At 49.0% G+C, this 461,373-nt stretch carries 431 protein-coding genes, 3 tRNA genes, 1 other RNA gene and 4 other annotated features (2 of these 439 only partly in view); of the genes, 371 read left to right on the forward strand and 64 right to left on the reverse strand.

Translation table 11 applies throughout. The features are described 5' to 3' along the window. On the forward strand, positions 1-534 hold the final stretch of the coding sequence (locus SY83_RS13560; protein WP_068607339.1) for an aminopeptidase. Its footprint begins 699 nt before the window's first position; 534 of the gene's 1,233 nt are visible here — the last part of the coding sequence; its start codon lies beyond the left edge, outside the window; its stop codon occupies positions 532-534. Positions 535-617: 83 nt separating this feature from the next. Here SY83_RS13560 and SY83_RS13565 read toward each other — a convergent pair whose 3' ends face one another. Next, the gene (locus tag SY83_RS13565) at positions 618-1,097 is read right to left on the reverse strand and encodes a PaaI family thioesterase (protein WP_068607341.1); all 480 of its coding nucleotides are present in this window, start codon (positions 1,095-1,097) and stop codon (positions 618-620) included. A gap of 35 nt (positions 1,098-1,132) precedes the next feature. Further along, complete coding sequence (locus tag SY83_RS13570; RefSeq protein WP_068611100.1) at positions 1,133-4,327, reverse strand: bifunctional cytochrome P450/NADPH--P450 reductase; 3,195 nt, start codon at positions 4,325-4,327, stop codon at positions 1,133-1,135. 272 nt (positions 4,328-4,599) lie between these two features. On the opposite strand from SY83_RS13570, the gene SY83_RS13575 reads away from it, so the two are divergent. Further along, the gene (locus SY83_RS13575; protein WP_068607342.1) at positions 4,600-5,346 is read left to right on the forward strand and encodes a class I SAM-dependent methyltransferase; all 747 of its coding nucleotides are present in this window, start codon (positions 4,600-4,602) and stop codon (positions 5,344-5,346) included. Next, positions 5,339-6,355, forward strand: a complete 1,017-nt coding sequence (locus tag SY83_RS13580; RefSeq protein ID WP_068607345.1) for an MBL fold metallo-hydrolase — start codon at positions 5,339-5,341, stop codon at positions 6,353-6,355. The genes SY83_RS13575 and SY83_RS13580 overlap by 8 nt, the downstream gene beginning before the upstream one ends. Positions 6,356-6,412: 57 nt before the next feature. On the opposite strand, the gene SY83_RS13585 is transcribed toward SY83_RS13580, so the two are convergent. The 3 genes from SY83_RS13585 to SY83_RS13595 form a co-directional block, all read right to left on the reverse strand. Continuing rightward, complete coding sequence (locus SY83_RS13585) at positions 6,413-7,465, reverse strand: aliphatic sulfonate ABC transporter substrate-binding protein (RefSeq protein ID WP_068607347.1); 1,053 nt, start codon at positions 7,463-7,465, stop codon at positions 6,413-6,415. Between the two features lie 45 nt (positions 7,466-7,510). Further along, the gene (locus SY83_RS13590; RefSeq protein WP_068607349.1) at positions 7,511-8,677 is read right to left on the reverse strand and encodes an LLM class flavin-dependent oxidoreductase; all 1,167 of its coding nucleotides are present in this window, start codon (positions 8,675-8,677) and stop codon (positions 7,511-7,513) included. 127 nt (positions 8,678-8,804) lie between these two features. Next, the gene (locus SY83_RS13595; RefSeq protein WP_197479857.1) at positions 8,805-9,371 is read right to left on the reverse strand and encodes a phosphatidylglycerophosphatase A family protein; all 567 of its coding nucleotides are present in this window, start codon (positions 9,369-9,371) and stop codon (positions 8,805-8,807) included. Positions 9,372-9,522: 151 nt separating this feature from the next. Here SY83_RS13595 and SY83_RS13600 point away from each other — a divergent pair, with 151 nt between their 5' ends. The 3 genes from SY83_RS13600 (at position 9,523) to rdgB (ending at position 12,118) form a co-directional block, all read left to right on the forward strand. After that, entirely contained in the window at positions 9,523-10,587 is a 1,065-nt protein-coding gene (locus SY83_RS13600; protein ID WP_068607353.1) for a GerMN domain-containing protein, read from the forward strand. Positions 10,588-10,761: 174 nt separating this feature from the next. Beyond that, positions 10,762-11,520 (forward strand): ribonuclease PH, encoded by a 759-nt coding sequence (gene rph / locus SY83_RS13605; protein WP_068607355.1) that lies wholly within the window; start codon positions 10,762-10,764, stop codon positions 11,518-11,520. Continuing rightward, a complete protein-coding gene (rdgB, locus tag SY83_RS13610) occupies positions 11,504-12,118 on the forward strand; it encodes an RdgB/HAM1 family non-canonical purine NTP pyrophosphatase (protein WP_068607358.1) in 615 nt (204 codons plus the stop codon). The genes rph and rdgB overlap by 17 nt, the downstream gene beginning before the upstream one ends. A gap of 410 nt (positions 12,119-12,528) precedes the next feature. On the opposite strand, the gene asnB is transcribed toward rdgB, so the two are convergent. Continuing rightward, a complete protein-coding gene (gene asnB / locus SY83_RS13615; protein WP_068607360.1) occupies positions 12,529-14,373 on the reverse strand; it encodes an asparagine synthase (glutamine-hydrolyzing) in 1,845 nt (614 codons plus the stop codon). 130 nt (positions 14,374-14,503) lie between these two features. Here asnB and SY83_RS13620 point away from each other — a divergent pair, with 130 nt between their 5' ends. Next, entirely contained in the window at positions 14,504-14,818 is a 315-nt protein-coding gene (locus SY83_RS13620) for a hypothetical protein (RefSeq protein ID WP_068607362.1), read from the forward strand. Between the two features lie 15 nt (positions 14,819-14,833). Continuing rightward, the gene (locus SY83_RS13625) at positions 14,834-15,172 is read left to right on the forward strand and encodes a hypothetical protein (protein WP_068607364.1); all 339 of its coding nucleotides are present in this window, start codon (positions 14,834-14,836) and stop codon (positions 15,170-15,172) included. 90 nt (positions 15,173-15,262) lie between these two features. Here SY83_RS13625 and SY83_RS13630 read toward each other — a convergent pair whose 3' ends face one another. Both SY83_RS13630 and SY83_RS13635 read right to left on the reverse strand, forming a co-directional pair. After that, positions 15,263-15,469 carry a hypothetical protein gene (locus SY83_RS13630; protein WP_068607366.1) on the reverse strand — a complete coding sequence of 69 codons (207 nt, stop codon included), beginning with the start codon at positions 15,467-15,469 and terminating at the stop codon, positions 15,263-15,265. A gap of 361 nt (positions 15,470-15,830) precedes the next feature. Next, positions 15,831-15,904 (reverse strand) — tRNA-Arg (locus SY83_RS13635). Positions 15,905-16,123: 219 nt separating this feature from the next. Here SY83_RS13635 and SY83_RS13640 point away from each other — a divergent pair. The 23 genes from SY83_RS13640 (at position 16,124) to SY83_RS13755 (ending at position 41,587) form a co-directional block, all read left to right on the forward strand. Beyond that, the gene (locus SY83_RS13640; RefSeq protein ID WP_231891253.1) at positions 16,124-16,951 is read left to right on the forward strand and encodes a hypothetical protein; all 828 of its coding nucleotides are present in this window, start codon (positions 16,124-16,126) and stop codon (positions 16,949-16,951) included. Positions 16,952-17,121: 170 nt separating this feature from the next. Next, positions 17,122-18,411 (forward strand): trigger factor, encoded by a 1,290-nt coding sequence (gene tig, locus SY83_RS13645; RefSeq protein WP_068607370.1) that lies wholly within the window; start codon positions 17,122-17,124, stop codon positions 18,409-18,411. A gap of 200 nt (positions 18,412-18,611) precedes the next feature. After that, the gene (gene clpP, locus SY83_RS13650) at positions 18,612-19,211 is read left to right on the forward strand and encodes an ATP-dependent Clp endopeptidase proteolytic subunit ClpP (RefSeq protein ID WP_068607372.1); all 600 of its coding nucleotides are present in this window, start codon (positions 18,612-18,614) and stop codon (positions 19,209-19,211) included. 4 nt (positions 19,212-19,215) lie between these two features. Next, complete coding sequence (gene clpX / locus SY83_RS13655; protein ID WP_068607374.1) at positions 19,216-20,475, forward strand: ATP-dependent protease ATP-binding subunit ClpX; 1,260 nt, start codon at positions 19,216-19,218, stop codon at positions 20,473-20,475. 93 nt (positions 20,476-20,568) lie between these two features. Further along, the gene (ispG, locus tag SY83_RS13660; protein WP_068607375.1) at positions 20,569-21,675 is read left to right on the forward strand and encodes a flavodoxin-dependent (E)-4-hydroxy-3-methylbut-2-enyl-diphosphate synthase; all 1,107 of its coding nucleotides are present in this window, start codon (positions 20,569-20,571) and stop codon (positions 21,673-21,675) included. 131 nt (positions 21,676-21,806) lie between these two features. Further along, on the forward strand, positions 21,807-22,391 hold the full coding sequence (locus SY83_RS13665; protein ID WP_068607377.1) for a hypothetical protein: 585 nt from the start codon (positions 21,807-21,809) through the stop codon (positions 22,389-22,391). A gap of 23 nt (positions 22,392-22,414) precedes the next feature. Beyond that, a complete protein-coding gene (locus SY83_RS13670; RefSeq protein WP_068607379.1) occupies positions 22,415-23,470 on the forward strand; it encodes a S66 family peptidase in 1,056 nt (351 codons plus the stop codon). Then, positions 23,467-23,772 (forward strand): hypothetical protein, encoded by a 306-nt coding sequence (locus tag SY83_RS13675; protein ID WP_068607381.1) that lies wholly within the window; start codon positions 23,467-23,469, stop codon positions 23,770-23,772. The genes SY83_RS13670 and SY83_RS13675 overlap by 4 nt, the downstream gene beginning before the upstream one ends. 402 nt (positions 23,773-24,174) lie before the next feature. Further along, complete coding sequence (lonB, locus tag SY83_RS13685; RefSeq protein WP_068607386.1) at positions 24,175-25,893, forward strand: ATP-dependent protease LonB; 1,719 nt, start codon at positions 24,175-24,177, stop codon at positions 25,891-25,893. 125 nt (positions 25,894-26,018) lie between these two features. Further along, positions 26,019-28,355: an endopeptidase La gene (gene lon / locus SY83_RS13690; protein ID WP_068607389.1), complete on the forward strand. Its 2,337-nt coding sequence runs from the start codon at positions 26,019-26,021 to the stop codon at positions 28,353-28,355. Between the two features lie 15 nt (positions 28,356-28,370). Next, a complete protein-coding gene (gene yihA / locus SY83_RS13695) occupies positions 28,371-28,985 on the forward strand; it encodes a ribosome biogenesis GTP-binding protein YihA/YsxC (RefSeq protein ID WP_068607391.1) in 615 nt (204 codons plus the stop codon). Positions 28,986-29,204: 219 nt separating this feature from the next. Continuing rightward, the gene (locus SY83_RS13700) at positions 29,205-29,792 is read left to right on the forward strand and encodes a hypothetical protein (protein ID WP_068607393.1); all 588 of its coding nucleotides are present in this window, start codon (positions 29,205-29,207) and stop codon (positions 29,790-29,792) included. 334 nt (positions 29,793-30,126) lie between these two features. Next, positions 30,127-30,528, forward strand: a complete 402-nt coding sequence (gene speD / locus SY83_RS13705; protein WP_068607395.1) for an adenosylmethionine decarboxylase — start codon at positions 30,127-30,129, stop codon at positions 30,526-30,528. Between the two features lie 105 nt (positions 30,529-30,633). Next, a complete protein-coding gene (locus SY83_RS13710; RefSeq protein WP_068607397.1) occupies positions 30,634-31,164 on the forward strand; it encodes a hypothetical protein in 531 nt (176 codons plus the stop codon). Positions 31,165-31,346: 182 nt separating this feature from the next. Next, positions 31,347-32,741 (forward strand): glutamyl-tRNA reductase, encoded by a 1,395-nt coding sequence (hemA, locus tag SY83_RS13715; RefSeq protein ID WP_068607399.1) that lies wholly within the window; start codon positions 31,347-31,349, stop codon positions 32,739-32,741. Positions 32,742-32,825: 84 nt separating this feature from the next. Further along, positions 32,826-33,653, forward strand: coding sequence for a cytochrome C assembly family protein (locus SY83_RS13720; protein WP_068607401.1), 828 nt, complete (start codon positions 32,826-32,828; stop codon positions 33,651-33,653). A 38-nt stretch (positions 33,654-33,691) separates the two neighbouring features. Then, positions 33,692-34,303: a precorrin-2 dehydrogenase/sirohydrochlorin ferrochelatase family protein gene (locus SY83_RS13725; protein WP_197479858.1), complete on the forward strand. Its 612-nt coding sequence runs from the start codon at positions 33,692-33,694 to the stop codon at positions 34,301-34,303. Between the two features lie 2 nt (positions 34,304-34,305). Beyond that, complete coding sequence (hemC, locus tag SY83_RS13730) at positions 34,306-35,244, forward strand: hydroxymethylbilane synthase (protein ID WP_068607404.1); 939 nt, start codon at positions 34,306-34,308, stop codon at positions 35,242-35,244. Positions 35,245-35,250: 6 nt separating this feature from the next. Next, positions 35,251-36,798, forward strand: a complete 1,548-nt coding sequence (gene cobA / locus SY83_RS13735) for a uroporphyrinogen-III C-methyltransferase (RefSeq protein WP_068607406.1) — start codon at positions 35,251-35,253, stop codon at positions 36,796-36,798. A gap of 41 nt (positions 36,799-36,839) precedes the next feature. After that, on the forward strand, positions 36,840-37,835 hold the full coding sequence (gene hemB, locus SY83_RS13740; protein ID WP_068607408.1) for a porphobilinogen synthase: 996 nt from the start codon (positions 36,840-36,842) through the stop codon (positions 37,833-37,835). A gap of 119 nt (positions 37,836-37,954) precedes the next feature. Beyond that, complete coding sequence (gene hemL / locus SY83_RS13745; RefSeq protein ID WP_068607410.1) at positions 37,955-39,259, forward strand: glutamate-1-semialdehyde 2,1-aminomutase; 1,305 nt, start codon at positions 37,955-37,957, stop codon at positions 39,257-39,259. After that, positions 39,256-40,221, forward strand: a complete 966-nt coding sequence (locus SY83_RS13750) for an RluA family pseudouridine synthase (RefSeq protein ID WP_331709940.1) — start codon at positions 39,256-39,258, stop codon at positions 40,219-40,221. The genes hemL and SY83_RS13750 overlap by 4 nt, the downstream gene beginning before the upstream one ends. A gap of 103 nt (positions 40,222-40,324) precedes the next feature. Beyond that, positions 40,325-41,587, forward strand: coding sequence for a LysM peptidoglycan-binding domain-containing protein (locus SY83_RS13755; protein ID WP_068607412.1), 1,263 nt, complete (start codon positions 40,325-40,327; stop codon positions 41,585-41,587). A gap of 77 nt (positions 41,588-41,664) precedes the next feature. On the opposite strand, the gene SY83_RS23340 is transcribed toward SY83_RS13755, so the two are convergent. Beyond that, positions 41,665-41,829, reverse strand: a complete 165-nt coding sequence (locus SY83_RS23340) for a hypothetical protein (RefSeq protein WP_197479859.1) — start codon at positions 41,827-41,829, stop codon at positions 41,665-41,667. Positions 41,830-42,020: 191 nt separating this feature from the next. Continuing rightward, positions 42,021-42,259, forward strand: a binding site (T-box leader). A 49-nt stretch (positions 42,260-42,308) separates the two neighbouring features. On the opposite strand from SY83_RS23340, the gene SY83_RS13760 reads away from it, so the two are divergent. The 15 genes from SY83_RS13760 to SY83_RS13835 all read left to right on the forward strand — a co-directional run bounded on the left by SY83_RS13760 (position 42,309) and on the right by SY83_RS13835 (position 58,029). Continuing rightward, positions 42,309-44,981, forward strand: coding sequence for a valine--tRNA ligase (locus tag SY83_RS13760; protein ID WP_068607414.1), 2,673 nt, complete (start codon positions 42,309-42,311; stop codon positions 44,979-44,981). 19 nt (positions 44,982-45,000) lie between these two features. Continuing rightward, on the forward strand, positions 45,001-46,377 hold the full coding sequence (locus SY83_RS13765) for a bifunctional folylpolyglutamate synthase/dihydrofolate synthase (protein ID WP_068607416.1): 1,377 nt from the start codon (positions 45,001-45,003) through the stop codon (positions 46,375-46,377). 7 nt (positions 46,378-46,384) lie between these two features. Beyond that, entirely contained in the window at positions 46,385-47,761 is a 1,377-nt protein-coding gene (gene murC, locus SY83_RS13770) for a UDP-N-acetylmuramate--L-alanine ligase (RefSeq protein WP_068607418.1), read from the forward strand. 144 nt (positions 47,762-47,905) lie between these two features. Further along, entirely contained in the window at positions 47,906-48,574 is a 669-nt protein-coding gene (locus tag SY83_RS13775; protein WP_068607421.1) for a hypothetical protein, read from the forward strand. 520 nt (positions 48,575-49,094) lie between these two features. Further along, on the forward strand, positions 49,095-50,576 hold the full coding sequence (locus SY83_RS13785) for an SPOR domain-containing protein (protein ID WP_068607425.1): 1,482 nt from the start codon (positions 49,095-49,097) through the stop codon (positions 50,574-50,576). Between the two features lie 170 nt (positions 50,577-50,746). Next, positions 50,747-50,989, forward strand: a complete 243-nt coding sequence (locus tag SY83_RS13790; RefSeq protein WP_068607426.1) for a DUF4321 domain-containing protein — start codon at positions 50,747-50,749, stop codon at positions 50,987-50,989. Between the two features lie 134 nt (positions 50,990-51,123). Next, on the forward strand, positions 51,124-51,726 hold the full coding sequence (locus SY83_RS13795; RefSeq protein WP_068607429.1) for a Maf family protein: 603 nt from the start codon (positions 51,124-51,126) through the stop codon (positions 51,724-51,726). Between the two features lie 51 nt (positions 51,727-51,777). After that, positions 51,778-52,467: a RadC family protein gene (radC, locus tag SY83_RS13800; protein ID WP_068607431.1), complete on the forward strand. Its 690-nt coding sequence runs from the start codon at positions 51,778-51,780 to the stop codon at positions 52,465-52,467. Positions 52,468-52,511: 44 nt separating this feature from the next. Then, entirely contained in the window at positions 52,512-53,540 is a 1,029-nt protein-coding gene (locus tag SY83_RS13805; protein ID WP_068607433.1) for a rod shape-determining protein, read from the forward strand. A 57-nt stretch (positions 53,541-53,597) separates the two neighbouring features. Then, positions 53,598-54,464, forward strand: a complete 867-nt coding sequence (gene mreC / locus SY83_RS13810; protein ID WP_231891254.1) for a rod shape-determining protein MreC — start codon at positions 53,598-53,600, stop codon at positions 54,462-54,464. A 14-nt stretch (positions 54,465-54,478) separates the two neighbouring features. Further along, positions 54,479-55,006 (forward strand): rod shape-determining protein MreD, encoded by a 528-nt coding sequence (mreD, locus tag SY83_RS13815; protein ID WP_068607436.1) that lies wholly within the window; start codon positions 54,479-54,481, stop codon positions 55,004-55,006. Positions 55,007-55,108: 102 nt separating this feature from the next. Further along, on the forward strand, positions 55,109-55,780 hold the full coding sequence (gene minC / locus SY83_RS13820) for a septum site-determining protein MinC (RefSeq protein ID WP_068611103.1): 672 nt from the start codon (positions 55,109-55,111) through the stop codon (positions 55,778-55,780). Positions 55,781-55,784: 4 nt separating this feature from the next. Further along, positions 55,785-56,579 (forward strand): septum site-determining protein MinD, encoded by a 795-nt coding sequence (minD, locus tag SY83_RS13825; protein ID WP_068607438.1) that lies wholly within the window; start codon positions 55,785-55,787, stop codon positions 56,577-56,579. 6 nt (positions 56,580-56,585) lie between these two features. Further along, a complete protein-coding gene (locus tag SY83_RS13830) occupies positions 56,586-57,719 on the forward strand; it encodes an FtsW/RodA/SpoVE family cell cycle protein (RefSeq protein WP_068607440.1) in 1,134 nt (377 codons plus the stop codon). Between the two features lie 16 nt (positions 57,720-57,735). Next, the gene (locus tag SY83_RS13835) at positions 57,736-58,029 is read left to right on the forward strand and encodes a Rieske (2Fe-2S) protein (RefSeq protein ID WP_068607443.1); all 294 of its coding nucleotides are present in this window, start codon (positions 57,736-57,738) and stop codon (positions 58,027-58,029) included. Here SY83_RS13835 and SY83_RS13840 read toward each other — a convergent pair. Beyond that, positions 58,009-58,719: a hypothetical protein gene (locus SY83_RS13840; RefSeq protein ID WP_068607445.1), complete on the reverse strand. Its 711-nt coding sequence runs from the start codon at positions 58,717-58,719 to the stop codon at positions 58,009-58,011. The genes SY83_RS13835 and SY83_RS13840 overlap by 21 nt on opposite strands. 144 nt (positions 58,720-58,863) lie before the next feature. On the opposite strand from SY83_RS13840, the gene SY83_RS13845 reads away from it, so the two are divergent. The 24 genes from SY83_RS13845 (at position 58,864) to yajC (ending at position 80,819) form a co-directional block, all read left to right on the forward strand. Further along, complete coding sequence (locus SY83_RS13845; protein WP_068607447.1) at positions 58,864-59,790, forward strand: M23 family metallopeptidase; 927 nt, start codon at positions 58,864-58,866, stop codon at positions 59,788-59,790. Then, positions 59,783-60,655, forward strand: a complete 873-nt coding sequence (locus SY83_RS13850) for a M50 family metallopeptidase (RefSeq protein ID WP_082882531.1) — start codon at positions 59,783-59,785, stop codon at positions 60,653-60,655. The genes SY83_RS13845 and SY83_RS13850 overlap by 8 nt, the downstream gene beginning before the upstream one ends. Before the next feature lie 89 nt (positions 60,656-60,744). Next, on the forward strand, positions 60,745-61,992 hold the full coding sequence (locus tag SY83_RS13855) for an Rne/Rng family ribonuclease (protein WP_068607449.1): 1,248 nt from the start codon (positions 60,745-60,747) through the stop codon (positions 61,990-61,992). Positions 61,993-62,080: 88 nt separating this feature from the next. Continuing rightward, positions 62,081-62,170: a sequence feature (ribosomal protein L21 leader region), on the forward strand. 12 nt (positions 62,171-62,182) lie between these two features. After that, positions 62,183-62,494, forward strand: coding sequence for a 50S ribosomal protein L21 (rplU, locus tag SY83_RS13860; RefSeq protein ID WP_068607451.1), 312 nt, complete (start codon positions 62,183-62,185; stop codon positions 62,492-62,494). A gap of 3 nt (positions 62,495-62,497) precedes the next feature. Next, positions 62,498-62,824 carry a ribosomal-processing cysteine protease Prp gene (locus SY83_RS13865; protein ID WP_068607453.1) on the forward strand — a complete coding sequence of 109 codons (327 nt, stop codon included), beginning with the start codon at positions 62,498-62,500 and terminating at the stop codon, positions 62,822-62,824. A 31-nt stretch (positions 62,825-62,855) separates the two neighbouring features. Beyond that, entirely contained in the window at positions 62,856-63,167 is a 312-nt protein-coding gene (gene rpmA / locus SY83_RS13870) for a 50S ribosomal protein L27 (RefSeq protein WP_068607455.1), read from the forward strand. Between the two features lie 135 nt (positions 63,168-63,302). Continuing rightward, complete coding sequence (locus SY83_RS13875; protein ID WP_068607457.1) at positions 63,303-63,536, forward strand: hypothetical protein; 234 nt, start codon at positions 63,303-63,305, stop codon at positions 63,534-63,536. Further along, positions 63,533-64,039 carry a Spo0B domain-containing protein gene (locus SY83_RS13880; RefSeq protein WP_068607459.1) on the forward strand — a complete coding sequence of 169 codons (507 nt, stop codon included), beginning with the start codon at positions 63,533-63,535 and terminating at the stop codon, positions 64,037-64,039. Before SY83_RS13875 ends, SY83_RS13880 begins: the two co-directional genes overlap by 4 nt. Positions 64,040-64,051: 12 nt before the next feature. Further along, positions 64,052-65,359: a GTPase ObgE gene (gene obgE, locus SY83_RS13885; protein WP_068607461.1), complete on the forward strand. Its 1,308-nt coding sequence runs from the start codon at positions 64,052-64,054 to the stop codon at positions 65,357-65,359. Between the two features lie 221 nt (positions 65,360-65,580). Continuing rightward, the gene (locus SY83_RS13890) at positions 65,581-66,636 is read left to right on the forward strand and encodes an anthranilate phosphoribosyltransferase (RefSeq protein ID WP_068607463.1); all 1,056 of its coding nucleotides are present in this window, start codon (positions 65,581-65,583) and stop codon (positions 66,634-66,636) included. A gap of 149 nt (positions 66,637-66,785) precedes the next feature. After that, positions 66,786-67,232: an ACT domain-containing protein gene (locus SY83_RS13895; protein WP_082882533.1), complete on the forward strand. Its 447-nt coding sequence runs from the start codon at positions 66,786-66,788 to the stop codon at positions 67,230-67,232. A 71-nt stretch (positions 67,233-67,303) separates the two neighbouring features. Beyond that, complete coding sequence (locus SY83_RS13900; RefSeq protein WP_068607465.1) at positions 67,304-68,590, forward strand: homoserine dehydrogenase; 1,287 nt, start codon at positions 67,304-67,306, stop codon at positions 68,588-68,590. Positions 68,591-68,650: 60 nt separating this feature from the next. Further along, positions 68,651-69,625, forward strand: coding sequence for a homoserine kinase (thrB, locus tag SY83_RS13905; protein ID WP_068607467.1), 975 nt, complete (start codon positions 68,651-68,653; stop codon positions 69,623-69,625). Next, positions 69,622-70,509 carry a prephenate dehydratase gene (gene pheA, locus SY83_RS13910; protein ID WP_068607469.1) on the forward strand — a complete coding sequence of 296 codons (888 nt, stop codon included), beginning with the start codon at positions 69,622-69,624 and terminating at the stop codon, positions 70,507-70,509. Before thrB ends, pheA begins: the two co-directional genes overlap by 4 nt. Before the next feature lie 30 nt (positions 70,510-70,539). After that, positions 70,540-71,415 carry a branched-chain-amino-acid transaminase gene (gene ilvE / locus SY83_RS13915; protein ID WP_068607471.1) on the forward strand — a complete coding sequence of 292 codons (876 nt, stop codon included), beginning with the start codon at positions 70,540-70,542 and terminating at the stop codon, positions 71,413-71,415. 138 nt (positions 71,416-71,553) lie between these two features. Continuing rightward, positions 71,554-72,906: a LysM peptidoglycan-binding domain-containing protein gene (locus SY83_RS13920; RefSeq protein WP_068607472.1), complete on the forward strand. Its 1,353-nt coding sequence runs from the start codon at positions 71,554-71,556 to the stop codon at positions 72,904-72,906. 277 nt (positions 72,907-73,183) lie between these two features. Then, positions 73,184-73,732 carry a BofC C-terminal domain-containing protein gene (locus tag SY83_RS13925; protein ID WP_197479860.1) on the forward strand — a complete coding sequence of 183 codons (549 nt, stop codon included), beginning with the start codon at positions 73,184-73,186 and terminating at the stop codon, positions 73,730-73,732. 136 nt (positions 73,733-73,868) lie between these two features. Then, complete coding sequence (ruvC, locus tag SY83_RS13930; protein ID WP_068607474.1) at positions 73,869-74,372, forward strand: crossover junction endodeoxyribonuclease RuvC; 504 nt, start codon at positions 73,869-73,871, stop codon at positions 74,370-74,372. Beyond that, positions 74,369-75,004 (forward strand): Holliday junction branch migration protein RuvA, encoded by a 636-nt coding sequence (ruvA, locus tag SY83_RS13935; protein ID WP_068607476.1) that lies wholly within the window; start codon positions 74,369-74,371, stop codon positions 75,002-75,004. The genes ruvC and ruvA overlap by 4 nt, the downstream gene beginning before the upstream one ends. Before the next feature lie 57 nt (positions 75,005-75,061). Continuing rightward, on the forward strand, positions 75,062-76,078 hold the full coding sequence (gene ruvB, locus SY83_RS13940) for a Holliday junction branch migration DNA helicase RuvB (RefSeq protein ID WP_068607478.1): 1,017 nt from the start codon (positions 75,062-75,064) through the stop codon (positions 76,076-76,078). 41 nt (positions 76,079-76,119) lie between these two features. Further along, complete coding sequence (locus SY83_RS13945; RefSeq protein ID WP_068607480.1) at positions 76,120-78,252, forward strand: SpoIID/LytB domain-containing protein; 2,133 nt, start codon at positions 76,120-76,122, stop codon at positions 78,250-78,252. A gap of 9 nt (positions 78,253-78,261) precedes the next feature. Further along, the gene (gene queA, locus SY83_RS13950) at positions 78,262-79,308 is read left to right on the forward strand and encodes a tRNA preQ1(34) S-adenosylmethionine ribosyltransferase-isomerase QueA (RefSeq protein ID WP_068607482.1); all 1,047 of its coding nucleotides are present in this window, start codon (positions 78,262-78,264) and stop codon (positions 79,306-79,308) included. Between the two features lie 18 nt (positions 79,309-79,326). Next, positions 79,327-80,463 carry a tRNA guanosine(34) transglycosylase Tgt gene (tgt, locus tag SY83_RS13955; protein WP_068607484.1) on the forward strand — a complete coding sequence of 379 codons (1,137 nt, stop codon included), beginning with the start codon at positions 79,327-79,329 and terminating at the stop codon, positions 80,461-80,463. Positions 80,464-80,474: 11 nt separating this feature from the next. Beyond that, the gene (gene yajC / locus SY83_RS13960; RefSeq protein WP_068607486.1) at positions 80,475-80,819 is read left to right on the forward strand and encodes a preprotein translocase subunit YajC; all 345 of its coding nucleotides are present in this window, start codon (positions 80,475-80,477) and stop codon (positions 80,817-80,819) included. Positions 80,820-80,880: 61 nt separating this feature from the next. Here yajC and SY83_RS13965 read toward each other — a convergent pair whose 3' ends face one another. Further along, positions 80,881-81,729, reverse strand: coding sequence for a phosphatase PAP2 family protein (locus SY83_RS13965; RefSeq protein WP_068607488.1), 849 nt, complete (start codon positions 81,727-81,729; stop codon positions 80,881-80,883). A gap of 81 nt (positions 81,730-81,810) precedes the next feature. After that, positions 81,811-82,212: a TIGR04086 family membrane protein gene (locus SY83_RS13970; RefSeq protein ID WP_068607491.1), complete on the reverse strand. Its 402-nt coding sequence runs from the start codon at positions 82,210-82,212 to the stop codon at positions 81,811-81,813. 261 nt (positions 82,213-82,473) lie between these two features. Between SY83_RS13970 and SY83_RS13975 the strand changes: the two genes are divergently transcribed. Then, positions 82,474-83,109 carry a DUF421 domain-containing protein gene (locus SY83_RS13975; RefSeq protein WP_068611107.1) on the forward strand — a complete coding sequence of 212 codons (636 nt, stop codon included), beginning with the start codon at positions 82,474-82,476 and terminating at the stop codon, positions 83,107-83,109. 18 nt (positions 83,110-83,127) lie between these two features. Here SY83_RS13975 and spoVB read toward each other — a convergent pair whose 3' ends face one another. Continuing rightward, positions 83,128-84,735 (reverse strand): stage V sporulation protein B, encoded by a 1,608-nt coding sequence (spoVB, locus tag SY83_RS13980; RefSeq protein WP_068607494.1) that lies wholly within the window; start codon positions 84,733-84,735, stop codon positions 83,128-83,130. A gap of 241 nt (positions 84,736-84,976) precedes the next feature. Between spoVB and SY83_RS13985 the strand changes: the two genes are divergently transcribed. The 6 genes from SY83_RS13985 to SY83_RS14005 all read left to right on the forward strand — a co-directional run bounded on the left by SY83_RS13985 (position 84,977) and on the right by SY83_RS14005 (position 91,389). Then, positions 84,977-85,201 (forward strand): post-transcriptional regulator, encoded by a 225-nt coding sequence (locus SY83_RS13985; protein ID WP_068611108.1) that lies wholly within the window; start codon positions 84,977-84,979, stop codon positions 85,199-85,201. A 99-nt stretch (positions 85,202-85,300) separates the two neighbouring features. Then, a complete protein-coding gene (gene secD, locus SY83_RS22800; RefSeq protein ID WP_082882537.1) occupies positions 85,301-86,536 on the forward strand; it encodes a protein translocase subunit SecD in 1,236 nt (411 codons plus the stop codon). Next, positions 86,526-87,428, forward strand: a complete 903-nt coding sequence (secF, locus tag SY83_RS22805) for a protein translocase subunit SecF (RefSeq protein WP_082882538.1) — start codon at positions 86,526-86,528, stop codon at positions 87,426-87,428. Before secD ends, secF begins: the two co-directional genes overlap by 11 nt. A 77-nt stretch (positions 87,429-87,505) precedes the next feature. Further along, positions 87,506-88,441, forward strand: a complete 936-nt coding sequence (locus SY83_RS13995; protein WP_068607496.1) for a cation diffusion facilitator family transporter — start codon at positions 87,506-87,508, stop codon at positions 88,439-88,441. A gap of 9 nt (positions 88,442-88,450) precedes the next feature. Continuing rightward, positions 88,451-90,880, forward strand: coding sequence for a single-stranded-DNA-specific exonuclease RecJ (gene recJ / locus SY83_RS14000; protein ID WP_068607498.1), 2,430 nt, complete (start codon positions 88,451-88,453; stop codon positions 90,878-90,880). Then, positions 90,877-91,389, forward strand: a complete 513-nt coding sequence (locus tag SY83_RS14005) for an adenine phosphoribosyltransferase (RefSeq protein WP_068607500.1) — start codon at positions 90,877-90,879, stop codon at positions 91,387-91,389. The genes recJ and SY83_RS14005 overlap by 4 nt, the downstream gene beginning before the upstream one ends. A gap of 74 nt (positions 91,390-91,463) precedes the next feature. On the opposite strand, the gene uraA is transcribed toward SY83_RS14005, so the two are convergent. Further along, entirely contained in the window at positions 91,464-92,744 is a 1,281-nt protein-coding gene (gene uraA / locus SY83_RS14010) for a uracil permease (RefSeq protein WP_068607502.1), read from the reverse strand. Between the two features lie 262 nt (positions 92,745-93,006). Here uraA and SY83_RS14015 point away from each other — a divergent pair, with 262 nt between their 5' ends. The 8 genes from SY83_RS14015 (at position 93,007) to SY83_RS14050 (ending at position 102,848) form a co-directional block, all read left to right on the forward strand. Continuing rightward, the gene (locus tag SY83_RS14015) at positions 93,007-95,193 is read left to right on the forward strand and encodes a RelA/SpoT family protein (RefSeq protein ID WP_068607503.1); all 2,187 of its coding nucleotides are present in this window, start codon (positions 93,007-93,009) and stop codon (positions 95,191-95,193) included. A 97-nt stretch (positions 95,194-95,290) separates the two neighbouring features. Next, the gene (gene dtd / locus SY83_RS14020) at positions 95,291-95,737 is read left to right on the forward strand and encodes a D-aminoacyl-tRNA deacylase (protein ID WP_068607505.1); all 447 of its coding nucleotides are present in this window, start codon (positions 95,291-95,293) and stop codon (positions 95,735-95,737) included. A 69-nt stretch (positions 95,738-95,806) separates the two neighbouring features. Then, the gene (locus SY83_RS23130) at positions 95,807-95,983 is read left to right on the forward strand and encodes a hypothetical protein (protein ID WP_157279862.1); all 177 of its coding nucleotides are present in this window, start codon (positions 95,807-95,809) and stop codon (positions 95,981-95,983) included. A 590-nt stretch (positions 95,984-96,573) separates the two neighbouring features. After that, the gene (gene hisS / locus SY83_RS14025) at positions 96,574-97,827 is read left to right on the forward strand and encodes a histidine--tRNA ligase (protein WP_068607507.1); all 1,254 of its coding nucleotides are present in this window, start codon (positions 96,574-96,576) and stop codon (positions 97,825-97,827) included. A 30-nt stretch (positions 97,828-97,857) separates the two neighbouring features. Next, entirely contained in the window at positions 97,858-99,639 is a 1,782-nt protein-coding gene (gene aspS / locus SY83_RS14030) for an aspartate--tRNA ligase (protein ID WP_068611109.1), read from the forward strand. A gap of 3 nt (positions 99,640-99,642) precedes the next feature. Further along, positions 99,643-100,392 (forward strand): tRNA threonylcarbamoyladenosine dehydratase, encoded by a 750-nt coding sequence (locus SY83_RS14035; protein ID WP_068607509.1) that lies wholly within the window; start codon positions 99,643-99,645, stop codon positions 100,390-100,392. A 429-nt stretch (positions 100,393-100,821) separates the two neighbouring features. Further along, positions 100,822-102,129 carry a replication-associated recombination protein A gene (locus SY83_RS14045; protein WP_068607513.1) on the forward strand — a complete coding sequence of 436 codons (1,308 nt, stop codon included), beginning with the start codon at positions 100,822-100,824 and terminating at the stop codon, positions 102,127-102,129. A gap of 77 nt (positions 102,130-102,206) precedes the next feature. After that, on the forward strand, positions 102,207-102,848 hold the full coding sequence (locus tag SY83_RS14050) for a hypothetical protein (RefSeq protein WP_068607515.1): 642 nt from the start codon (positions 102,207-102,209) through the stop codon (positions 102,846-102,848). Between the two features lie 66 nt (positions 102,849-102,914). Here SY83_RS14050 and mnmA read toward each other — a convergent pair whose 3' ends face one another. Further along, the gene (mnmA, locus tag SY83_RS14055) at positions 102,915-104,027 is read right to left on the reverse strand and encodes a tRNA 2-thiouridine(34) synthase MnmA (RefSeq protein WP_068607517.1); all 1,113 of its coding nucleotides are present in this window, start codon (positions 104,025-104,027) and stop codon (positions 102,915-102,917) included. 268 nt (positions 104,028-104,295) lie between these two features. Here mnmA and cymR point away from each other — a divergent pair, with 268 nt between their 5' ends. The 15 genes from cymR to SY83_RS14130 all read left to right on the forward strand — a co-directional run bounded on the left by cymR (position 104,296) and on the right by SY83_RS14130 (position 119,860). Continuing rightward, entirely contained in the window at positions 104,296-104,715 is a 420-nt protein-coding gene (gene cymR, locus SY83_RS14060; RefSeq protein ID WP_068607519.1) for a cysteine metabolism transcriptional regulator CymR, read from the forward strand. Positions 104,716-104,723: 8 nt separating this feature from the next. Further along, positions 104,724-105,875 (forward strand): cysteine desulfurase family protein, encoded by a 1,152-nt coding sequence (locus tag SY83_RS14065; protein ID WP_068607521.1) that lies wholly within the window; start codon positions 104,724-104,726, stop codon positions 105,873-105,875. 21 nt (positions 105,876-105,896) lie between these two features. Next, a complete protein-coding gene (locus tag SY83_RS14070; protein WP_068607523.1) occupies positions 105,897-106,418 on the forward strand; it encodes a PRC-barrel domain-containing protein in 522 nt (173 codons plus the stop codon). Positions 106,419-106,428: 10 nt separating this feature from the next. Beyond that, positions 106,429-106,626, forward strand: a complete 198-nt coding sequence (locus tag SY83_RS14075; RefSeq protein ID WP_068607525.1) for a hypothetical protein — start codon at positions 106,429-106,431, stop codon at positions 106,624-106,626. 139 nt (positions 106,627-106,765) lie between these two features. Further along, on the forward strand, positions 106,766-107,836 hold the full coding sequence (locus SY83_RS14080; RefSeq protein WP_068607527.1) for an AI-2E family transporter: 1,071 nt from the start codon (positions 106,766-106,768) through the stop codon (positions 107,834-107,836). A 360-nt stretch (positions 107,837-108,196) separates the two neighbouring features. Next, a complete protein-coding gene (alaS, locus tag SY83_RS14085; protein WP_068607528.1) occupies positions 108,197-110,827 on the forward strand; it encodes an alanine--tRNA ligase in 2,631 nt (876 codons plus the stop codon). A gap of 107 nt (positions 110,828-110,934) precedes the next feature. Then, positions 110,935-111,198 (forward strand): IreB family regulatory phosphoprotein, encoded by a 264-nt coding sequence (locus SY83_RS14090; protein ID WP_068607530.1) that lies wholly within the window; start codon positions 110,935-110,937, stop codon positions 111,196-111,198. A 16-nt stretch (positions 111,199-111,214) separates the two neighbouring features. Then, positions 111,215-111,628 (forward strand): Holliday junction resolvase RuvX, encoded by a 414-nt coding sequence (ruvX, locus tag SY83_RS14095; protein ID WP_068607532.1) that lies wholly within the window; start codon positions 111,215-111,217, stop codon positions 111,626-111,628. Positions 111,629-111,650: 22 nt separating this feature from the next. Then, positions 111,651-111,953: a DUF1292 domain-containing protein gene (locus SY83_RS14100; RefSeq protein ID WP_068607533.1), complete on the forward strand. Its 303-nt coding sequence runs from the start codon at positions 111,651-111,653 to the stop codon at positions 111,951-111,953. Further along, entirely contained in the window at positions 111,950-112,270 is a 321-nt protein-coding gene (locus SY83_RS14105) for a DUF1292 domain-containing protein (RefSeq protein WP_068607535.1), read from the forward strand. Before SY83_RS14100 ends, SY83_RS14105 begins: the two co-directional genes overlap by 4 nt. A gap of 84 nt (positions 112,271-112,354) precedes the next feature. Then, positions 112,355-113,419 (forward strand): endolytic transglycosylase MltG, encoded by a 1,065-nt coding sequence (gene mltG / locus SY83_RS14110; RefSeq protein WP_231891255.1) that lies wholly within the window; start codon positions 112,355-112,357, stop codon positions 113,417-113,419. Positions 113,420-113,437: 18 nt separating this feature from the next. Then, a complete protein-coding gene (locus SY83_RS14115) occupies positions 113,438-114,382 on the forward strand; it encodes a peptidase U32 family protein (RefSeq protein ID WP_068607537.1) in 945 nt (314 codons plus the stop codon). 44 nt (positions 114,383-114,426) lie between these two features. Further along, a complete protein-coding gene (locus tag SY83_RS14120; protein ID WP_068607539.1) occupies positions 114,427-115,701 on the forward strand; it encodes a peptidase U32 family protein in 1,275 nt (424 codons plus the stop codon). A gap of 222 nt (positions 115,702-115,923) precedes the next feature. Then, positions 115,924-117,990, forward strand: coding sequence for a methyl-accepting chemotaxis protein (locus SY83_RS14125; RefSeq protein ID WP_068607541.1), 2,067 nt, complete (start codon positions 115,924-115,926; stop codon positions 117,988-117,990). 88 nt (positions 117,991-118,078) lie between these two features. Next, on the forward strand, positions 118,079-119,860 hold the full coding sequence (locus SY83_RS14130; protein WP_068607543.1) for a peptidoglycan D,D-transpeptidase FtsI family protein: 1,782 nt from the start codon (positions 118,079-118,081) through the stop codon (positions 119,858-119,860). A 149-nt stretch (positions 119,861-120,009) separates the two neighbouring features. Here SY83_RS14130 and ytvI read toward each other — a convergent pair whose 3' ends face one another. After that, positions 120,010-121,131 (reverse strand): sporulation integral membrane protein YtvI, encoded by a 1,122-nt coding sequence (gene ytvI, locus SY83_RS14135; protein WP_068607545.1) that lies wholly within the window; start codon positions 121,129-121,131, stop codon positions 120,010-120,012. A 130-nt stretch (positions 121,132-121,261) separates the two neighbouring features. Here ytvI and SY83_RS14140 point away from each other — a divergent pair, with 130 nt between their 5' ends. The 4 genes from SY83_RS14140 to SY83_RS14155 all read left to right on the forward strand — a co-directional run bounded on the left by SY83_RS14140 (position 121,262) and on the right by SY83_RS14155 (position 124,613). Beyond that, a complete protein-coding gene (locus SY83_RS14140; RefSeq protein ID WP_157279863.1) occupies positions 121,262-122,728 on the forward strand; it encodes a polysaccharide deacetylase family protein in 1,467 nt (488 codons plus the stop codon). A gap of 255 nt (positions 122,729-122,983) precedes the next feature. Further along, on the forward strand, positions 122,984-123,382 hold the full coding sequence (locus tag SY83_RS14145) for a hypothetical protein (RefSeq protein ID WP_068607549.1): 399 nt from the start codon (positions 122,984-122,986) through the stop codon (positions 123,380-123,382). Between the two features lie 93 nt (positions 123,383-123,475). Next, positions 123,476-123,703, forward strand: a complete 228-nt coding sequence (locus SY83_RS14150) for a DUF7667 family protein (RefSeq protein ID WP_068607552.1) — start codon at positions 123,476-123,478, stop codon at positions 123,701-123,703. 46 nt (positions 123,704-123,749) lie between these two features. Next, on the forward strand, positions 123,750-124,613 hold the full coding sequence (locus SY83_RS14155; protein WP_197479861.1) for a protein-glutamine gamma-glutamyltransferase: 864 nt from the start codon (positions 123,750-123,752) through the stop codon (positions 124,611-124,613). Between the two features lie 54 nt (positions 124,614-124,667). Here SY83_RS14155 and SY83_RS14160 read toward each other — a convergent pair whose 3' ends face one another. After that, positions 124,668-125,294 (reverse strand): TetR/AcrR family transcriptional regulator, encoded by a 627-nt coding sequence (locus tag SY83_RS14160; RefSeq protein ID WP_068607554.1) that lies wholly within the window; start codon positions 125,292-125,294, stop codon positions 124,668-124,670. A 120-nt stretch (positions 125,295-125,414) separates the two neighbouring features. Between SY83_RS14160 and SY83_RS14165 the strand changes: the two genes are divergently transcribed. From SY83_RS14165 to SY83_RS14190, 6 genes are all read left to right on the forward strand, one after another. Then, a complete protein-coding gene (locus SY83_RS14165) occupies positions 125,415-127,652 on the forward strand; it encodes an MMPL family transporter (protein WP_068607556.1) in 2,238 nt (745 codons plus the stop codon). 174 nt (positions 127,653-127,826) lie between these two features. Next, positions 127,827-128,528 (forward strand): RNA polymerase sporulation sigma factor SigK, encoded by a 702-nt coding sequence (sigK, locus tag SY83_RS14170; RefSeq protein ID WP_068607558.1) that lies wholly within the window; start codon positions 127,827-127,829, stop codon positions 128,526-128,528. A 237-nt stretch (positions 128,529-128,765) separates the two neighbouring features. Next, on the forward strand, positions 128,766-130,049 hold the full coding sequence (locus SY83_RS14175) for a glycosyltransferase (RefSeq protein ID WP_068607559.1): 1,284 nt from the start codon (positions 128,766-128,768) through the stop codon (positions 130,047-130,049). Position 130,050: 1 nt separating this feature from the next. Beyond that, positions 130,051-130,716, forward strand: coding sequence for a TetR/AcrR family transcriptional regulator (locus tag SY83_RS14180; protein WP_068607561.1), 666 nt, complete (start codon positions 130,051-130,053; stop codon positions 130,714-130,716). 288 nt (positions 130,717-131,004) lie between these two features. Continuing rightward, positions 131,005-132,765 (forward strand): right-handed parallel beta-helix repeat-containing protein, encoded by a 1,761-nt coding sequence (locus SY83_RS14185; protein WP_068607563.1) that lies wholly within the window; start codon positions 131,005-131,007, stop codon positions 132,763-132,765. 17 nt (positions 132,766-132,782) lie between these two features. After that, entirely contained in the window at positions 132,783-136,745 is a 3,963-nt protein-coding gene (locus tag SY83_RS14190) for a sugar-binding protein (protein WP_231891256.1), read from the forward strand. A gap of 57 nt (positions 136,746-136,802) precedes the next feature. Here SY83_RS14190 and SY83_RS14195 read toward each other — a convergent pair whose 3' ends face one another. Then, a complete protein-coding gene (locus tag SY83_RS14195) occupies positions 136,803-137,681 on the reverse strand; it encodes a helix-turn-helix transcriptional regulator (RefSeq protein ID WP_068607565.1) in 879 nt (292 codons plus the stop codon). Between the two features lie 123 nt (positions 137,682-137,804). Between SY83_RS14195 and SY83_RS14200 the strand changes: the two genes are divergently transcribed. Both SY83_RS14200 and SY83_RS14205 read left to right on the forward strand, forming a co-directional pair. Further along, positions 137,805-138,698: a sugar phosphate isomerase/epimerase family protein gene (locus SY83_RS14200; RefSeq protein ID WP_068607567.1), complete on the forward strand. Its 894-nt coding sequence runs from the start codon at positions 137,805-137,807 to the stop codon at positions 138,696-138,698. A 22-nt stretch (positions 138,699-138,720) separates the two neighbouring features. Next, positions 138,721-139,758, forward strand: a complete 1,038-nt coding sequence (locus SY83_RS14205; RefSeq protein ID WP_068607570.1) for a Gfo/Idh/MocA family protein — start codon at positions 138,721-138,723, stop codon at positions 139,756-139,758. Between the two features lie 58 nt (positions 139,759-139,816). Here the strand turns inward: SY83_RS14205 and SY83_RS14210 are convergent, their stop codons facing one another. Continuing rightward, a complete protein-coding gene (locus tag SY83_RS14210; protein WP_068607571.1) occupies positions 139,817-140,830 on the reverse strand; it encodes a LacI family DNA-binding transcriptional regulator in 1,014 nt (337 codons plus the stop codon). A gap of 120 nt (positions 140,831-140,950) precedes the next feature. Between SY83_RS14210 and SY83_RS14215 the strand changes: the two genes are divergently transcribed. The 16 genes from SY83_RS14215 (at position 140,951) to SY83_RS14290 (ending at position 161,156) form a co-directional block, all read left to right on the forward strand. Further along, entirely contained in the window at positions 140,951-142,744 is a 1,794-nt protein-coding gene (locus SY83_RS14215; RefSeq protein ID WP_068607574.1) for an L-fucose isomerase, read from the forward strand. Between the two features lie 24 nt (positions 142,745-142,768). Next, positions 142,769-143,428, forward strand: coding sequence for a class II aldolase/adducin family protein (locus tag SY83_RS14220; RefSeq protein ID WP_068607576.1), 660 nt, complete (start codon positions 142,769-142,771; stop codon positions 143,426-143,428). A 126-nt stretch (positions 143,429-143,554) separates the two neighbouring features. Continuing rightward, positions 143,555-144,106: a peptide-methionine (S)-S-oxide reductase MsrA gene (gene msrA / locus SY83_RS14225; RefSeq protein WP_068607578.1), complete on the forward strand. Its 552-nt coding sequence runs from the start codon at positions 143,555-143,557 to the stop codon at positions 144,104-144,106. Positions 144,107-144,347: 241 nt separating this feature from the next. Further along, positions 144,348-145,724: an ABC transporter substrate-binding protein gene (locus SY83_RS14230; RefSeq protein ID WP_068607580.1), complete on the forward strand. Its 1,377-nt coding sequence runs from the start codon at positions 144,348-144,350 to the stop codon at positions 145,722-145,724. 75 nt (positions 145,725-145,799) lie between these two features. Beyond that, positions 145,800-146,732 (forward strand): carbohydrate ABC transporter permease, encoded by a 933-nt coding sequence (locus SY83_RS14235; RefSeq protein ID WP_082882541.1) that lies wholly within the window; start codon positions 145,800-145,802, stop codon positions 146,730-146,732. A 15-nt stretch (positions 146,733-146,747) separates the two neighbouring features. Next, positions 146,748-147,572, forward strand: coding sequence for a carbohydrate ABC transporter permease (locus SY83_RS14240; protein WP_068607582.1), 825 nt, complete (start codon positions 146,748-146,750; stop codon positions 147,570-147,572). A gap of 30 nt (positions 147,573-147,602) precedes the next feature. Beyond that, positions 147,603-148,964 (forward strand): FAD-dependent oxidoreductase, encoded by a 1,362-nt coding sequence (locus tag SY83_RS14245; protein ID WP_197479862.1) that lies wholly within the window; start codon positions 147,603-147,605, stop codon positions 148,962-148,964. After that, positions 148,961-151,564 carry a glycoside hydrolase family 38 N-terminal domain-containing protein gene (locus tag SY83_RS14250; RefSeq protein WP_068607586.1) on the forward strand — a complete coding sequence of 868 codons (2,604 nt, stop codon included), beginning with the start codon at positions 148,961-148,963 and terminating at the stop codon, positions 151,562-151,564. The genes SY83_RS14245 and SY83_RS14250 overlap by 4 nt, the downstream gene beginning before the upstream one ends. Beyond that, entirely contained in the window at positions 151,561-153,249 is a 1,689-nt protein-coding gene (locus SY83_RS14255; protein WP_068607588.1) for an ROK family protein, read from the forward strand. The genes SY83_RS14250 and SY83_RS14255 overlap by 4 nt, the downstream gene beginning before the upstream one ends. After that, complete coding sequence (locus tag SY83_RS14260; RefSeq protein WP_082882543.1) at positions 153,246-154,808, forward strand: DUF4127 family protein; 1,563 nt, start codon at positions 153,246-153,248, stop codon at positions 154,806-154,808. The genes SY83_RS14255 and SY83_RS14260 overlap by 4 nt, the downstream gene beginning before the upstream one ends. Next, on the forward strand, positions 154,792-155,481 hold the full coding sequence (locus tag SY83_RS14265) for an N-acetylmannosamine-6-phosphate 2-epimerase (RefSeq protein ID WP_068607590.1): 690 nt from the start codon (positions 154,792-154,794) through the stop codon (positions 155,479-155,481). Before SY83_RS14260 ends, SY83_RS14265 begins: the two co-directional genes overlap by 17 nt. An 89-nt stretch (positions 155,482-155,570) precedes the next feature. Further along, positions 155,571-156,074: a GNAT family N-acetyltransferase gene (locus tag SY83_RS14270; protein WP_197479863.1), complete on the forward strand. Its 504-nt coding sequence runs from the start codon at positions 155,571-155,573 to the stop codon at positions 156,072-156,074. Between the two features lie 323 nt (positions 156,075-156,397). Continuing rightward, entirely contained in the window at positions 156,398-157,708 is a 1,311-nt protein-coding gene (locus SY83_RS14275) for a sugar ABC transporter substrate-binding protein (protein ID WP_068607594.1), read from the forward strand. 80 nt (positions 157,709-157,788) lie between these two features. Continuing rightward, entirely contained in the window at positions 157,789-159,141 is a 1,353-nt protein-coding gene (locus SY83_RS14280; RefSeq protein ID WP_068607596.1) for a carbohydrate ABC transporter permease, read from the forward strand. Next, entirely contained in the window at positions 159,138-159,983 is an 846-nt protein-coding gene (locus tag SY83_RS14285) for a sugar ABC transporter permease (RefSeq protein WP_068607598.1), read from the forward strand. Before SY83_RS14280 ends, SY83_RS14285 begins: the two co-directional genes overlap by 4 nt. A gap of 156 nt (positions 159,984-160,139) precedes the next feature. Then, positions 160,140-161,156: a LacI family DNA-binding transcriptional regulator gene (locus SY83_RS14290; protein ID WP_068607600.1), complete on the forward strand. Its 1,017-nt coding sequence runs from the start codon at positions 160,140-160,142 to the stop codon at positions 161,154-161,156. 31 nt (positions 161,157-161,187) lie between these two features. On the opposite strand, the gene SY83_RS14295 is transcribed toward SY83_RS14290, so the two are convergent. After that, complete coding sequence (locus SY83_RS14295; protein ID WP_068607602.1) at positions 161,188-161,604, reverse strand: hypothetical protein; 417 nt, start codon at positions 161,602-161,604, stop codon at positions 161,188-161,190. 185 nt (positions 161,605-161,789) lie between these two features. Between SY83_RS14295 and SY83_RS14300 the strand changes: the two genes are divergently transcribed. The 26 genes from SY83_RS14300 to leuS all read left to right on the forward strand — a co-directional run bounded on the left by SY83_RS14300 (position 161,790) and on the right by leuS (position 189,174). After that, positions 161,790-163,328 (forward strand): phytoene desaturase family protein, encoded by a 1,539-nt coding sequence (locus tag SY83_RS14300; protein WP_082882545.1) that lies wholly within the window; start codon positions 161,790-161,792, stop codon positions 163,326-163,328. Continuing rightward, the gene (locus SY83_RS14305) at positions 163,325-164,797 is read left to right on the forward strand and encodes a phytoene desaturase family protein (protein WP_068607606.1); all 1,473 of its coding nucleotides are present in this window, start codon (positions 163,325-163,327) and stop codon (positions 164,795-164,797) included. The genes SY83_RS14300 and SY83_RS14305 overlap by 4 nt, the downstream gene beginning before the upstream one ends. Then, complete coding sequence (locus tag SY83_RS14310; RefSeq protein ID WP_068607608.1) at positions 164,785-165,660, forward strand: phytoene/squalene synthase family protein; 876 nt, start codon at positions 164,785-164,787, stop codon at positions 165,658-165,660. Before SY83_RS14305 ends, SY83_RS14310 begins: the two co-directional genes overlap by 13 nt. Beyond that, positions 165,657-166,403 carry a carotenoid biosynthesis protein gene (locus SY83_RS14315; protein ID WP_068607610.1) on the forward strand — a complete coding sequence of 249 codons (747 nt, stop codon included), beginning with the start codon at positions 165,657-165,659 and terminating at the stop codon, positions 166,401-166,403. Before SY83_RS14310 ends, SY83_RS14315 begins: the two co-directional genes overlap by 4 nt. Then, positions 166,369-167,124, forward strand: coding sequence for a lysophospholipid acyltransferase family protein (locus SY83_RS14320; RefSeq protein ID WP_068607612.1), 756 nt, complete (start codon positions 166,369-166,371; stop codon positions 167,122-167,124). Before SY83_RS14315 ends, SY83_RS14320 begins: the two co-directional genes overlap by 35 nt. Next, positions 167,100-168,257, forward strand: a complete 1,158-nt coding sequence (locus SY83_RS14325; protein WP_068607613.1) for a glycosyltransferase family 2 protein — start codon at positions 167,100-167,102, stop codon at positions 168,255-168,257. The genes SY83_RS14320 and SY83_RS14325 overlap by 25 nt, the downstream gene beginning before the upstream one ends. Further along, the gene (locus tag SY83_RS14330; protein WP_068607615.1) at positions 168,254-169,762 is read left to right on the forward strand and encodes a phytoene desaturase family protein; all 1,509 of its coding nucleotides are present in this window, start codon (positions 168,254-168,256) and stop codon (positions 169,760-169,762) included. The genes SY83_RS14325 and SY83_RS14330 overlap by 4 nt, the downstream gene beginning before the upstream one ends. A gap of 27 nt (positions 169,763-169,789) precedes the next feature. Continuing rightward, complete coding sequence (gene fni / locus SY83_RS14335) at positions 169,790-170,875, forward strand: type 2 isopentenyl-diphosphate Delta-isomerase (RefSeq protein ID WP_068607617.1); 1,086 nt, start codon at positions 169,790-169,792, stop codon at positions 170,873-170,875. A gap of 297 nt (positions 170,876-171,172) precedes the next feature. Beyond that, positions 171,173-172,069: a DUF421 domain-containing protein gene (locus SY83_RS14340; RefSeq protein ID WP_197479864.1), complete on the forward strand. Its 897-nt coding sequence runs from the start codon at positions 171,173-171,175 to the stop codon at positions 172,067-172,069. Between the two features lie 16 nt (positions 172,070-172,085). After that, entirely contained in the window at positions 172,086-172,556 is a 471-nt protein-coding gene (gene spoVAC / locus SY83_RS14345) for a stage V sporulation protein AC (RefSeq protein WP_068607620.1), read from the forward strand. Next, positions 172,553-173,569: a stage V sporulation protein AD gene (spoVAD, locus tag SY83_RS14350; protein ID WP_068607622.1), complete on the forward strand. Its 1,017-nt coding sequence runs from the start codon at positions 172,553-172,555 to the stop codon at positions 173,567-173,569. The genes spoVAC and spoVAD overlap by 4 nt, the downstream gene beginning before the upstream one ends. Next, the gene (gene spoVAE, locus SY83_RS14355) at positions 173,569-173,919 is read left to right on the forward strand and encodes a stage V sporulation protein AE (protein WP_068607625.1); all 351 of its coding nucleotides are present in this window, start codon (positions 173,569-173,571) and stop codon (positions 173,917-173,919) included. The genes spoVAD and spoVAE overlap by 1 nt, the downstream gene beginning before the upstream one ends. A 155-nt stretch (positions 173,920-174,074) precedes the next feature. Then, positions 174,075-175,034 (forward strand): AAA family ATPase, encoded by a 960-nt coding sequence (locus SY83_RS14360; protein ID WP_068607627.1) that lies wholly within the window; start codon positions 174,075-174,077, stop codon positions 175,032-175,034. Between the two features lies 1 nt (position 175,035). Continuing rightward, complete coding sequence (locus SY83_RS14365) at positions 175,036-176,247, forward strand: DUF58 domain-containing protein (protein WP_068607629.1); 1,212 nt, start codon at positions 175,036-175,038, stop codon at positions 176,245-176,247. Beyond that, positions 176,244-178,529 (forward strand): transglutaminase TgpA family protein, encoded by a 2,286-nt coding sequence (locus SY83_RS14370; protein WP_082882546.1) that lies wholly within the window; start codon positions 176,244-176,246, stop codon positions 178,527-178,529. The genes SY83_RS14365 and SY83_RS14370 overlap by 4 nt, the downstream gene beginning before the upstream one ends. A 137-nt stretch (positions 178,530-178,666) precedes the next feature. Continuing rightward, the gene (locus tag SY83_RS14375) at positions 178,667-178,984 is read left to right on the forward strand and encodes a hypothetical protein (RefSeq protein WP_068607631.1); all 318 of its coding nucleotides are present in this window, start codon (positions 178,667-178,669) and stop codon (positions 178,982-178,984) included. 1,022 nt (positions 178,985-180,006) lie between these two features. Beyond that, on the forward strand, positions 180,007-180,531 hold the full coding sequence (locus SY83_RS14380; RefSeq protein WP_068607633.1) for a YqeG family HAD IIIA-type phosphatase: 525 nt from the start codon (positions 180,007-180,009) through the stop codon (positions 180,529-180,531). Then, positions 180,531-181,658: a ribosome biogenesis GTPase YqeH gene (yqeH, locus tag SY83_RS14385; RefSeq protein ID WP_068607635.1), complete on the forward strand. Its 1,128-nt coding sequence runs from the start codon at positions 180,531-180,533 to the stop codon at positions 181,656-181,658. The genes SY83_RS14380 and yqeH overlap by 1 nt, the downstream gene beginning before the upstream one ends. Positions 181,659-181,720: 62 nt before the next feature. Beyond that, positions 181,721-182,566, forward strand: a complete 846-nt coding sequence (aroE, locus tag SY83_RS14390) for a shikimate dehydrogenase (RefSeq protein WP_082882764.1) — start codon at positions 181,721-181,723, stop codon at positions 182,564-182,566. 24 nt (positions 182,567-182,590) lie between these two features. Further along, on the forward strand, positions 182,591-182,896 hold the full coding sequence (gene yhbY, locus SY83_RS14395) for a ribosome assembly RNA-binding protein YhbY (protein WP_068607639.1): 306 nt from the start codon (positions 182,591-182,593) through the stop codon (positions 182,894-182,896). 16 nt (positions 182,897-182,912) lie between these two features. Further along, on the forward strand, positions 182,913-183,497 hold the full coding sequence (locus tag SY83_RS14400; protein ID WP_068607642.1) for a nicotinate-nucleotide adenylyltransferase: 585 nt from the start codon (positions 182,913-182,915) through the stop codon (positions 183,495-183,497). Continuing rightward, a complete protein-coding gene (yqeK, locus tag SY83_RS14405; protein WP_082882548.1) occupies positions 183,490-184,077 on the forward strand; it encodes a bis(5'-nucleosyl)-tetraphosphatase (symmetrical) YqeK in 588 nt (195 codons plus the stop codon). The genes SY83_RS14400 and yqeK overlap by 8 nt, the downstream gene beginning before the upstream one ends. 2 nt (positions 184,078-184,079) lie before the next feature. After that, on the forward strand, positions 184,080-184,427 hold the full coding sequence (rsfS, locus tag SY83_RS14410; protein ID WP_068607644.1) for a ribosome silencing factor: 348 nt from the start codon (positions 184,080-184,082) through the stop codon (positions 184,425-184,427). Next, the gene (locus SY83_RS14415) at positions 184,424-185,356 is read left to right on the forward strand and encodes a CvfB family protein (protein ID WP_068607646.1); all 933 of its coding nucleotides are present in this window, start codon (positions 184,424-184,426) and stop codon (positions 185,354-185,356) included. Before rsfS ends, SY83_RS14415 begins: the two co-directional genes overlap by 4 nt. A 90-nt stretch (positions 185,357-185,446) precedes the next feature. Beyond that, positions 185,447-186,256: a class I SAM-dependent DNA methyltransferase gene (locus SY83_RS14420; protein WP_068607648.1), complete on the forward strand. Its 810-nt coding sequence runs from the start codon at positions 185,447-185,449 to the stop codon at positions 186,254-186,256. Positions 186,257-186,738: 482 nt separating this feature from the next. After that, positions 186,739-189,174 carry a leucine--tRNA ligase gene (leuS, locus tag SY83_RS14425; protein ID WP_068607650.1) on the forward strand — a complete coding sequence of 812 codons (2,436 nt, stop codon included), beginning with the start codon at positions 186,739-186,741 and terminating at the stop codon, positions 189,172-189,174. An 11-nt stretch (positions 189,175-189,185) separates the two neighbouring features. On the opposite strand, the gene comER is transcribed toward leuS, so the two are convergent. Further along, positions 189,186-190,019, reverse strand: coding sequence for a late competence protein ComER (gene comER / locus SY83_RS14430; protein WP_068607652.1), 834 nt, complete (start codon positions 190,017-190,019; stop codon positions 189,186-189,188). A 137-nt stretch (positions 190,020-190,156) separates the two neighbouring features. Here comER and SY83_RS14435 point away from each other — a divergent pair, with 137 nt between their 5' ends. The 12 genes from SY83_RS14435 to holA all read left to right on the forward strand — a co-directional run bounded on the left by SY83_RS14435 (position 190,157) and on the right by holA (position 203,176). Continuing rightward, positions 190,157-190,750 (forward strand): ComEA family DNA-binding protein, encoded by a 594-nt coding sequence (locus SY83_RS14435; protein ID WP_197479865.1) that lies wholly within the window; start codon positions 190,157-190,159, stop codon positions 190,748-190,750. A 35-nt stretch (positions 190,751-190,785) separates the two neighbouring features. Then, positions 190,786-191,319: a deoxycytidylate deaminase gene (locus SY83_RS14440; protein WP_068607656.1), complete on the forward strand. Its 534-nt coding sequence runs from the start codon at positions 190,786-190,788 to the stop codon at positions 191,317-191,319. 101 nt (positions 191,320-191,420) lie between these two features. Continuing rightward, positions 191,421-192,026, forward strand: a complete 606-nt coding sequence (locus SY83_RS22810) for a ComEC/Rec2 family competence protein (protein WP_082882549.1) — start codon at positions 191,421-191,423, stop codon at positions 192,024-192,026. Then, positions 191,990-193,927, forward strand: coding sequence for a DNA internalization-related competence protein ComEC/Rec2 (locus SY83_RS14445; RefSeq protein WP_082882550.1), 1,938 nt, complete (start codon positions 191,990-191,992; stop codon positions 193,925-193,927). The genes SY83_RS22810 and SY83_RS14445 overlap by 37 nt, the downstream gene beginning before the upstream one ends. A 152-nt stretch (positions 193,928-194,079) precedes the next feature. After that, positions 194,080-195,000 carry a prenyltransferase gene (locus SY83_RS14450; RefSeq protein ID WP_068607657.1) on the forward strand — a complete coding sequence of 307 codons (921 nt, stop codon included), beginning with the start codon at positions 194,080-194,082 and terminating at the stop codon, positions 194,998-195,000. Between the two features lie 124 nt (positions 195,001-195,124). After that, positions 195,125-195,775 (forward strand): DUF6081 family protein, encoded by a 651-nt coding sequence (locus SY83_RS14455; protein WP_231891257.1) that lies wholly within the window; start codon positions 195,125-195,127, stop codon positions 195,773-195,775. Between the two features lie 167 nt (positions 195,776-195,942). Further along, positions 195,943-197,454: a spore germination protein gene (locus SY83_RS14460; RefSeq protein ID WP_197479866.1), complete on the forward strand. Its 1,512-nt coding sequence runs from the start codon at positions 195,943-195,945 to the stop codon at positions 197,452-197,454. Beyond that, positions 197,447-198,622 (forward strand): GerAB/ArcD/ProY family transporter, encoded by a 1,176-nt coding sequence (locus tag SY83_RS14465; RefSeq protein ID WP_082882552.1) that lies wholly within the window; start codon positions 197,447-197,449, stop codon positions 198,620-198,622. Before SY83_RS14460 ends, SY83_RS14465 begins: the two co-directional genes overlap by 8 nt. Next, on the forward strand, positions 198,609-199,763 hold the full coding sequence (locus SY83_RS14470) for a Ger(x)C family spore germination protein (RefSeq protein ID WP_068607661.1): 1,155 nt from the start codon (positions 198,609-198,611) through the stop codon (positions 199,761-199,763). Before SY83_RS14465 ends, SY83_RS14470 begins: the two co-directional genes overlap by 14 nt. 231 nt (positions 199,764-199,994) lie before the next feature. Next, entirely contained in the window at positions 199,995-200,543 is a 549-nt protein-coding gene (locus tag SY83_RS14475) for an RNA polymerase sigma factor (protein ID WP_068607663.1), read from the forward strand. Continuing rightward, complete coding sequence (locus tag SY83_RS14480) at positions 200,540-201,883, forward strand: anti-sigma factor family protein (protein WP_068607665.1); 1,344 nt, start codon at positions 200,540-200,542, stop codon at positions 201,881-201,883. The genes SY83_RS14475 and SY83_RS14480 overlap by 4 nt, the downstream gene beginning before the upstream one ends. A gap of 273 nt (positions 201,884-202,156) precedes the next feature. Next, the gene (gene holA / locus SY83_RS14485; protein ID WP_068607667.1) at positions 202,157-203,176 is read left to right on the forward strand and encodes a DNA polymerase III subunit delta; all 1,020 of its coding nucleotides are present in this window, start codon (positions 202,157-202,159) and stop codon (positions 203,174-203,176) included. Positions 203,177-203,272: 96 nt separating this feature from the next. On the opposite strand, the gene rpsT is transcribed toward holA, so the two are convergent. Next, positions 203,273-203,545 carry a 30S ribosomal protein S20 gene (gene rpsT / locus SY83_RS14490; protein ID WP_068607669.1) on the reverse strand — a complete coding sequence of 91 codons (273 nt, stop codon included), beginning with the start codon at positions 203,543-203,545 and terminating at the stop codon, positions 203,273-203,275. 193 nt (positions 203,546-203,738) lie between these two features. Here rpsT and gpr point away from each other — a divergent pair, with 193 nt between their 5' ends. The 17 genes from gpr to SY83_RS14575 all read left to right on the forward strand — a co-directional run bounded on the left by gpr (position 203,739) and on the right by SY83_RS14575 (position 220,830). After that, entirely contained in the window at positions 203,739-204,767 is a 1,029-nt protein-coding gene (gpr, locus tag SY83_RS14495) for a GPR endopeptidase (protein WP_068607671.1), read from the forward strand. A gap of 180 nt (positions 204,768-204,947) precedes the next feature. Beyond that, positions 204,948-206,336 (forward strand): stage II sporulation protein P, encoded by a 1,389-nt coding sequence (spoIIP, locus tag SY83_RS14500; RefSeq protein ID WP_068607673.1) that lies wholly within the window; start codon positions 204,948-204,950, stop codon positions 206,334-206,336. Between the two features lie 2 nt (positions 206,337-206,338). Next, complete coding sequence (locus SY83_RS14505) at positions 206,339-206,734, forward strand: hypothetical protein (RefSeq protein ID WP_068607675.1); 396 nt, start codon at positions 206,339-206,341, stop codon at positions 206,732-206,734. A gap of 85 nt (positions 206,735-206,819) precedes the next feature. Then, complete coding sequence (gene lepA / locus SY83_RS14510) at positions 206,820-208,634, forward strand: translation elongation factor 4 (RefSeq protein ID WP_068607677.1); 1,815 nt, start codon at positions 206,820-206,822, stop codon at positions 208,632-208,634. A 112-nt stretch (positions 208,635-208,746) separates the two neighbouring features. Then, entirely contained in the window at positions 208,747-209,934 is a 1,188-nt protein-coding gene (gene hemW / locus SY83_RS14515; RefSeq protein WP_068607679.1) for a radical SAM family heme chaperone HemW, read from the forward strand. 232 nt (positions 209,935-210,166) lie between these two features. Beyond that, entirely contained in the window at positions 210,167-210,694 is a 528-nt protein-coding gene (locus SY83_RS14520) for a DUF6886 family protein (RefSeq protein WP_231891258.1), read from the forward strand. A 4-nt stretch (positions 210,695-210,698) separates the two neighbouring features. Continuing rightward, on the forward strand, positions 210,699-211,190 hold the full coding sequence (locus tag SY83_RS14525) for a hypothetical protein (RefSeq protein WP_068607680.1): 492 nt from the start codon (positions 210,699-210,701) through the stop codon (positions 211,188-211,190). A 5-nt stretch (positions 211,191-211,195) separates the two neighbouring features. After that, complete coding sequence (locus SY83_RS14530) at positions 211,196-211,696, forward strand: DUF6933 domain-containing protein (RefSeq protein ID WP_231891259.1); 501 nt, start codon at positions 211,196-211,198, stop codon at positions 211,694-211,696. Between the two features lie 27 nt (positions 211,697-211,723). Further along, entirely contained in the window at positions 211,724-212,083 is a 360-nt protein-coding gene (locus SY83_RS14535; protein ID WP_068607684.1) for a glyoxalase superfamily protein, read from the forward strand. Between the two features lie 23 nt (positions 212,084-212,106). After that, positions 212,107-212,436: a DUF3024 domain-containing protein gene (locus SY83_RS14540; RefSeq protein ID WP_068607686.1), complete on the forward strand. Its 330-nt coding sequence runs from the start codon at positions 212,107-212,109 to the stop codon at positions 212,434-212,436. A gap of 67 nt (positions 212,437-212,503) precedes the next feature. Then, the gene (locus SY83_RS14545) at positions 212,504-212,983 is read left to right on the forward strand and encodes an N-acetyltransferase (protein WP_231891260.1); all 480 of its coding nucleotides are present in this window, start codon (positions 212,504-212,506) and stop codon (positions 212,981-212,983) included. A 120-nt stretch (positions 212,984-213,103) separates the two neighbouring features. Next, positions 213,104-214,129: a heat-inducible transcriptional repressor HrcA gene (gene hrcA, locus SY83_RS14550; protein ID WP_068607688.1), complete on the forward strand. Its 1,026-nt coding sequence runs from the start codon at positions 213,104-213,106 to the stop codon at positions 214,127-214,129. 67 nt (positions 214,130-214,196) lie between these two features. Next, the gene (locus SY83_RS14555) at positions 214,197-215,732 is read left to right on the forward strand and encodes a TCP-1/cpn60 chaperonin family protein (protein WP_068607690.1); all 1,536 of its coding nucleotides are present in this window, start codon (positions 214,197-214,199) and stop codon (positions 215,730-215,732) included. 88 nt (positions 215,733-215,820) lie between these two features. Beyond that, positions 215,821-216,429 (forward strand): nucleotide exchange factor GrpE, encoded by a 609-nt coding sequence (gene grpE / locus SY83_RS14560; protein WP_068611119.1) that lies wholly within the window; start codon positions 215,821-215,823, stop codon positions 216,427-216,429. 22 nt (positions 216,430-216,451) lie between these two features. Further along, entirely contained in the window at positions 216,452-218,299 is a 1,848-nt protein-coding gene (dnaK, locus tag SY83_RS14565; protein ID WP_068607692.1) for a molecular chaperone DnaK, read from the forward strand. Positions 218,300-218,387: 88 nt separating this feature from the next. Further along, the gene (gene dnaJ, locus SY83_RS14570; protein ID WP_068607694.1) at positions 218,388-219,503 is read left to right on the forward strand and encodes a molecular chaperone DnaJ; all 1,116 of its coding nucleotides are present in this window, start codon (positions 218,388-218,390) and stop codon (positions 219,501-219,503) included. 280 nt (positions 219,504-219,783) lie between these two features. Beyond that, positions 219,784-220,830 (forward strand): LCP family protein, encoded by a 1,047-nt coding sequence (locus SY83_RS14575; RefSeq protein ID WP_068607696.1) that lies wholly within the window; start codon positions 219,784-219,786, stop codon positions 220,828-220,830. A 66-nt stretch (positions 220,831-220,896) separates the two neighbouring features. Here SY83_RS14575 and SY83_RS14580 read toward each other — a convergent pair whose 3' ends face one another. The 3 genes from SY83_RS14580 to SY83_RS14590 all read right to left on the reverse strand — a co-directional run bounded on the left by SY83_RS14580 (position 220,897) and on the right by SY83_RS14590 (position 222,941). Further along, the gene (locus SY83_RS14580) at positions 220,897-221,706 is read right to left on the reverse strand and encodes an HAD family hydrolase (RefSeq protein ID WP_068607698.1); all 810 of its coding nucleotides are present in this window, start codon (positions 221,704-221,706) and stop codon (positions 220,897-220,899) included. After that, positions 221,684-222,475, reverse strand: a complete 792-nt coding sequence (locus SY83_RS14585; protein ID WP_068607700.1) for a DeoR/GlpR family DNA-binding transcription regulator — start codon at positions 222,473-222,475, stop codon at positions 221,684-221,686. The genes SY83_RS14580 and SY83_RS14585 overlap by 23 nt, the downstream gene beginning before the upstream one ends. 139 nt (positions 222,476-222,614) lie before the next feature. Further along, positions 222,615-222,941, reverse strand: a complete 327-nt coding sequence (locus SY83_RS14590) for a DUF3889 domain-containing protein (RefSeq protein ID WP_068607702.1) — start codon at positions 222,939-222,941, stop codon at positions 222,615-222,617. 112 nt (positions 222,942-223,053) lie between these two features. On the opposite strand from SY83_RS14590, the gene SY83_RS22815 reads away from it, so the two are divergent. From SY83_RS22815 to SY83_RS14635, 10 genes are all read left to right on the forward strand, one after another. Next, positions 223,054-223,224 carry a YfhD family protein gene (locus SY83_RS22815; RefSeq protein WP_082882554.1) on the forward strand — a complete coding sequence of 57 codons (171 nt, stop codon included), beginning with the start codon at positions 223,054-223,056 and terminating at the stop codon, positions 223,222-223,224. Between the two features lie 3 nt (positions 223,225-223,227). After that, entirely contained in the window at positions 223,228-223,599 is a 372-nt protein-coding gene (locus SY83_RS14595) for a hypothetical protein (protein ID WP_068607705.1), read from the forward strand. 173 nt (positions 223,600-223,772) lie between these two features. Continuing rightward, positions 223,773-224,756 (forward strand): 50S ribosomal protein L11 methyltransferase, encoded by a 984-nt coding sequence (prmA, locus tag SY83_RS14600; RefSeq protein WP_068607706.1) that lies wholly within the window; start codon positions 223,773-223,775, stop codon positions 224,754-224,756. A gap of 8 nt (positions 224,757-224,764) precedes the next feature. Next, positions 224,765-225,442, forward strand: coding sequence for a site-2 protease family protein (locus tag SY83_RS14605; RefSeq protein ID WP_068607708.1), 678 nt, complete (start codon positions 224,765-224,767; stop codon positions 225,440-225,442). A 116-nt stretch (positions 225,443-225,558) separates the two neighbouring features. After that, positions 225,559-226,317 (forward strand): 16S rRNA (uracil(1498)-N(3))-methyltransferase, encoded by a 759-nt coding sequence (locus SY83_RS14610; RefSeq protein WP_068607710.1) that lies wholly within the window; start codon positions 225,559-225,561, stop codon positions 226,315-226,317. A gap of 1 nt (position 226,318) precedes the next feature. Continuing rightward, complete coding sequence (gene mtaB, locus SY83_RS14615) at positions 226,319-227,701, forward strand: tRNA (N(6)-L-threonylcarbamoyladenosine(37)-C(2))-methylthiotransferase MtaB (RefSeq protein ID WP_068607712.1); 1,383 nt, start codon at positions 226,319-226,321, stop codon at positions 227,699-227,701. A gap of 92 nt (positions 227,702-227,793) precedes the next feature. Continuing rightward, a complete protein-coding gene (locus SY83_RS14620; protein ID WP_068607713.1) occupies positions 227,794-228,228 on the forward strand; it encodes an NUDIX hydrolase in 435 nt (144 codons plus the stop codon). Continuing rightward, positions 228,225-228,908: a deoxyribose-phosphate aldolase gene (deoC, locus tag SY83_RS14625; RefSeq protein ID WP_068607715.1), complete on the forward strand. Its 684-nt coding sequence runs from the start codon at positions 228,225-228,227 to the stop codon at positions 228,906-228,908. Before SY83_RS14620 ends, deoC begins: the two co-directional genes overlap by 4 nt. Positions 228,909-229,012: 104 nt before the next feature. Next, a complete protein-coding gene (locus tag SY83_RS14630) occupies positions 229,013-230,392 on the forward strand; it encodes a class I SAM-dependent rRNA methyltransferase (protein ID WP_068607716.1) in 1,380 nt (459 codons plus the stop codon). 127 nt (positions 230,393-230,519) lie between these two features. After that, complete coding sequence (locus SY83_RS14635; RefSeq protein WP_068607718.1) at positions 230,520-231,242, forward strand: hypothetical protein; 723 nt, start codon at positions 230,520-230,522, stop codon at positions 231,240-231,242. An 81-nt stretch (positions 231,243-231,323) separates the two neighbouring features. Here the strand turns inward: SY83_RS14635 and SY83_RS14640 are convergent, their stop codons facing one another. Both SY83_RS14640 and SY83_RS14645 read right to left on the reverse strand, forming a co-directional pair. After that, the gene (locus tag SY83_RS14640; protein WP_068607719.1) at positions 231,324-231,569 is read right to left on the reverse strand and encodes a YolD-like family protein; all 246 of its coding nucleotides are present in this window, start codon (positions 231,567-231,569) and stop codon (positions 231,324-231,326) included. A 121-nt stretch (positions 231,570-231,690) separates the two neighbouring features. After that, positions 231,691-232,359: an HAD family hydrolase gene (locus tag SY83_RS14645; RefSeq protein ID WP_068607721.1), complete on the reverse strand. Its 669-nt coding sequence runs from the start codon at positions 232,357-232,359 to the stop codon at positions 231,691-231,693. A 443-nt stretch (positions 232,360-232,802) separates the two neighbouring features. On the opposite strand from SY83_RS14645, the gene SY83_RS14650 reads away from it, so the two are divergent. Next, complete coding sequence (locus SY83_RS14650; protein WP_068607723.1) at positions 232,803-234,554, forward strand: ABC transporter ATP-binding protein; 1,752 nt, start codon at positions 232,803-232,805, stop codon at positions 234,552-234,554. 5 nt (positions 234,555-234,559) lie between these two features. Continuing rightward, positions 234,560-236,605: an ABC transporter ATP-binding protein gene (locus tag SY83_RS14655; protein ID WP_068611120.1), complete on the forward strand. Its 2,046-nt coding sequence runs from the start codon at positions 234,560-234,562 to the stop codon at positions 236,603-236,605. Positions 236,606-237,122: 517 nt separating this feature from the next. Here the strand turns inward: SY83_RS14655 and SY83_RS14660 are convergent. Further along, positions 237,123-237,773 (reverse strand): DsbA family oxidoreductase, encoded by a 651-nt coding sequence (locus tag SY83_RS14660; RefSeq protein ID WP_068607725.1) that lies wholly within the window; start codon positions 237,771-237,773, stop codon positions 237,123-237,125. Between the two features lie 181 nt (positions 237,774-237,954). On the opposite strand from SY83_RS14660, the gene addB reads away from it, so the two are divergent. The 4 genes from addB to SY83_RS14680 are packed head-to-tail and all read left to right on the forward strand — an operon-like array spanning position 237,955 to position 250,194. Continuing rightward, positions 237,955-241,545, forward strand: a complete 3,591-nt coding sequence (gene addB, locus SY83_RS14665; protein WP_068607728.1) for a helicase-exonuclease AddAB subunit AddB — start codon at positions 237,955-237,957, stop codon at positions 241,543-241,545. After that, the gene (addA, locus tag SY83_RS14670; RefSeq protein WP_082882555.1) at positions 241,538-245,542 is read left to right on the forward strand and encodes a helicase-exonuclease AddAB subunit AddA; all 4,005 of its coding nucleotides are present in this window, start codon (positions 241,538-241,540) and stop codon (positions 245,540-245,542) included. Before addB ends, addA begins: the two co-directional genes overlap by 8 nt. Positions 245,543-245,545: 3 nt before the next feature. Next, positions 245,546-246,733 carry an exonuclease SbcCD subunit D gene (locus tag SY83_RS14675; RefSeq protein WP_068607730.1) on the forward strand — a complete coding sequence of 396 codons (1,188 nt, stop codon included), beginning with the start codon at positions 245,546-245,548 and terminating at the stop codon, positions 246,731-246,733. Then, the gene (locus SY83_RS14680; protein WP_068607732.1) at positions 246,730-250,194 is read left to right on the forward strand and encodes an AAA family ATPase; all 3,465 of its coding nucleotides are present in this window, start codon (positions 246,730-246,732) and stop codon (positions 250,192-250,194) included. Before SY83_RS14675 ends, SY83_RS14680 begins: the two co-directional genes overlap by 4 nt. 44 nt (positions 250,195-250,238) lie before the next feature. On the opposite strand, the gene SY83_RS14685 is transcribed toward SY83_RS14680, so the two are convergent. Continuing rightward, positions 250,239-252,020 carry a putative bifunctional diguanylate cyclase/phosphodiesterase gene (locus SY83_RS14685; protein WP_068607734.1) on the reverse strand — a complete coding sequence of 594 codons (1,782 nt, stop codon included), beginning with the start codon at positions 252,018-252,020 and terminating at the stop codon, positions 250,239-250,241. A 243-nt stretch (positions 252,021-252,263) separates the two neighbouring features. Here SY83_RS14685 and SY83_RS14690 point away from each other — a divergent pair, with 243 nt between their 5' ends. The 27 genes from SY83_RS14690 (at position 252,264) to rnpB (ending at position 276,063) form a co-directional block, all read left to right on the forward strand. Beyond that, the gene (locus SY83_RS14690; protein ID WP_068607735.1) at positions 252,264-252,578 is read left to right on the forward strand and encodes a hypothetical protein; all 315 of its coding nucleotides are present in this window, start codon (positions 252,264-252,266) and stop codon (positions 252,576-252,578) included. 110 nt (positions 252,579-252,688) lie between these two features. Further along, complete coding sequence (locus SY83_RS14695; protein WP_068607737.1) at positions 252,689-253,036, forward strand: histidine triad nucleotide-binding protein; 348 nt, start codon at positions 252,689-252,691, stop codon at positions 253,034-253,036. A gap of 172 nt (positions 253,037-253,208) precedes the next feature. Next, positions 253,209-253,382 (forward strand): 30S ribosomal protein S21, encoded by a 174-nt coding sequence (gene rpsU / locus SY83_RS14700; protein WP_005547957.1) that lies wholly within the window; start codon positions 253,209-253,211, stop codon positions 253,380-253,382. A 15-nt stretch (positions 253,383-253,397) separates the two neighbouring features. Next, a complete protein-coding gene (locus tag SY83_RS14705; protein ID WP_068607739.1) occupies positions 253,398-253,841 on the forward strand; it encodes a GatB/YqeY domain-containing protein in 444 nt (147 codons plus the stop codon). A gap of 135 nt (positions 253,842-253,976) precedes the next feature. Beyond that, entirely contained in the window at positions 253,977-255,335 is a 1,359-nt protein-coding gene (locus tag SY83_RS14710; protein WP_068607741.1) for an NfeD family protein, read from the forward strand. 24 nt (positions 255,336-255,359) lie between these two features. Then, positions 255,360-256,352, forward strand: a complete 993-nt coding sequence (gene floA, locus SY83_RS14715) for a flotillin-like protein FloA (RefSeq protein ID WP_269453455.1) — start codon at positions 255,360-255,362, stop codon at positions 256,350-256,352. Between the two features lie 16 nt (positions 256,353-256,368). Next, a complete protein-coding gene (locus tag SY83_RS14720) occupies positions 256,369-256,887 on the forward strand; it encodes a hypothetical protein (RefSeq protein WP_068607743.1) in 519 nt (172 codons plus the stop codon). Between the two features lie 143 nt (positions 256,888-257,030). Then, positions 257,031-257,309, forward strand: coding sequence for a sporulation protein YqfC (yqfC, locus tag SY83_RS14725; RefSeq protein ID WP_068607746.1), 279 nt, complete (start codon positions 257,031-257,033; stop codon positions 257,307-257,309). Positions 257,310-257,375: 66 nt separating this feature from the next. Further along, positions 257,376-258,566: a sporulation protein YqfD gene (gene yqfD / locus SY83_RS14730; protein ID WP_068607748.1), complete on the forward strand. Its 1,191-nt coding sequence runs from the start codon at positions 257,376-257,378 to the stop codon at positions 258,564-258,566. A 6-nt stretch (positions 258,567-258,572) separates the two neighbouring features. Further along, on the forward strand, positions 258,573-259,544 hold the full coding sequence (locus SY83_RS14735; protein ID WP_068607753.1) for a PhoH family protein: 972 nt from the start codon (positions 258,573-258,575) through the stop codon (positions 259,542-259,544). A gap of 19 nt (positions 259,545-259,563) precedes the next feature. Continuing rightward, on the forward strand, positions 259,564-261,801 hold the full coding sequence (locus SY83_RS14740) for an HD family phosphohydrolase (protein ID WP_068607756.1): 2,238 nt from the start codon (positions 259,564-259,566) through the stop codon (positions 261,799-261,801). A gap of 2 nt (positions 261,802-261,803) precedes the next feature. Then, positions 261,804-262,304: an rRNA maturation RNase YbeY gene (ybeY, locus tag SY83_RS14745; RefSeq protein WP_068607758.1), complete on the forward strand. Its 501-nt coding sequence runs from the start codon at positions 261,804-261,806 to the stop codon at positions 262,302-262,304. Positions 262,305-262,381: 77 nt separating this feature from the next. Beyond that, the gene (locus SY83_RS14750) at positions 262,382-262,672 is read left to right on the forward strand and encodes a diacylglycerol kinase family protein (RefSeq protein WP_157279947.1); all 291 of its coding nucleotides are present in this window, start codon (positions 262,382-262,384) and stop codon (positions 262,670-262,672) included. A gap of 45 nt (positions 262,673-262,717) precedes the next feature. Next, positions 262,718-263,119 carry a cytidine deaminase gene (locus SY83_RS14755; RefSeq protein WP_068607764.1) on the forward strand — a complete coding sequence of 134 codons (402 nt, stop codon included), beginning with the start codon at positions 262,718-262,720 and terminating at the stop codon, positions 263,117-263,119. 15 nt (positions 263,120-263,134) lie between these two features. Continuing rightward, entirely contained in the window at positions 263,135-264,040 is a 906-nt protein-coding gene (gene era / locus SY83_RS14760) for a GTPase Era (RefSeq protein ID WP_068607767.1), read from the forward strand. 112 nt (positions 264,041-264,152) lie between these two features. Next, a complete protein-coding gene (locus tag SY83_RS22820) occupies positions 264,153-264,299 on the forward strand; it encodes a YqzL family protein (RefSeq protein ID WP_157279865.1) in 147 nt (48 codons plus the stop codon). Positions 264,300-264,309: 10 nt separating this feature from the next. After that, a complete protein-coding gene (gene recO, locus SY83_RS14765; protein WP_331709941.1) occupies positions 264,310-265,083 on the forward strand; it encodes a DNA repair protein RecO in 774 nt (257 codons plus the stop codon). A 322-nt stretch (positions 265,084-265,405) separates the two neighbouring features. Beyond that, the gene (gene glyQ, locus SY83_RS14770; RefSeq protein ID WP_068607770.1) at positions 265,406-266,302 is read left to right on the forward strand and encodes a glycine--tRNA ligase subunit alpha; all 897 of its coding nucleotides are present in this window, start codon (positions 265,406-265,408) and stop codon (positions 266,300-266,302) included. After that, entirely contained in the window at positions 266,295-268,367 is a 2,073-nt protein-coding gene (glyS, locus tag SY83_RS14775) for a glycine--tRNA ligase subunit beta (protein ID WP_068607778.1), read from the forward strand. The genes glyQ and glyS overlap by 8 nt, the downstream gene beginning before the upstream one ends. A gap of 16 nt (positions 268,368-268,383) precedes the next feature. Beyond that, positions 268,384-269,196: a pyruvate, water dikinase regulatory protein gene (locus SY83_RS14780; RefSeq protein ID WP_407944595.1), complete on the forward strand. Its 813-nt coding sequence runs from the start codon at positions 268,384-268,386 to the stop codon at positions 269,194-269,196. 73 nt (positions 269,197-269,269) lie between these two features. Continuing rightward, entirely contained in the window at positions 269,270-269,746 is a 477-nt protein-coding gene (locus SY83_RS14785) for a YaiI/YqxD family protein (RefSeq protein WP_068607783.1), read from the forward strand. Between the two features lie 45 nt (positions 269,747-269,791). Further along, positions 269,792-271,615 (forward strand): DNA primase, encoded by a 1,824-nt coding sequence (gene dnaG, locus SY83_RS14790; protein ID WP_068607785.1) that lies wholly within the window; start codon positions 269,792-269,794, stop codon positions 271,613-271,615. 37 nt (positions 271,616-271,652) lie between these two features. After that, positions 271,653-272,777, forward strand: coding sequence for an RNA polymerase sigma factor RpoD (rpoD, locus tag SY83_RS14795; protein WP_068607787.1), 1,125 nt, complete (start codon positions 271,653-271,655; stop codon positions 272,775-272,777). Between the two features lie 102 nt (positions 272,778-272,879). Beyond that, positions 272,880-273,716, forward strand: coding sequence for a hypothetical protein (locus SY83_RS14800; RefSeq protein WP_197479868.1), 837 nt, complete (start codon positions 272,880-272,882; stop codon positions 273,714-273,716). A gap of 1 nt (position 273,717) precedes the next feature. After that, on the forward strand, positions 273,718-274,485 hold the full coding sequence (locus SY83_RS14805) for a tRNA (adenine(22)-N(1))-methyltransferase (protein WP_068607790.1): 768 nt from the start codon (positions 273,718-273,720) through the stop codon (positions 274,483-274,485). Then, positions 274,461-275,576 (forward strand): Nif3-like dinuclear metal center hexameric protein, encoded by a 1,116-nt coding sequence (locus SY83_RS14810; RefSeq protein WP_068607791.1) that lies wholly within the window; start codon positions 274,461-274,463, stop codon positions 275,574-275,576. Before SY83_RS14805 ends, SY83_RS14810 begins: the two co-directional genes overlap by 25 nt. Before the next feature lie 82 nt (positions 275,577-275,658). Continuing rightward, positions 275,659-276,063, forward strand: an RNA gene (gene rnpB, locus SY83_RS14815) — RNase P RNA component class A. A gap of 58 nt (positions 276,064-276,121) precedes the next feature. Here rnpB and SY83_RS14820 read toward each other — a convergent pair. Beyond that, entirely contained in the window at positions 276,122-277,972 is a 1,851-nt protein-coding gene (locus SY83_RS14820) for a S8 family peptidase (protein WP_068607794.1), read from the reverse strand. Positions 277,973-278,187: 215 nt separating this feature from the next. On the opposite strand from SY83_RS14820, the gene SY83_RS14825 reads away from it, so the two are divergent. From SY83_RS14825 to thiI, 6 genes are all read left to right on the forward strand, one after another. Further along, on the forward strand, positions 278,188-278,685 hold the full coding sequence (locus SY83_RS14825; protein WP_068607798.1) for a YpuI family protein: 498 nt from the start codon (positions 278,188-278,190) through the stop codon (positions 278,683-278,685). A gap of 151 nt (positions 278,686-278,836) precedes the next feature. Then, positions 278,837-279,055: a DUF1540 domain-containing protein gene (locus SY83_RS14830; RefSeq protein WP_068607800.1), complete on the forward strand. Its 219-nt coding sequence runs from the start codon at positions 278,837-278,839 to the stop codon at positions 279,053-279,055. 35 nt (positions 279,056-279,090) lie between these two features. Next, positions 279,091-279,780: a hypothetical protein gene (locus SY83_RS14835; protein ID WP_068607803.1), complete on the forward strand. Its 690-nt coding sequence runs from the start codon at positions 279,091-279,093 to the stop codon at positions 279,778-279,780. Positions 279,781-279,901: 121 nt separating this feature from the next. Further along, positions 279,902-280,717, forward strand: a complete 816-nt coding sequence (locus tag SY83_RS14840) for a lytic transglycosylase domain-containing protein (protein WP_231891261.1) — start codon at positions 279,902-279,904, stop codon at positions 280,715-280,717. A 91-nt stretch (positions 280,718-280,808) separates the two neighbouring features. Continuing rightward, positions 280,809-281,960 (forward strand): cysteine desulfurase family protein, encoded by a 1,152-nt coding sequence (locus tag SY83_RS14845; protein ID WP_068607805.1) that lies wholly within the window; start codon positions 280,809-280,811, stop codon positions 281,958-281,960. Beyond that, complete coding sequence (thiI, locus tag SY83_RS14850; protein ID WP_068611125.1) at positions 281,960-283,207, forward strand: tRNA uracil 4-sulfurtransferase ThiI; 1,248 nt, start codon at positions 281,960-281,962, stop codon at positions 283,205-283,207. The genes SY83_RS14845 and thiI overlap by 1 nt, the downstream gene beginning before the upstream one ends. Positions 283,208-283,260: 53 nt before the next feature. Here thiI and SY83_RS14855 read toward each other — a convergent pair whose 3' ends face one another. Further along, positions 283,261-283,953 carry a TerC family protein gene (locus SY83_RS14855; protein WP_068607807.1) on the reverse strand — a complete coding sequence of 231 codons (693 nt, stop codon included), beginning with the start codon at positions 283,951-283,953 and terminating at the stop codon, positions 283,261-283,263. Between the two features lie 201 nt (positions 283,954-284,154). Here SY83_RS14855 and SY83_RS14860 point away from each other — a divergent pair, with 201 nt between their 5' ends. The 6 genes from SY83_RS14860 to SY83_RS14885 all read left to right on the forward strand — a co-directional run bounded on the left by SY83_RS14860 (position 284,155) and on the right by SY83_RS14885 (position 288,952). Continuing rightward, on the forward strand, positions 284,155-284,817 hold the full coding sequence (locus SY83_RS14860) for a TerC family protein (protein ID WP_068607809.1): 663 nt from the start codon (positions 284,155-284,157) through the stop codon (positions 284,815-284,817). A gap of 143 nt (positions 284,818-284,960) precedes the next feature. Continuing rightward, positions 284,961-285,320, forward strand: a complete 360-nt coding sequence (locus tag SY83_RS14865; RefSeq protein WP_197479869.1) for a hypothetical protein — start codon at positions 284,961-284,963, stop codon at positions 285,318-285,320. 154 nt (positions 285,321-285,474) lie between these two features. Next, positions 285,475-287,322 carry a translational GTPase TypA gene (gene typA / locus SY83_RS14870; RefSeq protein ID WP_068607813.1) on the forward strand — a complete coding sequence of 616 codons (1,848 nt, stop codon included), beginning with the start codon at positions 285,475-285,477 and terminating at the stop codon, positions 287,320-287,322. Positions 287,323-287,351: 29 nt separating this feature from the next. After that, complete coding sequence (locus SY83_RS14875) at positions 287,352-287,654, forward strand: YlaH-like family protein (protein ID WP_068607817.1); 303 nt, start codon at positions 287,352-287,354, stop codon at positions 287,652-287,654. Next, positions 287,651-287,929 (forward strand): hypothetical protein, encoded by a 279-nt coding sequence (locus SY83_RS14880; protein WP_068607819.1) that lies wholly within the window; start codon positions 287,651-287,653, stop codon positions 287,927-287,929. Before SY83_RS14875 ends, SY83_RS14880 begins: the two co-directional genes overlap by 4 nt. Positions 287,930-287,941: 12 nt before the next feature. Beyond that, on the forward strand, positions 287,942-288,952 hold the full coding sequence (locus SY83_RS14885) for an LCP family protein (protein ID WP_231891262.1): 1,011 nt from the start codon (positions 287,942-287,944) through the stop codon (positions 288,950-288,952). A gap of 307 nt (positions 288,953-289,259) precedes the next feature. Here the strand turns inward: SY83_RS14885 and SY83_RS14890 are convergent, their stop codons facing one another. Continuing rightward, complete coding sequence (locus SY83_RS14890; protein ID WP_068607822.1) at positions 289,260-289,805, reverse strand: YhcN/YlaJ family sporulation lipoprotein; 546 nt, start codon at positions 289,803-289,805, stop codon at positions 289,260-289,262. 111 nt (positions 289,806-289,916) lie between these two features. On the opposite strand from SY83_RS14890, the gene SY83_RS14895 reads away from it, so the two are divergent. Next, positions 289,917-291,248, forward strand: a complete 1,332-nt coding sequence (locus tag SY83_RS14895) for a PhoH family protein (RefSeq protein ID WP_068607830.1) — start codon at positions 289,917-289,919, stop codon at positions 291,246-291,248. Between the two features lie 77 nt (positions 291,249-291,325). Here the strand turns inward: SY83_RS14895 and SY83_RS14900 are convergent, their stop codons facing one another. After that, the gene (locus SY83_RS14900) at positions 291,326-291,820 is read right to left on the reverse strand and encodes a hypothetical protein (protein WP_157279867.1); all 495 of its coding nucleotides are present in this window, start codon (positions 291,818-291,820) and stop codon (positions 291,326-291,328) included. Positions 291,821-291,953: 133 nt separating this feature from the next. Here SY83_RS14900 and SY83_RS14905 point away from each other — a divergent pair, with 133 nt between their 5' ends. Next, the gene (locus tag SY83_RS14905; protein ID WP_197479870.1) at positions 291,954-293,255 is read left to right on the forward strand and encodes an ABC transporter substrate-binding protein; all 1,302 of its coding nucleotides are present in this window, start codon (positions 291,954-291,956) and stop codon (positions 293,253-293,255) included. Here the strand turns inward: SY83_RS14905 and SY83_RS14910 are convergent. After that, complete coding sequence (locus SY83_RS14910; RefSeq protein WP_068607842.1) at positions 293,238-294,332, reverse strand: coiled-coil domain-containing protein; 1,095 nt, start codon at positions 294,330-294,332, stop codon at positions 293,238-293,240. The genes SY83_RS14905 and SY83_RS14910 overlap by 18 nt on opposite strands. 93 nt (positions 294,333-294,425) lie before the next feature. On the opposite strand from SY83_RS14910, the gene SY83_RS14915 reads away from it, so the two are divergent. Further along, the gene (locus SY83_RS14915) at positions 294,426-295,559 is read left to right on the forward strand and encodes a class I SAM-dependent methyltransferase (RefSeq protein WP_157279868.1); all 1,134 of its coding nucleotides are present in this window, start codon (positions 294,426-294,428) and stop codon (positions 295,557-295,559) included. A gap of 38 nt (positions 295,560-295,597) precedes the next feature. Here SY83_RS14915 and SY83_RS14920 read toward each other — a convergent pair whose 3' ends face one another. After that, positions 295,598-295,834 carry a DUF2626 domain-containing protein gene (locus SY83_RS14920; RefSeq protein ID WP_068607848.1) on the reverse strand — a complete coding sequence of 79 codons (237 nt, stop codon included), beginning with the start codon at positions 295,832-295,834 and terminating at the stop codon, positions 295,598-295,600. Positions 295,835-296,123: 289 nt separating this feature from the next. On the opposite strand from SY83_RS14920, the gene SY83_RS14925 reads away from it, so the two are divergent. From SY83_RS14925 to sigG, 30 genes are all read left to right on the forward strand, one after another. Continuing rightward, positions 296,124-296,783, forward strand: a complete 660-nt coding sequence (locus tag SY83_RS14925) for an RsfA family transcriptional regulator (protein WP_068607850.1) — start codon at positions 296,124-296,126, stop codon at positions 296,781-296,783. Between the two features lie 114 nt (positions 296,784-296,897). Beyond that, a complete protein-coding gene (locus tag SY83_RS14930) occupies positions 296,898-297,902 on the forward strand; it encodes a ketopantoate reductase family protein (protein ID WP_197479871.1) in 1,005 nt (334 codons plus the stop codon). Positions 297,903-297,908: 6 nt separating this feature from the next. Beyond that, a complete protein-coding gene (locus tag SY83_RS14935) occupies positions 297,909-298,298 on the forward strand; it encodes a DUF3397 domain-containing protein (RefSeq protein ID WP_068607852.1) in 390 nt (129 codons plus the stop codon). 332 nt (positions 298,299-298,630) lie between these two features. Next, positions 298,631-300,277, forward strand: coding sequence for a peptide ABC transporter substrate-binding protein (locus SY83_RS14940; protein ID WP_068607854.1), 1,647 nt, complete (start codon positions 298,631-298,633; stop codon positions 300,275-300,277). Positions 300,278-300,479: 202 nt separating this feature from the next. After that, positions 300,480-301,415, forward strand: a complete 936-nt coding sequence (locus tag SY83_RS14945; RefSeq protein ID WP_068607859.1) for an ABC transporter permease — start codon at positions 300,480-300,482, stop codon at positions 301,413-301,415. Position 301,416: 1 nt separating this feature from the next. Continuing rightward, a complete protein-coding gene (locus SY83_RS14950; protein ID WP_068607864.1) occupies positions 301,417-302,364 on the forward strand; it encodes an ABC transporter permease in 948 nt (315 codons plus the stop codon). Between the two features lie 14 nt (positions 302,365-302,378). After that, a complete protein-coding gene (locus tag SY83_RS14955; protein ID WP_068607867.1) occupies positions 302,379-303,374 on the forward strand; it encodes an ABC transporter ATP-binding protein in 996 nt (331 codons plus the stop codon). Further along, positions 303,371-304,351 (forward strand): ABC transporter ATP-binding protein, encoded by a 981-nt coding sequence (locus tag SY83_RS14960; RefSeq protein WP_068607870.1) that lies wholly within the window; start codon positions 303,371-303,373, stop codon positions 304,349-304,351. Before SY83_RS14955 ends, SY83_RS14960 begins: the two co-directional genes overlap by 4 nt. 39 nt (positions 304,352-304,390) lie before the next feature. Next, positions 304,391-306,229 carry a bacillithiol biosynthesis cysteine-adding enzyme BshC gene (bshC, locus tag SY83_RS14965; RefSeq protein ID WP_231891263.1) on the forward strand — a complete coding sequence of 613 codons (1,839 nt, stop codon included), beginning with the start codon at positions 304,391-304,393 and terminating at the stop codon, positions 306,227-306,229. A gap of 24 nt (positions 306,230-306,253) precedes the next feature. Then, on the forward strand, positions 306,254-307,516 hold the full coding sequence (locus SY83_RS14970) for an adenosylhomocysteinase (protein ID WP_068607875.1): 1,263 nt from the start codon (positions 306,254-306,256) through the stop codon (positions 307,514-307,516). A gap of 160 nt (positions 307,517-307,676) precedes the next feature. Beyond that, positions 307,677-308,702: a DUF4349 domain-containing protein gene (locus tag SY83_RS14975; protein ID WP_197479872.1), complete on the forward strand. Its 1,026-nt coding sequence runs from the start codon at positions 307,677-307,679 to the stop codon at positions 308,700-308,702. A 135-nt stretch (positions 308,703-308,837) separates the two neighbouring features. Next, positions 308,838-309,275, forward strand: coding sequence for a division/cell wall cluster transcriptional repressor MraZ (mraZ, locus tag SY83_RS14980; RefSeq protein WP_068607879.1), 438 nt, complete (start codon positions 308,838-308,840; stop codon positions 309,273-309,275). 30 nt (positions 309,276-309,305) lie between these two features. Then, positions 309,306-310,259 carry a 16S rRNA (cytosine(1402)-N(4))-methyltransferase RsmH gene (rsmH, locus tag SY83_RS14985; RefSeq protein ID WP_068607881.1) on the forward strand — a complete coding sequence of 318 codons (954 nt, stop codon included), beginning with the start codon at positions 309,306-309,308 and terminating at the stop codon, positions 310,257-310,259. 53 nt (positions 310,260-310,312) lie between these two features. Continuing rightward, positions 310,313-310,723: an FtsB/FtsL family cell division protein gene (locus SY83_RS14990; protein WP_068607886.1), complete on the forward strand. Its 411-nt coding sequence runs from the start codon at positions 310,313-310,315 to the stop codon at positions 310,721-310,723. A gap of 19 nt (positions 310,724-310,742) precedes the next feature. After that, a complete protein-coding gene (locus SY83_RS14995) occupies positions 310,743-312,974 on the forward strand; it encodes a penicillin-binding transpeptidase domain-containing protein (RefSeq protein WP_068607890.1) in 2,232 nt (743 codons plus the stop codon). Between the two features lie 92 nt (positions 312,975-313,066). Then, positions 313,067-315,019, forward strand: coding sequence for a stage V sporulation protein D (locus SY83_RS15000; RefSeq protein WP_068607894.1), 1,953 nt, complete (start codon positions 313,067-313,069; stop codon positions 315,017-315,019). A gap of 62 nt (positions 315,020-315,081) precedes the next feature. Continuing rightward, a complete protein-coding gene (locus tag SY83_RS15005; RefSeq protein WP_068607897.1) occupies positions 315,082-316,572 on the forward strand; it encodes a UDP-N-acetylmuramoyl-L-alanyl-D-glutamate--2,6-diaminopimelate ligase in 1,491 nt (496 codons plus the stop codon). Continuing rightward, complete coding sequence (locus SY83_RS15010) at positions 316,569-317,972, forward strand: UDP-N-acetylmuramoyl-tripeptide--D-alanyl-D-alanine ligase (protein WP_068607900.1); 1,404 nt, start codon at positions 316,569-316,571, stop codon at positions 317,970-317,972. Before SY83_RS15005 ends, SY83_RS15010 begins: the two co-directional genes overlap by 4 nt. Before the next feature lie 33 nt (positions 317,973-318,005). Then, the gene (mraY, locus tag SY83_RS15015; RefSeq protein ID WP_068607902.1) at positions 318,006-318,971 is read left to right on the forward strand and encodes a phospho-N-acetylmuramoyl-pentapeptide-transferase; all 966 of its coding nucleotides are present in this window, start codon (positions 318,006-318,008) and stop codon (positions 318,969-318,971) included. Then, entirely contained in the window at positions 318,971-320,389 is a 1,419-nt protein-coding gene (gene murD / locus SY83_RS15020; RefSeq protein ID WP_068607905.1) for a UDP-N-acetylmuramoyl-L-alanine--D-glutamate ligase, read from the forward strand. Before mraY ends, murD begins: the two co-directional genes overlap by 1 nt. Before the next feature lie 49 nt (positions 320,390-320,438). Further along, the gene (spoVE, locus tag SY83_RS15025) at positions 320,439-321,536 is read left to right on the forward strand and encodes a stage V sporulation protein E (protein WP_068607908.1); all 1,098 of its coding nucleotides are present in this window, start codon (positions 320,439-320,441) and stop codon (positions 321,534-321,536) included. 6 nt (positions 321,537-321,542) lie between these two features. Beyond that, on the forward strand, positions 321,543-322,649 hold the full coding sequence (gene murG, locus SY83_RS15030) for an undecaprenyldiphospho-muramoylpentapeptide beta-N-acetylglucosaminyltransferase (protein WP_068607910.1): 1,107 nt from the start codon (positions 321,543-321,545) through the stop codon (positions 322,647-322,649). Positions 322,650-322,800: 151 nt separating this feature from the next. Next, positions 322,801-323,706 (forward strand): UDP-N-acetylmuramate dehydrogenase, encoded by a 906-nt coding sequence (murB, locus tag SY83_RS15035; RefSeq protein ID WP_068607913.1) that lies wholly within the window; start codon positions 322,801-322,803, stop codon positions 323,704-323,706. A gap of 16 nt (positions 323,707-323,722) precedes the next feature. Then, positions 323,723-325,015 carry a UDP-N-acetylglucosamine 1-carboxyvinyltransferase gene (gene murA / locus SY83_RS15040; RefSeq protein WP_068607916.1) on the forward strand — a complete coding sequence of 431 codons (1,293 nt, stop codon included), beginning with the start codon at positions 323,723-323,725 and terminating at the stop codon, positions 325,013-325,015. A gap of 124 nt (positions 325,016-325,139) precedes the next feature. Then, on the forward strand, positions 325,140-325,898 hold the full coding sequence (locus SY83_RS15045) for a cell division protein FtsQ/DivIB (RefSeq protein ID WP_082882765.1): 759 nt from the start codon (positions 325,140-325,142) through the stop codon (positions 325,896-325,898). A 225-nt stretch (positions 325,899-326,123) separates the two neighbouring features. After that, positions 326,124-327,368 (forward strand): cell division protein FtsA, encoded by a 1,245-nt coding sequence (ftsA, locus tag SY83_RS15050; protein ID WP_068607920.1) that lies wholly within the window; start codon positions 326,124-326,126, stop codon positions 327,366-327,368. 51 nt (positions 327,369-327,419) lie between these two features. Continuing rightward, on the forward strand, positions 327,420-328,568 hold the full coding sequence (ftsZ, locus tag SY83_RS15055) for a cell division protein FtsZ (protein ID WP_068607922.1): 1,149 nt from the start codon (positions 327,420-327,422) through the stop codon (positions 328,566-328,568). Between the two features lie 199 nt (positions 328,569-328,767). Beyond that, positions 328,768-329,703 (forward strand): sigma-E processing peptidase SpoIIGA, encoded by a 936-nt coding sequence (gene spoIIGA, locus SY83_RS15060; RefSeq protein WP_331709943.1) that lies wholly within the window; start codon positions 328,768-328,770, stop codon positions 329,701-329,703. Positions 329,704-329,737: 34 nt separating this feature from the next. After that, a complete protein-coding gene (gene sigE, locus SY83_RS15065) occupies positions 329,738-330,460 on the forward strand; it encodes an RNA polymerase sporulation sigma factor SigE (protein ID WP_068607925.1) in 723 nt (240 codons plus the stop codon). A gap of 118 nt (positions 330,461-330,578) precedes the next feature. Beyond that, entirely contained in the window at positions 330,579-331,361 is a 783-nt protein-coding gene (gene sigG, locus SY83_RS15070) for an RNA polymerase sporulation sigma factor SigG (protein ID WP_068607927.1), read from the forward strand. Between the two features lie 69 nt (positions 331,362-331,430). Here sigG and SY83_RS15075 read toward each other — a convergent pair whose 3' ends face one another. Continuing rightward, positions 331,431-331,889 carry a MarR family winged helix-turn-helix transcriptional regulator gene (locus SY83_RS15075; RefSeq protein ID WP_068607932.1) on the reverse strand — a complete coding sequence of 153 codons (459 nt, stop codon included), beginning with the start codon at positions 331,887-331,889 and terminating at the stop codon, positions 331,431-331,433. 66 nt (positions 331,890-331,955) lie between these two features. Continuing rightward, complete coding sequence (locus SY83_RS15080; RefSeq protein WP_068607934.1) at positions 331,956-333,464, reverse strand: phospholipase D family protein; 1,509 nt, start codon at positions 333,462-333,464, stop codon at positions 331,956-331,958. A 207-nt stretch (positions 333,465-333,671) separates the two neighbouring features. On the opposite strand from SY83_RS15080, the gene SY83_RS15085 reads away from it, so the two are divergent. The 9 genes from SY83_RS15085 (at position 333,672) to SY83_RS15125 (ending at position 341,273) form a co-directional block, all read left to right on the forward strand. Further along, complete coding sequence (locus SY83_RS15085; protein WP_068607937.1) at positions 333,672-333,965, forward strand: YlmC/YmxH family sporulation protein; 294 nt, start codon at positions 333,672-333,674, stop codon at positions 333,963-333,965. A 152-nt stretch (positions 333,966-334,117) separates the two neighbouring features. After that, the gene (gene pgeF, locus SY83_RS15090) at positions 334,118-334,960 is read left to right on the forward strand and encodes a peptidoglycan editing factor PgeF (protein WP_068607940.1); all 843 of its coding nucleotides are present in this window, start codon (positions 334,118-334,120) and stop codon (positions 334,958-334,960) included. After that, entirely contained in the window at positions 334,957-335,646 is a 690-nt protein-coding gene (locus SY83_RS15095) for a YggS family pyridoxal phosphate-dependent enzyme (RefSeq protein WP_068607943.1), read from the forward strand. Before pgeF ends, SY83_RS15095 begins: the two co-directional genes overlap by 4 nt. A 4-nt stretch (positions 335,647-335,650) precedes the next feature. After that, the gene (locus SY83_RS15100; RefSeq protein WP_068607945.1) at positions 335,651-336,079 is read left to right on the forward strand and encodes a cell division protein SepF; all 429 of its coding nucleotides are present in this window, start codon (positions 335,651-335,653) and stop codon (positions 336,077-336,079) included. 43 nt (positions 336,080-336,122) lie between these two features. Beyond that, positions 336,123-336,383, forward strand: a complete 261-nt coding sequence (locus SY83_RS15105) for a YggT family protein (protein WP_082882766.1) — start codon at positions 336,123-336,125, stop codon at positions 336,381-336,383. 6 nt (positions 336,384-336,389) lie between these two features. Further along, complete coding sequence (locus SY83_RS15110; RefSeq protein ID WP_068607950.1) at positions 336,390-337,172, forward strand: YlmH family RNA-binding protein; 783 nt, start codon at positions 336,390-336,392, stop codon at positions 337,170-337,172. 76 nt (positions 337,173-337,248) lie between these two features. After that, positions 337,249-337,734 (forward strand): DivIVA domain-containing protein, encoded by a 486-nt coding sequence (locus SY83_RS15115; protein WP_068607952.1) that lies wholly within the window; start codon positions 337,249-337,251, stop codon positions 337,732-337,734. A 75-nt stretch (positions 337,735-337,809) separates the two neighbouring features. Further along, positions 337,810-338,072, forward strand: a binding site (T-box leader). Between the two features lie 75 nt (positions 338,073-338,147). After that, positions 338,148-340,913, forward strand: a complete 2,766-nt coding sequence (ileS, locus tag SY83_RS15120) for an isoleucine--tRNA ligase (protein WP_068607954.1) — start codon at positions 338,148-338,150, stop codon at positions 340,911-340,913. Positions 340,914-340,997: 84 nt separating this feature from the next. Next, positions 340,998-341,273, forward strand: a complete 276-nt coding sequence (locus tag SY83_RS15125) for a DUF5665 domain-containing protein (RefSeq protein WP_157279948.1) — start codon at positions 340,998-341,000, stop codon at positions 341,271-341,273. On the opposite strand, the gene SY83_RS15130 is transcribed toward SY83_RS15125, so the two are convergent. Further along, on the reverse strand, positions 341,270-342,007 hold the full coding sequence (locus SY83_RS15130; RefSeq protein WP_068607960.1) for a TraR/DksA C4-type zinc finger protein: 738 nt from the start codon (positions 342,005-342,007) through the stop codon (positions 341,270-341,272). The two genes, SY83_RS15125 and SY83_RS15130, sit on opposite strands and share 4 nt — an antisense overlap. A gap of 137 nt (positions 342,008-342,144) precedes the next feature. Here SY83_RS15130 and lspA point away from each other — a divergent pair, with 137 nt between their 5' ends. The 10 genes from lspA (at position 342,145) to pyrE (ending at position 353,825) form a co-directional block, all read left to right on the forward strand. After that, complete coding sequence (gene lspA, locus SY83_RS15135) at positions 342,145-342,660, forward strand: signal peptidase II (protein WP_068607963.1); 516 nt, start codon at positions 342,145-342,147, stop codon at positions 342,658-342,660. Continuing rightward, positions 342,641-343,579 (forward strand): RluA family pseudouridine synthase, encoded by a 939-nt coding sequence (locus tag SY83_RS15140; protein WP_068607965.1) that lies wholly within the window; start codon positions 342,641-342,643, stop codon positions 343,577-343,579. Before lspA ends, SY83_RS15140 begins: the two co-directional genes overlap by 20 nt. A 116-nt stretch (positions 343,580-343,695) precedes the next feature. Next, positions 343,696-344,937 (forward strand): LL-diaminopimelate aminotransferase, encoded by a 1,242-nt coding sequence (locus tag SY83_RS15145; protein ID WP_068607972.1) that lies wholly within the window; start codon positions 343,696-343,698, stop codon positions 344,935-344,937. Between the two features lie 266 nt (positions 344,938-345,203). Then, positions 345,204-345,758 carry a bifunctional pyr operon transcriptional regulator/uracil phosphoribosyltransferase PyrR gene (gene pyrR / locus SY83_RS15150; protein WP_068607978.1) on the forward strand — a complete coding sequence of 185 codons (555 nt, stop codon included), beginning with the start codon at positions 345,204-345,206 and terminating at the stop codon, positions 345,756-345,758. 5 nt (positions 345,759-345,763) lie between these two features. Next, positions 345,764-346,675, forward strand: coding sequence for an aspartate carbamoyltransferase catalytic subunit (locus SY83_RS15155; RefSeq protein WP_068607981.1), 912 nt, complete (start codon positions 345,764-345,766; stop codon positions 346,673-346,675). 49 nt (positions 346,676-346,724) lie between these two features. Then, positions 346,725-348,014 carry a dihydroorotase gene (locus SY83_RS15160; RefSeq protein ID WP_068607983.1) on the forward strand — a complete coding sequence of 430 codons (1,290 nt, stop codon included), beginning with the start codon at positions 346,725-346,727 and terminating at the stop codon, positions 348,012-348,014. Positions 348,015-348,040: 26 nt separating this feature from the next. After that, positions 348,041-349,210, forward strand: a complete 1,170-nt coding sequence (carA, locus tag SY83_RS15165; RefSeq protein ID WP_068607990.1) for a glutamine-hydrolyzing carbamoyl-phosphate synthase small subunit — start codon at positions 348,041-348,043, stop codon at positions 349,208-349,210. Continuing rightward, positions 349,197-352,412, forward strand: coding sequence for a carbamoyl-phosphate synthase large subunit (carB, locus tag SY83_RS15170; RefSeq protein ID WP_068607993.1), 3,216 nt, complete (start codon positions 349,197-349,199; stop codon positions 352,410-352,412). The genes carA and carB overlap by 14 nt, the downstream gene beginning before the upstream one ends. 27 nt (positions 352,413-352,439) lie before the next feature. Continuing rightward, positions 352,440-353,171, forward strand: coding sequence for an orotidine-5'-phosphate decarboxylase (pyrF, locus tag SY83_RS15175; RefSeq protein ID WP_068607996.1), 732 nt, complete (start codon positions 352,440-352,442; stop codon positions 353,169-353,171). Continuing rightward, positions 353,172-353,825, forward strand: a complete 654-nt coding sequence (pyrE, locus tag SY83_RS15180; RefSeq protein ID WP_068607999.1) for an orotate phosphoribosyltransferase — start codon at positions 353,172-353,174, stop codon at positions 353,823-353,825. 115 nt (positions 353,826-353,940) lie between these two features. Here the strand turns inward: pyrE and SY83_RS15185 are convergent, their stop codons facing one another. Next, on the reverse strand, positions 353,941-354,462 hold the full coding sequence (locus SY83_RS15185; RefSeq protein WP_068608001.1) for an RNA polymerase sigma factor: 522 nt from the start codon (positions 354,460-354,462) through the stop codon (positions 353,941-353,943). A 202-nt stretch (positions 354,463-354,664) separates the two neighbouring features. Here SY83_RS15185 and SY83_RS15190 point away from each other — a divergent pair, with 202 nt between their 5' ends. The 9 genes from SY83_RS15190 to SY83_RS15225 all read left to right on the forward strand — a co-directional run bounded on the left by SY83_RS15190 (position 354,665) and on the right by SY83_RS15225 (position 366,300). After that, positions 354,665-355,348: an ABC transporter ATP-binding protein gene (locus SY83_RS15190; RefSeq protein ID WP_068608004.1), complete on the forward strand. Its 684-nt coding sequence runs from the start codon at positions 354,665-354,667 to the stop codon at positions 355,346-355,348. After that, a complete protein-coding gene (locus SY83_RS15195) occupies positions 355,314-356,417 on the forward strand; it encodes an efflux RND transporter periplasmic adaptor subunit (protein WP_331710007.1) in 1,104 nt (367 codons plus the stop codon). The genes SY83_RS15190 and SY83_RS15195 overlap by 35 nt, the downstream gene beginning before the upstream one ends. 1 nt (position 356,418) lies before the next feature. After that, positions 356,419-359,340 (forward strand): ABC transporter permease, encoded by a 2,922-nt coding sequence (locus tag SY83_RS15200; protein WP_068608008.1) that lies wholly within the window; start codon positions 356,419-356,421, stop codon positions 359,338-359,340. A gap of 1 nt (position 359,341) precedes the next feature. Further along, complete coding sequence (locus SY83_RS15205; RefSeq protein WP_068608010.1) at positions 359,342-360,238, forward strand: ABC transporter ATP-binding protein; 897 nt, start codon at positions 359,342-359,344, stop codon at positions 360,236-360,238. Beyond that, complete coding sequence (locus tag SY83_RS15210) at positions 360,235-361,722, forward strand: ABC transporter substrate-binding protein (protein WP_068608012.1); 1,488 nt, start codon at positions 360,235-360,237, stop codon at positions 361,720-361,722. Before SY83_RS15205 ends, SY83_RS15210 begins: the two co-directional genes overlap by 4 nt. A 146-nt stretch (positions 361,723-361,868) precedes the next feature. Next, positions 361,869-362,036 carry a hypothetical protein gene (locus tag SY83_RS23135; RefSeq protein WP_157279870.1) on the forward strand — a complete coding sequence of 56 codons (168 nt, stop codon included), beginning with the start codon at positions 361,869-361,871 and terminating at the stop codon, positions 362,034-362,036. A gap of 80 nt (positions 362,037-362,116) precedes the next feature. Further along, a tRNA-Ile gene (locus SY83_RS15215) sits at positions 362,117-362,190 on the forward strand. 123 nt (positions 362,191-362,313) lie between these two features. Continuing rightward, complete coding sequence (locus tag SY83_RS15220; protein ID WP_157279871.1) at positions 362,314-363,162, forward strand: alpha/beta hydrolase family protein; 849 nt, start codon at positions 362,314-362,316, stop codon at positions 363,160-363,162. Between the two features lie 30 nt (positions 363,163-363,192). After that, positions 363,193-366,300 carry a PAS domain-containing hybrid sensor histidine kinase/response regulator gene (locus SY83_RS15225; protein WP_231891264.1) on the forward strand — a complete coding sequence of 1,036 codons (3,108 nt, stop codon included), beginning with the start codon at positions 363,193-363,195 and terminating at the stop codon, positions 366,298-366,300. Between the two features lie 44 nt (positions 366,301-366,344). Here the strand turns inward: SY83_RS15225 and SY83_RS15230 are convergent, their stop codons facing one another. Continuing rightward, complete coding sequence (locus SY83_RS15230) at positions 366,345-367,313, reverse strand: RluA family pseudouridine synthase (RefSeq protein WP_082882561.1); 969 nt, start codon at positions 367,311-367,313, stop codon at positions 366,345-366,347. Between the two features lie 84 nt (positions 367,314-367,397). Beyond that, entirely contained in the window at positions 367,398-367,718 is a 321-nt protein-coding gene (gene sugE / locus SY83_RS15235; RefSeq protein ID WP_068608016.1) for a quaternary ammonium compound efflux SMR transporter SugE, read from the reverse strand. Positions 367,719-367,937: 219 nt separating this feature from the next. On the opposite strand from sugE, the gene SY83_RS15240 reads away from it, so the two are divergent. Continuing rightward, positions 367,938-368,141, forward strand: a complete 204-nt coding sequence (locus tag SY83_RS15240; protein WP_068608018.1) for a hypothetical protein — start codon at positions 367,938-367,940, stop codon at positions 368,139-368,141. A gap of 97 nt (positions 368,142-368,238) precedes the next feature. On the opposite strand, the gene SY83_RS15245 is transcribed toward SY83_RS15240, so the two are convergent. Beyond that, positions 368,239-368,311, reverse strand: a tRNA-Val gene (locus tag SY83_RS15245). Positions 368,312-368,485: 174 nt separating this feature from the next. Here SY83_RS15245 and SY83_RS15250 point away from each other — a divergent pair. The 4 genes from SY83_RS15250 (at position 368,486) to SY83_RS15265 (ending at position 370,021) form a co-directional block, all read left to right on the forward strand. Further along, entirely contained in the window at positions 368,486-368,839 is a 354-nt protein-coding gene (locus tag SY83_RS15250; RefSeq protein ID WP_157279872.1) for a hypothetical protein, read from the forward strand. An 18-nt stretch (positions 368,840-368,857) separates the two neighbouring features. After that, the gene (locus SY83_RS15255; protein ID WP_068608034.1) at positions 368,858-369,040 is read left to right on the forward strand and encodes a hypothetical protein; all 183 of its coding nucleotides are present in this window, start codon (positions 368,858-368,860) and stop codon (positions 369,038-369,040) included. Between the two features lie 66 nt (positions 369,041-369,106). Next, positions 369,107-369,559, forward strand: a complete 453-nt coding sequence (locus tag SY83_RS15260) for a divergent PAP2 family protein (protein ID WP_068608037.1) — start codon at positions 369,107-369,109, stop codon at positions 369,557-369,559. A gap of 21 nt (positions 369,560-369,580) precedes the next feature. Next, entirely contained in the window at positions 369,581-370,021 is a 441-nt protein-coding gene (locus tag SY83_RS15265) for a GNAT family N-acetyltransferase (RefSeq protein ID WP_068608040.1), read from the forward strand. Between the two features lie 32 nt (positions 370,022-370,053). Here SY83_RS15265 and SY83_RS15270 read toward each other — a convergent pair whose 3' ends face one another. After that, complete coding sequence (locus SY83_RS15270) at positions 370,054-370,290, reverse strand: DUF3892 domain-containing protein (protein WP_068611131.1); 237 nt, start codon at positions 370,288-370,290, stop codon at positions 370,054-370,056. A 63-nt stretch (positions 370,291-370,353) separates the two neighbouring features. Then, the gene (locus SY83_RS15275) at positions 370,354-371,103 is read right to left on the reverse strand and encodes an MBL fold metallo-hydrolase (protein WP_068608045.1); all 750 of its coding nucleotides are present in this window, start codon (positions 371,101-371,103) and stop codon (positions 370,354-370,356) included. Between the two features lie 158 nt (positions 371,104-371,261). On the opposite strand from SY83_RS15275, the gene SY83_RS15280 reads away from it, so the two are divergent. Further along, positions 371,262-371,474 (forward strand): hypothetical protein, encoded by a 213-nt coding sequence (locus tag SY83_RS15280; protein ID WP_157279873.1) that lies wholly within the window; start codon positions 371,262-371,264, stop codon positions 371,472-371,474. Positions 371,475-371,509: 35 nt separating this feature from the next. On the opposite strand, the gene SY83_RS22825 is transcribed toward SY83_RS15280, so the two are convergent. Further along, the gene (locus tag SY83_RS22825) at positions 371,510-371,677 is read right to left on the reverse strand and encodes an aspartyl-phosphate phosphatase Spo0E family protein (protein WP_082882562.1); all 168 of its coding nucleotides are present in this window, start codon (positions 371,675-371,677) and stop codon (positions 371,510-371,512) included. A 263-nt stretch (positions 371,678-371,940) separates the two neighbouring features. Between SY83_RS22825 and SY83_RS15285 the strand changes: the two genes are divergently transcribed. Next, a complete protein-coding gene (locus tag SY83_RS15285) occupies positions 371,941-372,519 on the forward strand; it encodes a stalk domain-containing protein (RefSeq protein ID WP_068608050.1) in 579 nt (192 codons plus the stop codon). Positions 372,520-372,617: 98 nt separating this feature from the next. Next, positions 372,618-372,914 carry a DUF1292 domain-containing protein gene (locus SY83_RS15290; protein ID WP_068608053.1) on the forward strand — a complete coding sequence of 99 codons (297 nt, stop codon included), beginning with the start codon at positions 372,618-372,620 and terminating at the stop codon, positions 372,912-372,914. A gap of 90 nt (positions 372,915-373,004) precedes the next feature. Here SY83_RS15290 and SY83_RS15295 read toward each other — a convergent pair whose 3' ends face one another. Together SY83_RS15295 and SY83_RS15300 are read right to left on the reverse strand one after the other, a co-directional pair. Then, on the reverse strand, positions 373,005-373,430 hold the full coding sequence (locus tag SY83_RS15295) for a DUF1885 family protein (protein ID WP_068608054.1): 426 nt from the start codon (positions 373,428-373,430) through the stop codon (positions 373,005-373,007). 47 nt (positions 373,431-373,477) lie between these two features. Then, complete coding sequence (locus SY83_RS15300; protein WP_068608057.1) at positions 373,478-374,950, reverse strand: aminotransferase class I/II-fold pyridoxal phosphate-dependent enzyme; 1,473 nt, start codon at positions 374,948-374,950, stop codon at positions 373,478-373,480. Between the two features lie 216 nt (positions 374,951-375,166). Between SY83_RS15300 and SY83_RS15305 the strand changes: the two genes are divergently transcribed. From SY83_RS15305 to SY83_RS15325, 5 genes are all read left to right on the forward strand, one after another. After that, a complete protein-coding gene (locus SY83_RS15305) occupies positions 375,167-376,336 on the forward strand; it encodes an MFS transporter (RefSeq protein ID WP_068608058.1) in 1,170 nt (389 codons plus the stop codon). Positions 376,337-376,611: 275 nt separating this feature from the next. After that, entirely contained in the window at positions 376,612-377,661 is a 1,050-nt protein-coding gene (locus tag SY83_RS15310) for a BMP family lipoprotein (protein WP_068608061.1), read from the forward strand. A gap of 114 nt (positions 377,662-377,775) precedes the next feature. Then, a complete protein-coding gene (locus SY83_RS15315) occupies positions 377,776-379,317 on the forward strand; it encodes an ABC transporter ATP-binding protein (protein WP_068608063.1) in 1,542 nt (513 codons plus the stop codon). Continuing rightward, a complete protein-coding gene (locus tag SY83_RS15320) occupies positions 379,310-380,386 on the forward strand; it encodes an ABC transporter permease (protein ID WP_068608066.1) in 1,077 nt (358 codons plus the stop codon). The genes SY83_RS15315 and SY83_RS15320 overlap by 8 nt, the downstream gene beginning before the upstream one ends. Further along, positions 380,387-381,349 carry an ABC transporter permease gene (locus SY83_RS15325; RefSeq protein WP_068608069.1) on the forward strand — a complete coding sequence of 321 codons (963 nt, stop codon included), beginning with the start codon at positions 380,387-380,389 and terminating at the stop codon, positions 381,347-381,349. A 69-nt stretch (positions 381,350-381,418) separates the two neighbouring features. Here SY83_RS15325 and SY83_RS15330 read toward each other — a convergent pair whose 3' ends face one another. From SY83_RS15330 to SY83_RS15345, 4 genes are all read right to left on the reverse strand, one after another. Continuing rightward, positions 381,419-382,105, reverse strand: a complete 687-nt coding sequence (locus SY83_RS15330; RefSeq protein ID WP_068608073.1) for a TetR/AcrR family transcriptional regulator — start codon at positions 382,103-382,105, stop codon at positions 381,419-381,421. A gap of 24 nt (positions 382,106-382,129) precedes the next feature. Continuing rightward, entirely contained in the window at positions 382,130-383,167 is a 1,038-nt protein-coding gene (locus SY83_RS15335; protein ID WP_068608076.1) for an ABC transporter permease, read from the reverse strand. Beyond that, entirely contained in the window at positions 383,157-383,906 is a 750-nt protein-coding gene (locus SY83_RS15340; protein ID WP_068608079.1) for an ABC transporter ATP-binding protein, read from the reverse strand. Before SY83_RS15340 ends, SY83_RS15335 begins: the two co-directional genes overlap by 11 nt. A 167-nt stretch (positions 383,907-384,073) precedes the next feature. Next, complete coding sequence (locus tag SY83_RS15345) at positions 384,074-384,697, reverse strand: YktB family protein (protein WP_082882563.1); 624 nt, start codon at positions 384,695-384,697, stop codon at positions 384,074-384,076. A gap of 279 nt (positions 384,698-384,976) precedes the next feature. Between SY83_RS15345 and SY83_RS15350 the strand changes: the two genes are divergently transcribed. The 3 genes from SY83_RS15350 (at position 384,977) to gndA (ending at position 388,861) form a co-directional block, all read left to right on the forward strand. Next, a complete protein-coding gene (locus tag SY83_RS15350) occupies positions 384,977-385,573 on the forward strand; it encodes a hypothetical protein (RefSeq protein WP_068608085.1) in 597 nt (198 codons plus the stop codon). Positions 385,574-385,738: 165 nt separating this feature from the next. Further along, on the forward strand, positions 385,739-387,307 hold the full coding sequence (locus tag SY83_RS15355; protein ID WP_068608087.1) for a gluconokinase: 1,569 nt from the start codon (positions 385,739-385,741) through the stop codon (positions 387,305-387,307). 141 nt (positions 387,308-387,448) lie between these two features. Then, positions 387,449-388,861 carry an NADP-dependent phosphogluconate dehydrogenase gene (gene gndA / locus SY83_RS15360; RefSeq protein WP_068608089.1) on the forward strand — a complete coding sequence of 471 codons (1,413 nt, stop codon included), beginning with the start codon at positions 387,449-387,451 and terminating at the stop codon, positions 388,859-388,861. Here gndA and SY83_RS15365 read toward each other — a convergent pair. Continuing rightward, complete coding sequence (locus tag SY83_RS15365) at positions 388,842-389,192, reverse strand: hypothetical protein (RefSeq protein ID WP_068608091.1); 351 nt, start codon at positions 389,190-389,192, stop codon at positions 388,842-388,844. The two genes, gndA and SY83_RS15365, sit on opposite strands and share 20 nt — an antisense overlap. Before the next feature lie 190 nt (positions 389,193-389,382). Here SY83_RS15365 and SY83_RS15370 point away from each other — a divergent pair, with 190 nt between their 5' ends. Beyond that, positions 389,383-389,928 carry a shikimate kinase gene (locus SY83_RS15370; RefSeq protein ID WP_068608093.1) on the forward strand — a complete coding sequence of 182 codons (546 nt, stop codon included), beginning with the start codon at positions 389,383-389,385 and terminating at the stop codon, positions 389,926-389,928. Here SY83_RS15370 and SY83_RS15375 read toward each other — a convergent pair. Beyond that, positions 389,925-390,233 (reverse strand): rhodanese-like domain-containing protein, encoded by a 309-nt coding sequence (locus SY83_RS15375; protein WP_068608095.1) that lies wholly within the window; start codon positions 390,231-390,233, stop codon positions 389,925-389,927. The two genes, SY83_RS15370 and SY83_RS15375, sit on opposite strands and share 4 nt — an antisense overlap. Positions 390,234-390,328: 95 nt before the next feature. Between SY83_RS15375 and SY83_RS23810 the strand changes: the two genes are divergently transcribed. The 12 genes from SY83_RS23810 to SY83_RS15430 all read left to right on the forward strand — a co-directional run bounded on the left by SY83_RS23810 (position 390,329) and on the right by SY83_RS15430 (position 400,891). After that, a complete protein-coding gene (locus tag SY83_RS23810; RefSeq protein ID WP_197479873.1) occupies positions 390,329-390,730 on the forward strand; it encodes a fluoride efflux transporter FluC in 402 nt (133 codons plus the stop codon). After that, the gene (locus tag SY83_RS15380; protein WP_068608097.1) at positions 390,720-391,121 is read left to right on the forward strand and encodes a fluoride efflux transporter FluC; all 402 of its coding nucleotides are present in this window, start codon (positions 390,720-390,722) and stop codon (positions 391,119-391,121) included. The genes SY83_RS23810 and SY83_RS15380 overlap by 11 nt, the downstream gene beginning before the upstream one ends. A 13-nt stretch (positions 391,122-391,134) precedes the next feature. Further along, positions 391,135-392,427, forward strand: a complete 1,293-nt coding sequence (gene aroA, locus SY83_RS15385) for a 3-phosphoshikimate 1-carboxyvinyltransferase (RefSeq protein ID WP_068608101.1) — start codon at positions 391,135-391,137, stop codon at positions 392,425-392,427. 15 nt (positions 392,428-392,442) lie between these two features. Further along, positions 392,443-392,868, forward strand: a complete 426-nt coding sequence (locus SY83_RS15390) for a CoA-binding protein (protein ID WP_068608103.1) — start codon at positions 392,443-392,445, stop codon at positions 392,866-392,868. A 124-nt stretch (positions 392,869-392,992) separates the two neighbouring features. Then, the gene (locus SY83_RS15395) at positions 392,993-393,706 is read left to right on the forward strand and encodes a hypothetical protein (protein WP_068608105.1); all 714 of its coding nucleotides are present in this window, start codon (positions 392,993-392,995) and stop codon (positions 393,704-393,706) included. A 105-nt stretch (positions 393,707-393,811) separates the two neighbouring features. Next, positions 393,812-395,707: a glucose PTS transporter subunit IIA gene (locus SY83_RS15400; protein WP_068608106.1), complete on the forward strand. Its 1,896-nt coding sequence runs from the start codon at positions 393,812-393,814 to the stop codon at positions 395,705-395,707. Continuing rightward, on the forward strand, positions 395,700-397,439 hold the full coding sequence (gene ptsP, locus SY83_RS15405; protein WP_068608108.1) for a phosphoenolpyruvate--protein phosphotransferase: 1,740 nt from the start codon (positions 395,700-395,702) through the stop codon (positions 397,437-397,439). The genes SY83_RS15400 and ptsP overlap by 8 nt, the downstream gene beginning before the upstream one ends. After that, entirely contained in the window at positions 397,440-397,973 is a 534-nt protein-coding gene (locus SY83_RS15410) for a type 1 glutamine amidotransferase domain-containing protein (protein WP_068608110.1), read from the forward strand. Between the two features lie 55 nt (positions 397,974-398,028). Continuing rightward, a complete protein-coding gene (locus SY83_RS15415; protein ID WP_231891458.1) occupies positions 398,029-398,385 on the forward strand; it encodes a VanZ family protein in 357 nt (118 codons plus the stop codon). Positions 398,386-398,507: 122 nt separating this feature from the next. After that, positions 398,508-398,930, forward strand: coding sequence for a hypothetical protein (locus SY83_RS15420; protein WP_068608113.1), 423 nt, complete (start codon positions 398,508-398,510; stop codon positions 398,928-398,930). A gap of 129 nt (positions 398,931-399,059) precedes the next feature. Next, complete coding sequence (gene ccpA / locus SY83_RS15425) at positions 399,060-400,079, forward strand: catabolite control protein A (protein ID WP_231891265.1); 1,020 nt, start codon at positions 399,060-399,062, stop codon at positions 400,077-400,079. Between the two features lie 110 nt (positions 400,080-400,189). After that, positions 400,190-400,891, forward strand: a complete 702-nt coding sequence (locus SY83_RS15430; protein WP_068608117.1) for a 5'-methylthioadenosine/adenosylhomocysteine nucleosidase — start codon at positions 400,190-400,192, stop codon at positions 400,889-400,891. Between the two features lie 75 nt (positions 400,892-400,966). Here SY83_RS15430 and SY83_RS15435 read toward each other — a convergent pair whose 3' ends face one another. Further along, positions 400,967-402,169: an acetoin utilization protein AcuC gene (locus tag SY83_RS15435; RefSeq protein ID WP_068608120.1), complete on the reverse strand. Its 1,203-nt coding sequence runs from the start codon at positions 402,167-402,169 to the stop codon at positions 400,967-400,969. Positions 402,170-402,205: 36 nt separating this feature from the next. After that, positions 402,206-402,838 carry a GNAT family N-acetyltransferase gene (locus SY83_RS15440; protein ID WP_068608122.1) on the reverse strand — a complete coding sequence of 211 codons (633 nt, stop codon included), beginning with the start codon at positions 402,836-402,838 and terminating at the stop codon, positions 402,206-402,208. Positions 402,839-403,022: 184 nt separating this feature from the next. On the opposite strand from SY83_RS15440, the gene acsA reads away from it, so the two are divergent. Continuing rightward, the gene (gene acsA / locus SY83_RS15445; RefSeq protein ID WP_068608124.1) at positions 403,023-404,747 is read left to right on the forward strand and encodes an acetate--CoA ligase; all 1,725 of its coding nucleotides are present in this window, start codon (positions 403,023-403,025) and stop codon (positions 404,745-404,747) included. 58 nt (positions 404,748-404,805) lie between these two features. Here acsA and SY83_RS15450 read toward each other — a convergent pair whose 3' ends face one another. Further along, positions 404,806-407,970, reverse strand: coding sequence for a transglycosylase domain-containing protein (locus SY83_RS15450; protein ID WP_068608126.1), 3,165 nt, complete (start codon positions 407,968-407,970; stop codon positions 404,806-404,808). 139 nt (positions 407,971-408,109) lie between these two features. Beyond that, positions 408,110-408,369 (forward strand) — a binding site (T-box leader). Positions 408,370-408,444: 75 nt separating this feature from the next. On the opposite strand from SY83_RS15450, the gene tyrS reads away from it, so the two are divergent. Continuing rightward, positions 408,445-409,698, forward strand: coding sequence for a tyrosine--tRNA ligase (tyrS, locus tag SY83_RS15455; RefSeq protein WP_068608128.1), 1,254 nt, complete (start codon positions 408,445-408,447; stop codon positions 409,696-409,698). A 133-nt stretch (positions 409,699-409,831) separates the two neighbouring features. Here the strand turns inward: tyrS and rpsD are convergent, their stop codons facing one another. Further along, complete coding sequence (gene rpsD, locus SY83_RS15460; protein WP_068608130.1) at positions 409,832-410,431, reverse strand: 30S ribosomal protein S4; 600 nt, start codon at positions 410,429-410,431, stop codon at positions 409,832-409,834. Positions 410,432-410,854: 423 nt separating this feature from the next. On the opposite strand from rpsD, the gene SY83_RS15465 reads away from it, so the two are divergent. The 5 genes from SY83_RS15465 (at position 410,855) to SY83_RS15485 (ending at position 415,896) form a co-directional block, all read left to right on the forward strand. After that, entirely contained in the window at positions 410,855-412,873 is a 2,019-nt protein-coding gene (locus SY83_RS15465; protein WP_068608132.1) for a sensor domain-containing diguanylate cyclase, read from the forward strand. Positions 412,874-412,900: 27 nt separating this feature from the next. Continuing rightward, positions 412,901-413,878 (forward strand): hypothetical protein, encoded by a 978-nt coding sequence (locus tag SY83_RS15470; protein ID WP_197479874.1) that lies wholly within the window; start codon positions 412,901-412,903, stop codon positions 413,876-413,878. 98 nt (positions 413,879-413,976) lie between these two features. Continuing rightward, positions 413,977-415,092 (forward strand): aminopeptidase, encoded by a 1,116-nt coding sequence (locus tag SY83_RS15475; RefSeq protein ID WP_068608136.1) that lies wholly within the window; start codon positions 413,977-413,979, stop codon positions 415,090-415,092. 94 nt (positions 415,093-415,186) lie between these two features. Further along, positions 415,187-415,429, forward strand: coding sequence for an HPr family phosphocarrier protein (locus SY83_RS15480; protein ID WP_068608138.1), 243 nt, complete (start codon positions 415,187-415,189; stop codon positions 415,427-415,429). A 227-nt stretch (positions 415,430-415,656) separates the two neighbouring features. Further along, positions 415,657-415,896 (forward strand): Fpa/YlaN family protein, encoded by a 240-nt coding sequence (locus SY83_RS15485; RefSeq protein WP_231891459.1) that lies wholly within the window; start codon positions 415,657-415,659, stop codon positions 415,894-415,896. A gap of 68 nt (positions 415,897-415,964) precedes the next feature. Here SY83_RS15485 and cax read toward each other — a convergent pair whose 3' ends face one another. Further along, the gene (cax, locus tag SY83_RS15490) at positions 415,965-417,026 is read right to left on the reverse strand and encodes a calcium/proton exchanger (RefSeq protein WP_068611132.1); all 1,062 of its coding nucleotides are present in this window, start codon (positions 417,024-417,026) and stop codon (positions 415,965-415,967) included. Between the two features lie 188 nt (positions 417,027-417,214). Here cax and SY83_RS15495 point away from each other — a divergent pair, with 188 nt between their 5' ends. After that, complete coding sequence (locus tag SY83_RS15495; RefSeq protein ID WP_068608142.1) at positions 417,215-417,595, forward strand: Asp23/Gls24 family envelope stress response protein; 381 nt, start codon at positions 417,215-417,217, stop codon at positions 417,593-417,595. Between the two features lie 42 nt (positions 417,596-417,637). Here the strand turns inward: SY83_RS15495 and ftsW are convergent, their stop codons facing one another. Further along, positions 417,638-418,804, reverse strand: coding sequence for a putative lipid II flippase FtsW (ftsW, locus tag SY83_RS15500; RefSeq protein WP_068608144.1), 1,167 nt, complete (start codon positions 418,802-418,804; stop codon positions 417,638-417,640). An 11-nt stretch (positions 418,805-418,815) separates the two neighbouring features. Next, a complete protein-coding gene (locus SY83_RS15505; protein ID WP_068608146.1) occupies positions 418,816-419,154 on the reverse strand; it encodes a YugN family protein in 339 nt (112 codons plus the stop codon). A gap of 246 nt (positions 419,155-419,400) precedes the next feature. Here SY83_RS15505 and SY83_RS15510 point away from each other — a divergent pair, with 246 nt between their 5' ends. The 6 genes from SY83_RS15510 (at position 419,401) to SY83_RS15535 (ending at position 426,333) form a co-directional block, all read left to right on the forward strand. Next, positions 419,401-420,570 (forward strand): M20 metallopeptidase family protein, encoded by a 1,170-nt coding sequence (locus SY83_RS15510; RefSeq protein ID WP_068608149.1) that lies wholly within the window; start codon positions 419,401-419,403, stop codon positions 420,568-420,570. An 81-nt stretch (positions 420,571-420,651) separates the two neighbouring features. Beyond that, positions 420,652-421,086, forward strand: a complete 435-nt coding sequence (locus SY83_RS15515) for a CBS domain-containing protein (protein WP_068608151.1) — start codon at positions 420,652-420,654, stop codon at positions 421,084-421,086. A 135-nt stretch (positions 421,087-421,221) separates the two neighbouring features. After that, positions 421,222-421,962 carry a thermonuclease family protein gene (locus SY83_RS15520; RefSeq protein ID WP_082882565.1) on the forward strand — a complete coding sequence of 247 codons (741 nt, stop codon included), beginning with the start codon at positions 421,222-421,224 and terminating at the stop codon, positions 421,960-421,962. 93 nt (positions 421,963-422,055) lie between these two features. Then, positions 422,056-423,777 (forward strand): DNA repair helicase XPB, encoded by a 1,722-nt coding sequence (locus tag SY83_RS15525; RefSeq protein ID WP_068608154.1) that lies wholly within the window; start codon positions 422,056-422,058, stop codon positions 423,775-423,777. Beyond that, a complete protein-coding gene (locus SY83_RS15530) occupies positions 423,755-425,803 on the forward strand; it encodes a helicase-associated domain-containing protein (RefSeq protein WP_068608156.1) in 2,049 nt (682 codons plus the stop codon). The genes SY83_RS15525 and SY83_RS15530 overlap by 23 nt, the downstream gene beginning before the upstream one ends. Positions 425,804-425,886: 83 nt before the next feature. Continuing rightward, a complete protein-coding gene (locus tag SY83_RS15535; protein ID WP_068608158.1) occupies positions 425,887-426,333 on the forward strand; it encodes a YlbF/YmcA family competence regulator in 447 nt (148 codons plus the stop codon). A gap of 66 nt (positions 426,334-426,399) precedes the next feature. Here SY83_RS15535 and SY83_RS15540 read toward each other — a convergent pair whose 3' ends face one another. After that, complete coding sequence (locus SY83_RS15540; RefSeq protein WP_231891266.1) at positions 426,400-427,341, reverse strand: asparaginase; 942 nt, start codon at positions 427,339-427,341, stop codon at positions 426,400-426,402. A gap of 134 nt (positions 427,342-427,475) precedes the next feature. Here SY83_RS15540 and SY83_RS15545 point away from each other — a divergent pair, with 134 nt between their 5' ends. From SY83_RS15545 to SY83_RS15570, 6 genes are all read left to right on the forward strand, one after another. Continuing rightward, positions 427,476-427,739, forward strand: a complete 264-nt coding sequence (locus tag SY83_RS15545) for a YlbG family protein (protein ID WP_068608161.1) — start codon at positions 427,476-427,478, stop codon at positions 427,737-427,739. A gap of 138 nt (positions 427,740-427,877) precedes the next feature. After that, positions 427,878-428,315 (forward strand): hypothetical protein, encoded by a 438-nt coding sequence (locus tag SY83_RS15550; RefSeq protein WP_068608163.1) that lies wholly within the window; start codon positions 427,878-427,880, stop codon positions 428,313-428,315. 83 nt (positions 428,316-428,398) lie between these two features. Continuing rightward, positions 428,399-429,310: a selenium metabolism-associated LysR family transcriptional regulator gene (locus SY83_RS15555; RefSeq protein WP_068608165.1), complete on the forward strand. Its 912-nt coding sequence runs from the start codon at positions 428,399-428,401 to the stop codon at positions 429,308-429,310. Positions 429,311-429,346: 36 nt separating this feature from the next. Continuing rightward, the gene (locus SY83_RS15560) at positions 429,347-430,249 is read left to right on the forward strand and encodes a PHP domain-containing protein (RefSeq protein WP_231891267.1); all 903 of its coding nucleotides are present in this window, start codon (positions 429,347-429,349) and stop codon (positions 430,247-430,249) included. 24 nt (positions 430,250-430,273) lie between these two features. Continuing rightward, positions 430,274-431,164, forward strand: coding sequence for a UTP--glucose-1-phosphate uridylyltransferase GalU (gene galU, locus SY83_RS15565; RefSeq protein ID WP_068608169.1), 891 nt, complete (start codon positions 430,274-430,276; stop codon positions 431,162-431,164). Between the two features lie 82 nt (positions 431,165-431,246). Beyond that, positions 431,247-432,224: a MerR family transcriptional regulator gene (locus tag SY83_RS15570; RefSeq protein WP_068608171.1), complete on the forward strand. Its 978-nt coding sequence runs from the start codon at positions 431,247-431,249 to the stop codon at positions 432,222-432,224. Between the two features lie 71 nt (positions 432,225-432,295). Here SY83_RS15570 and SY83_RS15575 read toward each other — a convergent pair whose 3' ends face one another. Both SY83_RS15575 and SY83_RS15580 read right to left on the reverse strand, forming a co-directional pair. Beyond that, on the reverse strand, positions 432,296-432,880 hold the full coding sequence (locus SY83_RS15575) for a YdeI/OmpD-associated family protein (RefSeq protein WP_068608173.1): 585 nt from the start codon (positions 432,878-432,880) through the stop codon (positions 432,296-432,298). Positions 432,881-432,894: 14 nt separating this feature from the next. Then, positions 432,895-434,619, reverse strand: coding sequence for an Rqc2 family fibronectin-binding protein (locus SY83_RS15580; protein ID WP_068608175.1), 1,725 nt, complete (start codon positions 434,617-434,619; stop codon positions 432,895-432,897). Positions 434,620-434,780: 161 nt separating this feature from the next. On the opposite strand from SY83_RS15580, the gene SY83_RS15585 reads away from it, so the two are divergent. From SY83_RS15585 to spoVM, 18 genes are all read left to right on the forward strand, one after another. After that, positions 434,781-437,564 (forward strand): calcium-translocating P-type ATPase, SERCA-type, encoded by a 2,784-nt coding sequence (locus tag SY83_RS15585; RefSeq protein ID WP_068608177.1) that lies wholly within the window; start codon positions 434,781-434,783, stop codon positions 437,562-437,564. A gap of 128 nt (positions 437,565-437,692) precedes the next feature. Beyond that, entirely contained in the window at positions 437,693-438,523 is an 831-nt protein-coding gene (dapF, locus tag SY83_RS15590) for a diaminopimelate epimerase (protein WP_068608179.1), read from the forward strand. A gap of 187 nt (positions 438,524-438,710) precedes the next feature. After that, positions 438,711-440,615, forward strand: coding sequence for a bifunctional homocysteine S-methyltransferase/methylenetetrahydrofolate reductase (locus SY83_RS15595; RefSeq protein WP_068608181.1), 1,905 nt, complete (start codon positions 438,711-438,713; stop codon positions 440,613-440,615). Positions 440,616-440,658: 43 nt separating this feature from the next. Continuing rightward, positions 440,659-441,531, forward strand: a complete 873-nt coding sequence (locus SY83_RS15600) for a YicC/YloC family endoribonuclease (protein WP_231891268.1) — start codon at positions 440,659-440,661, stop codon at positions 441,529-441,531. Between the two features lie 109 nt (positions 441,532-441,640). Further along, positions 441,641-441,901, forward strand: a complete 261-nt coding sequence (gene remA, locus SY83_RS15605; RefSeq protein WP_009672664.1) for an extracellular matrix/biofilm regulator RemA — start codon at positions 441,641-441,643, stop codon at positions 441,899-441,901. Positions 441,902-441,915: 14 nt separating this feature from the next. Further along, entirely contained in the window at positions 441,916-442,521 is a 606-nt protein-coding gene (gene gmk / locus SY83_RS15610; protein ID WP_068608185.1) for a guanylate kinase, read from the forward strand. A gap of 32 nt (positions 442,522-442,553) precedes the next feature. Further along, complete coding sequence (gene rpoZ, locus SY83_RS15615; RefSeq protein WP_068608187.1) at positions 442,554-442,751, forward strand: DNA-directed RNA polymerase subunit omega; 198 nt, start codon at positions 442,554-442,556, stop codon at positions 442,749-442,751. 116 nt (positions 442,752-442,867) lie between these two features. Continuing rightward, positions 442,868-444,082, forward strand: coding sequence for a bifunctional phosphopantothenoylcysteine decarboxylase/phosphopantothenate--cysteine ligase CoaBC (coaBC, locus tag SY83_RS15620; RefSeq protein WP_068608189.1), 1,215 nt, complete (start codon positions 442,868-442,870; stop codon positions 444,080-444,082). Continuing rightward, positions 444,079-446,643, forward strand: coding sequence for a primosomal protein N' (gene priA, locus SY83_RS15625; RefSeq protein WP_068608191.1), 2,565 nt, complete (start codon positions 444,079-444,081; stop codon positions 446,641-446,643). Before coaBC ends, priA begins: the two co-directional genes overlap by 4 nt. Before the next feature lie 42 nt (positions 446,644-446,685). Next, positions 446,686-447,162 carry a peptide deformylase gene (gene def / locus SY83_RS15630; RefSeq protein WP_068608193.1) on the forward strand — a complete coding sequence of 159 codons (477 nt, stop codon included), beginning with the start codon at positions 446,686-446,688 and terminating at the stop codon, positions 447,160-447,162. Between the two features lie 2 nt (positions 447,163-447,164). Further along, positions 447,165-448,109: a methionyl-tRNA formyltransferase gene (fmt, locus tag SY83_RS15635; protein WP_068608196.1), complete on the forward strand. Its 945-nt coding sequence runs from the start codon at positions 447,165-447,167 to the stop codon at positions 448,107-448,109. 39 nt (positions 448,110-448,148) lie between these two features. Continuing rightward, positions 448,149-449,609, forward strand: a complete 1,461-nt coding sequence (gene rsmB, locus SY83_RS15640) for a 16S rRNA (cytosine(967)-C(5))-methyltransferase RsmB (RefSeq protein ID WP_082882567.1) — start codon at positions 448,149-448,151, stop codon at positions 449,607-449,609. Positions 449,610-449,697: 88 nt separating this feature from the next. Beyond that, complete coding sequence (gene rlmN / locus SY83_RS15645; RefSeq protein WP_068608198.1) at positions 449,698-450,744, forward strand: dual-specificity RNA methyltransferase RlmN; 1,047 nt, start codon at positions 449,698-449,700, stop codon at positions 450,742-450,744. A gap of 8 nt (positions 450,745-450,752) precedes the next feature. Beyond that, a complete protein-coding gene (locus SY83_RS15650; RefSeq protein WP_068608200.1) occupies positions 450,753-451,508 on the forward strand; it encodes a Stp1/IreP family PP2C-type Ser/Thr phosphatase in 756 nt (251 codons plus the stop codon). A gap of 5 nt (positions 451,509-451,513) precedes the next feature. Then, positions 451,514-453,685 carry a Stk1 family PASTA domain-containing Ser/Thr kinase gene (pknB, locus tag SY83_RS15655; RefSeq protein ID WP_068608202.1) on the forward strand — a complete coding sequence of 724 codons (2,172 nt, stop codon included), beginning with the start codon at positions 451,514-451,516 and terminating at the stop codon, positions 453,683-453,685. Beyond that, complete coding sequence (rsgA, locus tag SY83_RS15660; protein ID WP_068608204.1) at positions 453,686-454,594, forward strand: ribosome small subunit-dependent GTPase A; 909 nt, start codon at positions 453,686-453,688, stop codon at positions 454,592-454,594. A gap of 1 nt (position 454,595) precedes the next feature. Continuing rightward, entirely contained in the window at positions 454,596-455,246 is a 651-nt protein-coding gene (rpe, locus tag SY83_RS15665) for a ribulose-phosphate 3-epimerase (protein WP_068608207.1), read from the forward strand. 212 nt (positions 455,247-455,458) lie between these two features. Continuing rightward, on the forward strand, positions 455,459-455,539 hold the full coding sequence (spoVM, locus tag SY83_RS15670) for a stage V sporulation protein SpoVM (protein ID WP_068608209.1): 81 nt from the start codon (positions 455,459-455,461) through the stop codon (positions 455,537-455,539). A gap of 228 nt (positions 455,540-455,767) precedes the next feature. Here the strand turns inward: spoVM and rpmB are convergent, their stop codons facing one another. Next, on the reverse strand, positions 455,768-455,956 hold the full coding sequence (rpmB, locus tag SY83_RS15675; protein WP_068608211.1) for a 50S ribosomal protein L28: 189 nt from the start codon (positions 455,954-455,956) through the stop codon (positions 455,768-455,770). Between the two features lie 246 nt (positions 455,957-456,202). On the opposite strand from rpmB, the gene SY83_RS15680 reads away from it, so the two are divergent. The 5 genes from SY83_RS15680 to SY83_RS15700 form a co-directional block, all read left to right on the forward strand. Beyond that, positions 456,203-456,562, forward strand: coding sequence for an Asp23/Gls24 family envelope stress response protein (locus SY83_RS15680; protein ID WP_068608214.1), 360 nt, complete (start codon positions 456,203-456,205; stop codon positions 456,560-456,562). A 16-nt stretch (positions 456,563-456,578) separates the two neighbouring features. Further along, complete coding sequence (locus SY83_RS15685) at positions 456,579-458,315, forward strand: DAK2 domain-containing protein (RefSeq protein WP_068608216.1); 1,737 nt, start codon at positions 456,579-456,581, stop codon at positions 458,313-458,315. 33 nt (positions 458,316-458,348) lie between these two features. After that, entirely contained in the window at positions 458,349-459,203 is an 855-nt protein-coding gene (locus SY83_RS15690) for a DegV family protein (RefSeq protein WP_068608218.1), read from the forward strand. Between the two features lie 2 nt (positions 459,204-459,205). Then, positions 459,206-461,257: an ATP-dependent DNA helicase RecG gene (gene recG, locus SY83_RS15695; protein ID WP_068608220.1), complete on the forward strand. Its 2,052-nt coding sequence runs from the start codon at positions 459,206-459,208 to the stop codon at positions 461,255-461,257. A 62-nt stretch (positions 461,258-461,319) separates the two neighbouring features. Next, on the forward strand, positions 461,320-461,373 hold the 5' portion of the coding sequence (locus SY83_RS15700) for a stage VI sporulation protein F (protein WP_068608223.1). Its footprint extends 234 nt past the window's final position; only the first 54 of its 288 coding nucleotides appear in the window; its start codon is at positions 461,320-461,322; the stop codon falls past the right edge of the window.

Genomic DNA, 461,373 nt, shown 5'->3' on the forward strand with positions numbered 1-461,373 from the left:
GGAGGCGAGAATCAGAGCGGTGTCTATTTCATGGCCAACATGCCGACCGAAGAAGTATTCACGATGCCCAAGCGATCTGGAACCAACGGGAAGGTAACCAGCACGATGCCGTTAAACCTGAACGGCAGCTTGGTAGATAAGTTTACCTTAACGTTTGCAGAAGGCAAAGTCGTCGATTATTCTGCGGAAGTGGGCTATGATGCGCTGAAGGCCTTGTTGGAAACGGATGAAGGAGCTAGATATCTGGGTGAAGTCGCTTTAGTACCCGACGATTCCCCGATTTCCAACCTGAACCGGATATTCTTCAATACCGGATTGGACGAGAACGCATCCTGCCACCTTGCGATTGGCAGCGCGTATCCTTTCAATATAGAAGGCGGTACGGAGATGTCGAAGGAAGAGCTGCTGGCTAGCGGCGCCAACGTCAGCCTTACGCATGTTGATTTCATGATCGGCTCCAAGGAGCTGGATCTGGACGGTATTTTGGCTGACGGTACGGTGGAGCCATTATTCCGTAAAGGAAACTGGGTCTAACCCAACGGGTGGGACACATCACCCGGAATACAACAAAGGGAGCTGCACGAATGCGGCTCCCTTTTCCATACTCACCTCAGCCATTAATTTCTCAACAACTGTAGAAAGGTTGCCGTAGACGTGGCCACAAGCGAACCTTTGTCGTTGCGAATCTCGCATGAGGCCTGTATAACTTCCCTGGCTTGATTGACGAGCTTCGCCTCGGCGATGAGCTTTTTGCCCGTGCCCGCATGATGATAATGGACTTGCATATCGATCGTGACGAATTTCACGTCAGGCTCAAGCTTGTGTTCGATCATCCAGGCCATGGCCATATCGGCTAATGTAGCTGTAATCCCCCCGTATACAATCCGATACGGATTCTGAATGTCCGGTGTGATCGGCATAGAGCAAACGAAGAGGTCTTGATCCTTCGAAGGCTCCATAACGATACCCAGAAAGTTACCCAGAAACGGATATTTGTTCTCTTTCATCGTCTCCAGGGCAGTAACGGCCTTATCCACAATGCGGACGCCGCGATCCGAGAGGGAATCTATTCTTTGAGCTAAATGTTGCCGATCCATATGATATTACATCCCCTAACTGAACTGATAACTCATTATAATCCTGCCCATACATCTTTGGCGTATCTGCCTTCTTGTTGCAGTTTGTTGAGCCACTCGGCGGCTTCCTCCGTTGTTACCTTGTGCACATCCGAATAAGCTTGACACAGGGTTGCTTCCACATCCGGAGCCATCTTGCTGCCGTCGCCGCACACATATAGCTTAGCTCCGTTGTCGATCAACTGAATTAACTGCTCCCCGTTGTCACGCATCAAATGCTGTACGTAGGTTTTCGGTTGACCCTCGACTCGCGAGCAAGCGGTATGAAGCTTCACGATGCCCTCGTTCTGATAGCCTTCCAGCTCTTGTTTGTACAGATAATCCTCTTCGGGACGACGACAGCCAAAATAGAGATGAGCCTCTCCCAGTGTCAGTCCTTGCAGGATCATCTCGTGACGCGCTTGCAAAAATCCGCGGAATGGGGCAACGCCAGTACCTGGCCCTATCATAATCATCGGCGTTAACGGATCGGCAGGCAACTGGAAATCAGACTCCGGCGTGCGGATAAAGATGGCGACCGGATCTCTCGGCTTGCGCTCCCTCAAGTAATTGGAAGCGACGCCGCGGTACTCGCCTAAACCGCTCCAGGCTGCTCCTTTCACCACACTGACCGTAATACTTGCGCGATCCGCCGTTACGGCAGGCGAGCTTGAGATCGAGTAGTAGCGGGCTTTCAACGGTGGCAGCAGTTCGAGAAACCGTTCAAAAGGGAGCTCGCAAGCTTCATATTTGTCCAGAAGATCAAACATCGATAATCTCTTCTTCAGAACTTGCGATTGATAAGCGTCCTCTTCCAGTAAAGCTTCGATTTCACGTTTATGCGGCGGACAGACGGTAAATGAAGCCAGCTCGCGAAGCTGCGCCCGCGTGGCCGCCTCCTGAAGCTCCACGCAATGGCTTAATAAATCATGAAGCGAAACAGGTCTGTTTAACGGCAGATGCGCCGCGCTTCGGCCGCTCGCGTTTAAGATCAGATGATCATTGGCCTGAAAACCGAAGCGTTTCACAATCTTTCCGACCAGCTCCGGTGAATTGACAGGAAGGACGCCCATGTGATCACCCTCTTGATAGACGGCCCCTTCCGGCAGGTTCACTTCGATGTGGCGCGTGCTTCGTTCGCTTCCTTCGGCGAGAAGTTCGCGGTTCTCGGCAATGGTGGTGACAATCGCCTCATAGGTTTCCGCGATGGGGGTGCCCACGATGCCGCTGACGAATTGAACGCTGAGGTTGCTATGGGCTTTAGCGGCGGAAGGCTTAACTTCCAATCCTAAAGCCGTCATCACTTGCGGCCATAAAGATTCCCGCCAGGCTTCCAATTGCAGCTCGAAATCTCCGCTTGCATCGCCTTCTCCCCGCGAGGCCAATCGACGCCCTCCCTTGGCGGTAAGGATCTCATCAACGAGACGGGGAACATTCTGATAGGTGCTGGCCCAGTTATGATCGCCGCAACCGAATACGACATAGTTCAACCCTTCAAATTCAGAGGTGTCCGCGCCTTCAATCCAATGCACAAAGTCGCCGGCATTGCTCGGCGGCTTGCCGTTGTATGAGGCAGTGACGATAATAACCGCGCCTTCTTTAGGCAACGCGCCCATCCGCGCATTCATGGGTGCCGATTCGCTGCGGAAACCGAGGTAACGGGCTTCGTCCGCCAGTTCCCTGGCAATACCTTCGGCCGTACCCAAGTTCGAGCCATAGAGCACCAGCAGCGGCGTGTCGTGCTGGGCGACAGGGTTGTTATGACGTTGTTCTTGTTTGTGTGGCTTAGCAGCAGGTTCCGTACTCACCCCTGAGATTGTGAACGAGGGACTGCCCGCCCGCGTTCTGACGCGCATGGTAAAGCCATCCGGTTTCAACGTGAGGGATTCTTTGACCTTAAGCTGATAGTTGGTATGATCAATAATCTCGAATTGCTTCAGGACCACCCCAAGAACGAGCGTCGCTTCCTGAAGGGCGAACTGCTGCCCGATGCAAGCGCGTTGTCCGTTTCCGAACGGCTTGTATGCATCATGTGGGATCGTGCTCGGATTCTCGAACCGCTCGGGCACGAAAGCTTCCACATCTTCGCCCCAAGCCTCCGTATCTCTGTGAAGCTTAGGAATCAGTACATTCACACTGTCCCCTTTAACAAGCGGATACGTGCCCGCGAGCATGGTATCTTCCTTGGCGATCAACGAAAAGGCAGGCGCGGTCGGCCACAGGCGTAAAGCTTCGTTCAGGATCATCTGAATATATTTTAACTGACGCACTTGCTGATAGGAGGGGACGGGATCCGTAAGCACACGATCGACCTCATCGTATGCTTTCTGGAGCTTATCCGGATTCTTGAGCAAATAATAGAGCGCGAAAGACAGCAGTCCGCTGGTAGTCTCATGACCCGCTATAAGAAACGTAATGATCTGATACCGGATATTCTCATCATCCAGTCCTTCTCCTGACTCCGGGTCCTTGCCGCTAAGCATGTGAGAGAGCAGGTCTGCCGCGGTTTCGTCTCCTTGCGATTTACGTTCCGCGATGATCTTGTCGACAAGGGAGAACATCGTTTGGATATCATGGTTGAATTGACGCTTTGTCAACACCATCAACTTATCCTTGATTCCCAACCGTTGCAGCTGTCCCATGGCTTCATCCAAGGCGCGGACCATACTGGTGATGAAAGGGTGAGGCTGCTCGCGATAGAAGCTGTTAAAGCGATAGTTGAATCCGCACAAACCGATCGTATCGAGTGTCAACCGTGTCATGTCTTCAGGCACTTCCACACTTTCATCCGGATTCAGCCGCGACCATTTCTGAACGAGTTGCACCGCGATATCGACCATCATTTCATGATAGCCTTGCATCGCCCTTTGGCTGAAGCTGGGCAGGAGAATGTTGTGCGCCTTCTGCCAATTCGGTTCTTCGGTCCAGCTTGTAAACAAGCCGTCGCCCGCGAAAGCTCTGACTTTCTGCAGGGGAGCCCATACATTCTTGTCAAATCTGGATTCATCGCAAGCCTCCGCAACCAGCTTATGATCGGATATGTACACACGGGTGCCGCTGCCCGGATACTCCAGCTTGAAGATGGGGCCGTATTCATAGGCAAGTTTCACAATGGATTGTACAGGCGCTTCGGCGTCGACAAGCGGCAAGTTGCCCAAGGGACCAAAAGTTTTGGGCTGTGGAATAAGTTTGCTGTCCTGCAAAGAATTCATCCTCTTTTTTGATTTTTTGATCAACATTCATCCGCTCCGTTCCTTATCATTTCCCATAATTTGAAAAATCAATATATGAATATAGACATATGCACTTCTCAATTCTCATTTTAGAACGGATTAAAGACGAAATTCAAACGATTTGAACAAAACGGTCATAAAGTACTATTTGAAGATGGACTGGACTTTTGGGGATCCAGGTTGCTTGCGAAATCAATCTGCATGTAAAATAAGGGTATACATAAGCAAGATTAAAGAAGGAGCACTCATTCATGAAAGCCTGGTTCGAGCAAAGTTTCGGTAAAGATTATTTGACTGTGTATAAACATCGGGATCTGCTGGGGGCTCAGCAGGAAGTGAAAGGCATGATGGACTGGCTGCAATTGCCTGCGGGTGCTAACGTTCTGGATTTATGCTGCGGCATGGGTCGGCATTCCCTCGCGTTGGCTGAATTGGGCTATAACGTAACCGGTATGGATTTATCCGAGGTGTTGCTTGCGGAAGCGGAAGCTATGGACTCTGCCGGGCAGGTAACCTGGATCAGGGGAGATATGCGCGAAGTGCCGCTGGAAGGGCCGTATGACGCGCTTGTAAATCTGTTTACCTCATTCGGATACTTTAATGAAGATGAAGAAAACAGCAAGGTTATTAAAGAGATTGGTCGTCTGCTTAAGCCTGGCGGATTATTCATCATCGACTTCTTGAATGCCAGCTGGGTTGAAGCCCATTTGGTGCCGGAATCCCTCAGGTCCGACGGAGATATTCATATATTGGAACAACGTGTCGTTGAAGAAGGCTTTGTCAAAAAGAAAATTACACTGCATGAAGCCGGTGCCGAGCCCCGGGTCTATTACGAGCAAGTTAAATTGTATGGTCTTCCTGATATGATTAAGTTCTGTGAGGATTATGGATTAACCATCGACCGAGTATATGGTGAATATAGTGCTGAGGAGTACAAAGCGGACACTTCGTCCAGATTGATTATGGTGGGTCATAAACAGGTGAACGGTGATGGCTGATGAGAACAACCTGAATTATGGCGAAATTCGCAGATTAAAGGTACCCTTGCCGTTCTCGTTACGGTATGTGAACAGTTACATTATAAGGGATGTACCCGCAGAGGATGCAGATTCGGCTGACCGGTATACCGTTATCGATCCGGGACTTCACACGTCGGATGCAGTTCAGGTTTGGACCGAAACGCTTGAAGCCTGGGGCATTGCATTTGACCAAATCCGGCAAATTCTGCTCACACATTATCATCCGGATCATTATGGTTTAGCAGGTTGGATGCAACAACAAGCCGGAGGTGTTCCGGTTCGATTGTCTCGTCTGGGGCACGAACATGCTGTTCGGTTATGGGGGGACGGTCATGCCGAATATGCGAATGAATTGCGACAGCTTTACCTCAGTCACGGGCTCGATGTATCGCTGGCGGATTTGATGGTGCCGCATATGAACGGTTTCGTCCCGCAGGTTTCGCCGCAACCGGTAATCACATACATGGAAGAAGGGGAGCAGCTAACCTTCGGAGGCAGAACTTATAATCTGCTTCATACGCCTGGCCACGCATGGGGGCATCTGTGTTTCCATGATGAGGCGGGGAAGACGATATTTTGCGGCGATCAGGTGCTTCCGTTAATCACACCCAATGTCAGTCTACTGCCGGGAAGTGACCCTAATCCGCTGAATTCTTTCATGATAAGTTTGCAAGACTTGGAGCAGTTAGATGTGGAGCAGGCCTATCCCGGGCACCGGGATCCGTTCCGAACTTGGCATGAACGGGTGAGGGAGCTTCTTACGCATCATGAGGAAAGACTTACCTATATTGAGGAGCACCTGATTGCGCCAATGACAGGCTACGAGCTGTGCCGATTGATGTTCGGCGAGAGTCTGACCGTGCATCAACTGCGCTTCGCCATGTCGGAAACGCTGGCACATCTGGTATATCTGCGCGAGTTGAAGCGCGTTGTAGAATCCCAGACGGAAAACGGCGTTACTTATTTTCACCGGCAACCTCTGTACTAAGCCAAAAAACCAGCGTGCCTCGGATATCGAAGCACGCTGGTTTTCTTTGACGCCCGTCTATTTCCCCAACGCTTCTTGAACGAAGGTGTTATCCACGACTTCCTTTACATCGATTTTCTTCTTAATACCGCCGGTATCGAACAACAAGTCCGCCGTTTCCTGCTGGGCTTTAAGGTATGCATCACTGACAGGTTCCACAATCGGATTCTGCTTCTCAATGATGCTCTTCATGAGTGCAGGTTCAATCTTCTTCAAACCCGCATATAGCTCCACCGCTTCATCCAGGTGCTCTTGCTGCCAATCCAGTCCTTTCTTATATTCACTCAAAAATAACTTTACCAATTCGGGATGTTCTTTCGCGAATTCCGTTCTGACGATGGCGAAGGAAGGGCTGGCCAAGTCCAACTGCTTGCCGTTCGCGAGCAATACCGCCCCTTGTTGCTGAGCAATGGAAACGTAGGGTTCCCAAATAGCCCAGGCATCCACCGCTTTGGACGCGAACGCGGCTTGCGCCTCATCAGGTTGCAATTGGATCAGATCAATATCGCTAGGCTTCAAGCCGTCCTTTACCGCCGCGCGATATACGAACGTATAAGCTGAACTGCCCTTGGCTACGGCGACTTTCTTGCCTTTGAGATCGCTGATCCGCTTGATGCCGCTGTCACCATGAACGATAATGGAATCTCCCCGTTTACCGTCGGATAGAACCGCGATTTCTTTAAATTGAACGCCGCCGGCCTGACCGGCGATAACCGGTCCGTTGCCGACCAGTCCGAAGTCAAGACGATCCGCCGCGATGGCTTCAAAGTGGGGCGGACCGCTGGGGAATTCGGACCATTTGACTTCGGCTCCCGCTTTGGCAAAGGCTTCTTCGAGCCAACCCTTTTCCTGCTGCAGATTGAGCAAGCCGACACCTTGGTATCCAATGTTCACAGTAATTTTCTCTTTCGGTTTGTTGGAAGATGTATCTTCCGAAACTTTTGAATCCGCATCAGCCGCAACCGAAGAGCTGGTGTTATTGTTGCCGCAACCTGTCAGCACCAAGACGAATGCCAGAACCAGACTAAGCGATACGGATGTCAACCATGTTCTTCTTTTGTTTATGTACATATAAACCCCTCCATAATAATGATAGATGCAAACCGTTACCACAAATTAAACAACGACCTTCACTTCACGCGCCGCCAACTTCGCTTTCACAAGAGGTAAGAGATGCTCTCCCGCAATTTGCGCCTCTTCGACATGTGGATAGCCTGATAGAACGAAAGTGGAAATGCCCGCGTCGATAAATTCCAGCAATCGATCTGAAACCTGCGCCGGAGTTCCTACAAATGTGACGGCACCCCCGCCGCGTACACGTGCCAAACCGCTCCACAGATTAGGTCCGATGATGTAGCCGTTTGCTTCGGAATCCTTCCACAAAGCGGTTTGGCGCTGCTGATTCGTAGCGTCTGACCGACTCTGTACGAATTCGGAGACGGCTGAAGCTTGCGGATCCACTTTCGAAATGATGTTCCACGCGGCTTTCCACGCTTCTTGCTCCGTTTCTCTTACAACGATCTGTGCGCGCAAACCGTAGCGCAGTGTGCGCTGGCTTCCCTGTTTCCGGTTTACATCCGCGAGGTGTCGTTCCACATCCGCGATCTGCTCTTTAATCATGTCCAGCGTCTCAGCCCACAGCAGATACACATCCGCGGTCTCCGCAGCAACGCGTTTGCCGGCCGGAGAACTGCCGCCGAAGTAAAGAGGCGGGTGAGGCTGCTGTACGGGAGCGGGAAGATTTAGTCCGCCTTCAACTTCATAATATTTGCCTTTAAAATTTGTGCCGCTCTGGCCGCCTGATTTCACGTATTCCGCAAGGGAGAAATCATGCGATTTCGTCCATGAATCCTTAACGATGTTCAGAAATTCAAGCGTGCGTTCATAACGACCGTCATGATTCGAGAACAGCGGATCTCCCGTAGCCCGCAAATCATCCGGTGATCCGCCGGTCACCACATTGATTAATGCCCGCCCGCCTGAAATCACATCCAAGGAGGAAGCCATGCGCGCGGCCAATACCGGAGCGATCAAACCCGGCCTCATAGCGACCAAAGGCTTCAAGGTTTTCGTGTGCGCGGCGACGGCGGAACCCACAACCCAGGCATCAATGCATTGATGACCGGTGGGGATCAGGGCGAACTCGAAGCCCGCGGCTTCAGCCGTCTGAGCCACTTCCACAAAGTAATCCAACGAAGGCTCGCGCTCCGGCTTAACCCCGATATACCTTCCGTCCCCGCTAGTTGGTATAAACCACCCAAATTCAACGTGTTGTCCGCTCATATTTCTTCTCCTCCTCTAGTCATTGCTGTGGTTTCCACCGACAGAAACACAAATAGCCGGAGACTCCCCATCAAGGGTGCCTCCGGCCGACCGGTAGAACCAGTTAATCCTATCGGTTAACTATGAATTAAATATTATTCGCATCTTCGCTTTCTGTCAATTGTTTTTTCTCAAGCTCCGCCTGATAGCCGTGGGCGATTTTACTGGAGGTGGCTGCGGCGATGGCTCCTACGATATCATCAAGAAACGTATGAATCTTTCCGTCGTTTTTGTCATTCAGCATAGAAAGTACGCCTTGCTTCTTCTTGTCGATGTAGCCGTAATTCGTAAAGCCTATGCTCCCATACACGTTTACAATGGATAAAGCCAGAATTTCATCACATCCATACAGCGGCTCGTCGTTATAGATGATATCCTGCAGGGGCTGCATCAGCTTCCCTTGCTCGGCCAGCACATCCAGCTGGATGCCCGTCAGGATCGCGTTCTGTACCTCGCGTTTGGCCAGCACACGTTCCATATGACCATATACTTCTTCCAGCGTGAGCCCGGGAATATAATCTTTTTGCAGAAATAACACCAATTCCGCGATATCCCGTTTCTTCACGCCTCGTTCTTTCAAGCATTGTTCCGTGGCTTCGGCAACTTTTCGGCTGTTTAAGCTGTACTTCAAGAGGGGCTCCACCTTTGTCTTCATACTTTGTCATCAATATTTCCGCATCCTTGCATTGTTCCCTTTTTGATCAAAAAGTAGTTATAAAACGTCCGAAGGCTCGTATACATAGTAGTACAAACCCGGCTTGGCCGGACCCCATGCAATTTCTATACTTGAAGGAGGCAAAGAGAAGATGACCTTTTCTGCAAAAATGAGAGGTGCCGCGATTGTAGGTTTGGTTGCGTTGCCCCTGTTGACAACCGGATGCGGCTTATTAAAGTCGGGAACGACGACGGGGCAGATTGACCCGCCACAGGGTGAAATTCTGACAGGGCAAGATACCGCCGTGGGCGCCGTTGAAACGACGGATGCGAATGAAATGAGCAAGGGCATTACCTTATACCTGAAGGACGCGAACAATTATGTGGCTCCGGTTACGCTGAATGTTCCTAAAGTGGACGGTATCGCAAAAATGACATTGGCCTACTTGGTTGAAGACGGGGAATATAAGGATTTGTTACCGGAAGGATTTACGGCGATTTTGCCAAAAGGTACCCAGGTGAAAGAGTTAAATATTGATCCGAAAAGTAAACTGGCTACCGTGGACTTCTCCAAGGAGTTCGTGAACTATAACGCTCAGGACGAGCGCAAAATATTGGAGGCCGTCACTTATACGTTAACCGGCTTTCCGACGATACAAAGCGTGCAGATCCGAGTAGAAGGCAAGGCTTTGACTGAAATGCCTGAAGCCGCCACGCCGTTGGATGAGCCGTTAACCCGAGGCATGGGCATCAACATCGAGAAAAGCGCGGATTTAGATGCCAGTGAATTAGGTAATTCTTCCCCGGTCACACTTTACTTTTTGGGCAAGACTGAAGCCGAAGAAACATACTTTGTTCCTGTAACGCGACTGGTGCGGAGAACGGATAATATGGCTCAGGCCGCGGTTCAGCAACTCATTAAAGGGCCGTTAAGCAGCTCGCAGCTTACATCGGTTATGGACCCGGGTGCGCAGGTGTTGCAGGTGGCGCAACAAGAAGGAATTATTACAGTCAATCTGAGCGGGGAAATTCAGACGCCGGAGCTTAAGGTGCCTTCCGAAACGTTGCAATCCGTCATTCTTTCTTTAACAGAGAATACGGGTGCTTCCAAGGTGCAGATTCTGATTGACGGCGACAAGGAAGTGAGCGGCACGGACGAACAGAGCTACAGCAAACCAGTCACCCGTCCTGCGCATGTCAATCCCGTAGAATTATAATGAGATAAGAGTAATTCGGCTCCGCTTAAGCGGGGCTTTTTGTTTTTTAGACCGAAGAAAATTTATACCCGTCTTGTCGGTTTTTATTTTGACGTTAAATTGGATTTGAGCTTTGGGGTTTGGTAAAATGAAGAATGTTCCTTGGGACATGCGAAAACTAGGAGGCATCCATTCATGAGAATAGACGGAAGACAAGCCAATGAAATCAGGCCGTTAACGATTACGGCGCCATATACGAAATATGCGGAAGGTTCCGTGCTGATTGAGGTCGGGGAGACCAAGGTTATCTGTACCGCATCCGTGGAAGAGCGGGTTCCCCCCTTTATGAAAGGACAAGGCCGGGGTTGGGTAACCGCGGAATATTCAATGCTGCCCCGAGCGACTCAAGTGCGGAATCAAAGAGAAGCGAATAAGGGAAAGCTGGGCGGACGCACGATGGAAATTCAACGTCTGATCGGACGCGCGCTTCGTTCTGTCGTGAATCTTCAAGCTTTGGGTGAACGCACGATTACATTGGATTGCGATGTAATTCAGGCGGACGGAGGCACGCGCACGACTTCCATTACGGGCGCTTTTATCGCTTTGGCCATGGCTGTTAACAAGATTCATGAACAACATAACCTGAAGTCATTTCCGATTACGGATTTCCTGGCATCTGTTTCGGCGGGTGTGGTGGGCGGTAAGCCGTTGCTGGACCTTGCTTATGAAGAGGATTCCAAAGCCAAGGTGGATATGAACATCGTCATGACCGGCAACGGTCAGTTCGTAGAGCTTCAAGGTACCGGTGAAGATGCGCCGTTCACCCGCGAAGAGCTGAACACGTTGCTGGAACTGGCGGAGGAAGGGATTCGGGGACTTATTGAACGGCAAAAGGAAGTGCTTGGACCGATCGCTGATAAGATCGGAGGCTCGGGCCGTGCGGCTGGCAAGTAAGCGAATCCTCGTTGCGACGAAGAATAAGGGCAAAGTGCAGGAATTTGCCCATGCCTTCGCGGCGCTGGGGATCGAAACCGCGAGCCTGCTGGATTATCCCGGGATTCCCGACATTGTGGAAGACGGGGATACGTTTGCCGCGAACGCCGAGATTAAGGCGCGCGCCATCGCGAATACGTTCAGCCTGCCGGTGCTGGCTGACGATTCGGGGCTGTGCGTCGACGCGCTCGAGGGCGCGCCGGGCGTGTATTCCGCCCGGTATGCCGGGGAGGGCGCGTCGGACGCGGACAACAACGCCAAGCTGCAGCGGGAACTTGCGCTGCGGCTTGGCGATGGCGCCGGGGAGGCGCTCAGCCGGGCGCGCTTTGTGAGCGCGCTGGTGCTGTACGACCCGGCGACCGGCCTGCGCGTGCAGGCCGAGGGCGAGGTCGGCGGCGTCATTGTCGCCGAGCCTCGCGGGAGCGGCGGATTCGGGTACGATCCGTATTTCCTCGTACCCGAATTCGCCAAGACCATGGCGGAGCTGACGCTCGAGGAGAAGAACGCCGTCTCCCACCGGGGAAAGGCGCTCCGCGCGTTGCTGGCGCAGCTGGTATGATGTTGCGGCGGGCTGTGCGCAATCACCCTGCCCCCTGATGGAACGGGATAACCCGGCATCACCGTCAAAGCGGCCAACCGATCACCCCGCCCCCTGAGGGAAAGGGATAACCCGGCATCACCGCCAAAGCGGCCACAACCGATCATCCCGCCCCCCGAGGGAAAGGGATAACCCGGCATCACCGCCAAAGCGGTCACAACCGATCATCCCGCCCCCCTGAGGGAAAGGGATAACCCGGCATCACCGTCAAAGCGGCCACAACCGATCATCCCGCCCCCCTGAGGGAAAGGGATAACCCGGCATCACCGCCAAAGCGACCACAACCGATCACACGCCGCCCCCTAAGGGAAAGGAATAACCCGGCATCTTCGACATACTGAAACCCTGACAAATTTGTCAGGGTTTCAGTATTATTTAACCGTCACTTTATACTCCCGCATCCAAGTGTCTACTTGGCCAAGGTAAGCAAACAGTTGCGGTCCCGTCATCAGCTGCCCGAACCACGGCATATTAAACTGTGTGGCATCGGAGTTCGCCAGCGCTTTGATTTTTGGCACGTTAATAAACTGCAACAGCGGGGAAGAAGGATCATCCAAGATTTCCATCACCCATTCCTTAACGGCCGTCAGATAGTTCGGATTATGCGTCTTCGGATATGGGCTTTTCTTGCGGTACAGCACATCATCCGGCAAAATCCCCGTAAGCGACTTCCGCAGCAACCCCTTCTCCCGATCGCCCGCTACCTTCATCTCCCATGGAATGTTAAACACATACTCGACTAACCGGTGGTCGGTATATGGAACACGAACCTCCAGACCCGCATACATGCTCATGCGGTCTTTCCGGTCGAGCAGCGTCGGCATAAAGCGGGTGATGTTGAGATACGACATCTCCCGCATCCTGGCCTTCTGTCCGGCTTCGCCGACCAGCTTTGGCACTTCGTCAATGGCTTGACGGTAGCGTTCCCCAATGTACTCCTCCGGCTTAACCCAAGCCAGCAGGTCGGGGGAAAGCAGAGCGCCGCGCTCTTTCGTGGAGAGCGCCCAAGGGAACGTCCCCGCGTTCAACGCTTCCTCGCGGTGAAACCAAGGGTAGCCGCCGAATATTTCATCGGCGGCCTCCCCGGAAACCGCCACGGTCGCTTTCTTCTTAATCTCCCGGCAGAAGAGCAGCAGGGAGGCGTCCACGTCCGCCATCCCCGGCAGATCCCGCGCACGAACCGCGTCTTTCAGCGCGGCTACCAATTCCGGTGTGTCGAATTCCACATAAGTATGGTTCGTGCTCAGATGCTCGGTCATGCGCGCGATCCATGGCGCGTCCGCATTGGGTTGAAAGGCGCTGGATTTGAAATGCTTATCATTGTCCAAATAATCCACAGAAAAAGTAGGTACGATCCCTTGGCCTGTTTCATTATAGTAGGAAACCGCGATCGAGGTCAGCGCGGAGGAGTCCAGACCGCCGGACAGCAAAGAACAGACCGGAACATCCGACACTAATTGCCGCTCCACCGTATCGATGAGCAGTTCACGTACTTTGGCGATCGTTGTGTCCAGGTCATCTTCATGTTCATGACTTTCCAGCGACCAGTAGGAGGAAACTCTGACACCGCTTCGGTCATACACAAGAAAATGTCCAGGTTTCAACTCGGCTAAATGCTCGTAAACGCCGTGACCGGGCGTACGGGCAGGACCGACTATGAAAATTTCGGCTAACCCTTCCCGGCTGATTTCGGGTTGTACGGAGGGATGCGAGAGAATCGCTTTCGGCTCCGAACCAAACAGAAACGTACCGTTATCATGGGCATAAAAAAGAGGTTTGACGCCAAGCCGGTCCCGGGCCATGAACACATGCTGTTCTTTCTCATTCCATATCGCAAATGCAAAAATTCCGTTAAACCGATCCAAGCACGCCCGTCCCCACTCGATATAGGCGACCAGGAGCACTTCGGTATCGCAATTTGTGCGGAACGTATGTCCGCGAGCTTCCAATTCCTTGCGAAGTTCGGGAGCATTATATAATTCGCCGTTATACACCAGGGTGTACGTATCGTCTCCGGCTTTGCGCACCATAGGCTGCGCTCCGTTCTCGGGATCGATGACGCTTAGACGGCGGTGACCGAAGGCGCAATGGGACGATATCCAGGTTCCGGAGGCATCAGGTCCGCGATTGGCTAACGTTTCCGTCATGTTCTCAAGAATCGACGGATAATGCGTCAGGTCTTTTTTCCAATCGATCCATCCGGTAATTCCGCACATAGACCTTCATCCTCTCAGTAAACGTAATAGTTGGATTAACCTCAAGTCAATAATGTTAAAGTATGCGCAGGGCAGGGATAAAATGTCTGTCCGACAGGAAACCTAATGAGAAAGGGAAAGGAGCTGTGTTATGGAGAAAAAGCACTACTATATTGCGGTTGGAGCCGGCACGGTGATGGAGGATCAGGGGGCCGCAGCCTTTGAACTCGAGATTGAAGCGACCGAAGAGGAAGCCGATCAATTGCAGGAGCTGTTTCGAACACAATATGAAGATGAAATCCCGATGGTTACAGATACTTTCATTTTGCACCCGTTAAAAGCGACGCAAGATCATACCATTTATAAAGATCATCTGCAGGACGTGTACGCGTTGATTCACAAGCTGGGCACACCGGAGACGAAGAAGCACATTGAGAGCATGCAGATTTTGGACAAAATCAAATAAGTAGGAGGACCCGTCTTGTATACAATAAAAAGTGCGCATTATTTAGGCGTTGTTGAGAAAAATGGTACCCGATACGCGCAAGTAGCTGTGCAATCGGCGGTTCCGGGACAACCGGAGATGCTGGCTCACTTCACGAAGAAGGACGAGAATCAGTATGAAATGCCGCTCTTGCTCGAAAACCACGCTGATCTTGATATTGACTGGTATGAAAATAATTTGCACAACGCGTTTGTAAACATTACATCTTCCGAAAATTCGCCGACCGGCAATTCATCTTACACCAAAGATTTGTTAGGCAAGGAAATTCTGAGCTATGGGGATGTTCGGGACTCGGTCAGGAACGGTTTAGGCTAATTTTTATGGCAAAATAAAACCCGGCAGTCACCTAGGCTTTAAGCTTTTGTGACAGCCGGGTTATTTGTTGATTAGGGCAGGACTAAGGTACTAACTCATGTTCTTGTTAATGCCTGAGGCGGTCTGCGGATTCACGGAAGGAAAGGTGCCGGTTGGCGCTTCCACACCGGCCAGATCCGGAGATTGTTCTCCTTCGTCAGCGGCGTCGCCGTTAAAGATACGGTCCATCTCCTGATTCGCCTTCTTGGCGGCTTCGTCAGTTTCATGCGGATTAGGGTTATTGTTGAGATAGGACATGTCTGGGCTCCCTTCGTATGAAGTTCCCTCTAAGTTTGCCCGTCTGCTGTGATTTTATCTATGTCCGCGACTTCGCAACGGCCGGGCTGTGCCCGTGCCGAACTGCGCTGCGACGTCCCCCCTCGTCGGGGGTTCGAATCTACCTGGACATAAAAAAAGACGCAATTACGCGTCTTTTATTTTTTACGTCCCAGGAGGGATGCGCTGCGGCATCAGGACGGTGTCACCGTCCGATGGAGCTCGCGACTCCGCTACGGCCGGGCTGTGCCCGTGCCGAATGCGCTGCGACGTCCCCCCGCGTCGGGGATTCGAATCTACCTGGACATAAAAAAAGACGCAATTACGCGTCTTTTATTTTTTACGTCCCAGGAGGGATTCGAACCCCCGACCGTACGCTTAGAAGGCGTATGCTCTATCCGGCTGAGCTACTGGGACACAATAAATTATAATAGCAGAGGACGCGGGGAAAATCAATGACCAACGTATGGAAACGAGCAATCTCCATCACATTTTTACATTGCCGAGAACAATGCTATAATCTTTAGCAAGTAAACGAGCAGGCGCGGTCTCGAGGCAAAGGTGGTGTGAACGATAGCAGACAATATATATCTTTTTCCAAAAACACTGGATTATTATCAGATTGAATTAACCCGGATGCTCGAAACGGAGCAATACGGCGAAGCCGTAGGCTTACTTGAATTTTTATTGCAATGTCAAGGTGAAGAAGAACGCACTTATGAGGAATGGGGCTCTTTGCTCAACTGGCTTGTGACGGCATTTCCCCACGTAAAGGACGGTCAGGTTCAACCGGATACCGAACAGGATCTAACCGAGAACGATATATTGAAAGAACATGTGAAGTACAAGACGGACAGCGATCCGGACTATGCCCGGAAGATTATAGACACGTTGATCCACAGCCGTGAAATGGACAAAAAGCTCCTGGCACTCGGCCAATTATCTTACATAGATCATCCAAGTATCGATAAAGAATTAGTCCGGTTCGCGGAGGGGAAATCTTTACATCCGTTAATTCAGAGCAAAGCTGTGCAGACGTTGAAAACCCGCGGCGTCGAAGGCGAAATTCGTCTGAACAAACACGGTGAAACCATTACGGTGGATATAGAAGCATTTCCGATGGGCCCGGATGATTTTCCTCAACAAGTACGTGAAATTTTGCTCAGAGTGCAGGAAGTCAGCGAGGTGCATTCGCCGGCTTTGTCTTATTTTGCGGAGGAAACCTGGAATGAATTCTTGTTTTATGTTTACGGAACTTCCGCTTACCGGCAACTGTTGGAACACGATGACAGTACGATGGATGTGTGGGCAGCCGCACTCCATGGTACGTTGTTGGAAACTATGGGCGGCGATCTGGACCCGGGTGAACTTTTTGACATGTACGGCATTCATGACGCGCTGGTGTTTCGGTTTGAGCAGGCTCATAAGTTGTTGAAAAGCTATGTACAGAGCGCGGCCGGCTAGCGATTTATCCAGATTATGTGGGATGCCTTGTAAAAGAGATTGTTTATGTTTATAATGTAATGGTTATAATGGCGCGGACAGGCTTCCTTAGGCCTATTTGTGCCGCCAAGCTCAAGATGTCAGGAACTTCATATAAGGAACTGTTAATTTTTTGGAGGGGAAAGCATAAAATGATAGCAAACTGGGAAAAACTAGAGAAGAACCAAGGGGTTCTTACGGTAGAAGTAGATGCGGATCAAGTTACTTCCGCACTAGACAAGGCGTTCAAGAAAGTTCAAGGTAAGATCAATGTACCTGGATTCCGTAAAGGTAAAGTGCCTCGTCAAATTTTTGAAGCGAAATACGGTGTAGAAGCTCTTTATCAAGATGCAATCGACATCATTCTTCCTGAAGCATACACTGCAGCTGTGAAAGAAACTGCGATTGAACCGATTGACCGTCCGGATGTAGAAGTAGAACAATTCGCTAAAGGACAAGTATTTAAATTCAAAGCAACCGTTGAAGTGAAGCCGGAAGTGAAATTGGGCGACTACAAAGGTATTGAAGTAAGCAAGGACGAAGTATCTGTTTCCGACGAAGAAATTAATGAAGAATTGACTCGTTTGCAACAACGTCATGCTGAACTGGTAGTCGTTGAAGAAGGCGCTGTTGAGAACAACGATATCGCCATCATCGACTTCGACGGTTATGTAGACGGAGAACCGTTCGAAGGCGGCAAAGCCGACAACTATTCTCTTGAAGTAGGATCCGGAAGCTTTATCCCCGGCTTTGAAGAGCAAGTAATCGGTTTGAACAAGGGCGAAGAGAAAGATGTGGAAGTTACTTTCCCTGAAACTTACCATGCGGAACACCTTGCGGGTAAAGCAGCTACATTCAAAGTGAAATTACATGACATTAAACGTAAGAATTTGCCGGCTCTTGACGATGAGTTCGCTAAAGACGTGAGTGAGTTCGAAACATTGGAAGAGTACAAACAAGACATCGTTAAACGCTTGACTGAGAAGAAGGACCAAGAGTCTGTTCAGAAGCAAGAATTTGACGTAGTTGAGAAAGCGGCAGCCAACGCTGAAGTTGAAGTACCTGCGGCTATGGTGAGTTCCGAGCTGAATCACATGGTTCAAGATTTCGAGAACCGTTTGAAGATGCAAGGTATGAACCTTGACCTGTACTATCAATTCTCCGGTCAGAACGAAGAAGCGCTTCGCGCTCAAATGAGCGAAGATGCTCAGAAACGCGTTCTGAACAACCTGGTTCTTGAAGCAATTGCAGAAGCTGAAGGCATTACCGTGTCTGATGAAGAGCTTGATGCTGAACTGAACACGATGGCTGATTCTTACAAGCGTTCCGCTGAAGAGCTTCGCAGCATCCTGTCTGCTAACGGCAGCCTTGACGCTATGAAGGATGAACTTAAAGTGAAGAAAACCGTTAAATACCTCGTTGAAAACAGCAAAGCTGTTTAAGAGATTTAACACTAACATAAGAAGAAAGGCACGTATCCTATTGCGTGCCTTCTTTATTACCCAAAATCGCTATACATAACGGAAAAACCTATTACATACGATTCAAAAGAGTACATATGCTTTACAAAAATGACATACCCGTTTGAACATGATAAAATAGGAGTGTAAGCTATTTTTTAAAAGGAAAAGAGGTTGGAGACATGAATCTGGTGCCAATGGTAGTTGAACAAACGAATCGTGGCGAGCGGTCCTACGACATTTATTCCAGAATGCTTAAAGATCGCATCATCTTTCTTGGGAGCGCGATTGATGATGATGTAGCCAATCTTGTTATAGCTCAGTTGCTATTTTTGGCCGCGGAAGATCCTGAGAAGGACATTCATCTCTACATCAATTCTCCGGGTGGTTCTGTCACAGCGGGGATGGGTATATATGATACGATGCAATTCATTAAACCGGATGTTTCCACCATCTGTGTAGGCTTGGCAGCCTCTATGGGGTCACTGCTGCTTACGGCGGGCGCCAAGGGCAAGCGCTTCGTGCTTCCGAACAGTGAAGTGATGATTCATCAGCCTCTTGGCGGCGTTAGAGGTCAGGCGACGGACATTAAGATTCATGCCGATTGGATCATCAAGACGAAGCAGAAGCTGAATCAAATCCTGGTGGAACGTACGGGTCAACCGTATGAGAAAATCGACCGCGACACCGATAGAGATAACTTTATGGACGCAGATGAAGCTGTTGCTTACGGCCTCGTAGATAAAGTCATCACTCGAGAAGATCTAACAATGAAGGGGTGATCCGATGTTTAAATTTAACGATGAAAAAGGCCAATTGAAATGTTCTTTCTGCGGCAAGTCCCAGGACCAGGTTCGCAAATTGGTGGCAGGTCCGGGCGTATACATTTGTGACGAGTGTATTGAGCTTTGCACTGAAATCGTGGAAGAGGAACTCGGAAGCGAAGAAGAATTGGACTTGAAAGAAGTTCCTAAGCCGAAAGAAATCCGCACCATCCTCGACCAGTACGTCATTGGTCAAGAACAGGCGAAGAAGTCGCTTTCCGTTGCGGTTTATAATCACTATAAACGTATTAATTCTCAGAACAAGCTAGAAGATGTTGAGTTGCAGAAGAGTAATATCGTGCTTGTAGGACCTACAGGCAGCGGTAAAACCTTGCTTGCGCAAACTTTGGCTAAGATTCTGAACGTACCTTTCGCGATTGCAGACGCTACTTCTTTAACAGAAGCGGGTTATGTAGGTGAAGACGTTGAGAATATTCTGTTGAAACTGATTCAAGCGGCTGACTACGATGTGGAGAAAGCGGAACGCGGCATCATCTATATTGATGAGATCGATAAAGTGGCTCGTAAATCCGAGAATCCATCCATTACTCGTGATGTTTCGGGTGAAGGCGTACAACAGGCTTTGCTGAAAATTCTTGAAGGTACTGTGGCTTCTGTTCCTCCTCAAGGCGGACGTAAGCACCCGCACCAAGAATTTATCCAAATTGATACGACGAATATTCTGTTCATTTGCGGCGGTGCATTCGACGGTCTGGAACAGATTATCAAGCGCAGAATCGGCAAGAAAGTTATCGGTTTCGGAGCGGACGGTTTGAAAGCCGACTTGAAGCCGGGCGAATACTTATCCATGTCTTTGCCGGAAGATTTACTGAAATTCGGATTAATTCCCGAATTTGTAGGCCGCTTGCCGGTGATCTCCACTTTGGAGCCGTTGGATGAAGCAGCCTTGGTGAAGATTCTGTCCGAGCCGAAGAACGCTCTGGTGAAGCAATACCAGAAGCTGTTGGATATGGACAATGTGAAGCTTGACTTCGATGCGGAAGCGCTGGAAGCGATCGCGAAGGAAGCCATTAAGCGGAACACCGGAGCTCGTGGTCTGCGCGCCATCATTGAAGGCATTATGCTTGAAGTGATGTATGAAGTTCCTTCCCGTGATGATGTTTCCAATTGCATCATTACCAAGGAAGTTGTCATGGACAAAGTGACACCGGAACTGACGCAGAAGAAAGACACGAAGAAGAAGAAAGAAGAATCGGCTTAACAATATATTACGCCTAGGTACTCCACCAACCCACCGAGCTTTATACCGGTGTGCTTGGTGGAGATTTGGCGTTCATGGGAGAGACCTAAACGAATGTACTTAAGAACTGAGACGGTACCGGTGAAAGTAGGCAACTTGACGATTGGCGGCAGCAATGAAGTCATTATTCAAAGCATGTGTACGACCAAGACAGCGGATGTTCAGGCGACCGTTGCCGAAATTCTTCGCTTGGAAGAAGCCGGCTGTCAGATCGTTCGGGTCACGGTGAACAATAAAGAAGCGGCGGAAGCCATTAAAGAAATCAAGAAACAAATCAACATTCCGTTGGTAGCGGACATTCATTTCGACTACCGACTAGCTTTGGCGGCCATCGAAAACGGTGTGGACAAGGTGCGGATTAACCCGGGGAACATCGGGCGCCGCGAGAAAGTGGAAGCCGTCGTTAAAGCGTGCAAGGACAAAGGGATTCCGATTCGCATTGGTGTGAACGCCGGTTCCCTGGAAAACCACTTGCTGGAGAAGTACGGCTATCCGACTGCGGATGCGATGGTCGAAAGTGCTTTGTATCACATCGGTATTCTGGAAGAGCTGGATTTTCACGATATTATCGTATCCTTGAAAGCTTCTGATGTACCGATGGCGATTGAAGCCTACACGAAAGCTTCCAAGGCCTTTAAGTATCCTTTGCACCTGGGTATAACAGAGGCAGGGACACTTCATTCAGGAACCATCAAGAGCTCTGCCGGCATCGGCGCATTGCTTTCCATGGGCATCGGTAACACCGTTCGTATTTCTCTTAGTGCGGATCCGGTGGAAGAAGTGAAAGTGGCGCGCGAGTTATTGAAAATTTTCGGATTGATCACAAACGCGGCTACGCTTATTTCTTGCCCGACCTGCGGACGATTGGACATCGATTTATTTTCCATCGCGAACGAAGTGGAAGAATATATCTCCAAGATCAAAGTGCCGATTAAGGTGTCTGTGCTAGGCTGCGCGGTAAACGGACCGGGGGAAGCGCGTGAAGCCGACATCGGCATCGCCGGTGCCCGCGGAGAAGGCATGTTGTTCCGTTACGGAGAGATGATTCGCAAAGTTCCGGAGGCCGAGCTTCTTGCAGAGCTGAAGAAGGAAATCGATATTATTGTTGAGCACTATGAGCGCACGGGTATGATCCCGGGTCGCGCAGAGCACGCGCATTAATCACTAGGCTGCCGTCATTCGGCAGTCTTTTTTTTTTGTGGTCCTCATGTAACTTATCCCTTTGTAGAACGTTACATATTCATAAGCATCACACTGTCTTGAAATTCACAAAAACATAAGGAGTTTACATCATGAAAGCCTCAGCATATGGTATTACTTTACTTACTGCGATAATGATTACAGGTTGTGAGGTTTCGGGCTTTGCAACTGAGGCGCGGGAACAGAAAATTGAACAATCTGCAACACAAATTCAAAAATCGGAAGAGACCAAAGAACCTAAGAGATTTTCATACCTGGACCAACTTCCACCGACCAAAATAGAGGCATACCAACAATTTTTGAAAGATCGGAATCTAATTCATTTTGAGGATTTTTCACCTGAAGATATTTTTACTACATATTTACATGCCGTGGCTGAGGATGAGTTTAGTGTAATTTATCATCTTTCATACCACAACGGTTCATCGCCTAAATATCAGGATTTTAAAGAAATTTATAATAAACATTTAAAGCGAAATTTTAGGGATCTTGCGTTTAACTACAGGTATTTTGATTCCCTTGAGATTCAAGACGATATGGTAACAGAACATCAAGTAGCGGTCACCATAACCGCAGGTGTGGGTAATTTCACAAGTTCTGATATTTATGGCTTGAAGAAAGAAAACAAAGTGTGGAAGATGGATGTGCATCATCTGGTTGCAAAGAAACTATTTTGAACTGATCGTTAGGAGGGGCCAGATTGAAGAAACCGAATAGCCTTAAACCAAAAGCTAAAATTGCTATAATATCGCCTTCAAGCGGATTGCCATATCTGTATCCGGGGATTTATGAGCTGGGTTTGAAACACCTGCAAGAAACACTAGGGTTTGAAATTAAGGAGATGCCTACTGCAAGGATGTCTACTGATGAACTGTACCGAAATCCAAAATTGCGCGCTCAAGAGATCAATCGCTGTTTCGAAGATCCTGAAATAGATGGGATTATTACGTCTATCGGCGGTTATGAATCCATACGAATTTTGCCATTTCTAAATACGGAACTAATCATGAACAATCCGAAATTTATTATGGGCTTCTCGGACGCGACGACTTTCCTGGCCTACTTTAATCAACTTGGGTTGGTAACATTCTACGGTCCCTCAGTTATGGCGGGACTGGCTCAAATGAAATATCTTCCGACAGGATATGAGCAACATTTGAAATCCATCCTGTTCTCCAACGAATATCCTTATACTTATGCACCTTACTCACACTGGACAGAAGGTTATCAAGATTGGAGTAATCTGGACACCCTAGGCGAATGTCAGGAATTTCAAGATAATACTGAGGGCTGGAAGTTCCTGCAAGGGAGTCAGGTTCAACAAGGGACTTTGTGGGGAGGCTGTATTGAGGTTCTGGAATTTATGAAGTCTACGGAGTATTGGCCTGAGCCTTCTTTTTGGCAAGATCGTATCCTGTTCTTTGAGACATCCGAAGACAAACCTTCGCCTATGCAAGTTGGATATATGTTAAGAAATTACGGGATGCAGGGCATTTTCCAGAAGATTAACGGAATCCTATTCGGTCGGCCAAAAGATTACTCTACCGCAGAGAAACAGGAGCTCAACAACATCATTCTCGATATCTTCAAAGTTGAATTTAGCGCAGATCAAGTGCCGATCGTCGTTGACTTTGATTTTGGACACACAGACCCGAAGTTCATCCTCCCTCTTGGTGCTCAAATGCAATTGGATCCTTTAAGGAATGAAATCAGATTGCTTGAGAGCCCTTTCGGCTCGGGAGGGAATGTATCATGAGATGGACCGTAAACTTAATTAACGTAACGTTGTTTGTTTTTCTAATAACAGGTTGTTTCAACTCTAACCAGAATGACAAAGAAATAATGAAGGTACAAGAAACTCAAGAAACCCAAGAAACTCAAGTTGCGGTTCATCAAACCAAGTTTTCATATCTCGAACAACTGTCTGATGAAAAGGTTAAACTGTATGAACAATATTTGGCGGACAAAAACATTAGCCATTTTAAAGCTTTTTCCCCAGAAGAAGTTCTGTTGGCATATATTCACGCTTCCGTATCGGGAGACATTGAGGTCAATTAGCCCTAACTTATAATGACGGCAAGTTGCCCGATGCAAATCTTTTTAGTAAAGAATTTTTTGACCATGTATCAACCTATTTTTCGCAACTAGCTTTGAGTCACAGATATTATGATTCCATTGACATTCAGAACGTAGCAGATAAAGACGACCAACTTTCCGTAATCATTTCTGCAAGTATCGGCATACATAAAAGTTCCACGGCTTTTGGCTTAAATAAAGATAACAACGTTTGGAAAATGAACATCTATCCTATCATCGAGAACAAAAAGAAAAAAATCGAAGAATAAGAAAGACATAACCCCAACCTTTCAAACACATTTCCAAATTTCGCCCCAATCGATTATCCGCCCCAGTGAAAGGATATACTACCAAGTACAGACACTAGCTGGGAGGTAGTTAATTATGACATTCAGTACCGTATTGATGTTGATTCAAGTGTTTTTTGCCATTGTCATCGGCGTTTATTTCTGGAATTTGCTCCGTAACCAAAAGACGAACCGATCCGCCGTTGACCGGGAATCGCGCAAGGAAATGGAGAAGCTGCGCAAGCTTCGCTCGGTTTCCCTGACCAAACCGCTGGCGGAGAAAACCCGTCCGGCAACATTGCAAGACATCGTCGGGCAAAAAGAAGGCATCCGCGCCCTCAAAGCGGCCCTCTGCGGCGCTAATCCCCAGCATGTGATCGTGTACGGTCCCCCAGGAGTGGGGAAAACGGCGGCGGCCCGGGTTATTCTCGAGGAAGCCAAGAAGAACCCCATGTCTCCTTTTCTCACTGAAGCCAAGTTTAATGAGATTGACGCCACGACGGCCCGGTTTGACGAGCGGGGCATTGCCGATCCGCTGATCGGTTCTGTTCATGACCCGATTTACCAAGGTGCGGGTGCGATGGGTGTGGCGGGTATTCCGCAGCCGAAGCCCGGTGCTGTCACCAAGGCGCACGGCGGAATTTTATTTATTGATGAAATAGGTGAATTGCACCCGATCCAAATGAATAAATTGTTAAAAGTACTGGAAGACCGGAAAGTGTTTCTGGAGAGTGCTTACTATAATTCGGAGGATATCAACATTCCTTCGTACATCCATGATATTTTTCAAAACGGCTTACCAGCCGACTTCCGTCTCGTAGGCGCGACAACGCGTTCGCCCCAAGAGATTCCGCCGGCGATTCGTTCGCGGTGTATGGAGATCTTTTTCCGCCCTCTTTTGCCTGAAGAAATCGGTAGTATCGCCTCTAACGCGCTGAAGAAAATCGGTTTTCCACCCAGTCCGGAAGCGGTAGAAGTCGTCAAAAAATACGCGACCAACGGCAGGGAAGCCGTGAACGTCATTCAATTGTCCGTGGGCATCGCCATTTCGGAAAGCCGTCAGACCATCTCTGCGGCAGATGTGGAATGGGTGGTCAACTCCAGCCAGATTCCGCCGCGCCCGGAGAAGAAAGTGCCTCACGCGCCGCAGGTAGGCTTTGTGAACGGTCTTGCCGTGTACGGAGCGAATATGGGAACTGTGCTGGAAATTGAGGTAACCGCAACGCTAGCCGTCAAACCAGGAGCCGGTTCTTTTAACATCACAGGCGTTGTCGATGAAGAAGAGATGGGCGGAGGGTCCCGCACGTTGAGACGGAAGTCGATGGCACGCGGCTCTGTCGAGAATGTGTTGACGGTCTTGCGCCGATTTGGATATCACACCAATAACTATGACATGCATATCAATTTCCCGGGGGGCGTTCCGATTGACGGACCTTCCGCAGGTATAGCCATGGCCACCGCCATCGTCTCCGCGATTACGAACCAGCCATTGGACAATACGATTGCCATGACCGGAGAAGTCAGTATTCACGGTCGTGTGAAGCCTGTTGGCGGCGTGGTAGCCAAGGTGGAAGCCGCATTCCAAGCGGGTGCGCTTACCGTCATCATTCCTAAGGATAACTGGCAAGAAATTTTTGCGGGACTTGACGGGTTGAAGGTCATCCCGGTGGATACGATCCAAGAGGTGTTTACACAATGCTTTGGCGAACAACCGGTGGAAGAAACCGCAATATTTCCTGCTGCTTCAGAGCTCCTGATTTCGCCGTCCATTCCTTATTTGCAAGCAGGTGAAAGTAAACAGACGCCAATGCTGTAATCGTCGCAACCAGTTGAATCGCAATATAACCAGGCGCCGTGCGACGAATTGGTGTTTTGATTAAAGTTTTGTTAAAATGGGTTATGCAACAAATGGAAGCAAGAGCTACTTGGAGGTGCTGACGCATGGGGCCAACAAAATCAAAAGGACGTAACATTCCTTTATTGCCGCTTAGGGGACTGCTTGTTTACCCCAGCATGGTGCTTCACTTGGATGTAGGCCGTGAGAAATCCGTCAAGGCGCTGGAGAAAGCGATGATTGACGATTCCATGATCCTGCTGTGTTCCCAATCCGAAGTCAACATAGAGGAACCCGCGCAAGAGGACATTTACCGCATAGGAACTGTAGCCAAAGTAAGGCAAATGCTGAAGCTGCCGAACGGTACAATTCGCGTATTAGTTGAGGGCATCACCCGATCTGAAATTATCGAATTTCTCGCGAATGAGGAGTTCTATGAGGTGCAGGCGAAGGATTTGCCGGAGGACGAATCAACAGATCCGGAGACAGACGCCTTGATGAGAACGGTGCTGACTCAATTTGAATCTTATATCAATCTTTCCAAAAAGGTGACGCCCGAGACGCTTGCCGCGGTATCGGATATCGATGAACCGGGCCGTTTGGCGGATGTGATTTCCAGCCATCTTTCTTTGAAAATTAAAGATAAACAGGAAATTCTGGAGACGGTGGATGTGCGTCTACGTTTGGAGAAATTGCTGGACATCCTTAATAATGAACGCGAGGTGCTGGAGCTTGAACGCAAGATCAGCCAGCGCGTCAAGAAGCAGATGGAGAAGACGCAGAAAGAGTACTACCTGCGTGAACAGATGAAAGCGATCCAGAAGGAACTTGGGGACAAGGAAGGCCGTACCGGAGAAGTGGAAGAGCTTCGTTCGCAACTGGCGGAATCCGGGGTGCCCGAGAAGGTTCGGGAGAAGATCGAGAAAGAGATTGACCGTCTGGAGAAAATGCCCGCTACATCAGCCGAAGGCGGCGTGATTCGCAATTATGTGGATTGGCTGCTGGGCTTGCCTTGGGATAAGCAGACAGAAGACGATCTGGACATCGGGAATGCGGAAGAGATTCTTAACGATGACCATTATGGTCTCGAGAAGCCGAAGGAACGCGTACTTGAATATTTGGCGGTGCAGAAGCTTGTCAAGAAGATGAAAGGACCCATCCTTTGTCTGGTTGGACCTCCGGGCGTAGGTAAAACTTCTTTAGCCCGATCCATTGCCAAGTCGCTAGGCAGAGAGTTCGTGCGCATTTCACTTGGAGGGGTACGAGACGAAGCGGAAATTCGCGGGCATCGCCGTACTTATGTAGGCGCAATGCCCGGCCGTATTATTCAAGGTTTGAAGAATGCGGGCACGCGTAATCCGGTCTTCTTATTAGATGAGATTGATAAGATGGCATCTGATTTCCGGGGAGATCCTTCGGCTGCGCTTCTTGAAGTGCTGGATCCGGAACAGAATAACACGTTCAGCGATCATTTCATTGAAGTTCCTTTCGATTTGTCGAACGTGATGTTTGTGACAACCGCGAACGCGACGCATACGATTCCTCGTCCGTTATTGGATCGTATGGAAATGATCTACATCCCCGGCTATACGGAGCTGGAGAAGCTTCAGATTGCCCGCAAGTATTTGCTGCCGAAGCAGAAGTCTGATCACGGACTAACGGATGAACAGCTGACCGTTGAAGAACCGACTCTGCTGAAGCTGGTTCGCGAGTATACCCGCGAGTCGGGTGTTCGGAACCTGGAACAACAGGTGGCTACCCTATGCCGGAAAACGGCCAAGAAAATCGTATCGGGCGATGAACAGTCCATTGTAATTTCACCGGATGAGCTTAAAGAGTATCTGGGACCTCAGAAGTTCCGTTATGGTATGGTAGAGGCCGAGGATCAGATTGGAGCTGTAACCGGCTTGGCATGGACTGAAGTCGGCGGTGATACGCTGGTCATTGAAGTGACAGTACTCCCGGGTAAGGGCAAGCTTACTCTAACGGGTAAACTGGGTGATGTGATGAAGGAATCCGCGCAGGCGGCTTTCTCTTATACACGTTCCAGGGCGGCTCAGCTACAAATCGATCCTGAATTTCATGAAAAGAACGATATCCATATTCATATTCCCGAAGGGGCCATTCCGAAGGACGGTCCTTCAGCCGGAATTACGATGGCTACAGCGTTAATCTCCGCTCTTACCAACATTCCGGTCAGCAAGGAAGTGGCCATGACCGGAGAGATTACGTTGCGCGGACGCGTGTTGCCGATCGGCGGACTGAAAGAGAAGTCATTGGCCGCACACCGCGCGGGCATCAAGAAAATTTTGTTACCGAAAGACAATGAGAAGGACTTAAGGGATATCCCGGACAGTGTAAGGAACGAGGTTACATTTGTACCCGTCGGCCATATGGACGAAGTTCTGGACCATGCCTTGGTAAAACCCGTGGAAGTCCTTTAGAAAGCAGGAAAGAATATGAAGGTCACCCAAGCCGAATTTACAATCAGCGCCGCGGGTCCTAAACAATACCCTGAAGATGCCTTGCCGGAGATTGCTCTGGCAGGGCGTTCTAATGTCGGCAAATCTTCACTGATTAACAAGATGCTGCAACGCAAGAACTTGGCCCGGACAAGTTCCCAGCCAGGTAAAACTCAATTATTGAATTATTACAGAATTAATGAGGCCTTATACTTCGTCGATTTTCCCGGTTACGGGTTTGCCAAGGTATCCAAATCGCTGCGCGAGCAGTGGGGCAAGATGATTGAAGAATATCTCAAACATCGGGAACCGCTTAAACTGATCTTGCATGTCATTGATCTGCGTCATCCCCCTTCTAAGGATGATCAAGCCATGTACTCCTGGTTGAAGCATTATAACTTGCCGGTATGTATCGTTACGACGAAAGCGGATAAGATCCCGAAGACGAAGTGGCAGAAGCATCTGAAGATTGTTAAGGAAACGCTTGAGGTCGATCCCCGAGACCCCATCATCATGTTTTCTTCCGAAACCGGTTTAGGCAAGGACGAATTGTGGTTACATATAGCTAAAGCTGCAAGCCTTCAAACAGAAACTGAAATCACAGCAGAATAGGAAACACCATAGGAAACGCATGATGGAAAGGCAGGAAACAGAGCATTCTTAGCTTTCTGTTGAACTTCTTCCATGAAAGCAGCGTTATTCAATGAAATTCGCTGAAAAATCACATTTTATCGGCAGGCGGGAACGTCTGCGGGTGTTGTATAATGAGATCAGGATTTAAGAATCAAGAAGCGCTTCACAAGCTGTATCACAAAGATCGGGGAGATTTTTATGGCTCAGCGGTTAGCCACGGTATATGTCCAAACCCGTTTGACACTATCGGAAACCGAAATGATGGAGTTCGCGCAATGGTTTGCCGAGCAACAAATCAACATGCAAGTAAAGGTTACGGAGAACGGTAATCATGAAATGTCGTTCGCGGATGATCTTGTTCAAGAAGGTTTATTAACCTTCGAACGAGTCGCAGGCGGATATTTGTTTCATGGCACGTGCCGATTCACCAATCCCAAGCTGGCTAATGCCATGCGTAAAGCCGTGTCGATGTATAAAGGCGACGCGATTGTACACCGGATTTATGCCGGGTACACGATGGTGTATCACTATGTAGGCGGAACGGCGATCAAGATCATCGAAAGTAAAGCCGGTGAAGAGAAGCTCGTTTACGAATACAAGGATACGCTGGGTCAACTTCAACGATTATTCGATAAGAACCATGTTGAAGCGGCTATTCAGGTCACGAATATTGAAATTAATGAGCTTCTGGACGCAAGGATTGTTTGTACCACAGAACTTGAGAAAGCTGTGATTGACAGGCAGCTTGCGCACTTGACGAAGACTTTGTTCACTTTGGAAGCATAATCTACGAGAAGGCCCTTCGGGTCTTTTTTTTTTGCTTACGAAAATTAAACGATCCTTATCACATGAAGGGTTTGCTTCACATATGTTGATGGAGTCGGGATGAGGCATAAAGTCCTAGAACCATTAACCTTCGCATATCAAAAAAAAGTATTGCAATTCAACCCAATAGATGTTATTTTTATTTTCGTTGACAATCACATATAGGAACCAGGATTCACTCAGGACGACATTAGATATGTTGCGAGAGATTTTTCCCTCGGAGAAGTGAATGACGTAGGTCCTAGCGGATGAAATTTTTACAAACATTTTATTCCTAGGAAGGGGGAACCGGAAGATGGAATACTCAACTTTCGGAAGACACGTTGCTGTTGATACTTGGGGAGTCGATTTCGACAAACTGAACAGTGCAGAATGGCTACAAGCTCAAATGGTCGAAGCAGCGGAGGCTTGCGGTGCAACCGTATTATCAGTACAATCGAAGCAATTCGAACCACAAGGAGCAACAGTGCTCGTATTACTGTCTGAGAGTCACCTCTCGATTCATACTTATCCTGAGAGAGGTTTTGCGGCAATTGACTGTTATACTTGCGGCGAAACGGTAGATCCGCAACTCGCGATCGACCATATGGTATCCGTATTGAAACCGGAGAAAGCGTATGCCAAGAAATTAGTGCGCGGACTCGGCGAATTGAAAGTGGAAACACCTGAACTGAAAGAAGCACAACTTATCAAATAAAGATTTATATAAGCGGTAACCATGGATGTTGATCCGTGGTTATTTCTTTTTTACCCCGTCCATACAATGGTACAAGAGTGAAGTGCCAGGCAGGAGGGCGAGGGAATGATGTTGAAAAGAGGATTCGGCGGCATGATGCTGCTGCTGTTAATTGTGGCTTGTGTGATTCTGTGGCCGTTATACCAGCTCTTTGGCGGTGCGCGCGATGTGGAGGGAACAGAAGGGCATCTGTTATTTCAAGTGACCGCGCTCCAGATGGAATTGTTACATAAAGGCATTCAAGAAGCTTCGGCGGAGCCCGTGGCAGAAGAACTTGCAGCCCTCAAAGAAAGGGTTTTCTCCGCGTCTTATGCCCATGAAAAGCTCACATTGGCCGTGGGTAAAGAGAGTTTAAATGAACTGATCTCTTTACGGCGGCTATCGGATTGGATTATCCGGGTTCAACTCGCGGAACGTGAACTCAGTACGGAAGAATCAGCGGTACTAAAGGAATGTCATGAACGTTTCACACCGTTATTCGAAGAATATACAGAATTGTTTAATGAAACGGGACAGCTCTATTCCGTCCGGAGCGAACGGTTGGATGAAGAGGATCGCGAGATTGCCGATTGGTTAGAGGAGCAGCTAGGTTTATAATGGTCCGCCAGCCTGAATATGGTATAGTCATTCTGGAATTAGTTCACAATAGTAAAGCTTGTGGCAAAGTGATGATTTTCTTCATAAATTATTCAAAATTGATTGGGTTTTCGCCTGATCCCAATGTCGAACTATGTTATAATAAATGATGATTTTACTAGCGGAAGGGCGGTGACGACGATATGCACATTTTGTCCGTGGGATTGAATTATAAGACAGCTCCTGTTGCGGTCAGAGAGAAGTTTGCTTTCTCTGATGAGGATTTGCCAAGAGCCTTGCAACAATTGAAAGAAACCAAGAGCATTCTGGAATGTGTCATCGTCGCCACATGCAACCGTACGGAAATATACGCAGTGGTTGACCGTTTGCATATGTGCGGGCATTTTATTCGCAGTTTTATCGAACAGTGGTTCGGCATTCCTGTATCGGACTTTAATAAACATCTTTACATCTATGAAGATGACTTGGCATTGGAGCATTTGTTCCGGGTAACGAGCGGTTTGGACTCCATGGTCATCGGTGAAACTCAGATTCTGGGTCAAGTGAGAACCGCATTTTTAACGGCTCAACGCGAGAAAGCGACAGGCACCCTATTTAATATGGTGTTTAAACAAGCGATCACTATGGCCAAGAGGGCTCATTCCGAAACATCCATTGGGGAAAGCGCGGTTTCTGTGAGCTACGCCGCAGTAGAGTTGGGCAAACGGATTTTTGGGCAATTCAACAACAAGACAGTCATGATCGTCGGTGCGGGCAAGATGAGCGAGCTGACAGGCAAGCATCTGTACGCGAACGGGGCAAGTAAGGTAATTGTCGCGAACCGCACGTATGACAGAGCCGCGCAATTGGCTGATAAGTTTAACGGCGTGGCTTGCTCCCTGGCTGAAGTTCCCGGTTTTCTCGCCGAGGTGGATATTATCATCTCGTCCACAGGTTCGGCAGGTTATGTGCTGACAAGGGAACAGGTTGCGGAAGCGATGCGCAAGCGGAAGTCCAAGACGCTCTTTATGATTGATATTGCGGTTCCGCGTGATCTTGACCCGCTAATAAACGAAGTAGCCAATGTGTTCCTATATGATATTGATGATCTGCAAGGCATTGTGGAAACGAACATGGATTTGCGCAGGAAAGAGGCCGCCAAGATTGAGGGTATGATTGTCTCAGAGATCGAAGCTTATCATCAGTGGTTTAAGATGTTAGGGGTAAGCCCCGTGATCCGGGCGCTGCAAGAGAAATCCGCATCCATCCATGAAGAGACTATGGACAGCTTGCTGAAGAAGTTGCCTGACCTGGATGAACGTGAGATCAAAGTCATTCGTAAGCTTACGAAGAGCATCGTGAACCAGATGATGCATGATCCGATCAATCGTGTGAAAGAGATGGCCGGCGGTAAGCACGGGAATGAAGCTATCGAGATGTTCACGCATATCTTTGCTCTGGAAGAACAACTCGTCAAGCTCCAAGAGGATTCGAAGCCTCAACCGAAAGCTGTGTCGCCGGTAGTAAAGGAAACATCTTCAGAGCATAACTTAACCTCCGCACCCACGCCGTTCACCTATGCGGTTATAACCCCGTAAGAATGCCCCGATCACTCGGGGCAGCTCTTTAGGGGATTATTTATTATCGGGACCGTTTTACGTAAGGGACGAAAGGAGACACTCATGGCAAGCAACAGTTGGATTTACGATGCCATTATTTATATTTATGCTTTAAGCTTGTTGTTTTTCTTCTCCGACTTTGCAAGACAGAACCGAAGCGCCAAACGCATGGGTGCGGGTTTATTAATTTTTGTTTGGGTGCTCCAAACGATCTTTTTCATAATAAGAATGATTGAACATCGCTACATGCCGGTACTCACCCTCTTTGAAGTGCTCTTCTTTTTCTCATGGCTGCTGGTGACGGTGTCTCTCGTGATGAGTCGGTTTTTCCGAATGGATTTCATTGTTTTCTTCGTAAATGTCATTGGATTTGCTATTCTTACATTAAATATATTCAGTAATCTGGAGAGCAGGGCACCGAGAACGCATGGCAATGTGGTGGATGAGTTGCTGATTGTGCACAGTTCACTTGCGATTTTGTCGTATGCCGTGTTTACCATCTCAGCCATTTTTGCCGGGATGTACTTATTTCTTCATTTTCAGTTAAAAAGCAAACAATGGTCCATGACCGTTCGCCGGTTTCCCAGTCTGGAAACAATTGATTATTTCACCAATATGAGCGCTGTGGTAGGTACGCCGCTGTTAATTATGGCGCTGACCCTAGGCATTATGCGAATTATGATATTGGGGGACTGGTCTTTATTGCTTGATATGAAAGTATGGACCTCCATATTCGTCCTGGCGGCTTACAGTTACTATCTCTGGCAGAGAGCTTCGGCAAACCGCGCCGGCGACCAGTTGGCATTGTGGAATTTGGCTGCATTCGGTATCATTATAGTAAATTTCGCAATTAATTATGTTTCCGGATTTCATCATTGGGACGGTGCTTAGCGATGGCCAAGGACACTTACTTTCCGATTTGTTTACGAATGAAGGGCCGCTTGTGTACAGTCGTTGGCGGAGGTTCTGTAGCGGAACGCAAAATACGTTCATTAATGGATACGGATGCGCGTATTAAGGTGATTGCGCCAAGATGGACCCCAGCGATCACGAAGTGGATCGATGAGGGCCTAGTTCTGGGTGAATCCAGAGTTTACCGGGACGGTGACTTGAAAGGAAGCTTTATCGTATATGCTTCAACAGATGTTCCATCGGTGAATGAACAGGTATGCCTGGAGGCTGAACAAGAAGGCATGATGTTTAATCGTTCCGATCAAGCGGATACGGGGGATTGGGTGGACCCGGCCGTTGTGCGCCGAGGCCAGCTTGCTATAACCGTTTCTACCGGCGGGGCAAGCCCGGGGATGGCGAAGGCCATACAATGCGAGCTCCAACAAGAATATGGCCCTGAATTCGAAGAGGCGCTGGATTGGTTAGCCGGACTTCGCGTTACCTTAAAGGAAACTTTGGCGGATCCGCGAGACAGGCAACGGATTCTTAAGGAACTCTGGACAGAAGACACGATTGATCAGATTCGTAACGGCGAACTTCACAAACTGAAGCAGAAAATAGCCGTTGCATTAGAACCAGGGGGGAAATGAATATGCGTACGATCGTTGTTGGATCACGTCAAAGCGCCTTGGCGCTCACACAAACGAATCAAGTTATAGATCATTTACAAAACTTGTGTACGGCGCGAGGGCTATCCGTGAACTTCGAGGTGAAGAAAATTGTGACCAAAGGGGATCAAATCCTGGATGTGACGTTATCCAAAGTAGGCGGGAAGGGTTTGTTCGTGAAAGAAATAGAACAGGCATTACTGGATCGTCATATTGATATGGCGGTGCACTCTATGAAGGATATGCCCTGGGAGTTGCCGGAGGGCTTGATTAACGGCGCGATCCCGAAGCGGGTGGATCCCAGGGATTGTATTATCTCTAAAGGAAATCTCAAGTTAAACGAGCTGCCGCAAGGAGCGAAGGTTGGAACAAGTTCACTGCGGCGAGCTTCCCAGCTGCAGCAATATCGTCCGGATCTGAACATTGAGCCCATTCGAGGCAATATCGATTCCCGTATCAAAAAGCTGGATACGGAAGGTTTTGACGCGATTGTGCTGGCAGCGGCAGGATTGTATCGTATGGGCTGGGAGGACAAGATCAGCGAATACCTGACGGTTGAAGTGTGCTTACCCGCCGTCGGACAGGGTTCCCTGGGTATTGAATGCAGAGGCGATGACATGCCGATGCTTGAAATTCTCAGTATGTTGAATGACCCTTATACCGAATTGACCGTTAAAGCCGAACGCGCCTTCCTGCGCGAACTGAACGGGGGCTGTCAAGTGCCGATCGGAGCCTATGCCGTATTGGTCGACGGGGAAGAGGGACACGGCATACAATTGACTGGTTATGTAGCCACACCTGACGGATCTGAACAGATTAAAGAGACATTGACGGGAACCGATCCTGTCGCCTTAGGAAAAGAATTAGCGGAGCGCTGCAAAGTCAAAGGCGCGGATCGTATATTGTCGCAAGTTAGGGGATGAGGCGTCATGAAGAGGGGAAAAGTCTACTTAGTCGGTGCGGGGCCGGGAGATCCTAAATTAATCACGTTGCGGGGTTTAGAATGTATTCAGCGGGCGGATGTTGTCGTCTATGATCGGTTGGCCAGTCCGCGTTTGCTTCGGCATATGAAACCGGGCGCGGAGAAAGTGTACGTGGGTAAATTGCCGGATCGACACACCATGAAGCAAGAGGACATTAATCAGTTGCTTGCGGACATCGCTTTAACAGGAAAGACGGTTACCCGATTAAAAGGCGGGGATCCCAGTATCTTCGGACGTGTTGCGGAAGAAGCGGAATTGCTGGTGGATAACGGGATCGAATTCGAAATTATCCCCGGAATCACCTCCGCCATTGCAGTGCCTACTTATGCCGGCATTCCGGTGACCCACAGGGAAATCGCTTCTTCATTATCCATTATCACCGGACACGAGAATCCGGAAAAGCTGGATCAGAATATAGACTGGGCTAAGTTGACGAACGCCACAGGGACTTTGATTTTCCTGATGGGCGTGGCGAAAATAGGCTATATCAGCGAACAGCTGATACGCTATGGCCGTTCGCCCCAAACGCCCGTCGCTCTGATCCGTTGGGGTACGCGCGTGGAACAGCGTACACTGACGGGCACGCTCGAGACGATTGCCGAACTCGTGAGGCAAGCGAACTTCCAGCCGCCGGCGGTCATCGTCGTCGGCGAGGTTGTGCTGCAGCGGGACAAGCTGCAGTGGTATGAGAAGAAGCCGCTGTTCGGCAAGCGGGTGCTCGTCACCCGCGCCCGCAGCCAGGCGAGCGAGCTCGCGGACCGGATTGATGAACTCGGCGGCGAGGCCGTCGAGTTTCCGGTTATCCGCGTCGAGCCCGTTCGCGAAGCCGCCAAGCTGGCGCAGCTCCGCGCCGCTCTGGCGCAGCTCGACACCTACGATTGGCTCGTGTTCACGAGCCCGAACGGCGTCGAGCATTTCTTCCGCAGCCTGCGCGAAGCGGCTGCGGACATCCGGGCCATCCGCCGCGACGCGAAGATCGTGGCGGTCGGCCCGAAAACGGCCGAGGCGCTCGCGGAGCGCGGCTTGGCCGTGCATGCGCTGCCCGCGGCCGATTATCGGGCCGAGGGCGTGCTTGACGCGATCCGGCCGGAGCTTGCGGCCGGACAGCGGGTGTTGCTGCCGCGCGGGGACCTGGCGCGGGCTTGGCTGCCGGCCGAGCTGACTCAGCTTGGCCTGGCGGTGACGGAAGTCGACGTCTACGAGACGGTGCCGTCGGGGGAAGATGCGGCGGAGATCGCGGAGCTGCTCCGGAACAAAGACGTACATATCGTCACTTTTACGAGCTCGTCGACGGTCACCCATCTGCTGGACTTGCTGAAGCAGGCTGGGGAGGCGGATCCGCATAACCTGCTCCAAGATATAACGGTAGTCTGCATCGGACCGCTTACAGCGGAAACCGCGCTGAAAGCGGGTATTCAAGTACATTTAACAGCTAAGGAAGCAACCATCGATTCACTTGTGGATTCGCTTGTGAACACGGCGGTTAGTGTTTAATTTCACTATGAGCTTTTGGACAACACACAAGGAGGATGGTTATGAGTTTCCCCATCACTAGACTGCGCCGTTTGCGCGGCAATGCAGGTATTCGTAATCTTGTTCGCGAAACGCGTCTAAGCGTTAACGATCTTATATATCCGTTATTCGTTACTACGGGGACTGGGGTGAAAGAAGAGATCCCTTCAATGCCGGGAGTTTATCATCTGTCTCTGGATTTATTGGAAGAGGAGGTTCGTGAAGTTTCCGCCTTGGGCATCCAAGCGATCCTGCTCTTCGGTGTTCCGGATACGAAGGATGAAGCGGGCTCATCCGCCTACGCGGAAGAAGGCATTGTGCAACAGGCAACGCGTCTCATTAAACGTGTAACACCAGACATGCTGGTTGTTGCTGACACTTGTCTGTGCCAATTCACTTCCACCGGACACTGCGGTGTCGTCCATTATGACGAAGCTTGCGGCACGGCGGAAATTCTGAATGACGAATCGCTTGCCCTCCTGGTCAAGACAGCGGTGTCCCAAGCGGAGGCTGGGGCGGATATCATCGCGCCTTCCAATATGATGGACGGCTATGTCGCAGCCATCCGCAGCGGATTGGACGAAGCCGGGTTTACGAATACGCCGATTATGGCGTACTCTGTGAAATACGCTTCAGCCTTCTACGGTCCTTTCCGGGATGCTGCGCACTCCACACCACAATTCGGCGATCGCAAGACCTATCAGATGGACCCGGCTAACGGACGCGAGGCCCTGCGCGAAGCGGAATCCGATGTGCTTGAAGGCGCGGATCTGTTAATGGTGAAGCCGGCTCTGGCTTATATGGATATCATTCGCGCCCTCAAGGAGAACTTTGATTTACCGGTTGTGGCTTACAATGTGAGCGCGGAATATTCCATGGTAAAAGCGGCGGCCGCGAACGGCTGGGTCGACGAGAGAGCGATTGTGCTGGAAACCTTAACCGGATTTAAGCGCGCTGGCGCGGATATTATCATCACTTATTACGCCAAAGATGTTGCAGCCTGGCTGCGTGAGAATTAATCGTCATTCCCGTTTATAATAGAAATACTTGAACTACACCGGGCGCCTTCAGGGGCGCCTCTGTTGTAAGTTGTAGTACCCGTTCAATTTCCAATTCTAATAGACAGGTTGTGTATGTAATGAAGCAGAACAATTCAGTTCGTCAAGACGCTCGTTCCAGAGCCGCATTCGAGGAAGCCAAGAGCTACATCCCCGGAGGTGTCAACAGCCCCGTTCGCGCCTTTAAATCTGTGGGCTTAACACCGGTCTACATGGAACGCGGCGAAGGTGCCCGAGTATATGATATTGACGGAAACTCTTATATTGATTATGTGGCTTCCTGGGGGCCACTGATTATGGGGCACGCCCATCCCGAGGTTGTGGAAGCGCTGAAGAGAACGGCTGAGAAAGGTACGTCCTTCGGGGCGCCGACGGAGATGGAAACGGTGATGGCGAAGCTGGTTTGCGAGCGCGTTCCGTCGATCGAGATTGTCCGTATGGTCAATTCGGGAACGGAAGCGACGATGAGCGCTCTGCGTTTGGCCCGCGGCTACACGAAGCGGAACAAAATCCTGAAGTTTGAAGGTTCCTACCACGGCCACGCTGACGCGTTGTTGATTAAAGCGGGCTCTGGTGTTGCCACGTTAGGATTGCCCGACAGCCCCGGTGTTCCGGAAAGCGTTGCGGTAAACACGATTACGGTGCCTTATAACGATTTGGCTTCCGTTGAAACCGCCTTCGAACGTTACGGCGAAGAAATCGCCTGCATCATTGTCGAACCGATTGCCGGGAACATGGGCGTTGTGCCTCCGCAGCCCGGATTTTTGCAAGGTTTGCGCGATGTAACGATGAAGTACGGGGCATTGCTGATCTTCGATGAGGTGATGACGGGGTTCCGGGTTCATCTGAACTGCGCGCAGGGCTTATACGGCGTAACGCCTGATCTAACTTGTTTAGGCAAGGTAATCGGAGGAGGGTTGCCGGTAGGCGCGTACGGCGGCAGACGCGAGATTATGGAGCAGATCGCGCCAAGCGGGCCGATTTATCAAGCAGGAACCTTGTCCGGGAATCCGCTTGCGATGGCGGCGGGATACCATACGCTGCGTTTACTTGGGGAACCGGGTGTCTACGAGCGGTTGGAGCAATTATCCTCGCGTTTAGCGGACGGGTTTATGCGGAACAGCGCGGAACGGGGAATCGAGTCTACGTTGAATCGTGTCGGTTCAATGGTATGTCCGTTCTTTACGGCGACCGAGGTGGTCAATTATGATACCGCGAAAACTTCGGATCTGAACCGGTTCAAAACCTATTTCGGTCAAATGCTAGATCTGGGCGTCAGCGTCGCCCCTTCCCAGTTTGAAGGGATGTTTGTTTCCGCCGTGCATACGGAAGAAGATATCGACCGGACGATTGAAGCGCATCGCACCGCGCTCCAAGGACTGTGATCCCTGTTGATTCAACCGGCCAACCTGAAGATAAAGGGTCGCAAACCACGGTTTCGTCCAGTCTGAAGGGGTCCGGTGCTCAGCGCAAAGGCGAATGGCTCGAGCTTGGCATCACCGCGGCTGATCTTCAAGATTTGGAGACGGCCGGCATCACCGACTTCGTCAGCCGTCTCCTGCGCACGCCGCCGGCGTTCGCGCGCAAACTGCAAGCTTCCGGCGGCCTGCAGCAGAGCGGCGACAAGCTGCGGCTGCGTTTGTTCGGGGCGGAGCCTGCAGGCTTCGCGCCGGAGTGGATGGACCTCCCCGTGCTGTATGAAGATGACTATGTGCTAGTCATTCTCAAACCAGCCGGGCTTAAAGTCCATCCCACCGACGGTGAACCCGGCACGTTGGCGCACGGCGTCGCCTCCTACTTCGAATGCACCGGCCAAGCTTGCGCTGTGCGTCACGTCCATCGTCTGGACGAATGGACGAGCGGGCCGGTGCTTTACGCCAAGGGCGCGCTTGCCCTCGCGCGCCTCGATGATGCGATGCGGCGCAAGGCGATCGGCCGCATCTATGTGGCGCTGGCCGCCGGCGAGCTGTCACCGCCGGCGGGCCGCGTGGATCTGCCGATCGGGCGGGATCGGCATCACAAGCAGCGGCGCAGAGTGTCGCCTGGGGGCGAGGAGGCCGTCACGTATTACGAGACGGTCTCCTCCGCCGGGGGCGCTTCACTCGTACGGCTGCGCCTCGAGACGGGACGCACGCATCAGATTCGCGTGCATATGAGTCATCTCGGGCATCCGCTGCTGGGGGACAGCCTATACGGAGGCAGTCTGCATCAAGGGATTACCCGGCAGGCGCTGCACGGGGAAAGACTGATCTTTCCACATCCGTTGACCGATGAAGAAATTGAAGTTGCAGCGCCGTGGCCAGAGGATTTCTTGGCCGCATGCGCCAAACTCCAACTAAAAATGTAGTCATGCTCCTTTCCCTTCGGCCATATATATAGACGGAAAGCATTTTGGATTCTCAAGACGAGCAGCCAACGATTTTCCGATGGTTGAAGGGAGGATTTGTATAGTGACGGAGCATAACGGGTTAAGATTTGATATTTATGAACGCGTTCATCTGGCTGAAGAAGGCATTGGCATTGCTGAATTGGAAGAAGCCGAGCTGCTGCCCTATATTGAGGTGTATTCCAACGGAGAGCAAGCCGTGCTCAGAGGCAGCTTGTTGCTTACCGGCAAATATCTGGGGGAAGACGAGTTCAGAAGCAGCGTAGAGCTTCAGCACTCCATCCCCGTGGAAATTTCCATTCCCATGACACGTGTCAGTCGGTTGGAAGATATCCAGGTGGAAATTGAAAACTTTGATATTGACGTGTTGTCCAACCGAAGCTTAAATGTCACAGGATTGCTTACACTGCGGGGTGTACAGCTGGTAACGGAAACGGTGGAATCCCGCTGGGACGAGGAAGAAATCGTCGCCGTGCACCAAACGGAAGATGTGCGTGAGCTTTACAACCCTCGCAATTATCCGCTGGATGCTGAACCTTCCATCTCCGCAGCGGAGTACTATGAACAACTCAATCAACAAACACAAGGTGAACGTCCTCTGTACCCATGGGAAACGGAATCCAGAGAAAACGAGTCTCAAGGGGAGAGCACACCGTACACGGGTACCGCCAGCTATAATACGTTGTTATCTGAGCCTGTTTCGGAAGACTATAATGCCGTTTCCGATCCGGAAGCTTATGCTTATGACGCGGGGCAGCGTACGGAACAAGAGGTTTATTATTCGGCTGAGGCTCAGGTTCAGGCTGAAGAGGAGCCGAACTATAATTCCTACGAGCAGGCGGGTTACGCCGCTTCCTATGGACAACAAGAGCAGCAAGAGTCCGCTTATTCCTATGATGACTCCTCCTATGATCGCAACCAAGAAAACTATGTTGCCGAAGAATACAAGGAGCCTAAGCTGGCTTTCGGCGTGAAACGTGATCAGGAAGTTGATCCAAGCGCCCCTGCACCATACGGATTGCAGAATCTGATACATACGTCTGCGCCCAGAGATGCCGATGCCGGGGAAGAGGAAACGGAAGCCTATGAGAGCGCGGCGTATATCGGCGGTTCATCTGGAGATGAATTGCAGTGGAAGAATTTATTTTTGGCCAATGCAACCGAAGAAACTTCTTTCCGTAAGCTTAGAATGTGTATCGTTCAGAGGGAAGAGACCATCAGTACCATTGCTGAACGATATAACTTGAACCCGCGGGAAATTGCGCTTTACAATCGCTTGGACGATCAGACGGTGTCCGCAGGGCAAGTGCTGTACATTCCGCGCTGACCATAATAAAAAAGCCTCCCCGCCGAAATCGGACTGAAAACCGATGACGTGCAAGGAGGCTTATATTTTGCCCGTGATTAGTACATGTCGAGCAGAAAGCCCAGATAGGCCAGAAACAAACCAAACAGCAACACGATGTCAAACCCCGTCGGAAACAGCAATGTGCGCACGAATTGAACACAGATAACCGGAAATAAAACCCCTTTAACTTGATAACGGATTCTCCACCACCAACGTTCCACCGCGAAACCTCCTCATTCTCTATCCGTTCTTTCTGTCATCTTATGAAATACGCCCGGCAAATGTCCCTGTACCCTCAGTTTATGAAGAAGATAAGCTCGCTTATGACTCCGTTTGGACTTACAAAAGATTGACTCCTCCTTCAAGAATGAGTATTATAGGGATAATAAATGTCTATACTGAGTTCTAATAAGGAATGACGTTGATCGGGAGGAGTACGCAGCCAACCCTGCAGAGAGCGAAACCATTTGCTGAGAGGTTTCGCAGGATGTAATTGCGGAAAGTCGCCCGGGAGTTGCTGGATCTGTACAGATCAGCCGGTTGCAGCCGTTATCTGTTGAGTGCCGTGTGCGGAGCTATGGGTTTAAACCGAGCTGAACATTCACACGGAACAAAGGTGGTACCACGGAAGCTAAACCTTTCGTCCTTTGGGGCGAAGGGTTTTTTTGTTGTTTAAATCGATATTGTGGAGGAAACAGTCATGTCAGAACCAACCGAAACGAAACAAACAGGCTCCATGCCGACCACTTATGATCCCAAAGCCGCCGAAGCGAAATGGTACGCTTATTGGAACGAACATGGTTTCTTTAAAGCCGGAGAGCGCAAAGACGCGGAAACGTACACCATCGTTATACCGCCTCCCAATGTTACGGGTATGCTTCATATCGGCCACGCTTTGGACTTTACATTGCAGGATATCCTGATTCGCACGAAACGCATGCAAGGCTATGACGCCCTATGGCTGCCGGGTACCGATCACGCGGGGATTGCCACACAAACACGTGTGGAAGCGAAGCTGCGGGAAGAGCAGGGGCTGACCCGTTATGATTTGGGCCGGGAGAAATTTCTTGAGCAAGTGTGGGACTGGAAAGATCAATACGCGAACACGATACGGGATCAATGGGCCAAAATGGGCTTGTCGCTGGACTACAGCCGCGAGCGATTCACGTTGGATGAAGGCTTATCCAAGGCGGTTCGCGTTGTATTCAAAAAGTTGTACGATAAAGGCCTGATTTACCGCGGTAACTATATTATTAACTGGGATCCGGCAGCGCGTACGGCCTTGTCGGATATCGAGGTTGAATATAAAGAAGTTCAGGGCAATCTCTATCATTTGCAGTATCCGTTAAAAGACGGCGGAGGATATATCACGGTGGCTACCACGCGTCCGGAGACGATGCTTGGCGACACCGCGGTCGCGGTGCATCCTGAAGACGAGCGCTACAAGCACTTGATCGGTTCCATGCTCGTACTGCCCATTATTGGCCGTGAAATCCCGATTATCGCCGATGATTACGTGGAGAAAGAGTTCGGCAGCGGCGCGGTGAAAATTACACCGGCTCATGATCCGAATGACTTTGAGATGGGTTTGCGTCATAACCTGCCGCAGATTCTTGTCATGGACGAATCCGGCACGATGAACGCGAATGCAGGCAAGTATCAGGGAATGGACCGCGCGGATTGCCGCAAGGCTATTGTCGAGGATATGAAAGCCTCTGGCGTATTGGTGAAGATCGAGGAGCATGTGCATCAAGTCGGTCACAGCGAACGCAGCGGTGCGGTGGTAGAGCCGTATTTGTCCACGCAATGGTTTGTGAAGATGAAACCGTTGGCGGAACGCGCGATTGAAGCGCAGAAATCCGGAAAAGGCGTGCAATTCGTTCCGGACCGTTTCGAGAAAATTTATTTACATTGGATTGAGAATGTAAGAGACTGGTGTATTTCGCGTCAGCTTTGGTGGGGACACCGGATTCCTGCTTGGTATTGCCAGACTTGCGGCGAACCGACCGTATCCGATGAGGAAGCGACTTCCTGTTCGCATTGCGGTTCCTCGGATTTGCGCCAGGATAACGATGTGCTGGATACATGGTTCAGTTCCGCGCTTTGGCCCTTCTCCACGTTGGGCTGGCCTGACGATGCCGAAGATCTCAAGCGTTATTATCCGACAGGCGTATTGGTTACGGGTTATGATATTATCTACTTCTGGGTAGCCCGGATGATTTTCACAGCATTGGAATTCACGGATGAAATTCCGTTTAAAGATGTGTTGATCCATGGATTGGTACGCGATTCCGAAGGACGCAAGATGTCCAAATCACTTGGAAACGGCGTGGATCCGCTCGATGTGATTGAGCAGTACGGCGCTGACGCCATGCGCTTTATGATTTCAACAGGCAGCACGCCTGGTCAAGATCTGCGCTTCCGCTTCGAGAAAGTGGAGCAGGCGCGTAATTTTGCCAATAAGATCTGGAATGCTTCCCGCTTTGCCCTCATGAATTTGGAAGGCGTAACGGCAACGGATATTGATATTTCCGGAGAGCTGGGGACAGCCGACCGCTGGATTCTGCATCGCTTGAATGAAACGGCTCGGGATATTACGCGCCTGATCGATTCGTACGAGTTTGGCGAAACCGGCCGGATTCTGTACAACTTTATCTGGGACGATCTGTGCGACTGGTATATTGAGTTCGCGAAGCTTTCCCTTTATGGCGAAGACGCTGCGGCGAAGAAACAAACGCAATCCGTTCTCGCTTACGTTTTGGATCATACCCAGCGTATGATTCACCCGTTCATGCCGTTTATTTCGGAAGAGATCTGGCAGCATCTGCCGCATGAGGGTGAGACGATTACCCTGGCCGCCTGGCCGCAATATGACGCATCCAAAGAAGCTCCGGACGCCGTGAAAGAAATGGAACTGCTTATGGATATTATTCGCTCCGTTCGTAACATCCGTGCGGAAGTTAACGTGCCGATGAGCAAAAAGATTGAGTTGATGGTGAAGGCGGCGGATGCCGATACCCTCGCTATTTTGCGCAGGAATGAAATGTATTTGACCCGTTTCTGTAATACGTCAGCGCTTGAGGTGGACACCGATGTGGCCGCGCCTGACAAAGCCATGACTACCATCGTGACCGGTGCGGAACTGTTCTTGCCTTTGGCCGGACTGATCGATATTACTCAAGAGATTGCGCGGTTGGAGAAGGAAGCGGCTACGCTCACTTCTGAAGTGGAACGTGTGGATAAGAAGCTTTCCAATCAAGGTTTCGTGGCCAAAGCGCCTGCGCATGTAATCGAAGAAGAGAAGGCGAAACAGAAGGATTATGCGGATAAACGGGATAAAGTAATGGCTCGGATCGCTGAACTGCGCGGGTAACGAACTCCATAGTTAAAGGATGAACTACATGACTAAATCCGGCGAAATCATGCCGCTTCAAACCTATAGAGAAGCTGTAGAGTGGATTAACGGGCTGATTCCTTTCGGGATTAAGCCCGGATTACAACGTATGGAAGTATTTATGGAGAAGCTGGGCCATCCGGAACGGAGGCTCAAGTTCATCCATGTCGCAGGTACGAACGGCAAAGGCTCTACCTGTGCTTATTTGGAACGGGTTTTGCGTCAAGCCGGATATGATACAGGGATGTTTACTTCTCCCTATATGGAGAAGTTTACGAACCGGTTGAAATTTAACGGTGAGGATATTCCTGAGGATGTCCTGCTAACCTTAACCAATCGGCTGAAACCCATCGCTTTGGAGATTGAGGAAAGCGAGTTGGGATCTCCCACAATGTTTGAAGTGACCACCGCGCTCGCCATTGCTTATTACGGTACCGTGTCTTTTCCGGATTGGGTTGTCTGGGAAGCCGGTCTCGGGGGACGCTTGGATTGTACGAACATTGTCAATCCTGTTGTTTCCGTGATTACCAATGTCGGCCACGACCATATGGATGTGTTGGGGGATACGCTTGCTGAAATTGCTTCGGAAAAAGCGGGCATCATTAAACCCGGTGTACCCGTAGTTACGGGCGCCGATCAACCGGAAGTGCTCCAGGTCATTCTTGAAAAGGCGAGAGAACGCCGGAGCTCCGCGTATGTTTTGGGAGATCAGTTTTCATTTGTGTCGAAAGCGGTTAAAGAGAACGAGCAGCACTTTGATTTCCAGGGACCTTTCCGCCCGTTGAAAGATATCGCCATTGCCATGAACGGCAGACATCAGATGGTGAATGCCACCGTTGCACTGATGACACTGGAAGTATTGCGGCAGTATTCGGCTGTCCTTTTGGAAGATGAAGATGTCCTGGCGGGTTTTGGAGCCACCGGCTGGCCGGGAAGGCTGGAAATGGTAGCAAGCGAACCTCGTATTCTTCTAGACGGAGCTCATAATCCTGAGGGTGCGGCGACGCTTGCGGAGGCTTTAACGACGGTTTATTCTTATCGCAAATTGAATTTAATGGTAGGTATGCTTTCTACCAAGAATCATTTGGGATATTTGAAGCATATACTACCCATAGCGGATAATCTTATCCTTACCGAACCGGATTTTCGAAAAAAGATGGATGCGGCTGAGCTTCTTCGATTGGCGGAAACATTGCAGCGAGACATGAACAGAGAGATCCCGATCGTGGTAGAGCCCGACTGGCGTAAGGCGTTGGATCTTCTGAAAGACATGACGGAACAGGAAGATCTGGCGGTTGTTTCAGGAACGTTATATCTGATTTCAGATGTGCGCTCCTGGATTTTATATCATTCCGATTCGGAAAAAGGTTGGTGAGACAGATTTGAATACAGCGGAACATGTACATTTTATCGGAATCGGCGGCTACGGCATGAGCGCGATCGCGAGAGTCATGCTGGAAATGGGATACCGGGTCACCGGCTCCGATGTCGCACAGCAAGAGTTGACGGACAAACTGGCGGCCAAGGGCGCGCAAATTTATATCGGTCATGAAGCGGGCAACGTGCAGGGAGCTAACCTGGTTGTTTATTCCACGGCTCTGACCAAAGATAATGTAGAGATTATGGAAGCGGAAAAACTGAATATTCCTGTGATTCACCGTTCTCAGATGCTCGCCCGCTTAATGAATGTTCGCAAGGGCGTAGCCGTGGCGGGAGCACACGGGAAAACTACTACTTCCTCCATGATTGCTCTGGTCATGGAGTTATGCGGAACCGACCCGACGTATATTATCGGGGGAGAAATTATGAATGTCGGCAACAATGCCAAAGCAGGTAAAGGGGATTATGTGGTGGCGGAGGCCGATGAGAGCGACGGCTCTTTTCTGCAATATCATTCTACCCTTGCCGTAGTGACGAATATTGAACCGGATCATCTGGAGAACTATGATGGCAATTATGAAAATCTAAAAGCCGCTTACGTGAAGTTTCTGAGTCAGGTTAAGGATGACGGTAAAGCGGTCATCTGTCTGGATGATGCGGATTTAGCGGAGATGAAGCCGAAGCTGAACAGCGAGGTTGTGACTTACGGAATCCATTCCGAAGCCGATTACACAGCTCGCAATATTCGCTTGGGGGATCGTAAGGTGGCCTATGAGGTATATCACGGGGTGACGTTACTGGGAGAAGTGGAATTATCCGTTCCCGGAAAGCATAACGTTTACAATTCCCTGGCTACCATTATCGTATGTCTGGAAGCGGGAATTCCGTTTGCCCGTATAGCGGAGGCGATCAAGGAGTTCCGCGGCGCCAAACGTCGTTTTCAGGTGTTGGGCGAGGTGGACGGCATCCTCGTTATAGATGATTATGCGCATCACCCGACGGAAATTGAAGCGACGATATCTGCCGCTAAAGCTACCGGAAAACATATCATTGCTGTGTTCCAGCCTCAGCGTTACACGAGAACATTCTTCTTGCTGGATCAATTCAGCCGGGCGTTTCATGAAGCGGATGAAGTCATCATCACGGATATTTATTCGCCGGCGGGGGAGAAGCAGATTGAAGGCGTGAATTCGCAGAAGCTGGTGGAATTGATTATACAGAACAGCAATGCCAACACAACGTACTTACCGACCAAAGAAGAGGTGCAAACGCTCTTGTTGAACCGTGTGAAGAGCGGCGATCTTGTCATCACGATGGGTGCCGGAGATATTTGGAAGGCAGCCGACGGATTGGCTAAAGGATTGCGCGCCCGGGTCTAGAAATTTATTGTTGATCCCGGTTTGATGTGATACAATTCTTCCACATATGAAAGTGGCATAGCATGCCCTGAATTCTCTCTTAAGAGGGAGGATTTGGGGCTTTTTGGTATTGTTTTTAAATTAGAATGAGATAGGGGGATATTCTTGGGGTTTACGGAGGAGCACGAGCGATGGTTGCAGCAACATTTGGCAAGCAGGACCGGTGAGCGCAAAGATCGTCTGAAGCGTGGGCATGCGCATGGGGAACGATTGTTTTGTGAGAAGGTGTGGTGGCCTTTAGTTGGCACATTGGAGTACTTGCACCCAGAATATGAAGTGGCGGATTGGAGAGGGCGGCCGTATTTTGTGGATTTTGTATGGAAGAGAGGCTATGTGAATGTGGGACTGGAGATCAAATCATTTGGGACGCATGTGCAACATAGGGATCGGTCCGGTTTTCGCAAAGAAAATAATCGGGAATTGTACATTAGAGGACGGGGGGTGGAAGTACTATCGGTATCCTATGATGAAATTGTAGAGAATCCTTCATTGGTTATGTCTTTATTACAGCCCATATTTGCACCGTTGATGCATAGAAAAGAATCGGAAAAACCATTTACTCGAAATGAACGAGACACCTTACGGCTTGCTGTGCGGCAGGGTGGTTTCATTCGTCCAGTCGATGTGATGAATGAGCTGGAATTGGGACGCAAGAGCGTAGTGCTCATCATACAAAGTTTGTGCGAACAAGGTAAGTTATCCCCAGTGAACAACGGTGCTCGTACAACCAAATATGAATTGAACTGGTCAGAGATGGACTCGTGGAGAATTTAGTGTGCCTGGGGAAATTAAATCAGCGGAAAAGGGTGGATGGGTAGAAAATAGTGTGCCCAGGGACATTAATCTGGCGGATATAGGTGGCAGGGGAGCGAATAGAGTGCCTAGGGGCATTAAACTGACGGATATAGGTTGTAGGAGAGCGAATAGTGTGCCTAGGATCATTAAATCGGCGGATGTGGGTGGATGGGGATCGAATAGAGTGCCTAGGGACATTAAATCGGCGGATGTGGGTGTATGATGATCGAATAGAGTGCCTAGGGACATTAAATCGGCGGATGTGGGTGTATGATGATCGAATAGTGCGCCCAGGGACTTTAAATCAGCTGAAATGGGTGGATGGGTAGAAATTAGTGTGCCCAGGGACATTAAATCATCGGATGGTTTTGGGGGTAAAGATTGGTACTGAATGTAGAGCGAATGGTGTCCCTTGCTAAAATTTTGTCCGCATCTATCATATTTGCCCGCATTGTCTCATAGATTTGTTAATAGACTATGGACAAGGGAGCGGATCCATGTGAACAAAGCGAGAATAACGTACAGATTTGACCGTCCGGAAAAACCAACCGGTGCTCATTCACATAAAGATGACAAGGGCAACATTCAGGGGAAAGTGATTCCGTTGACAGTGGAGGAGGTGTCCGTCACGGAAACGGTCACTCCTGCGGCAAGAGATAATGAGCACTCACCTTCTCCTGACCCAACGGAGCCAAGCGATACCATCGTGTTCAATCCTGCTCCTGTCGCCAAACAAACCAAGGAGAAGAAGGAGAACCAAGCGAACAATGAATTAAAGCCAAAGAGGGAAGCAACACTGACCTCCATACCGGACAAGTCTCCAACCTATGCCGATACCCAACCGCTCAATCAATTTACAACGGATTATGGTGCCTGGAATAGTCCCTTTACGGAAGAAACATATCGTTTAGAAAGAATGATCCGGGAGTCAGATCGAACCGCGTATGCCGGAACGCAAGGTTCCAAGGCCTCAAGGAGCAACCTGGATTCAGAAACAGGGTACTATGTGGAAGAAACCTCAATGGACCGGGAATATCATAGACCGATTATTGACGAACGTCCGATACGTCCTTCCGCCGCTTTTCGTACCCGCGGTTCCGAGGGCATTTCTTGGTTCAAAATTTTCGGCTCTGTTACAGCCGCCATCGCAACCGGCGCGTTGTTCGGTTATGTGGTACTTTCACTTTTTAACCCGGACTCAAACATGAATTTGCTAAACCCGATGAACAGCTTTGGAAACGCGGCAACGCAGAAGAACGATAATACGAACACGACTACACAGAACCCAGCGGCCAACAACATAAGTGGTGCCAATAAACCTACAGAGGCAACGGCAGGTACTTTGGAAGCAGCTTGGCCAGCCAGAACCTATTACGTGCTGCAGAACGGCGTGTTCAGCACTCTGGAGGGAGCGGAAACCGCTAAGGAGGACTTGAAACAGAAAGGCTATGCTGCCGCTTGGGAAGCGGGTAGTCAATATACGGTCTTTGTTGGGATGACGGACACTCAGGAACAAGCCAAAAGTCTTGGCGAACAGTTAAAACAAGATGGTCTGGAGGTCTATGCCAAGGCGTTCGAATTGCCTGCGGTATCACGAATTCACTGGCAAGGCGGTGAGTCGGAGGCTCCGGGGCTCTATGCCGAACAAAGCAGCAAGCTTGCCGGTCAGCTTGCGCAATGGACACAAGCCCATTTGCAGGATGCGGCACCGGCTTCACTAACCGATGGCGAATGGTCCGCCCTTAAGCAATCCCATGAAACCTGGACGAAATTAGCATCCGAAGCTTCGGAAGGACTTCCCGAAGCGGGACGAAAGTTGATGGGACAAATGAATCAATCCATGAACAATGCGGTCATGGCTATGGAGCAATATCGCAAACAAACATCAACTTCGTATTTATGGCAGGCGCAAAGCGCGCTCCTACAGTTTATAATGACAGAGAAGGAATGGCTGCTAGCGATATCAGCAGATCCTTCATAAGCGGTTAGAGCGAGGAATTATACTAACAGTCTTCATACTGCGAGGACTGACAACCGACCCGTTGTCAGTCTTTCTGCCGTGATTACAAATAAATCCAAGTGTGCGTTGTGCACGGCGTCGATAAGGGCTTATAATAATAGGTAATCCACAAGCGCGGAGGAATTCGGACGATGAAGAAGAATACGTTGACGTTAATCATTTTTATTCTATTAGGATTATTGCTAGGTTCGATTGCGGCGCATGTGTTGTCCGGCGTGAAACAGTTATCTTTTTTGACCGAATCCACAATGATTTCATGGCAACCCCGCGCGAATCTAGATGTAATTAGTTATGATCTCAAGTTACAGGTTAAACTAAGCGTGATGAGCATCTTGGGTTTAGTTGCATCCATCTGGATTTACCGCAAGTTGTAGTGAACAGGCAGATTACTAAACTTCCAACATTTGCTGTTGTTGGTTTAGGTCGAATACCGATATAGTAGCATTAGGTTTTAAGTCCTGCTTTCATCTCATCTCATCTGGTTATTAAGCATCAGGAGGACAAGCCGTTGACAAATGTACAACATCATCTTATTTTGGCTTCATCTTCACCACGCAGACAGGAATTGATCCGGACACTGGGTATTCCTTATTCCATCAGGGTCAGCAACGCGGATGAAACGACAGCTCCGGGAATGCTTCCGCAAGCGATTGTTGAATCTTTATCCTTATGTAAAGCACAGACGGTACTAGATTTGCTGACACATGAAGAACGCTCGGACAAGCACATTATCGGCTCGGATACCATCGTTGTGTTGGATGGTGAGGTGTTAGGCAAACCCCGGAATGAACGGGATGCGCATAGGATGTTAACTCGGCTGCAAGGCCGGGTGCATGAAGTATACAGCGGTGTTGCTGTTATTCAAGCTTCCGATGGCAAGTACGAGGTCGCTCATAACATGACGCGAGTTACGATGAAGCCGTTGGACGCGGCTGCCATAGATCGTTACATCGCTACCGGAGAGCCGATGGATAAGGCAGGTTCCTATGCGATTCAAGGGATCGGAGCGACGATGGTTACCTCTATTGAAGGGGACTACTTCAACGTGGTGGGTTTGCCGTTATCGCTTTTATCGGATTTGCTTGCTAAATTTGGCATACGTGTGTTGTAATTTGCCGGAACATGTTTAATTACATTAAGACAAAGGCAGGGATAGCTGTTGATGGAGTCGCCCAATTTAACGTTGCGCGATGTCCCGAATGAGGAACGACCCAGAGAACGCATGCAGCAATTTGGGGCTTCTGCACTAAGTAACGCCGAATTACTTGCTATTCTACTCAGAACTGGTACAATAGCTGAATCTGCGGTCCGTTTGGCCCAGAGATTGTTGCAAGAAACCGGCGGTCTTCGGCCGTTGGTCGAGATGAGAACGGAAGAACTCATGAAGTTTAAAGGCATTGGAAGCGCCAAGGCCATTCAGATTCAGGCAGGCATTGAGCTGGGTCGTAGAATGGGTCGAACACAGCTACCCGAGACGGTAACCGTCCGTTCCCCGGAAGATGCTGCGAACTATTGTATGGAGGATCTGCGTTATCTGCAGAAAGAACACTTTGTTGTGTTATTCCTTAATACCAAGAATCACATCATAGGGCAAGAGACGCTGTCCATGGGAAGTCTGAATGCTTCCATTGTTCATCCGCGGGAAGTGTTTCGCGCGGCGATCCAGCGCAGCTCGGCCTCGTTAATTTGCGTACATAACCATCCGAGCGGAGATCCGACTCCAAGTCCGGAAGATATCGCCATGACGCGTCGTCTGATTGAAGCCGGTGAAATCGTCGGCATAGACGTTTTGGATCACATCATTATCGGAGATTTGAGGTACGTAAGTTTGAAGCAGCAGGGCTTGTTGTAATATAATGAAAATTGATTGCAAGATTGAAGGGAGCTACATACACAATGTTTGGTGGTTTTACAAAAGATTTAGGGATTGACCTGGGAACAGCGAACACGCTGGTATATGTGAAAGGTAAAGGAATAGTCGTGAGAGAGCCCTCTGTGGTTGCCCTCCGTACAGATACAAAGACGATCGAGGCTGTGGGTGAATCCGCCAAGAAGATGATTGGCCGTACACCGGGCAATATCCGTGCCGTTCGCCCGATGAAAGACGGCGTTATTGCCGACTTTGAAACAACAGCAACGATGATTAAATATTTCATCAGACAAGCGCAGAAGCAGCGCTCCATATTTCCCCGTCATCCGGCGGTTATGGTTTGTGTGCCTTCCGGGATTACCGCGGTAGAGAAACGCGCGGTAGAAGATGCTACGAAGCAAGCGGGCGCGAAGGAAGCTTATACCATTGAAGAGCCGTTTGCTGCAGCCATCGGCGCGGATTTGCCGGTTTGGGAACCGACAGGCAGCATGGTAGTGGATATCGGCGGCGGTACAACAGAAGTAGCTGTCATCTCTTTAGGAGGCATTGTAACTTGCCGTTCGATCCGGATTGCCGGCGATGAGATGGATGAAGCCATCACACAGTATATTAAACGCATGTATAACCTCATGATCGGTGAAAGAACGGCAGAGCAATTGAAGATGGAAGTGGGCTCTGCAACAACTTCGGATAAGCCGGAAACGATGGAAATTCGAGGCCGTGATTTGGTTACGGGATTGCCTAAGACGTTGACCGTCACTTCCGATGAGGTCACGGATGCATTGCAAGATACAGTGAATGCCATCGTTGAAGCGGTTAAAGTCACGCTGGAGAAATGTCCTCCGGAGCTGGCTGCGGATATTATGGATCGCGGTATCGTGCTTACGGGCGGCGGAGCGTTGCTGCGTAACCTGGATAAGCTGCTTTCCAAAGAGACAGGCATGCCGGTAATTGTAGCCGACAATCCGCTAGATTGCGTGGCGATCGGAACGGGACGCGCGCTTGATAACATTCATTTATTCAAAACGAAATCCGGCGGCCGCTCCAAGCGCTAAGAAGCTCAAGCTTTGACGGCATGACAAGAACTCAGGATAGGTTGGAAGGTGTTCGTATTGATTAAGCTTTTTGGGAGTAAGAAACTAATTGTGTTTATGCTGGCTTTTATCTTCTTTATAGCCTTGATGGGTTTTACTTCTGCCAGAGTGTATAAATTCTCTTGGCCCGAAAAGTTTATGAAAGATTCCGTCTCCTTCACCCAAAGTTTATTTTATAAGCCCGCTAGCTCTATAGCGGGCTTCTTTGGGGAAATTCGGAACTTGCGGGTTATTTATGAAGAGAATAAGGTATTGAAAGCAACGACGGCTCAATACGCCAGAGACCGGGTTCGTCTGAATTATCTGGAAGATGAGAATAAGAGTTTGAAGTCAAACTTGAATTTCACAGAGCGGCAGAAGAATGCCAACAACTATACGTTCCGATATGCGGAAGCCACGGCGCAGAGTCCGGATCCTTTCAACAACAGCATCACCATTAACCTCGGCGAGAAGGACGGCATTGTAGCCAATATGGCGGTCATGACCGAGAAAGGTTTGGTCGGTCGCATCATCTCCACTTCGGCGTTCTATTCCAATGTACAGTTAATCAGTGATCTGAATGCGAAGGAAACGGCTACCAAAGCAATCGCGGCCACTACGATGGATAACGGAAAGCTGACCAATTCCTTTGGGATGATTGAAAGCTATGATGCCAAGACAGGAATGCTGCAAATGACGAAGATCCCGCCTGCCAATAAGCTGAAGAAAGGCGATATGGTGATTACTTCCGGAATCGGAGGCGTCTATCCGCGGGGAATCATTATAGGAACCGTCGATCGAGTAGGTGTAGGCGAGTTCGGTATCACCCATGTTGCGCAAGTGAAGCCCGCCGCGAACTTAAAGCAGCTGAAAGACGTGTTCATCGTGGAAGTACCGAAGTCATGAGGTGTTAAAGTAGCATGAGAAGAAATCTATCCATCATTTTACTGGTGCTGTTCGTATTGGAAGGGTCCATTTTCCCGTGGCTTATTCCGGGAAGTTGGCAAGACATGGTACGATTTGCGCCGCATTTGGCATTTGTCGTTATTATCTATATCGCAATCTTCCTAAATCGTTATTATGCTCTTACTTTTGGATTATTGTTCGGCGCCCTGCATGACATCATATATTACAATCATATGCTCGGAATTTATACGTTCTGCATGGGCGTTACCGCCTACATCGCCGGTTTCATGTTCCGTGGCGGGGTGAACGGCATTGCTCAGGCCATGATTATTATCATCTGGTTTAATTTCTTGCTGGATTCTATGATTTACGGCATATACATGTTATTCTCCAAGACTACGTTAGAGTACTCATGGGTATTCATGCATATGATCCTGCCAAGTCTGTTCATTAACGCTTTATTTGCCTTGATGATCTACATTCCATTGCGCAGATACCTTGAAGGCCGTTCCGTTTCGGGGATGGACGACGATGCGGCCTAAACCCTGTTATGTAACGAGTCCCTGCGGGGCTAATCGCTTGTTAAAGCAGGAGTTCTCTTGTCTGATGCAGAAATGGATAAGGTAGGGGGGCGTTTGTTGATTATGATTGCTTCAAAACATCTGGTTACGATTAAAGGGGTCAAGGACGGCCTCATCTTTCTTTTGAACGATGAATGTGAATTTTCTTCCTTGCTGGAAGAATTGAATCATAAATTGGAAAACACGCATCAAAAGTTTCTGTCGGGACCCATCATTCATGTTCATGTAAAATTGGGCAAGCGAGTGGTGGATGAAGAGCAGGAAACGTTAATTCGGGAGAGTATACGGCAACGGGGTAATTTGTTGATTCAATCCATTGAGTCAGACTTGCCTGAGAAGGAACGCGACCCGAGTGAACCGAGCAGAAGCTTGAAAATTATGTCGGGCATGGTACGGTCGGGTCAAAGTATTCATTATGACGGAAACTTAATGTATATGGGCGATATTAATCCCGGGGGAACGATTACGAGCACGGGCGATATCTATGTGATGGGTTCCCTGCGAGGATTGGCACATGCCGGAATCGCCGGGAACCGCAGAGCGGTAATCGCGGCCTCTTACTTGAAGCCCACCCAGCTTCGTATTGCCGAAATCATCAGCAGGCCTCCGGATGAATGGGAAGTATCGGATGCATCGATGGAGTTCGCCTATCTAAATGAACAAAAGATGGAGATTGACAAAATTGTTCACCTTGGACGGATTCGCCCGGACGCGGTGGAGTTTAAGGGAGAGTGAGAACATGGGAGAAGCAATCGTCATCACATCAGGCAAAGGCGGCGTAGGCAAAACAACAACGTCGGCCAATCTGGGTACCGCGTTGGCTTTGCTGGGCAAGAAAGTGTGTATGGTCGACACGGATATCGGCTTAAGGAATCTGGATGTGGTTATGGGTTTGGAAAACCGCATTATTTATGATCTTGTAGATGTGGCCGAAGGGCGTTGCAGGCTGAACCAAGCCTTGATTAAAGACAAGCGGTTTGATGAGCTTTACATGCTTCCTGCCGCGCAAACCAAAGATAAGCATGCGGTTAATCCTGAACAGGTAAGAGACATTATCCTGGAATTAAAGAAGGATTTTGAATATGTCATTATTGACTGCCCCGCGGGTATTGAGCAAGGTTTCAGAAATGCGGTTTCCGGAGCGGACAAAGCTATAGTGGTCACGACTCCTGAGAACGCGGCGGTCCGGGATGCCGATCGGATTATCGGCCTGCTGGAGCAAGAAGGAATCAAGTCGCCAAAGCTGATTATTAACCGGATTAAAGCGAACCTGCTTAAGAACGGGGATATGCTCGGCATTGATGAAATTTGCCAAGTGCTTGCGATTGATTTGATTGGTATTGTTCCGGATGATGAATTAGTTATTAAAGCTGCGAACACAGGTGAACCTACGGTAATGAATCCGGATTCCCGCGCAGCCATCGCCTATCGTAATATAGCACGCCGAATCCTTGGCGACACCGTACCGTTGATGCCCCTTGAGGACAAGCCCGGTATGCTGAAGAAAATGAAGAGATTTCTTGGAATGGGTTGATCTCCCTTGTTAAACAAACTGAAGAAAATTGATATTGAAATCACAGGGATCCTCCTGTTGTTCATGGTTATAAGCACATTGGTTGTACGCAGTGCTACTTACGGTGACTCGGATTATCCCAACTACGATACAAAGACGTTAATCTTCTACACTTTAGGCTTTATTGTCATGATTTGCGTCACGCTGTTCGATTATCGCGTACTCGTTAAAGGATCGCTACTCATCTACGGCATCGGGATTCTTTCCTTGATTGCCGTCTATTTTTTGGGCGAAAACATTAATGGCGCGCGGGGTTGGTTTCGGGTAGGCGCATTTCTGATCCAGCCGGCGGAATTTGTGAAGCTTGCCATCATTATAACCGTGGCTTATTTTTTACAAAAGAGACAAGGTGAACCGCTGCGAATCTTTGCGGATGTGATTCCCATCGGAATTGTGGTGTTTGTTCCTTTTGCTTTAGTCATGATTCAGCCCGACCTGGGGAATGCGGTTATTTATATCGTTATTCTGCTGGGCATGTTCTGGATCGGTAACATTAAATTATCGCATGCCACCATAGGTCTGTTAATTATGGGGGCGTTCCTAGGATCTTTTCTGTATGTATTCAATGCCTTCGGGCCGGAGATCAAGCAATATCTGAACGAACAAGATAAGGGACATTGGTACCAACGGATCAATACGTTCGTAAACCCTTCAGAAGCATCCAATGACGAGCAATACCAAGTTAGGAATTCGATGATTGCCATCGGATCCGGTTCCTTGACGGGGGACGGGTATATGAACGGTAATTCCAAGAACAAGCGGTTTATCCCGTTTGCTTACTCGGATTCCATCTTTGTCGTTATTGGGGAGGAGTTTGGTTTTGTCGGGGCTTCAGTGCTGTTGCTGCTGTACTTCTTGTTAATCTACAGGATGATTCTCATAGCTATTCAATGCAGGGAGCTCAGCGGGTCGTTCATCATTGTCGGGATCGTATCCATGTTCGTGTTCCAGATATTTGAGAACGTGGGTATGTTGATCGGACTTATGCCGTTGACAGGAATTACGTTGCCGTTCATCAGTTACGGCGGGTCATCCCTTCTCATTAATATGGCCTGTATCGGCATCGTCCTGAGCATTAAAGCTCATCAGGAAGCTTATTAGCCAAAGGAGAGAGATTATGAAGGAATATCATATCGGTTCAATGGCACAATACAACGAATTTCCGTCGGAAATTCAGGTTGGCAATGATTCCTATTATTTGTTGAAAGAAGGCACGACGCTCCGACTGGCTTCCCGCCAATGTCCCCACGCCGGCTATGAAGTCAGTTATGAATTCGGGGAGTTGGAATGTCCCTTGCACGGATGGACGTTTGATCTGGAAAACGGTGAATGCATCAATGTCGCAAGCAAAGGGTTGACATGCTTCCCGGTCGAGGACCGTCTTGGCGAATTATATGTGACTATCGATTAAGGGAGCCTCGGCTCTCTTTTTTTTATCCGAAAATTCATTCTCAAAGTAACGAACCAAGCTTTTCAATGGGTTTCCGACGGATATGCCCAGTGTTCTTTCCACATTTAGGGCGGCTTGCACCATGGATAGTTGCGCGACAGACAGACGCCGACGGGGTTCCGTCAACAGTAAAGTTTGCATGTAGTCCGTTAGCGTGTCGACATATTCTTGTTGTTTCCCTTGCATAATTAGATCAAATGTATTATCAATCACTTTTGCCTCGAAAAGTTGAGGTGATTTATGATGAGCATTCACATAGTGTTGAAGTCGTTGCATCGTGCCTTCTACCGTTGCCGGATTCGTAAATAGGAGAATTTGAGGTTCATTCTGGTCGGTAAGATCCCTAAAAAAGGGCTCATCCATCTTCATGATAGGTACGGAAGCAGAAAGTCGTTTCTCATCAAGAAGAGCGATATAATTTGTACAGGTAATGAATACGGCATCCACGTTAGTATGAATGATCCATTCTATTTGTTCATGAACTTTCTCTTGTGCCTTACGTAGGTTGAAATCAGGATCTGCCTTCATCCGGTTCATCAACCCGGGATCTACGAAATGAACAAATTCTATTGTGCCGCCTCCAAGTGCATCCTCAATATATGAAATATTGGAATGATGAGCATGTAAACACCCGATTTTCTTCTTCTGCATATCAGTACCACCTACCTGATTTTTCTTTTCATATTAACACCATACAGCTGATCCTCCAATAAATTATATGATTGTGCTCTCATATTACCTGGGAAATGTTCATAGAATTAATAGAAACAAGCCCTACAGAAAGAGGGAATTTCTATGGAAATTAAAGATAATGTTCGCCAACGCCGCCAAGAGCGTATTCGTTCACTCACAGAGCGTCATGAAGCACGAAATTCGTTTCGTTACCCGGTATATGCCGCTTTAGAGGCCATTCAGGAGGACAAGGAAGAAGAACCAAGGTTACCTTATCCTAATAACTATGGCTATATCACTCCAGAAGAGCCCGATCCGGAGCTGTTATGGAAGCAAGGCGAGAAACGGCGTTGGCTGGATACGGCAATGGGGACATCGGGACCTTATAAAGAATCCAATAAAGAATATACAAGGTGGAAGGAATGGAAAGAACCGCCTACAACCCTGCAGCTCCAGCGCAAACTAGTGTTGTGCGTAATATTGTTTGCAGCGGTTTGGGGTCTGTTTCAATGGGATCACCCCTTAGCTTTAAAGGGTCAACAAATGATTGATACAGCGCTTCATCAAAGCATGGATACTTCGAAAGCGGCGGCTTGGTATGAACAAACATTTGCCGGCACACCTGTGTTTTTACCTCTGTTTAATACGGAGGATAAAGCTCCGGCTGTCAAAGCGGATGGCAAAGTACAGGGAGCATTGATTGCGCCTGTCACGGGAGACATCATCCAATCTTTCGCCACCACCTTGAAGGGAATTGAAATTGATGCAGGCGCTCTGAAAGAAGTAGTGTCAATCGATACAGGCCGTGTCATTTACGCGAGCGAGACGAAAGGGCAAGGCTGGACCGTTGTCGTGCAACACGCCGATGGCCTGCAATCCTATTACAGTCGTCTGAGTGAAGCGTTCGTCACGAGTAATCATTGGATCGAAACCGGTGAAGCGATCGGCAAGACGGCCGCGAACGAGGTTGACCGGAAAGGTACGCTCTATTTTGCCATGAAACAGAACAAATCTTACGTGGATCCGACGGAGTGGATCTCTTTTGATTAAATGGATGGGTACGCAATACCGGTTTCACCCCCTGTTCGTGCTGCTTATGCTGTTATCCATGTTTACGGGATATTTCATGGAGCTCCTCATCCTGTTTGGCATCGTATTTATACACGAGATGGGGCATGTGGCCGCGGCCAAGTCGTTTGGATGGAATGTAACCGAGGTCATGCTGCTGCCTTTCGGGGGTGTGGCCGCAGTGGATGACGCCGGAGGAAAACCGGTTCTGCAAGATATTGCCGTAGCTTTAGCCGGGCCGCTCCAGAATGTGCTTATGGCAGGCTTAGCTTTGTGGTTTGAGGACAGAGGCTGGTGGACAACGGAGTGGACTCAGTATTTTGTAACGGCGAACATGATGATCGGAGGCTTTAATTTATTGCCCATACAACCGCTGGATGGCGGGCGCGTCATGCAGGCGCTGGTGAGTCTATGGATGTCCTATCATCGTACATTAATGGTTTGCGCTTGGATTGGACTGGCTTCCGGGGCGGGTGTTGTCATATACTCCTTATTCGGAACCGGCACGCATATTCATTTAAATTTACTGATTCTGGGGTTATTTCTTGTGTACTCAAACTGGTATGGTTATTTGCACGCGCCCTATTTTTTCTTAAGATATATGATGCATCGTGATCGACGGGCTTCATTGCTGGAGGAAAAAGGAGTGATCGCTCTTCCGATTGTCGTCAGGCCCACCCGTAAAATTGCCCACATCGTAAAATTGTTTAAACGGGATAAGTATCATCTGATTTATGTTATCAATGAGCAAGGAACGATTATGAAAGTGCTGCCTGAACAAAAGATTACGAGAAGCTATTATTTGGAAAACAAACCAAGCAGTGCAGTTTCTGAGCTTTTCATGTAAAATGAGAGAAACCTTTACGCGAAAATTTGCGTTTATGACTTTGAATAATAAGGTATGAATGTAGTAGAGACGGGAGGTGAAACGAACGGATGAATGAAATTGTCGTCCATTGCGGAGAAAACCAAACCGAAGTCGCTTTACTGGAGAACGGAATGCTTGCCGAATATTATGTGGAACGTCCTTCAGGGCGGACGGTTGCCGGCAACATTTATCGCGCGCGCGTAGTTAATGTACTTCCGGGCATGCAAGCGGCTTTCGTCGACATCGGTCTGCGGAAGAACGCTTTCTTATATGTGGACGACCTGCTCGATCCCCATTTGGAGAAGCAACCGAAAAGGAAGCCATCCATTACGGAATTGGTAAAGGAAGGGGATGAGCTCATCGTGCAGGTGACGAAGGAACCGTCGGGATCCAAGGGAGCCCGTGTCACTACGCACTACGCTCTGCCTGGACGATGTCTGGTTTATATGCCTTACGCCGATTATGTGGGTGTATCCCGAAAGCTCAGCAGCGAGGCAGAACGCAATCGTCTGAAGAACCTCGGGGAAATGCTCAGACAACCTGGAGAAGGCGTCATTCTGCGTACGGCTGCGGAAGGGGTTACGGAAGAGCTGGTAGCTCAGGATCTATCTTTTCTGCGCAAATTATGGAGCAGTATTCAGCTTCGCAAGGGCGAAGGAGTTGTGCCTTCTGAGCTGTATGGCGAACTTGACATAGTTCCGCGGCTGGTTAGGGATGCCTTCACGGAGAACGTAAATCTGATGATCATCGACCATCCGGTCAAATGTGCGGAGATTGTCGGTTTACTTCAAGGATTCGCGCCTGAGCTTGCTTCGCGAGTGAGAAAGGTTCCCGCGGAACAAATCCGGCAACGGTTATCGGCTGCGGAGAGAGAGTACGAGCGAATGATACAACGTAAAGTCGGGTTGGCTAACGGGGGTTACCTGGTCATTGACCAGACGGAGGCATTAACGGTTATCGACGTAAATACGGGCAAATACATAGGGAATGACAGCTTGGAGCTTACCGTATTCGACACCAATCTGGAAGCGGCCAGAGAGATTGCAAGGTTGTTAAGGCTTCGGGATATCGGCGGAATTGTAATTATTGATTTTATAGATATGGAGCAGGACAAGCACCGGGAAGAAGTGTTGAAGCGTCTGGAGTTGACCATGAAGAAAGACCGTTCGAAGCATCATGTCGTGGGCTGGACGAAACTAGGCTTAATTGAACTAACCCGGCGCAAAATACGCGAAAATCACTCCCATGGCAACAATGTTCCGTGTCCCGTCTGTAAAGGAAGCGGTAAACATACCGTAAGGGAACGCAGGGGATAAACTGCTATCATTTGGAATCTTCCAACCTGAATATAATGCGTTGCTTTATATAGATTGGTGTGTTAAGATGTTTTAGTGCGTGTTGCAAAACATGCTATAACCGCACGAACCGGGTTCCATAAGTATCCGTTCTTTAATAGAGACGAGTCACCCAGGCTAGGCGAGTCTGAGACATGAAGGAGGTGCAACGATGTACGCAATTATTGAAACAGGTGGAAAGCAGTACAAAGTTCAAGAGGGCGATGTTCTTTACATTGAGAAATTGAACGCTGCTGAAGGTGAGAACGTAACTTTCGACCGTGTATTGGTCGTTTCCAACGGTGAAGCCCTGACAACAGGAGCTCCATTGGTATCCGGCGCAAGTGTTTCCGCAACAATCGAGAAACACGGCAAAGGACAGAAGATTATCGTTTACAAATACAAAGCGAAGAAGAACTACCGTCGCAAGCAAGGTCACCGTCAACCGTACACGAAAGTGACGATTGGCAAGATCCAGGCGTAAGTTATGATCCAAGTTTTGATTCGTAGACGTCATGACGATCGGTTGATTACCGGATATACGGTCTCAGGACACGCATTCTTTGCGAATCCGGGGAACGATATCGTGTGCGCCGGTGTTTCGGCGGTCGCGGTAGGTACGGTGAACGCGATAGAAACGCTTACCGGGACAAGTTTAGGAACGGAGATGAACGAAGGTTTACTTCGTGTCATCATCCCTGAACTTGAGAACAGGGAGCGGGATCAAGTGCAACTGTTGCTGGAGTCTATGGTCGTCATGTTGAAGACGATAGAAGAATCCTACGGGAAACATATAAAGATCAAGCAAGACTAAACCAATCTTACAAGAAGGAGGTAGACCTAATATGTTACAATTAAATCTTCAGTTATTCGCATCCAAGAAGGGTGTAGGTTCCACGAAGAACGGACGTGATTCACATTCCAAGCGTCTTGGCGTTAAGCGTGCTGACGGCCAACTGGTTACAGGCGGAAGCATTCTTGTTCGTCAACGCGGAACGAAGATTCACCCGGGTAACAACGTGGGTATCGGATCTGACGACACTCTGTTCGCGAAAGTGGAAGGTGTTGTGAAATTCGAACGTTGGGGACGCGATCGCAAGAAAGTGAGCGTCTACCCTGTTGATGCTGCACCCGTTGCAGCAGCAGTAGAAGCGTAATATACGCTTGTTCAGCCCCTGGCGGTTTATCGTCAGGGGCTTTTGCTTTGCGACAAGGAACGTGGTGAATTCTTCCATCGTTCATGGTATACTGGGGATTGTTGTTTCACAATCAGGGGAAACGGAGAAATTCCGATGATGAATGCTGGATGGATTCGATACGTTTCTATAGGTTTGATCATAGCTGGGTTGCTCTTGTTTATGGCAGATCTGGACAAGCTATGGATTGATGCCATCGCCGCCACTGCGATTATTAGCGCATACGGGCTGCGTCTAAGCATGGAAGCAAGGACAAAGACGATTCAGAATGGTTCAGCCATCGCGAGCTGTTCAACAAAACGATTAATCACCACAGGCATGACTGGATGAATGAATTACAGGTGCTTTATGGATATATTAGGTTGAAGAAATATGATTCACTGCCCTTATATCTGGACAAAATAAGAGACAAGATGTTAAAGGAAAGTCAGCTGTCCAAGTTGGGTGAGCCCGACTTGGTGTTGTTTCTGCACTCATATCGTACACTGGGAGGCACGATGGAGCTGGAAGTGGATCCGGAGGAAGGGTTGGATCTTTCTCATTTGAAACTTCACCAATCGGAGCTGGGCGCCTGGATTACAGACGTTATAAAGTGGTTTCAGACCTCCACGAAACCCGGCGAAGATCACTTTCACCAGTTGAATGTAGAGTTGACTTTGGGCAATCATGAATTAACGGTTCACTATTCGTTCTCGGGTGAAATAGATGAACAACAGCTCCAATCGGCCATGAAGCGGCTCGTTTCGGAATACGAAAGTCTGGGGTTGCGATATTCCGTAACGGCCCAGCATGAAGAGGCCGATATTGCATTTGACGTGCCTTTTCATACATAGAGAGGTGAAGAGATGTTTGTAGATAAAGCTAAGATTAATGTAAAGGGCGGGGCCGGAGGTGACGGCATCGTTTCTTTCCGCAGAGAAAAGTACGTGGAACAAGGCGGACCCGCAGGGGGAGACGGCGGCAGAGGCGGCAGTGTGATCTTCCGGGTGGATGAAGGCTTGCGTACGCTGGTTGACTTTAAATACCAGAAGCATTTCAAAGCTGACCGCGGGGAACGCGGAGGAACGAAGACTATGCATGGCGCTAATGCGGAGAATATGATTGTTCGGATTCCTCCGGGCACAGTCATCATCAATGATGACACCCAGGAAATCATCGCGGATTTGACGCGGCATGGGCAAGAAGTGGTGGTTGCCCGCGGCGGACGCGGCGGACGCGGCAACACCCGCTTTGCTTCACCGAGTACACCCGCGCCATACATCGCCGAGAAAGGCGAAGAGGGCGACGAGCGTTGGATCGTGCTCGAGCTTAAAGTAATGGCGGATGTGGGGCTGGTCGGGTTTCCCAGCGTCGGCAAGTCGACGCTGCTTTCCGTCGTATCCGGGGCTCGCCCCAAGATCGGCGCATATCATTTCACAACGATCACACCGAATCTGGGTGTAGTCGATGTGGGGAACGGCAAAAGCTTTGTGATGGCCGATTTGCCGGGATTGATTGAAGGCGCGCACGAAGGCGTCGGATTGGGCCATGAGTTCCTGCGTCATGTCGAACGGACACGCGTAATTCTCCATGTTATTGACATGGCGGCAACGGATGGACGGGACCCCTATGAGGATTATGTGCAGATTAATGAGGAGCTCAGACTTTATAATGCGAAGCTGTCAGATCGCCCGCAGATCGTGGCGGCAAACAAGATGGACATGCCGGAAAGCGCGGAGCATCTGATCGCCTTTAAAGAGAAAATGCAAGAGGCGGGACACGGGGATGTGGAAATTTTCGAAATGTCCACGGTAACGAAGCAAGGCGTGCAAGAAGCGCTTTACCGTTTAGCAGAATTGCTGGATACCATCGCGGAAGCTCCGGTTGTTGAGGAAGTGTCCGCTGTAGAAGAACGAAAAATCTACAAAATGGAACCTAAAGGCGCAATCAACGAGTTCACCATACGCCGTGAGAATGAAATGTACGTCGTTGAAAGCAGCAGTCTGGAGAATTTCATTAACCGATACAACCTCAATCAGGAAGACGTGTTGCAGCGCTTCGCAACCATTATGCGACGTATGGGTGTGGAGAACGAACTTCGCTCACGCGGAGCTGTGGACGGAACCATTGTGCGCATTGGCAGTTATGAATTTGAATTTGTTGAGTATGATTAGAAGTATTAAACAACATATGCAGGGAATGGGCAACCTAACCAAGGTTGTCCTTTTTTGTATTAGGGGAACAACAAACAATCAATCGAACAGGTTGATCTTAAGAACACTTCGATGTATTATATATGTTATATAACTTGACATGAAATACAATTATTAAATGAATACATCAAATTTAAGTCAATTAATATGACATTCACTTATGATCAACGGAGGAATGCAGCATGAAGCCATGGATTCGTACGGTGCTTCCGGGCAAGAATGAACCAAGACCTCTGACTTACGACGAGGCGGTTGCCGCGGCACATGCCATCGCCCGAGGCGAAGCCACAGATGCGCAAACCGCTTCTCTGTTAACGGCATTGCGGATGCGCGGAGAGACGGATGAGGAGATTGGCGCTTTCGTTGATGTGTTCCGCAAATACACGCTCCCTTTCGCCTCGTTCTCCGAATCCTACCTTACGGTGGAAGGAGCAAGCCGACACTCGCGTTTTCCGGTAAGTTTCGCCGTGTCTTTGCTGCTTGCTTCCGTCGGTATTCCGCTGGCGATTCAAGGCGGTGCTGATCACGGGTTTGGTGAAGGTTATACCTATGGAGAATTACTTCGTGAACTGGGTATTGAGATACATGCGGATAATGCAACGTGGGAGCATCACTTTGCCGCCTTAAGAATCGGGTACATTTCTTCGGAGCAAGCTTGTCCTCCGTTTGCTTCCCTCCAAGCTATACAAGGACAATTAGGCGTTTGTACAGTGGCGGAAACCGTTGAGAAAATGCTGAATCCTCTGCAGTCGCACACATTGATTACAGGTGTGAAAGACAAGGCCACATTCCGTCAATATGACGCGGTATTTCCTAAAGTGGGCTTCAAGACAGCTTACTTCATCCAAGGTCATGACGGTTCGGAGGATGTCCCGTTGCATAAAGGCAGTACGATTCGCAAAGTTTGCGAGGGGGTGGAGCAATCCTTGGTCGTTGACCCGATTACTTTCGGTTTTCAGGGAGAACCCCTTGTGAAACGTTCCAAGTTACAACAGAAGGAAGGGTTCCTCCGCATCTTGAAAGGGCATGATTCGCCCGATTTGGCTCTGGAACGGGATCATATTATATTTAATACAGGACTGAGATTATTCTGGTTTGAGCGTGTCGGGTCCTACGAGGAAGGGTTTCAATTGGCCAAAATGCTTCTACAGAGACGCGAAGGAGAGAAACAGCTGGTGAAATGGTCTGAGATGGCCAAGGAAATGAATACTGCGGAGAAGACCAAGAAAGCGAACTAAGAGGCTTCTCTGAAACACGAAACTCCTGATCGCGCTATGCGGTTGGGTTTTTATTTTTTGTCAGAAGCCTATTGTAAGATGTTCACTTCTTCTATATAATTGTCCTCTATAGGCATACAAAAGTATTTATGGGGAGGACGAATTGAAGCGTGCAGGAATCGAAACATCCCTATTATCTCGTGCGTGAAGACTTGCTTCCGGAAGCTGTGCTGAAGACGATGCAGGCCAAGGACTTGCTGAATCGGGGAGAAGTTCGAACCATCCACGAGGCCGTGGATCGGGTAGGGCTCAGCCGAAGCGCATTTTACAAGTACAAAGACGGGATCTTTACGCTTAACAAGCTGGAACGGGAACGAATCGTCACGATCTCCATGGATTTGGAGCACCGATCCGGGATTCTCTCTAAAGTGTTGGGACTGGTAGCGGATTTTGAAGGAAACGTGCTGACGATTAACCAAACCATACCGTTGCAGGGACTTGCCAATGTGGTCATTTCGGTGGATACTTCTTTTATGGTAGACCGATTGTCCTTGCTGCTCGATACTCTGGAATTGCAGGATGGCGTAAAGAAAGCTCATGTCATCGGACAAGGATAAATGCATGATGTTGTGCGATACATTCACGAAACGGGACATACATATTTACACTTTGAGAGGGGTTAAACAGGATGAAGGAAATCAAGGTTGGTTTATTGGGACTGGGAACAGTAGGAACGGGTGTTGTTCGGATCGTGGAAGGCCATCATGAGGAGTTGTACGGTCAAGTCGGTTCTCCGATTGTGATCGAGAAAATATTGGTACAAGACCGCGCCAAGAGCAGATCGATTGCCATTTCCGCCGATAAACTCACAGAGGATCCGTGGGATGTCATCAACCACCCGGATATCGACGTCATTGTTGAGGTGATGGGGGGAGTTGAACAGACGAAAACTTACATCTTGGCCGCTCTTGAGCAAGGGAAGCATATTGTCACAGCGAACAAGGATCTAATGGCTGTGCATGGCTCTGAAATTTTGGCTAAAGCGAAGGAAAACGGTTGCGACGTGCTGTATGAAGCAAGCGTTGCGGGCGGGATCCCAATTATCCGAACGCTGTCCGAAGGCTTCTCGTCCGATCGAATTACGAAGATTATGGGCATCGTGAACGGAACAACAAATTATATTCTTACGAAGATGAGTCAGGAAGGCGCCGCTTACGAAGACGTGCTTAAAGAGGCGCAAGATCTTGGCTATGCGGAAGCGGATCCTACTTCGGACGTTGAAGGATTGGACGCCGCGCGCAAGATGACCATCTTATCCACTTTAGGTTTTCATGCGAACGTTTCTCTTGAAGACGTTGAGGTTAAGGGTATTTCTCAAGTAACAAAAGAGGAAATCCTTTACGGCAAACGACTTGGATATGAAGTGAAGTTGCTCGGGATCGCGGAACGTCAGGACGACTTTATCTCTGTAAGTGTTCAGCCGACCATGGTGAAGCAATCCCACCCGCTGGCTTCCGTGAACGGGGTTTTCAATGCCGTTTATGTGTATGGCGAGGCGGTTGGCGAGACGATGTTCTACGGACCGGGAGCGGGCGAATTACCGACCGCAACTTCAGTTGTGGCGGACTTGGTGGCTGTGGTCAAGAATTTGAAGCTGGGCGTAAACGGCCAACGGGTGCCGGCTCCTTACAAGGTGAAGAAGTTGAAGACGGATGAGCAGATCGCATCCAAGTATTTTGTACTGTTACATGTTGCGGATAAAGCGGGTGTGCTTGCGCAAATAACACAGGTGTTCGCGCAATTTGAAGTAAGTCTGGAATCGGTGCTTCAGCAGCCGAATCCGAATAACCCTTCCGCCGAAATTATCATTATTACGCATGATGCCAGCAAAGCCTATATGAATCAAGTGTTGAAGCATTTCCAAGGCATGGAAGTGATTGACGAGATTAAGAGCGTATACCGTGTTGAAGGTTAAGAAAAGAACATCAGGATGATTCTTTGTGTCGAAAAGTAGTATACGGAAGGTGTATTCATAATGAACAGAGCGAAAGTGCGTGTGAAAGTGCCGGCAAGTACGGCCAATCTGGGGCCGGGATTCGATACGCTGGGCATGGCTTTAAATGTATATGCATGGATCGAGATGGCGGTTGCCGAACGGACGGTCATCCGTCTGTATGGTGAACAGATGGATGGGGTGCCGACGGATAAGACCAATCTCATTTACAAAGTAGCACAGCAAGTGTTTCGTGCCGCGGGTGAAACCTATCCTGAGCTTGAAATATCGATGTACAGCGACATCCCGCTCACTCGGGGCATGGGAAGCAGCGCGTCGGCCATCGTTGGCGCTCTGACCGCGGCAAACGCCTTAATCGGCAACAAACTGTCGACGAATCACCTGTTCCGCATGGCGACGGAGCTCGAGGACCATCCCGATAACGTCGGGGCGTCTCTGTTCGGCGGCATCGTTGTTGCGAGCTGGGACGGCGAGCGGGCGGATGCAATCCGTCTCGAGCCGCATCCGCAGCTCGAAGTGATGGTCGCCATTCCGGAGTTCAAGCTGGCGACGGAAAAGGCGCGGTTGGTGCTGCCGCAGCAGATCACGATGCGCGACGCGGTGTACAACGTCGCGCACTCGTCGCTGCTCGTAGCAGCTTTGGCCGCAGGCCGCCTGGACATGATCCGGCATGCGATGCAAGACCGGCTGCATCAGCCGTATCGGGCATCGCTGATCCCGGGCATGGACACGATCTTGGCCGAAGCGACCGATCACGGGGCGCTCGGCGTGGCGCTCAGCGGCGCGGGACCGACGCTGCTTGCGCTCGTAGACGCGCAAGAGGCGCGTCAAGCGGAGCTCGAGCAGTTCCTGCTCGGAACGCTGGCGTCCCATGGAATCGAGGCCCGTACGTTGCGGTTGAAGCCGGAGCTTTCAGGGGTCCAGACATATGTTGAAGGCTCTTTAGAGATGGCTCTTCCGTTCAAGGACTTGTGGAAAGACGGTGTAAACGCATGAAGAGGTTTGCTTTATTAGGCCCCGGAACCTTCTCCGAAGAGGCTGCGAGATATTTATTGGATAACGGGAAAGAATCGGTGGAACTTGTGCATCATCGGTTAATTTCGGATGTGTTTCTTTCTACGGTAAACGGGGAAACGGACTACAGTATCATCCCTGTGGAGAACACCATTGAGGGATCGGTGAGCCTGCATCTGGATTGGCTTGTACATGAAGTGAACTTGCCCATTCAGGCGGAATGGGTGTTCCCCATTACGATGAACCTGATCGGTTTTAAGGAGGAATTGCCGTTGCTCCCGGGTGATTCCCTGGATGAGAAGCTGCGAGGCATGACCACGGTGGCTTCCCATCCTACGGCCCTTGCTCAATGCAGACAGTTTCTTCGCGCGCAGATGCCGCAAGCGGATCTTCATGAAACAGGAACAACCGCCGAAGGCGCCCACTTCGTCAAAGACAACGGACCGGGCAAAGGCTACGCCGCTGTCGGAACGAAATCCGCTGCGCGGCTGCATGGCCTGGATATTCTGTTTGAACAGATACAGGATCATAACAATAATTTCACGCGCTTTGTTCTAGTCGGCGCGGAACCGGTGCACCTGGACAAGCCTAATGAACAGAAAACCAGCATTCTGGTTACGCTGCCTGAGGATTTTCCGGGCGCTCTGCACCAGGTTCTCTCGGCATTCGCCTGGCGCCGGATTAACTTGATCAAGATCGAGTCGCGTCCGACGAAGAAGATGCTGGGCAGCTACTATTTCTATATTGATATCGAAGCTCCGATGGACAGCGTGCTGCTGCCTGCGGCATTGGCCGAAATCGAGGCGCTCGGCTGTCAGGTTCGCGTAATGGGCTCTTATCCCAGCTACACTTACATCGGAAGTTAAGACCAGACTACATAACGGAGGTCGGCGCCCATGGCTCAGGTCATTTATCTGAACGGCAAGTATGTAACGAAAGAGGAAGCCGTTGTTTCGGTATACGATCATGGGTTTCTTTATGGTGACGGAATCTTTGAAGGAATTCGCGTGTACGGCGGCAACATCTTTAAATGCAGAGAGCATCTGGACCGTCTGTACGATTCCGCTAAGTCCATCATGCTGGATATCCCGCTAACACAAGAAGAGATGGAGCAAGCCTTGATTGAGACGATTCGCTTAAATGCGTTGCCGGACGGCTATATTCGGTTGATCGTATCCCGCGGTACGGGGAATCTGGGGCTGGATCCGAGAAGGTGTCCTGTGGCTTCCGTCATCATCATTGTGGAACAGCTTGCGATTTACCCGGTGGAAGCTTACCTGAACGGCCTGAAGACGGTCTCCGTTTCCACGGCCCGTAACATTCCGAACGCGTTAAATCCGAAGATCAAGTCGCTCAATTATTTGAACAACATCTTGGTGAAAATTCAGGCTAATCTTGCCGATGTCGGCGAAGCGATTATGTTGAATGCTCAAGGATATGTGGCGGAGGGCTCCAGTGATAACATTTTTATTGTTAAAAAAGGCACGATCTATACCCCGCCATGTTATATCGGCGCTTTAGAGGGCATTACCAGGGCGGCGATTATGGAGCTTGCGGAGCAATACGGTTATAAGCTTAAGGAGGAGCCTTTCACCCTGCATGACGTGTATGTGGCGGATGAGGTGTTCTTCACCGGGACAGCCGCGGAAGTGATCGCCGTGAGGGAAGTGGACGGTCGGGTGATCGGATCAGGGCAAGCCGGGCCTGTGACGACACATCTGATGGAAGAATTCCGCAAAATCGTCTTTGTGGACGGGGTGCAGGTGTTCTAATCTTAGAATCTTAAATGGACAACCCTCGAATTCGAAATTCGGGGGTTATTTTATTTATTTTGCGCGAAAATAGAGGTCAAACGCCCATGGGCTGCATACACTGTATCATATGTCTATCGACTTATGGGAGGTTTACGCGTGAAAATTCATATCGTTAAATCAGGGGACACGTTGTATGAATTGTCCAAAAAATACGGCGTCGAACTGCAAGACATGATTAAGGCTAACCCTCAACTGGAAGATCCGAATGTGCTCGATGTCGGCATGAAAATAAGGATTCCGATGAAGACGAAGCCTATCGAAAAGCCTGTATATGATACGGCCTTTGTGCACTCCGTTGTGCAAGGTGATTCTCTGTATAAGCTGGGCAAAAAGTACAATGTGCCGTTGGTCGATATGATTGGCGCGAACCCGCAGCTGAAGAACATTAATGCGCTTCTTTATGGAGAGAAGGTCAATGTTCCGAAAGTGAAGCCTTCCGTTGCAGCGGGTACGGATTCAGATGACGAGGTGCCTGCGGGAGCGCATTCGCCCGTGGTAAGTCCCCAGGCGGATCTGCCTGAAGGCTTGGAAACAGACGGCGGCATGTTGGGGTCGACCCAGGTCCCGCTTACGCCCGATCTACCCGGTCAAGCTCAAACGCTCTTTGCCCAGAACCAAGTGCCTGCGGTAGAAGCGATGTCGTTCTATGATATGCCTAAGGTTCCGGAGTTACAGTATGACAGCTGGAACACGGAGAGTTATTCCGCCCCGGGCAGTGCGCAAGAAACCGAAGCATCCGTACAGAGCGCCGAATACATGCAGCAAAATCCGATGATGTCGGGCGGCGGCTTCTCCATGGCGGAGAGCGTGCCGATGTTGCAGGGGGAGCAGCCTGCGTTCTATGGCGGGTTGACCCCGCAGCCTCAACCGTACTATCCTATGGCGCAGATGATACAGCCTATGTCAACATGCTGCGCAGAGAGTTCCTACGGGATGCCTGCATACTACGGTTATCCTACCCCGATGGAGCCTTTCCCTTTTGCCGAGCAGCAACCATACGGGTTCTCGCCTACTCCTTACGGAGGGTATCCGATGACGGATCCTTACGGGATGCCATATGATCCCATGACCATGAGCTCTTATGGCCAGATGAATCCCTATCCCAATATTAGTCCTTACGCTAACCCTAATCCGTATTCCGGTATTAGTCCCTTCGGTTCGATGAATCCACAATCCAATATCAGCCCTGCAGATCAAGCCAATATTGCCAACGCGGTTTCTCCAGCCGATAAAAGTTTGCTCAGGGACGAAACCGAGGAATACGGGGCTGAGGAAGAGCCTATAGAAACCAAGGGTTCAACAACGAAACGGCCTAAGTCCAAGCGACAGAAGGAATCCGAAGTGCTCAAAGCCTTTATCAGCGTTCCCAAAAGGCAAAGACGTTCGAATCCGACTTTAATCGCAGCGAAACCCAAAGCCAAGATCAACGCGCCTTGGACCAATTTCTGAACCAGGATGAATATATTCAAGGACACAACCGTTTTTACGGTCGTGTTCTTTTTTGTGTTTTCACCCTATGCGTCCGTATCGTATAACCTGTCTCCCCCTGGGCAAAATATGTAAAAGTACCAACATCATTAACTAAGATACAGAGGGGATCCATGTGAACAACATGAATTTGTACAAGCAGTTGAGAAAACGTCTCCGCAGGGCGCGTCGTTCTCTAGTTTTAGGGGCAGTCCTTGTTGCTGTTTGTTTGATGTGGATGTCAGCCCAAGGGAATGTGATGACATGGCGGAACACGGATGTGTTTGCTCCGGATCGAGAGGAGAAGAAGGACGATGCTAAAGCGGTGACAGCGGACACCATTCAAGCTTTAAGCCGGATTTCGGGAACTTTGAACGTAGTCATGGATAAATTGTATATATGCGGTACCGAAAGCACTTCCCTGGGTTCCATGGAGGCGAATCAGATCATTTCCTTGCTGGCCGAAAATCCGCATTGGACCGCGATGCTTCAAGAGGACGGCTCCATGCACGTGACAGAGCGGATTCAGGATCTTTCCCCGACTTGCAAAAACAATGCATACATCGGTGTGGACGACCAAGGGAACCTAACTTTGTATGATGCGGAAACCGGGCGTAAGGAAGCCGTAAGAACATTTTTTCAACTCGATGTGCGCCAAATGGAAAGCAGTTTGCCTCGGCAGACATTACAGGAGTTATATTCGGGAATCAAAATTAATGACGTTGATGAATATAACAGCGTCTTGTCCACGTTCAGTGACTTCGCGATGGAGGAACAAACGACGCGGGTGATGAGTCCGGGCGTTTAACGGCACTTCGGGGTAATCCGTATTCTGCATTCTCATCCCCGCTCATATCTGATATAATGAACAAGTGAACACATATGTTCGCTTGTTTTTGTTTGTTTTTTGGGAGTGTCTGGATTTAGGATAGGGGAGAAGAATTTTGAGGATTCTAGGCATTGACCCGGGGATTGCCATCGTGGGCTTTGGATTTATCGACAAGATCGGCAATAAGGTCGTACCTGTCCAATACGGATGTATTCAAACCGAAGCGCATACGGATCCGGAAGTTCGGTTGCTTGAAGTTTATAACGCAACCGCGCAACTTATGGATAAATATAAGCCTGACGCAGTCGCCTTTGAGAAGCTGTTCTTTAATCGCAATGTTACTACCGCATTTACTGTAGCGCAGGCAAGGGGCGTGATGATTCTGGCAGCGGTCCAGCGCGGGTTACCGATTGGGGAATATACACCGTTACAAGTGAAACAAGCGGTTGTGGGCTATGGCAAGGCGGAGAAGAAACAGGTTCAGGAGATGGTAAAGATGTTTCTGCACTTGCAGGCCGCGCCCAAGCCGGATGATGTGGCGGACGCATTGGCTGTGGCCATTTGCCACGCGCATTCTTCGACGTTACTACAGAAAGTGAAAGAGGTACATAAGAGATGATTGATTTTTTGCGCGGACGCGTGGCGCACCGCGAGACGGAATATATTGTAATGGACGTACAAGGGGTGGGCTACAGGGTGTTCTGTCCGAACCCTTACGCCATTGGCTTGAAGGGTGAAGCCGAAACGATCGTATACATTCATCACAGCGTAAGGGAAGATGCCATCCTTCTGTTTGGATTTCCCGCTCGCGAAGAGCAGACCTTGTTCCGCCGGCTGTTGGATGTTTCCGGAATCGGACCGCGTGTAGCCCTTGGTATCCTTGCGGGAGGTAAGCCCGACGCGGTGGTCGCGGCCATTCAGCAAGAGAATGTAACGTTCCTGACCAAGCTTCCAGGGATTGGTAAGAAGACGGCCCAACGGATGATTCTCGACTTAAAGGACAAGCTCGATGCTATGCCCCCGGCCGGTATGGAAATTGCAAGCGGCTCCGAAGGAACCGGTTCCGACAGCAGGCTGGATTATGCCGGCGGCAACGCCTGGTATGAAGCCAAGGAAGCTCTAATGGCGTTGGGTTATTCCGAAACTGAGACAGATCGGGCATGGAGCTCAATTAAGAACAAGGTGGACGGGGAGAACGACGGTGTTGACGTGATTATGAAGAAGGCGCTGCAGGCTCTTTTTTCGGGGTAGAGACATGATTGCAGTGATGAGTATTACGATTTTGACTAGACAGGAGGTGACCTGACCATGGAAGACCGGATCATCTCGGCTAATTTGATGATGGAGGACCAAGTGGCCGAGTTTAGTCTCCGTCCCCGCTACCTGGCGGAATATATCGGCCAGGGACAAGTGAAGGACAATCTGAAGGTGTTTATAGAAGCGGCCAAACTTCGGCAGGAAGCACTGGATCATGTGCTGCTCTATGGCCCGCCGGGCTTGGGAAAGACGACGTTGTCCAATATTATCGCGAATGAATTGGGCGTTAACATAAGGACGACCTCCGGACCTGCCATAGAGCGCCCCGGCGACTTGGCGGCAATCTTGACGAACCTTCAGGAAGGCGATGTGTTATTTATTGATGAGATTCATCGTCTTCATCGAACCGTGGAGGAGGTACTCTACCCGGCGATGGAGGATTTCGCGCTGGATATCATTATCGGGAAGGGTCCCAGCGCGCGATCTGTGCGGTTGGATCTGCCAGCCTTCACATTAATCGGAGCTACTACTCGCGCAGGACTGCTGTCTGCGCCGCTTCGTGACCGGTTCGGTGTTGTTGCAAGACTAGAATTCTACACAGTTGATGAATTATCCTATATTGTCAGCCGCGCGGCCGATATTCTGCAAGTCCAAATCGTGGGCGAAGCGGCACATGAGATTGGCATGCGTTCCCGCGGAACACCGAGGATTGCGAACAGACTCTTGAAGAGGGTTCGGGATTTCGCGCAAGTCCGGGGTGACGGTGTAATCACGCTGGATCTGGCACAGAGCGCGCTGAGCCTGATCCAGGTGGACGGGCTCGGGTTGGATCAGATCGATCATAAGATGTTGACCGCCATCATCCAATCCTTCCGCGGAGGCCCTGTAGGACTGGATACGATTGCTGCAACGATCGGGGAAGAAAGCCAGACCATTGAAGATGTGTACGAGCCCTATTTATTGCAGATCGGATTTCTGCAACGCACGCCGAGGGGCCGCGCCGTCACTCCGCTGGCTTACCGCCATCTCGGTTTGCCGGTTCCAGGCGATACGGTCGGAAGCAACTAGACCTGCTCTTGCACAACCATACTCAGGGAGGCGGAATGCAGATGAACAGATTCGGGAAACGAGACAAACTTGCCAAGTGGGGGATGGTTGCCGTCGTCGCTGCGGTGATAACCGGCGGGTTTACACCCATTGCCGGTCCGTCAGAAGCAGTTGCGGCGATCCCTAAGATGAGCAACATACGTGTAGCTTTACTTGGCGATTATACGGCGACTTACAAGAACAGCGTCCCAGCCGTAACATTATCCGCTGTCGGCGGACTTCAGATCGGCTCAAGAGAGGGTACTGGCATTGTTCCGTTGAGTAACACAACAGACGGTAAAGCGGTGCGCTTCAGCTTAAATTCTTACGGCGCCCAGCTGTTGGAAACAGCTGATTTCGCCGCTGCCCAAGCTTTATATAAGAAGATTTCAGCCGCCGAGATGCCGGCACTTCTTGGGATAAGTAAATCCGGACGGCAGATGTACCAAGTAACTGTCGGTCCGTATGCGAATGTTCAGGATGCCACAAAGGCAATGTCCCGTTTGTCGGGAAGCAGCGTGTTGCAGGGGCTGTTAATCCCGGCCGAAACGAAACTGACCGGACCTTTGTACGCTTCAGCCGGCGTGTACGCCACAGAATCGGAAGCTGAAACTCAATTAGCGGCCGTCAGCGGAACCGGGGTTGACGCTTCTGTAGTTATTCAAACCACGCCCGAGGGCGCAGCGCAGTATGCCGTATGGTTTGGCAGAGCAGCGGACTTGACTGCTTTAGAAGAAGCCAAAGCTAAGGTGTTGTCGCTCGGGATGCCTCCGGAAACCGTCTCTGCGGCGGATGTAAGTCAGCCTTATTTGATCAAACAGACAGATTTGTCTTCAATCACAACACCCGGGGAGGGTTTAACCCGATATGCAATCCCTACGGGGGGATCCAAGATTTGGGTTTCATCCGCACAGCCGGGGATCACACTTAAGGAAAAGTCCAACCGGATTTATCGCGGCGCCTTTGAGCTTTCCCAATATAATTATAAATTAGCTGCAGTTAATGAGCTTCCTATGGAACAGTATTTATACGGAGTGGTGTCCGCCGAGCTGGGAGCCGGCTGGCCTGCCGAAGCGCTGAAAGCTCAGGCCGTTGCAGCTCGTACTTATGCGGTGCGTAAAGGCACGGCCTACAAAATCGCGAATATTTCGGATACGACGCTGGATCAAGCCTATTACGGCATGAAAGGCGAATTCCCCGCGGCATTGGCGGGAGTTGAAGCTACAGCGGGCGAAGTTATTACGGACGTGAAAGGTTCACTGATCGAACCTTTATACTATTCCAACAGCGGAGGGAAAACCGCCGATGCATCCGAGGTATGGAATAACCAGCTGCCTTACTTACATAGCGTGACGAGTCCTGATGACGGACCGCAAAGAAGCTTGCCGCTATGGGACCGTGTGATTACAGAAGAGGGACGTGTAGGTTATATTCGAGCTGACCTGTTGCAAGCCTCCGGAGACAAGAATGAAGCGGGATTGAATCTTTCGGTCATTTCGAGCGATAATGCGAATTTGCGTAATCTGCCATATGTAGACGATGTGAACAATCCGTCCATCGTGAAGCTCAGTAAAGGCGCTAAAGTGGTTTCATTAGGCCGAACTTCGCAGTCCAATCCTTATCAATGGCTGCGTGGCCCCTACACTCCGGATCAGGTTGCGGGTTACATGAAGGGGAAGACAACTTCTCCTTCGCCAGGAATACCGCATACTTTGGAAGTCACTAAACGCGGGCCGTCCGGTCGTGTAACAGAAATGGCGGCGAACGGTCAACCGGTGCTGGTGAAGTATCCCGATTTATACCGAACATTGTTTAACAGCTTGCCCAGCACGATGTTTAGCGTTGAAGAAACAGGCCGGATGACGGTGCTTGGCGCGGGGGGCCAAACCTCCGAGCGCAACGGCAGCGGGAACGCTTTGGTTGTACAAAGTGCGGCGGGCGCTACCGTTGTTAACAATCCGTATTTTGTAATTATGAACGGTGAGCAAGGGGTCAGGGCGGCCAGCTTGGATGCGCGTTATCTTTTTGCGGGTAACGGTTACGGCCACGGCTTGGGGATGTCCCAGTACGGTGCCAAAGCATTGGCCGAAACGGGGTATGACTACTCCCAAATACTGAAATACTACTATAAAGACGTAAGTATAGTTAAGGAATGAGTAACGACTATGAATGTGGAACAATTTGATTTTGACTTACCGGAAGAGCTTATCGCTCAAACTCCCCTGTTGCAGCGTACTGAGTCTCGGCTATTGGCATTAAATAAGCGAACCGGAGCGATCGAACACGGTACGTTCACGCAGCTGCTGAATTATCTGCAATCCGGTGATACGTTGGTACTGAATGATACACGAGTCCTCCCTGCCCGGTTATTAGGTGTTAAGGCGGATACGGGCGCTAAAGCCGAAGTGTTGCTGCTAAAGAACACGGAAGGCGATACATGGGAGGCGTTGGTGAAACCCGGAAAACGTGTGAAGAAAGGAACCGTTCTTCACTTCGGCGCGGATTCGGAAGCGCCTTTGCTTCTAGCTGAGGTAACAGAAGAAGGCGAAATGGGCGCAAGAACACTGCGTTTCGAGTACCAAGGGATTTTCCATGAATTACTTGATCAACTTGGTCAGATGCCGCTTCCTCCTTATATTAAAGAGCAGTTAGAGGATCAGGAGCGATACCAGACGGTATATGCCAAGCATCGGGGATCAGCCGCGGCGCCCACTGCGGGTCTTCACTTTACGGAGGCGTTCCTCAATGAAATCCGCAGCCGAGGGGTTACGATCGCAAGCGTCACGTTGCATGTAGGCTTGGGGACGTTCCGTCCTGTATCCGCGGAGCGGGTGGAAGAGCATGAAATGCATCATGAGTATTACGAAGTCTCTCAAGAAACGGCGGAAGTACTTAACGATACACGCGTACGGGGCGGACGTGTGGTTGCTGTAGGCACCACATCCGCCAGAACGCTGGAGACGGTCGCGCGCCGTTACGGGGACAGCGCTGTTCAGGCTTGCTCGGGCTGGACTAACATCTTTATGTACCCGGGGTACGAATTTCAACTGGTGGATGCGCTGCTCACGAATTTTCACTTGCCCAAGTCCACGCTGGTGATGTTAGTCAGCGCTCTGGCAGGGCGGGAGCTCACGATGAAAGCTTATGAGGCAGCTATTCAGGAGCGTTACCGCTTCTTTAGTTTCGGCGACGCGATGTTTATTTACGAATAAGAGAAAAGAGGTACGGAATTGGCTGCAGTAACCTACGAACATATTAAGACTTGTAAACAATCAGGAGCCCGACTGGGCAGAGTGCATACGCCTCACGGTATTATTGAAACGCCGACGTTCATGCCGGTGGGAACCCAAGCGACGGTAAAGACCATGAGTCCCGAAGAACTCAAAGAGATGGATGCCCATATTATATTAAGCAATACATACCATCTCTTCCTGCGTCCCGGACATGATCTCATTAAAGAGGCCGGCGGACTTCATAAATTCATGAATTGGGATCGCCCGATTCTCACAGACAGCGGCGGATTTCAGGTGTTTTCTCTGAGCGATATGCGCAAAATCACGGAAGAAGGCGTATCGTTTAAGTCTCACTTGAACGGAGATAAGTTATTCATTTCCCCCGAAGTGGCGATGGAGATTCAGAACGCTTTGGGATCTGATATTATGATGGCATTCGATGAGTGTCCGCCTTTTCCCGCGGAGAAGGAATACGTCAGGAAGTCAACGGAACGGACAAGCCGTTGGGCCGAGCGGTGTTTGGAAAGTCATGCCCGTCCGGACGATCAAGCTCTGTTCGCGATTGTGCAAGGCGGCATGCATGAGGATCTCCGGAAGCAAAGCGCATTGGATTTGACTTCCATGGATTTCCCGGGGTATGCTATTGGTGGACTGAGTGTCGGCGAGCCGAAGCACTTGATGTATGAAGTACTGGAGCACACCGTTCCCTTATTGCCGGCCAATAAACCCCGGTACTTAATGGGCGTGGGTTCTCCGGATGCTTTAATAGACGGTGCGATTCGGGGAATCGACATGTTTGACTGCGTCCTTCCGACAAGGATTGCCCGCAACGGGACAACGATGACCAGCTCCGGCCGGCTCGTGGTAAGAAACGCGCAATACGCACGTGATTTCGGACCTCTGGATCCGAAATGCGATTGCTACACATGCCGCAATTACTCCCGTGCTTATTTAAGGCATCTGATCAAGGCGGACGAGACGTTTGGGCTGCGCCTCACAACGTATCATAACCTGCATTTCCTGCTAAATTTGATGCGTAACGTGAGACAAGCCATCCGTGAAGATCGACTTCTGGATTTCCGGGAAGAGTTCTTCACAGAATATGGTCTACACGATAATGATAAAGGTTTCTAGGAGGGTCTCACATGAATTTATTAGTAGCGGCAGAAGAACCTGCAGGGTTGTTCGGCGGAGGTATCGGAGCATTTCTTCCTTTGATTCTCATGTTCGCGGTATTTTACTTCTTACTGATTCGCCCGCAGCAGAAGAAACAGAAGCAACGCAACTCCATGTTATCCGCAATCAAGAAAGGTGATAAAGTCGTCACCATTGGCGGTTTACACGGTACTGTGCTTGAAATGAATGAAGATACGGTTGTGCTTCGTGTGAACGACGCAACGAAGTTGACGTTCGACCGCAGCGCGGTCAACACAATCGTGAGCAGCGCGCCTGCCGCATCGGTTACACCTTCGTTAACGAAAGAAGATTAATGTAAATGAAAGAGTGCCGAGCAGGAATCCACATTCCGGCTCGGCACTCTTTTTTGATATTTTAATTTTCACTGACCTTTTGCCGTGAACGCACCGATGTTCCAAGCTGCAGCTCACCCATATACTCGGTACGGGCTGCAAGCTTCATGCCAAGGGTCGCGGCTGTTACCGCTAAGGCTACCCCGCCCAGCATATCCACAAACCAGTGAATGCCAAGATAGAAGATGGAGAAGAGCACTAATAGAGCACTAACGCCTGTAATCCACTTCCACACTCGGTTTCCGCTTTGATATGCCAGAAGAGCTACTGTGACGGAAATAGAGGTATGCAGACTAGGGAAGCAATTGTTAAGTCCGGATAAGGGTCTGTAATCCTGCTCAAATGATGGGAAAATGCTCGGTATGAGGAAGTCCACATGCGGATGGAAATACCAAACTTCATTGACCGGCAGGAACAGATAGAACGGAATAGCCACGATATAGTTAGTCATGATTGCGTAGCAGGTGGCATAGAACATCTTATGTTTACCCGTTCCCGTATAGATGATAAGAGAAGCGATCATCAAAGCCGGAAATACGATTACGTATATAAAGGTAAGCAGATAAGTCAAGTTCGGGTTTAAGAACGTGTGTTGAATCCAATACACCAAGTCGCCTTCAATGGAATGAAACAGATTCGCGTAATCATACGGGACGCCCAGCGTAGATTCAACTTTCATTTCCAGTTTGTTCAGGTAAAGAATCAATAACAATGCGCCGAAGTGCAATAGGAATTTGCGTGAAGTCATTAGCTGCTTTATAAATTGGATAACCGAAATATGCGGAACCATCCGGGTAGCAACCCAGACAAACACCAACACAACGAGTGTGGTGAATAGCGATATATGTGACATAGACTGGAATACAAACATGGTGTGATCCTCCTTGAGTAAAGCGTATGGCTACAAAAACTTTATTATTATACCATACTTCAAGAGGGATCGAAATCGCAGTTATTTCCTGAGATTCACCCCGAACATTCCGCCTAGCGCCCCCATAAGGAATGAGCCGACTGTCATCAAGAGTGTGTTCAAGGAAAGACCTGCGTCAAAACCAAGAAAACCGACAATAAAGATAAAAATTCCGTATAACAGTCCCGTCAGTCCTCCGTAATACCAGCCTTTATGCCCAGCCTGCTTTCCCGCGGAAATCCCTCCGAACAACAAGGATAAGCCATGAACAATATAAGTATACATAGGTAATGACTCTTCTTTCATTCCTCCAAACGTGACAAACAAAGATAAAATCAATGTGCCTGCCGTAAGCCAAGCTAGACTGGTGACGAGTCCGGACAGCAGGGGCGAAGTCATGCGAACCTGATTAACTTTTGTACTCATCGTATGGATCGGATTCATGAGAATACCCTCCTTGACGCGATGCGCCTTAATATAAGTCAACTTACAGACGTCTGTTCACAACATGTCTATGGTGTATCCGACGGAAATAGTACAGGCGTCTGACGCGTTTTCCCAACATTTTCACGGAATTGCCGTGCATCAGAGCAACAGCCGCCGCTCACAATACAAAGGATATTCTTCCAAGGGAGGAGGCCGGTTTCTGTGGGCTTGTGGATTATAATCGGACGAACACTGTTTATTTATTTCTTTGTCTTCATCATGCTGCGAGTTATGGGGAAACGTGAGATCGGAAAGTTATCGGTATTTGATTTAGTGATTTCAATTATGATTGCTGAAATTGCGGTTATGGTTCTGGAAGACGAGGATATTTCCCTTTTCCTCGGGGTTGTGCCGATGATCACGCTGGTATTCATTCAAGTGCTGATTGCCTTCATTACTTTGAAAAGCCGCAAGCTCCGGCAATGGTTCGACGGGAAGCCTTCCTTGCTGATCGAGAATGGAAAGCTAAACCGAAGCGAAATGCAGAGACAGCGCTACAACCTGGACGATCTGCTTCTCCAACTGAGAGAAAACCGTATTAACAATGTGGCTGACGTGGAATTCGCTATTTTGGAAACGTCGGGAAAATTAACGGTAGTTCCGAAGGAAGTCCGCGCCTTTAAGGATCGTAATCAAGGGTTGCCCGAGCAACGAAAATTCCCGTTTCGTTACGAGGGATTGCCGATGGCATTAATTATGGACGGAAAAGTACAGGATGAAAATCTGACAAAAATTGGCCAGACCCGGTTCTGGTTGAAAAATAAATTGCAAGAACAAGGCGTGACCGATTTCAAAAAAGTATTTCTGTGCTCTGTGGATTATAAGGGCAAGCTCTATATTGATCGCAAAAAATAAGGGTGCAAGCATACGTCTTTATTTGACGATTTTCCGGCCCATCCAAAGCAAGCGCTGCAGATCCGCGCGGTCAATGAGACCGAACCAGATCATAAACAGCAGATACACGAACACGCCGGAGACAGCCGCCGCCGTGAATTGCAAGGGTAAAGAATCGGTCCATGCCTGACGTGTAACACAGGCAACGGTTAGAGCCATACCGGCCATGCCGCCGCCGACCTTAAGGAAGTCCGTCATTTTCATACGGAAATTCAGCAGCCTCATCACACTGCCCCCATGTAACACCGTAACCAGGAACACATTCACGCAGATGGCTATGACAGCGCCGGTAATGCCAAGCTCAGGTTGGGTAGCTAACTGGTAGATGAGAATCAGCTTGATTGAAGCGCCGACAAAAGTGTTGAATAACGCCGTTCCGGGCTTGTTTAAAGCTTGCAAAGTGGCCTGAAGCGGTGCTTGGAAGTATATAAACAGGCCGAACGGAGCCATCATCTTCAACATCCCCGCCGTCTCGGTGCTGCCATACATAATCAAGCATAACGGTTCGGCTAATACATACAGCAGCACGGCGCAAGGGGCGCCCGTGACCAGAGCAAGACGCAGCGATTGGTGTAACCGTTTATGGATCGTGAGTTGGTCACCTCGGGCCGCGGCTTCGGAAAGGGAGGGCACGAGAGAAACGGCCAAAGAGTAGGTCAGCGCACTGGGCAAAAGCAATAAAGGGATGACCATCCCTTGTAACGCCCCGTACTGAGCTGTCGCGACACCTGTCGCCACGCCGGCAATCGCGAGACTCCGCGCGATCATGATCGATTCGAAAAGGTAAGAGAAGGAACCCACCAGCTTGCCCCCGGTAACGGGGATTGAAATCCGCATAAGTTTACCCAGATAAGGAAGGCCGAAAGCATAGGATTTTTTGGCGCCTTCCCGTTGCTGACCCGTAACAGCTTCTTCACGGAGAGTTCCCGGACTTTCCGCTTGGGTTGCCAGCTTGCGTATCGTTAGGTTATACTGCCCAAGCAGGACCGCGATACCGCCCAACTCACCTGCCAACACACCCAGCATGGCGCCGGCTGCGGCAAACTCGATACCATAGGGTAACATCAGGTAAGAGAAACCAAGCATCGCGAAGATTCGAATGACTGTTTCCACCAATCCGGAAACGGCTGTAGGGATCATATTATGCCGCCCTTGGAAATATCCGCGGTAAACGGACGAAATTCCGACAATAATAATCATGGGCGTCATACTGAGAAACGTATAATACACCCTGGAATCCGGGATGACGTGAGTGGTAATCCAGGGAGCCGCCACAATGCATAAGATGGTGAAGAAAACAGAAGCTGCGACCGTAATCAGTAGAGATGTCCTAAGCACGGCTTTAACTTTTCTTTCGTTCCCTTCCGTTTCCGCTTCCGCCACCAGTTTGGCTATGGCTAGCGGGATGCCGCCCGTTATAATAGTGAGAATCACGATAAAGAACGGGTAACCGAGCTGGTACAGACCCACACCTTCCGCTCCGATGACTCTCGGCAGCGCGATGCGGGGAACAAACCCAAGAATTCGGTTGACGATCCCCGCTGCGAGCAGAATCATGGTCCCTTTAATAAATGATTGCTTGGTCAAGGTGTTCCCCTTCTTCCTTCAAGAGAGATAAGCTTGTATTACTACAACCATATGCACGTCCGACGGCAAGACATGCTATAATTTTTCACAGAACACATGTAAGACCGGCAGGAAACGGAAAGGCAATAAAGAATTACTATACAATGGCATGCAGAGGAGGACCTGACGAATGTTCAACCTGTTGGAACCGCGCGAAGAAGCGCCCAAAGACCCTTTTGCCGAAACGGGATTCGATCCCGAGATGATAAGCTCCATGCGCATGTTATGCGCCAGTAAAGCTGAGGAATTCCAAATGATCGGTTACGAGCATGTGACGGGTACGGAGATCTGGGAGTGTGTACTTGGTAAATACAAGAAAACCGGGATACCGGCTATGCATCAGGTCGTTAATGATATTCTCTCTTTAAAAGTAACGAATTTCATGAATCACATGACGATGAGCGCATACCGCGGGGCCCGATTTTAGGGGCCTTTTTTTGCGGGTTCCGGGCATTGCTTCACATTTTGACAATTTGTATTATAATAGGAATGTTGAGTAGCCACTAAAGGGGGATTAATCGTAGTTATGGACTTTAAAAGGATTATTACTTTTTTATTAACAGTCATCGTGACTTTTGGAGTCATTGCGTGGACGAGCCCTACCCTTGTAAAGAACATTAAATTAGGGCTTGATTTGAAGGGCGGCTTTGAAATTCTGTATGTAGCCGAACCGATTGAAGCCGGCAAAGATGTCACCAAGGACGCGCTTGTGGAAACGGCTCGAAGCCTGGAGAAACGTGTAGACGCGCAGGGTATCGCCGAACCGGAAATTACAACGGAAGGCAAAGACCGGATTCGCGTGCGATTAGCGACAGGGGACGCGGATGAGGAAGCGATTCGCAAGACACTGAAGAAACCGGCAGATTTGACGTTCCGCGATCCAAGCGGTAAAGTCATGCTTCGCGGTAACGACTTCGTGGAGGGCGGCGCGAGCGTAGGCTATAACGAAACAAGTCAACCGCTGGTGCAGATTAAACTGAAGGATGCTTCTAAATTTGAGAAGGTTACGGGTGATCTGATTGGTCAGACTCTTGGAATCTACCTCGATGAAGAGCAAATTTCCAATCCGGGTGTTTCGTCGGCCATTCCTGGAGGGGTAGCGACCATTACCGGCAGCTTTACATATGAAGAAGCCAAATCCCTGGCGGATACGATTAATTTGGGCGCGTTGCCGCTGAAATTAACCGAGAAGTACTCCCAAAGCGTTGGCGCTTCCTTGGGTCAATTATCGTTGGAACAGACGGTGAAAGCCGGATTGATCGGTTCCGTATTAATTCTAATTTTTATGCTTGTATTCTATCGGATTCCGGGCGTCATCGCGGCGATCTGTCTGATCACATATGTTTGGCTGCTGCTTCTTGTGTTTGACTGGATGAACGCCACCTTGACCTTACCGGGTATCGCGGCCTTCGTCTTGGGCATCGGGATGGCAGTGGACGCGAATATTATTACCTTTGAACGGATCCGCGAGGAACTTCGCAGCGGCAAGAGCCTGCTGTCTTCTCTTAAAGCGGGTTCCAAGCATTCCTTCCGTACGATCATGGATGCTTATGTAACGAACATTATCGCAAGTGCCGTGCTTTATTATATCGGCAACGGAGCTATTCGGGGTTTCGCGTTAATCAGTATTCTCAGCGTTCTGTTGAGTGTCATTACGAATGTATTCTTATCCCGAATTCTGTTGAGCTTGCTGATTAAGGGCAAGGCGTTCAACAAGCCGTCTTATTATGGCGTGAAGGAGGGTGAAATCCGTGGACTATAAGAACAGATTCGATTTCATCAAGAACCAGAGGATTTTCTTCGGACTTTCCGGATTTATATTGGTGACCGGCTTGATTATGATGATCTTCTTCAGTCTGAATTACGGTGTCGACTTTAAAGCAGGTACGAATATTGAGTATTCTTTAGGCAAATCCGTACAGCAAGACCAGGTGCAGTCGGCCGTAGACGAAACGGGCTTAAAGCTCGAAGAAGTGACGATGGGCAGCGGCAATAAGCATACTTCGCTTCGTTTTGACGAAATTCTGACGGAAGATCAGATTAAGCAGGTGAACGCCAAGTTTGCAGAGAAATTCGGCAAGGGTGTATCGCCAGAGGTCAATACCGTTTCGCCGGACATTGCCCTGGAATTGCGTAACAATGCCATTAAAGCGGTCCTGATCGCTTCAGTGCTCATTATGATTTATGTATCGATTCGCTTTCACTGGACCATCGCGCTGGCGGCGGTATTGGGTATATTCCACGACGCGTTGATCGTCATCGCCTTCTTCGCCATCTTCCGTTTCGAAGTGGATCTGCCGTTCGTAGCCGCAGTGTTAACAACGGTCGGATATTCGATCAATGACAAGATTGTTATCTTTGACCGGGTGCGTGAAAACTTGCGATTTGCGAAAATCAAGAGTGTGGACGATCTCAGCGAGCTTGTTAACCGTAGCGTATGGCAGACGATGGCTCGTACCGTTAACACCGTAATAACCGTTCTCATTGCTGCTGTGTGTCTGTTTATCTTCGGCAGCGAATCCATTAAGCTCTTCGCTTTGGCGAAGATTATCGGACTAAGCAGCGGCGTTTACTCATCCATCTGTATTTCTGTTCCTTTATGGGTGCTGTTCCGCAAAAATGCTTTGTTGAGAAATAAGAAAGTTACAGCATAAGAGGTTTGGAAGCCGCGTAGGTTTACGCGGCTTTTCAAACGGTTAGGAGCAATCACTGGAATCGGGAGTGTTGCAAGATGAAGGATCAGCGGAAGGAAGGATACGGTTGGCTTCTAATGGCCGGGCAGATGCTGCTGGCAGGAAGTAAAGGCTTGCTTGGCCTGTTTGGCGGAAGCCAAGCCATGTTAGCGGACGCTGCTCAAACCGCGGCTGGAAGCGTGCATACGGCTGTAAGTTCGGCAGGCTTCAGGCGGATCGGTCCGCTTTACGCTTCCCGTCCTTACGAACGGGAGAAAATGCATAAAGTAGCAAGCATCATTTCTTCAATCGTGATCATTGTGCTTGGGCTTGAAATAGGCTTGCATGCCGCCCAACAACTGTTCCGCGGTGAAGGGCCGGAAGCGCCGGAATGGTATGTGCCCCTGTTCATGACGGTTCTGTTCGCGATTCGGATTCTGTTCGCTTTAAGAAGACAGCATCATGACCGAAGCAAGGCGGGCGCGATTCGTAAGGCGGGCTGGCCATCCCAGGAATGGGTGCCTGCTATAACCTTGGTAGGTGTCAGTCTCGCTTACGCGGGGGAACGTTCAGGTACATACGCCTTATTGTATGCCGATGGCGTTGGGGCGCTGCTGGCAGGCTTGCTGATGATCTGGAGCGGTTATTTAACTATCTCGGCTTCGGTCAGAGGTTCAGCTTCCGCGCTTCTTCGAAAGGAAGAAGCCGGGGATTTCACAGAGACGGCCCAGCGGATTAGCGGTGTGATTGCCGTTGAGCACCTGGAGGCCCGGGAGCAGGGACATTATGTAGTCGTTGACATCCGGATCAGCGTCAGCCCGGGGATTACCGTGGCGGAGGGTCAAGAAATAGGTAAGATCGTCAAGTTTCACCTTATGAAAAAACATGCACATATTACAGACGTACTCGTGAGGGTTACACCCTACGAATCGGGTTATCCATATAAAAGATCAACAGATATGCATTCGGAACCGCTAATGACCCTGTTGCAATAGGAGGGTACCATGCTTCAAGCTAAAGCCAAATGGAACATAACAGAATATGACGAGGCGTTGATCGAGAGGCTGTCCGCCGAATGGGGCGTACAGCCTTTCCTGTTGAAGTTACTGCATGCGCGAGGCATCACCACGGCCGAGGAGGCAAGCCGTTTTCTGCAGGGAGACGAGGGGGAAATTCACGATCCGTTTCTGTTGAAAGGGATGCGGGAAGCTACAGCAAGAATCCGTAAGGCACTGGAAGAGGGAGAATATATCCGGGTTTACGGCGATTATGATGCGGACGGTGTCAGCAGCACTTCCCTTCTTGTTCATCTCTTGCGGGGGCTGGGAGCCAAATTCGATCATTATATTCCCCATCGAGCCAAAGAAGGCTACGGATTAAACATAGCCGCAATCGAAGCCGCAAAGGCTGAGGGCGTATCCTTGATCGTTACTGTGGACACCGGCATTAGTGCCGTGGAGCAAATTGCGTTCGCAAACAGCGTTCAAATCGACGTAATCGTTACAGACCACCATGAACCGCCCGACATTCTTCCGCAAGCTTTGGCTCTTATTAATCCAAAGCTAACGGACTGTCCCTATCCCTACAAGAGCTTAGCCGGCGTCGGAGTAGCCTTCAAGCTCGCTCATGCGCTGCTTGGCCGCTTTCCGGAAGAACTTCTTGAGATGGCTGTCATTGGAACGGTCGCGGACCTTATGCCGTTGACCGGGGAAAACCGGGCGATCGTCAGACGAGGAATGAAACGAATTCGTAACAGCGATAATCCGGGAATTAAAGCGTTACTGGATGTTGCCGGTGTGGAGTTGTCGAAAGTTTCAGCCGGTAATATCGCATTTGCTGTCGCTCCCCGAATTAATGCCGCAGGCAGGCTTCAGCACGCCAACTTAGCCGTGCATCTGCTGACCACCTTGGATACGTCCGAAGCAGAACTGCTGAGTCATGAGTTGGATTTACTGAACAAGGAACGACAAGCCATCGTTGAGGACATCGCGGGTCAAGCTTTAGAGCAGGTGACAGCGCAAGGACTGGAGCAGGATAAAGTGCTCGTTGTGGCGGGCGAGAGCTGGAATGTGGGTGTCATCGGAATCGTTGCCTCCAAGCTTCTGGACCGACATTACCGCCCGGCCATTGTTCTCGGTGTGGATCCGGAAACGGGCATGTGCAAGGGTTCAGCCCGATCTATTCCGGGCTTTGATATGTACAAGGCCTTGTCATCTGTCAGCGAGCTGTTTGCTCATTATGGCGGACATCAGGCAGCCGCCGGCATGACACTGCATAGAGATCAACTGCCGCAGCTTCGGCAGAGGTTAAATGAAATGGCCGAGCATTGGTTAATGGCGGATGATCTGTTACCTAAACTCTCAGCTGATATGGTGTGCGGGTTGTCCGAGGTTACATTGGAAACCATTCAACTGGCTGAATCACTTGCCCCATTCGGCATGTCGAATCCTGCGCCACGGTTTGTGTTGGAAGGTTTACAGATTCGGGAGATCCGTACGATGGGGAAGGATAAACAGCATATTAAGCTTACATTGACGGATCCGGAAGGAAAGGCTAAGCCGCTGGAGGCGTTGGCCTTCAACCGGCCGCAGCTGGTTCATGCGCTGTCTTCCACTTCGCGTTTGGATTTACTGGCGGAGTTGTCTATTAACGAATGGAACGGTACACGTAAACCGCAAATCATGATACAGGATGTTCGTGTCAATCAACTGCAAATTTTTGATTGGCGAGGGATTCCAACGCCTCAGGACAAGCTTGAAGCTTTAGCAGATGAGGTTCGCGCATGCGCGGTTCTGGCCAGCAGGCCAGCGGCGGAACGTCTCGCGGCCGACGGCAAGCTGGGCGCTTGCGGATTATGGTCCTGGGAACCGGACGGCACCGCCTTGCCCGTGAATGATGCAGCGAAGGCGCGTCCCTTGGCGTTCGTGCACAACGTCGTTCTATATAGTTTGCCGGAATGTTTAACACGGATACACAAATTGTTGATAAACGGGCAAACTATGGAACGGATCTATGCTGTATTTGCCGCGGACGGCCAACGCAATCAAACGTTGACGCTGCCATCCCGCGAGGATTTTAAAGGTATGTACGCGATACTGAAGCAACGTGAGCAATGGAATATCCGCTCCGGTGAGTTGCACACCCATCTGCGCAGACGATCAGGCATCTCCGAGGATGCGGCTTCCTTTATTTTGCAAGTATTCGAGGAATTATCCTTTATTGAAAAGGACGGCCACAGCATTCGGTGCACATCCGCTCCTTCCAAGCAAGATTTAACCACAGCGCAAGCTTATCAACGACGCGTAAAACAGTTGGAAGCTGAAGAAATATTCGTTTATTCCAGCGCGCAGGAGCTGACTGACTGGTTCCTGAAGCAACCTGGGTTTGAATCGTCTGAACCACAACAACCTAATTTATTGGAGGAAATCGTATGAATTTCAAAGAACATATCCGTGTAGTAGAGAATTGGCCGCAGGAGGGTATCAGTTTCAAGGATATTACGACATTGTTACAAAACGGTCCCGCGTTCAAGGGCGCAATCGATGAACTTAAACAATTGATTCAACATCTGGAGATCGACGTCATCGCCGGGCCGGAAGCACGAGGCTTTGTCATCGGATGTCCTTTGGCTTACGCTTTGGGTGTAGGTTTCGCACCGATTCGTAAACCCGGTAAACTGCCGTTTGACACCATTGAAGCAGGCTACGACCTGGAATACGGAAAAGATAAGCTGGCTATGCACACGGATGCGATTAAACCGGGACAGCGCGTTCTCATTGCCGATGATTTACTGGCGACTGGCGGAACCATCTCTACGGCAATCAACCTGATTGAACAGTTGGGCGGAGAAGTTGTGGGGGCGGCGTTTCTCATCGAGTTGACGTATTTGACAGGCCGCGAAAAAATGGGCAACGTGGATGTGTACTCTTTGTTGAAGTATTAATTCATTGTATTTACCATATATTACAAAAAAGCTGTCCACGCCCGTCGGCGTCGGACAGCTTTTTTTATTAAGATTTAGGCTTCATTTGTCAGTTTAAACCGGTTCAAGAGGTTGAAGAACAGACTGAGTATAATTGCGACAACCGTGGCCAGCGCCATCCCGCTCATGGAGAAATTTCCGAACGATACTTTTGCGCCGGACAAACCGATAACCAACACTACCGTCGTCAGAATCAGGTTAACCGGCTTGGAATAATCCACTTTGGTTTCGACGAGCATACGTAAGCCGGAGGAGGCAATGACGCCGAACAACAACAAGGATACACCGCCCATGACCGGCTGCGGTATGGTTCGTATCAGTTCCGACAATGTGCCGGAGAACGATAGCAGTATCGCTAAAACCGCCGCTCCTCCGATCACGAAGGTTGAATATACCCGGGTCAAAGCCAATACGCCGATATTTTCTCCGTAAGTCGTGTTCGGCGTGGCGCCGACGAAACCGGATACGATGGTGGATAAACCGTTACCCAACAAAGAACGATGCAAGCCGGGATCTTTGGAAAGGTCCTTGCCGACTATATTGCCGGTTACAATCAGATGCCCCACATGTTCAGCGATAACAACCAACGCCGCAGGCAAAATAATGGCGATGGCGGACCATTCGAATACAGGCGTTGTCATCTTGGGCAACACGAACAAATTTGCTTCAAGTACGGAATCGAACTGTACCATTCCAAGAATGACGGCCAGCACATAGCCCGTAATGATGCCGACAAGAATCGGGATAATCTTCATAAATCCACGGAAAAGAACGGTTCCCATAATCGTAACCAGCAGTGTCGTTAGGGATACGATGATGGCTTTGGAGTCGGGGTTCCATCCTTCATAAGCGGTGCCGGAGGGGGGAATAATTCCGGACATCCCTGCCGCTACGGGAACAAGCTCAAGACCGATTACCGCAACAATCGCACCCATGGCCGCCGGAGGGAACAGTACGTCAATCCAGCCTGTGCCGGTGTATCGAATGAGCAGGGCAATGAGCGTAAACACGACGCCTACAGCGATGAAGCCGCCAAGCGCGGCGGCATATCCACCGCCGCTTTGCGTGGCAATGACAGCGCCCGCGGGCGAGATGAAAGCGAAGCTTGAGCCCAGGTAAGCTGGAATTTTACCTTTGCACAGCAGGAGGTAAAATAAGGTGCCGATTCCGTTCATTAATAAACAAATCGCGGGATCAACCTGTAGCAAGTAAGGCACGAGCACGGTCGAGCCGAACATGGCGAACAGATGCTGGAGGCTGAGCGGCAACGTCTGGAGAAGCGGGGGGCGTTCATGAACGCCAATGGTTCTGGACAAGGAAAGTCCTCCTTTTATGTATGTATGATCTCAACTGCCATTCTTCATCATAGCAAAATGTGGACGCGCGTAAAGACTTCTTTTGCGGAAATGCCGCCAGGATTAAAATAATTGTCTGTTTCCGTCGAAAAAATAGGCCGTTATTCCCCCCGCAAGAAGAGGGCACAGTTGACGTAGACTTGTTTCAAAGGCATAATTATGAGATATACTTTTATCGAACATTAATGTAATGAAATGAACATAGATCAGAAAGGATCCATTCATGGGCATTGAGCAACTTATTGTGAAGGCAGCTGCATATATGAAGGAATCCGACCTTAAGCGGATCAGGGATGCGTACGAATTTGCCGATCAAGCCCATCATGGCCAGGTTAGAAAATCCGGAGAACCGTACATCCTGCATCCGTTAGCGGTAGCCGACATCCTTGTGAATATGCAGATGGACGTGACGAGCATTATCGCCGCTCTGCTTCATGATGTCGTGGAAGATACAACGGTATCGCTGGAGTCGGTGAGGGAGCATTTCGGGAAGACATGCGCTATGCTCGTAGACGGTCTTACGAAGCTGGAGAAGATCAAATTTAAATCCAAGGAAGAGCAGCAGAACGAGAATTATCGCAAGATGTTCGTCGCTATGGCGCAAGACATCCGTGTGATTCTGATTAAGCTGGCCGACCGGCTGCATAATATGCGTACGCTTAAGTATCAATCCGAGGAAAGCCAACGGCGAATCGCGCAAGAAACTCTCGATATCTTCTGCCCCATTGCGCATCGGTTAGGGATTTCAGCCATTAAATGGGAGATGGAAGACATCGCCCTTCGCTTTATCAACCCCCAACAATATTACCGCATCGTGAATCTTATGCAGAAGAAGCGGGCGGAGCGCGAGCAATATATATCCGATATTATTGGACGGATTAAAGAAAAGCTCAGCGAGATGGGGATTGAAGGCGATATCTCCGGCCGGCCCAAGCATATTTTCAGCATCTATACGAAGATGTCAACGAAAGCCAAGCAATTTAATGAAATTTACGACTTATTGGCGATTCGAATCATCGTAGAGAATATCAAGGATTGTTACGCTACCTTGGGGATCATCCATACGTTATGGAAGCCGATGCCGGGACGGTTTAAGGATTATATAGCCATGCCGAAAGCGAATATGTATCAATCCCTCCATACCACGGTCATCGGACCGCGGGGCGAGCCGACCGAAGTCCAGATCCGAACCTGGGATATGCATCAGACCGCCGAATTCGGAATCGCGGCTCACTGGGCATACAAAGAGGGCTCGGCCGCTCCAGGAGCAGGAGCTCCGTTCGAGGACAAGATGGCCTGGTTCCGCGATATAATCGAGCTGCAGAATGAGACACGCGACGCTTCCGAGTTTATGGAATCCATGAGGATGGACTTCTTCGCGGATGCGGTGTTCGTATTTACCCCTAAAGGGGAAGTATTCGAGTTGCCTTCCGGTTCCGTACCTCTTGATTTTGCATATCGTATTCATACTGAAGTGGGTAACCGCACCATTGGCGCTAAAGTGAACGGACGAATCGTTCCCTTGGATCATAAGCTCAAGACAGGCGATATTATCGAAATACTGACTTCCAAACATTCTTACGGTCCCTCCCAGGATTGGATCAAAATTGCGCAGTCTTCACACGCGAAGACGAAGATTAAACAGTGGTTTAAGAAAGAGAAGCGCGAAGAGAATGTGGACAAGGGTAAGGATCAGCTGGAACGCGAGTTGAAGCGTTTAGGCATCGATCCGCCGACCCTGATGACCGAAGACAAGCTGATGGAAGTAGCGAAGAAGTTTAACTTTAACGATGTGGAGGACATGTTATCCGCCATCGGATTTAACGGGATCACGGCTGCGCAAGTATGCACTCGTTTAACGGATAAGTTGCGCAAAGAGAATGAAGAAGCACAGCAGATCCAGCTGACGAGCGAAATTAAGGAAATGAAGGCGCCTGGGACGGTTCGCAAATCGCGGCCGACACACGGCATCCGGGTAGAGGGCATTGATAATCTGCTCGTCCGCTTTGCCCGTTGCTGTAATCCGGTGCCCGGTGACCAGATTATCGGTTACATTACACGCGGACGCGGGGTTTCGGTTCATCGCGCCGACTGCATGAACATTCCGCAAGGCGAAGACGAAGAAGTGCAACGCGTCATCGATGTGATGTGGGAAGAGTCGGTGGAAGCCAGCTACAGTGTGGAGATTGAGATTACGGGGCATGATCGCCGCGGATTGCTGAACGAGGTATTGCAGGCGGTATCGGAGAGCAAGACCAATATTTCCGCTGTATCCGGACGTTCAGACAAGAACAAGATGGCGATGATTCATATGACGATCTTGATTCGGAATACAGAGCATTTGCAATCGGTTGTCGAGAAGATCAAGAGGCTGTCGGATGTATATTCCGTGCAGCGGATTATGCAATAGCAGATGGCAAGGTATACGCCCTTCTCCCTTACGGGTGGAGGGTATTTTTAATTATATTAGAAGCCGTGCTCGGATAACGGAAGGAGTTTGATGAGGATTGAAAGTGGTACTCCAAAGAAGCAAGGCGGCCCAAGTAAGTGTTGACGGCCAAGTCATCGGCAGCATTGAGCAAGGGTTCGTGCTGCTGGTCGGCGTAACGCATGAAGATACGAATGAGGATGTGCGATTTTTGGCGGATAAGGTGGCGGGACTGCGTATATTTGACGATGCGGATGGTCGGATGAATCTGGCTATTCAAGATGTGAACGGTCAGATATTGTCGATTTCCCAGTTCACGTTATACGGAGATTGCCGCAAGGGCAGGCGTCCGAACTTCATGGCGGCGGCTCGTCCGGAACCGGCAGAGGCGTTGTATCTGCAGTTTAATGAGCATTTAAGGGAGAAAGGTCTAAACGTAGAAACAGGGCAGTTTGGCGCGATGATGGATGTGAGTCTGGTCAATTGGGGGCCGGTGACACTTATTCTCGATAGTAAAGAAAGGTGAGGCGGGGGTATGTCATAGACTTCTTGGTTACACTAATGAAATCAACCATACCAAGGAGAACGAACCTCTATGCATCAATCCAAAAAGGAACAAGTTATGCTCTCATCCACAAATCGGCTGTTGAACAATCATCTGCGTGAAGCCATGAAGATGGCTGAAGGCGTTCAGGAATATGGCTTTGGTCAAGAGGCGGGGCTGACGGGAGAACAATATCCATGGGTACAGCCTCGCAAAATCAGACTGTAAACCGTTGAAAAATTGTTTAATAAATCAGGTAATAGAAAACGCTTTAAAAAATGTAACATAACTGTAATCTGTTTAACATAAGCCTTTAACATTCATTTCCTATACTAATTAACGACCCCCTTTTTAAAATATAAACACTTAAACCCTACAACATTCTGTTGTAGGGTTCTTTCTTTTTCGACATAAACACTTGACAACCTGTAGTAACAATTATAGAATAACCTCTATTGAAGCATGTTAATTTAATCCTTTGATTCGTTGAAGGGGCAAAGTAATTCAGTACCACGCATAGTAGAGAGGGATGCCTTAGGCTGAAAGTATCCTTGCGATGACTGAATGAATAGACTTCCCTGAGAACGGTCGGCGAACAGCGGCAAGAGGGTTGCCGGACAGTAGCTGATACGCGTAGACGGGCGTTAACCGTAAAGCGATACTTATCTAGAATTTTACCGGATAAGGTCGGAATGTGGGTGGTACCACGGGTGAATTAGGTTTCTAATCTCTCGTCCCTGGCAATGATGTCAGGGGTGGGGGATTTTTTTAATTTCAAGGGATATGGATCCGCATAAAGCGGTTTGGGAGGTAAATAGATGGCATTCCAGAAACCAAAGGGCACACAGGATTTATTGCCGGGTACTGTGGAGAAGTGGCAGTTTATTGAGGAGAAAATTAAAGCAGTATGCTGCCGCTATAATTACAAAGAGCTGCGTACCCCGATATTTGAACAGACAGAGTTATTTACAAGAGGTGTCGGTGAAACAACGGATGTGGTAAGCAAGGAAATGTATACGTTCCTCGATAAAGGGGACCGCAGCATGACATTGCGGCCGGAAGGAACGGCAGGCGTGGTCCGGGCTTATGTTGAGAATAAGCTTTATGGTGAACCCGATTTAACGAAGGTGTATTATGTGGGACCTATGTTTCGCTATGAACAGCCTCAGGCGGGACGCTTCCGTCAATTCCACCAATTCGGCATTGAAGCTTTCGGGTCCACCGATGCGAGCCTTGATGCGGAAGTGATTTCGCTGGGCTTCCAGTTCTATAAGGAGCTTGGATTGTCGGGTGTGACCGTTGAAGTGAATTCCGTCGGTACTCCGGAAATACGCGCTGCTTTCAAATCCAAACTGCAGGATTTTCTGGCGCCTGTCAAGGATAAACTTTGCCGTGACTGTCAATCCCGCTATGATAAAAATCCGCTGCGTTTGCTGGACTGTAAGGTGGATCAAGCCCATTTCGAAGGCGCACCGTCCATTTTGGATAGTCTGGACGAGGAGTGTACGAACCATTTTGCCACGGTAAGAGGGTATCTGGATGCAATGGGTGTGAATTACACGATTAATCCCCGTTTGGTTCGCGGACTGGATTACTACACGCATACCGCTTTTGAGTTTAAGGCGGAAGGGATCGGCGCGATTGATACCATCGGAGGCGGCGGACGGTACAACGGTCTGGTTGCTGACGTAGGCGGTCCGGATCAGCCGGGAGTAGGCTTCGGACTTGGGTTGGAGCGTTTAGTGCTGGTGCTGGAGAAGCAAGGGATCGACATTCCGTCAGGCAAAGGGCTGGATATGTATCTGGTTGCGCTTGGCGAAGCGGCTGAGAAGGAAATCACACGCTTGTTGTTCGAGCTTCGTTCTCAAGGTGTGGTGGCCGAGAAGGATTACGGCGGCCGTAAAATGAAGGCGCAGATGAAATCGGCGGACCGGTTGCATGCGAAATATGTCGCCATCTTGGGCGATGATGAACTTGCGCGGGGCGAAATTACGTTAAAGTCGATGGCGAACGGCGAGCAGGAAGTTCTGGATTTAGAAAATTTCATTGAGAAATTTTTAAATAAACAATAATTATTTGATAAAGGGGAACAAAGAATCATGATGTTAAAAACTCATCATTGCGGACAATTGGGAACGGCCGAAATCGGGCAAACTGTCGTATTAAACGGCTGGGTACAAAGAAGAAGGGACCTTGGAGGCGTCTTGTTTATCGACCTTCGGGACCGCAGCGGAATCGTACAAATCGTGTTCGGACCTGAATATTCAGGTGAAGCGCTGCAGATCGGCGACCGATCTAGAAACGAGTATGTGCTTGCGGTAAAAGGGACGGTTGTGGAACGCGACGCGGAGACGGTTAACGCAAATCTCGCCACAGGTCAAATCGAAGTGCGCATTACGGAAATTGAAATACTGAACAGCGCGAAGAACCCTCCGTTCTTCATTGAAGACGGCATCGAAATCGACGAATCGCTTCGTCTGAAATATCGCTATCTGGACCTGCGTCGTCCGGAAATGCAGCGCACGCTTATGCTTCGTTCGCAGGCGGCCAAGATATTCCGCAACTTCCTGGATGACCAAAGTTTTATTGAAATCGAAACGCCGATTTTGACAAAAAGCACGCCGGAAGGCGCTCGCGACTATTTGGTGCCAAGCCGTGTGCATCCGGGTGAATTTTTCGCTTTGCCGCAATCCCCGCAAATTTTTAAGCAATTGCTTATGGTGAGCGGTATGGAGCGGTACTATCAGATTGCGCGTTGTTTCCGCGATGAAGATTTACGAGCAGACCGCCAGCCTGAATTTACGCAGGTGGACATCGAGACTTCGTTCATGTCGCAGGAGCAGTTGCTCTCCATGATGGAAGAACTGATGGCGAAACTTATGAAGGAAACGGTTGGCGTAGACATTTCCCTACCGTTCCAACGGATTACTTATGCGGACGCTATGGGGAAATACGGTTCTGATAAACCGGATCTTCGCTTCGGTATGGAGCTGAAGGATGTTTCCGATATCGTGTCCCAGTCCGGTGTGAAAGTGTTCGCTTCCGTCGTGGAGAAAGGCGGACAGGTGAAGGCGTTGAACGCCAAAGGATGCGCAAGCTGGAGCCGCAAAGAGATTGATGATCTCGGACCTTTCGCGGCGCGTTACGGCGCTAAAGGACTTGCCTGGATTCAAGTGAAAGACGGCGAAATGAAGGGGCCGATCGTGAAATTCTTCTCCGAAGAAGAGATGGCTTCCCTGAAAGAGCGTCTGGATGCCGAAGAAGGGGATTTGCTGCTCTTCTCCGCCGACACGAAGAAAATTGTTGCCGATGTGCTGGGTAACCTGCGATTGAAAATTGGCCGTGAGCTTGGGCTGATTAACGAGAGCGAGTTCAAGTACGCATGGGTCGTGGATTTCCCGTTACTCGGTTGGGATGAGGATGCGAAGCGTTATGTGGCGGAACATCATCCGTTCACACGTCCGATGGAAGAAGATGTGCATTTCTTCGATACGGATCCGGGCCAAATTCGCGCGCAAGCATATGATTTGGTATTGAACGGATATGAAGTGGGCGGAGGCTCGCAAAGGATTTATCAGCGTGATGTACAAGAGAAGATGTTCACAGCCCTGGGCTTCTCGCCGGAAGAGGCGAATGAGCAGTTTGGCTTCTTGTTGGAAGCTTTCGAGTACGGTACACCTCCGCATGGCGGGATTGCCTTAGGCTTTGACCGTTTGGTGATGTTGCTTTCGGGCCGCAGCAACCTTCGTGAAACGATTGCGTTCCCTAAGACGGCAAGTGCTACGGATCTGTTAAGCAACGCGCCTTCTGAAGTGGAAAGCAAGCAGTTGGAGCAGTTGTCCATTCGGATCGCGCGTAAAGAGAAAGCGGATAGGAGCGTTTAACCTATGTTGCATCAATTTTCACGAACAGAGCTTGCGATCGGACCGGAAGGTCTGGAGCGGATGAAAGGAAGCACGGTGGCTGTACTGGGTATTGGCGGGGTGGGTTCCATCGCCGCTGAGGCTTTGGCGCGCACGGGTGTCGGCCGGATTATCCTTATTGATAAAGACGTAGTCGATATCACCAATATCAATAGGCAGATTCATGCGCTAACGACGACGGTTGGCCAATTGAAGGCCGAACTGATGCGCGAGCGGATAGCTCTCATTAACCCGGCATGTGAAGCGATTGCGCTCAATATGTTTTACACGGAAGAAACGTATGAGCAGTTATTTGCTTATGATCTGGATTATGTGGTCGATGCGTCTGATACGATTTCGTACAAAATCCATTTGATTAAACAATGTCTGGAACGGAAAATTCCGGTAATCTCTTCTATGGGCGCCGCGAACAAAATGGACCCGACCAAGTTCCAGGTTGCGGACATTTCCAAAACGTCGATGGACCCAATCGCGCGCGTCGTTCGTACCAAGCTGCGTAAAGACGGCATCCGCAAAGGGGTGAAGGTGGTTTTCTCCACCGAGGAACCGATGAAACCCCGCGCGGATGTTACGGAGAGGATCGTGTCTCCCAACGCGCCCGAAATTCGTAAAGCGAAACAACCGCCTGCAAGCAACGCCTTCGTCCCCCCAGTAGCCGGCCTGATTATGGTCGCCGAAGTGGTGAAGGATTTGTTGAAGAGTGTGGACAAATAAAGTAAAGGTGCTTACTAGCCGCTTGAGCTGATGCTCGGGCGGTTTTATTTATGAATTAATGGGCCGGGAAGGGTTATCTCGGAGGTTCAGCTGGGTGGGAGCAATATTATGCTGGGTTATCCCGAAGGGTCAGTGGAGTGGTGTGAACAAGATTATGTTGGGTTATCCCGAAGAGTCAGTGGAAGACAACAGCAGATTTAGTGCTCTGAGGGACATTATTTGCTACCAATGCATGCCGGTCCACGGAATTAATGTCCTCCCTAGGAATGATAAATGTGGTTGATTCAGTGATCTGAGGTATACCTAGGGGTTATTTTGCCGCCGGATCAAGTTGATTTATGCTCTATAAAGCATTGTTCGACGCCCATACGCACCAACCAGCTTCTTTGTGGTAAAATGGGAGCATTGATCAGCAAAGGTGTGAAGGTTATGGACTTATTTACATATGACAATTCGAATAAAGGGGCAGGACGGTTGTTGGCAGACCGGATGCGTCCCCGGACATTGGAAGAATATATTGGTCAAGAGCATATTGTGGGAGCGGGAAAATTGCTGCGGCGCGCCATTGAAGCGGATCAAGTGACCTCAATTCTGCTATATGGTCCCCCGGGGACTGGAAAGACAACGCTTGCGCATATCATTTCAAACAAAACTCAAGGGGAGTTTATCAAGCTTAATGCGGTAGATGCATCTGTTAAGGATGTTCGTGAGGTCATTGAAGGCGCCAAAAACACCCGGGATCTCTACGGCCGCAAAACCATTCTGTTTCTGGACGAGGTCCATCGCTTCAATACGAAGCAGCAGGATGCGCTTTTGCCGGCAGTGGAAGACGGCACGATCATCTTCATCGGCGCGACCACCGAGAATCCGTTCCACCACGTGAACGGGGCGCTGCTGTCACGCTCGACGCTGTTCGAGCTGCACGGCCTCACGCATGAGCACGCACTGCTCGCCATGCGGGCCGCGCTCGCCGACCGCGAGCGCGGTCTCGGCGCGTTGCCGCTGCGCGCCGAAGACGCTGCGCTCGAGCACATCGCGCGCATGAGCGGCGGCGACATCCGCCGCGCCCTAAACGCGCTCGAGCTCGCCGCGCTGACGACCCCGCCGCAGCCCGACGGCACGATCGCCGTCACGCTGGAAGTCGCGGAGGAATCGATTCGCAGGCCGACCGTCCGCGCGGACGAGTCGACCCAATACGACGTCCTCTCCGCGTTCCACAAGAGCATCCGCGGCTCCAGTGACGCCGCGTTGTTCTGGTTCCTCTATGCCGTCGAGAAGCTCGGCATGGATCCCATGACCTTCCTGCGGCGTTTAATTGTCGCCAGCAGCGAAGACATCGGCCTCGCCAACCCCCAGGCGCTGGTCCAATCCGTCACCGCGATGGACGCCTATCACAAGATAGGCTGGCCGGAGGCGAGGCTAGTCATCGCGCAGGCGATCCTGTTCGCGGTGGAAAGCCCAAAATCGAACGGCGTGACCGTCGCCATCGGCAACATCTACGCCGCGTTCGATCGCGTCGGTGAAGCCAAGGTTCCGCATCACCTGAGGGATGCCCACTACAAAGGCGCCGAGAAGCTGGGTCATGTCGGCTATCAATACCCTCACGATTATCCGGGACATTATATCAAGCAGCAGTATCTGCCGGATGCGTTGGACGGCCAGTCGTTCTATCGCGCGACAGAGCAGGGCATGGAAGAGAAAATTAAACTTAACCAGCACAGGCGTAAAAATCTATAACATCACACAACCTAACACAACAAATAACCGAATTTACAACTGCACGCAATGTCAGATAACCGAGGAGGAGGGGAAGTATGCGACAACGAACAAAAGATACCCTAGACACTTCCCCGGCTTCGCATGATTTGTGGGCTGACATGCAGCTTACCAGCAGGGAACTGGTGATTGAGACAGGAGTTCAATATTTGCGCGATGCCGGAACCGACCGTATTTGTCAAATATGTATCGGGCAAGGCGGCTCTTGTTGCGCGGATTGCCCTTTGCTTCGAAACGGTGTAGGGTGTCAACAGAGGAATATCAGCTGCACGGCTTGGTTGTGCGGATTTTTGAAATATATATTGTTTGAGTTGAACTTGCTGGATGCCTGGAATGATTATTGGATTCAGGTGCCGGGCCAAGATTATCGCAAGGATTTCACACCTGAATTCTTTTTTATGTCTAATTCCAAAATCTTGTCTTCCCCGGACTTTCAGCAAATCAGCGAAGCGTTTGCCCTCGATTTGAACGATGTGGCAGAAGCGAACTCAGCCGAAGGCTATCTCATCAAGCTGCGTGAAAAAATCGATAAAAATATTGAATGTATCGACATTTACAGGGACGACCCGGCCTATTGCCGCAAAATCCACAAAAAAATTCTGGAGATGACCGCTCCGTTTCATCGCTTTCACCGAGCTTTGGATGAATACAGAGTTGATCTGTCGTTGAATAGGGAATAACTTTCCAGCACTCACAAAAAAGAACGAATTCGCCTTCTGCGAATTCGTTCTTTTCTTGTAAAACCTTTATTTCACTTCCGCCGCCATACGCACGGTTTGAATCGTACCGCCGCCCAGACATTGCTCCCCGTCATAGAATACGACGGCTTGGCCCGGCGTTATGGCTTTCTGCGGTGCATCGAATTTCACCTCGCAACGGCCGTCGCCGAGCGGTACAACCGTTACGCCTTGGTCAGGCTGACGGTAACGGAACTTCGCCGTGCAGCGCAGCGGCGAAGTTAACTCGCGGTCGCTCGTAAAGCGCACGCCTTCGGCTAGCAGGCCGTCCGAATACAGGCTCGGATGGTCGTCGCCTTGCACAACGTAGAGCGTATTCGTCTCTAAATCCTTGCCGGAGACGAACCAAGGCTCGCCGTTGCCGGAGCCGCCAATGCCGAGGCCCTGACGCTGGCCCAGCGTATAATACATCAAGCCGTCATGGCGTCCCTTGACTTCGCCTGAGCGGACATCCACCATATCGCCGCCCTTGGCCGGCAGATAACCGCTGAGAAACTCCTTGAAGTTTCGTTCGCCGATGAAGCAGACCCCGGTGCTGTCCTTCTTCTTGGCGGTTGCCAACCCGGCACGCTCCGCGATCGCCCGCACTTCCGGCTTAGGCAAGTGTCCGATCGGGAACATCGCTTTGGACAATTGATACTGGTTCAAGGCATTTAAGAAGTATGTCTGGTCCTTACCGGCGTCAACACCGCGCAGCAGTTTAAACTCTCCCTCTTGTTCCACAACCCGGGCATAATGTCCCGTGGCGATGTAGTCAGCTCCTAAATCCAGCGCTTTTTGCAAAAATTCACCAAATTTAATTTCGCGGTTACACATGACATCCGGATTAGGGGTCCGGCCTTTGCGATACTCGTCCAGGAAATAGGCGAATACTTTATCGAAATATTGCTTCTCGAAATTTACGGTATAGTATGGAATGCCGATTTGATCACATACGCGTCGGACGTCTTCCGCATCCTCTTCCGCGGTACAGTGACCGAATTCGTCTGTATCATCCCAGTTTTTCATGAAGATGCCGATGACGTCGTAGCCTTGTTCTTTCAATACAAGGGCCGTGACGGAGGAATCAACGCCGCCGGACATGCCCACGACGACGCGGGTGGATGAATTGTCTGTTACCATGGTAATACCCCGCTTTTCAATAGGAATGTGTAGCTGAATTACAGTGTAGCATATTTCCCGTTTATCATTCCATTCGCTGTCGAAGATTGTGGAATCATGCGGAATAGGTTATAATAAAATTTTTCCCAATTTAGGAATCAATTTTGTAGAGATTTTCTATGAAAATATGATAACATATATAGATGATAGGGTTACTTGTATTTAATTTCGCCTTTTCGGGCAATGATGAAATTATAGAGACAATTATGTCCAGAATGAGGTGTCCCCTTTGAAGATTTCCACAAAAGGCCGTTACGGCCTGACCATTATGATGGAATTGGCAAGAAACTACGGTGACGGCCCGATTTCTCTGAAAAGCATCGCCGAGAAGAACAGTCTGTCTGAGCACTACCTGGAGCAACTGGTTGCCCCATTACGCAATGCCGGTTTAGTGAAAAGTGTGCGAGGAGCTTACGGCGGTTATATTCTTTCCAAACTGCCGGAAGAAATTACGGCAGGGCATATTATCAGAATCCTGGAAGGTCCCATCTCACCGGTGGACTTCACGGAAGAAGATGATCCCGCCAAACGGGATTTATGGGTTCGGATTCGCGACAGTATTGCCGAAGTATTGGATTCAACAACATTAGCTCAGTTGATTTCGTTTCAGGACGAGGGCAAGCGAGACAGCTATATGTTCTACATATAGGTGACAATATGAAGCAGACACGGATTTATATGGACCATGCGGCTTCAACGCCGGTGCATCCCCTGGTAACGGAAGCTATGCTTCCTTACCTGCATGAGCAATTCGGCAACGCGTCCTCCGTACATGCCTATGGGCGTGAGGCCAAGCAAGCGTTAAACCGGGCAAGAGACCTCATATCCGCCGCGATCGGCTGCGAGCCTTCGGAGCTGATCTTCACCGGCAGCGGCACGGAAAGCGATAATCTGGCGATTATCGGTGCCGCCGCCGCCAACACAACGGACCGCAAAGGAATACTCACCTCCCGTATCGAGCACCATGCCGTGCTTCACCCATGCGAGCAGCTAACAAATTTTGGATATGGACTTACTTGTTTACCCGTAGATATATTGGGTAAAATTTCTATAGAAGATGTCGAAGCTAATCTCAACTCACAAACCTTTCTGATGAGTCTCATGTACGGTAACAACGAAGTCGGTACGGTTCAGCCTATAGATGTGGCCGGACGCCTTGCCCGTGAGAACGGAGTATTATTTCATGTTGACGCGGTTCAGGCTCTGGGTTCCCTGCCTATCTCACTTAAGGACTTACCTGTGGATTTAATGAGCTTTTCGGCTCACAAAATTAACGGTCCCAAGGGAGTAGGCGCTTTATATATCGGGAAGCAAGTCCGCATCCAGGCTCAGCAGTTTGGCGGGATGCAGGAACGTAAACGCCGGGCAGGCACAGAGAATGTAGCAGGTATTATCGGGTTTGCCAAAGCCGTAGAACTAAGTATGAACGGATTGGAAGAGAAACGATCTCTGATGTTGCGACTTCGAAATCGGTTTTTGGAACAGCTGTCCGAAAGACTCGGCGCGGAACGATATGTTGTTAACGGACATCCGACAGAAGTGTTACCGCATATTCTGAATGTCAGCTTTATCGGGATCGACGCCGAGACGATGCTTATGAATCTGGATCTGGAAGGCATTGCGGCCGCAAGCGGTTCAGCCTGTACTTCGGGTTCTCTTGAAATCTCACATGTGCTGCAGGCTATGGAACTTCCCAATGATGTTATGCGTTCGGCAGTCAGATTCAGCTTCGGGCGTGGAACCACATCGGAAGAAATCGACATTGTGGTGCGGAAGATCGAAACCATATTGGATCGAGTCCGTAAATAAATAGAGCCGGGAGGTGAGCGGATGATTCGTAAAGTACAGGAAATTATCGGTTTGCCTGTGATCGACGTGGAATCCGGCAAGAAGTTAGGTAAAGTAAATGATATTTTCTTAAGCGCCGATCAGGAACTCAAGGCTGTAACGATCGACGCCAAGCATTGGTTTTCTTCATCCCGGTTTATTGCTTGGGAAGACATTGCGGGATTCGGGGATGATGCGGTTACCATCCCGAATGAGTTGGTTATCCGCTCCTTTGAAGAAACGAATCCTTGGATCGCCTTCCTTTCCGGCAATAAGAAGCTGAAAGAAATGTCGGTGATGACAGTCACGGGAAATCAACTGGGATTGATCAGCGACGTTTACTTTGACCCGGAACTGGGAACAAAGATGATAGGATTAGAATTAACGGATGGATTTATCTCCGATTTGAAAGAGGGGCGCAAGTGGATGCGCTTGCCGGAGACCGTGACAATCGGTGATGATACGATTGTGGTACCGGCGGAGAGCGAAGACGCCCTGGAGGAAATCGTCACAATAAAGCGATGAGGGTGATTAGATGATGAGATGTCCGAACTGCAATTCCAAGGATATTGGGAAGATCGGTTCCCATCAGTTTTACTGCTGGGGTTGCTTTATCGAGTTGACGGTGAACGGTGAGAAGATGTCAGTCTATCAAGTAGAAGAAGACGGAACGTTAAGCTCGCTGGATGACCTGTTCTTCGAGGATGATATGCCTGAAGTTCACGCCAACTAATTATAGATGAACGTTAAAGTCGGACTTCGGTTCGGCTTTTTCATTTTGCCCGTAGGAAAGACTCGCTTTTTCAGAAAATGAATGAAATCCATAGGGTTGTACATATACTGAAAGGAGCTTAGGCCAAGGTGGTGTGTTCATGGAACGTTTTACAAGCAGTAAATTGTTTCGGGTATTGATTTATGTTTTACTCAGCATCATTATTGTGTACATGCTCTTGCAAATCAAGCCACTGTTTATGAATATATACATATTCCTCCGCGCCGTGTTGGCTCCGTTCCTGATTGCCCTGATTGTTTCCTATGTGCTGAATCCCGTCGTTACTTTATTAAATGCGAGAAAAGTCCCCCGAACGGTAGCGGTGTTGTTGATTTATGCTGTGTTCATTACTTCTGCAGTAGTCGTCCTTATGAACTTAATTCCGATTTTTATCAGTCAAGTGAAGGAACTGAACGAGCATTTGCCGGAATTTACATTTCGCGCGCAATCCTTGGTCAGCGATTTCAACGATAATACGATGTTACCGGGGAGCGTAAGATCAGGCATCAACAATTCTCTGTACAAAATGGAAACGATGGTCTCCACGCAAATGACAACCTTTCTGGACGGAATCGGGAATATCATCAATACCATTTTTATTGCTTTTGTCATTCCGTTTCTGGCGTTCTATATTCTCAAGGACTTTCAGCTAATCGAGAAAACGGTCATCGCCACCGTGCCGAAGAGGCATCGCAGAAGTACGGTCAAGCTGCTGATTGATATTGATACCGCGCTGGGCAATTACATCCGGGGCCAGTTTATTGTGTGCATTATCATCGGCATGTTCGCTTATATCGGTTACTGGGCGGTAGGGATGCCCTATGCTTTGTTGCTTGCGAGCGTTGTAGCGGTCTTCAACATTATTCCGTATCTTGGGCCCTTCTTCGGGGCGGCGCCGGCAATTCTGATGGCTTCCACGGTGTCATTAAAAATGGTGATGTTGGTTATTCTCGTAAACCTCCTCTGCCAAGTGCTTGAAGGAAATGTAGTTTCACCGCAAGTGGTGGGAAGAACCCTTCATATGCATCCGTTATTCATCATATTTGCTTTACTGGTAGGCGGTGAGCTGGCGGGTGTGATCGGGTTGATTCTGGCTGTTCCTTTCTTTGCGGCCCTTAAGGTGGTAGTACAACACATATTTGCTTATTACATCAGGCGAAATACCGCTTAACCTTGGACCGGATGGGATTTGACAAGCGCTTTCCCGGCCGATATAATTTGGACATAAATAGTTAAATCGAAGACGAAATACAGTAAGCCTGCTTGCGTTATTCAGAGAACGGACTCCTAGGGTGCGAGAGTCCCATAATGCGGGCGGCTGAACGCTCATTTCGGAGTGCGGACGCCAACGTCCGTCGGATTTCTGGCCCCGTTAACGGCCGACTAAGGCGATTGACCCTACTCGTTGGGGACAATAACCAGGGTGGTACCGCGATTCTATATCGTCCCTGTTTCTATAAACAGGGGCGTTTTTTGTTTGTTTATCTTTGGAATCCATTATTGTCTACTACATTAGGGGGTAAGGTTCATTATGAAAGCAAGTGATATTCGTCAAAAGTGGTTGGATTTCTTCGCAAGCAAAGGTCATCACATTGAGCCCAGCGCTTCTTTAGTGCCGCATAACGATCCTTCCTTGCTCTGGATCAATGCAGGTATGGCGCCGCTAAAGCCCTACTTCGACGGACGGGTGAAGCCGGATAATCCGCGGATTGCGAATTCGCAGAAATGTATTCGCACGAACGACATTGAGAACGTCGGCAAAACCCGCCGTCATCACACGTTCTTCGAGATGCTCGGCAACTTTTCCATCGGAGATTATTTTAAGGAAGATGCGATCACATGGGCTTGGGAGTTTCTTACAAGTCCGCAATGGATCGGATTCGATCCTGAACGCATTTCCGTAACGGTCTATGAAGAAGATGAAGAAGCGTTTGAACTTTGGAATAACAAGATCGGACTTCCGCAAGAGCGAATCTATAAGCTGGGCAGTGATAATTTCTGGGACATCGGCGAAGGCCCTTGCGGACCTTGTACTGAAATTTTCTACGATCGCGGAGACAAATACGGTGATCTGAACGACCCGGAATGTTGGCCGGGCGGTGAAAACGAGCGTTTCCTGGAAGTCTGGAACGTGGTATTCACGCAATTTAATCATAACAAAGACGGGTCCTATACGCCGCTTCCGAACAAGAACATTGATACGGGCGCGGGTCTTGAGCGCTTTGCGTCCATCTTGCAGGATGTTGATTCCAACTTTGACACGGATTTGTTCCAACCCATCATTCAGGAAACCGCCAAACTTACAGGCGTGGCTTATCGAACAAGCGATGAACTGGATGTTGCTTTTAAGGTTATTGCCGACCATATTCGCACCGTTGCTTTCTCGGTGGGAGACGGCGTTCTGCCTTCCAACGAAGGCCGCGGCTATGTCATCCGCCGATTGCTGCGCCGCGCCGTTCGCTACGGCAAGATGCTGGGCATGGACAAGCCGTTTATGCATCGCTTAACGACGGTTGTAGGGGACGTTATGGGTGTTTACTATACTGAAGTTGTAGACAAGAGCGAGTTCATTGAGAAAGTGATTCGGACGGAAGAGGAACGCTTCCATGAGACGCTTTCCGACGGACTGGCGATTATCGGTCAGATGATTGACGGGGCGCAAAGCGAAGGCCGTTCGGAATTGTCCGGGGCCGATGCGTTTAAGCTTTATGACACGTATGGTTTCCCGTTCGACTTGACGGAAGAGTTCGCGGCGGAGCGTCAAATGACGGTCGATCGTGCAGGTTTCGACACAGCTATGCAACAGCAGCGTGAGCGTGCACGTAACGCGCGCCAGGAAACGGAAAGCATGAAAATCCAAGGCGGCGCCCTGTCTGAGCTGGAGGTTAAAAGCGAGTTTACGGGGTATAATGATTTGGTAACGAATGCTAGTATTGCTGCCGTTGTGTTCGAGGATGCCCTGGCCGAAGAAGTCGGCACAGGTGAAGTGTGCAAGGTTGTGCTGAGCCGCACGCCGTTCTATGCTGAGAGCGGAGGGCAAGTGAGCGACCGCGGCGTAATTAAAGGCGACGGCTTTCGCGCTGTTGTTGAAGAAGTCGGCAAAGCTCCGCAAGGACAACATGTCCACACGGTACGCATTGAACATGGCGTATTGCGCACGGGCGCGACAGTGGAAGCGATGGTTTACCGCGATTTGCGCGAAGATATCGTGAAAAATCATACGGCGACCCACTTGCTTCACAAAGCGTTGAAAGATGTCTTGGGCAACCATGTAAATCAAGCGGGTTCCCTGGTGGAGCCGGAACGTCTTCGCTTTGACTTTTCCCACTTCGGTTCAATTACACAAGAGGAGCTTGCCGATATCGAGCGCCGAGTCAATGAACAGATTTGGAAGAGCACGGATGTGAACATTGCAACGAAGTCGTTAACCGAAGCTAAAGAAATGGGCGCTATGGCCTTGTTTGGCGAGAAGTACGGGGACACGGTTCGGGTTGTGCAAGTCGGTGACTATTCGCTTGAATTGTGCGGCGGGTGCCATGTCGCCAATACGGCCCAGATCGGATTGTTCAAGCTGGTAAGCGAGAGCGGCATCGGTTCCGGTGTGCGCCGGATCGAAGCCGTAACAGGCAAACAAGCGTATCTCTACATGGACGGTCTGCTTGATACTTTAAAGCAAGCCGCGGGACTTCTGAAATCCAATGTCCATGATGTGCCTAAACGAGTGGAAGCGGCCCTGCAACAAGGGAAAGAGCTGACACGTGAGAACGAATCTCTTCGTTCCAAACTAAGTCACATTGAAGCGGGCTCGCTGAGCAGCCAAGTTCGTGAAGTCGGCGGTGTAAAGTTGTTGGCTGAACAGGTTAACGCCGGTGATATGGATTCTTTGCGTAATATCGTCGATGAGATGAAATCCAAGCTTGGGTCCGCGATCATTGTACTGGGCGCTGCGGATAACGAGAAAGTGAATTTGGTGGCAGCCGTGAGTCCGGATTTAATCAGTCAGGGTTATCATGCCGGGAAGATTATCAAGGAAGTCGCGGCGCGTTGCGGCGGCAGCGGCGGGGGACGTCCGGATCTGGCGCAAGCCGGGGGCAAAGAGCCAGGCAAGCTGAAAGAGGCCTTGGCTTATGTGGATCAGGTCGTTGCGCAAATTCACGGATAATTTGATCTTTAGCCTTATTTTCACTTGAGAAAATTCCAAATATAGCGGACAATAGTTATAGAACCATGAATTGGTCATTTCAATTTGAATATCGCGGAGGTGCCGGTATGAGTTCCATGGACCAGACTATGCAATTTAAAGTCAATGCGGAGGATGCGGAGAAAGCTTCCGCCAAGGAAGTATTGCTGACGGTGTATGATGCGTTAGTGGAGAAAGAGTATAACCCGATTAATCAGATTGTCGGATACTTACTCTCGGGAGACCCGGCTTTCATACCGCGTCATAACAACGCGAGAAGCTTGATCCGCAAGGTGGAACGCGATGAGTTGATTGAGGAGCTTGTACGTTCATACCTGACGCAGCACAAATAAATTTCGGAGCGGTTGCATGAGAATATTAGGCTTGGATTACGGTGACAAAACGATCGGTGTAGCCCTAAGCGATGAGCTGGGGTGGACCGCGCAAGGGCTCGAAGTTATTCGTCGCAAGAACGAGCATCAGGATTTTGATCTGGGACGGTTACAAGAGCTGGTTGCCGAGTACGGCGTTGAGGAGATTGTAGTGGGCTTGCCCAAGAACATGAACGGGACCATCGGCCCAAGAGCTGAGAAGTGTATGGAATTTGCAGAGGAAATTCGGCAAATACTACAAGTGCCGGTTCGTTTATGGGATGAGCGGCTTACCACGGTATCCGCGCAACGCACGTTACTGGAAGCCGATGTATCACGTAAGAAACGGAAATTGGTCGTTGACAAGATCGCGGCAGCATTCATTCTTCAGAATTATTTGGACTCCAAATAGACGAAGGAAAGGGACGATAACCATGACAAAAGCTACAGATCCGATCGAAGAGCCGGAATTGATTTATATTCCGGATGAAGAGGGCAACGAGGAAGAATTCGAAGTTGTCATGAAATTCGAGGTGGACAACTCGGACAAGAAGTATATGCTCGTCGTTCCTACAGAAAGCGACAGCGAGGAAGAGGACGAAGTCTACGCTTTCCGTTACGAAGAGGAAGAAGACGATCTGAAGCTGTATACCATTGAAGATGAAGAAGAATGGAATATGGTGGAAGAGACCTTTAATACATTATTGGCAGAACAGGAAGAGGAAGATTCCAAATGACCGAATTTCAACTGGGTGACGCCCAGCCCACAACTTTGCTAAGAGATATTTACGGCGCTGAAGTCATTCTGACGGATGAGCAAGAGGAATCCGTAGTTTACACGCTTCTTGCTGAATTCGCACTAGCTTCCAACAACTATGCTGTATTGCAATCGGAGGAGCTCAAGAAGGAAGATGATGTTCTTATCTTCCGTGTGCTCATCGAGGACGGCAAGATGGAGCTTGAAACCATTGAAGACGATGATGAATGGGATAATATGTTCGACATTTACGACGAAATGGCTTTCGCAGCGACCGAAACGGACAATGAAGCATAGGAGTCTATGGATGAAGAGGACGGGATTCCGTCCTTTTTTCCTTATTTTAAGCCATAATATTTGTTTAGGAGTTGCTGAGGTGATTTGCGTTTGAGAGCATACAAGAAATGGTTAATCGGTTTGTTGATCGGTGTGATTGTCCTTGCTGCTGCAGTATACGGCTATGTAAGCAACGGTCTCTCACCCGCAGCTAAATCCAATGAAGAAGTAAAAATTACCATTGAACAGGGGATGGGCTCCCGTGCGATTTCTGACACTCTGGAGAAACAGGGTCTTATTCGAAACGCGGATTTATTTCTTGTGTATTTAAAGTACCGTAACGAAGGAAGCAAGTTCAAGGCGGGCACTTACGCGTTTAAGCCAGGTGTCTCCCTTGACCAGATCATAGACCGAATTAATCGCGGGGACACCGTGAAAGAGGAGACAACCCGTTTCACGATCCCTGAGGGCTACACCTTGAGACAAATTGCGGATAAGCTGGCATTGGAAGGAATCGCGGACCGTAAAGTATTTCTGGAAGCCGCCAAAAATCCGGATGCGATCGCGCCCGAGCTTGCGCAAACAATACCTAAGGGAGCGGTTCTTAAGTTCCCGATGGAAGGTTATCTGTTTCCGGAAACTTACGAGTTTAAGAAAGGGAGCACGGAACAGGATATTCTTGTACGGATGACGCAGGAGCTGAAATCCAAGCTGGAACAATTGCCCGCGGATTGGGAAACCACGATGAAAGACAAGCGGAAGCTAACCTTTCACGAGATGTTGACGGTAGCATCTCTGGTTGAGCGCGAGGTAATTGCGGATCAGGAAAGACCATTGGTCGCGGGTGTAATCTATAATCGTTTGGCGGATGAAATGCGATTGCAGATTGATGCGACCGTTCAATATCTGTTCGATAAACCTAAAGCTCGATTGCTTTATAAAGATCTGGAGTTAGAGAGCGTTTATAACACCTATCTTCATTCTGGATTACCGCCCGGTCCGATTGCCAATCCGAGTCTGGCCTCCATTAAAGCGGCGATTTACCCGGAGCCTTCCAAATTTTTATTCTATGTTACCAAAAAGGACGGTACCCGCACACATCTGTTCGCGGAGACGTTCAAGCAGCATCAGAAAAATATAGAAATCAGCAATCAATTGGCGAATGATTGAGTTTAAGAGGTGTGGCAGATGAATGGAAATAAACCTGAACTGCTGGTGGCGGCAGGTTCGTTAAGGGAAGTATCGGCCTATATTCATGCCGGGGCGGATGCGGTAAATATCGGTGAAGCCCGATTCGGCATGCGTCTTCCGGGCGATATTCTCGAACATCAATTAAAGGAAGCCGTACAGATCGCGCATGAACATCATGCCAAGGTATATGTGTCGGTGAATACAATTATGGATCATGTCTTGTTGGAACAATTGCCGTCATATCTTGCAGAGCTTTCGCAAGCGGGTGTGGACGGGGTTGTGTTCGGGGATCCCGCTGTAATTATGGCTGTGCGTAAACATGCGCCTGAACTAAAGCTGCATTGGAATGCGGAGATGACCTCAACCAACTATGTAACCGCCAATTATTGGGGGAGCAAAGGCGCGGTTCGGGTCGTTCTGGCGCGTGAACTGAATATGGAACAAGTGTTGGAGTTTAAACAGAAAGCTGAGTTGGACGTGCAAGTTCAGGTACACGGAATCACGAATATATATCACTCCAAGCGCAATCTGGTAAGAAGTTATATGGACCATGTACAGGAAAGCAAGCATGACGCGGCGGAAGTCTCTTCCGTCAGCGACAGCGGCCTGTACTTAATCGAGAAAGAGCGTCAAGATGAAAGATATCCGGTTTACGAAGATGCTAACGGGACACATATTATGAGCGGTGACGATATCTGCATGCTGGAAAATCTCCATGAATTGATGGAGGAGCGGATTGATAGCCTTAAGATTGAAACCCTGCTGAAAAGCCAAAGCTATAACGAAACTGTCATACGCGCTTACCGCAAAGTTATCGATGCTTATATCGCTGACCCGGAGGGGTATGAATTCAATGATGAATGGTTAGAAGGCATACAGGCTGTACAAGACCCTGAGAGAGAACTATCCTACGGATTTTTCTATAAAGAGCAAGTGTATTAATCCAAAATCAAGAATTTCATATTGATTGTAAGAGGTGAAACCTAATGGCATCAACACTGGAACAAGCGCAATCCACGCTGCAACGCAGGGCCAAAGCGCACAGAAACCGGTTGGCTAAACCTGAGCTTCTGGCTCCCGCCGGGAACTTGGAGAAGCTAAAGTTTGCGGTGCATTATGGAGCAGACGCCGTTTACATCGGCGGTCAGAAGTACGGGTTGCGCTCGAATGCGGATAACTTCTCCTTTGATGAGATGCGGGAAGGCGTTGAATTCGCCAAGCAATACGGCGCTAAGGTATTTGTGGCCACGAACATCTACGCGCATAATGAAGATATTGAAGGGATTGAAGCGTATTTACGCAACTTGGAAGCCGCGGGCATCGCTGCCATCATCGCTGCCGATCCTTCCATTATCGAAACGGCGAAGCGGGTGGCTCCCAAGCTAGAGGTCCACTTAAGTACGCAGCAGTCAACAATGAATTGGCAGGCCGTCGAGTTCTGGAAAGAAGAAGGACTGACGAGAGTTGTGCTTGCGCGGGAAGCGAGTTTACAAGACATCATAATGATCAAAAATAAAGTAGATATCGAAATTGAAGTGTTTATCCACGGCGCTATGTGTTCCTCCTATTCCGGTCGTTGCGTGCTGTCCAACCACTTCACGGATCGGGATTCCAATCGCGGCGGTTGCTGTCAGTCTTGCCGTTGGAAATATGATCTGCACGATGAAGGACAGGCTCCTTTAGTTGCAGATGAGGTTGACCCGTTTACGATGGGCTCGAAGGACATGGCGATGATTGATCACATTCCGGACCTGATTGATGCGGGAGTGGATTCTTTTAAAATTGAAGGTCGAATGAAAAGCATTCATTATGTGGCTACCGTGGTGAACGCCTATCGGCAGGCTATCGACGCTTACTTCAATGATCCCGACAACTATGTTCTCCGTCCGGAATGGGCGGAGGAAATCAATAAGGCGGCAAACCGACCTTTAAATACCGGGTTTTTCTATGATACACCGGACCATGAAGATCACATCTACATCGAAGAAGATAAAGCGGCGGCTTACGATTTCGCGGGCTTGGTTATGTCTTATGATGAAACCACAGGCATGGCGGAAATCCAGCAGCGTAATCACTTCAAACCGGGACAATCCGTTGAATTTTTTGGTCCGGGCGGTCGTTCCTTTAAGCAAATCGTCGGCGAACTATACGATACGCAGGGAAATCGTTTGGAAGCTGCGAGACACCCGATGCAAATGGTGAGGTTTAAGACCGACCAGCCGGTGCGGTATTTTGATATGATGCGTAAAAAGAATCACTAATCGATTCCGAATACCTCTTAAGCAGATCAGCTTAGGGGTATTTTTTTGTGGAAAAAAGTAAAACTTGAAGAAGGAAATTTGACGATTTTTGGCGAATAATAGAATAGAAAGCGATTACATTGGATGAGTTTGTCAAAATTAGGGCTTTACACAAAGTCCATATTTTAATAGGATAAAATTAACATCATACGTAAGATTATAAGAGACAGACGGGGGTTTGAAATGAAACAGACAGAGAAAATTTCGGCGAAGCCAAGGTTTTCCATAGGGAATCCTTTTCGCTCGGTTGGTATGCGCATTTCCATGGTGTTAATCGCAAGCACACTGGTCTTTGTGTTCGCGGTAGGGTTAACCTCCTATAAAATCGCGGCGGATGTTATTAAACGCAAAGTAGCGGAATCCAATCAGACGGCAATCGGACAAGCCGCAGGTAAGCTGGACATGATCTTCAGGGGACATGAGGAGTTGTCCATGCAGCTGTTTTTGGACGCCGAAGTTCAGACGTTGCTAGCTACAATCAAAGATCCTAAAGCCGATGATTACTTGCGTTTCGACTACGGTACCAAGCTGGATAAGAAGATGCAAAGCATGCTTTTGTCCAATTCGGATATAGGCGCGATTCACTTTGAAAGTGCCAAAGGTGAACCCCTCTTCTCAACAAGCAGCGGTCTCAATCCGGAACTTAAGAAACAGTCGTGGTACAAGACGGTCACAGACAGCAACGGCAAGCTGGTTTGGCTTGGAACTTCGGCAAAGGGTTACGGTTCCATGACCAGTCCTCCGCGATATGCTCTGGGCAGGGTCATGAAAAATATCAACACGGGTGTATCTGAATATCTCATGGTGATTGAGTTCAATTCGAAGTTGCTGGATCAGGAAATGACGGAACTCAAGGGGAGTTCCGCAGGTTCGGTTAATTTAATATCGGAATTCCAGAAAATTCAGGCATCCAGCAATCCTAAAGAAATATTGAACGTGGCCAAGGTGCAGCTTACGGAAGAGCAGATGAAGGCAGGGGAAGGTAATTTTACGGATCAAGGCACTAAGCAGCTTGTTGTTTATGAGAAGCTCAGTTCCGCGCCGTGGTTGGTTATGTCGGAGGTTCCGGAGGAAGAGCTTGTCAAAGACACCAGATACATCTGGAATTATACTTTGCTTATTGCGCTAATTGCGGCTGTAGTGGCATGCTTAATCGGATATATCATGGCCCGAAGAATCGGCGGGCCCTTGGTGGAAATGCGTAACTTAATGCAAGCGGGAGAACAAGGAAATTTGACGGTGCGCACCAACATGAAGCGCAAGGATGAGATTGGGGAGCTGGGGACCAGCTTTAATCAGATGATGATTAAGATTACACAGCTTGTTCAACAGACGAACAAATCGGCGCAGGAAGTGCTGATGACGGCTCAAGAGCTGTCCAACGCTTCGAAAACTACAGCGGTATCGGCTCGTGAAATTTCGGTTGCGACAGAAGAAATCGCGAATGGCGCAACGTCCTTGGCCGTAGAAGCGGAGCGGGGCAACGACATCACCTACAGTATCGGTTCCCAGATGCAGCAGGTCATGGATTCCAACGAGCGTATGGTGAAATCCGCCGGTGAAGTCCGGGGGAACAGCGAAACCGGAACAGGCTATATGGGTGATTTGATTACAAAAACAAACGCAACCGAACAGATGACACGCTCTATGATTGATAAAGTGGAGAACTTGAAAACCAGCACGCAATCCATCCGCAAAATACTGGATGTGTTAAACAACATGACGAAGCAAACGAACATCCTTTCTTTGAACGCTACCATTGAAGCCTCGCGAGCAGGAGCCGCGGGAAAAGGTTTTATGGTAGTGGCCGATGAAATTCGGAATCTGGCGGATCAGACGAAGCAGTCCATCGATGTTGTAGGACAAATCACAGAGACGATCCAGAAGGAAATGAACGAAACGGTGCTTTTACTGTCCGAGGCCTATCCGATGTTTCAGGAACAGATTCAATCCGTTAAAGAAGCGGATCAGATCTTCCGTACGGTGAACGGACAAATGTCGGAGTTCATTTCCACATTGGGAAACGCTACGGACTCGATTGAAGCTTTAAACCAAACACAGCATGTGTTGACGGAGGCCATGACCAACGTAAGCGCCGTAGCGCAACAATCGTCAGCCACTTCAGAGGAAGTAGCCTCGCTTAGCATAGAGCAGTTAAATATCGGTGAAGGCTTGGTTAGACTCTCTCATCAGCTTGAGAATGTTTCCTCGGAGTTAAAAGAAACGCTGAACAAATTCAGAACGGAATAGAAAACGTGTAATGGTTTCCGCTTCGAAGCGATTTGAAGCGGTTTTTTATGTTCATACTGTGAGTAAAAAGGCTTTCGGGGGTCACAGTATGAAACGCAGAATGTTTGTTTTACTAGCATCGGTATCCTTAATTCTAATCATCATCGGCGGGAGACTGATGTGGATTCAAGTCATCACCGCGCATCATTTCACAAGCCGGAATATAGATTTGGTTTCGGAATCGGTCCGCCAGCGCGAGAAAGGTATTGTGTTAAACAGCGGCCGCGGGATCATCAAAGACCGGAATGGCATTCCCTTTACAAGCGAATGGCAGCGCGTGCTTGTGGTTACTCCCGTTGCGAAGCATTATCAGGGAAGTGCGGAGCAAATCGCCAAGTTGAGCCATGCGTTGGGCACAACGGAAGACTATTGGCATAAGGCGTTTGGGGAGGTGAAGGAGCCGCAATTCTGGCGTAAACCCGGAGATAAACAGCCAACAGCTCTTACCGCTGATCAGGAGAAGACCATCAGCTCCCTAAAGGTGCCTAATCTGAAGGTGATGCCGTATGTCAGGCGGTATCCGGAGGGAATGAACGGAAGCCATGCCATCGGCTTCGTCAGTCAGCATCCAGAGCATTTACTGGCGTTATACGCGGAACAAATCCACGGCGGTCTCTTGTCCAAAGATGCCCAAGTCGGCGCATCCGGATTAGAGAAAGCGTTTGAACCTTATTTGCGCGGTGTCGGCGCTTCGTCGGTGTCCTTCTATACGGACGCTAAGAAGCAACCGCTGCAAGGACTGCATATGCGCCTTGTTCGGCCCACCTCGGCTTATTACCCGCTGAACCTGATCACTTCTTTAGACGCTAAGCTGCAAGGCCGAATTGAAGCTTATCTGGAACGCGAGGGGCTGTCTAAAGGGGCTGTTGTCGTCATGGATGTAGTTACGGGGGAAGTGCTTACTTCTGCATCACGCCCCGTATACGATCCTTATACGATCGTGCAACAGGATAAAGGCTGGGCGAATGCGGCGGTGAAAGCTGTGACACCCGGTTCGATTTTCAAAACCGTGATCGCTTCAGCCGCATTGGAAGAGGGTGTCGTGGATAAACATGAGCGCTTCGAGTGTTCCGGGGAGCTGGGGAAATACGGATTGTCCTGCTGGAAGCACGGCGGCCACGGAAGGCTGACCTTTAAGGAGGCGTTCGCGCAGTCTTGCAATGTGGTCTTTGCGAAGGTCGCGGCACGCTTATCCGCAAACACGATCGAGCGCTATGCCCACAAGTTGGGCTTAAGCGGTAACATCGGCTGGAGCGGAGCGTCCGTGCTGGACGGGTCGGCCTTGCGGATGTTCGAAGGCGAGGAAGCTGGCCAACTGTTCGCGAAGGGTACACCGCGCACGGACGGAGGCGTGCTGGCCCAGACAGCCATCGGCCAACGCGATGTGCTGCTCTCGCCCCTGCAGGCCGCCTCCATGGCCGCTGCCGTTGCCAGAGGCGGCGAGGTGCGTTCGCCGCAGCTGGTGAACCGGGTCGAGTACGCGAACGGCGATACGATGGCGGTGTTTGGTGGGCGCGAGGTGCGGCTTGCGGGGGAAGCGCCCATCTCAGAAGCGACAGCCGCGACATTGCGGGGCTGGATGCGCGGGGTTGTCACGGAGGGGACGGGGGCATCGCTCCGGGACGCGAAGTGGGCTCTCGCGGGCAAGTCCGGGACCGCGCAGGTTGTCAGCGGCGGGGTGCGCCGGGTGAACCAGTGGTTCATCGGGTACGGACCGGCGGACAAGCCGCGGTTTGCGGTAAGCGTCCTGGTAAAGGACGCGTCTCCGGAGGCGAGCCATCAAGCGACGCGGCTGTTCAAGGGGGTCATGGACATTCTGGCGGATTACTGAGCCAAACTGAGCCAAAGGGATAAGGGCTTCACTTCAGGCGAAGGACACTTTCAGGCGTCCGTACCTCGCGCCGCGAACACGAAAAAACCCCGCCAAGGGAAGATCTGAAGATCCTCGAATTTCTTGGCGGGGATGCAATCTTAATGCGATCAATGGCGCTTAAGTTCTTCCAAGCTGGTACCCGAGCTTCCAAACTCATCCTTGGGCATCCGGATCCAGCGTTTAAGATACCCTTGGTCCCATAGCGCTTTAAGCAGGATGATCAGCACCGGGGACAGAATCATGCCCGCGACACCGAATAAGGATAACGAGATAATCGCGAAGCTAAGCGTCGTGAACGCCGAAACCCCCAACGTATCTCCCATAATCTTCGGTTCCAGCAATTGGCGGAATAACATGACAACTACAAGCAGAACCGTTAACCAGATGGCGAGCGTCGTGTTGCCCACGATGACCAGATATAAGATCCAGGGCACGAAGATGACCGGTACCCCGAGCAGCGGAAGCACATCGAATAAAGCGGACAAAAGCGCGATGCTCAAGGCATTATTGACACCGAGCAGGAACAGGGAAATGAAGATGATGAGAAACGTGATGGTAATCAGCTTCAGCTGCGCCTTCAAATACCCTCCGATACCGATTAACACGTTGTCTTTCAGGAAAGTATAGGCGCTCTTGAAGGTGCGAGGCGTCTTCTCATCCGCGATCCGGCGCCAGTCCTTGATTTCCATGGACAAGAAGTAAGCCAGAATGATTCCCACAAACAAGTTCACCATGAACGTGGAGAAGGAAGTGATGAATCGGAACAGACCGTTCAGGAACGACTGAGCGAGTTGCGCGCCTTTTTCTGTAATCACAGCGGCATACTCCCTAATTTTGTCCGTATAGGTTGAGTCCAGATCCTTGTATTGCTGTTCGAGTTGAATGGAGCGTTCCGCGATCTGGGCCTGCAGAATATCCGCATACAAGGGCAACTTGTCCTTCATGACGAGAATCTGTTTGGTGAAGATCACACCGATTCCGGTTAACACCGCTAACAGCAGCAATGTAAAGATCATGACCGACAAGGCCGAAGCGGTAGATTTCTTGACTCCTTTCCTATGCAGGTATTTGGCAAAAGGCTCGATGACCGCAAAAATGACAAGCGCGAGAAAAATCGGCGTCGCGATACGCCATGCAAAACTGAACACATACATAATAAGGTAGACCGTAAGCACGATTAGTGCGATGTCAAAGGCGGTTCTCCAATATTTTTTGTAAAACGATAGCATGACCCACATCCTTCAACGTATATTAATTAAATATCCTATCTATTCTTTCTTATCATTCTATTATAAAAGTGACGCTTTAGAAAAAGCCATCAATATTTAAAAAAGTTTATGGTACAATAGTAGGGGTTTCATGATATCCATTATACATTGCAGAATTGCGGGGAATGCACTCATGGAGAATTTGCTGCTGTGGGCTTTTTACATCTTTACGTTTTATGCCTTCCTCCCAGGCTTAATCAGCAGGACCTTCGGTTTTCGAGTGTTTCAGAAAGGCAACAAGAGCCGCCAGATCGCGCTGACCTTTGATGACGGTCCCGATGTGAAGTATACGCCTCAATTATTGGACTTGTTAAGTCAGTACGGGGTGAAAGCGACTTTTTTCGTTGTGGGCACCCATGCCGAGAAATATCCTGAACTTGTGAAACGGATGCATGACGAAGGTCATTGCATAGGCATTCATAATTATGTTCATAGAAGCAACATGCTGATGCGCCCGGGAACGGTACAAAGACAGATTGAATTAACTTCTGATGCCATCGAACGAACAACGGGTCAGAAGCCCATGTTTTATCGGCCGCCTTGGGGGGTGGTCAACTTGTTTGATTTCTCCGCCAAACGGCTGCAGATTATTCTGTGGTCTTCGATGTTCGGGGATTGGCGCAAGAGTGTCGGCGTTGAGAAGCTGACCAAGCGAATGATGAAACGGATGCGCGGCGGCGAAGTGTTCCTGCTTCACGATTGCGGGCAAACCTTCGGCGCGGATGAGGAAGCGCCGGGCACGATGCTGATTGCGCTGGAAAGGTTTCTGAAATCGGCCGCGGAAAGCGGGTTTGATTGCGTGCGCGTAGACGAGATGGACGGCTTTAAGCGGAAGCAACCGATTACGTTGCCTCTGTACAAGAGGTTGCTTATCGGGTTGTGGCTCAGCTGGGAGAAGGTTTTTCATGTGTTGGCGAGACTGGACACGCTGGAGACAGAGGAGCCTATCTTTCACATTCGCAAACGCAACTATAGCGGGAAGCCCGTCATGCTCCGTGACGGTGAAGAAATTCGGGAAGGCGACGCTTATGTCGAGCTCCACTTTGACAATCAGCGCCTGAAGGAATTCAGCTTGGCCTCCCGTTCAAGTTTACATTTAGCGATTCGGTTCGTGCGCGCGGTGGAACAGGCGTTGCCGCTTATGGCGTCGAGGCTTGCGGCTGACCCCGAATATCAAGGGGCGAAGGCTCTCCTAGGTATCTCCATGATTCACCGGGGCTCGGAGCATTTGGGCTTTGATGTTAAGGATATGCCGCCCGGTCTGTTCGCTAAAGCTACGAAGGTGTATTTGCGAATTCTCTTATCCGTGCTCCATCCACAGGGGACGAAGCGGGTTCAACAGGACCGTGCCCCCGATAAGAAGAAGGCGTCTCGCGCGGGCGAGACGTTAATGCCCAAGATGATTTGGATGTCCACGGGCGTCTTGATGGATAAATACTCGGTAGCCAACCCCAGGAACAAAGTACAGGCGGAGGCCGTCCATTCAGGCGCGCACAGGGTAAACCTGTCCGTAGCGCCTACGGTTGCCGACAGTCTTGAGAAGACAACCGCGTTATAATTTATTCATCCATGAACCTCTTTGAAGATCCGAACGTCCATTGTAAACGGACATTCGGACTCAAGGAGGTTTTTTTGGCCTGAGTAGGGAAGACCGCCCTCGCCGGTTCAAGGAATACTACATACATTGTATGGTGTAATCCAAATCATTTTCCAACAATCTCTACCTTTCAAAGCGGGATTTTTTTGATAAGATAGAACAACGTCGTTTGGGCGATTTCAGGCTGTAATGCCGTTAAATATAAGGATGATTGAAATGAATAGAACGGATGCGCCGACATGCTCGGTTGCTGAAATATGGGTTACGGCTGACGGTTTGCGGTGGAACGGGAATTATTATTCTTGTACAGTAGCGATTCGCGAGGGCTGGTATGCCCAGGCCGCTTCACAAGGCGAATGGATGATATACGGACGGGTTGCTGCAACCGGGGAAACAGATGATGAAGCGCGTGGGAAACCTATTTTGTACATAGAGCAGCTGGGAGAAAACTTGGTGTGTCAAACCTTGTCCCCGCGTTCAGAAGGACATGAAACGGCCTTGCCGGATGCCGAATTGTATTATGCTGCCATGCAAGAGCTTAAACAAATGTGGAAAGAGCGCAGATCAACCAACAGAATCAAAGGGCGCAAGCGTCCGGAACACCTTTTTACCTAATTAAACCGTTTGGACCTTGCTGGGTATGGGAATAATGCAACGTATGAAGCGTATGATCTCACTTCTTGGATCTAATTAGGAGGAATATGCCCTATGCACGGGTTTCACCAGAGGCTTGCGGAGCTGTGGACATTGCGTAAAGATCGTCCTTGGACAGCGGAGGAGCAACGGGAATTCGACTTATGTCTTGATGCGAATGCCAACTATGCCTGGAAGCTTATTCAGCTTGAGAACCTTTCACTGGCGGCTTCCATGACGCGGGATTATGATTGGTTGCACAGCATATGCCAGGATATTGAACGATTGCAGCCCAAACGGTAATTTTTTTTGGACGAATGAATGGCATCCGGACATCCGCCTACATATAGTGTATTATTTGCAGGCTACAGGAAGGAAGGAAGGAATGGATGCCGTGATTATCATTGCCGGAAACCGGGTGAATTCCGTTTCGGAACCGCTCACGCCGTTGGAACAATATATCGTATCCGAAAAATTAAAGAGCCCGCAGCCCTTTTCCTATGAGAGTGAAGATCAGTTGAAATTTGAACTCCGCATGCGGACGAAAATCGTTGAAGCTGCGGAAGAAATGTATGCAAGCCGTGTAAAGTTTGGCGATTTTCCCAAATCGCAAAGCAATCCGGCCTATTGGATTCGTATGCCTAACGGAGGATTTCAGCTCAGACCGGGTGTCCGGTCCTCGGATGCGATCAGAGACATATGGCTGAATTCGGAAATGTATACGTTTGAGTGCGCGACTGCAATCATTATGATGATGTATAAAGCGGTTCTGGAAACGATCGGAGCGCCTTTATTCGATACTTACTTTCAAAATTTGGTGCTGTACACCTGGACGACGGATGAGGATCTCAGAATCATTACGAAACCGGGTTATGAAAGCTTTCCGGGCGATGTGCTGTATTTCAAAAATCCTGACGTAAACCCGGCTACACCGGAGTGGCAAGGCGAGAATGTCATTGAGCTCGGGAACAACCTGTTCTTCGGACATGGAATGGGGATCAAGACACCGATTGAAGTTATACAGGAATTGAACGCGTACCGCAGACCTTTCGCGTTCAGATCGGCATTTCTTATGCATCAGGTGACTGCGCCGGATTACAAGTATCTGTATCAGTTAAGCAAATCCGTACCGGCCTCGACTTACACCGATATTACGATGCCATTCCGAGGCATTATTTCACGCATCGGTGAGTTCACCGTTGTGGCGAGTTAGAACCAGAAAGAGCCCACATGGTCGTTGCGACGATGTGGGCTCTTTTGCGCATAGTTACAGTTTTTTTCCCGCGCCTGTCCAGAACAGCTCAACAACCGCCTCAGCCGCACCGTCTAAATCCCCGCTGTACAGCTCCAGCAACATTTCTCTAGTGCCCAGCATGACCATCGAGGCAAATGCAAGAGAAAGCACCATCGGATGCAAGGATGGCTTTAATGTGCCGCGGTTGATCTCCGTTTGGAACGTATCGGCCATTATATGGTGAATCGCTTTCTCAGCTTCCCGAATTTCATTAATTTGCAACGCTGTCAAATGCGAAGAGGCTTCCTTCATCAGCGTCTCGAATTCACCGAACTGATTGCCCATCTGAACTTTCGCCATGGCCGTTAACCGATCCTTCAAAGGCAAATCCATGGTGAGATATCGTCCAACGTGACCCGCCACATTATTGAACATGCGGATGACGGACCTAGCGAACAGATTGGCTTTGTTGTCAAAATAATAATACAATGTCGCCTTCGTTACTTTGCATTGTTCCGCTATATGAATTAAAGAAACTTTCTCGTAACCGTATTGCATGAAAGCGGCTGAAGCGGCGCGCATAATGATCAACTCGGTTTGAGGGTCGTCGGCATCCAGTTTACGTGGACGGCCAGGTGATCGTTTTGGAGGTTGATTCATAGGTCTCCACCTTTCGCTTGATTATTAACCTTCCGGTATATATAATTAATACAGATCATTTATGTTGATTATAGCTCTTATTGCACAATATTTCATCTGTATCGGAGAGTGAAGTTCGTTATGAGTCAAGAAGAACATTTTTTAGGACGTTTCGGTCAAGCTATTGCAGGCAAAAGAACCCGGTGGGTAACCATTATCGTGTGGGTTGCTTTAGTTGTTGTATTGAATATGCTGTTTCCCCAAGCCAACAGTCAGACCGTGGAGAATGCTCCCAACCTGGCAGAAGATCGTCCTTCCGTAGTAGCGGAGAAGTTGGCTAAAGAACAGTTTCCGAATGAATCCGGTGTGCCGGCATTAATTGTGTTTCATCGGGAAGGCGGGATGCAGGATGCGGATTTGACAAAGGCGGGCCAAATTGCCGAATACTTTACGGCAACCCCGCTTCCAAACCAGACCCTCATTCCTCCTCTGCATAAGTTGCCTCCGCCTGTATTGAAGCAACAGCTCTCGGAAGATGGATCTACGTTAGTGTTGCCTATCTTTTTTGATAAAAGCGCGGACGTTGAACAATTAAAGGAAAGTATTGAGCTCTTCGAGGAGAAGACTTCCGAGATTGTCGGCGGCGATGTGTTTGAAGCTTCCATTACGTCGGGAGACGCTCTAAGCGCCCGGGTCACCGGTCCTGTCGGAATTCAGATTGATGCTACGGGATTGTTTGAATCCGCGGATGTAACTTTGTTGATCGCAACCGTCCTGCTAGTTCTGGTGTTGCTGCTTCTTATATACCGTTCCCCGATTCTGGCGATCATCCCGTTGATCGGAGTAGGGTTCGCCTATGGGGTAATCTCACCTGTATTGGGATGGTTAGCCGAGCAAGGTTGGATCACCTTTGATTCCCAGGGAATCTCCATTATGACCGTGCTCCTGTTTGGCGCCGGAACCGATTATTGCCTGTTCTTGGTGGCAAGGTTCAGACAGGAATTGAAGGAGCAAGAGAATCGTTTTACGGCTTTGCGAAGCGCCATTACCGGGGCTACTGGGGCTGTTGCGATGAGCGGATTTACCGTGGTGGTATCGCTGCTTGCATTATTACTGGCTGAATATGGTTCCTATCAGCGATTCGCCATTCCTTTCAGTTTGTCCATTTTGATTATGATGATTGCAAGCATTACGCTGGTTCCCGCCTTGTTGGCTGTGTTCGGCAGAGCGTCCTTCTTCCCGTTCGTTCCTCGTACAGCTGAGATGCAGCGGGAGCGGGCTCGCAAGAAAGGCAAGCCTGAGCCTAAGCTGAAACAGGAAGGCAAGCTGGGGCGTGCGGTAGGCAGCCTGGTGACCCGCCGTCCGTGGGCAGTGACACTAGTTACCTTGATTCTGCTCGGGGCGATGGCTTCCTTCGCCACCCAAGTGAAAATCAACTTCGACACGCTGTCATCGTTCCCTGAAGATATACCTTCCAGGGAAGGCTTCTCCCTGATCGGTAAGCAATTCTCCGAGGGCGAGTTAGCGCCGGTGAAGGTGATGGTGGATACGGAGGGTAAGACCATTGATCTGAAATCCGGGTTGGAAGGTCTGGACTATGTGTCCAAAGTGGGGGAACCCGTAAAAGGGGCCGTGGATCCTAACATCGTTGCCTACGATGTAGAATTTACGATGAATCCGTACTCGAACGAAGCGATGGATCGATTGCCCGACTTGCGCGGAGCCGTAGAGAAATCGCTTGCGGACGCAGGGGTTACGAATGCTGCGGACAACGTCTTTCTTGGCGGTCAAACCGCTGATCAGCTAGATACGAAGGAAACAACCGAAAGCGACACCGCGCGTATTATTCCTGTTGTCATTGTCTTGATAGCATTCATTCTAGTGGTTTACTTGCGCTCGATCGTCGCCATGTTGTATCTGATGGGCACGGTACTCCTGTCCTATTTCTCGGCACTTGGCATCGGTTGGATCATCATTCACTACGGTATGGGCGCTGACTTCATTCAAGGTTCCATTCCGTTGTACGTCTTTGTCTTCCTTGTTGCCTTAGGTGAGGATTACAACATCTTTATGATTTCAAGCATTTGGGAGAAGCGCCGCACCATGCCGCTGAACCAAGCCATTAAAGATGGTGTTGCCCAAACCGGAGGCGTAATCACCTCCGCCGGTTTGATCCTTGCAGGAACATTTGCCGTGTTGGCGTCATTGCCGATTCAAGTGCTGGTCCACTTCGGTTTGATCACGGCGATCGGCGTGCTGCTTGACACGTTCATCGTTCGGCCGTTCCTTGTTCCGGCATTAACTACTTTGCTGGGCAAACGCGCCTTTTGGCCGGGGAAGTATGAGCCGGTTGCCGAGAAACACGAGTTGACTTCGTAGGCATGAAACACCCATATTCATTGTAAGATCCGTCTCATTCTGATAAGACCGCCTTGTGCGGTCTTATTTCTTTTTGCCCCGTACATGCACGAGTAGGCACACGCCCACATAGAATGTATCGTCCCTGGAAAACAATTGGTTCCACGGTCAAACTTCACGGGGGTGCTCACCTACATGCCTGGATTGTTCACAGCCATTGCTATCATGATCAAGCAGTTAACCCTGCTCGTCTCGTATGTCAAGAACAATGCGTTTCCACAGCCGTTGTCCGAAGAAGATGAAATGAAGCATCTGCGCCAGATGGCCCAAGGGAATGCGATTTCCCGAAACATGCTGGTGGAACATAACTTGAGATTGGTCGCACATATTGTCAAGAAATTTGACAACACGGGAGAAGATCTGGAGGATTTAATTTCCATCGGCACGATCGGACTGATTAAAGCCATTGAGAGCTTTCAGCCGGACAAAGGGACGAAGCTAGCCACATTTGCCGCCAGATGTATTGAGAATGAAATCCTTATGCATTTGCGTTCCCTGAAGAAAACCCGCAAAGACGTCTCCTTGCATGATCCGATCGGAACGGACAAAGAGGGGAATGAAATTACTTTGATCGACATCCTGGGTTCGGAAGCCGATGATGTCATTGAGAAGGTTCAGCTGAAAATTGAAAAAAGTAAAATTTATAAAAACCTGGATATACTGGATGACCGTGAGAAAGAAGTGGTTGTCGGCCGGTTCGGTCTGGAACTCGGCGGGGAAGAGCGGACGCAACGGGAGATCGCGAAGGAGCTGGGAATCAGCCGCAGTTATGTATCGCGGATCGAGAAGAGGGCATTGATGAAATTGTACCATGAGTTTTATAAAGTGAAGCGGTAGAATAAATTCACCGATATCGACAGTCAATTGCCGCCGAGTTGGCGGTTTTTTGCATGGAAATTTTGCCTGGTTGCAAGTTCATTCTGAATACTTTTTCAAAAAAAGACATTAATGTCGTTTTAATTTGACAAGCCTGGATTTACAGTGCTACACTCAAAAACGACAACGATGTCTTTTTTTGTTTTTTTAGGATAGGCTGATCAGCGAAGAAGAATCTGATTTTAAGGGGAACTTATCATGTTAATCACAATGCTTACAACAGGCACCCGCGGTGACACGCAGCCTTACATTGCCTTAGGATTGGCATTGCAAAAGAGAGGCCATCGTGTGCGGATTGCAGCATCCGAGTCTTTCCGGGATTTCGTGAAACACTATGGGCTGGAGTATGCACCGATTCGAGGAGATATAACCAAGATTGCTCAGAGCGAATTGGCCCAAGACGCAGGGAAGGCCGATAATCCGCTTAAATTCTACAAAAGCCTGAAGAAAGACGAATTCAAACGGTTATTTCTCGACATGCAACAGGATATGTACCAGGCATGTCTGGGAGCAGATGCGGTTGTTTATCACCCGGGTGCCACATTAGGTTATTTCGCAGCACAGGAACGGCACATACCAAGCATTCTGGCCACGCCGTTCCCGATGACGCCAACCAGCGCTTATCCGAATCTGTTGTTCTATAACCGCCCAAGTTTCGGGAAATTATATAATAAACTGACGCATCGGATTTTTGAAATGGGGTTCTGGATGATTTCCGGCGATCATGTGAAACAATTCTGGAAAGAACAATTCGGAACGGCTCCCCGGCCGTTCTCCAGTCCGTTCCCGAGACAGCGCACGGCAACGCATCCAACCTTGATCTCGCTGAGCCCGTCTGTGTTCCCTCGGCCGGATGATTGGTCTGAGCATATTCATTGTGACGGGTACTGGTTCCTGGAGCCGGACAAGAGTTACAGTCCGCCGCAGGAGCTTCAAGACTTTCTAAACGCCGGCAAACCTCCGATATACGTCGGGTTCGGCAGTATTTCCGGACAAGCTCAGGCTTCGGAGACGACAGCCATCGTAATCGAAGCGCTGAAGCGCAACGGCCAGCGCGGCATCATCGCCAAGGGCTGGGGCGGAATGGAGCGTCCGGATGAGCTGGACAAGGATATCCTGTTTATTGACGGAGCTCCCCATGACTGGCTGTTTCCCCGCATGGCTGCGGTTGTCCATCACGGTGGTGCGGGCACGACGGCAGAGGGGCTTCGCTCCGGCGTTCCCAGCCTGATCATCCCCTTTACAAACGATCAATTTGCTTGGGGACAGCGGGTGCACGAGCTCGGCGTTGGTCCGAAAGCGATTCCTCGCAAGCAACTGACGACCGAGAATTTGACACAAGCCATGAAGTATACACAGATCAATGAGGTCAAAGCCAAAGCCCAGGTTCTGGGAAGCCGAATCCGTTCCGAACGTGGCGCAGAAGCCTCTGCACAGGCTGTCATAGACTGCATTGAAGCTTACCAAAAAAAGGGGAAGTGACATGCCTAAAGTTAAAGAAGAACATTATGAGAATAAGAAACAGGAAATTTTGGAGGCAGCCAAGCGGGTTGCTCTGAAAAAGCCGATCTACCACGTGACGATGAGGGACGTCGTACTGGAGGCGGGCATGAGCCAAGGAGGGGTGTATAAATATTTTTCGAATATTGATGTACTGTTCGCCGCTCTGCTCGGTCAGAACTCCCTTACATCCGAGGTGAAAGACGAAATCGACGCCATTTTTGCGGAAAACAAAGACCCTATGCAGGTCCTTCATGTTTTTCTGACCTATGTTGGAGCTTACATTGAAACTTCGGTTAGCGGCAGCGGCAAGATCATTCACGAGCTGATGGCTTTCTATGCTAATGAGCCGGAACGGTTTGAGAAAGTAAGCAGTCAGCTTCTGCGGGCTTCGACGCTTGGTTATCTGCATACCGCCTTCAGCTGTTTTTTGCAGGAACAAGTTGCAGCCAAGAAATTTTCGCCGGCAGTACCGCTGGAAGAGGTCATCGCCTTCATGGCGACAACGATCAATGGCATTGTGCATGATGCAATCATGGCCCAAAATGCAGCTTACGCGCGCCATCTCATGCCTGCTCCGAATGTAAAGCGGTTAGTGTACAGCTTGTATCTAGCTGTCATCTCCATTTTAGGAGCAGGCAAACGATAAAGATTTTAGTGGAAACTGCTTTCCGAGATGGATTCGGGGAGCAGTTTTTGTGTTCAACTTACGTCCAATACAGACTTTCCCCGTTAAGACTTTTTTGATTAAATGAGGTAAAAAAAGCAGATATACCAAGGCAGAACGACAAATCAATTAACTCTTAATGCAGGAAAGTATTGGAATCAGGTAGGATGGTTACTGAAGGAGGGGTAACTGATGTGATGTTTGGCCATTCCATATTCCGGGAGGTGACGGTTCGGTCAGTGTTTCATTAAACCTTGAGGAGGAATCATCTTGAAATTACATATTCAGCAAAGGGTGCAAATTAGGTACATTTGTTTAATATTATCTTTCGTAATCGCTTTCTCCATGTTCACCTTTACCTCTGTCAATCCAGCACATGCTGCTGCCAAAACGTATTATGTAAGCGCATCAACAGGTCAGGACCGGAGCGATTACGGCACCTCGACAGGTCAACCTTTCAAAACCATTCAATATGCCGCGAATTTAACCAATCCTGGAGACACCGTTTATGTGATGAATGGAACTTATAATGAAATTGATGATCAGTCTGTTTTCGCAGTGAAGCGCTCCGGTTCTTCGGATCCGAACGGCTATATCAGTTACCTGGCTTATCCGGGTCATTCTCCAAAGCTTAAAGTGACGGATGCTTGGAACCACATTGTTGTAAGCGCTTCATACATTCGTGTGGAAGGCTTCGAAATTGAAGGAGACAATGCCAACCTTACATTAAGCGACGGGGAAGCGAGATATAACCATTTTGTTCAAAATAAGCCTGCGGGAACCATTAACTGGAGTTATGTCCGCAAAACACAGGCGAACGGCATATTCATCAAACCAGAAGCGGGAAGCACCGTCTACCCTCATCACGTGATCATTAAGAACAATATTGTTCATGATGTTCCAGGGGGCGGTATTTCAACAACGGATGCGGATTACATTACAATCGAAGATAACAAGGTGTACAACACTTCATGGTATAACCTGTATGCGACAAGCGGTATTTCCATTCTTACACCTAGAAATACAGATACCAATACAACAAGTTATAAGAATATCGTTCGAAACAATCGGGTGTATAACAACAAAACTTTGGTGAAATGGGAAAAAACTCAGGATTATTCGGACGGGAACGGGATTATTATTGACACTACCTTGAAAGCTCCGGCCTACACAGGCAAGACGTTAGTAACAAATAATGTTTCTTATTTAAATGGAGGCTCAGGGATTCATTCGTATAAGAGCGAGAATGTGGATATTATCAATAACACGGCTTACAACAATTCCGCACAGCTGGATTATGGTGAAATATTCGCGTTATTCAGCAATAATGTAAACATCTACAACAACATTATGGTTGCTAGAACCGGCAAGAAAATTAGCCAGGATTATCAAAACTCCAATGTGAATGTCAACTATAACATCTACCATAACGGAAATCCGGCAGTCAGCGGAGCGAATGACATCTGGGGAGACCCTCTGTTTGGAAATGCCGCAACGGGAGATTTCAGTACTCTGATCGGATCAAGGGCGATTGATACAGGGACAACCCAATTGGCGCCAACCTGGGATTTCAACTACAACCCGCGTCCGAGAGGAGCAGCACCTGATCGCGGAGCTTATGAGAATCAGAATTTAATCGGCAATCCAAGTTTTGAATGGACCAATCTGAATTCGTGGACCAAGGACTCCAACAGCGCAGGTATTACGGTTCAAAATACAGGTTCATATTCTGGAACATACAAGGCCAACTTCAGCACAACTGCTGCAACTAAACTGTCTCAAACCGTAACGGCACCTACAACCAAGACTTATACCGTTACTGCTTATATCAATACCAATATTGCCAGCAACGTCACCTTGGGCGCAGATGTGGCAGGTGTCAATAAGGGCCAGCAGACTGTGGCATCCGGCGGTTACAAAAAAGTAACGTTTACGGTGAGTGCGAATGCGCAACAATCCATTAAAGTGTGGATTAGCGCGCCTCAGACATCCGGCGGTTGGGTAGCAATCGATGATATTTCAGTACAATAAGAGAGGATGATTATATTTTGAAGAAGTTTGGATTATGGCTCATGGTATTTTCTTTAGTAGTAAGCGCTTTTATAGCACCTGTGGTACCGGTTTCCAAAGCTTATGCCGCTGGCGGAACCATCTATGAAGCAGAAGCGGGTACACTGTTGGATGCTACAGTAAAGACATCGGGGAGTTTTTCGGGTAACGGGTATGTTGATCTCGGAGACAAGGCGAATGGCGCCAGTGTGACTTGGAACAATATACAGGCTGATTTCGCAGGCAACTATGTGGTCAATATCAAGTACAGTAATGTATCGCAAAGTACTAAACCGGTTAGTTTGATTGTGAACGGTCAGAAGTACGCCACCTTCCAAGGGGAGCCTACAGGAGGGGATGCTGCTCCAGTGTGGAGCACGTTGAATGCGGTTGTCATGTTAAACCAAGGCATTAACAAGCTCCAAGTGATTTCTGAGAACGCTGACGGTCCGGAGATTGATGTTCTGGAAGTCACTTCGTACGCCACAATTTTTGAGGCTGAGAATGGCGCAGGAGCAGCTCATCTGGATGCAACCATCGCAGCCAATACCGGCACGGCACCTGGGTTTTCCGGAACGGGGTATGTAAGTGTCGCGACTCCGAAAAACGGCTACTTGCTTTACAATAACGTGGTTGTTCCTGAAACAGGAAAATACACATTGAAAGTGAGATACTCCTTGCTGAGCGGTCCCAGACCCTTTGCCGTAACCGTGAATGGTGCCCGCATTCAGGACGCCAAGGGCATTGCTTCGGGTGGATGGAACATTTGGAAGTATGAGGAGCTTACGGGTATATCCTTAAATGCAGGTGTAAATACCTTGAAAATTGAACGCATCGGTACCAACTCCACCCCTGTGATTGATCGGTTTGAGATTGTATCCGAACAATTACTTGCCGTAGGGGATCAAACCTTTAGAAACACCACCTTTGAATCCTCGGATGCGGATCCCGTTATTGCCGGTACCGCAACCGGTGAAGTGTTAAATTCGCCGCTGATCAGCGGAACGGCGCTGAAAAGCACCTCGGGCAGCATCGTGAAGGTCGCAGATAACGCAGGCTCCCGTGGGGCAGAAATTACAACGCCGCAAGCTAAACAGGGTATCATCGGTTTCCCTTTCCATTCCAGTTGGAACGCTCCAGTACCGATGGCAAGCTATACGCTGGAATCAAGCTTCGTACTGAAGGACGATAAGGCAAACTATATATTCAAGCTGATTAATGCCGCAGCATCCATGGAAAGTCCGATCTTTGTATTCAGTATGGACGGGAAGATTTATGCCCGGTCAGATAACAAAGCTGGCGGAGCCTTAGCTGAAAGAGCGAGCTGGAGCGCAGGTACCGCTTATAAAGTCAAGCTTGTGTTCCACGTGGACACCAAGAGTTACGATATGTATCTAAATGGTATAAAGCTGGTAAACAGTGAACCTCTGCAGGATGATGTATATTCTGGAGGATTAAAAGGATTCTTCATGGAGGTTACAGGAGGCCCGCACCAGGAAACCAAGATTCTAGTGGATGACATCACATTATCGGGTTCCAACACGCCGGGTACTGCCCCTGTAATTAACCCGAATCCTGGCGCAATTTACGTAGAGCAAGCGTATATCGGCGCTCCTGTCAATTATTATGTAAGCCCAGCCGGTCTTGACACAAACGACGGATTGTCTACAGGAAAAGCGTTCAAAACCATTAGTAAAGCGGCTAGTGTCACGAATCCGGGAGATACGGTACTCATTATGCCCGGCACCTATTCTCCGGCAGCGAATGTGAACGATTTTGTGAATATTACCCGCTCAGGAGCGCGTGACGCGAAAACCGGAATCTCCCACTATATCACGTATAAAGCCTATGATCCTAATCAGAAGCCTAAACTGTTGCTGCCACCCAATGTGTCCGGGGTGTGGGATATGGTGCAAATCAGTGCCAATTACATCATCATAGACGGCATTGAGATTGAGGGTAATAATCGGAACCTAACCTTGGCGCAAGGGGAAGCTAACTATGCAAGCAAAGTAGCGGGCGGCTCGGACTGGAATAACTATGCATTGACCAATACGAACGGAATTAGCCTTGTTGGTCATCATATTACCGTTAAAAACTCACATGTTCATCATATGGCAGGCGGGGGAATCGGCGGGAACGGCGACTATGTAGTGCTTGACAATAATATTAGCAACAGCAACAGTTGGTACACCATGTATGCAACCAGCGGTATAAGCATGATGAATAATTTTGATACGGATAATAACACGACCGACTACAAAATTATCGTTAGCAACAACCTGATTTATGACAATGAAACGAAAGTGAAATGGGAGAAAACGAAAGGTTATTCCGACGGTAACGGTATTATTTTTGATGTGGACGATGACTACAAAGGCAAAAAGCTAGCTGTGAACAATATCGTTTATGATAACGGCGGCGGCGGCATTCATGTGTACCGGAGCAATAATGTTTCGGTAATTAATAACACGATTTATAACAACAGCCGGAGTCCATATCTGACCTATCCGAATATGGATGCTCAATCAAGTGATAACTCTTTTTTCCTGAATAATATCTCATATGCCAGACCCGGCGAGAACGCGAATTTAGACAGCGGATTTAATAATCTATTTGCAAATAATATTTACTTTGGCGGAAATGCCCGGTTCTTAGGGCAAAATGACAGAGTCCTGGATCCGAAGTTCGTATCCCTGGAAGAAGGAAACTATGATTTTCATCTGCAAGCGGATTCACCTGCTATTGACAACGGTACCCGTACTTTAGCGCCATCTAAAGATATTGAAGGCCAGGTACGCCCTTATACGGGCGCAGGGTCGCATTCAAGAGTTGACATTGGAGCATATGAAACCGCATGGAACAACACTACTCCATTGGTGGATGATTCAATTATATTCAAGGAACCAACGCCAGATCAATCCTTAGAAGCTAAGGCAACGAAGGGTACGCCTACCTTGGACGGTGTAATTGATCCGATATGGTCAAAGACCGAAAGCTTTAAGGCACTCAAGATCAGCGATGTAACGAAGGAAGCACCTGAGGCTACAATGCGTTTATTATGGGATGAAAAGAATTTATATGTACTGGCTGAAGTAAAAGATGCAAATCTAAGTGTTAAAGGCGCCAACCTATGGGAACATGATTCCATGGAGTTCTTCATGGATGAGAACAACGCCAAATCGAAAACGTATCAACCGGACGACGGTCATTATCGAGTCAACTATGAAAATTTAAGAACAGGCGGATCCGGCGGTAAAAAAATAACAGCCAGCAGCTTTACATCCGCAGCCCGAATTGTGGAGGGCGGCTATATCATTGAAGCGACACTTCCGCTGACGACCATTACCGGATCTATAGGAACGGTGATCGGTTTCGACGCAGGCGCGAGTGATGACAGCAATGACGACGGGATCCGGGATAATGCAACGATGTGGAGCAACCAAAGGTTCAATTCACATGCTTCTACACAGTGGTATGGTAATATCACGTTTGCGGATGCCCCAAAAGCACCGACGATTACAAGTATTCAACCTGTTGCGGTAAGCACACCGGCTGGGAAAGCGCCAATACTGCCTTCCGTTGTCTCGGCTGTTTACAGTGACGACTCCAGCGTAACTGTACAGGTTTACTGGGATACGGTTGAACCGGCCCGTTACGCAAGTGCGGGAAACTTCACGGTCAACGGATCTGTTTACGGCACGGATATTAAAGCGGTTGCGAATGTAACGGTAACTCCTGTTACGACGGAAACACCGCGTGCTACCGAGGATGTAAGCGGTCCGGTGAACGGTGTGCCGGACGGCACCGTCAATCTGTATGACTTGTTGTTCGTTACATTAAATTATGGCAAGAACACAACGAGTCCGAACTGGGCAGCTGTACAGAAGGGTGATGTCAATAAAGACGGCGTGATTGATATCTTCGATCTGAAAGCGATCGCCCTCAAAATTATAAGCTAAGTCATATTTAAAAACCCAAGGGAGCCAGCACCCTTGGGTTGTTTTTAATTACGGGGATTAACGGATTCGGGAAGGCGCAACGCCCCGATACTGTTTAAACAACTTCGTAAAGTAGTTGGGATTGCCGCAACCGATCAACTCGGCAATTTCAGTAATCGTGTAATCCGTTTCCCTTAGTAGTTGTTCCGCCCTGCTGACGCGTTGAAGGTTCATGTATTCCACGAAGGTTCGCCCGGTAATTTTTTTGAACATTTTGCAGAAATGATAGGGGTTCAGGTTCACGTAGCCGGCGGCTTCTTCCACAGAAATCTTGCCTGTCGGATGCTCATCCACAAAGAGAAATAACGGTTTGAACCGCTCCAACCTCCGGTTAGGGTTCGTGCCTTGCGGTTCGGAGGAAAAGGGGGAGAATCGCCGTGATAACTGGATAAACAGGGAGTACAAATTATGTTTTACAGCAAGTTCATAAGCGCGGTCCTTAAGTTCCAGTTCCCGAACAGTCTGATTCACTAGAAGCGAAAGTACTTCGTTATCTGGGTCCTTATCTGGATAAGCAACAGGAAATTGGATTAATCCTTCGAGATAGGGCCGAACATACTGATGATGAGCAGAGTCTTTGGTGTCTATGTTGAGCAATTTCTTGTTAAACACGATTGCGATGTACTCAACAGGCTCAGATCCCACCTGATATCCGACATGAAGTCCGCCGGACGGGACGAACAGGCAATCCCCGGGGGCAACCAGGTAGGGTTTGCTTTCAATGTGAAACACCGCTTGTCCGGTAACCATCTGAATGATCTCGAAGTGTTCATGCCAATGGAGTCCCAGAATGGGTTCATGCTCAGAACAGGTCTGACATCGGTTTCGAAACAAGTTGACCGGATAATCATCATGAATTAAATGAGTCGATTCGCGAAGCTCCAAAGGATATGTCACGACCTTGACCTCCTTGCACAAGATGGGAGTGAAATAGCACAAGATTAGATAGAGAAAAGAGGGGTTCTCCAAGTTATAATGGTCATATTGCAATGATCATAACCCAATATAGGAGTGTTCACAATGGAGAATAAAGAAATCAGGATCGGCACTTTAGTTCATGGGGGCTCGGCGATTAAGGTTATTCCGCAACTCATTCCACATGGCTTTGAATCATTCGGACTAACCTTCTGGCAAACGACGGGTTCGACAAACCTGAAAGAAGTAGCTCAGCAAACCCAGGAGATCTTGCAAGAACAAGATGTTCGCATTTCCACGCTTGGCGTCTTTGGAAATCCATTAACAGGTGCGGGTGATAATGCCGATACATTAGCCAGTTGGGAGCGTTTAATCGACCATGCTCATTTATTCGGTGCTCCAATTGTATCCGGTTTCACAGGCAGATTAACGGATTGTACGCTGGATGAATCCATACCTAAATTCAAAGAAGTATTCGGGGAACTGGCTAAACGCGCGGAGGACCGAGGCATTAAATTGGCGTTTGAAAATTGCTCCATGGGCGGTACCTGGGAGCGTGGAGACTGGAATATTGCCCATAATCCTGCCGCTTGGGAGCTGATGTTTGACGCGGTGCCTTCGGAACACATCGGTTTACAGTGGGAACCTTGTCATCAGATGGTTAGCTTGATTGAACCGATTCCTCAACTGCGTAAATGGGTGGACCGCATCTTCAACGTGCACGGCAAGGATGCAACGATTGCATGGGACGTGATCCGGGAAAGCGGAGTACATGGATTAAAGCCATACGTGTGGCATCGAACACCGGGTTTTGGCGATACCAACTGGACGGACATCATTTCCATCCTTCGTATGGGCGGATATCAAGGCTCCATTGATATTGAAGGCTGGCATGACCCGGTTTATCGCGATGATCTGGAAATGACTGGCCAAGTGCATGGTTTGAATTATTTAAAAAGTTGCCGGGGCGGAGCCTACGTGCCGAATCCGACCGAATAAGACTTGAAGGGGAATGCGAATAATGAGGAACCATAGAATCGTTGTTGTAGGCTGCGGAAACATGGCCAATGCATGGGTTGATTATGCCTTATCACGTCACGATACGGAGATTGTAGGATTAGTTGATATCAAAGCGGAGTTTGCAGAAGCGTTCGCAATCCGCAGAAATCTGACTTGCCCTGTATTCACGGATGTCCAAGAGGCTGTTACGGTGACCGGAGCCACGGTTGTCTTCGATGTGACCATTCCGGAAAGCCATTACGGCGTTGCGACAACGGCGCTTGCAAGCGGATGTCATGTGTTCGGCGAAAAGCCCATGGCCGAAACGATGGAGCAGGCAAGGGCTCTGATCGGAAAAGCCGCAGAAGCAGACCGCAGCTTAGCTATCATGCAGAATCGCCGGTACGACAAGAATATTCGAGCTTGCAGAGAACTCGTCAACGAAGGAAAAGGAGTACTGGGAAGACTCGGGATGGTAAACGCGGACTTCTTCCTCGGTGCGCATTTCGGCGGGTTTCGGGATGCGATGAACAGTCCGTTGCTGCTGGATATGGCTATACATACCTTCGATCAGGCGAGGTTTATCACAGGCAGCGATCCTGTATCCGTATATTGTCATGAATTCAATCCGCCGGGTTCCTGGTATGCGGGCGCTGCCTCGGCTGTCTGTATTTATGAAATGTCCGACGGGTCCGTGTTTACTTACCGCGGGTCATGGTGCGCGGAAGGGGCGGCGACTTCATGGCAAGGGAACTGGCGAATTATTGGCGAACTGGGGACGGCCATCTGGGATGGCGAGACGGAGCCCTACGCTGAAGTGGTTAGCCCCGGTACTCACGAAGGAGAGTTTATGCTGCCGCATCATCGTATATCCAACTCTGCGGAGTGGTCGGGACAAGGAGGCCATGCCGGTTGTTTGGATGAAATGTTCGCCTCGATCACAGAAGGCCGTTCCGCGGAGACCGATTGCCGAGACAATATTAAGAGCATGGCGATGGTGATTGGCGCTGTGGAAAGCGCTCGTCTAGGACAGAAAGTGGAATTGAATGGGTATTGGTAACGTTATTGGCGCAAATGTAAAGACCAACATTCCCATTCGGATGTTGGTCTTTAATATGTCAATCCAGCGCTCGAACCGATCTGCGGATGATTAACTCCGCAGGCAAGACAATTTTCTTCCACGGCCCGCTCTTATCTTCTTGCTGGATTCGCTCCACAAGCATTTGAATCCCCATATACCCAAATTGGTAGGCTTGCTGAGCCGCCACCGTTATGAAAGGATCTAAATCCGCGTAAGGACCGAAATCATCAAATCCGATTACGGAGATATCCTCAGGAATCCGCATTCCCCTGTATCTCAACAGACGAATGATTTCATATGCAAGCACATTATTACCGGCAAGAATGGCCGTGGGGAAGGGATTGAGCTGATCAAGCCAGTTATTCATCTTGGACAAGTCTTTCAGCGGACCGAAACTGCTTTCATGAATATAAGCAGAATCATAATTCAAATCATTCAGCTTCATGGCTTCCTTAAAGCCCTCTAACCGGTGCCGCGCGCTCGATATGGAAGAAGATCCGTTCACCATGGCGATTTGCCGGTGGCCTTGGTCAATAAGGTGCCCGACGAGTCGGCGCGAACCTTCCTTGCTGTCGCCCAGGACAATATCGCACTCGATGCCGGGAACCTCGCGGTCCAGCAGAACAAACGGCACTTGATGTTTAAGCAGTGATTCCAGATGGGGGATGGAAGGGTCGCCCGCGGGCGCCATTAACACGCCGTCCACCCGCGTGGTTAGGATGGTCGTGATGTAGTCCGCTTCTTTCTCCAAGCTTTCATCGCTGTTGCCGAAAAGAAGACGGTAGCCGTAACGCTTGGCGGCGTCCTCGGCCCCTCGCGATACGGTGGTATAGAACGGATTCGTAATATCCGTAATCAGCAGAAAGAGAATCCGTGTTTGTTGCAATACCAAACTGCGGGCGTTCTGATTCGGGACATAATGAAGCTCTTCCATGACCTTCTTTACTTTAGCGCGTGTCTTTTCACTGATTTTGCCGGTGTTATTGATAACTCTGGAAACAGTCATTGCTGAGACATTCGCCTTTGCCGCAATATCGTAGATGGTGACCATAATTCAAGCTCCTTGCTCTAGCATATTGACTTTATTCTACAAAAATAACGTATTGACAGCAACCCTTATCCTTGATAATTTAAGGTTATCGATAACATTAATTATACAGGAGGGTATCATATGACAGATTCACAGCAGTTTCGATTTCAAAGCGGATTTCCTAAAATCGGTATCAGACCGACGATCGACGGGCGGCGCAAAGGGGTCAGGGAGTCTCTGGAAGAACAAACGATGCTGATGGCCCAATCTACGGCTGCTCTGATTTCCGAACACCTCAGATATCCGAATGGGGAACCGGTCGAATGCGTTATTGCCGAAAGCTGTATCGGCGGGGTTGCGGAGGCTGCGGCCTGTGCTGATCTTTTTGCCAAATCGGGTGTAGGGGTTTCGATCACAGTTACGCCTTGCTGGTGTTATGGTACGGAAACGATGGATATGGATCCTGCCATACCTAAAGCGGTGTGGGGGTTTAACGGGACGGAACGGCCGGGAGCTGTATATTTGGCTGCGGTGCTTTCCGGCTATGCTCAGAAGGGGCTGCCTGCCTTCGGGATTTACGGTGAAGATGTGATGGATTCGGGCGACCCGACCATCCCTCAAGATGTACAAGGTAAGCTGCTCGGGTTTGCCCGTGCGGGATTAGCTGCGGCTTACATGCGGGGGAAAGCTTATCTGTCGATGGGTTCTGTATCCATGGGAATTGCCGGATCGATCGTGAACGATTCTTTCTTTCAGGAATACCTTGGCATGCGTACGGAATATGTGGATATGACCGAGTTCGTTCGTCGGATGGACGAAACCATATATGACCCTGGCGAATTTGAGAAAGCGCTTGCGTGGGTGAAAGAAAATTGTGCGGAAGGCCCTGACAATAATCCGGAGGAAATTCAAACTTCGCGGGAACGGAAAGATCAGGACTGGGAAACCGTGGTCAAGATGACGATAATCGCCCGTGATCTTATGATCGGCAACCCCAAGTTGGCAGAGCTAGGCTATGAGGAGGAAGCGCAAGGGCATCATGCGATTGTTTCCGGTTTTCAGGGGCAGCGTCAATGGACGGATCACTTTCCGAACGGAGATTTTATGGAAGCGATGTTGAATTCCTCGTTTGATTGGAATGGGATTCGCGCACCCCACATCGTGGCAACGGAGAACGACAGCCTGAACGGCGCGGCCATGTTGTTTGGTTACCTGCTTACCAACACCGCGCAGATTTTCGCGGATGTGCGGACGTATTGGAGTCCTGACAGTGTGAAACGGGTGACAGGGCATACCTTAACAGGCGCCGCGGAAAACGGACTCCTGCATTTGATTAATTCCGGTCCCGCGACATTGGACGGCACAGGGGAACAACAGAAGGACGGAAAGCCGGCTATGAAGCCGTTCTGGGATATTACACAGGACGAGGCCCAGAAATGTCTGGACGCCACTTCTTGGAGACCCGCATCCGTAGAATATTTCCGGGGGGGAGGGTATTCGTCGGACTTCCTGACACGCGGCGGCATGCCGATGACGATGTCCCGGATTAATCTGGTGAAGGGCATCGGACCGGTATTGCAAATTGCGGAAGGGTATTCTGTGGACCTGCCGGAGGAGGTACATAACGTGCTGGATTTACGCACGGACTCAACGTGGCCGACTACCTGGTTTGCGCCGATTCTCACTGGAGCAGGGGCTTTCCGCAGCGTTTATGAAGTGATGGATCAATGGGGAGCGAATCACGGTTCCATCTCCTATGGACATATCGGTGCGGATTTGATCACATTGGCCTCCATTCTGAGGATACCGGTGAACATGCATAATGTACCGGAAACCGATATTTTCCGTCCAAGGGCTTGGGGCTTGTTCGGCACGGCGAACCCGGAAAGCGCGGATTATCGGGCATGTCACAATTACGGACCTTTGTATAAATAACACGGGCGAAGGAGTGAATCTTCAGTGAATACGGCTGAAATCAGGGAAGAGTTATGCAAATACGCGCAAAAAACAGTCCACAACAAACTGGTAGTCGGCCCTGGGGGCAATATAAGCGCCAGGTTTAACGGGCATATGTACCTTTCGCCCAGCGGCTTTGCCTTGGACGAAGTTAGCCCGGAGCAATGGGTGGAGGTGAACATTGAGACCGGCCACATCACCGATAACGGACTGCGTCCATCGTCCGAGGTGCTTATGCATCTCTACGCATATCGTGTGAATCCGGATATCCACGCCATCGTACACACCCATCCTCCCTACTGTATCGCCTTTACACTTGTGGAGCGGGAGCTGCCCATCATGTTCCCGGATCAAGCGGCTTTAGTGGGGAAAACGGTTTATATACCTTATGTTTTGCCTACAACCGATAAACTTGCGGATGCTCTGAGGGACAAGGTGAATGAAGCGAGCTCCATCCTGCTTGGCAACCACGGTCTAGTCACGACAGGCCGAAATCTCCGAGAGGCCTATTATCGTACAGAGGTCGTGGAGGAGAGCGCGAAGATTTACCTGATTGCCAAAGCCATCCGTGAGCCCAAGGTATTGACACAAGAAGAGTATGAGGAGATTGCTTCCCTGGAAAGCGAAGCTTATCGAATCGAGCTTCTTCAGAAGATGAAGTGAACCGCAGCTCGAACCTTAACCTGATTCTTCGAATCAGGTTTTTTGTCTTCTTCCGATTGGCGTCTCCCCCGCCCGTCATGGTATGCTCATAGGTATATGCTATAAATGACACAAGGAGCGGAGCTTATGACTACACATAACATGGAACAGCAATCTACGAAGCGGGAGTTGGCGACCTTTGCCGGCGGATGTTTCTGGTGCATGGTTACGCCTTTCGAGGAGCAACCCGGCATTCACGGTATCATATCGGGTTATATGGGCGGTCATACGGCTAATCCCAGCTATGAACAAGTGAAGAGCGGTGAAACCGGTCATGCGGAAGTTGTGCAAATTACATATAATCCGGATGTATTCCCTTATGAGCGACTCTTGAAGCTATACTGGCAACAAATTGATCCTACGGATGCGGGCGGGCAGTTTCAGGACCGGGGGAGCCAGTACCGAACGGCCATCTTTTATCACAACGAACGTCAAAAGGAAGCCGCGGAGGAATCCAGGCAAGCTATCGAGAACAGTGGACGCTTCATGGATCCGATCGTGACCGAGATCGTTGAAGCGACAGTCTTTTATCAAGCGGAAGATTATCAGCAGGATTTTCACAAAAAGGATCCGGCATACTATAAAGAGGACCGAAAGCAATCGGGCCGGGATACCTTTATCCAGGAATACTGGAAATAATGACATGATCGAATAAACGAAGAGGCTGTTCGTCAAGGTTAAATTACTTGTGGCAGCCTCTTTTTTTTGTTTTTGGTTTGCAGAACGGCTGATGTACAACATGAAATTCGGCTTATTATGAAAATAATTTTCTAAAAATAAAATTTTAGTAAAATTATTTTAGAAATGTATTGATTCCTGAGGAGAAGGCTTATATACTTAAAACAGAAACGCCATCATTCATTTTTTAGGGGGATAATCAATGAACAAACGGTTTACGAAGCTGGCGGCGGGTTCGCTTGCGGCGGTATTGGCTATCGGTTTAACGGCATGCGGCAATGGAAACAACGAAGGTAAAGGCAACAATAATGCGTCGAACAGCGGCTCGACGAATGAACCATCCGCGAACTCGCAAGCGGAGAAAGACGCGCTGAACGGCAAGGTCACTTTGTGGACAGCTTCCTTGGCCGGGGAACCATTCGATACATATTTCAAGAATGTTGAAAGCGAATTCGAGAAGATGCATCCTGAGGTGGACGTCGTGATTGAAGATGTGCCGCAGAACGAGATGGAGCAGAAAGTGTTGATCTCGCTGACCGGAACCAACGTGCCCGATGTGGTGAATTTGAACCCTCATTACATGTCCAACATTGCTGCGCAAGGCGGCTTGCTCGATCTGACGAACGAAATCAGTGAAGAAGCGAAAACTTCCTTCGTGGAAGGTCCATACCAATCCGGCATGTACGACGGAAAATTGTATGCGCTACCATGGTACTTGACGACTACCGTTTCCTGGTATAACGGTGATCATTTCACCAAAGCCGGCGTAACAGAAATCCCTACGAATATAACCGGCATTTACGAAACGGCGAAGAAAGTGTCACAAGCGACGGGTAAGCCTTCGTATTATCCGGTCGTTAACGACGGCAACACGATCATGGAGAAGATGGTGACCCTGGCGAAGGGCGAGCCAATCGTGAAGGACGGCAAAGTGACGTTCGAAGCCAACGCGGACATTCTGGAGTTCTTCAAGGTGACACAGCAGATGTATAAGGAAGGATTCATTCCGCAGGAAGCGGCTGAAGGTTCGATCAAGAGCGGGCAGCAGTTGTACATGTCCGGCAACCTGTCATTCCTTGAAGGCGGCGTGACGTTCCTCGGACCTGTTGAATCGGGAGCCCCGGAAGTGTTCAAGACTTCCAAGGCGGGTCAACCGCTAACGGCGGCGGACGCTCCGGTTAACGTAGCGGTGATGAACTTCGCAATTCCTAGCAAAACACAGAACAAAGAAGCCGCGGTCGCACTGGCGGAGTTCGTCTCCAACGCCAAGAATCAATTGGAATTCGCAAAAACGGCCGGCACGGTGCTGCCATCCACGACCGAATCGCTGAAGGATGACTACTTCAAAAACCCAGGCGATTCCCCGAAAGCTCTTGGAATGCTGGAAGCGTCCAAATCGCTTCTGCGGGCGAAGGTGCTGATTCCGCCAACGGAGAACAGCGCGGATCTGCGCGCCGCTACGAAAAATATTTTCGTCGAGAACTTACAAGGGAAGACAACGCCTGAAGAAGCGCTGAAAAAACTGGCTTCCGAGTGGAACAAAGCTTTTGAAAAAACAGGTGAGAAGGTAACATTCTAAGGAATGAATAGAGACTAGCCTTTGTTGCCGAAACAGCACAAAGGGCTAGTCTCTGCCATTATAGGAGGTTTTTCCATGAACAAGAAGCCAGCCGCCGCCGTAGGCCGAGCCCTCGGCGCTCAGAAGCGGAAGTGGAGCATGAAGCAAGCGACGCCTTGGCTGTTCCTGCTTCCATCCATCGTCATATTAAGCCTGTTCCTCATCTTTCCGATTCTCAAAGCGTTTGAATGGAGCTTCTTGGACTATAAAATCATTGCGAATGAAGGGGAGTTCGTCGGCTTCGCGAATTTTAAAGAGATATTCCAGGATTCATCGTTCTGGGCGGCGCTTACGCATACCATTGTCTTTCTCCTTCTGGTGCTGCCTCTGAATATCTTTTTACCAATGATTTTAGCAGTCCTAGTGAACCAGAAGCTGCGGGGAGAGTCGGCGTTCCGGGTGCTGTACTATTTACCGGTCGTGACGCCGATGGTTGTAGCCGCCCTAATGTGGAAAATGCTCTACTCCCAGAACGGTGCCGTGTCTCAGCTCCTGGTGTTTCTGGGGGTGTATGAAGCGCCGACGAACTTGCTTGTCCAATCGTCGACCGCCTTGGCCGCCGTAGCCGCTATTACGGTTTGGAAAGGACTAGGGTATTATATGGTCATTTATCTCGCCAGTCTTCAATCCATACCCGGCGACATCTATGAATCGGCCAGCATCGACGGGGCCAGCGCGTTACAGAAATTCCGGATCATAACGGTGCCGATGCTAGTGCCTTCCATTACACTGGTTTCGGTCATGACCATCATCGCCGGCATGAAAGTGTTTGAGGAAATTGCGTTGACGACAGGCGGAGGCCCGTCCGGCGCGACGACGACGTTGGTCATGTACATCTATGATCACTTTAGGAATATCGATGTCAGCATTGCTTCCGCTGCGGGACTTGTCCTGCTATTGCTCTCGGTTGCGGCATCGCTGCTGCAGATGAAACTGACGAGCAAGCGCGAAGACGACTTGAGAATGTAAGGAGGACGTGCACGTATGAAGACAACCAGATTAAAACAACAGCTGATGCTATATGCTTTGCTTATCTTTATCACGTTCATTACCGTCGGTCCGTTTCTGTCGACGCTCTTTATCGCCCTGAAGTCGCCGGGCGAAGGTATTTACGATTCCACCTTACCGCGGCATCCCACGCTGGCGAATTTCGTCGAAGCGTTCGATAAAGCGAATTTCTCGAGATATTTCTTGAACACGACGATCGTCACATGCCTCGCGATACCGCTGAACCTGCTGCTGTCCAATCTGGCCGCTTACCCGCTGGCGCGAATGGATTTTCGGGGACGGAGCATTGTGCTGGCGATCATCATCTCCACGATGATGGTGCCCTTTCAGCTTTATATGGCCCCGTTGTATCAATTGGCGGACGCGCTCGGCCTGCGCAATACACATATCGGACTTCTCTTGTTGCAAGTGTCCACCGCCTTCGGCATCTATTTAATGCGACAAGCCTACTTGCGGGTGCCGAAGGAACTGGAGGAATCGGCTTATTTGGACGGCGCCAACCGTTTCCAGGTGTGGTATATGGTTGCGCTGCCGCTAGTGAAGCCGACGCTGGTTACATTGGCAATCTTCACATTCATGGGCACATGGGGCGATTATCTGTGGCCGCTGCTCAACACGACCGACAGCGAACGGTACACCCTGTCCATCGGACTCGCGCAATTATCGCAGAATTTCGACGGAGCCAACCTGAAATTAATCAGCGCCGCTTCCATTCTCACCACCATACCTACATTACTCATCTTCATCTGGCTGCAAAAATATTTCATCTCGGGCGCGACGGACGGCGCTGTGAAAGGTTAAAACAACTTTGGAAGAATGGGGGCGATGGGCTTGCGGACGATACGATATAACGAACGAGACATTCCTGTAATATCCGACAAGGTGGAGTGTATTGTTGTCGGGGGAGGAACGGGCGGCGCGGCAGCGGCGATCTCGGCGCTGGAGCAAGGCTTGAAGACGCTGGTTGTGGAAAAGACGATCTCTTTGGGGGGAACCCAGACGAATTCGCTCGTGTCGCCGATGATGCCGACCCATGTGGAGTTACGGAGCGTCAACCGAATCATTACGGAACGGTTGAATCAGGAAGGCATTGTAACAAGCGACGGCACAACGACATGCAGCTGGTTTAATGTGGAGTCCTTAAGCTACGTGCTGGAGCAGCTCATCACGGAGCGGGGCGGGCAATTGCTCTATGATGCGAATCTAGTCGATTGCATCCGGGAGCAGGGTCGCATTACGCATATCGTCGTCAACACTTGCGGCGGACTGGCAGCCATTGAGGGCGGCACGTTTGTGGACGCCACAGCGGATGCGGTTTTATCCCGCCTGGCCGGCGTGCCGGTCAACTCAGGGAACGAGGACGGTCATAACCAACAGATTTCGTTCCGCTTTGAGATGGGCGGAATTAATATACCTTCGTTGCGATCGTTCATGCGTTCGCTCGGCGACCAGTTCTGCAAAATCGACGATCCGGAATTCTACGAAATCGCCATGGTGCCCGGCAAAGGACATGTGCTGGAGCCTCTTTTCCGCCAAGGGTTGGCGGACGGGGTGCTCACGGAAGATGAACTGCGCTACTTCCAGGCGTTCACGCAGCCGGGCAAGCCTTCGGTCATGTCATTCAACTGCCCGCATGTACCGGGGATCGCCCAGACGACGGATCCGATTATGCGGTCGCAGGCGGTGACCAAAGGACGGAGCATGATTCGCAGATTAGTGCGGTTCCTGCCTCGATACATTCCAGGATTTGAGCGGAGTTACCTCTTGAAGGAAGCGACGCAGCTCGGCATTCGCGAATCTTACCGCATTGTTGGCAAGTATGTCCTGAATGAAGAGGACTATATTCGTCGCGCCCGGTTCGCGGACGGGATCGCGCGCGGAGATTGGTATATCGATGTGCACAGTGTGTTGAAGGAAATGGTCGAGAAGCCTCGGTACGCTTGCGGCGAGTATTATGAAATTCCGTATCGATCTCTGATTACCCGGGAGATCAGCAATCTGATTGCCGTGGGAAGACATATCTCGAGCACATTTCTGATGCAGGCCTCCTTGCGCATTCAGCCGACGGTACGGGATATCGGTGAGGCGGCAGGAGTAGCTTGCGCTTATTCGGTCCGTCATGGGATTGAATTGAACGAGATTGACGGCACTGAAATTAAAAAGCTGCTGGGGATGGTGGAAGAAACGGCATGATTGCACTGAAGGATTTGAAGAAATTAAAGGAACTGCATATTCTGAACCACACCCATTGGGATCGCGAATGGTATGAGACATTTGAGGAATTCCGTTACAAGCTTCGCAACGGATTGCGTTACGTTCGAGATCTGCTGGAGTCGGGCGAACTTGATTGCTTCTACCTCGACGGACAGACGATTGTGCTGGAGGATTATAGAGTGATTGTCAGCGAAGAAGAATACGAGCGATTCGTGTCCCTGATTCGTCAAGGGAAAGTCGAAGTCGGGCCGTGGTACTTGCTGGCGGACGAATTTCTCGTATCGGGCGAATCCATGCTGAAGAACCTGGAAATCGGCATGGGAATGGCTCGTGAGCTTGGCTCCACGGATCCGATCGGTTATTTGCCCGACACGTTCGGGCACATCAGCCAGCTGCCGCAGCTGCTTCGCGGCCACGGCATCCATACGGCGCTCATCTTCCGGGGCGCGGTGTCCGACAGGTTCGAGAACGTGTGGGAGGGACCGGATGGCAGCCGGGTCTTCGCCTTCGTACCCCCGCTGTTTGAAGGATACTACCAGCCGTTCCTGAAACACGATACGTTCGTCAATGAGACGAGCGTATACTTAACCGGCAACGCGCCGTATCTAACCTATGGCAAGGCGCTGTTGATGAACGGAGCGGACCACACGTTCACCGCGCCCGACCTGAAGGCGCGAATCGCTCGATTGAAAGAGGAGTGGCCCGACTTGACCGTCACCCAAACAAGAATGTCGGATTATGTCGACTCATTCCGGGGGCAGGAACCGGAAGCCCTGCTCCTCGGAGAACAACGGGACCCCAGCAAAATCTTTATTTTGCCAGGGGTGTATTCGACGCGGACGTACTTGAAGGTTCAGAATCAACGTTGCGAGGATTTGGCGGTCGGGGTCATGGAGCCCTTGAACGTATGGACACGCGGCTCAACGGATGCCGCCGCATTCTTCACTTACGTGTGGAAGCTGATCCTGCAGAACCATCCTCATGACAGCATATGCGGCTGCAGCATAGACGAAGTGCACCGCGAGATGGAAACCAGGACGCAGAAAGCATTGAGCGCGATTCATCAATATGCTTCCGACACACTGCATTCGTTATACCCTTTTGAATACATAGACAGTTCGGTTGAGAACGGGTTTCTGTATCTTGTAAACAACCGCCCTCACGCCGGTTACTATCCGGTGAAGGCTTCAATTCGGATTCCAGCGGAGCAGGATACGGGGGCCATTCGTCTGTGGTGCGGAAAGGAAGATGTGCCATTCGATGTGATCCAGCGCAGTGAAGGCGAACAGTTCTTCAGACATATTCTGAGTGAGCCGCATTACGCCAATCATGTAACGTATGATGTCGTGTTTACGATGCCGTTCGACGGCGTTGAGACGAAAGCGGTTCGGATTGAGCGTGTTCAGAGCAACACTCGGGTTGTCGGCCCTGGAGATGAGGTCCATACCGTTCGAATCGAGAACGATTACTATACGGTGGAGCTTTGCGGTCATGGGTTGTCCGTGACGGATCGGGAGTCTGATACCGTGTATGCCAATCAGCACTTGCTCACCTCGTCGCTGGATGGCGGCGATACGTACAACTACTCGCCGCCCGTGCAAGACCGGGTGTCGGAGGCCGTCGTGACCGGCGTAAGCGACGTGAAGCACGGATCAACATTCCAGTCCTTCACCGTACATTATGCGATGACGTTGCCCGCCTCGTTGAACGATGCAAGAACAGGCCCTGGCGAAGCGACGACCGTCAATACGTTCTCGACCACCGTTACACTTTATCGGAATGATCCTGTCCTGCGCTTCCATACCCAAGTCCGTAATACAGCCAAGGATCAGAAGTTGCGCGTTGGATTTCCGGTTTCTTTGGCGGATGTCAGCTGGTCGGACTCTCCATTCGATTGGATTGAACGGAAGACGCTTCGCGACAAGGTGTGGGATATGCCGAAAAATCAGGAGGCCGTCATGAATCAATATCCCACATCTTCCTCCGTCGCGGCGGGCGGGCATCAGCTGATTCATCGCGGACTGCAGGAATATGAGGTAGATCGGTTCCGGGACGAGGACACTGTCTTCCTGACGCTGATTCGGAGCGTAGGTTGGCTGTCCCGCAGAGATCTGCGCACGCGCGGGAACGGAGCGGGACCAGGGATGGAAACTCCGGAGGCGCAATGCATCGGTGATTATGCCTTCGATTACGGGGTCGTGTTCGGCGCCCATCGCCATAGTTTGAATCATACGTCGCGGCTTCGTCAGGATGTATGGGTTCAGCAATCATATAAACAGGCGGGCGTGGGGAAGCTGTTCGCCTTGTCATCGCCGAGTATCGCATTCTCATCGTTTATGTTGAAGGCCGAAGACACCTTCGACATTCGCATGTTCAATCCGGCTTTGGAACCACAATCAACGGAGGTCGTCTTTGGATTCACGCCGGAGAAGATTCAACAGGTCGATTTTACCGGCAAAATCATCGCTGATCTCACGGCGGGCCCGATTCTGATCTTAACGTTGGAGCCCAAACAGATAATGACGATTCGTATAACGGGCAAGGGATGGCTAGAGCATAATGAAGGGGAATGGCAATGAGGAGATTTTTGACATTTGATATTGGAGGCACGTGGATTAAGTACGGTGTTCTGAACGAAGACGGCACAATCGTCGAGAAGCATGAAGTGTTGTCGGAAGCCCAGCTTGGCGGGGCCGCGCTCATGGAGAAGGTGAAGTCATGCGGGGGCAAGCTGCTTAAAGAATACCAGGTCAGCGGCGTGTGCATCAGCTCCGCCGGACAAGTCGATTCCAAGGAAGGAACAATCCTGTACGCTTCCGACCTGATTCCGGAATATACCGGGACGCCTGTTAAGCAGCTGCTGGAAGCTCATTTCCAACTGCCTGTTGAGGTGGAGAATGACGTGAACTGCGCGGGGTACGCTGAATCGTGGATTGGAACCGGTAAGGACGCGAAGAGCTTATTCTGCTTGACGATCGGGACCGGCATCGGCGGCAGCTATATCCTTGACAACAAATTGCATACCGGTCACAGCTTCAGCGGCGGAGAAATCGGCTATATCCCGATCGAGGGAAGTCGTTTCGAGGAGCTTGCTTCGACACGAATTCTCGTCAGGAACGTAACCGAGCGCAAGGGCATGACGGGAGCGGAGCTGGACGGCAAGGCGATCTTCGAGCTGGCGCAGGCGGGGGATGAAGTGTGCGTCGAGGAAATCCAGCGTATGGTGTATTACATGTCGAAGGGCATCGCCACCATTGCTTATATGATGAACCCGGAATTGATCATCATCGGCGGAGGCATCACCGCGCAGTCGGACTACCTGTATCCGCTCATCAGAGAACAGCTGAAGCAGGATCTGATCGCCGCCATTTTGAACAAAACGGATATACGTATCGCCAAAACGCTGAATAACGCGGGTATGATCGGCGCGCTTCGCCACTTCCTGCTGCAGGAATCTTTACAACCGCTGAAAAGCGTAACAACGATGATTGAGTCTCAAATGAACAGACTGACGAAGCGTGAACAGGATATCGCCAAATACATTATGCAGAACATGGAATCGGTTCCGAATTACACAATTTCAGAATTAGCCCGACAAATCAATGTCTCGGAAGCAACGATTACACGGTTCTGTCAGAAGCTCGAATTCGGTTCGTATCATCGGCTGCGTATGTTCGCGAAGGAAGCGTTCGTAAGCACCCGGCTTTACGAACCTTCGGAAACCGGGAGTCTGGAGGAAGTGAAAGAAGCGTATCTGAACGTGCTCAAGAAGATGGACACGCTTTACAACAAGCACGATATAGTCATGTTCAAGCGCTGGCTGAAAGACGCCTCTCAAGTGTTTCTATACGGAGGCGGCGAACTTTCGCTCATGACGCAGCAGTTAAAGTTGAAGCTGATCCAGCTCGGCATCCGGGCGGACGCTTTCTCGTCGGATTATGAGATGGAGTCGTCCACTTCGCTGATGAACGAAGGCACACTGGTCGTCGGCATTTGCACAACCGGGTATACGTCGGGTGTAGTTGCGATGCTTGAACGGGCAAAGGCGTCAGGAGCCAGGACCGTCGCCATTACGAGCCAGCAGGATGCGCCGCTGACGAAGCTGTCCGACCTCTGTCTGTTGATTCCGTCAGTGGAAGGTTATAAAGACGTTAGTTCGCTCGGCGCCATCTCAGCCTATGGTTTGCTGGATGTAGTGCTGAAGGAGCTTCAGGGCGCAGACCTCGCCTCAATTCATGAAACGAGGGTAGGTGCGGCGACATGAGAAACGGTCGGATTCGAATCGTATATCTGCCGTTGGATGAACGGCCTTGCAATGTGGACGTCGTGGAAGCCATTGCGCGTTCGTCCGGCGAGGTGGAGCTGATCTTACCGGATCGGCACCTGCTCGGCTACAAGAAGCGGCCCGCCGACACGGAACGTCTGTGGTTATGGCTGCTGGACTCGCTTCCCGGGGCGGACGCGATGATTCTAAGCGCAGACATGCTGATTTATGGCGGATTGTTGCCCTCCCGGGTGCATGTACTGCAGCCCTCCGTACCCGCCCTGTGGGAGGAGAGGCTTCGCGCGCTGCGCTCTTCCTATCCGCAGTTGCCCATCTATGCGTTCAATCTTATTATGCGCACACCCCGTTACAGCTCTTCCGACGAGGAACCCGATTACTACGAGGATTGGGGCAGGGAACTGTTCACGCGGGCTTACCTGCATGACAAGGGCGAGCGCGAGTCGTTGTCGGAGACGGAGACGGAGGAGCTGAACGTGCTGCATTCCAGGCTTCCGGCGGAGCATATCCAGGATTATGAGCGGCGGCGAGCCTTTAATGTCGATATCAATCTGATGATGCTGGAGCTGGTGAAAGAAGGAGTAATAACCTTTCTGGCCATCCCGCAGGACGACAGCGCGGAATTCGGCTATACGGCGAGGGATCAGCAGCAGGTGGTGAAGTTGCGGGAAGCGCTGCGGCTTCAGCGCCGCGTGCACATGTATCCGGGCGCGGATGAAGCGGGAGCGACGCTGCTGGCGCGCGCCTACAACGCCGTGAAGGGCCAAAAACCCCGCATCTATACCTTCTGGAGCGGAACGCTCGGCCCTCAGCTGATTCCTTTGTACGAGGACCGCCCGTTCGCCGAGAGTCTGAAAGCCCATGCCCTTGCGGCGGGCTGTCAATTAACCGATCGGGCAGAGGAGGCGGATCTGGTACTCGCCTATAACGTACCGGGGCGAATCATGCAGGAATCGTGGGAACAAGACCGGAAAGATCTTACGTACGCAAGCTTTCGCCATATGCTCTCGTTTGTGGAGCGGATCCGCGATTTCATGGAAGCGGACAAACCGGTCGTCATTGCTGATTCAGCCTTCGCGAACGGAGGCGACCGCGAGCTGATTCAGTGTCTTGATGAAGAGCGAATGCTTGATCGGCTGCTGTCCTACAAGGGCTGGAACACGAACTGCAACACACTGGGGACAACACTCAGCCAAGGGGTGCTCGGTTTGAAGGGTGAGACGGCTGTCATTCAGGAAAATCTGATCTATCACCTGCTGGATGATTATATTTATCAAGCGGAAGTACGTTCGGCTATCGTTTCCACGTTCTTGCCTGCGCATGAGCTCACCTATTTCGATCTCAAGGATTGTGCGGAAGCGGTCAATGAGGAGCGCGACCGCCTCATTCGGGAAAGGTACGACGCATTAATTTTACACAGCTTTAAGCATTTAAGTTTAACAGCCGTCGGCAGCTTCGCGCCATGGAACCGGATGTTCGAATGCGGCTTGACGTTACAATTCAGGCAGACAGAGGAGGGGCAACATGCTGGTGGACATTAAAGGACGACTTGTCGTTTCTTGCCAAGCGCTTAGCGACGAGCCGTTGCACGGATCGGAAATCATGAAAAGGATGGCGGACGCCGCGATGCGCGGCGGCGCAGCCGCTATTCGCGCAAATGGGGTCGAGGACGTTGCTGCGATTAAGAGCTATGTCGATCTCCCCGTTATCGGTTTGATTAAACGGGACTACCCCGATTCGGAAGTTTATATTACACCCACGCTCATTGAAGTGGAGCAACTCATCGGAGCGGGCGCGGATATGATTGCTCTGGACGCGACGAATCGGACGCGCCCGGGCGGGGTGCGGTTGTCGGATATGATGCGGGACATCCGGGCGGCGTATCCCTCGATGCAATGGATGGCCGATTGCTCCACGCTGGAGGAATGTGTGCAGGCCGAGAAGCTGGGTTTCGACTGCATAGGCACGACGATGCACGGCTATACCGCCGCTACGGCGGGCAAGAAGCTGTATGAAGCTGATTTCAGTTTTTTGCGGGCTGTAGTTCGTGAGGTGGCCGCGCCTGTACTGGCCGAAGGAAACATCCTGACGCCGGAGATGGCCGCCCATGCGCTTGACGCCGGCGCGCACGCGGTCGTAGTCGGCGGGGCGATTACACGTCCCCAACAAATTACCGAACGGTTCGCCGAAGCTATTCGTTCCGTTCGCGCCTGAACGGCGGAACCGTATGTACAAGTCTCGGCATTAGCCTCGTTAGTTATGGTATGCTCATAAATATAACGATCATGAAGGGAGGAATTTCTGTGGAAATCAGGATATTGACTCCAGCGGATGCAGAGGCCTTCTGGCCTCTGCGTCTTCGCGCGCTCAAAGAACATCCGACAGCATTTCTCACGTCTTATGAGGAGAACAAAGATATCAGACCGGAGGACATGGCGCAACGTTTGGAGCAGACGGATTCCAATGTGGTCATTGGAACTTTGGATACTGCAGGTGATCTTGTCGGCATCGTAGGATGTATTCGCGAACCTCGTCCCAAAATCAATCATCGAGCGGTAATCTGGGGAATGTATGTAAGTTCGGAGGCGCAATCCGGCGGGATCGGCTTCAGGCTGTTGAGTGAAGCAATCCGTCAAGTACGCTTATGGGAAGGCGTAACTCAAATGCAGCTTTCCGTCATTCTGCCGAATCCAGCCGCTCAGAGGTTATATGACCGACTTGGATTTACGCCCTACGGAATTCACGCCAAAGCATTGCAATATCATGGGGTAATGTATGATGAGGAGCTCCGTCTCCTGGAATTATGAAAAACAGTGAGAGAAAGAGAGAACAAAAGAATATTAGAGAAAATTAAGGATTTACATCGCAAAACGGATCTGTGCAAACGTTTTAACAAACGGAATCCTGTTGTACTATTATTTTAAGAAATTAAAACGCTTTCTTTTAAACATTTGGAGAATGAAAGCGGATACTTTATTGCTTCAGAATGAAAATTGCATCGGTTTGTATTTTTTTTAAGAATTTGTACAAACGTTTGCACAAATTACGATGATGAGCAATTAAAACATCCCTTTATTCTCACCATGTTCAGAGAAGCAATGAAGCACACAATTTGAAGGGTGGTACGGATATGAAATTTAGAAAGAGTTTGGTCTTGTTGATGGCAGTCATTATGGTGTTCACCTTAGCCGCTTGCGGCGGGGGGGCTAACAACGCCGCTAACACCAATAATGCTCCCGCTAACGGAGCTGAGGGAACAAACGCCGGGAATGAAGCGGCGACGGAAGAAGAATTTAAACCGGAAGAAGGCGCTAAGCTGGTCGTTTGGGACGGCGGCGAACAGAAACCTTTCATTGAGGAAGTAGGAAAGGCGTTTCAGGAGAAATACGGCGTAGAAGTAACATTTACCGAAGTGGGCGCGGATAAATCCGTGGAGCGCATCATTACAGACGGTCCTGCGGGCGTAGGGGCGGACGTTTTCGTGGCGGTTCATGACAGAACGGGTTCAGCCGTATCGTCAGGGGTAGTTCTTCCGAACGACCAATTCGAAGAAGAGACGAAAGCCGCGGCATTCGAAACAGCGATTCAAGCCGTTTCCAATGACGGAATCCTGTATGGTTATCCTAAATCCGTTGAAACCACGGCTGTCTTCTTTAACAAAGATTTAATCCCTAACGTACCTGCAACATGGGACGAAGTGGTTAAATTCGCGGGAACGTTCAATGATACCAAAGCGAATAAGTTTGCCTACATGTGGGATACAGGAAGCTCTTACTGGGGTTACGGTTTCTTCGGCGGGTACGGTTCCTATGTATTCGGTAAAGAGGGAACGGACCCGACAGACATCGGTTTGAATAATGAAGCAGGGATTGAAGCTGCAAAGTTCATTCAAAGCCTGACTTCCATTATTCCTTTGAAATCCGCGGATATTAACGGTGACATTCGTAAATCTTTGTTCACAAGCAATAAACTGGCTATGAATGTAAGCGGACCATGGGATTCCACTTCATTTAAGGAAGGTGTGAAGAATTTGGGTGTCGCGCCTTATCCTAAACTTCCGAACGGGGAACAAATGAAACCGTTCTCAGGCGTTAAGGCGTACTTTGTCAACGCCTATACCAAATACCCGAACGCTGCGAAAATGTTTGCCAGCTTCGCTTCTTCCGCAGAATACCAGAAGCGCAATTACGTATTGACTGGATTATTGCCATCCAACAAGAGTCTTGCCGAAGATGCGGATATTAAGAATGATCCGATTGCTTCCGGCTTCCTGGCTCAATTCGCCAACTCGGTACCGATGCCTTCCATCCCGGAAATGGCTCAATACTGGGCGCCGATGGATGCCGCTTTAGCTTCCTTGTGGAATGACAAAACGGATCCGAAGAAAGCGATGGACAACGCGGTGCAACAGATGAAAGATAATATCTCTACAGGTCAATAAAATAGTCATATCGTTGTCATAGTCACCCGTCTGAGGTTAGGCGGGTGACTTGCGCGATCGGAAAGGAGCTGTGGAGAGGTATGGATCTGCAGAAACAAACAGTAAACGCCGGAGTGCCCTTAGCCGGTAAAGCAAAGACTGCTGCACTTTTATCTGTGCTGAGTATGGGTTTGGGTCAAATCTATAACCGTCAATACGCGAAAGGGATCCTGTTTTTGACTGTGCAATGTATATACATCTACTACATTGTCACCTCGCTCGCAGGCAACCTGGTTGGGTTGGTTACTTTAGGAGATACGCCTACCAAGCTCAAGAAGGTCGGTAAGCTTTATAAGAACGTGGCCGGAGACCATTCCATCTTCATGATGATTTACGGTTTAGTCGCGCTCTTATTTATTGTGATATTAATTTCGCTATATGTGTATAACGTAAGGGATGCTTACCGCAACGGATTAGTCCGGGAACAAGGGAAGCGGACAAGATCGTTTCTTGAGTCCTATTCCCATGTGACACAGAACAGTTTCCCTGTGATTTTATTGTCTTTACCGATGCTTGGTGTCATGTTCTTTACGGTACTGCCGATATTGTTTATGGTGTTGATGGCGTTTACCAACTATTCGGCTCCGGATCATATTCCGGCCAAAAACCTGGTCGACTGGGTAGGCTTTGAAACGTTCCATAATTTGTTTTATTTAAAACAATGGGCTTCCACTTTTTACGGAGTGTTGACATGGACCATTATCTGGGCCGTTACCGCAACCTTAACCTGTTACTTCGGCGGAATTTTCGTTGCCCTGCTTATTCAACAGAAAGGGATTAAGATGAAATCGCTATGGCGGAGCCTGTTCATTATTCCTTACGCCATTCCTCAATTTATCTCGTTCCTGATCATGCGGAATCTGTTGAATTATCAATTCGGCCCTGTGAATCAATATTTCAGGTACTTCGGGTTGGAAGGACTGCCGTGGCTTAACGATCCTTTTTGGGCCAAAGTGACTGTAATCCTGGTGAACATGTGGGTGGGAATTCCGGTATCCATGGTGTTGGTGTTAGGCATTTTGACGACGATTCCAAAAGATTTATATGAAGCCGCAGAGATGGACGGCGCCTCGAATCTTCAAAAATTCCGAAACATCACGTTTCCGTTCATCCTGTTCTCGACAGCTCCGATTCTGATCATGCAATTCGCGGGCAATATCAACAACTTTAATGTTATCTACCTGTTGACCAAGGGCTTGCCGGCTAACGGCGATTATGCCTTTGCGGGCAGCACCGATTTGTTAGTCACCTGGCTATATAAGCTGACGTTGGATAATCAACGCTATAATTTCGCTTCGGCCATCGGCATCATCATCTTTATCATTATTGCGGCGTTCTCTCTGTGGAACTATCGCAGATCCCGTTCGTTTAAAGAGGAGGATATGGTCCAATGACATCTGCCGGCAAAGTTATGAAGCTGACACTAAGCTATATTCTCCTCACGTTAATAGCTGTCGCGTGTCTCTATCCAGCACTATGGATCATCATGTCTTCCTTCAAAGTGGGGGACTCGCTGTTCAGTGAAACCCTGATTCCTTCCGAGTTAACCCTTCAGCATTACAGGGATCTGTTCCTGGTGCACTCGGACAAACAAATTCCATACGCCACCTGGTATTGGAACACGTTGAAGGTAGCTGTGATGAGCATGCTGCTGGGCACATTGTTTCAAATTATGACGGCTTACGCGATCTCCCGATTCCGGTTTGCCGGACGCAAGACATTGATGTCCACCCTCTTGGTGCTGGGCATGTTCCCGGGATTCATGTCGATGATCGCGGTATACATCATGCTGCTGCAATTGAATTTGTTAAATACACATTTCGCATTAATATTGGTGTATACGGCCGGTTCCGCCCTTCATATGTTTGTGGCCAAAGGATTTTTTGATACCATCCCGAAGAGTGTGGAGGAAGCCGCAAGAATGGACGGAGCCAGTCATACGACGATTTTCTGGCGCATCGTGCTCCCCTTGTCTAAGCCGATCATCACTTATATTGCTTTAACTACGTTCTCCGGCGCATGGGTCGATTTCATTTTTGCTAAATTGATTTTACGCGCGCGGGAAAACTGGACTCTAGCAGTTGGCTTATTCGAACTGGTCGACAGTTATTCCAGCACAGAGTTCACTTTATTTGCCGCCGGAGCTGTGTTGGCAGCACTTCCGGTTGCAGCGCTCTTCATCTATTTGCAGCGTTTCCTGGTTGACGGGCTGACAGCAGGCGCAACGAAAGGGTAATAGTGTTCGTCCGTGGGGATCGGGCCTTCGAATCTTGAAGGAACGGTCTCCATTTACTTTTTTTGATAAAAAGTTATTTTACACGAAAGCCAATGTACGATAACATCAAGATTAATTTATACATAGGTTCGCATGTCGTTTTGGAGGTTAAGCAGGATGTCCGTAACCATTAAAGATGTTGCCCGAATCGCAGGCGTTTCTCCTTCCACCGTTTCCAGAGTAATTTCAAATCATCCCCGCATCAGTCGGGCCACAGCGGACAAGGTGAGAAAAATTATGAGTGATCTGGATTATCACCCCAACATCATGGCGCAGAGCTTGGTGTCCAAGACAACGAATACAATCGCCATCATTTTGCCGCGTCCGGCTGAAGAGCTGTTTCTAAATTTGTTCTTCGCCGAAGTGATTCGCGGCATTGTTTCCCAAACTTCGAAGGCCGGTTACGATTTGTTGATGACTTCAGGTTCTTCCCAGAGGGAAGAAGTGGAGGCGATTACCCGTCTTGTCCGGGGGCGTCGGATCGATGGTGTATTGTTGCTGCATTCCCGCAACAACGACCCGTTGATCGCGTTTCTTCGTGAAGAAAACTTTCCTTTTGTACTCATCGGCAGAAGCCCGGATGACCAGGAGGTCCTGTCTGTAGACACCGATAATGTACAAGCGTCTTATGATGCGGTTATGCATCTGGTTATGCAGAGGCATGAACGAATCGGCTTTGTGAACGGGCCGCCTAATCTTACCGTTTCTCAAGATCGGATGGCCGGTTACCGGAAGGCGTTGCAAGAACAAGGATTAGAAGGTAAGCCTGAGTGGATTGTGGAGGGGGAGTTTCTGCAGGAAAGCGGATATCGGGCCATGTCCTTTTTGATGAATCTGTCTGAGCGCCCGACGGCTCTGGTCGTTACGGATGATGTCGTCACTTTCGGTGTTTTACGCGGTTTAATTGAATTGGGATACAAGGTGCCGGAGGACATCGCACTGGTTAGTTTCAACAATATCGCCCTGGCTGAGATGTCTACTCCGCCCATCTCATCGATTGACATAGGTATTTATCAATTAGGTTATACGGCATCCCACGCGCTGCTCGCTTCCATACAAAATGAAGGGGAAGGCAAGAAAAGGGTTATTATCCCCCATCGACTTGTAGTAAGGGAATCTTCTCTCCAAAAATAATACAAGCAAAGCGCGAGGAAATCCTCGCGCTTTATTTGTGCATACTCAGAATCCATCCCGCCACCCATCCATATAACGCATGACCGGTCATCCACCAGAAGAACGCCCCCAGATCCGTAAACGACGGAGTAACTTCAGATAACAGGGTGGTTGGATATAAAAGCGCACCTAAGCTGAGGCTGAAAAGAACAGCGTATAGAATACGACCTCGCCCTGTAATTCCCCTTTTGTGAAAACCGTAAGCAAAGCTGAGAGCAACGCTAACCGATAACATCATATGAATGCTGAACTGTTGCCATTCTTGCGTGATCCAGCTTCGGAGGCCCGGAATGTAGTCCACATTCAGCAAAAGTACGTATACAAGATGATTAGTCCAAGCTTCTACCCCTTTGAACAAGGCTCCTAGGATTGCTCCTGCTGTCAAACCCGCAATGATACCGCGTACCATCCAATTTTTAAGGATCTTATTCCACCTGCCTTCTATCTATTTTCTTCTTTATTTTAACCCCTTTCCTCCTTTTGTACAATACTTGTAGAATGTTTGTATAATCTATGCTATAATTTTGTTATATTAGGGGCATACCTTGTAAGAATAAGGGTGTCCGGGCAGTAAATCTTCAGGAGGTGGCACAGGTGAGGAAGCGTGTAGCGATTGTCGGAGCCGGACCCGGAGGCTTGGCATCAGGAATGTTGCTGGCTTCGGCGGGATATCAGGTTACGGTCGCGGAGAAGCAACCGCATGTTGGCGGTCGATGTTCCCGGTTGACGTTAGGAGATTACTCGTTTGACATGGGTCCTACGTTTCTGATGATGCCCGATCTGTTGCGAGAGCTATTCCAGTCCGTAGGGCGAAATTTAGACGATTACATAACGATGATGCCGGTTGATCCGCTATATCGGCTTAAATTCGGAGAAACGGAATTTACCCCGACGATGAATCGTCAAGAAACCAAAGAACGGATCGAGGCATTGTTTCCGGGAAACGGCGCAGGGTATGAACGTTTTCTTCGGGAAGAGGAACTGAAATTTAATAAAGTCATGCCGCTGTTGCAACAACCCTTTACCCGACTCAGCGATTATCTGAAAGGCAATGTTTTTGCCGCTTTGCCAAAGCTGCATCTGATGGATACGGTTCACAGCCGGTTGTCCAAATATTTCACCGATGAACGTTTAATAACCGCTTTCTCTTTTCAAGCCAAATACTTGGGCATGTCGCCGTGGGATTGTCCCGGTACGTTTACGATTCTATCTTATCTGGAGCACGCCTATGGATTATTTCATCCGATTGGCGGGGTAAACCGCATTTGTCATGCTATGGCGGAGATTATTAAAGAATACGGCGGCGAAGTGATGCTGGATGCCGGCGTTGAAGAAATTGTCGTCAGGAACGGGAAAGCAACGGGGATACGTCTTGAGAACGGAAAGACCGTGGATGCGGATGATGTTGTAATCAATGCGGATTTCGGAACAGCCGTAACGCAATTATTTGCCCCTGGTGTCATTCGTAAATACGGAACCCAATCGCTTGCGAAGAAGAAGTGGTCATGCTCCACATTTATGATGTATTTGGGGATTGACGGCGAGGTTGATTTACCGCATCATAACATCTATTTTGCAGGCGATTACAGAACGAATGTAGAAGATATAACCAGGACGAAGATTCTATCAACAGACCCATCGATTTATGTGCATAATCCAGGCAGGCTTGATTCGACGTTAGCTCCGGCCGGCAAGACAGCGCTCTATGTGCTGTTGCCTACGCCAAACTTGACAGGGCCTGTGGAATGGGATCAAGTCAAGAATAAGTTGAGAGAGCAGGTTCTTCTAAGATTGGAACAGGAACCCGAGCTTCGGGGGCTTTCTTCGAGAATCGAAGTGGAGAAGATCATTACGCCCCAACAATGGCAGGACGACGTGCATGTATATAAAGGGGCTACCTTCAATCTTGCTCACACGCTGGATCAGATGATGTATTTGCGGCCTCATAACCGATTCGAGGAAGTGGACCGCTGCTGGCTGGTCGGCGGAGGAACGCATCCCGGCAGCGGTTTGCCAACGATTCTGGAATCCGCCAAAATCAGCTCCGGTATGCTCATGGAACGGGATCTTAAATCAGGATACCGGGCGACGACGGCGGTACCGGGCATGGCTAAAGGAGGGCGCATAGGATGAGCACGGCTATTATCGGAGGCGGCGTTGGCGGACTGACAACGGCGCTCCTTCTGTCCGCCAGTGGTGAAGAGGTTACGATATATGAACGCGGCAATCGTCTGGGCGGAAGGTTGGCTTATGAATCGAACGGCACCTATCGAATTGACCAAGGTCCAACCATTGTGCTTTTGCCGGAGATGTTGCTTGAAATCCTGGAAGAAGCCGGTATTTCGCGGGACCGAATTCCATTAATCCCTTGCGACCCGATGTATCGTATTCATTACGCGGACGGCACCTCTTTTGACAAATATAGTGATCCGAAGAAACAACAAGATGAAATTGAAAGCAAGTTCCCGGGCGAGTCCGGTGCCTTTCTTCGTTATATGGAAACGATGAAAGAACTGTTTATTCACGGGAAAGAAGCCTTTCTTGAAAGGGCTTTTCTGAAGAAATCACACTTTTTCACTTTCAAAAACGTCCGGCTTCTCCATAAGATGAGAGTTCATAAGAGTGTGCGTGCGCTGGCGGCAGAGTTCTATAAAGATTCACGGTTGGTAGACGCGTTCTCGCTACAAACCTTATACATTGGGGGGGCTCCTTTTCAATCGCCCGCATTGTATTCTCTGATTCCTTATGCGGAGCATGCGTACGGCATCTGGTACGTTAAGGGAGGATACGCAAGCCTCGTCGACCTGTTGGAAGAAGAGCTTGTGCGAAGAGGAGTGCATATTCGGCTTCAATCGGAGATTACGAGCATTAAAGTAGAGCATCAACGTTGTGAAGGGGTCGTACTTTCGGACGGTTCGGAACATGCGCATTTTCAGGTAGTCTACAACGGCGATTTTCCCCACTTGATGTCGTTGTTGCCAAACGTGACCAAGAGAATGAAACCGAAGCCGCGTTATATTCCGTCATCCGGCTGCGTTCTGGTCTACCTGGGCCTGGACAAACGATGGGAGGAAGCGCCTGCCCATCAATTTGTGCTCCCGCCTTCGCTTACGGATTCGTTACGGGCCGTGTTCGAAGAGGGACGCATTCCGAACGAGCCTTCATTCTACATGTTCAACCCGACCGCGTTGGATGATGGTGCGGCGCCTGAGGGTGAGAGTGTCATGTATATGCTGATTCCGGTTCCTCCAGCAGTCAGCGGAGTACACTGGGATGAAGAAGTGCCTGCGTTGGTGGATCGGGTACTTCAACTGGCAGAGGAAAGATTGTTTCCGGGACTCCGGGAAGCGATTGTCTGGCAACAAGTACGGACGCCGATCGACGCGGTAAGGGAAGGACTCTATGGCGGGGGAAGCTTTGGGCTTGCGCCGCTGCTGAGCCAATCCGGCGTTTTTCGGCCACAATTCGCACCCTTGCCGATTCAAGGATTATATACGGTGGGAGCATCGGTCCATCCGGGCGGAGGCATCCCTATTGTTATGCAAGGAGCCAAATTATTGACCTCCCATTTGGAAAAGGAGAGAAAAGCATGGAACGCCTGATATTTTTGCGGGAGTGCGAGAAAGTCATTCAAGCGAATTCGGAAACATTCTACAAAGCATTCGGCTTCTTGCCTAGCCCCAAGAAGGAAGCCGTTCATGTTATTTACGCGTTTTGCCGGTTGATTGATGATTCCGTAGATGAGCCGGAAACCTCGCCGTTCACGCTAGATGAACTGGAACAAGGTTTCGACCGTCTGGACCAAGCGGAAGGTCATTTTATTTGGGATGCGCTTCGCTGGTTGTTTCGCGAATTTCCGCAGCTGGATTCAGGACCCTTCCACCGGCAAATGGCGGGACAACGGGGAGATTTAACTTTTGAGTCGTTCGAGACGATGGGAGAGTTAGAGGAATATTGCTATAAGGTGGCGGGTACCGTCGGCGAGATGCTGCTCCCGGTGCTGCATGATTGTCCCGATGCGAGGATCGCTGAATCCGGCGTGTATCTGGGGAAGGCGATGCAAATCGCCAATATCGTGCGTGACGTAGGCGAGGATGTCCGCAGAGGGCGCCGCTATATTCCGTCCGAGTTAATGCGTAAACACAATTACTCATTAGAGGAGTTCGCGGCAGGGAAAGTCAACCCGGCTTGGGTTCGGTTAATTGAGGATCTCAGCGAACGTTCCAGACTTTGGTTCCGGATCGGTCTTCGGGATATCGATACGTACCCGAAGAGCAGCGCCTTCTGCGTTTCTCTCGCAGCCAAATATTATCAAGCCATTTTGGACGCGGTTCAAGCCAAAGGTTATGATTCCTTCCGTCACCGGGCTGTAGTCAGTAACAAAACCAAGATCGGTATCTTTCTTGCGCTGAAGACGGACGGCGTCGACGCCTCAAAATCAGATGAAAGCTGGGACGTCTCATGACCAACCGTAAGCTGTTTTGGGGATGGTATGCCATTGGACTGGGCTTAATGTTGTTCTACCATGTACCGGGGCCGCTACAGTTTGCTAACGGCCTGTTTCTGCTTTTCTACGCAGCTTACGCGCTTTGGATCGGCAAGGATTATTATAGTACGCATCCCTTTATGGGATGGAGAATCGTGGCTTTGATTGTGCTTACTTACGCCTTGGAATATTGCGGCACGGTAACCGGGTTCCCCTTCGGGCCATATGAGTACACCCCGTTGCTCGGATTCGCGCCTGTTAAAGTACCCATCGCGATTTCAAGCGCCTGGGTAGGGGTGATGGCCAGCGCATTGGCGCTTTCCCGTGCCCGCAGCGTAGCCATGAGGGCTGTGGAAGTAGGTGTTTATGCCGTCTTGTTCGATCTGGTGCTTGATCCTGTCGCGGCCGCGCGGGGCTTCTGGAATTGGCAGACCGAAGGCTGGTCATGGGTGTATTACGGGGTTCCCCTTCAGAACTTCGCAGGATGGTTTGCGGCCGCGGCACTGCTTTCTCTCCTATTTCCCATGAAGCGCAGGAACGACTTCACGACTTCCTCTAAGCGGGAGGCGCTTCGTTTATATCAAGCCATGCTGCTCATGTTTGGCTTGCTGGCTATGAAGGAAGGTATGTTGTTACCGGGAGCGTTGTCGGTCGTGTTTTGTCTGGTTGCGGAAGGGGTACAGCAATATGGTTATTCAAGCTCAAAAAAGCAAGCGGTTTAACGCCATTTTTCGAAGGTATAATGAGTGGTATTTGCTGCGAAGACACTTTCACTCTTTCCATGTCAGGGGACAGGCGGATCCCCTTCGGTCGGGTCCGGTCCTGTATGTGATGAACCACAGTTCCTGGTGGGACGGTTTGCTGGCTTACCATGCCGAGCAGACTCTATCTGAGCGGGATCATTACATTATGATGGATGAGAAACAATTACAGAAATTTCGTTTTTTTTGCAAAATCGGCGCCTTTTCCATCGATAAATCGTCGGCTGCCGGAACCGTGCAGTCGCTTAAATACGCTTTAAAACTTTTACAACAAGGCCGCTCGGTTTGGATTTTCCCGCAAGGCGACATCAAACATCAGGAATTGCGGCCGTTGGAGCTTCATTCAGGCGCGGGGTATATGCTGGAACGTTGTCCGGATACAACCGTCATTCCGGTAACGTTATATTACACATTAGGTTTGCATCAAAAAGCGGAAGCATCCATGATGTTCGGTGAGGCATTGAATCATTCATGGGCTGAGCTTGGGCGAAAAGCCGCCATGAGCTTCATTCAAGAGAAACTGGAGGAGCAACTCGACAGGCACAAAAGCTGGATTGTGCAGGATCATCTGCAGGAGCTTGCCTTATTTCGTCCTTATCTTGGTACCGGAAAATCAACGAGTGACCGTTTTGAACACTTTGGGAAGTGGGTGTCGAGATGGAATCCTTTCTCTGGGTCATAACCGCACTATTAACAGTTCAATTGATGTTCGTCATATGGAACACGGCTCAATTTCCTAAGGCGGTCCTTCCGGACTCGAATAGTCCTGTGCAAACCGTTCACTCCGGGCAGGAGAGGATGACTAAAGTTTCGATATTAATTCCGGCCAGGGATGAGGAACGGAACATCGATTCATGTTTACGTTCCGTATCTCAACAACGAGCGGAAGGATTGGATTATGAAATTATTGTTCTTAATGACCGATCCTCGGACAAAACAGGTACGATTGCCGAGGAATACGCGAGAAAGTTTTCCCGAATCCGGGTGTTGGAAGGACGGGAGCCCGCGGCTGGTTGGACGGGGAAGTCTTACGCCTGCCATCAGTTAGCGGAAGAGGCTACGGGGGACATCCTGTTCTTTATGGACGCGGATGCGAGATTAGAGCCGGGTGCTTTATCCGCGCTCACGGCATTCGCAACCCGTCAAGGCAGCGGTATCGTGTCCGGGTTTCCCCGTCAGGAAACTGAAACACTCATCGAGAAGTTGGTGGTGCCCATGATGATGTACACCATCTCTTGTCACCTGCCTGTCGCCCTTGTTCACGGGACGCATGATCCGAAATTCGCCGCCGCACATGGAGCGGCTTTACTTATTCATAGGGACACGTATAGAGATATAGGCGGTCATGCGGCTGTCCGGAGCGACTTGGTCGACGATATGGCTATAGTTCGCAAGGCCAAAGAGGGCAAACATCCGGTGTCTTTAATCGAGATGTATTCGTGGGTAAGGATGCGCATGTATCGGAACGGATCGGAAGTATGGAACGGATATAAGAAGAACCTGTTTCCGGGTGTAGGCCGCAACCCAGTGATTATGGCCGGTATTTTAAGCATATATACGATCCTGTATCTCGTCCCGCCACTGATGCTTCTTCCGGCCTTGTTCTTTGCGAACGATTGGATTATCCCGGCAATTCTCTCGAGCGTACTCGCAATGTTGACCAAAAGTTATTCCGACCGCAAGAACGGTTTATCCGGGTATTTGGGATTGGCTATTGCTTTGAGTGCGGGAATACTGATCTGTATTGCCCTCGACTCCTGGCTTAGCAGCGGTTCAGGCAAAGGTTATGAGTGGAAGGGGCGGAGGTACCTATGAAGTATTCCTCAGACTCAAGAGTGGCAATTATCGGCGGGGGCCTTGGCGGTTTGGCATGCGCCATTCGATTGGCCGCATCGGGTTGCAAGGTCACCGTCTGTGAGCAGCAGCCCGAGCTTGGCGGAAAATTGCAGCGTGTACAGGATGCGGGTTATCGGTTTGACCGCGGACCCAGCACAATTACGATGTTGGATTCATTTCGCAGTGTATTTACATCCGCAGGGAAGCAAATGGACGAATATTTGACCTTTTATCCCATTCATCCGTTAACTCGCAACGTATTTGCTGACGGAAGCGTAGTGGATCTGGTGCAAGACCGAGGAGTCATGGAGGAGCAGATTGCCGCATATAGTCCCGAAGACGCCTTGCGATATCGCGGCTTTATGAAGGAGGCCGGCGAATTATACCGGATCGGCGAACAACAATTCATGAGCAAGCTGCTCGTGGACTGGAAGGACAAACTGAGCCTGCCGCTCGCGGCAAGTCTATTTCGTATACGTCCTTTTACTTCGTTACAATCATTGCTGAGCCGATATTTCCGGCACCCGAATACGCTTGCTCTATTCGGTCGTTATGCTACCTATGTGGGTTCTTCTCCCTATCAGGCACCTTCAATTTTCACGATGCTCGCATCCCTAGAAGCGGATCGAGGCATCTACGGGGTTTATGGAGGGACCTACGAAATTGTACGCGCGTTTGCGCGGTTAGCGACGGAGCTGGGTGTCGAGATTCTAACGGATACCAAGGTTCATCGTATTATTGTGGCTGCAGGGCGGGTTACCGGTCTTGAAACAAATCGCGGGGAAATTCAATCGGACATTGTAGTTGCCAATGGGGATGTTCTTTCCATTTCTGAGCATTTGTTGTCTCCGGCGGAACGCCCTTCCATGACTGACAACCGGATTAACAAATATGAGCCCTCCCTGTCAGGTTTCGTAACGCTTCTTGGCATTCAAGATAAGGACCCGCATCTCCGTCATCATACCGTATTTTACCCTGAAGATTATGAAGCGGAATTCGAAGATATTTTCAAGCGCCGGGTTGCGCCCCGCAAGCCAACCTTATATATTTGTTGTACATCGGAAACGGAGACAGATACCGCTCCCGAGGGACACAGCTCCTTGTTCGTGTTAGCCAATGCGCCTTATCTCAGCGACCAATGGAACTGGGAGCGGGAGAAATCGGCTTACGGCGACCTTATCGTTGAGCGGCTGGAGCGTGCGTGCGGACTGCGGGACCTCGCGTCCCGCACACATTTGCGAATGCACTATACACCGCAGGATCTGCATCGAGACACTTCGGCTCACCGGGGCGCGATCTATGGAATCTCCTCTAACGGTTCCGCGCAGACTTTCACCAGGCCCTCTAACCGATCAAAGGATGTTCGAGGCTTATGGTTTGTCGGCGGAACGACCCATCCCGGCGGGGGAACACCGGTGGTTACGGCATCGGGCCGCATGGTGGCTGAACGTATTTTGCGTGATGAAATAGGGTGGAACCACTAAACAAAACATACGGAATTAGGTGCGGATATGACTTACACAACGCCTGACCCAGCAGAAGCATTAAGGTTGCTCGGGGAAGGAACCGAGAGACGGAAATCACAACACATCGAAATATGCCTCAACGAGGATGTACAAGGCCGGAACATCACCACAGGCTTGGAACGATATCGCTTCGTTCATAACCCTTTGCCGGAGTTGGCGTTCAGCGCTATTTCAACAGAAACGTCCTTCCTTGGAAGGGCGATGCGAGCTCCGCTGGTGGTCTCCTCCATGACGGGAGGAACGAAGCGGGCTGAACGGATTAACCGCGCCTTAGCGGAAGCGGCGCAGCACCGCGGCTGGGCCATGGGTGTTGGCTCTGTCCGGGCGGCGGTGGAAAATCAGCAATTGGCGGACACATTTCGTGTTCGCGAATATGCTCCCGATATCCCGATTTTCTCCAACGTCGGCGCGGTGCAGTTAAACTACGGCTTCGGCGCGGAGGAGGCCAGGCGTGCGGTTGACCTCGTTCACGCCGATGGATTGGTGCTGCATTTGAATTCCATGCAGGAAGTGTTCCAGCCGGAAGGCGATACGGATTTCAGCGGCTTGCTTCGCCGGATCGACCGCCTCTGCTCCGTGCTGGAGGTGCCTGTCGGCGTCAAGGAGGTTGGCTGGGGCATCGACGGCGCGACGGCGCTGAAGCTGCTGGGCGCCGGCGTCCGGTTTATCGACGCGGCGGGCGCCGGCGGCACCTCCTGGAGCCAGGTCGAGAAGCATCGCTCGGGCGATCCGCTCCGGCAAGCGGCGGCGGAAGCGTTCGCCGGCTGGGGCATCCCCACCGCCGAGAGCGTCCGCGCCGTGCGTGCGGCGGTGCCGCAGGGCACGTTGATCGCGAGCGGCGGGCTCGCCACAGGCGTGGATGCCGCCAAGTCCATCGCGCTGGGCGCTGATTTGGCGGGCTTTGGCCGTCAGCTGCTGGCGGATGCGGACGGTCCGGATGCGACAGAGCGGCTCGTACGTCGTTTCGAGCAGACCGAGCTGGAGCTGCGAATCGCGATGTTCGGCATCGGCGTAAGCTGCCTGAAGGATCTGCGCGGGACGGAACGACTCGTGGCTATCGCGGAAAGATAGGCGGATGTACGCGTTACAGGGCGAGGGCGGAAGCATACACTATCTTAAATCCGAATGGATAGGAGCCTAACGCGTATGACTATGAAACACGAGACGCCTGTGGTCGTCATCCTGGTGCTATTCATCCTGTTAATTATGTTGTTGCTCGTTTTCGGTATATAAACCGTAAATAAACCGTAGTTGAAGGCCATGCCGTTAAGGTATGGCTCTTTTTCATGTTCACCTGTAACATTATTCATAACATTACGCTTGATGGCAAATACTGAAGAGACAGTTATCTGAAAGGAAGTTCTGATGGTGTCAGATGAGCTGAATATTTTGATTCGGGCATTGGGATCCATCTTCTCATTGTTTATACTTACCCGGATTCTAGGCAAAAAACAGATTTCACAGCTGACCTTCTTCGAGTACATTACCGGAATCGCTTTAGGCGAATTAGCGGGCATTATGTCTACCGACTTGGAATTTTCTTATGTCCACGGGTTCATCGCTTTAAGTGTTTGGGCATTTGTTCCATTAGCTGTAGAGTTGTTAGCACTGAGAAGCAAAACGGTGCGCAATCTGCTTGAAGGACAAAGCAGGGTATTCATCCGAAACGGTGTGATCCTGAAAGAAAATCTGAAGAAAGAGCGATATAGCAGTGATGAATTATTGGAGCAGCTGAGGAAGAAAAGTGTGTTTAACGTAGCTGATGTGGAGTTTGCGTTGCTGGAGACCAGCGGCGAATTTAATATTTTGCTCAAAAAAGAGCATCAGACTCTCACCCCCCATATGTTGGGAATGCATGTCCAGCCGGAGCAAGAACCTCAAACCGTCATTATGGATGGTCAAATTTTAAGGAAAACTTTGGCTCCGAGGGGAATTACCGAAGAGTGGCTTCTGGGGGAGCTGGATCGTCGTAAAGTATCTAAGGAACAGGTCTATCTTGGACAATTGAATGCCAACAACCGGCTGTATCTCGATTTATATCATATGAAACCGGATGAAAGTATGGGGGAACTTCCTCAGGTTCGGTTACTGCATGAGCTGCGGTCCTGTACGGAGGCCGTAAACGCGTATTTAACCGATGCGGGTCAGGGACCGGTCAACGAGGAGTTGCTCCAATTCAGGAGGCAGACCGAGCAATGTATCAAGCTTCTGTTGCGTGATGATCATTCCGAAATATCGGAACAAGGGGAATCATCAGAACCTTAAGGAAAGCAGGTGAATCATGTCATTTGCAGATAGTAAAGAACAGAAGGATTACCAGAAGTTCGCCAAAGACAGGGAGCCTTCCCGGCCGGTGGTTCGAAACTGTATCATTGCCTTCTTCGTCGGAGGTATCATTTGCGTATTCGGACAACTGTTAATGGAAATGTACCAACATTGGTTTGGCATGAGTGAGGAAGACGCAGGGAGTCCTACCGTGGCTACGTTAATTCTCATTTCCGTTCTTCTTACAGGATTTGGGGTGTACGACAAAATCGCGCAATGGGCAGGTGCGGGTACGGGCGTTCCCGTTACAGGCTTCGCCAATGCGATGAGTTCCGCAGCCATTGAACATCGCAGTGAAGGACTGGTGCTTGGTGTAGGGGGAAATATGTTCAAGCTGGCAGGTTCCGTCATTGTGTTCGGCACGGTGGCAGCGTTCTTCATTGCTTTAATTTACCTGATCTTCGGGATTGAGGTGAAGCATACATGACTCTGGCAGGCAAGCAATCCTGGATGTTCCCCAACCGTCCTGTAATCGTATCTTCCAGCGCGGTTGTCGGGCCTGATGAAGGCAAAGGACCGCTCGCGGAGGACTTTGATTATATTCAGGATGAGCTTCGTATGGAGAAGAAGAGCTGGGAAACGACTGAGAGACTCTTGCTTGAGAAAGCGGCAGAGATCGCGGTCTCCAAGGCGGGGCTCACCAATGAGGACATCCAGTTCTATATCGGCGGGGATCTGATGAACCAGATTATATCCAACAGCTTCGCCGCGCGTACGATGTCGATCCCCTATTTAGGCGTGTTCGGAGCTTGTTCCACCTCCATGGAAAGTCTGGCCTTGGCAGCGCAGTTTGTCGATAGCGGCGCGGCGCGGCATGTGCTTGCGGGAACGTGCAGCCATAACAGCACGGCTGAGAAGCAGTTTCGTTATCCGACGGAGTACGGCTCCCAGAAACCGCCAACGGCGCAATACACGGTAACCGGAGCCGGCGCGGCGATTGTCGCAAGGGAAGGCGAAGGACCTGTTATAACAGCCGCCACCATCGGTAAGGTGGTGGATATGGGCATAACCGATCCGTTTAACATGGGTGCGGCTATGGCGCCTGCCGCTGTGGACACCATTACTGCTCATTTCCGTGATACCGGTCGAACTCCGGCTTACTATGATCTCATTGTAACCGGAGATTTGGCTAAAGTGGGACATCGAATCGCTTCGGATTTATTTATAGATCAGGGCGTGCCGATGCATGAGACGATTTTCAATGATTGCGGTCTGATGGTGTTTGACGTTGAGATGCAAGCGGTGCAAGCCGGCGGCAGCGGTTGCGGTTGTTCCGCGGTTGTGACCTACGGCCACATCCTGAAACGGTTACGTTCCGGAGATCTCAAGCGGGTGCTGGTCGTCGCCACAGGAGCCCTGCTATCTCCCATTTCCGTTCAACAAAAAGAAACGATTCCTTGTATTGCCCATGCTGTAGCTTTGGAAAGCGGGGTGCATTAATGCAATTTCTGTGGGCTTTCTTGGTGGGCGGCGCCATATGCGTCATCGGTCAGCTTCTCATGGATGTGTTCAAACGAACACCGGGTCATGCCATGAGTATTCTCGTTGTAGCCGGAGCTGTAGTGGACGGATTAGGTTGGTACGAGCCTCTCGTTAAATTTGCGGGAGCCGGGGCAACAGTCCCAATTACAAGCTTCGGAAACGCGCTGGTGCACGGAGCGATTACGGAGCTTAACGAAAGCGGATGGATTGGTGTCATTACCGGGATATTCAAAATTACGAGCGGGGGTATTTCTTCCGCGATTATCTTCTCCTTCCTGGCGGCGTTGGTATTTAAACCGAAAGGCTGAAACCTTTTGCAACCCAATACGTTAATAATATATGGCCTTCCGGTCTGCGGAGGGTCTTTTTTTCGTCATACAGATTTTCACAAATTTTCTTGTAAATGATTTATAATAGTTGCATATGAAACGAATACACTATCTTCCCTGGAGGGACTGTCGTTATGGAATCATCTTATATGGAGAATTATGCAATTCTGCGTAACATTCGCAACGTATTACAAACTTGTATTCTTGGCAAAACCGATGAAATCAACATGATGCTGACCGCTTTGCTGGCCGGCGGGCATGTCTTGTTAGAAGATGTGCCTGGCACAGGTAAGACGGTGCTGGTGAAAGCGTTGGCCAAATCAATTCAAGGGCAATTCAGACGGATTCAATGTAACCCCGATCTGCTTCCTACCGATATTACAGGCGTTTCCATATATCATCCAAAGCAAGAAACGTTCATTTTCCGGGCGGGCCCGGTCATGACCAACATTCTACTGGCGGACGAAATTAACCGGGCGACAACGAAAACCCAATCGGCCTTGTTGGAATCGATGGAGGAGCATAGTGTAACGGTCGATGGCGAGACCTATGAATTGCCTAAGCCGTTCCTATTGTTCGCTACACAAAATCCGATTGATTTCGAGGGGACGTACGCATTGCCCGAGGCGCAACTGGATCGGTTTATGGTGAAGCTCAGCTTGGGCTATCCCGATGCCGCTTCCGAGCTCAAGATGCTTCAATCCCAGCAGCAAACCCATCCCCTGGATCTGGTTAAGGCGGTTACAGACGCTCAGCGTGTGCGTGAAATGCAGGAACAGGTGAAGTCGGTGCATTTGGATGACGCCGTAGCGGATTATCTTGTGGCTGTCACACGCAGGACCAGGGAGCATCCTTCGGTATTGCTGGGAGCCAGCCCGCGGGCAACCATCGCCCTGTTTCATGCCGTGAAGGCGTATGCTTATATACACGAGAGAACCTTCGTGCTGCCCGATGATATTAAGGCGCTGACCCCTTACGTGTTGGGGCATCGCCTCATGTTGCATACCGAAGCGCGAATTAACGGCGCAACCGTGGACTCGGTACTGCAGTCGATCCTGGAACAGGTTAAGGTGCCTGTAAGATTGGAGCGATAGTATGAGCGCGCGTTATTCGGCCAAGTTCTGGGCGGCCGGGATTTGCCTGCTGTCCAGCCTGCTCTTCGTTCTGTTGCAGGGCGGCAAAGTTTCATCCATGCTCTTTATCGTATTATGCGTATTGATGGCCTATATCGCATTGGGGCGGTTTAGCGGCATCCAATCCGTTCAAGGCAAACGGACGGTAACCGGAGCGGGGCATGAACCGGTTGCTGCAGGGACCCAAGTGGAAATCAAACTGCAGGTTCATGTGCCCGGGTATTGGCCGATTCCTTACGTACTGCTCAAAGACAAGCTTCTCCGGCAAAATGGGGATGAATGGATCTTCGAGAACGCGGCCGCCATGGATTGGAAGCGAAACGGAGAGATTGCGTACCGTACGCCCCCGCTGTTGCGCGGCCGTTACAGCTATATGAATACCGAATGTGTCGTCAAGGATGTCTTCGGGTTGTTTTCTCATGAAGGACTTCTGCCTTCGGAACAGCAGTTCAGCGTTCTTCCCCAAACGGTTCATATTAAAGAATGGCGGAGTCTGGACCGGGCTGTGCGCGGACATCTGCAGCATTCTGCCGCGACTAGGGCGGTGAGGGAGACAACACAAATTAACGGTGTGCGTGAATATATATACGGGGATAAGCTTTCCCGAATTCACTGGAATGCTACGGCCAAGACAGGCACGTGGAAATCCAAAGAGTTTGAAAGGGAAGCTCGCCCGAGAACGGTGTTGGTGTTGGATCGAAGCCATAGTTCCTATACCGGCACGGATACTTTCGAGCTTGCCGTATCCGTGGCCGCATCCATTGTGGACTACAGCGCGCAGAAGGATTTGTCCGTAGGACTGATTTCAGCCGGAAAGAGCGCCACCATTGTGGAACCGAAGCAGAGCAAGGGTATTCACCGCTCGCTGAATGATCACCTGATCGGTGTGGAGGCGGATGGTGTCCAGCTGTTAAGTACGGTGCTGAAAGAACGGTTAACCCAGGAATTTCGCGGGAGCTTCGTTGTAATCATCTCGCCTGTGCAATCCCAGCACATGCTGGATACACTGAGCTGGCTGGAACAACGCCAGATGATTCCATGTCATATTCATGTCGGAGAAGAGATGTTCTCCAAGGAGGCTTGGCATAACATGCTGAGACGCTCTGGGTTCAGTTCGTACTCCATTCGCACCTTAGGAGATTTACCCGGAGCCTTGGGAGGTGGGGGAATATGATTCCGACCAGAAAGAATCGCAAATCAAGCGCAGGATTGTCAACATCCGTTACGGGCATAGCTTCAGTCAAGGAAGAGAAGCGCTCTTGGCCGCATCAATTAAATGCTTTGTTTATCGGCTTGATTCTTGTGCAATTTATTATTTGGTTCGATGAGTATTGGCTGAAAGATACCGTTTACCTTTCTTTCTTCGCGATCGGACTTACGCTAGTGCTGGAACTCTTAACCCTTGTGCCGGCACCTGTCAGGGTGTTGTTGCAATTGGTCGGTATTATCGCCGCTCATTTTATATGGCTGGAGGGCTTCCTGCCCTGGAGCTATGTCGCAGACGGTATGGCGGGCAGGATGGAGCTTTTGCAATATAATTTAGGCATTATGGATCCCTTTATCTGGTATGTATTGGCGGTTTGGGCAATCTATGGTTCATTGCTGCGGGGATTAACTACTCAGTATAGGTTATTTTGTTTTATCTTGTTCAGTTTGTTCGCTTTTGCCATCATGGACTCTTTTTCCCCGCTGCAGTTATGGGATCAGATCGCGATCGTGCTGGGCTCGGGGCTGTGCATGTTAATAGTCAGACATTATGCGGATTTGCAAAAGAAGCATCCTGTGTCTTGGCAAGCCATGTTGCGTAAACCTATGAGAATTTTGCTGCCGATTGTGCTTACGGGCGTTATCGTACTGAGTGCGGGATTCGCGGCTCCCACGTTGAGTCCGGTACTCACCGATCCCTATACAGCGTGGCAACATGCTAAAGGGGAACCCGTAGGCGGCAGCGGTAAAACGGAAGGCAGCAACCCGGATTCGAAGGTGAGCGAAACAACGAAGAAGTCCAACACCAAGTCCGGCTACAGCCGAAATGACGAGAAACTGGGCGGCGGCTTCGACTATAGCTTTGAACCGGTCATGACGGTGACCTCCTCCGCCAAGAGTTACTGGCGCGGGGAGACAAAGTCGAATTACACCGGTAAAGGCTGGAAGAAGGGCAGTGATGAGGGGGACAGGGACTTAACTGGTTTCAACACTGAGCTTCCCAAATACAGCGGATTCAATGCTTCCAAACTGGAGACGGAAGAGGTTGTTCAACGCTTTGCTATGCTGAAGCCGCATAAGCCTATATTATTCGGGGCGAAGGGCTTGGAGCGGATGGTAGATGAAGATACGTCCGTTACCAGTAAAGAAAACCTTAGGATTACCTGGATTCCCCGCGAAGAGGAGCTTCGCTGGTATGCGCCGGGTTACCCAGCTTCATATGAAGTGGTTTCCCAGGTGCCGATTATCGATGAGGCGGCGCTCCGGAAAGTTCCTTTCCTGACCAACCCCGGGGAGGAGTTGCAGCCGTACTTGGAACTGCCCCGCATCCTGCCGGACCGGGTCGACAAGTTGGCAAAGGAAATCGTCAAAGATGCGAAGAATCCCTATGACCAAGCGAAAGCTATCGAAACGTATTTGAGCATAACGTATGCTTATAATCCTAAACCGGATGTAGCAAAAGCGAAAAGTTATGATTTCGTGGATGGATTCCTTTTTGAAATGAAAGAAGGGTATTGCGATTATTTCTCCACGGCGATGGCGGTTCTGTCCCGCTCGGTCGGTTTACCCGCTCGTTGGGTAAAGGGCTACGCGTCGGGGACCACCCCGATCGAGAGCTATGACATCAGAGGTACGGTTCCCCCTGAGGCGTTAGCGGATGTTGACGGGGAACGCGAATATACGGTGCGGAACTCGGACGCGCATTCTTGGGTGGAGATTTACCTGGAAGGCTATGGATGGATTCCGTTCGAGCCGACAGCCGGCTTCTCCATGCCGCTTCCGATGCCGGAGGAAACGGCCGTAACGCCGGAAGTTGAGGAAACACCGGAGGCTGTAACGCCGGTTGTTGAAGAAACTTCCGCTTGGCCGAAAGCCGCATGGATCAGTGTGGCGGCGCTGCTGCTCTTGCTGGCGCTGGCCGGCGCGGCCGCCTATTTCTACCGCGATGCCATTGCGGAGAAGCTTGGCGCTAAGCGCGGACCTGCGCAGGATCGGGCCAACCAGCGCGTGGTGGCCGAGTTCGAGCGCTACCTCCGCTTCGCGAGGAGGAAGGGCTACCCGCGCGGGGAACATGAAACCGCGCGTGAGACGGTTGCGCGCTGGAGCCGCGAGTACAGCTGGCTCGAGAAGGACTTGCTCGCGCTGTTGCCTTTATTCGAGAAGGCAAAGTATAGTCCCGCGGTGCTTTCCGACGAAGAACTGCATGCAGCCTTGGGCTCCATCCAGTCTTTACGGACCGCGATGAAATAACCTTCCACATACAATCTAGGCAAATAAGTAACGATTTTCTCTAATGTGTCCCCGGCGGAGTGCAGGAGAGAAAATCGTTACTTTATTTTTTCTAAATCACATATATTCTTAGTAATCGTTTAGTCAGGAGTGATGTAATGAGTATTTTGTTAAGGGGAACAGGTGTAATTTTAATTATTATAGGTATAATTACCGGATTCCAGCAGGATTCCACCATGGCTGCCTTGTTTTCTATATTTATCGGAATCAGCTCAGGCGTACTCTTCTTTGCCGTGGGCCGTATCTTGGATATCGCTGAGGCTTTATATGAATCGCATTTTGTGCCCCCGTTGTCTCAATCTTTGCGTGAACAGTCATCCCGCACAGCCTCATTGGGAACCTCCCGCGCCAAACTGGACTCTCTCAAAGATTTCAAGATGAAGTCCGGTGATTCTGAGAATCATAAGGGTGACTAGGATAGGAAGGGATTGGGGCGCTCCTACGTACATCGGAGATGCCGTTGTGTCAGCCGCATTCCTTCTGATTGTAACCATTCTAATAAATGCGATTACTGTGATCAGATCGCGACAGAACAGTAAAATAATAGGATGGAGGAATGATTAACATTGCCAGTAACTGTTCAGTACTTTAAGTAAAATGACATAATACAGATGCACATTTGACTTGAGTAGGGAAGTATCGCCTCCGGATGGAGGTGATGCGTATGACGTTTACTTACTCGGAAGTGATGATGTTGGGGATGTTCATTCTCGCGTTATTAACATACTTGAAGAAACGAAAATAGTCCGCTCCGGTTGGCCCCTGCGCGGACTATCACTGACATGGATGGAGGTTCCCGCTCACAATTGTGTCGGGGGAGTGGTGTGGGCCACTCTCTCCTACTTCTATACTTATCATATCACCACAATTATATGCTTGTAAATCAGGGGGAGTCGCTTAGGTTTTCTTTAATATGCCCAATATAAGAGAAATATTCATGGGTGTACCTAAAATGCTCCGGTAACTTCGGTTCCAAGGTAGTTACCCAAGTTCCGGAGTATACATTTCCTTCCCCAGAAAAAGCCCATCGATCTAGAGATGGGCTCTTTCCCTACCCCACAAACTTACGGAAGATTATAAAGTCACTCTATCCTGAAAGTAGAATAGAAGAGGGAACGGGGGTGAGGTGGAAAGTTTAAGCAGTTTCTTCCGATGCCAGCTTTCTTACGAAAGCTCTTAGCCTTTGACTTCGTGTTCCAACGACCTAACCTAATCCAAGGAACATGAAGTCAAGAGCGGTTGTAACCACACCCCCTTCCCTCCCCATGCGCCAGATGAACTCCCATGTCACTTTAATCTTTAATCTTTAATCTTTAATCTCCTTTACATTCTTTCCATCCATGAAGTATGATGATGTTTTCGACATCGTCCGCTTTTTGCATGAAAATGGGCTGATATGGTATTATCTGACGTAAGACAAACCCCAGAGGTGACGACATTGTTTGAACGGCTTTTACCGCATTTGAGCGTGAAATCCATTTATGATATCGATTTGGACTCCCTGATCAAGCAAGGGATTAAAGGCATTATTACCGACTTGGACAACACGCTGGTAGGCGCCCGGGATCCGTTAGCCACTCCCGAATTGGTGGAATGGCTCGCAGGTCTGAAGCGGTTAGGCTTCAAAGTGACGATTGTATCCAATAACTCGCACGGTCGCGTGCATGCGTTCTCAAGTCCGTTGGACATTCCGTTTATCCATGCCGCCCGCAAGCCATCCACGCGTGCTTTCCGTAAAGCGCTGCAATTGATGGAGCTGGAACCTGGGCAAACTGTCGTTATCGGCGATCAGATGCTAACAGATGTGCTGGGAGGCAAAAGAATTGGCATGTACACCATTCTCGTGGCACCCATTTCGCTGCCGGATGAAGGCTTTTTCACCAAAGTATTTAATCGAAATATTGAACGTCTCGCACTATCCAATCTAAGCAAAAAAGGTAAAAACCCCAGGGAGGGCCATTAATGGCAACTAGAGAAGGACAAAATACCGCCACATCCTGTTCGGGATGCGGTGTTAAATTACAAACAACGGATGCTTCCAAGCTTGGTTACATACCGGAGCAGGCGCTGGATCGTGAGCCGGTCATCTGCCAACGCTGTTTTAGAATCAAAAATTACAATGAAGCGGCAAACATCACCTTGGATCAAGGGGAGTTTCTGAAGATCCTCGGCCATGTCGCGGAGAAACAGGCGCTGGTCGTTAATATTGTGGATATTTTTGATTTTGAAGGCAGCATAGTCGGGGGGTTACAGCGCTTTATCGGAAACAATCCCGTCGTTCTGGCTGTGAACAAAATTGATTTGCTGCCCCGCGGTATGAACATGAACCGAATTGTGAACTGGGTGCGCAAGCAGGCCAAGGAGCAAGGGCTGAAAGTTGTCGATATCGTCCTTTGCAGCGCCAAACGAAATATGGGCTTTGACAAGGTAATTGAAGTGCTCGACACACACCGTCAGGGCAGGGATGTGTATGTAGTGGGCGCTACGAATGTCGGGAAATCCACGCTGATTAACCGTTTGATTCAAGGTTACAGTGACTTAGACGCGGAGCTGACCACATCGCGGTATCCGGGCACCACATTGGATCTGGTGGAAATTCCGCTGGATGACGGCAAACATATCATTGATACGCCTGGGATCGTGTATACCTCCCGTATGACGGAATTGGTCTCGCGTAAGGATTTGGGCACCATTATGCCGGACAAGCCCATCAAACCGATTGTGTTTCAGTTAAATGAAGAACAGTCCTTGTTCTTCGGAGCTTTGGCGCGCTTCGATTTCTTGAAAGGCGAGCGTCAGTCGTTTACTTGTTATGTATCCAATGCGTTGCAAATTCATCGTACAAAGCTTGAGAAAGCGGATGAACTTTACGCCAATCATGCGGGAGTCATGTTGCAGCCGCCGTCCAAGGATGAGCTGGAAGACCTGCCGAAATGGACGAAGCACCAAATTCGCGTGCCTAAGGGCAGTGAGTCGGACATTTTCATTTCGGGCATCGGCTGGATTCGGGTGAACAGTGATTTGGGAGCATTACTTGAAGTGCATGCGCCGAAAGGGATTAAAGTGCTTTTGAGGGACGCATTGATTTAGTGTAGTTTGCTTCAAGCACAAGGGGGAGCGTTTCAGTGATGTTAAATGGGGATCAAGGGAGAATGGACAGCAATACAGTGTTATATGGCGTATTCGGCGATCCGGTGCGTCATTCCCGCTCGCCGCTCATGTTGAATTGCGCCTTTCGGGAAACGGGCGTTAACGGAGCATACGCTGCGTTTCATGTAAAGCCGGATGAACTTGAAGCCGCGGTATTAGGAATTCGGGCTCTCGGTTTTCGTGGGGTTAATGTGACCATCCCGCATAAGGTGAATGTCATGGCTTATCTGGACGAAATTGATGAAGGCGCCCGTTTTATCGGGGCCGTCAATACCATAGTGAACGAAAGCGGACGTTTGATTGGATATAATACCGATGGAATCGGCTATGTTCGTTCCTTGAAAGAGGAAACGGGAATCCGTCTTGAGGGTTCCAACATTGTAATTATCGGTGCCGGCGGCGCGGCAAAAGGCGTTGCATACGCGTTGGCCAAGGAAAATCCCCGGCATATGTATATCGTAAACCGTACAGCCGATAAAGCCGCTCAACTGGCCCAGAACTTGTATCCCCTTGTTTCCTCCGAAGGAATGGGATTAGATCAATTAGAAAACATTAAAGGAAAGATCGATCTTGTCGTAAACACGACTTCCGTAGGTATGCATCCGAATCTGGACGAAGTTCCGATCGCTTTGGATTGGCTGCAAGAAGGAATGACGGTCAGCGACCTGATTTACAATCCTTTGGAAACGCGATGGTTAAGGGAAGCGAAGGCCGCAGGTTGTCGAACGCATGGCGGACTGGGCATGTTTATTTATCAGGGGGCCTGCGCTTTTGAATACTGGACGGGCAAGAAGGCGCCGGTGGAAGCGATGCGAGACATTGTATTAACTTCCCTTAGCCGTTCATGAAAATAGAAGAATTGGGGTAATTACATGTTAACAGGTAAACAGAAACGTTTTTTGAGAGCGGAAGCGCATCACTTAACACCTACTTTTCAAGTAGGTAAAGAAGGGGTCAACGACCAGCTCATTAAACATATTGTGGAAGCGATTGAAAAGCGCGAGCTTATGAAAATCAACATTTTGCAAACATGCGCGGATGACCGGGATGAGATCGCACAGCAATTGGCTGAAGGATCGGATTCTGAATTGGTTCAAGTTATCGGACGCACCATCGTTCTATATAAGGAATCCAAGGATCACAAAAAGCTGGAATTGCCAAGAGCGAGCAGATTATAAGCCGGAGGTACGTATGATGCGCATCGGGATTATGGGCGGTACGTTTAATCCGATTCATCTCGGCCACTTGATTGCGGCGCAGCGAGCTTGTGAAGGGATGGAGTTGGATCAGATTTGGTTCATGCCGACACATACCCCGCCTCACAAACCCGCGCCTGCGGGAACGACTCCGGAACAAAGACGGGATATGGTTCAGTTAGCCGTTTCAGGCTCGAATCGGTTCTGTGTCTCGGATGCGGAGTTGCGCCGGGAGGGTGTTTCCTATTCATATGACACCGTGTGCCGACTGCAGCAAGACCATCCCGATGACCGGTTCTATTACATTGTTGGGGCGGATATGATACAGTTTTTGCCCAAATGGTACCGGATTGACGAGTTGGCAACCCGCATCGGATTTATCGGACTTCAGCGTAAAGGATATTCCGCTTCGCTTGAGGCGTTGCCGGAGAACATTCGCGCTGCGGTTACTTTGGTGCCGATGCCTGTTATTGAGCTATCATCCACGGAGATTCGGGAGCGACGCGCAAAGGGGAAGCCGGTGACCTATCTGGTACCGGCAAACGTGGAGCGTTATATGGAGGAGAATGGGTTGTATGCATAGCATCACACGGGAAGCAATGATGAAAGCGGTTGAAGGCGCGATGCCTCTGAAACGGTGGAAACATACGTTGGGCGTCATGGAAACGGCCGTCACTTTGGCCCAGAGGTTTGGCGGTGATCCGCATAAGGCGGATTTAGCAGCATTGTTGCATGATTATGCCAAATATTGGCCGACAGACCGAATGGAAGCCGTTATCCGCGAACAAGGCTTGCCGCACGAACTGTTGGAATTTGATAAAGAACTTTGGCATGCACCGGTAGGGGCTTACGCGGTACAGCGCGATTTTGGCATTGAGGATGAAGAAGTGTTGGACGCGATACGCTACCATACCTCCGGACGGGCGGATATGACGTTGCTGGACCGGATTGTCTGTCTTGCGGACTATATGGAGCCCGGGCGGGATTTTCCGGGAGTGGACCGCATTCGGGAGCTGGCTGAGGAGAATTTAAACCTCGCTTTAGTCGCGGGATTTGATTCGACGATCGGGTTGCTGGTGTCCAAAAATAAGCGTATTTTACCATCAACCGTTGAAGCTCGAAACTCATTAATTACAGAAGTAAGAACATCTAAGGAGGAATAGGCATGGCAGCAACTTCAGAACAATTACTCGAAGCTGTGGTAAGAGCGGCGGAAGATAAAAAAGCAATGAATGTCGTTGCGTTAAACTTGGAGGGCATTTCCTTGGTCGCGGACTATTTCGTCATTTGCCACGGGAATTCCGACACGCAAGTAAACGCGATTACTACGGAAATCAAGAAGCAAGCCGACAGTGTCGGGGTAGCTTTGCGCGGCGTTGAAGGTACGGATACAGGTCGTTGGGTGCTGATTGATCTGGGCGACGTGGTTGTCCATGTGTTCCACCGGGATGAGCGTGAATACTACAACATCGAGCGTCTCTGGTCAGATGCGAAGGTGGTTGAGCTCGCATGAGTCTGACAGCAGGCACAATCGTTAAGCTAAAGGTGAACCGTGAGGTTTCACCTTTCGGTTTTTTTGTGGGGGACGGCGAAGAGGAACTGCTCATGCCTTACTCTGATGCGAATACGAAAGTTCGGGTAGGCGACAATGTTGAAGTTTTCATCCACCACGATACCGATGACCGGATGATGGCAACGATGCGCAGACCCGTGCTTACGCTGGGAGAGATGGCGCTGCTGCAAGTAGCTGACATTCATCCGCGGCTAGGCTGCTTCCTTGAGATGGGGTTGGGCCGTCAGATGCTTCTGCCTAACCGACAGCTGCCGGAGTTGCATGAGCTGCGCCCGCTTATCGGGGACCATGTCTATGCCGTCATGGGGCATGACAAGCAAGGGCGCTTGCTAGCCAAGCTAGCAACCGAGGACGAGCTGATAGAGCGCTGCTTTCACGCGCCTTCCTCGTGGAAGGGCCAATGGATGGAGGCTGTCGTGTACAAGCCTCTGCAGATGGGCACTTTCGTCGTCGTGGAAGGCGGCGTGCTTGGTTTTGGCGCGATCGGCATGATTCATGCCTCGGAGCGTGTAGGTTTACCGCGCCTCGGTGAGCGCGTGAAGGTGCGTGTTGCCTTTATTCGTGAGGACGGACGCGTGAACCTATCGATGAAGCAGCCGAAGGAAGTCGGCCGGGATGATGACGCGGAGCTTCTGCTCGCGTTCATCAAGGAGCGTCCGAACGGCGGCATGCCGTATTCCGACGCAACGGCGGCGGATTTGATCCAGACGCGCTTCGGTATAAGCAAGTCGGCTTTTAAGCGGGCCGTAGGGAAGCTGATGAAGGAAGGCTTGGTATATCAGGAGGGCAGCTGGACGTACTTAACAGCGAACCGGGAGCAAGCCGGGCAGGGAGCGAATCAGGAACCGGGCGAGAGTGAGCAGGAGTAGAGAGTAGCGTAAAAGAGATGCAAATGAAAGAAAATTCTTTCCTTAATCGTATACTGGTTTCAGCAAATCATGGAAAGGAAGTGCCTCCCGATGTCTTATGGCCAATTCGCCTATGTTTACGACCGGCTTATGGAGGATATGCCTTATCCGGAATGGGTCGAATGGGCGCAGACTTGCTGGACACGTCAGTTGTCGGATTTGCTCGGTCATGTCGAAGGACAACCCCATGTGAACTTTTCTCATTCTGTTATCCCCAAACACGTCGTAGATTTGGGATGCGGAACAGGTAGTGTCACGATTCCTTTGGCTAAAGCCGGCTATCGCATAACAGGTATTGACCTGTCCGAAGATATGTTGGCCGTGGCCGGTCACAAACAGTTGGAACAAGGCATCCCCTCTGAACAGATTCGCTGGTTGCAACAAGATATGAGGGAGTGGAAGCTGGCTGAACCTGTTGATGCCGTCATTTCTTTTTGCGACTGCCTCAACTATCTGCTTGAAGAGGAAGATGTGGTTTCTGCTTTTCGCCAATCCTATGAAGGTCTGAAAGAAGGCGGGATGTTCCTGTTTGATGTGCATCATCCGAACCAGCTTCGCCGATATTATGAGAGTCAGCCGTTTATGCTCAATCTGGAGGATGTCGCTTATATTTGGACTTGCGATTACTTGGAAGATTTGATGCAGATTGAGCATGAGCTTACCATTTTTGCGGAGGAACCGGGTTCATCGGGGTTATTTAGGCGTGTGGATGAGGTTCATACCCAGCGCGCATATGCCTTGAAATGGTTGGAGCTGCAGTTAAAAGAAGCGGGCTTTCGCGAGGTGCGGATGTATGCGGATTTCAAGTTTGAGGCGCCTACGGAGGAATCGGATCGAGTGTTCTTTGTGGCAGTCAAGTGAGCAGCTTGACATGGACTTGTATTATTACATATAATTTGTAATATCTGTTTGAATAGTCAGGCGTTGATGAGGAGCCCGAGTTTCGTCACCATCTTCAGAGAAGCGGTGTATTGGTGTAAGCCGCTGTTGGTCGAAGCAGGATCTCGCCTCGGAGTCTTACGGCCCAAAGTTTGCGTATACACGCAAATAGATAAGCCGGAACGTTTCACCCGCGTTAAGGGTTAGAGTGAGTAGGGGCAAAGAATGCCTTCTGCTAACTAGGGTGGTACCACGGGAATCAAACCTCGTCCCTAGCGATTACGCTAGGGGCAGAGGTTTTTTTGTTTGGAAACGAAGCAAAACTCAGCTTATGCTTACGAAGTCAGTTTTGCTAAAGCAAAACTCAGCTTATGCTTACGAAGTTAGTTTGCCTAAAGGCAAAACTCAGCTTATGCTTACGAAGTCAGTTTTGCTAAAGCAAAACTCTCAGGAGGAAAACAAACATGGAAAAAGAACAAGGCTACATCCCCCAAACCATCGAACCCAAATGGCAGCAGCACTGGGATCAGAACAAAACATTCAAAGTGCTTGAAAACAGCGACAAGCCCAAGTTCTACGCGCTGGATATGTTCCCTTATCCGTCCGGTGACGGCCTGCACGTAGGTCATCCTGAAGGTTATACGGCCACGGATATCGTATCCCGCTATAAACGGGCGCGCGGCTACAACGTGTTACACCCTATGGGCTGGGACGCGTTCGGCTTGCCGGCGGAGCAATATGCTCTGAACACGGGGAACCACCCGCAGGGCTTCACAACCAAGAACATTGATAATTTCCGCCGTCAGATTAAATCCCTGGGGTTCTCCTACGACTGGGACTGCGAAATTTCCACGACGGATCCGGCTTACTATAAGTGGACGCAGTGGATCTTCATCCAGTTGTACAATAAAGGTCTTGCTTACGTGGCTGAAGTGCCTGTGAACTGGTGCGCGGAGTTGGGTACGGTATTGGCGAATGAAGAAGTTATTGATGGCAAAAGTGAGCGCGGCGGCTTCCCGGTTGTGCGCAAACCGATGCGCCAATGGATTCTGAAAATTACCGAGTATGCCGAGCGTCTGCTGGAAGATCTGGAAGAACTGGACTGGTCGGAGAGCATCAAAGATATGCAACGGAACTGGATTGGCAAATCCAAGGGCGCGGAGGTTGTCTTTGATATCGACGGTCACCAGGATGCGAAGCTAACGGTCTTCACAACTCGTCCAGACACACTGTTCGGCGCAACGTATGCGGTTCTGGCGCCGGAGCATGCTCTTGTGGAGTCGATTACAACAGCGGAGCAACAGGATGCGGTGAAGCAATATCAAGAGAAGGCGGCGCGCAAGTCCGACCTTGAGCGCACCGACCTTGCCAAAGATAAGACAGGCGTATTCACAGGCGCCTATGCCTTGAATCCCGCGAACGGTGCAAAGCTTCCGATCTGGATCGCGGATTATGTGTTGGCAGGTTATGGCACAGGAGCAATCATGGCCGTTCCGGGCCACGATCAGCGTGACTGGGAATTCGCCAAGCAATTCGAGCTGCCGATCGTTGAGGTGGTTGCGGGCGGCAATGTGCAAGAAGAAGCTTATACGGCCGCGGGTCCTCACGTGAATTCGGAATTCTTGAACGGACTCAACAATGAAGACGCGATTGCCAAGATGATTACCTGGCTGGAAGGCGAAGGAAAAGGTCAGGGCAAGGTGACCTATCGTCTGCGTGACTGGTTGTTCAGCCGTCAGCGTTATTGGGGTGAGCCGATTCCGATTCTTCATCTGGAAGACGGAACGATGAAGCCTGTTCCCGACGATCAATTGCCGTTAATGCTGCCGGAAACGAACGAAATCAAACCGTCCGGTACCGGTGAATCTCCGCTGGCGAACGTGACCGACTGGGTCAACACGATTGATCCGGAAACCGGCATGAAAGCGATGCGTGAAACAAACACCATGCCTCAGTGGGCAGGCAGCTGCTGGTATTACCTGCGGTTTATCGATCCGCATAACGACAAGGAGCTGTGCTCTCAAGACAAGCAGCAGCAATGGCTTCCCGTAGATCTTTATATCGGCGGTGCAGAGCATGCAGTGCTTCACTTGCTCTATGCCCGCTTCTGGCATAAAGTGTTGTATGACCTGGGTGTTGTCGCAACCAAAGAGCCGTTCCATAAGCTTGTCAACCAAGGTATGATTCTGGGCGATAACAACGAGAAAATGAGTAAATCCCGCGGCAATGTCATTAATCCGGATGATATCGTGAAGGAATTCGGCGCGGACACACTGCGGATGTACGAAATGTTCATGGGCCCGCTGGAAGCGACGAAGCCTTGGAACACGAACGGTGTGGAAGGAACCTACCGCTTCCTGAGCCGGATCTGGCGTCTGTTTGTATCCGACAATGGGCAATTGCATCCTAAAATTACAGAAGCGGATAATGGTACGGAAACCTTCCAGCGCACATGGCACAAAACGATCAAAAAAATAACGGAGGATTACGAGAACCTCCGCTTTAATACCGCGATTTCGCAGCTTATGATATTTGTGAACGAAGCCTACAAAGCAGATCATGTTCCAATGCAAGCCGCCAAAGACTTCGTTCAGATGCTGGCGCCTCTGGCTCCTCACATCGCGGAAGAACTTTGGGAGAAGCTGGGTCACAGCGAATCCATTACTTACGCGGCATGGCCGACGTACGACGAAGTGCGGACGGTGGAGAACGAAGTGGAAATCGTTGTCCAAGTCAACGGTAAAATCGTAGACCGGATTACGATCGCTGCCGATCTGAACGAAGCGGACATGGAAGCGAAAGCGATGGAGTCCGATAAAGTAATTGAAGCGATGAACGGGAAAGCCGTGCGCAAGGTCATTGCGGTTAAAGGCAAAATTGTAAATATCGTTGTTGGCTGATCAACATCAACCTAGTCAACCTTTTGAACGTAAAATTGAGCTTCAACTTGTTCCACATCTTCATAATATTTCTTGTGCGTCGTCTCAATTAATTCGTTGAAGACGCCGTGCAGCCTCACGCTCAACAAACGCAACGCTTCCTCGGTTATACCGCCGGGGACGCTGACGCGTTTCTGCAATGTCTCCGGGGTGAAGCCTCCGACCGTCAGCAGCTTACCGGTGCCAAGCACCATCTCTGATGCCAGTCTGGTCGCTTCCTCATGGGGAATGCCGGTTTCCTCGACTGCGGCATCGACGAATTTTTGCACGAAAAAGGCAAGAAAAGCCGGTCCGCAGCTCGACAAATCGGAGGATACTCGCGTAAATTCCTCTTCTATTCGTATTGGCATCGACACATGCTCCAGCAAGTTCTCCAACAACAGTTGTTCTTCCGGCATAACCCTGGCTCCATGAATACATAACGTAGCCCCACTGCATACATAATTGGTTATACTTGGAATAATTTTGGACACCTTACTCGGCACTTCCGCTTCCAACTGTCGAATCTGGACTGGACTTGTAATAGATACAAGCAATTGCTCCGGCTTCAGATCATCTTTAATTTCTTCAATGACTTTGCGGAACTCTTTAGGTTTCACACATAGGAATACGATATCGGCTGTCATAGCAACCGTTGTATTATTGTGAACTGCCTGCAGGCCGGGATATTTCGTCGCCAATGTTTGCGCCTTAACGAATGTTCGGTTAGCAGCCACGATTTTCTGGGGCAATACAGCACCGGATTGGATGAACGACTCAATCAGAATACTCCCCATGCTTCCCGTACCGATGAAACCAATTCTCATATCAATCCCTCCTCAAGGAATAGGCCACGCAAGGCATGACAAAGCCAAAAAAACTTTTATAAATATATGCTATAGTTTTCCATTTCATTCCACAATACGCAGTTGAGGGTTTATGGATGTGATAAAGTCTATTTTTCGTGTGCACAAAGAAAGGGGAGATCATTATAGCTTTGTTATCGGGACGAGCAGCCAAAGGTTTATTGCTCGCAATTATGCTATGCATTTGTGGATGGATCAGTTTTATTGTATTGGTTTCAAGGGAACAGGAAGCACCGCCGGGTTGGATGGCTGTCAATGAGGGTATGGAGGAAGCAATGAAGGATGCTCCTTTGGCAGCGGATAAGGAGAGCAATGTCAGTTCCGATGTACATTCCCCACAGTCTAAGTCTGCTCAAACACCTACAATTCGCGAAATCCAGACACCTGTGCTTGAAGCTTCAACTACCGCGAAGTCTCCCGCACCCGCGAAATCATCCTCAACCACCAAGCCCCCCGAACCCCCGCAGCCTAGGGCAGCGACCGGCGGTATCCTGAACATCAACGAGGCAACTGCGGTACAACTGGACACATTACCCGGGATCGGTCCTAGTAAGGCGGAGGCGATTGTGGCTTTCAGGGAACAAGGCGGCCCTTTTCAGAGCATTGAACAGATTCAGGATGTAAAGGGAATTGGCCCGAAGCTTTTTGACAAAATAAAAGGTTTGATCTCCGTGGAAAATATGAGAAAATAAACAAAACTATCATTTCGCAGGAGGTCTCAACGTCCATGACGAATCAACACGCAACATTACCTGTCCGCAAAGATTGGGACACCTATTTCATGGATATCGCACATATGGCGGCAACCCGCTCACAATGTCCGAGAAGGCATGTAGGCGCGGTGCTGGTTCAGGGCAAGAAGTTGCTCGGAACAGCTTATAACGGCGCTCCCATGGGAGTTGACGACTGCTCCGAGGCTGGCTGCATGCTTGTTGAAGAATACGAGATGAAGCTGGCGGGAGACGGGCAGGAGATACTTGTCAAAAAGCAACGTTGCGTGCGAACCATTCACGCCGAACAGAATTTGTTGCTGTTTACCGATCGAAGCGACCGCGAAGGCTCAACGGTCTATGTTACGGATCAGCCTTGCTGGACGTGTGCCAATCTGCTGGCTAACAGCGGTGTAAGCGAGGTAGTCTACCATCGCCCCTACATGAAAGACAGTGAGAAAGTGAAAGCCATGATGCATCAGCGCGGAATCGTGTTCCGGATGATGGAAGGCTATAAGCCTCCGATCGGTACTGAAATGCCTTTAACTTAAACCTTATTATTTAATTAGGATAGAGGAAGTACCTCTTTTCCGCGGCATGCTGCGGGGAAGAGGTTTTTTGTTCTGTCCGGGGATGGAGAAGGAGGAAACACTTGAGAAGACCTTTGGTTGTATTCACGGTTCACTGTGTGCTGGGATGTTGGGCGGCCTTGTCTCTTCAAGGTTTCAGCTATCTGTGGACGGCACTCCCGGTTGCCGGTATGATTCCGCTGCTGTTGAAAACAGGCAGGCTAAGCTTCCCTCAGGCTTTGGTTTGCATGTTGGGTTTTCTTCTAGCGAGTATTTATGCGGACATCGTAGATCAACAAAACTATAGTCTTATTAAAGCACCCGCTTACGTCGAAGAAATGGAAGTGGAGATCACAGGTATTGTCGTCTCGAAGCCCGAACGTGACGGCGACCGTGTCTTGCTGAATGCTTATACGAAGTCAGTGGCAGCCGGGAGACAATACTCTTCCAAGCAACTTCGGGAAAAGGTGCAGGTATACATCAAGCTTGAAAGAGAAGATGAGATTAGCGTGGTTGAGACATGGAAGAGGGGGGACACCATATTCCTTAAAGGAGCGCTTCGGACATTCGGAAAGGCGCGAAATTTCGGGGGGTTTGATTATGGTGAGTATTTGCGCCTTCACCGCGTTACTGGAAAGTGCAAACCAAAGGTTTGGACAATGTCAGTGTATCTTCGCCAAAGGAACTGACTCTGAAGTTACGATTACTGCGTTGGAATGATGCGGTAAGAGATGTACTGGGAGAACAGACGGATCGGATTTTTCATCCCGATCAAGCCGGTTTTATGAAAAGTTTGATGCTCGGCATTACGGAAGACGTCGATCCCCTGCAGTTTCAGCAGTTTTCCAAGCTCGGTCTGACGCATATCCTTGCCATTTCCGGCATGCACGTAGCCGTTTTCGTGGGTGCTTGCAGCTGGTTGTTTCGCGGGTTTGGTCTTACAAGAGAACGAAACTTGGGACTGACTTTCATTCTCGTGCCGATTTACGTTGTTCTTTCCGGGGCTTCTCCTTCAGCCATCCGAGCAGGCATAATGGCGATGATTGCGTTGTACGCGGCCAAGAACAACGTGCTAAAGGACGGTCTTCATATCCTTTGCGCAGCAGCTTTGCTCATGCTGATTTGGAATCCATATTACCTTCGTGATGTCAGCTTTCAATTATCTTTTATCGTAACGGCAGGCTTAATTCTATGGGTACCCGCGGTAAATCAATGCTTGCCCCTCCGGTCCTCCATGCTGCGGAGCAGTGTTTCCATCACACTCGTGGCGCAATGCGTATCCTTTCCTCTGACGGTGTATTATTTCAATCAATTCTCACTCTTATCATTCGCTGCTAATTTTGTGCTCGTTCCCTACATAAGCTTTCTGATCCTGCCGTTCGGAACTTTAACGCTCTTGATCGGCAGTATCTTTCCCTCCGCAGGATTCTGCTTCGCGCGGATGACGGAGAAATTAAACGCTTTTTCCTTTCAATTCGTGGAACATTTAAATGGTTTTGCTTTCTTTACGTCCATTTGGCCCAAACCTTCGGTGATGTGGATTCTCTGCTATTACGCGTTGTTGGCTTGGGTGATCCAAGGGACTTTATATCTCGCGGGGAATGCTCAATCCCTCCAGACATGGAAACGTTTAGGGTACGGCTCATTGCCTATCATCCTCATTATTTCTTTATTGTGGCTCGGTTACAGTCCTGAACGGTTTACGCGCGAAGGAAGTGTCCATTTTATCGATGTGGGACAGGGGGATTGCATCTTTATCCGAACCCCGGAAGGACGCACGATGTTGATTGACGGGGGCGGAACGCTGCAATTTACAAAGTCCGGGGAAGAATGGCGTATCCGCAGGGATCCATATGAAGTGGGGCGCAAAATGCTTGTTCCGCTGCTGAAGCAAAGAGGGATCCATACGATTGATTATGTTGTGCTTTCGCATCAGGATCAGGACCATATCGGCGGTTTGCAGGCTGTGTTGGAAGACATCCCGGTGGGGAACGTTGTTTTTAACGGCACGCTTAAAGAGCATTCGGAAGGAGTATATAAGCTTTTTCGAACAGCTATGGACAAGAGGAGCGTATTGATTGCGGCTGACCGAGGAAAGAAACTGACATTGGACCCGGATACAACGATTGAATTTCTCTTTCCTGAGGATGAGGACGGAAACGACAATACCATTATATCCGCACCTGAGCAGAATGAAGTTTCCTTAATCATGCTCATGAAGATGGCGCAATCGACCTTTCTGTTTACAGGGGATGCGGGTATGCCTTCTGAAGATTTATTGATGAGCCTGACACCCCGACCGCCATTGTCTGCAAGTGGTGATGAGGAGAGCCCCCGACTCGATGTGCTCAAAATAGGGCATCACGGAAGCAAGAACTCCACTTCGGAGACATGGCTTCAGTATTGGCACCCGCGAATGGCTGTGATTTCAGCCGGCTCCAACAATCTTTACGGTCATCCTCATCCGGATGTGTTATCCAAGTTGAAAGCGGAGGGAAGCGCCGTCTATCGAACGGATACGATGGGTGAGATCCAGATGCGGGTTGATAAAGTAGGCATCGCGGTCAGATCGAAATTACCGATACGATAAGTGTGGCTTGTAACATGATTACGGTTCAAATCGGGCAACCTCCTTATAGGGTATGTAGTGTAAAAAAAGAATGAAATTCGACAAAGTTCGTGGTACACTAACTTTGAGAACTTTTTCACAAAGTTCAAATATGTTTCGGGAGGTTATCCGTTATGGACCAAATGCGTATGTTTCTTCGCGCGTCCAGATTTTACGTGTTGCCGGCCATCCTGATCCCGGTCATTCTTGGATCTGTAGCAGCTTATACTTGGACAGGAGAGTTTCATCCCGTCCTGTTGCTGATTACGTTGCTGGGTTCCGCGGCGGCTCACTTGTTTTCTAATATGATTAATGACTTATGGGATTATAGGAACGGCGTTGATGATGCGGCCAAAGAGACGGCTCAAGCCATATCTACCAATTCCGGATTTCTGACAAAGGGTATATACAGCGAGAAGAAATTCGCGTTCTATACTTGGTTGCTGTTCTTCGTAGCATTGCTGTGCGGCATCGCTCTAGCCGTTGCCACGGATGCCCTTGTACTGATATTCGCGGTACTGGGAGCGCTCATCGCCTATTTCTATGTAGCACCTCCCATTAAGTTCGGATATCGGGGCAAGGGTTACAGCGAAATCGGGATCTTTTTGGCGTTCGGAGCTATACCGGTGATGGGCAGTTACTATGTACAAGCCGGCCACATCAACTGGGAAGTGTTTCTCATTTCATGTCCTGTGGGCATCCTGACCACTTTAATTCTCTTCAACCATCATTTCCTTCATTGGAGGGCGGATGAAGCATCGGGAAAACGAACGTTAGTCGTCGTCTGGGGAGAGGAGCGGGCATTGAAATTTTCTATGGCGCTCGCCATATTGGCTTATGTCACTCTTATCGCCGGCGTGCTGTTTGGCGCTTTACATTGGCTCGCGCTTACCGGATTACTTACAGCCATTCCGTTGGCCAATAAATACAAGGTCATGAAGCCTGTTAATCCATCCGAGGCTTACCTTCCTTTAATGAAAGGCGCTTTGGATGCCGTGTTAAGCTGCGGATTAGTCATGATCGCTTCGTTGCTGATTCAAGCCTGGTTTTTGTAATTCATAAATTTACTATTCCAACCATACTGGAGGCACACATCCCATGGGTGAAAACGTGACAGAATTAGGCCAATTTCATACGATCCTTTCTGAAGGAGAAGTTTGGAAAATAGGAGGATTTCCCTTGCAGGACGGAACATTTTGGAGCTACCGTGAACCGAATGCCGTCGTTGTTGTTCGCAATGGATACCTGAGCGTAAAGGCTGCGTTAACACGTAAGCATGATCAGGTTCAAATTCTCGATAACGCCAAGCATATGTACTATTCAGCCGCTCCGGTCATCATTCCTGAAGAGGGAGAAATTTCGTTTGAGCTTGATATCAAGGCCAAGTCGTTCCAAACCGCGCCCGGAGATTTATACGACGGCTTCGTTTCATTGAATTTGCTGGATTTTACAACAGGTGCAGCAATCGACTTCTTTGTAAGCAACGACAAGTATGCTTCCGTTTACGGCATTCTTCCTTTCCCGGAGGTACAGGTGCCCGAAACGGATAAGACGAAATACTTCTGTATCTTTAAAGAAGAAACAGATTTCAAGCCCAGAGAATTCAATACCTATAAAATTTCGTACAACCGAACTGAAAATGTATTGATATTTTATGTCAATGGCAATGAGGTACGACGGGAGCAGAACGTGCCCGTTAAACTCAATCAGTTTATCGTTGCGCTTGGCATTATGACGGAGAAAGATCTAACTGCGGAGGGAAGTGTCTCTGTGCACGGTCAAACCGTGATTGGGGAATGGAGCCCGATTACCATTACTACCAGAGTATAAATTTACGATACACAAGCGATCCGGACAGCCTTAAGCTGTTAAGGATCGCTTTTTTGGTTATACATGGATTTTGGTGCGCAGGGCAACCTAACCTCAAAAAGGGAAGAGGGCGTTGTTCCATGCTTTTCAGAGCCCGAAGAAAAAAACAACACAAATCGGAACTATCTGTGAATCCATCCGAGACCAACGGTGAATTGCCTTCGGATTCCACCAGGAAGGATCAGATGCCAGCCTCGCTGCAGGATGTCAGCCATATCTTATCCACCATTTTCAAGGACCACCCCAACTTCGTCGTAAAGACGCTTGAGCATCCTTCTGGGCAGCAAGTGGGTTTATTTTATATGAAAATCATCGTCAATTCCGCAATGCTAAGTAGGGAACTAATGGAACCGATCATGAGTTTCAGCGGTGAAATTACGTACGGTGATTTATTGCGTCGAATCCCAATTGGTCAGGTGAATCAGGTTCAATGCATAAACGATATTACGCAAGCGATTCTTCTCGGTTGGACTTATGTTCATCTCGACGGGGAAACAAAAGGAGCTGTCTTTAATACATCTCATCCGAAGCATCGGCAAGTATCCAAGCCTGAGATTGAAACTCAAATTCTTGGCCCGCAGGTCGCATTTACGGAGAGCATGGAAATGAACTCGGCTCTGATTCACTCTTACATACCGGATATTTCTCTTAAAGAAGTTTCCTTAAAAGCCGGGGAAAAACTCTCGACACCGATTAGTTTATTTTACATGGAAGACCTATGTGATCCCGACTTGGTGCAGACCATCCAGGACAAGGTGGAATCGCTGAATTTAAAAGCAGTGTTGGATGCGGATATTCTCGCTCAGTGGATTGAAGACGGACCCACGTCCATTTTCCCTCAGCTCCTGTTGACAGAACGGGTCGATCGAGCCATCTATCCCCTCCTGGAAGGGAAAGCTGTTCTCATGGTCGGCGGAAGTCCTTTCGCAATTATCTGTCCATCCACATTTCTGGATTTTTTCAAGTCCGTAGAAGACTCCTACTATCGCTGGAACACGGGCAGCTTTCTCCGATTGATGCGCGTTCTGGCATTGTTGATATCCTTGTTTGGCACTTCCATTTATGTGGCGGCGTTAACTTATCATTATGAAACCATACCGCAGGCGTTTCTCGTACCGCTTGCCCAATCCAGGGCTCGTGTTCCGTTCCCTCCCTTATTCGAAGCGCTGTTACTGGAGCTCATCATTCAGCTCTTAAGTGAAGCAGGGGCCAGGCTGCCGACTAAAGTGGGACAAACGATGGGTATTGTAGGAGGTATCGTAATCGGGCAAGCCGCCGTTCAAGCCGGTTTTACGAGTAACATCCTTATTATTATCGTTGCTTTGGGCGCGCTCTCTTCTTTCACTACACCTGTATTCCAGATGGCCAATTCGATTCGTTCCACACGGTTTCCCATCATCATTCTGGCCGGTATTCTCGGGGCTGAGGGCATAGCTATGGGCATCGTTTTGTTGGTTCTGCACCTCTTGCGTCAGACAAGTATGGGGCATCCCTATTTCTATCCGATGTTTGCTGCTACCGGTGTGGATAAGCGCGACGGATTGTTAAGATCACCTTATTTACTCTTTCCTAAGAAGTCGATTTTTGTCCAGAAAGAGGGCAATTCGTCTAAGAAGCCAGGGGGAGACATTGATGACTAGAGACAGTTCTGCTCCTGCGAATTCTATTCAGACCCCATCTCGAAACTTCAAAGGTGCTCAGCCTGCGTTTATGTTTAGCGCCTATCTGCTGATGTTTGTGATACATGATGCCCAGGTCGGTGTGGGGTTGCCGGGATTCCAACGTGTTATTTATGAGGCTGCGGGACATGACGCATGGGTTTCGGTGATTATCGCGGGTATTTATGTGCAAGTCTTAACTTGGATGATTATTAAGACGCTTGAGTTGTCGGGCGGGAAGGACCTTTTTGATATACATCGTCATGTTTATGGCAAAATCATAGGCGACACGTTTAACTTCGTGATGGTCTTGTATTACCTGTTTGCAACCATTGTTTCCGTCCGTAATTATGTGGAAATGGTACAAATCTGGCTCTTTCCGTATACACCTACATGGGTAATCAGTTTATTGATGACTTGCTTGGCCTTTTATGGCGTATCGGGTGGTCTTCGCACCATTGTCGGTTCTAGTGTGGTCTTTGTCTCAATGACGTTATGGATGGCGGTCCTGCTGTACTTTCCATTGGTTTACTCCGATTGGGATCACTTGTTTCCGCTCTTAGAGTCGGATGTACCGCACCTTTTGGAAGGATCTATGAAGATGTCGCTGACCATTGTCGGCTTTGAAATATTATATTTTATTTACCCGTTTATCCGGAACAAAGAAAAAACTCAGCTTTACTCTCAGATCGGCGTCCTTAGTGTGACCTTGTTGAATCTGTTTGTCATGTTCGTGACTTTAGTGTTCTTCAGCGGGGGTGAATTGTTGAAAACAGGATGGGCGACGTTCACCATGTTGAAGGTGATTCAATTTCCGTTCTTGGAGCGATTTGAATATTTGGGTGTCAGTTTATGGTTGGTCATCGTAATTACAAACCTAATGGTGTTTAGTTGGATCGCGACCCGGGGGCTGAAACGTATCTTTTCCTGGAAACAAAAAAACAGTTTATACGGATTTATGGGTTTGGCCTGGATTTTAAGCTCGTTTATTGAAACAAGAATTGAAGTGGATATGTTAAATAATCTATTCTCCCAGTGTTCTTTCTATTTAATTCTCCTGTATCCTGTGGTACTGTATCTGCTCGTTCGGATTCAGGCCAAGTCAAGCAAGAATAAGGGAAAAGGGGAAATGAAGATTGAAAAAACCTAAGTTCAACAGGAAGAGGTTTAACATTCTGTTCATTACGCTTCTATTCCTGTCCTTGCCGGTTACAGGCAACTTTGAACCGAAGATTCTTGAGCGATTGGGACTCATCGTCGCGGTAGGCTATGACAAGATGCCTAAGAATAAAATTCGGGCGACTTCCGTATTACATCAGGTCGATCCTCAATCCAAAAATTCAGTGATTGTACTTTCCAGTGAGGCGCTGACGAGTAAAGGTTCAAGAAATTCCTCTAATCGTAAATCCCATAAGCGTCTTGTATCGGGTCAGCTGCGTGTGGCTATTTACAATATAGACCTTGCCAAAGACGGGATTTTTCCATTGGTAGACACCCTGTACAGAGATTCTTCGATTGCTAATACGGTTTATCTGGCTGTTTCCAAAACGGACACGAAAGAACTGTTATCCCACGAGTACCCGGAAATTGGCAACATCGGTACGTTCATTGTGGATAATATTCGACAAAACATCATTCGCGAGCAAATGGTATCCAGTACGTTGCATGAATTTTTGGAGTCCTATTACTCTTTGGAAGATCCCATGATGCCGCTCTTAGACCGTAAAGACAATGTGGTGGAGCTTAAGGACGTGGCTTTGTTTCGGGACGGCCAAATGGTGGGCACCATCAATCCGACGGAAACGTTCCTGATGAAACTGATCCGGGATCGATACAGCGCAGGTAGTGTAGAGATATCCATTGAGATGGAACGAATGAAGCGGAAACTTCCGCAATTGAAGAACATTAACGAAAAGTATTTACGGATGGTCATTGATAATATTAAGAATAACACCAATATCCGATTAATGAGCCGCAAGCCTCTAAAATTCGGGATCACCGTAAAAATAGACGGCATTTTGAAAGAAACATCAGAAGAAATGTCTTTAGGAGATCCGAAGGTCATCCGTGTCCTTGAAGAGGAAGTGTCCCGTTATTTGAGATTGCGATCGGAACGTTTAATGACCAAGTTAACGGACTTAAACAGTGATCCAATCGGATTAGGCGAAGTATATCGGGCCAAAATATATCGTTCGGGACTTACAAATAAGAAATGGCGTCAAATGTATCCTGAAGCAGAATTTGATATTAAAGTGAAAACAACGATTGTCCGAACGGGTGAAATTGATTAGAGGGAACATTGTATGAACTTGGGCCAATCCTGTGGATTGGTCTTTTTTGGATGAAGCTTAGCGGGGAAATGATTCTATACGTTTATTTTTATTTTTGTTATTCTAGTGAAGTGCGTGTTTATAATACTATAGTTTCACAGGCGGAAATTTTACCAGTACTTTAGATACATGGAACTGCAACCTTATGAAGACGCTTGACGTCTGTAAGGGTGCAAGAGAGGGGGATGGAAGGTGGTAGAGCAACAACTCGTAAGAGCTGCTCAATCAGGCGATCGCGACGCTCTTATAACCCTTTTGCGAGAAATAGAGAACGGGGTGTATCGTACGGCCTATTATATTCTGGGCAATGAACAGGATGCTCTGGACGCCTCCCAGGAAGCGCTGATTCGGATTTATACGAAGATCGGTTCCTATGAAGAGAAAGCGCAATTTAAGACTTGGGTGCAACGTATCGTGACGAACATCTGTATTGATAAATTCAGAAGGTCGAAGCCTTCCGTTTCCATAGATGAGCATGAGATGGTATTTACGGCAAACAGCAACGTGGAAGAGGATGTATTTTCCTCCTATGTGGCTCAGGATATACGGGAAGCAATCGATCAATTGCCGGAACATCACCGAGCCGTTGTCGTGCTCCGATACCTGCAAGACTTCTCTTACAATGAAATAGCGGACAGTCTGGACCTCCCGTTGAATACGGTAAAGTCCTATTTATTCAGAGCAAGACAGCAGTTACAAACTTTACTCCAAGATTATCAGAAGGGTGGTGTACGCGGATGAACTGCCAAGAGGTGATAGAAACGATGCATAGAGATCTCGATGGCGATCTGAGCAGCGGGGAGCGACAGGACATGTTGGTGCATTTCAGAAGCTGTTCAGAATGCGAAGCCGTCTACAAACGATTGCAAAGCTTATCCCTTGAGCTGGAGCAGCTTCCGAAGGTTGCCCCTCCGTTTTCCTTGGTTGATTCCATTCTGCCGAGATTGGACGAGATTGAAGCGGAGCAGTCAGGAACGGTTCCCGGCCATAAGCCGGATCCCGTAACTACGCAACCCGCATTGCTGCCTCAGCGGGGTACGCAACGCTCAACAGGCCGAATGAAGCGTTGGAATTGGCCCGCCGCGTTTGGGACGGCAGCGGCTGGCGTGATGATTGGGTTGTTTATCATAGCCAACCCTCCGCAATTAGGCGGGGGCAGCAATAACGATTCCGCAGCGAACAGCGCTGCAATGGACACGAATTCGGCTTCCGAGGGGGCTAAGAATGAAACCTTTAGCAGAGATAAAGCGGCTCCTGCAACGGACTCCATGGTTACGCAGGATCAATCTGGTCCTTTGGCTGCAGACAGCCTCAAATCAGATTCGACACTAGATAAGAAATTTACAGCAACAGAACCATCAGAAAATGGTAAATCGGCTCCCTCTTCTAATGCAGGTCAGGCCATGAACAAGGAATACCATGATAACACAGCTGCTGCAAGCGGGAATACCGGCTTGAAAGACACCTATGGCGCTCCGATTGTCGTGGGACCGGAAACAATCAAGGGCACCGGGAACGCGGAAGAGGGATCTGCCTTCAAGATGACGACTCAGGAAGATACTGATCAAAGTTCAACATCGGAAGTGGAAGCCACGGATTCTAAAGAAGCAACTAAAGAGGCACCTAAGGAAGATAGCCCGCCGCCCGAACAAGAGGGTTCCAATGAAGCTTTAAACGATGGGACAGAAGCGGATGTAGAGTTGAATACAGACGCCGGGAGCAATGCCGCGGATTCAGGGGGCGAAGTGCAGCCAGGGGTTTCCGGTCTAGACAAAGTAACGGATGCGAAGAAGAAGGCTGTTCCGCACCAGACGATTACTTTAACGCTTGGCGCGGAGACGCCGTCCGTGCTTACAACCGACGGTCTCTATGCAGCCGCGGTCACGTCGGATAACCGTATCGTACTCTATGAAACACTGAGCCGAAAGGCGCTCTTTCTTTCGCCAGTCCACATAGGAACGTTGGAACTTCATACTTGGTCTGAAGACGGACATACATTTGAATACACGGTGATGGCCGAGGAATCCAAGGCGACTTACGTGGTCGACCGCGTTTTGCAACAAGAAACGAATAAAAAATAATTGTAAATAACAGCAAGGCATGCACACATCTGTTCATGGTTACGTATAGTAAGGTATGAGTCAACGGCGAGCGCCATCGTCGTATGACCACCCGTGAGCAAAGACACCTAGGGTCTTGCGCGGGTGTTGATATAGATGTGCTGGGACAAAGGGATTGGGTCTGAATCCGCGAGGATTGGGACTTGATCCCTTTGTCTTGCGTGAGGGTACATTCGAGGCTCAAAATGTAGTAAACTTAAATCTAACAAGACTATCAGAATTAAGGGGATTGGAATGAGCTATAAAGCCGCGGCTAGAGAAATACATCAAGGACAGGTTAAACCGGTATACGTATGCTACGGGACAGAGAAATATTTAATGGATGAGTTTGTGACGTACACGATTCATCAATTAATTGAACCGGATTATATGGACTTTGCCCTGAGCAAATTCGATATGGCGGAAACACGGCTCGAGGAAGTGATTGATGATGCCGAAACGCCTCCTTTTTTGGCACCGCGTAAGGTTGTCATTGCCAAAGACGCAACGTTCTTAACGGCGGCCAAAGATAACGGAAAGCTTGAGCATCGGATTGAGCGGTTGCTCGAATATATGGACAAGCCGGTCGAAGGTGCCGTCATTGTGTTCACGGTTGCCGCGGAGAAGCTGGATGAACGGAAGAAAATTGTGAAACAGCTGAAAGAACGCGCCGCGCTCATTCCGTTTCAGGCGCTGAGCGCGGAAGAGCTGGCGCAATGGGTAGAACGCAAGGCGGAACAGCTGCACTCGGTCATAACCCGGGTCACGGCCGAGCAGTTAATCCGAAACGCCGGCACATCGCTGCAGACCTTAAGCGCCGAGCTGGAAAAGATGTCGCTCTATGTAGGTAAAGAGGGCACCATAACCGGAGATATCGTGGAGAATATGGTCGTTCGTTCCACGGAACAGAATGTATTCCTGATGATTGAGGAACTTGCGCAGTTACGTACAGAGAAGGCCATGCGTATATTTTATGATCTGTTGAAGATGCGCGAGGAGCCCATCAAGCTGATTGCGCTGATCGCCAGGCAGTTCCGGATTATGCTGCAGGTGAAAGAAATGACGCAGCAAGGTTACTCGCAACAGCAGACGGCACAACAGCTTTCACTGCACCCATATGGCGTGAAGGTAGCCGCGGAGCAGGGACGCAAGTTTGAGATGAAGCGGTTGGCGTCCATTCTTTCCGAACTCGCAGAATTGGACTATCGCATGAAGAGCGGCAAGATTGATAAGGTGTTGGGGTTGGAGCTGTTCTTGTTGCGGATGGCGGGATAACACGCGGAATCATAAACGATGGTTCAAACACAAACCTCACGGATACCAAAAAAGTCCTGCAAGCGATGCTTGCAGGACTTTAGTCTGAAGATGTAATTATTCCGCTGCAGTAATTGCGTTCAATCTCTTAGCAAGACGGGACTTCTTACGAGCAGCTGCGTTTCTGTGGATCAAACCTTTTGTTACGGCTTTGTCCAACTTCTTAGTAGCGTTGGCAAGAGCGGCTTTCGCAGTTTCAACGTCAGTACCGGTCAGGGCTGTGTCAGCGACTTTCACGGCTGTACGAAGAGCGGATTTATGAGAAGCGTTAAGTTGACGGCGCTTTTCGTTAGTTTTAACTCTTTTCACTGCGGATTTAATGTTAGGCATTGCATTCACCTCCTACAAAGGACGTCATAAAGTGTATTCAGAAAACAACCGAATCTTGGATGTTTCGACACATAACTTAAAATATTCTATCATGGGTATTCTCAAAATGCAATAGCATGACTGAATTTGAATAGAGTCTCCGTCCATACCGCATACTAAATCTTACAGAATGTGTTTAGAGGGGATGAGACGAATGAATTCGCTGCACCAGCATGACCAGCATGATGACTTGCATTTGTACAATATACGTACGGATTTGGCCGTCGAAGCCAGAGAGTTGGCATCAGAACAAGGAGAGGCCGGAGCGCTTCAAGGTGTTAAAGAAGAGTCTTATGAAGAAGACGGCATTTATATAACCAAGATTGACGTTATTACGGAAGAAGGCGCGCGAGCAATCGGCAAACTGCCAGGCTCTTATTTAACCATCGAGGTACCCAAGCTGCGGAATAAGGATTCCAAATTACAGAATCGGGTAGCCACGAAGTTTGCTCAGGAATTTGAACGTTTTCTCACCGCCGTAGGGATTACAGAAACGGCTAAAGTGCTGCTCATCGGGCTGGGAAACTGGAATGTCACGCCGGATGCGCTGGGACCTATTGTCGTTGAGAATGTGATGGTCACACGCCATTACTTCGAGCTGATGCCGGAACAAGTAGCGCCGGGATATCGACAGGTCAGCGCAATCGCTCCTGGTGTTCTTGGATTGACGGGAATTGAAACGAGCGAGATTGTACAAGGTATTGTTGAAAAGTCGAAGCCCGATTTAGTCATTGCGGTAGATTCCTTGGCTTCGAGAGCGCTGGAGCGGGTGAATACAACGATTCAAATTGCGAATACCGGCATCAATCCCGGTTCGGGAATCGGCAACAAGCGCAAAGGCATAACGAAGGATGTGCTGGGTGTTCCGGTTATCGCGATTGGGGTGCCTACGGTGGTTTTTGCCTCAACGATTGTGAACAACTCCATAGAAATGATGATCAATCATTTCCGTCAAGAAACGAAAGACACGCAGAAAATTATGGGCATGCTGGATGCCTTGGAAGAAAATGAGAGGCTGACCCTGGTTAAAGAGGTATTGAGCCCGTTGGGACATGATCTTGTGGTTACGCCCAAAGAAATCGATGAATTCATTGAAGACATTGCCAACATCATAGCAAGCGGACTTAACGCGGCATTGCACGGCGCCATTGATTCGGATAATGTTGCCGCTTATACGCACTGAATGACACATACGCCTGGTTCCTTAGGAACCGGGTATTTTTGTGTGTTCGAATGACTTTAGTCCATTGGTGAATCTATTAAATGCTGGGGAATTTTTTTGCGAGGGCGGGTTCTATCATTTCTCGCCTTCTCATAAATTCTACTAGAGCAGGGTCAGCCAAACGATAGGAGGACAGTCGAAATGAAGTGGACATCGGTTACATTGAACGTCGGCAAGGTCAGGAGAATAGGAGAACGTGTCGGCCTGTTGGGCCGCATTTATATTGGATTATCGTTGGGGTCCGCGATCTTTTTTGTGCTGTTGGGACTCGGGGGCATATATCAAGCCAAGGTGCATACGTCACCTGCCGCATCTATGCAAGGTTTGGCGGCCGTCATTTCCAGCCGTTTTTTTATAGATATGATAGGAATGGAAGTTCCTTATGCGCGTACGGAGGACGAGCAGCTTTCTACCTTCTCCAGCCGGAACGTATCTCAGTTTCTGTTTCAGTATCTGGCCAATATTAATCCTTATGATCCCAAAAGTTTGCTGGCCGGCGAAGTACCGCTATTGGAAACGGATGACGCCTTTATATTGCGGAGCAGCTCCGGGACGGATTTAGCGGCGGCTCCTCAGGACCTTCAGCCGGGCAGTGTGAAGAACGGGGAGTCGTCGCCTGACGGTTCGGGTTCCCACGAAGTAGGCAGCAACGAGAACGGGAATACGAACCAGAACGGAAACGAGACGACAAGTAATGCGGATCCTGCGGGAAATGAAGATAAACCAAGCGTTCCCGGTACAACGGACCCACGGGCGTCCAATGGGGGAACAACCGATAACACAGGGACGGCAACGCCAGGGGAAGTCAAGGCGACGACAGGCGGACGTAAAGTCGTGTTTATCTATAACTCGCATAACAGGGAGTCTTACTTTCCAATCTTGAAAAAAGGCGCCAAAATCCCGGAGGATTCTAAGAAAAATGTTACTTTGCTCAGTACAAGACTAGCCAAACGTCTGGAAGAACTCGGCATCGGAGCTCATGCCTCCAAGACGGATTATGCTTCAACGGTCAAGGGCTATAACTGGAACTTTTCTTACAAATATTCGCTTAAAACCATTCAAGCCGCCGTCACCAGCAATCCTGACATTAAATTCTTATTTGATATCCATCGGGACAGCCAACCGAAAAGCAAGACAACTGTCAGTATCAACGGCGTAAAATATGCTCAAGTGTTCTTCATTATCGGCCATATGAATCCGGATTGGAAGGAAAACGAGGAGTTCGCTTCGCAAATCCAAGTCGGAATGGAAACGAAATATCCTGGAATTTCGAGGGGCATTTGGGGCAAATCTTCGAAGAAAGGTAACGGGGAGTATAATCAGCATGTTTCACCGTATAGCACCATTATTGAAATCGGGGGCGTGGAGAACACCTTGGAAGAATGTTACCGTACCGTAGATGTGTTATCGAAGATTATTGCGGATGTGTACTGGAAGGCGGAGAAAGTAGACGGGGTGCCGGACAAGAAGAATAAAGATATAACAGATAAAGGTAAACTAGCGATACAAGAAGACGGGAAGAGGGGATAGCGATGAAAGCGAAGAAACAATCGTTAAAAACATTGTTGGTCATTAGCTTAATCGCGCTGGGGGTTTGTTACGGGCTTGAAATTGCCCAGAACGGGACGGAAAGTGTTCAAGGTCCGTTCACTCCCGTCACTGTTCAGCCAACGGCGGCCGGAACAACCATTATACTACAGACACCAACCCCTGCGATTACACCGGTGCCCGCGCCGACCCCGGCACCGGTTACCCCCCAACCATCTGCGGCGGAAACAACATCTCCGCAGATCGGCCCAGACAGTCCGCTTGTAACGGAGATGGCGACCACCAGCCAGATCGCCAATAAGACGGGTGACCTGCTTCAAGTTGTATCGCATCATGGCATTCAATGGGTGGTCGGCCTTTTTGATAAAGTGCTGAAATAACGGAGCTGTTGATGTAAACATTGCTGGTAACTCCGCGAACTGGTATAATGAAATGTATTTAATTCGGAGCAAGCGGGGGTTACGCATGTCAGACGTCAGGGAGCGCCAATCGCGCATTCGCAACTTTTCAATCATTGCACATATAGATCACGGTAAATCTACATTAGCGGATCGCATTCTAGAATATACCGGTGCTTTAACGCAACGGGAAATGCAGGAACAAGTGCTCGACCAGATGGATCTGGAACGGGAACGGGGCATCACCATCAAGCTACAGGCCGTTCGTCTGCAGTACAGAGCGGATGACGGTGAAATTTATTTGCTTAACTTAATCGATACACCTGGGCACGTCGATTTTACGTACGAAGTATCTCGCAGCTTGGCCGCCTGTGAAGGCGCATTGCTTGTCGTGGATGCAGCGCAAGGAATTGAAGCGCAGACACTGGCCAACGTTTACCTCGCCTTGGATAACAACCTGGAAATCATCCCGGTCATTAACAAGATCGACTTACCGAGCGCCGATCCGGAGCGGGTGAAGCAAGAAATTGAAGATGTAATCGGTCTTGACACGAGCAACGCCGTTCTGGCATCTGCGAAATCAGGCATCGGGATTAAGGAAATTCTGGAAGAAGTCGTTAAGACAGTGCCTGCGCCTACCGGCGATCCGGACAGTCCTTTGAAGGCTCTAATCTTTGATTCCCACTATGATCCATACAAAGGCGTCATTGTTTATGTACGGGTTATTGACGGAACGATTAAAGCAGGTACGAAAATCAAATTCATGGCTACCGGCGCTCAGTTCGAAGTTATCGAAGTCGGCGCGTTTAAACCGCGCATGGGCTCGGTGGACGAGCTGACCATCGGTGATGTAGGCTTCGTTGTTGCCGGAATCAAGAACGTGAAAGATACGCGTGTCGGGGATACCATTACGGACGCGAAGAATCCTACGCTGGAACCGCTTGCCGGTTACCGCCGGATTAATCCGATGGTATTCTGCGGTTTGTATCCGATTGAGACATCGGACTACAACGATCTGCGCGAAGCTTTGGAGAAATTGGAGTTGAATGACGCCTCGCTGCGTTATGAACCGGAAACTTCCACGGCGCTCGGGTTTGGATTCCGCTGCGGATTCCTGGGGCTGCTGCATATGGAAATTATCCAAGAGCGGATTGAACGTGAATTTAACATTCCGTTAATTACAACGGCCCCAAGCGTTATCTTTAAGGTTACGCTGACGAGCGGCGAGACACTTAACATCGACAACCCGTCCAACTTCCCGGACGTACAGAAGATAGATTTCGTTGAGGAGCCATTCGTAAAAGCGGCGATCATTGTACCTAATGATTTCGTAGGAGCTATAATGGAGCTGTGCCAAGGTAAGCGCGGCGAGTTCATTAATATGGAATACCTGGATACGAATCGGGTTACGCTTAGTTACGATCTTCCGTTGTCCGAGGTCGTCTATGATTTCTTCGATCAACTGAAATCCAGCACCAAGGGTTATGCTTCCTTCGACTACGAATTGTCCGGTTACAAGAAGTCCAATCTGGTGAAGATGGACATCCTGTTAAACAGCGAACAAGTCGATGCTCTGTCCGTAATCGTGCACAGAGATCGTGCGTTTAACCGCGGCCGCGTCATTTGCGAGAAGATGAAGGAATTGATCCCTCGCCAAATGTTCGAGGTGCCGATCCAAGCTTCCATCGGAACGAAAGTTATTGCCCGTGAAACCGTTAAGGCGATGCGTAAGAACGTATTAGCCAAGTGTTACGGCGGTGACATCTCCCGTAAACGGAAGTTGCTGGAGAAGCAGAAGGAAGGTAAGAAACGCATGAAGCAGGTCGGCAGTGTAGAGGTGCCGCAAGAAGCGTTCATGGCGGTGCTTAAGATCGACGATTAGTCTCGGCTGAAATAGTCCGATGCATCAATAATGGATTCACCAGAGACTGTGGGATCACCCGCAGTCTTCGTGTTTTTTGGATTCATTCTCACACAGAAAGGGGGGACAATATATGTCCGTTATTCAACCTACACAAAGAGCGATTACCCATAAAGACCCGAATGCGGTTTATCTACACATTCCTTTTTGCACGAACAAATGTCACTACTGCGATTTCAACTCTTATGTTCTGAAAGGCCAGCCGGTCATGGATTATCTGGACGCAATGGAGCGGGAAATGGAGCTTACGGTGAAGAAGCTGCCGCCGGGGCGGATCGAGACAATCTTCGTGGGCGGTGGAACGCCGACGGTGCTTCTGCCGGATCAGATGGCGCACTTCCTGAAACTTGTTCGCACGTATTTTCCCGATCAGGCGACGGATCTGGAGTTCTCCATGGAAGCGAACCCGGGCACAACGGATATCAATAAACTGCAAGCGATGCGTGAAGGCGGTGTAAACCGCATTTCGTTCGGCGTCCAGTCATTCGATAACGAGTTGCTAGAGCGGATTGGACGTATTCACAATACGGACGATGTATATCGTTCCATTGAGAATGCAAATAAAGTAGGCTTCAGCAATCTGTCCATCGATTTGATGTTCGGCTTGCCAAAGCAGACGCTAGCGATTCTGAATGATACGCTCGACAAGGCGCTTGCTCTTGATCTTAAACACTATTCGATCTACGGACTGAAAGTCGAAGAGAGCACGTTGTTCCACGCGATGTATCAGCGGAATCAACTGCCATTGCCGGATGAGGATGAGGAAGTGTCCATGTACGAGACGATCATGGCGCGTCTTAGGGAGGCAGGGTTCCAGCAGTACGAAATCAGCAACTTCGCGAAGCCGGGATACGAATCTCGGCATAACTCGAAGTACTGGAAGAATGAAGCCTACTATGGCATTGGTGCCGGTGCCCATGGGTATGCCCGCCGTCAACGGCATATCAATATTAAGGGCGTGCAGAACTACATTGATGCGACGCGCAACGGGCTGCCGTTACTGGACACATCGGAGGTGTCCGAGCAGGAAGCGATGGAGGACTTTATGATGGTCGGTCTGCGGCTGCTGGAAGGTGTCAGTGCAGTCGATTTCTCCGCTCAGTTCGGCGGCGCGTCGATGGAGGATGTGTTCGGCGACAAGCTGGCTCGACTATTAGGGCAAGGCTTGATTGAGCGTATCTCGGAAAGCGACGGATATCGGCTCTCCGAAGCAGGAATTATTTTGGGGAACGAAGTGTTTGGCGCATTTGTGGAAGGATAGCGGCAGATGAGAAGACAGAGATGCGAGTTTGCATTTCTGTCTTTTTTTGTGTGCTTTTTATCCAGTCAGAGGAAAAAGAATCTGTTTCTTGAATATTTAGGGTACAGCATTGGTTCCGGGGTGTAGTAATAATTGATGTGTTCGAGTTATTGTTCGGTTCGTGGATGGATAGAGTTATCCTGCAGTGGAAGAGATTAAGAGGTAGGATGTTTTTTATTTTGGAAATGAAGGAGTGGCTATTATACAATTTAACTTATACCATTTCAGCGAGGAACCCAATATCACGGTCTTCCACCCTCGGGTGAAGGCAAACCGTCAAGATATGCCTCCAGTCGTGTGGGCGATTGATGAGGAGCATTCGTATTCGTTCTATGTTCCGCGCAACTGTCCCAGAATTGTGTACACTCGAACAGATGGGTTAAGCGAGGAGACGGTCGATAAATTTTTCGGATGTACCTCGGCAGTTCGGATCATGACCATCGAGACCCGCTGGTACAGCGCGATTAGCAACACGACATTGTATCGATATACGTTGCCTGGAGAGAGCTTCAAGTTATTCGACGAGACGGCAGGCTACTATATTTCTGAGCAAAAAGTAACTCCCATCGTAATAACCGCCATGGATCATTTGCTGGAAAAGTTATTGGAAATAAATATTGAAGTCCGTTTCACGCCTAGCTTGCATCCGCTTAGGGAAGCGATCTTGAACTCGCAGTTGGAGGATTTCGGTATTCACCGTTATGAGTACGCGGGGAGGTAATAGAATGTCGCAAAAGGTTAAGTATCTTGTTATTACACTTCTATTGCTCTTAGCGGTGATGAAATTCGGTGAGATGACTACAGCTACACCGGGTAGGTCATCGGGTAACGGTAATCCGTCTATTTTGCTTTTAGTGCCCATTACGGTTCTATGGGTGTTGCTGGTCGTCCAATGGAGGCGATGGCTCAGCGCCCGGGATCCTTCGAATCGGTTTCTTAGGGTAACGGTGGGAATGAGCTTACTGTACATGATCGCGGGTGTGGTGTATCAAATTCATCGGTTTAAGTTGTACAAGACTTTATTGGCCGAAGCCTATCAGAGCAAATTTGGTGAAGTAGATGAGACATACATTGACGCGATCACAACAGGCCTAACAATTCATGTGAATAATCAATATTTTAATGCGAATACATTCGTCATCACAGTTTGTTTAGCATATTTTATAGCAGCATTTTTATATTTTGTCCAAAATGTAGATAAGCCTCATCAATTTTGAAAGGAATGAAAAAAGTGTTTGTACTCAAATGCACCCAGAAATTGCTCAAAGACATGAAAGTACCGCCATCCGAAATACATATTACCTCGCCCCTCAGCAGTTGGCATGTAAATATGTATAAGTTAAGAAATCGAAAGTTGATTATATTTGTAAATGATTATAGTCGCTTGTGTTTGATTATATCCGGGATCCGTTCTGCACAACCCGCAAAACTATTTGAAACGTTTCGAACTGAACTAAGGAGCTATATGCTAGCCGAAGAAATAGAAGAACACGTAGTGAATACATATTTGAGCAGCGCGGATGAGATATGGATTACGAAAACAGACAGTCGAAGTGTGCTGGGTACGATGAATGAAATGATGATATATACCGAAGTTTCTTATAATAAATCTGAAACAAACGAGGAGCGGCTGCGCTGGTTAAACCGTTCAATTTATAGTCCTATCGATTATAAAGAGCCTATTCATGTCTTTAAAGAAGCGCTGCAACAAGCATATTCATGATTCTATACTCAAAAAAGGAGTGACGACATGGCTTCAGCAATCACACCGATTTTTCGAATGTTTGATGAGACGAAGGCTAGAGAGTTCTATGTTGACCTCCTGGACTTTCAAGTGGATTGGGAGCACCGTTTTGAACCCGGTATGCCCCTGTACATGCAAGTGTCGAAAGGGAGTGTTACTCTACATCTTAGCGAACATCACGGAGACTGCTCCCCGGGTTCGGCCGTTCGAATGGAGACGCCGGAGCTTCAGCAACTACATACCGATATTTTGAGCAAAAATTACAAGTACGCCAAACCGGCCATTGAGCGCACCCCTTGGGGGACCAGGGAGATGACGTTGACCGATCCTTTTGGAAATCGAATTATATTTTATACAGAATCTTAATAAGGCAAAACGGAGTGATTATAATGCTGGATCCATTCACCAAAACAAGACTAACCAAAATTCTTGATAAATATTGCAACAAAATCCCAAAGCATCTTCAAGATGAATATCAGATTAAATACAAATTCAGAGGGGAAACAGTAACTTTATTTGAAGACAGACCCGCATTTCGCTCAGAATCGAGAGTCCAAATACCGATAGCGCAGTTCAGGCTGGATGAACAGATGTGGAAAGTGTACTGGAGTGACAGCAAATCCAAGTGGCATCATGTGGGCGACATTAAACCGCATTCGGACTTCGAACGACAACTTAAGATTGTGGATGAGAATAACCAGGGAGTGTTTTGGGGTTAAAAAAGTATTGAATAAATATCACATTATATTGTATATTTATTCATATTACTTTTGAAGGCGGACGGTGGTGCGGGTGTTGGTATCTGTAGGTACCCTATGTCGCAAGGCGACGGCAGATGACGTGGATACATTATACAAACTGATACAAGGTTATGCGGAACAGGGCATTATGCTGCCAAGATCACGGGAAGCGTTGCTGAGGATGATCGACACTTTTGTTGTTGCGGAGCAGGGCGGTACGGTAATCGGTTGTGGGTCTTTATGCAAACTCGGGCAAGATCTTGTGGAAATTCGTTCGCTCGGTATTACGGACGGTTACAAAGGGCAGGGCATCGGCGGCAAACTGGTGGACTTCCTGATCGAAGAGGCTAGAGCGCAAGGGATTCCCAAGGTGATGGCTCTCACGTATGAGGTTGCATTTTTCGTGAAAAGTGGTTTCACTGTTGTAGATAAAGAGATTTTTCCAGAGAAAGTCTGGACGGATTGTGTTCATTGCAAGAAGCGGGATTGTTGTGATGAAATAGCTGTTTTGAAGATGCTGAACTGACTTGACAACGTCAAGTTGGTTTGGTATTTTTGTATTAAAGCTTAGCACTCACTAAACTCGAGTGCTAACGACAAGAAACGATGATCCAATCAAGCGCACAAAGAAGGAGGATTCCCGGTTATGCTAACGGAACGGCAAAGGCTTATTCTTAACGCAATTATAGATGATTACATTCGCTCTGCCGAACCGGTCGGTTCCAGGAGTATCTCCAAGCGCGGCGAAGTCGGGTTCAGTCCTGCTACAATCCGCAATGAAATGTCCGATTTGGAGGAGCTTGGGTTTCTGGAGCAACCTCACACTTCGGCTGGGCGGATTCCCTCCAATAAAGGGTATCGCTATTATGTAGACCATCTTGTGAAATTAGGCGACGTGGGCAAGCATGAACTGGATGTGTTAAAGCTTTTTTTTGCTGAACGTATTCAGGAAATGGAGCATGTCATTCAGCATGCCGCTTCCATTTTGTCCAATTTAACTAACTATACTTCCATCGTCCTGGGTCCCGAAGTTTTCTCTACGACGCTTCGTCATGTTCAGCTGCTTCCGCTGAATGAGGACACGGCCGTTGCGATTATCGTGACGAACACGGGCCATGTGGAGAACAAGACTGTGAAGCTGCCGGAGGGCATCCAGGCTTCCGAGCTCGAGAAGATTGTCTCCATTCTGAATAGCAAGCTGGCCGGTGTGCCGCTTCTGCACTTGAAATCCAAGCTTCACACAGAAGTAGGGCAGGAGCTAAGCCGGTATGTGACAGGTTACGAGGATATGCTGGGTATGCTGAACAGTGTATTTGCAGGAGAGCAGCATTCCAAGCTGTTTCTAAGCGGTACCACGAACATTATGGCGCAGCCCGAGTTCAAGGATGTGGACAAAGTGAAAACGATTCTGGACCTTTTTGAAGAAACGCCTACATGGGTTAAGATGTTTACATCGGCCCCTGAAGGAATTCAGGTCCGGATCGGCGCAGAGAATAACATGGAAGCAATCCAGGCCTGCAGCTTAATTACGGCAACGTATACGCTGGAAGGTCAACAATTAGGCACAATCGGAATTCTAGGTCCGACAAGAATGGATTACGCTAAAGTGATTTCACTGATGAACGTACTTTCCAAAGATTTGGCGCTGGTAATGGGCCGCTGGTATAAATAACCGAATGGTGAAACGATGCATCCAGAATAGACGTACTATAGAAGTTACCTGAAGGGAACGAGAACCTGTGACCCAGAAGCAGATCAATCCAGACGGCGAAGAACGTTACGCCACGCTGACGAATAACGCAGGCGCGATTCGCGCCATATGCTCGGCGGTCGAGGGGACCCTCGGCCCCAAGGGGCTGGACACGATGCTTGTCGGCCCTCAGGGCGAAGTCATCATCACGAACGACGGGGTCACGATCCTGGAGAAGATGGATGTGACCCATCCCGCGGCGCGCCTGTTGATCCAAGTCGCGCATGCCCAGCAAGAGCAAGTGGGCGACGGTACAACGACCGCAACGGTGCTTGCAGGGGCGTTGCTGAACGAAGGCGTCGCCCAGGTGATGAAAGGCGTACCCGCTGCCAAGGTGGTGCGCGGCATTGAACAAGCGGCTCTGCTGGCGGCAGAGTCGCTGAGAAGGCGGTCCATCCCCGTCGAGGGATTGGACGACCCGCTGCTCCATCGTACGGCGTTTATCGCCGGACGGGAGCACGCGGACATTGCGCGCCTCGTCATTGAGGCGGCGCAGGTGCTTGGCCCGGATCGGCTACGCGATCCGGGACTTGTGTTCGCCGACGCGGTGACGTCGCACGAGAAGGCCGGCAATGAGGTATGGCCGGGACTCTTGCTGCACAAGAAGCCGATGAACATGCAGATGGAAATCGACCAGGAAGACGCCCGCGTACTCGTTCTGCACGATGCGCTGGAGCCGGATCCGGTCGATGAAGAAGCGCTTTCCACGGAACTGGGATTCCGCCAGTACATGGAGAACAAGGAGCTTTTCCGCGCGAATCTTAAGAAGCTTGCCGAACTCGGCATCAAATTCATTGCGGCCGACCGCGGAGTTCATCAGGAAGCTGAGCAGTTCTTTACAGATCTGGGCATCATGGTGCTGCAACGCGTATCGAAGGCCGATTTACAGCTGATTTGCGAGCATACCGGCGCCAGACCGCTCAAGCGAATCGGTCTACATAAGACCAAAGATGATTTAAGTCGTTACCTCGGATTGGCTCTTAAAGTGTCCTATGACGAGAAGATCAGCAGAATACGGGTCATTGGCGGAAGCAACATACCGATGGTGACAATCATCGTCGGCGCTTCAACACATGAAGTCGTGGGTGAGCGCGCTCGCATCGCCAAAGACGCGGCATCGGCGGTTCAAGCGGCGCTCCGCGGCGGCTACCTGCCCGGCGGAGGCGCCGTTGAGATCGCCGTGGCGCGGGAACTGGAACGCTACCGGGAAACCGTAAAAGATATGGAAGCGTTCGGTGTCGAAGCTGTCATTCAGGCGCTTCGCAAGCCGTTGGCGCAGATTGTCGTGAATGCCGGCTTCAATCCGTTAGAGAAGGTGGAGCAAGCTAAGGCGGCTCAACTCGCGCAAGATACGGACCGCATCGGGATTGATTGCGATACGGGCAAGTTGATGGACTGCCTGGAACAAGGCATTGTGGATCCGGCTTTGGTCAAGATTCATGCGTTGAAAGCCGCCAGTGAAGTAGCTGGAGCCATTCTACGAATCCATACGGTCATCAAGATGAAATCAATGCCGGAGCTTTAAGTTCTCAAGGGACTTATGCTTTAAATAGAGATAGTGCATACTGAATGCTGACGATTACCAGTTTAAGGAGGTGAAATGGAAGGTGAGTTTGAACGATAATCAAGAAAATTCCCAATCCATAGAAACGCAAGAAGAGCAGAATACAGAGCATGCAGAGGTGAATGCGGAACAAGCAGACACGAATGCGGCTTCGCATACAGAGGTGGAGGGTTCAGCGGAAGATTCACAGCAACCGGTTGAGCAAGATGAACTGGAGCGCTTAAGCGCGCTTGCGGAGGAGAATAACCAACGCTATCTGCGCACGCAAGCTGATTTTGAGAATTTCCGCCGCCGTACACGTCAAGAGAAAGAAGAACTGGCGAAATACGCTTCTTCGAAAGTGTTGGAGCAACTCGTGTCCGTGCTGGATAACTTCGAGCGCGCTCTTGCGGCAAGCAAGGACAACCAAGACTTTGAGTCTTTCGCCAAAGGTGTGGATATGATTTTCCGCCAGTTTGACAGCGTGCTGACTTCTGAAGGACTGACTGCAATTGAATCGGTTGGCCAGCCGTTTAATCCGGAATTCCACCAGGCGATCATGCAAGTGGAAACGGATGAACACGAAGAAGGAACCGTTGTGGAAGAGTTGCAGAAGGGTTACAGACTGAAGGACAAAGTATTGCGTCCGGCCATGGTTAAAGTAAGCACAAGAGCTTAAATATTGAGGAGGATTCTTATTTATGAGTAAAGTAATCGGTATTGACTTAGGTACAACGAACTCTTGCGTAGCTGTTATGGAAGGCGGCGAAGCCGTAGTTATCCCAAACCCGGAAGGCAACAGAACTACACCGTCCGTGGTAGGCTTCAAGAAAGACGGAGAACGTATTGTCGGTGAAACGGCGAAGCGTCAGGCGGTAACGAATCCGGATCGCACAATCATGTCGATCAAACGCCATATGGGTACGAACCACAAGGAATCCATTGACGGTAAAGAATACTCACCTCAAGAGGTTTCCGCGATTATCCTGCAGAAGCTGAAATCCGATGCCGAAGCTTACTTGGGCCAATCGGTTACACAAGCTGTAATCACGGTACCTGCTTATTTCAATGACGCTCAACGTCAAGCAACGAAGGATGCCGGCAAAATCGCGGGTCTTGAAGTGTTGCGGATCGTCAATGAGCCTACGGCGGCGGCGCTGGCTTACGGCTTAGAGAAAACGGAAGACCAGACGATCCTTGTTTATGACTTGGGCGGCGGTACGTTTGACGTATCCATTCTGGAGCTTGGCGACGGCTTCTTCGAAGTTAAAGCGACTTCCGGCGATAACAAGCTGGGCGGCGATGATTTTGACCAAGTGATTATTGATTACCTGGTAGCTGAATTCAAGAAAGAACAAGGCATCGACCTTAGCAAGGATAAAGCAGCGGTTCAACGTCTTAAGGATGCTGCGGAGAAAGCGAAGAAAGACTTGTCCGGCGTTCTGACAACGACGATTTCTCTACCGTTCATTACTGTAGTAGACGGCGTGCCTCAGCATTTAGAGGTTAACCTGACTCGCGCGAAGTTTGAAGAAATTTCCGCGAACCTGGTGGAAAGAACACTGGCACCAACCCGTCAGGCGCTTAGCGATGCGGGTATGACGCCTAACGATCTGTCCAAGGTTGTTCTTGTCGGCGGATCCACACGGATTCCTGCGGTTCAGGAAGCGATTAAGAAATTGACAGGTAAAGATCCGCACAAAGGCGTGAACCCGGATGAAGTGGTTGCCCTTGGTGCAGCGGTTCAAGCCGGTGTACTGACAGGCGACGTGAAAGACGTTGTATTGCTGGATGTAACGCCATTATCTCTGGGTATCGAAACTGCGGGCGGCGTGTTCACGAAGATGATCGAGCGCAACACAACGATTCCTACAAGTAAATCCCAAGTGTATTCCACGTATGCGGATAACCAACCGGCCGTTGAAATTCACGTGTTGCAAGGGGAGCGCTCTATGGCTGCCGGTAACAAGACGCTGGGTCGTTTCACTTTGGGTGACATTCCTTTGGCGCCGCGCGGCGTTCCACAAATCGAAGTTACTTTCGACATCGATGCGAACGGGATCGTGAATGTTTCCGCTCTGGATAAAGGCACAGGCAAGAGCCAGAAGATCACCATTACTTCTTCTTCCGGTTTAAGCGATGCTGAAATCGAACAAATGATGAAGGACGCTGAATTGCATGCGGAAGAAGACCGTAAGCGTAAAGAATTGGTAGAAGCGCGTAACGAAGCGGACCAACTGGTCTACAGCGTGGATAAAACGATTAAAGATCTGGGCGATAAAGTAGACCAATCCGAGATCGATAAAGCTAACGAAGCTAAGGAAAAGGTTACGAAAGCTCTTGAAGGCGACAGCCTGGATGAGATTAAAGCCGCAACCGAAGAACTTACAGCGATTGTTCAAGCTCTGTCCGTGAAGCTTTATGAGCAAGCCGCACAAGCTGGCGAAGGCGAAGGCTTCGCTGGCGACGCAGCCGCGGACAGCGGTAAAGGAAAAGATAATGTGGTTGACGCCGACTATGAAGTGGTAGACGAAAACGACAAAAAATAATATGCTTAATGGATCTGTGAACGGAAGTCAAAGTCAGGAAACGCCTTGGCTTTGACTTCCTTTTGCGGTTTTCTATGGGGGTGGAAGAGTGTCTAAACGTGATTACTATGAAGTGCTGGGCGTAGATAAGAACGCGTCGGCCGATGATATTAAGAAAGCTTACCGCCAAGCGGCGCGCAAGCTGCATCCGGACGTAAACAAGGCGGCGGATGCCGAAGATCAGTTCAAGGAAGCGAAGGAAGCGTACGACGTCCTTAGCGATGATCAGAAGCGCTCTACCTACGACCGTCACGGCCATGTGGATCCGAACCAAGGCTTTGGCGGCGGTGCGGATTTCAACGGCGGCGGTTTCGGGGACATTTTTGATATGTTTTTTGGCGGCGGCGGCAGACAGCGCGACCCGAATGCTCCGCAACGAGGGAATGATCTGCAATACTCGATGACGATCGAATTTAAGGAAGCGATTTTCGGCAAAGAAACCGACATCACGATTCCTCGGACAGAAGATTGCGACACTTGTCACGGTAACGGTGCGAAGCCGGGAACAAAGCCCGAAACATGTACGACTTGCAAAGGCTCCGGTCAGCAAGAGGTTGTGCAGAACACCGCTTTCGGACGTATGGTCAATCGCAGAGTATGTTCGACATGTTCCGGACGCGGCCAAGTCATTAAGGACCGCTGCAATACATGTCACGGCTCGGGTAAAGTGAAGAAGCAACGCAAAATACATGTGAAAATTCCCGCTGGCGTGGATGAAGGAGCGCAGCTACGCATCTCCGGCGAAGGGGAGCCCGGTACACGCGGGGGGCCTGCAGGCGATCTATACATCGTTCTGCGCGTTAAGGCTCATGAGTTCTTCGAACGTGAAGGCGATGATGTGTACTGTGAAGTGCCGTTAACATTCGCGCAAGCGGCATTGGGCGATGAAATTGAAATCCCTACCCTAACCGAGAAAGTGAAGTTGAAGATTCCTGCCGGTACCCAAACCGGAACTTACTTCCGTCTGAAAGGGAAGGGCGTGCCGCGTCTTCGCGGCTATGGCCAAGGCGACCAGCACGTGAAAGCGGTGCTCGTCACACCTACGAACCTGACGGAAGAACAGAAAGAGATGCTGCTCCAGTTTGGCGGTTCGATTAACGACACGACGCACTCGAATCACCAATCCATCTTTGATCGTTTGAAGAAGGCGTTCTTAGGGGATTAAGGAATTGGATCCCTCTCCTCATAAATCCCGTTTCAGAAGCTGAATAGCTGATGGAACGGGTTTTATGCTTTAATAAAAGGAACAAGCCTGTTGTTTAGGGAACGATATCCAGTGGTAATGATTGACAACAAGCGGAAAGACGGTCCGAAATGACGCCTGGCCTGCGAATTTATGATCAGATGATGCGTCATCAGTAAATGTTAACGGAATTGTAACACTTTTTGAAATTAAAGCTTGTACAATGAAAAGATCATCACGAAAGCGAAAGAGGTTATTACCAATGTGGAAAAAAGTAGCGAAGTACACAGGCATCGTGCTTTTGCTGGTTATCTTGGGCACAGGTGTATATGCGGGTTACCTATACAGTAAAGCAGATGCGATGCTAGACAATATGGCTGTGAACAACGGCGGGGATTCTTCGTCAGATGAGAAGCCTAAACCTAAGCCGGCTAATCTGAAACCTATGACAATCTTGTTAGCCGGTATAGACCATAGGGAGAAAACCGGAAGTATGAATTCCGATGTGTTAATGGCAATCTCACTTAATCCGAAGATGAAATCCGCCACGGTGGTTTCTATTCCCCGCGATTTGGAGTTGTCTCCCGAGGGACTCAGCAACCGTAAAGCAAACTATTATTTTCCACACTTTTACCTAAAAGATAAAGATACGGCTTTCGCAAAAACGAAGGAAGTATTTGAAGATGTGGTCGATCTGCCGATGGATCATATGGTTACGATTGATTTCGAAGGTTTTGAAGAGATCGTGGATGAGCTCGGCGGTTTAACGATTGATGTGGATATGGATATGCGCTACGTGGATACCTGGGACGGCACGAATATAGATTTGAAGCAAGGGGTGCAGCATCTGAACGGAAAGGAAACGCTGGACTTTGTACGATACCGTAAATCCAATCGCGGAACGGAGCCTTCGACAGACGGTGAGCGTAATGAGAGGCAGCAACAGGTTTTAGGAAAGCTACTGGACAAAATGGCCTCCGTCGACGGTGTAGCTAAATTTGGTTCCATGATGGACATTATGGGGAAACATGTAAAGACCGATTTATCTTCCGGTCAATTGAAAGATTTTATCCAAACCTATATGGGTGTTCACAAAGAAGATATTAACTTTGTGCACTTGGAAGGGGATTGGGTTTCTCCCTACATTGTAGTCAAGCCGGAGGATTTGGATGCCGCTCACGACGCTTTGGATTATGAGCTTACAAAAACGCCGGAATCCGAAGCGGCTGCGGCTGCGGAAGCGGCTAAACAAGCAGCTTTGAAGACTGAAACACAAAGTAATATTACAGATACGACAGACGTGGATTAATACAAAGAAGACCTGTGCCGATGAATTCGGTACAGGTCTTCTTTGTATTAGGGGGGCAATTGGAGCTCAACCAATCTTCTCTTCCATCGCGTTATAGCGATAAACACGGGCGATCGCATCCGCAACGGAAGGAACCACAAAGTTAGCCGCTTGGCGAACCCCTTCAGCGGCGCCTTGCATGGCGTAGCTGTGCGGAGTAAATTCAAACATGGAAATATCATTAAAGGAATCGCCGATACATGCAATCTCGTCATTTCTTAACCCAAGCTCTTTAGCCAACATGGTCAATCCAGCCCCTTTGGAAATGCCTAGCGGCATGACGTCCAGACAATCGACATCCGCGATATACGTTTCAATTTTCCCGGGAAATTTCACGTTAAGTTGAGCTTGCAGGCGGCGCAAAGCGGTCAATTCTCCCAGGAAAGTAATTTTACAAGGTTCGATTTCCGCACGGCTCAGCGCACCTCTTAAATCTCTCAGTTCCGTACCGGGAATTAGCAAACGCTTCTCAATCGGAATCGTGCGTTCATTGCGCTCAGGGAAATAATAAGCATCATTATTACAATGAACGAAATGGACGAGGTCTAAAGTCTCCGCCAGGGTATATAGCTCGGAAGCCAACGCCGAGGGGAATTTAGACGAGCCTAGCAGTCTATCAAGGCGGTGTACGGTAGCTCCGTTCTGTCCGACAGCATGAAACCGCAGACCAAACCGATCCATGACGGTTCCAAGTTCACCATACATTCGACCGGAAGCGAAACAGATTTCATAACCGTCGCGATGCGCCCTGGCAACGGCCTCCGCATCTTGGGGATGAATAGATCCTTCGTGTGTCAACAAGGTGCCATCCAAATCACTTACTATCATTTTTATCATGCGTATTTTCCTCCGATACGATAATCAGTTCGATTTGATGTTGTTCCAGGTAATTCATCATGTCAGGTTTAGGGGGGAGGTCCGTAATCATTAAGCTCACAGCTTCCAAATCGGCTATTTTGAAGAACATAGATTTATCGAACTTGGTATGATCCGCAAGCAAAATGACCTGTTTGGCCCGTCGAATCATCTCTCTTTTTACAAAACCCTCATCTTCATAGGGGAAAAAGAGTCCCTCTTCCGCAATCGCTCCTGCTCCCAACAACAATTTATCCGCGCGGTATTCCGCAAGCTTGGCGATCGTGGCAGGACCATAAAGAAAACGGTGCCTCGGATGAAGCTCACCGCCCAACAGATAGGTTCGCACATTATCCTTGCCGGATAAAGTGTCCGCAATATCTATAGAATTCGTCACCGCGGTAACGTTCAGACTCGTAATGCGTTCCGCCGCATACTGAACGGTAGTGGATGCATCCAGGATGACAGTATCCCCGTCTTCAATAAGTGAAGCCGCATAGCGCCCGATGTTTATTTTGCCGGTGGATTCGCGTGTGAGCCGATCTTTATAAGGGTAAATTTCCTTAGGTTTAAGGGGAAGGACTGCGCCTCCGTGAGTTCGTATAATCAATCCAAGTTCATCCATCTTCACCAAATCACGTCTTGCCGTATCCCGTGACACTTCAAACAAGGTACAAATATCTCCGATATTCACTCGACCGTACTCCGCCATATGACTCAAAATGGCTTGAATGCGTTCCTCTTGATACAATTTGTTGCACCATCCCTTACAATTACTTAATAATCTTAATATATTAATGAATTATTAAGTGTATTAAGTGATTTATAAGTAATTATAAGTGAATGTAAAAATGAATGCAATAAGTTGACTCTTTTATCATCATTAAAGTTTAAGGTTTGGTTTCACTTAGTTCAACAGAGATGATGCGATCCGATGGAACCTCATGGGTAATGGTCACAAACACACCAATTAATCCCGTCTGTTTCCGTACAATCAACTTGAACCGCTCCTGAACGCGGCTTGCAGAAAGTTTGGTTTGACCAATAAACAAGTAATCGGTGATGGGGGCGTTCTTATATGCTTTCTGTGTTTCTTTAACCGCAATCAGTCCCCATTTGGCATAGGCGGGCGGCTGGCCTTGAACGGCATTAGTGTGTATAGGCGCAACATTCGCGCCGGTGAATATTAAAGCTGCAATCAGTATATTCTTGTTCATCTAGGTACCTCCGTTGGTTAGCATTTACTTATAGGGTTAGCCCTAAATGCATAATCCTATGCGCGGCATGCCACACTAATCCTGAAATACCATTTCACAAGGAGGTTATAGAATGGCGAATATGAACAATACATATAAACCCGCGAATTTCAATGTTTCAGTAGGTCGCAGATTGCCGGTTTCCAAGAACGAAGATGTAGAGTATTCCGAAGAGCTGGCCGACCGCAACGACAAGCAGGCGCAGGACCGAGGGGCCGCGGCGGATGAGCGTCAGGAGTCTTAAGCGATGGCTGAGAAAAATATTCTGGCCTATTTCAACACCCCCGAACAGGCAGAGGAAGTTAAAGCAAAGTTGATGGCATTGCGGGCTGTCGAAGTATCGATTGACCGGTTCGGCATGTACCCGGGTACCGGCATGAACAGCATCATGAATCCGACCACGGGAGATGTTCCTTCCTTGGCAACCATGACACTGAACGCAGGCATTTCATCTCCGGGAGCGGGTATACTGGCAGCGGCCAGTGTTAGTGCTAGCGGGATGAGCGACGGCGGTCAGGGCGGGCCGACCGGGAGGGATATCCTGTTGACGGCGGTCGTAGACGAGGATAACCACCATCAGGCGCTGCAAGTAATTCGGGACGCCGGCGGACAAATGTAGTGTGGGTTGATTCACTTAAAGAGACAGATTCGCCCTGAGGCGGTCTGTCTTTTATTTTGCCGGGGAAAGGCGTCCGTGTTCGTTTTGTGATTGGCGTTTTTTATAGTACAATAGACTTTATATGTTTATTCACAAAATGGATCACCTAAGCAGGTAATCAAGGGGGAAAACACATGCGCTGGCATGAAATTACAATACATACAACGGAAATGGCAACGGAGATGATCTCCAACTTTATGCATGAGCTTGGAGCGGGCGGCGTGTCCATCGAAGAATCGGGGTCGTTAAACCGTCCGAGGGACACATCACTCGGTCAATGGTATGAACATCCTCTGAATGACATTCCGGAAGGCGAAGCGGTCATTAAAGGATATTTTGGCGAAGATGTTGATGTGGAAGCGGCAATGAATCACATTCGCGAATCAACAGCCGAGTTGAGTGAATTCGGCATCGATGCCGGTAAAGCGGAGATGAGCGTACGCGAGGTTGATGAAGAGGATTGGGCAACGGCGTGGAAGCAGTACTTTAAGCCATTGCGGATTACGGAACGCTTGACGATCAAACCGACTTGGGAAGATTATACGCCGCAGTCGGATGAGCTGATTATTGAACTCGACCCGGGCATGGCTTTCGGAACCGGAACACATCCGACTACCGCACTCTGCTTACGCACGCTGGAGAGCGTCATTCAGCAAGGGGATGATGTGATTGATGTAGGTACAGGTTCAGGCGTGCTTGCCATAGGTGCAATTAAATTAGGCGCAAGGCATGTGCTTGCCGTGGACTTAGATCCGGTTGCCGTGTCCAGCGCAACGGAAAACTCGCGATTGAACGGGATGGAAGAGCAAATTACCGTTAAGTTAAGCGATCTGCTTGGCGTCTTTCAAACAAGTGAGGCAGACGGGGAAGCGGCGAAGAAGCAGTTCGGCGTTCACATTCCGGTTAAAGTAGTGGTTGCCAACATCCTTGCCGAGATTATAATGCTGTTTATCGATGATGTTTATCAGGTGTTGGAACAAGGCGGATACTATATCGTATCCGGGATCTGGAAGAACAAAGCGGATGTTGTGGAAGAGGCGCTGGTTGCGGCCGGCTTCGCGATTGACGCCAGGAATACGGATCAGGACTGGTACGCGTTCGTCGCGAGAAAGGGTTAAGGTGAAGAATGGACTCCGCAAACTTCTTTAGGTTTCCGATAGAAGAATGGCCGTTTGTTCTGCTTTCGCTGGCGATCGGCCTGTCTGTTCATGAATTTGCTCATGCTTACACGGCGTGGAAATTCGGTGACCCGACGGCCAAAGACCGCGGACGGGTAACGTTGAATCCGATGGCTCATTTGGACATATTCGGAACGATTCTGATCTTTATCGCCGGCTTCGGATGGGCCAAGCCTGTCCCGGTGAACCGCAGTTATTTCAAGAAGCCGCGGATGATGAGCATCTTCGTCTCCCTTGCCGGACCGGTGAGCAACTTGTTAATTGTTTTTATCGGACTCTTTCTTTTTTACCTGCTTGATTATTTGGGAGCCATTGAGAATTTAAGCACAGGCTCGATTACCGCGCTTGTTACTTTTTTTAAATACTTAATCTCGTTGAATATCACCTTGTTCTTGTTTAACCTGATTCCCTTACCGCCGTTAGACGGTTACCGGATCATAGAAGACTTGGCTCCGCAACCGATTCGGGCGAAGATGTCGCAGTATGAACACTGGGGTGCTTTTATTTTTCTGTTGCTCGTATTCATTCCGCCGCTCAGCCGCGTTACCATTGTTCCGTTGTTCAGTTTGAGCGATCACATTCTCCTGTTATTCGGCAACATCATCGGTTCCATTTTCGGGATGTAACAGACTGCTGACAATTCGTGTAAAAGGGTAGCCATACGAATCTAAAAGTTGTAAGATGATGTTTGGATATTTGAAGGCATACCAGCCTATTCTACCACGCAAAGGTTGAGAGCTTGATGCAACGTTATTTCCTCAAGAAGGAACAATTTACACACAACAATACCGTTCGGATTACGGGAGATGACGCTCATCATCTGGTGAAAGTGATGCGTGCCCGCGCGGGAGACAAGGTCATTTGCAGCGACGGAGAGTCCCGCGAAGCGCTTGTTGAACTTCAAGAGATCGAGACAGGTCAGGTGACCGCCTCTATTATAGAAGAACTGGCGATGGATGCCGAGCCTGAAGTTAAAGTTTGGGTTGCCCAAAGCTTGCCGAAAGGCGACAAGATGGAGATCGTGATTCAGAAATGCACTGAAATCGGCGCCCATCGCTTTATACCTTTCGAATCCGAGCGTACCGTTGTTCAATATGATGCTAAGAAGGAAGCCAAGCGTCTTGAGCGATGGAATAAGATTGCCAAAGAAGCCGCGGAACAGGCTCATCGCAACCGTGTTCCCGAGGTTGAACCGATGCGTTCATGGAAGTCGTTGCTTCAGCTTTCGGCTGATTTTGACCTGACGATGATTTGTTATGAGAAAGAACAAGGGCTGCAATTCAGAGCGCTCCTGCAACAAGCGGTCCAGCAGGATCAGATGAAGAAAGTTCTGCTGCTAATCGGACCTGAAGGCGGCTTTACCGAGAATGAAGTAGAACAGGCGGAAGCGGCAGGCGCCCGCGCAATTTCTCTGGGACGCAGAATTTTGCGTACGGAAACCGCGGCCATGACCGCGTTGACCTGTATTTTATATGAAACCGGCGAGATGGGAGGAAACTGATATGACTACAACTTTGGCCGCGACAACAGCCCAGACGGTTGCATTTTATACACTAGGCTGTAAAGTGAACTTCTATGATACAGAGGCGATCTGGCAGCTGTTTAAAGGTTCCGGCTACGAACAAGTCGACTTTGAGGCGACAGCGGATGTTTATATCATCAATACATGCACAGTAACGAATACCGGCGACAAGAAAAGCCGGCAAATTATACGGCGAGCCGTTCGCCGCAATCCGGACGCGATTATCGCGGTTACGGGCTGCTACGCGCAAACGTCGCCAGCTAAAATCATGGCAATTCCCGGTGTGGACTTGGTCATCGGAACACAGGACCGTGAGAAGATTCTGGAATTTATCGAGCAGTTCCGCGCGGAACGCCAACCGATTAATGCGGTGCGTAACATTATGAAAACACGGAACTTTGAGGAATTGGACGTTCCGGATTTCTCGGATCGTACGCGCGCGTTTCTTAAAATTCAGGAAGGCTGCAACAATTTCTGCACCTTCTGCATCATTCCATGGTCACGGGGGCTTTCCCGCAGCCGTGAACCGCAAAGTGTCATTCAGCAGGCCGAAGCCCTTGTAGCGGCCGGATATAAGGAAATCGTGCTGACAGGCATTCATACGGGCGGCTACGGGGACGATTTGGAGGATTATAAGCTGCACAATCTTCTGCGTGATCTGGACAAAGTCCAAGGGTTGGAGCGTATCCGTATTTCGTCCATCGAGGCAAGCCAAATCACCGATGAGGTCATTGACGTACTGAAAAATTCGGACAAAATGTGCCGGCATCTGCATGTTCCGTTGCAAGCCGGCGACAATACGGTTTTGAAGCGGATGCGCCGCAAGTATACGGTAGAAGAGTTTGCAGGGAAAATTGCAAAGCTTCATGAAATTATGCCTGGCGTAGCGATTACAACTGACGTAATTGTCGGGTTCCCCGGCGAAACCGAAGAGATGTTCCTGACGGGCTACCGTTACATGGAACAAATGAAATTCGCTGAAATGCACGTGTTCCCCTATTCTAAACGGACCGGCACCCCCGCGGCGCGTATGGAAGATCAAGTGGACGAGGAAGAAAAGAACCGCCGTGTTCACGAACTCATTGATCTGTCCGAGAGGATGCAGCTGGATTACGCCAAGCAGTTCGTCGGCGAGGTGTTGGATGTTATTCCGGAGAGGGATTACAAAGGCGCCCCGGGATCCGGTCTCGTCATGGGTTACACCGATAACTACATTCAAGTGGTCTTTAACGGTACCGAAGACATGATCGGCAAGTTATGCCGCGTAAAAGTAACAGAAGCCGGCGTGAATGAATGTAAGGCTGATTTTGTGCGTGTGATCGAAGATGCTCCGGTTGTGTTGAAGTCAGCCGCAGCTGTTTAATTAGATAAACAGAGTGAACAGAGGGTTTCATCGTAACGCCTGCGGGCGGGATGGAATCCTTGTTCCTTTTTGTACATAAGGAGTTGAGGGATATGAAGGAAATTTCAGCAGGCGGTGTCGTATATCGCGAGATCGAAGGTCGTAAAGAGGTACAGTTAATTCAGGATCGGTACGGCAAGATTTCTCTAGCCAAAGGCAAAATGGAGCAAGGCGAAACCGTGGAAGAAACAGCGCTGCGGGAAATCATTGAAGAAACGGGTATTCAGGGGCGCATTGTAGAGCCGTTGCATACGATCCGTTATCAATACCAATCTCAGGTTCACGGGACAGTTGACAAAGAGGTTCATTATTATCTGGTGGAAGCCGCCTCAGGCACGCTACAAGCGCAGGTGGAAGAGATTCGCGGCGTGGAATGGTGTGAGTTGCAGGATGCTTGGATGCGCCAACGGGAGCATGGTTATGATAATAACGACGAAGTTTTACAACTGGCTTTACACAAATTAGGTTATGAGGTGGATGGACAATGAGCAATGATTTTCAAAAAGAAATAACCCAATATATTGATCACACGTTACTAAAGGCGGAAGCGAAGAAAGAAGATATTGAGAAGCTTTGTCAGGAAGCGAAGGAACATCATTTTTTTAGTGTATGCGTCAATTCCCAATGGGTATCGCTTTGCGCAGAGTTGCTGAAAGGTTCCAATGTGAAAGTCTGTACGGTTGTCGGTTTCCCTTTAGGGGCAAGCACCAGCGAGACCAAGGCGTTAGAGGCGGCTAAAGCGGTGGAGCAAGGCGCGCTTGAAGTCGATATGGTGTTAGCCATCGGATCCCTGATTAGCGGCGACTATGACTATGTTCGTGACGATATTCGCAAAGTCGTTCAAGCGGTGGAAGGCAAAGCTATTGTGAAAGTCATAATGGAAACCGGTTATCTGAACGATGATCAAAAGAAAATCGCTTCCAAGCTTTCTGAAGAGGCTGGCGCCCACTTCATTAAGACGTCGACCGGCTTCGGCAAAGGCGGCGCGACCGTTGAGGATATCACCTTAATGCGCGGCAGTGTTTCCGATCATATCGGGGTAAAGGCATCCGGCGGCGTTCGCGATCTGGAAACAGCGAAAGCGATGATTGCCGCAGGCGCGACTCGGTTAGGGACAAGCTCAGGTGTGGTTCTTGCACAAGGCGGTAAGAGCACGGGCGGTTATTAGGCTTTAATAAAAATAGCCAGGTATATGAAGTGCAACAATAAAGGACAAACCTCAGGCGAACGTCTGGGGTTTTTCTGTGAAATCGGTAAAAGGGGATGTTGGATATGGCAGCGGTAATTTTACATAAGTCACGTAAGAAACGATTGGAAGCGGCTCACCCATGGGTGTTTGCCAGCGAAGTGGAGCGTACTGAGGGGGAGCCAAACCCGGGCGACTTGGTGGAAGTACACAACCACCAAGGCCGATATTTGGCGACAGGGTATTGGAATCCCAAATCGCAGATTATCGTTCGCGTATTGGCGTATACGCCGCTGGCTGAGATGGACGAGGCCTACTTCGAAGAGCGGCTGCTCCGCGCCTGGGAGCACCGGCAGCGCTTCCTCGAAGACACGAACGCGTGCCGCGTCGTGTATGGGGAAGCCGACTTCCTGCCGGGGCTGATCGTCGACAAGTTCGACGACGTGTTGGTGGTCCAGCTGCTCACGCTGGGCATGGATTTGCGCCGCGACGCGTTGGTGGCGGCGCTGATAAAGGTGTTCGCGCCGCGAGGCATTTACGAGCGGAGTGACGTCAGCGTGCGCGAGCTCGAGGGGCTGGAGCAGCGCACGGGCGCGCTCTACGGCGACTGCCCGCGGCATGTGCCGATTCGCGAGAACGGCTTGCGGTTCGAGGTTGACATCGTGGAGGGGCAGAAGACGGGCTACTTCTTTGACCAGCGGGAAAACCGAGCCTCCATCGCGAAGCTGATGCGGGGCTGGGGCGGGCGCAGCGGGATTGCGCTGCGCGAAGTGGAAGGCGAAGACGGGGCCGCGGTGACGGCGCCGGTGAACGCGAACGGCAAGGTCGTGACATTCCCTTACTGGGACGGCGCGACCGTGCTGGAGTGCTTCTCGCACACGGGAAGTTTCACCCTGAACGCGTGCAAGTACGGCGCGAAGAAAGTGACGTGCCTGGACATTTCGGAGCATGCCATCGAGAGTGCGCGGCAGAACGTAGAGGTTAACGGCTTTTCCGAGCGCGTAGAGTTCGTGGTGGCGGATGCGTTCGATTATTTGCGACAACAGGTACGCGGACTGGATGAACGTCTTGAGCGATCCACAGCGGGTACGGCGGAAGGCAAGAAAGTGGATACGTCCAAGAAGCTGACCTCTGCTGCCCGGACATGGGATGTGGTCATTCTGGATCCGCCTGCTTTCGCGAAGACGAAGAGTGCGGTGACCGGCGCCTGCCGCGGCTATAAAGATATTAATCTGCACGGGATGAAGTTGGTGAATGAGGGCGGGTATCTGGTAACCGCAAGCTGCTCCTACCATATGCGTCCTGATCTGTTTTTGGAAACCATTCAGGAAGCTGCCATCGATGCGGGTAAAATCCTCCGCCTGGTCGAATGGCGCGGTGCTGGCAAAGATCATCCGCAAATTCTGGGTGTGGATGAGGGGCATTATCTGAAATTCGCCATATTTGAAGTAAGAAGTAAAAAATAGTATTGAGCCATCGCAGCGATGGCTTTTTTGGTAACTCCATACAAGCGATGTTCATAACGGATAAGTCAACCCCCAATTGAAAACCCTAAGCTTGAAGATCATTTTGCACATTAAAGGAGTCCAGCAAATGAACAAACAGGCAGCAGCACTTTTATTGACTGCAGGGATTGCTTTATCTTTAGGGGTGAATGTTCAAGCCGCTGGTAATACGGGCGGGACAAACCCAAAGACCTTTGCAAAAGACGGGGAAGGGTTCAAGACGTATTCAGGAACATCCGCTTATGAGCAGTCCTTTCAGAATTCCATGGGGATTCGCGGGGCAACAAGCCATAACGGTACTGGTTTTGGTTCGTTGGAATCCGCAGGAGCAAACTATTCCCAAGCCGGTATGACGGGCAGCGGCCAAGGTAACGGTAACGGTATGACGGGTAGAGGTAATGGTAATGGTATGTTGGGGAACGGGACAAACAATCTGTATAACATGGGAAGCGGCGCTGCCGGGATGATGACACGCTCCGGCCGGAACGCTATGGATCATACCATGAACGGAGCGCAATACAACGGTGCGGGAATCGGCGGTTTTGACGGGACATCAAACTACAACGCCACATCAAACGGACCTACAGCACCGAATTTCATGGGTACTTCCCGTTCGCCGTATTACGGGGGTACAGCGGCAAACAACGCCAACGGTAACAATCAGGTACGCGGTAACAACCTGTATCAAATGAACACTTATAATGCTAAAGCGGCGGACACGACACAGAACGATTATGGTTGGTTAGGTTGGTTTGGTTTGCTGGGTATGTTCGGTCTGGCCGGTGTAAATCCGCCGAAGCGCCGCAGTTAATTGTAACGACGAAGAACGTCCTTAACCTAATCAGGGTTGAGGACGTTATTTGTTTAATTCATTTGATTCACTTTGTGGATGTTAATCTCTTGGATAATCTAGAGCCATAATGTCCATAAACGGTATTTTAATTGTCTCTTGTCCATTATCAACATGAACCTTTCCTGTTCTTGAATCCAGATGAACAATCTGACCTCGAACCTGATTTTCCCAAGCCCAGATCGTTAGCAATACAGTAGATTCTTCATTGAATGATTCGGTAATCTGATTACCGATCTCCTCCAAGACAAACTCATCTCGGGTGGGTCGCTTTGGTGTCTTTGCCATGTACTTAAGCCTCCGTGCTTAAAATTAAATCCAGCTCTATTATAGTGAGTGTAGCATACCTAGGCAATTCTAACGCAACAACTTGTCCGTAATTTCAATCCACGGCTTCAACCAATCACCGTCATCGCTCCGTCTGCTCCAACCGCTTCAACACCTCGCCAAGGCTCAGATCCGCCATCGAATCCAGCCTCAAGTCGTAGGCATCGAACGCCAGCTGAGCGGTCAGCGGATTCGGCACGATGACGCTGTACAACCCCGCGCTTACCGCGGCCCTCACGCCGTTGGGCGAGTCCTCGAACGCTGCCGCTTCCGCTGGCGCTACGCCCAACGCCTCTGACGCCGCCAGATACAATTCCGGATCCGGCTTGATCCGGAGAACATCATCCGCGGTTTTGATGACCTCGAAATACTCGAACAACCCATGCTGCTTAAGGTAGCTCTCCACCCACGCCCGCGGGGAACTGGAAGCCAGGCCGATGCGAATTCCCTTCGCCTGCGCTTCCTTCAGATAATCTTCAACCCCTTCGCGCACGCCTTGCAACTCCATCAGTGCTCCGTGCTTTACCGTGAACAAGGCATCAATCTGCTCCTTGACCACCGGTTTCCCGGTGCATTCTCCCAAATACAGATAGGGGTCAAAATGCTCGCCCGACGTGCCGACACCCAATCCCCACAGCTCGATCGGCAGATGCGCCCCGTGTTCTTCATAGATTTCCCGAAAAGCTTCATACCAAGGGGTTTCGGTATCCAGAATTAACCCGTCAAAGTCGAAAATAATCGCTTTAATCATTTCGTCCTCTCCTCACTCTGTAACAAACCATACCCCTAAGTTATATCGCTTTTGCAAGAAATCGTAAAGCTTATCCTTACTTCGCGAACACGTACAAAAACATTGTAAAGTATCGTTAAAATGATGTTCCCGCGTTGACAGTTTTGTGAAGACCATGGTAAATTAGCAATAATTCAGAAACGACAGAGGAAAGGAGGGCCTTGCCATGATTGGAGTTGGAAACCGCAGACTTCGCCGCACGCGTCAACACAACTTCAGATCGGGACAGGTGCCTCTCCTTTAACGGATGAATGTAGTAAACGGGTCAGCAAGGAACTCGCTGATTGCTGCTTACTGCGCGCGCACCGCATTCCAATGCTTGCGCATAACAATACAGCCAACCACGGCATAGCGCATACCCGCGTTATGTCTTTTTTATTTTGCGACTGAAGGAGGTAGGTAACATGTTTGATGTACTAAAGAAATTAAGCTGGTTTTTCCGTAAACATTGGAAACGGTATACGATCTCCATTATTCTGCTCATTATTGCCGGGGTCGTGGAAATGATTCCTCCGAAATTGCTGGGGGTTGCCATTGATTACATCCAAACGAATACAATGACGGCATCCCGCTTGTTCTGGATGATTTCCGGCTATCTGGCGTTAACGGTGTTTATTTACGGCATAACCTACGTGTGGATGTACCAAATGTTCGGGGGCGCCTTCCTGGTGGAGCGGGCGTACCGATCGCGATTGATGAAGCATTTTCTCAAAATGACGCCGACCTTCTTCGAACGCAACCGCACAGGAGACTTGATGGCGCGCGCGACCAATGACCTTAAAGCGGTATCGATGACGGCCGGGTTCGGGATACTGACTCTGGTGGATTCCACCTTCTTTATGATCACGATCCTGACCGTTATGAGCGTGTTTATTTCCTGGAAGCTGACGCTGGCCTCCATGCTGCCTTTGCCGATTATCGCGGTGGCGATGGCCTATTACGGCGGTGCGATCCATAAGCGCTACACGGTGGCTCAAGATGCTTTCGGTCATATGAACGACCAGGTGCTCGAGAATGTGTCAGGGGTTCGCGTCATCCGCGCTTATGTGCAAGAGAAGGCGGTCGAACAACGGTTTCAGGACTTAACGGATGATGTGTTTCGCAAAAATCTGTCCGTTGCGAAAATCGACGCTTTATTCGAACCTACGATTAAGCTTCTGGTCGGTATGAGTTATATGATCGGCCTGGGATACGGAGCCTATCTGGTATTTACAAGCGAACTGACGTTAGGTGAACTGGTTTCCTTTAATGTGTACTTAGGAATTCTGATTTGGCCGATGTTCGCTTTGGGCGAGTTGATCAATATTCTGCAGCGGGGGAACGCCTCGTTAGATCGTGTCATTGAAACGCTGTCCTATCCGGAAGATGTGGCAGGTCCTAAACAACCGGCTCCTACACCGGTACCTTCCGTTATTCAGTTTAATGAAGTGTCGTTTAAGTATCCTTCATCTTCCATAGAGAATCTGTGTAACATTTCGTTCCGAATTGAGCGAGGTCAGACGTTAGGCATCGTCGGTCGCACAGGCAGCGGGAAAACGACACTGCTAAAGCAACTATTACGTGAATATCCGCTGGGAAAAGGCTCCGTAACGGTGTCCGGGACCAATCTTGCCGATATTGCCGTAAACGACATTCATGGATGGATCGGCTATGTGCCGCAAGAGCAGATTCTGTTCTCCCGTTCGGTAAGGGAAAATATTAAGTTCGGACGTCCGGACGGCACGGAAGAGCAAGTGATGCATGTGCTCGAATCCGCTTCGTTCGCTCAAGATATCAACGTCCTTTCACAAGGATTGGATACGTTGGTCGGTGAGAAAGGCGTGGCGTTATCCGGCGGACAGAAGCAGCGGATCTCGATTGCGCGGGCGTTAATGACCGATCCGGAAGTATTGCTGCTGGACGATGCGATGTCCGCCGTGGACGCGAAGACCGAAGCGAATATTATTCGCCATATCCGCCAAGAGCGGCAAGGCAAAACAACCCTCATCTCAACCCATCGCCTCTCCGCTGTACAGCATGCGGATTGGATACTGGTATTGGATGAAGGCACGATCTCCGAGCAGGGTACCCATGAGGACCTGATGCGGCTCGGCGGGTGGTACAAAGAGCAATTCGACCTGCAGCAGGTGGAAGCGCATTTGACGGAAAGCGGGTGAAGACCGTGAGCGTAGGAAGAAGACTGTTACAATACGCCTTATTTTATAAGAAGACGATCAGCATCGCGCTGGTTATGCTGACGATCGCGGTCTGTGCCGAGTTATCCGGTCCGTTGATCGCGAAGCAGATGATTGACAACAATATTTTGGGCATCGAAAAGCCTTGGGTGGAAACGGCGCAAGGGACCAAAGATGCCGTGCAGTATAAAGGTGGCTTTTACAAGCGAAGCGATCGGCTGGAGGAAGGCGAACAGCGGGGGAAAGAAGTGCGGTTGCTGCAATCCGGCGTAAGCTTCTATTTCCTGAATCAGTCCCTGCCTTTCGACGGGGAGCGTTTAGTAGCGGATGGAACGCTGACGGTGAAGTCGAAGAATCAGAGCGCGGAGTATGCTGTTGAGCAACTGACGAAGCAACAATTGTTCGCATTTTACAAGCCTGAAATAAAGGCCCTCATTCAGTTGATGGCCCTTTATCTGGGATTGATTGCGGTCGCATCCTTTTTCCAATATTACCAAAAGCTGCTTCTGCAATCGTCCGCTAATCGAATTATTCAGCGGATGCGGATGGACGTATTTAAGCAAATTCAGCGGCTTCCGATACATTACTTTGACAATTTGCCGGCGGGCAAAGTAGTTTCCCGGGTAACGAACGATACGGAGTCCATTCAGGAGCTGTATGTGACGGTGCTGGCAACGTTCGTGAACAGCGCGATTTATATGGCGGGAATCTTTGCCGCGATGTTCTTTCTGGACGCCAAGCTTGCCGCAGTGTCGATGCTGTTAATCCCGATTGTCTTGCTGTGGATTGTTCTGTATCGCAAATCAGCCGAACGGTATAACCACCGTATTCGAGCTTTGCTCAGCGATATTAACGCGATGATTAACGAGTCGATTCAAGGCATGAGCATCATTCGCGCTTTCCGCCGTCAGGAAGAGACGCAGAGAGAATTCGACGAGCTTAACGAGCAGCATTTTGCCAATGAAAATAAGTTGTTGAACCTGAATGCCCTCACCTCTCACAATTTAGTCGGCGTGCTGCGGAATATCGCTTTTGTGATGGTGATTTGGTATTTCGGGGGAGCCTCGTTGCAAGCGGGAAGTCTCATATCGATCGGTGTGCTGTACGCGTTTGTGGACTATTTAACCCGTTTGTTCGGTCCGGTTACGAATGTGGTGAATCAACTGGGCAAACTCGAGACGGCGCGCGTATCGGCAGAGCGGGTGTTTGAATTAATGGACACAGAAGGAACCGACGTTGCGGAGGGGCAATTGCCTCGATATAAGGGGAATGTGCGGTTTGAGGACGTATCTTTTGCCTACAAAGAGGATTATGTTCTGAAGAATATCACGTTTGAGGCGAAACAAGGGCAGACGGTGGCGTTGGTTGGTCATACAGGTTCGGGCAAAAGCTCGATCATGAACCTCCTGTTCCGATTCTATGATCCGCAGAAAGGCGCGATTACGATCGACGGGCAGTCCATTGTGGAGATTCCGAAACAGCTTTTGCGCCAGCATATGGGCATCGTGCTGCAGGATCCGTTCTTGTTCACGGGGACGATTGCCTCGAATGTGTCTCTGGATGATCCCGCGATCAGCAGGAAAGCCGTGAATGATGCATTAAACGCGGTCGGTGCGGATAAATTGCTGTCATCGCTGCCTAAAGGCTATGATGAACCGGTCATTGAGAAGGGCAGCACGCTGTCGGCGGGGCAACGGCAGTTGGTTTCGTTCGCGCGGGCGCTGGCGTTTAATCCGGCTATTCTGATTCTGGATGAAGCGACCGCAAGCATCGATACGGAAACGGAGACGATCATACAGAACGCGCTGGATGTGCTGAAAAAAGGGCGCACCACATTCATCATCGCCCACCGGCTGTCTACAATCCGGAGCGCGGATCAGATTCTGGTTCTGCATCGGGGTGAAGTGGTGGAGCGCGGCGACCATGAATCGTTGATGGGCCTTGGCGGACGCTATTACCAGATGTATCAGCTGCAGCAAGGGGCTAAAGTCTCGGTGGGGAAAGAAGAGGTTGCTGAGCACAATCCGGTGTAAGTGAAGTGAATTAAAATAAGGATAAAAAATCACGCTATTATATTTTCTACCCCAAATAACGATAAAAAATCACGCTATTTCCTTGGATTGGTAATAAACTAACTGTCACCAGCTTATTTCCGCATAAATAACGATAAAAACTATTTTTGTGGAAAATAAAATTAGCGTGAAAAACTATCGTTATTTTCGAACACACACCAGGGCGGTTAAAATATGAAAACTTATAAACTGATTTGCATTGTGACGCTGATATTACTGCTGAGCACTGGCTGTAACCATCACGATTCACATCAACAGAACACGATTAGAATTGGAATGGATAAACAACAATATGGGCTTGATGAGCATATAACTTACTCCATAGTGAACTCTTCATCTCAAAAACTGTTCAACGGCGTACGTTGACATCCATCACTTTAATTAGTGAACCATTTACCGTTTCATAGTATGCTAACTCCACAAAACCTAAAAGCCCTGCCGCGAAACGATGCGGCAGGGCCTTCTTTTGCAACTCAATTTAAACGTTCTCGCGATCCTTCTCCGCTACCTGCTCCAGCACCTTCAGGAAGTTTTCGGGCGATTGCGAACCGGAGAAGCTGTACTTGTTGTTGAAGATGAAGTATGGCACGCCGGTAATCCCGATTTCGCGCGCTTTGTTCACATCCTCCTCGACTTCGTTCAGCCCCTGACCGTCTTCCATCTGCTTCCGCAGAGCGTCAATATACCCCATGCCCACTTCCTTGGCCAGGTTCATCAACACATCCAAATTGCCGATATTCTGCCCGTCTTCAAAATAGGCCTTATAAATCGCATCAATTAATGGCTGCTTGTATTCATCCGACGCGAGCGCGATCAACTGGTGCGATTTCACCGTATTCGGCATGTACTCGATCCGATCCATGTTAAATTCAAGATTACAAGCCCGGCCTGCTTCGCAAGTATGCTCAATCACCTGACCCAGCCGCTCCGGACCTCCCATCTTCGACGTCATCGTTTCTTTGAAATCCCGGCCTTCTTTCGGCGCTGTCGGATCCAGTTGAAACGCGTGCCAGCGTACACTGTAAGGCTCCTTATGATCCACGCTCCAGCGATCCAGCGCTTCCATCATGTTCTTTTTGCCAATGCGGCACCATGGACACACCGTATCCTGATAAACATCTATAATCATTCCGATCACTCCTTCTCAAATTATCATCCATCCCAAAAAACATGACACAAGTATGAACCATTTTAAACTACAGCACAAGTTTTGAAACGGATTCCCGGAGACCCGTTCTGTTCATGATTCTACCAAGTGCTTCGACAAACTTTTAATGGTAAAATAGGAGAATGATAGAGGAGGTCGGAAGATGTCGATACAGTTTATTTTGGGTCGGGCGGGCAGCGGGAAAACGAGGCATATGCTCGATGAAATCAGAGACAATCTGAGGGAGAAACCGGACGGTGAGCCAATGGTGCTGCTGGTGCCGGAGCAAGCGACCTTCGGCGCGGAGTACGAACTCGCCCAGACACCGGGACTTCAAGGGATCATTCGCGTACAGGCGCTAAGCTTTCGCCGTTTAGCCTTTCGGGTCATGCAAGAAGTGGGGCGCTCGACAAGAATACATATCGATGATACCGGCAAAAAAATGCTCTTACACAAAATCATCCGCCGCCGTGCCAAGGATTTGCGTATATTCGCCAAAGGGAACGGACAGAGCGGATTTATCGACCGTGTCAATGATTTATATAATGAGTTCAAAAGGTATCAAATCGACGGCAGCGGCCTGCTTCAGCATATTCAGACCAACGGAATCCTGCCTGACAAGGAGCGGATGCTGCAGGACAAGCTGCATGATTTGCTGCTGATCTATGATGAGTTTGAGCAAGAGCTGGGACCGCATCATATCGATTCCGAGGATTATTTGGCGACGCTGACCGAGCAGGCAGGCTCCTCTTCCTTTATTAAGGAAACCGTGTTCTGGATCGACGGTTTTCACGGGTTTACGCCTCAGGAATTCGCCGTGCTCGAGCAGCTCATGATCCATTCCGCTAAAGTAAATATCGCCTTAACGCTGGACAAGCCTTATGAATCGGGCCGTGAACCCCATGAACTGGAGTTGTTTCATCCCACGGCAACCACGATGATCAAGCTCAGAGAGCTTGCCGATGAGAACGGCGTGATGACAGAGCCTCATTTCGTGATGGGCGGGGAACCGCTGCCGCGCTATGAGCGGAGCTTCATGCTGGCGCATCTGGAATCTACGTTTGATCGTCGGATTCCGTATAAAGGACCGATTGAAATGGAGCCCAGTGTGGTGTTGCATTCAGCGGTTCACCGACGTGCGGAAGTGGAAGGCGCCGCTCGCGAGATGGTGCGTCTTGCGCGGGACCGTAATGTCAGGTGGCGGGATATGGCCTTGCTGGTCCGCAACATGCCGGATTACGAGGATCTGCTGGCCACAACGCTTACGGATCATGGCATCCCGCACTTCTTCGACCAGAAGCGCACCGTGCTCCACCACCCGCTGGCGGAACTGATCCGCTCCGCCCTGGAGGTCGTCACGGGCTACTGGCGATATGACGCCGTGTTCCGCTGCGTCAAAACCGGATTGCTGCCTGCGTTCGCGCAGCAAGATCTCCCTTCCCCTTTCGACATCCACGTCGAAGGGGATGCGTTTACGGCGCGAAATATCACGCGCCGAAACCTGGACGAACTCGAGAACTACGTGCTCGCGTTCGGCATCCAGGGCGGCCGGTGGACGGACGACCGGCCTTGGACCTACAAGCTCCAGCGCTCGCTGGAGGACGAGCCGACCGGGCCGAACGAGCGGGAACGCGCGGAGCTTCAGCGCGTGGACGTGACCCGGCGGGCCGTGGCGGAGCCGCTCGCGGCGTTCGAGCGTGGCCTGAAAGCCGCGAAGACCGCGCGCGGCATGGCCGAGGCGCTTTACGGGCTGCTGGACAGCCTGAAGGCGGCCGAACGGCTCGAGCGCTGGAGTATGGACGCCCTCGCCGCGGGCAGGGCGGAGAAGGCGAGGGAACACCGCCAGCTGTGGGGCGCGGCGGTGGATTTGCTCGACCAGATCGTCGAGACGATGGGCGACGAAGCCATGACGCCGGAGCAATTCGCAGGCGTTGTCGAGACGGGGCTCGAGAGCATCAGGCTCAGTCTGGTCCCGCCTACGCTGGATCAAGTGCTGCTGGGAAGCATGGAGCGCACCCGCTCAGGAAAGGTGCGTTACGCGTTCCTGCTTGGTGTGAACGACGGCGTTGTTCCTGGCAGACTCAGCGAAGACGGCGTGCTTTCCGAAGGGGAGCGCGACCGCCTTGCGGAGACGGGACTCCTGCTTGCGCCAAGCGCCCGCAGAAGACTGCTGGATGAACGCTTCATGATCTATACAGCCATGACGGTTGCCAGCGACCGGCTGTGGGTGAGCTATCCGCTCGCCGACGAAGAAGGCAAATCCCTCTTGCCGTCTGAACTGATTCGACGGTTGAAGCAAACTTTCCCCGCCCTTAAGGAAGGTACGCTCATGGGGGATCCCGGTGTATTTATACCTTCAAGCCATGAAGAAGATGAGCGGACACCATTGGACTATATCGCGCATCCAGAACGCGCCTTATCCTACCTGATCGCGCAATTGAGAGAATGGAAGAAAGGGTCGCAGATTGCCTCGGTCTGGTGGGAAGTTTACAACTGGTTTGTGTCACAACCGGAGTGGAGGCCCAAGTTACAAACCCTGTTGCAATCTCTGTTCTATACGAATGAAGTGGAACGTCTCAGCCGGGATACGAGCAGGCGCTTGTACGGCACGCATCTTCGCGCAAGCGTGTCGCGGATGGAGCGTTTCGTAGCCTGTCCGTTCAGCCATTTCATGTCGCACGGCCTCCGCTTGCAGGAACGGCGGGTTTACAGGCTGGAAGCGCCGGATATTGGGCAACTGTTCCATGCCGCTCTCAGTATGATCGCGCAGAATCTGATGCGCGAGGGGGTTAGCTGGGGCGCGCTCAGCGCCGCTGAGTGCCGCAAGGAGGCGAACGATGCCGTGGACGTGCTTACGCCGAGATTGCAAAGCGAAATCCTGTTAAGCTCCAAGCGATTTACTTACATTTCCCGTAAGCTGAAGGACATCGTTGGCCGCGCGTCCGTTGTGTTGGGCGAGCACGCCCGCCGCGGATCGTTCGAGCCTTTGCGGCTGGAGATGGATTTCGGAGGTCCGGTTTCGGAGCTTCCGCCGCTCTCTTTCAAGTTAAATAACGGATGCACCATGGACATTATCGGACGCATTGACCGCGTGGACAGCGCGGAAGGCGAGAGCGGATTGATGGTGCGCGTAATTGATTATAAATCCAGCCAGACTTCTTTACGTCTGGATGAATTATATTACGGTCTGGCCTTACAGCTTCTTACTTATCTGGATGTCCTGGTCACGCATGCGGAAGGTTGGCTTGGCCGCGAAGCCATTCCGGCGGGAGCCTTGTATTTCCATGTACATAACCCGTTGTTACAGGTTAGCGCGGCCCTTTCGGCGGAAGAGGCGGAGGACCGGGTGTTCAAGAGGTTCAAGATGAAAGGTCTCGTTCTGGCCGAACCGGAAGCTGTGCAGTTGATGGACGGCTCACTTGAGAAAGGGCATTCCGCGTTGCTGCCGCTTGCCCTTAAGGCGGACGGAGGCTTCTACAGCACTTCATCGGTGATGACCCGCGATCAATGGGGCGTGTTACGCAAGGCGGTCCGCAGCACGATCCGTGAAATCGGAACCGAGATTACCGACGGAACGGTGGACATATCACCCATCCGGCTCGGACCGAAGACGCCTTGCGCTTTTTGCGCGTACAAGCCGGTGTGCCAGTTCGATACTTTGATCGAGGGTAACGGATACCAAGGTTTGGCGAAGCAGGGGAAAGATCAGTTATGGGATTTGCTACGGGAAAAGGGGGAACACAGCAGTGACTGAACAAGACAAAGTTAACGCCTGGATCCCGGTGGCCAAGCCTGCCCATGCGACATGGACGGATGATCAGTGGAGCGCCATTACCAGAGGCGGACAGAATATGCTGGTTGCGGCGGCGGCCGGATCCGGGAAGACGGCGGTACTCGTCGAGCGAATTATACGAAAAATCGCCTCCTCGGAGGAGCCGATGGATGCGGATCGCCTACTGGTGGCTACTTTTACGAAAGCCGCGGCGGCCGAGATGAAAGAGCGTATCCGTGAAGCGCTCGAGGGTGAATTGGTAAAGAGTCCGGACTCCGACCACTTAAGGCGCCAATTGGCGCTTATGAACCGGGCTTCCATTACGACACTGCATTCCTTCTGCATGGAGGTTATTCAGAAGTACTTCCAGCTCGTACCGCTTGATCCAGGCTTCCGTATTGCTAACGAAACCGAAGCGGAACTGATGCGTCAGGATGTGTTGGAAGAGCAGGTAGAAGAGTTGTATGAAACCGGAGGAGTGGACGGCCGTTTCTGGAGGTTAGCGGAAAGCTTCGGCGGTGAGCGCAATGATGATGTGTTGTTCTCCTTGATACAGAATCTGTATGATTTCTCCCGAAGTCATCCCTGGCCGGAGGCGTGGTTGTTACAAACCGCGAAATCCTTTGAAATGGAAACTCTGGAGGAACTGGAAGAATCGGAGTGGTTTCTTGCGATTCGCAGCGATGTCCGGATGGAGCTTAGAGGAGCGTTGGACTCCCTGCGTCAAGCTCTGAAGTTAGCGGAGTCCCCCGGCGGTCCGAAGCCATATGCGGCTAATTTACAAGACGATTTGGCTCTGATCGGTTATTTATTGGAAGTGGCTGACGGAGAGCGTTGGGAGCACTTGTATCACGCATTTCAAGGAGCGGGATTCGGAAAGCTGAAGCCTTGCAAGGCTGACGAGACCGACAAAGCCGTTCAAGATCAGGTTAAGGCGCTCCGGGAACAAGCCAAGAAACAGTTGGTTTCCATCAGGGACGAACTTTTCGAGCGGGAACCGGCCGAATATTTGCGGGAGCTTACAGCGCTGGCTCCATTGATGCAGGAGCTCGTGCGGATTGTCATTTCGTTTGGCGCCAAATACGCCGAAGCGAAAACCGAAAAAGGCCTCGTCGACTTTGCGGATTTGGAACACTTTTGCCTGCAGATTCTGCGCAGTCCGGATTCCACGCCAGATCAGTTGTTGCCGTCCGAGGCGGCCGAACAGTACAGAGAGCGGTTTATGGAAGTGCTGCTGGATGAATACCAAGATACCAACATGGTGCAGGAAGCGATTGTGGAGCTCATTTCCCGGGAGGGTGCGGGCAACCGTTTCATGGTAGGCGATGTGAAACAGAGCATTTATCGTTTCCGACTTGCGGACCCCGGTTTATTCCTGGCTAAATATAAATCTTTCGCTGAACAGGAAACAAAGGGACTACGAATTGACTTGGCCCGGAACTTTCGCAGCCGTGCGGAAATTGTCGACGGTGTAAACTTTATCTTTAAACAGTTAATGAACGAGAACGTTGCCGAAATTAACTATGATCAACGGGCTGAACTGGTATGCGGGGCAACATACCCGACAGGCGCGGAGACCGGGTATCAGGATTATGCCGTAGAAATGTTGCTGTACAATCGCGGTGCGAATGCGGCGGACGACGATGAAGATGATGAGCTTTCGGATGCAAACGGAACAAGCAGTGCAGATTCCTTGGATTCGGATGAGGGGAGCGGTGCGCCGACAGACTCGGCATTATCGGATTTGCGCGAACTGGCGACAGCGGAGCTTGAAGCGGAACTGATCACGTTGCAGATTCGCAAATTGCTCGCATTGGACGGCGGTGACAGACCCTTTCAGGTGTATGACAAAAGAACGAAAGGCATGCGCAGCGGTTCGTTCCGCGACATTGTTATTTTGCTGCGCGCTACGCAGGCGTGGTCTCCTGTCATGATGGAACGGCTGCGGGCTGCGGGCATTCCGGCTTATGCGGAGCTGAGCACGGGGTATTTTCAAGCAACGGAAGTGGAAGTCATTCTGTCTCTGCTGAAAATCATAGACAATCCTTATCAGGATATTCCTTTAGCAGGTGTGTTACGTTCGCCGCTTTACGCGTTTACAGCGGAAGAGCTGGCTCAAATTCGAATTGCGGGAACGGCTTCCGCTTCAGGGGCTACAGGCGGACAAGGCTTTTACGGCGCTGTGTTGCAGGCTTTGGAACCGGACCCCGAGCATACACCGCTTGGAGACACTCCCTACAGATTATCGGATATGTTGCGTGACCGGCTGACAGCCTTTACAGAGCGGTTGGATCGTTGGCGGGAAGAGGCGAGACAAGGCTCTTTGGCCGATTTAATCTGGAACATCTACCGGGAAACCGGCTACTACGATTTGGTAGGCGGCATGCCGGGGGGGATTCAACGGCAAGCGAATTTGAGAGCCCTCTATGACCGCTCGCGTCAATATGAGGCGACATCGTTCAGAGGGCTGTTCCGTTTTTTGCGGTTTATTGAGCGGATGCAGGACGGCGGGGGAGATTTGGGCGCGGCGCGTGCGCTTGGGGAGCAGGAAGACGTGGTCCGGATTATGTCCATTCACAAAAGCAAAGGGCTTGAGTTCCCCGTCGTCTTTGTGGCGGGTTTATCCAAGGCTTTCAACCAGTCGGATCTCAAGAGTAATTTCCTGTTGCACAAAAAACTTGGCTTCGGTCCTAAATTTGTGGATACCGCGCTGAGGCTCAGTTATCCAACGTTGCCTAATCTGGCGATTAAGCGGAGTATGCGTATGGAAATGCTCGCCGAAGAAATGCGCGTGCTCTATGTGGCACTGACGCGTCCCAAAGAAAAGCTATATTTGGTCTCCGCGGTGAAAGATTTGGAGAAACAGATGGCCAAGTGGAGCGCCGCGATGGAAGCGACAGATTGGTCCCTTCCGGAACCGATGCTGGCACGCGCCAGGTCTTATTTGGATTGGCTGGGCCCCGCTCTGATGAGACATCCCGCTTCCATTACGCTAAAACAGGAATGGGGTCTGGCTGTGCATACACCGGTCCTGATGGCGGAAGAACCCTCCCGTTTCCGGATCCATGTGCTTTCGGGCGGAATACAGGCTGATTTGGAAGCGGCCGCCGGTTCAGAAGGTGAAGGGGAGCGGGAAGTTTTGTTGTCATATCTGCAACAAGCCGTACCCCTGCAGAAGGTATCGGAAACGGAGGATAAGCTAGAAAGTCAAGTATCCTCACGCTTAAACTGGCAATACCCTGACGCGGAAGCCACCGGGTATTTTACCAAGACGACAGTAACGGAGATGAAACGTCTGAAGACATGGATGCCGTCGGAAGAGGAAGCGGAGGCTTTGCCGGTTGGACCGGCAGCGGCCAGTAACTCGGAAAGCGCGCAAAGCTCGTGGATTCGAAGACCGAGGTTCTTGGAGGCGCGTAAGCTCACGCCGGCAGAAAGGGGAATCGCTTATCATGCGGTGATGCAGCAGCTGCCGTTGTCCGCGGATATCGATCACGAAGTCATCCTTAATGAAATTGCGGCTATGGTGGAACGTGAGCAGCTGACAGAAGAGCAGAGTAATGTGATTGACGCAGCCGTCGTCAGCGACTTCTTCCGAAGTCCCCTGGGACAAGCGCTTTGCCGAAGCCCGCGGGTGCAAAGGGAAATTCCGTTCAGCCGAATATTGGAGGCGCGCCGCGTGTATCCAGACGCGATCGATACGTCTTCCGCAAACGAGAATATTTTGATCCAAGGTGTGATAGATTGTGTATTTGAGAAAGAAGACGGCGGACTTGTTTTGCTAGATTACAAGACGGACTCTCTTCATGGTGGCGACGGGCAGGCGGCCTCAGAGCGTTATCAAGTGCAACTGGACTTGTATGCTGAAGCCGTGGAACAAATCTGGAAGAGACCTGTGACGGAAATGTATCTCTTTTTCTTTGACGGGGCACGGATTGTCGAGATGTCAAAAAGTTCGGATGGAAGCGGGGCGGTTTAACACATGCGTATTTTGCATACAGCGGATTGGCATCTGGGTCGAATGCTCGAAGGCAGGGGCCGACTCGAGGAACAGGCCGCATTCGTTGATGAAATTATTGAGATTGTAGAGCGGGAAGGAATTGATCTCGTATTGATCGCGGGAGATGTGTACGATACGGTCAATCCCCCGGCGGCGGCTGAGCAATTATTTTATGAAGGTGTATCTCGTCTCTCCGATGGGGGCAGGCGTCCTGTCGTGGTAATTGCAGGTAATCATGACAACCCCGATCGGATAGCCGCCGCGGGTCCGCTTGCGAATGAAAGGAATATCACGCTTGTCGGATTGCCAACAGCGAATGTCCAGGAAATTGGGATTTCTCGCACGGGTGAGCGTGCCAAATTATTTTCGTTACCCTATCCGTCGGAATCGCGCTTGCGCGAAGTGTTGACGGACAGTACGGATGAAGCGGTGTTGCGAGGCGCGTATACGGCCAAAGTCGCCCATCTGGTAGCTCAGCAAGCTCCTGCGTTTGGGCCGGATACCGTTAATTTATTGATGAGTCATATTTACGTCTTGGGCGGAGCGGAAACCGACTCGGAGCGCCCGATTCAAGTAGGTGGAGCCTATACCGTCGATACTGCCGCACTTACTGCGCAAGGTTTACAATATGTCGCTTTGGGGCATTTGCACAGGCCGCAAACGCTTAAAGCGTCAGTACCGATACGTTACAGCGGTTCCCCGCTGGCTTACAGCTTCTCCGAAGCAGGTCAGGCGAAGTCCGTGACCATTCTCGAAGCGGCGCCCGGACAACCGGTACAGCTGCGGGAAGTGTTCCTGTCCAGCGGCCACCCGCTGGTGCGTTGGCGCGCGGTTCAAGGAATCAGTCAGGTACACGCTTGGTTTGATGAGGGGAAAGATCTGGCCGCCTGGATTGATTTGGAGCTCCACCTGACGGAAGCTCTTTCCATGGAACAAATTCAGACGCTGCGCAAGGAACGCGGCAAGCTGGTCAATATTCGCGTAATCTATCCGGACACCTTGGATGCGGAGCGATCCGCGGCCCGGGAAGAACTGCCGATCGATGAGTTGTTCCGAAGGTTCTACACGAAACAAACCGGCGGAGCGGAAGCGGATGCCGAAACGATTCGATTATTTCTGGAATTGGTAGGCGAGAGCGGAGACGCGTCGGAAAGGGGAGATGCCTCTTGAAACCGATCCGGTTGAAATTAGCAGGCTTACAGAGTTACAGGGAAGCCCAGGAGATTGACTTCACGGAGTTGACGGAAGCAGGTGTATTCGGCATCTTCGGACCGACCGGAAGCGGTAAATCTTCCATACTGGACGCCATTACATTGGCGCTATACGGCAAGGTTGAGCGTGCGCCGCTAGGTACACAGGGTATTTTGAACCAATTCGAACAGAGTTTGACGGTCGCCTTCACCTTTGAATTAACATCGGCTTCAGGCAAGCGGCGTTACCGGATCGAACGACAATATAAGCGTATCGGCGAAGTATCGGTGTCGAATACGGTATGCCGATTTGTACATATCCTTCCGGAAGGTGAGGAAGTTACAGCGGACAAGCAGGTGGATGTCAATGCGGCGGTTGAAGACCTGATTGGGTTATCGATGCAGGATTTCACCCGCGCTGTCGTACTGCCCCAAGGGAAATTTGCTGAATTCCTGTCTCTTAAGGGGAGTGACCGCCGTCAGATGCTGCAGCGCTTGTTTCATCTTGAAGCATACGGAGACGTGCTTAACGGTCGTTTGAACCACAGAACGAAAGAAACGAACATGTCTCTAAAGCAGACGGAGGCGGAGCAGCAAGGTCTTGGCGATGCATCCGCTGAAGCGTTGCAAGCGGCGGAGGGCCGGTTGCAGCTTGCTTCAGAGTCGGCTCAGCGTCAGCGAAAGCTTCTTCTGGAAGTCAACGAAACCTATGAGCGGCTGAAGCGTGTGCGGGATCGTCATCAAGAGCGGGCAAACGTATATGCTCAACTGGAGGTATTGGAGTCGTCGGACGGTCAAATACAGGAACAGGAACGGTTGTTGACCTTGCACGCGGCGGCGGAACGTTTGCTTCCCCTTCTTAAGGACTGGCAGGGCGCGGGCATGGCGGTTGAGGATTGTGTTCGCAAGCTGGAGGAAGGCAAGCGTCTGCGGAATGAGGCGGAGAGCTTGCATACTCAGGCTGAGGAAGCTTGCAAAAAGGCCGGTCAGGAATTGTCCTTACATGAAGGAAGTCTGATTCTGCGGTTAAATCAACTGAAACAAGCCAAAGAACTGGAAACGGAAATCGGGGCACTGCGTCGTGAGGCATCCGAGTTGACCGCGAAGCAAACGGAAGCCGAAGGTCAGTTGGCTGACTTGCGGCAGCGTATAGCCAAGGAACGGGCTATGCTGGAGAAAGCGATTGTTCGCCAAGCGGAGCTGCAGGAAGCGCTGAAAGGGAACGAAGTTCGTCCGGAGCAGCGTCAGCGCCTGCATGAGGCTTCCAGGCAGCGGCATGAGTTGCTGAGCCTGCGCAAGCAACAGGCCGCGCTGGCGACGGAGGCGGCTGCCAAGCGCGCCGCCTGCCATGCGCAAGAGCAGGCCGCGTCGGAGCTGCTCCGCGCGGAACAGGCGGGCGACGCGCAGCTTGGCGCGCTCGCCGCCGAGCTGGCCGAAGCCGGCATCGCCGCGGATGCCGGCGCGGCCGGGCTCCGGGAGCTGCTGGCCGAAGCGGCGCAGCTCCTGGAGCGGGAGCGCATCGCCGACCGGGAGCGGTCGGCGATGGCGCTTGCGGCGCAGCTGGCGGCGCATCTGCACGACGGCACACCGTGTCCGGTGTGCGGGTCGGCGGCGCATCCGCAGCCTGCGCAAGGGCCTGAGGCGGCTCCTGCCGACGGCGGCGCCGCGGAGCGGCTGCAGCAGCTCCTGGAGCGCTTGCGCGGCCTGAGCCCTGAGGTGAAGCAGCTGCAGCTGCTTCACCAGGGGCTGGCCGCGCAGCTCGCGGAGCGGCTGCCAGCCGGCGGGGCGCTGGCGGCGGCGGGATTGGCCGCCGAGCCAACGCCTGCGGCGCCTGCATCGGCAGCCGATGCGGAGGTGTCGCGGTTATCCGCGACACCGTCAGCTTTATCTGCCGAAGCGGCGCTGGCAAGCTTGTTGTCAAGAACAGATGAATTGGAAGAGTCTCTGAATCTCGCGATTTCAAAGGCGCAACAACATGCGGAGCAGCTAAGGACTTTGATTCGTCACGGTGAGATGACGCGCAGACAAAGGCATGAACACGAAGCAGAGCTCAAAGCGTCCCAAGGAATTACAACTGAGGTTTTACGTAAATATGAAGAAGCCAACCGAGCGCTGCTCGACACCCAGAAGCTCTGGTCCGAACGCTATGCTGATTTGCCCGAGGAGGCTTTAGAAAGCGCTTTGGAACAGTTAGCGGAGAAGGACCGGCAGGTACAATCCATACGTGAGTCTTTAGAGAAGAGTGTGCCGTATATTGATCAAGCCCGATTAAATATCGAGCGCCTTCAGCTTGCGTTGGCTGATCTGGACCGTGAGGAGGCGCACAGGAAAGCGATATTTGGCGGTAAGCGGGAACTGCTTCAGGAGAAAGAAGAGCGCTTGGATGAATGGACGGGCAAGATACCCGCTGATCGATTAATAGTAGAGACTACGGTCCGGTTGGATGGTCTGAGAGACCGTGTCGCACACACGAAGAAGGAATCCGCAGACACAGCTAGTGCTTACCAGCAGCTATTACAAAGATGGAGTATGCTGACGCAGGCGCTGCAATCCGCCCAAGAACAATGCGATAAATTGGATCTGGCTTGGCGCCAGGCGTTAGAGACTTCACTGTTCAAGGATACGGAACAAGTAAGCGCCGCTTTACTTTCAGAAGCGAAGGCTCAAGATTGGATGAAGGCCATTCGTGAACATCGGGAGCGTCAACACGCCTTGCGTGGAAAGCTTGAACATATTGATGCTCAGCTTCAAGGCGCCGTGGTAACCGAGTCCAAGTGGCAAGAGATCGTTGATCAATGCGTAACTGTCAAGGAAGCCGATGAAGCCGCGTTGAGGGAGCTTGCCAAATCAGAGCGGGATCTGGAAGAGCTTACAGGACGTCATGAGCGGTGGAAGGGACTGGAAGCCGGAAGAGGGAAGCTTCAAGAACTTTATAACAGGCTTAGTCAGTTGCAAAGTGTGTTCAGGGGGAACGCATTCGTGGAGTTCATTGCGGAAGAACAATTAACGCAAGTCAGCCGCGCCGCTTCTGAGCGGTTGGGTTTCCTGACCAGGCAGCGTTATGCGTTGGAGGTCGATTCTTCAGGCGGCTTTGTGATCCGCGATGATGCGAACGGAGGATTAAGACGGCCGGTTTCAACGCTTTCAGGAGGCGAAACTTTCCTTACATCCCTGGCGTTGGCATTGGCTCTATCCGGACAGATTCAGCTTCGGGGAGAATATCCGCTGGAATTTTTCTTCTTGGACGAAGGGTTTGGAACGCTGGACCAGGATTTACTGGATACGGTCATTACATCCTTAGAAAAGCTGCACGGGGACCGATTATCGGTCGGCGTCATCTCCCATGTTCCGGAGCTTCGGGCGAGATTACCGCGTAAGCTGGTCGTATCGCCGGCGGAGTCATCGGGCAAAGGCAGCAGAATTCATCTGGAAACATTATAAGGTGACTCATACAACAACGAAACAAAGCGGATAAGGCTTAAGCCTTATCCGCTTTGTCTCATTTGTCCAAGCTCCAGCCATTCCTGCAGCATATGCTGCGGCATCGGTTTGCCGAAGTAATAGCCTTGCGCCTCATCGCATTGTCTGCTTTGAAGGAAACCATATTGCTCAGCCGTTTCAACGCCTTCGCCTGTAACCTGCAGGCCCAATGTCTTGGCCAGCAGAATAATGGCCGTTACGATGGCGGCGTCATCGCTGTTGTCATGGATGCCGCTAATAAAGGAACGGTCAATCTTAAGGCCGTCAATCGGGAACTTCTTAAGATAATTGAGAGAGGAATAGCCAGTCCCGAAATCATCAATTACGATGCGCAGCCCCATATCTTTAAGCTGCTGAAGAATTACGATGGCTTGATTCACATCTTGCATGGCTGCCGTTTCCGTGACTTCGAATTCCAGCAAGGAAGGACTCAAGCCCGTTTCCCGTAATACCCGGCGTATGGTTTCGGCCAGGTGGGTGTGACTGAACTGACGAGGGGACAGGTTCACACTGATTCCCAAGGCGGGGTAACCTTGATCCATCCATCGTTTAAGCTGCCTGCAAGCCAACTCCAGCACTTGTTCACCAATCGGGATGATGAGCCCCGTTTCTTCCGCAAGCGGGATAAACTCATCCGGATGAATGATCCCTTGCTGCGGATGAATCCAACGAACAAGCGCCTCCAAACAAATGGTCTTTCCGCTGGCCGTAGCCACACGGGGCTGATAATAAACAACGAATTCTTTCCGTTCCACGGCATGTCTTAACATGGTTGTCATCGTAACCCGTTCAAACCGATGGGACGACGCGGGATGCTCATAGAAACGGACATTGTTCCTGCCTTCTTTCTTGACCGAGTAAAGAGCGGTATCCGCGTTCTTCATCAACGTATTGGCATCCAGACCGTCATCCGGATACAGGGCGATGCCGATACTTGAAGTCGTAAACACTTCTTTCCCTCCGACCATGAGAGAAGTTTTAAGCGCGGCAACCATCTCTTCCGCAATCGCCAAGGCAGCCGTGGAATCACCTGTCATTAACAAACCAAACTCATCACCGCCCATACGGGCAAGCATAGCCCCGGGAGGCAGACAGGATTTTAGCCGATCAGCCACGGTTTTGAGCAGGAAATCGCCGGCGGAGTGACCCATCGTATCATTCACATACTTAAATTGGTCCAAATCAAGGAAGAAAATCGCCAGCTCCATATCTGATTTTCCCTTTGCTGAAATGGAAGCCGCCAGTTTTTCACGAAACGAAAACCGGTTTGGCAACAACGTCAACGCGTCATAGTGCGCCATTTGCCGAAGATGACTGGTTATTTTGCTTACATAAATAATGAACAGCACCATACCCATACAGATGAAGAATGTTTCCATCGTAACCAAAGGCTCGTGTTGAACGACGGCATACAGACACAGATTGGCCATGCCGAGAACAGTGAAAATGACAGCTGCCGCAATACCGATTTCAGATGCGTAAAAAGCCAGAAACAGCAATACCAACCAAGTCGGCTGTACCTGCAACCCCCACTCCGGTAGAGTGAAGATAAGTGAAATTAAGAGACTGTCCACCACCATGTAGATGCCCACCGAACGGGTAAGCAAGTCTTGTTGCAAGTGTTTGGAGACGGTATGTCTCCAGATCAGCACGATCGTCCATATAACAGAAAGAACAATGATAGGTAACAGAGCGGCAGATTGACCGTCAAACAAATATAATAGCGTAAGAATCGACGGAATTAACGCATGACCATACGCAAAATAGGGAGCATTATTAGAATTCATTATTCACCTCTGAAAAACTCGAAATATGTAATATTTGGTCGAATCATATTCAGTATATAATAAAATGCGACCATTCTACTATAAAAATAATAATTTTCTGCAATGTACACTCCTTATTAACTACTTAAATTAATGAACCATAGTAATTTAAAACTATTTTACATAATATTGTGTAGCCGTTTGCCCATGGGTGAATATCCTGTAACAAAGATATGTAAGACACCACCCTGGGAGGCTGAATCGATGAACTTGGAAGAAAAGAAGAAATTGTGCAAAGATCACATGCACCGGTACGTTTCCGTGCAGACGACAGACGGAGGTCTGTACGACGGTATTGTGGAAGATCTGGACGATGAGTATCTTTACCTTGCCGTTCCGGCTACGGAACCGGACTACAGAGGCTTCTCACCGCTGGGTTATCCTTACCAACGTCCCCCTTACTACCCGTATTATCCACAATACCCTTACTATCAGTATCCTTATGGGCGTCGCAGATTCAACCGTCTTGGATTGCCGTTAGCCGGGTTGTTGGGTTTATCTTTGCTGCCGTATTATTAAAATGCCGGAAGCCCTCTCTTCAGAGGGTTTTTCCATAAGGTATATTGGACGAGCCTTTGTTTTTTTTGGTATGATGTGATCAGAATAGTCTTGTAGAGGAGGTACATAGATTGGATTGTATTTTTTGCAAAATTGTCGAGGGCTCGATCCCTTCCAGTAAAGTATTTGAAGATGAATTCGTTCTGGCGTTTCGAGACATTCAGCCCGCGGCTCCGACGCATATTCTGATCATCCCTAAGAAGCATATCGCCACGATGAACGATGTTGCGGAAGAAGACTACGCCATAATCGGAGATATTCACCGTGCCGCCCAGCATATTGCGAGGGAGCAAGGCATTGCGGAAACGGGATATCGCTTGATTAACAACTGCGGAACCGACAGCGGGCAGTTGGTGTTCCATATCCATTATCATTTGGTCGGCGGGGAGAATTTGGGACCATTATTATCTAAAGCTTAGGTCATTTGGCAGGTTTAGGCGGACTCCTTTTGGACAAAGCTGGTGACAGGACATGGCGTTACGAAAAAAGTATGGTGCATAGGTTGACACTCCCTTTCGCTATAACATATAATGTAGTTTGATAAACCGTGTTGTTCGTCTTGGACGGTCTGTTCGGAGGGAGGGAAAACTGGTGTCTGAAACTAAAGTTCGCAAAAATGAAACAATTGATGCTGCACTTCGCCGCTTTAAGCGTTCCATCGCCAAAGACGGTGTACTTGCAGAAGTGAAAAAGCGTAAACATTATGAGAAGCCAAGTGTAAAACGCAAGAAGAAATCTGAGGCTGCTCGTAAGAGAAAGTTTTAGGAGGATTATCAGCCAATGAGCTTAAGCGAACGATTGAACGGCGATATGAAGCAGGCGATGAGGGACCAAGACAAGTTTAAACTCTCCGTCATTCGGATGATTCGTTCTAATATCAAGAATCAAGAAATTGATCTCAAGAGAGATTTGAACGACGACGAAGTGCTTGATATTCTTGCTCGTGAAATCAAACAGCGTAAAGATTCCCTCCAAGAGTTTGACAAAGCGGGTCGCGAGGATCTCGCCACCCAGGTTAAAGCAGAAATCGAAATTATCGGGCAATACCTTCCGCAGCAGCTGACAGAAGAAGAAATCACAGCGATTGTACAGCAGACCATCCAGGAAGTCGGTGCTTCTTCGAAAGCTGATATGGGGAAAGTCATGAGCGCATTAATGCCTAAAACCAAAGGGCGTGCTGACGGAAAGCTAGTGAATCAAGCCGTTCAGCAGTTTCTGCAATAATATAAAAAGAAAACACTCCAGCAATGGAGTGTTTTTTTCATGATGATTTTTTGACCATTTCTTTAAAATTGAAACGATTTGTGAATGATAACCGTAATAGGTAATAGATTACATAGAGGGAAGCGGGTGAGTAAGATGGATGGAAAGCCTGGCTTAAGCAGGTTCATCGTATGGGTATTCCTGCTTCAATGGATAGCGGCTCTCGGGGCCGGGACAGCTGGAGCAGAAGGTAATCATGGGAAAGGAACAACCGAGATCTGGGTAATTCCTGTCCAACAAGGCATCGAATCGGGTTTAAGCCAATTCGTGAATCGGGGTTTAGAGAAAGCGGAGGCCGACGGAGCGTCTCATGTCATACTAGAAATGGATACGTTAGGCGGTCGTGTGGATGCCGCGGAATTCATGGGAAAGAGTATTCGTGACAGTAACGTGCCGGTGACCGTGTTCGTGAAGGGGAAAGCGGCATCAGCCGGAAGTTATCTCGCGCTGAATGCGGATCGCATCGTGATGGCCCCGGGCAGCACGATTGGCGCTGCAGCATTAGTTGACGGCTCCGGAGAGCGAGTCAAGGATTCAAAGACCATATCGTTCTGGTCAGGCATGATGAGAAGCGCCGCGGAACTGAACGGCAGGAACGGGGATATCGCCGCGGGTATGGTCGATGAGAGCGCGGAAGTGGCGATGCCGGAAATCAAGCGAACGAAAAAGGCGGGGCAGATCATCTCGCTATCCGCTGAAGAAGCGCGTAAGGTGGGCTATTCCGATCACACCGCAGTGGATTTGAAGGCCGTTGTAAGTTGGTTAACTCCGGAAGGGGCGGCCGTTAAGCATGTCGCTCCAACATGGGCCGAGAAGGTGGCTTCGTGGGTAACTCACCCCGTGGTGATGACCTTGCTCCTGATACTTGGACTCGCGGGCATTGCCATTGAACTGCTTGTTCCGGGTTTTGGCGCACCGGGTATCATCGGAATTCTGTCTTTCGGACTTTACTTTTTCGGTCATTATATTGCGGGATTCGCGGGGGTGGAAGAGGTGTTGCTCTTTATCGTCGGGATTGTGCTTTTGGCCAGTGAACTCTTCGTTCCAAGCTTCGGGATCCTAGGCATTCTGGGCATTGTCAGTCTAATCAGCGGCGTCATCATGGCCGCCTATGACTCTGACAATGCATTGCTTTCACTTGGTGTCGCAACGATCGTCGCAGCTGTCATAGTTACTGTGTTCGTACGTTATTTCAAGCATCGAGGCATATGGCACAAATTCATATTGCGTGATGAACTCACGACAGATCAAGGGTATGTGCCGGCTGACGCGAAAGAAGACTTGTTATACCACAGCGGCGAAAGCATTACTCCGCTGAGACCCGCGGGTATGGTAGATATTGGCGGACGACGGGTGGACGTGGTGACAGAAGGCGAGTTTATCGGCTCAGGCAAGAACGTAAAGGTTATCCGTATTGAAGGCACGAGAGTGATTGTCAGAGAAACGAAAGAATAATAACACATTTGGAGGCGTGAAGGCATGGAATTGGATCCGATGGTTTCTATATTGTTGATTGTAGTGGTTGCTGTGGTGGTGCTGTCTATTTTTCTGAGCTTTTTCCCGATTATGCTTTGGATTTCCGCGTTGGCGTCCGGTGTACCGGTTGGCATTATAACTTTGGTTGCCATGAGACTGCGCCGAGTAGTGCCGAGTCGGATTGTAAATCCTTTGATTAAGGCGCGCAAAGCGGGTTTAGGTCTTAACATTAACCAATTGGAGAGCCATTTCCTGGCGGGTGGTAATGTAGACCGGGTTGTTAACGCGCTGATTGCCGCTGAACGCGCCAATATAATGTTGGTGTTTGAGCGGGCGGCTGCGATTGACCTGGCGGGTCGTGATGTGCTGCTTGCCGTGCAAATGAGCGTTAATCCGCGTGTCATTGAAACGCCGATCGTAGCCGCTGTAGCTAAAGACGGTATTGAGGTCAAGGTTAAAGCAAGGGTAACCGTTCGAGCGAACATCGAGCGTCTGGTCGGCGGCGCCGGCGAAGAGACGATCATTGCCCGTGTCGGAGAAGGCATTGTAACAACAGTCGGTTCCAGCGGCTCCCACAAGGATGTTCTGGAGAATCCGGACATGATCTCTCGCACGGTCTTGGGCAAAGGTTTGGATGCAGGCACTGCCTTTGAAATTCTGTCGATTGATATCGCGGATGTGGATGTAGGCAAGAATATCGGCGCGCACCTCCAGACAGAGCAAGCCGAGGCGGATAAGCGCATTGCCCAAGCCAAAGCTGAAGAACGCCGTGCGATGGCGGTGGCGCAGGAGCAAGAGATGAAAGCTAAAGTAGTCGAGATGAAGGCGAAGGTTGTGGAATCCGAGTCCCAGGTCCCGTTAGCGATGGCGGAAGCGTTGAAGAGCGGAAAGCTTGGCGTTATGGACTATATGAACTTGCGTAACATTGAATCGGATACCCAAATGAGATCGAACCTGGGAAAAATATCAGATCCTGGAACAGACCGTGAGGAATAGAACGGAGTGATCAGGTATGAATACAGTCATTGAATTGTTGTTAGAAAATATCGTGTTCGTCATTGCGATCGGTGGTTTTCTATACTCCTTATATGTAAAGAATGTGCGAAATTCAAGGAGGGGTATAGAAACACCGGTTGCCGGTTCGGATGAGGATCGGCCTGAGTCCAGCCCCGTTCAGCGGATGCCATCCTTCGGAGGTGAAGACGGTTCTTTAACGGGTCGGGTGTTGACAAAGGCGTACCGAAATCAATCAACCTCCGTAGATGGAACGTCCACACCCGTTTATCGTTCATATTCCTTAGATACAACAACGGAAACGGAAGGAATCTCGATGGAGAGATTCAATGAACTTCCTTCTGAAGTTACACGATTCGAACAGGTTAAACACGTATCGTCACCAAGTAAGTCGGACCGTGAAGCTGTTTTAAACTCTTTGGATGCCGGGCGTAAGTCTGTTGTTCAAGGTGTGGTATGGGCGGAAATACTCGGACCGCCCCGGGCCAAGAAGCCGTGGAGACGAGACAGGGGTTAATCACATACTTAGCGCCAAAGAAGAAGCAGCCACCGCAAAGGACGGGTTGCTTCTTTTGTTTGTCCTGTCGGGTTATTGCGGAGCTACTCATAACCCGTGTTTTCCGCGCATATATTTTAAAGTACGGGAGGGGGCTGTCGTTCATGCGCCGCATAAATCGCAGGCTGCGTAAGTTTACCGCTAATATGCTGGATCTTCCACAGGACGTCATCTTCGACCTGCCGAGGATTACGCTGATCGGCAATATGCAGCTTTACATTGAGAACCACCGCGGCGTCAGCGAGTTTTCCGGCGATATGCTGCGATTGAGTTTAAGTAAAGGCGCGATGGAGATTTACGGTAAAAATTTGGTGATCCGCGCCATTTTGACAGAAGAAATGTTTGTTGAAGGTGAAGTGTTCGGGTTGAAGTATTTGCCTTGACAAGCCTTTCGCATCTGAAATGCGTTACATAAATGATCTTAACGGTCGCTCAAGGAGGAATCGGCGTTGAAATCGCAATCGATCTTGGCATTGCAAGGCTATGTCACCATTCGTGTGGTGGGCAGAGAACCCGAAAGGCTGATTAACTTGGCGGCCGCGAAGAAATTTACCTTGTGGAACATTCAAAATATGGATTCTCATGAATTGCAATTGAATATCCTGTTAAAGGATTTTTTTCGTATTCGTCCGCTTTTAAGGCAGACAGGCTGTGTCCTTCGGGTGAAGAAGCGTCATGGATTTCCCTTCTTTCTTCGGAAGGCGGAGAAGCGTAAGTGGTTCGGTTTAGGCATGTTGGGTTTTCTGGCCGGAATCTACCTCCTGTCTTCCATCGTATGGCAAGTTACCGTGTCCGGTAATGATACGATCCCTGATGAAGATATTCTGGCAGAAGCTCGTAAGCAAGGCGTTTACAGCATGCAATGGAAATTCAGAATGAAAGACCCCGCCGTCACCTCTAAAATCTTGATCAACAACATTCCCGGCGTTTCCTGGGTAGGTATGGAAGTGAAGGGATCCCGGGTTCATTTCAATATTGTCGAGGCGGACTCTCCGGAGAAAAGGGAGCTGATGAGCCCTCGCAACCTGGTTTCTTCCTCCGATGCGGTTATTACCCACATTTTTGCCGAGAGGGGAAGGCCCATTGTTAAGGTTCATGACCGTGTTCAGAAGGGACAAGTACTTATTAAAGGCATTTACGGCGATGAGGAAAATCAAGAGGCCGTTATCTCCGAGGGGACGGTCAGGGGACTGGTATGGCATGAGTTTCAGATCGTTTCACCCTTGAAGCAAAAATATAAAGTTTATACAGGCGCAACCATGAATCGAAACTATATCATTACCGGAAACCGCGCATTGAAAATTTGGGGATACGGCAAGGTGCCGTTTAGTAAGTATGAGACGATAAATGTGATGCATAAATTACAGTGGCGATCCTATGGAATCCCGGTCGGGACGATGACCCAGAAGCTGTTGGAGGTGCGGTTTGACGAGCGCAAGTTGGACGTGCCTGCGGCAAGGGAGATCGGACTTCAACAGGCACGCGCTGAGATTTTGTCGAAAACAGAGGTTAAACCGAAGATCGTTGCAGAAAAAATTTTGCATGATAAGACGGACAATGGTAAAGTTTATATGAAAGTGCTGATTGAGGCGGAAGAAAATATTAGTGTGGAACAACCAATCATAGGGCAAGGGGAATGAGGCTTTTTGTCAGAACTTGAAGGAGTCATTAAAGTACCTTTATTGAATGCATCGGAGGGGCTCTCGCTCTTTGGACCCCAAGACAAATTCCTGAACATTATCGAGAAGACCATTGAAGCCAAGATTTATACACGGGAAGCGGACATCGTCATTCAAGGCGGACGTAAAGAAACGGATTCGCTTCAGCAGCTGTTCGAAGTATTGCTGCAGCTTGTGCGCAATGGATACATATTAACGGAGCGGGACATTGTCTATGCTTTGGAATTAGCCAAAGAGATGAAAGCCGACCAATTGCTTGAATTATATAAAGGCGAAGTGGCGATGACCTACAGAGGCAAGCCCATTCGTCCGAAGACGATCGGACAGAATCACTATGTCACCACGATCAAGAAGAAAGACATCGTGCTGGGCATCGGACCGGCCGGTACAGGAAAAACATACTTGGCGGTCGTACTTGCCGTATCCGCGCTGAAAGAAGGAAGAGTCAAGCGGATCGTTCTGACCAGACCGGCGGTTGAAGCGGGCGAAAGTCTGGGCTTTCTGCCGGGTGACCTGCAGGAGAAGGTAGATCCTTATCTGCGTCCATTGTACGATGCGTTGAATGATGTTCTCGGTCCGGAACAAGTAGCCAAATCGCTGGAAAGAGGATTAATCGAAATCGCACCGTTAGCTTATATGCGGGGACGAACATTGGATGATTCATTTATTATCCTCGATGAAGCCCAGAACACCACGCCGGAACAGATGAAGATGTTCCTGACCCGGCTCGGATTCGGTTCGAAGATGGTTATCACCGGCGACGTTTCTCAGATTGATTTGCCCAAAGGTAAGAAATCCGGCCTCGTGGAGGTACAGCGTATTTTGAAAGAAATCGAGGAAATCGGAATCATTTATTTTGCTGAGCAGGACGTTGTAAGGCACTCTTTGGTCCAGAAAATTATTGTAGCCTACAACGCAGACAGTGAAAACCAAGGGTGACAGAGAGGAATGACCTCCATTGATCCAGCAACACAAGTCGTTTAAAGAACAATTTCAATATCAGACCGGAGGCTGGAAGTATAGCGCACTCGTGCGCTTTCTTCTGTTTCTGGCCCTGTGGCTGTTATTATACTTTTCTTTCGCGGGCAAGCTGATTCCCGAACGTTATGACATCCAATTGAATGTGGCCAGTGAGAAGACCATCTGGGCTCCGGAACCGTTGGAGAATGAGAAAGCTACATTGAAGGCGCAGGATGAAGCGGCTGAGAGTGTGGACCCTGTTGAAACCTTCGTCTCCTTAACCAATGAGAATTTAGTCCAAGGACTCTACGACAAACTCGAACAATTGAATGCGGATACGCAAGTTACCTTTGATGATAAAGTCAATATTTATCGTCGGGAGCTCCCGCAGAAACGCGAGGAGTTCATTAACGCCTTCTTGCGAAGCGGCGCGACAACAAGTATTCATTCAGAATCTTTGCTTGCGGAAGTGAAGAAAGGCATCACCGAGCAGGAATATCGCTTTCCTGAGGACGCATTCTTTAAGCTGCCGCGATTGTCGAATGAGGATCTGGAAGCTATGCGCCCGGTTACGGTAGATGTCGTCAACGAAATCATGAAAGACGAACGTCCCGACGCGCAAGCGGCAAGAGCCCAAGTGGCGGAAATCGTGAACACTTCCAATTTGACGAAGAACACGCAACGCAAAATGGTGCAGGAAATTGCGCGATTTGTCATTACGCCGAATGTGTTTTTTGATAAACAGGCAACGGAAGAAGCAAGAGCCCAGGCGAGAGAGAACACCCCCGCTGTCATGATCCTCAAAGGGGAGGAACTCGTAAAGAAAGGCGAAGTCATCACCAAGGAAAAGTATGAGTTGTTGAACGAAGCCGGGCTGCTTCGGGATAAAGTCAATTATATGCCTCAGGTGGGACTCATCCTGCTGGTAACCTTAATGGTACTGCTGCTTGTCATGTATATTATGCAACGCAGCCCAACCCTTACGGAGAACAATTCCAGGCTGGCCATGCTGGTCCTGATTTATTTCCTGAACATTATGGCCATGAAACTCGTATCCATCGGCCAGACTCCGGAATTTCCGTTAGCCTATTTGGCTCCGGTTGCGCTGGGGTCCATGCTGATTACCCTGTTACTGGATATCCCGCTGGCCTTTCTCTCCTCCGTCTTGTTCAGTTTGGCGGCCAGCATTATTTTCAACACGGGCTATGAAGTCATCTTTGATTTCAGGATTGGCTTCGTCTCTTTGCTGGTGTGTTTCTCGGCCATCTTCGCCTTGCATAAGGCGAGTCAGCGTTCCACAATTCTGAAGGCCGGGGTTATGGTTTGCTTGGTAGGCGCGGCATCCGTTACGGCGCTAAATTTATTGAGTGATGAATACAATTTGCGCAGTATGCTTCAATCAATCTCCTTAATGATCGGCAGCGGCTTACTGACCGCCGTACTGGTTATTGGTTTGATGCCGTTCTTTGAAGTGTCGTTCGGCATCCTCTCAGCATTAAAGCTTGTTGAGCTGTCCAATCCGAATCACCCTTTGCTGCGCAAGTTGCTGACGGAAACGCCGGGTACATATCACCACAGCGTGATGGTGGGGAATTTATCTGAAGCGGCCGCTGAATCTATCGGAGCCAACGGTTTATTGTGCAGGGTGGGTTCGTTCTACCATGATATCGGCAAAACTAAGAGACCCAGCTATTTTATTGAAAATCAATCGAATATAGAGAATCCGCATGATCTGATTGACCCTAAACTCAGTAAATCCATTATTATCGCGCACGCGCGCGACGGAGTTGAAATGTTGAAAGATCACAAGATTCCAAGACCGATTTGGGAAATCGCAGAACAGCATCACGGTACCACATTATTGAAATACTTCTACCACAAAGCGCGAAAGATGCTTGAAGATGAGGGAAAAGATCCGGGTGAAATCAAAGAAGAGGACTTCCGTTACTTCGGTCCCAAGGCGCAGTCCAAGGAAGCCGCTATCGTAGGTATTGCCGACTGCGTGGAAGCAGCCGTCCGTTCCCTTCGCAATCCGACTGTGGACCAGATTGAATCCATGGTACAGAAGATTATCAAGAACAGGCTGGATGACCACCAGTTCAATGAATGTGACTTGACCCTTAAGGAATTGGACAAAATAGCGATAACACTCAAGGAAACGCTGCTGGGCATATTCCATTCCAGAATTGAATATCCGGAAGATTTGACCAAAAGCGTGAAGAAAGGAGAAGCTTAACCATGGCGTTGAACTTAACGTGGAGCGATAATCAAGAAATTCATCCGATTTCGGAGGAGTTGGCAAGCCTGTTGGAACGCTTGCTGCAAGAGGCGGGACAAGCCGAGAAGGTGGAAGAAGGCGAGGTTTCCCTGACGTTCGTCACCGATCAGGAAATTCATGAGCTTAACAAACAATACCGGAACATGGACAAACCGACGGATGTACTTTCCTTCTCTATGCAGGAATTTGTGGACGAGGAGCCGGAAATTCTATATGAACTTGAAGAAGGCGAGGCCGAACCGGACGATTTCTCCGATGTTCTGGGGGACATCGTCATTTCAGTGGAACGTGCGAAAGCCCAAGCTGAGGACTATGGACACTCTTTTGAACGTGAAGTAGGTTTCTTGTTTGTACACGGATTCCTTCATTTGATCGGATATGATCATGAAGATGAAGCTGCGGAGAAGACCATGATGGACAAGCAGGAAGCGATTCTGGGCAAAGTGGGACTGAGCAGGTGAGACACCGTCTTGGAGGTCTTTCGGCCTTCACCGTAGCTTGGCAAGGTATAATTTACGCGGTTAAACATGAACGGCATATGAAATTTCATGTATTTGCAACCGGCGCGGTGTTGGGATTGAGTTGGCTGTTTCATATTCCGGGAGACCGATTGATGTTTGTGCTTCTGGCAATTACGTTGGTCTTAAGCGCCGAACTGTTCAATACAGCTATTGAGAAAACCGTGGATCTGGCGATGCCGACGGAACACCCGCTAGCCAAAATCGCGAAAGATACCGCCGCAGGAGCCGTGTTGGTCACTGCGGTTTTTGCCATTATTGTTTTTATATATGTTTTCGCGTTTCCCCTTAAGGAATGGCTTGGATTTTAAACTGTGGGCAATTCTATAAAAAATTGAAAGCAAAGGGTGAATTCCATGGACGAAAGAGCCTTAATCAGTGAAGCATTAAAAGCCAGAGAGAAAGCGTATGTCCCTTATTCCAATTTCAAGGTAGGCGCGGCCCTGTTGCACGAAAGCGGAGATATTATCCATGGCTGCAATGTCGAAAATGCTTCTTACGGCGCGACGAACTGCGCGGAACGCACCAGCATGTTTCGGGCGATCTCTGAGGGTCGCAAAGCAGGGACGTTTAAATCCATGGCTATCGTCGGCGATACGGAAGGCCCCATTGCGCCTTGCGGCATTTGCCGTCAGGTTATGATTGAAATCTGCGGGCCGGATATGCCCGTTATTCTCGGAAACACTGCAGGCGTCTATATTACAACAACCGTGAAAGAGCTGCTTCCAGGCGCTTTTGACCAAACGAGTCTTAAATAAGCAGGAGGAACATCCATGTCAAACGCTTCAAAAAAATTCCGCTCCGGATTTGTTGCCATTATCGGCCGTCCTAACGTCGGGAAATCGACTTTAATGAATCAGGTCATCGGCCAAAAAATAGCCATCATGTCAGACAAACCTCAAACTACACGAAACAAAATTCATGGTGTTTATACGACCGATGATTATCAGATCGTCTTTTTGGATACACCCGGTATTCACAAACCCCAGTCCAAGCTTGGCGATTATATGATGAAGGTTGCGCAAAGCACTTTTTCCGAAGTGGACGCGGTACTATTCCTGATTGACGTTGTGGACGGAATCGGAGGCGGCGACCGGTTCATTATTGAACAACTCAAGCATGTGAAAACCCCGGTTATATTGGTCATGAACAAGATTGATCAGGTACATCCGGAAGCATTGCTCCCTATCATCTCACAATATAAAGAGTTGTATGACTTTGCAGAGATTGTGCCCATTTCCGCGAGGCAGGGCAATAACGTGAATACGTTGCTGGATCAAGTTCGTAAATATTTAAACGAAGGTCCTCAATACTATCCGTCCGATCAAGTTACGGACCACCCCGAGCAATTTGTTTGCGCTGAATTAATCCGGGAAAAGATTCTTCACAAAACCCGCGAGGAAATACCGCACTCCATCGCTGTGCAAATCGAAAGTATGCGGGTTAAACCTAACGGAATGGTCGATATCGGGGCCGTCATCTTTGTGGAAAGGGACTCACAAAAGGGTATTATTATCGGAAAACAGGGATCACTGCTTAAAGAGATCGGCAGAGAAGCACGTATGGATATCGAAAGATTGCTGGGTTCCAAGATTTTTCTGGAGCTATGGGTAAAGGTGAAGAAGGATTGGCGCAATCAAGAGCGCGTGCTGAAGGATCTGGGATTCCGTCATGACTGACATTAATTGTAACGCATAGATCCCTGCGATTCTCATCATCCTAAAGAGGAGTTTACGCTTGGCTAGCCTTAATTCACAAGGTCCAAACACTCCAACCGGAAGGATGATAGCGATGCGAGACTTTTCATGGAATGTATTTGCAAATACAGGTGATGTGGAAGCATATATGCTTTATCGGGATTGGGATAACCGCGGTCAGAATGAGGCGAATGAGCACGAAGAGGAACACCAGGAAGAGTGGGCGGAATCCTTAAACTGACATACCTTCAATGAACGCATGGGAGCGGGGGAAGGATATGCTGTACAAAGTTGAAGGTATCGTTATTCGCAGTATGGACTATGGTGAGGGCAACAAAATTATAACGATTTATTCTAAAACACACGGCAAAATCGGAATCATGGCAAAAGGAGCAAAGAAGCTCAAAAGCCGACACGCTGGCGTAAGCCAGCTGTTTACATATGGTGAATTTATGTTTTATAAAACCAGCGGTCTGGGTTCTTTAAATCAAGGGGAAATTCTGACCGCGCATCACAAAATTCGCGGAGATCTTCATTTGGCCGCGTATGCTGCTTACCTGGTGGAGATGGTAGACCGGATGGTGGAGGACACAGAGGCCAGCGAGTTTCTTTTTGAGCAACTTAAAGCCGCATTAGACGCATTTGAAGAGGGAAAAGATCCTCAAATTATAGTACGTATGTTTGAGATGAAGATGCTGCATTTCTCTGGCGTCGCCCCTGTTTTGGATGCTTGCGTACATTGCGGCAGGGATGAACCTCCGTTCTCGCTTAGCCCCGGAATGGGCGGGTTATTATGCAGACTATGCAGATTGCGCGATCCTAGGGGGATTTCAGTAACAGAAGGGACCGTGAAGTTGTTGAATGTGTTCCAACAGGTTGATTTACGACGATTGGGCAATATAACGGTCAAACATGAAACCCGTTTGCAACTTAAACAATGTATGCGTGCCTATATGGATATACATGTCAGTATTCCGTTTCGATCTTTGCATTTCCTGGATCAGATGGATAAGTACGATATTTAACATGAAGCAGTCTGTTTGACATCGTCTGAAGATTTAGTTATCATAATGTAATCTAATGTGTAAACGAATAAGACGCTATGAAGGAGAAAGTAACCGGATAAGGTTTGTTTAAGCGATCGGGGACCGTGCGAGCCCGAACAACCACCTGGTGAACACGGCACTCCGGAGTGTTCTCTGTAAGAAAGCGGGTCGAGAAGATGTATTCGGCCAATTAGGGTGGAACCGCGGGAATCAACAACTCTCGTCCCTATACCTGTACCGCAGGTGTATGGATGGGGGTTTTTTGTGTCTGCAAGATTATATTTCGTAAAGGAGTCTTGTCATGAATTTTCAACAAATTATTTTGACCCTGCAGAACTTTTGGGCCGAACAGAAATGTATTATTGTTCAACCTTATGACACGGAGAAAGGCGCGGGTACAATGAACCCGATGACGTTCTTGCGCAGTATTGGTCCGGAGCCGTGGAATGTGGCCTATGTGGAGCCTTCCCGTCGTCCCGCAGATGGACGTTATGGCGAAAACCCGAACCGTTTGTATCAGCATCATCAGTTTCAAGTGATCTTGAAGCCCTCCCCGGACAATATTCAGGAGCTTTATCTTGAAAGTCTGAAGCGTTTAGGCATTGATCCCCTGCAACATGATATCCGGTTTGTGGAAGATAACTGGGAATCACCTACGTTAGGCGCATGGGGATTGGGTTGGGAAGTGTGGCTTGACGGCATGGAGATTACCCAGTTCACGTATTTCCAGCAAGTCGGCGGCATTGATGCCAGTCCGGTGGCTGTAGAGATTACGTACGGATTGGAACGGATGGCTTCGTATATTCAAAATAAAGAGAATGTGTTTGATCTGGAATGGGTGGAAGGCATTACATACGGTGACGTCTTTCTGCAACCGGAATATGAGCATTCCAAATATACGTTTGAAGTGTCGGACGCCAAGATGCTTTTCGGGCTGTTTGCAACCTATGAAGAGGAAGCTCGACGCGCCCTGCAACAACAACTTGTATTTCCGGCCTACGACTATGTGTTGAAATGCTCCCATACGTTCAATCTGCTGGATGCCCGGGGTGCCATTTCCGTGACGGAGCGTACCGGATACATTATGCGTGTTCGGAATCTGGCAAGGGAATGCGCAGCAACCTATTTGGCAGAGCGGGAGCGTCTGGGCTTCCCGTTGCTGGCGAAGGCTGAGAAGGGAGTGGACGCGAATGCCTAAAGATTTATTGCTTGAAATTGGCCTTGAGGAAGTACCGGCACGGTTTATCCGCGCGGCTATGGAGCAACTTAAGGAAAAGACCGTGAAATGGTTAAGCGAGGCGCGAATCGGTCACGGCGAGGTTAAGGCATATGCCACACCGCGGAGATTAGCTGTGTATATTCAAAGCGTTGAAGAGAAGCAAACCGATGTGAATGAGGAAGTTAAAGGACCCTCCCGCAAAATCGCTTTAGATGAAACTGGTGCGTGGAGCAAGGCGGCACAGGGTTTTGCCAGAAGCCAAGGGGTGGATCCGGAAAGCTTCTATTTCCAGGAACTTGGAGGCGTGGAATACATCTATGCCAAGAAGAGCAGTGTCGGTACAGCCACTTCATCGCTACTGAACGAAGCCCTGCCTGCCATCATTACTTCTATGACCTTTCCGAAGAATATGCGTTGGGGAGCTTGGGATCTTAAGTTTGTCCGGCCGATACGGTGGATGGTTGCCCTGTTTGGAGAGGAAGTCGTTCCGTTTGAAATTGCAGGAGTAAGCACGGGTCGTATTTCCCGGGGGCACCGCTTTCTGGGTAATGACACGGAAATTGGCTCTCCTTCCGCATATGCGGACACTCTGAAAGAGGAGTCTGTTTATGTGGATGTGGAAGAAAGACAGGGACTCATCCTGGAGGGAATCCAAAGTCTCTCCAAAGACAAAGGCTGGACCATATCTATTAAAGAGGATCTGCTGGAGGAAGTGCTCTTCCTTGTTGAATATCCAACTGTATTATTCGGTACGTTTGATCCCGATTTCCTGACCATTCCGCAAGATGTGCTTATCACATCCATGCGGGAGCACCAGCGTTATTTCCCGGTGCTGAATCATGATGGGGAATTGCTGCCCTATTTTGTAACGGTTCGAAATGGTAACGAGGTTGCATTGGAACAGGTCGCGAAAGGAAACGAGAAAGTGTTGCGCGCAAGGCTTTCCGATGCTCGTTTCTTCTACCGTGAAGATCAAAAGCTTCCCATCGCAACCGCCTTGGACAAACTGGAAACGATTGTTTTCCACGAGGAACTGGGGACGGTCGCGGATAAGGTTCGTCGGATCGGTAAATTAGCCGGGATGTTATCCGGCATCATGAAGGTGGATCAAGTAACTGCTTTTCATATTGAACGTACGGCTGCGATCTGTAAATTCGATTTGGTTACCCAGATGGTATATGAATTTCCGGAATTACAGGGCGTGATGGGCGAAGATTACGCGCGTAAAGCGGGCGAGCCTGAGCCGGTGGCCAAAGGGATATTTGAACATTATCAACCTCGCTTCTCCGGTGACCAATCTCCCGCCTCACAGGTAGGCGCAATTGTAAGTATAGCGGATAAGCTGGATACCATTGTCGGTTGCTTTTCGATCGGAATCATTCCGACCGGTTCTCAAGATCCGTATGCCTTGCGTCGTCAAGCGGCAGGTATTGTGCAAATGATGCTGGATCACCCTACGGAGTGCACGCTTGCAGAAGCGTTCCGCGCAGCGCTAAGCGTACATCGTGATGCAGGGTTACTGAAGCGGGATGCGGAAGGTATCGAGAAGGATTTACACGATTTCTTCGGGCTTCGTGTCAAGAATGTCTTGTCAGAACAGGCAAGATACGATGTGGTGGATGCCGTCCTGGCCAGCGGATATAACGATATCTCTTCCGTAGTACGCCGGGGTGAAGCGTTAATGGAGGCCGTGCAACAACCTGACTTTAAGATTACGGTAGAATCGTTTAATCGTGTAAATAACCTCGCAGGTAAAGCAACTGCCCATACCGTTGACGCGTCTTTATTTACAGAGTCTGTTGAACATGATTTGTATACCCGCTGGCTCGAAATTCAAGGTCGTTATGAACACCTGCTTAATCAAGGCATGGAAGGACAAGCACTAGCTGCTTTGGCTGAGCTTAAGCCCGCCGTTACCGCTTATTTTGACAAAGTGATGGTTATGGCTGATGATGACAACATTCGTTCTAACCGGTTAGCGACGTTACACGCGATATCCGGCGGATTGAAGAAATTCGCGGATTTCTCCAAGCTGGTCTGGTAAGAAAGGAGAGATGAAGTTGGACAATGTCGTGTTCGCTCCTGTTGTCTATGTGTTATCCGATTCAGCCGGAGATACGGGAGATTCGGTAGTGAGGGCTGCGGCAGCGCAGTTCTATCCCGTACAAGTGAATATTCGCCGTACACCCTACATTCTCGATCGTTCGGACGTGGATAAGGCCATCGAGGCTGTACTAAGAGACAAAGCCATCATTTTGTTCACATTAGTAGTTCCGGAGATGAGAGACTATGTGATTGAACAAGCGATGAAGTACAGTATTCCATATATTGATACTCTGGGGCCGGTCATTTCATCATTGGAACGCATCATAGGCCAGGAATCCAGACATAAGCCCGGGCTCATCCACGAACTGAATGAAGATTATTTCAAAAAGGTCGAGGCGGTCGAATTCGCGGTTAAATATGATGACGGACGCGATCCGATGGGGGTGCTGAAGGCGGACATTGTTCTGGTCGGTGTATCCCGCACTTCCAAAACACCGCTTTCCATGTATCTTGCTTACAAAAAATTTAAGGTCGCTAACGTCCCGCTTGTTCCGGAACTGAAGCCTCCGAATGAATTATTTACGATTGCCAAACGTAAAATCATCGGACTTACGATTAATCCGGATAAGCTGAATCAAATTCGAATTGAACGGTTAAAAGCTTTAGGACTCGCCGGTGATGCCAATTACGCCAATGTGAATCGTATTGTAAGCGAATTGGAATATTCACAACGCATTATGGAGAGATTGGGTTGTGAAGTTCTGGATGTCTCAAGCAGAGCTGTAGAAGAGACGGCAAGTGTTATTATTGATATGATGAGATCCTAGAAAAGAAGGACTTCACCCTCTGTTTCTCGTATATAACACATATGGATTCCAATACTAAGGCAAGATATGGGTGATGATTATTTCCAGCAATACAGGTACGGGCAGAATTCTGGTTGATGCGGATGCTTGTCCCGTTAAGCAGGAAATCGTTTCAGCGGGAGCCTCATTTGGAGCGGAAGTTTGGATGATTGCTTCCTATGACCATCGGCTTAAAGAAATGGCCGGTGTTCATAATGTGCAGGTCGACCGTTCGGATCAGTCTGTTGACCTCTACATCGCCAATCAATTGCGCCCGGGGGATGTGCTGGTTACGCAGGACTTTGGTCTTGCGACGATCGGACTTGCCAAACGTGCCGTGGTACTTTCCAACCGGGGACAAAGATATACGGATCTCACGATGGATTTCTTATTGGAAACGAGACATGAGCAAGCCAAAAAAAGGCGTGGCGGTATGCGTTCCAGAGGACCCAAACCGATGACGGATGAAGATCGCAAACATTTTCTACAAACTTTGACAAAAGTTTTGACTAACATGCAGGAAAATAAATGATAACAGCGAATAGTATTACGTGTTTATTCCAATGTAGGTGATAAGGTGAGTAACGGAAGTATACCGGATGAAGTTATTGAAGCCGTCCTTAAACACCATGATATTGTGGATACCGTCGGTAAGTATGTTCACCTTAGCAAGAATGGCAAATATATGAAGGGGCTGTGCCCATTTCATTCCGAAAAGACGCCTTCATTCACGGTGACACCTGAAAAACAAATTTTTAAATGTTATGGATGCGGGGCCGGCGGGAACTCCATCGGTTTTATAATGCAGATTGAAGGTTATAGTTTTCCTGAGGCTGTACGAGCTATGGCTGAAGATGCTGAGGTTAATGTTCAGTGGGAAGACGCTACAGCCGAGCAAACCGAGAAGCAGAAGGAACGGCAGAAGTTGTTGGACGCTTACGATCTGGCATCGCGCATGTACCACTTTCTGCTTAAGAACACGGAGCATGGCCGAGAGGCGATGGATTACTTGAAAGGCAGGGGCTTTTCCGACAAGCTGATTGATCATTTTCAGATCGGCTATGCGCCCCCGCAGTGGGATACGTTATCACGGCAATTAACCAAACGGGAATTTCCGATGGAGTTAATGAAGCAAGGCGGATTATTGCTTTCCCGTAACGACGGAAGTCCATATGATCTGTTCCGCGACCGAATTATGTTTCCCATTTGGGATGCCCGGGGGCGGGTTGTGGCTTTTGGCGGACGAATTCTGGGAGAAGGCGGACCCAAGTATTTAAACTCTTCGGAATCGTCCTTATTTCATAAGAGTCGAACGCTGTATAATTTTAATCATGCACGACCGACGATCCGAAAAAGCAGAGAACTTGTACTTTTTGAAGGGTATGTCGATGTGATTAAAGCTTGGGACGCAGGGATTCACAACGGTGTGGCTACGATGGGTACGTCGCTCACGGAAGAGAATGCATTCATGATGCATAAGAATGTAGACCGGATCATCCTTTGTTATGATGGAGATGATGCAGGCAGGGCCGCTGCTTATAAGAATTTGTCATTACTCGAGAAGTCCGGCTGCGAAGTCAAAGTTGCTCTGCTGCCGGATCGAATGGATCCGGATGAGTATATCGGGGCGCATGGAGGAGAGCGGTTTGTACGTGAGGTCATCCATGATGCTGTCACATCTCTGAAATTTAAGCTAATATATCTTCGAAAGAATCATATACTCATAGAAGATACAGGGCGGATTAAATATATTCAAGAAGCCTTAAAGTTAATTGCTCCACTTCATTCACCTATGGAAAGGGAACATTACCTTAAAGAGCTTGCGGAAGAATTTGACCAAAGCCCTGAAACTTTGAAACAAGAGCTGCATCAAATCCGCTTGGAAATGCAAAAGTTAGGCACGGGCGGGGATAATCTTGACAATCCGTGGAATAATGTTATGAATGAAAAGCGTGTTGAACCTAAGACACCCTCATTATTACCGGCCTATCATAACGCGGAACGAAAGCTATTGGCGATGATGATTCATGACGCCGAAGTCGCCGAATACGTGCAACCACGTCTCGGAGATCAGTTTAACGTGGAAGTTCACGCAGCCCTTGCTGCTTACTTATATGCTTATTACGCTCAAGGCAAGGAGCCGGACCCAAGTAAATATATGTCCACACTTCAAGATGATCTTCTGGAGAGGGCGGCAAGCGGAATTTTGATGCTTGAATTCGATCATGGCGCCGTCTTTCAGGTTATAGATGATTATATCAGAGAGATTAAGAAATTCCCCCGGATGGCCGCGAGTGAACGGCTTAAAGAAGAGATGCACCGTGCCGAGCGGGCAGGGGACTTTATCAAAGCTGCACAAATTGCAAGTGAGATTATAACCCTAGAGAGACAACAGAAGTAATTAGCGCAGTAAAGTTCTAGGGAGGAGGAGTCAAGTTATGGCGAATGACCAACATACGGAATTGGAAAATGAACTAACACTGGAGCAAGTGAAAGATCAGTTAATCGAGATTGGCAAGAAACGTTCGTCGTTGACTTACAAGAACATCATGGAGAGAATGGCGGGCTTTGATCAGGATGCCGAGCAAATGGATGAGTTCTTTGAGCAGTTGGCGGATATCGGTATCGAGGTTGTGAATGAAAACGATGATGAAATGTCTCCCAACAATGATGATCCTGACAGGGAACCGGATGAATTTAACTTCGACGATGATTTGACGCTTCCGCCGGGCATCAAGATTAATGACCCGGTGAGAATGTACCTCAAGGAAATCGGACGGGTTCCGTTGTTGTCCGCCGACGATGAGGTTGAATTGGCCAAGCGTATTCTTAAAGGGGATGAAGAGGCGAAGCGCCGATTAGCTGAAGCTAATTTACGTCTTGTTGTTTCCATCGCCAAGCGTTATGTGGGACGCGGCATGTTATTCCTTGATTTAATTCAAGAAGGTAATATGGGTCTCATTAAAGCTGTCGAGAAGTTCGACCACGCCAAAGGCTTTAAATTCAGTACCTATGCAACTTGGTGGATTCGTCAGGCCATCACACGCGCCATTGCCGATCAGGCAAGAACGATCCGGATCCCTGTGCATATGGTGGAGACCATCAATAAGCTGATTCGCGTATCTCGTCAGCTTCTGCAAGAATTCGGCCGGGAGCCTTCGCCGGAGGAAATTGCTGCTGAAATGGAGCTAAGTACAGAAAAAGTGCGGGAGATTATGAAGATTGCGCAGGAACCCGTATCGTTGGAAACCCCAATCGGAGAAGAAGACGATTCGCACCTGGGCGATTTCATTGAAGATCAGGAAGCGCTGGCCCCGGCAGACGCGGCTGCTTATGAGTTGTTGAAGGAGCAGCTGGAGGATGTGCTGGATACGTTAACAGAACGCGAGGAGAATGTACTTCGTTTGCGTTTCGGTCTGGATGACGGAAGAACACGTACGTTGGAAGAGGTAGGCAAGGTATTCGGTGTCACCCGTGAGCGTATCCGTCAGATTGAGGCTAAAGCGCTTCGCAAGCTTAGACATCCTAGCCGCAGTAAACGCCTGAAAGATTTCTTAGAATAAAGTTCGGTTTCATAGACCTTTCTGCTTGCAGCTTATGCTTGCAGTAAGGTCTTTTTTCTGGGGAATACAATGTAAATTATACGGCCGGTTCGCCGGGTTGGAGTGAAATCAATGGATGTGGAGAAGCGCACGTTAATCGTTCGCGAGATTGAGCATTGGCGCCGAAGCAAGCTGCTTCCGGAGCAATATTGCGACTTTCTGTTAAATCTCTATAGGGATGAAGAAGTGAACAAGGACTCAGAGGTATTCGGAATCTCCACTAAATTTGTTCAGAACAGCTCCTGGCTTGGTTGGCTTCTTTCATTTGGGGTAATTTCCTTAATTTGTTTTATTGCTCTTCATTTTAACTCTTTTGCATTGTCAATGCAAATGGCTGTCATTGGTGCGGCTGTTGTTATTTTATATTGTGCAGGAATGATATGGAGAACCAGGAAAAGGACCTTGGCCGTCATGTTATTCGGTGCCGGCAGTATACTCATGCTCTGGTTTGGTATACACTTTCTAACAATCAGCGGTTATGCTGAAGGACATCTGACGGCATTGTATATAGCCATATGCGGTTTGCTCTGGATTGTGCTTGGCATTACACTCGTCTTACCGTTTCTGCATCTTTGCGGCTGGTTAGGACTGGTACTTGCTTACGGATGGTGGATTCATCTTGAATCCGTTTCAGAATCGATGTGGATACACGAACTGTATTGGATCCCTGCAGGTTTCTTCTTATGTTGGTTAGCCTGGCTTGTACATCATCGGTCCAAATCAACTTCCGGTGTTTTGTTAATGGCTGGGGGGCTTCTGTGGCTGATGCCTCAACTATATCAGTTACTTGTGGAACAAGCGGTGGAGTCTCATATTCAGTGGATCGGCTTTGGTAAGTTGCTTCTGGCCGGATTGATTTTATTTGTATCACGAAAAAAATGGACAGAATGGGTTGCATAAAATGACGGTTAAACTTTCACAACGATTATTAACAATTGCACATCAAGTGCCCGCAGGCAGCAAAGTAGCGGATATCGGTTCAGACCATGCCTTGCTTCCGACCTACTTGGTACAAAGCGGAAAGGTACATTATGCCGTAGCGGGAGAAGTAAATAAGGGGCCTTATGAGGCGGCGAAGAAGCAAGTAGAGGACGCCCGGCTGGAGCAAATGATAGCGGTGCGCCAAGGCGACGGACTATCCGTTCTCGAAGCCGGGGAAGTTGATACGATAACGATCGCGGGGATGGGCGGAAGTCTAATTGTTTCGATCCTTTCCGCGCTGCCCGAGAAGTTGAAAGGTGTTCAGACCTTAGTGCTGCAACCTAATGTGGCGGAAGATCAGGTCCGGCAATGGCTGCGGGATAACGGTTGGTTTCTGACCGATGAACACATTCTTGAGGAAGATAAGAAGATTTATGAGGTACTTACAGCTGTAAAGAAAGACCATGCCGATACGCATAACGCCAACCTTTATGATGAAAGCCGTGAACTTCCATGCGGTCTGCGTCTGACGCCGGAGCAAGTGATTAGTTTTGGGCCCTATCTGATCCGGAAAGCGGATGCCGTGTTTATGTCCAAGTGGGAACACGAATTGGATAAGTTGAACCGTATCCAAGGGACCGTAGAGCAATCCAAGCTGGAGAGCTCCAAGAAAAAGGCAGAGGAACTTGCAGCCCAAATCCAGGGAATCGGGGAGGTACTCGCATGCTTGCGAAAGGGCAGACTGTAATTCAGTACATGGAGCAATTAGCTCCGAAGCATTACGCGGTGCCTGATGATCGAATCGGTTTGCAATTAGGCACGCTTCATAAAGATATACGTAAAGTGCTTGTGGCGTTAGATGTTACCGATGCCGTCGCGGAAGAAGCGATAGCCGAAGGCGCGGATTTAATTATCGCTCATCATGCGATTATATTCAGAGCTTTGAAGCATCTGCAGACCGACTCTCCTTCCGGAAAGCTGTATGAGAAATTAATTAAACATGATATAGCCGTGTACATCTCTCATACCAATCTGGATGTCGCTGACGGCGGTGTCAACGATATGATGGCCGAGGCGCTGGGATTAACCGGATTGGCTCCTTTGGAAGATATTCACACCGAGAAGTTGTATAAACTTGTTGTGTTTGTTCCTGAGACTCACCATGCACAGGTTCTTGAAGCGCTGTTTCAAGCAGGTGCAGGGCATATCGGCAATTACAGCCATTGCTCATTTAACATCAATGGGAAGGGGACGTTTAAGCCTCAGGAGGGTGCCAGTCCGTTTACAGGTCAACTAGGAAAGTTGGAGGAGACGGATGAAGTGCGGATTGAAGTCCTTGTGCCCGACAATGTACATCGCAAGGTAGTTCAGGCTATGCTCAAAGCTCACCCTTATGAAGAGGTAGCCTATGACCTTTATGCGATGGATCTTAAAGGCAGATCATTCGGTTTGGGGCGTGTAGGAAAGCTGCCGGAAACCGTGACGTTGAGGGAATTGAATGAGCGTGTAAAGGCGGCTTTCCGTGTGCCGTTGTCACGTGTAGTCGGTGACCCTGAACAAACCGTGCGTAAAGTAGCCGTATTGGGGGGTTCAGGCAGCCGTTATATTGGTCACGCGATGTTCGCCGGCGCGGATGTCCTCGTAACAGGCGATATCGATTACCATACGGCTCACGATGCACTTGCGGCGGGGCTATGTATTATTGACCCGGGTCATAACGTGGAGAAGATTATGAAGCATGGAGTTGCGGAATGGCTCCGTGAGCGGCTTGGTGAGAGCAAGAATGCAACGGAGGTTGTTGCTTCAAGAGAAGAGACGGAGCCCTTCCTGTTCTTGTAAGTGAGGAAAATGAAGGCAAATATGCTATTCATTGAAGGTTGAGTTTTGCCGGTTAACAGAGTATACTAGCAATTGTGAGTGAGAAGTTTGACAGACAATCGCCGGCGATTCTTACGAAACGCGGGAGGAAAGTCCGGGCTCCACAGGGCAGGGTGCTGGATAACGTCCAGTCAACGCGAGTTGAAGGATAGTGCCACAGAAATGGACCGCCGATGGCGCGCAAGCGCACAGGCAAGGGTGGAACCGTGGTGTAAGAGACCACGAGGGTTTATGGTGACATATTCCCTGGTAAACCCCACTTGGAGCAAGACCTAATGGAACGCAGCAAGCTCGACTTGCAGCCTTAGCCCGAGGCGCGTTCGGGTTGGTCGCTTGAGCAGGGCAGCAATGTCCGGCCTAGATAGATGATTGTCACTTTACGGGTGGGAGGCTTGTTACCGTTAACACCACCGGAAGTACAGAACCCGGCTTAAGGCAAACTTCTCGTAACTTTCATATTATACTGAGATATAAACACAAAGGAGCCCTAGGGCTCCTTTTTTCTATTATTGAATATATTTGCGCTCAATGGCGGCAAGTTTGCGTTCCAGTTGCTGTGGCCAGAATTGTATAGAATATTGGTTTTGGGACGCTGCCTGTAAAGCGCGGGGAACGTCAATCTGTCCCCATCCGAAATCAGCGTCATGACCCGCCGCCCCCAAGTCTGTAGCGGACTTCCGCATAAGCTCCATAATTTGGACATTGGTAAGCTCGGGATTCATGGAGCGAATCAAACCCGCCAAGGCGGCGACATGCGGGCTGGCCATTGAAGTTCCGGATAATGCGGCGTACTGACCGCCTGTATAGGTACTAGGGATATTTACTCCGGGCGCGGCAACATCAATATATGCCCCATAGTTGGAGAACGCAGCTTTTCTGGAATTGCTGTCCGTTGCGGCAACGGCAAACACTTCTGGATAGGCGGCAGGGTAACCGGGTCTCTCTGTGTTATCATTACCGGAAGCCGCGATCAGCACGATATCTTTATCATATGCATAACGAATGGCATCGTGAAGAAACTCGGCTTCAGCGTAGTTGCCCAAGCTCATGTTAATGACCTTGGCTCCGTGGTCCGCGGCCCAGATGATCCCTTCGGCCACGGCGTAAGTTGAGCCGGCCCCGCTCTGATCGAGCACCTTTACCGGCAATATTTTGTTAAACCATGTCATACCGGCCACACCTTCACTGTTGTTCACCGAAGCGGAAATAATGCCGGAAACATGCGTGCCGTGTCCTACATCGTCAGAAGGAACATTGCTTTTATCGAAAACGTTATATCCTGGCAGTAACCGCCCTTTCAAATCCGGATGCTCCAAATCGACACCTGTATCCACGACAGCGACAATGGTTTCTTCATTTCCTTTGCTGAGGCCCCAACCTTCGTTTGTTCCGATGATTGGAAGATTCCATTGGTACTTAGCGTAAAGTGTATCATTAGGTGCGGCGGATTCGGCTTCGTTAGTCATGTATAAAAAGTGAGGTTCCACATACTGCGGGTTCCAGCGTTCTTGAAAATAGCGCATCAGCTGTTTAGCATCCATACGGCGGGATTCAAATACATACGTGTAGCCGAGTTTTTTCATACGAACACATGCTATTTCTTTCTGAATCTGCTTCAGGTCCGCGTTTGTGGGGGATTGTCGAAATTTTACAACCACTTGGTTCATATGATAATGACTTGTGCCTTCATTTTGCTCCGGATGATCCACGGTCACATCTTCCAGAGTGACGGAATCAGCAGATTCAATACGATACCGGCCTTCGCTGGGGAAGGGGGCAATGCGCAAGTTTTTAACCTGTTGAAGTTTAATTTGGTCAAGTAAATCCTGATGAACAATGCCTGTTACATAGGATGATGGAGTCGGAGACGGCACGCCCAAAACGAAGTAAGTCTGACCTTTAACCTGAAAAGGGCGGGAGACATATTGTTTTCCGGCATTGGCGCTGTTTGCTGCCTTCTTCAGTTCATCCTTGGCTTCCTGATAAGCCTTGGCATCTATAGAACCTGAGGAGATCTTTGAGCCGTCTCGTCTCCATTCCAGCAATTCCATGTGCGCGTATCGTTTCCGGAAGTTGTCCATCGCAGTTTTCATGTCGGAAGGTGTTCTCCGATTCGCCCCGCTTAGCATGTGGTTAATATGCAAGACACATTGTTCCCTGGATAACAGCTCCGTTTTTTGCAGGTCCTGTTTCATAATCGTGCGATTGTGCCTGATTTCCGCTGAAGCGGTTTTCATATTACCAGGATTTAAGGAATCGGGCTGTGCGTAGCGGTCGCCAGGTGTGGTACCTTGATTCGGGATCGCGATGATTGCCAATGTGGCCAGAAACACCAAACCTAATAGCGCTCGTTTCATGAAAATGACTTCCTCTCCGATTTAATCTGGGCCGTGAGGCGTTACAGTTAGGATAAGGAAGCGTATATGAATTTATTCAAAAGCCAAGTAAGGTAGATTTTTGTTACTTTTCTTGTTTAGATGTGGTAGGATTTATTATGAACTTTGAATGATTTGTTTTTTATGATGAACAGAATTAACGATCGGTCACAATCTCTTGGGAGGGCTTTTTCTTGATGGCTAACAATGATGTCAAAAACCTTTGTGAAACAACCCGGGCAAAACTGAAAGAAGCAAGCAGCATATTGGAGACTTTTCTGAATCGCCATGCTTTGCCGCAACTGACCGCGGAGGAGCCGAACAGCGAGCTGTTTTACAGCGGATGTTTATCGGACTTGCGTCAACTGCTGGTATTTTCAGAAGTTAACTACGAGAAACTAGGTGTGTTGCTGCGTCGTCCGAATTTTCCTGTGGAACCTTCCGAAAAAGCGCTTTATGAAGTGTACCATCAATGTGTGAACGCTTATTTCTATCCGAAGAATGAAAGCTACGCGGAGGACGGACGTTACGCTTACACTGGACAAGATGCTATTCGCTTCAGAACAGCTCCTCATAGTGAAGTGAAGAATACCGTGCTTTCTTTGTCTTCCATTTTCGAAGAGCTTCGTGAAGATTTGGCTTATTATGAGTCCGATTATATTACGCAACGCCGTATTCAAGGCGAGAAAGTTTAATAACAATTACAAAGAATTAAAGTAAAGGGACACCTCAAGGTGTTCCTTTTTTCTATGGACAATTGCTGTATTTACGGGATTATTTTGCCAATATGCAGGGTCGGATAGAGGTTTGCCTATGTGGGGAAATTAATTGGGGGGTGATACTCACATGGAAAAACCAGTTGTTAAATGCAGTGTTTCCAACTGTAATTTTTGGGGACAAGGAAATAACTGCCAAGCCGATGCCATTATGATTGATATCGATGCTCATTCCAGGATGAATTATAACGAAGAGTTTGCCGGAGAATCATTTGATTCCGATCACAAGGACGAAGTGAAAACTTCATCCGCTACTTGCTGCCACACTTTTAGACCGAAGGATGAATAGAAATCTGTTTACGATGTAAGGAGGCATTAGTGCCGATGGACAACAACCGCAACCCATTTTCGAATCGTAATCATGTTTATGGCGAACCCGCAAGCGGGGTAACGTCACCTGAACGTAACGAGTTTAAGCGTGAAAACGGGGCGACACCGAACCCGGAAAATAAAGTCGAATTTGGTGAAGAGACCGCTGTTCCTGTAAAGAAAACCGTAACTCACACAAAACAGGAATTTACAACGTCCAAGGTATTGGATAAACCGAAAGAGTTTACTTCAAACACGGGTGAGGAATTCGGATCAGAAGTAGCTCCGGCGGAGAAGCATATTGAGAAACAAGAGGTCGTTAAAACATCCACATTCGTTACGAACGCGGAAAATTCGTTTCCGGACACCGCTGTGAAAGAAGAGTTTGCGGCCGAATCAGCTCCGAGGGCAACGCCACTGTTAATGGCACCATCTTCGGCTCCGCGCGCACCAATTGCAAGCAACAGCTCAACGAAAGAAGACACGTCCTCCCAGACACAGTCCGAGGGAAGAACGTTTGGCTTTTGGGGTTTGCTGGCATCCATCTTGTCCTTAATTCTGTTTCCCGGACTTTTGGCTCCGGCAGGGATTATACTTGGCTTCGTCGGTTACTCCCGGGGAGCAAGAACGACAGGCGGTTGGGCCATTGCCATCGGGCTCGTCTCGTTAATCGCTTATTTCTTCGCTCAGAGGTATTATCGGTAACGAATAACAGGTTCCTTCGGGAGCCTGTTGTTTTTTGTTGAAATAGGTCAACAGTCGCTGGCGTGCTTTTCCAATATGTAGTAAACTGAGTAGGACAAATTTACTTCGGCGGTGTATACATATGGCGATTGATTCCAGATTGATTGGTGAAATTCTTAAATTGCAGTTGCGTACTGCGGACATTACAACAAGCTTCAATAATGACAGCCTTTCCAATGAACCTTCTACAGGTATGGATTCCGGCTTTGCGCAGACGCTTCAGAATGTCATGAATTCCGAGGAGTCGGCCATAAGCGGCGGTTCTGGCTTGACTGATGTAGACGAATTAAGAAATTACTTTGCACCGGTACCCAATCCATTACTGTTTCGGAATATAGATCAATACGCCTCATTGCCATCCATAGTTGAAGGAACTGGAATCCAGTCTTCATTTACAGACATGCCTGTGAACATTATGCCATCTGTTGTTAATCAGGTTTCAGCCTTATCTATGGAATATTTTCAGAACGGAAGCACGGTTTCCACCGAATTCAATGCACTGATTGAACAGGCCGGCCGTAAGCATGGTGTGGACGTAAGTCTGATTAAAGCGGTCATCCGAACAGAATCCTCCTTTAATCCTAACGTTGTCTCCTCCGCCGGCGCGAAAGGATTGATGCAGCTGATGGATGGTACGGCTTCTTCTCTCGGTGTTCGTGACTCGTATGACCCGTCCCAGAATATTGAGGGAGGGACTCAATATCTGGCTGACTTACTGAGGAAGTACGACGGTAACGAAGCTGTAGCTATAGCAGCCTATAACTGCGGACCTGGCCGGATGGATCGACTGGGGATTTCAACGAATGGCGAACTGTACGCCAACTATGACAAGCTTCCTCGAGAGACACAGCGTTATGTGGAGAAAGTATTGAAAGCCCGCGAACAATATATGATATAATAACAGATAAGAATAATGTGAAATGATCAGAATGCTTCTCGTGAAGCCATTGTGATCATTTTCTTTTTGGCAGAAGAAGGAGTTATAGAACATGCTGTATTTTGATCATAGCGCAACAACCCCGCCCTTTGATGAGGTGGTCGATACTATGGCCGAAGTGATGAAACGTCACTGGGGAAATCCGTCCTCCTTGCATCGCCTCGGGCATGAGGCGGAGCAGCTGCTGACCCGAGCCAGAGAGGTAACGGCTTCGGCTCTGCGCGTATTGCCCGGAGAAATTATATTTACTTCCAGTGGAACAGAAAGCAACAATCTGGCTCTGAAAGGCATCGCATATCAATATCGCAACCGAGGCAGGCATTTAATTACATCTTCAATCGAACATGCATCGGTAGCCGAAACGTTCCGGCAACTGGAAGACGAAGGCTTCCGCGTCACCCGGTTGCCTGTGGATTCGTCCGGCGCCGTGTCCGCAGAAGACCTGGAGCAAGCGCTGACGGACGAGACGATTCTCGTCAGCATCATGCACGTCAACAACGAAACTGGCCGTATACAGCCCGTAGAGGCGCTTGGGCGGGTGCTGGCAAATCACCCGCGCGTGCTCTTTCACGTCGATGCTGTGCAGAGCATCGGCAAGATCCCGGTCCGCCCCCGTGACTGGCACATCGATCTGATGAGCGTCTCCGCTCATAAGATCCGCGGTCCCAAAGGGGTCGGACTGCTGTTTCGCCGCGCCGGCGTGCAGCTGCATCCGCAGCTCGCCGGCGGCGGCCAGGAGTTCGGCGCGCGCAGCGGTACGCCGAACGTGCCCGGCATCGTGGCGGCGGCCAAAGCCTGCCGCCTCACGATGGAGCGGGACCATACGGCGCATCTGTACAAGCTGCGGCGTATGGTGACCGAGCAGGTGCAGGCGCTGCCCGCGCTAAGCCTGACCGGCTCGGAGAGCGAGGCGGATATGGCGCCGCACATTATCCACTTTTGCTACCCGGGCATGAAGGCCGAGGTGGTCGTCCATATGCTGGAGAAGCATCAAGTGTATGTGTCAAGCCAATCCGCCTGCGGCTCCAAGACCGAGAAGCCCAGCGCGACGCTGCTTGCGATGGGCTTTGATGAAGAGCGCGCCCGCTCGGGAATTCGTATTTCCCTTTCGGGTGAGCACACGGAGAAGGACGCAGCGTTTCTTTGCCGCTCGTTAAGGATGACTGTAGACAAATTACAACCGCTAGTGAGGAACTGGACATGATAAACCCTGATTTGATATTACTTCGCTTTGGTGAGTTGACCTTGAAAGGCAAAAACCGGAACCGATTCGAACAAGCCGTGATCCACTATACTTTGGATGTGTTAAAAGATTTCGGAGAGCTTACTTACCGAAAGGCTTACGGACGTTTTTTTCTGGAGCTGAACGGGGCTCCTTACCCCTCCGTAGCCTCTAAATTAAGCAAAATTTTTGGAATCCAAACGTTCTCTCCCGTATTGCGGAGAAGCCATGACTCTGAAGCGATTTGTACCGCCGCGGTGCAAGTGATGGAAGGATTAAGCAAACGTCCTCAGACGTTCAAAGTTTCGGTGAAACGAACATGGAAGGAATATCATCACGATACGCAAGAGATGAATCCTATGATCGGAGGCGCGGTATTACGGGCGTTTCCAGGGTTGAAAGTCGATGTACATGAACCGGATGTGGAGCTTCGCGTAGAGATTCGGGAAGAGGGTACCTACATTTTCTCGGATATCATCCCCGGTGCGGGAGGTTATCCTGTCGGGAGTAACGGGAAAGCGATGTTAATGCTTTCAGGCGGCATTGACAGTCCTGTAGCCGGTTGGTTATCCATGCGCAAGGGATTGGAGATTGAAGCAGTACATTTCCATGCTTTTCCCTTCACGAGTGAACGGGCTAAACAGAAGGTAATCGACTTGTCACTGCATTTAGCGGGTTACACGCGTAAAATTAAAGTGCACATGGTGCCGTTTACCGAGATTCAAACAAGGCTTAACGCTATGGGGCAGCCTAATTTAATGATTACCCTGATGCGCCGGGCGATGTTCCGCATCACCGAACGTCTTGCCGATCTGAACGGCGCCAAAGCGTTGGTTACCGGAGAAAGCTTAGGGCAGGTGGCCAGTCAAACACTGCCTAGTCTGAATGCCATCGGAAGTGTTGTCGATATGCCGCTGTTGCGTCCCCTGATTACGATGGACAAAGAGGATATCATCCGAATTGCTCATCGAATCGGGACGTATGACACATCCATACTGCCTTATGAGGATTGTTGCACTTTGTTTGTGCCCAAGTCACCCAGCACCAATCCAAATATTAATGTTTTGGAACGGATTGAAGGCAGGGCCGCATGGCTGGAAGAGGAGATTGAAAAGGCGGTTAAAGATACAGAAAGCTTCATGCTTTCTCACTTGTTTGATACGGGGTATGCCCCTAAGCAAGAAGGTATTGAAGTTTCGCTAAGTGAAGATATGGAAAGGTTTTTCTGATATAAAAAAAATACCTCGTAAGGCTCATACAAGCCCTGCGAGGTATTTCTTTGTTATGATAGCTGACCTTGGTTTTTAGTGGCTTTCTTTCTCGAGCTGACCAACTTGCCGCCAACCAGAACGCCAATGACTACGATTGCGATAAATCCCCAGTATATAAGGGCATTTTCTTCAAAAAAGCCTTTGAGCTTAGGTTCATGGGTAACCATCTTAGCGGCGGTGTAAGCCAATATACCCGATCCTAAATAAATTACCCATGGGAAACGGTTAATAATGGTAATAAACAAGGTGCTTCCCCAAACAACAATCGGGATAGAGATTAGCAAGCCCAATACTACAAGGGTAAAATCGCCATGTGCCGCGCCAGCTACGGCAATAACATTATCTAAGCCCATAGCTGCATCGGCAATAATGATCGTACGCACTGCGGCCCAGATGCTGCTGCCCGCGGCAAGCTCATGGGGCTCCGCATCGTCAACCAACAATTTATAGGCGATCCAGATCAGTAACGCCCCTCCGATTACCAACAACCAAGGAATTTCCAATAGCCATACGATTAACAAAGTGGCAACGATCCGAATTAAGACAGCTCCCGCGGTACCTAAAAGAATAACCTTTTTCTGATTTTCCTTCGGTAAATTACGGGCGGCCATCCCGATTACAATCGCATTATCGCCGGCGAGAATCAGGTCGATAAATACAATTGTCAAAAGCTTTGAGAAAAAATCTAACGTCAAGAAATCCAATGCTTCCACTCCTTCTTATGTCTTAGGTTGTCACATTAACCGACTACCCATGCAATACAACGTAATTGTCTATACGTATGTACCTTAAATTGGTTTCATAGAAACCGGATAAATTATAACGAAATTTGAAAGAGTTAGTCAATGTAATCCGTAATCATTTCCGAAACCCTTTCATAGATTGTATTATGGGGGGTTGTACACATGGACGAATTTATCTTATTTTTGCAAATTATGCTTATCAACATACTGCTTAGCGGAGATAATGCGGTCGTCATCGCGTTGGCCAGTAAAAATCTGCCTCCCGCTCAGCAGAAGAAGGCGGTTTGGTGGGGCGCAGGCGGTGCCGTGGCCCTGCGCCTGGTGCTTACGGTCGTTGCGGTAATTTTGTTGGACGTGCCTTTTATTCAAGCCATTGGCGCGCTGCTCTTATTTTATATCGCTGTAAAGTTGTTGGCTGAAGAAGGGAACGAAGAGCATATTGCGAGTCCAGTTACGTTGAGAAGCGCGATTCAAACGATTATCGTGGCGGATATCGTCATGAGTCTGGATAATGTGCTCGCCATCGCCGCTGTGGCAGAAGGTGATTACGCCATGATCATCCTGGGAATTACGCTGAGTATTCCATTGATCGTGTGGGGAAGCGGCATGATTATGAAATTGCTGCAGATGTTCCCCATTTTGACGTTAATGGGTGCCGGAATTCTTGGCTTTACGGCAGGCGAAATGTTTGTGGGCGATCCTAAAGTGAATGAACTTGTTCTACATCATAATGAGATGATGCATCTGGGTATTCCCATCGGTTTAACGGTAATTATATTGGGGCTGGGTCTGCTTCAGCGCGCCAAGTGGATTCATATTACGTGATGCTCCGTTATAGAAACCGGAGGAAACTGCCCTTTCATGATGTGGGATGGTTTCTGTTCTGTCTTGGGGCCGTCATGCTGCTGTCGAAGACGGGAATAGTCCGCTATTCCCGGGAATGGCTTCTTCCGGGTGTATTATGTGGTTTGAGTCTAGTTCTTCATACGTTAGTTGTCAGCCGGAAAGCTCCCCTGTTTATTTTAATTGCGGGAGGTTTTTTGGCATGGACAGGATTGCTGGGAATACTCGAAGCGCTTTCGGAACGAGCATGGCGGCTTTGGGGCTGGCCGTTGTTGCCCGTCGGCATATCCATAGGAATGCTTGAGTATTATTTGGCTGTCCGAAAGCGGGATCGTTCCGCGTTGACCGCCGCTCTCGTCATGGGATTGCTGTCTGTTGCATCGCTCATCATCAACGGGCTCCTGCACGCGGGGGTGCACGTAATCGCCATGCTTTTCATGGCTTTGGGAGCTTTAATTATTGTAATAAATAATAAGAACAGATGAGGATAACATTGCTTTTTACCTGTTTCATCAAGTATACTATTATATATATGATGGCGTCGGTATGTACTCCGGCGCTACTTTTATGAAATTGGCGATGATTCACATTTGATACGGTTCTTTAAAGAAGACCGACAGACCAGAAGGGATAGGGATTATGCATTTAAGAGAGAACATTAGAAATATCGCGATTATCGCACACGTTGACCACGGGAAAACAACACTGGTGGACAAGCTGCTTCAACAATCCGGAACGTTTCGTGACAACGAGGTTGTTCATGAGCGCGCGATGGACTCCAACGATTTGGAGAGAGAACGCGGCATCACCATTTTGGCCAAAAATACGGCTATAACCTATAAAGAATATCTGATTAATATCGTTGATACACCTGGACATGCTGACTTCGGGGGCGAAGTGGAACGGATTATGAAGATGGTTGACGGCGTACTGTTGGTCGTTGACGCGTTTGAAGGCTGTATGCCGCAAACCAAGTTCGTATTGCGTAAAGCTTTGGAGCATAATCTGACTCCGATCGTAGTCTTAAACAAGATCGACCGTCCTAATGCTCGTCCGACTGAAGTTGTTGACGAAGTGCTTGATCTGTTTATCGAACTTGGAGCGAACGACGAGCAACTTGAATTCCCTGTCGTGTACGCATCCGCGTTGAACGGAACATCATCCATGGAATCCGAGCCGGAGAAACAAGACAGCAACATGCAAGCCATTTATGAAACTGTCGTTAAACATATCCCTGCACCGACGGAAAGCACGGAAGAACCATTGCAATTCCTGGTTACGTTGATGGATTATAATGAATACCTTGGCCGTATTGCGGTAGGTCGCGTGAACCGTGGAATTATTAAACAAGGCCAATCCGTAGCGGTTATGACTCGTGAGGGACAAACCAAGCAAGCGAGGATTGAAAAGTTGTTCGGTTTCCAAGGCTTGAAGCGCGTTGAAGTAGAACAAGCGGGAGCGGGAGATATTATCGCGATCGCGGGTATTAAAGAAATTAATATCGGTGAAACGATTGCCGATCCTAATAATCCAGAGGCATTGCCTGTATTGACCATTGACGAGCCGACTTTGCAAATGACATTTGTCGTTAACAACAGTCCGTTCGCCGGTAAAGAAGGAAAGTGGATTACTTCCCGTAAATTGCGCGAGCGTTTATACAAAGAATTAGAAACGGACGTTGCGTTGCGTGTGGAAGACACGGATTCTCCAGACGCGTTTATCGTTTCTGGCCGCGGTGAACTTCACTTAGGAATTCTGATTGAAAACATGCGCCGCGAAGGTTTTGAATTGCAGGTTTCCAAGCCGGAAGTTATCGTTAAAGTGATTGACGGTGTTAAATCAGAGCCGATCGAGCGTCTGATCATTGATGTGCCGGATGATTCCATGGGTTCAGTTATGGAAAGCTTGGGTTCCCGTAAAGCTGAGATGGTTAACATGATCAACAACGGAACAGGAACGGTGCGTTTGGAGTTCTTGATTCCTGCTCGCGGATTGATCGGTTACCGTACGAACTTCCTTACGTTGACTCGCGGTTACGGTGTAATGAATCATGCCTTTGACAGCTATGGTCCATATATGGGCGCCAACATCGGCGGACGTCATCAAGGGGTTCTGGTTTCCAATGAGACCGGCGTTTCCACCTTGTACGGAATCTTGTCGATTGAAGATCGCGGAATCTTGTTCGTAACGCCGGGTACGGAAGTATACGAAGGTATGATTATCGGCGAGCATACACGCGATACGGATATTATCGTAAACATCTGTAAAGAAAAGCAACTGAACAATATTCGTTCCGCCGGTAAAGACGATACCGTGAAGATGAAGACACCTCGCTTGTACTCATTGGAGCAAGCTTTGGAGTACCTGAATGATGATGAATATTGCGAAATTACGCCTAAATCGATCCGTCTTCGTAAGAAGATCTTAAACAAAGCAGAGCGTGAACGTTCTGAGAAGAACCGCAAGAACGCAGAAGCCAGCGTTTAAGGATCGGGGCTAACGGGAGGATACTTACGATGAATGAATGGTTGCTCGCGCACCCATGGATTGCCTTTGGATTGATTTATATCGGTCTGGTGTTCATCTATAATAAAGTATTCCGTGTTCGGAAACTTCCACTTCTTAAAGATTTAATTATCTATATCTTGATTGCTTTCGGAGCCGGCATGCTGCTGATTTTTCAGCTGGATGCCGGTTTACCGATTATCCCTTGTTTGGCTGTGGCGATTGGACTTATGCTAATGGTGAAAATCCGTTACTTCGTCGAAGCCAGACAGAAGAGGAAAGAGCAACAAGCACAACAGGAAGAAGCTTCATGAATCTGCGGGATACTCTTTACAACTGGTTACAAATTAAACTGGTAGCCGACGCGCGCCCTGAAGATCGGGCTGCTGCGGATACCCGGGATTTCTTCGAATTGATGCTGACTGAAGACCATCATGCCCTTCCTTTCGGAATTTCAAGCGCGGACGAAGAGAATATTCATGTATTCTATACGGAAGCCGGGAATCGAAAATTTCGGGTGTATGATCGGGTGGATGCTTATCGACTGCTCCAGGACATCAATGACAATCCCAAATATAATGAACAATAAAGGATGCGTCTTATGACTTCACCGAAAACAACCGGAATGCCTTCTAGAGCTAAGAAGAAGCCTAAGAAACCGCGTAAATTACTCAGACTATTCCTGATGTTGATGTTGATAGCAGGCTTGGGTATCGCCGGATTTGCGGGATACACCTACTTTAAGCTGAACGGTCTGTTAGATGAGGTAGCCGCGGATGACAAAGAAGGGAACGTTGTTGTTCCCAAAGAGGATTTAGCAGAGGTTAAGCCAAAGACGATTCTTCTGCTTGGATTGGACAGTCGTAAAGAAACGCATACGATGTTAACGGATGTAATTATGGTGATTACGATGAATCCGCAAACCAAGTCCGCTACAGTGGTCTCCATTCCAAGGGATACCCGAATGGAAGTGACCGGGTTCAACCGTGTTTCCAAAGCGAACTCTTACTACGCCGCATTTCATAACAAGAACGATTACTCAGACCCGGTTGAAGCCAACATGAAGAGTTTCTTCGGACAGTATCTGGATGTACCGATTGACTATGTGTCCGTAGTGAATTTCAACGGTTTCAAGGACGTCATTAACGCTGTCGGCGGTATTGATGTTAATGTTGATATGGACATGAGATATGTGGACACTGCCGACGGTACGGATATTGATCTCAAGAAAGGTCAACAGGAGCTTAACGGAGATGAGGCACTGGATTACGTTCGCTATCGTAAATCCAATAAAGGTACCGGCGCTTCCAGTGACCTGGAACGCAACCAACGCCAGCAAGAAGTGATTCACCAGTTATTGAACAAGATTAAATCTGTTGAAGGTGTTGTGAAAGTTGGCGGGATTTTCGATGCTGTCGGAAACAACATTGAGACCGATATACCGTCCCAGCAATTAACAAGCTTCATAAAAACATATATGGGCATCAACAACGATAATATAGAATATGTTCCTTTAGAGGGGACATGGCGAAGCCCGTACATTCGTATTGATGAAGAACAACTGGAAGCGGCCAAGAGCAAGCTGAAAGCGCGTTTGGGCCAAAGCGAATAGGCAAAGGACACTATTGTATAGTGGATAACTGTGCTATACTATGCTTGTAATCATCGCTCCCAGGAGGACTGATTCCATGGTCGTAACCGAAACTTTTAATTGCATGGATTGGCCTTTAACTGAATGCTGTTCAACTGTGGATCCAGGGGATGCATTGTCTTGTGGTTTGCCCCAGTTCTTTTTAAAGAAGCCTAGTTCTTATTGAACTTGGGCTTTTTTATATGAACAAAATTGCTGAGGATCGGGTTGCCTGAAGGTTCTGATCATAGTGTGCTTTCCCTGGATTCACATTATTCATCATTAGTGCTTAAAGATCATTCTGTTTCACATGTTTCTTATCATGCACCGGGGACTCATCCGGAGAGCGGATATCGCTGGGGAATTGCGGCATGACACGGCCCACAATATCGGCGAGCTCATCTGCGAAGCCTTGAACTGGTCTCCCGTTGTTAATGTCTTGGCGGATGTCCTTCAGCCTTCCTGCCAGATCCAGATCGGCTGTAACTACAGCGTACTTGCCATACGGATCTTTACGCAGAGCTTCCGCCACAGAGTATTTAATCGTTCCTACTCGGGATCGGTCTAAATCCTCCGCTACGTTAACCCCAACGATAGCCGTATTTCCGATAACCACGCAGTTGGCGTCCTTCACATGCGGAACAGCGCGAGCCAAGCTTTCCAGATGCGCCGAAACACTTTTGGAATCATTTATGACAGGTCGTTCCGGTATCGTTTGCTCCGTTTTTACATAATACTTATCATGTGAAGGAGCAGGAGCGGCCTCGTTCTGACGGGAAGCATTGCAACCGGCAAGGATAGTCAGAATCAATACTGTGCCAACAATTGTTTTCATCACATTCACCCTTTCTTAAATTCCTTTAAAACCCATGGATAGTGTATCCTTAAAGAACTTTTCTATGTATTATCCTGTTTGGGGAAAACAAACGCACGGAGGGGACTTTAGGTGGAAAAAATATTCGTATTGGATACCAACGTATTACTACACGATCCTAATGCCATGTTTGCTTTTGAAGAGAACGAAGTCATCATCCCCGCGGTGGTTCTTGAAGAAATTGATTCCAAGAAACGTAATGCCGACGAACTGGGGCGCAACGCCCGTTATATTTCCAGGTTATTAGATGGTTTGAGAGGTAAAGGAAAGCTTTATGAAGGAATTGCTTTGGATAATGGCGGAACATTGAAAGTCGAGCTCAACCACAGAAGCTTCAATAAGCTTCAGGACATGTTCAGCGAAGTGAATAATGATAATCGTATTTTGGCCGTTGCGTTGAATTATCATCTGGAACAACAAAGCACCACCAACCCTAAGCCGGTCGTTATGGTAAGTAAAGACACTTTGGTTAGAATTAAAGCGGATGTGCTCGGATTGGTAGCTCAGGATTACCTTTCGGATCGCACCGTTCAATTATCCGATATGTACTTGGGTTATGTTACGCTAATGGTGCATCCTGCGGTAATTGATGAATTCTATACCTACAGATTTCTTTCCATTAACAATCTGAATGTAAATTACGGGTTGCATCCGAATGAATTTGTTATTCTGAGAGATGAGATGGGTACTTCTAAATCAGCATTGCTCAAAGTGACTACCGATGGCAAAAAACTGGAGCCGCTATACTTAAGTAATGAGCCAATCTGGGGAATTGCCGCACGCAATGCACAACAACGAATGGCGCTAGAGCTTCTTCTAAATGAGGATATCCCCCTTGTTACACTGACGGGTAAAGCGGGAACAGGAAAGACGTTATTAGCTTTGGCGGCTGGATTGTTGAAAGTTGAAGATGAACATAAATTTAAAAAATTGTTAATCGCCCGTCCTGTTGTGCCTATGGGTAAAGACATCGGATATTTGCCGGGGGAAAAGGAAGAGAAGCTGCGGCCGTGGATGCAACCGATTTATGACAATCTGGAATTTTTGTTCGACACCAAGAAACCCGGAGATATTGACAAAATTTTGGTGGGTCTGGGGAGCATTCAAGTCGAGGCGCTTACTTACATTCGCGGACGTTCCATACCGGGACAATTTATCATTATTGATGAAGCCCAAAATTTGACCCGTCATGAAGTGAAAACGATTGTGTCCAGGGTTGGTGAAGGCAGTAAAATCATCTTGATGGGTGATCCGGAACAGATTGACCATCCGTATCTGGATGCATCAAGCAATGGTCTGAGTTACATTGTAGAGCAGTTCAAGGGTCAAGGGGTAAGCGGTCATATTACCTTGGAAAAAGGGGAACGCTCCGGTCTGGCTCAACTGGCAACCGATTTACTGTAGTGCTAATGAAAATTGATGACATTAAACGAAAAGCAGAGCCGCGCCGGCTTCTGCTTTTTTGGGCGGGGAGTGTTCCTTTACAACCATGTAACCGAGTGCCCATAGGCTGCCGCAATCCGATTCACCCATTCTTTATGGTCAACATCAACATAATAGATGTCCCCGGGTTCAGCATGAAATGAGACAATTAAATTTTCTTCAAGTTGAAGGAGACATGGCTTAGTGTCCATTTCGGTCAGATGGAAAAGGGGAAGTACCCTATATAAAGCGACCTTGTCCGCATAAAGATAAGCGTAGCCCTGTTTGCTCTCAAACCCGTAATCCTCGTAATTCCTATATTTCACGGCGTTATCAGGAAGAAGCCATACATCCATTTCCTCGTGGTAAACTTTATAATGATTTAGCACATCCTTAATGGTCGCGCGTTCTTCCTCGTTATTTAGGATCAACAGTTCTTTATCCCGATCCCACAAGCTGACTTTTCCCGCAATCGCTTTTATGATTTGAGCGTAAAATCCCGGGAGTTTGCCTTCCGGCAGTCGCATGCTTAATCCAAATTTGTAATTTTGCATGTACATTCACACCTCCTGTTCCTTCCACAGATTTTTTCCTATCCTTTTATTATGCTGAAAACCCGGAAATCTCGCAATGACTCTTACTAAAGCGATTACAACATAGGGAAAACATGGTATGATAGACCTATCTTTGAGCGAAAGGACGGACTTCATGCCTGGACGTAAAGTTGCCATTCTGTTAGCCATGTTGTTCTTAACTTCCATCTTGCTCAGTCGTTCCCTGGACCGCGCTCAGATTGCTAAGCCCGCCGAAGTGCGCGCGCCTGCGGAGTTTTTTTCGGGTGAGGACCGCCAAGACGAAGCCTCCGGCCTTCAAGTTTTGCGTATAACCGTTTCTTTGCCGCCTGAGGCATTCCGTAAATTGCAGGATACTACGAATCAATACTCCAATGAACATAAGTCAATCTACATAGAATTGGAAAATGTACCAGAAGAACAGTCTTACGATTATTTAAAATCCGCAGCTGAACTCGGGGATACTCCGGATATTATGATGGTAAATCATGAAGTTCTTCAAGAGTTCGCTTCCTTGGGATTTTTACAGCCAGTGGACACTTTGTTGACGAATGAAGCTAAAGCCGCCAGACTTGATATCATGATGGACCAGGTACGGTGGAACGGATATTTATGGGGGATTCCTGTGGAGGCGGATCCCTATGTTTTGGCTTGGCATAAGCCGTCTCTGGAACAATTAAAGCTGCAACCTTCGGTCTTAACAAAGGAATGGTGGCTGCGTGCGGACACCCTGTTGAGAAATGGTGCTTCTGACACGATACCCCTCTATATTCAATCAAGCGATCCCTATGCGTTTATCTCCCTCATTTGGGCGTTAGGCGGCTCCTGGCAAGAGAATGAAATCAATAAACTCACCTTTGAAGATTCCAGATTCTATGGCGGTGTAACGGCTGCCGTACAACAGGGCTTGGCCGGTTACAGTGACAACGAAGTGTGGGAATTTATAAATTTGGGTAAGATTAAACTCATGGTTACCCGATTATCGGATTTGAAGCGAAATGGCGGGGCAGATGTGGGTTACAGATCCCTTGGAAGGTCGAATGTTACTCGGTCCGGTTCATTGGGGGGGTGGATTTACGGATCCAGTTTTGCGCTTTCAGCCAATACGAAGCTGGTAGAGGAGGCTCGCAAGTGGATTAACGCTGTTGGTGCGGAGTCCATATTAGCCGAGTATATGGATGAAGGACTTTTAATGCCAGCCGTGAAATCGGCATGGACTTTTCCTCGCATTGCTTCACCGAATGACAAAGACGGCCAAGCGCTCAGGCAAGGCCGTGTGTTTGAGCATCAACCCGATATGAAACGCAAGCTGGACTTTCTCCTTCTCCATCTTAAGAAGCTGGGTTCAGGAACGCCCATGGAAGAGTTTATTATCGGATTAAACCAGGAATGGAGCCCGTCACAACCCCATTTTTAAACTGACGATTAATTTGTCATCTTCAATGATGATTCGTTCAGCCTTAAAGACGGCCATAATTTTTTGAGGATAAAAACCCAGGTCGAACCTTTCCTCAAAAGCGCGGCTTGTCGTTTCGGGCAGTTGTAATCCGTTAAATTCTAATTCGTTTAAGTGGAATTTTATTACGTTTTTTGGTTTCTGTTGAACCGTATAATAACCTGCTATTTTTACCTTCATGTCATCTTTCGTACCTTCGGCAATGACTTGATCCTTTACAAAAGTGAAACGGATGTCTTGGAACAGAGGGTTTTTTTGGCGCAAAAAAGAATTCAGATCATCATCCGTCACCATAACGGTATACTGCAACCCGTCCAAGGAGAGTTCCTGATTGCTTTGCTTCAACAGCTCCGGGAAATCTTTCATTGCTTGAGCCATGGCTTTGAAATAGCTCTGGAATAATTCTTGGCCGCTGGTCAGCCAATATCGTGACATATCGTCTATAAGCTGCTTTAATGCTGCCGCGTCACCGGATTCGGTCAATGCTTCATTCACTTCCTGCTGCAAGGATGTCCAATGTTCTCGCTGGGCTTGCAGGTTTTCTTCGGATTGTTTAAGCAGCGCTTGCCGGGACATCACCATCTCTTTCTTAGCGCTTAGGTTCCGGGCATCGGCAGTGTATTGATCCAGCAGGATTCGGTCGCCTTCCATAAGAAGTTGAACCGTATCCAGTAGTGAAAGAGCGTCTTTCCAGGAGCGGGTGCTGAGCAGAAGAGACCAGAGCTGTAATCTTTCGCCTTGATACATACTGTTCAGCAGAGCCGACATTTTGCTATGCTGGGCCTGTAATCCAGCTTCGTGTTCTTTGACTTCTTTATGGATAAGACGGAGTTCTTCTTCCGTGCTTTCACGGAGTTTGCTGATCCTGCTGATTTCCCGGTCAAGCTCAACAAGCGTGAGGCTTTTCTCTAACAGTTGCTGTTGGTGCGCTTCCATCTCAGGAATAGTCACAGGCTCCGTGTATACATAATCTGTTCTGCTAAACAGGAATATCGTAGCCATGCACGCCGCAGTAATCAGGCGAGTCCGTTTATGCATACGCGACATTACCCCCTTGTCCTCTTCCTAAGCATATTCAGCAGTAAAGGTTATTCATGACAACTAAATGATGCAGAAAGCAGGTGAGCAAGAGTGAAGGTAAGTAGCGGCACCGGGCTCGTTCACCGTCTTGGAGTGTGGATGGAGCAAGACCCGAGTAGTACAATTTCATTCAAAAGGTTTATGCAGGCCTGCTTATATGATGAGGATTACGGTTATTACATGACGAATAACACCAAGGTCGGCAAGGCCGGAGACTTCTACACCAGTTCCAATATCGGTACGGTGATGGGTGAGGTGTTGGCGCGCGACCTTATTTCGCGAATGCGCTTGTTTAATGCTTCCGTTCCAGGAATTGATATCGCCGAATGGGGTGGAGGCACAGGACGGTTAGCCAAACAAATTCTGGATGAATTGCAGAAGCTGGCGCCTGAGCTTTACACTCGAATTCGATATTCGATAATTGAAGAAAGCCCATTTCATCAAGAGCGCCAAAAGCTTGAATTGAAAGAGCATGAAGCCGTAACTCGTGTCATCTCTTCTGCCGAGTGGCTGCGGGGAGGACCCTATTCATCTGTGATCGTGCTTGCTAATGAATTGTTGGATGCGTTCTCCGTAGAACGCTGCGTGTACAAAGAAGGGACGGGATGGCATCAGGTTAGGGTCGGTTGGAATCAGCGTCATGAAGAATTCACGGAGTTTCATACGCTGTTAGAGGATGGAGAACTGCTGAAATACCTTCAGGCCTATATATTGCATCCCCAATCGGGACAAGTGGCGGAGGTCAATCTGGATGCGGAAGACTGGGTTCAATCTATTGCAGAGTCAATCGTACAGGGTAATCTGATCGTGATTGATTACGGAGATACGTACGAAGAAATTTACGCTCCGCATCGACTTCATGGAACCCTGTTATGTTATTACAAACACAGCGCTACGACTAATCCATACATTCGGGTCGGCGATCAAGACATCACGACGCATGTTAACTTCACAGGATTGATGCATGCGGGATCGCGGTCCGGCATGGAGGTTGAAAGATATTCTACACAGAAGAAATTTTTACTGGATGCGGGTTTATTAGAATGGCTTACAGAGCATTCCCATTCGGATCCGTTCCATCCTGTAGCTAAACGCAACCGGGCTGTCCGGCAATTGCTAATCAGTGACAGCATGAGCGAGTTGTTTAAAGTGCTGGTGCTAAGCAAAACAAACAAAAGGCGCTGACTTGAAGTCAGCGCCTTTCCTGTGAGCGGGACACAAAATTAGAACGGAAGCCCCATTTCGAAAAACGTCCAATACGTGAATCCCAAGAACGAAATGATCATGTAGCTCCAGAACATGAGTATGTACGTTTTTTCGGAAAAATTCAAATATCCCAACAAGACGAACACCGCTGTTTGAAAGAAGAACAGCAAGGCCATCTCAATCATATCCCCGGCGAAAGCCATAAGACCGATCGCTAGCGTCCAAAAACCTAGAACCCGAAACATACGTGCCACGAATGCATCCCCCTCTCGTACGCAATCATAATTATCTATTGAACATTATACCGACTAGCATGGATGAAGTCCACTCCTCAACTTTGACGAAATCGCAAACTTTTGCCAAAGCTGAAGCCGTATCAATTTCCTTCATTACGTATGAGTCCTCAAAAAAATGGATATACCAAATAGTATCAAATAGATTCTATGAACTCTACCAAGGGCATAGAAATAAAGTATGCAGTGAACAAATGATTCCATTACATAGGTTTTGACGTTTAGATTAGGTTAGGAGGTTATGGCAATTATGTCAGCAATAAGACAAGACGCATGGAGTTCGGAAGACGACTTGATGCTTGCGGATATTACGCTCCGTCATATTCGGGAAGGCAGCACACAGCTTGCCGCTTTCGAAGAAGTGGGGGACCGTATCGGCAGAACGTCTGCAGCTTGCGGATTTCGTTGGAACAGTTGTGTACGCAAAAAATACGAGGCTGCGATCCAGATTGCGAAGGCGCAGCGGCAAAAGAAGAGTTATATGAAGAAGCAAACCGTAACCAATACGCATGAAGTTCATGTTTCTTCCATTTCGGTTGCGCCGGATGAAGAGCTGCTGTCTTACCGTCAGGATGTTGTTTCGGAAGAATCATTATCCATAGATGCGGTTATTCGGTTTCTGCGGCAATCGAAGGGAACCTATCAGGAAATGTCCAGACAGATTAAACAACTGGAGCGTGAGCTTCGAGAGAGAGAAGAAGATATCCAGCGCATTCGTAAAGAAAATTCCAAGCTGTCCAAAGAAGTGAGCGAAGTTCAGACGGACTACCGTGTCGTTAACGACGATTATAAAGCACTCATTCAGATTATGGACCGGGCGAGAAAGTTGGCTTTCCTGGCCGAAGAAGAAGATGAGCCCAGATCTCGTTTTAAGATGGACGCCAATGGCAACCTGGAGCGTATAGAGTAGTCTTGCTGAATGAATATGAAGTAATGAAAGAGATTGCCATAGGGCAGTCTCTTTTTTTTGTATTATGGCCTTAACTTTGCTATAGTTGCTGTGAAATTAAGGAGAAAGAAGGGCTTGACATTGCATATTGCCATCGCAGGTGCCGGCGCCGTCGGGCTGCTGCTCGCCGCCCGCCTCAGCCAGGCGGGCCAAGCCGTCACGCTGCTTACGCGGACGGCGGATCAGGCCGGGCAGCTTCGCGCCGCCGGCCTTGACTTTACCGCGCGGGACAGCACCCGCGCGCGCATCGCCGTGGCTGCCGAGCCGCTCACGGCGGACCCCGCGGCCGGGTCGTCCGCGCTCGCGGGCTTGCAGCCCGCCTGGATATTCCTGACCGTGAAGCAGCATGCGCTGCATGATCAGGAATTTCTGGATGGGCTGCAAGCCCGCGTCGGACCGCAGACCCGGCTGCTGTGCTTCCAGAACGGAATCGGCCACCTGGAGAAGTTGGCCGAGACGTTTCCCGCGGCGAAGCTGTACGCCGCGGTGACGACAGAGGGGGCGCTCCGGACGTCCCCTGGCGCGGTGACGCATACGGGCGAGGGCGTGACGAGAATCGGACAGGCACCCTCAACGCTGCAAACCGGTCTCATCTCCACGTCGTTACATGACTCGAACGAAAGCGCGGCATCATTGAATCTGTTGATTAAGTTGCTGTGCGAGGCAGGAATAAAGACAGAGTTGTCGAAAGATATTGTAAATGAAATGTACCAAAAGTTGTTAATCAACGCGGTGATTAATCCAATCACTGCAATTCTGCGGATTTCGAACGGCGAGTTGATACGCAACGCGTATGCCTCATCCCTGATGTTGCGTCTGTTCGATGAATCCTATGCGGCAGTCGCCGCGCAAGTTGAGGAGCTGCCTGACCGGATGTGGAATCGAATTGAGGAGGTATGTGCACGGACGGCGGTAAACCGTTCCTCTATGCTTCAGGACGTGGAAGCGAAGCGTGTCACTGAAATCGAGGCCATTACCGGAAGGCTGATTGCCCAGGGTCGGTTGAAAGGAATCCCGATGACCGCAAGCGAGACGCTTTACGCATTGATTAAAGCAATGGAATCTGATTATAACGGGTGAGGACCTATGTTTTTTGAAGGTGTATGGACGATATTTCGATTTCTGGCCGTGGTGCCCTTTATACCGTTTGGGGCGGCTTGGCTGATCAGCTATGGGATTGTGAAGCATCGCAAGAAAGCGTTAATGACTGCCATGGACGTAACCACGGTGTTCTTAATCGTGGCTGTTTCCGCCTTGTTTAATGAGATTTTCACTAAGGAGTTCGGTTTATACGGTATTTTATTGTTTATGTTGTTGACAGCCGGCTTTATCGGCAATGCTCAGAACCGCATTAAAGGAAAAGTGAATGTACCCAAGCTGAGTAAGGCGCTTTGGCGGTTCAGCTTTGTAGTGCTTAGTTTCTTTTATATTTTGTTCATGGTCTTGGGTATAGGGAAACAGTTCATGAGCGCATGATAAGTGAATAGTCACCCATAAGATGATAACAATCTGCGACATAAGGCGGATTGTTTTTTAGTTATGTATTGTTTTTTTGGCAAAAGATCATTACACTAAGGTAGCGGTTTTTTCATGAGCCAAGATTACGTCAGGTATTCTGACATACATGAAAATAATTGTTGCTAAAATTGTGTTTCGTGTAATAATATATTACATAGTTACAGCTTTTCGGCAAATTCCTAGTGATTTTCATTGTTCTAAAAGTCTGAAAATTTCGCTAGATTTTATTGACCAATGGTTGTATAATCAAAAGCACAAACACAAAATCTTAACAAAAGGGGAAAAGAAGCATGAAGAGAAAAAGTTTAGTCCTAACTCTTGCTTTCGTTCTTGGTATGGGAACGGTATTGGCAGGTTGCGGAAGCAACAACAACGGCGGTAGTTCGGAAGACGCAGCACAAGTATTCCGTATGAACCTTCGTTCCGAGCCGCCTACATTGGACCTGGGTCAAGCACAAGACAACACATCTTTCACTGTGTTGAACGCGATTTACGAAGGTTTGACTACAAAGAATGAAAAAGCTGAAGTACAACCAGGTGTGGCTAAGGATTGGAAGATTTCCGATGACGGCCTGACTTACACAATGAACATTGATGAGAACGCGAAGTGGAGCAACGGCGATGCGGTTAAAGCAAGCGATTTCGAATTTGCTTGGAAACGTATCCTTGATCCGAACCTTCAACCTGCTTCTCCTTACGCATACCAATTGTACTACCTGAAGAACGGCGAAGAGTATAACACGAAGAAAGCAGGCGTGACGGCTGATCAAGTAGGCGTTAAAGCTCAGGACGACAAAACGCTTGTGATTACGTTGAAAGCTCCTACACCTTACTTCTTAGGTCTTCTGTCCTTCTTTACTTACTTCCCGCAACACGAAGCATCTGTATCCGCTAACCCGGCATTCGCTGCTGAAGCTGCGACCATTATCGGTAACGGTCCGTTCACACTTGCGGAATGGAAGCACAACGACAGCATTACGCTGAAGAAGAGCGACACATACAACCGTAAAGATGAAATTAAATTGTCCGAAGTGAAAATGGCAATGGTTGACGATGCTTCTACTGAACTTTCCATGTACGACACAGATGAGTTGGATTACACTGGGGCGCCTACAGGCGAAATCCCGTCCGACCAAATTCCTACATTGAAAGAAACGAAGAAAGACGAGCTTCGCATTAAAGGCGTAGCGACATCTTACTACTATGTATTCAACACAACGGCTGAACCGTTTGATAACGTCAATATCCGTAAAGCTTTCGCAATGTCCATCAATCGTCAAATGATTACAGACAAAGTAACATTAGGCGGACAATTGCCGGCCTTCGCTTTCGTACCTCCTGGTATTAAAGGAGAGAAAGACGAATTCCGTAAAGAGCAAGAAGGCAGCTTGTTTAAAGAAGACAATGCTGAAGCTAAGACTTTGCTTGAAAAAGGTATGCAAGAAAAAGGCTACACCAAACTTCCTGAAATCACTTTGATTCACAACACGGGCGCAGGCCACAAGAAAATTGCCGAAGCTATTGCGAACATGTGGAAAACGAACCTTGGCGTAGATGTTAAAATCGAAGCTCAAGAGTGGGGCGTCTTCCTGAAAAACCGTACGAACCTGAACTACCAAGTTGCTCGCGCAGGCTGGGGAGCGGATTACAATGATCCGATGACATTCATTGATATGTTCACAGCAGGCAGCGGTAACAACGATACAGGCTGGAAAAATGCGGAGTTCGACAAATTAGTTAATGAAGCTAAAGCTTCTTCCGATGAGAAAGTGCGTATGACTGCAATGGCGAAAGCTGAAAAAATGATTACGGACGACATGATCATCATGCCGATCTACTATTATACTTCGGTAGGTATGTTGAAACCGAACTTCAAAAACATCACGATTGACTACAAAGGCGATATCAACTTCTCTCGTGGATATATTGAAGAATAATTCATAGTTTCAATGGTGGAATGAGCAGACTTCGGGATATGTATGGTTGCCATATATATCCCGATTTTTTTCTGTTGTCAGGATTCAATTAGAAGATGTACTGGTAATATTATAAAGTGGATTATAAAGGCTCAAACCTTTAAAATAGAGTTAGCGCATAATGTCTACTTAGAGCAATTATTTACTACAGGAGGTGCCAAGGGTGGCTCGTTATCTATCAAGCAAGCTAATATATATGTTGATTTCTTTATTCATTCTTGCCTCTGCTACGTTCTTCCTTATGAAGATCATCCCGGGAGATCCTTTTCAATCCGAAAAAGCGATTCCGCCTGAGATTAAGAAGTCCATCATGGCCTATTACGGTTTAGACAAGCCGTTAGGTGAGCAGTATGTCAACTACATGAAAAATCTAGTGACCGGCGATTTGGGCATGTCTATGAAGATGCAACATACATCTGTTGTTAAGATTATTAAAGGTTCTTTCGGTTACTCTGCCCAATTGGGTATTATTGCTATTATCACATCTGTCATTGTTGGTTTGTTTTTAGGCTTGGTGGCTGCTTTACATCACCGTAAATTGTTGGATAACCTCGCCATGATTGTTGCTGTTATCGGTGTTTCGGTCCCGAACTTCGTCCTTGCATCGATTATGCAGTTTGTACTCGGGGAAAAGCTGGGATGGTTTAAAGTTGCGGGCTTGAACGGACCGTTGGATTACGTCATGCCGGTCATTGCGCTTTCGGCATTGCCTGTTGCGTTTATCGCGCGTCTGACACGTTCTTCCATGTTGGAAGTACTGTCTTCTGATTACATCAAGACGGCTAAGGCCAAAGGTCTGGCTAAGAATGTGGTTCTGATCAAGCATGCTTTACGTAACGGAATTATGCCGGTTGTTACCTATGTAGGGCCTCTAACCGCGAACATTATTACAGGTTCCGTTGTAGTTGAGAAAATATTCGGTATTCCGGGTCTGGGCAAATTCTTTGTCCAAAGTGTCGGGAACCGTGATTATACGTTAATTATGGGCATTACCTTGTTCTACGCCGTCATTCTGATGTCTGCCCGTTTCCTGACAGATGTCGCATACGGCTTCGTTGATCCTAGAATTAAACTATCCAACCGGAAAGGAGGAGCTTAAATTGGCTTCTAAACAAGTGATCGATACACAACAGATTCCGGTAACGAACCAAGATTTCCAAAAGCTTAGCGATGAGAAGAAAACACCTGAGAAAATTTCACGTGTCAGTCTAACCGCATGGCAGGATGCTTGGATTCGTCTGAAAGACAATAAATTAGCCATGACAGGCTTAGTTGTACTGGTATTACTGGTTATCATGGCCGTGATCTGGCCGCTTCTCACACCGCATGACATTGCCACCAACAGCTTGGAGAAGACCAACATGAAGCCGTCCTCCGAACACTGGTTCGGCACCGATGATCTGGGTCGCGATATGTTCGCGAGAACCTGGATGGGCGCAGGGATTTCTTTGCAAGTAGGTGTTTATGCCGCATTGATCGATCTGGCTGTCGGCGTTATTTACGGCGGAATCATGGGCTTCTTCGGCGGACGTGTCGATGAGGTCATGAACAAGATCGCTGAAATTCTATATTCGATTCCTTATCTATTAATTGTAATTTTATTGTTGGTAGTTTTAGAGCCTTCCATGGGTACGATAATTCTAGCCCTCTGTATGACCGGTTGGATTAACATGGCCTGGATCGTGCGCGGTCAGATTATGCAGCTGAAGAATCAAGACTATGTTCTTGCTTCCCGTTCCCTGGGTGCTTCTTCCGGCAGAATCTTGTTCCGTCATCTGGTTCCGAACGCGATGGGTCCGATTATCGTTACTCTGACACTTACGGTTCCGAGCGCGATTTTTGCTGAAGCCTTCTTAAGTTTCTTGGGCTTAGGGGTTCAGTCTCCGGCTGCTTCTTGGGGTACAATGATCAACGACGCGTTGACGGCTTGGAGAATATATCCTTGGCGGATGCTGTTCCCAGCTATGTTTATCAGTTTAACAATGCTTGCATTTAACTTGTTCGGTGACGGTTTGCGGGATGCGCTTGATCCGAAGATGAAGAAGTAGGAGGTGGATTTGTTATGACTCAAAAACTATTGGATGTTAAAGACCTACGCGTTTCTTTCAAAGTATACGGCGGTGAAGTCCAAGCGGTGCGCGGCGTTTCTTTCCATGTTAATAAAGGAGAAGCTGTCGGCATTGTAGGGGAGTCTGGCTGCGGTAAGTCCGTAACGGCACAAACGTTGATGCGTTTGATCCCAAGTCCGCCTTCCATCATAAAGAGTGGCAGTATCGAGTTTCTGGGTCAGGACATTCTGAAGAAGTCCGAGAAGGAAATGGAAAGTATCCGCGGTAAGGATATGGGCATGATCTTTCAGGATCCGATGACGTCCTTGAACCCCACCATTACGATCGGTAAGCAAATTGCCGAAGGTCTCATTAAGCACCAGAAGATGACGAAGGAACAAGCAAAGAAACAATCCGTGGAGATGTTAAAGCTGGTGGGTATCCCGAATCCGGAATCCCGTTTCGACCAGTACCCGCATGAATTTTCCGGAGGTATGAGACAACGTGCGATGATTGCCATCGCTCTTGCCTGTAACCCGGCTTTGCTTATCGCCGATGAGCCTACAACTGCATTGGACGTTACAATTCAAGCTCAGATCATGACGGTAATGAAAGATTTGCAAGAAAGACTGGGCACTTCCATTATCCTGATTACGCATGATCTTGGAGTTGTTGCCGATATGTGTGACCGCGTTATCGTTATGTATGCGGGTAAAGTGGTAGAGACAGGGACCAAATGGGAGATTTTCAAAAACCCGCAACATCCTTATACTAAAGGACTGCTGCGTTCCGTACCCCGTCTGGATCAGAAGAAAGACGAGCCGTTGGTGCCGATCTTCGGTACACCGCCGGATCTAATCAAACCGCCCGCGGGATGCGGATTCTGCTCCCGTTGTGACGATGCCATGAACATTTGCGCCAACAAAGACTCCATTATGACTCAGCTTAGCGATACACACTTCGTGAGCTGTTGGTTGCAACATCCTCTAGCACAGGAGGTAGCGCAATGAGTACTAATACCGTGAAGAATACCAATGAAAACCTGATTGAAGTCAAGAACCTTAAGAAATATTTCAACGTAGGCGGCGGAAACACACTTAAAGCCGTGAATGATATTTCTTTCTCCATCCGCAAAGGGGAGACCTTGGGAATGGTAGGCGAGTCCGGTTGCGGGAAGTCCACAGCCGGCCGTACGATCCTTCGCTTATACGAACCTACCGAAGGCGAAGTGAAGTTTGAGGGACAAGACATCTACAAGCTGTCCCCGGGCAAGATGAAAGCTCTGCGCCGCGACATGCAGATGATCTTTCAAGATCCATACGCTTCATTGAACCCTCGGATGACCGTAACCGATATTATCGGCGAGGCTTTGGATGTCCATCATTTGGTGAACAGTAAGCAGGAACGTAAGAAGAGAGTCGAAGAGTTACTTGATTTAGTAGGCTTGAACCCGGACCATGCAACACGTTACCCTCATGAGTTCTCCGGCGGACAGCGTCAAAGAATCGGGATTGCCCGCGCCTTGGCGGTAAATCCGAAGCTGATTATCTGTGATGAGCCGATTTCGGCTTTGGACGTATCCATTCAGGCGCAAGTCGTAAACTTATTGCAAGATCTTCAGCGCAAAATGGGTTTAACGTACTTGTTCATTGCCCATGACTTGTCTATGGTTAAGCATATTTCCGACAGAGTAGCTGTAATGTACCTTGGGAAAATGGTTGAACTTGCAGAGAGTAATGAGCTGTATGACAATCCGTTGCACCCTTACACGAAAGCGCTGATGTCCGCCATTCCGATTCCGGATCCGGAAGTGGAAGCGAACCGTGACCGCATCGTGTTGAAAGGCGAACTACCGAGCCCGGTAAATCCGCCAAGCGGTTGTTATTTCCGCACACGCTGCCCGCTGGCTACGGAAGAATGCGCGAAGCGTGAGCCTGAGTTCCGCGAAGCACAGCCCGGCCACTTTGTGGCTTGTCATTACGCATAATAAACATATGAGCCGATACCTCCGGGTATCGGTTTTTTGTTGTTATTTGCGAATAATTCGGATGTGGGTATCGGAAACTTTCATTTTGACGAGAGGGGGAAGGCGGTGTACAATCAGTGGAGTGAGGTTACTTACTTATTTTCAGGACGGAGGCTGATCATGAGGTCAGAATCAGTATATTGGAAACGAAATCAGCCTTTAGCTGAGTCATACATACATGCATTCCGTGAAGTGCAACACCTTTATGAATATAATGTCCGCGATGATGCGGACTGGCGGGCAAGAGCTGAGTGGCTGGACGCCTCTGAAGGCATGGGAGTTCAAGGAAGGGCCACAGGGCAAGCTGGAGTTAAAGGCCAGGCCGTAGGGCGAGCCAGCGTTCATGAGCAGACCCTGGGGCGCGCTGATCGGGGTGCGGTGGCCGACGTCCTGGAGGCCTACAATCGCGCCAACGGCGCAGGCGATGAAGCACTCGCGAATATCGCGCGCTTGCGGGAGCGAGGTACGCTGACCGTCGTAGGAGGGCAGCAGGCCGGGCTTTTCACGGGACCGATGCTGGTTATCTACAAAGCGGTAACGATTATCCAGACAGCCCGGCGCGCAGCCACGGAGCTGGGCAGCCCAGTCGTCCCGGTGTTCTGGATCGCCGGTGAAGACCATGACTGGGACGAAGTGAATCACACCTTCGTCCGGGATTCGGCGTCGCAGATTCACAAGCTAAAGATCGAGCACCCCACGGGGGCGCGTACGGCCGTGAGCCGGCTTCACATCGACAGCGACGCCTGGGCGGCGGCGCTGCATGAGCTGTCCGTGCATCTGCCCGACACGGCGTTCAAGCCGGTCGTGCTCGGACAGCTGCGCGCATATGCTGAAGCGTCGGCGACGCTCAGCCAGTTTTTCGCGCGCGCGATGGCCGGCCTCTTCAAGGCCTACGGCCTGGTGCTGCTCGATTCGGACGATCCGAATCTGCGCGCGCTGGAATCGCCGATGTTCGCGCGGCTCATCGGCGCTAACGCGGCTTTAGCCGACGCCTTGCAGGCGGCTAAAGACCGCATCGAGGCGGCCGGCTTCGCTCCGGCCGCCGAGGTGGTCCCGGAAAACGCGAACCTGTTCGTTTTCCGGGACGGCGAGCGCGTCCTGCTGCAGCGGGACGGCGCGGACTTCACGGACAAGCGCGGCGCGTTCCGCTTGTCCGAAGCGGAGCTGCTCGCCGCAGCCGAGCGGGATCCGAGCACCTTGAGCAATAATGTCATGACGCGTCCGCTCATGCAGGATTATGTGCTCCCGGTGCTCGCCACCGTGCTCGGGCCTGGCGAGATCGCGTATTGGTCGCTCACGAAGGATGCGTTTCGCCGCTTCGGGATGCGCATGCCGCTGATTGTGCCGCGGCGCGAATATACCCTGGCGGAAAGCACACTTGCGAAGCATCAGACCAAGTTTGGCCTGAGCACGGAGGATGTGTTGTTCCGCCTGGAAGAGGCCAAGCAAGCTTGGCTATCCCGCCAGGATACGCTACAATTGAGTGAGCGTTTCGAAGAGGCTAAAGCGCAGTTTCGCGCTTTGTATGCGCCCATCCTGGAGTTAGTTGGATCCATTGACGGGGGAACAGCCGCTCTTTCCCTTACCAATCAACAGAAAATTCTGGATCAGATGGATTTTCTGGAGAACAGGGCGCAAGGAGCTTATCATGCGCAGTTCGATGCTCAGCTGCGGCAATGGGAGCGGCTGGCGCAGTCTTTCCTACCGATGGATAAGCCTCAGGAAAGAGTATACCTTGTGTATGATTTCATCAACCGATATGGCGAGGCATGGTTGCATGATTTGCTTTTGGAGGAAGAGGAACAGACATATGGTTTGCACAATATTTGGTACTTATAATACTTACTAACGGAGGAATTTGGGATGAGTGTGAAAGAAAACAGTATCGTGACCGATATGGCTCTCGCGCCGGAAGGACATTTGAAAATTGATTGGGTGAATGCCCACATGCCGGTGTTGAACCGTGTCCGTGAACAATTCGAGAAAGAACAGCCTTTCAAAGGCTTAAAAGTTGCCATTTCATTGCATTTGGAAGCGAAGACTGCTTATCTGGCCAAAGTCGTTCAAGCCGGCGGAGCGGAAGTGGTCATTACAGGAAGTAACCCGCTTTCCACGCAGGATGATGTGTGCGCCGCTTTGGTGGAAGACGGAATTACGGTGTTCGCCAAATACAATCCTTCGCCTGAAGAATATAAAGATCTGCTCATCAAAACGTTGGAAACGAAGCCCGATCTGATTATCGACGACGGAGGGGATCTCGTCACCATTCTTCATTCCGAACGCCAGGATTTGGCCGGACAAGTGCGCGGCGGAGCGGAAGAAACAACGACCGGCATTCTGCGCTTAAAGGCGCTGGAGAAGGAAGGACAGTTGAAATTCCCGATGGTTGCTGTGAACGATGCGTTCTGTAAGTATTTGTTTGATAACCGCTATGGCACGGGGCAATCCGTATGGGACGGCATTAACCGGACGACGAACCTGGTCGTAGCAGGCAAAACTGTGGTGGTTGTAGGCTATGGCTGGTGCGGTAAAGGCGTGGCTATGCGCGCCAAGGGTTTAGGGGCTCAGGTTGTCGTAACGGAAATCGACCCTATTAAAGCGGTGGAAGCCTATATGGACGGTTTCACGGTACTGCCTATGCTGGAAGCGGCCAAAGTCGGCGATTTCTTCGTGACCGTTACAGGAAACCGGGATGTAATCCGCGGCGAGCACTATAAAGTCATGAAGGACGGTGCGATTCTCTCCAATGCCGGACATTTCGATGTTGAAGTGAACAAGCCGGAGCTGGAGGAACAATCCGAATCCAAGCGTACCGTGCGACGTAACATCGAGGAGTATAAGCTCAAAGACGGCCGTAAAATTTATGTGCTGGCGGAAGGACGTCTGGTGAACCTGGCAGCAGGAGACGGACATCCGGCGGAAATTATGGATATGACGTTCGCGCTTCAGGCCATGTCGCTGAAATATGTGAATGACCAATATCAAGCGCTTGGGAAAACAGTCGTGAACGTCCCATATGAAACGGATCAACAAGTGGCGGCTTATAAGCTGGAATCCTTGGGTGTGTCCATCGACACCTTGACCCCGGAACAGAAATCGTATTTGGACTCCTGGACCGAACATTAATACCCTAATTGACAAAATGAGGCTTGCGGAATTCATCCGCAAGTCTTTTTATTTTAAAATTAATTTTGCCCGTTATCCCATTATGGCAACCTTTTACATTCGAGTGCGTCTAGTTAGTAAGATGCAGCTTCCAGATATAAACAAGGGGGAATAAATGAATATGAAGATGTTCAAACAAGGTTGCGTAATGATGCTATTGACGGGAATGCTGGCTATGTCGGCTTGCTCGGCCGCCGACAACAACTCGGGCGCAGATGCCAAAATGAATTCACTACAGCGAAGTAGCGATAATTCTGCTGCAATGGAAGGCGCGGCGGAATCTGCTCCTGCTGATAAGGCGATGGAACAAGATCAGAACTCTCAAGAATCAAAGGTCGAGTCCGACGCGGAAACGCCGATGTCCGCAGGTTCGTTAGGCAACGGAACGGCCGCTTCATCTCCCGTCTCATCGTCGGGCCAACCCGTATTGAACCAGAAATTGATTTATCGCGCCAATTTAACGATGGAAGTGAAAGATTACGCGAAAACCCAAAGCCAAATTCAGAACCTGATTCACCTGTCCGGCGGTTATTTAATTCAATTCACAGACAGCAAGACCAGCAATGAATTAGGCGGTAATTATAAAATTAAAGTACCAGCTCAAGGGTTCATGTCCTTCATCGGAGAGTTGGAGAAAATGAAGCCTGTGGAACTTCAACGGAGTATGCAAGGCACCGATGTGTCTGAAGAATACGTGGACCTGGAGTCCCGCTTAAAGGCGAAGCAAGTGGTTGAAGCCCGGTTACTCTCTTTCATGGAGAAGGCGCAGAAAGCCTCTGACTTAGTCGCTTTTTCCAAAGAGCTTGGCGGTGTGCAAGAGGAGATTGAACGGTTTAAAGGCCGGATGCGTTACCTCGATGAGAACGTGGCCTTCTCTACCATCGAATTACGTGTATACCAACCCGTAGTCCAAACGGCCGTCAAGGATCCTGAAGAGAAGGATGCGTTGTTCGCAAGAGCTGGAGCAGCGATGAAATCCAGCGGCGCCTTCCTGGTGGCTTTGTTTGAGGGGGTTGTAGTCCTGCTTGCGGGATTATTGCCATTATTGATCATATTGATTCCCGTTGGCGGTTTCATGTACTTTATGTACAACAAAAACAGACGCAACAAAGGAAGACCGACCGATTCAGACCCGGGGTCCTCTTAAATTTAACCCGAACAGAAAATCTTTTTTTGAAAATCTTGCTAATTAGCAGGATTTTCTTTTTTTTTATAGAATTATGATTCAAAGTGGTGAAAAGTGGGGTAAAGTGGAGACTTAGGGTGGAGGTGTGGTAGGATTATGTTCATGGGCGAATATCAACATACGATCGACGATAAAGGCCGCATGATCATTCCCGCCAAATTTCGCGAAGCCCTCGGTTCCGAATTCGTGGTAACCCGCGGATTAGACAACTGCTTATTCGTTTATCCGATGGAAGAATGGAAGGTGCTCGAGCAGAAGCTTAAAGCACTCCCGTTAATGAAATCGGATGCGCGCGCGTTCACCAGGTTTTTCTTTTCAGGCGCCACCGAATGCGAGCTGGACAAACAGGGAAGGGTAAACTTACCCAATACTCTGCGCGAGTACGGCAAGTTGGATAAGGATTGTGTCGTGCTGGGCGTGTCGAATCGTGTGGAAATATGGAGCAAAGAAGTGTGGGAGGACTATTTCAATCAGTCCGAAACTTCTTTCAATGAAATCGCCGAAAAGCTGGTCGATTTTAATTTTGATTTATAATCGGCTGAACGACGTAGGAGGACGAACAACTTGTTTCATCACATCACTGTACTTAAAGAAGAGGCCGTAGAAGGGCTAAAGATCAGACCGGATGGTATTTACGTGGACTGCACCCTTGGCGGCGCGGGTCACAGTGAACTCATTGCTTCTCAACTGAGCCCCGCCGGCACCCTGATTGCTTTTGACCAAGATGATAGTGCACTTACCAACGCGGCGGAACGGTTAGCGCCGTATATGGACCGGGTCAAGCTTGTAAAAACGAACTTTCGATACATAAAAGAAGCTCTGGCCGCATTACCGGAAGTTCCCAAAGCAGAGGGGATTCCTCAAGTGGACGGTATTCTGTTTGATATCGGGGTTTCCTCTCCGCAACTGGATGAGGCAGACCGGGGATTCAGCTATCATCAGGACGCTCCGCTGGATATGCGAATGGATCAATCCGCCGAACTGACGGCGCGAATGATCGCGAATGATTGGTCAGAGGAAGAAATCGCAAGGATCTTATTTCAATATGGCGAGGAGAAGTTTTCCAGGCGGATTGCCCGCAACATTGTGGATGCCCGCAAAACAACGCCTATAGAAACGACAGGGCAGTTAGCGGAATTAATTAAAGAGGGGATTCCCGCAGCAGCGCGCCGCACGGGAGGTCATCCCGCCAAACGCAGCTTTCAAGGATTCCGGATTGCCGTTAACGATGAATTGGGAGCCTTTGAAGATGCGCTGCGGGATGCCGTGACTTGTCTTGCTCCAGGTGGTCGTGTCTCTGTTATCACCTTTCATTCCCTTGAGGATCGGATCTGCAAACAGATCTTGGCCGGAATGCTGGAGAAGTGTACATGTCCTCCGGATTTTCCAATGTGCGTATGTCAAAGAAAAGGCATCGTGAAGCTGGTTAACCGGAAGCCGATTGTACCGAATGAAAGCGAATTAGAGGGGAATCAGAGATCGCGCTCCGCAAAGCTGCGAATTGCCGAGAAACTATAATCATGTACTAAATTCATATGAAGCATTTGAGGAAAGAGGGGGAAGTAAGAAATATGCCGGCATACATTCACGGGAACCTAGCTGTAAATCCGAATCCGAAACGCAAGAAAGCCACCCGGATTCGGGAAACGACCACTTTTGTTGTTCGCAAGAAAATATCAACACAGGAAAAGCTCCTGTACCTGTTCACGATCGTTGCTTGTGTATTGGTTGCGGGCGTCATTATTTTTCGATATGCTCAAATCTATGAAATGAACTTGCAATTGCAAACGGTAGAAAAAGAGATTAAAGTGCTGCAAACCGAGAACAGCAAGATGAAGTTGAAGCTGGAAGCGATGATGAATCCGGCAGAGTTGGAAAAGAGAGCATTGCAAGAAGGCTTCACGAAAGGACAGTCCGATTCGAAGGAATATGTTGTTCCGAACAAGAATACCGGTTCCGAAGGTGTGGCACTAACAGAATAAACGTGATGAGGGATTTCCTATGGCGAAGAAAAACCGAATGCGAACACTATTTATGGGGGGCGTAATCACCCTCCTTTTTACTTACATTTTAGTTCAAGTTTTTATGGTGCAAGTAGCCGATAATGCGTTCTGGTTGGCTAAAGCGGAGCAACAATGGGCAGCGAATAAATCCATTCTTCCTGTTCGGGGAGCGATTACGGATCGGAATGGCAAAGTACTTGCTAAAGACGGTGAGGCTTTTACGATTGCCGTTAACCCCGAGGTGATTAATCAACAGGGAACGGAAGATGAGATGGTTGCAGGCCTTCACAAAATTCTCGGGATTCCCGAAGAGAAGCTTAAAGCGAACGTAATCGCCAAAAATAAAGAAGGCAAGTTCTATAAATACAGAGCCTTGGGCAGAGACGGCCAAAAAGTAGACACGGATACCGCGGACAAGGTGCTCGCGTTTCGTGACGAGCTTCGTAAGTCGGTTGCCAAGGAACTTGGGAAGAAGAAGGTTAATAACGTCGGAATTATCCTTGAAGAGGACTCGAAGCGTTATTATCCTAAGGATGTAATGGCTTCACATGTACTGGGTTACCTAAACAAACAAGGCGAACCCGCAACCGGATTAGAAGCACTTTATAATAAGCAATTATCGGGCACAGCCGGTTCAATCGGATATGAGAAAGATCTGCTCGGCAGGCGTCTGCCGGATTCCAAAGTGGAATATAAAGCGGCAGTTGACGGCAAGAATGTAAAGCTTACATTGGATGAGAATATCCAGCATTACATAGAAGACGCGCTCAAGAAAGCCGATGATCAGTTTCATCCCAAGAGTATGACGGCGATCGCGGTGGATCCCAAGACGATGGAGATTTTGGGACTTGCCAATACACCTAATTATAACCCGAATGAATACTGGGATTTTAACGAAGAGTCGAAATCGAATCATGCCGTTGCTTCCATGTACGAACCGGGCTCCACGTTCAAGATTGTGACGTTGGCCGCCGCGGTCGAAGAAGGTTTGTTCGATCCGAACGGGACTTATATGTCAGGTTCCATTCGGATCCCAGGTGGAACTACCCGTGATATTAGACGTAACGGATGGGGAAAAATCACTTATCTGGAAGGTTTGAAACGTTCAAGTAACGTAGCTTTCGTTAAATTAGGATACGAGAAACTCGGTCCGGAAAAGTTTCTGGATTATATTCATAAGTTCGGTTTCGGTCAAAAGACCGGAGTCGATATTTCAGGCGAAACTTCGCGTCAGGTTAATTTTAATTCACGTACGGATGAAGCCACGGCAACCTATGGTCAGGGCGCCGTCCTGGTAACTCCGATGCAGCAGGTTGCGGCCGTGGCCGCAGTAGCTAACGGCGGAAAATTAATGCGGCCGCATATTGTGAAAGAAATCACCGACCCTGTAACAGGCAAGGTACTTCAGAAGTTCGAACCTAAAGAAACGGCGCAAGTCATCTCCCCTGAAACTTCGGCCAAAGTCAACGGGTATCTCGAACAGGTTGTGGCTGACAGGAAGATCGGCACAGGACGAAACGCCTTCATTGAAGGCTACCGAGTAGCGGGTAAGACAGGTACGGCTCAGAAGGTAATCGGTAAGGGTTATTCCGATGAGAAATATGTAGTTTCCTTTATCGGTTACGCTCCTGTGGAGGATCCAAAAATATTGGTGTATGTTCTTGTGGATGAACCAGACGTGCCTGCAGATCAAGGCGGCGGTTATGTGGCTGCTCCTATCTTTAAAGAGATCGTCTCTCAATCTTTGCGTTACATGCAAATTCCTTCCTCCACCAAAGGAAAGAATACATCCACCGTGGAAGAAATGGAGCCCGGGATCGCAGTGCCGAATGTGTTGGGCATGAATGTAGCCGATGCTAAAGCGGCTTTGAAAACAGGCAATATACGCTCTTTGACCCTTGGGAAAGGGAAGAAAGTATCCGAGCAGGTTCCTATAGCGAACGGTAAGATGGGATCAGGGCAGAAGATGTTTCTGCTTACGGAGCCGATAGATAAAGTCAAAGTGCCCGATTTATCAGGACAACCGATTCAAGATGTCGTACAGATTTGCTCCATGCTGGATATGGTGTGCGATGTGACCGGTGAAGGATATGTTTCCGCTCAGTCGGTTACAAGCGTGAACGGTAAACGTGTATTAAAGGTAGCCATGAAGCCGATGAGTGTAACGGAAGCCGCCAAAGCCTCGCAACAGGCGCAGGAACAGCCGAAGAGCGAAGCTAAGGCGGGCTGACAGGCTTGTTCTATCCCCTCCTTGTCCTGAATATTCATGTTATGAAACCGATTCGAGGGTTTCGGCATGGAGATTGAAGGAGGGGACTGTTCTTGCGGGTATCTAATGTTACGGTTCGCCGAAGGTTATTTACGGCGATTATCATCGTCACGGTGCTATTTGTTTCTCTCATGTTTCGATTAGGGTTTGTCCAAATATGGAGAGGCGCGGAGTTGTCGGCGAGGGCGGAAGATTCATGGCGCCGGGATATTCCTGTGCAGCCGAAACGCGGTCAAATCACGGATCGCAACGGCACACCGCTCACTTATAATATTTCTTCGCCTACCATTATGGCTATTCCCGTACAAGTGAAGGATAAGGAAAACACCGCGTTACAGTTATCTAAAGTTCTGAACATGTCCAAAGACACGATTGTCACATTGGTTTCCAAACGCGCAAGCAGTGTTAAAATTCAGCCCGGCGGCCGTAAAATTACGATGGAGAAAGCGGAAGAAATTCGCAATCTTAATCTGCCGGGCATTGTTGTGGCAGAAGACAATAAAAGGTATTACCCTTTTGGAGGACTAGCCTCGCATATTCTTGGCTTTACGGGAATTGACAATCAAGGATTGACAGGCACGGAGCTGACGTACAACAAATACTTAACCGGTATAGCTGGAAGTGTGGCTTACTTATCGACAGCGAACGGCAATCAGATGCCTGGTTCTTCGGATGAATATAAGGCTCCCAGAGACGGGATGAATCTGGAACTTACGATTGATAAGAATGTTCAATCGATTATGGAACGTGAACTGGATCAGGCGATGATCCAATATCAGGCCAAGCATGTCATTGCCATCGCCATGAACCCCAACACAGGTGAAATCTTGGGCATGGCGGGCAGACCTAATTATGAACCCGAGAAATTCCGCGAGTATTCCGCGGAAACTTATAACCGCAATTTACCCATATGGATGACCTATGAGCCCGGTTCCACTTTCAAGATTATCACGCTCTCAGCGGCCATAGAAGAAGGTAAAGTAGACTTGGAGCATGAGCACTTCTATGATAAGGGCGCCGTGGAGGTAGGAGGCGCGCGCCTGCGTTGCTGGAAACGCGGCGGACACGGCAGCCAGACGTTTACCGAAGTTGTGGAAAATTCCTGTAACCCCGGTTTTGTGGCTTTAGGACAAAGACTTGGCAAAGACAAGCTTTTTCAGTATATTAAAGACTTCGGCTTCGGAACCAAGACCGGAATCGACCTGATGGGCGAAGAAAACGGCATTATGTTCAAGCCTTCCCAGATCGGACCTGTCGAGCTTGCCACAACGGCTTTCGGACAAGGGGTTTCTGTAACGCCAATTCAGCAAATTGCCGCGATTTCCGCCGCTGTGAACGGCGGTAAGTTGTTTAAGCCCTTTGTTGCAAGGGCTTGGGTAAACCCGGAAACCGGTGAAACGGTTCAGGAGATGAAGCCTGAATTCGTGCGTCAGGTGATTTCTCCGGAGACTTCTAAAGTTGTAAGGGAAACTTTGGAAAGTGTTGTGGCGAAAGGTACTGGCCGTAACGCCTTTATCGACGGTTATCGCGTCGGCGGCAAGACGGGAACAGCCCAGAAGGTCATCAACGGCCGCTATTCCGCTGATGAGCATATCGTTTCCTTCATTGGATTCGCTCCTGCGGATAAACCTCAGGTTGTCGTGTATGTTGCGGTTGATGATCCGAAAGGTCTGCAGTTCGGGGGGTTAATCGCTGCCCCGATCGTGAAGAGCATCCTGGGAGATTCTTTGCGTTATATGGGTGTGAAGCCAAGTACGAACCAACTGGATAAAGTTTATCGATATGGCGAAATCCCGGTCATCAAAGTACCGGATTTAGTCGGGGCGACGGTAGAAGATATTTATGAAGATCTGAACCAGAACTTTCAGCTGGCCGCATCCGGGACAGGGAATATGGTAATCAGTCAAGCGCCTAAACCGGGCACAAGAGTTGAGCGTGGCTCAACGATCCGGATTTATCTCGGAGAAGATCCGGACAAAGAGCAACAAATCAAGAAGCCAAAGTGATTCTTAAGCTTCCATTTTGGTCTATAATAGCAGTAGCAGATAACTTATCGGAGGGATTTTTCGTGCAACTTAAAGAACTCGCTTCACTTGTGATGATATCGCAGGTGTCAGGTGATGAACAGGTTCAAATTACAGGCATACAGACCGACTCGCGCAAAGTACAACAAGGGGACTTGTTTATTTGCTTGCCGGGACATACGGTGAATGGTCATGACTATGCCGAGAAGGCGGTGGCGTCAGGCGCGGCAGCTTTAGTGATTCAGGAAGACATCAAGGACCTTAAAGTTCCTGTGGTGAAGGTTAAGGATACCCGGTTCGCGATGGCGGTGATGGCCGATCATTTCTACGGGCACCCCAGCAGTCGTCTCAAGTTGATCGGGGTAACGGGAACGAACGGCAAAACGACAACGACGTTCCTGATTGACCGCATCTTAGAGGATCAGGGGAAACGTACCGGATTAATCGGAACGATCAAGATGAAGATTGCGGATCAATTCTACGAAATGAGCGGAACAACCCCGGAAGCGTTACAGCTCCAACAACACCTGCATGAGATGGTCGAAGCGGATACGGATTATTGCATTATGGAAGTTTCTTCTCATGCCCTGGAGCAAGGACGGGTTAAAGGTTCCGATTTCAAAACGGCGATATTCACAAACCTGACGCAGGATCATTTGGATTATCACGGTACGATGCGGGAATATCTGGGCGCCAAAGGATTGTTCTTCTCCCGCTTGGGCAATACCTACTCAGGTAATGAGAACGAAAGACGTTATGCTGTGCTTAATGCGGACGACCAAGCATCTGAAACCTTTGCGAAGTTGACTTCAGCCGAAGTGATTACATATGCTATCGATTCACATGCGGATTTAAAGGCTTCCGACATCAGGATTACTTCCCGCGGCACAACTTTTAAGGTAAACACGCCGATCGGCGAATCGGAAATCGCGCTTCGTATGGTGGGTAAATTTAATGTATACAACGCGCTTGCCGCTATGTCCGCAGGACTCATTGAGGGAATTTCACTCGAAGATCTCAAAGCGAGTCTGGAGGCGGTCCAAGGGGTCGACGGACGTGTTGAAACCGTCGACGAAGGGCAGTCTTTCGCGGTGATCGTGGATTACGCGCACACGCCGGACGGCTTGGAGAATGTGTTAGCTACGGTAAAGGAATTCGCAGAAGGTAAAGTGTTATGCGTATTCGGCTGCGGAGGCGATCGGGACCGGACCAAACGGCCGTTGATGGGCAAGATTGCCGCCAAATACGCGGATCGCATTCTGGTGACCTCCGATAATCCGCGTTCCGAGAATCCGGATGCGATTCTGTTGGATATCGAAGCCGGATTAACAGAAGACGGCGTATCCAGGGAACGTTATGAGCTCATCGTGGATCGCAAGACCGCCATTGAGAAAGCCATAGAAATGGCAAGTCCGGATGATGTTGTACTGATTGCGGGCAAAGGGCATGAAACCTATCAAATTATGAACGGAGTCACCATTGACTTCGATGACAGACTGGTCGCCAAAGAAGCGTTAAGGGGTCGGGTTCAGTGATAAAAAGAACGTTTGCGCAAGTGGCTCAACTTTGTGAAGGTACTTTATCCGCGGGGGCGGAGCAAACCCCCGAACAAATGATCGAAGGAGTAACCACTGACTCTCGTCGTATTGCTCAGGGCAATTTGTTTATACCCATCCAAGGGGATACGTTCGACGGGCATGACTATGTGGCATCTGCGATCGCGCAAGGGGCTAGTTTAACTCTTTGGCAATCCGGCGACCGCCTTCCTCCTGAGGACATTCCATATATTCTCGTGAACGATACGTTGGCGGCTCTGCAGAAGCTCGCCTCCGGATACAGGGAACAATTGGGTGTGCGCGTAGTCGGTGTGACGGGCTCAAACGGCAAGACCACAACGAAGGATATGTTAGCTTCCATTTTGGCCACCACCTACAAAGTGCACAAAACGCAAGGGAATTTCAACAACCATATCGGGTTGCCATTAACGCTTCTTTCCATGGAAGAAGATACGGAGATGGCGGTATTGGAAATGGGGATGAGCGGATTTGGCGAGATCCAATTGCTATCCGATCTTGCTAAACCTGAAGCGGCGATTGTAACGAATATCGGAGAATCGCATCTGTTGCAGCTTGGAACAAGGAAAGGCATCGCTCAAGCCAAGCTGGAAATCATCAGCGGGATGAAGGCGGACGGCTTATTAGTCTATAACGGCGATGAGCCGTTGCTTGAAGAGGTTCTTACCGAGCTGCAGCCTTCCGGACAATTGCTTAAATTTCGTTTCGGCATGACCGAGTCCAATGATCTGTATCCCGTCGGTTTAATGATGGATTCGGTAGGAACACGCTTTACCCTGAATTTGCCCAACGCGTCTACGTTGTATATTCCCCTGTTAGGCATTCACAACGTAATCAATGCACTTTCTGCCATCGCGGTATCGAAATTCATGGGCGTGTCCGAAGCGGATATTGCCCGCGGCCTAAAAGATGTAAAGCTTACCGGCATGCGTATTGAAGTCATGAAAGGCGTAACGGGATTAACGGTACTGAACGATGCCTACAACGCCAGCCCGACTTCGGTCTTGGCAGCCATTCGATTGCTCGAGGATTTAAATACCTACCGGAAAAAAATAATCGTCCTGGGCGACATGCTCGAATTGGGTGAGGATGAAATTCAATTCCACCGGGAAATCGGCAAAAGCTTGACTCCGGCCGGCGTGGACTATGTGTACACCTTCGGTAAGCTTGCCCAGTTTATAGCGGAGGAAGCAACCCACACTTTCGAGCAAGGGCGCGTGAAATCTTTTGCCACGAAAGAAGATATGGTCAGAGAGATTTCAACGATCGTCTCGCCTGCGGAAGACGTTGTACTGGTCAAAGGTTCGCGGGGAATGAAACTGGAAGATGTGGTAAACGGTCTGCTTTCGATGCCGTTATAACTGCTTTTGTTGTCATATGTAGGGGGTTAAATCGTGGATTTTAAATTAATTTTGTTAACGATGGGCGTGGCGTTCGTGCTTTCCGTCATTATCGGACCATTGTTCATTCCGCTGCTGCGCAGGCTGAAATTCGGTCAGCAGATCCGGACAGAGGGACCGCAAGGTCATCTGAAAAAAGCAGGAACGCCTACAATGGGCGGGATTATTATCTTGGTGGCGCTGACGCTGGCTTTCTTCCGGTTTTCGGATCAGAACGCTGATTTTTATATCCTGCTCGTCGCCTGCCTTGGTTACGGACTTATCGGATTTTTAGATGATTATATCAAGATTGTGGCTAAGAGATCGTTGGGCTTAACGGCCAAACAGAAGTTGTTCGGACAGCTTTTCTTCGCTCTGGTTGTATGTTATCTCCTGTTTTCCAGCGGTCACAGTACGGTATTGGCCTTTCCGGGTTTACATTATTCACTGGATTTGGGCTGGGTCTACTATCCGTTTGTGATCTTTACGATGCTCGCCATGTCGAACGCGGTTAATTTCACCGACGGTTTGGACGGCTTGCTGGCAGGTACCAGCGCCATCGCTTTCGGAGCTTTTGCGGTCATAGCGATGATGCATACCGAATGGGAAGCCGGCATTTTTTCCGCGGCTATGATCGGGGCGGTTCTGGGATTTCTGGTATTCAACGCGCACCCGGCCAAAGTGTTTATGGGAGACACCGGTTCCCTGGGGATTGGCGGCGGACTTGCGGCGGTTGCTTTTATCACGAAGACGGAATTGTTACTGTTAATCGTGGGCGGCGTATTCGTCATCGAAGTGTTGTCCGTTATCATTCAAGTGGTATCTTTCAAAACCCGCGGTAAGCGTGTGTTCAAAATGAGTCCGATCCATCATCATTTCGAGCTGGTCGGCTGGTCGGAGTGGAGAGTGGTCATTACTTTCTGGTCGGTCGGTCTCGTGCTGGCTTGCTTGGGACTTTACATCAATGAGGGGTTGAACTAATGAAGCATCCGTCGCACTACGCCCGTCAACACATTATCGTATTAGGTATGGCCAAATCGGGAAGCGCGGTGGCCAAAGTATTTCACGCTCTGGGCGCTTCCGTCACGGTAAATGATATGAAAGACCGCGGCTTATGTCCCGAGGCTGATGAATTGTCGGCTTTGGGTATTTCTGTTCTATGCGGCGGTCATCCGGATGATCTTGTTCACGAAGGCGTGGCGCTTGTGGTCAAGAACCCGGGCATTCCTTACACGGCTCCGCCGATTGTCAGAGCGCTTGAGCTTGGCATTGAAGTGGTGACAGAGGTTGAGGTGGCTTACCATGTATGTCCGGCGCCGATGATTGGCATTACCGGCTCGAACGGCAAGACGACAACGACGACCTGGATCGGCAGGATGCTGGATCGCGCGGGACTTCGTCCGATTGTCGCCGGGAATATCGGAAGGGCTCTTACCGATGCGGCCATAGAAGCGGACGAGGATAACTGGATGGTTGTCGAGCTAAGCTCTTTCCAACTGAAGGGCACAGACGCGTTTCGTCCCAGAATAGCCTGCTTGCTAAACTTAGCGGAAACGCATCTGGACTACCATGGCACGATGGACGATTACATCGCTTCGAAGGCGAAGCTGTTCGCGAACCAGACGGCGGAGGATACCGCCGTGCTGAACTGGGACGACGCGGTATGCCGCTCGCTTGTCCCTGGCCTGCAGGCGCGCTTGCTGCCGTTCTCGGCGCGCGAGACCCTTACGCGCGGCGTCTACCTGGATCCGCCGCTGAAACCCGGCGAAGCGCTCGGCGAGCGGCGCATCGTTTACGCGGAAGGCACCGGGGCGGTGCGCGAGATCTTGCGTACGCAAGATCTCGGCATTCCCGGCACCTTCAACGCGGAGAACGCGTTGGCGGCGGCGGCGGTAGCCATTGCCGCGGGCGCGCCGCTGACCGCGATCGCCGAGGAGCTCTCGGCGTTTCGCGGGGTAGAGCATCGCCTGGAGTTTGTTGCGAAGGTTGACGGCGTCACCTTCTACAACAACTCTAAGGCGACGAACGCGACCGCCACGATCTCGGCGGTCGAATCGCTCGATCAGCCGATTGTGCTGATCGCGGGGGGGCTGGATCGCGGCTCCGACTATGCGGAGCTGCTCCCGGTGTTTGAGCGCCGGGTGAAGGCGCTCGTTGCGCTCGGGGAGACGCGAGGGAAATTGCTCGGCGTCGCGCGTCAGGCAGGAATCAGATTTACGGATTCCGTCGATACTGGGGAGGATGCAGCCGCTATACTTGATGCAGCCGTTCGCAGAGCGGCGGCGTTCGCGGAGCCCGGCGACATTGTCCTGTTATCGCCCGCTTGCGCGAGCTGGGACATGTTCGCCTCCTATGAGGAACGCGGAAGCATTTTTAAAAAATCGGTGCATAGTCTTTAATAGGGTGTAATACAAGCCCTACATCGATGATGAAGAGGTGCTTTCGTACATGGTCAAATCTCGCTCCGCTCCGGATCTGTGGATATTGTTATCGACTTTGGCGATTCTCGGGATCGGGGTTGTCATGGTTTATAGCGCCAGCAGTGTGCTTTCCTTTCATGATTTCGGAGATTCATTCTATTACTTGAAACGCCAGGCCTTTTTCGCGGGGTTGGGCATTGTGGCCATGTATTTTACGATGAATACGGACTACTGGACATGGAAGAAAGCGGCCAAGATCGGGCTGATCAGTTGCTTCGCGTTATTGGTACTGGTATTGATTCCGGGTGTGGGTGTTGTGCGCGGCGGGGCGAGAAGCTGGCTCGGCATATCTTCGTTCGGTATTCAGCCTTCGGAATTTATGAAACTGGCGATGATTATCTTTCTGTCCAAATTGCTGTCTGAACACCAATCAACGATTACCCGGTTTAGACAAGGCCTGATGCCTCCGCTGCTTCTTATGGGACTGGCCTTCGGCCTGATCATGCTGCAGCCGGATTTGGGTACAGGCGTTGTGATGATGGGTGCTTCGTTGCTGGTCATCTACGTAGCGGGTGCCAGAATGATGCATTTGGCTTCCTTGGCATTAGTCGGTCTCGCCGGTTTCGTTGGATTAATACTGGCGGCTCCTTACCGTTTAGCGCGTATTACGGCCTTCCTGGATCCATGGCAGGATCCCCTCGGCGCGGGTTATCAGTCGATTCAATCGCTGTATGCCGTCGGTCCCGGCGGACTGGTCGGTTTAGGTTTGGGTATGAGCCGTCAGAAATACAGTTATTTGCCGGAACCGCAAACAGACTTTATCTTCTCCATCATTGCTGAAGAACTTGGTTTTATAGGCGGAGTCACCGTATTGATTTTATTTCTCATATTAGTTTGGCGCGGTATGCGTACAGCCATTACGGCGCCGGATACTTTCGGCAGTCTGCTGGCGGTCGGCATTGTCGGCATGATCGCGATTCAAGTCATTATCAACATCGGTGTAGTCATAGGCATGTTTCCGGTGACGGGAATCACTTTGCCGTTGGTGAGTTACGGGGGATCCTCGCTTACACTGATGTTAACCTGTATAGGCATATTGCTGAACATATCCCGATATTCGAGGTGAAGAGAAATGCGTGTCGTCTTAAGCGGCGGCGGAACAGGCGGACACATTTATCCCGCTGTAGCCATCGCCAGACAGTGTATGGAAGAACAACCCGATTCGCAATTTCTGTATATTGGGACATCCAAAGGATTGGAGAAAGATATCATTCCTAAAGAAGGCTTCCCGTTTGAAGCCATCGAGATTACAGGCTTCCGTCGCAAGCTTTCCATGGAAAATGTGAAGACCGTTATGCGGTTTTTCAAAGGAGTAACACGCTCCAAGGAGCTGTTGAAGCAGTTTAAACCCGACATCGTGATCGGAACGGGAGGTTATGTTTGCGGACCTGTCGTTTACGCCGCAACGAAGCTGGGTATCCCTACGCTGATTCACGAGCAGAATGTAATACCTGGACTGACCAATAAATTTCTTAGCCGATACGTGTCCTCCGTCGCGGTTAGCTTCAAAGGATCCGAGAGTAATTTTTCTTCAGCCAGGCATGTTCTTTACACCGGTAACCCCCGGGCAACCGTTGTTGCCAGCGCGAACGCGCAGCGGGGGTTTGCTACGTTAGGGCTGCCTGCAGGGACGCCCGTTGTGGTCATCGTAGGGGGCAGTCGCGGAGCGAAAGCGATTAATGAAGCGTTTAACCAAATGCTGCCGGACCTTAACCGTTTTAAAGGCACTCATTTTGTTTATATCACGGGAGAAGCCCATTATGAATCAGCCATCGCTCACATGAAACAAAGCCTGGGTACTTTGCCGTCGAATCTTCATGTGCTTCCGTTCGTTTACAATATGCCGGAAGTTCTGGCGGCAACGAAATGTATTGTCAGCCGGGCGGGAGCTTCATTTCTTGCGGAGATCACCTCACTTGGTATTCCGTCCATATTGATTCCGTCGCCCCATGTGACGAACAATCATCAGGAGGCCAATGCCCGTTGGATGGTTAAAGAGAATGCGGCTGAACTGATATTGGAAAAGGACCTAAACGGTCAATCCTTACTTAAAGCCATAGCTGAAATCATAGATGATCCTGTTCAGGAAGACCGGATGTCACAGGCTTCCAGACGGTTGGGCCAACCGGATTCGGCGCAGCTTATTTTGAACGAAATGAAACGTCTTGTACGCGCGTAAATGTTTATCAACCTACATCTGGGCGATTGTCACACTCGGGAAGAATGTTACATAAACTATCCCATATTCGTGACAGTCACCCAGATGGAAACAAGGGTATGAAATGGCGGTGCCGCCATCCCTTGATGTTCTATGAAGGAGGTTCGTCCCAATGCAGCAGGCCATATCTGAATTGAAAGCCGCGAACACAGGAGATGTACTACTAAACAAATCACTAGCAGAATACACCACATGGAAAATTGGCGGTCCGGCGGATATCTTGTTGATTCCCCATAATAAACAGCAGCTTGTTGAAGCGGTGAGTATTCTTCATCGTCACGGCATCCCGTGGACGACGATCGGCAGAGGCTCTAATATGCTCGTTTCCGATAAAGGCATACGCGGCGTTGTAATCAAGCTGGGCGAAGGCATGGATCAGGTGCGCTTCGAAGGGAATCTCGTATACGCGGGCGCTTCTTATTCCTTCATCAAAATGTCGATCATGGCTGGAAAGCAGGGTTTGACCGGCTTGGAATTCGCAGGGGGGATTCCGGGCACTGTAGGCGGGGCTGTGTATATGAACGCAGGAGCTCACGGGTCTGACGTGTCACGCATTCTGAAAACAGCTGAAGTCTTGCTGGAGACAGGCGAATTGGTAAAGTGGAACGCAGAAGATTTTAAATTTGATTATCGTCATTCCTTACTGCATGAGCAGCGGGGTCTCGTCACGGAAGCCGTGTTCGAATTAAGTCCGGGGGATCGCAAGGAGATTGCGGCCGCGATGGCGACTTACAAGGACCGAAGGCTCAGAACACAACCTTTGCAATTGGCTTGCGCGGGCAGTGTGTTTCGTAATCCGCCGGGCACTCATGCCGCGAAGCTCATCGAAGAAGCGGGACTCAAAGGACTTCGCGTAGGCGATGCGGAGGTTTCCACATTGCATGCCAATTTCATTGTCAACACCGGGCAAGCGACGGCAAGTAGCGTTCTCACCCTAATGGAACAAGTAAAAACCGCAATTAAGGAAAAGTACGGTGTGGAACTCGTTCCCGAGGTTTTATTTGTGGGTGAGCGGTAAATCGGAGGTGAGCTATTTGGAGAAACTGGTGATTGAAGGCGGGAAACCACTCTCAGGATCCATTCGCATTCACGGAGCCAAAAACGCCGCGTTACCCATTCTGGCAGCAAGCGTGATGGTAGAAGGAACGCATGTCATTGAGAATGTTCCCGACCTGCTCGATATTCAGACTATGCTGAGCATTCTAAGAAGGCTGGGCTGTCAGGCGGAGCACCGGCAGCAGATCGTTACGCTAGACACTTCCAAAGTTAGCACATCGCACATTCCCGAGGATTTAATGGGGCAGATGAGATCCTCTATCTTTCTGATGGGTCCGTTGCTTGCAAGATTTGGCGAAGTCCAAATCTATCAACCCGGCGGTTGTGCGATCGGTGAGAGGAAGATCGATCTTCATCTCAAAGGGCTTGAGGCGCTTGGCGCTGAAATCACTTACGAAGAAAGTCGGTTAATCTGCAGCGCGGCGCGGCTTACGGGCACCGATATACACTTGGATTTTCCGAGTGTCGGAGCGACAGAGAACATTATGATGGCGGCTGTGAAAGCGCACGGTATTACAACGATTACCAATGCTGCAAGGGAACCGGAGATACAGGACTTACAAAATTTCCTGAATCGGATGGGGGCGCGGATCATCGGCGCGGGAACGGACACAATCACAATCGAAGGGGTAACCCGACTGAGTCCTTGCAAATACCGCGTCATTCCGGATCGAATTGTAGCAGGAACCTTGTTAGTGGCGGCTGCGGCTACACGGGGAACCATCACACTGCAGCATGTCAATCCGAGTCACTTGACATCCGCTATGCATGTATTGAAGCGCGCAGGTGTTCAGATTACCTCGGAAGGTGATATAATAACCGTAAGCGGGCATTCCCGGCCGAGAGCCGTTGAACGCATTGTGACCTCGCCGTTTCCTGCGTTTCCTACGGATTTGCAATCTCAGGTCATGGTCTTGTTATGTCTTGCGGACGGCATTTCCATCATGAAAGAGACGATATTCGAAGGACGTTTCAAACACGTGGATGAATTGTCCCGAATGGGTGCGGATATCTCAGTAGATCTGGGTTCAGCCTTTATCCGCGGGGTTCCTAGGCTATACGGAGCCACTGTTGAAGCTACCGACCTACGCGCCGGCGCTGCCTTGGTCATTGCGGGTCTTGCGGCAACCGGGGTTACCGTTGTGGAGCAGATCCATCATATTGATCGCGGATATGACCGCATTGAACGAATCTTTCAACATCTAGGCGCTAATATTGAACGCACGTCCACGGCTAAGCAGCCGCTGTTACAACGTTCCAACCATTCCTAATTGAATAGGTTACAAGTAAATCAGCCGCATTTCCCCTCTTTCCTGATCGAAGAGGGGATTCCGGCATTATTGCGCTAAGATTCATTCATGAAGAAGGTGTAAGAGCTTGTCGAACATTTCTCAAATGCCTGTACTCCGAGAACAGAAGGTGCGTCGGCGGGGCAATCGTAAATTGCTGTTATTGCTGTTGTTTCTCTTTGTCGTGTTGCTGGCCATTTTGTTTTTTCGTTCTTCCTTCAGTAAGGTCCAAACGATAGAGATGAAGGGGAACCGATATTTAACGCCGGATGAGATCAGCAAGGCTCTGAATGTACAGGTTGGGGATCAATTTTTTGGGACAAGCGCTGCCGAGATGGATCGCAGGGTCAGCCAATTGTTGCCAATCGAAGAAGTTCTGATTCACAAGAGGTTTCCCGGGTATATTCTAATAGAGATCCGGGAACAGCAGACCGTCGCGTTTCAACTTTCTCCGAAAGAGGGTACAATAAAGGCCCTGTTATCCGGAGGCAACGCTGTTATTCCCAAGGCGAAGAACATTACATTAGACAAACCGGTTCTGACAGGATGGGAGAATCGGGATGCGCTGTTCAAGAAACTGTGCAATACGCTTGCAACCATACCTGAGGGACTGCTGGCGGACATTTCGGAGATCAAGCCTGATCCGTCCAATGCATACCCTGACCGCATCAAGCTTTACACTCGTTCCAAGTTTGAAGTGTCCACAACGATTGCTTATCTGCCCGAGAAGGCGGAATATATGAATGCTGTCATCGACGGGCAGGAGCCGGGCAAGATTACGATGCTCGAAGCCGATTTCTATACGCCATATGTAAAGAAGCAGGAAGCGGTGACCGATTCTTCCCAGATAGAGGCTACTCAATAGATGGGAATAATGGTAGTATGATAGAGTTATTGGTGTTTGTGGAATCAGGTGGGATGGGTTATTATCGTTTTTTTTGTACGGGATTTAAGTGGAGGAGTTTATCTTTCACAGCATGTCCAAAAATTTTGTAGAAAAAAAGAGGGAATAAACCAACCGTGTTGAATATGTACAAAAGTCTTTGTGTTTTTTTACCCTTTTTATTGATGAAACAGGAGGTGCCAAGGATTGAGCAGCAATGACATCATTGTTAGTTTGGACATCGGTACATCCAAAGTACGTGCTATTATTGGTGAAATAAGTAATGGAACCATTAATATTATTGGAGTTGGATCGGCCGACTCGGAAGGCATTCGTAAGGGTGCAATTGTTGATATTGATCAGACCGTGCAATCCATTCGCAATGCGATTGATCATGCGGAGCGGATGGTTGGCATTCAAATATCCGAAGTGGCAGTAGGCATTTCCGGCAATCATATCGCGCTTCAATCCAGTCACGGCGTAGTCGCGGTATCGAATGAAGACCGGGAAATCGGCGACGAGGACATCGACAGGGTCATCCAGGCGGCGCGAGTTATCGCATTGCCCCCCGAGCGTGAAATTATCGGGATTGTACCCAAGCAATATGTCGTTGACGGATTGGAAGGAATTCATGATCCGCGAGGCATGATTGGGGTCAGACTTGAAGTAGAAGCAACGATTATCACCGGTGCCAAGACGGCAATACATAATTTGCTCCGTTGTGTGGAGAAAGCTGGACTGAAAGTAACCGGTCTGATTCTCATGTCCCTTGCCTCCGGACAGCTATGCTTGTCCAGAGACGAGAAAACGATGGGTACCGTATTGGTGGACATCGGTGCGGGAGCAACCACGATCGCTGTGTTTGAACAAGGCAGCTTGGTTGCGACATCCACATTGCCGATTGGCGGGGAATACATTACGAACGACATTTCGATAGGCTTGCGGACGCACACGGAATATGCTGAGAAGATTAAGCTGAAATACGGTTGTGCCGTTATTGCTGACGCGGCAGCGGATCAATTGTTTAAAGTAAACCGTCTGGGCAGTAATGTGGACAAGGAATTCTCACAAGTAGACCTGTCCAATATTATTGAACCACGCGTTCAAGAAATATTCGAATTGATTCGTGAGGAAGTCAAGCGTCTCGGATACGACGAAACGGCTGGAGGCTATGTGCTGACAGGCGGTACCGTGTCGATGCCGGGTATGCTTACGATCGCTCAGGAAGAGCTGGCCACATCCGTGCGCATTGCTGTGCCTGATTTTATTGGCGTACGCGATCCTGCTTTTACAAGCGGTGTTGGAATCATACACTTTGTGGTAAGGTTTATGAGAGCCAAGGGTTCCGCCTCGACACCGAAGAAAGTCTCGAACAACCGGAGTGCCACGGCTGTTAAGACTAAGCCTGGCTTAATGGAACGAATGAAGAATTACTTTAGCGAATTTATATAAGGGCAAATTGCTGACGTGCACGAATGCTGAGTTAGGGGGAAAATGAACCATATGCTGGAATTTGATTTCGAATTAGACCAATTGGCTCAGATAAAGGTGATCGGGGTTGGCGGCGGCGGCAGCAATGCCGTGAACCGCATGATTGAGAACGGTGTGAAGGGCGTTGAATTTATCACCGTGAATACCGATGCGCAAGCATTACATCTTGCGAAATCGGAGCATAAACTGCAACTTGGGGATAAGCTGACGCGCGGTTTAGGTGCCGGCGCCAATCCGGAAGTGGGTAAGAAAGCCGCGGAAGAATCCAAGGATAATATTATGAACACGCTTCGCGGCGCGGATATGGTATTCGTAACTGCGGGTATGGGCGGGGGCACAGGTACAGGGGCAGCCCCTGTCATTGCTGAGATCGCCAAAGAATGTGGCGCATTGACCGTAGGTGTCGTTACTCGTCCGTTTACGTTTGAAGGCCGCAAACGCGCATCCCAAGCGGAGCAAGGGATTGAAGCGCTTAAAGAGAAAGTGGACACGTTAATTGTTATTCCGAATGACAGACTCCTGGAAATCGTGGACAAGAAGACGCCGATGCTGGAAGCTTTCCGCGAAGCGGACAACGTTCTGCGCCAAGCCGTACAAGGCATATCGGATCTGATTGCGGTTCCGGGTTTGATCAACCTTGACTTTGCCGATGTAAAGACCATTATGACAGAACGTGGTTCCGCTTTAATGGGTATCGGACAAGCCAACGGGGAGAACCGCGCGGCAGAGGCGGCAAAGAAAGCGATTATGAGTCCGTTGCTTGAAACTTCGATCGACGGAGCGCGCGGTGTCATCATGAATATTACAGGCGGCGCGAACCTTAGCTTGTATGAAGTGAATGAAGCTGCCGAAATCGTCATCTCCGCATCCGACCCGGATGTGAACATGATATTCGGCGCGATCATTGATGACAACATGAAGGAAGATATTAAAGTTACGGTCATTGCGACCGGATTTGAACATAAGCCTTATACGAGCATTCACCGTAAACCCAATGTTGTCCAAGGTTCACAACAACAGCCGCAGGCTGAGAATGAAGAAGCCAGAACGGCAGTACCGGGTGCCAAACCATCCTACAACAGCAGTAATCCTTCCATCTCTCAAGATCAATTGGATATCCCTACATTTTTGCGTAACCGCAGAAATACAGACCGAACTTAATTAAAGTCGAACGACCTCATGAAGAGTGACACTCTTTGTGAGGTTTTTTTTGTTCCTCGTTATTCCTTCCTCATTCGACAAAAAAACTCTAGCCGAGACGTCATGTTTAGACAGACTTTGGAATATGCTTTCGATATACTAGGCTCATAGGTTAGAGATAGGAATACAGGTTGAAGGATCACGCAGAAATGGTAGGGTGATGGAAGCAGTGGTTGTATATGCGGACCTTATTTTTCTGTTCAACCTCCTCTTGGACGCATTCCTCTTGTGGGCCACCGCCAGAACCCGTCTGCTGAAACCTAAAGGATGGAGAATCGCCTTAGCCTCCGGTTTGGGTGCTTCCTATGTAGTCTTGATGTTTGTTCCCATGCTTTCCTTCCTGTTTACGTTTATTGCGAAAATGGTTATGTCCGTGTTGATGTTGTTGATCGCCTTTGGTTATGGCGGAGCCAAGCGTTTCTGGCGTAATTTGGGGGCGTTCTATTGTATTAATTTTGCGGCTGCGGGCGGGATCTTAGGCGCTCACTATTTATTGCAGCAATCCAGTGAAGTAATGAACGGTATCATCATAACCCAAACCGGATTATCCTTCGAAATTCGGGAGCTTGGTGCTCTGTTTATCATTGTGTTCCTCATGATCTCCGTCGTATTGTACCGTGTTGTGTTTTCCGGTAAACGCAGACAGGATAACGTCGCGCAACACTTGGCCGAGGTAACGGTCACGATGGAGGAACATGAATTCGTATGCACGGGTTTAATTGATACAGGCAATCATCTTTACGATCCGTTAACACGAACACCTGTCATGATTATGGAGGCGGCGGCATGGGCGGATTTTCTTCCTGCCGGTTGGATTAAGCGGATACAGAACGCGGAACTGGATGAAATCATTAACGCCATCGGAAAGGACGAGTTTCGATATCAGGACCGGCTGCGATTGGTGCCCTACCGGGGCGTGAATAGCGGAACACAGTTTATGCTCGCACTTAAGCCTGATAAGGTAGTCATCCGCACAGACAAGCACGTTACGGAGGCCGTGAAGGTACTGATCGGACTTGATGGAGGTCAATTATCTTCGGATGGTGCCTACAAGGCTATTATTCATCCAGCCCTGATGGAGCCTGTGGCTCTGTAATACATACCCTACTTCGATATAGGAGGAATTGACGATGTTCACAAAGTTGAAAATGCGGCTTACGGTATGGTATTACCGAATCATGGTGAGACTCGGTTTGAAGTCCGATGAAGTTTATTATATCGGGGGAAGTGAAGCGTTACCGCCTCCGTTAACGCGTGAGGAAGAAGAATATCTGCTCGGGAAGCTCACAACGGGAGATGCCGCGATCCGGGCGATGCTCATTGAACGCAATCTGCGATTAGTTGTATACATTGCGCGTAAATTTGAGAACACGGGTATTAATATCGAGGATTTGGTTTCAATTGGCGCGATCGGTCTCATCAAGGCCGTAAATACATTTGATCCGGAAAAGAAGATTAAACTCGCCACCTATGCATCCCGGTGCATTGAGAATGAGATCTTGATGTATTTACGCCGTAACAGCAAAATCAGAACCGAGGTATCCTTCGATGAGCCTTTGAACATCGATTGGGACGGAAATGAGCTCTTGTTATCCGATGTGCTGGGTACCGAGAATGATACGATATATCGTAATATCGAAGAACAAGTGGATCGTAAATTGCTTCATAAGGCTTTGGATAAACTGTCGGATCGGGAACGGATTATTATGGAGCTGCGATTCGGATTAACCGACGGAGAAGAAAAAACACAGAAAGATGTTGCGGATCTGCTGGGAATATCCCAGTCCTATATATCACGCCTGGAAAAGCGAATTATAAAGCGGCTTCGCAAAGAATTTAACAAAATGGTTTGACGAATACATATCCCAACTTGAAGCCCAATATACCCTGTCGACAGGGTTAATTTTTGGAATAAAAAAACCGCCCTCGGGGATAATTAACATTAATGTTTCTCCTTGGGAGGTAGTCACGTTGACCCGAAACAAAGTTGAGATTTGCGGCGTGGATACCGCGAAATTGCCGGTGCTTAATAATACCGAAATGCGCGAGCTATTTGTCAGCCTGCAAACCAAGAATGAGCGAGCATCAAGAGAGAAATTAGTCAACGGGAACCTGCGCTTGGTTCTCAGCGTGATTCAACGGTTTAATAACCGGGGCGAGTTTGTCGACGACCTGTTTCAAGTCGGATGCATCGGCTTAATGAAGGCCATTGATAATTTCGATTTAGGGCAGAATGTAAAGTTTTCCACTTATGCGGTTCCGATGATTATCGGTGAGATTCGGCGATATCTGAGGGACAACAATCCGATTCGTGTATCCCGATCTTTGCGGGATATTGCTTACAAAGCTTTGCAAGTACGCGACAGTCTGACGAACATGAATGCCAGGGAACCGACGATCTTCGAAATTTCAGAAGCGTTAGGCGTGCCTAAAGAAGACGTGGTTTTCGCGTTGGATGCCATCCAAGACCCTGTTTCCTTGTTCGAGCCGATTTACCATGACGGCGGTGATCCCATCTATGTCATGGATCAAATCAGTGATGACCGGAACAAGGATGTTTCCTGGATTGAGGAGATCGCTTTACGCGAGGCGATGCGCAAGTTAAATGACCGGGAGAAGATGATTCTATCCATGCGTTTCTTTGAAGGGAAGACCCAAATGGAAGTAGCCGATGAAATCGGTATTTCTCAGGCGCAAGTATCCCGGTTGGAGAAATCCGCCATATCACAAATGCAAAAGCATGTGAAAAGCTAAAAAAAAACGGGCTTTCCTAGAAACCGGCTATGCCGGAATAGGAAAGCCCTTTGTTCTTAAGGTGATGTTCTACCGTATAAGCTTGTGAAACTGCATCGAAATTTTGCGAACCAATTGGATTAATACCTCTTGTTCATGCTCGGTCAAAGTGTTTAATAATTCTGTTAAATACTCCTCTCGGGTTGCATTGATTTGCCGCAGCACGTGTTCCCCTTCCTCAGTAAGAAACAATCTTACACTGCGTCGGTCCAATTCGCTGCGCTTACGAACAATCAAACCATCCGTTTCAAGCTGATTGAGAAGAATCGTTGTGGCGCCTGAAGATAATCGCAATTTCTTGGAAACATCCACAACCAGACAGGGATCATTAAGGATTATCGTTTTGAGCATTAAATATTTGGTCTTCGTCATATTATATTGATATCCGGAATGATGTTTATCAAGCAACTTATTTTTGTAAGCAAAAACAACATCCGTAAACTCATTTAAAATTTCAAACTTGACATTGCCTAAGCTCTCAGCAGACATACGATAAATCCTCCTTTATTCATGATTCTATTATATCATACGGGCCCGATTTATTGACAAAGAATGTTAAAAAGTAGTAAATCCTAACCATGTTTGAACATGGTAGAGGAAGCGCTGCAGAGGCAGCATGTCATCCCGGTAAGCTGAACGATCTAACGTATATTCCGCCCCCTTGTTCATCCACAGTTTATCAAAGTACTTCGTAACATCATTCATCAGGGGACTTTCATTAGACGCCGTAATCATCACATTTGTTTCCAGATTGAGATCATCCAAATTTCGGGTGGTAAAATTGGCCGAGCCGTTGTGCAGTGTGGTTTGCTTTGGACCTTGTACAATCATCATCTTGGTATGAAATTGCTCTTCGCTGGTATTATACCAACGGATATCAATTTTGCCGTCCGTCTTCTTGTGCAACTCTTCGGCTACCGGCCGATTGGGTAACCCGATCTTATCCCGGCCAAACGCGTTCTCATTGGGGTCCAAGATCAGTTGAACTTTAACTCCTCGATTCGCGGCCTGTACCAAAGCATCCAACACATTAGGGTCTGCCAGATAAAACATGGCCATTCGGATGGAATCATCACGGTCAGCTTCACGAATTGAGGTCAGCACATATTTGTAGATTTTTCCTTCAGTAAGGAGACGTGTCTGATAGGGTCCTGGTCGTTCAGATGTCTTTTCCTGAGGGTTATGTTCCGGTAACTTTATATCGGAGCTTAGCGCCGCCGCTGCCTGTTCGCTAAGTAAAATATCGCTAATGATGGGGCCGCTCATCTTGATTGCCGTATTAGAATGCCAACTGCTTGCATCATGCGCGTTAGCTGTTGGAATTATCGCTGTATTCTCGGTGACAATGACCTTGCGGTGATTGGCTTTTACATTTAATAATTTCATGTAGGAGCGGGCTGTTAAATCCGGGGCTTGATCCGCCATTAAATTAGGGATCCATCCGTTACCTGCCTGACCAAACCATTGGATAAAAGTCCTCCAAAGACCCGAGTAAGCGGGAGTGGAATCTCGCAACGGATCAACATCGGTCAGTATGACGGGAATTCCCGCAGCCTTTAAACGTTGAAATTCGGGTGCTGGATGTGAACCGTAATCGGTGTTAATTTCATCAGAGATTACGATGATTTTCAATTGTGGATATTTGCTTTTTTGAGCCAAAAGGGTATTGGTTAAACTTCTGCTAAGCGGAGGGTAGCTTTGATCTTTATCATAGTAGCCGTTGTACAAAAATAGGTCGATCACGATAAATTCTTTAGCTAGCCGAATGGACTTTAAGATCTCCTTAAAGATCATTTGATCATGCTTCACAGTCCCTTCATGCTTATAAGTCAGATCATAGAGAAACTCCACAGTCTGTAACGGGTATGCCTGACTCTCATATGATATACCTGCGGGTAAGGGCTTATGGGTATGGTAATAACCAACACAAACCACTAGGATGAATAGGGCTAGGGCAATGAAGTTTGGCAGACCGATTTTGCGAAGACGTGTATACCGTTGTGATCGAGGGCGGGGCGGGATTGTCGTTCCCGGCTTCACCGCGGGTTGAGTTTGTATGGGCATAAACCCTCCGATTACTTTTTATAGCAACATTAAGTCAAAATAGGTGTTGTGAAACAATGAAGTGCGGGTTTGGGTTCATTTACCTTAGCCTTTTTTCTTTTTATGAAAGGAAGGACATTTTGCAAGTACGGCACATATATTAAAGAGTAGGATAGGCCGTTGCCTGTGCTCGTGTAGTCCATTCTGCGAAAAGTAGGGGTGAGCCCCATGAAAATATCCGATTTCCAGACTAAAGATGTGATTAACATTGTAGACGGCAAAAAGCTGGGGCAAATCAGCGATCTGGAACTTGATTTGCGTCAAGGGCGCATCGACTCGATCGTGGTGCCGAACTCCAGTAAATTTTTCGGGATGTTTGGCGGGGGGACCGATCTTGTTATCCCCTGGCGCAACATCGTGAAGATCGGCGCGGATGTGGTGTTGGTGAAACTGGATGATACGAAAGCATACCGGCCGTCCGATGACGGAGATATCCCGCTGGAGTACCAACGGAATCGTTAATGTTGAAGAAACCAATCCTTAAGCTTGATCGCATGCAGGTTAGAGGCGGATGTTAGACGCTGAACCCGCATGCTTTTTTCACATTAGAACATTTGTGGTACACTGTTAGACATATATTGCGGAGCGGTAAACGGAGAGGACGGTTTGGATATATGGATCCCTTTGTGCAGCATGAGGCGGATGAGCAGACGACATTATTCTACATCGATAGCTGGATACGGGAGATAAGTTACGTGACGGCGGGATTCACTTCCCGACGCGGCGGGGCCAGCAAAGGAGTGTTCGATTCTCTAAACTGCGCTCTGCATGTACAGGACGATGCTGATACTGTGATCTCCAACCGAACAGGACTGGCGCTTGCGTTAGGTATGGATCCAACGGCATGGACATGTGCGGAGCAAGTACATGGAAGCCGCGTACATGTAGTTACCTCAACGGACAGAGGAGCGGGACGTGAAAACCGGGAATCCGCCATTCAGGATACCGATGCGATCATTACCAATCTCCCTGATGTATTACTGACTTCATTCTATGCGGATTGTGTTCCTTTATTTTTTCTGGATCCGGTGAACAAGGCTGTAGGACTGGCGCATGCAGGCTGGAAGGGGACCGTGCAGCGTATCGCATCCAAGACGGTAGAGGCGATGGGAGCGAACTACGGAACAAGACCGGAGCAGTTATTAACCGCGATCGGGCCCTCCATCGGTGGTTGTTGTTATGAAGTGGACCAGGGTGTGATTACCCATGTCCAAAGCCTTGGTTTCTCCGACGAGATCGGCTACAAGACGTCAGGAACCGGCAAATATATGCTGGATTTGAAGATTATTAACCGCGAATTGATGTTACAGGCAGGAATTTTGCCGAGTCATATCGAAGTATCGGAGTGGTGTACCGGTTGCCGGACGGATCTGTTTTATTCGCATCGTAAAGAGAACGGAAGGACAGGACGCATGGCCAGCTGGATCGCACTTAAGGAAGAGGTCATGGCATTATGAACTTACAAGAACGCATGAAGCATGTGGAGAACCGTATTCAACAAGCCTGTGACCGAAGCGGAAGAGAACGCGGGGAAATCCGAATTGTTGCGGTAACTAAATATGTATCATTAGAAGCAACCAGAGAAGCTGCCCAAGCTGGATTACTGCATATCGGAGAGAATCGCTGGCAAGACGCCCAGGCGAAGTGGGAAGCGATCGGCGGACAAGCCTCATGGCACTTCTTGGGTCATCTGCAGACGAATAAGGTTAAAGAGGTAGTAGGACGTTTTCATTACATACATTCGCTGGACAGGCTTTCGCTTGCCAAAGAACTTCATAAGAAAGCCGAAGCGATCGACACTGCCGTGAATTGCTTTATACAGGTTAACGTTTCCGGTGAAGAATCCAAATACGGGTTGTCTCCGGAGGAGTTGTCGGCGTTTGCTGAGCAATGCGCGCAATATGACCGTCTTAACCTCATTGGGTTAATGACGATGGCTCCCTATGAGGCTGAGCCTGAAGCGACCCGCCCCGTCTTTGCGGGTTTACGTAAACTCAGGGATGAATTAAACGCTTCCGGGATCCTGAAGCAACCTATGCTTGAACTTTCCATGGGGATGTCTAACGATTACGAGGTAGCTGTGGAGGAAGGCGCGACATGGTTGCGTTTAGGTACGATTTTGGTAGGAAAAGAGGAGGGTTAAAGGGATGAGTGTCATGAATAAATTTATGAACTTTTTCGGACTGCAGGATGAAGAGGAAATCATTGAACGGGAAAAAATCGTAACCCAAGAAGAAGAAAATGAAACCCCGGCGTTCGAGCCCCGTAAACAACAGAAGGGCGGTCAGAATGTGGTGAGTCTTCATTCGCAGAAATCGAACACAAGATTCGTGCTTTGCGAGCCACGTACGTATGATGAGGCGCAAGAGATTGCCGACCACTTGCGTTCCCGCAAGCCCGTTCTTGTTAATCTGCAGCGAGTGCGGTCCGATCAGGCGATGCGCATTGTGGATTTTTTGAGCGGAACGGTATATGCTTTGAACGGGAACATCTCCAAAGTAGGGCCGAACATCTTTGTCTGCGCGCCGGATACGGTGGAAATTCAAGGTACAATCACAGATATCCTGGCTGACTGAGAAGAAACATAACATAAACATCTGAGGTGAATAGGGCTTGAATATTAACGGTTTAGTTGTTACTTTATTTGAAATTTACCGCTACCTGATTATTGCTTACATTCTGTTGTCCTGGTTGCCTAACGCCCGTGACAGCTTTATTGGTGAAACGCTGGGTAAACTGGTCGAGCCTTATCTGTCCATTTTCCGCAGGTTCATTCCCCCGATTGGCGGGATGATTGATATTTCACCGATCGTGGCCATCTTCGCATTGATTTTTGTTGAATACGGCGTTTTGGCTATTGTCGAATTTATCGCGGGGTAACACATCATGACAGATCGGCATTATATGCATTTTCATCCGGATGAGCGCGGCTTTGCAGACCGCGCCACGGATTGGATTGAACGCGCGGCGGAGCAACATCAGCTGAAGCTCACGGATTTTCTCGACCCTCGCCAAGCGGTGATACTGGAATCGCTCGCGAACCGAAATCCGGACGTAACGTTTCGGTTGGACGGCGGATACCCGGAAGCCGAACGACAGCGGGCGCTGATCGCTCCGGATTACCGGGCGCTAGAAGATGAGCCTGTAGGGATAACGGTGCTGTCCATCACATCTGAAGACGGTAAATTAGCCGAACTGCAGCATGGGGACTATCTTGGCGCAATACTCGGTCTAGGCATCAAGCGGGATAAGATCGGAGATATTCAAATTCACGAAGAAGGATGTCATATCCTTGTTACTGAAGATATCGCCTCTTACTTTCATCTGCAATTACAGCAGGTCCACCGGGTCCATGTTCAGACGGAACTCATTCCGGCAAACAAACTTCGAACCGCAACCCAGAAGCTGGATGACATGAACATCTCGGTGGCTTCTTTGCGTTTAGACGGCATTGCCAGCGATGTGTATCGGCTGAGCCGGACGAAGATTGTAGTTCCCATTCAGGCAGGCCGTTGTAAGGTGAACTGGAAGGTGGAGGAAAATCCTTCGAAGATGCTTAAAGAGGGAGACGTTGTTTCTTTGCAAGGGTTTGGCCGGTTTAAAGTGTTGGAGGTTGAAGGAGTTACAAAAAAAGGGAGAATTCGCGTTAAAATCGGAAAATATGCGTAGGCTTATGCAGGATTCTCCATAAAACTGTCGAAATTCTTCCCTATAGATTTTTTTAAGTTACCTAGGAGGTGCACCGATGCCGTTAACGCCATTGGATATTCACAACAAAGAGTTCGGAAGACGACTGCGCGGATATGATGAAGATGAGGTTAATGAATTTCTGGACCAAGTCATTAAAGACTATGAAGCGCTGATTCGCGAGAACAAGGATATGCAGAATCAAGTGCTCGGTTTACAAGAGAAACTTAACCATTTCATGAATATTGAAGAAACGCTGAGCAAGACCATTATCGTAGCGCAGAACGCCGCGGACGAAGTGAAAACGAATTCCAAGAAAGAAGCTCAGTTGATCGTGAAGGAAGCGGAGAAGAATGCGGACCGGATCATTAACGATTCATTGGCTAAATCCCGTTCGGTCGCGATCGAAGTGGAAGAGTTAAAGAAACAAGCTTCCATTTACCGTACACGGTTCCGCTCTCTGGTTGAAGCGCAACTGGAATTGCTTAAGGATGAGAGCTGGGACTCGCTTGAAGATCCGAAGAGACTTGTAGCCGCGGAGTAAACCAACTGGTTAGCCGACATTGACTTGCCGTATCTCATTCTTGTATACTTGGGTATTATATGTATAAGTCAAAGCATGAAAGCGATGACTGGGACGAGTAAATGAACGGACAGTGTCAGCGAGTTAGGGATTGGTGCGAGCCTAATGACTGAACTTTATTGAAAATCACCCAGGAGCGTCTCTCGAAAGACAACGGGACAGTTTAAGTTGTTAGTAAGGAGAACCGGGTCATTCCGTTAACGATGATCGAGTGATACGTAAATTCGGGTTTGGCGAAGGCCATATCCGGAGGAGCGCATTATGAGGGTGGTACCGCGAGTAAACTTCTCGTCCCTTTTTGGGGATGCAGAAGTTTTTTTGGTTTTCAGACGGTGAAAAGCCGATAACACGATAAAGACAGGAGCGGATCAGGCATGGATTATGGCAAAACGTTAAATTTACCGCAAACGGACTTTCCGATGCGCGGCAATCTGCCGCAAGCGGAGCCTAAGATGCAGGAGTGGTGGAAAGAGGTTGATATTTACAAGCAAGTCCAGGATAAACAAAAAGGCAAACCGAAATTCATTCTGCACGACGGACCTCCGTACGCGAACGGCGATATCCACATCGGGCATGCGCTGAACAAAATATTGAAAGATATCATTGTCCGGTTCAAAACGATGCAAGGTTTCGATTCACCTTACGTTCCCGGCTGGGATACTCACGGGTTACCGATTGAGCAGGCGATTGCCAACAGCGGTAAAGTAGACCGCAAGAAAATGAGCGCATTGGAATTCCGTAAATATTGCGCGGAATATGCGATGAAGTGGGTAGAGAAGCAGAAGGTTCAATTCGAACGCCTTGGCATCCGCGGTGAATGGGAAAATCCTTATATCACGCTGCAACCGAACTACGAGGCTCAGCAGATTCGCGTCTTTGGGGATATGGTCAAAAAAGGCTATATCTACAAAGGGTTAAAGCCGGTTTATTGGTCTCCTTCTTCGGAGAGCGCTCTAGCCGAGGCCGAAATCGAGTACCAAGAAAAAACATCCGCATCTATTTATGTCGCTTTCAAAGTGAAAGATGGCAGAGGCAAGCTGCCGCAGGATGCGGAAATCGTCATCTGGACAACAACACCTTGGACATTGCCGGCGAATTTAGGCATTTCCGTACATCCGGACTTTGACTATGCTGTAGTAAACGCCAATGGACGCAAGTTTGTTGTCGCACAAGGTTTGGTGGAAACCGTAGCTAAGGAACTGAACTGGGCTGACCCGGAAATAGTTCAAACGGTAAAAGGTTCCGAATTGGAATACGTAACCTGTCAGCATCCGTTTTACGACCGGGAATCTCTGGTCATGAACGGGGATCATGTTACGTTAGATGCGGGTACCGGTTGCGTGCATACGGCACCGGGGCACGGGGAGGAAGACTTCGCGGTTGGCCAGAAGTACAACCTTGGCGTGCTATGCCCGATTGACGATCAAGGGAAGTTCACAAAGGAAGCTCCTGGTTTCGAAGGTGAATTTTATGATAAAGCGAACAAAAAAATTACGGAAATGCTTGAAGCTTCCGGTCATTTGTTAAAGCTTGGATTCATCCAGCATCAATATGCGCATGATTGGCGTACGAAAAAGCCGGTCATTTATCGCGCAACGGAGCAGTGGTTTGCTTCTATTGATAAATTCCGTCAGGAAATGCTCGATGAAATCAAGACCATCAAATGGACTCCGACATGGGGTGAAGTGCGGTTAGGAAATATGATTGCCGACCGCGGTGATTGGTGTATTTCCAGGCAACGTGTCTGGGGCGTTCCGATCCCGATTATGTATTGCCGCAGCTGCAATCACCCTCTTGTGAACGATGAGACGATCGAGAAAATCGCGAACGTATTTGAACAAGAGGGTTCTGACGCATGGTTTGCGAAGCCCGAATCCGAATTGCTGCCGGAAGGCACAACCTGCCCGAGCTGTGGACACGGAGAGTTCCGCAAGGAAACGGATATTATGGATGTGTGGTTTGATTCTGGTTCGAGCCATGCCGGCGTGTTGCAGGCAAGGGAAGAGCTGCAATGGCCCGCCGACCTGTATATGGAAGGATCCGACCAATATCGCGGCTGGTATAACTCATCATTGATTACGGGTGTTGCGACGCGCGGTTCTTCACCTTATAAGAGCATTCTGAGCCATGGTTTCACATTGGACGGCGAAGGACGCAAAATGTCCAAGTCACTGGGCAATACAGTGGATCCAAACAAGGTGTGCAACAGCTTGGGTGCGGATATTCTGCGTTTATGGGTGTCTTCGGTAGATTATCAGTCCGATGTGCGCATCTCAGATAATATCCTGACACAAACCTCTGAAGGTTATCGCAAAATCCGGAACACGCTGCGCTTCTTCTTAGGCAATTTGGTTGGATTTAATCCGGCAACAGACAGGGTTGCGGCATCGGATTTAAGCGAGCTGGACCGATTTGCTCTGATTCGTCTGAACCGCATGACGGAGCGGGTGCTGAAGGCGTACGAAGCGTATGAATTCCATACGGTTTATCAAGCCGTGCATCACTTCTGCGCCGTGGAAATGAGCGCATTCTACCTGGATATCGTGAAGGACAGACTCTATGTAAGCGCGCCGGATGCACCGGCCCGTAAAGCTTCGCAAACCGTATTATATGAAGCACTTACGGCAATAACTAAACTGATTGCTCCGATCTTGCCGCATACTTCGGACGAAGTATGGAAATACATTCCTGGTGTGGATGGCATCAGTGCTCAGTTGGCGGATATGCCTGGGGCTGACACTTCATTGTACGATTCCGCATTGGAAAGCAAATGGGAGCAGTTCATAACCCTGCGTGAAGATATATTTAAAGCGTTGGAAACGGCGCGTAAGGATAAAGTTATTGGTAACTCCCTGAGTGCTTCCCTGCATTTGTACCCGAATGAGGAAGCTGCAGCGCTATTGTCTCAATTCAATGAATTAGATCAATTATTCATCGTGTCGAATGTAGTTGTACATGCAAGCAGTGAGGAAGTTCCGGCTGATGCTACTGCATTTAAACAGTTGTCTGTTCAAGTGGGTGTTGCGGATGGAGACAAATGTGAAAGATGCTGGATTGTTACACCGGAAGTGGGTAAGGACACAGAGCATCCGACGTTATGTCCGCGTTGTGCAGAGGTAATTAATCATCATCACGCTTAAGCAAGGCATGAAGGAGGACATGATTTGTCAGCAGGTGAAGGTTCGAAGCAAGATCGGCAGGGCTTTGAGAACACGTTGAATGAAATGAATAACCGGATAGACAAAATCGCGCGCAATATGGAAAGAACACAGATTGCCGACTATGTAGATTTAATGAATCATCCCCGCAAGTTGATTTTTCGTAACTTGCTTGCGGGGACGGCTCGTGGAATCGGATATGGTATAGGTTTTACTTTTTTTGCCGCGGTGTCCGTCGTTCTGCTGCAGAAGCTTGGCGCCTTGAACTTACCGATCATCGGCGATTTTATCGCTGATATCGTTCGGATTGTTCAAGCTCAGTTAGACGGGCGTGTATTCTAAGCATCTGTATATTCATCAGGCACCAATAAAGGATCGCCTTCTCGGTTGTTCAGATATTTACGATACTCTTTGTTCCGAATTACGCTAACATGACCTCCGTACATGTCTGTGGCAAGAAAGCTTTCAATCGGTTCAACGTAGCCCTCATTTTCGTCGGCTTCAATATACATGCTGTCATAATCGGAAATGTAATCTCCTTCTTGCATGGCCGGCGTGTTGGATGTGCCCCAGCTCTCAACAATCTGCCATGCATCTTCGCCGTCAAACTGATTTTGTTCATCGGCATCGTCATACTCGTCCAGACTGGTCCGTCCGAATGGAGGGGATAACAACTCCTCCTCAACGGGGCGGCGATAAGAAATCTCAGGATCAGGTACATGTTCTTTGCAATAGCGGGTCGTGGGCATAGCTTCTAACCGGTCAAACGGGATGTCTGCTTTACAAACCGCACATATTCCGTAATTACCTTTTTTCATGGCTTCCAGAGCCTGGTTAACTTGTTCCAACTCATGTTCCGCATTTTCGTTCAGAGCGATGTCTTTCCCGCGTTCATAAACTTCAGTGGCCAGATCTCCCGGATGGTTATCGTAAGCGGAAAGTTCTCCTGTCTGCATGCCCAGAGAATCGGATAAACCATAGGCATCATTGAGTTCGAAGTGTCGCTCCAAATCCCGCTTGTCCTCAAGTAAGGCGCGTTTGATTTGACTTTGTTGTTCTTGATTTAATGAACTCATCAGATCAACTCCCTTAGCGTAATGTCATGGTGTTAGTTTTGGCGGAAGCATTTGTTTTTAGTAAGGGAGAATCTTTGGATGTAAGGAAATAAACGGATGTGCAATAAGGCATATTCGACAATGAAAGGAGGCACAAGATGTATAAATTTTATGGCATTTCCATCCTAATACTCGCTCTCGATCAATTTACGAAATGGCTGATCAAGAGTAACTTGGAACTGCAAGAGCAAGTTCAAGTGCTCGGTGAGTTTTTCGTTATTACTTCTCATCGTAACCGCGGCGCGGCTTTCGGAATATTGCAGGATCAGCGTTGGTTTTTTATTTTGATTACGATCGTCATATTAGCCGGCCTCATTTGGTATCTGAACCGCTTGCTTAAAGAGGGCAAAAAATTGTTGCCGACGGCATTAAGTCTGATTTTGGGCGGCGCTTTAGGGAATTTTATTGATCGTGCTTTGTATGGCGAAGTGGTGGACTTTTTTCAATTTACATTTGATTTCAGCTTGGCGGGAAAGTCGGTATATTATGTGTATCCGATTTTTAATGTGGCGGATATGGCTATCGTCATCGGTGTAGGGCTGATTATTGTGGACAGCTTGATGGCTTGGCGCAACGAGAAACGAGGAATGGTTAATGACGCATCAAACAGATAAAGTTACCGAACTGCAGGAATGGATTGCGGAAGCGGGAGACAGCGGGGAACGAATCGATAAGTTTGTGACTGAATCCGCAGAAGAGGATATGAGCCGCTCCCAAGTTCAGTTGTGGATTCGGGAAGGACATGTAAAAGTTAACGGCAAGCCTGTTAAGCCTAATTACAAAATCTCTGAAGGCGATTCAATCATCTTCAGCATGCCGGAGCCTACCGGGGTTGATATTGTGGCTGAAGATATTCCATTAAACATTATGTTTGAGGATCAAGATGTCATTGTAATCAATAAACAACGGGGTCTTGTCGTTCATCCGGCTCCCGGTCATACATCCGGAACGGTTGTGAACGCTTTGATGCATCACTGCAAAGATTTATCGGGCATCAACGGTGAACTTCGTCCCGGCATAGTTCATCGAATCGATAAGGATACCTCTGGTCTCATTATGGCCGCCAAGAATGACAAGGCACATGTTTCCTTGGCGAAGCAGCTAAAGGATCATTCTGTAACACGGAAATATGTAGCCATCGTGCAAGGTAATATCGCGCATGATCACGGGACGATTGACGCGCCGATCGGCCGGGATACAACAGACCGGAAACTGTTTACCGTTACTGAACACAACAGCAAGCATGCGGTGACGCATTTCCTGGTTCTTGAGCGCTACGGGGACTACACGGTTGTTGAGTTGAAGCTGGAAACGGGCCGTACGCATCAGATTCGCGTACATATGAAATTCATAGGCCACCCTATTGTGGGAGATCCGATGTATGCGCGGAATAAAGGCATCTCCATGGAAGGACAAGCGCTGCATGCGGCTGTCCTGGGCTTTGTGCATCCGCGTACAGGCGAGTATTTGGAATTTGAAGCACCAATGCCGGAGGAAATGCAGGAAGTGCTTCAACGAATCAAGAGCCGTTAATAAGTACAAATCATTCTCTAAAAAATCCATTCTTTTCTCGTGAAAGTTCATTCATAGTAAAGATATAGTGTGTCTATTTGTCTAAATACAATCATGTTTTCAAGGGAGAGGTAATCATGAGCGAAGAAACTTATATCCAGCAATTGTTTGCGGAACGAATCGGCGGGGCTAATTACGGTAAAGGTACAGCGATTTACAAGTTTGAGAAAATCAAGCGCGCGAAAGCGGCCGCCAAGAAAGAACATCCCGATGTGGAACTGATCGATATGGGGGTCGGCGAACCGGATGAGATGGCGGATGCGGGTATCGTGGCTAAGCTGGCTGAAGAAGCGGCTAAGCCTGAGAATCGCGGTTATGCGGATAACGGAATTGTTGAATTTAAAACTGCGGCAGCCGCTTATTTAAAAAATGTTTTCAATGTAGACGGCATTGACGCGGAAACTGAGATTGTGCATTCCATCGGTTCCAAGCCTGCATTGGCTATGCTTCCTTCTTGCTTTATCAACCCAGGCGACGTCACGATTATGACCGTACCCGGGTATCCGGTTCTTGGAACCCACACGAAATATCTGGGCGGCGAAGTGCATAACGTTCAGTTGACGAAGGAAAACAACTTCTTGCCTGATCTGGATGCGATTCCGACAGAAATCGCCGAGCGCGCCAAGCTTCTATACCTGAACTATCCTAATAATCCTACAGGCGCAAGCGCTACGGTTGAATTTTTCACGAAGGTCGTAGCTTTCGCGAAGAAATATGATATTGTTGTTGTACATGACGCGCCATACGCCGCATTGACCTATGACGGCTTGAAGCCGTTAAGCTTTCTGTCCGTGCCGGGTGCCAAAGAAGTGGGCGTGGAGCTTCATTCCTTGTCCAAATCTTATAACATGACCGGTTGGAGAATCGGATTTGTAGCCGGTAATCCGCTTGTAGTTAAAGCATTCAGTGATGTAAAAGACAACAATGACTCCGGACAGTTTATGGCGATCCAAAAGGCCGCGGCTTGGGGATTAAACAATCCTCAAATTACTGAGAAAATTGCGGAGAAGTACTCCAGAAGGCACAACATGCTGGTTGGAGCCTTGAATGAAGTTGGCTTTAAAGCAGAGAAGCCTAAAGGTTCGTTCTTCTTGTACGTGGAAGCGCCTAAAGGAATTAAAGGCGGTCAACGCTTCGAATCCGCGGAAGACTTCTCCCAGTATTTGATCCGTGAGAAACTGATTTCTACGGTGCCTTGGGATGATGCGGGTAAATTTGTTCGTTTCTCTGTTACTTTTATCGCGCAGGGAGAGGAACAAGAAGCTCTTGTTATTGATGAAATCAAACGCCGTCTGACCGATGTTGAATTTGAATTCTAATAACGTATGCTTGACATCTTTTGTCGAAAGTGTCATAATCCTCTTAGTTGAATAGAACCTTTAAAAACAGTCCCGTGAGGCTGGCAAGGTTACGTTAAGAGGTCGAATCCGGATTTCGGTCGGAGTGCATGCGTGCAGTCTAGCAGAATCACTGAGGATTCATGGCTTTCTATAGGTGTACGAACGTACAACCTCCTTGTCTACGGGCATGGGGGTTTTTTTTGTGCGGAAAAGGTTAAATTTGGTTGGAAAAGGAAGGTGCTTCCATGGCTGAACAACACGTCATTATGGATGAGATTGCGATCCGCAGAGCGCTCACAAGAATTGCACATGAAATTCTAGAGCGCAACAAAGGGATTGAGGATTGTATGCTCGTAGGCATTCGGCGGCGAGGTGTTTTCTTAGCCAAACGGCTGGCTCAGCGCATTGAAGAGATCGAAAACGCATCAATCCCCGTAGGTGAGCTGGATGTAACAGCATATAGGGATGATTTGGAGGAATCGATCCTCAAGGACGAGTCGCCTCCGGCATCCGGTGCGGACGGCGCGTATCCGCCTACACGCGGTAAACGAATTATTCTGATTGACGACGTGTTGTATACCGGACGGACCATCCGTGCGGGGATGGACGCGCTGATGGACATGGGCAGGCCTCAATCGATCCAACTGGCCGTGCTGGTGGACCGGGGGCATCGGGAATTACCGATACGCCCGGACTACGTAGGGAAGAATGTGCCGACATCAAAGCTGGAGCAAATCGAAGTGACTTTAACGGAAATCGATACGAAGGATCAGGTCGTTATTTTTCAAGGGAGGGGATAATCATCATGGCCGACACAGCAACCAAAACCAAGGAAAACAGCTTATTGGGTCTGAAAGAATTAAGCGCAGGCGACATCGTTTCCATCCTGGATCGGGCGGCGTACTGGGAAGCATCATTCCCGAAACAAACGGACACCTTACATGGCAAATTTATAGCGAATATGTTTTTTGAAAACAGCACACGCACTCGCTTCTCCTTTGAGATGGCGCAGAAGCGTCTTGGCGCGCAGGTGATGAACTTCGCAGCCGCGGCTTCATCGGTGCAAAAAGGGGAATCCGTTTATGACACGGTCCGCACACTGGAGTCCACCGGGGTGGATGCGGGAGTGATTCGACTAAAGCCTATCGGATTATTGGCGGAAATCGCGCAGAAAATCAAGATGCCGCTAATTAACGCGGGTGACGGCAACAATGAGCATCCGACACAAGCCCTGCTCGATTTATACACCATGCGCAAGCATTTCGGTGAGATTCGCGGTTTGACAGTGTCCATCATCGGAGACATCAACCATAGTCGGGTAGCGCGCTCCAATCTGTGGGCGCTGACGAAATTAGGAGCCAAAGTTCAATTTTGCGCACCTGAAACAATGAAAGCACCTGACCTTGCGGGGCTTGCTCCTTATGTCAGTATAGATGAGGCCATCCGCGCGGATGTTGTGATGATGTTGCGGGTACAGCTGGAAAGGCATGAGCAGGGCCTGATGACAACCGCCGAAGAGTATAGAGCTAACTACGGACTTACTGTGGAACGGATGCATGCCATGGCGAAGCACGCCATTATCATGCATCCGGCGCCGATTAACCGTGATGTAGAGATCGACGATGAACTGGTGGAACATGAGAAATCGAAAATTTTTGAACAGATGAGCAACGGTGTGCCGATTCGGATGGCGGTTGTGGAGAGAGCGCTAAGCTAGGCTGAAGATCAGACTACAGATGTAAAAGCGAGAATCATGGGAGGTTCTTATGTCAACTTGGATCTTAAACGGAACAATTGTCAATCTGGAAACGAATGCTGCGGAAACGAAGCATGTGTATATTGAGAACGGAGTAATCCAGAACATTATGGATACCGAGAGCGAATTGCCCGAAACAGGCATCGCTGAAGTGATTGACGCCGCCGGTAAGCTCGTATCCGCCGGGTTTATCGATATGCATGTACACTTACGCGAACCGGGCTTTGAGTATAAAGAAACAATCGCAACTGGGGCGATGTCGGCAGCCAAGGGAGGATTTACAGCGATTGCCTGCATGCCGAACACGAAGCCGGTCATCGGCACAGCCGAGGTCGTTCGCAGTGTGCTTGCCAAGGCGGACGCCGCCGAAGCGGCGCGCGTGCTGCCCTACGCCGCAATCAGCGTGAATCAGCTCGGTCGTGAGCTGACAGACTTCGCCGCGCTGAAAGAAGCTGGCGCCATCGGGTTTACCGATGACGGCGTCGGTGTGCAGAGCGCGCAGATGATGAAAGACGCCATGAAGCTGGCGGCTTCCATGAACATGCCGATCATCGCGCATTGCGAGGATGAAACGCTGGTGGTTGGCGCGCCGGTGGCGGAGGGACCTTTTGCCGAGAAACACGGCCTGAAAGGGATTCCGAATGAATCCGAAGCGATTCATGTCGGCCGTGATGTGCTGCTCGCGGAAGCGACAGGCGTACATTACCACGTCTGCCATGTCAGCACCGTGCAATCCGTTCGTCTGATCCGCCAAGCGAAGAGCTTGGGTGTGAACGTAACCGCGGAGGTATGCCCGCATCACCTTCTCCTGGCGGATGAGGACATTCCCGGGCTCGATGCCAACTGGAAGATGAACCCGCCTTTAAGGTCCCGCAAGGATGTTGAGGCCATGATTGAAGCTCTGGAGGACGGCACGATCGATATGATCGTAACGGATCACGCGCCGCACAGTGAAGAAGAGAAGGCGAAAGGCATGCAATTGGCGCCGTTCGGCATCGTCGGTTTCGAAACCGCGTTTCCGTTACTTTACACGAAATTCGTAAAGACAGGGAAATGGACGCTAGCCTTCCTTTTGACTAAGTTGACGGTCAAACCCGCTGAAGTGTTCGGTTTACCTTGGGGCAAGCTTGAGATCGGACGCTCAGCGGACATCACGATTGTAGACTTGAATACGGAGCAAGAGGTTGACCCGGCTACTTTTGTAACTAAAGGAAAAAATACACCGTTTACCGGATGGACGCTGCAAGGCTGGCCGGCATTAACGATGGTTGAAGGCAAGACCGTATGGTCCTCAAGATAAAATCATAATTAGGGATGTGAAGAGAAGTGGGTCAAGCAAGATTGTTACTGGAAGACGGAACGTTATTTACAGGCACTTCATTCGGAAGTGAAGGCGAATCCGTAGGCGAAGTTGTATTCAACACAGGCATCACGGGGTACCAGGAAGTGCTGTCCGACCCGTCTTATTGCGGACAAATTGTAACGATGACTTTCCCGTTAATCGGCAATTATGGGATCACCCGCGATGATTTTGAATCGATCCGACCTTTTGTCCACGGCTTTGTCGTTCGCGAGCATGAAGAAGTGCCAAGCAACTGGCGCGCCCAGCTGTCCGTAAGCTCTCTGCTGAAGGAGTATGACATTCTTGGCATAAGCGGAATCGACACTCGGATGCTGACCCGTAAAATTCGTAATTTCGGAGCCATGAAAGGCATTATTACGACAGGTACTGAGTCCGTAACGGAATTGACCGAGCGCATGGGGGCTACCCGCTTTATGACGGATCAGGTTTCGCGCGTGTCCGCGCGTAATGTCATTCACGTACCCGGGGACCGCGAACGTGTTGTGCTGGTAGACTTCGGTTCCAAAAGCGGAATTCTGCGCGAATTGACGAAGCGGGGTTGTGACGTGGTTGTAGTGCCTCACGATACGACGGCGGATCAAATCCGCAAGATGAATCCGGACGGGATTCAATTGTCTAACGGTCCTGGAGATCCGAAGGATGTTCTGTACGCGACAGAGATGATTAAAGAACTGCTGGGCGAAGTGCCTCTGTTCGGCATCTGCCTGGGGCATCAACTGTTTGCGCTGGCATGCGGCGGCGACACAGAGAAGCTGAAATTCGGCCATCGCGGGGGTAACCATCCGGTGAAAGAGCTGGCAACGAACCGCTGCTATATCACATCACAGAACCACGGCTATACAGTGAATGAAGCTTCCATCCAATCAACAGAACTGGAAGTTACACATATCAACAATAATGACAAGTCTATCGAAGGACTTAAACATAAGACTTACCCTGCGTTCTCGGTGCAGTACCACCCGGAAGCGGCTCCGGGACCTTTCGATTCCAGCTATCTGTTCGATCAGTTTGTAGAGATGATTCGCGAACATAAGAAGAACAACCCGCAATTGCCGCGTCAGGCTCAAATTTCTGCAGAGGCTCAAACGGCGTCCGCAACACGGAGAGGAGAATTCGCATATGCCCAAAAATAATAAACTCAAAAAAATTCTCGTAATCGGTTCCGGACCGATTGTCATCGGACAGGCGGCTGAATTCGACTACGCCGGAACACAAGCTTGTCAGGCGCTGAAAGAAGAGGGCATGGAAGTCGTGCTGATTAACAGTAACCCTGCCACGATTATGACCGATACGAACATGGCCGACAAAGTTTATATCGAGCCGATTACCCTCGATTACGTAACCCAAATTATCCGTCAGGAACGTCCGGACGGTTTGCTGCCTACCTTGGGCGGTCAGACCGGCTTGAACATGGCGGTTGAGCTGGCGCGTCACGGCGTGCTGGAGCGTGAAAACGTGAAATTGCTGGGAACGCAATTAACAGCAATTGAGAAAGCGGAGGACCGCGATTTGTTCCGCGACTTGATGAGGGAGTTGGAGCAGCCTGTTCCTGCAAGTGTCATTGTTACTACGGTGCAGGAAGCCTTGGATTTTGCCAATGAAATCGGCTACCCGATTATTGTACGTCCGGCTTATACCCTTGGCGGCACAGGAGGCGGCATTTGCGTGAACGAGGAGGAGTTGCTGGAAACTGTAGCATCCGGGATTCGCTACTCTCCCATCGGACAGTGTCTGATTGAACGCAGTATCGCCGGCATGAAAGAAGTGGAGTATGAAGTGATGCGCGATGCCAACGATAACTGTATCGTTGTGTGTAACATGGAAAACTTCGATCCGGTTGGCGTGCATACCGGAGATTCCATCGTAGTTGCGCCTTCCCAAACACTCTCGGACCGTGAGTATCAGATGCTGCGTTCGGCCTCATTGAAAATTATTCGCGCTTTGAATATCGAGGGCGGTTGTAACGTACAGTTCGCCTTAGATCCGCACAGCTACCAATATTATGTTATTGAAGTTAACCCGCGGGTGAGTCGTTCTTCCGCGCTAGCTTCTAAAGCGACAGGTTATCCGATTGCGAAGATGGCCGCAAAAATTGCGATAGGCTACACGCTTGATGAGCTTGTGAATCCGGTAACAGGACAAACCTACGCATGCTTCGAGCCGACACTCGATTATATCGTAACGAAAATTCCGCGCTGGCCGTTCGATAAGTTTACTTCCGCAAATCGGAAGCTGGGCACGCAAATGAAAGCCACCGGTGAGGTTATGGCGATCGGCCGTACGTTCGAGGAATCCATCCAGAAAGCGATTCGTTCCCTGGAAGTCGGCGTGCACCGCTTATGTCTTAAAGATGCGGATAAATTGGATCAGGAAACGTTGGAAACCCGTTTGGCTAAGCCTGATGACGAAAGGATTTTCCTTCTGGCGGAAGCTTACCGCCGCGGTTATACTCTGCAGCAACTGCAGGATTTGACGAAAATCGATTGGTGGTTCCTGAGCAAGCTCCAAGGGCTGGTCGATTTCGAAAAGGTCATCGGGACTGCGGGAGAGTTGACATCGGAGGTACTGTACCAGGCAAAGCGTAAAGGTTTCACCGATCGCGCGATTGCGGAACTGCGGCGTGAAGTCGATGCCAACGCGGATTATGTGCAGGAGAATGATGTAAGAAATTATCGTTTGGAACAAGGACTTAAACCGGTTTACAAAATGGTTGATACTTGCGCGGCGGAATTCGAAGCGTCAACGCCATACTATTATTCAACATACGAAACAGAGAATGAGGTAACACCTTCGACGAAGGAAAAAGTGGTGGTGCTTGGCTCCGGACCTATTCGGATCGGTCAAGGCATTGAGTTCGACTACTCCACAGTCCATGCCGTATGGGCGATTCAAGATGCGGGCTATGAAGCGGTTATCATCAACAACAATCCCGAAACGGTGTCCACTGACTTTAACACGTCGGATCGGTTATACTTTGAACCGCTGTTCTTCGAAGACGTCATGAATGTGATCGAGCAGGAGAAGCCCATCGGCGTTATTGTTCAGTTCGGCGGGCAGACGGCAATTAATCTGGCGGCGCCGTTGTCCAAAGCGGGTGTGCGTATTCTGGGTACTTCACTGGAGAGCATTGATATGGCTGAGGACCGCAAGAAGTTTGAAGCCATGCTAACGTCACTTGCGATCGCGCAACCGAAAGGTTCCACGGTAACGTCGGTTGGCGAAGCTGTCGGTGTAGCGGAGAAGCTTGGCTATCCGGTGCTTGTCAGACCTTCGTATGTTCTGGGCGGACGCGCTATGGAAATTGTGTACTCTGATGAAGAATTGCTAAGTTACATGGAGTACGCCGTCACAATTAATCCGGAGCATCCTGTACTGATCGACCGTTACATGTTGGGCAAAGAGGTCGAGGTAGACGCGATTTGCGACAGAGAACAGGTGCTGATTCCGGGCATCATGGAGCATGTCGAGCGCGCGGGAGTTCACTCCGGCGACTCTATCGCGGTGTACCCGCCGCAGTCGCTGTCGGCAGATATCAAGCAGCAGATTGTCGATATTACGACCAAGATCGCACTTGAACTGAAAGTGATCGGTTTGGTAAACATCCAGTATGTCATCTATAAAGAACAAGTGTACGTGATTGAGGTAAACCCGCGTTCTTCACGGACGGTGCCTTTCTTGAGTAAAGTCACGAATATCCCGATGGCGAATGTGGCAACGAAATTGATTATGGGCCAAAAGCTGGGGGATTTGGGCTACGAAGGCGGCTTGTGGAGAGAAGATGAGTTCGTTTCCGTCAAGGTTCCGGTGTTCTCTTTTGCCAAGCTGCGCCGTGTAGACACTACCTTGGGACCCGAAATGAAATCAACGGGCGAAGTGATGGGTCGGGACTTGAATTATGCCAAAGCATTGTACAAGGGCTTAATCGGTTCGGGAATGAAGATTCCGCCAACAGGCAACATCATCGCTACGGTAGCGGACAAAGACAAGGACGAAGCGATTGAAATCTTCCGCGGTTTCTCAAGTCTGGGTTACAAGATTGTCGCAACGGGAGGAACAGCCGAAGCGTTCGAGCAAGCTGGGCTTGAGGTTAACACGGTGTATAAGCTTAGCGAAGGCTCACCGAACATTCTGGATTTGATTCGTAAGGGCGAAGCTCACTTTGTCGTCAATACACTGACTAAAGGCAAAACACCGGAGCGGGACGGTTTCCGCATTCGCCGGGAAGCGGTGGAAAACGGGATTGTCTGTATGACTTCATTGGATACGGTTCGCGCACTGTTAACGATGCTGCAGGCGATAAACTTCTCATCGAGACCGATGCCTGTTTTGAAATAAATCACTGTACTGAAGGAGGAACACCTTATGACAACCTTAACGCAAACCGCCGGACGCATCATGGTGGCCCTGGATTATCCAGGTGCTGATGAAGCAAGGGTGCTGCTGAAGCAGCTTTCCGGCATTCCTTGTTATGTGAAAGTGGGGATGCAGCTGTTCTACGCAGCCGGCCCTGATTTCGTGCGGGAATTAAAGCAGGAAGGTTATAAAGTGTTTCTGGATGTAAAGATGCACGACATACCAAACACGGTTAAAGGCGGAGCGAACAGTGTAACCAAACTGGGCGTCGATATGTTTAACGTTCATTGCTCGGGCGGTACCGCTATGATGACAGCCGCGATGGATGGAGTCCATGAAGCGCTGGACGCCGGAACGGGCTGGAATCGGCCTGTAGTCATCGGAGTCACACAGTTGACAAGCACGGGTGCCGAGATGATGAACGACGAAATCGGCGTCCCCGGCACTGTGGAAGCCAGCGTTGTAAGGTATGCCCGCTTGGCGCTGGATGCAGGTTTAAACGGCGTGGTCGCTTCACCTTTGGAAGTATCACAGATTAAAGCCGCTTGCGGCAAGGCGTTCCAGACGGTCACCCCGGGGATACGTCCTAAGGGAAGCGCAGTAGGTGATCAATCGAGGGTGCTGTCGCCTAAAGAAGCTTTTGCACATGGGACGGATTATATCGTCATCGGTCGTCCGATTACAGCTGCTCCTCACCCGAGAGAGGCATTGGAATCCATACTTGAGGAGTTGATATCCTAAATGAATACTACAGAAATTCAATTCGATCAACTGGCTGCCGATATTGCACAGGACTTGTTGCACATCGGGGCTGTGGCCTTGCGGCCCAAGCAACCGTTCACTTGGACGTCGGGCATCAAATCGCCAATCTATTGTGACAACCGGTTGACCATGTCTTATCCGGAAGTGCGGGAGCGGATCGCGGACGGATTTGCCACACTGATTCATCGTTTATATCCCGATGCGGAGGTGATAGCCGGAACGGCTACGGCCGGCATTCCGCATGCGGCATGGGTTGCTCAGAAGCTCAACCTTCCGATGATTTATGTTCGGGACAAGGCTAAAGGACACGGGAAAGAGAATTTAATTGAAGGCCAGTTGCAATCCGGGCGTAAAGTGGTGATTATCGAGGATTTGATTTCGACTGGCGGCAGCTCCATTAAAGCCGCTCAAGCGGTTCGGGCAAACGGTGCTGAAGCGTTGGGCGTAATTGCGATTTTCACCTATCAATTAGACCGTGCCGCTGCTGCCTTTGCGGATGCTCAAGTGCCATTGCACACCCTTTCCAACTACGGAGCGCTAGCTGAGCAAGCAATGAAAGCCGGCGCAATCACAACCGAAGAGCTTGAGCTCATGCAATCCTGGCGCAAGGATCCAAGCGCCTTTGGTCAGTAGTATTTTGTAAAATTGAAATAACGCCCAGTAGAGGAGGCCATTAGGCTTCAGTACTGGGCGTGTTTTTTTTTGAACACCTTGATCGTCAAGTTATTTGAAACTAACATATGAAAAATTAAATAGACGCGGCTAAATGTCCGCAATAATGCCTCATTTTGTTTCTCGCTCTATGAATGGATGTTTTTACTGTGGATTCCGTGCAGTCCATTCGTTCGGCGATTTCCCTGTATGACAAGCCTTCCCATGCCAGTAACGTTAAAATCTGTTGTTCCTTCGGCTTAAGTCGATCCATATGTTTGCACAATTCCGTTTCCCATTCATTAAACAAGTATGTCGTTTCCGGATAATGATGTTCCGGGCTCTCCGGTTCGCTGACCGACTCAAATGGTAACCAGGCTCTTGTTGTTTTCTTACGGTAATGGTCGACAAATACACGATAGGACGTCTGGAATAACCAGGCCCTCACGCTGCTTTCTTTGACATTTCTGCCGCTCTGGTAGTATCGCAGGAATGTGTCTTGTACCAAGTCTGACGCTTCATGATGATTTCTTGTCAGTCTGTGCAGAAAATGATATACAGTTGGTTTGTGCTGTGCGTATACTTGTTGAAAATGCTCCGTTGCGGTATAGGCATACATCTGATTTATTCCTCTTTCTCATCCTAAGAATTTCTTCTTTCTATTATGTAAAATTATACATCAAAAAAGGTTACAAAACGGTAAATTTTTGTAAAATAGTACATAAGTCCCTAAATTTCTACCCTAAAAAAACTTTCCTCTATACGTAACTTTTTACAAAAATGCTTCGTCTAACAGAATATATAATATACGGAGGGCGGATATGAAGGACAAACCTATTCTGATTGTTCAAGAGGTGGAGCGCTCCTTTCAGGCAGGAGGAAGGAAACTCGACGTCCTCAAGGGAATACATATGGAGCTCCATGCCGGACAACTGGTTATGCTCAGAGGGCGCTCCGGTTCCGGGAAAACGACGCTGTTGAACATGCTTGGCGGGTTGGATCAGCCCACTAAAGGCGAAATTTACTTCATGGATCAACCTTTCCACACCTGGAATGATGATCAACGGACTAAAGTGCGCCGGAAGGACATCGGCTTTATTTTTCAAGCCTTCGCCTTAATGCCGATGCTTTCGGCCTGGGAGAATGTGGAGCTGGCGCTTCGCATGGCGAACGTGCCCAGAAACGAATGGAAGCCAAGGGTGCAGCATTGTCTTGAGCTGGTTGGTCTCAGCTCGAGGATGCAGCACAGACCTTATGAGTTATCCGGGGGTGAACAGCAGCGGGTTGCCATTGCCAAGGCGATTGCACACCGGCCGGCGTTGCTATTAGCGGATGAACCTACCGCAGATCTCGATTCCCAGATGGGGGCCCAGATTATGGGCGTTTTCAAGAACATTATTCAAAGCGAGCAGGTTTCAATCTGCATGACTACACATGATCCTACAATTTTGGAGGTTGCCGACCGTGTTTATGAAATGGTGGACGGAAAATTCATTGGAGCCTAAGAAGACCCGACAACGGGTTAAACCGATGATGGCTTTGGTTTTAAGTACTACTTTAGTTGTTGCTTCAGGATGTTCGCTGTTGCCGAAAGAGAAAGAAGAGGAAGTGTTGCCTGTTATTAACCCGCCGAAAATTTCCAAGAAGCCGGAATACGAAGTGCGTTCCGAAACGTTGGAAACGAAGGTGAGAGGAAACGGCAATATGAAGTCGTTACAAGAGGAAGCCTTATACTTTACGGAGAATGACAAGCGATTGAAAGAGCTGTATGTGAAACCGTCGGACAACGTCAAGAAAGGGCAGGTTATCGCCGTGCTTGATGTTGAAGACGCGAAGAAAGCATTGCGGGATGCGAAGCTGCAATTCCGCAAAGATGAAATTGCGATGAAAGAAACGTTGCGCAAGAAAGATGAGATGGACCCGCTGGAATTCGAAACCCAGGTGATTGCGTTTGAAGAGAAGAAACAAGCCATTGCGGACCAGCAGGAATCAATCGGGAAGGCTGTTCTGGTGGCTCCTTATGCAGGAACTGTCGTTTCGGTGCCTGTGAAGAAAGGAGATGCTGTTAAAGCATACGATCCGATCGCGGTCATTGCGGATCTTTCCCAGCTTGTTGTGGCGGTTAAAGTCAGTAAAGACGATCTTGAGAAGGTGTCAATCGGCATGGAGGCACAAGTCGAGATCAATACACTTGGCACGCATAAAGGGAAAGTAAAGCAACTGCCTATAACAACCGAAGATACTTCAGACGGGGAAGGCGAAACACCGCAGGGCGGTACCGGCGGGCAGGCTGCTCAGGAGCCGATTGAAAATTTCATGCTCATTCAGTTGGACGCCAAACCTCAAGGACTCACGAATCGGGCACCGCTTAGCGCTACCATTGTCGTCAACCGAAAAGTAAACGCCACCGTTATACCGATTTCAGCGTTGCGTAAGATCGGAGGACGCACCTATGTGCTTGTCTCGGATGAACAAGGCAAACGCGAGGTGGATGTGGAGGTTGGCCAGACGACTTCAACCGATGTTGAAATTGTTGCCGGATTGAAACCAGGTCAGAAAGTAGTGGGCAAATAATATGGGATTTCCGCTGCTTCGTTTCCTGTTCCGCAAGATGTGGAACACACGCTGGCTGACCGCCAGCACTTTGCTCGGCCTCTTGGTGGCCGTTGCCTTCACGATCAGCATACCGATGTATGCCGACGGGGCGCTCAAGCGGGTAATCGCGAAGACGCTTGCTGAACAATCCTCAGGGTTGCCTGCGGGTTCCCTACAGATCCGTTATCAGGCCACGGGAACCTCTCCCACCGATCTTGCTCAGCTTAAGGACGTCGATGGCTACATCCGTAACGATATCCCGGCTGAAATCGGGTTTCCTTACAACACTTTCGTGCAGAGCCTCTCGGTCCGAAGTACCAAGATTATTCCGCTGGAACCCGATAAAGTGGATGCCAGCCGTAACTACAACATGAGTCTTGTTTCCCTGAGCGGGTTGCAGGACCATGTTGAAATCACGAACGGTAAGTTGGCCGGAGCCAGTCTGATCGGCGGTTTCGCTGAAGTGATGATGTTGGAGGAAGCCTTGTTGCTTAACGGGTTGCATATCGGAGATCTATTCGAATACGCGCTTCCCGGCGGAGCAGGCAGTGTCAAGGTTCGCATTTCGGGAGCGTTTAAGCCTAAGAGTGACACGGACCCGTTCTGGTACAAAGGCTTGGAAAGCTACATGACCACGCTGGTCGTCAATGAAGAACTGTTCATGAATCAATTGCTTCAGAAGATGAAGGTACCCTTACGAGAAGCGAACTGGTACTACGCATTCGACCTCAGGGAAATACAAACGTCCCAACTTTCTCCACTTACCCGCACATTAGACAGATTGAACATTGAGTTGTATCAGAGATTAAAGGACACAAAAGTAGACATTTCTTTTATAGATTTACTTAGTGAGTTTCGCAAACAAAGTTTACAGTTACAGACGCTGTTATTCACGTTAGCGGCGCCTATGCTTGCGATGGTGTTCTATTATATCGCCATGAATGCCCGTCAGTCGCTGGATAAGCAGAAGAGCGATATTGCTGTTCTGCGCAGCCGAGGAGGAAGTACCGGTCAAATCATCCGGATCTATTTAATTGAAGGGCTGCTGCTCGGTGGTATTGCACTGGCGGTCGGACCCTTTATCGGCTGGTTTATGGCCAAGAGTATAGGTTCCGCAAGCGGATTTTTAACCTTTGTGGACCGAAAATCGATACCGGTCGGCATTTCTTCAGATGCTTTCATTGCAGGGGGCGTCGCGGTGCTCATCGCGGTGCTGTCGAGTGTGATACCTGCTGTCATCTATGCCAGACAATCTATTGTGAACTATAAGCAAAGCGCTGCCAGATCGGACAACAAGCCTTATTGGCAACGTTGGTTCCTAGATATTGTATTGGTATTGGCGGCGGGTTACGGATGGTATTTATTTAACGAGCGGCAGTTTCTCGCTGTGAAGACGGGACTCACGACAGATCAGCTGGACGTACAACCGTTCCTGTTCTTTGTTCCGGCGTTGTCGATTTTTGCTCTGGGATTGCTTTTCCTTCGAATTTTCCCATGGCTTCTGACGCTTTTTACGTGGATGGGAAGAAGATTCCTGTCCGTACCAGCTTATTTGACACTTACACAACTTTCACGTTCGGCCAACTCCTACTATCCTTTGATGATTTTGCTTATTCTGACGCTGGGACTTGGTGTGTACAATTCTTCAGCCGCCAGGACGATTGATCTCAATTCAACCGAGCGAACGCTCTATCAATATGGAACGGATGTTGTTGTCCAAACGGTATGGGAAGGTTTCGCGGAAGTAACACCCGGTTCCCAAGGCGGAGGCCAGGGAAATGGAGGCGGTCAGGGCTCAGGAGGAAGTTCAGGAGGAAGTTCAGGCGGCAACGGAGGAGGCGCGGGCGGCAACGGTGCAGGAGGCAATCCAGGTGCACCGGGCGGCGGGCAACCTCCGGGCCGGGTCATTTATAATGAACCTCCGTTTGAAATGTTCCGCAACCTGGAAGGGGTGGAAGCAGCTGCCCGTGTGTTAATTACCAAAGGCAGCGTTACCGTCTCGGGTCGTACCATTGGTCAGGGCACGGTAATGGGGATCGATAATGTTGATTTCTCCAAAGTTGCCTGGTTCCGAAACGATTTATTTCCTGTTCATCCTTTCAAATATTTGAACATCTTGGGAGCTTACGAGCATTCCGTCATTATTTCAGATAATGTCGCGAAGAAATATCAATTAAAGCCGGGGGACTCTATTTCCATAGCGATTAATCAGCAACCTGTTGAATTCTTTATCGTAGGTACATTGCCTTATTGGCCAAGTCAGTATCCGGAACAAAATCCGTTCTATATTACGAATTTAGACTACATCTATGATCAAGTGCCTGTAATTCCCTATGAGGTATGGTTAAAGATGAAGCCTGGCGCTAAAGCCGGACCTATGATTCAAGCTCTGCAAACACAAGGAATCGAACTGGCTTCGGTCAAGGATGTCCGCAACGAGCTGGTTGTCCAAGGGAAGCATCCTACGCGGGGCGGGGTATTCGGAATTTTAAGTTTAGGGTTTTTGGTGTCTGTCATGGTCTCCCTGATCGGTTACATTCTCTATTGGTTCTTTAACCTGTCGGGTCGCGTGGTTCAATTCGGTGTACTTCGAGCCATGGGCCTTTCCAGAGGTCAACTGACCGGAATGTTGCTCTTGGAACAGTTGTTTACAGCAGGTCTTTCCATTGGACTTGGCATCGGAATCGGAAAACTTACCAGCATTCTGTTCCTGCCCTTCCTGCAGACTTCGCAGAATACGCAGATGCAAGTACCTCCTTTTCGTGTCGTGTTCGAATCCAAGGACACCTTCCAGTTATATATCGTGGTAGCCTTCATGATGATCACAGGCGCAGCGTTGCTGTTCCTACAGATACGCAGATTGAGGGTTCATCAGGCCGTTAAGTTAGGGGAGGAGAGATAACATGATTCAATGTGAGGGACTTGTGAAGATTTATAAAACCAAAGATCTGGAAGTAGTGGCTTTGCAAGGTCTGAATATTTCTGTCGCCCCGGGCGAAATGATGGCCATTATCGGAAACAGCGGAAGCGGGAAATCGACACTGCTGAACATCCTAGGGGGTCTGGATCGTCCGTCTGCGGGCCAAGTGAGAGTCGGCGAATGGGATCTGCTGAAGATTACGGATGATCAATTGGTCGAATATAAACGAAGAACCGTAGGCTTTATATGGCAAAATAATGCGAGAAACTTACTCCCCTATCTGACCGCGCTTGAGAATGTGGAAATGCCGATGATGCTTGGGGGGAAATACGATAAACCGTACGCGAAGCAATTATTGGAATGGGTCGGTTTAAAGGATAGAATGTACAGCAAGCTTCAACAGCTCTCCGGGGGAGAACAGCAGCGGGTCGCTATAGCGATATCTTTAGCGAATCGACCCAACCTGCTTCTCGCCGATGAACCTACGGGTTCTGTCGATACACAAACCTCCGATATGGTTATGGAGATCTTCCGAAAGTTGAATCGTGAAATCGGAATTACGGTCGTCATTGTAACGCACGACTTGTCTTTAGCTGATAAAGTGGATCGGGTCGTAGCGATACGTGACGGATTAACCAGTACTGAATTTATAAAGCGAAATCCTAACTTAAATACGGATGGAGGTGAGGCGGGGGAATCTTGGGGAATTCCGTTGCAATCCGCGCATGAAGAGTATATTGTGGTGGATCGAGTTGGCCGGCTCCAAATCCCGCGGGATTATATGAACAAGTTAAGTATCAAAGACAAGGTGTCTATGGAATTCGATGGCGAGAAAATTGTAATTAAAGCACCAACCATTGTGGAGGGGAACCTGAAATGAATTTAAATAAGAGACTCAGGAAATCGATTGTAATTGGTTTGGCCTTAAGTCTGGTCTTACCCGTTCTGGCGGCTTGTAACAATAACAGCGAAGCCAAAGATACCGAACAACGGGTGCTTCGAATCGCGACCATGTGGGGCGGCGGCGACGATACCTGGTTAAGACAACAGTTTACCGAAATTTTTGAATATACAAATCCTAATATTGAAATCGAGTTTGTACCCGCAATTGAACAAAGCATGTATGGGTATGATCAGCCGAAGCAAGGTGAGAAGCAACCTGATCCCGTTGAGGAAATGAAGAAGAAATTAACCGGTCCTAACCCTCCGGATGTTGTCATGTTGGATTACGGACAGCTTTCCACATTCATTGATGATAATCTGCTTACACCGCTGGATCCGATGCTGACGGATGATAAATTCGATACGTCCGTGCTGGTGCCCGCTGTATATGAAGGATTGAAGAAGCTTGGCGACGATAAGCTTTACGCTCTTGCGCCTACATTTTCCTCATCCGCCTTGTTCTATAATAAAGCTATGTTTCAAGAAGCCGGTGTGGAACTCCCCAAGGATGGTTTGACGTGGGACGATGTATTTAATCTGGCCCGGCAGTTAAAATCAGGCGAAGGCGAGAACGCCAAATATGGTTTCTCCTTTAACAGCTACAGCGGCTCGGACCCATTCTATGATACAATACAATACTCCGCTCCGCTGCAGTTATCGATGTTTGATGACAAGGGAGAAAAGATGACGGTAGATACCGACAAATGGGAGCAAGTGTGGTCCACGATCGTTGGAATCAACAACGAAAAGTTGCTTCCTGTTATGGATGATCCTAGCAAGCCAAGGCCGATGGAAAAAGCGGGAAGCTATAACCCGTTTCAAGGCGACAACTTCTTATCCGGCAAGGTAGGGATGACAATCGCTCATTATGGTTATATTAACCAACTTATTGATGCCAACAAGAATGCTGAGAAAGTTGAAGGTTTCAAACCCGTGGATTGGGATGTAGTTACCGTTCCTGTTCATCCGGAGGCGCCGGGAATCGGAGGAAACATATGGATGAACGGTGTTATGGGAATCAACGCCAAGGCACAGAACTTGAAGGATGCCTGGGCGTTCATTAAGTTTATCAACAGCGAAGATTGGGCGCGTTTGAAATCCCGCAGCAGCTATGATCTGGTATCACATGTTAAATATAATAAGCCCAAAGAAGGTCTGCAGTATAACATTGAGGCATTCTACAAGCTGTCACCCATACCGAATCAGGATAATATGAGCAAGCTATACCAGAAGATGCCAAACCTGCACCGTGTTCAGGAACTCGGCCGGACCAAGTTTCAAGAGGTGTTAAAAGGGAAGAAGAAAGTCCGTGAAGCCCTTAAGGAATGGGATACGGAAGGGAACGCTCTGCTGGCTGAAATTAAGAAAAATCCGAACGGTCCCATGGAAGGCGGGGTAGGCGGAGAAGTTTATACGAAGTAACGGGTGAAGAGGGAAGCGCTGTTTGCAGCGCTTCTTTTCTGATTTCTGAAGGGAATATAAGCATTATTTTAATGGAAAATGGGGTAATCTATGGGTACAAACCACATCGAGATGAACACTGACATGCAAAGGAGCAGAAATTTGTTATGATGGCATGGGTATATTGGGGCAGATTATATGACACTAAATTCCAAGCAGGTTGTTTGGCTAAACGGATGGAGAATGATTGGTGGATTTATGGATACGAATGTCCGCGGGAGATTGAAGTGTTCCGCTCAAGAAAAGGTCGGTTCGGGGTGCGGTATACGCATTGAACCATCAAATACCTTATAAAAAAAGATTGACTCACAGGGCCCTTCTGGTGTATATTAGTTTTTGTCGCTGTCCGCATCAAGGGCCCTTAGCTCAGTTGGTTAGAGCGGTCGGCTCATAACCGATTGGTCGGGGGTTCGAGTCCCTCAGGGCCCATCTTATATCATGAACATGCGACACCTGAATACATACAAGTAAAGCCCGTGGAATTAGTCATTCCACGGGCTTTCTGCATTCCTATCCTGTATAATACCCATAAATAAGAAATGTCGGAGGGATATGATGAATAGTTCTTTTCAGATTGAAGTGGGTTCAGAACGGATCATTCGAGGCAATCTGCTCCTAGCGGAGGTAAATCCATCCCCAATCACCTTGATCATTTGCCATGGATATAAAGGGTACAAAGATTGGGGTTTCTTTCCTTATGCAGCTGGTTCATTCGCAAAACATGTCAATGTAATCATTTTTAATTTTTCACATAATGGGGTGGGGGCTTTAGGAGATTCATTTGATGAGTTAGAGAAATTCGCGCGTAATACGTATGCTCGTGAATTAGAAGATCTGGATGTGTTGATTAAGAGCCTTAGGAAAGAGAAAGATCCCCTATTTTCAGGGCTGGGTAACTCTCGTATTTATTTATTGGGACATAGCCGCGGCGGTGCGGTTGCCTTGCTCTATGGATTGGATCAACCCGAGGAAATCAGCGGAATTGTAACTTGGAACGGTGTTACTGAGCCTGAGGGGATTTTCACGAAACAGCAGGTGGAACAGATGCGCCAAGAAGGCAGAAGCTATGTTGAGAATGCCAGAACGAAGCAGCAGATGCCGTTAGATGTTGAAATTATTGAAGATCTAGACTTGAACAAGGAGCGATACAACCTCATTCAGCGAAGTAAAGGATTAGAGATTGCCGTCCTAGCCATTCAAGGGGATGAGGACTTTGAGCGGCTAAAGCGCGGTAGAAAGGATTTACTCAACAACCAGCCCGCAATTAGACAATTGACTGTAGCCGGCGGGAATCACACGTTCGGTACCGTACATCCGTTTCGAGGCACGACGGAAGCTTTGGAAACGGCTATTGCTGAAACGGTGGCCTTCATGGTTCAACCGAACACGGATAAGGTATAAATGCTGTAGTGATGTTTAGGAGGCTTGTCCGTGAACGCGTATTCGCAGGGAAATATATATTCTTTTCAGACCTTGTTCCAACAGTCGCCAATGGGACTAGCGATTGTCTCGTTAGAAGACTGGCATATGTTCCAAATCAATCAAGCATTATGTTCTATGATTGGTTATTCAAGTGACGAATTACTTCACAGTCCGTTCGCGCAATATACGTTTACAGAGGATTGGACTGAGACAATACAAAATAGATTGACAAACTCCGTCTTACGGCATCCGAAGAACCCGTTGGAGCATGAAGTTCGGCTTATTCACAAAGATGGCCATATCATTTGGATCTGTCTGCATGTTTCGTTGCTGGCTGACCCGGATGAGAACACTTCCAATGCAAACCAGTTAATTTTGCACATGGAGAATATTACGGATAAGAAAATGATTGAGAATCGTTTACCTGATAATGCTGACCTGAACACCCTTTTCCATTACAATGTTCAGGATATTATATCTTACAGCTCACCGGACGGGACGATCTTATATGTCTCACCTTCCGTGAAGAAGGCGTTGGGTTATGAGCCCCATGAACTTATTGGCAAAAATCGCAAACAATTTTATCATCCCGAACACGTTTCCACGATGATTGATAAAAAAACTTTGTTTTCTGAACAAGGTGAAATGTTTGTTCGTAAAGTACGTCACAAAGACGGTCATTATCTGTGGATTGAAACTAAATTTCAAATCATTAGAGATCGTGCAGGGCGAATTGATAAAGTGCTGACGATCGCAAGGGATGTCACCGAGCGAATCAAGTACGAGAAAACGTTATCCGAAGCGCAGCGTATTGCCCAAATCGGATCTTGGGATTGGGATCTCGTAAATTCCAAGCTTTCATTTTCCGAGGAGTTAAGACGCATTTTTGGGTATACCTTCCCCGCAGTCGTGGAACAGCCTGATTTATTTATGCGCAGCATTCTCCCCGAGGATTTGGAATATGTAAGCAATAGTATTTCTGAAACATTATTACATGGGAAAAGCTCTAGCTTAATCTACCGGATTGTATTGCCCGATTCTAGCATAAAATTCATTCAAGGGCATTGGCAAGTGACCCAGAACGAACTTGGTGAAGCTATTTATGTCGTTGGTCTAGTGCAAGATATTACAGAGCGTATTTTAATGGAAGATAAACTTCGAGAGAGAGAACAGAATTACAGATTAATTTCTGAATATTCCATGGACTTCATATCCCGACATAAAGTCGATGAAATGGCAACATTTCTGTTTGCTTCTCCGGTATGCCAAACGATGCTCGGTTATGAACCCGCGGAAATGATCGGTACGAGCGGATTAGGTTATATTCATCCGGATGACGTGGAAAGCGTCAAGCTGTTTCTGGATGAAACCTTCTTAGGTAAAGGTGCAGAGTCAGTTACATTCCGTTTCCGAAGGAAAAGCGGGGAATACCTGTGGTTTGAAACCACTTGCAGATACACATTTGATGAACTAGGTTCGGTACAGGAAATTATGGCAATTTCCAGGGACATCACAGAACGGAAAATTTATGTGGAAGAAATCGAGAAGATGAGTTACCAGCATACACTTATATTAAACTCGGTCTCCGAAGGCATATTCGGCGTTGCTCCGAACGGTCAGGGAATGTTTATAAATCCAGCAGGAGCCGCGATGCTGGGATATAAGCCCGCGGAACTCATTGATACCCACAAACTGGCGTCTATCCAACAGACGAGATCTGACGGATCTCAATATAAAGATGGAGATTCCAGAATTCAACGTGCCGTCAGAGATGGACTATTTCTTGAGAAAAGCGAGGCCGTATTCTGGCGTAAGGACGGCTCCAGCTTTCTCGTTAAATATCAAGTTACCCCTATATTTGACAAAGGAATCCGTAAAGGGGCTGTTATTGTATTCAGTGACATCACCACGGAGAAAGAAATTATTAAGGCTAAGGAGTCGGCTGAACAGGCGGATCGGGCGAAGTCTGAATTTCTGGCCATCATGAGCCATGAAATCAGAACACCGATGAATGGGGTCATCGGAATGACGGGTCTGCTGGCGGAAACCCAGTTGTCTGAAGAACAACAAAGTTATATAGGTATTATTCAGGAAAGCGGTGACGCGTTACTTCACATTTTGAACGAGATTCTGGATTTCAGCAAAATTGAAGCAGGCAAAATGACGCTTACACACGAACCTATAGAACTGTACACTTTACTTTACAGTGTCACGGAACTATTTGCCCCTAAAGCGGCAGATAAGGGTTTAAGCATTCATTACGAAATGGATAAGGAAATTCCGCCGATCATCATGGGCGATCCTTCCAGACTTCGACAAGTACTTGTGAACTTGGTCGGTAACGCTATTAAATTTACAGACAAAGGCTATATTTCGATAAGGGTAAACCGGACTGTATCGGTGGACCCAAGTCGTATCGCTATTCAATTCATTGTGAAAGATACAGGAATCGGCATTCCAAGTGACAAGAAGGACTTGCTGTTTCATTCCTTCTCCCAACTTCATCCGGCCATCAATCGTAAATATGGAGGGACGGGGCTGGGCCTTGCTATTTGCAAAAAGCTTGTTGAGCTCATGGGAGGCACAATCGGAGTGGAAAGCGTGGAAGGCGAAGGATCAGAGTTTTACTTTACACTTAGCAGTAAACTCTGGGAGAATTTAAACTATGCTGAGACGAATCCAATTTCTAAAGAAATGTTGCCTTCACCGGCTGAGATCTCTCATAGCTCAGGGAAGTTTGGTCCGCTCCAAATCCTGTTAGCAGAGGACCACCCTGTAAATCGCAAGCTTTTTGTGGCCATCCTTAAGCGGTTGGGATACATGACAGACGTTGTGGTTAACGGTGCCGAAGCCGTGGAGGCTGCATTGAATAAACAGTATGACCTAATATTTATGGATATCCAAATGCCTGTCATGGATGGATTGGAAGCGACTGCTAATATTAAAAAGCAGTTTCCTGTAGGGAGCCTGCCGACTATATGCGCGGTCACGGCTTTCGCCCAAGAAGAAGATCGACAGATGTGTTTGAAGGCCGGTATGAAAGAGTTTATAAGCAAACCAGTTAAGTTTAATGAAGTGGAGCGAGTCTTGAAGGTCTGTGCACAACATTTGCAATAATAAAGAAGCCCGGCATGGGTATATGCCGGGCTTCTCATTTGAGACTATGGCGTAGTTCGAAACGGTCTTAGAAAAATCTTTGGAATGTCCGTGTCAAACCGCATTAATTTACCGGTAGTAGGGTGTGTGAACGAAAGGATGCGAGCATGTAACCCAAGGCGGCCCAACTCTTTCGTTTTGGCTCCATACTTCTTATCGCCGCTTATGGGATGCCCGATATCTTGCATGTGCACGCGGATTTGATTTTTTCGGCCTGTTTCGAGATGAACTTCGAGTAAAGTATATTGTTTGTTATACTGCAATCTTTTGTAATGAGTTACGGCATGCTGTCCGTCGTTTGGGTATGGGCTTGAAAACATTTTCAGTGTTTTGCTCTCTTTAAGCCATGAAGTTATGGTTCCCTCTGTTTTATGTACCAATCCCTCAACCAATGCCACATAGGATCTCTCTTCTACTGTCTCTTTCCAGGTTTCCTGCAGCCGGTGTTTGACTTCTTCACTTTTTGCAAACAACATGACGCCGGAGGTATCCCGGTCCAGACGATGAACAACGTAAATTCGATTGGAGGGATTTTTGCTTTTAACATAGTCTGTTAATTGCCGATAGGCAGTAACTTCCGTTTCCTTATCCGAAGCAATTGACAAAAGGCCATGATCTTTATGTATAACGATTAGATCTTCATCTTCATGAAGGATGTGGAGTCCTAGCAAGGGGGCCGATTCGACCATTTTCTCAGTGCTAATGGATACGATGTTTCCCGGATTTAGTTGATGGTTATAGAGTGTGACCGATTTGTTGTTTACTGATATTTGTCCCCGGGCCAGCATGGATTTAATGGAATTCCGTCCAGTTCCCGATAAAGCCTGCAACAGAAAAGTCAGTAATTCTGATGGTTCCGTGACGGTGAATTGTTTAACGTTCTTGGAAGAATGCGGTTTATTCAGTGGAGGTGTGGATTTCGGCCGGGTCTGAGAATAAGCGGGGACCTTATGATTTCTTGGTTTCTTATGCATGAACATGAATCTCCTCAGTTAAATAATAAATCAACTATACCATGCGGCTTGCAAAAAACAAACACACCTGAAGGTGTACCTCTTCTAATGTCCGGATGTAAATTTCAACCCGACAATTCCGCCAACGATGACAAGAAGAAATACGATTCGTAACGCATCGCTGGGCTCTTTCAAAAAAACCATCCCGAAAATCACCGTTCCCACAGCCCCAATGCCCGTCCAAATCGCATAAGCTGTTCCTATGGGAAGAGTACGCGCTGCAAGTGACAAGAAATAAACAGAAACCGCCATGCCGGATACCGTAATAATCGAAGGCATAAGACGGGTAAATCCTTGAGTGTATTTTAATCCAACGGCCCAAATGATCTCTAATGCTCCTGCCACCGCTAAATAAATCCAAGCCATAATGGATTCGACTCCCTTCTTTCTCGTAACCATAGGTTTTGTTCGGAGGGTTAGGAATATGAAAAGAATTAATATGTAACTGAACCATGATTATCCAAATACATAACATTCTCCATCATAGCTGGGATTTTATATCCGTTAATTGCCGTGCCGGTCCTTTCGAACATTGAATATACTATAGGGCATTTCAAAAACCTATTTATGAAGGGATGCGGGCACATGAACGGTAACTTAGGTTTATTTGGCGGATTTCTTGTGGGCTTTTTGTTGATGTTTACTCCATTTTCAGCATTGTCGATTTTGGATGGAGGGGAATGGGGGCTGCAGGAGATTGTTGTGGATGTTATGAGATTGGTCGGCCTGGTTGCTGCAGTATATTTCGGTTTTAAAGTCATGAAATCAGAGTGGAAATCCAGTAGATAATCTTAATAAATACCTCTTACATGTGAATGTACAGAAAATAAGAGTTAAAAGCCCCATAATTGGGGCTTTTAACTCTTACTATACTAACAACCTATTATGATCTGAACAGGGTTCGAACCTGTGACCCCCACCCTGTCAAGATGGTGCTCTCCCAGCTGAGCTATCAGATCTAATCCAATTGAAGATAAAATATATAATATCAACTCTCACGTTCGAAGTCAATCTATTTAAAAAACATGAGACTAAAGTCACAAAAAGACATATACTATATTAAATTAGTGTCATATCTTGGTTGTTTCAATTATAATAGATATACTCTATGGAAAAAGTAGGTATTTTAGACTATGACAACTTTAGATTTACTCATTCGTAAAGTATCAAAAATCGTTATATTTTCAAATCCTATCTCAACAGGGAATTTATTAGAGCAACGTCCCGGTGATCCCAGATTGCCTATGAAAGCTTACTTTGTCATATTAAAACCGAGTACAGACGGCTCAGAAAAGTTTCATGAACTATGGCTGAAGCAGGATGGACAGTTTGCTGTAACCGAAATCGGATATGAAACACAGGTCCGTTTTACACGTAAGGTCATACAGTCCGAAATTAAATCTTCGGATGTAACAGAACAGTTCAGCCGCTTTGAAATTGAAGAACGATTCAGCAACGTGCTACAGAAGCATAATCATAAACGATGATATAAGGGCGGCATGCATATGGCTTTTTACATAGCTTATAAAGATACGGTGCTTGGATCAGGCATGACCAAAAAACGAGCGGAGATTAAACTGCGGGAGTTGGAAGTGTCATTCGCAGGTTTACATATCATTGAACTCAGTGATAAAGCTTTGAATCGCACAAAAGGTACAAACACGAAACCGTTCAAGGAACATTCCTGAAACTGCCGTTATTTTCAAAGCATAGAACGCCTTCCAGCTTCCGATGCTAATCCTGAGGTGATTCTGATGAATCGAGGATTAATTGCGGCACTGTCCGCTGTAGCCACCGCCCAACTGCTCAAAATTCCAATTCGATACGCCAGAACCGGCCATCTTCACTTAAGTCAGATTGCGACAACAGGGGGGATGCCTAGTTCCCATTCGGCTGGTGTCTGCGCGTTGATCACGTATATTGGCCTGAAGCGAGGTGTCAAAAGTGTCGATTTTGCCTTGAGCAGTTTATTCGGGGTGATTGTCATGTATGATGCTATGGGTATACGAAGGCACGCGGGAGAAATCGCGGTAGAAGTGAACGAAATGGATATTCAGCTTGAAAGGCTTGCCAAAGAACATCCAGGCATATATCATAAACGGAGAGAACAAGAGCTTAAGGAAATGCTGGGACATTTGCCTGAAGAAGTGGCCGCAGGCGCGGTTGTCGGCGCTGCAATCGGAGCATTGACCTACGCGTTGAATTAACCGTAAGGGGTGCCTGAACAATTGAATACGATTTTTGCCGAAACACAAGCTCAACTTAATGATTGTCTGTACGTTCGCACCGAAGTTTTTGTCAAAGAACAAGAAGTGCCAATGGATTTGGAAGTAGACGAATTTGATGTGTTTCCCTTGAATTGTAACCATGTGTTAATCAAGGACGGGGAACAACCGATCGGAGCCGCGAGACTTCGGGGATATGAGGGCGGTGCGGCTAAATATCAGCGAATCGCGGTTCTGAAAGAGTATCGTGGTAAAGGAATCGGTAATCTTTTACTTGAATCTATGGAGCAACGAGCACAGCAAGAGGGATATCGTTCCGCGGTTCTTGATGCACAAGTCCAAGCGATCCCTTTCTACGAAAAGGCAGGGTTTCATGTAGTTTCCGAGGAAACCTTTTTGGATGCGGGCATTCCCCACGTACGAATGAAGAAAATATTTATTTAAAAAAGACCTCTTTCGAGGTCTTTTTTATTATTTTAGAAAAGTGGAAGTTGATCTAGATTGTTAGCTTTTGTTCCATCCGGATTACTTCGCAAATGATCATCGCCATCTTTTCCTTTAATTACGCTTACATTATTGATCTGTTCCGCTTTGGCCATCAACTGTGCTTCCTTGTAGTCTACCTCGCGTCCGGTCGCAAACTTGAATGCAATGATGTCACCCTCATCATTCTTACGAACAGCAACAACTTCTTCCCGTTCAGCTGAGTTCATGATCTCACTCCCTTCCAAGAAAGGTTCCCCCAAAGCGACTCCGGTCATACATGTTATATATATTCAGCTTTCTACATTTTCAATTACAATGGTCTTGTGTTGTCGAATAAATCGCATTTCGCCCGTTTTCCCTTCGAAGTCAGGCATGTTGTCACCGTAATGCATTAAATAAATTTTACGTTGAATGTCTGTCGGCAATGTTAATAATTGATCAATCCCTGCGTGGACGACACCTGGGAGGCTCAACTGGCAGTCATGAAGTATTGTTCGGCATTTCCGTTCATGATGAACATATTCCAATAATGCTAAATCAAACTGCAAATCTGCACTATAAAACGTATGCTCACCTATAAACAATGAATAGGATAGCTTGCCGGGAATATGCTCGGTTTGAGTATACTCAATCGTTAACCCCTCTGTTACCGCGAAAGGTTCCCGTTCCTTAACTGGATAAACTTCAAAATAACAATCCAAGGATTGAATCCCTTCTTGTTCAAGTCCTGCCCTAAGGGAGTTCTCCCACAATGGATGTAGTAACGCTTCAGGAACAATAATCTTGGGCTTACGTTCATAAAGAAATTTCATCTGAAATGCAAATTCTTCAAGACCACCGATATGATCAGCGTGTAAATGTGTAACAATCACCGCATCGATTTCACCGAACGATTTCCCCATCTTGTGAAGTGCCGCGGGCGCTGTAATCCCACAATCAATCATGATCGTTGCGTCATTTACATATAGAAGAGCATTATTATTAAAATAATTTTTGGCAAAAGCACTGCCGGTGCCCATCATTTCAAGTGTTATTCCCATGATTTCCTCCTTTGGTTCGTATCACTTAATTTAACATTTCTTGTGGAGAAATAAAAGAATATCCAACGCGTTGTGAACAGACAAATTAGGCGTCAGCGGAGGACCTACGCCATCCGGAACACATATCATAGTTAAGGAACTAGGCTGGAGGGATGGTCGTGGTAAAAGGAAAAGGGAAAGCGGCGAAGAAGAAGGAAATGCCTGCAGGGGATAAAAGTATCCACAATATGAGAGTCGTCGGTTCGGACACATGCGCGGTTTGTAAAACACAATGCGCCCGGGGACTGAAATACCTTGCCCGGATGAGTGAACCGGGAGTTGTGGGAAAAGGAGTGCCCTGTATATTAACGAAAGGCAGAGCTTACAAATAATAAAAAAAGAATGGATTCTATTGCGAATCCATTCTTCAGATCATTGTCTTATCCTTCATTACTTTAAGTATGAGTCCATCCAGCTTCTGACTGATTGCCAGTACCTGCGGGTGGCCAAAATTGTACTTATACTTCTCTGCAGTATTTTCTAGAAGCTTCTTGAGTTGGTCGATTTCGCAGGATAATTCGGGCTGACTAGTCATTCGTAATCTTCCTTTATTTCCAAGAATTATAATAATAATTGTAACACGTCATGACACTTCCGAAAACAGAAATTTAGGTGGGTTAATTTATATTTACAAAGATTTATTAGATATGGTAATATTAAAAATTTTGTCGATGATTGTTATTCTTTGGTAATATTTTGTTAATTATCGTTAACCTTATGTTGTTCATAGTTTAGCGCAACTCTTTACCTCCAAAGGAGTATAACATAGCAGAAGAACAACTACTTGGAGGTAGGCTCATGAAGTTCAGACGGATTATAACCCTCACTCTTGCACTTTCCATGTTCGGCACGGTTTCTGTTTTTGCCGACTCCATCGGCCAACAGATTCGTGTCATAATTAACAACAGAGAAGCCTCGGATCCAGGTCTTATCGTAGACGGAAAGACGATGTTATCCTTGCGTGAGATGGCCGAATCTTTGCATGCGTTAATCGCATGGAACGAAGAAGCTAAGAAAGTGCAAATCATCAAACCTAATGTTCATATGTTTCTAATTGATGCCGAGAAAGATAAGATTTTTAATGAGGTTGAGCGGGGAAAGGCGGATTTTATTTTTATTGCGCAGACGGACAATCTTTTGGCAGATGTGTATTCCTTCAGGGTTACCATAACGGATCCTTATGGCAAGGTAACGGATATCGTGCCGGAAACTATATTTACCGATCAGAAAGATACGTATAATACACGTTCCAAGGAAATGAGTTATGATTTCAGATTTACAGGCAAGTATACGATTGATTACCAAATGAAGCTGACACGCAACCATGACTATCAAACGGTTTCCCAGAAAGTGATCACGTCCCGATCTCTTAAGTAGGAGTTGATATTCGAAGCTTCGGAGGAAATTGACCGACGATGCCCAATAATGGTACGATACGCTGTGTTACATATTAAATTTCGAAAAGAGGCTGTTTAATGAGCGAACACGTACACGATGAAAATTGCAACCACGACCATGAGGATCAAGTCTTCATCATTACAGATGCGGACGGAAACGAACATGAGATGGTGATGGTATATACGTTTGAATCTGAGGAGCAAGTTTATGCGGTGCTTTTGGACAAGAATAACCCGGAAGAAGACGGCGTGATCTTCAGAATCGAAGAAGAAGGCGAAGAGGCTTTCCTGGAAAGTATTGAAGATGAAGATGAGTGGAATCGTGTTGTAGCTGTCTACAATCAGATTGCTGCTGAAGAATCCGAGAACGTTTAGTCGTTATCAGAATAAAAAAAAGCTAGCCGATTACGCGGCTAGCTTTTTTTTGGTTTATGGCCCAATGTGGTTAAAGCTGGGTCTGTTGAGTTATTTGCGTGAATTAAAATACATAATTCTTTCATTGAACAAGGTAAGACGAGCGGAAAGCCTCTTGGCAAGAAATTTACACAGTTCGTTAGCCTTCGCTTTATCGCCATGGGTAGCATCATCGGGCAGTACCACCTGGATATGAGATTTCAATACATCCGTGCCTTCTTCAAGTTCTGTTCCAATCCCAAACAAGATGTAGCGATAGGCCAGGGTTTTGCCCTTCAGATAGAACCATAAACCTTCGCCTTCCGGCTTGGATTCAATCGTGTAGGGAAAAGCGGATTCCGCATAATCCCAACCAAGTTGTTGGCCGGTCAGAGCAGCCTGTTCCCTATAGTAAAGCAGGTGAGATCTAATTTCGTCCAGCGTAATGGTCTCGATTGCTGAACCGTCTGCCAATGTGATAAACGCGCTTTGTCCCATGCTTACACCTCATCCCATGAATAGTGTTTCATGTAACTGTTCGACCATTAGCCAATAATTGCGCCCGGCTCCGAAATAACCTTGATGTTCTGAATGCTGCGATCTTCCGGTCCTTTAACGGGTAGTCCCACCTGTACATGCTCCATAATATAGTCGATATTCTCTTGGGAGATGACTTCACCGGGCAAAAGAATGGGAATGCCTGGCGGGTACACGTAAATGAACTCCGCAATAATGCGGTCGGCTGATTCTGTAAATGGTATAACTTCGGTATCCCCATAGAAAGCATCCCTTGGTGTAATGGCCAGGTGAGGAATTTCCGGAACCTTGACAATCAATTCACCGGCTTCTCTAATATTATAATTGACTTTGGAAAGATGCCGTAAAGCCGTTAACAGGATATCTACGGTTTCCTGCGTATCACCAGGTGTAATGAGTGCGAGAATGTTATACATGTCGCTTAGCTCTACTTCAATATTGTAATGCTCACGAAGAAAATTCTCGGTTTCATAGCCGGTGATCCCTAAATTACGCACATGAACGCAAAGCTTGGTCGGATCCCAGTCAAACGTGGCCTCGTCACCAAGTATTTCTTCCCCGAAGGAGTAAAGTCCCGGAATCGTGTTAATCGTCTCGCGTGCATATTTCGCCAGAGAAATGGCTTGATCAGCCATTTCACGTCCGTTTAACGCCAAATTACGACGCGCCACATCCAGGGAAGCCAATAGCGGATATGAAGTGGAGGTTGTCGTCAACATACTGAAGATGGTTTGTACACGTTGCGGATTGACAAGACCTTTCTTTACGTTAAGGACCGAGCTGCCGGTCATGGAGCCGCCCAGTTTATGAACCGATGTAGCTGCCATATCGGCACCGGCTTCCATGGCGGACATAGGCAACTCCTCATGGAAATGAATGAGTACACCGTGAGCTTCATCCACAAGGACTGGAATTTTGAAAGAGTGCACGAGATCCACAATCTCTTTCAAATTCGCGCAGAAGCCGTAATACGTCGGATTAATAACAAGTAAAGCCTTGGCATCCGGGTGCTTTTCCATCGCTCTCTTGACGGAACGCAATGTGATACCATGGTCTATCCCTAAATTCTTGTCGCGTGCTGGAGACAGAAATACCGGCTTCGCGCCGCTGAAGATAATAGCGGACATCACGGATTTATGAACATTCCGCGGGATGATAATCTTGTCACCGGGTGAGCATACTGCAAGAATCATGGTCATGATCGCGCTGCTTGTCCCCTGAACCGAAAAGTAAGTATAATCGGCTCCGAACGCGTCAGCGGCCAGTTGCTGTGCCTCTTCAATAACGCCTGTAGGCTGGTGCAGATCATCTAAAGGAGCTATATTAATGAGATCAATGGACAATACATTATCCCCTACAAAGCTTCTGAATTCTTGATCCATCCCGGCGCCTTTCTTATGTCCCGGAATATGAAATTGTACCGGATTGCTCGCCGCATGATTAACCAGCGCGGTGAACAGGGGTGTCTGGCGGTGGTCCATCCAACATCCCTTCCTTTCATAATATACTGTTGTTACTATAACAAATATAAAGGGGAATGCAAGGAGTTTTTCCCTTGAATGCCACTGGATCATGAAGCACACAAAGCCTCAGGTAAAGGTTCTTCAATTGTTCATTTTATTGCACAAAAAAGTTGTGATACGATAGGGTCATTACTCAGTATATCGCGTTCTACAGTCAAGAGAGGAAGATACATAATGAGAAAACAGCTGACAATTATCGGCTTTACGCTGTTTACGATTTTCATCGGCTTCGGAATCGTGATTCCGTTGCTTCCCGTCATGGTTCAGGAAACCGGGGCTCCTGAGTACCATTTCAACATCATGCTGGCGGCATATTCCGCCGTTTCATTTGTAGTGTCGCCATTCTGGGGAGCATTATCCGACAGAATCGGCAGGAAACCGGTATTAATCGCGGGAGTATTGGGTTTCAGCGCCAGTTTTTTATTGTTTGGTTTGTCATCAGGTAACCTGGGTTTGATGTACTTCTCGCGAATTCTAGGAGGATTATTCTCAGGGGCTACCACGGCCTGCGCGGTCGCGTATGTTGCGGACATAACTAACGAAGATAACCGCACGAAAGGGATGGGAGTTGTCGGCATGTCCATCGGCTTGGGATTTATTTTCGGGCCGGCGATCGGGGGGATATTGAGTCGGTTCGGTCACAGTGTTCCTTTCTTTACCGCTTCGGTTATCTCTTTAATAACAGCTGTATTTATCGTAAGGGTATTAAAGGAGTCCCTTGCTGTGGATCAGAGAACTCCTTCAGGTAAAAGCGGATCCCGTTGGGCGGCATTCACGGGCAGCGTTAAATATTTATACATTTTGTTGTTTCTTGTTACATTTACTCTGGCCGGTTTGGAAGGTACACTTCAATTTTTTCAGATGCAGGCTTTTGGAGCTACGCCGGAGGATGTCGGTTATATGTTTCTGGCCAGCGGGATTGTAGGTGCCTTAATTCAAGGAGGCTTTGTGCGGAGGTATATTAAAAAAGGGGACGAGCCTAAGTATATTCGCATCGGCTTTCTGTTACAGGGGCTTGGCTTTATTCTTCTGATCTTCTCAGACAGTCTAGTTACAGCCATGATCTACTTATCGGTGTTCGGCGCCGGAAATGCGCTGTTACGGCCTTGTTTGACTTCTTTGATTACCCAAAAGACAACGGTCGGCCAGGGTGCGGCATCAGGGCTGAGCTCGTCCATGGACAGCCTCGGACGTGTCGGGGGTCCGCTTTTGGCAGCATTATTGTACGGGATGAGCGTGGAGCTTCCGTTTTATGTCAGCGCGGTCGTCTGTGTTGCGGCCTTATTCCTTGTCAGCCTCTATGTAATTCGAAGCAAGGACTTAAAGTCCTATTCGAATAGGTAATTTGTTTAGGTTATGAATAATCATGAAGCATCTGTAATAACTATGTAAAGAAACTTAACGTACGTTCATAATTAAGAAAAGGTTATTACAATTATTTAAATTATCTGTCAATTTACCTTACACAAAAGCACAAATTTCTTCTAAGATGTATTTGATTTCTTAAAGTTTGATAGTATAATAAGTATCGAATCTTGTGCACAAGTTCTTCCAATGAAAATGTTTAAATAGTTGGAAAATTCTTGTGTTAAAAAAACATACCTGGGGGTAATCTACTTATGAAGAAGTGGACAAGTCTTACACTAGTTGCCATCATCGCGCTGGTTCTTGTTCTATCGGGTTGCGGCAAGGACAATAATGGAGCGAATGAAGGCAAGAACACTGGCGAAAACGCCGGAAATGCCGGAAACGCACCGAAGTCTGACATCAAAGTGGGTCTCGTTACGGATTCCGGCGGTGTTAACGACAAATCGTTTAACCAGAGCGCATGGGAAGGCCTAGAAAAAGTAGGCGATTCCAAAGGTGTTGAAACTAAATACCTAGAGAGTAAATCGGACCCAGACTATATTCCTAACTTAAACAAATTCGTAAAAGACGGTTACAGTCTGACTTGGGGTATCGGCTTCCTAATGGGAGACGCAATCAAGAAAGTCGCTACAGACAATCCGGAAGCCAAGCTTGCGATCATTGACAACGCTGTTGAAGCACCCAACGTTGCATCGGTTACATTCGCGGAGCATGAAGGTTCTTACCTAGTGGGGATCGTTGCGGGTCTGACAACGAAAACGAACAAGATCGGTTTCGTCGGCGGTATGGAAATTCCGGTAATTACCCGTTTCGAGAAAGGCTTCGTAGCTGGCGTTAAAGAAGCTAACCCGAATGCTGAAGTTTTAATTAACTACGTGGGTGATTTCGGTAAACCGGATGCGGGTAAAGCAGCAGCGGCTACTATGTACGACAACGGAGCGGATATTATTTTCCACGCGGCCGGCGCTACAGGTAACGGTGTGTTTAACGAAGCAACAGACCGTTCCAAATCGGGTTCCAAGGTTTGGGTAATCGGTGTGGATAAAGACCAATCGTTAGAGTTTGGCGAAGAAGTTACTTTAACATCCATGATGAAGCGTGTAGATACAGCGGTTGAAACCATCACTACACAATTGGTGGACGGCGAGTTCCCGGCAGGCAAGATCGTAACTTTGGGCCTTAAAGACGATGGAGTAGGTCTTCCGGAAAACAATAAGAATGTAGCCGAAGATGTGTTAAAGAAAGTAGAAGATTATAAAGCCAAAATTATCAGCGGTGACATCACAGTTCCTGCCGAGTAATTTACAAGTTTCATAAAAAATTTTACAGGTCTGACCAAACAAGGCTGGTTGTGAAACCGGCCTTGTTCTTTCATTACTAAGGCCTATACCAAATTCATGTTCAGGGTGATTCTTATGAGCGATAGGGCTCCAGTACTAGAACTACGAGGCATAACCAAACGGTTTCCGGGTGTAGTGGCTAATGATAATATAAGTTTGACGCTTAACAAAGGCGAGATTCATGCACTATTAGGTGAGAACGGTGCGGGAAAATCTACCCTGATGAGCATCGTGTTCGGTCTTTACCGTCAAGATGAAGGTGAAATTTTCGTAAACGGGAATCCATCGGAAATTGATAATCCGAATAAAGCAATTGAATTAGGCATCGGTATGGTTCATCAGCATTTTAAACTCGTACAACCGTTCACAGTAACAGAGAATATTATTTTGGGTATGGAGCCAAAAAAGGGTCTTAACATTGATTACAAGACAGCCTCCCGTAAAGTAAAGGCGCTGTCTGAGCAGTACGGGCTGAAAGTAAATCCGGATTCCAGAATCGAAGATATCACTGTAGGGATGCAGCAAAGAGTAGAAATTCTGAAAACGCTCTATCGCGGCGCAGATATTCTGATTTTTGATGAACCAACAGCCGTATTGACACCTCAGGAAATTGAAGAGCTGCTTGTCATCATGAGAAAGCTTGTTCAAGAAGGCAAATCCATTATCCTTATTACGCATAAATTGAAAGAAATTATGGAAATCTCCGATAGTTGTACGATTATTCGACGCGGCAAAGTGGTGGATACCGTAAAAACTGCCGAAACCACGCCTAAACAGTTAGCTGAGAAGATGGTTGGACGCAATGTGTCCTTTTCAGTGGACAAGACTCAGGCAACTCCAGGAAAACCCGTGTTGACCGTAAACAACTTGGTATGCACGAATCATCAAGGGATCAATGTTCTTAAAGAGCTAAGTCTGGAAGTGAGACGGGGAGAGATTCTTGGCATTGCGGGAGTAGACGGTAACGGCCAAAGTGAGCTTATTGAAGCTTTAACAGGGTTGCGCAAAATTCAAGGCGGTTCTGTGCATCTGAACGGCGAAGAGATCACGGACCAATCTCCAAGGCATATTTCTGAATCAGGCTTGTCCCATATTCCTGAAGATCGTCACAAGCATGGTTTAGTGCTTGATTTCTCGGTAAGCGAGAATATGGTGCTGGAGACTTACTTCCATGACAAATACAATCGTAACGGATTTTTGAATTATGGGGAAATTAATAAACATGCTGAAAAACTTGTGAAGGATTTCGATGTGCGTACGCCGGATATCTATACAAGCGCAAGATCTTTGTCCGGAGGTAACCAGCAGAAAGCGATTATAGCTCGCGAAATTAACAAAGATCCGGATTTGCTTATTGCGGCGCAGCCTACCCGTGGGTTGGATGTAGGTGCCATCGAGTTTGTTCATAAACAATTGATTGCTCAACGTGATAAGGGCAAAGCTGTATTGCTGATCTCCTTCGAGCTTGATGAGATTATGAATGTATCAGACCGCATTGCCGTCATATATGAAGGCCAAATCGTAGGAGTTGTATTGCCTCACGAAACGAACGATCAAGAATTGGGCCTACTGATGGCAGGTAGCCGCAGAGAGGAAGGAGTGGCCGCGCATGAATAAATTTTTTCGCATATTTGTTAAGGACAGCGCGGTTTATCCCCTCGTGGCAATCCTTCTTGGTCTGATCTTCGGGGCGATCATTATGTTGATCGGCGGTTATAATCCGATTAAAGCCTACAGTTCCCTGCTTCAGCAGATTTTTGGATCATCATATGATTTGGGAGAGACAATCAGGGCGGTGACCCCGCTTATATTAACGGGATTGTCAGTAGCGTTCGCGTTTCGTTCGGGTTTATTTAATATCGGTGCTGAAGGCCAATTCATGATTGGGATGACTACAGCTACCTTTATTGGGATTAAGTTAAACTTACCTTTTCTTCTTCATGCGGTAGTTGCGATGGTAGGCGGAGCGATTGCTGCCGGCTTGTGGGGAGCCATTGCAGGTTATTTGAAAGCCAAACGCGGCGTTAATGAAGTAATCACCACCATCATGTTAAACTGGACTGCATTATATCTGTCCAATTACATTGTGGTAACCTTCTTGCTGGAGAAAGGGCAACAGCGAACAACTATGATTCATGAGAACGCCTCGATCAGTTCGAGCTTGCTGATTGATCTGTTTGGCGGAGCCCGAATGCACTGGGGAACCGTTATAGCCTTACTGGCTTCCACTGTATTTTATATCATTCTGTGGAAGACCAAACAAGGTTATGAATTGCGCGCAGTCGGTCATAATGCCGACGCAGCACAATATGCCGGTATGAATGTGAAACGCAACATTATTAAAGCCATGTTTATAAGCGGCGTATTTGCAGGTTTAGCCGGTACATTTGAAGTGCTTGGTGTATTTCAATATCAAACAAACGCCGCCGCTTCGCCCGGTTATGGATTCGATGGCATCGCGGTGTCCTTGCTGGGCATGAACAATCCGTTCGGGGTCGTCCTTGCTGCGATTCTGTTCGGCGGACTGTCATACGGTGCTGCCGGAATGAGTTTTGGCGCGGATGTACCACCCGAAATTATCCGAATCGTCATCGGCTCCATTATTTTCTTTGTTGCTGCGCAAGGAATCGTCAGATGGTTGCTGATTCCCTTTTATGCTAAGCGCAAGAAAGAGAAGGTGGCTTAAATGGATATCAATACAATTGGCCAGTTATTGAGTATTACATTAATTTTTTCCACAGCATATATATTTACGGCGCTAGGCGGTATTTTCTCAGAGCGTTCCGGTGTGGTTAACATAGGGTTGGAAGGGTTAATGGTCGCAGGAGCCTTTGCTGCAGCCGTAGCATCCTTATATGCCGAAGAAGCGGGCATGGGTGGATTTACACCTTGGGTCGGATTAATTGCTGGGATGCTGTTCGGCGTGTTATTCTCTCTCATCCACGCCGTTGCTTCCGTAACTTTTAAAGCGAATCAAGTTGTAAGCGGCGTGGTTATCAACTTTTTGGCAGGCGGTACCACGTTGTACCTGGTGAAATTACTGTTTGAAGGTTCCGGCCAAACCGAAACCATTAAGGAAGTATTTTCTAAATTTAAAATTCCGCTTTTAGGGGATATTCCCATCATCGGACAAGCATTGTTCAATACCTATCCGACCACTTACATCGCGTTAATTCTTGTATTCGTACAATGGTATGTGTTGTTCCGTACTCCGTTTGGATTAAGGTTGCGCTCGGTAGGGGAACATCCAAGCGCGGCGGATACCATGGGGATTAAAGTGCTTCGAATGCGTTATATCGGTGTGTTGCTCAGCGGCGCGTTAGCGGGTTTAGGCGGAGCAACGATTGCGTTAACGACAACAAGTAACTTCTCGCACAACACGATTTCCGGCCAAGGCTTTATCGCCTTAGCCGCGTTGATCTTCGGGAAATGGAACCCGATTGGCGCACTTGGAGCTGCTTTGTTTTTCGGATTTTCCCAAGGTGCCCTGAAGAACTTCTTGCAGCTGTTTGATATTACTAAGCAGATCCCGTCCGAATTCATCTACATGATGCCTTATGTCCTAACCATAATCGTACTGGTTGGCGCGGTAGGTCGGGCAAAAGCACCTTCGGCGTTGGGTGAGCCATACGATCCGGGTAAGCGATAAGGAAAACCTTCAAAAAAGAGTCATCAGTAGAATATCCTGATGACTCTTTTTTCGTTTACTCCGTAAAAGCTACTCCTTATCGTCAGGCTGCAAACCCATGATGACAAAGCGTACAGTATCTTCAATCTCCTGTTCTTCTTTCCAATGAAATTGGGGAGCCAGAAGGTATCTTGCAATGACAAAACTAAGTATGGACGATACGAGTAAACGCACGGCTGTAACAGGCTCCATTTGCCTGATTTGGCCTTGATCCTGGAAATGCTCCACAATATGAAGCAATCTGGAGAGAACCTGCTTCGAAACTTGGTCCTTAAGAATCCGTGCGAGCTCCGGTTGAAATGGTATTTCCTGAAGCAGAATCTTTAGCAAAGGCAAATGGCTGCGGACAAACTGAATTCGATTGGCTATGACAGCCCTTAGAAAAGCTTCAAAATTCTCGTATTTTTCATCTAATACTTTGGTAAATTCTTTAATGAACAAGGGGGCCAGCATATTGGAAATAAAAGGAGCGACGATTGAGAACAGTAAATCCTTTTTCGTTTTGTAATGACGAAAGATGGTGCCTTCCGCAACTCCGGCCTTCTGAGCGATTTCACTAGTTGATGATCCGGCGAATCCCTTATCGGAAAAAGTTTCAATGGCAGCCTGCACGATTCGAGCTTGTTTATCGGTCATTTTCCCTTCCGTGTTGTAGTGCAGGATCCATTCTTGAAGCCAAGATTCTGAGGTATCGTGTGAATATTGAAATCCGGACATGGTATTACTCCTTTTTGCGCAAAATTAGATCCTGCGATGTTTCCTTAGTGCAAGTACATTTAATATCATGAAAGATAAAGAGAATAATAAGAGCACCGCGAGCTCTGTAGCAATAGCAGACCAACTTAAACCACGTATCATAACATCCTGAAGGGCGCCTGCTCCATAATAAAGCGGCATTAGATGAGCGAAGAGTTGCAGCCACTCCGGCAAGGTTGATAAATTAAACAGTCCAGAGAAGAAAATTTGGGGTACAATCACTAGCGGTATAAATTGAATCATCTGAAACTCGTTTTGGGCAAAAGTTGATAACAGGGTGCCTAGTGTTAGGGCAGTCAACGATAATAACATCGTAATCAGGAGAACCGTGATCATCAATCCTGACATGAAGATGTTGAGAACACCAATACAATACCCAACAATAATCATAGCCTGTATGATTGTAAAGAACCCAAAGCCTGCGATATACCCGAGTACAATTTCGTATCGGCGAATAGGTGTTGAGAGTAATCGTTCCAGTGTACCTCCGGTTCGTTCTCGTAAGAAAGAAACCCCCGCAATCAAAAAAACAAAGAAGAATGAAAAGACAGCAATCAGTGTAGGTCCGAAATGATCAAAAGCCGTAAGCTTTGGCCCACCGTGTAAATATTCAATGTGGGGTTTAATGTTCGCAGAATCGGCGGCGGAAGCGGGAGTGAGTGCTTGCTGGACAAGGGACAGAACGTTTCGATTAACAGCAGGATCACTACCCTCAAGTATAATTTCAGGGTTCGCCTTGTTCGCTCCAAAATGAATATAAGCATCGAGGTTACGCTCTTTCAATGCCAGTTCTGCAAGATCTGGAGTTTGATAATGCTGCACCCCAACACCTTGTTCAGCGAATTTCTCTTGCACAGTCACAGGTGCGTTCACTAGACCGACAACAGGGCGGTAAGGGTCGCTGTTGAATACGGCATACATTAGAGTTAATACAAGTAAAGGGGCCATAAACATTAAAGCTAGCGTGCGTTTGTCCCGGATAAACTGTCGGATGATTCGCAAAATCAAGGATTTAATTCTCATGACGAATTCCTCCATAGTGTATAAATGCCTCTTCGATCGTATCGCTTTGGGCAGTGTTTCGTAATTCCTCAGGTGTTCCCACAGCCAGAAGTCGGCCGTCCCGAATCATACCTACTCGATGACATTGTTCCGCCTCGTCCATGACATGTGTGGTGATTAAAAGGGTTGTACCCGAAAGGCATAGTTCCTTTAATCGATTCCAAATGGATTTCCGCAAAATGGGGTCGATCCCCACTGTAGGTTCATCCAGAATAAGAAATTCAGGTTCATGTAACAAGGTTATAGCCAAAGATAATCTTCGCTTCATTCCCCCGGAAAACAAATGTACGGGTCGGTTAAGATGGGCGGTGAGATCCACTAAACTCATCACATTATTGATCCGACGGCTCAGGACTTCGCCTCGAAGATCGTATATACTGCCGAAAAACTCCAAGTTTTCGCGTGCGGATAAATCATGATACAGAGCATCGCCTTGTGACATATATCCGATTTGTGACATTATTGACAAATCAGGCATCTTTGAATTCAATACGTGAACTTCCCCCGTTGTTGCGCTGGCAATGCCGGCAAGCAGCTTCACTAGCGTGGTCTTGCCGGAGCCCGATGGACCCAACAAACCGAAAATTTCACCGGAACGTATGTTAATATTGATATCTTTGAGAACAGCCGTCGTCACATATGATTTTGAGACATTCTCTACAGTGATTACATCAGGGATGGTTGCTTTAACTTCATTCATATTATATTCACTCCTTTGAATAATATAAGTGAGTAATCACTCACTATTATAATAGAAGTATAACTCCTATTCTGCTAACTGTAAATGAGTATCCACTCACTCTGTATTATGGTAAATAAAAAATGACCTTATACCCCGATGACAATCGGTGTATAAAGTCATTATTCTCAATGCGCAAGCTTATATAATGGTATTAAAGTTTCATAAGTGGAACGCACCAACTCCAAGAACGCTTGTCCGTCTTGCAATACGGCATCATCTGCTTTAATCTGTCTTCCGATTAACAGCTCCGCTTTCTTCACATCATGAAATCGTTGTAACGCTTGCTTTAGGCCAGCTTTACCTAGAGATCCGAAATCGGTAGCGTCTTTCTTCATATGGTCAAAAGAAAGTACATAATTCGCCGGAACAGTGTTGTTTAGTACTTTGATGTTCTTCATAAATTGATTGGCAATGCCTTGCTTGTTCGGCAACTCATAAATAAAGGCCAGCCATATAAATATGTGATCATCAAACAGGCCAACCTGGAAATGGGGGTGTTGCTTATAACCTCGTTTATTAGCGGCCAAAGCCATCCATGTATCCACAGGCGCATTGGTTTTGCGACGGGCATGCTGGGCAATATGCAGAAACATTTCTTCTCCGGCCATCATAGATAATTCATCCTTAAGAGCAGCTCCAATTTGCGCAAATTTCGGTTGAATTCGGGTACGAATGGCTTCCATACGGGGTTCGAGCCCCTCAATCGTGAATGTGGAGAAGTCGTGTGATGTAAATCCAGTAAAAGTCAATGAGATTCAGTCCTTTAGCTTTAGATGTTGAAATAGACAAAGATAGAAATATCATACCACAGTCCTCGCGGAAGACAAATGTACGGATCGTAAACAATAATCTCCAAGATGAAAAAATAGGCCATATTCAAGTTGCTAAAACTGGAATTCGCGTATACTATAATATAAAGAGTTAAATTATCAGAACATTCAGTCAATATAAGTTTCACACGTATTCTGGAGTTTTCACGTTGCCCGATAACACAAGAGAAGAAGCGATAATATCCGGGAGGGATTGCCGTGAACCGAAGCTACGAAGTGGAGTATTGCAACCTGGAGTTGCGATTTGATCGCCGGCTAATCCAGAATTTTATCAAGTATTTGATTCAAGAGGGGTATTCCTTGTATTGGAACGAGAGTGAACACCAGTTCATCATATCCGTTCGTACTGGACGTAAACTGGTGAAATTGAAGTTTCAACGTATTCAGAATCGCTTCAAGATTGTCGGGGATTACAGTTTTAAAGATGAGAAACTCGCTGAAATCATGGAGAAGATGATCGGAGACACACGCGGTCACGCCGTTGTTAAACGCTTCAAAGACAGACAAATACTAATTGAAAGTATCATGTTTGGTGAATTAATTCGACTTGTTGAAATCTCGGGAGTGGAGCATAAGATCCTGTTTCAGAAGGAGCCTCTGATTACGGCGCAGGAAATGATGGAAGCGTTCAAATCAAAGAGGGCTGAGGAACGAATACAAGTGTTAAGGTTAGAGCTTGATTATGAGTTGGCTAATCTCTTTGAAGCCATGCAAGCTCAGGAAGAAGAGCAATCCACCCGGATTAAAGAAAATCTCATGATCCTTCGTCAAGAAATGCTGTTACTCGAAATTTAAATTAACAGAAGCATCGGCTTTAACTAACGCGTTATTTCCTCCTCCATAGTTTAAATACCTTGACGGCGCAGTCTATGCGCTGTTTTTTTTGTGATTTATTTCTTTTTTGTTATGAGAAGGGTATACTGTTGTGTTAGCAGAATCAAGAAAGAGAGGAACACGCGTATGTCCACTTTGTCCCTGGGTACAGTATCTCCGGAAGCAAGGTATATTGTCACCGTTGATATCGGAACAACCTCAACGAAAACTTTGGCCGTTAGGCATGACGGATTCATCACGGCTTCTCATTCTGTCGGTTATCCCCTCCATACGCCTCAACCCGATTATGCTGAGCAGGATCCGGAAGAAATATGGGGGGCCGTGCTCCATGGAGTGGCAGAGGTGGTCAGGACCGCTCAAATCATGCCGCATCAAGTGACGGGCGTATCCTTTAGTTCAGCGATGCATTCCATATTTGCTGTGGATCGTGAAGGACGACCGCTAATGCCAATGATGACCTGGGCAGACAACCGGAGCAGTGCTTATAAAACCATCTTGATGGAGCAATATGACGGCAAGCGGATATACGAACAAACCGGGACCCCCATCCATCCGATGTCACCCCTGCTGAAACTGATGTGGCTTCAAGATCATGAGCCGGAGCTGTTTCAAGCTGCCTATAAATTTATTGGAATTAAAGAGTATGTGTTTGCCAAAATGTTCGGTAGTTACCTGATCGATTATTCGATCGCCAGTACAACGGGATTATTTCATCTGAGAGATCTGCAATGGAATGCCGATTCGTTGCAAGCCGCGGGGATCTCTGCGGAACAGTTGTCAGAGCCTGTTCCTACAACGCATATTGTAACAGGCCTAAAGCCTGAATATGCTTCAGCGATGGGCATTTCTCCGGCGACCCCGTTCATCCTTGGCGCGGCCGACGGCGTTCTTGCGAACTTAGGCTCGGGGTGTTATGAACCGGGGGTTTATTCCGTTACCATCGGAACCAGCGGCGCGGTCAGGGGCGTAGTCGCTGAACCGATCGCGGATGCTCGAGCCCGGCTGTTCTGTTACGCGCTGCTACCGGGCATGTGGGTGGTCGGCGGCGCCATCAACAACGGCGGCATCATGTTCCGCTGGGCCCGCGACCAGCTTGCCACGCTGGAGGCGGAGCAAGCCCGCCTCGCGGGCGAGGACCCTTACAAGCGGCTGACGGAACTCGCCGCTTCGGTATCGCCGGGATCGGAAGGATTAATCTTCCTTCCGTTCCTGGCGGGAGAACGCGCGCCGCATTACAACGCGGATGCGCGCGGCGCTTTTTTCGGCTTGTCGCTGCGCCACGGCAAGCCTCATATGGTCCGGGCCGTCCTCGAGGGCGTCATTTACCGAATGGCTTCGGTAATTAACGCGCTCGAGGAAACGGGAGGCCCGGCCCGGGAACTTCGCGCATCCGGCGGCTTCGCCCGGTCCGCGTTCTGGTGTCAGTTGCTCGCCGACGTGAGCGGCGTGCAGGTGACGGTTCCGGACACCGTCGAGAGCTCCGGTGTCGGCGCGGCTCGGTTAGCCCTTGCCGCATTGGGGAAAACTGTATCCGTCGCGGAATCCGAGCATTGGATACGCACTACCGAGCGTTATGAGCCGAATGCGAAGGCGCATGAGGTGTATAAGGAACTTTTTGAAATTTACGAAAATGTTTATTGGCAGCTTCAACAACCCTTTGCAGCGATTAGCGCATTTCAGAAACGTCAGGATTAGAGATATCAATCGCTTATATTGACAATTGTTATCGGCGGTTTCGCGGACAAGGAGTTCACTTCTGTGCGTTAACAGTGTAAAATAGGGACATGGGTTCATTGAGAAACTATAATATGGATAGAAGAAAGAAGGATGTTGAACATGTCGAAGCAACAAATCGGTGTTGTCGGTTTAGCTGTAATGGGTAAGAACCTGGCGCTAAATATTGAGAGCAAAGGCTTTACCGTGTCGGTGTTTAACCGTTCCCCGGAGAAAACGAAGGATTTAGTCGAAGAAGCGGCAGGCAAGAATCTTACAGGTACATATTCGATTGAGGAATTTGTTGAATCGTTGGAGTCTCCGCGCAAGATTCTGATCATGGTTCAAGCAGGTAAAGCAACGGACTCCACAATTGAGCAGCTTCTTCCTTTCCTGGATCAAGGCGATATTCTGATTGACGGAGGCAACGCGTACTTCCCGGATACGCAACGCCGCAACAAAGAACTGGAAGCGAAGGGAATCCGTTTCATAGGAACAGGCGTCTCGGGCGGCGAAGAAGGCGCACTGAAAGGTCCTTCCATCATGCCTGGAGGTCAAGAATCCGCATATGCTCTTGTTGAGCCGATCTTAACTGCCATATCCGCCAAAGTTGGCGATGATCCTTGTTGCACTTATATCGGACCGGATGGCGCCGGCCATTATGTGAAAATGGTGCATAACGGTATCGAGTACGGAGATATGCAGCTGATTTGCGAGGCGTACCAACTGCTTAAAGACGTTGCAGGTTTGTCCACGGACGAATTGCATGAAATCTTCAAAGAATGGAATCAAGGTGAGCTGGATAGCTACCTGATTGAAATTACAGCGGATATTTTCTCCAAGAAAGATCCGGAAACCGGTAAGCCGATGGTGGATGTCATTCTAGACGCAGCCGGACAGAAGGGTACCGGCAAGTGGACGAGCCAAAGCTCCCTGGATCTTGGCGTTCCGCTTTCCATTATTACGGAATCCGTATTCTCCCGCTTCTTATCCGCCATGAAGCAAGAGCGCGTTAAGGCGAGTCAATTGTTGCGCGGCCCGCAAGTGCAGCCTTTCGACGGAGATAAGAAAGCGTTCATCGAATCCGTTCGTAAAGCGTTGTATGCGAGCAAGATCTGCTCTTACGCACAAGGTTTTGTTCAGATGAGAGCCGCTTCCGAAGAGTACGGATGGAACCTGAAATACGGTGAAATCGCTATGATTTTCCGTGGAGGCTGCATTATCCGTGCGCGCTTCTTACAGAACATCAAAGATGCTTATGATCGCAATCCGGAGCTCAATAACTTGTTGCTTGATGAATATTTCAACAACATTATCGAGAACTATCAAGATGCGTGGCGTAACGTGGTTGCTACTGCAGTAACTCGCGGTATTCCGGTTCCAGCTTTCGCAAGTGCTCTGTCCTACTACGACAGCTACCGTTCGGAGAGATTACCGGCGAACTTGTTACAGGCGCAACGCGATTACTTCGGTGCTCATACATTCGAACGCTTGGATAAAGAAGGTAAATTCCATTTTAACTGGATGGAAAATTAAGAATAAACTTGTCCGATTGTGCTTCCAAAGGGGCCGGATTCGGATGCATTCCGTGAGACGCCTCGGTTAACCAATCTCGCAACCGGCCTGCTTCCGGACTTGATCCGAGTCGGCTGTGAAGCAATAGAGTGGCGATTTCAGCGAAATAGTAAAAGTTTTTTAATAAGCGTGGTTGAGACAGACTTGTAATTTCAGGGTCTTCATCAGCCACCTTTTTTTTGATAAATTCAAGCATCCACAACATATCTTCTTTACACAGAGGATGATCCGGATGAAAGATTTGCTCATATCGGGCGGATTGCGAGTCGCCTGTCCAATCTTTAAATGGCATGATAAGCCCCCCAAAGGCAGAGTTAATAGGTTCATTACCACCTTACGGCTGAACTTTCTGTTTTATACACAATATTTATAGCTTCCGTTCAAAAAAATACCTCGAAAATGCCGTTGTCGCCGATTTCTGCCGTGTGGTATGATAGGGAAAAGTCACTTAAACACTTTAATGCGTAAAAGTAGGTGGGGATATGCGGGAATCCTCCGCGAAAGCAAGTCATATTGTGCTGGTTGGTTTTATGGGAACAGGTAAAACTACAGTCGGAGCCATTCTGGCGGAGTTCATAGGTTGGACGATGATTGATTCGGATGCGTATGTTATAAAAAAAGAACGGAAAACAATTCCGGAAATCTTCGCACAGAGCGGAGAAGCTTATTTCAGACAAGCCGAGAAAGTTGCAATTCGGGAGATTCTTTCCGGGGAAAGCTATGTGGTAGCTACCGGAGGCGGATCGGTCCTAGCGGAAGAAAATCGTCGTATCATGCGCGACCGGGGTTTCGTTGTAGCGTTAACGGCGCCTTTATCCGTCATAGTGGAAAGGGTACGGAGTGACAAGAATCGACCTTTGTTACATGGTGATTTAGAGCAGAGAGTTCAGGTATTGCTTAGCGAACGGGAAAGCGCTTATAATTTCGCCCATCTCCAAATGGATACCACGCAATACTCGCCGGAAGCCATTGCGGGTATCATTTGGGACGCGTATAACAAACATAATGCTGCTTTAAGCCGGGGTTAACCTTCTGTGTTTTCCCATTCCAGCATTCCGCCAGTCATATTCACAATACCTTTCAATCCTTGATTTCGGAGAAACTCGCATGCTCTCCCGCTGCGATTTCCGCTGCGGCAAACCAGAATAATTTCCTGAGTTTGGGCAATCTCCGAAATCCGTTCAGGAAGCTGACCCAACGGGATATGTTGCGCGCCCGGAATCATGCCTGCGGCAACTTCTTCATCTTCCCGAACATCAATAATGTTCATGCTTTCACCGTCAGCAAGTCTTTGCTTTAAAGCTTGCGGACTAATCGTGTTGATTACGTTCATGATGACCCTCCATATGTAAAGATTGGATACTTCCTTAGATGAGTATATACGGTGGAATCTCTCAATGCAAAATCAGGCAAGTACAGGTGATTGGTATGAAAAGATGGTTGAGTTTATTTCTATTCGGAGCGGCCGGAGCGCTATGCAGACAGTTAATAAGCATAGGTACCCAGCATTTCTATCCCTACGGTACGGAATCGTTTCCGTGGTCTACATGGATATGTAATATAATAGGCTGCGGAGTATTGGGTTATTTAACAGGGAAATTCCTTACTGACCGATCCTCCCTTTGGCTGAGAGAAGGTTTAACTGTAGGTTTGATCGGAGCATTTACCACTTTCAGCGCGTTTAGTATGGAAACGTTTGTACTAATGGAGCATAATCGTTATGACATGGCCGTTCTATATAGCGGATCAAGTTTTATAGCAGGTTGGACATGTACATATTTCGGTATCAGGTGGGGGACACCGGGAAAGAACGCATCTCATGCTGATTGATCTCATTCTTGTGGCTGTCGGAGGGGGCGCGGGAACGATATGCCGTGCTGCCATTTCGCAAAGATGGAACGGTCGTCCCGGGCAATCGCCGCCTTGGTTACCATGGGGGACCTTATTTGTTAATCTGATAGGATCTTTACTCTTAGGTGTGTTGATTGCTGTTGTTCAGTCTCAAACGGATGCGCCTTACCAATACAATAATCATTATTTGATTCTTGGACCGGGTTTTCTAGGAGGGTTTACAACGTTCTCCACGCTGATTCTGCAAGGAAATGATTTGTGGTCAGACGGGCATCAGAGAAAAGCAACTTTGTACATGTTCGGGACCGCGATACTAGGAATTTTTGCGGCAAGTATCGGTTTTATATTATTTACATACTTTTTAAGTTGAAGGAGAGAATGACATGGATATGATCGTCCAACCGACGTCAAGACTACAAGGGGAGATTCAGGCATTATCTTCCAAAAATTATACAACGCGGTATTTGCTCGTAGCGGCTCTCGCAGAGGGTACTTCAACGATTTATTATCCGGCACACAGCGAAGACAGTGATGCCATGAGAAGATGTATCCGTGACTTAGGTGCGGTCATCACGGAGGATGATGAGAAGATCGTAATTACGGGTTTCGGCAAACATCCCGCCTCTGTAGAGCAGTTGGATGTTGGTAACGCAGGGGCCGTCCTGCGCTTTCTTATGGCGATTGCTGCTTTATGTCCCGAAGTTACGTTTATTAATACGTATCCGGATTCTTTAGGGAAGCGTCCGCATGACGATTTGATTGATGCTCTGAAACAAATGGGTATTGAGGTTGAACATCAATCTGGGCGGCTGCCCATTACGCTGAAAGGCGGTTCGCCGAAAGGAGGACGCATTCGGGTATCCGGCAGTGTCAGCTCACAGTATTTAAGCGCGCTGCTGTTCCTGACACCCTTACTGCCTGAAGACAGTGAGATTGAAGTGCTTCATGATCTGAAATCCAAAGTTGTTGTCGGTCAGACGTTGGAAGTTTTGGCTCAGGCGGGAATCCGGATCGATGCCAGCGACGATCTGATGTTCTATAAAGTACCGGGACGGCAATCGTACCAAGCTAAGGAATATTCGGTACAAGGGGATTATCCGGGTTCTGCCGCTATTTTGGCCGCTGCGGCTGTTGTGGATTCGGACGTAACCGTGCTTCGCTTGGAGGAAAACAGCAGGCAAGGAGAACGCGCTGTTGTGGACGTGTTGAAAGCGATGGGCGTGGATTTAACTCATGAGGGAAGCGTCGTTCGCGTGCAAGGCGGCAAACCCATGAAAGCCGGCGAATTCGACGGAGATGAGTTTACGGACGGCGTGCTTGCGATGGTTGCGGCAAGTGTGTTCGCGGAGGGAACTTCGCGTTTCTATAACGTAGAAAACTTGCGATATAAGGAATGTGACCGAATTACGGATTATTTAAATGAACTTCGTAAAGCAGGTGCGCAAGTCGAAGAGCGCCAAAGCGAAATTATAGTTCACGGCCGTCCCGAAGGAATTGAAGGTGGAGTAGAGATCAACGCGCATTATGACCATCGGGTAATTATGTCACTGACTGTTGTCGGTCTTAGAGCTAAACAACCCATACGGATTAAAGACGCACATCATGTAGCGAAGTCTTATCCGCATTATTTTGACCACTTAAAAAGTTTAGGCGCTAATGTTCAATGGGTTGAATAAGAGAGGAGATTCCAAATGACTTTTGAAAATCCTGCACGCGAAGAAATTAAGAAAATTTTGGAACGCGCCGACAATGTGGCTGTAGTGGGTTTATCGGATAATCCGGAGCGTACTTCGTATATGGTTGCACAGGCTATGCAAGCCAGGGGTTATCGAATCATTCCCGTCAATCCCAACGCCGACGAAATACTTGGTGAGAAGAGCTACCCGACGCTCAAGGATATACCGGAATCCATTGATATCGTCAACGTCTTCCGGCGGAGTGAACATACGCCTCCGATCGCTCAAGAAGCGGTAGAAGCGGGTGCTAAAGTGCTGTGGCTGCAGTTGGGCATCGCGAACGAGGAAGCCGCACAAATCGCCGAAAGCGGAGGTCTGACCGTCATCATGGACCGTTGCATTAAAGTGGAAGACGCCATAACCGGGCCTCTCAAGAAATAATTGGTAAGTCCAAAACATCATAAAACGCAATCGCCTAAGAGAAAATAATCGAGGCTTTATGTTTGGACGGGTGCGCTTACTGTCCTGCGTAAAGACCTCATTTTCAAATAGGAGGCTGCTCAGCATGAATAATTATCATACTTCCGGCTACAAAGGCAACCAACAAGGCCATGACCGCCAATACCGTGAAGATTCCCAATCTCCGTCCAGCTATGCTACAAACAGCTACTCAAGTAATACACAAGGCTACCAACCGACAGGATATGTGAAGTCTGTATACGGACAAAAGCAACAACAACAATACGGCGGACAAAACTTTTCTTCCGGTACATCCAATTTCCACACATCAGGCTATAAAGGTAACCAACAAGGTCATGACGCTTACTATCGCGAAGATTCCCAATCTCCATACCCGAACGTAACGTCCAGCTTCCACACTTCAGGCTACAAAGGCGACCAACAAGGTCATGACCGTCAATACCGTGAGGATTCCCAATCCCCCAATGCCAACATCACTTCAAGCTTCCACACTTCCGGATACAAAGGCAACCAACAAGGTCATGACCGTGCATACCGTGAAGATTCCCAATCACCGTCAACATATGCAACAGGATCATCATATAGTCAATCAACACAAGGTCAATACGGCCAAAATCAAGGACAAGGTCAATACGGTCAAGCACAATACGGACAATCGCAATACGGACAATCCCAATATGGCCAAAACAGCTACACATCAGCGAACAGCTACCACACTTCAGGTTATAAAGGCGACCAACAAGGCCATGATCGACAATACCGTGAAGATTCCCAATCTCCATCAAGCTACCGCGCTTAAATCATATTCAACAATGGCGGACCTTCGGGTCCGCTTTTTCATGTTTTGTTTTGACAAACAGGTGGGGTACACTATACCATCAAGAAGAGGAAAGGAGGATGTCCCTTGAACTTGATGGGAAACTTACAGCAATTCGGCCGATCCTTGATGATGCCGATGATTACACTGCCGGCGGCGGCGATTCTGATCAGCTTGGCGAACTTGCCATGGGCTGCGATCGGAGCGGATTCCGTCGGGCATGTGTTGCTGATATCGGGTGAACAAATATTTCGTTATTTGCCTTTCATATTTGCTGTGGGCGTTGCTCATGGGTTAACGAAGAATGCAAGTATTGCAGCCATGTCGGCAATAATCGGATATTTTATATTTTTGCAAATAACGAAAGAGTATGTGGGCGAATCCTTCCACCTGGGTATATCAGGCGGGATTATGATCGGGGTCATGTCAGCGATTGTTTATAATCGATTTAAAGATATCAAGCTTCCGGAAGCCATACAATTCTTTGGAGGACCGCGGTTTGTACCTTTAGTCATGAGTGTGGCATCTATATTGCTGTCAGCATTATTTGTATGGATTGGTCCGCATATGGAAACGGCTCTGATTCGGACAGGCGCTTGGCTTATTGAACTCGGAGGCTTCGGAACCTTTATATATGGAATTGCCCACAGATTACTGGTCCCTTGGGGATTACACCATATCATTAACAACTTTATGTGGTTTCAGGTAGGAGGATTCCAGGGAGCGGATGGACAGGCATCCATCGGGGACTTACCGCGATTTTTTGCTGGAGATCCTTCGGCAGGGATCTATATGGCTGGTCTGTATCCGACGATGATGTTCGCCTTACCCGCTATCGCACTGGCCATTATTCAAGAGGCCCGTGAAGATCTGAAGCCCAAGGTGAAAATTACGTTTCTTACCGCGGCTTTGGCTTCTTTTCTCACAGGGGTAACGGAGCCGATTGAGTTCGCGTTCCTGTTTGTTGCTCCCTATTTGTTCATTGTGCATGCGGTATTATCCGGCTTCTCCATGTGGATTGCTTATGCGCTTGATATTCATCACGGATTTTCGTTTTCTGCCGGTGCCATTGAATATTTGTTAAACTTGCATCTGTCCCATCATGGGTTATGGCTGATTCCGATCGGAATTCTATACGGACTTATTTATTATTATATGTTTCGCTGGGCCATCCGTCGGTTTGATATCCCGACGCCGGGGAGAGAAGAAGGCTCCGACTTGGAGGAGTGGGCAGGGGATATACGTCATCGTTCGCCGCTGATCCTGCAGGCGCTGGGCGGGAAGGGGAACATCGTGCAGCTTGAAGCCTGTATTACAAGGCTGCGTTTAACTGTTCATAACGACAGATTGGTCGATATGAATGCATTGCGCCATTTGGGCGCGGCGGGAGTTATGCGTTTAGGGGGCGGCAATGTTCAGGTTGTATTCGGTACGTTCTCCGAGCTAATCAGGGAAGAGATTATGAGAGTATTGCAGAAGGACGATGACCGCGTGTTGTTCCATGCTCCGTTACAGGGCCGTATGATACCGCTGTCCGAAGTGCCGGATCAGATTTTTGCCCGCAAGATCGTGGGTGACGGGGTGGCTTTCATTCCCGAGAAAGGCGAACTGGTTGCCCCGGTATCCGGTAAGATTGCCCATATTTACCCGAGTTTACACGCACTCGGCATCGTTACTTCGGAAGGACTGGAAGTTCTGCTGCATATCGGTATCGACACCTCGCTCATTAAAGGGAAGATGTTTACCGCGTATGTCAAGGAGGGTGATGAGGTGGAGCAGGGACAACTCCTGATTCGCTTTGACTTGCAGAAGCTGAAGAAAGAGAGCACTTCCACCATCACACCTATGGTAATAACGAACTCGGACCGGGTGAAATCATGGAGCTTCGCGCCTTTCAAGGCAGTCAAGAAAGGACAGGCTTCCGTTATGTCCGTCGTTCTTAATGATAAAGAAGCAATGGATGGAGAGAGAAAGCATGGTTAAAGGGATAGGAGCAGCAGCCGGGATTGCTATCGGTAAAGCTTTCGTACTGCCCACCTGGGAATGGGATCTTCCTGATGAAATGATAGACGTAACCGATCTGGCCAAGGAGTTTGAGAGACTGTACGAAGGGATCCGAACTTCTAAAGATGAAATTGAGTATATCAAGAAAGAAATTTCGGATGTGGTGGGTCATGAGGAATCCAACATCTTTGACGCGCATTTAGCTATATTGGATGATCCTGTGTTCATGAACGAAATTCGAGGTATCATTCAACGGCAGTATAAAGCTGCCGAAGTTGCCGTAAAGGAAGTTATTGACAAATTTGTCAATATGTTTGATTTGCTCGATGATGAATATATGAAAGAACGGGCATTGGATATCAAGGATGTCGGCAACCGTCTTTTGAAACATTTGATCGGTTCCCCGGATGTTACATTGCCTTCAGACAATCAACCCTTCATACTGGTAGCCAAAGAAGTGTCTCCTTCACAACTTGCTCATTTAAATCCGGCTAATGTTCTCGGGATTGCAACATTGCTGGGAGGGACGACATCTCATTCAGCAATTATGGCGCGCGCATTAGGGATTCCGCTGGTGTCCGGTCTTGAAGGGAAATTTGTGAAGCCTGTAACGACAGGAGATCATTTGATCATTGACGGCGAGGAAGGAGTCGTTCATGTCAATCCCGGCGCGCATGTCATCGCTCGTTATACGAACCGAAAGACAATGGCTAAGGAAGCGGCTGATCGTCTGCAAGATTTAGCAACAGTACCTGCCATTACCTCAGACGGCTTTGAAGTCCAACTTGAGGCGAATATATCTTCACTGAAAGAATTGGAACATGTGTTGCGGAACGGAGCCTCCGGCGTCGGTTTATTCCGGACAGAGCTGCTGTATATGGATCGAACGAGCCTGCCCACCGAAGAGGAGCAATTCACCGTATACAAGGAAGTTGCGGAGCGTATGGGCGGGAACCCCAGCATTATCCGGACGCTGGATATCGGCGGCGATAAACAGTTGGACTATTTTGCGTTGCCGGAAGAAGAAAATCCTTTTCTCGGGTACAGAGCGATTCGGATCTGTCTGGAAGAGACAGGGTTGTTTCGGACCCAGTTGCGAGCTATTTTGCGGGCTAGCGCGTACGGTCAAGTGAAGATTATGTACCCGATGATTTCCAGTGTGGAAGAGATCAGAGAGGCTAACCGAATCTTGAGCGAAGTAAAAGAGGAATTAAAGGATGCTTCTGTGCCCTTTCAATCGGACATTGCGGTTGGTATTATGATAGAGGTACCTGCGGCGGCCCAGATCGCTGACGTTCTTGCGGAAGAAGTCGATTTTTTTAGCATAGGTACCAATGACTTGGTACAATATGTGCTTGCCGTGGATCGGATGAACGAGAAGATTGCTCATCTATATGAGCCTTATCATCCCGCAGTCCTGCGTCTGTTGAAGTTTACGGTAGAGTCGGCCCAACGTAAAGGGATTCCTGTAGGCGTATGCGGTGAAATGGCAGGCGATATTAAGGCTTTGCCGATCTGGTTGGGATTGGGCGTCCAGGAACTAAGCATGTCGGTGCAATCCTTGCTGAAAGTGAAAGATAAAGTGCTGGATTCCAGTAAAGAAGAATGTGTCCGTCTGACCGAACGTTTGTTGAAGTGCGGAACATCTTCGGAAATGCGCGCCGTGCTGGATCAATTTAATTCAAAGATTACTGTACAGGAGGGAACTTAAATGGAAATGAAGGGCTATAAAGTATTAGCGTTTGTTGATGAAGAATTTGAAGATCTGGAAATGTGGTATCCCGTGCTACGATTGCGTGAAGCAGGAGCTCAGGTGGATTTGGTTGGACCTAAAGCCAACACGGTATACCACGGCAAGTACGGTGTGCCTCTGCAAACCGAATACGCTTTTGAAGATGTGAAGTCTAAAGATTACCTCGGGTTATATGTACCCGGTGGTTGGGCGCCGGACAAACTGCGACGTTACGCGGATGTCATTCGACTGACTCAAGAGTTTCACAAGGACGAGAAGCCGATTGCCCACATTTGTCATGCCGGATGGGTGCTGGCTTCCGCCAAGATCTGTAAAGGGTATACGATGACATCCACACCCGGCATCAAAGATGATTTAGAGAATGCCGGAGCCATTTGGGTGGACGAAGAAGTGGTCATAGACCGAAATATTGTATCAGGACGCAGACCTCCGGATTTGCCCGCGTTTACTAAGGCGTTTGTTGATGTGTTGGCAGCCAGACTAAACAGATAGAAACGGATTGATATTTATGAAATATGTGTTTCGCGCTTTGCCGGCCGTCCTTGTGATGGCCCTTATTTTTTATTTTTCATCGCAAACCGGTGACGATTTGAATAGCCTGTTTCCTTTGTTTCAACGATGGTTCCCTGGTATGAATAATTTTGACTGGGGACATTTCGTAGCTTATTTCATTCTTGCATTGGCATACCTGATCGCGTTTCCCAAAGACATGCGCAATATGAAAGTGAAGGTTATGGTGGTGTTGTTCTGTTTTCTTTATGGGTTAACAGATGAGTTTCATCAATCTTTTGTCGGTGAGAGGACGCCGGATGCGAAAGATCTGCGCAATGATACCATTGGAGCGGGTATAGCCATGCTGATCAGTTCCATTTCGCCGGTAAAACGATGGTTGCATAAACTTTAATTTTTTGCTAAAAAGTTCTAGTTCCCCCGAAGCAGGAGTTCATCGGCATGAGTCGAATATGTTACGGAATATAGGCTCATTCCGGTTTATATTTCCGGTTATTCAAATAAGGGGTGGTCAGGTTGCAGAAACCTTGCGCATGCGGGCATGTGATGTCCGTGAAACTACGTACTGTAATATATTCCAAGTCGGTGGAAATCGAGCACGTACCTGTATACTCCTGTGAAGCTTGCAAGCACAGTGAAATATTTCAAGAAGTAAAAGAAGAATTGAAGCAATGTATTGAAGGTCTGGGATCCGCCCCGGCGAAACAAGTGTTGCAATTTAACGAATTAAATGAGCTGGCGCATATTATTTATGTCGTATCTGACAAAGAATACATACATCTTACCGTAAGAGATATTGTTGAGGAGCGGATTAATCAGCTTCTGGATTTATTGTTGATTTCCCAGTCCGCGGGAGATGTGGCCTGGACTGCGGAAATTCGTTCCCGCCTGGCTCAAATTAGCCGGCATGCCGTTAAAGCTAATGATCTTATCGGCTGATAGAACGCGTAGAAACACGTATTTATATAGGTTGTCGGCGTTTTTTGAAAATGAAAAGGTTGTTTACATTGCGTATTGCCTTTTTTTGTCGTATCATATTTACAACGTATCGAACGATAAATTAGTGTAATGGAGAGAACGACATTGACCGTAACCATTTATGATGTAGCAAGAGAAGCAGGCGTATCCATGGCCACGGTTTCCAGGGTTGTAAATAATAACCCTAACGTGAAACCGCAGACCCGTAAGAAAGTATTTGAAGCGATTGAGCGATTGGGGTACCGTCCGAATGCGGTGGCCAGAGGTCTCGCCAGCAAGAAGACCACAACCGTGGGTGTTGTAATTCCTGATATTTCGAATCAGATTTTCGCTGAAGTCGCACGCGGAATCGAGGATATCGCGAACATGTACCATTACAACATTATTCTATGTAATGCGGACAAGCGTAAAGAGAAGGAAATTCGTGTTATCAATACTTTGCTTGAGAAGCAGGTGGACGGGCTCTTGTTTATGGGCGGCACGGTAACGGAGGAGCATGTGCAAGCGTTCCGCACGGCATCTGTACCGATTGTGCTCTGCGCTACTACGGACGAGCAGGCCACGATTCCATCGGTAGATATTAATCACGAAGAAGCGGCTTATGATGCGGTACATACGCTCTTGGAAAGCGGCCATAAGCAGATCGCCATGATCAGCGGCACTTTGCAAGATCAATCCAATGGTTATGCTCGATATCAAGGTTATAAGCGTGCTTTGGAAGAAGCGGGATTGGCCTTGAATGAAGAGTATGTAAGAATCGGTAATTACCGTTACGAATCCGGTGTGGATATGATGAAATATTTCCTCGAATTGCCGGAACGACCAAGCGCGGTATTTGCCGCAACGGACGAGATGGCCATCGGTGCGATTCACGCCATTCAGGATGCCGGATTGAAAGTACCTGAAGATGTCTCCGTCATTTCGGTGGACAACATTAGAATGGCTTCCATGGTGCGTCCTCAGTTAACTACGGTTGCTCAACCCATGTATGACATCGGCGCGGTTTCCATGCGTTTGCTGACCAAGCTGATGAAGAAAGAACCTGTGGAACAGAATCGGGTTATTTTGCCGCATGAGATTATCCGCCGGGCGTCTGTAGCTCAATTGTAAGGCTTTTATGACCACAAACGAAGCGCTTGTCCTTTCCCTTGCGGGAGAGGATAAGCCTTTTATTTTGAGTAAGTTTGCGTACATGATGAGAATGGAGAGGGAGAACGGTTATGTCGAATACAACCATTGGTTTAATCGGAGCGATGGATGAAGAAATCCAATTAATGTTGGAGCAGCTTAAGAATGTAAAAGAATCACAAGCCGCCGGTATTATCTACTATGAAGGACAGTTCAAGGGGAAATCTCTTGTCCTGTGTAAGTCAGGCGTTGGTAAAGTGAACGCGGCTGTATGCACCCAACTGCTCATTGACCGTTACCGGGTGAACGCGGTGTTATTTACAGGTGTTGCCGGGGCCGTTGACCCTTCGTTGAACATCGGAGATATTGTCATCTCCACCGAATGCCTGCAACATGATATGGACGTGACGGCACTTGGTTATGAGCGTGGCATTATCCCCTTCGCGGCAGTATCCCGTTTCACGGCAGACCCGACGTTGGTGGCGTTGGCGGAAGCTTCTTGCGCTCGCCTGTTCGATGGTCGTTCCGTGAAAGGAATTGTGCTTTCAGGAGATCAATTCGTCGCTGACCGCGATAAGGTTCGGGATTTGTATGAATCGATGCAAGGGGCCTGCACGGAGATGGAAGGCGCGGCCGTTGCTCAAGTCTGCAGCATGAACGGTGTACCTTATGTCGTCATACGTTCGATGTCGGATAAAGCGGATGGATCAGCGCATGTAAACTTTGGGGAGTTTACCATTCAGGCTTCGGAAAACTCTCATCGAATCGTGGAAGATATGATCGCTTCGATGTAATCCGAGCTTGGCCGAAAGTTGGAAAGGACCTTCAGTGGAGCATCGCTCCGCTAAAGGTCCTTTCTGTTATGGGGGTTAACCGACCGTTTCTGGCGGCAAATGTAAGGTTGTCAGTTGGAGTGTTCTGCGATTCTTTTCGGTGATTTCATCGCGCCGCGGCATCGACTCCCAGCTTGCCGGGTTATCGAGCCACGTACCAGGCAGTTGCTTCGGGCTCTGCGGGCCCCATTCATCCAACCAATCCTGTGGCAGGGGCAACAGCCCGTCTGCTTCCACGGAGGCTCCAAGCGGATGACCGCTCATCTCCAGCCATAGTAAGCTCCATGCGCGGGGAACAACCCGCCAGATGTCGTAGCCGCCTCCGCCGAGCGCAATCCATCTTCCTTCACAATGTTCATGAGCCAGACGGTGGATGATTTGAGGCATACGGGCATAAATGTTCATGGAGCAATGAATATGGGAAAGGGGATCATACGCATGCGCGTCACATCCGTGCTGACTGACAATAACGTCAGGCTTGAACGCGGCAACAACGCGCCGAAGCGACTCTTCAAAGCATTCCAGCCAAGAAGCATCCTCGGTATAGGGCTCCATCGGCAGATTGAAGTTGCAGCCGTATCCAAGTCCGTCTCCGCGCTCATCCACACCCCCTGAACCCGGAAATAGATACTTACCGGTCTCATGGATCGAGAATGTGCACACGTCCGGATCCGTGTAGAACGTCCATTGCACACCGTCTCCGTGGTGAACGTCTGTGTCAATGTAAAGCACCCGCGCACCATACTTCGCGCGGATGGAGGCAATGGCGACGGAGGCGTCATTGTATACGCAGAAGCCAGCGCCTTTCCCTGAGAAAGCGTGGTGTAACCCACCTCCTAAATGCAGCGCATGACTGGTTTCACCGGACATGACCAATTCGGCTGCCTTAAGTGAGCCGCCAACCACTCTGGCCGTAATCTCGTGCATACGGGTAAAGTAGGGGGTATCCTCGGAAGTCAAGCCGTAAGATTCAGCCCGTGCGAGCCACTCGCGATCCGGTGCGGGCAGACTCAACGCTTGGACAGCTTGTATATATTCCTTCGAATGAACATAGCCAAGCTCTTCTTCCGTGGCGGAACGGGGAGAGATGACAGCCTCATCGGGCAAAGCTCCCGCTTTGCGAAGAAGGTCGCAAGTCAGCACTAACCTTTGTTGATTAAAAGGATGACTGTCGTTAAAACGGTAATCGATTTCATCTTGATGAAAAACAAACTTCGCTCCCTCATCCACAATCTTCATCTTGATAACTCCTTGCTTTATAACATCATTGTTATTTCAATACATAAATCTGTTCTGGAAACGCACCCTGTCAAACTGCTCCACGGACGTCATAGGCACATCTTTGCCTACCCGCACCATCAGGCAGTTGGCAGGATGTGAGCAAATTTCCGGATCGTCGGTAGCATACCACACCATACCGGCCGACTCCATCAACCTTTCCATCATTTTACGATAGTCCCATACATTCAAACCGGAGCCTGCTAAATCCCAATGCCAGTAATATTCTGTAGTAAAAACGATATAAGGCTCCAATTGCCTACCGGCAAACCCAAGTCGAATCATTCGCTTACCCAGCCCAAGTGAACGGTAGGGAGCAGCAACCTCAACGGCACCTAATTCAATTAAATCAATCATCTTTCCTTCCGACCATCGTTCCATCTCATCCGGGTAATGAAAAGTTACATAACCTATAATCACTTCGTCAAGGGTAGTTACAATCATTCGTCCTTCCGGTAAACCGGCGATTTCCACCAGCGCTTCTTGTTGTTCCCGGGGTCTGCGAAATGCCTTAAGGCCTTCATGCATGGACAAGCCCTTCAAATAAGCAGGAGTGACAGGTCCTTCAATTAAGAGCGTCTTATCTTGATAGGAGACTTCCTCGGAGTGATAGATTTTGCTGTGTTTCATCGAATGCCGCTCCTTTCGCATACCTTACTTATAGCAAAAAAACACGCACATGAAAAGTGTAGTCGGGTCTGAAATCTTTATGGTATAATGAACAATGGCAAAATATTCTCACAATTGTTTCACCGATCCGACATAATTGTAAGCGCTAACGAACTGTTTCATTATTCGCTTGGGAGGTACGGCTATGGGGAACACACATGAAGAGATCATTCCGGTTACGGCACAATCGACTAACCTAGGAACCTATGAGGAAGCAAGAGCCGGATTCCGCTGGGAGCAGGTAGAAAGACATTTCTCCTGGCATGAGACGGGTAAGCTGAATATCGCGTACGAAGCGATCGATTATCACACCAACGGTGCCCGTAAAGATAAGGTTGCGCTGTATTACAGCGATCTTACCCGGGAAGAACAATATACGTTTGAAGATCTGCGCAAAGCATCCAACCGTTTTGCGAATGTACTTCGGGAACGTGGCATTAAGAAAGGTGATCGTGTCTTCATCTTCATGCCGAGGACGCCTGAGCTTTATTTCTGTCTGCTGGGCGCACTGAAAGTCGGCGTGATTGTAGGGCCCTTATTTGAGGCTTTCATGGAGACAGCCGTAAGGGATCGCTTGCAAGATTCCGGGGCTGTAGCCATTATATCAACACCGGCGTTGGTTTCTCGCGTACCTCGCGACGAATTGCCTGAGTTGAAGCATGTGATTCTTGTGGGTTCTGATATCGAAGCTGATTCAGGAGTCATCGATTATCATCGAGAGATGGCTGACGCTTCGGATGAAGCTGAGATTGAATGGATGGACCGCGAGGATGGACTTCTATTGCATTATACCTCGGGTTCGACCGGTAAGCCTAAAGGGGTCTACCACGTTCATAACGCCATGATTCAACATTATTATACGGGCCGTATGGTGTTAGACTTACAGGAAGATGATGTATATTGGTGTACAGCTGATCCGGGGTGGGTTACAGGCACGTCCTATGGCATCTTTGCTCCTTGGCTGAACGGCGTTACCAATGTAATTCGCGGAGGAAGGTTCTCTCCGCAGGATTGGTACAAGACGATTGAAAAGTATAAAGTAACGGTTTGGTATAGTGCGCCTACTGCATTCCGGATGCTAATGGGGGCGGGGGACGATGTGGTGAATCAATTCAACCTTTCCTCCTTGCGTCATGTGTTGAGTGTAGGCGAACCCCTGAATCCTGAAGTGGTTCGTTGGGGAATGAAGGTATATAATCATCGCATTCACGATACTTGGTGGATGACGGAAACCGGTGCTCAACTGATATGTAATTATCCCTCCATGCCCGTTAAACCTGGGTCCATGGGCCGACCGATCCCAGGCGTTCAAGCCGCCATTATTGATGACGCCGGTCAGATTCTGCCGCCGTATCGGATGGGTAATCTGGCTATTCGCACACCGTGGCCATCCATGATGCGCAAGGTGTGGAATAATCCTTCCAAGTACGAAGAGTACTTTAGATTGGATGGCTGGTACGTCTCCGGAGATTCAGCTTATTGCGATGAAGACGGATATTTCTGGTTCCAGGGACGAATTGATGATGTGATTAACACATCAGGGGAGCGAGTAGGGCCGTTTGAAGTGGAGAGCAAGCTGGTCGAACATCCCGCTGTCGCGGAAGCTGGAGTTATAGGCAAGCCTGACGCCATGCGCGGTGAAGTGATTAAGGCTTTTATCTCTTTAAGAGAGGGTTATGTTGCCTCGGAGGAGTTAAAAGCGGAAATTTCCAAGTTCGTAAAGGAAGGGCTATCGGCACATGCGTCACCGCGTGAAATTGAGTTTCGGGATAAGTTGCCCAAGACCCGAAGCGGTAAAATAATGAGACGGGTGCTTAAGGCTTGGGAACTTAATCTGCCCACGGGCGATCTTTCAACCATTGAAGATTAATACACAATAATAAGCCCCGACAAGACGCAGTCGCTTGTCGGGGCTTATTTCTGTTGATTTAAGGCTTGAATTCAACAACCTTTGATTTTTCGGATTCTCCGGCGATATTTACGGCCGAAACCCGATAAAATCCGCTTATCGGGACAGATACATAATCGAAGCTGGTCTGATCGGTGGAACCGATGGTATTGAAAGGACCCTTAGCTTTGTCAGAGAAGTAAATGTTATAGATATCAACGTGATTGGCTTCGGGACTGCCCTGCCAGGTCATATGAATGCCTGTGCCTGTACCCGTAACCTTAACGTTTGCGGGCGCTTGCGGGACCGTGCCGGATTCTGGATTCGGACCGCCGCCGGTTTCTCCATCCTCCGGAACTGTCTCCTCAGCACTGCCCTCAGGAAGGGCGTCGGAAGAATCAGGTCCAACGGATTCGGATGAATCATTACCATTCTGACCGACGGAAATTTCCTCGCTCGGTGTCGACTCGTTTCCGGCCACATCGACGGCCGTCACATAATACCGATAGCTGTTCGTTGAAGTAATATAATCAACGAACTTCAGGTTCTGTCCGGTCAGCACGACCTTGCCGCTTAACCGGCCGAACGAACCGTCGTTAACCGCTCGGTACAAGCGGTAACCCACAACATCGCCGCTGCCGCTCGGCTGAAAGCGAAGGATGGCAACCCCGCCATCCTGCGATACGGCGAGATTGCGAGGTGGTGTGGGAGCGCGTCCTTCATCCTTGCGCGGATCCTTGGCGGAAGGGGCGTCGTTGCCGCTGTCCAAGGGGCGGAATTGATCCAGCGGTTTCCTGTCGTCGGCATCCAGCTTGGACTGGGCTTCTTTAATCTCCACCAACAATTCATAAACAGGTTTCTCGCGCTTGACTACCATACGTTCCTGTACGAAATCTCCGGGCGTGCCTTCTTGGGCGATGTAATTAATCCCGTTATAAGTGATGAACCGCTCATTAACAAGAACGTCATCTTCTTCCGTAGGTATAAACCTGCGGTTGAAAAGATCGGTTACCAAATGATTCGTCTCTTTAATCAAAGGACTTGGCAGCTTGCCTGAAACATCGGAAACGGTGAATTTGACGATTCCCTCGGGCTGTGCGAATGTCTTGGTTGTAAACCATTCCGGCTTCAAATCGATAGCTTGATCCAGCACCTTAGCCCAGATATGCTGTGCCCGTTTCTCTCCGGCTTTAGACAATCGGTTCTTCTGCAGCTTATATCCCGACCATACACCCAAGGTGACATCCGGTGTATAGCCGACAAACCAGACATCGCCGTAGTTTTGGGTGGTGCCGGTCTTGCCGGCAATCGGTACTTTATTATAGTGTTTAAAGTTGTTGGTCAGCGTCGTACGGGCTGTACCGTCCGTAACAACGGTTCTGAGCATGTCCGTCATCAGAAAAGCCGATTGTTCGCTGACAACTTGTTCAGGCGCGTTATGATGAGTATAAATGACATTTCCTTTGGAATCTTCAATTTTACGAATCATATAAGCATCAGCAAAGTTACCCTTGTTCGCGATTGTAGCATAAGCATTCGTAAGTTCCTCCACCGTTACTCCCTGGGATAAACCGCCAATCACTCCGGTCTGCGCGCCTTCATCACTTTCCGTAATCGTAGTTATGCCTAATTTTCTTGTGAAATCCCAAGCGTTTTTGATACCGATATCGTAAAGGAAAATCTTTAATGCAGGTAAATTATAAGATTTGTTAAGCGCTTCTCTTGCCGTGACTAAGCCATTATATTTCTTGGTCGAATTGGAAGGAATGTGGAATCCCTTACTGTAATCTTTCAGAATGATTGGCGCGTCATCAAGGATGGATGCGGGTTGCACCGTACCTTTGTCCAGCGCAGGGAGGTAAGCGGCAATGGGTTTCATGGCCGAACCAGGCTGACGTTTCATCTGTGTCGCATAATTCATGTTCTCCAGGTCGTAATCACGGCCTTCAATCATGCTTAAGATGGCACCGTCATTATTATTAAGCATAATGGCGGCAATCTGTTCAACTCCCTTGGTTTCGGAGTCAGGAGAGAAATTATCGGGATTTCTGGCAATGTCCCGCATTCCTTTATACAGCGTTTTATCTATGGTTGTGTATACCTTATAACCGCCCCGAAGCAAATGGGCTCGTGCGTCTTCAAGCTCATCCCTGTATTCCGGCAAACTTAATTCAGGTAACGTCAGATTAGGATTCTGTACAAGCATTAATTGCTTCGCTGCTTGCCGCTCCGCTTCAAACATCAAATATGGGTAAGCCGCGTAAGCCTTCTGCGCGGATGGTGCGATGGATGCCTTAAGATTAAAGGCTAGCGCTTCTTGATATTCGGTCTCTGTGATCTTTCCGTCTTTGCGCATTTCGCTTAGAACAAGCTCCATTCGTTTAACGGCTCTGTCATAACCTTCAGCGTCGAATTCTCCTTTGCCTGTGAAGGCGGAATAAGCGCTGGGCAGTTGAGGAAGACCAACCAGATAGGCGCTTTGCGCCAGATGAAGCTTGCTCAGATCATCAACGTTAAAAATACCTTTGGCGGCTGCTTTAATTCCATACAAGTTGTATCCGCTCGACCCGTTCCCGAAAGGAACTTTGTTGAGATAAGCAACTAGAATATCTTGCTTGCCCATAAACCGTTCCATCCGAAGGGATAGGAGAATCTCTTTCAGCTTCCTGTCTTCGGTCTTGTCCAGACTTAAAAACACCCTGCGTGCCAATTGTTGTGTCAACGTGCTGCCGCCGGTCTGTTCGGCTTCATTAAGCAGCTTCTGCTTTACCGCACGAGTGGTACCTTTAACGCTAATTCCGGGGTGCAAGAAAAAATCCTTATCTTCAATTGAAGTTAACGCATCAATTAAGCGGGGAGGAATGTCCTTCCATTGGACAAGTCGCCGATCTTCCTCCGTGGTTAATTGACCTACAACCGTATCGTCATTGAAGTAAACAAAGCCTGTGATTGCATTTTCCTGCATCTTCGCCATCATTTCTTGTTTACTACGCACAGGATCGTCTTTAACGATGGCCGAAACATAGCCGTAGGCTGCTCCGCCCGCAGCCAAGACGCCGAGCAAGCCGAGGATGAATAACCACTTCATTGTGAGCAGCATCATAAGCCCCGTTGTGCGCCATCGGCTTCTTTTCTTTGGCGGATCGGATGCTTCGTTGCGGGTTTCGCTATCTTGGTGTGAACTGGACTCATTCGTAGGTAACATGGTCTATGGAATCCCCCTCTGTATCAGAAATAGTATATCATAAAGGAAAAAAGTAGCATAGAATCACAATCCTTCCTGATGCTGCATTGGTTGACTTGCAGGTTCAAACTATGTTATTTTTAACAAAACTAAACATCAGACTAAAGCTGTGATGGACTGCAGTAGAACAGTTAACCTCGTTGAAGAGAGCCGGTGGTGGGTGTGAACCGGTACAGGCACTGATTTGAATTACCGTCCGGAGCTGATGGGAGGAACAATGCTTTCATGTCTTTTTTAGTGGACATAGGCAGTCAGTAGTCCCAATCCGGAATTTTCCGTTAACAATAATGAAGCGGAGGCGAGCCTTAGGGCAGCCTCAATTAGGGTGGTACCGCGAGCAGAAGCCTTCTCGTCCCTTTGATGGGATGAAAGGTTTTTTTGTTTTTTTTTGAAATAATATGGATATGTAAATGTACAGGTAACGGAGGAATGGATATGAAGTGGGAACAACTTACAGATGAGCAAAAGCAAGAAGTGGAGCGTCAGTTGAGTATCATTCGGCGAGGTGTTGTGGAGATTGTACCTGAAGATGATCTCAAAACCAACGTCATGAAAGCCGTGGTGACAGGGGAGCCGATGAAAATTAAACTAGGTTTGGACCCGTCAGCTCCTGATATTCATGTCGGACATACGGTTGTGCTTCATAAGCTTCGCCAATTTCAAGAGCTTGGTCATCAAATTCAACTAATTATCGGCGATTTTACAGGGAGAATCGGTGACCCGACTGGAAAGTCCGAAACTCGCAAACAGCTTACCGAAGAAGATGTCATGCGTAATGCCGAAACTTATAAGAAACAGATTTTCAAAATTTTGGATCCGGAATTGACAAAAGTTTATTATAACTCGGAATGGCTCAGCCCGTTGAATTTTGCCGATGTGGTGGGGTTGAGCGCAAAGGTCACAGTCGCCCGGATGATGGAACGCGATGACTTTACGAAGCGGTTTACAACCGGGCAGCCCATTTCCATTCACGAATTCTTCTACCCGTTAATGCAAGGTTATGATTCCGTCGCGTTGAAGAGCGATGTGGAGTTAGGCGGTACGGATCAAAAGTTTAATTTACTGATGGGTCGTACGCTGCAAAAGGAATATGGGGTAGATCCGCAGGCCGCGATTACGCTGCCTCTGCTTGAGGGTTTGGACGGCGTGAATAAAATGAGCAAAAGTTTGGGTAATTACATCGGTATAGATGAAGAACCGAATCAAATTTACGGGAAATCGATGTCCATTCCGGACGAGTTAATGTTGAAGTACTACGAACTCGCGACCGATATTTCGAATGATGAGCTGCTTGCTCTTCGGGAGGGGATGGCGAAGGGCACGGCGCATCCAAGGGATCTCAAGATGAGGTTGGCTTATACCTTCGTTCGGATGTATCAGGGGCAAGAGGCAGCGGAACAGGCTGAGCTGCATTTCAAAACAGTGTTCCAGCAAAGAGCGTTACCTCAGGATATCGAAGCAGTGGAGCTGTCTTCCAAAGAACTTGAGGAAGGAAGCATAAAACTGGTCAAGTTGCTTGTTACCTTAGGACTCCAAGCGTCAAACGGAGAAGCAAAGCGCAGTATTACTCAAGGCGCTGTAAAGATTAACGAAGAGAAGAAGGACGATCCTAATGCGGATATCCTGCCCGCCGAAGGAGATGTCATTCAAGTAGGCAAGCGTAAATTTGTAAAAGTAAAGCTTGTGTAGTATAACCTTATTCACGTATAACCTTCACTAAAGAGCCCTTACAAACCCGTGTTTGTGAGGGCTCTTGTATGTTGCGCAATACAAATAAATAAAGCCTTCCGGAGAAATCCGGAAGGCTTTATCGAAGTTAAGATTAACGGCTGTAGAACTCGACGATTTGTTTCTCGTCAATTTCTTGCGGAAGTTCAGCGCGTTCTGGCAAACGAACGTATTTACCTTCAACTGCAGCTTCATTAAACTCAAGGTAGTTCGGAAGGAAGTTACGGTTAGCAATGGCTTCTTTAACAGAAGAAAGACCTTTGCTTCTTTCGCGAAGGGAAATCATGTCGCCTGTGGAAACCAGGTAAGAAGCGATATCCACTTTCTTGCCGTTAACCAGGATGTGACCGTGGGAAACCAGTTGACGAGCACCCGCGCGGGAGTTCGCGAAACCAAGACGGTAAACCAGGTTGTCCAGGCGGCTTTCCAGCATGATCATGAAGTTCTCGCCGGCGATACCTTGTACTTTTTGAGCTTTCGTGTACAGGTTGCGGAATTGCTTCTCGTTCAAGCCGTACATGTGACGCAGCTTTTGTTTCTCAGCAAGTTGCAGACCGTAGCCGCTAACTTTCTTGCGTTGTCCAGGACCGTGTTGGCCCGGAGGGAAAGGACGCTTTAATTCTTTGCCTGTTCCGCTAAGGGAGATGCCGAGGCGACGGCTTAATTTAAATTTAGGACCTGTATAACGTGACATGTATAGTTGACTCCTTCATCAATGTGTTGTTTTTGATAAATATGGGTTCCCCGTGCCAAGCTTTGTTTGCGCCGCCGATAGGCAGGTCCTGACAAGCATGTTCAGCCGCAGTCTTGTCAGCAACAAAGATTGTGAGGGTAACACATCAGGCGCCCGATACTCTCAACTACAAATTTTATAAGAAAACAAGGTGCTATGTCAAGTTTTAAGCCTAATCTTTTTTATATAAATGATGGGAACCGCCCTAAGACCTAAGACATGATCTTAAAGTACTATATTTTTTTCGTGAATAAGGATAAAAATAGTGCATGTCCCTATGAAAAATAGTATGATAGGAGTATATAGTAATTATTGGATGTTATTCGCGAGTTGCCGTTTCGATTACCGTTTTTCATACATATTGAACGGATATAAGGGGTTTATATGACTGGAAATCTCCGTGATACGCAGTTTGGTCCGCAACAATATACTAACGAATCCATAAGTAACCAGCGAAGTCTTGGACGGGATGCGGAGGTTGGAGTTTCCGCTGTATCGGATCATTCTTCAGAGCAAGCCGATCCGCTTTCGCGTGTCGAGGCGCTGAAGGGTGCTTTTTGGTCATGGACGGACAAGTTTGCTGTTTCGCATTCAGGAGATCAGATTTGGTTTATAACGAATCTCGAAGGTGAAATTCTGTCGGGCAGGTTATTTGGGCAGGGGTTGTTAACGGAACAATTGAATCCTTTGATTGCACAGGGGTTCTCGTGGAGTACACTAGGCAGATCTGCGGTTACGGATTGTTTAAAGACATACAGAACTGCTTCGTTAAATCCGAATGAGCACAGCTCTGACTTGTTGAAGGAATGTGACTCGTTAGCTGTACCTATCTTTAATGAAGACGGTACGCCTGACATTTTGCTCGGTTGGGTTGGGTTCACTACAGATCAATCAGGGCGTTTAAAGGAATTGACTCAAGCTGCTGCAGGAATCAGCATTACTGCGGATTTACAAACGGAGCTCGCCAGAAATCGCATATTGCTTAGAGATAAAGAACGACTAGAGCGGGAAGCTGGGCTTCAAGGGCGACTTCTGCAGATATCCAGGAAGATGCATACCAAGATTGATGTTGACGCCGTGCTGTCGGAATTAATCCTTACAATAGAGAAAGTCTACAATGCTTATATCGATATATTTTTGTCTCAGGATAATGAAAGTCATAACAGTCGCGTGAAACCATTGGTGTTTAATACGGAAATGGATATTTGTACCCGTGCATTCATGGAAGGCCAATTAATACACGAAGCCGGCATAGATAACCCTTCTCAAGAAATTGTGGCCGCTCCATTAATAGGTAAACAAGGTATATATGGCGTACTACAGCTGCAAGCTTCTCCTGTCCGGTTTGAACGAAGTGATCTTGAATTTATTTCTTCGCTTGCAACAACCGCGGGAAATGCGTTTGAGAACGCCAGACTATATGAGCAATCCAACTTGCTGATCAGCGAGCTGCGACTAATTAATGAAATCACAAAGCGCCTGAATCAAAGTCTTAAACTGAACGATATTTTTGATTTCGCTACGAAGGAATTAATAGAGATTTTCGCTGCGGAATACTGCTGTATACTGCAGTTGGACAAAGAGTCGGATCAATTAATCGTACAGGCAAGCAATTTGCCTTCCATTACGAACACTTTTTTTTCAAGAGATTATGGTTATTCCGGTGCAATCTTCGCGACACAGGAGCCTGTTATCGTATCTGATTATTACAATTTGCCCGAACAGATTACCTCGCATTTAATGAAGTCAACTTCTTCCCGTTCATTGATCGGTTCACCAATCATTGTTAACTCGGAAGTAATCGGCACCATTTTGGTTACTCACAGACTGCCGAACTTTTTCTCTTACGAGAATTACAAGCTGCTTCAAGTGCTTTCCGGTCATATCGGGTTAGCTATGACGAACGCTTCACTTCATGCTGAAGTACGCCGGCGCGTCATTACGGACAGCCTGACAGGTTTGTATGTCCGACACTATCTGGATGAACAAGTGAACCTGCAACAGAAACAGGACTTTTGCGGCTCATTAATTCTGGTGGATATTGATTTCTTCAAACGGGTGAATGATACTTTCGGCCATCAGGTCGGAGACGAGATTCTAATTCAGGTCAGCAGCATTATCAAGTCCAGTATTCGTGAAAGCGATATTGCGGCAAGGTGGGGCGGGGAGGAATTGGCGGTGTATTTGCCGCAAGTGAATATTGAGCAGACGATTCGAATTGCGGAGCGGATCAGATCCAGAGTAGCCAAAGAAACGAATCCCCGGGTGACGGTCTCTTGCGGAATTTCAGAGTGGAGCTGGGAAGACGAGAAGATCAGTGTGGAAACCCTTTTCTACAAAGCGGATATGGCTCTTTATGAGGCTAAGCATCATGGCAAGAATCAATTAAGAATCCGTAAATAGGAGAAACCACTTGTCCATCATGGATAAGTGGTTTTTTGCGCAAATAATGAACTGTTCTGCCTTAAGTACGGCGACAGCCGTTTCACCTTGGCGCCCTCGCATGGTATAGAAAACACTCCTTCTTCAAACATTAAGACTGAGAAGGAGCGTGAAGTTATGGGCAGGATACAGCAATTTGCACAAGGGTTAGTTCTTGCGGGTGTTACCGTATTATTAGCTTCATGCGGGAGCGCGAATGAAGACCCGGAGCGATTATTAAGCTTGTCTATTTCTGGTTTATCCGGACAGGACAGCTTCACATTTGTGGGGCAATCGACAGTTGAATCCGGGGGGATGGTTATCCAAAGCTCACCGTTATACGAAGGGAAGCTGATAAACCATAATCAACTTTATGTGCAGTCAGTAGAAACAGATAACAGTCCAACCTCAGATCAAGGGATGATCACCTTGGGACCTCAACCTGTACTTTATGCTAAGGATAAGAATAATCGTTGGATTGCTTCAGTAGATGGGAAGAAGACAAACAGATTACCGGCTCAGTGGAATCCTTTGAACAAATTGGAGCAGCTTTATACTATGAAAAAAGAAGTTCATTCAGGTCAAGGTATTTTTACAAACGGGGTGACGGTGTTAACCATAAGGCCCGATGCTGAGGAAAATAAAAGACGGATGACACAAGAGCTTACCGAACAATTTCAACAGTATGGGATTGAATCCAGATTTCGGAATGCGAACCAGGCTTCACTATCGCTCAAGCGGCGTAGACAACTTGAAGCCGAAATTAAAGCTGCATATACAACGGAAGAAATCAGATTGAAAAAAATGCTGCATACGTTGCAAGTGGAGAGCATCTATTTGCTTGAAATTGATCGACAAACTCACCTTCCGGGTAAACTGCGAATTCGCGATGAATTGACATATATCCAAGACGGGAAATCCAGGTCGGAAACTAACAATTCCAGCTACGAATTTAAAGACTATGATAAAGGTTTTCAGGGACTTTAGACGGAGATTGGACTCCCGCTTAAAGAGAAGTCATGGTACAATAAAAACGTTAACGAATCGTTAACAACCTTGATGTAGTCAGAGGAGGACAATATAGTATGAGAGATCCGAGATTAACGCAATTAGCTAAAAATCTGGTGGGCTATTCCATTGATGTGCAACCGGGTGAGAATGTATTAATCGAGATGTACGGAACCGATAAGGAACTTGTCAAATGTTTGGTGGAGGAGGTTTATGCCAAGGGCGGAAATCCTTTCGTGGAATGTATCGACCGATCAGTACAGCGGGCTATGCTTATGGGCGCATCCAAAGCATTAATTGAACAGTGGTCGGAACATGATCTTAACCGAATGAAGAACATGCAGGGATATATTGGAATACGCGCTTACGATAACGTAAACGATATGTCCGATGTTCCTGAGCCGCAAATGAATATGTATGAATCCCTCTATAAGAAACCTGTACATAGTGAACAACGTGTCAAACATACGAAATGGGTGGTGTTGCGTTACCCAAATCATTCTATGGCCCAACTTGCCAATATGAGTACAGAAGCGTTCGAGGACTTCTACTTCAATGTATGTAATTTGGATTATAGCAAAATGGATCTGGCTCAAGATCCGCTTGCGAATCTGATGAGACGCACGGATAAAGTTCGTATTGTTTCTCCAGGCACAGATTTAACGTTTTCTATTAAAGACATCGGTGCCGAGAAATGCTCAGGTCAACGCAACATTCCGGATGGGGAAGTGTTTACCGCGCCGGTTCGCGACTCCGTGAATGGAACGATTGCATATAACTCCCCTTCCGTGTATAACGGCGTTACTTTCGAGAATATCAAATTCCGATTTGAGAATGGCAAAATTGTGGAAGCGACAAGCAATGATACGAAACGAATAAACGAAATTCTGGATATGGACGAAGGCGCTCGTTATATTGGTGAATTCGCCATCGGCTTCAATCCTTTTATCCAAAAACCGATGAATGATATTCTGTTCGACGAAAAAATTGACGGCAGTTTACACTTCACGCCGGGCCAAGCTTACGAAGAAACGGATAATGGAAACCGCTCCGCTGTGCATTGGGATCTAGTATTAATTCAGCGCCCCGAATATGGCGGCGGTGAAATCTACTTCGACGATGTGCTGATTCGCAAAGACGGACGATTCGTTATTTCAGAGCTTGAACCGTTGAATCCGGAAAATCTCAAATAAACAAGTCAACATGCTCTTGCATAATGATGGGAATTCAATGTATCATATACATTGTAATTGGAATGAAACCGAATTCATGAACGGAGGGTTTTCTATGTCTCATAACGCGGCTATCGTGGAACTTTCACAAACAGCAAGTAAATTTACATCTTCGATTGTATTGCAGTACGAGAACAAGTACATTGACGTGAAAAGCCTTCTTGGCTTGTACACAACCCTGGTCGGCAACCAATCGTATGAGTTGCACGTTCATGGTCCAGATGAAGCTGAAGCTCGTCAGGCTATGGCTGATGTTTTTGCCAAACATAATATGAAAGTGACGATCGTAGGCGAATAATTTCTTGCGAACCGTCTATAAAGGCCGCCCCCCGGGCGGCCTTTGTTCATTCCTGTATAGGAGAGGGCAGATTAACAGGCTTTGTCCACCATTTGTCCTTGTGTATTGATTCGATTTCGTCTAATATAGAAACATATAAGATGGCGGCTTTACTGCAGGGGGGAAGTCAATTGTCTTCATCATCGGAATGGGTTATACAGTACAGTGACAAGGCTTTAAATCTTCTAATGGAAGATGCATATAAAATTGAGAAATTAATTGAAGTGCAGATGCAGAATCTTACGACACGGCAATGTCCATTGTATGAGGAAGTGCTGGATACGCAAATGTACGGATTCTCACGTGAAGTGGATTTCGCGGTCCGGATTGGATTGTTAGGCGAACTGAAGGGTAAGGAAATTGTCAGCAAGCTTGAACGTAACCTCGCACAGTTGTATGAGGCGCTTGAGAGCAAGGCGCGTTTATAATTTTATAGTTTTGTAACAAAGGAAAAGCGCGGGTCGCCACCCGCGCTTTTCCTTTGTGCTATTCAGCATTAAATTAAATAGAAAGCTACTCCCAAAATTAAGTAAACAATCAGAAGCAAAGCGCCCTCAAACCAATTGGTAGACCCGTCTTGCGAAATGGACTTCGCAATAAAGACCGAGACCGCAATAGCAACAAGCTCCACCGGCATAAACACTAAATCCATCGGATTGCCGCCGAAGAAACTTATAAATACGAGTACAGGGCTGACAAATAAAGCAATTTGCAAAGAACTGCCGACTGCAATTTCAACCGCTGCGCCAATCTTGCCCTTATAAGCAAGCATAATCGCCGCACTATGCTCAGCCGCGTTACCGACAATCGCCACGAGGAACGCGCCGACAAACAACTCTGATAATCCGTACTGAGTTGAGAACGATTCTAACGTTCCGACCATCCACTCGGATATAAATGCTACCATGACGGTCGAAAGGGCAAGAAACAGAACGGATATCTTAGCGGACCATACAGGGGATTCGCCATGATCCGGTTGAGTCTCGACTTGTTCCGATAACTCTTTCTTGTGTGTGATCATGGAGAAGAGCAGCCACAATACATAAGCAATAATTAATAAAGCGGATACCACTAAGCTTAAAGTTTCCATCTTCGAGCTGTTTTCGCCAAACTCGAACAGGAACATGGCCGGAATAAAAAGCGCAATGACGCCGAGGATCATCAGGGAAGCATTATGGGAAGCAAGAAGCGCGTTAAAGCGCTGCTCCTTAAATTTGATTCCCCCCGCGAGGAGACTAAGCCCCAGTACCAGAAGCAAGTTACCGATAATCGATCCGGTTAAACTAGCTTTAACCATGTCGAACAAACCTTCTTTAATCAAAAAAATCGCGATAATCAATTCGGCGGCGTTGCCGAAGGTCGCATTCAGAAATCCACCCATTCGATCTCCGGCATAATGGGCAACGCTCTCCGTAGCTTTACCCATAAATCCGGCCGCAAACAGAATAGCCAAAGCAGACAATCCGAACTGTGTGGTGGGTCCGCCTAAATGCATATAATGAGCCAACGCGCTGACGGCAAAGGTCAGAATCAGGCCCGGATAAAAGATTTTCTTCAAACTCAAGTGGGATCACCTCTTCTATATATTGGTTCATACTCAAACAGTCTATTCTAATATAAACAAATCAAGCAGGAGGTTAAACCTAAAGACAAAAGAATGTTTCCCTTCCGGAATGAGCATATTGATTTTAACAGAGTGTTAGGTTTACAATGAGTGCAGAGGGTATAACAGAGGAGTGAATATGGATGTCCGAGGTCAATGATACAGGATTAGTTCGTATTTCAGACGATGTAGTAGCTACCATTGCTGGACTAGCCGCATTAGAAACGCCGGGTGTAGCGGCAATGTCAGGCGGTATGAGCGAAGGCTTAGCCAAGCGTCTAAGCGGTAAGAATGCCCAGAAGGGTGTTACCGTCGAGGTCGGCCAATTGGAAGCAGCCATCGACCTGCGTGTAATTGTGCATTATGGCTCCAGAATTCAAGAGGTTTGCAGGGAGTTGCAAGAAAACATTAAAGAAGCGGTTGAAAATATGACGGGGTTGTTAGTCGTAGAGGTTAATGTCAAGGTTGAAGGCGTAGCCTTTAAAGAGGATGAGACACCGGATGATACGAATCGCGTGAAGTAGACAAGCCATAAATAAGAAGCTGCCGGATACCCGGCAGCTTCTTTATTTATCGCGTTGTTTAGATACTTGACCTGGAGACAGTGCATCCCGGGAAATGCTCAGCACAATACCCATGCTAAACATCGTAATTAACAAAGACGATCCCCCATAAGAAATGAACGGAAGGGTAACCCCCGTAATCGGCATACTCCCGGTAACACCTCCGATATTAACGATACCTTGAATGGCGAACAAGCTCATAATTCCGGTACCTACCAAACTTCCGTATAAATCCGGACAACGCATAGAGACAATTAATCCCCGCCAGATAAAAGTTAGGTAAATGAGTATAAACATGAAGGAACCCAGAAATCCGAATTCCTCGCCAATTGTAGCAAAGATAAAGTCATTATGCGGTTCGGGTAAGTAATGAAGCTTTTGAATGCCGTGACCGAAGCCTGCGCCAAAAAATCCGCCGTGACCAAAAGCCCGCAGGGAATTAATCAATTGAAACCCTGTGTCTAATTCATCTGCTAAAGGGTCCATAAAGGCGGTAAAGCGCTCATAACGATAATTACTGACAAAGCCCTCAGGATCGCTGAGATAAGTAATCCCGACAACCAGAATGACGACAGAGGCACCGAGCAGGGTAATGACTGTAAGGTGCTTCAAGTTAGCTCCCCCGGCCCATACCATGACCGCTGTGCATGACAACAGAATTAAACATGAACCTAAGTCCGGTTGTAACATAATTAGACCGGCAACAAGTCCGACAATAATGATAATGGGCAATAAGCCGCGTTTGAAATCCCTGATATTGTCTTTCTTCTTAGCAATCAATGCGCCAAGGTAAAGGATGATGCTAATTTTGGCGAGCTCAGAAGGTTGTATACCGAAACTGCCGATTCCGAACCAGCTCCGCGCTCCATTTCTGACATCACCAAAAAATAAAACTAGGATTAAAGCAACTATGGTTATGAAAAATATCGGGAAAATCAGTTTCTTAAAGCTGGCGTAAGGAATATTCATAACTACCAGCATGACGAATATGCCGAGCCCAATCCAAACGGCTTGCTTCTTCGTAAAATAGAGCGCATCATTATTGAAACGTGCGTCTGTCAGGGCAATAGCAGAACTCGCGCTGAAGACCATAACGAGTCCGAAACCGACAAGCAGCAATGTCAGAATCAGCAGCAGAAAGTCGGGAGAACCCTTGCGGCGCGGCTGCATAAATGAAGACCCTAAGCCAGTGCTTGCTTAAGTTCTTCTAGTTTACCCTTAGCCGCCTTCAGGATGTTCTCAGGTACCGGTGATTCATAGTCAAGACCATGCGGGAACGTGGCTCTGCCGATATAGATATGTTCGATCTTCAATACAGCATCCGGGTTCTCCAATTTGCCTTCAATGGCACGCGTGTTAAATCTAAGGAAGTATTCATCTGTTCCGTTCGTAAATTTCAAATCATATGTAGCGCGGGTATATTCCCACTGCCAACGAACGAAACCGATTTTCTCCGATTCTTTGTCCAGATGGCCAAGGTCGCTTGTCATTCCTTCAAGATTTGAATTTTCAATAAGCATGGTTAAGGTTCCTCCCTGTATGTACGTTGTACGTAAGTTAAGATGAAATTTCCAGTGTTGGCTGTAAATATGCTTAACAGTCACTCTTCATGATAGTATGTTTCCTTTTTCAGTGCAAGCCTTGTCCCTGACCGTAGTTGTGAACAAAGAAAGAATGTTGTCTCTGTGAAATGAAGCCTTGTTCTGATAATATAAAAGAAACCAAAGGCATGTACACGGATTGAAACGATACCAGGAGGAATTCGGATGAATTACAGGGATATACTTAATGAAAGTTATGCCGAAGCCGTTGCCTGGCGCAGGCACTTGCACATGCATCCGGAGCTTTCCTTTCATGAAGAGAATACAGCGGACTTCGTTGCAGCCAAGCTCGAAGAATGGGGCTTGGAAGTGCGAAAGGGCGTAGGCGGCGGCGGGGTTACGGGGTTGCTGAAAGGCCTGAACCCGGGAAAGACCGTAGCTTTAAGAGCCGATATGGACGCCTTACCGATTCAAGATGAGAAGGAAAGCGAGTATGCATCCACCGTCCCCGGTGTGATGCACGCCTGCGGACACGATGCTCATACTTCCGCGCTCTTGATGGTCGCTAAAATTCTAAGCGCACATAGATCTCAGTTTAAGGGTAATGTTAAATTTATTTTTCAACATGCCGAGGAAACAACCCCGGGCGGCGCTAAATTTATGATTGAAGACGGTGTCCTGCACGACGTCGATTACATCTATGGCGTTCACCTTTGGACACCACTTCAGGCCGGCCACGTATATTCGGTTGCAGGACCTATGATGGCCGCCGCGGATGAATTTGTTATTCAGCTTCAAGGGAAAGGCGGGCATGGAGGGTTGCCTCATGAAACGATAGACACGGTAATGATTGGTTCCCAGGTCGTGGTGAACTTGCAGACGATTGTGAGTCGGACGTTGAACCCTTTATATCCCGCCGTAGTTTCCGTCGGTTCTTTCCAAGCGGGAAACACGTTTAATATCATAGCGGAAAAGTGCACTCTTAAGGGAACGGTCCGAACTTTTGACGAGGAAAGCAGACAGACGGCTAAATCCAAAGTAGAAGATCTGACCAGACAAACCAGCGAAATGCACGGAGCTCAATCCAATATTCGCTACATCCTGGGATACCCGCCTGTAGTCAACGATCATCTTGAAACCGAACGGTTCTTTGCCGTTGCCCATTCCTTATACGGCACTGAGCATGTCCACCCGATGCCGTTGTTGATGGCAGGAGAAGATTTCGCATATTATCTGGAGCAGGTTCCCGGATGCTTCATGATTGTGGGAGCCGGCAACGGCGAGACGCGCACAAGCTATCCGCATCATCATCCGAAGTTCGATCTTGAGGAGCGGGCCATGCTTCAATCGGCCGAGCTTTTGCTCCATATGGCTGTCAACGCATTATCGGAATAACTGTCTCGACGATTAACAGTAGCACTGTATGGGTAATAAACCTTCAGGATAACCTATCCAAATGAAGGAGGCGCATTACACATGGCAAAAACATTAAAAGATATTATGTCGACGGATATTGTTACGGTAACTTTGGAGGAACATATTTACGGGATCGCCTTAAAGATGAAGGAGCACGATACGGGTTTCATTCCTGTGGTTGAGGGTCGCAAGCTCATCGGTGTGGTGACGGACCGGGATCTTGTCGTCCGGGGCTACGCTGAAAAACATTCCGGATCAACGTCGGTTACCGAAGTGATGACGAAGGATATTCAAACCGTTACACCGGATACGACGGTGGATGAAGCGGCCAAGCTTATGGCTAAGGATCAAATTCGAAGATTACCTGTTGTGGAAAACGGAGAATTGGTCGGCGTTGTAGCCATCGGTGATTTGGCTGTGCGTTCCAGCTATGAAGATGAGGCTGGACAAGCTCTAAGTGAAATTTCTGAGAATCACGCAACTCAAAACCTGTAAAAACAGAATTTGAGTGAAAGCCTGTCGACCCTTTTGAGGGAATGGCAGGCTTTTTCGTTGTTTAGGAACATGGACTAAGAGATAATAGACAGACAACAAATACATAGTTGAGAAGTGAAGGGGATTTTTTTGCACATGAAGATTATATTACGCTGGATGGTTCTGTTGCCACTTGCATCCTTGGTGGTGTCGGGTTGCGGTGTCCCTGTTTCGGGGCCTCCGGCAGAAGTAACGGAGATTTTGGCCGCCTATCCTGAGTTGGAAGGACATGAATATTCCATTGAACAAGTGAAACGGATGGTTGACGGTGACACGTTGGAGACAGATAGCGGACACAAGGTCAGGCTGATCGGGGTAAACACCCCCGAGACGGTGAAGCCTAACTCTCCCATTGAGACCTATGGTAAAGAAGCGAGCGCATTCAGCAAGAAAAGACTAACGGGAAAGACAGTTGTCCTGTTTGAAGACACCGGGAATACCGATCGATACGGGCGTTGGTTAAGGTATCTTTTTGTCCAGGGGGATCCCCGGATGTTCAATGAGGAGCTTGTGCGAGAAGGGTATGCGAATACGATGACGATACCGCCTAATGTTATGTATTCCGCACGTTTCCTTAAAGCGGAAAGGGAAGCGCGAACGAATCACAAAGGGCTATGGGCGGAGGCCGGCGCAAATGCCTCAGAAAGCATGAAGGAAGCAAACCAAGCCGAGAGCTCAGCCTGCGGAGGTCCTGTGATCAAAGGTAACATTAATGCTGAGGGTGAACAAATTTATCATGTAGCGGAGGGCCGTTATTATAAACAAACGAAAGCTGAGCGGTTGTTCTGTACCGAATCCGAAGCTAAAGCCGCGGGATTCCGTAAATCCAAATCTTGATGTGAGCGGCCGGCTGTAAGAGCAGTAAGGTTTATTTTGGCTACTTTGCCTGCATACTGAATGAAAGAGATATACAAGGCAAGGAGGAAGTCAATGAAATACCGTCCGGAACAACCCTTGATTGTACAGGGGGACTTGACCGTGCTGCTTGAAACGAGAAATACCCGTGCGGATGAAGCGGCGAAGGTTCTAGGGAGGTTTGCGGACCTCGTAAAGACACCCGAACATATCCACACGTACAGAATGACGCCTTTATCCATATGGAATGCGGCAGCATCAGGTATTCACGTTGAAGAAGTTATCCGAACGCTTGAAGATTACAGTAAATTTGATTTGCCGGCTCAAGTGAGAAAAGAGATCGTCAAGTATATGGGAAGGTACGGGATGCTTCTCTTGGAATCGGATGGCGAATATCTCCGTCTTCGCTCAAGCAACACCTCAGCCTTAAAGGAGTTAGCTGCGGAATCTTCATTAGCTGCCTTACTGACTTGGGATGAGGATACAGGTACAGGGAAAGTGGATGCTGAAAACCGCGGTCTGGTCAAACAAGAATTAACCCGTCTGGGTTTTCCGGTAACGGATCTTGTCGGCTATCACGAAGGGGAGTCACTACAGGTCCAATTGAAGAGCAACCTGGACGAGGGCAACCCCAATCCCTTTTATCTGCGTGACTATCAGGAGGAAGCGGTCGATTCCTTTTACCAAGAAGGGAGTGTACACGGAGGGAGCGGGGTACTGGTGCTCCCTTGCGGCGCGGGTAAAACCATCATTGGCATCGCAGCGATGGCCCGATTGCATTGCGCTACGTTAATCCTTACGAGTAATGTGACCTCAGTCAGGCAATGGACACAGGAAATTGTTGCGAAAACGAATATAAAGGAAGAACAAATCGGTGAATACAGCGGGGATCGCAAAGAAGTGCGTCCTATAACGATTGCAACCTATCAAATTCTGACCCATCGCAAAGATAAGGCTGCTTCCTTCTCGCATATGACCCTTTTTAATGAACGGGATTGGGGATTGATTATTTATGACGAGGTTCACCTGTTACCCGCCCCCGTATTCCGGGTGACGGCTGATATTCAGGCCACGCGAAGGCTTGGACTAACGGCGACGCTGATCCGGGAAGATGGCCGGGAGGAAGACGTGTTTTCTCTGGTCGGGCCGAAGCGGTACGATATGCCATGGAAAGAGCTTGAGCATCAAGGGTGGATCGCCAAAGTGTACTGCAGTGAAATTCGCGTGCCATTGTCCGAAGACACTCGTTCACAATACGCGGTTGCGGATGCCAAAATGCGATTTAGAATTGCTTGCGAGAACCCGCTGAAGCTGGATATCGTGCGCTATCTGTTACAACTTCACCGCGGTCGACAAACGTTAATTATCGGTCAATATTTGGATCAATTACATCATGTGGCCGAACAATTGAGCTTGCCTCTCATTACGGGGAGCATGCCGCATCAGGAACGAGATGAACTCTATGCCCAGTTTAAGAAAGGGGAAATTGGAGTCCTGATCGTTTCCAAAGTAGCTAATTTCGCGGTGGATTTACCCGATGCCAGCGTAGCGATCCAAATCTCGGGCAGCTTCGGGTCAAGGCAGGAGGAAGCCCAGCGATTGGGCAGGGTATTAAGGCCGAAGCAAGACGAGAACACCGCTTTCTTCTACACCTTGGTATCCAAAGACACAAAGGAGCAAGAGTTTGCGCTAAACAGACAGCTGTTTCTGATCGAAAAAGGGTATCGGTACGCCATCACAGATGCGGCCGCGTTCACCGGCGGGGAGGATACGCATGGACAGTTTGCAGTTCAGTAGAAGGGTCACTCAAGTTTATTTGAATGCCTTGTCCGGCCCTTTCGGAAAGGCGGAGAATGCGGATGATTTTCAAGCCCGCGTGATGGATCCGGCGCTAATTAAGAAGGTTTACGACAACATGTCGAAAATGGAAAAAGCGGCGTTATTACGGATATTTTTGGCCGCGGGAACGGCGCCCTTTGAGTGGAAAGGATTGTCTCGTTATACCTTAAACCAGAACAGTGAGTCCGAAGGAACGGATGGTCCGGTGCCCGCTTTGCCCGCTTCGGAGCTTCAGGTGGGGCTGATCTATCTGAGGCAAAAGGGAGTCCTGTTCACGTTTCGTAAAACTTGGGGAGAGCACGTTTATGTCATTCCATCCGACACCGCAGCCAATTGGTTTCAGCATATAATCGACGAGTTTGCAGGCGGCACCCGGAACGTACTTGCGGCGGAATCCGCAATTACCACGGAGCATGAGGCCAAGCGGGGACTGGTATTTGAAGTGTTTCATCTCCTTACGTTTGCGGCCAGACACGAACTGGCGCTGACCCAGAAGGGAACGATGCATAAACGGTTTGTGCAAAAGCTTGCGGAAAAGATCCAATTGGATTCCCGTATTTTGAGCGGGCTCGGTTTTCAATATGCGTATCAGGATGCCTATCCGGCATCGGTTGCTGTGGTCCTGGATACGGCGTTGCGTGCCGGATTGTTGACCCAGTCCCCGGACCGGTTTACACTTCAGACGGAAGAGCTTCACCGTTGGCTGCTTCGGCCGGTTTCCGAGCATCAGACGGAATTATATCGTCAATTTGCTGATTTATACCGCCCTGCGGAAATTCATTTGCAATTAGCGGCGTTACTTTTGGAGATGAGGGCAGCAGGCGAATGGTTTCCTTTGGTGACGGTCATACACATCTTGCAACGCCTGGGAGTTGTTCACGATTCATCCAGTTCTGACACAGAAGAACATATAGATGTGCTAATCAAGTCGTGGATCTTACCTTTAACGGAGTTAGGCTTCGCGCACCTGGGCAAGGATTCGGAGCAAGGGTGGGTATTCCGCTGGGCGATACAAACATTGATTCACCCTACTCTTGTTGAGGAGGACATTGAATTCCCTTTAGATCCTCGCACAGAGGGGATTTTTGTGCAGCCGGACTTTGAGGTCATCGTGCCTCCGACGGTTCCCTTGAGCATACGCTGGGAATTGGAATGCTTTACAGAGCCGCTGCGCACGGATCAGGTCATGGTGTATAGAATTACGAAAGACAGTGTTTTTCAAGCTTTTGAACAAGGCAGAAGCGCTGAGGAATTGGAAGCTTTTTTGAACAAAAACGCATTGTACGGGGTACCTGATCATGTAAGTCTCATCCTTGAAGAATGGAAACAGCAATGGGGCCGGGTTTACTTTAGTGAAGTAACCTTATTGCGTTGCAGAGATGAACGAACCGCGTCAGAGCTGGTTGCTCAAGCCGCTTTATCCAAGTACATCGTAGCTCCGATCGGACCGCGGGATTTCATTGTTCACAAGGATAAGATGCCGGAATTGACTTCCTACCTGGAAAAAGCGGGTTTACATCCTCGTAAAGGTTTGGTAGACCCTCAAGGGGAGAATACGGAGGGGCTCTATCCTAAATATGATGAACAGGCTGCGCTACGAAACGAGGAAGCGGATGCGGAGGAACGCAAGCCGAAAGGCATTGTGTACTCAAAAACCTCTGTGCAATACTACGATGTGGAGACAAAGCTTCCCGGGCTCGAGGAGGCGTATCCGCAACTTCAGGAAATCCCAGCCCTGTGGCTTCAAGAATTCAGAACCTATCACGGCTCTACAAAAAAAGAGATTTTAGCGCAGGCGGTTTCCTTCAGGGCCATTGTGAAGTTAAGGGAAGGCGAAGTCGAAGGAACTTTTATTCCGCTCGCCATACAGGATCAGCGCAGCGGGTGGAGCGTTTCGGGATACAGGGCAGGGTCATTAGTCTCATTAAACGCGGATGAAATTCAGGAGTTAATGCTTATTTTACCGGGGGTTAATGAAAAATAAATGGGGAACTCTCCCTTGTTTCGTGGTATAATAGGAGAGATTTTAAGCATAAACCATTTATAATCAGATAGGGATGGTCAGCCATGAGTATTATGGAACAACAAACGCTGGACATGTCCGCGTTGTTAATGGAAGCCTATAACATCGGCGACCTTATAAATGCATCACGTGAAGTAACCGAATACCTGGTCTCGAAGCAAGCCATTGAAGCTAGTTCCGGTGTGCAAGAGGCTGTGAAGCATTTCGAGAAGAAGAAGGTTTTATTTGAGGAATGCGAGCGGTTTGGCCGCTTTCATCCTGATTTCAACCGGGCGATGGATGAGATGAAAGACGCGCAGGATCGGTTGAATCAATTCGCGGAGGTTGTCAGGTTCAAGCAAGCTGAGAAAGCATTGGATGATCTGCTGCATGAAGTCTCGACGACGATCGCTTACGCGGTATCGGAGTCCGTCAAGGTGCCGAGCAACGATCCGCTGCCCAAGGGCGGCGGTTGCTCCACCGGCGGCGGCTGCAGCGGCAAGTGCAGCTAACCCGCGCCTGAACGGCCAAGAACCCGCCTGATGGCGGGTCTTGGCTAGACCATGGCGCGCCGCGCGTTACTCGCGCGGCCGCAGCCGGAACACCGGTTCGATGAAACCGACCGGTGTTCCGGCCCAATTGCGCTGCTCGGGCCGGCGGAACTCGGCCAGCTGCGCAAGCTCGTCCGCGCTCAGCAAGCCCAGCTGGCTGAGCGCTTCCAGCACGGCGGGGTAGAGGGCGCGCTCGGCGCCGTCCTCTACCTTGACCGCGATGCCCCAGCCGCGGGCGGGCACGCTGAGCAGGAACACGCCTTCGGCTCCGTACTTGCCGATCAGGCGGCCTTGCGACACCTCGATCAGTCGGGTGTCGAAGCGGTCCGTTCCGGCGACGTACAGCGGGTTCCCCGCGATGCTAGCCATAATCCGGCGGCAAGCGGCGGCGCGCGGCTCCGGCAGCCCGTCCGGCTTGCCGAGACGCGCGTAGGCGAGGGCCAGCCGGGACAGCGGCAGGCCGAACACCGGCACGCCGCAGCCGTCGGTGCCGAGAGCGACATCGGCTACAGCCGTGTCGCACATGTCGGCGACTGCAGCCAGCATGGCGTGCTGTACCGGGTGAGCGGGGTCCATGTAGTGAGTGCTGCTTACCCCCAGATGACGCGCAAGGATTAACATCCCGGTATGTTTGCCGGAACAATTATTATGCACGCGTCCAGGTTTAATGCCCGTTTCCTTCATTCGGTTGGCGATGGCGCGGTTAAACGGATAATGGGGACCGCACTGAAGTTGGTCATCTGTCGCACCCATTTTGCGTAAGATAGAATGAACGGCGTCCACATGGAAAGGTTCTCCGCTGTGAGAGGCGCACAGAACAGCAATTTCCCGGTCATTCAACTTATAAGCGTTTGCAGCCCCGGATTCAAGAACGGGAATAGATTGAATCAACTTGGCCGTGGAGCGGGCGTAGGTTACTAGTTCGGGATCTCCAAGAATCTGGAGCACCTTGCCCGTCGTGTCCACCACAGCAACATGTCCTCTGTGAACGGATTCCACGAGTGGACCCCGTGTAATATGAATTATGATTTCGGACTCGAAAGATGGCATAGTAGCATTCTCCTTAACCATATCTATAATAATACAAAGCGAGGGCATACACGATGTTTAAAGAACGCTCGGCATTAATCGTTTGGGTCAGCGACTTGAAACAAGCGAAGAACCTGGAAAGATACGGCAACATTCATTATATTTCGAAGAAGATGCAGTATGTTGTTATGTATATGAATGCCGCAGGATTAGAGGATACAACAAAAGCGATGCAAAAGCTATCGTTTGTCAAAAAAATCGAGCCTTCCATGCGCGGCGAAATTAAAACAGAATATAACAGTAATGTTCCAGACAAGACATCATTTTACTCTTATTAAACCACCCATTTTACATTTTATTCCATTAATGTAACCCCTTAAAATTTATAATTGGAAAATTTCCCAAAATGAAGTACAATTAATGATATTAAATATACATAGGACAATAGACCCATGTGTAGGAGAGGGGTTGCAGGGATGAAAGACAAAATAATGGGTCGATGGAGCACTTACGAACCATTCTATGTTGTAGTCGGCGATAAGAAGGTAGCGGATATTGTCATAACGAATCATGCGCGTTCCCGCTGGATTGACCGGGTGGAAACGGAGAAAACCGGATATGAAGATATTTGCGATTTTCTTTGGGATAAGTTAAAGAAGGGCTGTGTTGAGCCTTATTACAGGAACGAACAGGATGTCTATTTAATTGACGATGATCTGGTTATGGTGGCCGAGTTCGCCCTGTTGGAGAATGAAGTCGATATCACCGGCAACCCTTTACACAAGATGATTATTGTCACGTTCCTTGGCCGGATGTCGGAAACCATCGAACTCCGGGATTTAAAGTCTTATTATTCCTGGCTCCGCCATTCCCGCCGAATGACTCTGATTAAGAACAGCCGGAAACGAAAATAAGAAGAAAAGGCGTGTAGGTACGAGGGGCTACATGTCTTTTTGTTTTATTGGAAACCGATTTTCCAGTAGGGAGGGCATCATTCTTGGCTATGAATTTTCATCAACTACATATATTTTATACCGTTGCGGAGAAAGGGAGCTTCTCCGCCGCAGCGGCTGCCTTGCATATGACTCAGCCTGCTGTGACGATGCAGGTGCAATCGCTTGAAGAGTATTTCGGTACGAAGCTGTTTCACCGCTCTACAAAGCGTATCGAGCTTTCCGAGGCGGGAAGAACACTGATTCCCTATGCTTTGAACAGCATAAACCTCATGAAGGATACGGAAGTAGCCATGTCGAAATTTACTCACATGCTGCAAGGACGCCTGCAACTTGGAGCTTCTCTTACAGTAGGTGAATATATTTTACCAAGATTGCTGGGACCTTTCGGTAAGGAGTATCCGAACATTTCCGTGCAGATGAAGGTCATGAATACAGCGCAGATTCTGGAGGAAATTTTAAGACATCAGTTAAATTTCGGACTTGTTGAGGCGCCGGTTCAGCATCCCGACGTGAAGATTGAAGCTGTGCTGAACGATGAGTTAAAGTTAATTGTACCCAGCGATCATCCGCTGGCCGCCTTTGAAAAGGTAAGTGTTCCCCAGATGATGGAGCACAGCTTTGTTCTTCGTGAACAAGGTTCAGGTACAAGGCAGGTCATGGAAGAAGCTCTGCAGCAACAGGGAATGAACCCCGGCGATATGAAGATCGTAATGGAACTGGGAAGCACCGGCGCCGTTAAATCTGCTGTTGAAGCGGGTTTAGGCATTACGATTTTGTCTCAGTCTTCCGTGAAACACGAGTTAGCCCTAGGGCTTTTCAAGGTGATTGAGGTTGAGGACGTCCGGTTTATGCGCAAATTTTATTCCATCTATCTAAGCTCCACGATATTACCCATCTCAGCGGTTACCTTCTTAACCTTCTTAAGGGAAAGAGATTTAGGGCAGTGGTTGTAATTAAAGGAGTTCATCTTACGATACGGAAAGGATGAAATGATGGAAGCTTCAGAACTTGTTTTCCACCGAGCAGACGATCAGGGTGCCGATGAAACATTATATGGTTTTGCGGATTTACATACGCACTCAACCGCTTCAGACGGCACAAATGCGCCGGCGGACAATGTCCGTCTGGCTAAAGAATCCGGATTGTCAGGTATTTCCGTTACGGATCATGACACGGTTGCGGGTGTAACCGAGGCGCTTGAAGAGGGTATGCGGATCGGCATCACCGTAATACCCGGCGTGGAGATTAGCACCGTTGCCCAAGGACGCGATATACATATCCTCGGATACTATATGAACATAGATGACGAGAAATTCCTACAACGTTTATCCGATCTGAGACGCACCCGAAATTTACGTAACGAGTTAATGATTGAAAAGTTGAATCAACTTGGCGTAATGATACGTCTGGAGGAAGTCATGGCGCGTTTGACCAAGGCTAAGGCGGATGAAACCGTTGGCCGCCCGCATATTGCTCAAGTATTGATAGATAAGGGGTATGTTGCCACGATGGAAGAGGCGTTTGATCGGTACCTGGGTTCTCAGGGCCTGGCCTATGCGAACCCGCCTCGTATTACTCCGTATGAGGCTATTCAATGGATTCGTGAAGCGGGCGGACGGGCTGTGCTGGCTCACCCGGGACTCTATAATCAGGACGATCTGGTTACAGCGATTATAAAGTCAGGTGTGGATGGGTTGGAAGTGTATCATTCCGACCATAGCATCCAGAACGAAGAGAAGTATGCAGAGCTTGCCAAGGCATATCAGCTTATCGTGACTGGAGGCTCTGATTATCACGGAGAGCGCAATGGAATCGTGTTCCATGGGGCGTTGGGTTCCAAGCGGGTCCCTATGTCGGTTGTGCAGCAGTTAAAACCACCAGTTTCACCATAACATTCAGGGGAGAGGACGTTTTATATGAAGATTCGCAAAGCTATTATCCCGGCAGCCGGTTTGGGAACCCGGTTTCTGCCCGCTACAAAGGCTCAACCGAAAGAGATGCTGCCGATCGTGGACAAGCCCGCGATCCAATATATCGTAGAGGAAGCTATCTCATCGGGAATCGAAGATATTATCATCGTAACAGGTAAGAACAAGCGTGCCATCGAGGATCACTTCGATAAATCCTTCGAGTTGGAATACATTCTGGAAGAAAAGCGTAATTATGAAATGCTGGAAATTGTGCGCGGGATCTCAAGTATGGTGGATATTCATTATATCCGCCAGAAAGAGCAGTTGGGATTGGGTCACGCGGTGCTGTGCGCAATGAGCTTTATCGGGGATGAACCCTTTGCCGTTCTGCTGGGAGATGATATTATCGACTCGGGTACACCATGTCTGAAGCAAATGATGGACGTCTACGACAGTCACCATGCTTCCGTTATTGCGGTACAAGAAGTCGCCGCCGAAGAAGTGCATCAATATGGTGTGGTTGCGCCGGATCGACCTCTTACGGGTAAAGGGCAAACATCCTATATCAGCGACTTGGTTGAAAAGCCGGAGCGGGGCTCGGCTCCATCCAATTTTGCCGTTATCGGACGTTATGTCATACAACCACAAATCTTTGAAATTCTGGAAAGACAACAGCCTGGGCGGGGCGGTGAAATTCAATTAACCGATGCTTTGCGCACATTAAATGAGAATCAACCGATTCTGGCGTACAGCTTTGAAGGCAAACGCTATGATACGGGTAATAAATTCGGCTATATCGAAGCGACAATCGAATTCGCTTTGCAACGGCCGGAGCTTTCTGAACAACTAAGATCTTATTTGCTTAAACTGACCAAGGATTGGAAAATAGAAGCTTAAACCCGTAAACTTTTCAAATTCGTTGTACAACGTTTGTAAATGGTTTATACTAATGCCATGACAACATACGGAGTGGGTTAGGATGAACCAGCGCTTATACACAATTAAAGAGGTTTCATTGCGTTCGGGACTTTCCACTCAACTGATTCGGAAGTGGGAAGAACGTTATCAAGCGGTGAAACCTGAACGCTTTCCCAATGGGTACAGAGGGTATACGCCCCAGCATATTGATACTTTAGTTTGGCTTAAACAACGAGTAGACCAAGGGGTTCCGATTAATCTGGCGGTCACGGAATGGCAGTTGGAGAATGCGCAGGAAACGGAATCCTATCCCAAGGATCCCGTTGTGGAATCTGGTCTTGCGACAACCGTTTCTACCTCCGGGCTAGCTCAGTCCGGCATGAGAGGTGAGGTTGCCGAATACCGGAAAACATTAATCCGTCATTTGGTAAACCTCGATACCGCTTCAGCGTCCGGTTACTTCGATCGATTGCTGGCTCTGCACTCCATGGAATTTGTATTAATGAACATCCTTCAACCGGTTCTCGTCGAAATCGGGGAGTTATGGGAAATGAATGCCATTTCGGAGTATCAGGAGCATTTTGGCAGTCACTTTCTCAGGGAACGTCTATTGGCAATGAAGAATATGTATCAAGCTGAGCCCGATGCTCCGTTAATTGTTACGGCTTGCGGTCCCCGGGAGCGTCATGAGCTGGGTATTTTATTCTTTGGCTTCTTCGCCTTGCAGCAAGGGTACCAAGTGGTGTATCTCGGAGCTTCCCCTTCTGAGAAAGGCATTCTGGACTGCCTGGAGCAGTTTGAACCGGAGGCGTTCACGTTCAGCTTTTCCACGAAAGTGCTTTATGATGAAGCAGCACCTTTCCTGAAAAAGATGGACCGTTCCATTACAGAGCTGCAATTAAAGACGAAGGTGTTCATTGGCGGAAGAGTGTTTACTCAAGACGAAGCCGTTAACGGTACCGATCATGTGTATATCGTGAGCGGAGACGGGAAAGAATCCGTTCGTAAAGTGAAGAGGATGCTTTCCCTGAAAGAATAAGCTATGCGAGAGTGAATACTCCTTCGCATAGCTTATTTATTATCACGAAATAAAGTTCAGTTATTTTAAAGTCAAGAGTAAATGGTTTCACCGTTCTCCAGCATGGTTACGAATTGTTGAATTTTACGTTCCCGGGTTTCCTGCTTCTTCACATTGTTGATTCGGAACAGGATGGCGTAGCGGTTTGTCGCATTTAGTCCTTCAAAAAAAGCTTTGGCCTTGGGATTGTTTCCCAGGGCAGCCGCTAAGTCTTCGGGGACCGTTGCTTTGCTTTGGGAAAGATAAGCCTTGTCCCATCGACCGTCTAATTTGGCTTCTTCAATCGTTTTTAGTCCGGCGGTTCGCATGAGACCTTCTGAGATCAGACGCTCCGCTTTGTCCACATTCACTTTGGACCAGATACTTTTCTTGCCCCGAGGAGTAAATCGTTGCAGCCAGGTGAACTCATCGCATACTTCTTTCTGACTGTCGATCCATCCGTAGCACAACGCGCTTTCCAATGCTTCATCATAAGAAACGGTAATTACACCGGATTTCTTCTTGGCGATCTGGAGTCTGACGCCTTGAGATGTGCTGCCATAATGCTCCAACCATTGGTGCCAAGCCTGCTTGCTTTCACATAACAGAACGGGCAAAGGATCTTTGTGCTTAGTCATCGCGCACCGCCTTTTTATTTTACGGCAACAGCAAGTTGTTTGATTTTCTCTTCACTGGCCGTCATGTAGACTGTTTTATTGTTATCAAAAATAACGAAACCCGGTTTAGCGCCGTTCGGTTTGCGAACATGTCGAATCAATGTGTAGTCCACGGGGACCTGGCTGGACTCTCTGGCCTGACTGTAATATACAGCCAGCATGGCAGCCTCCTCCAATGTGGAATCCCCAAAGCTCACGCTTTTGATGACAACATGCGAGCCCGGAATATCCTTCGTGTGGAGCCAAGTGTCGGAAGGTGAAGCCAGCCGATTTGTCAAATATTCGTTCTGTGTATTGTTTTTGCCCACATAAATCGGAATGCCTTCACTTGACGTGTAACATAACAATTGCGGCTTGTCATTCTTCTTCTTTTTCTTGCCTTTCTTGTTTCGATCCCGGATATATCCTTGCTCAATCAATTCTTCACGAATTTCATCAATGTCCGACAAGGAAGCGTTGTCTAGTTGCTGCTGCAGTGCGTTAATATACACATTTTCTTTGCGTGTATTTTCAATTTGCTCACCGACTACAAGCAGGCTGTTTTTACCTTTGTTGTACTTTTTGAAGTAACGTTGGGCATTGTCGGACGGTGTTAATTGAGGGTCCAATGCGATGCGGACGCTGCCTTGAGCTTCATCGTAGTAGTTGACGACTTCGATTTCTTTATCCCCGCGTTTAACGGTATGCAGAGAGGCTGTAAGCAGTTCGCCCAAAATCCGGAACTTATCCGCATCCCTGGCATCTTCCACGGTTTCGCGCAATTTCTCGAGCTTTTTGTCATTCTTGTTCTTTTCATTCTGCAAAAAACGAATCAAATCCGATACCCGTTGTTTAACCGTATCCCGTTCCGCCTTATTGCCGTAAAAAGCTTCCAGACAATCGCTGACGGTCTCGAATGTTCTTGTTTCGCCAGTCACATGAGTCAAACGAACGACGGAAAAAACAGCTTTGCCGCTTGAAGATACTTCAACTAAATTTGGTTCATATCGGTGCTCCCCCATGGACTGCATAACGCTTGCGAAGGCTTCGCCTAACGCTTCCGCGCTCTCTGAGCCGCTTCTGAACACGATCTCACGGGCAACCAGAGGGGAAAGGCCGCTAAACCGTTGTACAATACCTTGCTCCGGCTTGTCCTCTGCAGCTTCACGCAACGCTTCCGTAACTTCAGCGGAGGAAACATGATAAGGGTTTAACTTGCCCTGTTCCGGAGGAGAAACATAAGTGCTTCCCGGCATCACGATTCGATAGGAGCTAATCGCAGGGGTTACGTGGTGGATCCCGTCTAAGATCAGTTGGGTGGCCGGGTCCATGAGAATGATGTTGCTGTGGCGTCCCATGAGCTCGATCACGACGGTTTTTACACTGAGGTCACCCAGCTCATCCCGCTGCCTGACCCCAATCTTGATAATTCGCTCCGCCTCTACCTGTTCTACGTATTCAATAATGCCGCTTTCGCAATATTTGCGAAGCAACATGCAGAACATCGGAGCATCCATAGGATTTACATATTGACCTGTAGTGAAATGTACCCGAGGGTAAGTGGGATTTGCGGACAAGAGCAGTTTCCGGTTGGCTCCCTGAGCTCTGACTTGCCATATGATTTCGTGCGGGTTAGGTTGATGTATTTTATTAATGCGGCTGCCGACACACATCTGCAATTCATGCACAATGGCGCGCACCACTAGTCCATCCAATGCCATAGCTGCAACTCCTCTTCCATAAGACTTCCTCTATCATGCCATACTTTCCGCAAAAACTTAAGTGCCCGTCTGTGATAATTCCCGGCTTGTCTGAATAAAGTTAGCTTATGAAGGACATGTCTGCCGCTTTCGGCGGCAAGGAACGAGGAGGTAGGGCAAGCATGGAGGGAAAGAAGGACTATCAGTTAACTCCGGCAGAGGTGTTGCACGCGTTCAGCACCGATGCAGAGGGCGGGCTCTCAAGACAAGAGGCGGAGGATCGCCAGAATATCCATGGCTTGAATGAGCTGTCAGAAGGAGAACGTGTTTCACCCATCACATTACTTCTGAATCAATTTAAAGATTTCATGGTGCTCGTGTTGATGGGGGCTACCTTAATTTCGGGCTTGCTGGGTGAATATCTGGACGCCATCACCATTATCGCGATCATTGTCATTAACGGTATATTGGGATTCGTTCAGGAATTCCGGGCGGAACGCTCTTTACGCGCATTGAAAGAGCTGTCGGCGTATACCGCCAAAGTGATGCGTGACGGGCGTGTGGAACAGGTTCCGGCTAATCATCTCGTACCGGGGGACATTGTTCTGCTCGAAAGCGGAGATCGGGTTCCGGCGGATGTTCGTTTTCTGGAAACCAATTCGCTCTATATTGAGGAATCGGCTTTGACAGGCGAATCGGTTCCGGTTAATAAACACATTCAACCGTTGGCGGAGGGCGATATTCCACTGGGGGATCAACGGAACTGCGGTTTCATGGGAACGATGATTACCCGAGGGACGGCCAGGGCTGTTGTAGTCCGAACGGGTATGGGGACGGAAATGGGCAAAATCGCGGACCTTATCCAGAACACGGACGGGATGGAAACGCCGCTTCAGCACAGGCTTGAGCAGTTGGGCAAAATTCTGATCTTTGTCGCGCTCGGACTTACCGTGATGGTCGTTGTGGCCGGAATTATGCATGGTCAACCGATGTACGGCATGTTCCTTGCCGGTGTTTCGCTCGCGGTAGCCGCCATTCCGGAAGGGTTGCCGGCGATTGTGACGATCGCACTTGCCTTAGGGGTGCAGCGGATGATTAAACGCAAAGCCATCGTGCGCAAGCTTCCTTCGGTGGAAACGCTGGGCTGCGCGTCTGTCATATGCTCCGATAAGACCGGAACACTAACCCAGAACAAGATGACCGTAACACATTTGTGGATTGACGGGGAGTTGGCGGAGGTTACAGGGGAGGGTTACGTGCCCCAGGGTCATGTGCTCAAGCAAGGGAAGAAGGCTGATATTCAGCAGGATCAGACCTTAAGGCGGCTATTACAGATTGCTGCGTTATGTAACAATGCCGTGTTATCCGAAGCGGCACCGGATGAATCTAAGAAGAAGCGGAACAAGAACGAAACTGAAGAACCCCGTTGGCAGGTGAACGGCGATCCGACCGAAGGCGCCTTGATTGTTCTGGCTGCGAAGCAGGGGGTAACGGCCGGAGCCTTGAGCGGTTTGTACAAACGCGTAGCGGAATTCCCCTTTGATTCCGAGCGGAAAAGGATGTCCGTCTTGGTTGAACATCAAGGAGGTCGACTTGTTTATACGAAGGGAGCGCCAGATGTGCTGCTTTCCCAATGCGCCTACGTGCTTTGGGAAGGTAAGATCACACCGCTAACCCCTGCATTGAAACAAAAGGTATTGGCCGCGAACGAGGGTATGGCCCGTTCCGCTTTACGCGTACTGGGACTTGCGTATCGTGATCTTAAATCTCATGACCGGGTTTCTACGGAAGACGATGTCGAGAACGGCCTGATCTTCGTAGGTCTTACGGGAATGATTGATCCTCCGCGAAGAGAGGTGAAGGACGCAATCGCGACATGCCGGAGAGCAGGCATCAAGACGGTAATGATTACGGGGGACCACCAAACGACGGCGGAGGCCATTGCCGGTCAATTAGGCATGATTCCGCGCGGCGGGCTGACGCTAAACGGGCAACAGTTGGCCAACATGAGCGATGAGCAGCTGGATAATAAAGTGGATGAAATATACGTTTATGCCCGTGTTTCACCCGAGCATAAGCTGCGAATCGTGAAGTCGCTGCAACGAAAAGGCCATGTTGTCGCCATGACGGGGGACGGCGTGAACGACGCGCCGGCGATCAAGGCGGCGGATATCGGAATTGCGATGGGCATTACAGGAACGGATGTGTCCAAAGAGGCGTCTTCACTCGTTCTTAATGATGATAATTTTGCAACGATTGTAGCCGCTATTGAAGAAGGCCGCAGCATTTATGAAAATATTCGTAAATTCATCCGGTATTTGCTGGCTTCCAATGTAGGCGAGATTTTGACGATGTTCATCGCCATGATGGTCGGGTTGCCGCTGCCGCTTGTACCCATTCAAATTCTATGGGTCAATCTGGTAACGGACGGCTTACCGGCTATGGCGCTCGGCGTCGATCAGGCTGAGAATGATCTGATGCAGCATAAGCCGCGTTCGGCGAAAGAGAATATTTTTGCCCGGAGACTGGGATGGAAAATCATTTCACGCGGTGCCTTGATCGGGGTGTGTACACTGGCCGCATTCTGGCTTGTTCTACGTGAGAATCCGGATGATAAAGCGCAACTCGTGCTTTCCCAGACGGTCGCGTTCGCCACATTGGTCATGGCACAGCTGATTCACGTATTTGATTGCCGGAGCTCACGTTCCATCTTTCATCGCAATCCGTTCCAAAATGTGTATCTGGTTATTTCCGTTATTTCCTCCGTGCTTCTCCTGCTGGGCGTGGTGTATATTGAACAATTGCAGCCTATATTCAAAACAACACCGCTCGATTGGAAGCATTGGGTTCTTGTATTGATATTCGCGGGCATTCCTACATTCCTGATGGGTATCGGCAGTCTTCTGAGCCCTTCCGCCAGAAAGAACAAAGGGATGAAGATCAACACCAAACCGATGTTTCGGTAAGCCCTTGAACAGGAAACTAGCGTAATAGTACAAACAATGATCTGAATCCTCACTACTCATACAGCCCCTTTTGCGGTAAAATGTTGCTAGCGTAACATTAAGAACTGCAAAGGGAGCTGTTATTTTTTATGGAATTTACGAAAATGAACGGACTTGGAAACGACTTTATCGTAGTTTACGGGGAAGAGGAGTTACCTTCGAACGCGGCGGAGCTGGCTGTTCGTCTGTGCGATCGTTTCTTCGGCATCGGCGCGGACGGATTAGTATACATTCTGCCTTCGAATAAAGCCGACTTTATGATGCGCATCATGAATTCGGACGGTTCGGAAGCGGAGCAATGCGGTAACGCGATACGTTGTGTGGCCAAATATGTGTACGATCGCAAGTTGATCGACAAAACCGAAATTACCATTGAAACGCTTGGTGCGGGTGCGCAGCAAGTTCAACTGACCATCCAAGAGGGCGTTGTGTCGACCGTTCGCGTGAATATGGGTCAGCCCATCCTGAAAGGAACAGAAGTTCCCACAACCGTGGATCAGGAGCAAGTCGTGAACTATCCAATCGAAGTGAACGGACGTGAATTTCGTTTTACCGCGGTGTCCATGGGGAATCCGCACTGTGTCATTTACGTAGAGGACGCGGTGAACTTTGATTTGGCGGAATGGGGACCAAAGCTGGAAACCCATCCGATGTTCCCGCGGAAAATCAATGTGGAGTTCGTCACGGTGAATTCCAAGAACCATGCGGATATGCGGGTGTGGGAGCGGGGAGCGGGTCCGACACTGGCTTGCGGAACAGGCGCATGCGCAACGTTGGTCGCTTCCGTGCTGAACGGTCATACGGATCGTGAAGCTACGATTTCGTTAAAGGGCGGCGACTTGTTCATCGAATGGAATGAGAGCGATAACTACATTTACATGACAGGTCCTGCCGCTGAAGTATTTACAGGGAATGTATAAAGAATGGCGGGAATGAACCGGCGCAGGCTTTCCCGGTTTAAGCAGAGCAAGAATCGGCGACGGTTCCTGCTCTTTTTTTTCAACTCAGAGCGATTCCGGGTTCCGGAGATGTAATGGAATTCCTCTTATGTTTCGGGAGGAACTGTGATAAAGTAGAGGTTACTATTTTTGATGGGTGGGGAATGTTATGAAACCGGATTTACGCCAGGCCTTGTCTCAACAAATTCTCATCGGCGACGGTGCGATGGGAACGTATCTGTACCACCTCGGTTTTCCTGTCGGCATTTCCTATGAAGAATTAAATTTAACGAAGCCCGATGTGATTGGGGACGTGCATAAGCGCTATTATGATGCGGGCGCCAGAGTTATTGAAACCAATACGTATTCGGCTAACCGCGATAAGCTTTCCAAGTTCGGACTCGAGCAAGAAGTGGAAGCGATTAACCGCGCAGGTGTGGATATCGCTCGCAAGGCTGTGGGCGAAGACGCTTACGTAGTCGGGGCCGTAGGATCCATACGGGGGGGGAGGCGCAACAACGCTCAACTTACCGAAGTAGAGGCCGACCTCCGGGAACAGATCGGGGCTTTAATTTCCGCGGGGGCCGACGGCATTCTGCTGGAAACATTCTTCGATGTTGAGGAAATGTTGCTTGCTCTAGGCATCGTCCGCGAGCTCGGCGGGGCGAAGGTTCCGGTTATTTGTCAGTTTGCGACGGAAGATGTAGGGCGGACTTTGGACGGTTATACGATGGAGGAAGCGTTCAAGGCATGCCGCGAACAAGGAGCCGACGTTGTCGGCTTCAATTGCCGCACCGGCCCGAACGGGATTTTGCGCGCGCTGGAGGGTGTAGTCGGCCATGTGTCGTCCCCTTTCTCGGTATACCCGAACGCGGGCATTCCGGATTACGTTGACGACAAGTACACGTACATGGCGACGCCCGAGTACTTCGCGGACAGCGCGCTCAAGTTCGCCGCCGCCGGCGCCCGCCTGATCGGCGGCTGCTGCGGCACTACCCCGGAGCACATCCGCGCGATGGCGGATGCGCTCCGGGGCTTTGCGCCGCACAGCCCGCGCACGGCTGCGCGCCCGGCCGCAACGCCGGCCGCCGCCGCACAGCCCGCGGCGGCCGCGCCGGACTCAGGCGCCCCCGCGGAAGCGTCCGCGGCCGCGCCGAACATCCTCGAGCTGGTGCGGCAACGCCACACCGTCATCGTGGAACTGGACCCGCCGCGCGATCTGGATATCGCGCGGTTCATGCAAGGCTCGGCCGCGCTGCAGGAGGCCGGCGCCGACGCGGTGACGATGGCGGATAACTCGCTCGCCGTCACGCGTATGAGCAATCTGGCACTCGGCGCGCTCGTGCAGCAACAAACCGGCCTGCGGCCGCTCATCCACATCGCCTGCCGCGATCGAAACCTCATCGGTACACAATCCCATATGATGGGATTGCACGCCCTCGGTATCGATCATGTGCTCGCGGTGACCGGCGACCCTGCAAGCTTCGGCGATTTGCCGGGGTCGAGCAACGTCTATGACGTGAAATCATTCGAAATCATCCGCATGATTAAACAATTGAACGAAGGTATTGCATTCTCCGGCAAAGAGCTGAAGCAGAAGGCGAGCTTCGTGGTCGGAGCAGCTTTTAATCCGAATGTGAAACATTTGGATAAAGCGGTGCAACGGCTGGAGCGCAAAGTTGAAGCAGGAGCGGATTACATTATGACGCAGCCTGTGTATGATATCGGGTTGATTGAGCGAATCTATCAATCTACCAAGCATCTGGATATCCCGATTTTTATCGGGATCATGCCGCTTGCCAGCGGACGAAATGCCGAATTTCTTCATAACGAAGTACCCGGCATTCAGCTTTCTCCGGAAATTCGCGAGCGTATGGCCGGATTGGAAGGCGAAGTCGGACGCAGGGTCGGCGTTGAGATCGGTAAAGAACTGTTGGATGCGGCCATGCAGTATTTTAACGGCATCTATCTGATTACGCCTTTCCTGTTTTATGGCATGACCGCGGAGCTTACCCGTTATGTTTGGGAGAAAACGAAGCGCCATGATTTTGACTTGTACCCTCTATCGAAATGAATTAGAATAGGGGAATGGATGTGAAGCGAGAATGATTTGCAGCATGACGGGTTACGGTCAGGCGGAGCAACGTTGGAACGAATACAGGCTTACGGCTGAGATCAAGTCTGTGAATCACCGCTACGCGGAGGTCATGATTAAACTTCCCCGTGAATATATGAAGTTCGAGGAAGCGGTTAAGAGAACGGTGCTTACCGCCGCCAAGCGCGGCCGATTGGATGTATTCATCACCATTGAACGGACAACGGTCACGAGCCGTCAAGCGATCCTTAACTGGGCGCTTCTGGACGGATACAGGCAGGTGGCTCAGGACATTCAGCAGCGTTACGCCGTGAAGGGTGAACTCGGATTGCAGGAACTATTGCAATTGCCGGATGCGGTGCTCTGGATGGATGAAGATACGGAATCAGCACTGCCTGAAGATGTATTAATGCAATGTGTAAGTCTCGCTATGGAACAGTTGCAAGCCATGAGATTAAGGGAAGGTGCCCACCTGTCTCTTGATCTAATAGAAAGGCTTGAACAGTTTAGCGGGATGTACGCGGAAGTTCTGAAGACTGCTCCCCGGGTTGCTGACGAATATCGGGTTAAGCTTCAAAGCCGGATTCGGGACATGCTGTCCATGGGAGAATCGGATGAGCTGGAACAACGTGTATGGACGGAGGCCGCTTTATTCGCGGAGCGCTCGAACGTGGATGAAGAATTGACCAGACTTGCAAGTCACATGGATCAGTTCAAGCATTTATTGTCCGATTCGAACCCTGTGGGCCGCAAGCTGGACTTTCTATTGCAAGAAATGAACCGGGAAGTAAACACCATCGGTTCCAAAGCCAACCACAGTCATTTAACGAAAATTGTTGTTGATCTGAAAGCCGAGCTTGAAAAAATGCGCGAACAAGTGCAGAATATCGAATAAGAACCGATGCTTCAGGCTATGAAAATAGTATGACATCTGCGAGAATCGGCTAAACTAGAGTAAGTCGTTACTGAACTTGAGTTTCAGGGGAACTGTGGGAGGAACCATAATGGCTATAAAGTTAATTAACATCGGGTTTGGTAACATTGTATCGGCAAATCGAATCATCTCCATCGTCAGCCCGGAGTCCGCTCCCATTAAACGGATTATCCAGGAAGCGCGTGACAGGCATATGTTGATTGACGCGACGTACGGAAGACGCACCCGCGCCGTTATTATTACGGACAGCGACCACGTCATTCTGTCTGCGGTTCAACCGGAGACTGTCGCGCATCGCTTGTCCAATAAAGACGATGACCACGATGAGTAAAGTTGGGGAGAGTCATGGATAAAGGTTTGTTGTTGGTATTGTCCGGTCCGTCCGGAGTTGGTAAAGGCACAGTTTGCACCGCGCTAAGGAAACGCGCGCCGGAGCTTATTTATTCCGTTTCGGCAACGACCCGCGTTCCAAGACAGGGTGAAGTGGACGGTGTGAATTATTTCTTTAAATCACATGAGCAATTCAAGCATATGATAGAGCATGACCAGTTGTTGGAATGGGCTGAATATGTCGGTAACTATTACGGCACACCAAGGGATTTCGTGCAGAAGACGTTGGATCAGGGACTGGATATTATTCTCGAAATTGAAGTGCAAGGCGCGCTCAAGGTGAAAGAGAAGTTCCCTGAAGGCGTATTTGTTTTCCTGATGCCGCCGTCGCTGCAGGAATTGCAGTCGCGCATCGTAGGCAGAGGCACAGAATCCGAAGAGACGATTATGCGCAGGATGACGGCTGCTGTGGAAGAAATCGCGCTCATGCAGCATTATGATTATGCCGTGGTGAACGATCATATTGAATCGGCTTGCTCCCGTATTCAATCCATTATTACGGCGGAACATTGCAAGCGTGAACGGGTTATGAGTCAATTGCTCGATAGCGCTAGGTTATGACAATTAATTAAATTAGAATATGAGGTGCACGAATGTTATATCCTTCTATTGATGAAATGGTACGCAAAGTGGACAGCAAATACTCCCTTGTGGTTGCCGCTTCCAGACGGGCCAGATTGCTTCGCGACGGCGTTAAGACCGACATTCGCCAACCGAAATCACACAAATTTGTAGGCGTGGCGCTTGAAGAAATCTATAATGATCATATTGTATATGAGCGTGTGAAGTAGTATTAAGGAGCTATGTGTAAGGAGATAAGGATCCCCAAGAACGTAAGGAGCAAGCAATTGCGATCCTCGTTTCTTGGGGATTATTTGCTCATTTTTAGGGGAAAGCGGTGAGACGGATGCTACACGGTAAGACGATTGTGCTCGGTATTTCAGGCGGTATCGCCGCGTTTAAAGCAGCTTCTCTGTGCAGTAAGCTCGTGGCTAAAGGGGCCAGCGTCCAAGTCATCATGACGGCTTCTGCGGCCAAATTCATTACCCCTCTGACGTTGCAGACCATATCCAGAAATCCGGTTTATATGGACACATTCGATGAGAAGGATCCTTCGGTCGTATCTCATATCAACATTGCCGACAGTGCGGATTTAATCGTAATCGCTCCGGCTACAGCGAATGTGATCGGCAAGCTTGCCAACGGAATCGCGGATGATATGCTCAGCACAACACTTCTTGCGGCGACAGCCCCGATTCTAATTGCTCCGGCGATGAATGTACATATGTACGCTCATCCTGCCGTGGAACACAATATGCGGACACTCGCTTCCCGCGGCGTAACTTTCATAGATCCGAACGAAGGACAACTGGCTTGCGGTTACGTGGGGAAAGGCCGGTTGGCGGAACCAGACGAAATTGTGGATTTTATGGAAAGGTTTATGTCGGAGGAGCCTTTATTGGCCGGGCGCAGAGTGTTGATTACAGCAGGCGGCACGATCGAGAGACTGGATCCGGTACGTTATATTACGAATGACTCTTCAGGCAAAATGGGCTTCGCCATCGCGGCCGCCGCCCGCCGGATGGGAGCAGAGGTGGTATTGGTGGCGGGAAACACTTCCGCCGGCTCCTTTCCCGAAGGCGTTCAACACGTCCAAGCGCTCTCGGCTCAGGAAATGTATGACGCGGTCCTGCGCCGGCTGGCTGACACGGATATTGTAATTATGGCGGCAGCGGTATCGGATTACAGACCTAAATCGGTGGCTCCGCAAAAAATGAAGAAAACCGGGGAAAATCTTATCCTTGAGTTGGAGCGTACGCCCGATATTCTGCAAACCGTGGGACAAAGGAAAGGAAAAACCTTTGTCGTCGGATTTGCTGCGGAAACCGAACATCTAGAGGAATATGCGATGGACAAGCTTCAGCGAAAAAATTGTGATCTTCTCGTGGCCAATGACGTATCTCAGGAGGGCGCAGGTTTCGGTACGGACACGAACATCGCCCAAATTTATAATAAGGACGGGCTCTTGGAGAACCTGCCGATGATGACCAAGCCGGAAATGGCTTGCCGTTTGCTTCGTATCATTGCCTCAACACTTGAAGCGGCGGGTGATCGCGTTTGACTTACGCGAAAGTGATCGTGGATGTCCCCTCCAAGGAGACAAATCGCCCTTATGATTATGTAATCCCTCCGAAATTGTCCGGATGGGTTGAAATCGGCAGCAGGGTAGGGGTTCCTTTCGGGCCGCGTATTTTACAAGGCTTTGTGGTGGGTTTGCATCAAGAGGCTGAAGTCGATGCTGCGCGCATCAAACCGATTGCCGAGGTGTCCGATTCGGAACCGCCGCTGACGCCGGAGTTGGTAAAGCTGTCCCGTTGGATGAGTAAAACCTATTTGTGCCACGACATTACGGCTTTGCAAGCCATGATTCCCGGTGCGCTGAAAGCGAAATATGAGAGATATATACAAGCGGCGGAGGGCGTCACTTCCCCTCAGTCCGCAGTTGAACATGGCGTGTTCGCGGGCGGAGAAATGACTGGTAACGGCCAAGGCATCTTATTCGAATCCGAAACGTTGGAGCGGGAAAGCATACTCCGGTATGTCATCGCTAAAGGCCCGGTGAAAACGGAACAGCTTTTGCTTAAATTCGAAGGACAGGCAACCCTCATTAAGCAAATGCTGCTATCCGGTCAGCTGACGGAGGCACAGGTCATTAAAGACCGATTGTCCCAGAAAAAAGTTCTCACCGTGTACCCTAATGAAAATAAGAATGAAATTCGTGCCTATCTGGATAAACTCCCTGCCAACGCCAAACGACAGAAGGATGTATTAGATTATTTGCTCCTTCACCACGAACCCGTGAAATTGGCAGATTTATTGGCTGAGCTTGATTTGAGCGCGTCCACAGTGAAAAGTTTGGCGGAGAAAGGGATGCTGATCATTCGGGAGGCCGATGAATTCAGGAATCCCTATGAAGGGCGAGACTTTACACCTACGCTGCCCATGTTGCTAACCCCTCAGCAACAGATCGCGTATGATGCGATCAGGCAGGATCTGGATGATCGAATTCATCGAACCTATCTCCTTCAAGGGGTAACCGGCAGCGGAAAGACCGAAGTGTACCTGCAGACCATCCAGCGAACGTTGGATGCTGGGCGTGAAGCGATTGTGCTGGTTCCGGAAATCTCGTTGACTCCGCAAATGGTGGAACGATTTAAAGGTAGATTCGGCGATCAGGTAGCCGTGCTTCACAGCCGATTATCGCAAGGGGAACGTTACGATGAATGGCGTAAAATCCGCGCAGGTCAGGTAACCGTCGCTATAGGAGCGCGTTCCGCGATATTTGCGCCTTTCACGAAAATTGGACTTATTATTATAGATGAAGAGCATGAATCATCCTACAAACAAGAGGAAAGTCCCAAGTATCACGCCAAGCGGGTGGCGATCGAGCGGGCTTGCGCCCATGACGCGGTGGTTGTATTGGGTTCAGCGACTCCTTCTTTGGAAACCTTTTATCAGACCAAGTCGGATCTTCATGGTGTGCCTGTCCGGTTAAGCGGAGGCGAGCCGGCCATTCGGTTAATTACGATGAGTGAGCGGGTAGCGGGTCGTCCAATGCCTGAAGTCAAGATTGTGGATTTACGTGAAGAGTTAAAGGCGGGGAACCGGTCCATGTTCTCGAGGGAACTGTATTCCGCTATAGAAACCCGGCTTCACAAGAAAGAACAAACCGTTCTGCTCTTAAACCGGCGCGGTTATTCCACATTCGTCATGTGCCGGAGTTGCGGGTTTGTGGCAGGCTGTCCCCATTGTGATATCTCCTTAACCTACCATCAACGCTCTCGCAACCTTCGATGTCACTACTGCGGATATGCGGAACGGGAGCCGGAGGTGTGTCCGGATTGCAAGAGTGAGCATATTCGCTTCTTTGGCACAGGCACGCAGAAGGTGGAAGAAGAGCTGGGGAAGTTGTTTCCCGGCATCCGGGTAATTCGTATGGATGTGGATACCACCACGGAGAAAGGCTCCCATGAGAAATGGCTTACCCAGTTCCGCAACAAAGAAGCCGATGTGCTTCTCGGTACTCAGATGGTCGCCAAAGGACTGGATTTTCCCGATGTGACTCTGGTGGGTGTCATTGCCGCGGATACGGTACTGAATCTTCCCGATTTTCGGGCGGGAGAGAAGACCTTTCAGCTGCTGACCCAAGTGGCGGGGCGAGCCGGACGTCATCACTTGCCTGGTGAAGTTGTGATCCAGAGCTACTCTCCGGAGCATTATAGTATTGAACATGCCAGTCGTCATGACTATGATTCTTTTGTTATGCAAGAACTGGGCATGCGCAAAGAGCGGGGCTACCCGCCGTATTGCCGTCTTATTTTGATTACCATGTCGCATGAACATATTCCTGTCTTGGTCCAAATCGGCGAAGCGCTTGCGAATACTTTAAGAGAGAGGGCGGGCGCCGCTCGTGAAGGAGAACCCTCCTTTGAGGTTATGGGTCCGGTTGCTTCGCCCATACCAAGGATTAAAGATAGATATCGGTTCCAATGCATGGTAAAATATCGGGAAGAGTCAGCCGCGATTGAAGCGGTAAAAGCAGTTCTGGCTTCTTTTGAAAGCAGAGTCAAGCCCCATAAAATACAAATCAGCGTGGACGTAGATCCGCAGATTCTGATGTAGTCTATACATTTATGTTTTCCAAATCGTAGGAGGTTACCCAGCATGGCTATTCGTATAATTGTGAAAGATCCAGATCCGGTATTGAGAGAAACGTCCAAACCTGTTCCGAAGATAACGTCTAATATTCAAAAGCTGCTTAGCGATATGGCGGATACGATGTATGATGCCGACGGTGTAGGTCTTGCCGCGCCGCAAATCGGTATTTTGAAACGGGTTATTGTTGTGGATGTCGGCGATGAACACGGATTAATTGAAATGGTAAACCCGGAGATCGTATCGGGAGAAGGCGAACAGGTTGGTTCCGAGGGCTGCTTGAGCATTCCCAACTTAAACGGCGAAGTCAAGCGCAAGGAGAAGCTTGTCGTGAAAGGTCTGGATCGGGAAGGCAATGAAATTACCATAGAAGCCACAGGTCTTCTTTCCCGTTGTTTCCAACATGAAATTGATCACCTGAACGGTGTCTTATTTACGGATCTTGCTACTTCCCTCTATGACCCAAGAACCCGTCCGGAGGAATAAAGATGAGAATCGTATTTATGGGCACGCCGGAGTTTGCTGTACCTTCTCTTCGGGCTTTGCTGGATGAAGGTTACAATGTAGTCGGCGTCGTGACGCAGCCGGACCGTCCCAAAGGACGTAAACGGGTGCTGACTCCTCCCCCGGTGAAAGAGGAGGCTCTGAAGCACGGGCTGCCCGTGCTTCAGCCGCTTAAGATGCGCGATCCTGCGGCCGCGGAAGAGCTCGCTCTGTTAGAGCCGGATCTTGTTGTGACGGCGGCGTACGGACAGATTTTGCCTAAAGCGGTGCTGGAGCTGCCTCGTTTGGGCTGCATTAATGTGCATGGCTCCCTCTTGCCGAAGTATCGCGGAGGGGCTCCGATTCAACATGCGGTCATGAACGGGGAAACCGTGACAGGCGTAACCGTCATGTATATGGCGGCCGGCTTGGACACGGGAGATATGATCTCGAGAGTGGAGGTCCCCATTGAGGAAGCGGATACTTCCGGCACCATGTTTGATAAGCTGGCTGTAGCGGGAGCGAATCTTCTGCTCCGGACATTGCCTGAAATTCAGGCAGGAACCATTACCGCAATCCCGCAAAACCATGAAGAAGCGACTTATTCCCCCAACATCTCACGCGAGAATGAACTTATCCGTTGGGACCGCGGGTCCCGCGATATCTTTAATCAAGTGCGCGGGTTGAATCCCTGGCCGGTAGCGTATACTTTATGGAACGGCGAAGTGTTTAAAATCTGGTCATGCCGGCCGGGCACGGTCATGCGCAAGCCCGGTGCTGAAACCGTATTGCCGGGTACGGTACTCGGTTTGTCGGATGCAGGAATTGAAGTCGCCACCGCGGACGGCTCGGTGCTGTTGACCGAGGTGCAGCCTGCAGGGAAGAAAGCGATGGATGCCGGTGTATTCAGCCGAGGAAGTAAACTTGCGCCGGGCACAGTACTTGGCTAATAAGAGCCCTGCCTGAAGGCGGAGGGAAAGGTAATTCAATTGACTGATCAACGAAAAAGTAAACATATTAAGGATTCTAAGGGCGGGCAGGCTCGTTCTAATGGCAGCGGAGGACAACCTGTTGCGCAGGGTCGCCACTCCTCGCGAAAACCGTCTGCGCGTGAGTTGGCGCTGGATGTGCTCACCCGTGTGGACACCGAGAAAGCTTACAGCAACCTCTTGCTGAATCAATCTCTGCAGAAGCATGCGCTGGAGCGTCAGGATGCGGGTCTCGCTACAGAGCTTGTGTACGGGACCATTCAACGTCTGAACACGATCGATTACTATTTAAGCCGGTTTGTGGCCAAAGGGCTGAACAAGCTGGAACCCTGGGTACGAAATCTGCTCAGACTAAGCTTCTACCAGCTGTACTATCTCGACCGCATTCCGGTGCACGCGGCGGTGAACGAGGCGGTGAACTTGGCGAAGCGCCGCGGTCACCAAGGCATCTCCGGCATGGTCAACGGGGTGCTGCGGAATGTAATCCGCAGCAAGGCCGAGTTGACGCTGCCGGCGGAGCTTCCCGCCGTAACGCGCATCGCCCTCGAGCATTCCCATCCCGAATGGATGGTCGCTCGCTGGGTGGCGCATTACGGCGAAGCCGAGGCGGCGCAGCTCGCCGCCTCGAACAACGCGGCGCCGCACGTGAGTGTGCGGGCGAACGCGCTGGGGGGCTCCCGCGAAGCGCTCCTTGAGCGGCTTCAGCGGGAAGGGGTTGCCGCGCACGCGTCCCCGGTGGCGCCGGCTGGCGTCGTTGTGGAAAGCGCCGGGAATATGGCGCATGCCACAGGGTTCCGCGAGGGCGTGTTCACGATCCAGGACGAAAGCTCCATGCTGGTGGCCGAGGTCGTGGACCCGAAGCCGGGCATGGATGTCCTGGATTGCTGCGCCGCCCCTGGCGGCAAGACGACGCACTTGGCGGAGAAGATGGGCGATCGCGGTACGGTAATCGCGAACGATGTGCATCCGCACAAGGAAGCGTTGGTGCGCGAGCAGGCCGATCGTCTCGGCCTGAAGAGCATTCGCACGGCGGTAGGGGATGCGAAGGAACTTGCCGGGCGGTACGCTCCGGCTTCGTTCGACCGCATTCTGCTGGATGCGCCGTGCTCGGGGCTTGGCGTCATTCGGCGGAAGCCGGATGCCAAGTGGGCCAAGCGGGAACAGGAGATCGCCGAGATCTCAGCGTTGCAGCATGATTTGCTGGCTTCGGTGGCAGGCTTGTTGCGTAAGGACGGTATTCTGGTTTACAGCACATGTACGATTGAGCCGGAGGAAAACGAGCGTCAAGTAACGCGCTTTTTGAAGGAACATCCCGATTATGTGTTAGATGCCGGGTTGATCGATTATGTACCGCAAGCGGTGCGCGAGAAGGCCATTGTCCGAGAAGGCATGGTGCAAATTTTACCCCATCATTTCCATACAGACGGCTTCTTTATAGCACGTTTGCGGCGCGTGAAGTAAAACTGTCCTTTAGCCCTTACCCCCTTTATGATAAAATAAAGCGGATGAGATACACTAAACGAAACAAAAACTAATAGGTTGTGATCATTTGAAACCATTTATTTACGATTTTACACTGGAGCAGCTTCAAGAGTGGGCCAAGGATAACAGCGAGCCTGCATTCCGCGCGGGTCAGATTTTTGACTGGATTTATGTGAAGCGTGTGAACAGCTTTGAAGACATGACGAACTTACCTAAGAGCCTCCGAGAGAAACTCGAGGCTCAATTTCAATTTGTAACGCTGAACGAGATCACAAGATTTGAATCCAAGGACGGAACGGTAAAGTTTCTGTTCGGCTTGCAGGATGATCATTCCATTGAGACGGTAATCATGAAGCATAGCTATGGTAACAGCATCTGTGTGACGACCCAGGTGGGATGCCGCGTTGGCTGCACGTTCTGCGCTTCAACCTTAGGCGGGTTGAAGCGGAGCTTAACGGCAGGTGAAATCGTGGCTCAAGTGGTGCAGGCGCAGAAAATTCTGGACGCAACCAAAGAGCGTGTCAGTTCGATCGTTATTATGGGAATCGGCGAACCGTTCGAAAACTATGACAACACGATGAATTTCTTGCGAATCATGATTCACGAGAAGGGCTTGAATATCGGACAACGTCATATTACGGTTTCCACTTCAGGTATTGTGCCGAGCATGTACAAGTTCGCGGAAGAAAACACACAAATTAACCTTGCGATTTCCATTCATGCCCCTAATGATGCCTTACGCTCGAAGCTGATGCCGGTCAACCGGCGCTTTCCGTTCGTGGATGTCATGGAGGCTTGCCGCTATTATATCGCCAAGACCGGAAGAAGAATTACGTTTGAATATGCCCTGATCGGGGGCGTTAATGACCGTCCCGAGCATGCGGAGGAACTGGCGGATGTCCTGAAAGATATGCTGTGTCATGTCAATCTCATTCCCGTCAATTACGTGCCGGAACGCAATTATGAACGTACCCCGCGGGATGATATCTTCGCCTTCCAGCGCATTCTGGAACGCAAGAAGATTAACGCAACCATTCGCAGGGAGCAAGGACATGATATCGCCGCCGCTTGCGGTCAATTGAGGGCGAAACACATGGAATCCAGTTCGAGGTGATCGTCGAAATGAAATCAGCTTACCTCACAGATATCGGTCGCATCCGCCCGGTAAACGAAGACCGTGTTCAGGTAGAATCGCTGCAAAGCGGATTCTATCTGGCGGTTGTTGCCGATGGTATGGGCGGACACCAGGCTGGCGAGACGGCCAGCCAAACCGCAGTGGAGCAAATCATCGCTTCCCTGCAGTCTGTACATAAAGAGATGTCCATAGGACAGCTTGAGCAATCTGTAAAGGATGCTATTCTTAAGGCCAACCATGAGATCTATACGATTGCCTCGAGTCAGGATCAATTAAGAGGAATGGGGACGACGGTGGATGTGGTGTTGGCCGCCGACCACTTTATTATTGTCGGACATATCGGAGACAGCAGAGTATACAAGCTGAGTGAAGGAAATCTTCGCCAGCTTACGGAAGACCACTCCTTTGTGAATGAACTGGTGAAATCCGGGCAAATTTCTTCCGAAGAAGCCATTCATCATCCGCGCCGCAATGTGGTGACCCGAGCGTTGGGCACGGAGCCCCACGTGGAGCCGGTCATTCAACATTTGTATTGGAACGAGGAAGATATTCTGCTCCTATGCAGCGACGGACTCAGCAATATGGTGGAATCGGAGGATCTTCTGCGTATTTTGGCAGGAGAAAACAACTTAGAGGGTAAAGCCCGGGAATTGGTAAGGCTGGCGCTGGAAGAGGGCGGAGACGACAACATCTCGGCGGCTCTGTTATGGAATGTGCCGGGAGACCAAGAAGGAAAGGGGTGAGATGAATGATCGGATTAGAATTAGGCGGACGTTATGAGATTATTTCCAGAATCGGCGGCGGCGGCATGGCATTGGTGTACAAGGGGCATGATATTCTGCTCAATCGCAAAGTCGCCGTCAAAGTATTAAGACAACAGTTCGTACACGACGAGGAGTTCATCCGCCGTTTCCGCAGGGAAGCCCAGTCCGCAGCGTCTTTATCCCATCCCAATGTTGTAAGCATCTACGATGTCGGGCAGGAAGATGAAATTCATTATATTGTTATGGAATATATTGACGGTCATAATCTTAATGAAATTATACAGGAACGCGCACCGCTTCAAGCCGAAGAATCCGTTCGAGTTGCTTCGCAAATTTGCGACGCCTTGGAGCATGCCCATCAGAACCATATTATTCATAGAGATATTAAGCCCCACAACATTCTCATTGGCAAAAACGGCCGTGTGAAGGTAACGGATTTCGGAATCGCGCGCGCCGTGACCTCGTCAACAATTACACAGACCGGTTCTGTTATCGGTTCCGTTCATTATTTCTCACCTGAACATGCTAAAGGTGTGGTTACGGGAGAGAAATCAGACCTATACTCGTTGGGCATCGTGTTGTATCAAATGTTGACCGCGCGTCTGCCGTTTCTTGGGGAAAGCCCGATTAGCGTGGCGCTTAAGCATCTGCAGGAACAGTTGGAGGAGCCTCGCAGAGTCAATCCTTCCATACCGCAGAGTGTGGAGAATGTCATCTTGAAAGCCATGCGTAAAAATCCGGAGGAACGTTATCAATCCGCCACAGAGATGCTTAAGGATTTGGAGACCTGTCTTCGTCCGGAACGGGTCAGTGAACCGAAGATCGCCTTCGCGACCTTTGATGACGGCGAACAAACTCGTGTAATGACCGCCATTAAGCCCGAGCAATTAGCAGCGTATAAAGCGGCTAACGGAAATACGAGTCCAGGTGCGGTAGCGGCATCCTCTAAAGGATCAACCTCCGGTTCGCCTCCTCCCAAGAAGAAAACTTGGGTGAAGCCCTTTTCATGGATCTTTGGAACCATTCTGCTCTTGTTATTGATGTGGTTTGGCGTTCAATGGGTGCAAAGTATTCTGCGTGTACCTGAGGTTGCGGTTCCGAACTTAACAGGGATGACGTTAGATGAAGCTCGCGCTGAACTGATCAAATCCGGTCTTGGGGTTGACGAACCGCCGTTGTACAAGATCGACGAAGAGGTGCCTAAGGACGTTGTGTTATCATATGACAAGCAGGGTATGCTGGTAAGGAAAGGCGACACGATTAAACTTACGGTCAGCAAAGGAATTCCGTTGATTTTACTGTCCGATTATGAAGGACAACAGTATAAAGATGTGAAAGCCAGCCTGATCGCTCAAGGTGTTCAGGAGGAACTTATTTCGGATGATCAAGTCTTTTCCGATGAAGAGGCCGGAACGATTGTGGGTCAGTCCATCCCTGCCAATCAAGAGATGAACCCGAAGAAAGACGCTCTTGAATTTACCGTAAGCAAGGGCAGAGAGACCTTCAAAATGCCTAACTTAATTGGATTCAGCGAGGCTGAAGCCAAAGCGATCGCGATTCAGAACAATCTTCGAATATCGGATGCGAACGTGAAATCGGAGCCTAGTTATTCTCCGAAAGGAGTTGTCTTCCGGCAATGGCCATATGAGCCGAATCAGCCGGTAGCTGAAAATTCCGAAGTGACGATTTATGTTTCGTCCGGCTACCCAAGCGACGCCCTGTTCTATACATTCAATGTGACGGTTTCACCTGCGATTCTTGGTCAGGAGAGCACCGTTAAGATCGTATACAGCGATGCCAGAGGCGACAATATGGAGTGGGGAACGAAGAAGCTTAAGGATGTTCAGACCTATCCGGTTGAACTTGTGCTCTCACCGACGAAAGACGGGGTTATCAGCATTTATCGGGATGGGAAATTGGCGGATTCGGCAACGGTAAGTTATGACGGCGCTGTTAACGGCGATCAGCCGACCATGACGATTCCTGGCGCCGAAGCCGAACCTGTGCAAGGTGCCGAAACCCCTTCAGAAGAAGTAAAACCTCCTGCTGAAGGAACAACGGAGCCACCGGCAGCACAAGATAACGGCAAGGGCAAGGGTAAGGACAAGAACAAAGACAAGAAAAATAATGACTCAAATGATAATGAGGACGACTAAATGCCTGAAGGTTTAATTGTTAAGGCTTTGAGCGGTTACTATTACGTGCTGCCCGACGAGGGCGGCGTTACGATTCAATGCCGAGCCAGGGGGATTTTCAAAAACCGCGGTGAAAGTCCGTTGGTAGGGGATCGAGTACTGTACGATTTGACTGAGAACGGGGAAGGTATGGTTCAGGAGCTGTATCCTCGTTCCACTGAGTTGATCCGACCGCCGATCGCTAACGTCAAGCAAGCGATTCTTGTATTTTCACTGGCTGAGCCTGCTTTAAATTTGCAGTTACTGGACAAATTTCTTGTTCATACGGAATACGCCGGCTTAACCAACGTTATTTGTATGACGAAACTGGATCTGCTGGATGACTCCGATGCCAAAATTCGGGAAGAAGGCCGTAAAGCTGCGAAAGCCATTGAATTGTACAAACAGATCGGATATCAGGTTATTACCACCAGCTCCCGTCAGGATGTGGGGATTGTGGAAGTGCGGGATGCCCTGGCGAACACAATCAGTGTGTTCTCTGGACAGTCCGGTGTCGGGAAGTCGACCATGATCAACCGCATTGTGCCCGGACTTAAATTGGAAACGAACGAAATCAGTATGAAACTGGGCCGAGGCAAGCATACAACCCGTCACGTGGAATTAATTCATCTGGAGAATGGCGGCGTTGTCGCGGATACCCCCGGATTTTCACAGTTGGACTTTCTAAACATGGAGCCGGAGGAATTAGGCTCTTGTTTCATAGAATTTACCAAGTATGCTCCGCAATGTAAATTTAGAGGTTGTCTGCACCAGAACGAACCTAAGTGCGCCGTGATACAAGCCACAGAGAAGGGTGAGATCGCTCAATCCCGTCATGAGCATTACTTACAGTTCCTTGTTGAGATGAAAGATAGAAAAAGGAGGTACTAGTATGGTTTATGTTGCACCATCCATTTTGTCGGCCGACTTTGCGAAGCTGGGCGAAGAAGTACGGAATGCGGAGCAAAGCGGAGGCGACTGGATTCATATTGATGTGATGGACGGGCATTTTGTTCCCAACATTACCCTGGGGCCTCTTGTGGTTCAGGCGATTCGCCCTTACAGCAAGCTTCCGTTTGACGTGCACCTTATGGTTGAGCATCCAGAACATTATGTCGCAGCTTTCGCCGAGGCGGGGGCGGATTATATTTCAGTACACGTTGAAACATGCCCGCATTTGCACAGGGTACTCGGACTTATTCGGGAGAGCGGGGCTAAGCCAGGCGTTGTACTCAATCCCGCGACGCCTCTTTCCTTCATCGAACCGATTCTAAATGAAGTGGAACTGGTGTTGATTATGACTGTGAATCCTGGGTTTGGCGGCCAACAGTTCATTCCTTCTACATTAGATAAGATCAGGAAGCTTAGAGCAATGCTGAATGAGAAGGGGCTATCCGAGGTTCATATTGAGGTGGATGGCGGTATTAATCCTGACACAGCACCGCTGGTCATTGAGGCCGGTGCCAATGTGCTTGTCGCAGGCAATGCGGTATTTGGACAAGCGGATCGAGCGGCCGCAATCAAAGCAATCAGAGGGATTTAATCTTTGCTGTTTGCCTAAGACAGGCATAGCGGCGCGGTTTTTCGCATAGATATGGTTACATGAGAGCAGGTTGGCAGCGGGTATAAAGGGCTGCATGGTTTGCTAAGGCAAAGCTCATGTGGCCATATCTTTTTTTGTACGCCGTTTATCACCGCCATCGCACAGTCCACATAGGATGACACATCTTAAGACAACGCTAAGGAGGGGTAGATATGAAATTCTACACGTTCAAACTGCCGAAATTTCTAGGTGGCTTTGTAAAAGCCGTGCTTAACTCTTTTCAGAAAAATTAAGGTTGCGAGAGAAGTCCGGCTGTCGCCATTTGCGGCGCAACGGGATTTATGAAATGCTCCATCTCTTTCGGTATTCTGATGTGTAATAATCGGGATAACCGAAAGCGGGGAGTTTTTGCGGCGGAAAGAGGAGTCTGGTCGGAGTCTTGTGGTAATCTTTCCATACAACAGCGGAAACGAAAAAAAGCACCCTAGGGTGCTTTTTTAGTGCTAATCGTCGTTTAACAATTAAACGCGTTGTACTTTGCCGGATTTAAGAGCACGAGTGCTAACCCATACGCGCTTAGGCTTACCGTCCACTAGGATACGAACCTTCTGAACGTTGACGCCCCAAGTGCGTCTTGTTTTATTATTAGCATGGGAAACGTTGTTTCCTGTGCCAGGAGCTTTGCCTGTAACATAGCATTTGCGAGACATCTACTACACCTCCCTCATCAAAGAAACCGTAACATAAAAACACTTAAACATAATATCATTGTTATTGGGCAACTGTCAATGATTTGTGCTTATGAGTTTTTACGGGGAGAGGGTCTGTCAGCTACAGGGACTAAGGGCATACAAGCTTGGCAAAACTTGTGTGAGGTGATGTAATACTTACCTTTTTGTGCACATTATAGTACAATGGGATTTAGTCCATAATATCTGAAAAGGAGTTGGTATAGCATGCCGATTCAACTAGACAACGAATTAGGTAAAGTTCATATCTCTGACGAAGTAATTGCCGGTTTAGCTGGCTCTGCTGCACTCGAGAATTATGGGCTGGTCGGAATGGCTTCACGCAAATCATTGAAGGACGGGATCGCTGAACTATTGGGACGTGAGAACCTTGGCCGTGGGGTAGAAATCCGCAGGGAACAAGAAGGGCTACATATTGACTTATATGTCATTGTCAGTTATGGTACTAAAATATCAGAAGTGGCCCATAACATTCAAAACAAAGTGAAATATATACTGAATGATGTCGTCGGACTTCACGTGGATTTCGTAAATATCTTTGTGCAAGGCGTTCGCGTATCTCGTTAGGAAGGGGAATTTCAGCTTGAGTAAGCGCTTTATTAATGGAACGGATTTTACAACTATGGTGGTCACGGGGGCCAGGAATCTGGATATCCACGCGGCGGATGTGAATGCACTCAATGTGTTTCCGGTGCCGGATGGAGATACAGGAACCAATATGAATCTGACAATTACCTCGGCGGTTGAGGATTTGAAAGCGAAAACTTCACCGCATTTGGGGAAGTCCGCGGAAATTCTGTCCAAGGGTTTGCTTATGGGCGCTCGCGGAAACTCCGGGGTTATTTTGTCACAGCTGTTTCGAGGATTCGCTAAATCGGTAGCCGGTATGGATCAAGCAGGTCCGGCGGAGTTTGCCGCGGCATTGCAGTCCGGTGTGGACATGGCTTATAAAGCTGTAGTTAAACCGGTTGAGGGCACTATCTTAACGGTTGCTAAGGAAGCGGCCAAGCATGGCGTCTGGTACGCAAGACGCGCGACCGATATGCTTGATCTGATGGAAGCCGTATTGAATAAAGCGAATGAAGCTTTGGCCAACACGCCGAATTTGTTGCCGGTACTGAAGCAAGTAGGTGTAGTGGATTCCGGCGGTCAAGGTCTAGTTTATATCTATGAGGGATTTGTCAGAGCCTTGAAAGAAGGCGGATCGACAACTACTGTCACAGATTATACGTTGGATGCCAGTTACACGAATTCGCAAGCGAACACAGCACCAGTCAAGACGGTTCTTCCTTCCCCCGCGCAGGCAACGAAAAGCGCGCAAGCACAACTCGATACGGATGCGATTGAATTTTTCTACGACATGGAATTTTTTATTAATCGTTCTACAGGAGCGTTTGATCATATTGCCTTTGACGAGGAAGCTTATCGCAAAGCGTTGGGACAGGACGGCGATTCCATTATCGTCATCGACAGCGGCGATTATATTAAGGTCCACGTTCATTCCCGCAAGCCAGGGGATGTATTTAATGTATCCTTGAAATACGGCGAATTGACACGGATGAACATATTGAACATGCGTGATCAGCACAGAGATCTGCTTGCGGATGAATTCGATACGGCTGATTTCTATGAAGAACAGGAAAGCCAGCCCGCGGCGATTCAGCCTTACGGTATGATTGCCGTATCCATGGGCGAAGGCATCTCGGAAATTTTTAGTTCGCTCGGTGTGGATATCATCCTATCCGGCGGTCAGACGATGAATCCAAGCACGGAAGATTTCGTAACAGCCGCTTCGGAGATTGATGCAGCTACAATTTACATTTATCCTAACAATTCCAATATTATTCTTGCTGCTCAGCAAGCGAAGGACCTGGTGGAGGATAAAGAGATAATTGTTATCCCGACCAAGACGATTCCGCAAGGAATTGCCGCGGCGCTGGCATTTAACCCGGATGATTCAACAGAGAACAATACATCGGGGATGACGGAAGCGTTGAACCGGATCACATCCGGACAGATTACCTTTGCTGTCCGCGATACTCAAATCGACGATCTTGAAATTAAATCGGGTGATTATCTTGGTTTGAAGAATAACAAGATTGCCGTGAATCACCCGGATTTACTTGAAACCGCCAAAGCTTTGCTTCAAGAGATGATTGTGAACGGGGACGAAATCGTAACTATTCTTACGGGCGAAGATGCTAACGAAGAACAGACGAACGAGATTAAGTCATTTCTGGCGGTGTCTTATCCGAATGCGGAACTTGAGCTTCATGCAGGCGGTCAACCTTTATATTATTATATTTTCTCAGTTGAATAAGAGCGGACGTATTCTCTAAATGAGGTGAGCGGAATGTCTACCATCCGGATCGTAACGGACAGCACGGCCGATATTCCTGAAACTGTGCGTACAGAATTAGGAATTGAGATGGTTCCCCTGAAAATCAATATCGACGGGACTACCTATCTGGATAATGTAACTTTACATCCGGATCAATTTTACCAAATGTTACCCAGGGCCTCCGCCACCCCGCAAACATCGCAGCCATCGCCGGCAGAGTTTCTGGAAGTGTACACCCGTATCCTTTCGGAAACGCCGGATGTACATATTATTTCTATTCATGTTTCCTCCCGTTTCAGCGGAACTTATCAATCGGCGACAATCGCGCGGTCGATGTTAGAGGATGAATCGAGGGTAACCGTTGTCGATTCTCTTTCGGCTACGTATGGAATCGGTGTACTGGTAACGGCTGCGGTCAGGGCTGCCCAAGAAGGCAAAAGCGTAGAAGAAATTGTGGCCTTGTCGGCACATTTGCGCAAGAACACGAAGGTATACTTTCTTGTGGACACGCTTGAATATTTACAAAAAGGCGGCAGAATCGGCAAAGCGGCAGCTCTGTTCGGTTCACTCCTGAATATTAAACCGATCTTGTCCATAGATAACGACGGTGAAGTCTTCTCGCTTGATAAAGTAAGAGGGCAGAAGAAAGCCATGTCGCGCATCGTTGACATTATTAAACAGGATTTCGGGGATGACCCCATCACCATTGCGGTTGAGTATACGACCTCACAGCTTCCTGCGGATGAGATGGCAAGCTTGATTCACGCGAGCGCCAATGTGCTTTCCACGCAATATACTTGGATCGGCCCAGTAATCGGAACTCATGCCGGCCCGGGTACGGTCGGCGTCATTGTGACGAGGGTGTAGCGATGGTGAAACTTGCTACGGTCCCTGTCAGTCAAGTCGCCGGTATTGGCGCGCAGAAAGTGAAGGAGCTAGAGTCTTTCGGGATCCGGTCGGTATTGGATTTGTTGGAGTACTTCCCGTTTCGGTATGAAGACTATAGGCTGCGTGAACTCTCGGAAGTGAAAGACGGGGAGAAAGTGACCGTAGCCGGGACTATTTATTCGGAAGCTGTATACCAGCGTTATGGAAAGAAGTCCCGAACTTCCTGCAGAGTTATGATTGACTCAACGTTGGTTACCGCAGTGTGGTTCAATCGCCCTTATCTTAAAGATAAGTTAACCCCAGGCATTGAAATACAGCTAACAGGCAAATGGGATATGAAAAGGCTGCAAGTGACGGTTTCGGAATCGGAATTCCCCGGCAACGGGGGACCGGCCCAATCCGGAACCGTGCAGCCTGTTTATTCTGTGGGAGGTACCCTTACGCAGAAGTGGATGCGGAAGTCCATCACCCAGGCGTTAAAGCAGTTCGGTGAAATCATTGAAGAAGTCATACCTGAGTTCATCATGAAGAGCAATCATTTCATGCCGCGTAAAGAGGCCATTCGCATTATTCATACACCTGCCGACACGGCGGAGGGAAAGCAAGCGCGAAGAAGGCTGGTTTATGAGGAACTGTTCCTGTTCCAGCTGAAGCTGCAGGCTTTTCGAACGCTAAACCGGAGCCGCGCGGATGGTTTGGTCCACGGCTATGACAATGAAGAGTTGCGCGCTTTTATTCAATCCCTCCCTTTTGAACTAACGGAAGCTCAAAAGAAGGTGATTGCCGAAATTATACGTGATCTTCGTCAGCCATACTGCATGAACCGGCTTCTTCAAGGGGATGTGGGGGCTGGGAAAACGATTGTCGCGGCCGTGGCTCTATTCGCAGCCGTTAAATCCGGCTACCAAGGCGCGCTCATGGTACCTACGGAAATTCTGGCTGAGCAACATTCGCGTTCGTTGCAGAAGCTTTTTGAACCCTTCGGTGTACAGGTAGGCTTACTGACCGGTTCCGTGACCGCGGCGCGGCGTCGGGATACATTGGCGTCACTGCAGATGGGCCTGATTGACATCATTATAGGTACTCATGCCTTGATTCAAGAAGATGTGTATTACCGCAATCTAGGTTTGGTTGTAACCGATGAGCAACACCGGTTCGGTGTAAATCAACGGAGCATTTTGCGCCGTAAAGGGATGAATCCCGATGTTCTCACCATGACGGCAACGCCGATTCCCCGCACATTGGCCATCAGCGCGTTTGGGGATATGGATGTGTCCACCATTCGAGAATTGCCCAAAGGTCGCAAACCCATCGAAACTTACTGGGTCAAGCATGACAAGCTGGAGCGGGTATTAACCTTTATCCGTAAGGAAGTATCGCAGGGACGGCAAGCTTACGTCATTTGCCCGCTTATAGAAGAATCGGATAAGCTTGAATACCAGAATACTTTGGATGTCCATGCGCAAATGCAACATGCCTTTCCGGATCTGAAAGTGGGACTGCTCCACGGCCGGATGCCCTCTGGGGAAAAGGATGAGACGATGCGCTTGTTCAGTACGGGCGAGACGCATTTGCTTGTGTCCACTACGGTAATTGAAGTAGGTGTGGATGTACCCAATGCGACGTTGATGGTCATTTATGACGCGGAACGGTTTGGCTTATCCCAACTTCACCAACTAAGAGGACGAGTTGGACGGGGAGCCCATCAGTCGTACTGTATTCTGATGGCGGACCCCAAATCCGAAGTAGGCAAAGAGCGGATGAAGGTCATGACCGAGACGAACGACGGCTTCGAAATTGCGCGGCGCGATTTAGAACTGCGCGGCCCCGGTGATTTCTTTGGCACAAAACAAAGCGGCATTCCCGATTTCCGGTTGGCTGATCTTTCCGTAGACTTTGAAGTGCTGGAACAAGCCCGGGACGACACGGCGGAGCTGGTGGCGCAAGAGGATTTCTGGACGGCCGCCCCTTACGTTGCCCTGAGGCATTATTTACAACGGGAGCAAATTTTTCAAGGGGAGTTAATGGATTAAGGACTGAAGCATCAACTGACAAGCTGTCTTTGCATAGGATGTAAAGATGGAGGGATGCGACAATGAGTTACATTAAATACGGAATCTCACCTGATTTCGTGGAACGTGTAAAGTTG

This window comes from Paenibacillus swuensis (genome assembly GCF_001644605.1).
GTDB lineage: Bacteria > Bacillota > Bacilli > Paenibacillales > DY6 > Paenibacillus_N > Paenibacillus_N swuensis.

Coding starts and splice junctions, on each gene's coding strand:
- SY83_RS14890 (WP_068607822.1), bottom strand. CDS start 289,805: ATGAAAACAATTGTTGGCACAGTATTGATTCTGACTATCCTTGCCGGT.
- SY83_RS15505 (WP_068608146.1), bottom strand. CDS start 419,154: ATGCTTATTGAAAATTCAAATCTTGAAGGAATGACAAGCGACCTTGGC.
- gmk (WP_068608185.1), top strand. CDS start 441,916: ATGGATAAAGGTTTGTTGTTGGTATTGTCCGGTCCGTCCGGAGTTGGT.
- SY83_RS14530 (WP_231891259.1), top strand. CDS start 211,196: ATGAAAAAAGTGTTTGTACTCAAATGCACCCAGAAATTGCTCAAAGAC.
- SY83_RS13700 (WP_068607393.1), top strand. CDS start 29,205: ATGGCTCAGCGGTTAGCCACGGTATATGTCCAAACCCGTTTGACACTA.
- ftsZ (WP_068607922.1), top strand. CDS start 327,420: ATGCTGGAATTTGATTTCGAATTAGACCAATTGGCTCAGATAAAGGTG.
- SY83_RS15465 (WP_068608132.1), top strand. CDS start 410,855: ATGACTGGAAATCTCCGTGATACGCAGTTTGGTCCGCAACAATATACT.
- SY83_RS15210 (WP_068608012.1), top strand. CDS start 360,235: ATGAATTTAAATAAGAGACTCAGGAAATCGATTGTAATTGGTTTGGCC.
- SY83_RS15520 (WP_082882565.1), top strand. CDS start 421,222: ATGAAGATTATATTACGCTGGATGGTTCTGTTGCCACTTGCATCCTTG.
- SY83_RS14005 (WP_068607500.1), top strand. CDS start 90,877: ATGAATTTCAAAGAACATATCCGTGTAGTAGAGAATTGGCCGCAGGAG.
- SY83_RS13925 (WP_197479860.1), top strand. CDS start 73,184: ATGACATGGCGGAACACGGATGTGTTTGCTCCGGATCGAGAGGAGAAG.
- ispG (WP_068607375.1), top strand. CDS start 20,569: ATGTACTTAAGAACTGAGACGGTACCGGTGAAAGTAGGCAACTTGACG.
- SY83_RS13565 (WP_068607341.1), bottom strand. CDS start 1,097: ATGGATCGGCAACATTTAGCTCAAAGAATAGATTCCCTCTCGGATCGC.
- holA (WP_068607667.1), top strand. CDS start 202,157: ATGAGCTATAAAGCCGCGGCTAGAGAAATACATCAAGGACAGGTTAAA.
- galU (WP_068608169.1), top strand. CDS start 430,274: ATGAAGATTCGCAAAGCTATTATCCCGGCAGCCGGTTTGGGAACCCGG.
- SY83_RS14305 (WP_068607606.1), top strand. CDS start 163,325: ATGAGCACGGCTATTATCGGAGGCGGCGTTGGCGGACTGACAACGGCG.
- SY83_RS13630 (WP_068607366.1), bottom strand. CDS start 15,469: ATGTCCTATCTCAACAATAACCCTAATCCGCATGAAACTGACGAAGCC.
- radC (WP_068607431.1), top strand. CDS start 51,778: ATGGAGTCGCCCAATTTAACGTTGCGCGATGTCCCGAATGAGGAACGA.
- hemC (WP_068607404.1), top strand. CDS start 34,306: ATGCGTACGATCGTTGTTGGATCACGTCAAAGCGCCTTGGCGCTCACA.
- SY83_RS15130 (WP_068607960.1), bottom strand. CDS start 342,007: ATGAGTTCATTAAATCAAGAACAACAAAGTCAAATCAAACGCGCCTTA.
- SY83_RS15430 (WP_068608117.1), top strand. CDS start 400,190: ATGTCGAATACAACCATTGGTTTAATCGGAGCGATGGATGAAGAAATC.
- SY83_RS14230 (WP_068607580.1), top strand. CDS start 144,348: ATGAACAAACGGTTTACGAAGCTGGCGGCGGGTTCGCTTGCGGCGGTA.
- SY83_RS15450 (WP_068608126.1), bottom strand. CDS start 407,970: ATGTTACCTACGAATGAGTCCAGTTCACACCAAGATAGCGAAACCCGC.
- SY83_RS14825 (WP_068607798.1), top strand. CDS start 278,188: ATGGCTAACAATGATGTCAAAAACCTTTGTGAAACAACCCGGGCAAAA.
- SY83_RS14075 (WP_068607525.1), top strand. CDS start 106,429: ATGATGAGATGTCCGAACTGCAATTCCAAGGATATTGGGAAGATCGGT.
- SY83_RS15300 (WP_068608057.1), bottom strand. CDS start 374,950: ATGGACCACCGCCAGACACCCCTGTTCACCGCGCTGGTTAATCATGCG.
- SY83_RS14330 (WP_068607615.1), top strand. CDS start 168,254: ATGAAGTATTCCTCAGACTCAAGAGTGGCAATTATCGGCGGGGGCCTT.
- SY83_RS15305 (WP_068608058.1), top strand. CDS start 375,167: ATGAGAAAACAGCTGACAATTATCGGCTTTACGCTGTTTACGATTTTC.
- SY83_RS13965 (WP_068607488.1), bottom strand. CDS start 81,729: ATGTTTGTATTCCAGTCTATGTCACATATATCGCTATTCACCACACTC.
- SY83_RS14205 (WP_068607570.1), top strand. CDS start 138,721: ATGAGGAACCATAGAATCGTTGTTGTAGGCTGCGGAAACATGGCCAAT.
- SY83_RS15545 (WP_068608161.1), top strand. CDS start 427,476: ATGTTTAAAGAACGCTCGGCATTAATCGTTTGGGTCAGCGACTTGAAA.
- glyQ (WP_068607770.1), top strand. CDS start 265,406: ATGAATTTTCAACAAATTATTTTGACCCTGCAGAACTTTTGGGCCGAA.
- SY83_RS14575 (WP_068607696.1), top strand. CDS start 219,784: ATGTGGAAAAAAGTAGCGAAGTACACAGGCATCGTGCTTTTGCTGGTT.
- SY83_RS14200 (WP_068607567.1), top strand. CDS start 137,805: ATGGAGAATAAAGAAATCAGGATCGGCACTTTAGTTCATGGGGGCTCG.
- murG (WP_068607910.1), top strand. CDS start 321,543: ATGCGTGTCGTCTTAAGCGGCGGCGGAACAGGCGGACACATTTATCCC.
- SY83_RS14035 (WP_068607509.1), top strand. CDS start 99,643: ATGTTGCATCAATTTTCACGAACAGAGCTTGCGATCGGACCGGAAGGT.
- hemL (WP_068607410.1), top strand. CDS start 37,955: ATGAAGCAGAACAATTCAGTTCGTCAAGACGCTCGTTCCAGAGCCGCA.
- rpoD (WP_068607787.1), top strand. CDS start 271,653: ATGGCGAATGACCAACATACGGAATTGGAAAATGAACTAACACTGGAG.
- SY83_RS14360 (WP_068607627.1), top strand. CDS start 174,075: ATGGAATCATCTTATATGGAGAATTATGCAATTCTGCGTAACATTCGC.
- mtaB (WP_068607712.1), top strand. CDS start 226,319: ATGACTACAACTTTGGCCGCGACAACAGCCCAGACGGTTGCATTTTAT.
- rpe (WP_068608207.1), top strand. CDS start 454,596: ATGGTTTATGTTGCACCATCCATTTTGTCGGCCGACTTTGCGAAGCTG.
- SY83_RS15535 (WP_068608158.1), top strand. CDS start 425,887: ATGAGTATTATGGAACAACAAACGCTGGACATGTCCGCGTTGTTAATG.
- lepA (WP_068607677.1), top strand. CDS start 206,820: ATGTCAGACGTCAGGGAGCGCCAATCGCGCATTCGCAACTTTTCAATC.
- SY83_RS14290 (WP_068607600.1), top strand. CDS start 160,140: ATGTCCGTAACCATTAAAGATGTTGCCCGAATCGCAGGCGTTTCTCCT.
- gpr (WP_068607671.1), top strand. CDS start 203,739: ATGAATTCGCTGCACCAGCATGACCAGCATGATGACTTGCATTTGTAC.
- SY83_RS13945 (WP_068607480.1), top strand. CDS start 76,120: ATGAACAGATTCGGGAAACGAGACAAACTTGCCAAGTGGGGGATGGTT.
- SY83_RS14940 (WP_068607854.1), top strand. CDS start 298,631: ATGAAGAGAAAAAGTTTAGTCCTAACTCTTGCTTTCGTTCTTGGTATG.
- SY83_RS14375 (WP_068607631.1), top strand. CDS start 178,667: ATGAGTATTTTGTTAAGGGGAACAGGTGTAATTTTAATTATTATAGGT.
- SY83_RS14835 (WP_068607803.1), top strand. CDS start 279,091: ATGGACAACAACCGCAACCCATTTTCGAATCGTAATCATGTTTATGGC.
- SY83_RS14115 (WP_068607537.1), top strand. CDS start 113,438: ATGAATGGAAATAAACCTGAACTGCTGGTGGCGGCAGGTTCGTTAAGG.
- SY83_RS14415 (WP_068607646.1), top strand. CDS start 184,424: ATGAGTCTGACAGCAGGCACAATCGTTAAGCTAAAGGTGAACCGTGAG.
- ytvI (WP_068607545.1), bottom strand. CDS start 121,131: ATGCTATCGTTTTACAAAAAATATTGGAGAACCGCCTTTGACATCGCA.
- SY83_RS14420 (WP_068607648.1), top strand. CDS start 185,447: ATGTCTTATGGCCAATTCGCCTATGTTTACGACCGGCTTATGGAGGAT.
- SY83_RS15220 (WP_157279871.1), top strand. CDS start 362,314: ATGATGAATAGTTCTTTTCAGATTGAAGTGGGTTCAGAACGGATCATT.
- pyrE (WP_068607999.1), top strand. CDS start 353,172: ATGAATACTACAGAAATTCAATTCGATCAACTGGCTGCCGATATTGCA.
- SY83_RS14140 (WP_157279863.1), top strand. CDS start 121,262: ATGATATCCATTATACATTGCAGAATTGCGGGGAATGCACTCATGGAG.
- clpX (WP_068607374.1), top strand. CDS start 19,216: ATGTTTAAATTTAACGATGAAAAAGGCCAATTGAAATGTTCTTTCTGC.
- SY83_RS15110 (WP_068607950.1), top strand. CDS start 336,390: ATGACAGATCGGCATTATATGCATTTTCATCCGGATGAGCGCGGCTTT.
- SY83_RS14400 (WP_068607642.1), top strand. CDS start 182,913: ATGCGCATCGGGATTATGGGCGGTACGTTTAATCCGATTCATCTCGGC.
- SY83_RS15140 (WP_068607965.1), top strand. CDS start 342,641: ATGACGCATCAAACAGATAAAGTTACCGAACTGCAGGAATGGATTGCG.
- SY83_RS15525 (WP_068608154.1), top strand. CDS start 422,056: ATGAAATACCGTCCGGAACAACCCTTGATTGTACAGGGGGACTTGACC.
- SY83_RS13590 (WP_068607349.1), bottom strand. CDS start 8,677: ATGAGCGGACAACACGTTGAATTTGGGTGGTTTATACCAACTAGCGGG.
- rsfS (WP_068607644.1), top strand. CDS start 184,080: ATGGCAGCAACTTCAGAACAATTACTCGAAGCTGTGGTAAGAGCGGCG.
- yihA (WP_068607391.1), top strand. CDS start 28,371: ATGAAGGTCACCCAAGCCGAATTTACAATCAGCGCCGCGGGTCCTAAA.
- SY83_RS15380 (WP_068608097.1), top strand. CDS start 390,720: ATGCTGATTGATCTCATTCTTGTGGCTGTCGGAGGGGGCGCGGGAACG.
- SY83_RS14580 (WP_068607698.1), bottom strand. CDS start 221,706: ATGATAAAAATGATAGTAAGTGATTTGGATGGCACCTTGTTGACACAC.
- SY83_RS14080 (WP_068607527.1), top strand. CDS start 106,766: ATGGAACGTTTTACAAGCAGTAAATTGTTTCGGGTATTGATTTATGTT.
- SY83_RS22815 (WP_082882554.1), top strand. CDS start 223,054: ATGGCGAATATGAACAATACATATAAACCCGCGAATTTCAATGTTTCA.
- SY83_RS15435 (WP_068608120.1), bottom strand. CDS start 402,169: ATGAAGATTGTGGATGAGGGAGCGAAGTTTGTTTTTCATCAAGATGAA.
- SY83_RS14975 (WP_197479872.1), top strand. CDS start 307,677: ATGAAGATGTTCAAACAAGGTTGCGTAATGATGCTATTGACGGGAATG.
- SY83_RS22825 (WP_082882562.1), bottom strand. CDS start 371,677: ATGACTAGTCAGCCCGAATTATCCTGCGAAATCGACCAACTCAAGAAG.
- SY83_RS15250 (WP_157279872.1), top strand. CDS start 368,486: ATGACAACTTTAGATTTACTCATTCGTAAAGTATCAAAAATCGTTATA.
- rpmB (WP_068608211.1), bottom strand. CDS start 455,956: ATGTCTCGCAAATGCTATGTTACAGGCAAAGCTCCTGGCACAGGAAAC.
- SY83_RS14265 (WP_068607590.1), top strand. CDS start 154,792: ATGCTGGTGGACATTAAAGGACGACTTGTCGTTTCTTGCCAAGCGCTT.
- SY83_RS13665 (WP_068607377.1), top strand. CDS start 21,807: ATGAAAGCCTCAGCATATGGTATTACTTTACTTACTGCGATAATGATT.
- SY83_RS14610 (WP_068607710.1), top strand. CDS start 225,559: ATGCAACGTTATTTCCTCAAGAAGGAACAATTTACACACAACAATACC.
- SY83_RS14685 (WP_068607734.1), bottom strand. CDS start 252,020: ATGAATTCTAATAATGCTCCCTATTTTGCGTATGGTCATGCGTTAATT.
- SY83_RS14910 (WP_068607842.1), bottom strand. CDS start 294,332: ATGCATAAACGGACTCGCCTGATTACTGCGGCGTGCATGGCTACGATA.
- SY83_RS15125 (WP_157279948.1), top strand. CDS start 340,998: ATGAATAACCGGATAGACAAAATCGCGCGCAATATGGAAAGAACACAG.
- SY83_RS14880 (WP_068607819.1), top strand. CDS start 287,651: ATGAATCTGCGGGATACTCTTTACAACTGGTTACAAATTAAACTGGTA.
- dnaK (WP_068607692.1), top strand. CDS start 216,452: ATGAGTAAAGTAATCGGTATTGACTTAGGTACAACGAACTCTTGCGTA.
- SY83_RS15310 (WP_068608061.1), top strand. CDS start 376,612: ATGAAGAAGTGGACAAGTCTTACACTAGTTGCCATCATCGCGCTGGTT.
- thrB (WP_068607467.1), top strand. CDS start 68,651: ATGAACAGAGCGAAAGTGCGTGTGAAAGTGCCGGCAAGTACGGCCAAT.
- hemB (WP_068607408.1), top strand. CDS start 36,840: ATGAGTTTCCCCATCACTAGACTGCGCCGTTTGCGCGGCAATGCAGGT.
- pknB (WP_068608202.1), top strand. CDS start 451,514: ATGATCGGATTAGAATTAGGCGGACGTTATGAGATTATTTCCAGAATC.
- SY83_RS15330 (WP_068608073.1), bottom strand. CDS start 382,105: ATGTCCGGATTTCAATATTCACACGATACCTCAGAATCTTGGCTTCAA.
- SY83_RS15510 (WP_068608149.1), top strand. CDS start 419,401: ATGAATTACAGGGATATACTTAATGAAAGTTATGCCGAAGCCGTTGCC.
- ruvB (WP_068607478.1), top strand. CDS start 75,062: ATGGAAGACCGGATCATCTCGGCTAATTTGATGATGGAGGACCAAGTG.
- SY83_RS15080 (WP_068607934.1), bottom strand. CDS start 333,464: ATGCCCATACAAACTCAACCCGCGGTGAAGCCGGGAACGACAATCCCG.
- SY83_RS13865 (WP_068607453.1), top strand. CDS start 62,498: ATGATCCAAGTTTTGATTCGTAGACGTCATGACGATCGGTTGATTACC.
- SY83_RS14990 (WP_068607886.1), top strand. CDS start 310,313: ATGCCGGCATACATTCACGGGAACCTAGCTGTAAATCCGAATCCGAAA.
- SY83_RS15260 (WP_068608037.1), top strand. CDS start 369,107: ATGAATCGAGGATTAATTGCGGCACTGTCCGCTGTAGCCACCGCCCAA.
- SY83_RS14525 (WP_068607680.1), top strand. CDS start 210,699: ATGTCGCAAAAGGTTAAGTATCTTGTTATTACACTTCTATTGCTCTTA.
- SY83_RS13725 (WP_197479858.1), top strand. CDS start 33,692: ATGAAGGGCCGCTTGTGTACAGTCGTTGGCGGAGGTTCTGTAGCGGAA.
- rpmA (WP_068607455.1), top strand. CDS start 62,856: ATGTTACAATTAAATCTTCAGTTATTCGCATCCAAGAAGGGTGTAGGT.
- spoIIP (WP_068607673.1), top strand. CDS start 204,948: ATGAAGTGGACATCGGTTACATTGAACGTCGGCAAGGTCAGGAGAATA.
- deoC (WP_068607715.1), top strand. CDS start 228,225: ATGAGCAATGATTTTCAAAAAGAAATAACCCAATATATTGATCACACG.
- yqeH (WP_068607635.1), top strand. CDS start 180,531: ATGGCAACTAGAGAAGGACAAAATACCGCCACATCCTGTTCGGGATGC.
- SY83_RS15485 (WP_231891459.1), top strand. CDS start 415,657: ATGGAAGATGCATATAAAATTGAGAAATTAATTGAAGTGCAGATGCAG.
- SY83_RS13975 (WP_068611107.1), top strand. CDS start 82,474: ATGCTGCGAGTTATGGGGAAACGTGAGATCGGAAAGTTATCGGTATTT.
- tig (WP_068607370.1), top strand. CDS start 17,122: ATGATAGCAAACTGGGAAAAACTAGAGAAGAACCAAGGGGTTCTTACG.
- hemA (WP_068607399.1), top strand. CDS start 31,347: ATGCACATTTTGTCCGTGGGATTGAATTATAAGACAGCTCCTGTTGCG.
- SY83_RS15395 (WP_068608105.1), top strand. CDS start 392,993: ATGAATAATTATCATACTTCCGGCTACAAAGGCAACCAACAAGGCCAT.
- SY83_RS14755 (WP_068607764.1), top strand. CDS start 262,718: ATGGACGAAAGAGCCTTAATCAGTGAAGCATTAAAAGCCAGAGAGAAA.
- alaS (WP_068607528.1), top strand. CDS start 108,197: ATGAAAGCAAGTGATATTCGTCAAAAGTGGTTGGATTTCTTCGCAAGC.
- SY83_RS14160 (WP_068607554.1), bottom strand. CDS start 125,294: ATGAATCAACCTCCAAAACGATCACCTGGCCGTCCACGTAAACTGGAT.
- SY83_RS13765 (WP_068607416.1), top strand. CDS start 45,001: ATGAACTACATGACTAAATCCGGCGAAATCATGCCGCTTCAAACCTAT.
- hisS (WP_068607507.1), top strand. CDS start 96,574: ATGGCATTCCAGAAACCAAAGGGCACACAGGATTTATTGCCGGGTACT.
- SY83_RS15320 (WP_068608066.1), top strand. CDS start 379,310: ATGAATAAATTTTTTCGCATATTTGTTAAGGACAGCGCGGTTTATCCC.
- pyrF (WP_068607996.1), top strand. CDS start 352,440: ATGACAACCTTAACGCAAACCGCCGGACGCATCATGGTGGCCCTGGAT.
- SY83_RS15145 (WP_068607972.1), top strand. CDS start 343,696: ATGAGCGAAGAAACTTATATCCAGCAATTGTTTGCGGAACGAATCGGC.
- SY83_RS15475 (WP_068608136.1), top strand. CDS start 413,977: ATGAGAGATCCGAGATTAACGCAATTAGCTAAAAATCTGGTGGGCTAT.
- SY83_RS14970 (WP_068607875.1), top strand. CDS start 306,254: ATGAGTGTGAAAGAAAACAGTATCGTGACCGATATGGCTCTCGCGCCG.
- SY83_RS14925 (WP_068607850.1), top strand. CDS start 296,124: ATGTCAGCAATAAGACAAGACGCATGGAGTTCGGAAGACGACTTGATG.
- SY83_RS14805 (WP_068607790.1), top strand. CDS start 273,718: ATGACGGTTAAACTTTCACAACGATTATTAACAATTGCACATCAAGTG.
- SY83_RS15325 (WP_068608069.1), top strand. CDS start 380,387: ATGGATATCAATACAATTGGCCAGTTATTGAGTATTACATTAATTTTT.
- SY83_RS14885 (WP_231891262.1), top strand. CDS start 287,942: ATGACTTCACCGAAAACAACCGGAATGCCTTCTAGAGCTAAGAAGAAG.
- SY83_RS15690 (WP_068608218.1), top strand. CDS start 458,349: ATGTCTACCATCCGGATCGTAACGGACAGCACGGCCGATATTCCTGAA.
- SY83_RS14165 (WP_068607556.1), top strand. CDS start 125,415: ATGAGTCAAGAAGAACATTTTTTAGGACGTTTCGGTCAAGCTATTGCA.
- SY83_RS14125 (WP_068607541.1), top strand. CDS start 115,924: ATGAAACAGACAGAGAAAATTTCGGCGAAGCCAAGGTTTTCCATAGGG.
- SY83_RS14505 (WP_068607675.1), top strand. CDS start 206,339: ATGAAAGCGAAGAAACAATCGTTAAAAACATTGTTGGTCATTAGCTTA.
- rph (WP_068607355.1), top strand. CDS start 10,762: ATGAGAATAGACGGAAGACAAGCCAATGAAATCAGGCCGTTAACGATT.
- SY83_RS13880 (WP_068607459.1), top strand. CDS start 63,533: ATGAATGAATTACAGGTGCTTTATGGATATATTAGGTTGAAGAAATAT.
- SY83_RS13760 (WP_068607414.1), top strand. CDS start 42,309: ATGTCAGAACCAACCGAAACGAAACAAACAGGCTCCATGCCGACCACT.
- ccpA (WP_231891265.1), top strand. CDS start 399,060: ATGGAGAGAACGACATTGACCGTAACCATTTATGATGTAGCAAGAGAA.
- spoVAC (WP_068607620.1), top strand. CDS start 172,086: ATGTCATTTGCAGATAGTAAAGAACAGAAGGATTACCAGAAGTTCGCC.
- SY83_RS14810 (WP_068607791.1), top strand. CDS start 274,461: ATGCTTGCGAAAGGGCAGACTGTAATTCAGTACATGGAGCAATTAGCT.
- rpsT (WP_068607669.1), bottom strand. CDS start 203,545: ATGCCTAACATTAAATCCGCAGTGAAAAGAGTTAAAACTAACGAAAAG.
- SY83_RS15375 (WP_068608095.1), bottom strand. CDS start 390,233: ATGAACGTAATCAACACGATTAGTCCGCAAGCTTTAAAGCAAAGACTT.
- SY83_RS15335 (WP_068608076.1), bottom strand. CDS start 383,167: ATGAGAATTAAATCCTTGATTTTGCGAATCATCCGACAGTTTATCCGG.
- SY83_RS14605 (WP_068607708.1), top strand. CDS start 224,765: ATGGACTCCGCAAACTTCTTTAGGTTTCCGATAGAAGAATGGCCGTTT.
- SY83_RS13600 (WP_068607353.1), top strand. CDS start 9,523: ATGACCTTTTCTGCAAAAATGAGAGGTGCCGCGATTGTAGGTTTGGTT.
- spoIIGA (WP_331709943.1), top strand. CDS start 328,768: ATGGAAGCAGTGGTTGTATATGCGGACCTTATTTTTCTGTTCAACCTC.
- SY83_RS15650 (WP_068608200.1), top strand. CDS start 450,753: ATGAAATCAGCTTACCTCACAGATATCGGTCGCATCCGCCCGGTAAAC.
- SY83_RS15415 (WP_231891458.1), top strand. CDS start 398,029: ATGGCCCTTATTTTTTATTTTTCATCGCAAACCGGTGACGATTTGAAT.
- SY83_RS15495 (WP_068608142.1), top strand. CDS start 417,215: ATGTCCGAGGTCAATGATACAGGATTAGTTCGTATTTCAGACGATGTA.
- SY83_RS14660 (WP_068607725.1), bottom strand. CDS start 237,773: ATGATTATAGATGTTTATCAGGATACGGTGTGTCCATGGTGCCGCATT.
- SY83_RS13995 (WP_068607496.1), top strand. CDS start 87,506: ATGAAGGATCAGCGGAAGGAAGGATACGGTTGGCTTCTAATGGCCGGG.
- SY83_RS15190 (WP_068608004.1), top strand. CDS start 354,665: ATGAAGGACAAACCTATTCTGATTGTTCAAGAGGTGGAGCGCTCCTTT.
- SY83_RS14675 (WP_068607730.1), top strand. CDS start 245,546: ATGCGTATTTTGCATACAGCGGATTGGCATCTGGGTCGAATGCTCGAA.
- rplU (WP_068607451.1), top strand. CDS start 62,183: ATGTACGCAATTATTGAAACAGGTGGAAAGCAGTACAAAGTTCAAGAG.
- SY83_RS15285 (WP_068608050.1), top strand. CDS start 371,941: ATGAAGTTCAGACGGATTATAACCCTCACTCTTGCACTTTCCATGTTC.
- SY83_RS14830 (WP_068607800.1), top strand. CDS start 278,837: ATGGAAAAACCAGTTGTTAAATGCAGTGTTTCCAACTGTAATTTTTGG.
- SY83_RS15160 (WP_068607983.1), top strand. CDS start 346,725: ATGTCAACTTGGATCTTAAACGGAACAATTGTCAATCTGGAAACGAAT.
- SY83_RS14325 (WP_068607613.1), top strand. CDS start 167,100: ATGGAATCCTTTCTCTGGGTCATAACCGCACTATTAACAGTTCAATTG.
- SY83_RS15365 (WP_068608091.1), bottom strand. CDS start 389,192: ATGCCATTTAAAGATTGGACAGGCGACTCGCAATCCGCCCGATATGAG.
- SY83_RS14875 (WP_068607817.1), top strand. CDS start 287,352: ATGAATGAATGGTTGCTCGCGCACCCATGGATTGCCTTTGGATTGATT.
- SY83_RS15195 (WP_331710007.1), top strand. CDS start 355,314: ATGAAATGGTGGACGGAAAATTCATTGGAGCCTAAGAAGACCCGACAA.
- SY83_RS14820 (WP_068607794.1), bottom strand. CDS start 277,972: ATGAAACGAGCGCTATTAGGTTTGGTGTTTCTGGCCACATTGGCAATC.
- spoVM (WP_068608209.1), top strand. CDS start 455,459: ATGAAATTCTACACGTTCAAACTGCCGAAATTTCTAGGTGGCTTTGTA.
- SY83_RS14145 (WP_068607549.1), top strand. CDS start 122,984: ATGAATAGAACGGATGCGCCGACATGCTCGGTTGCTGAAATATGGGTT.
- SY83_RS15560 (WP_231891267.1), top strand. CDS start 429,347: ATGATGGAAGCTTCAGAACTTGTTTTCCACCGAGCAGACGATCAGGGT.
- lon (WP_068607389.1), top strand. CDS start 26,019: ATGGGGCCAACAAAATCAAAAGGACGTAACATTCCTTTATTGCCGCTT.
- carB (WP_068607993.1), top strand. CDS start 349,197: ATGCCCAAAAATAATAAACTCAAAAAAATTCTCGTAATCGGTTCCGGA.
- SY83_RS14180 (WP_068607561.1), top strand. CDS start 130,051: ATGCCTAAAGTTAAAGAAGAACATTATGAGAATAAGAAACAGGAAATT.
- prmA (WP_068607706.1), top strand. CDS start 223,773: ATGCGCTGGCATGAAATTACAATACATACAACGGAAATGGCAACGGAG.
- SY83_RS15155 (WP_068607981.1), top strand. CDS start 345,764: ATGGCCGACACAGCAACCAAAACCAAGGAAAACAGCTTATTGGGTCTG.
- SY83_RS14480 (WP_068607665.1), top strand. CDS start 200,540: ATGAACTGCCAAGAGGTGATAGAAACGATGCATAGAGATCTCGATGGC.
- SY83_RS15600 (WP_231891268.1), top strand. CDS start 440,659: ATGACGGGTTACGGTCAGGCGGAGCAACGTTGGAACGAATACAGGCTT.
- SY83_RS14280 (WP_068607596.1), top strand. CDS start 157,789: ATGGATCTGCAGAAACAAACAGTAAACGCCGGAGTGCCCTTAGCCGGT.
- SY83_RS22820 (WP_157279865.1), top strand. CDS start 264,153: ATGCGAGACTTTTCATGGAATGTATTTGCAAATACAGGTGATGTGGAA.
- SY83_RS14105 (WP_068607535.1), top strand. CDS start 111,950: ATGACCGAATTTCAACTGGGTGACGCCCAGCCCACAACTTTGCTAAGA.
- SY83_RS14650 (WP_068607723.1), top strand. CDS start 232,803: ATGTTTGATGTACTAAAGAAATTAAGCTGGTTTTTCCGTAAACATTGG.
- SY83_RS14070 (WP_068607523.1), top strand. CDS start 105,897: ATGATTCGTAAAGTACAGGAAATTATCGGTTTGCCTGTGATCGACGTG.
- SY83_RS15200 (WP_068608008.1), top strand. CDS start 356,419: ATGGGATTTCCGCTGCTTCGTTTCCTGTTCCGCAAGATGTGGAACACA.
- SY83_RS15580 (WP_068608175.1), bottom strand. CDS start 434,619: ATGGCATTGGATGGACTAGTGGTGCGCGCCATTGTGCATGAATTGCAG.
- msrA (WP_068607578.1), top strand. CDS start 143,555: ATGACTACACATAACATGGAACAGCAATCTACGAAGCGGGAGTTGGCG.
- SY83_RS15515 (WP_068608151.1), top strand. CDS start 420,652: ATGGCAAAAACATTAAAAGATATTATGTCGACGGATATTGTTACGGTA.
- coaBC (WP_068608189.1), top strand. CDS start 442,868: ATGCTACACGGTAAGACGATTGTGCTCGGTATTTCAGGCGGTATCGCC.
- SY83_RS15115 (WP_068607952.1), top strand. CDS start 337,249: ATGCCGTTAACGCCATTGGATATTCACAACAAAGAGTTCGGAAGACGA.
- aspS (WP_068611109.1), top strand. CDS start 97,858: ATGTTAAAAACTCATCATTGCGGACAATTGGGAACGGCCGAAATCGGG.
- SY83_RS13855 (WP_068607449.1), top strand. CDS start 60,745: ATGAATGAAATTGTCGTCCATTGCGGAGAAAACCAAACCGAAGTCGCT.
- SY83_RS15255 (WP_068608034.1), top strand. CDS start 368,858: ATGGCTTTTTACATAGCTTATAAAGATACGGTGCTTGGATCAGGCATG.
- SY83_RS14295 (WP_068607602.1), bottom strand. CDS start 161,604: ATGGTACGCGGTATCATTGCGGGTTTGACAGCAGGAGCAATCCTAGGA.
- fni (WP_068607617.1), top strand. CDS start 169,790: ATGACTTACACAACGCCTGACCCAGCAGAAGCATTAAGGTTGCTCGGG.
- SY83_RS15355 (WP_068608087.1), top strand. CDS start 385,739: ATGTCCACTTTGTCCCTGGGTACAGTATCTCCGGAAGCAAGGTATATT.
- SY83_RS13890 (WP_068607463.1), top strand. CDS start 65,581: ATGAAGCCATGGATTCGTACGGTGCTTCCGGGCAAGAATGAACCAAGA.
- SY83_RS15340 (WP_068608079.1), bottom strand. CDS start 383,906: ATGAATGAAGTTAAAGCAACCATCCCTGATGTAATCACTGTAGAGAAT.
- SY83_RS14750 (WP_157279947.1), top strand. CDS start 262,382: ATGAAATTTCATGTATTTGCAACCGGCGCGGTGTTGGGATTGAGTTGG.
- ruvA (WP_068607476.1), top strand. CDS start 74,369: ATGATTGATTTTTTGCGCGGACGCGTGGCGCACCGCGAGACGGAATAT.
- SY83_RS15585 (WP_068608177.1), top strand. CDS start 434,781: ATGGAGGGAAAGAAGGACTATCAGTTAACTCCGGCAGAGGTGTTGCAC.
- SY83_RS14595 (WP_068607705.1), top strand. CDS start 223,228: ATGGCTGAGAAAAATATTCTGGCCTATTTCAACACCCCCGAACAGGCA.
- SY83_RS14785 (WP_068607783.1), top strand. CDS start 269,270: ATGATTATTTCCAGCAATACAGGTACGGGCAGAATTCTGGTTGATGCG.
- mraZ (WP_068607879.1), top strand. CDS start 308,838: ATGTTCATGGGCGAATATCAACATACGATCGACGATAAAGGCCGCATG.
- SY83_RS14450 (WP_068607657.1), top strand. CDS start 194,080: ATGGACCAAATGCGTATGTTTCTTCGCGCGTCCAGATTTTACGTGTTG.
- yqfC (WP_068607746.1), top strand. CDS start 257,031: ATGCGCCGCATAAATCGCAGGCTGCGTAAGTTTACCGCTAATATGCTG.
- SY83_RS13595 (WP_197479857.1), bottom strand. CDS start 9,371: ATGAAGACAAAGGTGGAGCCCCTCTTGAAGTACAGCTTAAACAGCCGA.
- SY83_RS14275 (WP_068607594.1), top strand. CDS start 156,398: ATGAAATTTAGAAAGAGTTTGGTCTTGTTGATGGCAGTCATTATGGTG.
- ftsW (WP_068608144.1), bottom strand. CDS start 418,804: ATGCAGCCGCGCCGCAAGGGTTCTCCCGACTTTCTGCTGCTGATTCTG.
- SY83_RS13900 (WP_068607465.1), top strand. CDS start 67,304: ATGAAGGAAATCAAGGTTGGTTTATTGGGACTGGGAACAGTAGGAACG.
- SY83_RS14845 (WP_068607805.1), top strand. CDS start 280,809: ATGCTGTATTTTGATCATAGCGCAACAACCCCGCCCTTTGATGAGGTG.
- ybeY (WP_068607758.1), top strand. CDS start 261,804: ATGGCGTTGAACTTAACGTGGAGCGATAATCAAGAAATTCATCCGATT.
- SY83_RS14935 (WP_068607852.1), top strand. CDS start 297,909: ATGTTTTTTGAAGGTGTATGGACGATATTTCGATTTCTGGCCGTGGTG.
- SY83_RS14315 (WP_068607610.1), top strand. CDS start 165,657: ATGACCAACCGTAAGCTGTTTTGGGGATGGTATGCCATTGGACTGGGC.
- SY83_RS14705 (WP_068607739.1), top strand. CDS start 253,398: ATGAGCTTAAGCGAACGATTGAACGGCGATATGAAGCAGGCGATGAGG.
- SY83_RS13710 (WP_068607397.1), top strand. CDS start 30,634: ATGATGTTGAAAAGAGGATTCGGCGGCATGATGCTGCTGCTGTTAATT.
- SY83_RS13640 (WP_231891253.1), top strand. CDS start 16,124: ATGCTCGAAACGGAGCAATACGGCGAAGCCGTAGGCTTACTTGAATTT.
- hrcA (WP_068607688.1), top strand. CDS start 213,104: ATGCTAACGGAACGGCAAAGGCTTATTCTTAACGCAATTATAGATGAT.
- SY83_RS23135 (WP_157279870.1), top strand. CDS start 361,869: ATGATGGCATGGGTATATTGGGGCAGATTATATGACACTAAATTCCAA.
- SY83_RS14050 (WP_068607515.1), top strand. CDS start 102,207: ATGCGACAACGAACAAAAGATACCCTAGACACTTCCCCGGCTTCGCAT.
- spoVAE (WP_068607625.1), top strand. CDS start 173,569: ATGCAATTTCTGTGGGCTTTCTTGGTGGGCGGCGCCATATGCGTCATC.
- SY83_RS15390 (WP_068608103.1), top strand. CDS start 392,443: ATGACTTTTGAAAATCCTGCACGCGAAGAAATTAAGAAAATTTTGGAA.
- sigE (WP_068607925.1), top strand. CDS start 329,738: ATGTTCACAAAGTTGAAAATGCGGCTTACGGTATGGTATTACCGAATC.
- speD (WP_068607395.1), top strand. CDS start 30,127: ATGGAATACTCAACTTTCGGAAGACACGTTGCTGTTGATACTTGGGGA.
- SY83_RS14065 (WP_068607521.1), top strand. CDS start 104,724: ATGAAGCAGACACGGATTTATATGGACCATGCGGCTTCAACGCCGGTG.
- mnmA (WP_068607517.1), bottom strand. CDS start 104,027: ATGGTAACAGACAATTCATCCACCCGCGTCGTCGTGGGCATGTCCGGC.
- SY83_RS14465 (WP_082882552.1), top strand. CDS start 197,447: ATGACTAGAGACAGTTCTGCTCCTGCGAATTCTATTCAGACCCCATCT.
- SY83_RS14710 (WP_068607741.1), top strand. CDS start 253,977: ATGGATGGAAAGCCTGGCTTAAGCAGGTTCATCGTATGGGTATTCCTG.
- SY83_RS15185 (WP_068608001.1), bottom strand. CDS start 354,462: ATGTATGCCTATACCGCAACGGAGCATTTTCAACAAGTATACGCACAG.
- recG (WP_068608220.1), top strand. CDS start 459,206: ATGGTGAAACTTGCTACGGTCCCTGTCAGTCAAGTCGCCGGTATTGGC.
- SY83_RS15270 (WP_068611131.1), bottom strand. CDS start 370,290: ATGAACTCAGCTGAACGGGAAGAAGTTGTTGCTGTTCGTAAGAATGAT.
- glyS (WP_068607778.1), top strand. CDS start 266,295: ATGCCTAAAGATTTATTGCTTGAAATTGGCCTTGAGGAAGTACCGGCA.
- ptsP (WP_068608108.1), top strand. CDS start 395,700: ATGGTTAAAGGGATAGGAGCAGCAGCCGGGATTGCTATCGGTAAAGCT.
- yhbY (WP_068607639.1), top strand. CDS start 182,591: ATGTTAACAGGTAAACAGAAACGTTTTTTGAGAGCGGAAGCGCATCAC.
- SY83_RS14240 (WP_068607582.1), top strand. CDS start 146,748: ATGAAGACAACCAGATTAAAACAACAGCTGATGCTATATGCTTTGCTT.
- SY83_RS15680 (WP_068608214.1), top strand. CDS start 456,203: ATGCCGATTCAACTAGACAACGAATTAGGTAAAGTTCATATCTCTGAC.
- recJ (WP_068607498.1), top strand. CDS start 88,451: ATGCTTCAAGCTAAAGCCAAATGGAACATAACAGAATATGACGAGGCG.
- ruvX (WP_068607532.1), top strand. CDS start 111,215: ATGAGAATATTAGGCTTGGATTACGGTGACAAAACGATCGGTGTAGCC.
- SY83_RS14645 (WP_068607721.1), bottom strand. CDS start 232,359: ATGATTAAAGCGATTATTTTCGACTTTGACGGGTTAATTCTGGATACC.
- SY83_RS14310 (WP_068607608.1), top strand. CDS start 164,785: ATGGAACGCCTGATATTTTTGCGGGAGTGCGAGAAAGTCATTCAAGCG.
- SY83_RS14320 (WP_068607612.1), top strand. CDS start 166,369: ATGGTTATTCAAGCTCAAAAAAGCAAGCGGTTTAACGCCATTTTTCGA.
- SY83_RS13585 (WP_068607347.1), bottom strand. CDS start 7,465: ATGTACATAAACAAAAGAAGAACATGGTTGACATCCGTATCGCTTAGT.
- SY83_RS13835 (WP_068607443.1), top strand. CDS start 57,736: ATGAAGGAATATCATATCGGTTCAATGGCACAATACAACGAATTTCCG.
- SY83_RS15570 (WP_068608171.1), top strand. CDS start 431,247: ATGAACCAGCGCTTATACACAATTAAAGAGGTTTCATTGCGTTCGGGA.
- pyrR (WP_068607978.1), top strand. CDS start 345,204: ATGGCTGAACAACACGTCATTATGGATGAGATTGCGATCCGCAGAGCG.
- SY83_RS14100 (WP_068607533.1), top strand. CDS start 111,651: ATGACAAAAGCTACAGATCCGATCGAAGAGCCGGAATTGATTTATATT.
- aroA (WP_068608101.1), top strand. CDS start 391,135: ATGGATATGATCGTCCAACCGACGTCAAGACTACAAGGGGAGATTCAG.
- SY83_RS15370 (WP_068608093.1), top strand. CDS start 389,383: ATGCGGGAATCCTCCGCGAAAGCAAGTCATATTGTGCTGGTTGGTTTT.
- pgeF (WP_068607940.1), top strand. CDS start 334,118: ATGGATCCCTTTGTGCAGCATGAGGCGGATGAGCAGACGACATTATTC.
- comER (WP_068607652.1), bottom strand. CDS start 190,019: ATGAGAATTGGTTTCATCGGTACGGGAAGCATGGGGAGTATTCTGATT.
- ileS (WP_068607954.1), top strand. CDS start 338,148: ATGGATTATGGCAAAACGTTAAATTTACCGCAAACGGACTTTCCGATG.
- SY83_RS14255 (WP_068607588.1), top strand. CDS start 151,561: ATGAGGAGATTTTTGACATTTGATATTGGAGGCACGTGGATTAAGTAC.
- lonB (WP_068607386.1), top strand. CDS start 24,175: ATGACATTCAGTACCGTATTGATGTTGATTCAAGTGTTTTTTGCCATT.
- SY83_RS13970 (WP_068607491.1), bottom strand. CDS start 82,212: ATGAATCCGATCCATACGATGAGTACAAAAGTTAATCAGGTTCGCATG.
- SY83_RS15530 (WP_068608156.1), top strand. CDS start 423,755: ATGGACAGTTTGCAGTTCAGTAGAAGGGTCACTCAAGTTTATTTGAAT.
- SY83_RS14535 (WP_068607684.1), top strand. CDS start 211,724: ATGGCTTCAGCAATCACACCGATTTTTCGAATGTTTGATGAGACGAAG.
- cobA (WP_068607406.1), top strand. CDS start 35,251: ATGAAGAGGGGAAAAGTCTACTTAGTCGGTGCGGGGCCGGGAGATCCT.
- SY83_RS15240 (WP_068608018.1), top strand. CDS start 367,938: ATGAACGGTAACTTAGGTTTATTTGGCGGATTTCTTGTGGGCTTTTTG.
- SY83_RS14635 (WP_068607718.1), top strand. CDS start 230,520: ATGAACAAACAGGCAGCAGCACTTTTATTGACTGCAGGGATTGCTTTA.
- SY83_RS14210 (WP_068607571.1), bottom strand. CDS start 140,830: ATGGTCACCATCTACGATATTGCGGCAAAGGCGAATGTCTCAGCAATG.
- rsgA (WP_068608204.1), top strand. CDS start 453,686: ATGCCTGAAGGTTTAATTGTTAAGGCTTTGAGCGGTTACTATTACGTG.
- SY83_RS14370 (WP_082882546.1), top strand. CDS start 176,244: ATGATTCCGACCAGAAAGAATCGCAAATCAAGCGCAGGATTGTCAACA.
- SY83_RS15085 (WP_068607937.1), top strand. CDS start 333,672: ATGAAAATATCCGATTTCCAGACTAAAGATGTGATTAACATTGTAGAC.
- SY83_RS14690 (WP_068607735.1), top strand. CDS start 252,264: ATGAACTTGGAAGAAAAGAAGAAATTGTGCAAAGATCACATGCACCGG.
- SY83_RS14045 (WP_068607513.1), top strand. CDS start 100,822: ATGGACTTATTTACATATGACAATTCGAATAAAGGGGCAGGACGGTTG.
- SY83_RS14285 (WP_068607598.1), top strand. CDS start 159,138: ATGACATCTGCCGGCAAAGTTATGAAGCTGACACTAAGCTATATTCTC.
- secD (WP_082882537.1), top strand. CDS start 85,301: ATGGACTTTAAAAGGATTATTACTTTTTTATTAACAGTCATCGTGACT.
- SY83_RS15575 (WP_068608173.1), bottom strand. CDS start 432,880: ATGACTAAGCACAAAGATCCTTTGCCCGTTCTGTTATGTGAAAGCAAG.
- SY83_RS14120 (WP_068607539.1), top strand. CDS start 114,427: ATGGCATCAACACTGGAACAAGCGCAATCCACGCTGCAACGCAGGGCC.
- SY83_RS15075 (WP_068607932.1), bottom strand. CDS start 331,889: ATGTCTGCTGAGAGCTTAGGCAATGTCAAGTTTGAAATTTTAAATGAG.
- SY83_RS14590 (WP_068607702.1), bottom strand. CDS start 222,941: ATGAACAAGAATATACTGATTGCAGCTTTAATATTCACCGGCGCGAAT.
- yqeK (WP_082882548.1), top strand. CDS start 183,490: ATGCATAGCATCACACGGGAAGCAATGATGAAAGCGGTTGAAGGCGCG.
- SY83_RS14960 (WP_068607870.1), top strand. CDS start 303,371: ATGAGTACTAATACCGTGAAGAATACCAATGAAAACCTGATTGAAGTC.
- SY83_RS15440 (WP_068608122.1), bottom strand. CDS start 402,838: ATGAAACACAGCAAAATCTATCACTCCGAGGAAGTCTCCTATCAAGAT.
- aroE (WP_082882764.1), top strand. CDS start 181,721: ATGGACAGCAATACAGTGTTATATGGCGTATTCGGCGATCCGGTGCGT.
- remA (WP_009672664.1), top strand. CDS start 441,641: ATGGCTATAAAGTTAATTAACATCGGGTTTGGTAACATTGTATCGGCA.
- SY83_RS23810 (WP_197479873.1), top strand. CDS start 390,329: ATGAAAAGATGGTTGAGTTTATTTCTATTCGGAGCGGCCGGAGCGCTA.
- SY83_RS13845 (WP_068607447.1), top strand. CDS start 58,864: ATGGAAATTAAAGATAATGTTCGCCAACGCCGCCAAGAGCGTATTCGT.
- SY83_RS15595 (WP_068608181.1), top strand. CDS start 438,711: ATGAAACCGGATTTACGCCAGGCCTTGTCTCAACAAATTCTCATCGGC.
- queA (WP_068607482.1), top strand. CDS start 78,262: ATGAATGTGGAACAATTTGATTTTGACTTACCGGAAGAGCTTATCGCT.
- SY83_RS14260 (WP_082882543.1), top strand. CDS start 153,246: ATGAGAAACGGTCGGATTCGAATCGTATATCTGCCGTTGGATGAACGG.
- SY83_RS15100 (WP_068607945.1), top strand. CDS start 335,651: ATGAGTGTCATGAATAAATTTATGAACTTTTTCGGACTGCAGGATGAA.
- SY83_RS13985 (WP_068611108.1), top strand. CDS start 84,977: ATGATAAGCTCCATGCGCATGTTATGCGCCAGTAAAGCTGAGGAATTC.
- SY83_RS15410 (WP_068608110.1), top strand. CDS start 397,440: ATGGAAATGAAGGGCTATAAAGTATTAGCGTTTGTTGATGAAGAATTT.
- hemW (WP_068607679.1), top strand. CDS start 208,747: ATGTCCGTTATTCAACCTACACAAAGAGCGATTACCCATAAAGACCCG.
- sigK (WP_068607558.1), top strand. CDS start 127,827: ATGCCTGGATTGTTCACAGCCATTGCTATCATGATCAAGCAGTTAACC.
- SY83_RS14630 (WP_068607716.1), top strand. CDS start 229,013: ATGGCAGCGGTAATTTTACATAAGTCACGTAAGAAACGATTGGAAGCG.
- SY83_RS15205 (WP_068608010.1), top strand. CDS start 359,342: ATGATTCAATGTGAGGGACTTGTGAAGATTTATAAAACCAAAGATCTG.
- SY83_RS14640 (WP_068607719.1), bottom strand. CDS start 231,569: ATGGCAAAGACACCAAAGCGACCCACCCGAGATGAGTTTGTCTTGGAG.
- SY83_RS13720 (WP_068607401.1), top strand. CDS start 32,826: ATGGCAAGCAACAGTTGGATTTACGATGCCATTATTTATATTTATGCT.
- SY83_RS14440 (WP_068607656.1), top strand. CDS start 190,786: ATGACGAATCAACACGCAACATTACCTGTCCGCAAAGATTGGGACACC.
- SY83_RS15045 (WP_082882765.1), top strand. CDS start 325,140: ATGCCTGTACTCCGAGAACAGAAGGTGCGTCGGCGGGGCAATCGTAAA.
- SY83_RS13840 (WP_068607445.1), bottom strand. CDS start 58,719: ATGCAGAAGAAGAAAATCGGGTGTTTACATGCTCATCATTCCAATATT.
- SY83_RS14365 (WP_068607629.1), top strand. CDS start 175,036: ATGAGCGCGCGTTATTCGGCCAAGTTCTGGGCGGCCGGGATTTGCCTG.
- floA (WP_269453455.1), top strand. CDS start 255,360: ATGGAATTGGATCCGATGGTTTCTATATTGTTGATTGTAGTGGTTGCT.
- SY83_RS15315 (WP_068608063.1), top strand. CDS start 377,776: ATGAGCGATAGGGCTCCAGTACTAGAACTACGAGGCATAACCAAACGG.
- SY83_RS14150 (WP_068607552.1), top strand. CDS start 123,476: ATGCACGGGTTTCACCAGAGGCTTGCGGAGCTGTGGACATTGCGTAAA.
- SY83_RS13575 (WP_068607342.1), top strand. CDS start 4,600: ATGAAAGCCTGGTTCGAGCAAAGTTTCGGTAAAGATTATTTGACTGTG.
- SY83_RS13790 (WP_068607426.1), top strand. CDS start 50,747: ATGAAGAAGAATACGTTGACGTTAATCATTTTTATTCTATTAGGATTA.
- ilvE (WP_068607471.1), top strand. CDS start 70,540: ATGGCTCAGGTCATTTATCTGAACGGCAAGTATGTAACGAAAGAGGAA.
- mreD (WP_068607436.1), top strand. CDS start 54,479: ATGAGAAGAAATCTATCCATCATTTTACTGGTGCTGTTCGTATTGGAA.
- SY83_RS13875 (WP_068607457.1), top strand. CDS start 63,303: ATGATGAATGCTGGATGGATTCGATACGTTTCTATAGGTTTGATCATA.
- sugE (WP_068608016.1), bottom strand. CDS start 367,718: ATGGCTTGGATTTATTTAGCGGTGGCAGGAGCATTAGAGATCATTTGG.
- SY83_RS14860 (WP_068607809.1), top strand. CDS start 284,155: ATGGACGAATTTATCTTATTTTTGCAAATTATGCTTATCAACATACTG.
- SY83_RS23130 (WP_157279862.1), top strand. CDS start 95,807: ATGCATCAATCCAAAAAGGAACAAGTTATGCTCTCATCCACAAATCGG.
- SY83_RS14995 (WP_068607890.1), top strand. CDS start 310,743: ATGGCGAAGAAAAACCGAATGCGAACACTATTTATGGGGGGCGTAATC.
- SY83_RS14540 (WP_068607686.1), top strand. CDS start 212,107: ATGCTGGATCCATTCACCAAAACAAGACTAACCAAAATTCTTGATAAA.
- addB (WP_068607728.1), top strand. CDS start 237,955: ATGTCGATACAGTTTATTTTGGGTCGGGCGGGCAGCGGGAAAACGAGG.
- asnB (WP_068607360.1), bottom strand. CDS start 14,373: ATGTGCGGAATTACCGGATGGATCGATTGGAAAAAAGACCTGACGCAT.
- SY83_RS15290 (WP_068608053.1), top strand. CDS start 372,618: ATGAGCGAACACGTACACGATGAAAATTGCAACCACGACCATGAGGAT.
- spoVE (WP_068607908.1), top strand. CDS start 320,439: ATGGTCAAATCTCGCTCCGCTCCGGATCTGTGGATATTGTTATCGACT.
- SY83_RS14250 (WP_068607586.1), top strand. CDS start 148,961: ATGATTGCACTGAAGGATTTGAAGAAATTAAAGGAACTGCATATTCTG.
- SY83_RS15230 (WP_082882561.1), bottom strand. CDS start 367,313: ATGCATAAGAAACCAAGAAATCATAAGGTCCCCGCTTATTCTCAGACC.
- yajC (WP_068607486.1), top strand. CDS start 80,475: ATGAATTTATTAGTAGCGGCAGAAGAACCTGCAGGGTTGTTCGGCGGA.
- rpsD (WP_068608130.1), bottom strand. CDS start 410,431: ATGTCACGTTATACAGGTCCTAAATTTAAATTAAGCCGTCGCCTCGGC.
- SY83_RS14090 (WP_068607530.1), top strand. CDS start 110,935: ATGAGTTCCATGGACCAGACTATGCAATTTAAAGTCAATGCGGAGGAT.
- SY83_RS14840 (WP_231891261.1), top strand. CDS start 279,902: ATGGCGATTGATTCCAGATTGATTGGTGAAATTCTTAAATTGCAGTTG.
- SY83_RS14175 (WP_068607559.1), top strand. CDS start 128,766: ATGTTAATCACAATGCTTACAACAGGCACCCGCGGTGACACGCAGCCT.
- clpP (WP_068607372.1), top strand. CDS start 18,612: ATGAATCTGGTGCCAATGGTAGTTGAACAAACGAATCGTGGCGAGCGG.
- rpoZ (WP_068608187.1), top strand. CDS start 442,554: ATGTTATATCCTTCTATTGATGAAATGGTACGCAAAGTGGACAGCAAA.
- SY83_RS14900 (WP_157279867.1), bottom strand. CDS start 291,820: ATGCAAAATTACAAATTTGGATTAAGCATGCGACTGCCGGAAGGCAAA.
- minD (WP_068607438.1), top strand. CDS start 55,785: ATGGGAGAAGCAATCGTCATCACATCAGGCAAAGGCGGCGTAGGCAAA.
- spoVAD (WP_068607622.1), top strand. CDS start 172,553: ATGACTCTGGCAGGCAAGCAATCCTGGATGTTCCCCAACCGTCCTGTA.
- obgE (WP_068607461.1), top strand. CDS start 64,052: ATGTTTGTAGATAAAGCTAAGATTAATGTAAAGGGCGGGGCCGGAGGT.
- SY83_RS13580 (WP_068607345.1), top strand. CDS start 5,339: ATGGCTGATGAGAACAACCTGAATTATGGCGAAATTCGCAGATTAAAG.
- SY83_RS14015 (WP_068607503.1), top strand. CDS start 93,007: ATGGGCATTGAGCAACTTATTGTGAAGGCAGCTGCATATATGAAGGAA.
- SY83_RS13675 (WP_068607381.1), top strand. CDS start 23,467: ATGAGATGGACCGTAAACTTAATTAACGTAACGTTGTTTGTTTTTCTA.
- SY83_RS13620 (WP_068607362.1), top strand. CDS start 14,504: ATGGAGAAAAAGCACTACTATATTGCGGTTGGAGCCGGCACGGTGATG.
- acsA (WP_068608124.1), top strand. CDS start 403,023: ATGGGGAACACACATGAAGAGATCATTCCGGTTACGGCACAATCGACT.
- dapF (WP_068608179.1), top strand. CDS start 437,693: ATGGAATTTACGAAAATGAACGGACTTGGAAACGACTTTATCGTAGTT.
- SY83_RS14235 (WP_082882541.1), top strand. CDS start 145,800: ATGAACAAGAAGCCAGCCGCCGCCGTAGGCCGAGCCCTCGGCGCTCAG.
- murB (WP_068607913.1), top strand. CDS start 322,801: ATGCAGCAGGCCATATCTGAATTGAAAGCCGCGAACACAGGAGATGTA.
- gndA (WP_068608089.1), top strand. CDS start 387,449: ATGTCGAAGCAACAAATCGGTGTTGTCGGTTTAGCTGTAATGGGTAAG.
- SY83_RS14720 (WP_068607743.1), top strand. CDS start 256,369: ATGAATACAGTCATTGAATTGTTGTTAGAAAATATCGTGTTCGTCATT.
- pheA (WP_068607469.1), top strand. CDS start 69,622: ATGAAGAGGTTTGCTTTATTAGGCCCCGGAACCTTCTCCGAAGAGGCT.
- fmt (WP_068608196.1), top strand. CDS start 447,165: ATGAGAATCGTATTTATGGGCACGCCGGAGTTTGCTGTACCTTCTCTT.
- minC (WP_068611103.1), top strand. CDS start 55,109: ATGATTGCTTCAAAACATCTGGTTACGATTAAAGGGGTCAAGGACGGC.
- SY83_RS15275 (WP_068608045.1), bottom strand. CDS start 371,103: ATGGGAATAACACTTGAAATGATGGGCACCGGCAGTGCTTTTGCCAAA.
- typA (WP_068607813.1), top strand. CDS start 285,475: ATGCATTTAAGAGAGAACATTAGAAATATCGCGATTATCGCACACGTT.
- SY83_RS15480 (WP_068608138.1), top strand. CDS start 415,187: ATGTCTCATAACGCGGCTATCGTGGAACTTTCACAAACAGCAAGTAAA.
- SY83_RS13805 (WP_068607433.1), top strand. CDS start 52,512: ATGTTTGGTGGTTTTACAAAAGATTTAGGGATTGACCTGGGAACAGCG.
- SY83_RS13570 (WP_068611100.1), bottom strand. CDS start 4,327: ATGAATTCTTTGCAGGACAGCAAACTTATTCCACAGCCCAAAACTTTT.
- SY83_RS14620 (WP_068607713.1), top strand. CDS start 227,794: ATGAAGGAAATTTCAGCAGGCGGTGTCGTATATCGCGAGATCGAAGGT.
- SY83_RS14130 (WP_068607543.1), top strand. CDS start 118,079: ATGAAACGCAGAATGTTTGTTTTACTAGCATCGGTATCCTTAATTCTA.
- SY83_RS14215 (WP_068607574.1), top strand. CDS start 140,951: ATGACAGATTCACAGCAGTTTCGATTTCAAAGCGGATTTCCTAAAATC.
- tyrS (WP_068608128.1), top strand. CDS start 408,445: ATGAAGTGGGAACAACTTACAGATGAGCAAAAGCAAGAAGTGGAGCGT.
- SY83_RS15295 (WP_068608054.1), bottom strand. CDS start 373,430: ATGGGACAAAGCGCGTTTATCACATTGGCAGACGGTTCAGCAATCGAG.
- lspA (WP_068607963.1), top strand. CDS start 342,145: ATGTATAAATTTTATGGCATTTCCATCCTAATACTCGCTCTCGATCAA.
- def (WP_068608193.1), top strand. CDS start 446,686: ATGGCTATTCGTATAATTGTGAAAGATCCAGATCCGGTATTGAGAGAA.
- SY83_RS14955 (WP_068607867.1), top strand. CDS start 302,379: ATGACTCAAAAACTATTGGATGTTAAAGACCTACGCGTTTCTTTCAAA.
- leuS (WP_068607650.1), top strand. CDS start 186,739: ATGGAAAAAGAACAAGGCTACATCCCCCAAACCATCGAACCCAAATGG.
- SY83_RS15550 (WP_068608163.1), top strand. CDS start 427,878: ATGAAAGACAAAATAATGGGTCGATGGAGCACTTACGAACCATTCTAT.
- murD (WP_068607905.1), top strand. CDS start 318,971: ATGAAGCATCCGTCGCACTACGCCCGTCAACACATTATCGTATTAGGT.
- SY83_RS15095 (WP_068607943.1), top strand. CDS start 334,957: ATGAACTTACAAGAACGCATGAAGCATGTGGAGAACCGTATTCAACAA.
- era (WP_068607767.1), top strand. CDS start 263,135: ATGTCAAACGCTTCAAAAAAATTCCGCTCCGGATTTGTTGCCATTATC.
- recO (WP_331709941.1), top strand. CDS start 264,310: ATGAACGCATGGGAGCGGGGGAAGGATATGCTGTACAAAGTTGAAGGT.